This is a genomic window from Paraburkholderia kururiensis (assembly GCF_034424375.1).
GTDB lineage: Bacteria > Pseudomonadota > Gammaproteobacteria > Burkholderiales > Burkholderiaceae > Paraburkholderia > Paraburkholderia kururiensis_A.
This window is the reverse complement of sequence record NZ_CP139965.1, coordinates 4,752,572-5,211,899: the sequence shown is the minus strand read 5'-3', so window position 1 is coordinate 5,211,899 and position 459,328 is coordinate 4,752,572. Positions and strand designations below refer to the sequence as shown.

The following is a 459,328-nucleotide window of genomic DNA, read 5'->3' as shown; positions in this document are numbered from 1 at the left end:
CCACGGCGCAGATCGCCGACGACGAATTCGCCGCACGCGTCGAACATCACCGTGCGCGGCGGCCCGCGCAGTGGGAGGTGGTGGAAGCGCCGCTCGATCTTGCCGGCGCGCTCGCCGCCGCGGCGCAACCCGAACGCTGCGTGCTGATCGACTGCCTCACGCTCTGGCTGGTCAACCTGCTCTGCCCGCCCGATGGTGCCGCCCCGCGCGACGACGCAGCGGCGCGTCTCGACGCCTTCGTCGCGGCGTGCGCCGAGGCCGCGGGCAAAGTGATCGTGGTCAGCAACGAGATCGGCCTCGGCGTTGTGCCGCTCGGCGCGGTGACGCGCCACTACGTCGACGAACTGGGCCGCCTCAACCAGCGCATCGCCGCGCTTGCCGCACACGCCACGCTGATGGTGGCCGGCCTGCCGCTCGTGCTCAAAGGCGGGCACTGACGATGCTGTTCCTGCCGTTGCCACTGGCCGCCGCGCTTGCCGCGCTCGGTGTCGTGATCGACCGGCGGCTCGGCGAGCCGCGTCGTGCGCATCCGCTCGTCGCGTTCGGCAAGCTCGCCATGCGCATCGAAGCGCGCTTCAACACGGGCTGGCGCGGCCGGCTCGCCGGCATCCTCGCGTGGGCGCTGGCGGTCGTGCCGCCTGTGGCCGTCGCGGCCTGGCTCACGGTCGCGCTGCCCTGGCCGCTCGCCTGTGCCCTGCATGTGGCGCTGCTGTGGTTCTCGCTCGGCGCCCGCAGTCTGCGCGACCACATCGCCCCCATCGCGGACGCCCTCGCGCGACGCGATCTCGAAACGGCGCGCGTGTTCACCTCGCACGTCGTCTCGCGCGACCTCACGCAGGCCGACGAGGCGGCGGTATCGCGCGCAGCGGTGGAATCGGCGCTCGAAAACGGCAACGACGCGATCTTCGGTGCGCTGTTCTGGTTCGCGGTGGCAGGCGGCCCCGGTGCGCTCGCGTTCCGGCTGGCCAACACGCTCGACGCGATGTGGGGCTATCGCACGCCGCGCTATCTGCGCTTCGGCTGGGCCGCAGCCCGCATCGACGACGTGCTGAACTGGATTCCCGCGCGCCTCACCGCCGCGAGCTACGCGTTGCTCGGCGACACGCGCACGGCGATTCGCTGCTGGCGCGAGCAGGCGCCGCGTTGGGACAGCCCGAACGCGGGCCCCGTGATGGCGGCCGGCGCAGGCAGCCTCAACGTGAGGCTGGGCGGCCCCGCCGTCTATCACGGCGTGATGGAGGAACGGCCCGCGCTCGGCGACGGCGACACGGCGCGCGCCGCGCACGTCAGTGCCGCGTTGACGCTAGTGGAACGCACCACGCTGCTGTGGCTCGCCATGCTGATCGTGCTGGCCTTTCTGAGCGTGGGCGCGCATGGCTGACATGCCGATGCCGCCCCGCGAGTACCCCGCCGGAACGCCGCGCATCTCCCACGGCGGCAATCTGCACGAAGCCGCGCGCCGCTACGGCATACCGCACGACGCGTGGCTCGATCTCTCGACGGGCATCAATCCGCACGGCTATCCCGTGCCGCCCGTTCCCGCCGACGCGTGGCGCCGCCTGCCCGACGAAGACGATCCCGCCTTCGCCGCTAGCGCCGCGCGTTACTACGGCGCGCCCGACGCCGCCCACGTGCAGCCCACGGCCGGCAGCCAGGCCGCCATCCGCGCGCTGCCCGCGCTGTTGCCGCGCGCGACCGTGGCCATCGCCGCGCTGACCTACGGCGAGTACGCGCCCGCCTTCGCCGGCGCGGGCCACGAGGTGACCGCGCTCGATACGTCGTGGGACACGCTGCCTGCGGGCATCCGTCACGTGATGGTCGCGAATCCGAACAACCCGACCGCCGTGCGCCTCGACGCAGCCGTGCTGCTTCGCTGGCACGCGCAGCTCGTGGCGCGGGGCGGTACGCTTGTCGTCGACGAAGCGTTTGCTGATTCCTTTGCCGATGCCTTTACCGATGCCTCGGGCGACAACAAAGGCCCCGTCTCGCTCGCGCCGCACGTTGCGCAACCCGGGCTCGTCGTACTGCGTTCGCCCGGCAAGTTCTTCGGACTCGCGGGCGCGCGCTGCGGCTTCGTGCTCGCGCAACCAGCGCTGCTGCACGAGCTTGCGGCAAGACTCGGCGCATGGACCGTGAGCGGTCCTGCGCGACACGCGGTCATGCACGCGTTCGCCGATATCGCCTGGCAAACGCGCATGCGCGCCCACCTCGCCGACGAGAGCGCGCGGCTGACCGCCCTGCTGCGCAGGCACGGTTTCGCGCCGCACAGCACGCCGCTCTTCACCTGGACCGCGGACCCGCGCGCCGAAGCGCTGCATCACGCACTCGCGCAACGCGGCATCTGGACGCGATTATTCAGGCATCCTGCGAATCCGCACGACGTGCCGAGCATTCGTATCGGCCTGCCCGCCGATGCCGACGAATGGCAACGTCTCGAACAACACTTCGCTGCGAGCGTCGACGTGCTCGCCCTCAACCGATGAATTTTTTCCGCAGGCTTCACGCGGTCGCTCGCTTGCGTTGCGCGACCACCGTTTCCGTCCGCGCCTTCGCGTCGCGCAGCACGGGCTCACGGCGAACCGCGGCAGGCTTGCTGCTCACCACTCTGGTGCTCCCCGCCGCCCAGACTGCGCACGCGGCCCTCACCGTGACCGACGACACCGGCGCAGCCGTCACGCTCGACGCGCCCGCGCAACGCGTGGTGAGCCTCGCGCCGCACGTCACCGAATTGATCTACGCCGCGGGCGGCGGCGCAAAGCTGGTGGGCGCGGTGTCGTACAGCGACTACCCGCCCGAGGCGAAGAACGTGCCGCGCGTGGGCGACAACAAGGCGCTCGACCTCGAACGCATCGCGGCGCTGAAGCCCGATCTCATCGTGGTCTGGCGGCACGGCAACGCGCAGCAGCAAATCGAACGATTGCGCGAACTGCATGTGCCGCTCTACTTCAACGCGCCGCATCACGTGGACGACGTGCCCGCCACGCTCGTGAAGCTCGGCACGTTGCTCGGCACGGGCGCAACGGCACAGGCCGCAGCCGACGCGTACCGTCGCGAGATCGACGGCCTGCGTGCGCGCTATGCGGCGAAGCCCGTGGTGAGCGTGTTCTATCAGGTGTGGGACCAGCCGCTGATGACGCTCAACGGCACGGACACGGTGAGCGACGTCATCGCGCTATGCGGCGGACGCAACGTCTTCGCGAACCTCGCGCCCGTGGTGCCGACCGTCTCGACGGAAGCGGTGCTCGCGGCCAACCCGGAAGCTATCGTCACGGCCGCGCCCGGCGCCACGACGCCGCGAGGCCGGCTTCCCGGGCTCGATCGATGGCAGGCGTGGCCGGCCATCACGGCGGTGGCACGCAACAACCTCTTTGCCATCGACGGCGATCTGATCGACCGGCCGGGGCCGCGTCTCGCGCAAGGCGCGGCCCTGCTTTGCGAGGACCTGGAACGGGCGCGGTCGAGGCGGCCCGGCAGCGCGAAGTAGTCGCGAGAGGATGGGAATTGAGCGAGAACGCCGGTGCCGCGGACGTCACGCGTTCAAACATTCCACCGCACGAGCGCCCACGGCGAATCCAGCGCGTCACCTCTGAGCCACACCACCGCCGGCAACGCGAGCGGCCATTTCATGCAGTGCGCGAGCGGCAACCCCAGCACACGCGACGCGATGGCGCGAATCACCCCCGCATGCGTGACCGCCCACAGCGCCGTGCTTTGCGCCGCAGGTTGCACCGTGTGCTCGCGAGCCGAACCCGCATCGACCGATGCATCGAACCATGCGCTTACTCGCGTCGTGAACTGCACCACGCTTTCGCCGCCATGCTCGCGCGCGTGTTCGAAGTCGGCGGCCCAGGCGTCGAGCGCGGCGCGATCGATTGCATCCCAACGCTGCAACTCCCATGCGCCGAAGTGCATTTCGGCGAGCCGCGCGTCCGTACGCAAATCGCAGCCCGCATTCATCGCGAGCACGTGCGCGACGTGCGCGCAACGCGACAGCGGACTCGTGAACAGCACGTGCGGCGGCGGCGCATCGAGCGCGGCCAGTCGCGACGTCAACGCGGCGGCGCTCGTTGCCGCGTCGGCGGCGAGCGGCACGTCGCTGTTGCCGTAGCAGACGCCCGGCTCCACAGCGACGGCCGGATGGCGGATCAGAACGAGATCCATGCGAGCGCGGTGAGGTAGAGCGCTATTTCGAACACCTGCTGCGCGAAGCCAAGACAGTCGCCCGTATAGCCGCCGATGCGGCGCACGAAGTAACGCCCCAACGCGTAACGCAGCACGGCGAGCAGCGCGATCACTGCGACGCCCTCACGCCAGTCGGGCCAGACGAACCACGCGAGCCACGGCAACGCGAACGCGCACGCAGCGAGCCACGCGGTCACGCTCATGCGTTGCGCCACGGGCTTCGCCTTGCCTTCGTCGCGCACGTAGTCGAGCGTGACGAGATAGCTCACCGCGCAGGCACGACTCACGGCGTGCGCCGCGATCATCAGTGTCGCAAGACGCCACGGCGTCAACGCCGCAGAAGTCATGGACGAGGCCGACGCCCCCTGCGGCACGGCCAGCGTCACGAGGGTTTGCCACTTGAGCGCGAGCGCCACGAACAACGCGATGGCACCGAACGCGCCGATGCGCGAGTCGTGCATGATGCGCAGCACGTCCTCGCGACGGTACGCGCCGCCGAACGCGTCGCAACAGTCGGCGAGACCGTCTTCGTGGAAGGCGCCGGTCATGGCGAGCGTGGCCGTCATCGAAAGCAGCACGGCCACGCCGGGCCCAAACACGCGCAACGCAGCCAGATAAACGAGTACGCCCAGCGCGCCGACGCAAGCGCCCACGAGCGGGAAATAGCGCGCCGCCGCGGTAAGCCACTGCGGCTCGTAGCCCACCCAGCGCGGCACGGGCACGCGCGTGAAGTAGCCGAGTGCCGTGAAGAAGTAGCGCAGTTCCGCCAGCGGATTCATCAGCGGGGCGCTCCCTTCATGCGCGGCTCGCGAAGTATGCCGATGCATGCGCCCGATGCGCGCTCGCGCATCGCGTATCGCGCGGCTGGGCTTGCCGGCTTACGCATCGCGGTCCGACACGCCGGCTGACTCGAAGCTCGCCATCTCGTTGAGAAACGCGACGGCCGCGCGCAAGAGCGGCACCGCGAGCGCCGCGCCCGTGCCCTCGCCGAGCCGCATGTCGAGCGCGAGCAACGGACGCGCACCGAAGTGGTCGAGCATGCGCCGGTGCCCGGCCTCGTTCGAGGCATGCGCGAACACGCAGTACTCACGCACGTCGGGCGCGATCGCGTCGGCCACGACGAGCGCGGCCGTCGCGATGAAGCCGTCGACGAGAATCACCATGTGCGCTTCGGCGGCGGCGAGGAAGGCGCCGGCCATCATCGCGATCTCGAAGCCGCCGAAGGTGGCGAGCACGTCGAGCGGATCGCCCGATACAGGGTGACGTTCGAGCGCCGCCGCCAGCACGTTGCGCTTCTTCGCGAGGCCGGCGTTGTCGAGGCCGGTGCCGCGGCCTACGCATTCGTCGATGGACACGCCGCACAGCCGGCTCATCAAGCACGCAGCCGACGACGTATTCGCAATGCCCATCTCGCCGAAGCCGATCACGTTCGTGCCGAGCGCCGCGTGATGGCGCACGCGCGCGGCGCCGGCGCGCATTGCCTCCAGCGCTTCGTCGCGCGTCATGGCGGGCTCGTGGGCGAAGTTGCGCGTGCCGCGCGCAACGGGAATGTCGACGAGGTTCGGGCTCGTATCGAGCGGCGTCGCCACACCGGCGTTGACCACTTCGAGCGCGAGATCCGCCACGCCGCTGAACGCGTTGACCGCGGCACCGCCCGCGAGAAAGTTCGCGACCATCTGCGCCGTGACGGCCTGCGGATAAGGGCTCACGCCCTCGTGCGCAATGCCGTGGTCGCCCGCGAAGATGATAAGTGCGGGCCGCGTGACCGAGGGCCGCGTGGTGCGCTGGATCATGCCGATCTGGCGCGCCAGCGTTTCGAGGCGCCCGAGGCTGCCGGGCGGCTTGGTGCGCGTGTCGATGAGATGCTGAAGCCGGTCGCGCAACGACTGGTCGAGCGGCTCGACGACGGGTAATGCGGTTGATAGCAAAGTCATGATGGGTCGACAAGAATCCGTGAAGCCTGATGCAGGACGCCGCAAGACCAGCGGCAACATGAGCGAAACGAGGTGGATCGGGCAGATGAAGCCATGCCGATATACGCGGGGCAATCGGGCGTCGCCCGTATGGAGTGAATGAGACCGCCAACACGCGCGAGGATCATCGGGACAGCTTCTCCGCCGGCAGCGCCGGGATCAACGCTTCGTGCGGGCCGTCGCGAATCAGCACGAGCGGGTAGCCGAACGCCCGGCTTGCGCGCTGCGGGGTCAGCACCTCGCATGCCGGGCCCGCATGCCACGTGCCTTCGCCATCGAGCAGCAGCGCATGCGTGGCGAAGCGGCGCGCAAGATTCAGATCGTGGGACGAAAAGACGACCGTTCGCGCGGCTTGCCGCGCCCACGCCACAAGCGCGTCGAGACAACTGATCTGATGATGCAGATCGAGGTGCGAGAGCGGCTCGTCGAGCAGCAGCAGCGGCGCGTCCTGGCACAGCACGGCGGCAAGCGCCACGCGCTGCCGCTCGCCGCCCGAGAGCGAAAGCACGTCGCGCGCGGCGAAGTGGCCAAGCCCGAGCAGGTCGAGCGCAGCATGCGCCGCGGCGCGATCGGCCTCGCGCTCCCAACCCCATCCGGCCAGATGCGGATAGCGGTTCAGCAGCACCACGTCGAGCACGCTCGCGCTGAACGCGTCGTGAATGTCTTGCGGCATCAGCGCGCGACGCTGCGCCAGTTGAACGGGCGGCCAGTCCGCGAGGCGCGCGCCGTCCAGCGCGAGGTGTCCCGCCGCGGGCTGCACGAGCCCCGCGAGCGCGGAGATCAGCGTCGTCTTGCCCGCGCCGTTCGGCCCGGCGATGCACCAGATTTCGTGCGCAGCAAAGGTCTGCGTGAAGCCGTCGAGCAGCGTGCGCGTTCCCGCGCGCAAGGTCAGATCGTGCGCGGTGAGCGCGACGCGAGTGGACAAAGCGGTTTTCATCGGTGCCGCCTTTTCAACAGCATCCACAGAAATACCGGCACGCCGGCCAGCGCGGTGACGACGCCCACGGGCAACTGCGTGGGCGCCACGACCGTGCGCGCGACGAGGTCGGCGGCCATCACGGCGACACCGCCCGCGAGCGCCGCCGCGGGCAACAGCATGCGCTGGTCGTTGCCGAACGCGAGCCGCAGCATGTGCGGCACGACGAGCCCGACGAAGCCGATGGTGCCGCCCGTCGTCACGGCAGCCGCCGCAGCGAGCGACGCCGTGAGATAGACGCGCAACCGCAGCGGCACGACGGGCACGCCCAACGCCTGCGCGGCGGCATCGCCCCGCAGCAACACATTGAGCTGCGGTGCAACGGGCACTACGACCACCAGCACGATAGTGAGCGCAACCAGCGTGAACCACGGCATGCCGACGCCGTTGAGCTCGCCGGTCAGCCAGAACAGCATGCCGCGCAGATGCGAGTCCGGCGCCAGCGTGAGCAGCAGCGTGATGGCCGCGCCCCATCCCGCAGCAATCACGGCGCCCGTGAGCAGCAGACGCGGCGAGGTGTCCTGCGGCTCGCCACGCCAGAGTTCGCGACGCGCAAGACCGAGCACGAGCAGGATCGACAGCAGCGCGCCCATGAACGCGCTCGCATTGACCATCCACCAGGCTGCCCCGGCGAGCAGCGCGAGCAGCGCGAACACCGCCGCGCCGCCGGAAACGCCGAGCACATACGGCTCCGCGAGCGGATTGCGCAGCAGCACCTGAAGCAGCGCGCCCGCCATCGAAAGCAGCGCGCCGCATGCGAAGCCCGCCAGCGCGCGCGGCAGCCGCAGCGTGCGGACGATCTCCGTTGCGATGTCGGCGCCGTGCGAACGCGCGGGCAGCAGTGCAGCGAGCGCGTCACGCCCGGTAACGGGCACGCTGCCCATCAGCAGCGACGCCACGAACACCGCGAGGGCGAGCGCGGCGAGCACGGCCCAGACCACGACGGCGCGTTTCGCCGTCATGCCGGGCGCGGTGGGCATGAAGAGACGGTTCATCGCCGCCCTTCACTGCTGCTGCCAGCCCAGCGTGAGGTAGGCGCTGCGCCGCGGCGTGTTGTACGTGTAGGCGAGCTCATAGTCCTTGTCGAAGAGGTTCTGGATCTGCGCGGCAACGTACCACGACCGGGTGATGTTATAGCGCGCCGAAAGATTCACGATGCCATAGCCGCCCAGGTTCGAACCGCTGTCGTTGCGCGCGCCGCTCAAGAGCCACTCGCCGCCCACCCGCCAGCTGCCGATACTGCGGTTCGCCGTGAACGAGGCGAAGCGGCGCGCACGTCGGTTGAGGTCGGTGTCCTTGTCTTCGTCCACGGGATTTTGCAGCGTCAGTGCGGCGCGCAGGTCGGTCTTGCCGACATGGCCGCTCCACGAGGCTTCGAGCCCCTGCACCTTCGCGTGCCCCACGTTCTCGGCCATGTAGACGCCGGGCAAGACCTGCGCGGCCTGGATCAGGTTCGAGTAGCGCGTCTGAAAGGCGGTGAGCCGCATGAGGCCGAACGCGTCGGACGCATATTGCAGTGCCGCTTCGACCGAGTGACTGCGCTCGGGCCGGATGGCCGGATTGCCGTAGTACGGGTAATACAGGTCGTTGAAGGTGGGCGCGCGAAACGCGTCGGACCAGCTTGCGGTCGCCTTCCAGCGTGGGGTGATGTCGAAGCCGTAACCGAGGTAGTAGCTGTTCGCGCCGCCGAAATCCGAGTACTGGTCGCGCCGTACGTTGGCCTGGAACTGGCTGCGTCCGAAGCGCCCGGTATAACCCGCGAAGCCGGAATCGACGTGCCGGTTCGGCGCGCTGTACTGGTTCGAATCGAGGGTCTGGTCCAGATGCTCGTAGCCCAGCTGGATCTTCTGCTGCGGCGCGAGCATGAAGTCGTTCTGCCAGGTGTACTGCCGGTTGTCCGAGCTGAAATGGTCCGTATAGACGCCGTTGAGCGCGGTCTGGCTGCGGTCGTTGCCCATCGCGGCGACGAGGTGCGTGGTCCACCAGTCCGTCACCTTGCCGTTCGCGAACACCGAGGCCTGCTGCACCTTCGTGTAGAGATTGTTGAGATCGGTAGGCGCGCCGTATGGGTTGTCGAAGCTGCTGTTGCCGTTCGACTGGAAGAAGCGCACGCCGGCGTCCCAGCGCTCGTTGAACGTGTGACGCAGCGACGCCGACGCGCTTTCGTTCAGATAACCGTTCGCGTTCGGGTTCACGGCCGGCACGAGCGCCGGGTTGATCGACGAGAAGCCGTCGTCCTTCGCGCGCGCGAGCGACACGCTGAAGGTCGTCTTGCCCTCGGCATCGAGCGCGCCCGACACGCCCACCTGCTGGCGCTGCGTGTGATAGCTGCCGTATTCGGTCTCGAAGTTGAAGCGCGGCGGGTAGCTGCCGCCGTTCTTCGTGAAGATCTGCACGACGCCGCCGATCGCGCCGGACCCATAGAGCGCCGACACGTTGCCGTTCACCACTTCGACGTGATCGATCTGGTCGAGCGGAATCTGCGCGATCTGTGCGCTGCCGAGGCTCGTCGAATCCACGCGCACGCCGTCGATCAGCACGAGCGATTCGGTGGCGTCCGCGCCGCGCATGAAGAGCGTGGCCGTGGAACCCGGCCCGCCGTTGCGCACGATCTGCGTGCCGGGCGCGAATTGCAGCAGGCCAGGCAGGTCGTGCTGCGTGGTGTCGGCGATGTCCTGGGCGTCGAACAGCGTGGTCTGCGGGATGGCGTCGGCGAGTCGCTGCGGCCCGCGATCCGCGGTAACGACGACGGGGGCGAGCGTTCGATCGCCGGCAGCGGCGGTCGGCGAGGGCTGTGATTTTGCGTGGGTGCTTACGGCCGCAGCAGAAGCAGAGGCTGCCGGTGGTGCGATGGGCGGTGTGTCCGTGGTCGCGGCAGTATCCGGATTCGACGGCCCGGCCGATACCGCAGGCGTCTGGGCCAGGACGGCCAGCGGCAAGCCCGTCAGGGCGAGCAGCGTCGCGCGGGCGAGAGGGGTAAGCATGGAGCGATTTTCCTGTGGTAGCGTGCCCGGCTTCGCTCCCCGCGAAGCCGATGCGTCATGAGGCACGCACCCACGCCAGACAATCCGCCAGGGCCGCAGCCGGTGCCGGCAATGCTGGCGAAGCAGCGCGCCTCGCCCTCTGGCCGGTATCCGGGCTGACGACGCATCGATTCGCCTTCCCACGCACGTGTGCGCAGTGGCTTGCAGGCACGCCGCGCGACGGATGGAATCGTCGGCGGCGCACGTCGAATCGATAGGCACGCGATGTGATGCGCGTGCAGTCGCTTACCGTTGCGGGGGCAGCACAGGTTGACGCGTCCGGGGCCGGACTTCGCTCCCTGTTTCCCGTTTAACCGCGCTTGCGTTGGGCGCAGGCGCGGGCACCAGAGTGCGGCAAGTGTAAGGAGGCGTACGCGCGAGCGTCAAGGAAGCCCTGGGCGGTGCCGGGACATGGCGGGGAGACATCAAGGAAGACCGCGAAAACTGTCAAGGATGGTCAAGAACGTGATAGCGGAAGGTGTCAAATCGGCGGCGACAAGCATCGTCTTCAAGGGAGTACGAAGAAGCGCCGCAGCGGCGGGGACTGCACAAAAGTGCCTTGCGGCAAGGGCCGGCACGCATTTCGCGTTCCGCTGACGCGCGTTGCGGGGGCTTCGCAGCAGGAAGCCGGCTGTTACGTCTCGAAACGACACAGATGACAGAAGCGCGCGCATTCCGCGCTAAAATGCCCTCCTTTAGAGGACGCAGCACATGCTCAACGAACTCGAAACACTCTCCCAGAACATCGGGCGGCTGATAGAAATCAATCAGCAGCACCACGAGGCGCGTCACGCGCTCGAAGAGCAGGTCGCGCAATTGCACGCGCAACTTGATGGCGCGCGCGCCGAAATCGAACAGCTGCGCGAGGAACGCAACGCGCTGCAGGCGGAGCGCGACACGCTGTCGGCGAAGATTGACGACGCGCAGGTCCGGCTCAACGCCATCCTCGAAAAGTTGCCGCGCGCCAAGGGCCAGGGCGAACCGGACAACCAGCTCGATCTGCTCGCTTCGTCGCAACAGGAAGAAGAACGCGAAGAAGGACACCACGCGCACGGTGAAACGGCTTCGGGCACTCACGAAGCGCGCCACGGAGAAAACGCATGAGCACGAAACTGATCGAAGTGTCGATTCTCGGGCAGAACTATCGCCTCGCCTGCTCGCCTGAAACGGAGCCCGCGCTGATCGAAGCGGCGGCACGTGTGGATGCGGAAATGTCGAAGGTGCGCGAGCACAGCAACGTGCGCGGCACCGACCGCATCGCCGTCATGGCAGCGCTTTCGCTCGCATCCGAGTTGCTGCGCCTGCAGACGAGCGTGCGCCACGGCGAAGCTTTCCCCGCCGAAGAAATCCGGCGTACAATGCGCCAGATGAATGAGCAGCTGGGTACTGTGATTCAACAGTACGGCGTGCAGTAAAGTTGAACGGCAGTATTGAACACAGCGCGTTCAATCCATATATACTGCGCTCTTCAACAAACCGGCCGCGTTGCAGCGGCGCGAAAAAGCGGTTTGAGCAGCAACGGTTTCAAACAGGTTTAGTCAGCTTCCCTGCCTGGTTCGCCAAGGTCATATATTCCTTGAACCAATGCCATGTGCACGGTTGCGGAAATTTGTAGCACGGGCGTGCGCGTCACTCTGTCTGATGTACCCGAAGTGCTGCTAACTGCGACCAATTCTGAACCTCAGGTTCAGGATGCCGGCCTAGCGGCTAAGGCGGGGACCTATTCGAACGGCACCGGACGAGAGTCCGGTGCCGTTTTACTTTGCGGCTCGTTGTTTTGCGGCCTGTCGCCTTGCGGCCGCTCCCAGGCTGTTGCCTTGTCGTCCTCGTTGTCTCGCGGTCCCGTTACCGCACCGCCTCTTTCTTCAACGCTCACTTTCGACGTTCACTTCGACTCATGCGCTACTGGCTGATGAAGTCCGAACCGGACGAAGCAAGCATCGACGATCTCGCCAACGCACCCGGGCACACGCTGCCCTGGACCGGCGTTCGCAACTATCAGGCACGCAACTTCATGCGCGACACGATGCGCATCGGCGACGGCGTGCTGTTCTATCACTCGAGTTGCCCGGAGCCCGGCATTGCGGGGCTCGCCGAGGTCTCCTCCACGGCCTACCCGGACCCGACCCAGTTCGACGCGAAGAGCCCCTACTACGATCCGAAGTCGAGTCGCGAAGAACCGCGCTGGCTGCTGGTGGACGTCGTGTTCAAGAAGAAAGTGCCGCTGATTCCGCTCGCGGCACTGCGCGAGCACCCCGAGCTTGCCGACATGCGCGTGCTCGCGAAGGGCAACCGGCTTTCCATCACGCCGGTCACCGAAGCCGAGTGGCGCTTCATCACGAAGCACCTCATGTGATGCGAGCCGGCGGCACACGAAGTGCAGTGCCGTGCCGCCGTCGCATTCACGACCATCCGCCGCAATCGTCGAGACAGGGAACCCCGCACGCATGATGCGGGCCTAACGGCACGCAAGCGCTATGCCACGCGGGGCCGCGGCGGATGCACCTCCGCTCGCGACATTGCCGCGTCGTTGCGCGCTTGCGCTGCGCACGCATTCGAAGGTGCGAAGAACCCGTTCAGAAGGAGTCAAAAATGACCAGAAAGACTGCGCTTGCCTTCGCGATCACGCTCGCCACGGCCGCGCCGCTTGGCCTCTCGCTCGTCCCTTCGGCCGCCTGGGCGCAAAGCGACGCGCGTTATCAGCCTGCGGGCGTGCTGTCGCTCTCTGCCCAGGCCAGCGCCGAAGTCCCGCAGGACGTCGTGGAAATCACGATGTTCTACGAGCAGGAAGCAAGCGACCCCGCCTCGCTCACCACCACACTGAACCAGCACGCGGACCGCGCGCTTCAGCAGGCCAAGGGCACGGCAGGCGTGACGGCACGCTCCGGCCAGTTCTCGATCTATCCGTCCACGGACCGCGATGGCCGCATCTCGGCATGGCGCGGTCGGACGGAAGTGGTGCTGGAGTCGCGCGACTTTGCGGCGGCGTCGCGTCTCGCCGGGCAGCTCGCCTCCGGCATGCAGGTGGGCAACGTGCAGTTTTCGCTCTCGCCGGAAGCCCGCCGGGCCGCCGAACAGAAACTCTCGGGCGAAGCCATTGCGTCGTTCCGCGACCAGGCGTCGTCGGCCGCGCGCGCGTTCGGCTACAGCAGCTACTCGATTCGCGAGGTCAACGTCGGGTACGGTGGCATTCAGCCGAGGCCCGTCATGATGATGGCCGCGCGCGCCATGTCGGCGGAAGCGAAGGCCGCGCCGATGCCGCTGGAAGGCGGTACGTCGACCGTGACGGTCAACGTGTCGGGATCGGTACAGATGAAGTAACGTTGCGCCGTCCGCCGCTTCAGCGTGACGGCGCGAAATCAGGTGGGCTCAACGTGACGCCGGTTCGGTCCACCTGAATCCAGCCCGGTTCAACTCGCCTCGGCCGGCCGCCCCGCTTCGCGGCCATGCCGGCGATAAGCCCACACCATCATCGCGCAGCCCACGAGAATCATGGGCAGCGAAAGCCATTGGCCCATCGAAAGGCCGAGGGCGAGCAAGCCAAGGAAGTCGTCCGGTTCGCGCGCAAACTCCACCGTGAAGCGGGCCAGACCGTAGCCGATCAGGAACATCGCGGACACGGCGCCGAGCGGCCGCGGCTTGCGCGAAAACAGGATGATCACGAAGAAGAGCGTGATGCCTTCCAGCGCGATCTCATAAAGCTCCGACGGATGCCGCGGCAGCATGTGGTATTGCGCGAAGACGTCCGCGAGGTGCCACTGGGCTGCCTGCTGCGGATGCGCGACGAGCCACTGCGCGTCGTCGTTGGAGGCGCCCGGGAACATCATGGCCCACGGCGCCGCCGGGTCCGTCACACGCCCCCACAGCTCCCCGTTGATGAAGTTGCCGAGCCGCCCTGCCGCGAGCCCCGTGGGTACCATCGGCGCGATGAAGTCGGTCACCTGGAGCCAGTGGCGCTTGCGCTGCCACGCGAACAGCACCATGGCGAAGGTCACGCCGAGAAAGCCGCCGTGAAACGACATGCCGCCTTCCCACACCTTGAAGATGTCGAGCGGATGCGCGAAGTACCAGCTCGCCTTGTAGAACAGCACGTAGCCGAGCCGGCCGCCCAGAATCGTGCCGAGCACGCCGTAGAACAGCATGTCGTCGATGTCTTTCGCGGTCCAGCCTTGCGCCGCGACGTACGGCAGCCGCAGGCGCAGGCGGCCCACGACGATTGCCGCAATGAACGCGACGAGATACATGAGGCCATACCAGCGCACCGCCAGCGGGCCGAGGTGAATGGCTACAGGGTCGAAATTCGGGTGGATCAGCATCGTGGAGTCGGTTTCCCGCGATCGGTGTGAGTATCAGATAAGGACTAAAGGGCAACAGCGGGCAGACGCGCCGGCGGCAGCGTGCGGGGTTCGACCAGCGTCGCTCGACATTGTTCGCCGGCACCGATCCACCGCCCTTCGCCGTTCAACGCTCCGCTCATCCCGGCGGCCCCGCCGTGGCCGCGTGGGCGCGCACGATGTCGATGAAACCGGCCAGCACCGGGCTCACCTGCGCCGTGCGCCACACCAGCCCCGTTTCGATGGCGGGCACCGCCTCGCGCAAAGGCCGGTAGACCACGCCCGTGCGCCGCAGGTTACGCAGCGATTGCGGCACCAGTGCGACGCCCATGCCGGCCGACACGAGGCTGACGATGGTCTGCATCTGGATGGCCTCCTGGCCGATGCGAGGCGTCAGGCCGGCCGCGCCGTAGCAATCCATAATGATGTCATAAAAGCCTGGCGCCAAACGCCTTGGGAAGACCACGAGCGGCGCGTCAGCCAGATCGGCGAGGCTTACGGGCGTGTCGCACCAGCCGTCGGCGTCGGGGCCGCCCGCGCGCACCGAAACCTCCGTGGGCATCGCGATCACGAGCGGCTCGCGCGCAATCGGCAGATACGAAAGCTGCGCGGCATGGCGCGGCGGCAGCGGCGCGATGACGAGGCCGGCATCGATACGCCCTGCCACCAGTTCGTCGACCTGCACGTCGCTCGTCGCCTCGGCAAGCTGCAGGCGCACGCGCGGATAACGTGTGCCGAAGTCGCGCAGCAGCAGCGGCAACAGCCCGTAGTCGGCCGTGGAAACGAACGCCAGCGAAAGCACGCCGGCTTCGCCGCGCGCAAGGCTCTGCGCGAGCGGCCGCAGGCCGTCGGCGGCAGCGAGCAGGCGCCTGACTTCCGGCAAGAGGTCCACGGCCACGGGCGTGAGTTCCACGGTGCGGCGCGTGCGGGCGAAAAGCGCCACGCCGAGCGTCTCTTCCAGCGCGCGGATGGCCTGGGACAGCGGGGGCTGCGTCATGGAAAGCCGCGCCGCGGCGCGGCCGAAGTGCTTTTCCTCGGCCACGGCGACGAAGTAGCGCAACTGACGAAGATCGGGCGTTGTCGAGAGCATCGATTGATATGTTTTGCGACCTAATATGCCATCAATAATATATTGGACATTCGGTTCGTGAAACTGCATGCTTCTCGCCACATGCCGGCGACGGGGCGCTCGCGCCCGCCCGGCATCGCATAACAGCAACCTATGGAGCTCCCCATGTCGTACAACCGCCGCTCGAAGAACATCACCCAGGGCGTCGCGCGCTCGCCGAACCGCTCGATGTACTACGCCATCGGCTACGAAAAGGCCGACTTCGACAAGCCGATGATCGGCATCGCCAACGGCCACTCCACCATCACGCCCTGCAACGCCGGTCTGCAAAAGCTGACCGACGCCGCCGTCGCCGCCGTGAAGGGCGCGGACGCCAATCCGCAGACCTTCGGCACGCCCACCATTTCGGACGGCATGTCGATGGGCACCGAAGGCATGAAGTACTCGCTCGTCTCGCGCGAAGTGATCTCGGACTGCATCGAAACGTGCGTGCAGGGCCAGTGGATGGACGGCGTGGTCGTGATCGGCGGCTGCGACAAGAACATGCCGGGCGGCATGATGGCGCTCGCCCGCATGAACGTGCCGGGCATCTACGTGTACGGCGGCACGATTCGCCCCGGCCACTGGAAGAACAAGGACCTGACCATCGTGTCGGCCTTCGAGGCCGTCGGCGAATTCACGGCGGGCCGCATGTCCGAAGAGGACTTCGAAGGCGTGGAGCGCAACGCGTGCCCCACCACCGGCTCGTGCGGCGGCATGTACACGGCCAACACGATGAGCTCGTCGTTCGAGGCGCTCGGCATGTCGTTGCTCTATTCGTCGACGATGGCGAACCCGGACCAGGAGAAGGTGGACTCCGCTGCCGAATCGGCGCGCGTGCTCGTCGAAGCCGTGAAGCGCGATCTGAAGCCGCGCGACATCATCACGAAGAAGTCCATCGAAAACGCCGTGTCGGTGATCATGGCCACGGGCGGCTCGACCAACGCCGTGCTGCACTACCTCGCGATCGCGCATGCGGCCGAGGTGGAATGGACCATCGACGACTTCGAGCGCATCCGCCGCCGCGTGCCCGTGATCTGCGACCTGAAGCCGTCGGGCCAGTACGTGGCCACCGACCTGCATCAGGCAGGAGGCATTCCGCAGGTCATGAAGATCCTGCTCGACGCGGGCCTGCTGCATGGCGACTGCATCACCATCACGGGCAAGACGCTTGCCGAAGAACTGAAGGACGTGCCCTCGGTGCCGCGCGCGGACCAGAAGGTGATCTTCCCGATCGACCAGGCGCTCTACAAGCAGGGCCACCTCGCTATCCTGAAGGGCAACCTCGCGGAAGACGGCGCCGTGGCCAAGATCACGGGCCTGAAGAATCCGGTCATCACGGGTCCGGCACGCGTGTTCGACGACGAGCAGAGCGCCATGCAGGCGATCCTCGACGACAAGATCAAGGCGGGCGACGTGGTGGTGCTGCGCTACCTCGGCCCGCAAGGCGGTCCGGGCATGCCTGAAATGCTCGCGCCGACCTCGGCCATCATCGGCAAGGGGTTGGGCGAATCGGTGGGTCTGATCACGGACGGCCGTTTCTCGGGCGGCACGTGGGGCATGGTGGTGGGTCACGTCGCACCGGAAGCCTTCGTGGGCGGCACGATCGCGCTCGTGCAGGAAGGCGACTCGATCACCATCGACGCGCACAAGCTGCTGCTGCAGCTCAACGTCGACGACGCCGAACTGGCGCGCCGCCGCGCGGCCTGGAAGCAGCCGGCGCCGCGCTACACGCGCGGCGTGCTCGCGAAGTACGCAGCGCTTGCGCGCCCGGCGAACAAGGGCGCGGTGACAGGCTAACGCGAAGCGCGTCGGCGCCGGGTCGCATCGCACAAGCGGGCGGTCCCGGAACGCCGGCGTGCCGCGACTACGGCGGCACGCACTGCGCGGGCCATACAAGAAGGGGCGCACGGGAAACCGTGCGCCCCTTTGCTCTTATAATGCGACCACCACAGTCGGGCGATCGTCCCGGCGGAGACCATAATGAAACGAGAGTCGCATGCAGTAGCCGCACTGGCCGCTGCGCTGGCGGGCCTGTTGGCGGCGCCGGGCGCGGTGTTCGGGGAACAGGTCGCGTCGCAGGGTCTTGCGCTTGCACAGCAGCAGAACTGTACGAGCTGCCACGCCATGACGCGGCCCGTCATGGGGCCCGCGCTTCACGATATCGCCTTGAAATACGCGTCGCGCAGCGACGCCGCCACCTACCTCGCCCACAAGATCACCGACGGCAGCAGCGGCGTATGGGGCCGCGTGCCGATGCCGGCGAACACGCAGCTCACGCCGGATCAGGCCGCGACGCTCGCCACCTGGATTCTTTCTTTGAAGTAACGCGCAGTGTCGCTGAGTGGGCACCGCCGATAAGCGGAGAAGTGCGCCTCAGTGCCCTATAGGTGGTCCGGGCCGATCAGCCGGGGCCGACTGATGGGCGCGTTCTTCGCGCACCGCCTCCACCGCCTCTTTTACCCAGCCCGCAATCTCGGTTTCGAGCGCCAGCGCGACCTCGCGCACGACCGTGCCGACCAGCCAGTTCGCGTGCTCCTGCATCGCCTCGCGGCAACGCGCCTCGATGAGGCCGCGCCCTTCACCGGTCAGATAGTCCATGCAGCGACCGCGCAATCGCTCGATCAACGCGTGTTCCGCGTTTTCATCGGGCTGCACGCTTGCGCGTTCCCCTGCGGGTTCGTCTAACCGTTCGCTCAGGACCGGAATCTCACCCAGCGACGGCTCCATGAAGCGCGGCTCGACGACGTCGTCGACATGCGTCGTGAAGCCCGTCATGGCCGACGGCTCTAGCGGCTCGTCCACCGCTGCGCCTGCTGCGGGCACGAACGCGTCGGGCAACCCGTGCGGCGGCGTAGCGCGTGCGTGTTCCGGCTTGCCCGGCACGACAACGTCGTCGAGCATCGGAATCGAAGTGTCGTCATGATTGGACACGATCACCCTCCTTCGCTGTAGCTGGCGGCAAACAAAGCCGCGCACGATGCATGCCGGCGCGCAGAGCCCGGCATGCACGTGCCGCGCTCAGCCTTCCTGCCGGTAGTTGTTCAGCGCATAGCCGCGATCGCGGTAGAAGCGATACCGCTCGCGCCCCGCGGTTAGTTCCTCGGGCGCGTTGCCCACGACTTCGAGCAGCCGCTCGAAGCGAGCGAACTGGGGCGGCACGTGGGCGCCCAGGTTCACCAGCACCTGATAGTGCGGCGCGCCTTCCAGGTCCGAGGCGAGCACGACCGGTGTCTCGGCAGCCAGCGCGCTCTGCGCCATGCAATGCGGGACGAACTCGAGCGGCGCGAAGGTCCAGAGCTGGCCGTCGAGCGCACGCAGCCGCGCCGGGTCGGCGAGCACGACCGCCGGGTGGCCGGCCTGATACACCTTGCGCAGCAGTCGGCACGCGTACAGCAGCGCATCGCCGACGTTCGTATGAAAGTCGATTCGCGTCATCGCATTCCTCGCTCGCACGCGGCGGCCTTGCGGCAGAGCGCGCCGCACGCCGCGTGCCGCGTGCAATACCACGCCGGTCACTGCCCCGCGCGGTCGATCAGGAACTGCGTGAGCAGCGGCACGGGGCGTCCCGTCGCGCCCTTGGCGGCACCGCTCTTCCAGGCCACACCGGCGATGTCGAGGTGCGCCCACGGATACGCCTGCGTGAAGCGCGACAGGAAGCACGCTGCCGTCACGCTGCCCGCCGGACGGCCGCCGATGTTGGCAACGTCCGCGAAGTTCGACTTCAGCTGGTCCTGGTATTCGTCGTCGAGCGGCATGCGCCAGGCCGGGTCGTCGGCTTCGCGCGAAGCGTCGAGCAGTTCGCCCGCGAGCGCGTCGTCCTTCGAAAAAAGGCCCGCGTTGTGGTGGCCGAGCGCGATGATGCACGCGCCCGTGAGCGTGGCGACGTCGACCACGGCAGCCGGCTTGAAGCGCTCCGCGTAGGTGAGCGCGTCGCACAGAATGAGGCGGCCTTCGGCGTCGGTATTGAGCACTTCGATGGTCGTGCCCGACATGCTCGTGACGATGTCGCCCGGCTTCGTCGCATTGCCGGCGGGCATGTTCTCGCATGTAGGAACGAGCGCCACCACGTTCAGCTTCAGGCCCATTTCGGCGACTGCGCGCATCGTGCCGAGCACCGAGCCCGCGCCGCACATGTCGTACTTCATCTCGTCCATGGCCTCGCCCGGCTTGAGCGAGATGCCGCCTGTGTCGAACGTGATGCCCTTGCCGACCAGCACCACGGGCGCCTCTTTCGCGCCCGCGCCCTGATACTGCAGCACGATGAACTGCGGCGGCTCGACCGAGCCGCGCGTGACCGAGAGGAACGAGCCCATCTTCAGCGCTTCGATCTGCTTCTGGCCCAGCACCTCGACCTTGAGCTTCCAGTCTTTCGCGAGCTTCTTCGCGACGTTGCCGAGATAGGTCGGTGTGCACACGTTGCCCGGCAGGTTGCCAAGGTCGCGCGTGAGGTCCATGCCATTGGCGAGTGCGGCACCTTGCTTCGCGGCGACCTTCGCCGCTTTCTCGTCGGCGGAATCCACCGAGAAGACGATGCGCTTGAGCGCACGCGGCGTCGTGTCCGGCTTGCTCTTCAGCTGCGTGAAGCGGTACGTTTCACTGCGCAGCGCGAGAATAGCGGCGCGCACGGCCCAGTCCGACGAACGCTCCTTGACGGGCAGTTGCGCGAGCGTGAAGGTGACCTGCACGATCTTCGTGCCGAGAATGGCGCGCCACGCCGCCTTGACCGCTTCGCCGTAAGCCTTCTGCGTGAACGCATCCTGCTTGCCGAGGCCGACCAGCAGCACGCGCGAGGCGCCGATGCCCTGCACTTCGTGCAGGAACAGCGTGCTGCCCGCCTTGCCTTCCATATCGCCGGCCTTGACGATGCGCGTGACGAGCCCCTTGGTCGCTTCATCGATGGCGAGCGCTGCGCCCGACAGACTTTGCGACTCGAACACGCCAATTACGACGCAGTCCGATTTTCCGGTCAGGAACCCGCTCTGGGCCCCTTTGCTCCAATCACAGGCTTTTATGCTAAAGTCCATCGCGCTTGTCCTCGGATAAAATCTGGGCTTAGGATGAAAGCCGCAATTATCCGCTATTTTTCCCGCGGCGGCTGCCAAGGTCCGGCGCACGAAGCGCGGCCTCGTGCCAGAACCTCCCGCTCTTCTCATCAAGAATGATCTTCGAACGCTCCCTCCAGCGCGAACTCGCGTACACGGCTGGCGCCGTGTTCATGGTGCTGCTCACGATCATGCTGACGACGATGATGATCCGCATCGTCGGCTTCGCGGCATCGGGCGAAATCGACCCGCGCGACGTGCTGGTGCTGATCGGACTCACCGTAATCGGCTATCTCGCCGTCATGCTCGTCGTGACGCTGTTCGTGTCGATCCTGTTCGTGCTCACGCGCTGGTACAAAGACTCCGAGATGGTGGTGTGGCTCGCCTCGGGCGTGAGCCTCACGCGTCTCATCAAACCGGTGGGCGTCTTCGCCACGCCCATCATCATCCTCATCGTGTTCTTCGCGTTCGTGGGCTGGCCGTGGTCGAACCAGCAGAGCAAGCTGATCCGGCAGCGCTTTCAGCAGCGCGACGAAGTTTCGCTGCTCGCGCCCGGCCAGTTCCGCGAATCCGCCACCACGCACCGCGTCTTCTTCATCGAGAAGATGACGCCCGACCAGAGCAAGGTGGAAAACGTGTTCGTGACGAGCACGGAGAACGGCAAGGTCAACGTGATCGTCTCGAAGTACGGCCACACGGAAACGCAGAAGAACGGCGACCGCTTCGTCGTACTCGACAACGGCCGACGCTACGACGGCGAACCGGGGCACCCCGACTTTCGCATCATGGAGTTCGAACGCTACGGCGTGAAGATACAGAGCCAGCCTGTCGTCTCGACGCCCACCACCACGGGCACCTCCACACTCGATCTGCTGCGCAAGCCCACGCGCGACAACCTCGCGGAAATCGCGTGGCGCGCAGGGTTGCCGCTCATCGCCATCAATCTGATGCTGCTCGCCATTCCGCTCGCCTACCAGAACCCGCGCCGCGGCCGCACCATCAATCTCGTGATGGCCGTGCTCATCTATCTGACCTACTCGAATCTGCTCAACGTCGTGCAATCGTGGATCGAGCAGGGCAAGGTCTCGTTCGGCGTCGGGCTCGTCGCGCTGCACGTCGTCGTTGCGGCGCTCGTGGTGTTCATCTTCTGGCTGCGCGTGCGCAACCGCCCGCTGATCTCGCGCGCCATCTTCAGCCGCGCGGGCCGCACGGCGCAGGGAGCCTGACCCATGCGCATCTACGAGCGGTATTTCGCGCGCCAGGTCTACCTGACGTTCATCTTCATCCTGTTCGCGTTTTCGGGCCTGTTCTTCTTCTTCGACCTGATCAACGAACTGAACTCGGTGGGGCACGGCAACTACAAGTTCGGTTATGCGGTGCTGCGCGTCGCGCTGCAAACGCCGTCGCGCTTCTACGAGATCATTCCCGTCGCGGCGCTCATCAGCTCGATCTACGTCTTCGCGCAGATGGCCGCGAATTCGGAATACACCATCTTCCGCGTCTCCGGTCTCGCAACGGGTCAGGCGCTGCGCTCGCTGTTGAAGATCGGCATTCCGATCGTGCTCATCACCTATCTGATCGGCGAAGTGGTGGGGCCCTACACCGACCAGCTTTCCGAACGCGTACGGCTCGAAGCGCTAGGCTCCGCGGTGTCCACCAACTTCGAGTCGGGCGTGTGGGTGAAAGACACGCTTTCGGCACGCGCCGACGGCGAGCAGGTTACACGCTTCGTGAACGTGGGCGAACTGCGGCCCGACGCCACCATCAGCAACGTGCGCATCTACGAATTCGACGCGAAATTCCGGCTCTCGAACGTGCGCATCGCGAAGAGCGGCGTGTACCAGCCGCCCGGCCACTGGCAGCTGACCGACGTCACCGACACGCAACTGGTGGACGTCGCCGCGCCGAACGGCCAGAGCAAAGACGCGCTGAACCCCGTGTACCGCGCGCGGCAGATCACGCTGCCCGAATACTCGCTGCGCTCGGAACTCACGCCGCAAATTCTCTCGGTGCTGCTCGTCGCGCCAGACCGCATGTCGATGTTCAACCTGTTCCGCTACATCCAGCATCTGACCGAGAACCATCAGGACACGCAGCGCTACGAAATCGCGCTGTGGAAGAAGCTGCTCTACCCGTTCGCGGTGTTCGTGATGCTGGTGCTCTCCATGCCGTTCGCGTATCTGCACACGCGCGCGGGCGTGGTGGGCATGAAGGTGTTCGGCGGCATCATGCTCGGCATGAGCTTCCAGCTCTTCAACACGCTGTTCTCGCACATCGGTACGCTGAACACGTGGCCCGCGCCGATCACCGCGGCCACGCCGGGGCTGATCTATCTCGCCCTCGGCCTGTTCGGGCTGAAGTGGGTGGATCGGCACTGAACGCCGTATCGCCATAACGCCGCATCGATGCCGCGGCGGTACGGCAAACGCTTGAGTCTTCCTCGGGAGTTCCCGCCATGGGCGCACACGGCATCGTTCTATTCGGACACGGGGCACGCGATGCCCGCTGGGCCGAGCCGTTCGAGCGGCTCGCGGCACGGCTCGCCGCTGCGCATGGCGCGGCGGGGCCGGTGAGTCTCGCGTTTCTGGAATTGATGTCGCCGGACCTGCCCGCGGCCGTGGCCGCGCAGGTGGCCGCAGGATGCAGCGAAGTGACGGTCGTGCCGGTATTTTTCGGCCAGGGCGGCCATGTGAGGCGGGATCTGCCTGCCATCATCGAGCAGTGCCGGGCGGCGCACCCGGGCGTGGTGATTCGCAGCGTGGGCGCGGTGGGTGAAGACGACGCCGTGCTGGACGCGATCGTGCGCTATTGCCTCGCGGTCACGAACGCGCCCACGCCCACAGACGGCGCCGGCTGACCATCACGCCGCAAAGCGCATGCGGCCCTTGCTGCCGCCTTCGCTGCCGTCGTCGTCCCCTTCTTTTTCCACCGATGGCAACAACGCCGCGCGCTCGGCGAACGCTTCACCGATCATCAGCAGACTGGGTTGCAGCGGATCGAGCCATGCCTGCGCTTCACCCGCGGCAAGCCGCTCGAGCGTGAGCGTGAGGGTGCGCTCACGTGCCGTGCTGCACGCTTCCACGATGGCCACGGGCGTATCGGCTGCGCGGCCCGCATCGATCAGCTCACGCGCGATGTCCGGCCCGCTGTCGCGGCCCATATAGAAGACGAGCGAATCCGCGTTGACCTGCTCGCGGATCGCCTCCGTATCCGGCGCGCGGCTGTGCGTGGCGAGCGCCACGCTGCGCGCCACGCCACGCAGCGTCAGCGGACGGCGCAGCGCCGCCGCCGACGCGAGCGCCGCGGTAATGCCCGGCACGATCTCGTACTCGATGCCGGCCGCGTCAAGCGCCCGCATTTCCTCGTCGGCGCGGCCGAACAGCATGGGGTCGCCGCCCTTGAGACGCACCACCACGGCGTGCTCGCGTGCGGCGTCGACGATCTGCTTGTTGATGAAGTGCTGGGCCGTGGAGCGCTGGCCGCAGCGCTTGCCCACGGCGATCTTGTGCGCCTGCGGTGCGTAGTCGAGCATGGCCGGCTCGACGAGTGCGTCGTGCAGCACCACGTCCGCCGTGCCCAGAAGCCGCGCGCCGCGCACCGTAATGAGGTCTGCCGCCCCTGGCCCTGCACCAATCAAGTACACCTTGCCCATGTTTTCCTTCAACTCCGTCTGACCGTGTTCGGTGGCGCGCCGCGCATGTTCCGCGCCATCGCGCCCCGTCATTTTCACTCAGGCAGAAAACGCACGGATCATGCCAGCGGCCACGGTATGGTGAGTCGCTTCGTCGATCAGCACGAACGCGCCCGTGCCCGGATGCGCGTCGTAGGTATCGCAGACGATCGGCTTTTGCAGCGTGAGCGCCACGCGGCCGATGTCGTTCATCGCGAGATCGGCGCGGTCGGTTGCGTGCGAGAGCGTGTGCACGTCGAGTACCTGCTTCACGGCGCCGATGCGCGCGAACACGGTGGTCGTGGTCTGCTTGAGCAGGTACTTGCGCTGCGGCGAGAGCGGCTCTTCGTCGAACCAGCAGAGGTCGGCTTCGAGCTTCTTCGCGGGCGTGGGCGCATCGGTACGCAGCACGAACGTGTCGCCGCGCGAGACGTCCACGTCTTCGCCAAGGCGAATCGTGACGGTCTGGCCCGCGAACGCGCGCTCCACCGCCGCCGTGCCGCCGGGCACCGGCGCGATGATCTCGGCAACCGTCGCCTCGCGGCCCGCCGGCAGCACGACGATCGTATCGCCCACCTTCACCTCGCCGGCTTCCACGCGACCCATGTAGCCGCGGAAGTCGTCGGCGCTGCTGCCGTCCTGGCGCGCCACCCACTGCACCGGGAAACGCAGCGCGTCGCCCGCGGCCTGCTCCACGGGCAGCGCTTCGAGCACGTCGAGCAGCGGCTCGCCCGCGTACCACGGCATGCGCTCGCTCGCGGTCACGATGTTGTCGCCCTTGAGCGCCGACACCGGCACGAAGCGCACATCGGCAAGACCCAGTTGCCGCGCAAGCGCCACGTAGGCGTCGCGGATTTCGTTGAAGCGCGCTTCGCTGAAATCGACGAGGTCCATCTTGTTGATCGCGACGATCACGTGCTGCAGACCGAGCAGCTTCACAATAGCGCTGTGGCGCTTCGTTTGCGGCAGCAGTTGCGCCTCGCCGTTTTCGAACGTGACGCGCGTGGCGTCGATCAGAATGATGGCCGCGTGCGCCGTGGAGGCGCCCGTCACCATGTTGCGCGTGTACTGCTCGTGGCCCGGCGTGTCGGCGATGATGAACTTGCGCTTGGCCGTGGCGAAGTAGCGATACGCGACGTCGATCGTGATGCCCTGCTCGCGCTCGGCTTCGAGGCCGTCCGTCAGCAGCGAGAGATCGATCTCGTCGCCCACGGTGCGCTTGTTCTTCGCGCGTGACAGCGCGGAGAGCTGGTCCGACAGCACGGCCTTGCTGTCGTAAAGCAGGCGGCCGATCAGCGTGCTCTTGCCGTCGTCGACGCTGCCTGCCGTGATGAAACGCAGCACGCCGAGGTCTTCAGGCTGGTGGATTGCGGTGCTCATTGCTTCGTCCTCGTGTGCTTCAGAAATAACCTTGCTTCTTGCGCTGTTCCATCGCGGCTTCGGAGGTCTGGTCGTCCATCCGCGTCGCGCCGCGTTCGGTGATCTCGGTCACCGCGGTCTCCGCGATGATCTTCTCGACGTTGTCGGCATCGCTTTCCACGGGGCACGTGCAGCTGATGTCGCCCACGGTGCGAAAACGCACGAGCGCCGTTTCGCTCGTCTCGCCTTCGCGCATCGGCGTGAGCGGCGTGACGGGCACGAGCAGGCCGTTGCGGCGCACGATCTCGCGTTGATGCGCGTAGTAGATGGACGGCAGTTCGAGCCCTTCGCGCGCGATGTATTGCCACACGTCGAGTTCGGTCCAGTTCGAGATCGGGAACACGCGCAGGTGTTCGCCCGCGTGCAGGCGCGCGTTGTAGAGGCTCCACAGTTCCGGGCGCTGCGCCTTCGGATCCCATTGGCCGAATTCGTCGCGGAACGAGAAGATGCGCTCCTTCGCGCGGGCCTTCTCTTCGTCGCGGCGCGCGCCGCCGATCATCGCCGTGAAGCCGTGCGCTTCAATGGTCTCGAGCAGCGTGACGGCCTGCGCCGCGTTGCGCGAATCCGTTTCGCGACGCAGACGCACCGTGCCGCGGCGAATCGAGTCTTCGACGTGCCCGACCACGAGTTGCGCGCCGATTTCTTGCGCGCGGCGGTCGCGGAAGTCGATCACTTCGTCGTAGTTGTGGCCCGTGTCGATGTGCACGAGCGGGAACGGCAGCGACGTCTTGCGATTCGCGCCCAGGCCGAACGCCTTCAACGCGAGGTGGAGCACCACGACCGAGTCCTTGCCGCCCGAGAACAGCAGCGCCGGCTTGCTGCACTCGGCAACCAGCTCGCGCAGGATGTGGATCGACTCGGCTTCGAGCCAGTCGAGATGGTCCATGCGGTTCGCCGTATTCGGAAGCGGCGCGGCAACAGCGGAATCGAGCGTCGTGCTCATGTTCGGGTCCTTCGTTCGTTCGTGTTGCGGGCGGTTGGCCCGCAGCACAGGGTCTTCAATCTTTTCTTCGGTCCGGCTTCAGGCGGAAGCGTTTTCGCTCGCCGTCGCAATCGGAATGGTGATGTGCAGGCCGCATTCCTTCGTGTCGCGCGACTCCCACCACCAGCGTCCCGCGCGGCTGTCTTCGCCGGGACGCACGGCGCGCGTGCACGGCTCGCAGCCGATGCTCGGGTAGCCGCGTGCGTGCAGCGGATTCACCGGCACATCGAAGGCTCGCAGATAAGCCCAGACGTCGGCTTCGGTCCAGTCCGCGAGCGGGTTGTACTTCGCAATATTACGCGCCCCGTCGTGCTCTTCCTCGTGCAGTTCCGCGCGCGTCACCGACTGCTCGCGCCGCTGGCCCGTCACCCAGGCGGAAACGTCCGCCAGCGCGCGGTTGAGCGGCTCCACCTTGCGAATCTCGCAGCAGCGCTTGCGCAGTTCCACGCTCTCGTAGAAGGCGTTGAGTCCGTGCGCGGCCGCGTATTCGTCGACGGCGGCCTGTTGCGGATGAAACTGCTCGATCTCGTAGCCGTAGCGCTCGCGCACGCGATCGATCATGCCCAGCGTTTCCGCATGCAGGCGCCCCGTGTTGAGCGAGAAGATGCCGATCGACACGCCGCGCGAGAGGATGGCGTGCGTGAGCAGCATGTCTTCGGCCGCGAGGCTGCTCGCGAACTTGACGCGCTCGTGGCGCGCGGCGATGGAATCGAGCAGCGCGTCGAGTCGCGCAATCTTCGCGGCGAGTTCGGGCGTCGGGGCTTGCCGTGCGGCGCCAGCGGCGTTGGCCACGTTCGTCGCGGTGCTCATGCGCCCGCCTTCGCCGCGGCTGTCGAGGCAGCCGCGCCAGCCTCACGGCGACGGAACAGCGGCAGCGGCGTATCGACGGCGGACTGGTACTGCACCGTGAATTCCGTGAACGCGTTCAGCGCGTCGTGGATGTCCTTGTCGGCGCGCACCGCGAACGAATCGAAGCCGCAGCGCGAAAGGTAGTTGAGCTGGTCGCGCAGCACGTCGCCGATGGCGCGCAGTTCGCCCTTGTAGCCGTAGCGCTCGCGCAGAAGCCGCGCGATCGAATAGCCGCGGCCGTCGCGAAACACCGGAAAGTCGATGCCGATGAGCGCGATATGTTCGAAGTCGCCGGCGATGTCGGCGGGTTCGCTATCGGGCGCGAGCCACACGCCAAGTTCGGCTGCGGAACGTGCAGCGCTCAGCGCGGCGCGCTCGCTCTTCCACAGCGCGAGCGGCACGAGCACCTTGCCGGCCGGCAGCGCGTCCACGGCGGGCAGCGAGCCGTCTTCGGCGGGACGCACCACCGTCCAGTTGTCTTCGGCTACCGCGCGGTTTCTGATGATCCAGGCCATTTACTGTCTATCCTCGTTTCGGTGCTGCGCTTTTACGCGTGAGCCGGCTGGCGCGACGCGTAGACGCGCTCCTTGAACGGCGCGATGCCGATGCGGTTGTAGGTGTCGATGAAACGCTCGCCGTCGATGCGGTTGTCGACGAACGTATCGACGATGCTCGACACCACGTCCGGCATTTCGCCGGCCGAGAACGACGGGCCGATCACGCGGCCAAGGCGCGCGCCTTGCGCGCCCATGCCCTGCTCGCCGCCGAGCGACACCTGGTACCACTCGGCGCCGTCCTTGTCGACGCCCAGCACGCCGATGTTGCCGACGTGATGGTGGCCGCACGAATTCATGCAGCCCGAGATGTTGAGCGACAGGTCGCCGAGGTCGTGCACGTAGTCGAGGTCGTCGAAGCGCTCCTGGATGGCCTGCGCGATCGGAATCGACTTCGCGTTCGCGAGCGAGCAGAAGTCGCCGCCCGGGCACGCGATGATGTCGGTCAGCAGACCGATGTTCGGCGTGGCGAAGCCCTGCTCTTTCGCGAGGGTCCACAGCTCGAACAGATCGCGCTTTTTCACGTCCGCGAGAATCAGGTTCTGCTCGTGCGAGACGCGGATCTGGCCGTACGAGAAGCGGTCGGCCCAGTCGGCCACGGCTTCCATCTGCGTGTCCGTGGCGTCGCCCGGCGCCGTGCCGGTGCGCTTGAGCGACAGCGTCACGGCCGCGTAGCCGGACACGCGATGCGGGCGCACGTTGCGCTCCACCCAGCGCGCGAAGGCGCGGTTCTCGAGCAGATGCTTTTCGTAGGACGCGTCCGTGTCCGCGAGCTTTTCGTAGGCGGGCGGCGTGAAGTACTGCGCCACGCGCTCCACTTCTTCGCGCGTGAGCGTGGACGGGCCGTCCTTCAGGTGCTGCCACTCCTCTTCCACCTGCTGCGCGAACTTCGCGGGCGAGAGCGCCTTCACGAGAATCTTGATGCGCGCCTTGTACATGTTGTCGCGGCGCCCGTAGCGGTTGTAGACGCGCAGCACGGCCTCGCAGTACGTGAGCAGATGCTGCCAGGGCAGGTCTTCCCTGATGATGGCGCCGACGATCGGCGTGCGGCCCAGACCGCCGCCCGCCAGGATGCTGGCCACCACTTCGCCCGCCTCGTTCTTCTTCAGATAGACGCCGAGGTCGTGAATCTGCACGGCGACGCGGTCTTCCTTCGAGCCGCTCACGGCAATCTTGAACTTGCGCGGTAGCCAGGCGAATTCGGGGTGGAACGTGGACCACTGGCGCAGCACTTCGGCCCACGGACGCGGGTCGACGATCTCGTCGGGCGCCACGCCGGCGAACTGGTCGGCCGTGATGTTGCGGATGCAGTTACCCGAGGTCTGGATGCCGTGCATCTGCACCGAGGCGAGCTTCGCGAGTAGGTCCGGCGTCTCTTCGAGCTTGATCCAGTTGTACTGGATGTTGGTGCGCGTCGAGAAGTGGCCGTAGCCGCGGTCGTGCTCGCGCGCGATGCGTGCCAGCATGCGCAGCTGGTCGCTGCGCAGGTTGCCGTAGGGAATGGCGATGCGGTGCATGTACGCGTGGCGCTGCATGTACAGGCCGTTCTGCAGCCGCAGCGGGCGGAACTCTTCTTCGCTCAATTCGCCCGACAGCCGGCGGCGAACCTGGTCGCGGTACTGCGCGACGCGCTCGTCGACGATGGTCTGGTCGTACTGATCGTATTGGTACATTCGGGGACCCCAGGGTTGCTCAGTTGCACTCAACGCGACGTTCCGGTTACGCCGCGCCCGGATGATGGTGCCTGCCAGCGCTGCAAGCCGGCCCACGGCGCCGGCTCATTTGCAAATGACAAAAACAGATATCCATATTGGAAAAGTTTGATAGATCGTAATAAACTGCCCTTAGATTCCAAACGACTTAAAAATTCTTTTGATATGCGGAGAGGTTATAAATGAACCTGCACCAGTTCCGCTTCGTCCGCGAGGCGGTCCGCCAGAACTTCAACCTCACCGAAGCCGCCAAGGCGCTGTATACAAGCCAGCCGGGCGTCTCGAAGGCGATCATCGAGCTGGAGGACGAGCTGGGCGTGGAAATCTTCACGCGCCACGGCAAGCGGGTGCGCTCCCTTACGGAGCCGGGCCGCATCATACTCGCCTCCGTGGAGCGGATCCTGCAGGAGGTGGAGACGCTCAAGCGCGTCGGCAAGGACTACGCCGCCCAGGACCAGGGCAACCTGATCATCGCCGCCACCCACACGCAGGCGCGCTACTCGTTGCCGGCCGCCATCGCCGAGTTCAAGCGCCGGTTCCCGAAGGTCCACCTTTCGATTCTGCAAGGCAGTCCCACCCAGGTGGCCGAACTCGTGCTGCGCGATCAGGCCGATCTCGCCATCGCGACGGAAGCCATCGCCGGCTACAAGGACCTGGTGTCGCTGCCGTGCTTCCAGTGGCACCACGTAGCCGTCATGCCGCCCGACCACCCGCTGCTCGCCCGCAAGTCGCTTTCACTCGACGATCTGGCCCAATTTCCGCTCATCACCTACGACAATGCCTTCGCGGGCCGCTCGCGCATCGACCAGGCGTTCCAGCTGCGCGGGCTGTCGCCGGACATCGTGCTCGAAGCCATCGACGCCGACGTCATCAAGACCTACGTCGAGCTGGGGCTCGGCGTGGGCATCATGGCCGACATCGCCTTCAACCCCGAGCGCGACCGCCAGCTGCGGGCCATGCCCGTGGGGCACCTGTTCGGCGGCAACGTGACGCGCGTGGCGCTCAAACAAGGCGCGTACCTGCGCAGCTACGTCTACACGCTCGTCGAGCTGCTCTCGCCCAGCCTGAACCGCCGCCTCGTGGAGCAGGCGCTCAAGGGCGAGCATGAGACGTACGAACTGTGAGTCGCACGATGAGCCGCCGGCACTGAAACGCGCCCCGCCTTCGCCGAGATAGATTCACGACAGCCCGACAACAACGCAAAAGCGGCCGCGCCGTCCCACGAAAAAAAGACGCCGCCGCAGCCACCATTTCCAAAACCTGCCTGGAGATCTTCATGACGTCGTTCAAGCCCCTGCGTGCGCTGGCCCGTGCGGCCGCCGCTTCGTGTGTCGTGTCCTGCGCGCTGGCCGCCACGGCTGCCCGCGCGGACATCAAGGTCGGCATCGACCTCTCGAGCACCGGCCCCGCGGCCGCCATCGGCATCACGAGCAAGAACGCCATGCTGATGTGGCCGAAGACCATCGCCGGCCAGAACGCGCAGTACATCGTGCTCGACGACGGCTCCGACCCCGGCGCCGCCGTGCGCAACATCCGCAAGCTCATCAACGAAGACCACGTCGACGTGATCGTCGGCCCGAACATCACGCCGGCCGCGCTCGCGGCGCTCGACCCCGTCGCCGAAAGCCAGACGCCGATGATCACGCTGATCGGCTCGGCCTCCGTCGTGGAGCCGCAGGAAGGCAAGCGCGTGTGGGCCTACAAGATGGCGCAGACCGACCGCGCGATGGCCGATGTGATGACCCGCTACATGGCTAACCACAACGTGAAGACGGTGGGCTTCATCGGCTTCGCGGACAGCTACGGCGACAGCTGGCTCAGCGAGTTCACGAAGTTCGCGGAGCTGCGCCACATCCAGGTGGTCGCGACCGAACGCTACAACCGCACGGACGCCAGCGTGACGGGCCAGGTGCTCAAGCTGATGGCCGCCAGGCCCGACGCCGTGCTGATCGCCGGCGCAGGCACGCCGACGGTGCTGCCGCAGCGCACGCTCGTCGAGCGCGGCTTCAAGGGACCGATCTATCAGACACACGGCATCGCCACGCCGGAGTTCATCAAGCTGGGCGGCAAGGACGTGGAAGGCACGCTGTTCCCCACGCAGCCCGTGGTGGTGGCGCGCACGCTGCCTGCGGATCATCCGGCGAAGAAAGCCGCGCTCGCGTTCGTGAACGCGTATGAGGCGAAGTACGGCCCGGGCACGGTGACCCAGTTCGCGGGCGACGCAGCAGGCGTTTATCCGCGCCTCGAAGACGCCGTGACCCGTGCGCTGAAAACGGCCCAACCGGGCACGACCGAATTTCGCGTGGCGTTGCGCAACGAACTGGAGCACGCGCACGAACTCGTGGTGCCCAACGGCGTCGTCAATACGAGCGCGAAAGACCACGTGGGGCTCGACCAGCGCGCGAGCGTGATGGGTATCATCCGCGGCGGCAAGTTCGTGTACCTGAGTCAGTAAGTAAGCGATCCACCACCAGCCCGCCCAACTTCAAGGAGAGTCGATTCCTATGGCACGCACCACCCGCGCAGTCAACGCCGTCGAGCGTCTCAAGACGCGCAGCGGGAATCCGCAGTACGCCGCCGTGGGCATGCCGGGCGGGCTGTTCTATCTGGTGGATCGCACCGCGGGCGCCGGGCAGCCGCTCTGCGACCCGCTCGCGCTCGACGCCTTCGTCGCATTCGTGGACGCTTACGGGCCGCAGCAAAAGGTCCGCAAGGCCAGCAAGCTGGACCTCGCGTTCGAAGAGCAGATCAGGAAGAGCCGGAAGTAGGGGCACACTCGCGCCATGAGGCGAAGCGGGCGACTGACGGGAGAAGGCCGCGCCAGCCCCTTTCGCATAGGGACAAACACCGACGCAGACCGCCCGTTTGAGCCCGGGAAGAAAGCACGGTTTGGTACAATCCCGCCGTTCCGCAAGTTTAAAAATGGGCCGCCCGCGTGTGGTCCAACACCTTTCCCCTGGCTGTACCCGAACCTCATCGCCGAACCATCATGAACATCGAACAAGCGCGTTTCAACATGATCGAGCAGCAGATTCGCCCCTGGGATGTGCTGGACCAGGACGTGTTGAACCTGCTCTCCGTCGTCAAGCGTGAAAACTTCGTCCCCGCCGCTTACGCGAACATCGCGTTCGCGGACCTCGAAATCCCCCTGCCCGGCGGCGAGCACATGCTGGCGCCGCGCGTGGAAGCGCGCGTGCTGCAGGAACTGGCGGTGAAGAAGCACGAAAGCGTGCTGGAAATCGGCGCGGGCTCGGGCTACATGGCGGCGCTGCTCGCGCATCGCGCCCAGCACGTGCTGACGGTGGACATCAAGCCGGAACTGGCCGAACTCGCGCGTACGAACCTGGCCGCGAACGGCGTGCTGAACGCGGAAGTCGCCACGGGCGACGGCGCGCGCGGCTGGCCGGCAGCGGCGCCCTACGACGTGATCTGCGTCTCGGGCGGCCTGCCCGTGCTGCCGCAGGAAATGCTGGAGCAACTGAAGATCGGCGGCCGGCTCGCGGCATTCGTCGGCGTGGCGCCGGTGATGAAGGCACAGATCATCACGCGCGTCGACGAGAAGCAGTACCGCATTGCCGACGTGTTCGAAACGTACATCGAGCCGCTGCACAACGCCGTCCAGCCGCCGCGATTCAAGTTCTGAGCCGGTTTGCCCACCTGCAAACCGACGACAACGGACTGCCGACAACCGACGACATGCCATCATGCAAAACCTGACCGCCCCCGCGCTCGCCGAATGGCTGGCCGACTCCGCCCGCCCCGCGCCCGTGCTGCTCGACGTGCGCGAGCCGTGGGAAATCCAGACAGCGCAGATCGCCGGCGCCGTGTCGATCCCGATGCGCGAGATTCCCGCGCGCAGCGAGGAACTGGACGACGAAGCGCAGATTGTCTGCGTGTGCCACCACGGCGCACGCAGCGCCCAGGTCGCGATGTTCCTCGAGTCGCGCGGCTTCACGAAGGTCTTCAACCTGCAAGGCGGCATCGACGCCTGGTCGCGCCAGGTGGACCCTTCGGTGCCCACTTACTGAGCCGGCTTCCGCCCGCCGCCCGCCACGGGCGGCGGCGACACCCTCCTCCTGCTTCGCCCCTCCCCCTCCCGTTTCGCTGATCGTCTCGGCCACCGTGCCGAAGCTTGCGCCGAGCCGTGCGCTCACGATGTCCACCGCGATGGCGACCACGTCGTGCACAACGGCGCAGCGTGCATGCACTGCAAGCGCTCGCCGCAGCGCCCAGGCATTTCATCTTCGAGCACGCGTGGCTCGCTTCGTGTTCCGGTTCGATGCCCGGCCACCGCGACTGACCGCGCCTCGCCGCTCACCGCGCACCGCGACGATGCATGGCGCTCCTCGATGTCCGGGCATGCACCAGCATCGCCCGCCCACGCGCGGCTTACACGGCGATTCACTCGCGCCGCCACGTGCATGGATACGGACTTCGTGCCGATAAGGCCCCGTTGGCATATGCCTTGCAGTAACCCCTTCCGCCAGACAAGCAGATAACGCAGATAACCAACGCACGAAACCGCCGGCGCCGTCATGGCCTGCGTTTCGCGTCCGAGGGCCAACCTCCGAATCCACACCCATCCATTGGCAAGGGGAACCACATGAAGCGACGCAGTCTGTTGAAGCTGGGCACCATGTCGAGCGCACTCGCGCTGGCGGCACGCGTACCGTTCGCGAAGGCGGACACGGGCAGCGGCCCGATCAAGGTCGGCATCCTGCATTCGCTGTCCGGCACGATGGCGATCTCGGAGACCTCGCTCAAAGACACCGCGCTCATGACGATCGCCGAGATCAACGCATCCGGCGGCGTGATGGGCCGCAAGATCGAACCCGTGGTGGTGGACCCGGCATCGAACTGGCCGCTCTTCGCGGAGAAGGCGCGCCAACTCATTACGCAGGACAAGGTCGCCGTGGTGTTCGGCTGCTGGACCTCGGTGTCGCGCAAGTCGGTGCTGCCCGTGTTCGAGGAACTCAACGGTCTGCTCTTCTACCCCGTGCAGTACGAGGGCGAAGAGATGTCGCGCAACGTGTTCTACACGGGTGCGGCGCCGAACCAGCAGGCCATTCCCGCCACCGAGTACCTGATGAGCGCCGAAGGCGGCGGCGCGAAGCGCTTCTTCCTGCTCGGCACCGACTACGTGTACCCACGCACTACGAACAAGATTCTGCGTGCGTTCCTGCATTCGAAAGGCGTGCAGGACGCCGACATTCAAGAGGTCTACACGCCGTTCGGCCACAGCGACTATCAGACCATCGTCGCGAACATCAAGACCTTCGCGCAGGGCGGCAAGACCTGCGTGATCTCCACCGTGAACGGCGACTCGAACGTGCCGTTCTACAAGGAACTCGGCAACCAGGGGCTGAAGGCAACGGACGTGCCCGTGGTCGCGTTCTCCGTGGGCGAAGAAGAGCTGCGCGGCATCGACACCAAACCGCTCGTGGGCAACCTCGCGGCGTGGAACTACTTCATGTCGGTGAAGAACCCGGTCAACACGAAGTTCAAGGCGCAGTGGGCCGAGTGGGTGAAGTCGCAGAACCTGCCGGGCGGCACGAAGCGCGTGACGAACGACCCGATGGAAGCCACTTTCGTGGGCATCCACATGTGGAAGCAGGCCGTGGAAAAAGCGAAGAGCACCGACGTCGACAAGGTGCGCGTGGCGATGATCGGGCAGAAGTTCAACGCACCGTCGGGCTTCGTGCTGGAGATGGACGGCAACCATCATCTGCACAAGCCCGTGATGATCGGCGAGGTGCGCGCGGACGGCCAGTTCAACGTGGTCTGGAAAACGAAGACCGCAATTCGCGCGCAGCCGTGGAGCCCGTACATCGCCGGCAATCAGGGCAAGCCGGACGTGGTCAGCTCGATTCCCGAGTTCCTGCGCCGCCGGCGCGTGGCCTGACGTAGCGATGATGGCCATTGCAATCGCGATGCGCGCGGCGTCTTCGCTGGCGCACTACGTGCGGCGCGTCGTCCGCAAGGGTAGCGGCACGGCGCTCGCGCTGTGCCTGTTGCTCGGCACGGCGTCGGCGCTCGTGCCCGTGCGCGCGTTTGCGCTCACGGGCGAGGACGTCGCGCCGCTCGCGGCCGACGACTTCGACGCGAAGTCCGCCGCCATCGACAAACTGATCGCGGCGCACGACACGCCTTCGCTCGCGCTACTGAAGGCGCTTGCCGAAGACAGCGTGCTTGCCACGGACTCGGGCCAGGTGCTCGTGCAGGAAGGCGACACGCTGCGCGACGCGGTGACGGGCAAGGTGGTGCAAGCGAGCGACGCCCAGCCCATCACGCTCAACAACCTGTTGCGCTCGAAGGTGGCGGGCGCCGTATCGGGTCTGCAACTGGCCTCGCCCGACCTCGAAACGCGCCGCGCCGCGATTGCGGCGCTGCTGCAAAACCCCGACCCCGCGATGAAGCCGATGATTGACGCGGCCCGCGCGAAGGAAACCGACCCGGCGCTCAAGAAGCGGCTCGATACGCTCTGGGCCATGACCGCGCTGCACGACAGCGACCCGGCGAAGCGCCTCGACGCCGTGCAACTGGTGGCGGCACGGCACGATCTCGACATGTACGAACTGCTGCGTCCGCTCGTCGCGAAGAAGCCCGACGGCAGCTTCGTGGAAAGCGACGCGAAGGTGCGCTCTGCCGCGCAACAGGGCATCGACGCGCTCGACGCCATCCAGCGCCGCAGCGAGATCGCCGGCACGGTGTTCGCCGGGCTTTCGCTCGGCAGCGTGCTGCTGCTCGCGGCGCTCGGTCTTGCCATCACGTACGGCCTGATCGGCGTCATCAACATGGCGCACGGCGAGTTCCTGATGATCGGTGCCTATACGACGTACGTCGTGCAGACCTTCATTCAGAGCCACGCGCCCGGCGCGTTCGACTGGTATCCGCTCGCGGCCGTCCCGGCCTCGTTCGTGTCGGCGGCGGTGGTGGGCCTCGTGCTCGAGCGGCTCGTGCTGCGGCATCTGTACGGCCGTCCGCTGGAGACGCTCCTCACCACGTTCGGCATCAGCCTGATCCTGATTCAGGCCACGCGCACGCTGTTCGGCGCGCAGAACGTGCAGGTGGCCAACCCTTCGTGGATGAGCGGCGGCGTCACCGTCATGCAGAACCTGATCCTGCCGTACAACCGCCTCGCGATTCTCGCGTTCTCGCTGATCGTGGTGGCCATTGCCTGGGCCGTGCTCACGAAAACGCGGCTCGGTCTCTTCGTGCGCGCCGTCACGCAGAACCGCCGCATGGCGGCATGCGTCGGCGTGAAAACCTCACGCGTGGATTCCTATGCGTTCGCGTTCGGCGCAGGCATCGCGGGGCTGGGCGGCTGCGCGCTCTCGCAGATCGGCAACGTGGGCCCCGACCTCGGGCAGAGCTACATCATCGATTCGTTCATGGCCGTGGTGCTGGGCGGCGTGGGCCAGCTTGCGGGCACGGTGATCGGCGGCTTCGGGCTCGGCCTCGTGAGCAAGACCATCGAGCCGTTCTGGGGCGCGGTGCTCGCGAAGATCGCGGTGCTCGTGCTGATCGTGCTCTTCATCCAGAAGCGTCCGCAGGGGCTCTTTGCCCTCAAGGGCCGCAGCGCGGAGGCGTGACAACATGACGGTCGCCTCTTCTTCGAATGCAACGTCGAGTGGTGTTTCTTCAGCGGCAGCCGCGGGCGTCACGGCGGCAAGTGCCCAACGCGCCCTTCAGCAAGGCTTCGCGCTGGGCCTGCCGCCGCGCCCCGCGTTACTGTCGCGCGGCGCGTGGCTCGCGCTCATCGCGCTGATTCTCGTCGTGGGCATCGGTGTGCCCGTGAGCGCGCTCGTCATTCCCGAAACGAGCGCGCTGCATCTTTCCGCCTACGCGATGACGCTCGTCGGCAAGCTCATGTGCTACGCCATCGCGGCGCTCGCGCTGGATCTGGTCTGGGGCTACTGCGGCATCTTGAGTCTCGGCCACGGGCTCTTCTTCGCGCTGGGCGGCTACGCCATCGGCATGTACCTGATGCGCGCCATCGGCCACGACGGCAAGTACGGCAGCGACCTGCCCGACTTCATGGTGTTCCTCGACTGGCACGCGCTGCCGTGGTACTGGCAGGGCACGCAGCATCTCGCGTATGCGCTGTTGCTCGTGGTGCTCGCGCCCGCCGTGGTGGCCTGGGTGTTCGGCTTCTTCACGTTCCGCTCGCGCGTGAAGGGCGTGTATCTCTCCATCATCACGCAGGCCATGACGTTCGCCGCGATGCTGCTGTTCTATCGCAACGAAACAGGCTTCGGCGGCAACAACGGCTTCACGGACTTCAAGCGCATCGCCGGTTTTCCGATCACGCATCCGGGCACGCGCACCGTGCTGTTTCTGATGACGTTCGCCGCGCTCGTGCTCGCGTTCATCGCGGCGCGCGCCATCGTCACCTCGAAGCTGGGGCGCGTGGTGACCGCCGTGCGCGACGGCGAAACGCGCCTCATGTTCCTCGGCTACAACCCGCTTGGCTACAAGCTCTTCGTGTGGACCTTCTCGGCCGTGCTGTGCGGCATTGCCGGTGCGCTCTACGTACCGCAGGTGGGCATCATCAACCCGAGCGAGATGTCGCCGGGCAACTCCATCGAAATGGCGATCTGGGTCGCGGTGGGCGGACGCGGCACGCTCATCGGGCCCATCATCGGCGCCTTCGCCGTGAACGGCGCGAAGACCGTCTTCACGGCGTGGTTCGCGGAGTACTGGCTGTTCTTCCTCGGCGCGATCTTCGTGCTGGTGCCGCTCTTGCTGCCCAACGGCATCATGGGGCTCGTCGACATGGCTGCACGGAGAACGCGCAAATGAACGAGAACGCCATGACGCCCGACCTCACCCACCCGGACGAGCATGACGTGCTCACGCTCTCGGGCGAGGCCGGCCTGGGCCACGCCGTCACGCCCGGCGAGATCGACGTATCGCACGGCACGATTCTCTATCTCGAAGACGTGACCGTGAGCTTCGACGGCTTTCGTGCACTCAACACGCTTTCGCTTTCCATCGACGCGGGCGAGCTGCGCTGCGTGATCGGCCCGAACGGCGCGGGCAAGACCACGATGATGGACGTCATCACCGGCAAGACGCGCCCCGACGCCGGCAAGGTATTCCTCGGCCAGACCATCGACCTCACGCGGCTGAACGAACCCGCCATCGCGCGCGCGGGCATCGGCCGCAAGTTCCAGAAGCCCACCGTGTTCGAGCAGCACCCCGTGTGGGAAAACCTCGAACTCGCGATGAAGACGGACAAGCGCTGGTGGGCGTCGCTGCGCGCGCGGCTCGACCGCACGGCGCAGGCGCGCATCGAAGACACGCTCGAAGTGATCCGGCTGGAAAGCGAGGCCATGCGGCTTGCGGGCGAACTCTCGCACGGCCAGAAACAGCGCCTCGAAATCGGCATGCTGCTGATGCAACGCCCCGCGCTGCTGCTGCTCGACGAGCCCGCCGCAGGCATGACCGACGACGAAACGATGGAACTCGCCGCACTGCTGAACCGCCTGCGCGGCAGCTGTTCGATGATGGTGGTCGAGCACGACATGGAATTCGTGGCCGCACTTGCCGGCGACAAAGGTCGCGTGACGGTGATGGCCGAAGGCCGCGTGCTCGCGCAGGGCACGCTCGACGAAGTGAAGCGCGACGAGACCGTGATCGAGTCGTACCTTGGGCGATAGGGCCTGCACCCCCTTTTCACCGTCACACCGCCACGGTCCGCACAGAAACGAAGAAGCCCATGCTCAAAGTCCAGACCCTCAACCAGTACTACGGCGGCAGCCACATTCTGCGCGACGTGAATCTCACCGTGCCCGAAGGCAAGCTCACGGTGCTGCTGGGCCGCAACGGCGTGGGCAAGACCACGCTGCTGCGCTGCCTGATGGGCGTGGTGCAACCTCGTAGCGGCACCATCGAATGGCGCGAGCAAGCCATCACGAAGCTGCCGCCTCATGCGCGCGTGGCGCAGGGCATCGCCTACGTGCCACAAGGGCGCGACATCTTTCCGCGGCTCACCGTCGAGGAAAATCTGCTGATCGGCGCGGCCAGCAAGAAGGCGCCGAAGAAGATTCCCGACAGCATCTACGAACTCTTTCCCGTGCTGAAGGACATGCGCGCGCGCCGCGGCGGCGACCTGTCGGGCGGCCAGCAGCAGCAGCTCGCAATTGGCCGCGCGCTGATGAGCGAGCCGCAACTGCTGATACTCGACGAACCCACCGAGGGCATTCAGCCTTCCATCATCCAGGACATCGGACGCACGCTGCGCCACCTCGTGGAAGACATGCGCATGACGGTGCTGCTCGTCGAGCAGTACTACGACTTCGCGAAGGCCATTGCCGACCACTACTGGGTGATGAGCCGCGGCGAGATCGTGGCGGGCGGCGAAGGGGCGAACATGGATGCGGACGGCGTGCGGGCCATGATCGCGGTTTAACGCTGCGGGCGGAGTCTGAACGCGAGTCTGAATCGGAGTCTGAGCCCGAGGCGAGATCCGCACCACGCGTTGCCCGCGACCAGCACGCGCCGACGCGAACAAGGCCGCATCGGCTGCGTGCTATGCTCGGCCACCGTTGCGCCAGCCACGGTTCGGTGCGTCACGATGGAGCGTTATCGGCCGCCATGGACGCGCGACGCGTAGCGCAGCGCACCTCAGCGCACAATCCGGCACGCAAGCCACACACCTCCACGCATTCCACGCATGTCGCTTCACGAAGATCACCTCGCGCTCGCACAGCCGTCCGCCGCAGGGCGCCGCGAATGGCGCGCGCGCCTCGAACTCGGCTTCGCGCAGCAGGGCGCGCGCACGGCGCTCACGCATCGGCTGCACGAGGGGCCGCTGCGTGTGCAGCGTCCGCTCTACCCGGAAGGCGACGCGGTCTGCCACGCCGTGATCGTGCATCCGCCTGCGGGCATTGCGGGCGGCGACGCGCTCGATATCGGCATCACGCTCGACGCCGGCACGCATGCCGTGCTGACCACGCCGGGCGCGACCAAGTGGTACAAGTCGAACGGGCGTCACGCACGCCAGCGCATCGCAATCGACGTGGGCGCGCATGCCAGGCTCGACTGGCTGCCGCAAAACAACCTCTTGTTCGACCACGCGCATGCGGAACTGGAGTTCACGTTGACGCTCGCGAGCGGCGCTACCGCCATCGGCTGGGACGCCACGCAGCTGGGACGCCAGGCCGCGGGCGAGCGCTGGTCGCAGGGCTCGTTGCAGGCGGTGTCGCGCATCGTCGCGCGCGGCGCTGCCGCACAGCCGCCCGGTCAACACGCGCAAGGCCAGTTGCTCTGGTTCGAGCGCGCCCGGCTCACCGCGGACGACGCGCTGCGCGATGCTCCGCAGGGCCTCGCCGGCTACCCCGCCTACGGCACGCTGTGGGCCGTGGGCCCCGCCTGCGACGACGCGCTCGCGGAGTCGCTCACCGCCAGGCTTCCCTTCGACGACGCGTTGCGCGCCGGCGCCTCCTGCGTCTGCCCTGGCGTGCTGGTGGTACGGGCCGTGGCGCGATCGATGGAAACGCTTCAGCGCGCGCTCGTCGATTGCTGGATGCAGTTACGGCCCGTCGTGCACGGCGTGGACGCACGGCCGCTGCGGCTCTGGACAACGTAGCGTCTGTTGGGCGCCGCATGCACTGAGCCCGAGCCGCATGTTGTGGCCGCGTTCACCGTCACACTCGGTGTCAGTGCCGGTTGGCCGCATCGACGCCGCATGCGACGCCACACTCGCGCTGGCGCATAGGCGCGCCACGCCGCATGCGTTCGCCGCACCGCCCACGCACCACGTTCGAACATCGGCTCGCGCGGCATGCGCCGCCGCGGTGCATCAGGCCGCGCATCGATCCGCGCCGCCACCGCCGCACCGCGTTTGGCATATCCCTTGCTCCTGATCGGGCCTCGCTGCGCCAGTTGCCTGTGTGGTCCGCGCCATCGCATCACGTTCGCGTGCCTGTGCTGAACCGGTCGCCCGCTGCGGCACGCGGCGAAAAGAAACCACACGTTGCCCCGCTGGAGACCTCCCGCTCATGAATCACCTCGCCGTCCGTCTTGCCTCTGCTTTTGCGTCTGCTTTTACCCCTTCTCTTGCCGCCCCCCACGCGGCCCGCGCGTTTCGTCCGCTGCGTCGCGCCGCGCTCGCGGCCGTGCTGGCCGCGCCGCTCACCACGCTGCTCGCGCTCACGCCGCAAGCCGCCCACGCCGATGCGCTCGACAACATCGCCAAGGCCGGCGTGCTGAAGGTCGCCGTGCCGGAGGATTACCCGCCGTTCGGCTCGGTCGGGCCCGACATGCAGCCGCAGGGCTACGACGTCGACACGGCCGCGCTGCTCGCGAAAGCCATGAACGTGAAGCTCGAACTCGTGCCTGTGAACAGCGCGAACCGCATTCCGTATCTGCAGACGGGCAAGGTGGATCTCGTCATCTCGTCGCTCGGCAAGACGCCGGACCGCGAGAAGGTGATCGACTTCTCCACGGCCTACGCGCCGTACTACCAGGGCGTGTTCGGCCCGGCCGACATCAAGGTGACGGGCCCCGCCGACCTCACCGGCAAGACCGTGGGCGCCACGCGCGGTGCGCTCGAAGAAATCGCGCTCTCGCAGATGGCGCCGAACGCCACCATCAAGCGCTTCGAGGACAACAACGCGACCATCGCGGCGTTCCTCTCGGGCCAGGTGCAGTTGATCGCCGCGGGCAACATCGTGGCCGCGTCGATTCTCGCGAAGAACCCGCCGCGCCGCCCGGAGCCGAAGTTCGTCATCAAGAACTCGCCGTGCTTCGTGGGCCTCAACAAGAACGAGCCGCGCCTGCTTGCGAAGGTCAACGGCGCACTGCAACAGGCCAAGCAGGACGGCCAGCTGAACGCGATGTCGAAGAAGTGGTTCGGCGCGCCGCTGCCCGCCGACCTTTGATCCCCACGGCGCCGCCCGGGCCTGCCCGGCCCCGCGCCGATATGTTCAGCGCCGCACCTGCGTGAGATACTGGCGCGGGCCGCCACAGGCGGCCCGTGAAGCCCGCCGTGAGGCGCCCGCCGCCGCGCAACCACCACACACAAGCCGATGAAGCTCACTCCCCGCGAAAAGGACAAACTGCTGATCTTCACCGCCGCGCTGCTCGCCGAGCGGCGCCGCGCGCGTGGACTGAAACTGAACTATCCCGAGGCGGTCGCGTTCATCAGCGCGGCACTGATGGAAGCCGCGCGCGACGGCAAGACCGTGGCCGAAGTCATGCACTACGGCACCACGCTGCTCACGCGCGACGACGTGATGGAAGGCGTGCCGGAGATGATCCCCGACATCCAGGTGGAAGCCACGTTCCCGGACGGCACGAAGCTCGTCACCGTCCACCATCCCATTCCCTGACGCGGACCGGGCGCAGACTTTCCCGGTCTTTCCCTGCTGAGTTTCCCTCTTGAGGCACGCACCATGATTCCCGGCGAGCTCATTGTCGAAGACGGCCAGATCGAGTTGAACGCGGGCCGCGAGACGGTCACCGTCACCGTTTCGAATACGGGCGACCGGCCCGTGCAGATCGGTTCGCACTACCATTTCTACGAAGTGAACGCGGCGCTCTCGTTCAACCGCGAAGCGGCGCGCGGCTTTCGCCTCAACATCGCGGCGGGCACGGCCGTGCGCTTCGAGCCGGGCCAGGAGCGCACCGTCGAACTCGTCGCGCTCGCGGGCGAGCGCACCGTCTACGGCTTCAACGGCAAGGTAATGGGGCCGCTGTAAGGGCCGAACGGCAGCGCGTGCCGCACGGCCTCACCGGTCTGCAGCACCGCGCGCCATCGGCCTTCGTCAGCGCCCTCGTCAATCATCGAATCAGCAACGTCATCCGGTACTACCGACCCTTGCGGACCCACCATGACACTACGCATTGACCGCCGCGCCTACGCGGAAATGTTCGGCCCCACCACGGGCGACCGCGTGAGGCTCGCCGACACCGACCTGCTCATCGAGATCGAGCGCGACTACACCGTCTACGGCGACGAGGTGAAGTTCGGCGGCGGCAAGGTGATTCGCGACGGCATGGGCCAGTCGCAGCGCGTCGCGGCCGACGTGGTGGACACCGTCGTCACGAACGCCGTGATCCTCGATCACTGGGGCATCGTGAAGGCCGACATCGGCATCAAGAACGGCCGCGTCTTCGCCATCGGCAAGGCGGGCAATCCCGACATCCAGCCCGGCGTGACCATTCCGATCGGCGCGGCAACGGAGGTGATTGCGGGCGAAGGCATGATCGTGACCGCGGGTGGCATCGATACACACATCCACTTCATCAGCCCGCAGCAGATCGACGAGGCGCTCGCCAGCGGCGTCACGACGATGATCGGCGGCGGCACGGGCCCCGCTACCGGCACCAACGCCACCACCTGCACGCCCGGCCCCTGGCACATGGAGCGCATGCTGCAGGCCGCGGACGGCTGGCCCATCAACCTGGGCTTTCTCGGCAAGGGCAACGTAAGCCAGCCCGCGCCCGCCATGGAGCAGATCGCGGCAGGCGCCATCGGCCTGAAGCTGCACGAGGACTGGGGCTCCACGCCCGCGGCCATCGACAATTGCCTTTCCGTGGCCGACGACACCGACACGCAGGTCGCCATCCACACCGACACGCTGAACGAAGCGGGCTTCGTCGAAGCCACCATCGCGGCGTTCAAGGGCCGCACGATCCACACGTATCACACCGAAGGCGCGGGCGGCGGCCACGCGCCCGACATCATCAAGGTGTGCGGCGAAGCGAACGTGCTGCCCTCTTCCACGAACCCGACGCGTCCCTACACCATCAACACGCTCGACGAACACCTCGACATGCTGATGGTGTGCCACCACCTGGACCCGTCGATTGCCGAAGACATCGCGTTCGCCGAATCGCGCATTCGCCGCGAAACCATCGCAGCCGAAGACATCCTGCACGACCTGGGCGCGCTCTCCATGCTCTCGTCGGACTCGCAAGCGATGGGGCGCGTGGGCGAGGTGATCATCCGCACGTGGCAGACGGCGCACAAGATGAAGGCGCAACGCGGCGCGCTGCCCGAAGACAGCGGCCGCAACGACAATTTCCGCGCGAAGCGCTACGTCGCGAAGTACACGATCAACCCGGCGCTCACGCACGGCATCGCGCACGAGGTGGGTTCCATCGAGCCCGGCAAGTGGGCCGACCTCGTGTTCTGGGAACCCGCGTTCTTCGGCATCAAGCCGGCGCTGATCCTGAAGGGCGGCATGATCGCGGTGGCGCAGATGGGCGACCCGAACGCATCGATTCCCACGCCGCAGCCGGTCCACTATCGCGAGATGTTCGCCACGCGCGGCGGGGCGCTCGGGCGCACGTCGCTCACGTTCGTCTCGCAGCTTGCGGCGGACGCGGGCATCGGCGAACGGTACGGTCTGCACAAGCGCATCGTGCCCGTGAAGAACTGCCGCACCGTCACGAAGGCGCAGATGATCCACAACGCGTGGCAACCGTCGATCAGTGTGGACCCGGAAACCTACGAAGTCATCGCCGACGGCCAGTTGCTCACCTGCGAGCCCGCCAAAGTGCTGCCCATGGCGCAACGCTATTTCCTGTTCTGACATGCGCACGCTCGACAAACGCCTTGCCCCGCATCTGAAGCTCGCGCCCGTACTCGTCAAGCGCGCGCCCACGCTCACGCTGCCCTACGACGCGCGCTGCAAAAGCCGCCTCGCCGCGACGCTCGACAACGGCGAAGAAGTGGCGCTGGTGCTGCCGCGCGGCACGGTACTCGCCGACGGCGACGTGCTGGTGGCCGACGACGGCGCACTCGTGCGCATCGTGGCCGCCGCAGAAGCCGTGCTGCTCGTGCGCGCCGCGGACACGCTGACGCTCACGCGCGCCGCGTATCACCTCGGCAACCGGCATACGCCCGTGGAAGTGGGCGCGGATTATCTGAAGCTCGAAGCGGACCCCGTGCTCGAAGACATGCTGCGGCGCCTCGGCGCCACGGTGGAGCGCGCCACGCTGCCGTTCCAGCCCGAAGCGGGCGCGTATGGCGGCGGGCACCGGCATGGCCACGATGCGTCGTTCGCCGAAGACTATGCTCTCGCGCAGCAGGTGTTTGGTGAGCATCATGGGCATTCGCATGACCATGACCACGCCCATGCGCATGGTCACGCGCATGATCATGCTCACGACGCAAGCCACAGTCACGGTCATGCGCACGATCACGACTGCGGTCACGATCACTCGCACAGCGACGGCCACGGGTGCGGCCACGATCACGGCCATGCGCATCGCTGAACTCACGGCTCTGCTGCATCTCGCGTCGCCGGCTTTGCCGATCGGCGCGTTCAGCTACTCGCAGGGACTCGAAGCGGCCATCGAAGCCGGACTCGTCACCGACGGCGAGAGCGCGCGCGACTGGATCGCCGCGGGCCTCGCGAATGTGCTGGCGCCTGGCGAACTGCCCTTCGTCGCGCATCAGATGCAGCGCTGGCGCGACCACGACGAAGCCGCGCTCGCGGAGGCGAACAGCGAGTTCATCGCGAGCCGCGAGTCGGCGGAACTGCGTCGCGAGACCGAGCAGATGGGCTGGTCGCTGCGGCAGCTGTGCGCCTCGCTCGAATGGGGCGATGCAGAACGACGTGCCACACTCGCGGCGCTTGTGCCCATCGCGCAGCCCACCGCCTTCGCGTTCGCAGCCGTGGCGCACGAGGCATCCGCCGACGCCGCACTCGCCGCCTACGCCTTCAGTTGGGTCGAGAACCAGGCCGCCGCCGCGCTGAAGGCCGTGCCGCTCGGCCAGCTCGCGGGGCAGCGCATCATCGTCGCGCTGCGCGAGCCGATCGAAGCCGCCGTCGCACGGGCGCTCGCCACCGCCGCCGACGAACTCAACACCTTCGCGCCGCAACTGGGCGTGCTGTCGGCGCGACACGAATCGCAGTATTCGCGGCTGTTCCGCTCGTGAGCGTCCGCGTTGCAGCCTGCGCTGATTTCCGCGCTGATTCCCGTATCACCCGCCCGCTTCACCAGACCGAATTGCACTCACCATGAACGCACCTCACCTTTCCCCGACACAAGCCGCATCGAGCGGTGCCGCACGCCGCACGAAGAAGCTGCCGCCGTTGCGCGTCGGCGTGGGCGGCCCCGTCGGCTCGGGCAAGACCACGCTGCTCGAAATGCTCTGCAAGGCGATGCGCGAGCGCTACGACCTCGTCGCCATCACCAACGACATCTACACGAAGGAAGACCAGCGCCTGCTCACCGTGGCGGGCGCGTTGCCGGCCGAACGCATCATGGGCGTGGAAACGGGCGGCTGTCCGCACACGGCGATCCGCGAAGACGCGTCGATCAATCTGGAAGCCGTGGACCGCATGCTCGCGCGCTTTCCCGACGCCGACATCGTGTTCATCGAATCCGGCGGCGACAATCTCGCGGCCACCTTCAGCCCCGAGCTGTCCGACCTCACGATCTACGTGATCGACGTGGCGGGCGGCGAGAAGATTCCGCGCAAGGGCGGCCCCGGCATCACGAAGTCGGACCTGCTCGTCATCAACAAGACCGACCTCGCGCCGCTGGTGGGCGCGAACCTCGACGTGATGGCGTCCGACGCGAAGAAGATGCGCGGCGAGCGGCCGTTCGTGATGTGCAACCTGAAGTCGCTGGCGGGGCTCGACGAAGTGATCCGGTTCATCGAGAAGAAGGGGTTGCTGGTGGGGTGAGGGCGAAGCGCCCACGCGATAGCGGCGTGCGGCACGAGCGCACGCGCCTGGGCGCACGCCTCACGGCATGGGGTGAGCCGTCTCGCCCGACGGCTCCGGCAACAACGTCGTCAACACCTCCACCGTGCGCGCCGTCGCGCCGCGATGGCGCGCAGCGAAGGCCGAGGCCGCGGCGCCCATCGCCGTGCGGCGCGGGCGGTCGGTGAACAGTTCGCGCAGCGCCTTCGCGAGACCCTCGGGGTCCGGTACCTGCAACGCCGCGCCGGTTGCCACGGCATCGGCTGTGGCCTGCGAAAAGTTGAAGACATGCGGGCCGATCAGCACCGGCACACCGATGGCGCAGGCCTCGATCAGGTTCTGTCCGCCGAACGGCAACAGACTGCCGCCGATGAACGCGACGTCCGCCGCTGCGTAGTACGCGCCCATCTCGCCCATCGAATCGCCCAGCACGACGCGCACGTCGGCGGGTAGCGGCGGCACGTCCGTGCTCGCCGCCGCACCCGCCGCCGCAGCCGCTGCGGGCGCCCAGGCCGAGCGCCGCACCGCACGCAGGCCCTTGCGCTCCACGAGCGCCGCGACTTCGTCGAAACGTTGCGGGTGGCGCGGCACGAGGATCAGCACCGCGTCGTCGATGCCAAGCGCCGCGAACGCCTGCAGCACGAGTTCCTCTTCGCCTTCGCGCGTGCTTGCCGCCACCCACACGGGGCGCGCGCCGATGGCCTTGCGCCATGCGTGACCACGCGCCGCGAGCTCAGGCGGCGTCGCCATGTCGAACTTCAGGTTGCCGAGCACGGCCATGTTGCGCGCGCCGAGCGCGGAGAGCCGTTCGGCATCGGACGGGCTTTGCGCGAGCACACGCGAGAATCCGCCGAACACCTCGCGCGTGGCGCGGCCGAACTTCGCGGCGCGCCGATACGAACGCTCCGACATGCGCGCGTTCGTGAGCACGAGCGGCACGTCGGCGCGGCGGCATTCGTCGATGAGCGTAGGCCACACTTCGGTCTCCATGACGAGTCCCAGCGAGGGACGCCATGCATGCAGGAAGCGGCGCACCGCGTGCGGCATGTCGTAAGGCAGATAGCAGCGCAGCACGCGGCCGTCGAAGATGCGCTCGCCAGTGGCGCGACCGCTCGGCGTCATGTGCGTGAGCAGAATGCGCGCGTCGGGGCGGGCTTCGATAAGCGCCTCGATAAGCGGCTGCGCGGCGCGCGTCTCGCCCACGGAAACGGCATGCACCCAGATGAGCGGCGCGTCGTCCTCGGGCACGCGGCCCGCGCCGTAGCCGAAACGCTCGCCGATGTGCTCACGGTAGCCGCGCTCGCGGCGCGAACGGATCAGCAGACGCAGCACCGCGATGGGCGCGATGAGCCACCAGGCCGCGCGATAGACGGCCCTCAGCATCGTGCCTCCACGGGCATCGAGACTCGTACCGCGTACCGAAGGAAGAGAACCGGCAACACGCGCACGTGAACCGCGCACGCCCGGCACGCCGCCCGCGCCGCATCGAACAGCCGCTGACGCCGCCGCGCCAAAGAGGTCGCGCTCAAACCAGCGCCCTGCCCTTCAGGCGTTCGAGAATGCCGAGCGGCGCCCACTCGGGCTGCACCATCGCCTTCACGGGCAGGAAGAAGGTTTGTTCGAGCATGAACTGACCGGACATCACCGCGTGCGAGGCCTGGTCCGAGAAACAGATCCACACGGAGCCGGGCGGGAACGGCATGGTTTCCTGCGGGCTCGTCTTCTGGTAGTCGAGGTCGGCCTTCATGCTGTCGTGCAGGTTCAGCATGAGGTGGTCGTACTCGCTGCGCGGTGACTTCGTGATGTGCAACAGGTTCAAGAGCCACGCCGAGCCCGGCCATTGCGGCCGGATGGCGGGCAGGAAGCGCTGCGCCATGTCTTCGAACGGCTCGCCCACGCGCCACACGCGCGGCACGCCATTGGGATTCACGTTCGTGAAGACGCGCAGAATGCGCTCGCCGTAATTGGGCCGCGACGGGAACGCGTCCACGTGCAGACGGCTGTCGTCCTTGCGCCACGAGGTCTGCCGCGTTTCCACCTGATGCAGGCGCAGACTCGTGGGCGCCACGCGCAGCTTGCCGCCGTACTCGGGAAAGAGACCATCGACGAGCTTGCGCGCATTCAGTTGATAGCGCGCCACGAGCGCGCGCACGGCCGACTGCGTGACCGTATCGCCCAGCACGCCGTGCAGCGCGCCGCCGTTCGGCTCGAGGCTGATGTTCTTGCGCTTGGGGTCGGCAATGGCCGGGTCGAGCAGCGCACGCTCGCCGTTCTCAATGGCGAAGCGCAGGTTCGGAAAATACAGCACCTTGCCGTGCTCGACGCCTTCGAGCAGCGTTTCGCGCGGCACCGAAAGGTTCTGTCCGCTCCAGTCTGCGGACGCGACTTCGATAATCTGGGATTCGTTCATGATTGCCCTTCAAAGCGAGGCGGCTACCGGCATTCAGGATGGGTCCGGGTAGCGCTGCCGTGGTGTGGCCGCACGTTGCGGCGTGCGGCGCAGTTACAGCAGCCCGAAGCCGGCGAGCGCTGCCTTCACTTCCTGCAGCGTCGGCGGTCGCCCTGCCGTACCGAGATTCACGACATTCGGCGACCAGTAGCCGCCCGTGCGCCAGGCGGTCGCGAAATTGTACAACTCGACCGTTGGCCGCTTCAGCGCCGCGGCAATGTGCACGAGGCCCGTGTCCACGCCCACCGTCGCCGCCGCGCCGTCGATCAACCCGACCACCGCAGGCAACGAGAGCTTCGGCGGCACGATGGCCGCGGCGCCGAAAATCTGCGCGAGCCGCTCGCTCGTGGCCCGCTCGGCCTCGCTGCCCCACGGCAGCACGAGCGACGCACCGCGGCGCACCAGCGCCTGGCCCAGCTCGATCCACGACGCCTCGGGCCATTGCTTGTCCTCACGCGACGTAGCGTGGACGAACACGACGTAAGGAACAGGAAGGTTCAGACCAAGCTGCGCGATGGCGAGCGCCGCGCGCCGCGTGTCGAGGCCGAAGTCGATCTCGTCGGTGGGCTGGGGCTTCGGGTCGCCCAGCGCCGCGGCCACCAGTTGACGCGTGCGCTCCACGACGTGCGTGCGCGCTTCGATCGGCACGCGCTGGTCGTAGAAGAAGCGCACCGGCCATTCGTAGCCGGCGCCATCCGTGCGATTGCCGAGGCCCACGAGCGGCCCGCGCGCCCAGCTTGCCACCCACGCTGTCTTGATGAGCCCTTGGCAGTCGATCACGAGGTCGTACTTTTCGGCCGCGAGCGCGCGGCGAAACGCGCCGATCTCGCGCCAGTTCGCCGCGGAGAACAGACGCTTGCGCCAGCGGCGCAGCGAAAACGGAATCGCACGGCGCACGCCGCTCACGAGCTGGACGAGATCAGCGAAGCTCTCTTCCACGAGCCAGTCGATCTGCGCACCGGGATGGCGGCGCAGGATGTCGGTCACGGCCGGCATGTTGTGCACGACGTCGCCCAGCGACGACACGCGCACGATCAATATCTTTTGCGCACTCAAGGGGGTCCAGGGAATTGAAGGCGGCGCTCTTGCCGCCCATGCCAAACGGATAAGGTCCGCAATTTTATCGCGGCAAGGCGGCGGCGCCCCGGAAAACCGCAAGAAGCCGCGCTGGCGAGGCGCCGCTTCTTGCCGTTTCTTCTGATCGAGGTCAACGGGAGGCGGCGGGCGAACCGCAAGCTGGCGGCATGCGCACGGAGGGCACACAGCATGCAAGGAACGGCAAGGAATGGCCCAAAGGCCGATGGCGCGCGCGGCGATCAGCGCCTATTCTTAGGCTCAACAGGTTCCGGGCTCTATCGATGACGACGCACAAGCTCTACGCCGCCACCTCGCTCCTGCTCCTCGCGTGCCTCGCGGCGCTTGCCGTGCTGTCCGTGGGTCTGCCCGAGCCCAGAATGCAGGCGGTGTTGTTCCTCGGGCTCTTCGCGGTGCTCGTCGTCGTTCGCAAGCCGGCTACGCGGCCGGTGCTGCTTGTCTTCACCGGCTTTCTGGTGATCCGCTATATCGCCTGGCGCTTCCAGTCGTTTCCGGTTCACGGCGACCTGGCCTCGCGCCTCGCGGCCGGGGCGCTGCTCGGCGCCGAAGTCTACTGCATGGGCGTGGTGCTGCTGGGCTACTTCGTCGCCGCGCGTCCGCTCGTGCGCCGGCCGCCGCCGCTGCCCGAGGACGAAGCCGCCCTGCCGTTCGTCGACATCTACATTCCTACGTACTCTGAACCAATTCCGGTCGTGGCGCCCACCGTGTGCGGCGCAATCGAGCTCGACTACCCGAAGAGCCGCTTTCGCGTGCACGTGCTCGACGACGGCTTCCCACGCTCGAAGACGGCGAAGACAGCCGAACAGCGCGAGGCGCTCGCCATGCGCGCCACGCAGTTGCGGGCGCTCTGCGAAAAGCATGGCGCCGTGTACCTCACGCGCGATTCCAACGAGCACGCGAAGAGCGGCAACCTCAATGCGGCGATGCGCAACACCTCGGGCGACCTCATCGCCATACTCGATGCCGACCACGTGCCCACGCGCGACTTTTTGCGCTGCACCGTGGGCTTCTTCGTCGATAGCGCCAAGGTCGCGCTCGTGCAGACGCCGCACTTCTTCACGAACCCCGATCCGCTCGAAAAGAACCTGGGCCTCTTCAACGAAATGCCCGCCGAGAACGACCTGTTCTACCGCGCGGTGCAGCCGGGGCTCGACACCTGGAACACCTCATTCTTCTGCGGCTCGGGCGCGCTGGTGCGGCGCACGGCGCTCGAGGAAGTGGGCGGCTTCTCGACAGACTCCATCACCGAAGACGCCTCGACCTCGGTGAAACTGCACCAGCGCGGCTGGCAGTCCATCTACCTGAGTCGCCCCATGGTGGCGGGCTTGCAGCCCGAGACGGTCTCCGGCTTTCTCGTGCAACGCATCCGCTGGGGCGTGGGCATGATGCAGATCCTCATGAAGCAGAACCCGTGGATCGTGCGCGGGCTCTCGCCGGCGCAGCGCTTCTGCTACTGCTCGATCAGCCTGTTCTGGTTCTTTCCGTTCGCGCGGCTCATCACGTTTGCCGTGCCTGTCATCGGCATCGTCTTCAAGCTGCACATGTATCCGGGCGGTGCCGACGGTCTGCTCGGTTATACGCTGCCGTATCTCGTGGCCGTGCTGCTCACGGCCGAGCGGCTCAACGGACGCTTTCGCCGCATCTTTTCCTCGGAACTCTACGAAACGCTTCAGGCGTTCTACATGCTGCCGCCGCTCGTGTCCGCCCTGCTGCGGCCCAACGCGCCCACCTTCAGCGTGACGCCCAAGGGCGAGCAAAGCAACGCCGACTTCATCAGCGAATTCCGCGCCCCGTTCTACGTCATGTTCGCCGGGTCGGTGCTGGGCCTCGCGTGGGGGCTCGCGCGCGTCTTCCTCGAGCCGCAGCAGCGGCCGGTGCTCGTCGCGGCCCTGCTGTGGATCGTCTTCAACCTGTTTCTGTCGCTCGGCGCGCTGGGGGTGCTGTTCGAAAAGGCGCAGCGACGGGCGCGCCCGCGCATCGACATCGAGGAACCCATTACGGTGGTGAGCGAGGCCGGCGAGCAGCACGTCACGCTCGTGGACGCGAACGAGCTGGGCCTGCGCCTTCGCACCACGGGCGCGCCCGTCCCGCCGCGCTTCGACGTGCGCTTCGGCAACCGGTTGCTCGCCGCCCGTGTGCTCGCGCCCATCAACCCCGGCACCCACGAATACGTCGCGCTCTACACGCCGCGCTCGCCCGAAGAAGAGCGCGGCGCCGTGGTGCTTGCCTACGGCGACAGCGAACGATGGCTGCGGCAATGGAAGCGGCGCGAGGCATCGCCCAACCTCGTGAAGTCATTGTTCGGCATGCTCGCCATTTCGCTGCGAGGCGCGCACGCTCACGCGCGGCACGTGGGCCGCAAGGGCTTCCATGGTTAGCCGGCTCGTTCGGGCCGGATTCGGCGCGCGGCTTGCCGCGATGCTGGTGGCGGTTGCGGCGGCGATGCCGCTCGCTGCGGTCGCGCAGACCGTCACGCGGCCGTTCCAGGCACTGCGTCCCGCGAGCGGCCCCGCGGCCACGGCTCATGCGCTCGTGGTGGAACTGTCGCCGCGCGAGATACTGAGCGGCGTGCACCTCGACGTCGCGCCGGCCACGGCGCCTGCGGCCGGCACGCAATATGCCGTCTGGGTCAACGGACGTCTTGCGGCACGAACGGACGCGAGCGCAAGCCCACAGCGCATCGCGCTCGCACCGGCAGCCTTCTCGCCCGGCGTCAACAGCATCCAGCTGGCGCGCGTTGCGCCCAACACGCCGGACGCGTCGCTCAATGGGCAAACGGCGCAGAACGCCGCAGCGCCCGTGGATGACGCGCGTTCGTCCGTGTCGCTCGACTTCGCCGGGCTGCGGCCCAACCCCACGCCTACGCTCGCGCAGATTCCCCTCGCCTTCGATGCGCGCGCCCTGCTGCCGCGCACCGTCACGCTCGATTTCGGCCGGCGCGCATTGCCCTCGCCGGAACGGCTGCGCGCCGCCGCGCTTGCCGTGCAGGGCATCGCGGCCCGCATGCCGCACGCCGATGTGCGCGTGGCGTGGCACGGCGTGGACACGAAGCTCGCATGGTACGGAAGCCGCGACCCGGCGTCGTGGGCCATCGACCCCGACGCGGCCGCCGCAGGCGACGTGCTCGTCATCGGTACCCGCGAAGCACTCGCGGACTCGTTGCCGGCTTCGGTCGTGGCTTCCATCGGCGGACCGTCCGGCGCCCCGTTCATCGGCCTTTATCCGGCCAATGGCGGCAAGTCGGTGATCGTGGTGCTCTCGGGCACGAGCGACGCGGATTGCCTGCGCGCAGCCCAGGCCTTCGCCGACCCGGCCTTCGTGTTCCCGGCGCGCAATGGCAACGCTAACGGCGCCGGCAACGCCATCACGCTCGACAACACGATTGCCGTTCACGAACCGCCAACGCACCGCGCCATTTCACTGACCGGCGACGCCCCGCTCGTGCGCGCGGCGATGAACTTCGCGGCCATCGCCGCGCGCCACACGGGCGTACCCGTCGACTTCACGTTCGCGTTCCCCGGCCGCATCGCGAGCGCCGATCTGCTGTTCTCACAAGACAGCGCGGTAAGCGGACGCGTGCGCAGTGCCCTGCCCGTGTATCCGCCGCTGCGTCCGCACGAGGCGGTGTCGGTGGCGGCCGACCTGGGGCCGCACCGCCTCGTGGCGATCATCGGCAACGACGAGCCCTCGGTGGAGCAGTCCGTCGACCTGTTGCGCGGGCCGGCTGCGTGGTCGCTCTTCAACCGCGGGCCGGTGTTGTTCGACACGGCCGAAGCGTCGGCCATTCCGCTCGAAGCGGCGAAGCGCTCGCGCGTCGCGGCGCTGCGACTGCTGCTCGCCGATCCGGCCGTGTTCTGGCCCGTGCTGCTGGCGCTGCTGGTGCTGTGCGGGCTCTTCGTCAACCTCGCGCTGAAGGCGCAGGTCGTGCGGCGCCTCGGCGAGGCCGGCCCGTCCACGCATCCGGATACCCCTCTCAAACAAAAGACATGAATCGCACGGTCATTGCGACAGCCGCGGGCATTCTCTTTTCGTGGCACGGGCACACATGGGCCGCGACGACGGCGAGCGACGCCTCCGCCGGTTGGGGCAACGCGCCTCGGCCACAGGAGACGTTGCGGCTCGCGCCATCGGCTGCGCCGCGCGTCGCGCCCGCCGCCAGGGCGCCCGCTGATGCGCCTATGAAGCACGGGGCGCGCGGCGCGAAACAAGCGCATCACGAAGCGCAAGCATCGACGCCCGGCTGCACGAACCTGCCCGCGAAATGGGACAAAGCGAACGCCCTCGCCACCGCAGGCAACACCGCCGACGCCTACGCGGCCTACCTCGCGCTGCTGCACACCTGCTCGGATCCCGGCGCCCTCGCGGGCACCGCATGGCGTGCGGCCCAAGCGCTGCCGGGCGCCGACGTCGATCGCATGCTCGCGGACCCGGTCTTCGACACGCCGTCGCTGCACAAGGTGCGCAACGATCTACGACTGCAGCGCCTGTATGCCGAAAACGAAGCGGGCCACTACGACAGCGCACTCGCCGCCTCGCGTGCGCTGCGCGCCGATCCGTCCGTCGAACTCGATGCCTCGGCGCTCCAAGTGTCCGGCTGGCTCGAAGACCGGGCCCATGACGATCACGCTGCCGAGCAGTTGTTCCGCGAGGCCGTGAAGCGCGGCGGCGATACGTCTTCGGCACAGCTGGGGCTCGCCGTCGCGCTCATGCATCAGCAGCGGCTGGCGGAAGCGGAAGCCGCCTCGCGCGACCTGACCACACACGACGGCAGGCGCCTGCACGCGTTCATCGCGCTTTCGCTCGCGAAGGACTCGGGCGACGCCGCGCAGGTCGATGCCGCGCTCAAGCTTGCCGAGGCGGCGGGCAACGCGAACGAACCCGGCACGCGCGCGCTGGCGGGTTGGGCCATGCTGAACAGCCGGCGCCCCGCGCAGGCCCAACAGATCTTTGCGCAGCTTCATGCCGAAGCCCCGGACAACGAGGAATATGCCCAGGGCCTCGCCTATTCGGCGTCGGCCAACCGCGATTACGGCACCCTCGACGCGCTCGCGGCTGCGGCCGGCACGTCCGGCACGTCCGGGCTCACCGCGCAGCCGTCGTCGGCAGCATCGCGACTGGCCCGCCAGACGCTCGCGGAACACGACGAACACCGTGGCCTCTACGACAGGGCGCGCGCACTCACGGGCCACCCTTCGGAAGCCGAAGAGCCCGCGGTGCAGACCGCCTTCACGCTCGACCGCAAAACGGGCGCGCCGGGTCAGGACAAGCTCACGATCTGGACCATTCCGCAGCTCTCCGTGAAGCTGCTGCCCACGCCGTCGCTCTCGGTACAGATCGACGCCGCCGCGATGCGCCTCGACAACGGCGTGCAGCACGCGTGGGGCAAGCAGTTGGGCGCCACCGTGCGCACCGAAATCGGCGACGGGGTGCTGACGGCGGGCGCCGCCATCGAAGCGCCCGGCAACGGTCCCGTGCAGGTGCCCGCGAAAATCCAGTACCTGCGTATCTCCGAAGGCGAGGACGAGTTCGTGCGCATCGCCGCGAGCCGCGACAGCGTCTACGACTCGCTGCGCGCGTATCAAGGCAGTGCGGGCACGGGGCCGGCCGTCTCGTCGTCGGTGGAAATCGCAGCGCGGCAGTCGATTGCGAGAAGTGCCTTTTACGTGGGCGAAACGCTGTCGGGCGGCGCCGTCACCGCGAGCGGCACGCCGTTCAATCCGTTCTATGCTGCAAGCCTCTCGCTCACGCGCGACTTTCGGCTCAACGGCTGGAGCTGGCTCAATGCCGGGCCGGAAGTGCGCATCGGCTCGTACCGCTACGACGCCAACCGGTACAGCGGCGCGTACGCCGGATACTGGAGCCCGAAGTCGAACCGCGAGGCCGGGCTCGTGTTCTTCGCGCAGTCCGACGAAGGCGGACGGTTCCTGTTCAAGACGGGCGCACGCGTGGGGTACGCCACGCGCGAGCTTTACACGGGGCGCGCGTCGGGCGCATTCGGGGAGAACACCACGACGATGGCGGGTCTCGTCTCGCCATGGCTGATTGCGGGCACGGGGATCGGCTACCGCACGTCGCCGGGCTATCACGACGTGAGCGTGTTCGCGTGGCTCAAGATTCCGTTCGAGCCGCGAGGGCACCTGCGCGCCGCAGACCTCTTCACGCCGCGCGGGTTTTAGCGGCGACATCGGGCACGCGGCCGGCAAGACAGGTCTTCAGCAGAATGCGCGACGAGGCGTGACGCCGGGCGACAAAACCGGCAAGCGCCGCCGTGAAGAAACCATCGTGAACCGTTGCGCGCCCCGCCTGGGGCAGCGAGGCGCGCAAGGCTAAAGAGACAGCGGGAACGAACCGCCTCAGAACGGCAGCTTCGCGTCCGGCTTCTCGGCGAGAATCACGCGCCGGAAGTCGTCCTGAATGCGCGCGAGCGCCGCGTCGCTGTCGGCCTCGAAGCGCATCACCACCACGGGCGTGGTGTTCGACGAACGCGCCAGGCCGAAGCCGTCGGGATACTCGACGCGCAGGCCGTCGATGGTGATCACGTCGTCGGCGCCCGTGAACCTCGCGTTCTTTTGCAGCTTCGCGATAAGTTCGAAGTTCTCGCCTTCTTCCAGTTTCAGTTGCAGCTCCGGCGTGGAGTGCGAGTTCGGCAGCGAATTGAGCAGCGCGCTCGGGTCGGCCACGCGCGCGAGAATTTCGAGCAGACGCGCGCCCGTGTACAGGCCGTCGTCGAAGCCGTACCAGCGGTCCTTGAAGAACACGTGGCCGCTCATTTCGCCCGCGAGCGGCGCGCCCGTCTCCCGCAGCTTCGCCTTCACGAGCGAGTGGCCCGTCTTCCACATGAGCGGCTCGCCGCCCTTCGCGCGCACCCACTTCGCGAGATTGCGCGTGCACTTCACGTCGTAGATGATCTGCGCGCCCTTGTTGCGCGAGAGCACTTCTTCGGCGAACAGCATCAGCTGGCGGTCCGGATAGATGATCTGGCCGTCTTTCGTGACCACGCCCAGACGGTCGCCGTCGCCGTCGAACGCGAAGCCGATCTCGGCGTCCGTTTCCTTCAGCGCGCGAATCACATCCTGCAGGTTTTCGGGGTGTGCCGGGTCCGGATGGTGGTTCGGGAAGTTGCCGTCGATCTCGGTAAAGAGTTCCACCAGTTCGCAGCCGAGCGCCTTGAAGAGGCGCGGCGCGAGACCGCCCGCCACGCCGTTGCCCGTATCCACCACGAGCTTCACGGGGCGCGCGAGCTTCACGTCGCTCACGATGCGCTCGATGTAGGCATCGGCAATGTCGTAGTCCGCGTACATGCCGTTGCCGCTCTCGAAGCGGCCTTCCACGATGCGCCGGTAGAGCGCCTGGATCTGCTCGCCGTAGATGGCGGCGCCGCGCAGCACCATCTTGAAGCCGTTGTAGTCGGGCGGATTGTGGCTGCCCGTCACGACGATGCACGAATCCACGCGCCGCTCGCCGCCCGCGAGCGCCAGCGGCACACTCGCCGCGAAGTAGCCCACGGGCGTGGGCACCATGCCGACGTTCACCACATCCACGCCCGCCGCGCGCAGTCCGTCGGAAAGCGCCGCGATCAGTTCGGGACCGGACAGACGGCCGTCGCGTGCCACCACCACCGCATCGCCGCCCTGCGCGCGCACTTCGCTGCCGAAGGCGCGGCCGATGGAGCGCGCCGCGTCGGCGTCGAGCGTCTTGCCGATCACGCCGCGAATGTCGTAAGCCTTGAAGATGGATTGGGAAATCATGAATGAGCTCTCTTGTGCGATGGAAAATCGGAACTGCGCGTGCGGATGCACACGGCTTCAACCCTGCGTGAATCCCTTGGCCTTCCCGTTGCGCCCTGTCCGGAGGCGGATCAGTTCCAACTTATAATGGCGGCTTTTCGATAAGCCGGCTCATTGTTCCCGCCATTTTAAATGCTTAGACGCCTTTGTCCCATAAAGTTGCTGCACCGCACGACCGACCGGTCTCACGACTCGACGCGTGCCGCGCAGATCCAGCGGGCCGCCGGCGCTTTATGCATGAAGTCATGCGCATGAAGTCATGCTGAAGGTGAGAGGCTTCGCGAATCCCGACGTCGCGCGGGCATTCGCCAACATCGTCTGGCTCGGGCTCGAACGCGTCACGCAGATCGCCGTGGCCATCGTTATCAGCGGTGTGCTCGCGCGCTATTTCGGCCCCGACGTGTTCGGCAAATGGCAGTACGCCAACACGCTGCTGCTCGTGCTCGCGCCGCTCACCTGGGTGTGCGGCGCCGAAATTCTCGTGCCCACCATCGTGGCCCGCCCGCCTGCGCAGCTCGGTACCGTTATTGGCAGCGCCTTCGCCCTGCGTCTGTCTGTTTCCGCACTTGCCCTCGTGCTCACGTGGGCCGGCATCGCGGCCGGCGCGACGGACCCGCTCGTCGGCGCCATGCTCGCGGGCCTCGCCGTGACGATGCTGTTTCGCGAGCCGTTCATCGGTGTCATCAATGCGTGGCTGCAGAGCATGACGTTCAGCCGTCCGCAGCTTCTGACGAGCATGGTGACGGCCATCGCGAAAGCCGCCCTCGTCTGGTTGCTCGTGCGCGCGGCCGCCGGGCCGGCGCGCTTCGGCTGGCTCTGGGCGCTCGAATCCGTCGCGATCGGCGCCGTGCTGCTCGCGTACTACCGCCATCGCCACGGCGGGCGACTCGGCTGGCATGTCGACCGCGGGCTCTTCCGCCATTTCGCGACGGCGGGCACGGTGTTCTGGCTCGGCCTCATCTGCATGTACCTGTTCCTGAAGCTCGACCGGCTCATGCTGGAACGCGCCATCTCGTTCGCGGATCTCGGCCGCTACTCCGCCGCGCAGCAGTTGAACGAAAACTGGATCGCGCTCGCGCTGATGCTCGCGCAGACCATCGCGCCCGCATTCGTCTATCGCGTGCAGGACGTCGCCCAACTGCGCCGGAACATGTGGCGGCTCTTCGGTCTCACGGCGCTGCTGATGCTTGCGGGTGCGCTCGTGCTCGATCTGCTCGCGGGCTTCATCATTTCGCACGTGTTCGGGCCGGGCTACGAAGAGGCCACGTCGATCTTCCGTTGGGCCGTGTGGCTTTCGGTGCCGGCCGGCATCGAGGCCATCGGCAATCTCGTCGTGCTCAAGTACCAGGCGAAATTCGTGCTGCTCGCCAAGTGGCTGCTCGCGCTCGCCGTGGCGTTCGCCGTGAATCTCGGCGCCATCGCACGGTTCGGCGCCTACGGCGCGCTGCTTGGACTCGCCGCGGGCTATCTCGCGGCGGCTTCCGTCAACTTCTACTACCTTCGCTTCAGGCTGCGCCCATGACGAACGCAAGCACGAACTCCACCGTGCCGGGCGCGCTCGACGACGTCGCCGTACTGATGCCCGCCTTCAACGGTCAGGCCGACGTGGAACGCACGCTCGCCTCCTTCGCCGAAGACGCGCCCATCCACGTGCTGATCGTGGACGACGGCAGCACGCCGCCCATCGTCGCGCCGCAACTCACGGGCATGAACGTGGAAATTCTGCGCATGCCGCAGAACGGCGGCATCGAACGCGCGCTGAAGGCGGGCATCGACGCGCTCGCCGCACGCGGCTTTCGCTACGCGGCGCGCATCGACGCGGGCGACCTCACGGTGCCGGGCCGGCTCGCGAAGCAACGCGCCTACCTGGAAGCGCATGCCGGCGTCGCGGCGCTGGGCATGTGGGCCCAGGTGGTAACGCGCACCGGCGCGCCGCTCTTCATGCTGAGCCCGCCCGCAGACCCCGCCGCGATTCGCCGCCTGCGCTTCGTGCGCTCGCCTTTCGTGCATCCGTCGATGATGCTTCGCATCGACGCGGTGCAGGCCGTGGGCAACTATCGCGTGGCCTATCGCGCGGCCGAAGACCTCGACCTGTTCCTGCGGCTCATGGAGCGTTACGACTGCGCGAACCTGCCGGAGCAGGGCCTCTTCTACGAGATCAACGAAGGCGGCATCAGCGCGACGAAGCGGCGGCGGCAGATCGTCTCCACGCTCAAGCTGCAACTGCGCTACTTCAACGCCGCCAACCCCTACGACTGGCTCGGCCTCGCGAAGAACCTGTTGCACTTCGTCACACCGTACGGAATGCTGCAACGGGTAAAGCGTGTACTGTATGCTCCGCGCGCGGGCGGTTGAGGGTGTGGAAGCGCGCGGGCCCCGGAGGCTCGTCAGCGGCTCGTTTGCGACGCATCCGCACCCGGCGATTTTTTTCTGCTTTTTTTCCCGCGCATTTTGTGCGTTCTTTCGTGCATCCGTCTGTGGATTCACTTCTGCATGAAACCTGCATCTGACTCTTCGACGGCCGCGCACGCGTCCGGCAGCGCCGCGGCGCGCCCGGCGGGCGCAGGCGAGCGCACGGCCGCAGCGAAGCTCTGCATCGCGCTCGTCTGCAACACCGCGTGGGCCATCTACACCTACCGGCAAGGGCTGATCCGCACGCTCGTGGCGGCCGGCGTCGAACTCATCGTGCTCGCGCCGCGCGACCGCACCTTCGAGCCGCTCGCCGCCATGGGCTGCCGCTGCATCGAGTTGCCGGTGGCCTCGAAGGGCACCAATCCGCTCCACGACCTGCGCACGCTCGTCGCGCTCTATCGCCATTACCGGACCATTCGGCCCGACGTCGTGTTCCATTACACGATCAAGCCCAATATCTATGGTTCAATCGCGGCGAAGCTGGCAGGCGTGCCGTCGGTGGCCGTGACGACGGGGCTGGGCTACGTCTTCATTCAGGAGAGCCGCGCCGCGCAGATCGCGCGCAAGCTCTACCGCTTCGCGTTCCGTTTTCCGCGCGAGGTGTGGTTCCTGAACCGCGACGACAAGGCCGCGTTCGTCGAACGCAACCTGCTCGTGCATCCGGAGCGCGCGCGGCTCTTGCATGGCGAAGGCGTGGACCTCGACCAGTTCGCGTACACGCCGCTCGCCGCGCGCGACGATTTCGTGTTCGTGCTGATCGGGCGGCTGCTCTGGGACAAGGGCGTGGGCGAGTACGTGGAAGCGGCGCGGCAATTGAAGGCGCGCTATCCGCATGCGCGCTTCCAGCTGCTCGGGCCGGCGGGCGTGGATAACCCGAGCGCCATCACGCACGAGGAAGTAGCGGCGTGGCAGCGCGAAGGCGTGATCGAATACCTGGGCGAAGCGCACGACGTGCGGCCCCACATCGCCGCCGCCGACTGCGTGGTGCTGCCTTCGTATCGCGAAGGCGTGCCGCGCACACTGATGGAAGCCGGCGCCATGGGCCGCCCCATCGTGGCGACAGATGTGCCCGGCTGCCGCGAAGTGGTGGCCGAAGGCGTCAACGGATTCCTCTGCGAGGCGCGCAACGCAGCGAGCCTCGCGGCGCGGCTCGCGCAGATGATCGAACTCGACATTGACGCGCGCCGCGCGATGGGCGAACGCGGCCGGCAGAAAGTCGCGGCGGAATTCGACGAACGCGTGGTCGTCGAACGATACAAAGACCTGGTGCGTCAACTCACGGGCGTTTCACTCTAACTGGAGCTGAGCATGGCAACAACGAAGGCGAAGGGCACCATCCTCGTGACGGGCGGTGCGGGGTACATCGGTTCGCATACGTGCGTGGAACTGCTGCAAGGCGGCTACGACGTGGTCGTGGTCGACAACCTCGTGAACAGCAGCCGCGAGTCGCTGGCGCGCGTCGAACAGATCACCGGCAAGGCCGTCGCGTTCTACGAGGCCGACGTGCGCGACGAAGCCGCGCTGCAACGCGTGTTCGACGCCCACCCCGTGACGGGCGCGATCCACTTCGCGGCGCTGAAGGCCGTGGGCGAATCGGTGGCGAAGCCGATCGAGTACTACCGCAACAACATCGACAGCCTGCTCGTGCTGCTCGACGTCATGCGTCAGCGCAACGTGAAGCAGTTCGTGTTCAGCTCGTCGGCCACGGTGTACGGCGTGCCGGAAAGCTCGCCCATTGACGAATCGTTTCCGCTTTCGGCCACGAATCCGTATGGGCAGTCGAAGCTGATTGCGGAGCAGATTCTGCGCGACGTCGAAGTGTCGGACCCGTCGTGGCGCATCGCGACGCTGCGCTATTTCAATCCCGTGGGCGCGCATGAGAGCGGCTTGATCGGCGAAGACCCGGCGGGCATTCCGAACAACCTGATGCCGTACGTGGCGCAGGTTGCCGTCGGCAAGCTCGAACGGTTGCGCGTATTCGGCAACGACTACGACACGCCCGACGGCACTGGCGTGCGCGACTACATCCACGTGGTGGATCTTGCGCGCGGGCACCTCGCGGCACTCGATGCATTGACCGCGCGCGATGCGAGCTTCGTCGTGAACCTCGGCACGGGCCAGGGCTACAGCGTGCTCGACGTGGTGAAGGCGTTCGAGAAGGCCTCGGGCCGCCCGGTGCCCTACGAGATCGTGGCGCGCCGCCCCGGCGACGTGGCGCAGTGCTACGCGAATCCGGCCGCGGCCGAAAAAATCCTGGGCTGGAAAGCGCAGTTCGGTATCGACCGCATGTGCGCCGATCATTGGCGCTGGCAGGAGCGCAATCCGCGCGGCTTCGCGGCCTGAGTGCCGGACTGAGCGGCGAACCGAGCGTCGAACTGACCGCCGTTCAGGCTCAGGCCAGCACCTGAACCACGTGCCCCGGCCGCAGCCCGAGCTGCGCCGCGGCACTGCCGCGATTCACGGCAATCTCCACGAGCCCGATCGAGTTCACGTACCAGAAGGCCTGCCCTTCCGGCACGTCCGAAAACACGCGGGCTCGCGTGAGTTCCACCTGCGCCACGCGCAGCCGCGCATCGTCTGCAACGGCGTCGGCACGCAGACCCGTCAGCGCGTTGCCGTAGTGATCGACGTAGACGATCTCGGCCAGGTCGCCCGCATCGAGCCGGACCTGCAATCCGCTGGTTTCTTCGAGCGTGCCCGCGGGCACCTCGCCGCTCGCGAGCCACGCGGCCACGGGCGCAAAGAGATCGCGCCCATGAAAGGAGGCCGACAGCCCGGCGGGACGCCACGTGATGCGATAGGTCCGGGCATGCGAAGCGCGCGCGGCAATCACGGAGAGCAAACCGTTGTCGGGGCCGACGAACCATTGCGTCTTGCCGTCCATCTGCGTCATGACGACAACGGGCTCGCGTTCGCTGCCCACGCCCGGGTCCACCACCGAAAGAAACACCGTTCCGTCGGGATACGCGCCGTGCAAAGCGGCGAGCAGATGCGCGGCGCCGCGCGCGTCGTAGTCGGGCACGCGGTGCAGCACGTCGACAATGCCCACATCACGGCCCTCGCGGGCGGCGTGCGTCAAAAGCGCGGCCTTCATCTGGCCGACGTAGATGTCGTCGGCACCGAAGTCCGTGAAGAGCGCAATCATCATCGTTCAGACTCCTTGTCGCGCGCCGGCACTCGAGGACGTCAAGACTTCGCCGTCGAGCAATGCTCCTGCCACCGCATGGCGATCAGCTTCGGCAGCCGCGGCACGCACTGCGCGAGCAGGCGCAGGTGCATCCACGTGAGCAGCACGTTGTCGCGCAGATAGTTGAAGTGCGATACGCCGCCCTCGCCCGGCCCGAAATAGCGCACGGGCGACGCGATGCGCACCGGCCGCACGCCCTCCCAGCACAGACGCACGGCCACTTCCGGGTCGAAGTCGAAGCGGCGCATCCAGCCGTGGCCGTGCATGATCGTGCGCAGCGGCGCGATGGGATACACGCGAAAACCGTAGAGCGAATCGCCGATACCGGCCCACAGCGTTTCCAGGTTCGCGCAGAGATTCGAGAGACGCCGCCAGTACACGCGCTCGCGCGGCGCCTCGGGGCCGAATTGCGGCAAACCGAGCACCATCGCGCCGGGGTCGGCCTGCGACGCCGCCATGAAGGTGCGAATGAGATGCGCGGGATGCTGGCCGTCGGAGTCCATCGTGAGCACGTGCGTGAAGCCGTACGCGGCGGCTTCGTCGAGCCCCGCCAGCACGGCGGCACCTTTGCCGCGATTGGCAGGCAGGACGATCACGCGCAGGCCCGGATCGCGCCCGGCCATGGCTTGAAGGCGCGCCGTGCTGCCGTCGGTGCTGCCGTCCACCACGACCCATACCGGGTTCCAGTTCTCGCGCGCGTGGCGCACGGTGTCGTCCACCCGCGTGCCCGGGTTGTAGCTCGGGATCAGAACGAGATGTGTGGACGATGCCTGAGTCGTGAACATGGAAAGCCGCCCGCTGGGACCTGCAACGCCGTGCGCTCAGCGTGTGCGGTTCGCCGCCACGTAGGCCGCGAGCGAGCCGATGGAGGCGAAGATCTTCTGATTGTCGGGATTGTCCGAGCGAAGCTCGAAGCCGTATTTCTTCGAGATCATCAGCGCGATTTCGAGAATGTCGATGGAGTCGAGCCCGAGCCCTTCGCCATAAAGCGGTGTGTCCGCCGTCACGCTGTCGGGCTGCACGTCTTCGAGATTCAGGTCGCGGATGATCTGCGCGGCCAGTTCTGCTTCGAGTGGGTTCATCGTCGTTGCCTGCGGGCGTTCACGGCGAGAGGTCGCAGCGCGACGGAGCGCATAACCCGGCGCCTGGGCTTGGCCCGGCGCTCCGGCGTGCGTTCCATCCTCCTGCCGGACCGGTCTGGTTGCCCGCCTGATATGAGATTGTTAGCCCGGCGATTCTAGACGATCGGCTCGCGCGGCGTACAGAAGAAAGGGTTACAGACCGTACGGCGTCGCTCTCGGGTAAGCGATGGAAAGGGGACAGAAAGGCACCGCCGCCGAGGGCAAAGCCACGGCCTGTGCGGGGTGGGCCCGCAAGCAGACGTTAGGCTAGAATGGCGCGCGCCCCGGCGGCCGGGGATGCCGCCGAACAATCGGTTACAAACCGCTGCAGAGCGGTAAACCGCCTGCGAAACCGCTTGCAAAACGTTACGCCAGGCTGTGGGCCTTTCCGGCACCATATCAAGCCAAACGCGCGTACCGCACCGTATCGCACCCAACGCGCCGATATGAAAGACCTGGCCCAGCAAGGCCATTCATGTGACGAAACGAGACAGGAGCGCGCCGCCTCACCCGGGCACGACGCCGGATATGCAGCACACCTTGACGAACCTTTCGCCGCTTTCAGGACTTTCGGGGCTTTCGGCACCTTCCGGTCATCCCGGGTCCCGCTGTTCGGGCGCGCGTCATGCTCGCGATGCCGACGCTACGCCGCGGGCTCGTTGCGCGCGCTGCGTCACACGCACAGGAGCCGCCACGTGAGTGCCCTCGCCCGCCTTGCTCGCATCGCTCCCCTCGCTCGCGCCGGCAGCGGCATCGTCGTTGTCGTGGCGTTGATGGCGTGTCAGATCGGCACGCACTACGCGGCAGCCACGCCGGGCATGGGCGGCCTCGGACTCGCGCTCGTGCTCGCCCCGGTGCTGGCCGCCACGCTCGGCGCCGCGCTGCGTGCGCCGCGGCGCACGGTATGGCTCGCGCTCTGGATCGCGGTCTGCGCCGCGCTGTGGGCCGCGCGCGAACCGCTCGCGCGGCACTTCGAATGGGGCGCCTGGCTCGAGCATGCAAGCTTCAATCTGGCGATGGCGTTCATGTTCGGCCGCACGCTCGTCGAAGGACACACGCCGCTGTGCACGCAGTTCGCGACGATGATGCAAGGCCCGCTTCCGCCCGCGGTCGCGCGCTACACGCGCACCATCACCCTGGCGTGGACGCTCTTCTTCATCGCGATGGCGAGCGTGTCCACGTTGCTGTTCGCGACGGTGTCGCCGCTCACGTGGTCCACGTTCGCCAACTATCTGACGTTGCCGCTCGCCGGCGCGATGTTCGTCGTCGAATACGCATGCCGGCGCATCGTGCTGCCGCACGAGCCGCAAGCGGGCCTGCTTGCGAGCCTGCGCGCCTATCGCGAGGCGAGCGAGGCGAGAGGCGCGAGAGGTCACGCCATGCCGGAGCGCGCGCAATGAGCGCGGCGCGCGCGAACAGACGATGCCGGCGCACGCCGTCGCCGCGCCTCGCATGGCGCCGCCGGCCGCGGGCGTTGTCATCGTCGTCGTATCGAGTCGTCACCTTTACCGAATAGCCGCAGAGTCATGTCGAGCCTTCCTCTGGTGTTCCACACGTCGCCCGATCAGACGATCGCGTGGCGCGACGGCGCGCCGTGTTCCGTGCGCACGTTCCTCGCGGACGTGCGGCGGCTGGCCGTCGCGTTGCCGGCGGGCAGGCACGTCTTCAACCAGTGCACCGACCGCTACCGCTTCGCCGTGGGCCTGTGCGCCGCGATGGTCGCGGGCAGGATCAGCGTGCTGCCGCCCTCGCATACGCCGGCCGCCGTGCGCGAGCTGCTGGCGTTCGCGCCGGACACCTTCTGCCTGCACGACAGCGACGACTGCGCGGTCGACCTGCCGCCGTTCCGCTTTCCCGAACAGACGGCCTCCGACCACGCCACCGCAGACGCCACATTCGACGTGCCGCAGATCGACGCCGCGCAAACCGTGGCGTATCTGTTCACGTCCGGTTCCACCGGCACGCCGGTGCCGCACAGCAAACGCTGGGGCGCGCTGGTGGCCTGCCTCCGCGCGTCCGCGGCGCGGCTGGGATTGCTCGACGGCGCGCCTTGCACGCTCGTCGGCACCGTGCCGGCGCAGCACATGTACGGCTTCGAGACCACGGTACTGCTCGCGCTCGTGAACGGCCTCGCCTTCAGCCACGCGCGGCCCTTCTATCCCGCCGACATCGCGCGCGAACTCGCCGCCGTGCCCGCACCGCGCGTGCTCGTCACGTCGCCCGTGCATCTGCGCGCGCTCACGCTGGCGGGCCACACGCTGCCGCCCGTCGCGCTCGCGCTTTCCGCCACGGCGCCGCTTGCACCCGAACTCGCGCGTGCGGCGCAAGCGCAGTTCGACATGCCGCTTGCGGAGATCTACGGCAGCACGGAGACCGGCCAGATCGCCACGCGCCGCACGGCACACGAGACCGCCTGGCACCTGCTGCCCGGCGTGCAGCTGCGCGCGAAAGAGACGAGCGCAACGCACGAAGACGGCATCGTGTACGAAGTCCACGGCGCCCACGTCGAACCACCGGTCGCGATGGGCGACGCGCTCGAACCGCTCGACGACACGCACTTCCTGCTGCACGGACGCAAGGCGGATCTCGTCAACATCGCGGGCAAGCGCACCTCGCTCGCGTACCTGAATCACCAGCTCAACGCGATTGCAGGCGTGGCCGACGGCGTGTTCGTCATGCCCGACGAAAGCCCGGCAGCAAGCGCACCCGACGCGCTGAACCCGCACCTCGCGACGCGGCTCATGGCGTTCGTCGTGGCGCCGCGACTCGCGGCAGCGGAGGTGCAGCGCGCGCTGCGCGAGCGTATCGACGCTGCCTTCATGCCGCGCCCACTCGTATTCGTCGAGGCGCTGCCGCGCGATGCGAACGGCAAGCTGACGCAGGCGGCGCTGAGCGCGCTGATCGAAGCGCATGCCCATGCCCACGTGCGCGATCGCACCCAGACGCAGCAGAACGCACAAGCGCACCGCCACACTCAGCCTAGTCACCAGACGCAGCACGAGCCGGTCGCACCGCTCACCTTCACGATCCCCGCCGATCACCCCGCGCTGCCCGGCCACTTTCCCGGCCGGCCCATCGTGCCGGGCGTCGTGCTGCTCGATCGTGCGCTCACGGCCATCGGCGCGGCGCTGAACCGTCCGCTCGACGCCTACCGTCTCAGTTCGGCCAAGTTCCCCAGTTCGGCGTCGCCCGACGAACAGCTCGACGTGCGTTACGACATCGCGGCGAGCGGCGCGGTGCGCTTCACCGTGTCGGCAAGCGGTCGCGTCGTGGCGAGCGGTGCGTTAGCGGCAAGCGCACCCACGCCGCGTCGCGAGGAGGGCTCATGATCCGCAGCGACTGGGCCCAACGCGAAGAGCGCAGCAACCTCAAGCTGCTGCGCGCCATGACGTGGGTGTCGTTGAACCTGGGCCGGCGACTGAGCCGCGTGCTGCTCGTGCCGATCACCGCGTATTTCCTCGCGTTCTCGCCCGACGTGTGCCGCGCCTCGCGCGCCTACCTCGCACGCGTGCTGGGTCGCCCGGCACGCTGGCGCGACGTGTGGCGGCACGTCTGGACCTTCGCCTCCACCGTCCACGACCGCATCTATCTGCTCAACGGCCGCTTCGATCTGTTCGATCTGCGTCTGCACGACCAGACGCTCGTGGGCGCCGCGCACGCCGAAGGCCGCGGCGCGTTCCTGATGGGCGCGCACCTGGGCAGCTTCGAGGTGTGCCGCACGATCGGCCGCTCGCGGCCCAGCCTGCGCGTCGCCATCACGATGTACGAGGAAAACGCGCGGCACATCAACGCGATTCTCGCCACTGTGAACCCGGCGGCGAAGCAGGACGTCATCCCGCTCGGGCAGATCGATTCGATGCTGAAGGTGCGCGCGTATCTCGACACGGGCAGCATGATCGGCATGCTCGCGGACCGCACGCTGCTGCGCGACGGCGGCGACGCCGTGCAGTCGTTCGACTTCCTCGGCGCGCCCGCCGCGTTTCCGCTCGGACCGCTGCGCATGGCCGCCATGTTGAGGCGGCCGGTCATCTTCATGACGGGCCTGTACCGCGGCGGCAACCGCTACGACATCCACTTCGAGATGCTCGCGGACTTCACGAACACGCCGCGCGGCGCACGCGAGGCCGAGGTTCAGGCGGCGCTCGCGCGCTACGTCGCGCTGATCGAGCGCTACTGCCGCGAGGCGCCCTACAACTGGTTCAACTTCTTCGACTTCTGGCAGACAGGCGCGCAACGCCGTCGCGACACGCCGTGCGCACGCGGGCCGCTCGCGCATCATCCGGATCTCGGCAACTCCATGAGGGACAGCTGACGCATGATGGTTTTCCGTAACCGCTTTCGTGGTGCCGTGGTGCCCGCCTTCGTCAAGCTCGCGCTCGTTAGCGCAGGCGCGATGGGTGCGATAGGCGCAATCGGGCTTTGCGCGTGCAACGAAGCACGCGCCGCGCAAGCGCCGGCAGCAAGTGCCGATGCGCCGTCTATCACCGCGCAGGCCGCGCCCGCTGCGAACACCGCGATGCACACCGACGCACGACCCGCATCGTTCGCAGCGCCGGCATCGTCCGCGTGGACGCTCGACCGGCTGATGGCCACGCTCGCGCAGAAGAAGTCGGGCCGCGCCACCTTCACCGAAACGAAGTACCTGGCCATCGCGGACCAACCCGTGGTCTCGTCGGGCGAACTCAGTTTCACCGCGCCCGATCACCTCGAAAAACGTACGCTGAGCCCGAAGCCCGAAGACCTCGTCGTGGACGGCGACAAGCTCACGGTCGCGCGCAACGACCATCGCTATACGCTCGCGCTCGCGCAGTACCCGGAGCTGGCCGCGTTCATCGAAAGCATTCGCGCCACGCTGGCCGGCAACCGCTACGCGCTGGAGCAGGTCTACAAGGTGGCCGTCGCGGGCGAAGGCGACGGCTGGACGCTCACGCTCACGCCGCTCGACTCGCGCATGCGCAAGAACGTGAGCGAGATCACGCTGCGCGGCACGCGCGACATGCTGCACAGCGTGGCGATCCAGCAGGCCGACGGCGACCGTTCGCTGATGCGGCTGCAAAACGCCGGAGCGCCTTGATGGCCGCCGCCACATCGCACGAGGCAAGCAAGTCGCAACCGCTGCCGCCAGGCGAGCCACGGCAACCGCCGCCCCGCCGCGGCCGCCTGCCGCTCGCCGTGTGGCTGTGGCTGCTGTTTCTCGTCGCGTGCGGCGTGGCCATCGCCCGGGCGCAGTTCACCGCCGACCTGTCCGCGTTCCTGCCGCGCTCGCCCGACGCGCGGCAACAGGTGCTCGTCGAGCAGTTGCGCGAGGGGCTCGTGTCGCGGCTGATCCTTGTCGGCATCGAAGGCGGCGACGCGGCCACGCGCGCCGCGCTCTCGCGCCGCATGGCGGCGACGCTGCGCAGCGACCCGCAGTTCGCGGCCGTCAACAACGGCGAGCCCGTGAACGAGGCAAGCGACCAGCGCTTCGTTTTCGAGCATCGCTACCTGCTGAGTCCAACGGTAACGCCCGAACGCTTTTCGGCGGACGGCCTGCATCGCGCGCTCGGCGACAGTCTCGATCTGCTCAGTTCGTCCGCGGGGCTGCTCACGAAGGCGCTCTTGCCGCGCGATCCCACGGGAGAAACCACCGCCTTCGCCGAGCAGCTCGCAAGCGGCCAGCAGCCCGCCGTACAGGACGGCGTGTGGGCCTCGCGCGACGGCCAGCGCGCGCTGCTGCTCGTGCAGACGCGCGCCGCCGGCTCGGACACCGACGGCGAGGCGCGCGCCATCGCCGCCGTCCGGCACGCGTTCGACGCCGCCACGCAAGGCACGGCGGCCTCGCCCTGCCGCCTCGTCATGACCGGCACCGGCGTGTTCTCCGTCGAGACGCGCGACAACATCCGCCACGACGTGGAGCGTCTTTCGGTGGCCAGCCTCGTGCTGATCGCGGCGCTGCTGCTCGTGCTCTACCGTTCGCCGCTCACGCTCGCGCTCGGCCTGTTGCCCGTGCTGTGCGGTGTGGCGGCCGGCATCGCCGCGGTGAGCGTCGTCTTCCATACCGTGCATGGGCTCACGCTCGGCTTCGGCACGACGCTGATCGGCGAGGCCGTGGACTATTCGATCTACCTGTTCGTGCAGTCGTCGCGAGCGGAACCGGGCGCGGATTCAGGCCCGCACGTCAGCCGCGAAGACGCCTTGCGCCAATGGACCGCGCGTTACTGGCCCGTCGTGCGGCTCGGCGTGCTGACCTCGGTGTGCGGGTTTGCGTCGATGCTGTTCTCGGGTTTTCCGGGGCTCGTGCAACTCGGGCTCTATTCGATTGCGGGGCTCGCCACGGCGGCGCTCGTCACGCGCTACGTGCTGCCGCATCTGCGCGGGGCACGTCACGCCATACGCGACGTTTCGCGGGCCGGTGCCGTGCTCGCGCAGGTCGCTCAGGCGGCCTCGCGGCTGCGCTGGCTCGTGGCGGTGCTCACGGTGGCCGCCGTCGCGGTGCTGGTCGCGCATCGCGGACAGCTCTGGAGCCACGAGCTCGCGGCATTGAGCCCCGTGTCGCCGCAAAGCCAGGCGCTCGATGCGAGCCTGCGCGCCGACATGGGCGCGCCCGACGTTCGCTATCTCGTGGTGATCGCGGGCGCGAGCGAGGAGGCCGTGCTCGAAGGCGCGGAGAAGGTGGGCGCGCAGTTGCAGCCGCTGGTGGACGCGGGCGTGATTGCGGGCTACGAGAGCCCCGCGCGGTATCTGCCGAGCGAGGCCACGCAGCGCGCGCGCCTCGCGAGCCTGCCCGCCGCGGACGTGCTTGCCGAACGCATGCGCACAGCTGTCGACGATCAACCGGTACACGTCAAGCCGCAGGTGTTCGCGCCGTTCATCGCCGACGTTGAGGCCGCGCGCAACGGCGGCCTGCTCACGCGCGACGACTTGCGAGGCACGTCGATGGCGCTCGCGGTGGAAGCCTTGCTCACCCACGACGGCAACACCTGGCGAGCGATGCTCGCCCTGCGAGCACCAACGAGCCAAAGCGCGACCCACACCGCGGGCGCCGCACCGCACCCGCGTGCCGACGAACCGAGTCTCGATGCCGGGCGCGTCAGCGCCGCGGTGGCGCGCGCCCACGTGCCCGGCGCGCTCTTCGTGGATCTGAAATCCGAGGCCGATCGCCTCTACGTGAACTACGTGGGCGAGGACCTGCGCCTCTCGCTCGCGGGCTTCGCCGCGATCGTGGTCCTGCTGCTCGTCGCGCTGCGCTCGCCGCTGCGCGTGGTGCGCACGCTCGCGCCGCTCGCGGCCGCCGTGCTCGTGGTGAGCGCGGCGCTCGCGCTGGCGGGCGTGGCGCTTACCATCCTGCATCTGATCGGCATGTTGCTGATCGTCGCGGTGGGTTCCAACTACGCGCTCTTCTTCAACATGCAGCAGCGCAGCGGCGACGACGCACGCATGGCTCCCGTCACGCTGGTGTCGCTGCTGGTCGCGAATCTCTCCACCGTGGCGGGCTTCGGCCTGCTCGCTTTCGCCCATGTGCCGCTGCTCCGGGCATTCGGTCTCACGGTGGGCCCGGGCGCCGTGCTCGCGCTCGTGTTTTCGGCAATGCTGGCACCGGCCGGCATGCTGCGCGCCGCGCACGCGACGCACGCCGTTCCCGCCGGAGAAGCGCGATGACCATGGAAACGCGCGTGCCGCCCGTCATGTCCGCCGCCATGCCGTTGCGTGCGCGTCGCTGGCGGCCCTCGCCGTTCATCGCCGGCACGGCCGGGCTGCATGCCATGGCGGCCACGGCGGTGGGCGCGGTGCCCGCCACGTGGCCGTGGGCGCTCGGCAGCGTCATGGCATCGCACCTCGCGCTGACCGCGGCGGGCCTCTGGCCCCGCAGCGCGCTGCTCGGTCCGAACTGGCGGCGCCTGCCCGCGAGTGCCGGCAATAACATCGCCCTCACCATCGACGACGGTCCGCACCCCGAGGTCACGCCGCGCGTGCTCGACGTGCTGGACCGCTACGGCGCCCGCGCCACGTTCTTCTGCATCGGCGACGAGGCGCGCCGCTACCCGAAGTGCGTGGAGGCGATCGTCGCGCGCGGCCACGCCGTGGAAAATCACAGCCAGCGTCATCTGCACCGCTTCTCGCTGCTGGGGCCCGCTGCAATGCGACGCGAGATAGCGGCCGCGCAAACGACGCTCGCCGACATCACCGGCACGCCGCCGCTTTTTTTCCGCGCGCCCGCGGGGCTGCGCAATCCGTTTCTCGAACCTGCGCTGTGCGCGCTGGGCCTGCATCTCGCAAGCTGGACGCGGCGCGGCTTCGACACCCGCGCGAACGACGCCGCGCGTGTCGCGCACCGACTGCTCGACGGTCTCGCGGCCGGCGACATCCTGCTCGTGCACGACGGCCACGCGGCGCGCGATGCGCACGGCCGGCCGGTCGTACTCGACGTGCTGCCGAAGGTGCTGGAAGCCGCGGCAGCGGCGCAGCTGCGCTGCATGACGCTGCGGGCGGCATTAGCAACGATGGAGGCGCGGCCATGAAGAGCAGGACGCCCCCGACCGCGCCGGCCAGGCCCTTTGCTACCATTGTCGCGCTCGCGGCCCAGCAGGCCGGCGCCCGCTCCTGCCGCATTGCACGCCGGATTCCATGCCCAATGGCAACCCGCAAGGCACCTATGACCCGCAACGGAACCACCGAGCCGTGACTCCTCTTCTCGTCTCGCACTTCACGGCCACCAGCTGCCTTGGCCACGGACTCGACGCCCTCGGCGATGCGCTGCGCCAGGGGCGCGGCGGTCTCGCGCCGTGCCGCTTCGAACGGGCGACGCTCGATACCTGGGTGGGCGAGGTGGCCGGCGTGGATGCGCTACCCGTGCGCGCGGATCTCGCCGACTTCGACTGCCGCAACAACCGGCTCGCGCAGATGGCCTTCACCGCGGACGGCTTCGACGCCGCGGTGCGCGAGGCGGCCGGACGCTACGGCGCGGCGCGCATCGGCGTATTCCTCGGCACCAGCACCGCGGGGATACTGGAAACCGAGCTGGCCTACCGGCAGCGCGATCCGCAGACAGGCGCCCTGCCCGCCGGCTTTCGCTATGCGCACACGCACAACCCGTGGTCCGCGGCGGCATTCGTGCGCACGTACTTCGGGCTGCAAGGGCCGGCCACCACGATTTCGTCGGCGTGCTCGTCGGGCGCGAAGGTGTTCGGATCGGCGCGCCGCATGATCGAAGCCGGGCTCATCGATGCCGCCGTGGTGGGCGGCGTCGATTCGCTGTGCCTCACCACGCTCTACGGCTTCAACTCGCTGGAACTGCTCTCGCGCGAACCGTGCAAGCCGTTCGACGTAGCGCGCAGCGGCATTTCGATCGGCGAGGCCGGCGCGTTCGCGCTGCTCGAACGCGCGCCGCAGCAAGCGACGGCGCTGCACGACGACGCGATCCTGCTGCTCGGCATCGGCGAATCGAGCGACGCCCATCACATGTCGTCGCCGCATCCCGAAGGGCTCGGCGCGCGCACCGCGATCGAAGACGCGTTGCGTACGGCGGGCATCGATGCCGGGAGCGTCGACTACATCAATCTGCACGGCACCGCGACGCCCAGCAACGACGCCGCCGAAAGCCTCGCGGTGAACGCGGTGTTCGAGCACACGCCGTGCAGCTCGACGAAAGGCGCGACGGGCCACACGCTGGGCGCCGCGGGCGCGCTCGAAGCCGTGATCGCCGCGTGGTCGCTGCGCGCGCAATGGCTGCCTGCGGGCGTCAACACGACCCAGCCCGACCCCGCGCTCTCGCCGGGCTATCTGCTGGAAGGCCGCGCGGCTTCGCTGCGAACGGCGCTCAGCAACTCGTTCGGCTTCGGCGGGACCAATTGCAGTCTGCTGTTCGGCCACGCGGGTCAACTGCGCGACGCAGGCCGGCTCGATAGCGGAGGGCAGCCATCATGAGCCGGCTCACCGCGTTTATCGAAGGCATCGGGCTGCTCGGTCCTGCACTCGGCGGCTGGGCGAATGCACGCGAGGTGCTCGCGGGACGCGTGCCCTATGCAGGCGGACCGAACGAGCGCACCGTGCTGCCGGCGCCCGCCGCCTTGCCGCCCGCCGAGCGGCGGCGCACCGGCGCGGGCGTGAAGCTCGCGCTCGCCGTGGGTCTGGAGGCCGTCGCCGCGAGCGGGCGCGATGCGTCCACGCTCGCCACCGTGTTCGCGTCGTCGGGCGGGGATGGTCAGAACTGCCACGCGATCTGCGAAACGCTCGCGGGCGAAGACCGGCAACTCTCGCCCACGCGCTTTCACAACTCCGTGCACAACGCGCCCGCCGGTTACTGGAGCATCGCGACGCGCGCCATGGCGCCCTCCAACGTGCTGTGCGCCTACGACGGCAGCTTCTGCGCGGGCCTGCTCGAAAGCCTGACCCAGGCCGCCGTAGACGGCACGCCGAACCTGCTGATCGCCTTCGACACCGACTACCCGCTGCCCATGCGCAACGTGCGTCCCGTACCCGACGCGTTCGGCGTGGCGTTCGTCTTCGCGGCGCAGCCGGGCGAGCGAACCGTCGCGCGCATCGAAGCCGAACTCACGGACGCCGCCGCCACCACGCTGCCCGACGCCGCGCTCGAAGCGCTGCGCGCGAGCCATCCCGCCGCGCGCGCATTGCCGCTGTGTGCCGCGCTCGCCGCGGGCCGGAACGCGAGCGTCGTGCTCGACTACCTGCCCGGCCTCCATTGCCGGATCGACATTACATGGCCGGATTCAACCGGCCACTTCCGCTCATGACGCTCAACGTTTCGCCCGCTCCACTCGTGACCGAACCTTCGTGTGTCCCGCCCTCCGCTGCCGCAGCGGCCACGCTCGCCGCGCCGCTCGCGAAGGACTGGATCGCGGCCCACATTCCCCATGCCGGCTCGATGTGCCTGCTCGACGCCGTCACGGCCTGGGACGACCTCTCGATCCGCTGCACGGCAACGAGCCATCTCGATGCGCACAACCCGCTGCGCGCGGACGGACGGCTCGCCGCGATCTGCGGCGTCGAATACGCGGCGCAGGCCATGGCCGCTCACGGCGCCGTGCTCGCCTCGGCGCACCCGCACACGAACGCGCCGCCGCGCGCCGGCTTTCTCGCAAGCCTGCGCGATCTCGAAGTGAACGTCGCGCGGCTCGATACGCTCGCCGGTCCGCTCGACGTCGAAGCCACACGGCTCGGCGGCGACGGCAACAACGTGCTCTACCGCTTCACGCTGCATTGCGGCGGCGAACTGCTGATGACGGGCCGCGCCGCCGTCATACTCGACGCCGACGCAGCGGAGCACGCGCCCCGGCCTTGAAGCCGCACCTTTGAACCACTCCAACCCAACCATCACGGGAGAACCCACGCCATGAAGAAAACGAAGCTCCTCGCCTTTACTGTCGCCCTCGCCGCCATCAGCCCGTTCGCTCACGCGGATCTCTCCGAAGACGCCCACGCGCTCAAGCAGGACGTGAAGACCGCCGGCAAGGACACCGGCCACGCGATTGCACACGGCGCGAAGGAAGCGGGACACGACATCGCGAGCGGCGCGAAGGTGGTGGGCCACGGCGTGGCGAGCGGTGCGAAGGTGGTCGGTCACGGCGTGGCGAGCGGAGCCCGGGCCGTGGGCCACGGCATCGCCGATACGAGCCGCAAAGGGTATGAGGCGACCAGGCGCGCCGTGAAGGGCGACGACAAGCCGGCGCAGTAAGTCGCCTGTTGGTGTGCCCGGTTGCCGACGGGGCTTGCAACCCGGTTTGCAACCGGCTTTGCAACCGGCTTTGCAACCGGCTTTGCAACCGAATTGGCATCCGGGCTGCCCGCCCGGATGCCGCCCCAGTCGGCAAGCACAGCAAAAACACACGCGGCCAACCACGCCCCACATCGGGCTTGGACCGCCAGCCCCATCGTCCAGCGCGGTCGGACCCCGTTGGACGTGGGCGGCCAACGGTGAGACTATGGTCCTTCCCTCGCGTGTCGAGGCTTCCGGAGCAGACCATGTACGGCCGTTACGCCCGAACCCAGTTCGGAGCCGCGTACGCCGCGGCGCTCACCCCAGGCCTTCCCGACGACGAAGTCGAACCGCTGTTCGACCCCGCCCCGTACGACGACGCACCCAGCTGGAACATCATCCCCGGCTGCCGGCAGCTGATTCTCTATCGCGAGTCGTCGCGCTGCGTTCGTTGGGGCTATCTCCCGCCGTGGGCCGCGGCGCTCAAGATTCGACCGCTCTCGCATGCGCGCCTCGAAAGGCTCAGCACCGGCGTGTGGTCGGGCCTGCTCGCGGACCGGCGCGTCATCATTCCGTGCGATCACTGGTACGAATCCATTCGCGACGACGACGGCGCCCCGCACTCGTTCGCCGTGCGCCGCGCCAATGGCGGTCCCGTCTGGATGGCGGGCCTGAGCAGCATGCTGCTGCACGGCGAAGAAGATGCGGAGAGCGGCTTCGTGGTGGTCTCGTCGGCAGCCGACGGCGGCCCCGCCGCGGCGGGCAACAGCCGCCCTGTGGTGTTCTCGCTCGGTATGGCGAAGGCGTGGCTCGACCCCCACACGCCGCTCGAACAGGCGAACTGCTTCGCGCAGGAAGCCGGCTTGCCCGTCGATGCGTTCGAGTGGCACCGCGTGTCGTCGCGCGTGCGTACCCGCTACGTCGACGACGCGAGCGTCATGGAACCGGACCGCGAGCCGTCCATCGCCAGCTTCATCCGCGGTACACGTACGCCGGAAAGCCGCGGCGCATTGGCCCGCGCAACGCCGCAGCCGGCACCACTCGTTTGAGGCGGCAGCGTGCTGGTGTGTAGCCTCGACCACGCGTAGGAAGCCGGCGCCGGTCGCGCGCAAAGACGGTCAGCGCAAACGGCGAGCGGCACGCGGCAGCTGCACCTTGCAGTGAAACGCTCCAGGCGCCCACGCGCCTGAAGCGTCTCGCGAGAACCGCAGAAGTGCCACGGCGCTGAAATCGCTGAGGGCATCGAAGGAAGCAAAGCCCTTCAACACCTACGCGCTCAAGCCGCCTTCTGCGCCTGCACGTTGCCGGCCTTCTGTGCGAACTGCGTGAGCTTGAGGTCGGTGGCCTTCTCTTCTTCCAGCGTTTCCTGGAGCAGCTTCACGGCGTCGTTGAGGCCAAGCTGCTTGCCGAGCGCGCAGAGCGTGCCGTAGGCCGCAATCTCGTAGTGCTCCACCTTCTGCGCGGCGCCCACGAGGCCCGCGTCCAGCACCGGCCCCTTCTCGATTTCCTCGATCAGTTCCTGTCCTTCCTCGACGAGCCCTTCCATCGCCACGCACTTGATGCGCTTGAGCCGGATGCCGCTCGACTCGACCACCTTGTCGATGCGCTCGATCTGCCCTTGCGTTTCTTCCAGGTGGGTCTGAAACGCCTTCGAGAGCTCCTCGTTGCTCGCGGCCCGGGAGAGCTTGCCGAGCGCGCGCGTGAGCTGCTTCTCCGCGCTGTAGATGTCCGAAAGCGAATGGACGAAAAGATCCTGAAGTGTCTTGCGCGTCATCTGTAGCTCCTGTGAGTGGATGGTTGATCGCGAATGCGATGGCGACATGGACCGCGTGCAGCGCCGAAATGCGTTGCGCGCATACGCGGACCACCTGCCTGTGTCCATCCGCAACGGGTGTGCCACACGGCGCGTCGAACGGCGTACGGGCGAGTCGCCCTACCTGGCGCGCGCGATGCAGACAGCGCGACATGACCGCGTTGTAACGCTTACCTGTGCGAATGAATATGGCGGGCAACGCGGCGCCATGCACGGGGCTGAACGTGCAGCGCAACGCACCTGCGAACGCACGACCAAACGCGAAGCCGACACGAGGCGGTCGCCGGGAAAGCCACTGGCATGCCCGTTGCTGTGATGGCTGCTGTCCGCACGAGGTGGACACGGCAAGTGGAAACGACATGTGGACAGCGACATGCCATCACGATCACGACAAGACGTTGGGACCACGCGGGCGCCGCGGGCAGGCACGAGCGCGTCCGTCGAACAGGGCAACGGCGTGGCGACAGAGATCGCCTCGATGGCCTCGATTGCATCCAGCGACCCCGCGCACGACCTGCAATACGTGAACGACCGCAGCCCCGGCATCACGCGCAAGCGCGCGGGCCGGCGCTTCGCGTACTTCGACACCGCCGGCCGCCGCATCCGCGACGCCAGCGAGATCGCACGCATCGACGCGCTCGCCATTCCGCCGGCCTACACCGACGTCTGGATCTGCGCCGACCCGCGCGGCTATCTGCAAGCCACCGGCCGCGACGCACGCGGGCGCAAGCAATACCGCTATCACCCTGCATGGCGCGAAGTGCGCGACGCCACCAAGTACGAACGCATGGCTGCGTTCGGCGACGCGTTGCCGCGCGTGCGTCGCCGTGTGGCGCGCGACCTGAAGCTGCCGGGCATGCCGTGGGACAAGGTGGTGGCCACTGTCGTACGGCTGCTCGACATCACGCTCGTGCGCGTGGGCAACGCCGAATACGCGAAGGAAAACCGCTCCTACGGTCTCACGACGCTGCGCAAGAAGCACGCGGCCATCGCCGCGGGCAAGCTGCGCTTTCGCTTTCGCGGCAAGAGCGGCGTCGCGCACGACGTCGAGGTGGACGACCCGCGCGTGGCGAGCGTGGTGCGCCGTTGCCTCGGGCTGCCGGGCCACGAGCTGTTCCAGTTCGTCGATGAAAACGGCGCGCTGCGGCCCGTGAGTTCCAACGACATCAACACCTACCTGCGCGAAGCGAGCGGCGCCGACTTCACGGCCAAGGACTACCGCACGTGGGCGGGCAGCGTGCTGGCGCTCGGCGCCCTCCGACGCATCGAGGCGCAACTCGGGCGGGAGGCCGAAGAAGAAGCGCAGAAAAAGGCCGCGAAAGAGGCGGCAAAAGAGGCCGCGAAGGAGGCGGCAAAAAGCGCAGCGAAGCATGCGGCAAAAGACGGCGCAACAGATCGGGCAAAAGGTGCGGCGAACCGCGGCACCAGGAAGCGCAAAGGCGCCATTCATCGGCATCTCGTGCAGACCATCAAGGACGTCGCGCAGACCCTGCGCAACACGCCTGCCGTGTGCCGACGCTGCTACATCCACCCGGCCGTGGTGGATGCCTTCGAGCAAGGCGAGCTTCACAGCCTCGCTGCGGTGCGCACGCGGCGCGGCCTCAAGGCCGACGAGGCGCTGTTCGCTCAATTGCTGCGCCGTCATGCCCGCGCGATGCGCGCCGCGGCGAGAGAGGCCACGCGTTCGGCGACACGCAAGCGCGCGCCGATGCGGGCACGCGGACCAGGGCATTCGGCCCGGCCGGCAGATTCCAGTCGTTCGACTAGCGCCGAGCGTTCGAGCCGTTCAAGTCATTCGAGCCATTCGAGTCAGGCAGGCCGCTCAGCCGGCGAACTCCAAGCGTCCTGAAACGTGCGCATGGGCGCATGACGACTCACCCGGCCACCATCGAGGTCGCCGTGCACGAACGCGCCCACAGCGTGTGGGGCCTGCACGGCGAGGCGCCTGACCCGGCGCGAAGCACATGGCCCTGCGGACCGTCCGGCATGGCCCGCCGTCCTGGCCCCGCCGTCGCGAAAGGCTGGTACGCGCGTTGCGCAACACAGAGCACAGAGCGCGTACCGCCTGGACGCGGGGCCCGGCCGCCCCCATAAGCGGCTTGAAGGACTCAAGGAAACGCCATGACCACCCCCAACGAACATCTGCTCGACTGGCTGCGCGACGCCTACGCCATGGAACAGCACGCCGAATCCATGCTGAAGGCCCAAGCCTCGCGGCTCGAACACTATCCCGCGCTGCGCCAGCGCATCGAACAGCACATCGACGAAACGCGCTCGCAGCAGAAGTTGCTCGAAGCGCGCCTGGACAGTCTGGGCAGCGGTCCGTCCACCATCAAGAACCTGGCAGCGCGCGTGGCGGCATTCGGCCAGGCCGTGGGCGGCATGACCACCACGGACGAAGTCGTGAAGGGCGCCATGGCCGGCTACGTATTCGAGAACATCGAGATTGCGGCCTACACGGAACTCATCGCCGCCGCGCGCGTGGCGGGCGACGCCGAAACGCTGCGCTGCTGCGAGCAGATCCTGCCGCAGGAAGTCGCGATGTCGCGCTGGCTGCTCGAACATCTGCCCGAAGTGGTGACGGCGTATCTGGAGCGCTCCGCCGCGGACCAGGAAGCGAAGCGCTAGCGCGGCGCCCGCCCGCGGAATCCACGCACCCGCACCAACCGGCAAGAGGAGCATCCGAGATGAAAGAGCGCGCGACCGTAATCTGCGAACGTGGCAGTCGCGTGCTGCTGGTGGGCAAGGCAGGCGCGCGCTGGAATCTGCCGGGCGGCAGGCTCAAGCCCGACGAAACGCTCATGCAGGCAGCGAGCCGCGAACTGCTGGAAGAAACGCATCTCGCGGCTGTGGAACTGCACTATCTGTTCGCGTTCGTGGGCACACGCACGCGGCATCACGTGTTTCTCGCCACCTTGCCGTCCGGCACGGCCGCGGCGCCCGGCCGCGAGATCGCGCGCTGCCGGTGGTTCGACGTCGCGCAGCTGGAACGCCTGCGCGCAAGCGCGGCGGTCAGGGTGATCGTCGACATGCTCGCGCTCGCGCGCCGTGATGCGCGAGCAAGCGAACCTGCGTTGAACGCCGACGCGCACCGCACTGCATCCGCGACGAACGTGACGCGCGAGGCAGAGGTCGCCTCGCGCGCCCCTGCCACGCTCAACGCCGCGCCGTAGCCAGATGCGCGTTGACCTTGATGGGCGGCGCTTCGTCGTGATACGGCGGCTTCGGCTCGAACTGTTCGATCACGCCGGGCCGGAAGATCAGGCAGTAGGTGCTGCCGCCGTACTGGAAGTAGCCGATCTGCTCGCCCTTCTCCATGTGCTGGCCCGGCAGCGCCACGATCCGGCATGACGACACTTCGGCCATCCCCACGAACACGCACGCCACTTCGCCGATAGCCGGCTCGTCGCAGTCGATCACGATCACCGCGCGCGCCGCGACGGCCGTGGTGTAGCCCTGCGAGTGGTTGAGCCCGCCGGGGTCCACGCCTTCGGCTTCCAGATTTGAGTAGTAGGTGCCGTCCACGTTGTAGGCGGCCACGATGCGACCCGCCACAGGCGCATGCCAGCGGTGATAGTTGAAAGCGCTTAGGTATCCCTGGTACACCGACCCGCCCACGAACCGGTGCGCCAGATCCTGCTGGCTTTCGGTCAGAATCTCGCGCAGCGAATACGGCTGGTTCTTGAGCCAGAAGCAGTCGTGCAGCTGCACGTTTTCACGCACGTCGAAGGGCGACGCCTCGCACGCGCTCACGATGATGCGATGGTCGCCGTATCCCGCCACGGGCCGCACGCCTTCGCGAAACTCCCGCGTGAAGAATCCGTTCCAGGAAGCGAAGCCCCAATACGGACGCGCCGGGTCGCAGACGAACTGGTCCATGCCGATCTTGCGCCGCGCCGCTTCGCAGAACCATCCGTGCGGTGCATGCGTGTTCAGATGCGTGCGCGAATGCGGGCCGCTCAGAAAGCCGCACCAGTAATCGAGCACGCGGCGCATCTGCTCGTTGAACGCGGGGTCGCGAAACACCGCGTAGCCCGACGGCATGCACATCGGCCATTCCAGCACCGCGTTGAGCGGCGTGGCCACCGGCGCCGAGGGATCGAACGGCGGCGCGTACGTCATGAGGTAATCGACGATCGCCATCAGTTCCTCGATCGACGTATAGCCCAGCTCGTAGCCCGCCTCGCGCGCCTCGCCGATGGCGCGCGTGAGGTTCATGCGCAGCACGGCGTCGCCCAGCAGGAGATCGGAGAGGTCTTTCACCACGCTCGCGCGCGGTGCGCCCTGCAGGCGGTTGGCGCGTTGCTGCGCCTTTCTGGCAAGGTCCAGCCTGAAGGTCTTCGCCGCGTCTTCGCTGGAGGGCATCCAGCCGCCCAGACGGCGGCGCGCCTTGACGGGTGTCTGCTTCTGCTCGCTCATGCGCTGGGCTCCGTGTGTTCGAACGCGCCGGCGTGGTTCATGCCGGCAGGTCGCCCTTGCCGGGCGGCTCGATGTCCTTCGGGTCGTCGAGGTGTCCGCGGGCCGGCGCATACGGGCCTTTGCCGGGCTCGGGCTTCTGCGGAATCATGGTTTCGTCCATGTTGCCGTGCGGCTTTTGCTGCACCCGGCCGTCGCGGTCCACGGATACGTCGTCGCCTTCGCGCGGCGAACGGCGGGCCGGATCGGCTTCGTCTGCGGGAGAACGTGCTGTACGTGCTGTCATGGGCCTCGCCCCTTTCGTGAGTCGATGCGTGGGTAGATGGCGAGAGGCGCCGCAAGCGGCGTGCCGCGTGCGGGCACGCCGAAACGTCGGGCAACGAGGGGGGAAATTCTTCGAGGCGCTTGAAAGAGCTACAGGGCGGCCCTAGGCGCGCGGCGCTAATGCTCGCGCCCGGCGCCCTTCGCGAGCGCCTTGAGCAGCGCGTTCACGTTGAACGGCTTCTGGCAGCGCGGATAGCCGCGATAGCCGTCCGCGATGGCGTCGTGCTCGTAGCCCGTCACGAGCACGAACGGGACGTTGCGCGTGGCGAGCGCGTCCACGGTCTGGTACGACGTCTCGCCGTGCAGGTTGACGTCCACCACGGCGCTGTCGATGGAGTCGCCGTCGCTCTGCACGAACGAGAGCGCTTCCTCGGCCCAGCCGATAGGGCCGAGCACGCTTGCGCCGGCCTGTTCGAGCACCGCCGAAAGCGCCTCGGCGACGAGGTATTCGTCTTCCACCACCAGTACGCGCCGCCCTTTGAGCGGTTGATCAAGCTGCTCCTTCATGGCTGGTTGCCTCCGAGTCCTCGTCGCCGCGCGCGCTCAGGCTCGCGAGCGGAATTTCGATGTGGCAGGCGATGCCGTCCCGGTTGAACACGAGATCGGTCTGCGCGCGCAGCGTGAACGTGAGCGCCTTCTCGATCAGCTTGCGGCCAAAGCCCTGCTTGCTCGAATCAGGCGCAACACCCACGCCCGACTCCTTCCAGTCGATCACGAGACACGTGCCGCGCGCGTCGCGCTCTTCGAGCGCCCAGCGAATCTCGAGTTTTGCGCCGGGGTCTTTGAGCGCGCCGTACTTCACCGCGTTCGTCGCGAGTTCGTGCAGCACCAGCGCCACCGTCTGCACGCCGCTGAAGCCGAGCGGCACGGGCGGCCCCGCCACGCTCAACGGCCCGCCGTCGCTCACGCCCAGCGTTTTGAACTCCAGCCGCACGATGTCGGTGAGGTCGATCATCTCGCCGTGTGCTTCGCCCAGCATGCCTTGCAGGCGCCCCAGCGCGGCGAGACGGTCGAGGAACGTATCGCGCGCGGCGCCCGCGTCGAAGGTCTGCTGCGCGATGGACTGGATGACCGAAAGCAGATTGCGCGTGCGATGCTGCAACTCGCCGATCAGCATGGTCTGGCGCTCTTCCGCGTGCACCATGCCGGTCACGTCGACGAACGAGACCACCACGCCGTCCGTCTGCCGGTTTCCGTTGCGGTACGGCGCGAGCCGCACGAGATAGTGCTGGGTGTTGTCGACGCTGCTGATGCGCCGCTCCATCACGATCTGCGATTCGAGCACCTTGTGGATGTCGTCTGCGAACGCGTCGAGCTTGAAGCGTGTGGCCAGCTCTGTAATGGGCCGCCCGCAATCGCTCGCGCGAATGCTGTAGATGCGGGCCATCGCGGGCGTGAAGCTGCGAATCACGAGACGGCTATCGAGAAACACCGTAGCCACCGACGTGCTCTCGAACAGGTTCTGCAAATCGCTGTTCGCGCGGTCGAGCGCCTCGATCTTGCCGCTGAGTTCCGCGTTGACGGTGTGCAGCTCCTCGTTGACCGAGACCAGTTCCTCCTTCGACGCCTCCAGTTCCTCGTTCGACGACTGCAATTCTTCGTTGACCGAAACGAGTTCCTCGTTCGACGACTTGAGTTCTTCGAGCGCGGTCTCGTACTCCTCGATCATCGATTGCAGACGTTCGCGCGTATCGCGCAGCTCCTGCTCGGTCTGCTGCGCGTTGCCGCTGTGCGCCGCGTGGGCGCGCGCGAGCGCCTCGTCGCGGCTCAGAATGGGCCCCTGGTCCGCGAAGACCACGAGGTACATCGGCTCGCCCACCGTGTGCTCGACGAGCGGCTCCACGGTCAGGCTGATCAACTGCACGCGGCCGTCGTCGGCTTCTACCGTCACGCCGTCGCGCGTCACCGTGCGGCCCGACTCCACCGCTTCGCGAAACGTCGTGCGCAGATCGAGCCCAAGGCCCTTGCGGGCCATCGAGATCAGCTGACGCGTGGGCACGCCAGGCGCGGCCTCCAGATATTTGCCGGTGCGGCCCGAGAAATAGAGCACGTCGCCGCTGCTGCTCACGAGCACGTGCGGCGGCGTGAAGCGCTCCAGCATCTGGTTGTCCACGAGCTGGCGCAGCGCAACGCCGCCCACAGGCGAGCGCGTGGGCGTGAAGTCGGAGAGGTTGCCCGCGCGCATGGCCGAGACCATCACGGGCAGGCGCACCTGCGGCGCGATGTCGGTTTTGCGCCGGAAAATGCGGCACTTCTTGTCGACGGGCGCGAACATCTCTTCGAACTGCGTGACGTTTTCCGAAGTGCCGAGAAAGAGGAAGCCGTCGGGCCGCAGCGCGTAGTAGAAGGTCGGAATGACCTGGTTCTGCACTTCCGTGCCGAAGTAGATCAGCAGGTTGCGGCACGAGACAAGGTCGATGCGCGAGAAAGGCGGGTCGCGAATCACGCTGTGCGGCGAGAAGATGCACATGTCGCGAATTTGCTTCGCGACCATGTAGCTGCCGCCGTCAGGCACAAAGAAGCGATTGCGACGCTCGGGGCTCACGCCTTCGAGCAGGGTTTCGGGATAGCGGGCGGCACGCGCCACCATGAGCGCGCGTTCGTCGATGTCGGTCGCGAAGATCTGCGCGCGGCGCGTCGTGCCGGTGCGCTCCATGTACTCGCGCAGCAGCATCGCGATCGAATAGACCTCTTCGCCCGTGGCGCAGCCCGGCACCCACACGCGTACCGGTTCGTCGGGGCCGCGCTGCTCGAAGAGCTTCGGCACCACCTGGGTCGCGAGCCCATCGAACGCTTCGGCGTCGCGAAAGAAGCTCGTCACGTTGATGAGCAGGTCGCGAAAAAGCGCGCTCACTTCCTGCGGGTCTTCGCGCAGACGCTCGAGATAGGCTTGCGGTGTTTCGATCTGCAACACCTGCATGCGCCGCTGCACGCGGCGAACGAAGGTCTTCACCTTGTAGCCGCTGAAATCGTGACCCACCTGGTTGCGCAACACGGCGTAGATCTCGCGGCGCGTGTCGTCCAGTTGTTGCCGTTCGGTCTCGCGTTCGGGGTTGAGGATGACGTCGTCGAGGAAGGAGAGTCCGCGCGCGAACTCCGCGAGCTTGCCGCCCATCTGACCGGCGGGTATCGCGAAGTCCACGAGCCCCGACGAGATGGCGCTCTCGGGCATGTCCGGATGCCCGGGCCCGAAACCGTTGGGCGCCTGCGCGAGCGTGAGGCCGCCGCGCTCCTTGATCGCCTTGATGCCGAGTGTGCCGTCGTGGTCGCCGCCGGAAAGCACGACGCCTGCGGCCAGTTCGTTCCGGTCGATGGCGAGCGAGCTGAAGAACCGGTCGATAGGCCTGCGCTCGCGGTGCGCGAGTTCCTGCGGTACGAGCCGCAGGCAACCGTCTTCGAGCGAGAGCAAGGCGTCGGTGCCCAGCACGTAGACGTGATCGACCTCGACGGGCATGCCGTTCTCCACGACATGCACGGGCAGCGAGGTATAGCGGCGCACGATGTCGTGCAGCATGCTTTCGCGGCCGCGCGGCAGATGCGTGACGACGACGAAGGCGAGGCCCGGTGCGTCAGGCACGCCGCGAAAGAAGCCCTCCAGCGCTTCGACGCCGCCGGCCGAAGCGCCCACACCGGCGACAGGAAAGTCGGAAGTAGAAGTCACGGCATCTCCATGTACATGTCGCACCCGCTCTGGGGCGGAGGCCATGCGACCTGATCGGACCGCTTCTGCTTTCTGGCTGAATCGTGATGAACAGCGCCACCGCCCGATGCCTCGCGCACCGCGTGGCACACGGCCGCGCTTCGTGCGGCGAAGTGGGCCGGGTATCTGGGCTGACCGAGGCTTGGGTGAGGGGTAATGGCGTGCTTGCCTCGCATGCGGCCCCCGTTAAAGGATGCGCGCTATTTTATGTTAGCTTCGCGCCCGCGCCGCACAGTAATTTTTTGCAGCCCACTCGCCGTCCTCGCCGTGTTCCTTCTGCGTTGGTTCTGCGTTGCCTGCTGGCCGCGGCCTCGGCTCGTCGTTCCCGTCGTGGCTGCCGACGCCTTCCCTGGCCGGCCTTTACCCTACCCGTCTGTGCGCTTTCACACGTTACCCGTCGCACTTCCTGCCGCACACGAGCGACGCTTCGCCCGCTTCAGCGATCCGGCCGGGCGGGCTGCGAAACCGCCTTCAGCGTGGCGCCTGCGTTTGCGCCATCGCCGCTCGCCACGTCGCCGAGCGCCACGATGCCTACGAGCCGTTTTTCCCGATCGAGCACGGGAACGCGGCGAATTTGCGCATCGGCCATCTTGTGCTTCACGTCTTCGATGTCGTCGTCTTCATAGCACCATTGCAGCGGTTGGCTCGCGATCTCGCGCACGGGCGCGGTGGGCTCGATGCCCTCGGCCACGGCCCGCACGGCGATATCGCGGTCCGTCACGGTGCCGATCAGTTTCTGTCCGTCGCATACGGGCAGCGAGCCCACCTTGAGGTCGGCCATCATCATCGCGGCCTGGCGGATGGTGTCCGACGCGCCCACGGTAATGGCGTCGCGCGTCATGCATTGCGATGCGGTAGTCATCTGGATCTCCTTTGCAGTGCGCGGCGGGGCGCGCTTCGTGCAGATGCGGCCCTCGTGCGCCCTCGCCGCATGCGTGTCTTTCAGCAGTGCGCGTTCCTGCTGCGGGTCATGCGCGTTCGATCTGAAACGTTGCACCGGGGCCGGCGCACGGGCGAGCCGCGTCACGATTCTTCCGTGTGCGTGCCGTTCGTTTTTTCCGTCGAGACCGACGACACCACCTTGCCTTCGCCGTCCACGATCTGCACCTTGCGCCGGCCCGCGCCGCTGGGGCCGGCTTCGGAAGGGCTCGCGGGATCGATCAGCGCCGTGGATGGCAGTACCGCGGGGACGCCCGCTGACTCTTTCTGCCCGATGGCCGCACGCGCCAGCGCGCCCCACGCGGATTCGAGGCGTTGCGTGCAGGCCGCGAGCGTTTGCAGCCCTGCGGAGGCCGTATCGGCGAGCGTCTCGACATGAATGCGGTTCACATGGCGCCAATACGAGAAGCTCTTCGCGAATGAGGCCTGTGCCTGCGCGGATTGCCAGACGAAGACGATTTCGGGCGACTGCGTGTCGAGCATCGACTGCGCGAGCGCCTGCTGTTCGGCCAGGCTCGTTCTGAGGGTCTGGAGATTGAGTTGCGCGAACCGCTCGACGCCGGAAAAAGCCTTATCGGCGACATCGGTCAACGAAGCAAGGACGGACTGCGCCGGCTGAGGCAAGTCGGCCGCGTATTCCTGCTGGGGCGTATTCATCGTGGAGGGCTCCGGTGGAAAGTGTGCGCGAGCAGTGCCGCCCGCGCGTCGTGCGATGCAGCAACGCACGTTCCTGTGGAGTCCGGGATGAGATGAAGTACTGCCCCGGGTGCCGGGTGGCGCTCCCAAGCGCCCCCTCAAAAGCCGCCCCAAAGCGGCCACGAAGCCCCGACGCAAACGCCGCCTAGCGCTGCCCGTACACCGTGATCGTCACGCGCCGGTCCGCCTGCAGACAGGCAATCACGGCAGCCGATTGCCCCGGCGGGCAATGCGAGACCGGCTGCGACGAGCCCACGCCTTCGGCGCGAACGCGTTGCGCGTCGAGCCCGTGCGCCACGAAATAGCGCTTCACGGTTTCGGCTCTCGCCTGCGAAAGCACGCGGTTGCGCTCTTCCGAACCGATGCGGTCGGTGTGGCCCACCACGTCGATGCGCGTCACGCCGTCCTCGGTGCGAATCTTCGCGATGGCCGCGTCCAGGTCGGCGCGGCCGCCCGGCAGCATCGAATCGAGGCTCGACTTGCCGAACGGAAACAGCGCCTCGCCCTGAATCGTGAACTCGTCGAGCGGCGCGGGCTTCGCCGCGTCGGCGGCGGGCGCGGCCGGCGCAGCGGTCTCGCGCACGAAGTCGGCGCACTGCGGGTCGCGCCAGTACGTGCCGCTCACGCGCATGTCCTTGTCGAACTGCACCTGGTACTGGCACGACATCACCTGATCGCCGCGACGGAAGTTGAACAGGTAGTTCCACACGTGGTTGCCCACGAACCACTCGTGAAACTGCGGCGGCCCGATCAGATCGTAGAGCTGGTCCTTGTTGAGCCCCGTGCTCACGTTGCGCAGGTTCGCCACGTTCACGAACGTGCCGCCCGCCGGCGACGCGGACGCGGCGTCCGGAAACTGCGGCGGCGTGTGAGGCACCGCGCACCCTTCGATGGCGACGGCAGCCACAAGGCACACCGAAAGCAGTACAGCCTGTTGAGATTTCATGGTTCGCTTGTTATTCCGTCTGTCATTCCGTTTCAGGTTTCGCATCGGCTCGCCTCGCGCTTGTCACTCGTGCTTACCACTCGCCTTTACCACTGGTAGCCCGCGCTCACCACAGCGCCATAGGTGCCGCGCGTATTGGTGGAGACGGCCGCCTTGTAGATCCAGTGGTTGTTCTCGGAAATGGTCGAGATGCCGAGCGCCTGGCCCGACTGGCCGCGATACACGCTGCCCGCAATCGAGACCATGCTCTTGCCGGGACCGGACGGCTGCGGCAGGCCGGCTACGGCCATCGCGGTAGCGGTGCCGCCGTCGGCGTCGCGGCGGTACGAGTCGAGGCTGTTGCGCAGGCCGGCCACCTGGCTGTCCGTGTAGCTGTTCGCCTGGGAGAGCGCATTGCTCACGCTCGCGTTCAACTGGCCCACGTTCACGGCGTCCGTCGATGCCGTGCCCGCCGCCACGTTGATGACCTGGCGCGTGGAGTTCGTGGAGCCCACGGCCACCACGTTCGAACGGCCGCCGTCGTCGCTGCCCGCGCCGATGGCCGCAGACCCGCTGCCCGACGACGTCGCGCCCGTGCCCACCACCGTCGAACCACTGCCGGTGGCCTGCGAGCCGTTGCCCACCGCCGTGCTGTTCGAGCCCGATGCCACCGCGCCGGACCCGCCTGCGGACGAGTTCGAGCCCGTCGACGACGGCCCCGTGGTGCTACCCGTGCCCGGCGTGGACGTGTAGCTGCCGCCGCTGTTCGAGGTGCTCTGGTTGATGAGCGTGGTGAGCTGCGAGGCCACGGCATCGAGCTGCGAGACGTTGACGGCATCCGTGCCCAGACGCCCGGGCGCGAGCCCCGTGATCTGCCGGTTGCCCACGTTGATTTCACCGGCCGACGACTGCGGGCTGCTCAGCCCATACGCCACGTAGTTGCTGAGCGCGCCAACGGTCGTGAGCGAACCCGCGCCCAGCGCGATGCTGCTCGCCATGGTGGCGCTCGCGCCGGAGCCGAACGCGATGGCATCGACGGCGCTGCTGCGTGCACCCGAGCCGATCGCGATGCTGCCCGCGTTCGCCGCGCTCGAATTGGCGCCCTGCGCGATGGACTGCGCGCCGCCCGCGAGGCTGCCGCTGCCGAGCGCGATGGCATCGGCCTGCGCCGCGCTCGATGCCTGGCCGATCGCCACGCCGCCGGGCGCCGTCGCATCCACGATGGCGCCGTTGCCCATGCCCACGCCGTTGTCGCCGTTCACCACCGTGGTCGGGCCCACGGCGATGGATTCCGCGCCCACGGCGAGCGAGTCCGCAGCCGTCGAATTCGCGTGGAAGTACATCTGCCCCGTCACCGCGAACGACGAGAGCGCGCCCGCGAGCTGCCGCACCGTGACGGCGTCTTGCGACTGCGTGCCGTCCGCGACGTTGGTGAGCTGGCGATACGTGTTCGTCGACGCATTGCCGAACGACACGGCGCCGAGCAGCGTGCGGTCCGAGGTGTTGTAGGGAATCGAATGCGTGCCGTTGGCAATGGAGCCGATGCCGGAGACCACCGCGCGATCTGATATGGACCCCGAACCAATCGCCACACCATCGGCGACCGAGACGCTCGACTGCGTGCCGAGCGCCAGCGAGTTCGCGCTCTGCGCCGACGCCCCGTTGCCCGCGGCGAGGCTCGACGTGCCGGCCGAGACCGCGGCCGGACCGATAGCGACGCTGTCGGTGCCGGTGGCCTGGCTGTCCGCGAGCGTCGAGGTCGCGTGGAAGTACTTGATGCCGGCGCCGTTGTTGATGTTGTCGATGGCGGTGGTGTTGGCCGTGACCTGCTGGTTCGTGGCGTACAGCTGCGAGCCGTTCACGGCGTCGGTGCTGGTCTGCGTCAGCTGGCCGGCGGCGACGTTCTGGATCTGCCGCGTGGAGCCTGCCGTGCCCACGCTCACCACGCCGGCGGGCGCCCCGCCGGCGAACGAGTAGCTCACGCCGCCGATGGTCGTGTTGGGCGTGGGCGTGGCCGCCGTGGTGGTGGAGCCCGCCCCCAGCGCCACGCTGTTCGCCACGCTGGCAATCGCGTTCGAGCCGACGGCCACGGCATTCGCCGCTGTGGATTGCGTGTTGCCGCCCACGGCGATCGAATCCGTGCCCGTGGCCGAGGAATCGGCCAGCGTCGAATTGGCGTGGAAGTACTTGATGCCGCCGCCGTTGTTGATGTTGTCGATGGCGGTGGTGTTGGCCGTAACCTGCTGGTTCGTGGCGTAGAGCTGCGAGCCGTTCACGGCGTCGGTGCTCGCCTGGCTCAGCTGGCCTGCGGCGACGTTCTGGATCTGCCGCTCGGCGCCCGGTGCGCCCACGCTCACCACGCCCGCAGGCGATGCGCCGGCGAACGAGTAGCTCACGCCGCCGATGGTCGTGCCCGAGGTGGGCGTGGCCGTGGTGGTCGTGGAACTGGCGCCCAGCGCGACGCTGTTCGCGACGCTCGTCGTGGCGCCCGAACCGAGCGCGAGTCCGCGCGACGCGGCGGCCTGCACCACGGCCGTATCGCCGAGTGCGACCGACCCCGCGCTATTGGCCTGCGATGCGTTGCCGAGCGCGACCGAACCTTGCCCCGTCGCCACGTTGCTGTTGCCGAGCGCAATGGCGCCCTGGCCGTTGGCGGTGTTGTTCGCGCCCATGGCGAGGGCGCCGTTGCCGATGGCCGAATTCGGATCGCCGATCGCCACCGCGCCGTTGCCGCTTGCGGTCTGCCCTTCGCCGAGTGCCACGGCGCCCGTGCCGCTCGTCACCTGCGAGTTGTGGCCGCCCGCAATCGCGCCGGTACCGGCCGCCGCCGCGACGATGTTGTTGGCGCCGAACGCGACCGTCATCGTGGCGAGCGCTTGCGAGCCGATGCCCATGGCCGTTGCGCCGGCCGCGGAGGCGACCGCGGTATAGCCCACGGCGGTGGCATTGCCGGCGCTGGCCGTGGTGGAACCGCCCAGCGCCGTGGCCTGCGTGGCCGTGGCGAGCGCGTTGATGCCGAGGCCCGTCGCGTTCAATGCCGTGGCGTGCGAGCCCGCACCCAGCGCCGTCGCGGACGTGGCCGTGGCGCTGGCATTGAGACCGAGGGCCGAGGTGTTGTCCACGGTCGCATTGGCGCCCGCGCCCAGCGCGACGGCCGAGGTGCCGGTCGCCTTGGCGAGATTGCCGAAAGCGCTGCTCGAGAGTCCGGACGTCACCGCGCCCACGCCCACGGCCACGGAACTGTCGCCGCTTGCCGTCGCGCCGTCGCCGTAGGCCTGCGCGGAAGCGCCGCCCGCAATCGTGTTGTGGCCCATCGAGATCGCGAAATTGCCGGTGGCCTGCGTGCCCGAACCGGGCACGCCCGCCGTACCGCCCACGCCGATCGCAATGGCGCCCGTGCCCGAGGCGCCGCTGTTCACGCCGATCGCGACGCCCGACGCGCCGCTCACCATCGTGCCCGAGCCCACGGCGACGCCCGCCGCGCCTGCGGCCGTGGTAATCGATTGATTGCCGATGGCGACCGACGTACCGCCGGCGGCGGTCGACGAGGGGCCGAGCGCCACAGCGTGATCGCCCGATGCCGTTGACCCGGCGCCGCCCGCAAAGGAAGAGTCGCCCGAAGCGTTAGCCGCACCTGCCGCGACCGCAGCCGAGCCGGAAGCGTTGGCAAAAGCGCCCAGCGCGGAACTGCTGGTATTCGACGCCTTCGCACCCGGCCCCAACGCCGCGGAATTGAGGCCCGTTGCGGCAGCGGACGTACCGTAAGCCGCGGCCCCTTGAGCCGTCGCGCTGGCCAGGTAACCCAGCGCGGCGCTGTTGGGTCCGCTGGCAACGCTGTTGCTGCCGATCGCTACCGCGCTGGCCTGCGATGCGACGGCGCTTAACCCTACCGCGACCGTACCCGTGGTGCTCGCCGTCGAGTTGATGCCGACGGCCGTCGCATTGTTTCCGGAAGCCAGTGCGCCCGGTCCCAGCGCGCTTGCCGAAATGCCCGTCGCCACCGCCAGGTTGCCCAACGCCGTCGCGTTCTGCTGCGAAGCCGTGGACCCCACACCGATAGCGATGGCACTGGTGGACCCGCTCGCGGTGCCGCCGTCGAGCGCGAATTGCGCGTGCGCGCTCGGAGCAGCGAGGCCGCTACCCAGCAGCACCAATGCCGCCGCGGCAAGCGGCGGCACGGCTCGCCCGTGGTGGCGCGCCGCGTCGGCACTGCCGTGCGCACCCTCGTTGCAGACGTTAACGGTGCCGCCCGACTTGCCCTTGCCATGGGCTCGATCGAGTTCGGACGCGGCCACGAAGGCGCCGAGCGCCGCGTTCCACACAGTGCGGTAAGTTCGATTCATAGATTTTCTGCCTGCCTTTCTGTAAACCGCGTGCCGGCTCGTGCGACCCGAATAGGCGCCAGTGCGATAGACGTCTGTCGAGCCGAACGAATAACCGTTCTTTATCGATGGGCGAGGTCTTACCTCGAATAATTCCAGTCAATCAATAACGCCTGACAAGGGCGAGCGAGGTTGCCGGTAATCAAATGGATTGCCGATTTTTTAAGCACGCCTTGGTCTGAATTTGATTGCCGGAATCAAGTAAGAGCCCGGTGAAACATAGAGTAAGGGATAGACCGAAAGAAAAGAGAGCAGACAATGTTGAACAATTGTCACTGAAATGTGACAAAGGTGAACCTCCGCGCTGGAAGGCCTGCCGGCGCGGCTCTCCGGGCACCTTCCATGCCACCACAACGCCCGGACAATGACGCATCCGGCATAGTTTTACGCAACAGAATTAATGCCTGACGCTTGTTTTTTCAGGTAATGTACAGGCCAGCAGAAATACAAATTTCGTTAAATCAAAGACGAGATAGCGGTATCGCGACGCGATTCTGTGTTGCCGCAAAACGGCTTTAAGCTATTCAGGATTTTTCAGGAAATACCGGGATGCGCATTCGCGCCCGCAGGCGGATGGCTTTTATTCAGGCGCGCCGGATTTTTTGGGCAGCAGAAGCGTGAACACGCAGCCGTGTCCCACGTCGCTCTCGACGTGAATCTGCCCGCCCAGCGTGTCGATAACGTGCTTGACGAAGGCAAGGCCCAGCCCGTGGCCAGGCGCGGGATGTTCGGAAGGAAGCCGAAAGAATTCGGTGAAGAGGTTCGGTATCTGGTCAGCGGGTATGCCTGGGCCGTTGTCCGCGATGGTCACGGCCCACCGCCCTTCCCGCTCGCCGGCCGTCACCCTCACCGTCGCGCCCGGCGGGCCGAACTTGACGGCATTGTCGATCAGGTTGGCAAACGCGCGGCGCAGCAACGGCGCATCGGCCACCACGAGCATGCCGGGCTCCGCGTTGAGGCGCACGGCCGTGTGCTTCGCGCTCGCCTGAGGCCAGAGGTCGTCCACGGCGTCGCCCAGCAGCAAGGCCAGATCGACGGTGCTCGCCGCAGGCGGCCGGCCTTCGGCGCGGGCGAGAAAGAGAAACTGGTCGGCCAGCGTCAACGCCGACTGCGCGTAGTGCGCCACGAGCTCCATGAAGCGCGCCTCGGGCAGCTCGGCGGGTGCATGGCGGCGCTGCTCGATCAGCGCGAGTACCGCCGTCTGCGGCGAGCGGATGTCGTGCGAGAGAAAGCGCAGCGCCGAGTCGCGCTGGCGCTCGGCGGTGCGCATGGGCGTGACGTCGGCGACGTGGAAGATCAACGCCGCGTCGCTTGCGTGCGGTGCCGGCACGACGGCGCACTTGATGAGCAGCGAACGCCGTTTCCCGTCGACGATCTCCATGCTGTTCATGGGCTCGAACCCGTCGTGGCGCGGGTTGTCGTCCGCGCTTGTGCCCGCGTTTGTGCCTGCGCTTGTGCCAGCTTTGACCGGTCCTTCCGTCGCCACGCCGGCGCCGTCGCTTCCGGTCAGCCGCCGCAACGCCTCGCGGACATACTCCACGGCGTGCTCGGACGCCGTCATGTCGCGCAGCACGTCGACGGCGAGCCGGCCCGCGGGGCGCGGCGGCGAATGAGCAGGATAGGCGTCGGAAGGGTACAGCCCCAGGGCCTTGCGGTTCGCCAGCATGACCACGCCCGACGACGCCACGACCAACGTCGCCTCGGGCAGGCTATTCATCCACTCGGAGATAAAGCGCGCGGAGCGCCGCAGCCGCGCAATCACGGCGCTCATCGCGAGCACGCGCCGATGCAGCGGGTCGATTGCGCGCCTGTGGGTGACGAACTCACCGGGCAGGCCCGGCTCGGCCATCGCACTCGCGGCGGCCTCGCCCAGATAGCGCAACAGCGCCTCCTGGCGACGCCATGCGCAAAGCGGATAAGCCGCAAGACATGTGGCCGCGGCGGTACTCGGGAAAAAGAACACGTGCGCGGCCTTGAGCAGCACCAGCGACGCAAGACACGCAGCCAACGCCAGCGCCAAGGCGGCGAGCAGGCCGGCGCGCGGCCCCAGTGCGAATTGAGCGGCGCACAGCAACGGCAGCACGCACAGACTGAAAAGGAGCTGGCCCACCCAGGACGCGTCGCGCACGAGCGAGCCGCTCGCGAGCGCCTGCGTCGCCTCGGCGAGAAACTCCACGCCCGAGAGCGGCGGTCGCGCACGGCCCGGCGTGACGAGATGCGTATCCGCGGTACTCGTGGTGGGCCCGATGAGCACGATCGCGCCCTTCAGCAAGGAAGGTGCAACGCGCCCCTCCAGCACGTCGACGAAGGGAAACGACGCGTAAGACGGTGCGGGGCCAAGCGGCACATAGCGACGGCAGGCGCCGAACCAGCGCTGCGCCTCGCGCTCCAGCGGCTCGCCGCAAGGCGGCACCGGCACGCCGCTCGCGCGCAGCAGCGACACGCTCATGTGCTCGTACACCGCGGACGGTGCGCCCTCTCGCAGATAGAAGCTGCGCGCCACCCCGTCGGCATCCGGCGCGGCGTTGGCTTCGGCGATAGCGAACGCCGCGTCGGCCATGGGCGTGGCCGGTTTGATGACGGGCCTGATGGCGGACGCGGTCAATGCCGTCGCGTCGCTCGCGTCGGCAACCACCAGAGGCAACACCACGCGACCGTTTCGCGTCATCGCTTGCGCGAGCGGTTCATCGCCGGACGGCTGGAGCCGGCCGCGGTTCGGCATCGCCACGTCGAGCCCCACGGCCCCAACGCCGGCCGCGGTCAAACGGTCGATGGCCGCTGCGTAATCTTTGCGTTTTACGGGCCAGCCGCCCAGCGCTTTCACGCTCGCGTCGTCGATGGCGGCGAGCACGATCCGCGTGGGCGACGACTCCTGGAGCAGCGGCTGCGCGAGGTCGAAGAAGAACAGGTCGGCGCGGCGCAATGCACCCGAGGTGGTCAACACCAACGCGAGCAGCACGAGAACGACGCCGAGCGTCGGCCATTCACGCGCCATGCCCGCGGGCATGGAGGCGTCCTCGGCGTGCATCAGCCTGCGCTCGCGAACCAGGACGCCGGCGGGCCGGCGCGCGGCGCTCCCGGCGCCCCGCCTCGGGCCTCACTCATACGCGAATCCGGCTGGCATGAACGACGCGGGAGAAGCGGAAGAAGCCGGCGACGCCGCCTGCGCAACCGGACGATGCAAGGAAGCGGCGGCATGACTGCGGCCGGACGGCACCACGTCGAGACGGTAGCCGTGCGTGTACACAGAACTCAGCCGCAGACCGTTCTCGGGCACCAGCGCGAGTTTCTGCCGCACGCGGTAAATGTGCGTGTCGAGCGTGCGCGACGCGGGATCGAGTTCGCGGCCCCACGTGCTGATGCTGACCACCTTGCGCGACAGCAGCTTGCCCAGGTTGTTGAAGAAGAGCGCGGTGAGGTCGAACTCCTTCGGCGTCAGCTCGATGGGCGCGCCGCGCAGCGACACCGTGCGGTCGAGCGCATTGAGCGCGTAGTCGCCCGCGCAGACAAGACCGCCGGCGTCGCTCTCGCGCCGCGTGCGCCGCAGGAGCGCGTTGACGCGCGACGCCAGTTCGGCCACGCGAAACGGCTTCACGAGATAGTCGTCCGCGCCGGCTTCCATGGCGAGCACGACGTCGTCGTCGAGCACCTTGCTCGTGAGAAACAGCACCGCGGGCGATGCGCCCAGCGTGCGGCGAATCCAGTAGAGCAGTTCGAAGCCGCTCATTCTGGGCAGCAACCAATCCAGAATCACGAGATCGAACGGCGCGGATCTCAGGAGTCGAACGGCTTCTTCGCCGTCGCCCGCCTCGACGATCTCGTGCCCCAGAGGCGCCACCACCCGCGCTGCAGCTTTGGCATGCACGGGATCATCTTCGACTATCAGCACACGCATAAGCTGTCATCCGTTCATCGGCACTGGGCGCACAGGCCCGACACGGCACAAGAGAGGCGCGCCGCCTGCGCGGAATTCGAAGGCGCAGGAAGCCCGTCCTCGCACGCGAGGAAGTCTTAAAGCCAGAATCGAAACGTGCCGGCTGGAAGCGGATGGCTCAGCCGGCACGCGGTGCAGTCAGGTGCCGTTTACGGTGGGCCTTTGCGACCCGAGCAGCGATGCCCGGCGCGGTCTTCACCCGCGGCGTCCACGCATGGAAGACGTGAAACCGGCGATTGAAGTGTTCGTTTTACTTCTTTCGGGCCGCTTTGCCGGCCCCTTGCGCTCATGGTGCTCATGGTTGCTGTGCCTCACCACGCTGGGTGTCGATTGCGCGATCGGTGCCTCCGCATGGCCAGACCCTCCCCGCGGCAATCACCGGTTTCTCTTTTGGAAACTTTGCGAGCACCTGCTTTGTACAGCCCGGCGATATGGTTCGCAGCAAGCTGTAACAGTTGGTAAGTCAAGGGCTCGGGCGAACTTTCGCATAAGGGAATTTATTTGTCCACACAAATCCCCAGAATAAGAAAGCGTATTGCCAATTTAACAATTAGGGTGAGGATCGCGGCCGACGCGAGCGTGGCGGCGACGCGCAGATGACAGCGAAATGACGGCCTGGCGGGCGTTGCGCGAAAGGGGCGCACGGTGAATCGCCGGAAGGCGGGCGGCTCACGCCGCCGCACGAGTGAGTTCAGCTATTGGATTTTTTGGTCGATTTTTACGCAACACTAAGCCACCGCTCGCGCAATTTAGTGTATGAAACGCACGCGCTTCGACCGATATTTTTTTGCAGCGGAATTACGGATTTCCGGTAACGTCGATTCGCGCGTTCAACCCAATAGGGCATTGGGGACGCATCGAAAATCCGACGCGCTGGACAATTGAATAGATCCACCGCTGCCAACGTGCGTGCGATATTCAAACGCGCGTGGCTGCGGGCGGACGTGCGGTTGAGCCCTCGATTCGTCTGCGCAGATCCGCTGCGACGCGCTCCATCACCGGCGCCCAGTCCCGATATGCCGGCTGCCGGTAGAGCGTGATGGACGGATACCACGGGCTGTCGCTGCGCTCCAGCATCCACACCCAATGCGGACACACGTCGAGCAGCAGCCACGTCGGCACACCCAGCGCGCCCGAGAGGTGCGCCACCGACGTGCAGACGGTAATGACGAGGTCGAGGCTGGAGAGGAGCGCAGCGGTTTCGTCGAACGAGCGCAGGTCGGCGGTGTAGTCGGTCACCGTCAAGCCTTCGGCGACCATCGTGGCCAGCTCGTCGCGGCCATCCAGCTGGAGGCTCACGAATTCGACGCCCGATAACGCCCGGAACGCACGGGCATAGTCGGCCGGCGGCACGGCACGCAACGGATTACGCTTGTGCCCGCGGCTGCCGCTCCACACCAGCCCGACCTTCAGGCCACGCGTGCGGGCCAGCCGTTCGCGCCAATACGCCACGCGCGCCGCGTCGGGTTGCAGATACGCGCGCGGCGCCGGCAGATTGGCCAGCGTGATGCCGAGCGCGAGCGGCACGCTTCCAAGCGGCAGATGCCGATCGAAATGCGGCAGTTGGGGAGCGTCGTGCGGCACGATCTGCAACCCCAGATGCGCGAGACTGCGTGACAGCAGCGGCACGAGTTGCGCCACGCAGCAGTAGACGAGCGTGCCGCCCTCCGCGCGCACGCGCCCGGCGATGAGCGGCACGAAGCGCACGAACTGGAACACGTCGCCGAAGCCCTGCTCGCCCCATACCAGCAGCGTCTTGCCCGCGAGGTTCTCGCCGTTCCAGCGCTGCTCGGGCGGAAGCGGCCGCAGCGTCTGCATTTCGCTCGACCCCTGCCACCTGGCCTCGTGATTGATGAGGCCGTTTTCGTAGTCGCCGCGCAGCAGTTGCAGCATGGCGATGGACCACTGGATCTTCGCATCCGCCGTGCCGATCTGCACGAGATGCACGAGCGGCTCGAGCGCCTCGTCCCAGCGCTGCATCTCCTTCAGCACGTTGCTCAGCGCGAGCAGCGCAGGCGGATAGTCCGGCGCAAGCGCGCGGGCGCGTGCCACCGCAATCAACGCCCGCTGCGGGTCGCGCAGTGCGAGCCATGCGTTCGATGCGTTGGTCCAGGCGCGGAAATCGGCAGGGTCCACGCGAATGGCTTCGTTGCAGAATCGCAGCGCCACATCGTGCTCGCCGAGCGATTCATGCAACGCACCGATGTTGTTGAGCAGCGACGGATATTCGTAGTCGAGCGGCAGCGCCCGCTGATAAGCGGCTAATGCGGGCTGCAACGCGTTGTTCATCTGATACGAGAGTCCCTGCTGGAACCAGGCCTGCGCGAGCTGTGGGCACACCTCGCACCATCGCGCGGCGATCTGCGCGGCGAGATCGTATTGGCCCATGGCGTGCAGCACCATGACCCATTCGTCGAAGGCCGCGGTCGCGGTCGTGGTCGCGACGGAATCCGCTGTCGAGCGATGTGGCGCCTGCTTGCGCCACGCGTCATACCAGGCCTCGTACCACGCAAGGGCACGCTGCGAATCGCCGTTCAGCCGCGCAAGGCGGGCAAGCTCGAGCAGCGTGGGCGGGAAGTCCGTCGTCTGCGCATACGCGCGTTCGAGCAGCGGCGCGGCTTCGGCATGCCGGCCGAGCAAGCGAAGCAGACAGGCGCGTGCGGTCAGCGCGTGCGGGTCGTCCGGTGCATCGGCAAGCCAGGCGCCGATTGCTTCGGAGGCCTCGATCAGTTGGCCATGCTGAAGACACTGCTCGATGCGGGAATACGAAGTATCGGATACGGTCATGATCTGCCAGGTCTGAAACTTGAGATGAGCGCGACGCGTGAAGGGCAGGGAGTGGATGCAGCGTTTCGCTGCATCACGGCGCGAGCGGCTTCACCGAAACGACGTCGGCTTGCTTGCCGTCGTCCGTTTCGCGCAGTTCGATCTGCCAGCGGCCGCCATCGAACGGAAAACGGGCGAGCGCGCTTTTCACGAGGTACCCGAACGCGGGCGATGCATGCGCATCGCGGTCGAGGCGCGTGCCTGTCACCTTGTAGATTTCCTCGCCCGAACGCGCGTCGATGAAGCGCAGCGTCAAGCGATGAAGGTAGCGGCCGGCGAACGGCGAAGCGTCATGTGATGCGTCGTTGGTGTCGCAGATGTGGGCATCGTTCGCGCACTTCGCGGAGCGCACCGCGATGCCCGTCGGTCGCGTTTCATACGCGACGGAAATCAGGTAACGCGGCCCTTGCGTTGCATCGGCTGCGCCGCGCGCCTCGTGTGTATCGTTTGCGTCGCCGGCATCGCTGAAGCCGTGTTGCGCGAGTGCGTCGCGCAGCTGGCTTTCCCAGCCCGGCTGCCCGGGGTCGGCCTGCTGCGCAGGCGTACGCATGAATCGATAGCGCAGGTCGCCCTGCGGCGCGTGGCGCATGCCCGTGGCCTGCACTTCGGTGCGCACGCCTGCGCATCCGGCAAGGCTCGTGACCGCCAGCACGGCGCAGGTCAGCAAGAAGGTCTTCATGGGCAGTGGCATTCGACGTCCTGTTTCAATGACTACCGGCTAATCTGCATGGGCGTCGGGTTTTTCGCCGTGCTCGTGCATAGGCGCATGCGCGTCCCCGTCTTCATCCTCGTCCTCGTCCGGCAGCGCACCGCCGGTCTCGTCGAGAAAGAGCGGAAGCGAAATGGTAAACGCGGTGCCCTTGCCCGGCTCGCTTTGCACCGTGACGTCACCGCGGTGACGTGTCACCACGGTCTTCACGAACGCCATGCCAAGCCCGGCGCCGCTTACCTCCGGCCGGTCTTTGGCATGAAAGCGCCGGAAACGTTCGAACAGATGCGCCTGCTGGTCGAGCGGAATGCCGTAACCCTGATCGCGGATCGTACAGACCACGCGACTGTCAGCGCCCGCCACAGGCACAAGTGCCACTGTGCACGTGATGTGCGTGTTCGCGGGGCTGTACTTCACCGCGTTGTTGAGAATGTTCACGAGCGTGCGCGTCATGAGCGACCGGTCCGCGCAAATCCAGGCCGAGCCGTCGTCTTCGAACACGTGGTCGATCTGGATGTGCTTCGCGTGCGCCTGCGGCCACACTTCGTCGCTGGCATCGATCACGAGTTCGCCGAGGCTCGCGGCGCGCAGGTCATACGGCTGCGACTCGGCGCGCGCGAGTTGCACGAAGTCGTCGGCGAGTTCGAGCGCGCGGCGCGCATAGCGTTCGATGCGCTGCATCAGGCCCTGCACGTGCGGCGACTCGTTGCGCGCACGTTCGATCTCCACGAGCGCCAGGATGGAAGCCTGCGGCGAGCGCATGTCGTGCGAGAGCAGACGCAAGGCGTCTTCGCGCTGACGCTCGGCCTCGTGCAGGGCGGTCACATCGACGAGGCCCGCAATCCAGCCGGTCTGCTCGCCCTCGGCGTTGGTGCACTTCGCGTAGCGCAGCAGATGATCGCGTTCTTCGTGGTCGCGCACCTCCACGCCTTCTTCCATGAGGCTTGCGTACTCCGGCCGCGTGGGATCGAGCGGCGCCGGCCAATGGGCACGTGCGAACGTATCGGCTTCGGGGCTCCCGTCGATGGTCTTCACGAACGCGAGATCGGCCAGTGCGTCGCGCATGAGACGACCCTCCGGCAGCGCCTCGCCCAGCCGCGCGAAATGCGCGCGCGCCGCCTGGTTCGCGATGAGCACCGCGCCGCGCCGGTCGGCGACGAGAATCGGTTCGGGCACGCTGTCGAGGCTGTCCCACACGAAGCGCTTCATGTCCTGCACGCGCTGGGCGGCCTGCGCCATCAGCGCCATGTACCGCTCCAGCACGTCGCCGCTGAACTCGCGGCGCCGCCGCGGCGCTTCGGGCAAGAGGTTCGGTTCGTCGGCGAGTTGCTGCAATTCCTTGCGCAGGTACGCCATGGTCATTTCGAGACGCCGCCAGCTCCAGACCGGATACAGCGAGACGAGCGCAAGGATGGCAGGCACCGGCGTCATCCAGCGATGCGCGCCGAACAGCAAGGCTGCGCCGACCACGAGTGCGCACGCGGCGAGCACCGCGGTCAGAATGAACGACCGCACGGGCGAAAGCACCAGAAACCCGGCCAGCAACAGCGCCAGCGGCACGAGCGAGGCCACGATGGTGACGGGGCGCGACACGGGCTCGATCGCATCGCCGCGCAGCAGCGTGTCGAGCACGTTCGCATGGATATAGGCGCCCGGCAGCGGGCCGAGCGCGCCCGACAGCGGCGTGGCAAAGCGGTCGTACAGGCCCGACGCCGTCGCGCCCACGATCACGATGCGCCCACGGAACCACTCGGGCGGCGCCGTGCCCGCCAGCACCTGCGCGAACGACACCTTGCGGTAGCGCTGCGCGTCGCGGCTGAACGGCACGAGAAAGCGCGCCTCGCTGCCGGGACCGCCCACGCGCGTGATGTCAGGCGCTCGCCGCGCGGCCTCAGTGCCGTCGGCAAGCTTCACCTGTCCGCTGCGAATGCTGCGCCAGAGGGGCACCATCAACTGCGGCCAGCGCGAATGCGTGTCGCCTTCGAACAGCGCGACGCTGCGCACGATGCCGTCGCTGTCCACTTCGAGGTTGATGTGCCCGATCGCCACGGCGGCGGCTGCAAGCGGTGCAACCGGGCGCAGCGCCTGGCGCATGCCGGTGTCGTCGGCGGGCGAGAGCAGAACGGGAAGGAACGTGGGCGCCTCGGCGAAGGCGCGCGCGAGCGCCTGGTCGTCCGGCGAGGGCTCGGTGAACAGCACGTCGTAGACCACCGCTGCGGGATGCGCCTTCGCGAGCGCCTCGGCAAGACGCGCGTGCATGCTGCGCGGCCACGGCCAGCGGCCGAGTTGCTCGATGCTCGCGTTGTCGATCTCGACCATCACGATGTCCGGCGACGGCGCCCGCGAATTCAGCCGCAGATAGCTGTCGTAGACGACGTGATCGAGGCTCGCCGTGACCGGCAGCAGCGCCGCGACGATGAGCACCACCACGCCGAAGATGCCCGTGGCCAGCCACTCGAACAGGAAGCGGCGGCCGGCTGAGCGCCCGTATCGTGCGCGTAGGTCCAGGGTCGTCGGCATGGGATCACCGCACGGGCGTGAAGGACTGCACGCCGCTCGTCTCATGACATGTGACGTGTGGCGCGCGTGCTTTGGCTGGAAGGCCGCTTGGGATATCGCCGCGGGCGTGTACCGATGCGGGGTTCAAGAGGTGCACTTCGCCCCGGACGAGGATCGCGAAAAAACCTGATGTACGGCCGGGCATCGCGACCCTTTTCTGCGGGCCCATCGTGCTCGCCCGCTCCCCTGTTCCAACCGCCATTCCCATAACACCCACCACCCGATCGGTCTTCAGTGCGATCGAATGGCGTGCCCCCGGCGAGGCTGAATCGCGCTTGCGCGGCGGGTGCGCAATCGGCACCGCCATGCCATTCGACATCATGCAAGCATACCGTACCCCAAAATGGGGCGGTACTACGGGGAAGCGAGAGGTCGGCGGCAATCACGCGGCGGCCGCCGGGTGCCGTGTCTGCACGAGGTACAGCCGTGGGGCGCGGCGTTCGGTATATAACCCGTCGGTCGTGCCCGGGTCACGGAACTGCGGACGGCGGCGATTACCGCTTTGGGGTGTTCGTGCGCCGGCGCAGCGTCACGCAAACATCAGCGCAAATCCGACGACGACGCCCGCGACGTGGCCAACATTCGCAACCGTCGCGTTGCCTCAGCATGGCAATACGCGGGAGCGCTGGCCAGCAAATGGTCGTTGAGCGCGAGAATGCGGCACAGCGCGACGCGACCGGCCTCCGCGAGCCGCCATTCGCGGCCTTCGCGCACGCACCGGGAACAAAGCGCCAACGCGGCTTCAGCGGTGCGAAACGTGTCCATGTCGGGCAACTCGCCCATACCTTGCTGAAGGAACCAGGTGAGATAGAGCGTCTTGAGCAGGCGGGTCACCACCGGCGCTGTGGCGTGGCCCGCGATGACGGCAGCAAGCGCCGTATGGGATTCGAGGGAGAGTGCCCGAACAGTGACGGCAGGCAGCGGCAGCAGCATCTCTCTCGTCAGCCGCGGCGGGCGTTGCCGGACATCCTTGCGGCGCGATCGGGAAGAAGACGATGTTGCGTCCATAACCGGGCCATGGAGAGGGGACGCGCATATTAGGCCAGGTCAAAACGCGCGGGGTAGCTATCCATTCGGAGAGGTACGGAACGGCGCACGAAGGGTTTTAATTTTTAGGTGGGGTGGGAAGGTTATTCAATGCGCACAAACCGGAATGAGCTACTACTCCGGCATGCCGTTGTTTGCGCTTTACCGGACCATTAAAAAGTATTCGCCTTGCATCGAATAACCGCAAGGCATTTTGTGTCATGCATAACGCATTGAGAAACGTCGAGCGAGTCAATTTCGGTTTGCGAGACTCCATGACAACAGGATTTCAATGCATGCAATGGCATAACTCGACGCGAAATGAGCCACGGACCGGTTTTGCAATGGTAAATTAGCCCGTCGTGACCAAGGAGGCGGGTCGCGGGGAATGGGAAGCTATGCTGGAGACGATGCTTCGCCCGCGTCATACCCACCGCAAACAACAATCGGGCCAGGAATACCCGCCTTCTAACCGCTCGCCTGTTGGCGCCGAAGGAATCATTCATTCCGGTGCCAGAAACGAGATTCATCGGTTGCCATGAACTTATCGAAACTATCGCAGTGGACGAACCGCGCATTCGCGCCTGCATTGAACAACATGCAGTATGCGAAGCGCCGCATGCGTCCGCTTGCCGTCGTGGCGGTGATCGGCTTCCCGCTCTACTACTACGTGTGGCGCGATCTGTTCCCGCAGCCTTACGAGAACTTATGGTTGCGCGTCGTCGGCTCAGTGCTTTTCGTGCCGATCATCTTTCATGACCGCTGGCCCGCGGCCATGCAAAAGTACCTGCCGTGGTACTGGTATGCGTCGGCGCTTTACGCGCTGCCTTTCTTCTTCGGATTCATGCTGCTCAAGAACGGCGGCACGGAAGTGTGGGTGGAAAGCGCGCTGATCGCCGTTTTCGTCATGGTGTTGCTGCTGGACTGGTTGATGCTGGTTCTGCATTTCGTGGTGGGCATCAGCCTCGCCGTCGCCGCCTATTGTCTGACCACCCAGCCGGTGGAACTCGGGTATCTCGCGCATCTTGCGATCTTTTCTTTCGCGATCGGCATCGGTGCGCTTGCGAACTACGATCTGGAACGGGTACGCATCGAGCAGGAGCGCGCCATGCTCGCGACGGCCAGCAGCGTCGCGCATGAACTGCGCACGCCACTGCTCGCCATCCGCGCCGGTGCCGCGGGGCTCACACGCTTCCTGCCTGCGCTGCTCGACAGCTATGCCATCGCGCAGCGCGGCCAGCTTCCCGTGCCGAAAATCCGCATTGCCCACCTTCTCTCGATGCAAGGCGTGTTGGCGCGCGTGGAGCAGGAAGCCCTGCACTCGAACGGCATCATCGACATGCTGCTTGCCAACGCGCGATTTACCGGTGGCTATACGCAGCCTTTCTCGCGCTGTTCGATCGAAGAGTGCGTACGCGTGGCGCTGGCGCGTTACCCGTTCCGAGACGACGAACAGCAACGCGTGCACTGCGATCTCACGTCGGGCTTCGAGTTCGAAGGCTCGGAAATGCTGATGGTTCACGTGCTGTTCAACCTGCTCAAGAACGCCTTCCGCTACATGAGCGGCGTCAGCCACGCCGACATCACCATTCGCCTGCTGCCCTCCAGTCGCGACAACCGGCTTATCTTCCGCGATACCGGGCGCGGCATCGACGCCGACGCGTTGCCGCACGTGTTCACCCGCTTCTACACCTCCGCCGCGGCAAGCGAAGCGGTCGGGTCGCCGGACGCCTCGCCGGCCGACGTTTCGCCCGGCACCGGCATCGGCCTCGCTTTCTGCCGGGACGTCATGCGTTCGTTCGGCGGGACGATCGAGTGCTCTTCCGTGAAGGGCCAGTACACCGAATTCGTGCTGATATTCCCGCTGCCATGACCCCCGATACGATCAAGCCATTCTTCTTCCCGACAACCGTCGGGTTCGTCGACGACAGCGCGGCGTTCCTCTCGAATCTCAGCCTTCAGCTCGGTTCGCAGCTCGCCTTCCGGCTGTTCAATTCGCCGGTTCAGGCGTTGCGATCGATCAACGACAAACCGGACGCAGGGGCCGGCGAGCGCTTCGTCGAACCGTTTTTCGAGCCTTATCGGGACAGAACCGACGAAGACGACACGCACCACGTCATCGCCATGAGTCTCGAAGCCATCCGCCGGCAGGTGCATAACGGCAGACGGTTTGCACGCACGTCCGTGGTCGTCGTGGATTACGACATGCCCGAAATGAACGGCCTCGAGTTTTGCCGACGCATCGCGAATCCGGCCGTCAGGAAAATCATTCTTACAGGCAAGGCCAACGAGCACCTTGCAGTGAAAAGCTTCAACGAGGGTTTGATCGACCGCTTCATCCGAAAGCAGGACAGCGAGGCTATCGCGACGCTGAATCGTGCTGTTGAAGACCTGCAGAACGCGTATTTCGAAAAGGCGTGCGGCACCGTGCTGGACACCCTCGCCGTTACGGAATACGCGTTTCTGAAAGACACGCTGTTCGCAGCGAAGGTAGACGAGATTTTCCACAAGCTAGGCATCGTCGAGCACTACCTTTCCTATCAGCCCAACGGCCTGCTGATGCTCGACAGCGCAGGCGCCGCGTACCTGCTGATCGTCCATACCGACGAGACGCTACGCGGCGTGCGCGAGATCGCCATCGAGCAGCAGGCGCCAGCGGACTTTATCGCGGAACTCGATAGTCGACGCTCGCTTCCCTACTTTTGGGAAACGGAGGGCTACTATCCGGCCCAATGCGCCAACTGGCAGCGCTACATGCACCCGGCCTCGGCGTTCGAAGGCGGGCGCTCCTACGTCTACGCGGTGGTAAAGCAGCCACCCGGTTTCAACCTGTCGTCGGTCGTTCCGTACGACAACTACCTGGAATCGCTCGACGAGGAAATCCGGGCGGCATGGGGCTCAAGCCTCTAACGGCTACGCCGCTGCGCGTGCGGCCGCGCACTGTGGCTTATGCCGCGACGGCCATTTCCTCGTGCCCATTGCGTTGTCGATGCGCGGCAGGTGCGGTGTCGCCGCGGCGCCGCGTTGACGGCCACAGGTGCAGTTGCACCTGCTCGCGAATCGCTCCGCACACGGTCACGATCTTTTCGAGCTGCTCCTGCGTCAACGCGGCATTGATGGAAAGCCTCACGAGCGAGCGGTTCTTTGCCGTGGCGGGCGCGCAAAAGACCGAACCGAAAACGCCGTGTGCTTCCAGCGCGTCGCGCAACACCATCGTGCGCGGCTCCGGACCTGCTTCGAGCGCGATGATCTGGCTCTCGCTGCCGTTCAGGTTGTAGCCGAGCGCCGTCAGTTCATCGCGCAGGTACCGGGCGTTCGACGCGAGCTGACTGCGCCGCCAGTCATCGCGTGCGATCACCTCGAGCGTGGCCAGAAGCCCCCTGATTTCGTGCGGCAGCAGCGTCGAGCTGAAAATAGCCGGATTCGACTCGCACTTGAAATACTCCTGAAACTCATGCGAGCAGGTAACGAAACCGGCGCGCCCCGCAAACGCCTTGGCGAGACTTGCCGTGCGGAAATGCACGCGGTCGGTGAGCCCCAGTTCCACCACCATCCCGGCACCGCGCGGGCCATGCGTGCCGAGGGAATGCGACTCGTCTACGACCAGCACGCATCCATGCACGCTGCAGACGTCGGCGATGTCGCGCAACGGACTGACGCTACCGTTCGTGCTGTACACCGAGTCCACCACCACGATGCCCGGCCCATACCGCAGGATCTGCCGTTCCAGATGTCCGGGGTCGTTATGCATGAAGCTGACGGGGTTCGCCCCTGCGCTGCGAATGCCTTCCCACAGCGACATGTGCGCCATCATGTCGGCATAGACCGTCGTTTCCGGCGATGCAATGGATTGGAGCAATCCCGTATTGGCAGCGTAACCCGACTGGCAAAGCACCCCGGACTCCGCACCCATGAACGCCGCAAGCCGGTTTTCGAACTCCAGCAGCGGAGACTCCCCGTGCACGAAAACCGCCGACATCAAGAGGCCATTGCCCTCTTCCCGAATGCTTTCGTACATGGCCGAAAGAATCTCGGGATGCCGGGCGATGGAGAGATAGTCGTTACTTGAAAGATGCAGCGCGTCCGGGCCTGGCACCTTTCCTCGCATGATGTGTCCGCCCGCCCAGGTTTGCTGCACCCGTTCCCTGTAGTACCGCTCGACACGCGTGGCGACGAACGCCGGCAAGGTCGCGCCGAAAGCCGGGTGAAACGTTCGCCGGGTAATCACGTTTTCCATTCTTGAGCTCCTTTATGTGTTGGCCACGGCCCTCATACGGGCCGCGCTTAACATAGTGAGCCTGCCGGAATGGCAAAAACGTTTTCGTCACGGTCTATAGAAACTTTTAATTGAATCTCCCTACCATCAATACTTCGTCCCTTTAAATTTATGCTAACTGAATTAGCCAATTGCTCATTCCCATGCTATTCGCATTAAATACGGGACCATGAAAAGCAATCGCGAAAAACGGTCTGTGGATCGAATGACGAATAAAGCGCGAGTCACGTAACAGGAGTAATGCCTGCCGCCACAGCCTCCCCGCCTAATCCGAAACCGCCGGCGAAACCGCCATCGCGAGGCCGCAGAACCAGTCTGCGTCGCCGTCGTGTTGTTCGCGCCGCCAGCCCGTCGTGCGGTCCAGAATCGTGCTGCACCCGGCGTGGACGACGAGGCCGGGGTCGGCTGCGGTGCATTGAAGCGGTTCGACAGGCTCCACGGCCGCGCTCGCCGAAAGCCGAGTCACCAAACCGGACCCGGCCCCGGACACCGGCGCAGAACGAGCGCGCGCGGCCGCACCGGCGGACGCCGCCTCGGCCAAAGCAGGCACCTGCGCCGCCTTCAGGCTTTCCGCTTTGCGCCGCAGTTCCTCGATGCGCCCGTGGTACCAGGTGACGAGACAGTCGCGATCCGTGCAGTTGTGCTCGCGCCAGAGCCACTTGCTGTCGCTGTCGGCGAGAAAGGCGCGGCGGTCGGCGGTATGGCGGCGTATGGCCCAGTAGAGCTTGCCGAGTTCGTCGTCGAGTTGGGAGAGGTCGTCGTTGCTGCAGATCATGCGCTCGGTGACGGAGCGGCCTTTGCTGCAGTCGAAGCTCGTCGCATGGGCGCTCGCGTGGAACAGCAGGAGCGCGCCGAAACAGGCATACCGGAGAATCTTCATCGCAAGTCGGAGGTCGTGCAGTTGACTTGCGACCAATGATCCGTTCAGCGGGCCGTGCAAGGCCCGCCGAACAGCGACAGTCTTTGCGAGGAGCTTACGAGGTGTTTCGAGTCCTTGTTTCGAATCCCCGTTTGCCGCCCTTCCCGCAGGCGGGCGCCCCCGCGCGATCAGCCTTTAGGCGGCGGATCCCCTGCGAGGTCGATGGCGCGATCCGAGCCCACCGCCATGCGTAGCTGGAATTTCTGGATCTTGCCGGTCGAGGTCTTCGGCAACTCGCCGAAACGCACCACCTTCGGCAGTTTGTAGCCGGCGAGGAACAGGCGGCAGTGCGCGATGATCTCCTCGACGGTCACGCTCGCGCCCTCCCTCAACTCGACGAAGGCGCACGGCACTTCGCCCCACTTGGGGTCCGGCATCGCGACCACGGCCGCCACGGCGACGGCGGGATGACGGTACAGCGCGTCTTCCACCTCGATGCTCGAAATATTCTCGCCGCCCGAAATGATGATGTCCTTGCGGCGGTCCTTGATGCGCACGTAGCCGTCGGGCATCAGCACGCCGAGGTCGCCCGTGTGGAACCAGCCGCCACGGAAGGCTTCCTCGGTGGCCTGCTCATTCTTCAAGTAGCCCTTCATGCAAATGTTGCCGCGGAACATGATTTCGCCGAGCGTTTCGCCGTCGGCAGGCACGGCCTCGAGCGTATCGGGATCGAGCACGGTCACGCCGGCCTGGAGGTGATAGCGCACGCCCTGGCGCGCGTTGAGGCGCGCGCGTTCGTCGTCGTCGAGCGCATCCCAGTGGGCCTGTTTCGCGCAGACGGCAGCCGGGCCGTACACCTCGGTCAGGCCATAGACGTGCGTGAGGTCGAAGCCGATTTCCTTCATTTTCGCGATCACGGCCGGCGCGGGCGCGGCCCCCGCCACCATGGCGTGGACTTTCTGCGTGATGCCTTCCCGCCATTCGGCCGGCGCGTTCGCGATGGCGCTCTGCACGATCGGCGCGCCGCAGTAGTGCGTGATGCCTTCGCGGCGAATCAGGTCGAGCACGTAGCGTGCTTCGAAGCGGCGCAGGCAGACGTTCACGCCCGCCCGCGCCGCCACGGTCCACGGGAAGCACCAGCCGTTGCAGTGGAACATGGGCAGCGTCCAAAGGTAGACGCAGTGCTTGGGCAGGTCCCATTCGAGGATGTTGGAGAGCGCGTTCATGTACGCGCCGCGATGGTGGTAGACCACGCCCTTCGGGTCGCCGGTGGTGCCCGACGTGTAGTTGAGCGCAATGGCGTCCCACTCGTCGGCGGGCGGCGTCCAGACGAAGCCGGGGTCGCCCTGCGCGAGGAACGCCTCGTAGTCCGTCGCGTTCGGGAACTTGCCGGGCTCGGCGGGCTGCACGTCGGCCACGCTGACGATGCGCACGTGCGGCAGTTCGAGTGCTACGCGATGCGCGAAGTCGCCGAACTCGGTATCGACGATCAGCACCTTCGCTTCGCCATGCCGCAGCATGAAGAGCATGGACGCGATGTCGAGCCGCGTATTCAGTGCATTGAGCACGGCGCCCGCCATCGGCACGCCGAAGTGCGCCTCCACCATCTCGGGAATATTCGGCAGCAGCACCGCGACGGTATCGCCGTGGCCCACGCCCACGCGGGTAAGCGCACTGGCAAGGCGCCGCGTGCGCTCGTAGGTCTCGCGCCAGTTGCGGCGCGTCTCGCCATACACGATGGCCGGGCGGTCGCCGTAGACCTCGGCGGCGCGCGCAATGAAATCGATCGGCGTGAGCGCGACGTAATTCGCCTCGCGCCGGCCGAGCCCCTCCTCAAAAATGTGCGTCATTGCAGCGTCTCCATGTGTCCCTTATGTCCGATATGTCATCAGGTTCCCGTCAGCTTCGGGCGTTATGTTTCTTATCGCGGTAGAGGCTACCGCACCGCCCATTTTGGAGTCTGTCATCGAAGCGACAGATTCGCCCATCGGGCGCCGCCCCGCCGGCCGCGCCCGCACAGATTGACGGACCGCCCTCCATGAGTGCCGTTTTGAACCACCCGGATCATGATCTGCCGCAAGAACGGCTTTCGTCTGACGCATCCGACCGTGTTGCGGCCGCCACTGAGCCGCTCGCGTCACTGGAGCAGCGCGCGGCGCTCTTTGCGCGCAGCGCCTGGTTTCGCGCACTCGCGCCGGAGCATCAGGCGCTCGTGGTGGAAACGGGCGAGGCGCGGTATCACGAGGCGGGCGAATGGGTGGCGCGCCGGCTGGAGCCCTCGGCTTACTGGATCGGCGTACATACCGGGCTGCTGAAGCTCGCGATCTGCAACCCGGACGGGCGCAGCTGCACGCTTTCGGGCGTGCCGTCGGGCGGCTGGTTCGGGGAAGGCAGCGTGATCAAGCGGGAACTGCGCAAGTACGACGTGGTGACGATCCAGCGCTCGCTCGTGATGTTCGTGCCTTCCGCCACGTTTCACACGCTGCTCAATACCAGCCTGCCGTTCAACGGATTCGTGATCCGCCAGCTGAACAATCGCATGGGCGAGTTCATCGCGTCGATCCAGAACAGCCGGCTGCTCGACGTGGACGCTCGCGTGGCCCAGGCCTTGGCGCAGCTGTTTAATCCGGACCTCTATCCGGACACCGGCCCCACGCTTGCGATTTCGCAGGAAGAGCTGGGGCTACTGGTTGGCGTATCGCGCCAGCGCATCAATCAGGCGCTGCAGACGCTGGAACGCATGGGCGCCGTGCAGCTGGCCTACAACCAGATCACCGTGCTCGACCTCGGCAGGCTGGCCGCGTTCGGGCGGGAGCAGATCTAGGCGGGCAATCCGCTCCGCTGCCATTGCAGGCAGGTCTCAGGCAACCGCGCCTGAACGCCTACACGGCAGCCGCAGCCACGCCCGTGAGTTGCCCGCGCTCGCTGCGCCCAGGTCGAACAGGCGCCACAGCAGTGCGTGCCGGCCGCTCGCCCTCGGCAAGCCGGAACACGGCCACCGCTTCGCGCAGCACGTCGGCCTGCGATTCGAGCGACTTCGCGGCCGCCGCCGCTTCCTCCACGAGCGCCGCGTTGTGCTGCGTCACCTCGTCGATCTGCGCGATGGCCTTGTTGATCTGCTCGATGCCGTCGCTCTGCTCCAGCGCCGCCGCTTCGATCTCGCCCATGATGCTCGTCACGCGCGTGACGGATTCCATCGCGTCCTGCATGGTGCGGCGCGCGTCGCCCACGAGCGTTGCGCCCTGCTCGACCTTCGCCGTGGATTCGCCGATCAGTTCCTTGATCTCCTTGGCAGCCGTGCCCGAGCGCTGCGCGAGGCTGCGCACTTCGGCGGCGACCACCGCGAAGCCGCGGCCCTGCTCGCCCGCGCGAGCCGCTTCGACGGCCGCATTGAGCGCGAGGATGTTGGTCTGGAACGCGATGCCCTCGATCATGCCGATGATCTCGGCCATCTTGCGCGACGAGTCCGTGATGCCTTCCATCGTTTCCGTCACGCGCGTGACGACGTCGCCGCTGCGCACCACCGTGTCGAGCGCGGTTTGCGCAAGACGGCTCGCCTGACGCGCGTTGTCGGTGTTCTGCTTCACCGTCGCCGAGAGTTCTTCCATGCTCGCGGCCGTTTCCTGCAGCGCGGCCGCCTGTTGCTCGGTGCGCTGCGACAGGTCCGCGTTGCCCGCTGAAATTTCGTTCGCGCCGTGCGTGATCGCGCTCGTGGTGCCGCGCACTTTCGAGACGGTGTCCACGAGTCCGTCGCGCATCTGCGCGAGCGCCGCGAGCAACTGCCCCATCTCGTTACGCGATTTCGAATGCACGCTCACCGTCAGGTCGCCGGCTGCGATGCTGCGGAAGTGGTCGATGGTGCGATTCACCGGCTTGATGACCGCCGACGACAGCCCGACGCGCGCCAGGAGCCCGATCGCCACGCCCACGGCGCCGATCGCGCCGAACAGGAGTGTCAGCAGGCGAAAACGCGTAGCGGCAGCCTGCGCCTCGCGCTGGCCCTTGTCGGCCTGCACGCGGTCGAGCGCGTCGATGGCCTTCGCGTAGGCGGCGTAGTAGCCGTCGGCCGTCTCGCCCTGGATCTTGCGGAAGGTGGTGAAGTCGTAGTCGTTGAGCGCCTTGAATTCAGGCTCGATCGCATCGTTCACGAGCGCCGCGCGCGCCTTGGCCACCGTCTGCGCGAGGCGCTGTTCCTCGTCGCTCGAAAACGGACCCGCAGCGTAGCTCTGGAATTCGCGCGTCGAGTCTTCGAGCACCTTGTGCGCGGCGGGCAACAGCGTGTCGGTCTGCTTGCCGACGCTGAAGAGCGTCTCGTAGCTGCCGAGCGCAAGACGCACGCGCAGCAGCTTCTCCGAACTCGTGCGCAGGCTCGATAGCGCGGCGGCACTGCGTTGCGCGTCTTCGATGCCGTTGTTCGCGAGCTTGAGCGCGCCGAAGCCGACGCCGATCACGGTCAGCAGGAACGCGACGAAGACACCGATGACCAGCGTCAGGCCACCGCGAATGGTGATGTTGTTCAACATGAAGTCCCCCGGAGCGTTGTTTCTTCCTGTGGGCGGTCTGCGGTTTCCGAAGGTACGCAAACCTTCCCGTCCGGGATAACGACGCGGCGAACAGCGCCGCGCATAGGGACTATCCATGATGCGGCGAGGCCGCAGCAGCGCACGGCCTCACTATGTGGGATCAGCGAACGTCGTGAGCGTGTTTTTATGTGAGCCGTGCGGATCGCCGCGGGTCAGTTGCTCGAATGAATGCAGCACGCGGCGTGCACTCAACGCAACGGTCCAGTAGCGCTCCTTCAATACGCCCACCACGAGATTGCGTGGCAGCACGATGGCGCCGCGCCCCCACTTCGGCTGCCAGGTCAGCGCAATACCCCGGCGCATGAAGAGCGTGAGCGTGGGCACACCGAGCGCCAAAGCGAGATGCCCGAGCCCCGAATCGTTGCCGATGAACCAGCCCGACTCGGCAATCCACGCGGCCACGTCGGCGAGACGATCGAACGAACGCAGACTGCGCGATGCCTCATGGTCGTGCTGCCACGCATCGCGTTCGGCCGGCGCGACGAGGAAGGTCGGTTCATAGCCGCGCTGCACGAGCTTTTTCGCGAGCGCCACGAACTTGCGCTGCGGCCAGATCTTCTCGATGTGACTGCCAGTGGGGTGGATCGCCACACGCCGCTCGTTCACACGAAACCGCACGTGATGAGGCATCGCGATGCCGTTTTCGCGCGTAATGCGTGCGAGCCCGAAACCGTCGCGCGCAGCCGCGAGGAACATGTCGATCATGTGTCGACGTGTGCGGAAGGCGTCGAGACGCACCAGCTCGCAATGCCGGCCCTCTGGGCTCACGAGCGACGTGCCGAACGGTGTCGCGCGCAGCTCGATCACGAGGTCGAATGTGTCGCGGCACGTGCGCTCGTGCCGCACATCGACCTCGGGGAACCACTCGGCAAGATCGCTCACCACCCAGCTGAACACCACGGGCCGATGACCGTTTCGTACTAGGTTGTTGACCAGCACCATCGTCAACAGCGTGTCGCCGATGGCAGGCGACATCACGACGGCAATCGAGGACGCACGCGCAAGTGCCGCTTTCATGTGCCGACCTCCTGCCGTGCGCCTTCCGGCGCACCGCAGCCGTTCATGGCCACGACGCGCGTGCGGAGCATGCAAAAGGCGGAGAAAAGACGCGCGACGGAAATGGATTCGCGCCACCACCGCTCCTTCAGTGCCGCCGTGGGCAGCCACCACGGCGGATAGACGATCGCTCCCGGCGCGAAGCCGGGCCGCCAGCGTTGCGCGACGCGCTTGCGCCGGAACACGGAAAGCGTGGGCACCCCAAGCGATGACGCGAGATGCCCTACGCCCGAGTCGTTGCCGATGAACCAGCCGCACTCGTAGAGCCAGTCGGCAAGCGCCGTGGTGGTGTCGAACGAGCGCAGGACCGGCATCGCGACGCCCGTCAGGGGCCAGCGCGCACGTTCGCGCTCGTGCACGACGAGCACGGGCTCCAACCCCGCTCTTTCCAGACGCCGCGCCAGTGCGACGAACCGCGCGGGCGGCCAGCGCTTGTCGGCGCTGCTCGCCTCCGGATGAATCGCCACGCGCCTGGCATGGCGGCGAAACACCAGTCCGGGCGGCGCCTGCATGCCGTTGGTCGCAACGGCGCGCGGCAGCCCGAACCGCGTGGCCGCGAAGCCCGCAAAGCGTTGCGCCATGCAGTCGGCGTTGTCCGCGTACTCGGCCTCATGCAGATGAACGAAGCCCTTGTGCCAGGCGCCGGCATCGGCGAGCGGCCGGTCGCGATGCATTTGCACGACAACCTGAAACGGTTCGAGCGCCCGCACGGCTGCGCCGGCTGCGAGCGCGCGCGAAGTGGGAAGATGAGGGAACCAGTGCGCCAGCGCGTGCGCATGATCGCCATAGATCTGCACGCGCCAGCACGGAACGTGCGAGGTTATGTGCGACGACGAGCAGATTCAGCGTGTCGCCCAGTGCCGGCGACATCACGAACGCGGCAGCGGGCCGCCCCTGCGCAGGCGCGGCAACGTCGAAAGTACGGCAGGCAGGGAGCGAACTCTCCGGGCGAGCGGGTCCGGAAGTCATGGCGTGGGTCCAGTCAAATTGCACTGGACCGGTATGCTGCCGAAGAACGTCAAATCGTGGGTTACGCTGTCTTGCTGGAGATTTCCGTTCCCCACACGGGCGCAAGACGGGCGGGCGGCAAGGGCGCTACCGCGGCGTTACAACCACCCCGCCTTGCGAAATCGCAGCCACAACACGATGTCGATGGCCGCCATGACGGCAAGACAGACCGGATAACCGTACTTGTAGTGCAGCTCCGGAATGCTCTGAAAGTTCATGCCGTAGATGCCCGCGATCATCGTGGGCACCGCGAAGAGCGCTGCCACGGAGCCGAGCCGCTTGGTCACCTCGTTCTCGGCAAGCGAGATCATGCCAAGGTTCACCTGGATCGCCGTCACCGTCATTTCGCGGCGGCCGTCGATGGCGCGCACGACGCGTTCGAGGTGATCGTAGACGTCGCGGAAATACGCCTGCATGCCGGTGCAGAGCTGCGGAATGCGACCGCCCGTGAGCTTGCTCACCGCTTCGAGCAGCGGCGTGATGTGATGCTGAAGCACCACGAGCCGGCGCTTCATCGAGTAAAGGTCTTCGATGATGCCGCGCGACGCCGAAAGATCATGACGTTCGAAGATGCGGTCTTCGATTTCCTCGAGCTGAAGGCCCATGGCTTCGAGCACCGGGAAATAGCCATCGACGATATGGTCGATCAGCGCGTACAGCACGAAGCCCGAACCGAGCTTGAGCAACTCGGGCTCACGCTCGCAGCGCTCGCGCACCGCCTGAAAACCGTGACGCGTGCGGCTGCGCACGGAAAGCACGTAGTTCGGCCCGACGAACACATCGACTTCGCCGATCACGAGTTCGCCGTCGTCGTCCATCTCCACCGTGTGCAGCACGGCGAACAGCGACTCGCCGTACTCCTCGATCTTCGCCGACTGATGCTGGTTCCGCACGTCTTCCACAGCGAGTTCGTGCAGGCTGAACTCCTCCTTCATCTTGTCGAGCTCTGCGGGCTCCGCGTCTTTGAGCGCCACCCAGACGAAGCAGTCGGGCTTCTTGACGTACTCGCTGACGTCTTCGATATCGATCGTGCCGAGCCTTCGGCCTTCCTGATAGGCCACGCAATTGACGAGCATGCTGTTACCTTCCGAAAAACGTTCGTGCGCGCCACGCCGCCGCGGGCCGCGCGTCTTCACAGGGGCGGGAATAGCGCATGATACCGAGCGTCTGCGGAAACGTGCGCTGCGCCGCAACGGCCGGCGCGCCACAAACATGCGCCACAATACGGGCGGCTTCGCATGCCGCGCAGTCATCGTCCTGCACCGAAGACCTACCCCGATGGCGTTTCGCCCTTCTTTCGCCGATGCAACGGCAACCGCGCAAAGCACGGCCCGCGATGGCGCACGCCACGCGCCATCGCGCCGGCATCTGCTGCGCGCGTGCGCCCTGCTGTGCCTGAACGGCATGCTGCCGCGCGCGGCATGGGCCGCTTCGCCCGCCGACGCAACGTGGCCCGACTGGAAAGCCTTCGTCGACTCGCAGATACAAACCGACGGACGCGTAATCGACTTCACGACGCCTGAGCAGCAAAGCACGTCCGAAGGACAGTCGTATGCGCTCTTCTTCGCGCTCGTGGCCAACGACCGCGCGACCTTCGACACCGTGCTCGGCTGGACCGCGAACAATCTCTGCGAAGGCAAGCTCGATGCGCGCCTGCCCGCGTGGCAATGGGGCCGCAAGGCCGACGGCAGCTACGGCGTGCTGGACGCCAATTCCGCATCCGACGCCGATGCGTGGATCGCCTACGCGCTGCTCGAAGCGGGGCGCCTCTGGCGCGAACGGCGCTACGCGGAGAGCGGCCGGGCGTTGCTCCCGCAGATCGCGCAGCGCGAGGTGGCCGACCTGCCGGGCCTCGGCCCCATGCTGCTGCCGGGCGAACACGGCTTCACCCCAGCCGAAGGCACGTGGCGACTGAACCCCAGCTATCTGCCGTTGCCGCTCTTGCGGCGCTTTGCGATCGAAGACCCCGCCGGTCCGTGGGAACGCATCGCCGACAACACCGTGCGCATGATCGCAGCCGCCTCGCCACACGGCTTCGTGCCCGACTGGCTCGCATGGCGTGCGGGACAAGGCTTCATCGTGGACCCCGCGAAAGGCGACGTGGGCAGCTACGACGCGATCCGCGTGTATCTGTGGGCCGGCATGACGTCGCCGCGCGACCCGCTGGCGGCACCGCTGCTCGACGCGTTGGCCGGCATGCGCAGCGCCGTGTCGAACGGGAACGCCGGTCCGCCGGAGCGCGTCGCGACCGCGGAGGGCACGCTCGTGGGCAGCGGCCCCGTGGGTTTCTCCGCCGCCCTGCTGCCCTACCTCCGCGCAAGCGGCGACCTCACAGCGCTCGACGCCCAGCGCGCACGCATAGCGTCGATGCTCGACGCGGCGCGCGCAGCGAAGACGGCCGTGCCGTACTACGACCGCGTGCTGCTGCTGTTCGGAGAAGGTTGGGCCGACGGGCGCTACCGGTTCGACGAGAACGGGCAGCTGGTGCTGTCGGCCGGGTTTGTATAATCCCGCCTTTGCCCTCCCCGGTTGGCTTTCATGCTTAGTTTCGCGCTCGGCTTCATCGTCTCGTTTCTGATCACGCTGCTGATCGTGCGGTACGCGCATCTGCATGAGAAATTTTCCACCGACAGCGACCTGGCGGGCGTCCAGAAATTCCACGCGCGACCGGTGCCGCGCATCGGTGGCACTGGCATCCTCATCGGACTCGTGGCCTCCGCCGCGCAGTTGTATGTGAGTTACCCCGCCGTGTCCGGCGGGATTCTGGGGCTGGCCGCCTGCGGGTTGCCCGCCTTCGCGTCGGGCCTCGTGGAGGACCTGACCAAACGCGTGTCGCCGTTCGCGCGGCTCGTCTGCACCATGGCCGCGGCGGCGCTCGCGTATTTCGCGCTTGGCATCGCCGTGACGCGCATCAGCGTGCCGCCGCTCGACTTTCTGCTCACCTACGCGCTGATTTCAGGCGCGGTGACCGTGCTAGCCGTGGCGGCGCTCGCGAACGCGATCAACATCATCGATGGCTTCAACGGGCTTGCGTCGATGGTGGCGTTCATGATGTTCGCGTCGCTCGCGTACGTGGCGTTTCAGGTGCACGACCCGGTCGTGCTGTCTGCGTCGCTGATCATGATGGGCGCGGTGATGGGCTTCTTCATCTGGAACTTCCCGGCCGGGCTGATCTTTCTGGGCGACGGCGGCGCCTATTTCATCGGCTTCATGCTGGGCGAACTCGCGATCATGCTGGTGATGCGCAACCGCGACGTGTCGGCGTGGTACCCAGTGCTGCTGTTCATGTACCCCATCTTCGAGACCTGCTTCTCGATCTACCGGAAGAAATTCGTTCGCGGTATGTCGCCTGGGATTCCCGACGGCGTGCATCTGCACATGCTCGTCTACAAGCGTCTGATGCGCTGGGCCGTGGGCGCGCGTACGGCACGCGAGCTGACGCGGCGCAACTCGCTGACTTCACCTTACCTCTGGCTGCTCTGCCTGATTGCCGTGATTCCGGCGACGCTGTTCTGGCGGCATACGGTTCACCTGTTTGCGTTTGTGGTGGTGTTTGCCGCTACGTATGTGTGGCTTTATGTGAGTATTGTGAGGTTTAAGGTGCCGCGGTGGTTGGTGGTGAGGCGAAGGAATCACGCCGAGCGGTGAACCCGCCGTCGTTCTGACGCCCGCCCGGGTTCCACGTTCTTCACCTGGCTAACGCAACCCCTGCATCCGGGCGACTTCTGTGACACTTTCAAGCACCGGCATCGCCGTGGGCTGATATTCGTGCACCCAGCGCCGCAGGTCGCGACGAACTTCGTCGTCGGCGGGTACGCGATGCTGCATCAACCACGGCAGTAGTTCGTCGAGCAGATTGTCCGGCACCTCGCGCGCCTTCGCGATACGCAGCTTCGGGTGCGGCGTGCGCGTAGTCGTTTCGTCGTCCGCGAGCAGTTCTTCGTAGAGCTTCTCGCCTGGCCGCAGCCCCGTGAACGCAATGCGAATCTGCTCTTCCGTGAACCCATACAGGCGGATCAGATCGCGGGCGAGATCGACGATCTTCACGGGTTCACCCATGTCGAGAACGAAAATCTCGCCGCCCTGTCCCATGCTCGATGCCTGCAACACGAGTTGCGACGCTTCTGGAATCGTCATGAAGAAACGCGTGATCTCGGGGTGAGTCACGGTCACGGGGCCGCCCTTTGCGATCTGTTGCTGGAACTTCGGGATCACGCTGCCCGCGCTACCCAACACATTTCCAAAGCGCACCGTCTCAAACTGGGTACGCGAACTCGTCTGCTGCAACGCCTGGCATGCCATTTCGGCGAGCCGCTTGCTCGCGCCCATCACGTTCGTGGGATTCACGGCCTTATCGGTCGAGATCAGCACGAAATGCCTCACCTCATGGCGGATAGCCGCACGCGCCACACGGTACGTGCCGAGGACATTGTTACGCACCGCCTGCCACGCATTGACCTCCTCCATCAGGGGCACGTGTTTGTATGCGGCCGCGTGAAACACGATGTGGGGTGTGTAGCGCGCCATGACCTGATCGAGCAGGAGCGAATCTTTTGCATCGCCAATCACGGGCACGAGCGAAACTTCGGGATACCTGTCCCGGAGCTCTTCGTTGAGCCGGTAAATAGCGAACTCGGAAATGTCGAAGGCAACGAGCTGCGCGGGGCCGAACCGCAGAATTTGCCTGCACAACTCGGAACCGATCGATCCGCCTGCACCGGTCACCATCACCACGCGATTTCGGAGGAGCGCTTGCACGTGCACGGTATCGATCATCACCGGATCACGCCCCAACAAATCCTCCAGATCGATCTGCCGAACCCTCGACAGAAACGCTTGTCCTTGTGTGAGCGGCGTAAGCGCGGGCAAAACCATCGCCTTCACGCCGGCGCGAACGCACAGTGTCGCGATGCGCCGGTGCGCTTCAACCGACGCCGACGGCACCGCAATGATCACGTGCTCGACTTTCAGACCGGAACTGATTTTCTGCAGATCGCCAATGGGCCCCAGCACGCGGTAGCCGTAGAGCTCACGTCCTTGTTTGACGGGGTCATCGTCCAGCAGGCCGACAAGGCGCCATTCGCCGGATCGTTTGAGTTCCCGCACGAGATTCGCGCCCGCTGTTCCCGCGCCGAGCACGAATACCGGTTTGCCCTGCCCGACGAGTCCGCCGTAGCGATAGAACTCCTTCGCAGCACGATATAACGCCCGTGATCCACCCATTGCCAGAAACAGCAGCATAGGCGACACGAGCAGCACCGAACGGGGCACGACAGGCTTCGGCTGCAACAGCGCAGAAGCAATCACGACCGCCAGTGCGCCGACGCATACGGCCTTGGCAATACGCACGAGATCGGGAAGGCTCGCGAACACCCACATGCCGCGGTACAGCCCGTAACCGCGAAACATGAGGCCATAGATGACGAGCACCCAAAACAGCGCGTGCAAGCCGCTGTTCCAGAACTCAGCCGGTACGGGGCCGTTGAAGCGAATGACATAGGCGAGCAGCCACGCCGCCGATACGGCACACAGGTCAAACGCAAATGCGCTGAGCGAAAGCCATCGAGCCTTGAATCTTTTCATCTATGCAGAACCTCGCGTTCGCCCGGAGAGCGGCAAACGCCGCCAGCGTCGATCAATCCACGCGCCGGCCAGAACCAGCACGCCCGCCCACGCCGCAACGGCAAGCCATTGGAAAAGAGGAGCAAAGCCTCGGGAGAACAGAGCAATTATTATGCCGGCACCCATGAACAAGTACCAGATCTTTGCGGTGGACGCGTGCCCGAACCCCGCCTGCACCATTCTTTGATAGTAGTGCTCGCGATGCGCTTGCCAGAACTTTTCTCCGCGAGCGATGCGCTTGAGCAATGTGACAGAAGCGTCGGCAATGAACGGCGAAAACGCCATCGCGGGAAACCAGAGCGGCCAGACGCCGCCGCGCCAGCCAAGGTATCCCAACGCTCCAGCGAGAAAACCCAGCGGAACCGATCCGGCATCCCCCAGAAAAATTCGTGCCGGGTGGAAGTTGAACAAGAGGAAGCCCGCCGCCGCTCCAGCCACGAGAATGGAGCCCATCGCCAGCTCGAGATCCGGATGCACGGCCGTCAATGCACCCACGGCATATCCACCGAAGCCGAATACGGCCATTCCACCGGCCAGGCCGTCCGCGCCGTCCATGAAGTTGTACAGGTTGACCAGCCAGACGAGCAGAAACGCGATAGCGGCCAACACCCACCAAGGCGCATCCGCCGGATAGGACGCTACCAGCGCGATAACGGCGGCGACGTGGCCGCCAAAACGCACTCGCGCCGGCAAGCCGCGGCGATCGTCGATTTGCGAAAGCGCTGCAAGAAGCGCAGCCAGCAGCGCCGGCAACCACATGGTGGGCGCAAAGACAGCCATCGTGACGACCGAGACCGGTACGATGCCCCAACCGCCGATGCGTGGCGTCGGTTTCGTATGCAACGAACGATCGTTTGGAATATCGGTCGCGAGTCGCCAGGCAAGACCGGTCTTGAGCAACGCCCACAGAATGGCCGCGCACAGCGCTAATGCAAGCAAAGCCCCAAAGAGCGCGCGTAGCACTGGAGGTGCGAAAAGAGAATCGATCTGCATGTAAGGTCAGCGCGTTGAATCGTACCAGGAAGCGGTCTCCAGCAGGCCTTGCTCGACCGTGTATGGCGCCGACCAGCCGAGCACTTCGCGAATATGTGCGCTATCCACGCGCAAGTCGCCCACAAGTCGGTCGATGGCAGCAGAGCGTCCGGTCAACCGGCCCGCGAGACGCAGAAGCGGCACGGGAACGGGGATCAGCCGGGTGGGTACGTGAAGTTGCCTCGCTAGCGCTTCTACGAGCTCGGCCACAGTCAGATCCTGACCGTCGGTGACATGGAACGTCTGCCCCGCGGCACCGGGCGCGACGATGCAATGAACAAGCGCGTCCGCCAGGTTGTCGACGAACACCATGCTGCGGCGCGCCGTGACGGCGCCCAAGGGCAACGGAACACCCTTCGCTATGGCGCGCATCAATTGAAGAAAGTTGGCTCGCACACCCGGGCCGTAGACCAGCGGCGGGCGCACGATCACGATCTCCATCCCCGATTGCGCGCCGAATTCAAGCAACGCCCGCTCCGCCTCGAGCTTGGAAATGCCGTACGGGTCGGTCGGCATGGGCCGGTCCGTTTCGGTGACCGGATGGTCCTGGCTGCTTTCCGCTACGGCCTTGATGCTGCTCACGAAGACCAAACGGCGAACACCGGCACGACGCGCTGCCCGCGCGACGCGCAAGCTGCCGGTCACGTTGGTCGCCCGGTATGCCGCGAGCGGCTCGGATACTGCCTCTTTCATGACGTGCACACGCGCGGCGAGATGGACCACGACATCGCAATGCAGCGTCGACGGCCACGCATCTTCGATGCCGTCGAAATCGTCTGCGCCGAAGACCCACTCGCGAACGCCACTGTATGTGGACTGCGGGTGGCGCACAATGCCCGTCACGACGTCCCCTCGCTCCAGCAAGACACGGGACAGCGCTTTGCCGACGAAACCGTTCGCTCCGGTGATGGCGATGTGTTGGGTCATGAGCGCGTTCGAGACCGGCAAGTCAATAACCTATGCACTGCTGGCCACGCTGCCCTCCAGCGTGGCGACAAACAAAACAAGTCCTCGCAGCGAAGATCGAAAAGATGCGCCTTCTCCCTATGTGCCTGCCGGGGCACGAGCAGCGCCGTGCACCTCAATAGCGACCGTGGCAACGAATCCGGCATCAAAACTCCTTCAAAGCAGGGCGCTGGGCAGAAGCGCGACCAGCCGTATTGTAGACATGCCGCCATGAGACCAACACAGCGTGAGAGCGAACCTGTGCGCGAGAGTGTCTATGGATAAGGAGATAAGGACAAGGACGCCCGTTGCCCACGTGTTGCGACGTGGAGTGGCAAGAACCCGAGGAGTTGAGATCGGGTCGCGGTGCAACGGTCGGCACGCAAGTGCGCGCGTCAAGCCGCCCTATTGTTCGCGGAGACCCTCATGCTAAAATCGTAAGATTCGGTCAGATTTCGTCACATCTTTACCGTAATTCGATTCGCTGGCATCAGCGCAGCCAACAGAACGACCCAGGCTGCGACTTCGCGGCACATCGGGCAAATGCGGGCACTTGCCCCGAAACCGTCCTCCGGTTCACTCATTGCTCACCGAATTTTCGACTGCGTCCAGACAGGATTTCAATGAAAGCTGTAATTCTCGCAGGTGGACTCGGAACCCGAATTTCCGAAGACACCGTCAATCGCCCCAAGCCGATGATCGAGATTGGCGGCAAGCCGATCCTCTGGCACATCATGAAGATCTACTCGGCATATGGCGTCAATGACTTTGTCATCTGCTGCGGCTACAAGGGTTACGTAATCAAGGAATATTTCGCGAACTATTTCCTGCACACGTCCGACGTCACGTTCGATATGCGGACCAACGAAATGCAGGTTCACCAGCAGTACGCCGAACCATGGAAGGTGACGCTGGTGGATACGGGCGAATCCACCATGACGGGAGGGCGGCTGCGCCGCGTGAGAGACTTCGTGAAGGACGAAGAGGCCTTCTGCTTCACGTATGGCGACGGTCTCAGCAACATCAACATTTCTTCTCTCGTCGAGTACCACAGGGCACACGGCAATCAGGCAACGCTCACCGCGACCTACCCGCCGGGCCGATTCGGCGCGCTGCATATCGAAGATCGCAAGGTCAGCTCGTTCAAGGAGAAGCCGAAAGGCGACGGCGGCATGATCAACGGCGGATTCTTCGTGCTTTCGCCGAAGGTTATCGATCTCATTCCCGACGACGAATGCGTCTGGGAACGCGAACCGCTCGAACAGCTCGCCGCCCAGGGGCAACTCTCGGCCTATGAACACGAAGGCTTCTGGCAGCCTATGGACACGCTGCGCGACAAAACGCTCCTGGAAGACCTCTGGCAATCCGGCAAGGCACCGTGGAAGGTTTGGTGATGAAGGACGCTTCGTTCTGGCTCGGCAAGAAGGTCTTCCTGACCGGCCATACGGGTTTCAAGGGTAGCTGGCTCACGCTCTGGCTGCGAGCCCTGGGAGCCGAGGTCACGGGCTACGCGCTCGCACCGGAAACCACGCCGAACCTCTACACGCTTGCGCAAGCCGGCGATAGCATCGAGTCGGTCATCGCCGATATCCGCGACCGCGAGCGATTGCTCAACGCAATCAGGGCCGCTCAGCCCGAAATCGTCATTCATATGGCGGCACAACCGCTCGTGCGCGAATCGTACGTCACGCCAGTGGAAACGTATGAAACGAATGTGCTGGGAACCGTCTATCTGCTCGACGCCATTCGACTCGTACCGGGCGTGCGATCCGTCGTAATCGTCACCACGGACAAATGCTACGAAAACCGCGAGTGGGAATGGGGTTATCGCGAAAACGAGGCGATGGGCGGCTACGACCCGTACAGCAGCAGCAAGGGTTGCGCCGAACTGGTTACGGCCGCTTATCGAAACGCCTTCTTCAATCCGGCCGCCTATCAGCAGCATGGCGTCGCGGTGGCCAGCGCGCGAGCGGGCAATGTGATTGGCGGAGGCGACTGGGCGGCCGACCGGCTCATTCCGGACATCATGCGGGCAATCGCAAACGGGGAGACGGTCCATATCCGCAGCCCGCACGCCATTCGTCCGTGGCAACACGTGCTCGAACCGCTCAGCGGCTATCTCGTCCTCGCTGAAAAGCTCTACACGGAAGGTACGCGATACGCGGATGCCTGGAACTTCGGCCCGAACGACTCCGATGCGCAGCCTGTGCAAGCCATCGTGGAGCGGCTCACCTCCCAGTGGGGTGAAGGTGCCCGATGGAAACTGGACGACGGTAACCATCCGCACGAAGCCACCTACCTGAAGCTCGATTGTTCGAAAGCGCGCGCGCGTCTCGGATGGCGGGCGAGATGGAATCTCGATCACGCACTGGACAATATCGTCGCGTGGTACAAGGCTGCCGCTCGTCACGAAGACATGAAGGCCGTCACGCTCGCCCAAATCGACGAATACACTCATTCTTGAAGCTATCCCCCATGAACAAAGATCAGATCCGCGAACAGATCATCCAGCTCGTCAAGCAATACGGCGAGCTCGCCACCCAACCGCGCGCGTTCGAGCCCGGACAAACCGTCGTTCCGCCGTCCGGCAAGGTGATTGGCGCGAAAGAGATGGAACTGATGGTCGAAGCGTCGCTCGACGGGTGGCTGACCACGGGGCGCTTCAATGAGGAATTCGAAAAGAGGCTCGCAGCATTTCTCGGCGTCAAATATCTGATCACGGTGAACTCCGGTTCGTCGGCCAACCTGATCGCTTTCTCCACGCTCACATCGCCCAAACTCGGCGATCGCGCCATCCGTCAAGGCGATGAAGTCATCGGCGTTGCGGCAGGTTTCCCCACTACGGTCAATCCGATTCTCCAGTTCGGGGCGGTGCCCGTTTTCGTGGACGTGGAACTGGGTACGTACAACATCGACGCAAGCAAGATCGAAGCGGCCATTTCGCCGAAAACGAAGGCGATCATGCTGGCGCACACGCTGGGCAATCCGTACAACCTGGAAGTCATCACGGCGCTGTGCAAGAAGCACAACCTGTGGCTGATCGAAGACTGCTGCGACGCTCTCGGGGCTACCTACGACGGCAAGCTGGTCGGTACCTTCGGCGACATCGGCACGCTCAGCTTCTACCCCGCGCATCACATCACGATGGGCGAAGGCGGTGCGGTATTCACCAACAATCCCGATCTCAAGCTGATCGCCGAATCGTTCCGCGACTGGGGCCGTGACTGCTATTGCGCGCCCGGAAAGGACAACACCTGCGGCAAGCGCTTTTGCTGGAAGCTCGGCAACCTGCCCGAAGGTTACGATCACAAGTACACGTATTCGCACCTGGGCTACAACCTCAAGATCACCGACATGCAGGCGGCGTGTGCCCTTGCACAGATGGACCGGCTTGAAGGCTTCATTCAGGCCCGGCGCGACAACTTCGCCTATCTTCACGACAAGCTGCAGAGCTGCAAGGAATTCCTGATCCTGCCGCACGCTACGCCCAATTCCGTGCCGTCGTGGTTTGGTTTCCCGATCACGCTGAAGCCGGAAGCCGATTTCCGGCGTGTCGATCTGCTGTCCTATCTCGACCAGAACAAGATCGGAACACGTCTGCTGTTTGCGGGCAATCTCACGCGCCAGCCTTACATGATCGGTCGCGAATACCGCGTGAGCGGCGAGCTGACGAACACGGATATCGTCATGAACCAAACGTTCTGGGTTGGCGTGTATCCGGGTCTTAACCGCGAAATGCTCGACTTCATCGTGGAAAAGATCGAAACGTTCCTGGGCGTCAACTTCTAAAAGTCTCGAACCATGCGAAAGCCGCTGCCACAGGAAGATCTGGACTTCATCGTCGAGCAAACCGCCGACGTGTGGTCCGCATTCGACCGCGCGCGGCTTTTCATGACCGGCGCAACGGGCTTCATCGGGTCATGGTTGCTCGAGGTCATACAGCATGCGAACCGGCTAAGAGGCTGCGGCATCGAGGTTGTTGCGCTAAGCCGCGAGCCGGACCGGGCACGCGCGCAGGCACCGCATCTTTTCGATGTCCCCGGCGTGACGCTCATCGCGGGTGACGTCGTGAACTTTGAGGCCGACGTTGGCGCCATCGATCTGTGCATTCATGCCGCAACAGACGTCGCGGATACCACCAAGGCCGGCGACCGGTTGCGCGTGTTCGATACGGGCGTAATCGGCACACGGCGTATGCTGGATCTTGCGCGGGCCAACGGCGCCTCCAGGTTTCTGTTGACGTCGAGCGGCGCCGTCTATGGCACACAGCCCGCCACGCTCGCTCGCACGCCAGAGACGTTTTCCGGCGCGCCTGATCCTCTCGACGTCGACACGGCATACGGTCAGAGCAAACGTGCCGCCGAATGGCTTGCGGCAGCGTACGGTCAACATGGCGACCTGCAGGTTTCGATTGCCCGCATCTACGCGCTTTTGGGCCCCGCCATTCCGCTTGACGGCCCGTTCGCAGCCGGCAACTTCATTCGCGACGCATTGGCAGGACAGCAGATCGCCATCAATGGCGACGGACGACCGTTGCGCAGCTATCTGTACATGGCGGACGCCTGTGTCTGGCTGTTACGGATTCTGCAACGGGGCGAACGAGGGGCAGCGTACAACGTAGGTTCCGAACACGAGATTTCGATTATCGAACTCGCACGCGCGGTCGAACGGCTGTGCGGTTCGCCACTCGCGGCGATGCCGCGGGCCCAGGCGAAGGACGGCCCACCGCCGCGATACATACCTGACACGACGAAGGCGCGCACCGCTCTCGGTGTCGACGAATTCACTTCCTTAGAATGCGCTCTGTCAAAGACGATCAACTGGAGCCGCGTGGCGGTCACAGCATGAGAAAGTTCGACGCGTCCCGAATCCGCAAGACTGTTCTCGATATGGCATTTGCAGGTTCGACGGTTCATATCGGCTGCGCGTTTTCAATTGTGGAACTGCTTGCGGTGCTCTACCGCAATCATCTGCGCTTCGACGCGACTAATCCGCGGTCCGCAACGCGCGACTACATGGTGCTCAGCAAAGGCCACGGCGTCATGGCGCAATACGCCTGCCTCCACGAGATTGGCTGGTTGCCGGACGACGAGATTGCGCGTTATTTCGGCAACGGCACGCGGCTGAAAGGGCTCGCGGATGCGCACGTGCCGGGAGTGGAAGTCACCGCCGGCTCTCTTGGCCATGGCTTGTCCGTTGGCGTGGGGCTCGCGCTTGCCGCCAAACGGAATAACACTGACCAGATCTGCTATGCCCTGGTGGGCGACGGTGAACTGAACGAGGGCACCATCTGGGAAGCCGCCCTGTTTGCTACGCAGTTCAAGCTCGACAACCTTATCGTCATCGTCGACGCGAACGGTTTTCAGGCCATGGGAACAACTGACGAGGTCATGGGCCTCGGCGATATCGCTGCAAAGTTTGCGGCCTTCGATTTCGACGCGCTCACGATAGACGGCCACGACGAGTTCGCGATCGACCGGGCATACAGCGATCTGAAGACCCGCAAGAACGGGCGGCCCAAAGCGCTGATCGCGAAGACCGTGAAAGGGAAAGGCGTGTCGTTCATGGAGCACGACAATATCTGGCACTACACGCGACTCAACCCCAAGACGTATGAGGCGGCCGTTGCCGAACTTGGAGGCAAGGCATGAGAGACGCATTTTCGAACGCCCTTGTGGCTGCCGCGTAAAAAGACCCCAAGGTACTTTTGCTCACCGGTGACCATGGCTACGCGCTGTTCGATCCATTCCGGAAAGCCTGCCCGGGCCAATATCTGAATTGCGGCATTGCCGAGCAGAACATGGTTGGCGTGGCAGCAGGGCTTGCGAAAGCGGGCTTCCGCCCGATCGTCTACGGCCTTGCCGCGTTCGTGCCCATTCGCGTGCTCGAACAGATCAAGATCGACGTGTGCTACGAGAATCTGCCTGTCACCTTCATCGGAGACGGCGCCGGCGTGGTTTACGCTCAACTGGGTACGAGCCACCAAAGTACGGAAGATATTGCTGCCCTGCGCGCCGTACCGCAGATTTCTATCTACTCGCCATGTGATCGCTTCGAGCTCACCGCGTGTGCCCAGCACATCCTTGAGAACTCGCGGCCCGCTTATCTCCGCATGGGCAAAGCCGATCTTGGCGATGTCCATCGCGGCCCCTTGACGGACTGGGCGAGCGGCGATTTGATCCCGGTGACAAATACCGGTGCGTCGTACCTCTTCGTCGGCACGGGGTCGGGCGTCAAGCTGGCTCAACAGGCCGCAGCCGCGATAGGGAATGCCGACGTGGTTTCAGTGCCATGCCTGAAACCGTTCCCTGCCGCCTCCCTGCGCAAGCTGGCCGAGGGACGTGAGGCAATCGTCACGTTCGAAGAGCACTCCATCTACGGCGGCCTTGGCGGTGCAGTCGCGGAAACGCTCATGGGGCAGTACCTCGGAACGTTCGTTCGCGTCGGTATTCCGGATCAATTCAGCACGCTGTGCGGCAACTATCCTTTCCTGATGGAAAGCCACGGCCTCGCACCCGAGGCGGTGGAAAAACAGATCAGGCGCGCGCTCGATGCAAGCATCCAATACAAGCGATAACGACATGGCAGACGGAACACCCGCCGGTGCCAGCGCAGCGTCAGACCGTGAGCCGGCCGTGAAGACCGTTTATCAGCTGATCCGCTTTCTCGTGGTAGGCGGCCTCAACACGGTTTTCGGCTATTCGCTCTTCGCCGTATTTACGTTTATAGGTTTGACGTACCCAGTTGCGATCGGGCTCGCAACCATTGGTGGCGTGCTGTTCAACTTCCAGAGCGTAGGACGGCTCGTATTTGACGGCGCACCGCGGTCGCGTTTCTGGCGCTTCGTAGGTGTCTACTGTGTCATCTACCTCGTCAACCTGGGAGGCGTGCGCCTGCTTTTGAGTCTGGGTGCCAACGTTTACGTCGCTAATGCAATCACGCTGGTTCCCCTCAGCCTGCTAGCCTTTATTCTCAATCGCCGGTTCGTTTTCAATTTGCCATGAAGCACATCACGGTCGTCACTCCCTGTTTCAACGAAGAGGAAAACGTGGAGGCGGTGTATAGCGAAACGCGCCGTATTTTCGCGACTATCCCTGAAGTCACCTACGACCATCTCTTCATCGACAACGCATCTACCGACACGACGGTAAGCAAGTTGCGCAGCATCGCGGCAGCGGACCCGAACGTGAGCGTCATCGTGAATGCGCGAAATTTCGGGCATATTCGCTCGCCCATGTATGGTTTGCTGCAAGCGACGGGCGACGCGGTCATTCTGCTGGTGGCCGATCTTCAGGACCCGCCGGAGTTGATGCGTGAGTTCGTCAAGAACTGGCTTGCCGGCGCACCGATCGTGATCGGCGTAAAGCCGGAGGCGAAAGAGTCAGCGCTGTTCTTCGCGCTGCGCCGCATGTACTACCGCCTCGTTACGCGTATCGCGAACGTGAAGCTTATCCAGAACTTCACCGGTTTCGGTCTGTACGATCGCAAGGTGATTGAGATCCTGCGACAGATCGACGATCCCTATCCGTACTTTCGCGGCCTGGTCTGCGAGATCGGCTTTGATGTAATCCAGTTGCCTTACGTGCAACCCAGACGCAAGCGCGGCATTTCGAAGAACAATTTTTACACGCTGTACGATATTGCGATGCTCGGCATCACGTCGCATTCCAAGGTGCCGTTGCGCCTCGCGACCATTGCCGGATTCTTCCTCTCGGGCGTTAGCCTTTGCGTTTCGTTCATTTATCTGGTGCTCAAACTGCTGTACTGGAACAGCTTTTCAATGGGCAGCGCACCGATGCTCATTGGTTTGTTTTTCTTCTCGTCTGTTCAGCTGTTTTTTATCGGCTTGCTGGGCGAGTACGTTGGCGCGATTCTGACGTATGCGCAAAAGCGGCCGTTGGTGGTAGAGAGGGAGCGGATCAACTCCACCGCCGACTCTCCCGCGTCGCTCGCCAAGTAGCGCCGAAGTGGATCAACCAACACCCGCAGCACTACAAACAAGAGGCTAGATCTCGTGACAGACTTCGCCTTCGGGGATTCGCCGAGCACCCGCTCACCGGAAAAGAGCAAAGGTTTGTCGTTGGTCGCACCATGTGCGCTGGGCGCATTCTCGTTGGTGGCTGGCTGGATGCTCATGGGTGGGAGCCAACTTGATATTCGCGTTCCGCTGATCTACAACGGCGATGGGCTACTGATGCTCCTCGTGATCAAGCGTCTTATGGAAAATCTCTGGGTCTTCCATAGCAGCGCAATGGGAGCGCCATTTGGCTCTTATCTTTACGATTACCCCATCCCTGATTCGGGAAGCCTCGCCGCGCTAAAGGTGTTTGGTGTCCTGTCGGGAAGCGCAGCCACCGCGCTCAATATCTACTATCTCATCGGGTTTCCACTAAATGCGCTGAGCGCCTATTTTGTTGCACGGCGCTTTCGCCTGTCACGCGCGCTCAGTTTTTCGGCCGGCTTCATATTTACTATGCTGCCGTTCCATTTTTTACGCCTGCCCCATCTGTTTTACACATGGTATTTCCCTGCGCCGTTATTTATCTGGTACGCCTATAAAATATACATTGGGAATCTCTTCTCTTCCGACAAATCCCGCGGCCTGTCCGGACAAATTGGGCACGTAGCCACCCTTCTGGTCTTGTCGTGCTTCGGAGTCTACTACTCCTTTTTCGGTGTTCTCGCCTTTCTGGCTGCAACACTCTGCAAATATCTGCGCGTGCGGTCGATCATCTCCATATTTCCCGGCATATTGGCGGTCGCAATCGTAACAATCGGCATTGTAGCGAACGTCGCGCCGAATCTAGCCGATCGGGCCAGACATGGGATCAATACCGAGGTGGCCCAGAGGAATCCATCCGAAGCAGAGCTCTATGGATTGAAGATTACGCAGTTGCTGTTGCCGCGCGTCGGACATCGCATGGCGCCCCTTGCGGAATTGACCCAGAAATACACGACCACCTTCCCGCTCGTCAATGAAAACGAAACGGCCTCGCTTGGGGCGATTGGTAGCGTCGGCTTTCTGGCACTATTGCTCGCACTGATTGCGCCGGGGAAAGAGCAACGACGTGACGAGCGCCTGTATTTTCTTGCTGCCATTACTTTCGTTCTTGTTCTGTTTTGCACAATTGGCGGTGGATCGGTGCTCTTCAGTATTTTAATTAGCCCAATGATTCGGGCATGGAACCGGGTAAGCGTATTCATTGCATTTACTTCAATCTGCGCGGCGATGCTTATCACTCAGCTAGGCATTGAACGATATGCGCCGCGTCTGCGCGCAACGTGGCCGGCCATTGGTGGTATTGGCGCAATTCTTTGCGCTATCGCCATCTGGGATCAAACAACACCGCCTTGCCAGGCTTGCAATGACGCAACCCGGGCCGAATATTTGAACGATGCGAGATTTATCGGCGCAATAGAGAAGGAGAGCCCCAAGGGTAGTGCGATCTATCAACTGCCTTATGTCCGGTTTCCGGAGGCCCTCTCCGTAGGCGGGGTGCAATCTTACGATCAGGCGCGCGGGTATCTGCATTCTGCATCGCTCGGGTGGAGCTACGGTGCCATGAAGGGACGCGCCGCTGACCTGTTCTTCCGCGCGCTCGCCGAGGCACCCCTCGAGCGTCAGATCGAGGTTGCGAGGCGGATCGGTTTTAGTGGAATCTATATAGACCGTCGAGGCTATGCAGACGGTGGTGCCGCAATCGAAGCCGAATTGACGCGCTTGCTCGGCGGGCCACCCGACCTGATCAGCGGCAACAAACAGCAAATCTTCTATGAACTGACCAGAAACGGAGCAGCTGTGGCGCCGGTGCCAGCAGGCCTCTCCGTGGACCAGATCATAACGCGCGCCGGGTTCGTAGCCAGGTGAGTACGTTTTGTCGATAACCCGGGGTCAGCGAAAATTAACTGCACAATTTTCCAGCGGCATCAATTTAATTGATTTAACGGCCAGCCCCAAGGTTCTATCGTCTGCGGACATTCCAATTGCGGATGGCTTAGTGGCAAATGGCACCACAATTTCCAGCTTCGGCCGCGAAACCGCGCTCTCAAAACAGAAAATTCCGCGATAGTACCAAACGCCACCGGCCTCCATGAGAACATAGTTCAACGGAGTGTCGTTGATTAGAATTTGCACATTCGATGCGTCGTCGGGCAAAATAATTGACAACACCGATAATTCACAGACGTACTCAACGCCCGGGATAATTTCGCATGCTGGATATATCTCGGACGCACCGGTGGTCCATCTTACGCCGTACCAATGAGGCCAGATCTCCCGCAAATGAAATCCGTTGTGCCGGATCGAGTCGTCCATGTCTATAAATGCGTAAGGCGCCAACCGTTCCGAAGAAGCGGAAGCCGTACCAAGCCCCCCTGATACGTCGAAAGACTCAAATCTTTCCTTGCCAAAACGATAGAGTTCCATATCAAATCTATTTTCATCTTTTAATAGCGCAGTCAATTGCTCGTTGCGAGTCTTGCTGTACACACCCACGTTTAGAGCAATAGAATTCGGACTTCTTCCGAAATCAAATCTTTCGCACATCAACGCAATCGAGCGTTCCATTTGCTCAAAGATTCCCACAAATTCAAGGTCATCCACATTTTTCACCGCCTCTTTCAGCACCGCATCATCAATTACGAAGCTCATCTTCTCAACACTTCGCCCGAACTCGAAATGCATAGACTCTCGGTGAGTGGGCGTGCTTGGCAAAAATGAACTGGAGAGCCACTTAGTCTGGATGTTCTTGATGCACTCTCCACGAGGCGACGTGATAAAGTCGACCAAATCCTCCGACTGGTCTATCTCACCAAGCTTCTTCATATAATTGAACGTGCTAATCGACAGATCTACGGGATCCCTCAAAAACACGATTTTCCTGACCGGCCCGCTCATAAGCGAAGCAACTGACATTGGAATATGGCCTGCGACGACTTTTGCCGCCGTCAAGAGCGAATAATCAATGCAGTTGTTATAATACGAATTCCTTATTTTTTTCATTATCATTGAATCGACAACGGATATATTGTCTTCGAGCACGGCGGTAATCGACGTTCCCGCTGTTTTCGGAATGTGCATGAAAAAAATACTCATTTTTCTTCGCCCCTTCGGCAAAAAATACCGCGGCAGCGCTCGCCGCATTTATGTGGAAGCCCGTGTAGATCGAACAAATACTCGAAGGCTGAAATGTACATTGACTTTAATTCTCCTGCAGTCGCGCGGCGCAGCAGGAGGCCTCGAAGCGAGAGGAATGGAATGCCTTCCGAACTACGTCGAGGAATCGGACGTGGCGTCAGTATCAATGGCGATTTACTTGACATGAGCGGCGCTACACAGTCGCCCATCTGCGAGAATCTGGAAGTGACCGGTATCGTAATTTCGGCGTGATCCTGTGATGCCACACAACGAGGTCGCTATACCGCATGTTGCGCAAGCGGAATGAGGCGTTCCCAAAGCCTTTGATTGCTTAGGGCGAGCGCACCTGGATTTTGGACGGGAGCTATTGCCGCGAGGATAAAGAGATCGTCATTGCGGCGCGACCGAGCGCGATGCACCCACGCGGTATATGGCATGCCGTAGATCGCCCGGCTAGTTGAGAGTGAGCCCGACCATCATCATCGAGCGGCCTCGAGAGCATCGCCCTAAGGAGCCTGGATGCTCAGCGAACTGGCCCGCCTTCCAGACGCCGTAGTTCCGCCCAGGCTTTTTTGGCGCTATCTCGAAGAAGATCAATGTCTTGTCGCATCGGCGTCACTCGAGGTTGATGGGCAGATAGTGCTGCCAATACGGCGTCGACGAATCCGTGTTCGTCCTTGTAATTGATCGGGGAGTAGTCCCGTGGCCGGAAGGTTCGCTCGATCGCCTCCAACGCCAGCGTGGCCGACCGCTGCCACGAGAATCGCCTGGCTTGTGCGAGCCCGTTACGCCGCAATTTCGCGGCGAATTCCACATCCGCCAGCGCATGCAACATCTTGTTGGCAAGGTCTTGTGCTGAACGGGGATCGAACAGCGCCTCGTCCAATCCGACTACCTCGGGCAAGCTGCTCGTGTTGGACGCTATTGTCGGTGCACCACATGCCAGCGCCTCCAGCACAGGCAGCCCGAACGACATCGGCAAATTCCTTCATGAGCGGCTCTATGGTCTCACTGAAGTTCCCGTTGAGTAACAGCCACACATCGTGGCCATGTGCCTCAGCGAGAGGCACATGGCTCTTAAAAGGGATTTTGAGTAGCGACCGACGCCTCGAAACGAGCTGTCATTCTGGGCCGTCTGGAGATCAACGATGATGCGCATGGGTCTCTTCGCAGTAACGTGTGGAAATCGGCGCTTATATGAAGCGGCTTCGGCCCGGATTGAGTGCACGGGTTTAACAGCCACCGCCCATCTTCACCGTTGCCTTCAACACTTCCTCGTACAGCGACACGTACGCTTTCCCCAGCGCGGGCCCCGAAAACAGCCTCTCGTACCGCGTTCGGGCAGCCAGCCCCATACGCCTCGCCTGCCCCTCGTCCTCAAGCAGGATGTTTACCGCCTGCGCCAACTCCTGCGGCGCTTCTGGCCGAACGACGATTCCAGTCACCCCATGTTCATTGACATAGGACGTGCCGGAACCGATTTCACAACAGACCATCGGCTTGCCAAACATGGAGGCTTCGACCAATACCATTCCGAACGCTTCCGAACGCAGTTGCGAAGGAAGCACCAGCCCCCGGCAGCCCTTCAGTAGCGCGATCTTCTCTTCGTCCGTCACCTGGCCTGCAAAGATGACATTCTTGGCACCTCTCCGCTCAACCAGTTCTTTCAACCTTTCCATTTCCGGGCCCGATCCCGCGATCACCAGATTGGCGAGAATGGACGACGCAGCCTCTACGAGTACATGGAGTCCCTTGTAGTAACGCAACACGCCAAGGGACAGGAAATATGGCTTGGTCCCTAACGGCAATCGGGCAAGGAGGTCCGGCCCGCACCGCTTCGACAGCTCGCTGTCTGCGTAATCGCGGATGCCGAGGGGAATCACGCGCAGACGGTCGGGTCGTACCGCCTCGGTCAGTACGCGACTCGATTGCGCATACGCAGGCGAGGTCGCGACGACAGCAGACATCGAAGCCAGCATCCGGCGCATCAACGGACCATACACATAGCCCAACATGCGCTGGCGAACGATGTCCGAGTGGTACGTCATCACCGCAGGTTTTCCGCTTGTGTCCAGGAGGCGCAAAACGTCGCCGAACGGCCACGGAAAGTGGAAATGCAGCACATCCGCCCACTGCGCCAGGCGACGGTACTCACGCAACGAATCGAAGCCTCCAAGGTCGCATGATGCCGGCGCGGCCCAGGACTTCGAGCGGACCACGTTCCCCTCCGGAAACGCTACCTCCTGCGGCTCCGGATGGGGCGATAGCGTGAAGATCTTCGGGTCCGCACCGCACTCGCGCGTGGCAAGGCTGATCTGCCTGATTGCTTCCTGCAAACCACCGGGCGGATCAGGGAAATAGGTGCGGTAGACATGGAGCACCTTCACGCCTTGAGTCCCTCGGCGAAAGAAGCAGCGGCGTGGCCGCCCGTCAGAGCAATCGCCACTTCAGAACGAATGGCCGACTTCATTACGACGAAGGTCGGCCTTCACCATCATTTCGCACAGTTGCTCGAGCGTCGTCTGCGGCTTCCATCCGAGTTCACGCTCCGCCTTGGCGGGGTTCCCCACGAGCAGTTCGACCTCTGCGGGACGGTAGAACTTCGGATTGATCCGCACGACCGTCTTGCCCGTGGCGGCATCCGCGCCGGTCTCCTGTTCGCCCGCGCCTTGCCACACAATCCGGATATCGGCGGCCTTGAACGCCATCGTCACGAAGTCGCGCACGGTTTCCGTGCGGTTCGTCGCCAATACGTAGGTGTCCGGCTTATCCGCTTGCAGCATGCGCCACATGCCTTCCACGTACTCCTTCGCAAAACCCCAATCCCGCTTTGCGTCGAGATTGCCCAGCTCCAGTACATCCAGCTTACCCAGCTTGATCTTGGCCACGGAGTCGGTAATCTTGCGCGTCACGAACTCGCGGCCACGCAGCGGAGATTCGTGATTGAACAGAATGCCGCTGCAGCCGAAGATTCCATACGACTCGCGATAATTCACCGTAATCCAGTGTGCGTAGAGCTTCGCAACACCGTACGGGCTGCGCGGATAGAACGGCGTTTCTTCGACTTGCGGAATGGCCTGGACCTTGCCGAACATTTCCGACGTGGATGCCTGGTAGAACCGGATCGCCGGGTTGACGATACGAATGGCCTCCAGCAGGTTCAACGGGCCGATACCCGTGATCTCCGCCGTCGTAACCGGCTGGTCGAACGACACCCCAACGAAGCTCTGGGCCGCGAGGTTGTAGACCTCAGTGGCGCCAGTCTGCTGCAAAAGGCGGATGCTCGTGGACAGGTCGGTCAGGTCGTACTCCACCAGATGCAGGCTCGGATGATTCTGGATGCCCAGTTCCTCGATGCGCCAGAAATTGACCGAACTCGTCCGGCGATACGTACCGTAGACCGTGTAACCCTTTTCCAGCAGAAGTTGCGCGAGATAGGCACCGTCCTGCCCGGAAATACCAGTGATGATTGCTTTCATAAGAAATACTCGAAGAAATTGACCTAGTTGTTCGATGTGGTTGCCAACGAGCCCGGCTATGCGGGCCGGTCCCGTCGGCGTGTGCGTATCACGGTTTATCGTCGTTTAGTACGTCAACACGGCACAGCAGTTGATGAGTGCTCTGTTCCCACGTCAGCCACGGCATGTCCGAGGAATCCGGCACCTTGCCGTTACGATAAAGGTCGAGCCATCCGGAAAGAGCCTGGGCTAACGAAGCACCATCCGCTCCACTAAACCAGTATGCGTAACCGCCTGCCACTTCCCGAAATACCGGAATGTCTCGCGCGACGATCGGCAATTTGTGTTGGGCCGCTTCGATGAGCGGCAGGCCGAACCCTTCGTATTCGGAAGCCGCAATCAGCGCGCAACAGGTCTCGTACACGCGTTCGAGATACTCGTCGCTAATGCCTTCCAGCCAGAACAGCCGCTTGCCACGAAGCGGATGGTCGCGCAAACGCTCAACCAGTTCCTCGACGTGCCACCCCGCCTTGCCAACAATCACGAGGTTGACCTCTTCGCCTTTCGACCAAAGAAGCTCGAATGCATCGATCGTCTGAGCGTAACCCTTTCTCGGCTCTACCGTACCAACCATCAGAAAACTTGGAGAGGTCTTGAGAGCGTCGAGTACCGGCACCGCGTCCTCGGGCATACCAACCGTCGGCTGACTGTTGCCGATATCTGCGCCCAGATGAAAATGGATAATGTGCGGCACCCTGCCCATCCCCGCTCTTTTTTCGACGAACCATCGGCCTACATCGTTTGCTACGGTTTCTGAAATACAAACCAGACTGTGCGCGTAGTTCGCCAATCCATCTATCCAGTAAGTGAACGCCTGCGTCATTCCGGGCGTGTGCCACCGCGTGTTCATCAACGGGGTCAGGTCATACACGACGTAATGAATCTGGACGCCCGTTTCGTACATGTATCGCAACGTCTCGTTCAACGCCGGAAACAGGTGCGCCGTAAGGTCCAGCCCGACAAATACGTCGTCCTTGCCAAACGTAATGGGAACGTCCTGTATGCCTTCGGTCGATTGGCCAAGGAACCGCGCCACGAACGCTTTGGCATAGAGCAGCCCGTGACCGTCTTTCGTATAAACCGCCTCAACACGGTAACCCGCAGGCGGATGCTCGAGCAGTCGCAAAAGGATGCTTCGCACGACCCGTTGTATGCCAGACTTCGCGTCTTTGGTAACCAGCTCCGAGATGTCGACCAACAATTGCCGATCACCGCACACGCCGTTGATAACCTGCTTGTTCAACTCCAGACACTCCTTAAGCGAAATGCGATCACGGTTTGAAGCATCGAGATGCGCTTCTGCCGCCAGTCGCGTCATGTCAGCCATGACGCGTTCGTACGCGGTGGCGACATCGCCATCACCGATACGCGACATCGGCGCGCTTGCAGCTACAAACGCCTCTTCGAGCCTATCCAGCGCAAGGTGTGCGGAACGCTCCCACGAGAACTTCTTGACCTGTGTGGCGCAATGGCGTTTGAGTCTCTCAAGAAACTCTTCGTCCGTCAGGCCTCTGAGCATCGCGCGCGCTATGTCTGCAACGGAAAGAGGATCGAACAGCGCCTCTTCACATCCCACAACCTCCGGCAAACTTGTAGAGTTCGACGCCATAACGGGCGCACCACAGGCCATCGCTTCGAGAGCCGGCAGACCAAATCCTTCGTGTAACGAAGGAAACACGCAAAATCGGCACAGTCCATAAATGGCTGTGAGCTCGTCATCCGGCAGGTAGCCTGTCAGCACAAGCTGATCGGGCTCAAGCCCAAGGCTGGCTGCCTTCGCGTCGAGTGCTTCGCCCATTCCTGGGGGCACCTTGCTGCCTATAACAAGCTGCAGACCGTCCCGCACACTGGAAGGCAGGCTCGCGAATGCTTCGATCAACCGATCGAAGTTTTTGCGCGGGTCGAATCCTCCCGGTACGTATAAAACGAACGGACCGCTTATGTTGTACTGGGCGAGCAACTGCTGCGCCGCGTCGGCGGGAAGTTGGACCGGCGCGAACTGCTCACCGATTGCCGCGGAAATATTGACAATCCGTTCGGCAGGAATCTGCAGCAGGTCGATGGCTTCCACGCGCGAATGTTCCGATATCGCGAGCAGACAGTCGGCCCTTTTAAGGAACTCTAACTTCCTTAGATAAAACGATCGATACCCGGGGTCCACCAGGTAAGCATCACTCATCGCATACGGGATGAGGTCATACAACGTGACGGCAGTAGGCAGTCGGCTCAAGCCAGAATTGATGGCCACAATCGATTCATCGCCCCAACCTTCGAACAGGCTCGATACGTAGACGACATCTGGCTTCAACGCTGCGAGAAACTCTTCGCGCACGAGTTCCGAGGCACGGGCGCGCCAGCCGCCTCCGGGAATCGCTCCGGCCGTTTCGGGAAGACCGGAAAAAATCACGATCCTTTCCTGGCCCAACAACCCGGAGAATGCGGTTCGCAGCGGCCCGATGGTTTCCGGGAACTTGCCGTTGAGCACGATGTAGACCTCATGCCCGCGGCGCTCAGCATCTGCCACCATCGCCAAAGCAAGCGACAGCGAATATCTTCCGATGCCTCTGAATCTGCTTTCGCTTTGCGCAGCTTGCAGATCGATCACGATACGCATGACGCTCCCGCATCGGAAATCGGGCCCTGGTCGACCCTGGGTTGGAATTGAACTTCGCCCACCGCTACGCCGAACGGCAAATCAGTCGTAGATGCGTGTCGCGGCCTGCTTACGACAAACGTCACCTCTGACGTCGAACTCCCTTTGACAGGCTCGATGACGAGACTCACGTGACTCCAGTCTTCGCCCACCGGCGTATGCGCCAACATCGGCTTACCGTCGATGAGTACATCGACGGTCGTACCGCTTTGCGCCGATCGCCAGACAAAGTCCAGTTGACCCGGCCGCGAACGGAAACTGGCACGGGTCCCGGTCCAGGCGAAGCAACGGTAAGGATCCACTTCTATGGGATAAAAGCCGCTGCTGCCCTGCAAGAGTCCATCGAGAAGCGCCATCTCCTCGAAGCCGGGAGCCGACGCCTCCATGAACTGCACGTCACGCAAAGCAACGGCACGTGGGCTCGACCGAGGCAGACCTGAAGTCTCCGTCAACTCGATGGTGACGTTCCGGAGGGGAGTGCCATCTTTGCGAGGAACAACGATGCGGAACGACGCCCAGTTTGCCGGGACTTCGACGTATCGATGCGCGAGTTCACCGTCGATCCGAATTTCAACGGTGCCTCCGACCTCGGTCCGCCAGATCCCGCTAATTGCGCCTGGACGGCATTCGAAGCTGGCCTTCTCTTTTGTCCACGCGAAGTGGGAGTTTCCGTCGCTCTCGATGTCGAAAAAACCGCTCAACAGACTGTCCGTGTCCGGCAATCCAACGGGATCGTCATAAAGCGACGCGAGGCGCTCGACCACACGTGCCCATGTGAAATTGGCGCTGGCGACGATCGTGGAAAGGAAACTACGCGGCGCATCCGCACAACGCGCGATTGCGGCCGCTATGCCTGCGGTGTCGGCGTGATCGACATAGGCTGCGCCTGCACCGAAATACTCTTTCGTACACCCTTCGGACGTCACGACCACCGGGGCTCCGCAAGCAAAGGCTTCCAGTGCGGCCAGGCCAGGCGTTTCGAGCACGCTGGGCAATGCAAACACCGAACACGCCGCATACGCGGAGCGCAACAAGTCCGAATCGTGATTCAGCGGTCCGATATAGCGGAGTTGATCGCCGCCTTCCTTGAAACAGGACTGCGCGTACTCCTGGTCGCGCACATGCCCTATCAGCACCAGTTGCAGATCAGGGTGTGCCTTAAGCGCACGAGCCAGTTCAAGCTGATTCTTACGCGGCTCGACATTCGCAACGTTCAAGACGAACTTGCCGGTAATGCCGAACTGCTCCCGGAAAAGCTGGCCATCCACCGGTTGCAGGAAATATTGGTCGATGCCGTTGTAGACAGTAAAAAACTTCTCGCGAGGAATATTGAACACCTTCGCGAGAAGATCGCATTCCGCGTTCGAATTGCAGACCACGCGGTCAGCCAGCACAAAAATGAGGCGAATTTCATCGAAGGGGTACTTCGCCTTCGACTCTTCCGTGATCCACAGATTTGGCGAAACCACCAGCGGCAACCCGATGCTCTTGACGAACGAACAGAAGTGCAGCGAGCCACTCATGCAGGAGAAGTAGTGAACCACTTCATGATCCTTGAAGCGCGGATTCCAAAGGTCGAGAAGACTGACCTGCACGCCACGTTCAACGAGGTGCTTGTGGTACTGCTGAAGCTGAATTTCCCCACCACCAGGCGTATGAAACGCCATGGGGTAGGTGTTGAACAATACTTTCATATGAACTCAGTTAATCTGCCAGAGACCAGCCACGCAAGCCAAAGCGGACAGTGAAGCCAACAACATACCTCGCCCGTTGCCCCATCACAAATGCAAAGCCAACGCCCATGCCTCTGGGATATCGCACTTTGCGTTGTCCAACCGTGAGCCAGCGACGACGAAGATCTTCACTCTCGCCAGCGCATCAACGTGGCCTGAACGGTTACGCCTGCAGTCCTTCGCCGATCCCAAATTCGACGTGGATAGAGCGTCACAGCCAGCGGTCTACTGCTGGTTCCAAACGGTTTGCATCATCCAATCTCTGCCTGTTATCCCTGAAGCGTCTTCTGAAAGTAAAAAAGCGACGAGGTTAGCGACTTCTTCTGGAGTATTGAAACGCTTCAACTCAAGTGGATCGCAAACTTCCGCATAGAAGCGCTCCGCGCTCACACCCTGCTCTGCGGCCATCCGATCGACGTCCTTGAACGACATCTCTGTTCCCACCCATCCGGGGCACACGGCATTTACCGTTATGCCACTAGCTCCCAGCTCCTTGGCCCAGCACTTCGTCATACCGATCAGACCAAACTTCGATGCACAATACGCCGAATATCCTGCTCGGCCTTCCCGGCCCAACTGCGATGCGACATTGACGATGCGACCGGGGCGCTCGATTCGGGACAATAACCCTCTGGTAAGCCGATACGGCCCTTCAAGGTTTGTGGCGAGTACGTCATTGAATGGATCATCGCCCACATCTTGAATGCCAAAGGTTTTGCAAATTCCGGCGTTGTTAACCAAGCCCCAAAGCGGCTCCGTCCATTCAGCAGCAAAATCCGCAATCGCATCCCGGTCGCTCAGGTCGAGCGGGAAGACGGTGGCCTTAGTTTCCTCCACCAACAGCTCACGGCGTAACGCGTCAGCCGATACGCCGTTACTCGTGAGCAAAACAAGCTCGTACTGCTTCGCCGCAAGTGTCTTGGCAATGCTAAGCCCTATACCGCGAGCAGCGCCTGTCACCAGCACTTTCTTCTTTGAATGGGTCACTTCGCCTCCCCCTGACTAGCGACGAGATCGCGGATCGCGTCGATTAACTTACCGGCGATTCCGGATCCTTTGTATTGGCGCTCAAACACTACCTGTTGCCCAAGCACCAATGAAGTCAGCGCGCTCCTATCCTGCCAAACACTCCATATCTTTTCCGCAGCCTCTTCATGTTGGAAGGGCTCTACAATTACGCCGCTTCCACCCATCGTCTGCGGAATGGCAGTTAGCGCATGGGTAACGACGGGGACACCCGCAGCCATTGCCTCTACAAGCGGGATGCAGAACCCTTCGTGATGACTAAAGCATGCGTAAATGTCTGCTTGCTGATAAAAACCTCGGACTCGTTCATCCGAAGCCCGCAAACAAATATCGACCTCAAGCAAAGGGTCCGTAGTCATGTCCGCAAGGAGGCGTTCAACATAAGAAGGTTCACACTTTGCACCTGCTATCGTGAGCCTTGTGGCCGTCCTGGTACGCTGCACCAAAGCCTCAGCAAACCTGACTACGCCTTCAACGTTTTTGCTCGAAAAAATGCGGCTGACTGTCAATATTCTGCGCGGGACAGGGCCTAGTTTGCGCGGAGTCTGCACGAATCGAGTAACGCTAATAATAGGCGGGAACATGCGTGCGACCGGCCTACGTTCGCCCTGCCGGCCCGCAGCCCGCATTTGCTCAACGTTGTAGTCGGAGCCGGAAATCACCATGTCGAACCGTTGGAGGCGGTCAAGCTGGGCTAAGCCCTGCCGACAGGTTTCCACAAATTCAGGCGAATACGGTGCGTACACTTCCGGCGGCGTCGTAATTCCCTGATAAAAAACCGCCTTACGCGTTGAATTGTTCAATACGGTTTCGAGCAGCGGATCACCAACGTAATAGTGGTAAAGCACGCAATCGTAATCCGCCGCATTGAAATCCTCGCGCGGCTTTATAAGCGGCGAGTCAATGCCCGCATGGTTATTGCAAACGATCTGCACCTCGCAACCCGCGGTTATGAGCACCGCAGCCTGCTCCGAAGCGGATGACGAAATTGAATCAAACCGATAAAGATCGATGCAGATAATGGCCACCCGCAGCCCCGTCAAGGGCTGTCGCGATTTCAGCGCGTCTTCTGCACAGACCCTTACGTCCTGCCACCAAGGGAGCACCGCTTCAAGGTCGCGAAGGATTGTTCTTTCTTGCATGATGGTCAGAGTCCGCGTGCTCCCTGACGCCGATTCTTCTCTATCGCCTCGAACACGACAGCCTGTTCGATGTAGTGACCGAAATTACCGTTATTGGTCGGCGCCATCACACCGGCAGTGCGTACAAGGCCCATGTATGCCTTGCCACTTAGAAAGTGCTTGTCGTAGCGGATCTTCTCCCAAAGGTCCGACAGCGAGAATGCTTCCGGCACCGTCGTGGGAAGGCCAATGCGGCTGAACACGTCGTAGTGCATCTCGACCGTTTCTTCGTCGGACAAGCCCAGCAACAACGCCACTTCGGCCGACACGCACATGCCGATCGAGATGGCTTCGCCGTGATACACCTCTCCCTCGGACAAATGCTCGACAGCGTGACCGATCGCGTGGCCGTATTGCTTCAGCGTTTCGTCGTAGTCCGAGTCGAGATCGCCGCTCATGACTTCGAGCTTGAGCTCGATCGATTTCGTCACGACCTCGGCAAGGAAATCTGGATCGACCAGGTGTTCGCTGTTCGAAGTAATGAACGACAGAAACTTCGTGTCCTGGCAAATCGCATGTTTGATGGACTCGGCAAGGCCATCGCGAATCAGGCGCACGTCGAGGGTACGCAAAACCAGCGGATCGACGACGATCTTCGAGGCCGGGTAGTAGCTTCCGATCAGGTTTTTCCCGTGATCGAAGTTGATCGCCTGTTTGAAGTCGATTGCCGCGTCGACCTGGGACAGCAAGCTCGTCGGGAAATGCACAAGTCCGATGCCGCGATACAAGGTGGAGGCGAGAAAACCTGCCAGATTGTTCACCACGCCGCCGCCGAGACTAAATATCACGGAGTGCTTGTCGAACCCGTAGTCCAGCGCCTTTTCGACGAGTTGGGAATACACCTTGAAGCTCTTCGAGCTTTCGCTCGCCGGAACAATCAACGTGCGTACCGAACGGCCGGAGCGCTCGATACCCTCGAGCACACGTCGCAGGTAGAGCTTTTCAACGTTCTTGTCCGTCACCAGCAAATGCTTGGATTCCTTGCGGATATGGTCGAAGACGCCCATTGCGTCGAGATGACGCAAGGAATCTTTCCGGACGATCACCTCGCTTTCCAGCCGCTTGTCCGCATGGAAATTGAAGCTGCGTACTGTTTGTTCGCTCATAGGGTTCTGGCGCACGGCTGCCCGTGCTACATGAATGTTGGTTCCGGGGCCCGCCCCGCTCGTGCTCCAGTCAGGACCGCACGCCCAGTACGCGAACCAGCGGTTCGAGGCATTGCGGCATCAGATACTGGTTATGGACGTTGCGCTGCAGTTGCGGCGATACGGGCGTATTGAGCGCCGCTTGTACGCCCTTCTGGATGGATGCGGTAGAGACAGGGTCGACCTGATGCACGAGCTCGGTGCCGAAATGCTCTTGCGTCCACGGCCCGGCCGACAGCACCATGGGCACGCGCGCGAGAGCGGCTTCGAACGCGGAGAATCCTGCGGGCTCAAGCGAAACTTCGATGAACACGCGAGCCCCGCGCAGTGCGGAACGCAGAATCTCGGATTTCGGCGCCAGGTAAGGCAGGAACTTGAAGTGCGGCGGTGCAGCCTTCACACAGGCTTCGTAATATTCGCGGTCGCGATAGTCGCCGACAAACACGAGCGGAATCTTCGAGTCGCGCAACGCGTGGATGGCCGCGAGCTGATTCTTGCGCTCTTCGATAATGCCGACCGAGAGCATGTACTCGTCGACCTTGTACGTCTGCTTGAAGAGATCGCCGCTGATCAGTTCTTCGAAGCAGGAGTCGGCGCCCCATCGGCAATATGCAACTTTCGACGCCTCGAGCGGCACGTGGGCGGCAACGTTCTCGAACTCGGACTTCGACTTGAACACAACGACGTCGGCCAGCCTGAAGAACTCGGCAACGGAGCTCTTCTCTTGCTGGCTCGGCTCTTTCAGCCACCACAGGCTCGGCATCAGGACCAGCTTCTTGCCTGCGGCCTTGACCTCACGCACGAACTCCATGCCCGTCGGGACAACCGAGTAATGGAGCACCACGTCGTATTTGTTCAGCGGTTGTGCGGTCGGGCCGTAAAGGTCCGCCCGAACGCCGAGCTGCCGAAGATTGGCCAGCAGATCGACCAGCTCGAGCTCCCCGCCGCCGCGGTGCAGAAATGCCGCAGGGTAGGTCGTGATAAGTACGCGCGAATCGCTCATTCGATACTCCAGTTAATGTTCCGAGGCAAGCTGCTCTGGCTTCCTGCTCGCCAATCCTCGCCACACACAATCCAGCATTTTAACGGTCCGGACATCCCAGGTATTATCGCCCACGTATTCGCGGGACTCCTCGGGTGTCAGCCTGCCGCGCGCCAGCTGACGCTCGATTGCGGACACGAACCCCTCGGGCGTTTCCCCCACTTCGAGTCCATCGAAGCGGTCTTTGGTGAAATCGAGAGGCGTTGAAACCACCGGCAGACCAGCGGCCAGGTACTCAAAGAATTTCATCGGGAACATCGACCGCGTATAGCCGTTCAGCAGCGTCGGCAACAATCCGACGTCCATTCCGGCCAGATACGCGGGCAGTTCTTCATAAAGCCTGTAGCCAAGGAAATGCACGTTGGGCAACTCCTTCAACTGCGACACCCAGGCGCTGCGCTGGCCTTCCCGCTCTTCACCGATGAAGATCCATTGCCAGTCCGGCCGCATACGCGCCGCCGCGGCGATCAGAGGAAAATCCACCTTGAAGTCGGACAATACGCCGTGATAGACCAGTCGCGGCCCGGCGATCGCAGCAAGATCATGCGGCAATGGCCCGCGGCGCTCGAGCGCGCGTCCAAAGTGCTGCGCATCCACGACATTCGCAAAAAAGTGAGTGTTCGGATTGAACGCCAGGCATTGATCGCGCAGTGCCGCGGCCGTTGTAAATACCGCTTCGCTCAAGCCCAGTAGTTGTTGCTGCGCTCGGTGGAACGCCTCGACGTCAACTCCTGGAATCGCCGCCAGATCGTCCACGCAATGATAAATCAGCGGTCCGTGAGGCAGTGTCTCGACCGCCTCCAGCATGAAGGGATGATACGTCCACACCACCGTATCTGAAAAACGGTGACGGCGCGCAAACCGCGCGAGGCTCCACCTCAGCAAAGCCTGATTGAAGCGGCTCACCACTGGCCAATGGTGCTTCGCGGGAAACATCAACGGTGAAAGCACCCACACGTTGCGCTCGCGTTGTGGCGGCGCAATAAAGTTGGACCGCAGGCCACTCCAGAGCCGGCGCCAGATGCGCGCCCAGTCTTTGCCGCTTGCCAGCTTCGGCGAGCGCAAACCAACGCTTTCGACGTACAACACCCTCCAGCCGCGACGCGCGAGAATGCGCGCGGTGTGCTGCTTGTTCGTCCAGTACGGCTCGTCCCAGTCGGCGGTGGAAAAGAGAACGCAATCGCGGGCGGGCGGCCCGAAGTGCTCAGACTCAGCCACCGAACACCTCAACCGGCTGCCCAAGCAGGCTCGCAACCATGCGTTCGGACGCACGGCCATCGCCATACGGATTCGCCCGATTGCGCAGCGCTTGCCGACGCTCCGGGTTGTCCAGCCAAGCCACAGCGGCAGCCTCGATGCCTTCCGGCGTTTGCCCGGCCAGTGTCGCAAATCCGGCATCCACGCCTTCGCGCCGCTCGGTGTGGCCGCGCATTACGACCACCGGCACGCCGAACGTTGGCGCCTCTTCCTGAATGCCGCCCGAGTCGCTGACCACGAGCACGCTCCGGCTGATGAGGTAAAGGCTCGACGGATAGTCCACGGGCTCGATCAAAGCCAGATTGGGAATCGCGCCAAGCTCACGCATCACGGGTTCGCGCACGGCGGGATTCAGGTGAACCGGAAACACCCACTGATATTGCCGATACCGACCACACAGGTCGCGCAACACCTTGCAGATGCCCAGCAGCGTCTCGCCGAAGTTTTCACGCCGATGACAGGTCACCAGAATGTGGGACTGCTCCGCACCCTCCCACCTGGGCAACGCGAGACTCGCGGGCGCCTGCTCCCATGATTGCCGGGCCAGCATGATGGCATCCACCACGGTATTGCCGGTCACAACGATGCGCGCGTCGTCGATGCCCTCGTGCAGCAGGTTCTGGCGAGCGAGTTCCGTCGGCGCGAAATGGCGGGTAACGATGCGAGCGAGCAGGCTGCGGTTCGCCTCTTCCGGAAACGGATTCGCCAGATCACGCGTGCGCAGTCCAGCTTCAACGTGAGCTACCGCAATACCGCGATGGAACGCAGCCAGTCCCGCACAGAAGGCGGTCGTCGTATCGCCCTGCACGACGACCCAGTCAGGGCGAACCCGCTCGAGTACCCCGTCCATCTCGGTCAGCAGCTTCGCCGACAGGATGTTCAACGACTGCCCCGGACTCATCGTGTCCACACTGATGTCCGGCACGATGCCGAAAAAGCCGAGCGCCTGCGCCAGCATTTCCTTGTGCTGACCGCTCGCGCACACGATGGTCTCTACCCTCGGGCGCAACGCCTCGATCACCGGCGCCAGCTTGATGACTTCCGGGCGCGTACCCAGTACGACCATCACTTTCATCGCAGCCGCCCCTCTGGATCAACCTCGAACGATTCACCACGGAACTCGACCGCGAAGCGCAACGCAGTGCCCGGCTCGCCGGGCAATTGCACACGGAACGTTCCGTCCTCTTCAATCACGCGCAGCGACGATTTGGCCAGCAGGAAATCCAGCGCCGTCTCTTCATTGAGGAAGACTGGTTTGCTCGCGCGGCCAGCGATGTACGCGATCAGCTTTTCGTGAGCGTCGATGCGCACGGGTTCGTTGGGCCAACCGTACTGGTAGCGCGCCGAGAACGGGTGGTCGAGGTAGCCGAAAAGCGTCTTCGTCTCGAACGCCAGATCGAATGCCTGCTTGAACACGGCCAGGGGGTCGCCCGAGGCCAGCATGCAATCGCCATGCAGCATCGTCTGCTGGCTGTGTCCAATGAAGCCCTCCGGCATGCCGGCAAGCGTGCCGCCTCGCGCCAGTACGAATTCCGGATCGTTGCGGATGATTCCGCCCACACAGCCCGAGTAGCCACAGTCGGACAACGCTTCGAGCGCGTAAGGCGGGCTCTGGTGAAACGGCGACACGGCGTAGCGAACCGGCTTGCCGATCACGGACTGCAGCAGCCGCATCGATTCGCCGCCCTCTACACATGCAGCCTCGTAACTTCCGCCCCAGTTGGGCGCGTGCGTGGCCGTATGAGAAAGCAGCGCGGCGTCGCGGTCGGCTGCAAGCTCGCGAAGAATCGCGTGATGAGTCGTGTCCGCGAGATTCGACGTGTGAACCGCGAGCGAGAACGGGACACCCAGGCGTCGGTACGTCTGCCACAACGGACGCGCCGACTCGACATCCTCATCGCAGTCGAGGCGAGATGTGATCGCGGCATCGTAACCCCACGGAATCTCGCTCAGAACAGGCTGACAGTGAAGTTCGCCGGCGCGATGCGCCGACAGGAAGTTCTCGATCAACCGCCACTCGAACGAGTCGCAAGGGCCAACGGGACGATTGAACCAGAGTACGCTGGCTGTGGCCTTGTCCCACAGACCTGCGTAGGAAAACTGTCGCTCGGCGCCCACGTGAACCGATGCCAGCCGGGCCTCTTCAGGGACGTCGATTGGCTGACGAACGGCCCAGATGGATCCATCCGCGCGAATCGCGCCGAAGCCCAGGTTGTTCCACTCGTCGGTAAAGTCGAAGCGTTCGAACGGACGCACCCATGCGCGACCGCCAAGGGTGGCCGACAGCGCCGTATATCGAACCGAAGCGTCGCTCTCGGCCGCTTCACGACTGGCTGCCGGCGCGCTGCGCGCGGCCGACGCAAGTGGCTCAGGCCATGCGCGCTCCTCACAACCAAGATAGCGCGCGAGCGCCGCGGGCAGCCGACCGAACACGACCAGTTTGGAGCGTGAAGAAGCGACCCACTCGACGAGGGCGGCGCCCCAGGCGTCCGGCACGTCGATGGCGACGATGACGGCAGGCGCTCGCTCGCGCAGAGCCGCGTACGACAGCCAGTTTGCCTGCGCACTGCTGACCGAGCGGCGCAGCGCAGCCAGCACGAGTCGACCGGCCTCGTCCGACGGAGCCGGAAAGAGAACGCCGATCATGCCGTCACCACATGGCGGAATTTTGCGCGGCGCCCCACGCGCACAAGGTCGTCGTGGCCGACATAGGCGATGCTGAAGGCGTCTTGCCAGTAGCTGCGCAGCTTCGCGGTCGTGTCCTGCTCGTTGGCCCACGGCTCGAGCACGATGCGCAACGTCGGAGGTTGCGTGCGCAGATCGATCTGGAATTCCTGAATGCCGCCCACGCGATGGTCCAGCATGTCCTGGATATGGTGCGTCGCGTGCGCCACGCCATTGATCGGCACAACGTCGTGAATCCGCCCCACGACATCCGTCAGGAACAATCCGTCGGCGCGATCTTCGACGTGTGCGAGGTCGCCCGTCGCATAGCGGATCAGGGGCATCAGCCGGTTGCGAAAGCCGGTGAAAACGAGCTCGCTCGCGCCGCCGTCAGAAACCGTATCGACAGGACGGTTCTCGGGCCAGCCTTCGGATTCGAGAATCTGAAAACCGCCTTCATGGCCGTCGAGCTCGTACGCCATCACGCCGAGTTCCGCGAGCCCGTAGCGATTGATCACGCGACACCGAAGCGCCCGTTCGATCACTTCGCGCGCGCTGTCCTCCAGCAATTCGCCGCTCGACTCGAAGACTTCGAAAGCCTTTGCGCCGCCGTACTTGCGTTCGATATAGCACGCCAACGCATACATGGTCGACGGATGCCCGTGCGCAAGAAAGGGTTTGCGCCGCTTCAACGTGCGCCAGATTTCCTCCAGCCCCTCGTCGTCGATGCGGTCGAAGAAGATGTTGCTGCGGTTCATCGCGAAGCACTTGAAGTCTTCGCGCGACGGCCACTCAGGAATCACCTGATCGGGAAAGCGGCACGCGAAATGGAGCTCGGACCGATAGCCGCGCTTGCCCGCGCGGCGCCGTGCGTAAAACGTGACCGCAGACGAATAGTCGGCCGCTTCCTGATCGTAGTAGATCGTGCAGGAAAGGCCAGTGGAACCGCCCGTCTTGCACGCGTGATGCCGGATTTCCTCAAGCGGTCGAGACAGAAGCCTTGCGCCCTGCTCCCGGATCACGTCCTTGGTGAGATAAGGCAATTCCTCCAGATAGCGCGGGTCCCTGCCGGCCTTGGCGGGATCGAACTGCTTCGCCCGAAACAGGTCGCGGTAGTACGGCACATGCTCGCCGGCGAACTGCAGAATAGTCGTAAGACGCTCGAGCGCGATCTGACGACGCTCCGGCATCGGCAACGCGTAGTGGTGCCGCAATTCCGCCACCTTGGGGCGCACGCTGCGCTTCTCCCGGCTCTCCGCAATCGGATAGGCGACGTACGCGCCCATCACGCCCTTCAGCAGGCGGAACGGCTGGTACAGAAAAAGCGACTCGCCGTAGCGAACAATCGGGTGATCAGCACGCATGTTTTACATGCCTCGTTGAGGCCCACGAAGAACCGTTGAAGTGTTTCCGACCTGCTCGCCTCACCTGGCGGACGTCCATCCACGGCGGTGCAAGCTCACGCGGTCTGCCGGGCGCTACCGTTGGGCTCGGCTTCCGTTGGCGGAACGATTGCCGGCACGACCGGCTCGTCCGACACCATCTTCCCGTGCTCCAGACTGATCTTGCGGGTGCAGACGCGCTCGATGAGCGAGGGATCGTGCGTGGCCACCACGACGATCGAAGCATTGCCGACCAGCGTTTCAAGGCGCTGCGCCGCTTTCACGCTGAAGTCGGCATCGCCGACGCTCAGCCACTCGTCCATGATGAGGATGTCGGCCTCGATGCTGGTCGAAATGGCGAACGCAAGACGCAGCATCATGCCGCTCGAATACGTGCGCACCGGCAAGTTCAGGTATTCGCCGAGTTCGCTGAAGTCGGCGATCTCGTCAATCTTGCTTTTGATCCGCGCGGGCGGCAGACCGTCGAGGATGCCGCGCAGATAGATGTTCTCGAAGCCGGTTGCGTCCGGGTCGAGACCCATCGAGACATCCAGCAGCGAAGCGATCTTGCCGCGCGTGCTCAGCTTTCCGCGCACCGGCGCGTAGACACCGGAAAGCGCGCGCAGCAAGGTTGTCTTGCCCGAGCCGTTGTGTCCGACCAGACCAATGCGCTCGCCGTCCGTGAAGCTGAACGTCAGATTGTCCAGCGCCCGCACGACGGCGTGGCGGCCCGCGTCCTGGCCGATCCGGCCGCCGGTCGTCAGGTTGAGCACGGCCTTCTTCAGCGAGCGATGGGAATTCTCGTAGATCGGAAATTCGACCGAAATTTCCTCGGCGACAATAAATGAACTCACGATGTCACAGCCAATAGGGAACGCGATCGCGGCACCGCCGCATCAGATATTGCGAAAAGGCGAACCCAACCACCAGCAAACCGATGCTCCAGGCCCACGATTCCCAATGAATCGGCCGGCCCGTAACGGGTGCCCGCACGGTTTCGATCAGGTGATACAGCGGGTTGTATTCGGCAACCCACCCGCGGTCTTTGAGAATTTCCGGCGACCACATGACCGGCGTGAAGAAGAACACGACCTGAATGAGGTTGGTCACGATGGGCGGAATATCGCGGAAGCGCGCGCACAACACGCCGAGCGAAACGCCGAGCCAGACGCCGTGCAGGAATAGCAGGCCCAGGCCGACGGGCAGAAGCAGAAATTCCCAGCTGGGCCAGCGCCCAAACGCGATCAGCAGCAGCACGACCACCGGGAAGCTGTGCAGCAGGATCACGAAATTGCGCCACGCGATCCGGCAAACGTGGACGGTCAAGGGAATCCGTATCTGCTTGATGAGGTAGGCCGAGCCGATGAACGCGTTGCACCCTTCGTTCGCCACCGACGACAGGTATTGCCACACCACCAGCCCGACTGCGAGGTACGGCAGGTAGTCTTTGATCTCCTGATGCAGCAGCGTCGAGTACAGCGCGCCGAGCACGACCACCATGATGGCCGTGCTGAGCGTGAACCAGAAAGGTCCAATCACCGAGCGACGATAGCGCTGCCTGATGTCGTGCCAGCCGAGCGTGCCCCAGACGCGCACCGACTTCATTCCCACGAGCAGGTCGTTATGCCCGTCGTGGTTGCCGAGATTCCTGCCCACTCGATCGTCTGCTGCTACATCCATATCAAGCACGTCCGTAAACATCCTCGAACCGGACGATGTCGTCTTCGCCCAGATACTCACCGCTTTGGACCTCGATCATCACAAGGCCGACGACCCCGGGATTCTCGAGGCGATGCTTGTGTCCGGCAGGAATATAGGTCGACTCGTTGGTGCCGACGAAGAGTTCCTGGTCGCCGTTCACGACCTTCGCCATCCCGCTCACGACAATCCAATGCTCGCTGCGATGATGGTGCATTTGCAGACTGAGGCTCGCACCCGGTTTGACCTCGATTCGCTTGATCTTGAAACGCGGCCCCTCTTCCAGAACCGTGTAGGTTCCCCAAGGCCGGTGCACCGTTCGGTGCAGCTTGTGGGCTTCGTGCCCGCGTGCCTTCAGTTCGGAGTAGATGTACTTGACGTCCTGAGCGCGTTCGCGGTTGACGATCAACAGCGCATCAGGCGTATCGATGACGATGAGGTTTTCGACGCCGACCGCGCCGATCACGCGATCGCGGCTCATCAGGTAGCAGTTGTCGACGTCGTGCAGCAACGCCTCGCCTTCCACGCGGTTACCGTGCCCGTCCGGCTTGCAGAGTTCGCTCAGTGCCGCCCACGAGCCGATATCGCTCCAACCGATGCTGCAAGGCACGACAGCCGCCTGCTGGCACTTCTCCATCACGGCGTAGTCGATGGAGTTCTCCGGCACGGCGCCAAAGCTCTTCGGTTCGAGTTGAACCTGCGTCCAGCCCTTGCCTTCCGAGACACGCGAGTCGGCAAGACACTCGGATACGGCAGCGAGGATATCGGGGCAATGCAGTTGCATTTCTCGATGCATGGCCCGCGCGGTGAAGCAGAAGATGCCCGAGTTCCAGAGGAACTGTTGCGACGTCAGATACTCGCGGGCTTTTTCCAGCGACGGCTTCTCGATGAAGCGAAGTACGTTGTTGCCTTCCGCTTCGATATAGCCGTACCCCGTCTCAGGCGTTTCGGGACGGACACCAAAAGTTACAATTTTGCCGCTCTGGGCGAGCTCGACCGCTTTCTCAACGGCTGTCGCAAAAGCGGCCTGATCGGCGATGAGGTGATCTGCTGCGAGAACCAGCAGCGTCGCATCGGGACCGTGCACCTGCGAGACGTGCTCCACCGCCGCAGCGATAGCGGCCGCGGTGTTGCGGCCGAACGGTTCGCAGATGAACGAGGTCGCGATACCGTCCTTGTTCACCTCACGGAACTCGTCCTCGGCCTTGAAAAATAGATCTCTGTTCGTGACCGTCAGAATTTGTTCAACGCCCGGCAGCGCTGCTGCGCGCAGGAAAGCCTTTTGAAGAAGGCTCTGGCCATCCGAAAGGCGGATGAAGGGCTTAGGATGCGACTCTCTGGAGACCGGCCAGAGACGGGAACCTGCACCGCCGCATAGGATGATGGGTATCAAACTCACGAATTCCTCACTGCTTACACTTCGTTCCAGGCCGGGGCGCGGCTTATTCGAATGGCATACGTCCGACGATTCACCGACGTATCGAGATCATCTGCCCCTGTGCGCGAATGCCGCGCGTTCGAAAGACAAACGTGCATTGTATCGCACGGCTAACCCTCTGAATATCGCGATTCTAGGGGCGAACCCGCCTCACCAAGTGCGCAAGAATGCTACGAATTGCAAGGAAAACGCCGGCGCGCGGAGTGCCGGTAGCGGCGAATCGCCTCAGAGGGGAAATGGTCGTCTCGTCACACGAGATAGTCGGCAAAGACCAGTTCGAACGCTGTCTTCCAGTCGGGGCGGGACAGGCCGAAGGTGTGATCGAATCGCGTGCCGTCGAGCACGGAATAGCGGGGACGCGGAGCGGGGGCAGCGAACTGCTCCGTGGTGATGGGTTCGATGGAGCGGGTTCGCACGGCATCGCCACGCGCCGCCCGCATGGCTTCGACGATGCTCTCGGCGAACGCATGCCATGTGGTCTCGCCGCGCGCGGTCAGGTGATACATGCCGCCGGGGAAAGCACCGTCGCGTCGGCGCAACAGTGCCTCACGAAGCGCGTGAGCGGTCAGGTCGGCAATGGTGCGCGCGGCAGTGGGCGTACCGCGCTGGTCCGCGACCACGCGCAGCGCCTCACGCTCCAGCGACGCGCCCGCAATCGTGCGCATGAAGTTACGGCCTCGCACCCCATAGACCCACGAGGTGCGGAACACCATCCAGTCGCCGCCGACTTCGGCAATCGCCTGCTCGCCCGCGAGCTTGCTTCTGCCGTACGCGCTCTGCGGACAAGGCGCAGCGTCTTCGGCATAAGGCACATTCGCCGTGCCGTCGAACACGTAGTCGGTCGAATAATGCAGGAGTACTGCCTGATGGCGCCGCGCTGCTTCGGCGAGCGCGCCGACAGCGGTGCCGTTCACGGTCGTAGCCAATCCCTCTTCAGTTTCCGCCCGATCGACCGCCGTATAAGCAGTCGCATTGACGATCACATCGGGGGACACCCGATCGACCGCACTGCTAATGGTCTCGGGACGGCTCATATCCAGCCGCTCGCGGTCGAACGCCACGACTTCACCGAGCGGCAGCAAGGTGCGTCGCAGCTCCCAGCCTACCTGTCCATTCCTGCCGACGAGCAAGATCTTCATGCGTACACCTCCGCTTCAACCAGCCGCTTGCCCGCGGCATCCTTGGCGGCCAGCAGCGGCTCGCCATCGAGCGGCCACGCCACGCCCACGTCCGCGTCGTTCCACAGCAGACACCGCTCGTGCTCGGGGAACCAGTAGTCGGTCGTCTTGTACAGGAACTCAGCGGACTCCGACAGCACGAGGAACCCGTGCGCAAAGCCTCCGGGAATCCAGAGCTGCCGCTTGTTCTCGGCGCTCAGTCGAACGCCGGCCCACTTGCCGAAGTTCGGTGAGTTCCTGCGGATATCCACCGCAACGTCGAAGACCTCGCCCGCAATGACGCGCACGAGCTTGCCCTGCGGCCGCTCGACCTGGTAGTGCAGACCGCGCAACACGTTCTTTGCCGACTTCGAGTGGTTGTCCTGCACGAAGCTGACTTCTTCGCCCACGGCTTCGGCAAACTCCTGCGCATTGAAGCTTTCGAAGAAAAAGCCGCGCGCGTCCGCGAAGACCTTCGGCTCGATGATCTTCACCTCCGGCAGCGTGGTGGGCGTAACGGTAATCTTCATGCGATGGGTTCCGAAAGTAGCTTGAGCAGGTAGGCGCCGTAACCGTTCTTCGCAAGCGGCGCGGCGAGGCGTTCCACTTGTGCGGCGTCGATCCAGCGGTTTCTGAAGGCGATCTCTTCGGGGCACGCCACCATCAAACCCTGGCGCTTCTGCAGTGTGGCAATGAACGTGGCCGCTTCGATCAGCGAATCGTGGGTTCCCGTGTCGAGCCACGCGTAGCCGCGCCCCATGATTTCGACGTGCAGCCTGGCGGCTTCGAGGTATCGGGAGTTGACGTCGGTGATTTCAAGCTCGCCGCGCGCGGACGGTTTGATGTCCGCTGCAATGTCGCACACGTCGCTGTCGTAGAAGTACAGCCCCGTGACCGCGTAGTTCGAGCGCGGGCGCGAAGGTTTCTCTTCGATGGAGCACGCGCGGAACTGGTCGTCGAACTCCACGACGCCATAGCGTTCCGGGTCCGTCACGTGGTAGGCAAAAACCGTCGCGCCCACGTCCCGCGTATTCGCCGCATCGAGCTGCCGCGCCAGGTCGTGACCATAGAAGATGTTGTCGCCGAGAATCAACGCCGACGGATCGCCGCCCACGAAGCCGCGCCCGATGATGAACGCTTGCGCGAGCCCATCCGGCGACGGCTGCACGGCGTATTGCAGGTTCATTCCCCACTGGCTGCCGTCGCCCAGCATCGACTGGAAGCGAGGCGTGTCCGCCGGCGTCGAGATGACCAGCACGTCGCGGATGCCCGCCAGCATGAGCGTGGAAAGCGGGTAGTAGACCATCGGCTTGTCGTACACCGGTAGCAGCTGCTTGGATACCGCGTGCGTGATGGGGTAGAGCCGGGTGCCGGAACCGCCGGCCAGAATAATGCCCTTACGTGACATGACCGCCCCCTCAGCTTTGCGGCGCGTAGTGCTTTTCGATCCAGTGACGATAGCTGCCGCTCGTCACGCCCTGCACCCACGCTGCATGATCGAGGTACCACTGAACGGTTTTCCTCAATCCGGTTTCGAACGTTTCCGCCGGTCGCCAGCCGAGTTCCCGCTCGATCTTCGTGGCGTCGATGGCGTAGCGCTGATCATGCCCGGGGCGGTCCTTGACGAACTCGATCTGCGATTCGTATCGAGCACCGCCGGCGGCGGGACGCAACTCGTCCAGCAGAGCGCAGAGGGTACGCACGACCTCGATGTTTTTCTTCTCGTTCCATCCGCCGATGTTGTACGTCTCGCCCGGCGTTCCCCGTGCGAGCACGGTACGGATGGCTGCGCAATGGTCGCCGACATAAAGCCAGTCGCGCACGTTGGAGCCATCGCCATAAACCGGCAGGCGTTTGCCCGCCAGCGCGTTGATGAGGGTGAGCGGAATGAGCTTTTCGGGAAACTGGTAAGGACCGTAGTTGTTGGAACAGTTGGTGGTCAGCGTCGGCAAGCCATAGGTATGGTGATAGGCCCGCACGAAATGGTCGGACGCAGCCTTGCTCGCCGAGTACGGGCTATTCGGTGCGTATGCAGTGACTTCGCTGAACGCCGCATCGGCAGGTCCCAGGGAGCCGAACACTTCGTCCGTGGACACGTGCAGAAAACGGAACGCATCCCTTTCCGCGCCGCTGAGGGTGCCCCAGTAGGCGCGCGCCGCTTCGAGCAGCGTGAAGGTTCCCACGACGTTGGTCTGAACGAATTCGCCCGGCCCGTGAATCGAGCGGTCCACGTGGCTTTCGGCGGCGAAGTGCACCACGGCGCGCGGCTTGTACGTCGAAAAAAGCGCGTCCATTGCGGCACGGTCGCAGATGTCTTCACGCACGAACACGTGCCGTTCATCCGACGACAGAGGCGCAAGCGTTTCAGCGTTGCCCGCATAAGTCAGTTTGTCGGCGTTTACGACGGGCTCGTCACCATCGCGCAGCCAGTCGAGCACGAAATTGGCGCCAATGAAGCCCGCACCGCCTGTCACCAGAATCATTCCATTTCCTCTGAATCGATACTGCCTCGCCTGTCCGACGGTACAGGGTGGCAGCGAAACCACGGTACTGCGCTGGAGAAGCTATTATGTCACGCTGCCAGCCCGCCCCAGCGCGCGCTCAGACTGCATTCTGCGTGCCTTTTCGGACCGTATTTGTGCGATTCCGCTCAATTCCCCTCGCCAATGACTTCTCACCTCACCCCGTCGCCCAGCCCCATTGCCTTCGGTGACCTGCAAGGCTGCCGCAGCCAGTTCCGGCAATTGCTCGAGAAGGTGTCCCCTTCACCCGACACGCCCCTCTGGTTCGCCGGCGACATCATCAACCGCGGTCCCGAATCGCTTGCCACGCTGCGCGACGTCATCGAGCTGGGTGATCGCGCGGTTACCGTGCTCGGCAATCACGATCTGCATCTGCTCTCGGTATCGGCGGGCATACGGAACATCAAGAAGGGCGACACGATCGCCGAAATTCTCGCTGCGCCCGATGCGGCCGACCTGCTCCACTGGATACGCCATCGCCCCATCGCCCATTTCGAGAACGGCATGTTGCTCGTTCACGCGGGCGTGCTGCCGCAATGGGACGTCGATCTGACGCTGGAACTGGCCGAAGAGCTGCAAAAGGCGTTGCGCGCGCCCGGCTGGAAGGAAACGCTGGCCGGCCTTTACGGCAACAAGCCGAGCCGGTGGTCGTCGGATCTGAAAGGGATCGACCGCCTGCGGATTACCTGTGCCGCCCTCACGCGTCTGCGCTTTTGCACGGCGGACGGCGCCATGGATTTCACGTCGAGCGGCCCGCTCGACGCCGCACCTGCCGGATGCCTGCCGTGGTTCGACGTTCCGGGCCGCAAGACGGCCAACACGACCGTCGTCTTCGGCCATTGGGCAGCGCTGGGCCTCACCATGCGGGACAACCTGATTGGCCTCGACACCGGTTGCGTCTGGGGCAACCAGTTGTCCGCGGTACGCCTTACGAGCGAAGCCGGTGCAAGAACGGTCGTGCAGGTGGAATGCTCGGGGTGCCGCGCAGAGTTCGAGTGACCGCGCGCCGGCACTACGTCAGCACTACGCCGCGGCCACCATCCATCTGATCGTCTCGGCGAAATCGATGGGTTCTACATCGGGCACGAGACTGCGCAGCCGCGCCGCGGACCCGACGAGCACCTTCACCTCGTTCGCCCTCACGAAGGCCGGGTTGACCCGCACTTCGAGATCGTGACCCGAGGCTTGGCGCACCATGTCGATGACCTCGTGCAACGTGCGCGCGTGTTCGCTACAGACGTTGACCGTCTGCCCGCACGCCGCCTCGGATTCAAGCAGCGCACGGTAAGTCGCGGCCACCACGCGCACATCGGAGAAGTCGCGCGCGACGTCCAGATTACCCAGTTCGATGAACGGCTTGCGCTGCACGAAGTGCGACACGATCTTCGGCACGAGGAAGCGGCTTTCCTGCCCGCGACCCGTGTAGTTGAAGGGCCGCGTCATGACGATCGGCAGCCGGTCGAACCACGTACGCACCAGATGCTCCATCGCCAGCTTGCTCGCCGCGTAGTGGTTCACGGGCGCCGGCATCACGTTCTCGTCGACCACGCCCGCCGCGTTTCCGTACACGTTGGCACTGCTGGCCACGAGGATCTTTTGCGGCTGCACACCCACGTCTACACAGGCCTGCAAGAGATTCAGCGTGCCCAGCACGTTGACGCGGTACATGTCGAGCGCGTCGTCGTGTGCCACGAAGCTGATCGCCGCCAGATGCACGATGTGCGTGGGGCGCACTTCGCCGATCACGCGGCGGCATGCCTCCAGCGACGTGATGTCGAGCACGTGCTCGTTCCCCTCGGTAGCGTGCGCGTGAGCGACCGCGCCCACGACCTCGTATCCGGCACGCAGCAGCTCGTCGCGAACATACGCGCCGGTAAAGCCGCGAGCCCCGGTGATCAGTACGCGCCCGCCCGTTTGCTCAGAAGGAAAACCCAATTTCTCTACTCCCAGATACCTGTTCATCGGTGGCAGCACGCGCCGCGCTTGGTCCGCGCCACCTCATCCCGCCGCCAGCGTATCGCCGCCCGGCCCGCTCTCGCGCGGAGCCTCGCCGGAATCGGATGCCTCGGTTGCAAGCGCCTGCACTTGCGCCCCTGGCGCCCCGCCCTGCAGTGCCTCCAGCGCCCGCTTCACCGCGGCCTCGGCTTCGGCGGCGAGCGCGCGCCGGTCCGCGCCCGGCGCGAGCGCGTCGCCGATATAGACGTGCGCCGTGATCGGCCCGGCGCGCAGCAGCGCATCGAGCGACTGGCCTAGCGATATGTCGCCAATGTAAGCAGGCGCCACGGACTGCCGTCCGTTCGCATCCTCATACATCAGACAGACCGGCTGCACCGGCCGCGACGCCGATACCGGCGCCTGAAAGAGATTCGAGTGAAACGGCAGCACGCCGAGACCATCCGACGTCGTGCCTTCGGGAAAGACGCACATGCGCGCGCCGCTGTCGAGCCGCGACGCCAGCTCGTGCATGATGCGCTTCGCGTCGCTGCGCTTTTCGCGGTGAATGAACACCGTGTCGAGCTTATGCGCGAGCCAGCCCACCACCGGCCAGTTGCGGATTTCCGCCTTCGAGACGAACGGCGTGGGCCGCCATGCGTTGATCACATAGATGTCGATCCACGACACGTGGTTGCTTACCACCAGCACGCCTTCGTCGAGCCGTGCGGCGTCGTTGTGCACGACGAGCCGCACGCCGGCAAGGCGCAGCAGCTTGATGGACCAGGCGCGCGTGAGCTGCGTGCGCGTTTCTGCCGAGGCGCGCGAGAAGCGCGTCGCGACGGTCCACATGCCGTGCAGGAGGTGAGCCAGGATTCTGATCTTGCGAAACGCGATCTTCATGTTCGGTGCCGTCGAATCGATCCTGCCGGGTCAGCCTTGCTGCTCGAACGCCACATGCCCCGAAACGATCGTCGCGCGCACGCGCGCCGGCAGCTCGTAGCCGAGGAACGGCGAGTTGTGTCCCTGGCTCTTGAGCGTGCGCGGGTCCACGCGCCAGTGTGTGTCGGGATCGAACACGCACACGTCGGCCGCGGCGCCTACGGCGATGCGTCCTGCCGGCAGTTTCAGCACGTCCGCGGCGCCAGCCGTGATGCGGTCGAGCGCCTTCGCGAGCGGCACGCCCGCCTCGCTTGCCCACTTCACGGTGAGCGAGAGCAGCAGTTCGAGACCCGTCGAGCCGGGCGTCGCTTCGGCGAACGGCAGCAGCTTTTCGTCGTCATCAACCGGCGTGTGGTCGGAGCAGATCGCGTCGATGGTGCCGTCGATCAGCCCCGCGCGAATCGCGTCGCGGTCGCGCTGCTGGCGCAGCGGCGGATCGAGCCGGAATTGCGAGTCGAAGTAGCCGATGTCCATGTCGATCAGATGCACGTGGTTGATCGTGACGTCGCAGGTCACGGGCAACCCTTCGGCCTTGGCCGCGCGCATCAGACTCACGCCCGCCGCCGAGGAGATATGCGCCAGATGCACGCGCGCACCCGTCACGCGCACGAGTTCGAAGATGGTGTGCAGCGCGATGGTCTCTGCCGAAACCGGCACGCCCGAGAGGCCGAGGCGCGACGCCACCGCGCCGCTCGCCGCCACGCCGCCCTTCGCCAGATACGCGTCGAGCGGGCGCAGCCAGGCGGTGTAGCCATACGTGCTCGCGTACTGCAGCGCGCGCAACATGACCTGCGTATCGACGATCGGCTGGTCGGCCTGCGAGAACGCCACGCATCCGGACTCGGTGAGTTCCACCATCTCGGTGATCACCTGGCCCTTGAGGCCCACCGTGAGCGCGCCCAGCGGATACACGTGCGCCTGGTTGAGGTTGCGCGCGCGAAACTTGAGCATTTCCACGAGGCCCGGTTCGTCGAGCACCGGGTCGGTGTCGGGCGGACACACGAGGCTCGTCACGCCGCCTGCCAGCGCGGCGGCCATTTCGGATTCGAGCGTGGCCTTGTGCTCGTAGCCGGGCTCGCGCAGGCGCGCGGAGAGATCGACGAGACCCGGAGCCACCACGAGGCCGCGTGCGTCGATGGTCTTCGCCGCGTGGAAGTCGGCGGGCGCGTTGCCGAGCGCGACGATCTTGCCCGCCGCGATGAACACGTCCTGCTGCTGTTCGGTGCCGGCGGCCGGATCGATGACCGTGCCGCCCTGAATATGAATCTTCATGCGCTGCCTTTGTTATGCGTGCCCTGGCGGTGTCGCCTCGAAATGCGTTGTGGAGTTCAGTCGTTGTTGCCCGCGACGATGCCCATCACCGCCATGCGCACGGCGATGCCGAACGTCACCTGGTTGAGGATCACCGACTGCGGGCCGTCGGCCACCTGCGAATCGATTTCCACGCCGCGGTTCATCGGGCCGGGGTGCATGACGATGGCGTCGGGCCGCGCGAGCGCGAGGCGCTCCGGCGTGAGGCCCCAGCTCTTGAAGTATTCCTGTGCGGAGGGCAGCAGTGCGCCGCTCATACGCTCGTTCTGCAGCCGCAGCATGATGATGACGTCGACGTCCTTGAGCCCCTCGTCGAGGTTGTGGAATACGCGCACGCCCATCTGTTCGAGGTTGCCCGGCAGCAGCGTGCGCGGACCGATGGCGCGCACTTCCGGCACGCCGAGCGTGGTGAGCGCGTGAATGTCCGAGCGCGCCACGCGCGAGTGCAGGATGTCGCCCACGATCGCCACGCGCAGTTGCGTGAAGTCGCGCTTGTAGTGGCGAATCGTGTACATGTCGAGCAGGCCCTGCGTGGGGTGCGCGTGACGGCCGTCGCCGGCATTGATCACGTGCACGTGCGGCGCGCAGTGCTCGGCGATCAGGTAGGGCGCGCCGCTCGACGCATGACGCACCACGAACATGTCGGCGTGCATCGCGGAGAGGTTGTTGATGGTGTCGAGCAGCGACTCGCCCTTGCTCGTGGACGACGCGTTGATGTTGAGGTTGATGACGTCTGCCGAAAGACGCTTGGCCGCGATCTCGAACGTGGTGCGCGTGCGCGTGGAGTTCTCGAAGAACAGGTTGAACACCGACTTGCCACGCAGCAGCGGCACCTTCTTGACCTCGCGGTCGGTCACGCTCACGAACTGCGCGGCCGTATCGAGAATGTGCGTGACGATGGCGCGCGGCAGCCCTTCGATGGTCAGCAGATGCTTGAGTTCGCCGTTCTTCGTGAGCTGCGGGTTGCCCTTCAGGAAGCCGTAGCGGAAACGGTCGCCGGCAGCGTCCGTGCCGCTCTGGTCCGCAGGGTTTCCGGGTGCCGCGGTGGTGGTGTTCATGGATGATGTACCTGATTCAAACGGGTATTTCGAAATGCATCGGCGCGGCGCACACGGGCACGCTGGGCTGCGTCAGATCGGCAGACTCAGGCGGCGCGCTGCGCCAGACATCATGAAGCGCGCGAATGCCGCCGGCCGCATGCGCCGGTCGCCTTCAAGCCTGTCGCGGTTCGGTGTGGAACGTGAAGCGGCCGTCGTCGCTGCGTGCGAGCACGAGCGTAGCGTCGGCGGGCACGTCGACCACACCGCCCACGAAGCGCGCCGCCATGGGCAGCTCGCGACCGCCGCGATCGGCCAGCACGGCGAGTTCGATGGCGGCAGGCCGGCCGTAGTCGTACAGCTCGTTGATGGCGGCCCGCACGGTGCGGCCGGTGTACAGCACATCATCGACGAGCACGATGCGGCGATCGTCCACTTCGAAGGGCAGCGACGTGGGGCTCGCCTGCGTGTGCAGACCTTTCTTGGCGTAGTCGTCGCGGTGCAGCGCCACGTTCACGACGCCCCATTCGGCCACGCCGAGGTCGCGGGCGAGCCACTCCGCAAGCCACGCGCCGCCGCTGTAGATGCCGGCCAGCACCGCGCCGTCGGGGCGGCCCAGCTGATCGCCGTACGCGGCACGAATCTGTTCGAGGACGCTGCCGTAGAGCGCCTCGGCGTCAATGGAACTCATAGCGGATGATCGGAAAGTTCGTCCAGATACTGCTGGAGGATGATGGAGGCGGCTTCGGCATCGAGTTGTCCGGTGTCGCCGCCGCGCTCGCGAATCTGTGCTTCGGCATCGACCGAGGTATATCGCTCGTCCACCCAGACCACAGGCAGATTGAAGCGGCCGTTGAGCTGATTGCCGAAGCGCTTCGCCTGCTGCGTCATGGCGTGCGGCGTGCCGTCCGGATGCGAAGGCAGACCGACCACGAGGACGTCGGGCTTCCACTCGGCGATCAGCTTGCCGATGGCCTCGAAGCGGTAATCGCGGTTGCGGTTGAGCAGCACGGTGAGCGGCCTCGCGCTGCGCGTAAGCGAGTTGCCGAGCGCGACGCCGATGCGCTTTTCGCCGTAGTCGAACGCCAGCAGCGTCGCCTCACGGCCGCTCGCCACGCTCATGCGTGACCCGCCTCGCCCGAAAGCATCGTCGACGAAATGCCGAGCAGCGCGAGCGCTGCTTCGAAGCGCTCTTCGGCGGGCACGTCGAAGACGATCTTCGGATCGGCCTCGACCGTGAGCCAGCCGTTCTTCGAGATTTCCTCTTCGAGCTGGCCGGCGCCCCAGCCTGCGTGACCGAGCGTGAGCAGAAAACGTTCGGGGCCTTTACCGTTTGCGACCGCCTCGAGCACGTCTTTGGACGTGGTCATCTCCAGCCCGCCGCCGGGCACCAGCATGGTCGACGTATAACTCTTGCCCTCCAGCGGTTCGTGCAGCACGAAGCCGCGCTCCGTCTGCACGGGGCCGCCGAAGTAAACGGGCACGTGCAGCAACGGCTCGATCTCGAGCTTGAGATCGATGCGCGAGAAGAGGGCTTGCAGGTCGATGTCGGTGGGACGATTGATGACGAGGCCGAGCGCGCCGCGCTCGCTGTGATCGCAAAGGTAGACCACCGTTCCTGAAAACGTGGGATCGGCCATGTTGGGCATGGCGATCAGGAACTGGTTGGTCAGATTGATGCGATCGTTACTCTTGGACATGGTTCGAATTTTAGCAAAGACGATGCGGGATGGCGGCGGCCCGGCCGGAGTTCGCAGCCTCACGCGCGGCGTCCTCACGCGATAGCTGCGCCGCGGCGCTTCCGGCTGCCTGCTCTATCCTTTTTTTACGGAATATCTACGCTCACTGTATCACGCGCGTGTGCTTTCAATGTGCAAGGCGCAGCCCTTCGCCTGGCATCTGTCCCGCTACGCTGCAACGCGGTTCGGCAGCGGGTTGGCGGGCATCGGCCGCACGTCCGATGCGTGACGCATGGCCAGTGCATGCGCTCCTTTGTTCAGCCGCCGCCCCGCTCGATCGCCCGGGCGAGCGCCGCGAGCGCGGCACTGCTGTCGGGCGGCGCGACGCCTGCGGCGGTCTTGAGCAGCATCGCACGCAAGGCCTCGCAGCCTTGTTCGAGCGCGCGAGGGTCCGGCGCTTCGACGACGACATGCGAACGCACCGCCGGCGTCGTCACGCGCGCGTGCGCGGTGCGCCGCCAGGCAAGACCCAGCGCATCGGCCAGCAATGCGACGTGGCCGAGCCCGAGTGCACAGGCCGCCGCGCCCACGCGGTACGCCGCATCGCCCGCCTGGAGTGCCGCGCCGGGGTCGGCCTTCTCGGGGCTGCTCGCGGTGCGTGCGTGCTCGTTGAGCGCCGCCATCGACGCATCCGCCGTTTGCAGAAAATCTTCATACGCCTGAGCGCTGAGCGTGAGCACGCCCAGTTCCCGCGTGTCGCCGCGCTGTGCGGCCACGTTGCCAGCCTGCTCCGACGCACCTTCTTCCCACAGCGCTTCGGACGCCTGCGTTGCGGCCACGTGCCAGTCCACTGTCAAGCCATAGTCGTGCAGTACTTCGACGTGGTCGGCGTCCTCCGCCGCAGCGCCGAAAAGCGCGTAGTCGCGCCACAGCAGCGCGAGCGTGGAACGCACCAGCGAGCGCGGCGCAAGCTGCATGCCGCGTGCCTGATCGGCTAGCGCAAGGTTGCAGCGCGCGTAGAAACGTCGAGCGTCCGCTTCACCCGTCGCGTGACGGCTCGCCCGCAATGCCCGACCGCACGCCGACGCAAGGCGCCAGAAGTCGTAGGGATCGGTGCCGGTGAGTTCGGCAAGGCACGCGTCCATCTCGTTGAACGCCGCGTCGGCCCACGCCGCGGCTGCGCGGCTGCCGGCTGTCTGCGTCTTTAGCGCGGGCAGCAGCGCCGCCTCGTAACGGGCGCGCATGTGGGCAATGCGCTGTGCCGGCTGCGGTCGCATGGTCGCGGGCGGCACAGGCCGCGCGCCGAGCGCGTAGTCCTCGAACGAGACGGTGAAGCCGGGCGTATGCGGAGCCAGCACCTGGCACATGGCATGCATGCGAGCGTAGAGCGTCGGCGAGCACGACAGTTCGCGCAGGTTATGACGCGCGAGCGCCGCACGGAAATCGCCGAGCGCAGCCGACGCGACGCGATGTGCACCGCCTTCGTCCAAATTCGCAGCGTCAGAATTGGCGACCAACGCGAGCGGTGAAACGAGCAGCAGCGTGTCGGCGAAACGATGGGCCGAAAGCCAGCCCGCCTCGCGCAGAGCGTGGGCCGCGTGCAATAGCGGTCCGGCGCAATCGCGTCGCGCCTCCAGCGCGCGCCGGGCGTCGGCAAGCGCTGTTTCGGCGGCATGCACGGCGCCCCCGCGCGGGTTGGGCAAGGCGTCGAAGGTGGCGGGAAGCGTAGGCTGGAAGGTCATGAGAGGGTGGCGGGAACGCGTGCCGATACGAATTCGTACGCAGTACAGCGAAACGACGGCGTCAGCCTGCCAGGGCACGCAAACGCATGCGCGCGCACGTGCAGACGCGCCCGTGCCCCGCATGTCACAGATCGGGCCCACATGGCCCGGTACGGATCGGCTCGCGCAGGTACGATGACGAACTCCCTTTGCGATGCGGCAAACGCGTTGCGTGCCGATGCCGGTTCCTGCGCCGCGGCCCGTGCGTCGCGCCGGCGGCGCACGCAATACCGAGCCGCGGGCGGGGTACCCGTCAGATCTGGACCATCTCGAAGTCTTCCTTGCGCGCGCCGCACTCGGGGCAGGTCCAATTGATCGGGACATCCTCCCAGCGCGTGCCCGGGGCAATACCTTCTTCTGGCAATCCGGCTTCTTCGTCGTAGATCCAGCCGCAGATCAGGCACATCCAGCTTCTATATTCCATTCTTATGCCGCGTCGAAAAGTCTAAAAACAACCGGAAAAACGGGAGCCATGATGGTACCTTTTTTCCCCGTGCCGGGCGAGACCAGCGCGGCCGGATAGCCGTACGGACAGCACGGATCCTTCGTGCAAAGAGGCAAAAACCCAGCCGCAACACGGCCGCAGGACGCATAATTGAGCCATTCGCAAGCCCCGCGCGCATGGCGTGCGAACCTTGCGCCCTCCCAATCATTTCCCCCTACGTTCATGTCCAGCGACACCCCTCCGATCGTCCTCACCTTCGGCCTTTCCGATCCCACCGGCGGCTCCGGCATTCAGGCGGACCTGATGACACTCGCCAGCATGGGGTGCCACGGCGTCACGGTGCTGACCGGCTATACGGTGCGCGACTCGGCCAGCTGCGACGAAGTGACCGGACTGGATCCGGACACGGTTGCCACGCAGGCGAGGATGCTGCTCGAAGACATGCCGATCGCCGCATTCAAAGTGGGCGCCGCGGCTCGCGCCGAGGTGGTGAGCGCGATCGCGGAAGTGGTTGCCGACTACGATGACGTGCCGCTCATCCTCGCGCCCGACTTCACGCTCGACGACGAACACGTGCTTGCCGCCGACGAGCTGCGCGAGGCCATTGCCGACCTGCTTGCGCCGCAAACCACGTTGCTGATCGCCGACAGCGCCACACTGCTCGCACTCGCGCAGCCGGACGGCGACGCCGAGGCGCCGAGTCTCGACGCGGCGATCTCGCATCTGCTCTCGCAAGGCTGTGAGTACATCCTGTCGATGGAAACGGGCTCGCACCGGCTCGTCAATACGCTCTTCAGCGAAGACGGCCAATTGCGGCAGGATACGTGGGACCGCGGTCCGCAGCGCATCATGGGACTCACGGATACGCTGGGCGCCGCCGTCGCCGCGCTGCTGGCGAACGGGCAGGAGCCGCCCGAAGCGGTGCGCGAGGCTCAGGAGTATCTCTATCAGAGCACGCGCAGCGCCTTCCGGCCGGGCATGGGTGCATATCTGCCGGACCGTTTCTTCTGGGCACGCAGCAACGACGACGACGAAGAGACACCCAAGACCGGCGACGGCGCCGGTTCCGGGTCATCAGGCGAAGCACGGCATCATCATTGAGGAAGAACCTGTCGGCGCGCGCCCGCGTTGAGCGCGCGCTGACCGGCTGATGCGGTTGCACGGACCTGTTCCGCTCCGGGAAATCAGGCGTTGCATGCGGCCCGTTTGGCGTCGCGGCCGCTTCGCACGCCCTTGCCCAACCGAAGAACGATCGTAGCGACCGCGCCTTCCACGCGGCACGCCGAGGTGTCGATCACGAGTTCCGGCGCGAGCGGCGGCTCGTAAGGTGACGACACCCCGGTGAACTGCTTGATGCGGCCCTCGCGCGCCTGCGCGTACATGCCCTTCGGATCACGTTCGGCGCAGAGCTGTGGCGGTGCCGAGATGAAGGTCTCGATGAAGCCGTCGCCGACGATGGAGCGCGCAAGCGCCCGCTGCTGCGCGAACGGCGAAATCGTGGCCACGATCACGACATAGCCTTCGTGCTGGAAAAGCTTCGCGAGATGCGCGATGCGGCGAATGTTCTCGATGCGATCCGCTTCCGAAAAGCCGAGGTCCGAGCAGATACCCGCGCGCAGCGTGTCGCCATCGAGCACGATGGCCTTCGCATTGAGGTTCTGCAGCGTCTCGAACAACGCCCGTGCAATCGTCGTCTTCCCGGCGCCTGGCAGACCTGTCATCCAGACAACCGGCCGGGGTGCGGCTGCTGTCAAGCCATCCTGGTTCGTATTCACGGCCTACCCTACGGTTTTATTACGTCCGTTACTTTAACGTTTGCGCAGATGTTTTCCGTCGTGGCCCAAAAAAAGCGCCGATTACGGAATATTTCTCAAACAGATGTCCCGGCCCGCGCCAGAAACGACAAAACCCGCCGAAGCGGGTTTTGTCTTGAGAACGCAGGGCGCCGAAGCTCCCCGCGCACCTCCATGTAATGCCGGCTTGCGCCGCGATTACATGTCCATGCCCATGCCGCCCATGCCGCCGGGCATGCCGCCACCGGCCATCGGAGCGTCTTCCTTCGGCAGTTCGGCAACGGCTGCGTCCGTCGTCAGCAGCAGGCCCGCAACCGATGCCGCGTTTTGCAGCGCCGTGCGCGTCACCTTGGTCGGGTCGACCACGCCCGCTTCAACCAGGTCGCCGTACTCGCCGGTCGCTGCGTTGTAGCCGTAGTTGCCCTGGCCTTGCGCCACGGCCGCCACCACCACGCTCGCTTCTTCGCCGCCGTTCGTGACGATCTGGCGCAGCGGCTCTTCCATCGCGCGCAGCACGATCTTGATGCCCGCTTCCTGATCGGCGTTGGCGCCCTTCAGAGCGGTGATCGCTGCACGTGCACGGATCAGCGCGACGCCGCCGCCCGGGACGATGCCTTCTTCAACGGCAGCGCGGGTTGCGTGCAGCGCGTCTTCCACGCGTGCCTTCTTTTCCTTCATTTCGACTTCGGTCGCGGCACCCACCTTGATCACGGCCACGCCGCCAGCCAGCTTCGCGACGCGCTCTTGCAGCTTCTCGCGGTCGTAGTCCGAGGTGGCTTCCTCGATCTGCGCGCGGATCTGCTTGACGCGTGCTTCGATGTTGCGGGCTTCGCCAGCGCCGTCGATGATCGTGGTGTTTTCCTTGCCCACTTCGATGCGCTTCGCTTGACCCAGTTCGGCCAGCGTTGCCTTCTCGAGCGACAGGCCCGTTTCTTCCGCGATCACCTGGCCGCCGGTCAGGATCGCGATGTCTTCGAGCATGGCCTTGCGACGGTCGCCGAAGCCCGGAGCCTTGACGGCCACGGTCTTCAGGATGCCGCGGATGTTGTTGACCACGAGCGTTGCGAGCGCTTCGCCTTCGATGTCTTCGGCGATGATGAGGAGCGGACGGCCAGCCTTGGCAACCTGTTCCAGAACCGGCAGCAGGTCACGGATGTTCGAGACCTTCTTGTCGTGCAGCAGCACGAACGGGCTTTCCAGGACGGCGACCTGCTTGTCCGGATTGTTGATGAAGTACGGCGACAGGTAGCCGCGGTCGAACTGCATACCTTCCACGACTTCCAGCTCGTCGGCGAGCGACTTGCCGTCTTCAACCGTGATCACGCCTTCCTTGCCGACCTTGTCCATGGCTTCCGCGATGCGGTCGCCGATCGACGTGTCGCTGTTGGCCGAGATCGCGCCGACCTGAGCGATTTCCTTGCTGGTCGTGCAGGGCTTGCTGATCTTGCGCAGCTCTTCGACGGCTGCGGCGACGGCCTTGTCGATGCCGCGCTTCAGGTCCATCGGGTTCATGCCCGATGCGACGTACTTCATGCCTTCGCGAACGATGGACTGAGCCAGCACGGTAGCGGTCGTCGTGCCGTCACCTGCGTTGTCGCTGGTCTTGGAAGCCACTTCCTTGACCATCTGGGCGCCCATGTTCTGCAGCTTGTCCTTCAGCTCGATTTCCTTCGCGACCGACACACCGTCCTTGGTGACCGTCGGGCCGCCGAAGCTGCGCTCGAGCACCACGTTGCGGCCCTTCGGACCCAGCGTGACCTTCACTGCATTGGCGAGAATGTTCACGCCTTCGACCATCTTCGAACGGGCGGAATCGCCGAACACGACGTCTTTAGCTGCCATCTTGTAACTCCTTGAATCTCTTTGGTGAATATGGACCGTGCAGGCTTACTTGTTGACCACGGCCATGATGTCTTCTTCGCGCATCACGAGCAGTTCCTGGCCGTCCACCTTGACGGTCTGGCCAGCGTACTTGCCGAACAGGACGCGATCGCCGACCTTCACGTCGAGCGCGATCTGGGCGCCCTTGTCATCACGCTTGCCCGGGCCGATCGCCAGCACTTCGCCTTGGTCCGGCTTCTCAGCTGCCGCGTCGGGAATCACGATACCCGAGGCGGTCTTGGTTTCCTGATCCAGACGCTTGACGATCACGCGATCATGCAAAGGACGAAGGTTCATACAAACTCCTCTCTTCGAGACTTGAAGGACACTCAAGAAACCCGGCCTGGCGTAGCCAGGCCGGAGATGTTGTTAGCACTCTCGTGCGGTGAGTGCTAATTATATGGACGGGTGGTGACAAATTCAAGAACGGGGGACGGGTGTGGAAGGCGCGCTTCTCACGACACCTGGCGCGTCCAAAATCCACCGAGTCAGCGACCTTGCGCCGCGTCAGGACCCAAGCCGGATCCCCATTGAAAACAATGAGTTGTACGAGAGCGACGAGAGTGGACGCCCACGCTCCCCACCCCGTCCTCAGACGTGACGCAGGCAGATGCGCCATGCCTTCCCAGGGAAATCCCCGAGAAGGCGGGCCGCTCAGTATGCACGCGAATGCCCTGCCGGCCACTGGAAATGAAGCGCGGCGTCAGGCGCGCTCGCGAACCGGCGCGGACGCCAATGCCGCAGGCCGCTGCGTACCCGGCAGTGCGCCTTGCGATTCTCGCTTTATAGCGGCCGGCGCCGGAGCCCGTGCCGTGGCCTGTGTGACGAGCCTGAACGTTGCGACAGATCCGGCAATGCCGAGCAGCATCGGGATCAGCATGTCGTGGCCCACCTGCGTGAACTCGACCATGAGCACCAGCGCGGTCATGGGCATCTGCATCGATGCGGCCAGGAACGCCGCCGCACCCACCATCGCGAAGGCACCGGCCGACGTCCCCGGCCAGATCATGCTCCACACGCCGCCGAGCACGACGGCGAGCAGCGCGCCGTTCGTCAGCCCCGGCGTAAGCAGCCCGCCTTCCGCGCCCGCGCGCAGGCTGCCGATTTCGATCACGACCTTCAGCACGAGCAGGGTCGCGGCGAGCCCGATGGTCAGGGCGCTATCGAACGAAAGCGTTGCGGCGCCTTTACCGTTGCCGGCCAGCTGCGGGAAATAGATAACGAGCGCGCCGATCACCGCGAAGTTGACGAGCGCAAAGAGCGGCAACCGCCCGTCCTTCGGTGCGCGGGCGCGGGCCTGTTCTGCGAGCCGCGTGAATCCCCACGCGGCGAGCCCAAAGACCGGACCGCAGATAGCCGACCATACGGCAAGCGGCATTGTCAGGGCGAGCGGCCCGAGCAGCGTGTACTGATGTTCGTTACCGAGTCCGAGCCACGCGGTGGCGGCCGCAATCGTCGAAGTCACGATGGCGGGCACCAGCGCCCGCCACTCGAAGGTTCCCAGCAGCACTTCGAGCACGAACAGCGCACCACCCAGCGGCACGTTGTAAACCGCAGCGAGGCCCGCACCGGCGCCGCACGCAATGATGATGCGGGTTTCGCCGGCACTCAGCCCCGCCCGCTGCGAAAGCCAGCTACCCCACACCGCGCCGATCTCGCGCGGCGCCACTTCCCGGCCCAGCGGCGAGCCGAGCGCCACGGTAACGATCTGCAGCAGCGCATGGACGACGGTGCTCGCCCCCGGCATGCGGGGCCCATCCGCCTTGACGGCCCGCTTGATGCTGACGAGCGGCCGGCCGAAGCGGTAGAGCATCCACCATCCGAGCCCCGCAACCAGGCCGCACGTCACAAGCGCCGCGAACCGTCGCTGCGGCGATGCGCCGCTCACGCCGCTCAGGAAGCTCTCGTGGCCGACGAAGTGGTCCAGGCTGTAACCATAGGCGAGATGCTGGATAGCATGCAGCAACAGCGCCAGCAGCATGCCGCCGAGACCTGCGCCAACGCCGGTCAGCACAGTCACCACCGTCAGCGCCACGAGCGCGCGCAGGCGACTGCGCCCGGCGCCGAAGCGAGCCATCGAAGAGAATTCGGAAGCCATGATGCGCCGCCAGACAAGGGAAAACCCGAATCTTAGTTGCGCGGCAGCATGCGTGCTATGACTTATTTTTCCTAATTGATTCGTCCAGTACATGAGCATGCTTGGACTTCGCTCAGCTGGGCGTCGGCAGGAACGACCACCAGCACACCTGATTGAGCGCCTGAATCGACACCGACGGGCTCAACCCCGCGTTCACGCTCGCGTTCCAGCCGTTTTGCGCGTTCGTGGTATCCGAACAGCTGCTCACGTAGTCCAGCGTGCCGGTGAAAAAAGCGCTGCGCGGCAGCGTTGCTTCGGTGCTCTTCCAGGTTTGCAGCACCTGGAGCAGGGAGTTGTCGGTGGAAGGCAGGAAGACCTGTTCGGAAAACACGCCGTCGACAAGCATCGGGAACGACACGCCGCCGCTCATCCCGCTGATGGCCGAAGTGGGTGCCGCGTTGAGCAGGATGGGCGCATTCGGAAACGCGTTGCGCAATTGCGCGACGAGGTCGAGTCCGCCTTGCTTGCAGGCGCTGTCGCACGGCCCCTGGGCGGCGTCGGCCGCGTGCCCCACGATCTCGAAGTTGTCCAGCATGAAGCCGTCGACGCCCGTAGCCGCAAGCCGCGGCGCGACGTAGTTGACGATGAGGTTCTGGTAGTCCGCGTTGCCCACGTTCATCCAGTACTCGGAGAAGCCGCTGTACCGGCCGAGCTGCGCCGCCTGGTTCGCGCCGCACGACACGAAGCCCGTGGGCACGGTCTGCCAGTACGAACGCCACGTCTCGCAGGCGCCTACGTTCAGGTAGCTCAGCACCTTCGCCCCGTGCGATTTCAGCGTTGCGATCTGGGTGGCCGTGAAGTTGGGCGTCGTGCCGCTGGGGTCGGCGTCGATCACGATCACGTTGAAGCTTGACGCGAGCCGGGCGAGATCGACCTGCGACGCCTGCCCGTAGTAGACCTCCCACACGGGTTTGGCCGGCAGATTGCGAGCCGCTGCAATCGACACGTTCGTCGATCCGGAGAGCGTGCTGACGGTGCTGCTCGTGCTACTGGCGCTGGCCGGGGCACTCGCAGTCGATGCGCCTGTACTCGCGCCGCCACCGCCGCCTCCCCCGCCACAGGCGCCGGCAAATAGCGACAACGCAAGCGCGCAGACGAGGGCGACGCGGCGGTTCAACAGGCGCAGGGATACTGGCAAAGCGGATACTCCGAAAGAAAAGGCTGGCGCGACGAGCGGACTTCGGCAGGCAAACTGGTTGCCCCAAAACGCCGCGCAAAACCTGTGTATTAACGGCCCGTGCCGCTCCTTCTTTAGCCGGCCGGACCTCACTGCCCCGTCCTGAACGCGTACACGCGTCCATCGCCGGCCACATAAAGCCGCCCGTTCGCAGCCAGCATCGTAGCGAAGTGGCGCACGCCCGGCACGCGATCCTCTGCGGCGCCGCCCGCGAACACCGGCTCGCCATTGTCCGCGCGAAAGCCGTGCACGCGTTCGTCGCCCTCGGCGCCGACGATCCACACGATGCGATCGGCATTGCCGTCGCTCGTGGTGGTGATCGGGCTGCCGGCGCCGTCCAGCGCGGCGCACCAGGCCGTGCCGATCCCGCCGCGCGACGCCGACGCGATGCGCAACACCGTGAGCCCCGCGCCGGCTTCGCCCGAAGGGCATGCCGACCCGGCGCCCTGAAACGCGACGAACACGCCGTCAGCCGTGGTCCACGAAGCCGGCGCCGTGCGCATCGAACTGGACGACACGCGCGCTACATCCAGCGCGCCGCCCAGGCCGCCCAGGTTCTCGCGATCGAGCAGATACGCCTTGCCGTCCTTGCCGAGCGCGACGATCAGCTTGCGTCCGTGCAGCTCGATGGGGACGGGGTTCACGCCGCTCAGATCGAGGTCCGCATCGTCCAGTTGCTTCCAGTCTGCCGGAGCGAAGAAGTCACGGGAATCGGCCGAATGGCGTAGATCGGGGCGAAGACGAATCACCGCTTCGCCGTCGCCCCACGTGCGCGCGCCTTCGGTGTTGCCGGTCGTGACGAACAACTGGCCGTCGGCCGCCGCAATGCCGCCCGGCGCCCAGATGCCGCCTTTGGCCGCGCGCGTGGCCCACACGTTCGCTACGCCCGGATGGTCGAGCCGCACGCTCACCACCATGCCGCGATAGTCGCCGCAATCGCCCCAGTTGCCGCCGTACGGCACGAAGAGTTGCCCGTCCAACAACGCGAGCGCGCCGCGCTGATTCTGCGCGCGCGACGTGAAGGCGACGCCGCGCGCCTTGAGCGCGGCCTCCATGTCGATCGGCCAGCCCTTCAGCACGGCGCCGTCGCGCAGCGAAAGTCCGAACACGAAGTGACGCGGTTCGCCGTCGCGCAGCACCATCGCGTCGAGATAAAGCGTGCCGCTCGCCGCGTCGATCACGGGTGTGCCGGTCACGCCCAACGGATCGATATTGCCGCATGGCATCGCGCTGCGCGGCACGGCGGAACCGAGCGCCGTGCGCCAGACGATGCGGCCCGTGGTGGCATCGAGCGCGTAGACGGCGTTCGTTTCGGTCGCGACGATCAGCAACCCGCTTGTCTGCGCGCCGGCGCCTGTGCCAGCCGGATGCCAGTAAAGCGGCTGCGCGTTGACGGTGCCTTCGATCTTGCCGTCGAAGCCGGTATCGCGTTGCAGATGCGCGGCGCGTTGCCAGGTGAGACCGGGCACCACGTACTGTCCGCTGCGGTCGGGCGTGCGGTGATGCAGGGTGACGGAATCGGCGGTCGGGCCATGCGAGTCCCCCGCGGCCCAGACCACGAGCGACGTAGACAGCACACCGGAAAGCAACGCCAAAAGGAACGCAATACGAATCGATGGGATGAGAGCAGCGCGCACGTGCACCTCCGTTCGTACCGTAGGCAACGTGTCGGCGAACGGAACGAGCGGTACGCCGGGCGTCGCATCGTGAGCATGGAAAGGCCCTCGGTCGAGGGCCTCGCTGGGGGAGCGCTGATTCTACCGTCGATGCCTGGGCGGCGTGATGACCGCTCCGCCTCAAGACGGCTCGCGACCACCCTGGCCGCTGCCGCCTCGCGCGCCGCCCGTGGGCGCAGGATCGCCAACGGATTGTTCGGCGCCCGAAGGCTTCTGCCCGGACGCGCCCGCCTGCGCCGTTTCTGCGTCGTGCGACTCGTGGCCCGTGTGGCGGGTGGGGCCCGCCTCGTCGGCTGCATCGTGCTTCGCCGTCTCGCCGCTCACCCACACCGTGCGCTGCGGATTCGCGATGCGGATGCCGCGCGCGCGGAACTCGTCCGCAATGCGCCGGTTGAATTCGCGCTGCACGCCCCAGCGCGCCTTGTCGGTACATTGCACCTGGCCCACGAGCGTCACGGCCGCGCCGTCCACCGCGTCCACGCCCCAGAACGCGAAGTCCGAGAGAATGCCGGCCTTGAACGCATCGTCTGCGCGCAAGGCGGCGCCGATCTCCGTGAGCGTCGCGACTGCGCGGTCCAGGTCTTCGCCGTAGACGATGTTCACCTTCACGGCCGCGTTGCCGATGCCGCGATTCGTGTTGTTGATGGTCGTGACCGAACTGAACGGCACCGTATGCAGCGAACCGTCGCCGGCACGCAGGCGCACCGTGCGAATGGACAGATACTCCACCGTGCCCGACACGCCCGCGAGCGTCACCCAGTCGCCCACCTGCATGGCGTTTTCCATGAGCAGGAAGATGCCCGTGATGAAGTCCTGCACGAGCTTTTGCGAACCGAAGCCGAGCGCCACGCCGAAGATACTCGCGCCCGCCAGCAACGGCCCCGTGTTCACGCCGAGTTCCGAGAGACCCGTGAGCACCACGACAAGCGCGATGACGATGAAGAGCAGCGTGCGCACCATCGGCACGAGCGTCCTTAACCGCGCGGCGCGCACGAGGTCGCCGCTCGTCGTCCAGTTGTCGAGCCGCCGTTCGATGGCGACGTTGATGGCTTCCCACGCCACGAGCGCGACGACCGCCGCCACCGCGATGGTGGCGAGCGCCGACGCCAGCCGGTGCCCCACGGTGCCGTCCGCAAACAGCGTACGCAGGTCCACACCCCACACGAGCAGCAGCAGAAACACGGTAACGATGGTCACGAACGCCGAAACGATGCCGCGCAACAGCGGGTAATAGCGATACGCGCGCTGCTGCACGAGCGACGAGGGCGCTCCTTCCTTCTGCTGGAAAAGACGCGCAAGCGCACCGTGCAGCACGATAGACGCCACCCGCGCACCGATCAGGATGGCGACCGACACGCCGCCGGTATGAAGCAGCAGGCGGTAGCCGTCGCGCACGTCGAGCGCCCAGACGAACCACAGCGCCATCACGACGAACACAGCGATGCCCGCCCACGCATCGGCAAGCAGATTGCCGGCAATGGAAAGCGACTGACGATGTGCGCTGCGCTCGCGCAGCCATGCGGCCACGGGCTTGCGGCTTTGCAGAATCATCACGGCGATCATGACGTGGCCGATGAGCGCGATCACCTTCATCAACGCCGCATGCGCGCCTTCGTTGAGGCCGAGTGCAGCGGCCGTTTCCGCCACGGCCGCACCGGCGCCCGCGATCACGACGATCCGCACGATCCAGCGTTGCAGCCAGGCCGCCCAGTGGTCGGAGAAGAACAGCAGCCGCAGACCCGGCGCATCGGGCTGCGCGAAGAATTCGCCGACGATCACGACCACGCGGCAAATCACGTAGATGTCGATGAGCGAGCCGATGACGCTGTCCGCGGGCGAACCGTCGGTCGTGAAGAGCGACATGGCGCCGCTTGCCACCGCGACGAACGCCGCGAGCGGCAGCGCCCGCAACAGCGCGCGCAGCGCGGCGCGCGGCAGATGCCGCAGCAGCGACCAGTGCTGCGCGGCGTGCAGCTTGCCGCGCGCCTCCTTGGCCGCACCGCTGCGCGTGCGTGGCGTGAGGGTCGTCGTGGGGCCTGCGGGCGTGGCGGAAACGGAGCGGCTTGGGTCTTCGTGAGCGTGCTCGGCTTTGCGCGCCGCAGCCGCCGCTTCACGTTCGCGCTGTTCGGCGCGATCCGCCTGATCGCGCCTGCGTGCGGCAACGGTGCGAATCACCTGCCGCAGAGCGCGGCGCGCGCCCCACTCGACGATGAACGCAGGCAGCAACGTGGCGAGCAATGCCAGCGCCACGTCGCGCGCCGCGCTCTGCTTCGCGGGGTTGGTCAGCGCATCCGCCCACCACGCGCGCAACGACGACACATCGAGCAAGGCCGCCACCGACCGCCGCAGCGCCGCCGCGACGTGCACGGCCCAGTGCGCGCCCTGCCGCGCGAGTTGCGCCGCGAGTCCATTCGACTGCAATGCCGCCGATGCCACCGTGCCGCTCGCCGCCGCTGCACCGCTCGCTGCTGCGCTCGCGGCGGCGGGCGCACTGGCGGGCGCGGCAAGCGCACCCGCCGCCGCGATCGCACGCAATGTGGTCTCGACCTGCGCGCGCCGCGCCGGGCTGTCGAGCACATCGAGCGCGGTGCGCGCTTCGTCGGGCGTCAATCGCGGCGGACTGGCGGCAGCCGCCGACGCCGCACTCGCCGATGCGGCACTGGCCGGCGCCGCGGCCGCATAGACATCGCGCGCGGTACTCGCGGCGGGGAACAGCGCCACCAGCAACACGAGCGGAACGATAGCGACGGACGAGAACGATTTTTTTCGCATGAGTGACGTAACGGACAGCCTCGATGAAAACAGGTCAGGGGCGAACGCGGTAGCACGGCCTGTGCCGCGTGGCGGCGGAGATGATGCAGGTCGTGCGGAAAAACAGGGGCCTCGACTCGCGCCCCACTATCGATATGTCCGTGCCCGGCCTTCTCAGGTTCCCGCAGATGCAGAAGGGAAGCAGCAGCAAGCGCGTTGCGTTTGTCGTGCCGTGGCGCTTGCGCCGCCATTTTTCAGACCTCGCGCGGCGCTATGCGGCTTGATACAGGTCAACGCCGGTACGAGGGCACACCGCACAGTACAGCGTGTACATCGCGCAAAACGCAGGTGTCGACTGCCATCAGACGCGCTGCGCGTTTTACCGACAGGCCGCTGTAAGCCACGCCGTCCCGGCGATGGACGGCGGCCACCCGCCAATACCCACTGGCGCAGAATTTGCATTATCCGCAGCACCCAAGGCGCCGGCAAAACGATCGGCGCAAAACAAGGAGGAGACAATGCGTGACGACGTCCGTCACGTCGCCGGCCCGTCGGCGACGCGCGAGTCCAGCTGGCTCGCCCCGGAAATCCAGAAGTCTCACGAACGTTCGGAAATGTACGGACTCAGCGCGTCCACGCGCCCGGACTACGACGTGCTGCCGGCCTCCGAACTGCGCCTCAAGCTCGAGCAGAACCGCATTCTGTGCGCGCACGCCACGCCGGTCATGGAAACGCTGCACGAGCAGATCGTCAACACACAAAGCATGATCGTGCTGACGGACTCCCAAGGCTTGATCCTGCATTCTGTCGGCGACGACGACTTCCTGCGCCGCGCCGAAAAGGTCGCGCTGCGCCCAGGCGCGAACTGGGCCGAAGACCGCCAGGGCACCAACGCGATCGGCACCGCCATTGCGGAACGTTCGCCCACGGTCGTGCACGGCGACCAGCACTATCTGGCGGCCAACCGCTTTCTCACGTGTTCGAGCGTGCCCATCGTGGACCCTTACGGCGACCTGATCGGCGTGCTCGACGTGACGGGCGACCACCGCAGCTATCACCAGCACACCATGGCGCTCGCACGAATGTCGGTGCAGATGATCGAGAACCATCTGTTCATGAACACGTTCCGCGAAACGCTGCAGATCGCGTTTCACGCGCGCCCCGAGTTCCTCGGCACGTTGATGGAGGGCATTGCCGCGTTCACCTCGGACGGCCGCTTTCTCGCCGCGAATCGCAGCGCGCAGTTCCAGCTGGGGCTGCCGCTTTCGGCGTTGCGCGCGCATACGCTGTCGTCGCTCTTTGGCGTGGGCAGCGCGCAGCTGCTCGAACGGCTGCGTGCGAGCCCGGGCCAGTACATTGCGTTGAATCTGCACACCGGTGCCACGGTGTGTGCGAAGGTGGACTTCCGCCGGCCGGCGCTGCCCGCTTCCACGGCGCGCGCATTGCAATCCGATGCGGCGCAGAACGACACGGCACAACCGGCCGCCGCGGCGGCAAGCGCAACCGCCGTGAGCGCCGGCGCCGCGCCTGCCCATGGCCGCACCACCATGCTCTCGCGCCTCGCCTATCTCGACACCGGCGACCCGCAGGTCGCGGCCGTCATCGGCAAGGTGCGCAAGGTGATCGGCAAAGACGTCCCGATCCTGATCAACGGTGAGACGGGCACCGGCAAGGAACTGCTCGCGCGCGCCATCCACAACGACTCGCCGCGTCACGCGGGGCCTTTCGTCGCGGTGAACTGCGCGTCGATTCCCGAAACGCTGATCGAATCCGAACTGTTCGGCTACGAGGAAGGCGCGTTCACGGGCGCGCGGCGCAAAGGCGCCGTCGGCAAGCTGTTGCAGGCCAACGGCGGCACGCTGTTTCTCGACGAGATCGGCGACATGCCGTATCCGCTCCAGGTGCGGCTGCTGCGCGTGCTCCAGGAGCGCCAGGTAAACCCGCTCGGCTCGGCGCGCTCGATTCCCGTGGACATCGCCGTGGTCTGCGCCACGCACCGCGACCTGCGCGAGATGATCGCGCAGAACCGCTTCCGCGAAGACCTCTACTACCGGCTGAACGGGCTCGTTGTGAAGCTGCCGCCGCTGCGCGAGCGCACGGATCTCGAAGCCGTGGTGCTCAAGATGTTGCATCACGAATCGCAGCAGGCGGGGCGCCTTCCCAGCGACGCGCCGCTCACCGTCGCCGACGACGTCATGACGCTCTTTACGCAATGCACGTGGCCGGGCAATTTCCGTCAGCTCGCGAACCTGCTGCGCACGGCCGCCGCGATGGTGGACGAAGACGGCGAGATTCGCCGCGAGCATTTGCCCGACGACTTCTTCGACGACCTACGCAATCCGCGCCCGGGTCTCGCTCAAGGTGTCGCGTCGTCCCAGGATCAGCACCAGGGCAACGTGCAGGTCATACCGCTGCGCGGCGCGCGGCTGCAAGACGTGGAAGCGCAGGCCATCGCGGCAGCGGTCGCGCAGCATGGCGGCAACGTGTCGGCCGCGGCGCGTGCGCTCGGTGTGTCGCGCAACACGATCTACCGCAAGCTGCCGTCGCTTTCGAACGAGGGGCAGGGCGAAGGCGACGACGACAACGCCGTGAATTCATAACGCGCGTCGCGCCGGCTCGATCGCATGCTGTTCCGTTCTGGAACACCCGTGTGGCACAACGGAACAGCGCAGGCGGCGATGGCGGCTCTATTGCGGCTCGATCACCAGTGGACGCCCTCGCTGCGATGCAGCCCGAACCGAAGGCAACATGAAAGGACAGACAAAAGCCTCGGGTTCAACGTACGTTAAGTCCGCATTCGGCCCGCGTTCAGCCCGATTCTCTGTCCGATTCTCGGTCCGATCGGCTGCCCACGTGCCCCGATACCGTCTTCGAAACGCGCATCGCGGCACGCGCACGTCGTTCGCTTTTGCGTCGGCGACGCACACGCATCACCGGCATGGACCTTGCAATGAAAGCCCCGACCGCACGCACGCGATGCGGCGGTTCTTATCCCATCAAACTCAAGGAGACAGCCATGCAATGGACCACCCCCGCCTATACCGATCTGCGTTTCGGCTTCGAAATCACGATGTACATCGCCAACCGCTAAACGGAACGCGACGCGCCGTGCGCATGCGGGCCGAAGGGCCACGCATGCGTTGACGGCGCCCGCCACGCAACATCATGAAGATCAGGATTCTGGGCTCCGGCGCGGGCGGCGGCCTGCCGCAGTGGAACTGTAACTGCGCCAATTGCACTCACGCCCGCGGCTATACCGGCGACATCCAGCCGCGCACGCAGTCGTCGATCGCGGTGAGCGGCAACGGTACGGACTGGGTTCTGATCAACGCCTCGCCCGACCTGCTCGCGCAGTTGCGCTCGCATCCCGAGTTGCAGCCTGCACGGTCGGTGCGGGACACCGGCATCGTGGCCGTGATGCTGATCGATGCACAGATCGATCACGTCACGGGCCTCCTCATGCTGCGCGAACGCACGGCGCCGCTGCCGCTCTACGCGACGCCGCCCGTCTTCGACGACCTCTCCACCGGCCTGCCGCTCGTGCCGCTCCTCGCGCATTACTGCGGCGTGGACCGTCACGACATCGTGCTCGACGAACCGTTCGAGATTGCGCATGCGAAAGGACTGCGCTTCACGGCGATCGCCGTGGAAAGCAAGGCGCCGCCCTACTCGCCGCGACGCGAATCCGGCGTGCCCGGCGACAACATTGCACTCGTGATCGAGAACGTGGCCAACGGCGCGCGTGTGTTCTACGCGCCGGGTCTTGCCGGGGCATCGCCGGCGGTGCTGGCCGCGATGAACTCGGCCCAGCTCGTACTCGTGGACGGCACGTTCTGGTCGCAGACCGAAATGATCGACCTGGGTCTCGCGGACAAGTTCGCCATCGACATGGGCCACCTCGCGCAATGCGGCTACAGAGGCGAGCCCGGCATGGTGCAGCTGCTCGACGGACTGCCGCGCGCCACGCGCAAGGTGCTCATCCACATCAACAACACCAACCCCATACTCGACCCGCATTCGGCCGAGTACGCGGCGATTCGTGCGCGCGGCATCGAAGTGGCGCGCGACGGCATGCAATTCGAGGTTTGATCATGAACGCAGCCCTGCCCGCATTTTCGTCCGCCTCCGCTTCGAGTTCCGCCTGCGCCTCGCACGAACTGCACGAAACACACGAAACGCCGTGGCCCGCGGAGGAATTCGAAGCGCAGTTGCGCGCGCTCGGTGCGCGCTATCACATCTATCACCCGTTCAACGTGAAGATGAACAGCGGCGGGTGTTCGCCCGAGCAGATTCGCGGCTGGGTGGCGAACCGCTTCTACTACCAGATCAACATTCCGCTCAAGGACGCGGCCATTCTCTCGAACTGTCCGGACCGCGAAACGCGCCGGCTCTGGATCGAGCGACTGCACGACCACGACGGCTACGGCGAACACGCGGGCGGCATCGAAGCGTGGGCGCGGCTCGGCGACGCCGTGGGCATCGATCGCGACGAACTCTGGTCGCTCGAGCACGTGCTGCCCGGCGTGCGCTTCGCCGTGGATGCCTACGTGAACTTCGCGCGCCGCGCGCCGTGGCAGGAAGCCGTGTGCTCGTCGCTCACGGAAATGTTCGCGCCGCAGATTCACCGCGACCGGCTTGCGGGCTGGCCCACGCTCTACCCGTGGATCGAGCAGGACGGCCTGCAGTATTTCCGCAGCCGCATTCCGCTCGCACAGCGCGACGTGCAACACGGGCTCGCCGTCACGCTCGCGTACTTCACGACGCCGAAGGCCCAGCAGCGCGCCATGGAAATTCTCCAGTTCAAGCTCGACATTCTGTGGTCGATGCTCGATGCCATCGAAAAGGCGTACCCCGTATGAACACCGTCGATTCCGATCTCGGCGTGAACCCGCGGCCGTGTCTGCGGCGCATGTTCCGGCTGCAATGGGAGCCTGCACAGAACGGCTACGTGCTGCTCTACCCCGAAGGCATGGTGAAGCTCAATCCGAGCGCGGGCGCCATCCTGGCGCGCTGCGACGGCACGCGCGAACTCGACGACATCATCGGCGAGCTCGAAGAGATCTTCAGTGCCTCCGACCTCGCGCCGGACGTGCATCGCTTCCTTTGGCACGCGCGACAGCGCGGCTGGGTCGATTGAACGCATGAACGACGAGATGCCAGCCTCAATAGCCACATGTGAGCAGCACGATCAGAACGAGGCAATAGCGCCCGTGCCAAAGGAGGCCCCGCCCCCTCTCTGGCTGCTCGCCGAACTCACGTGGCGCTGCCCGCTGCATTGCGCGTTCTGCTACAACCCCGTCGACTTCGCGCGCCACGAGGCCGAACTCGATACACAGACCTGGCGCAACGTCATCCGCGAGGCACGTGCGTTAGGCGCCGCGCAGATCGGCTTCTCGGGCGGCGAGCCGCTGTTGCGCGACGACCTCGAAGAACTGGTGGGCTACGCACGCGGGCTCGGCTTCTACACGAACCTCATCACGTCAGGCATTGGACTGACCGAGGTGCGCATCGGCAAGCTCAAGGAGGCGGGCCTCGACCACATCCAGCTCTCGTTTCAGGACTCCACGCGCGAACTCAACGACTTCCTCACCAGCACGCGCACGTTCGAACTCAAGCAGCGCGTCGCGCGGCTCATCAAGTCGCACGGTTATCCGATGGTGCTCAACTGCGTGCTGCATCGCTATAACCTGCCGCACGTGGCGCAGATCATCGAGATGGCGCTCGACATGGGCGCCGAGTATCTCGAACTCGCGAACACGCAGTACTACGGCTGGGCGCTCCTGAACCGCACGCAGCTCATGCCCACCGCCGAGCAGTTGCGCGAAGCGGAAGACGTGGTCAATGCTTACCGCGCGCGCGTGGGCGAGCGTTGCCGCATCCTGTTCGTGGTGCCCGATTACTTCGAGGTGCGCCCCAAGGCCTGCATGAACGGCTGGGGATCGGTGTTTCTCGCCGTGTCGCCCGACGGCACGGCGCTGCCGTGCCATGCCGCGCGGTCGCTGCCGGGGCTCACGTTTCCGAACGTGCGCGATACGGCCATCAAGGACATCTGGTACGACAGCGCAGCGTTCAACGCGTATCGCGGCGAGCACTGGATGAAGGAACCGTGCCGCGACTGCGACGAGCGCCACACCGATCACGGCGGCTGCCGCTGCCAGGCGTATCAGCTCGCGGGCGATGCGGCGGGCGCCGATCCTGTCTGCTCGAAGTCCTCGCACCACGGCGTGGTCGAGCAAGCGGTGAAGCTCGCGCGCCGGCACGCCGAAGCGCACGACACGACGGTGCAGCCGCTTGTGTTTCGCAGTCGCGAGAATTCATTGAAGGCGCGGTGAGGGTCGCGCGTACGGTTCAGTTCCCGCGGCACTGAAGTGCTCAGGACAACGCTCGGGACGAGCCAATAGAACATGCCGCACGTTTTGCCGAGGCGAAACGTGCGGCATGTTCGTTATCGCGTCTTGCGCAACGAGTACGCAAAAAAATGCGACCGCGCGGCATCTCCCTACGCACACGGAGCGTGCCGCGCGACCGCCAACGGACCGACCTTGCGGTTGGGCCGGAGACCTCTCTCTACTGCAATTGCACCGATTACTGCGACGCCCCCACCGTCACCGCCGACCCCGCGTTGAGCGGCGTCGCCGATGCCTTCGCCGCATCCGCGGTGAGCTTCGTCGCACCCGCTGCGTAGCCGTTCGAGTTCAGCAGGTACGCCATGAGGTCCGCGTAGTCCTGCGGCTTCAGCTTGCCGGGGTTGTCGGCGGGCATGTTGGTGAACATGTAGGTGAACACGCCGCCAATGGTGAGATGCGAGCCCGACACGGGCGCAAACGCGGGGCCCTTCAACGCAGGCGCGTTGAGGCCTTCGAGGTTCGCACCGTGGCACTTTGCACAGGCGCCCGCGTAAAGCTTCTTGCCGTGGGCGACCTGCGCGCTGTTGAACGAAGGCGCACCGGCCGTGCTCGCATCCACCTTGATGAAACCGCCGGCCTGCGCGGAAGACGAGAGGCTTGCCGCAAGCAACGCCGGGCCGTGGGCATTCCATGCGTGCGTCGGTGCCGGGCCGTCGCGGTACGCGAATGCATCGGCCTGCGCATGCGACGCGGCGCGTGTAGCCAACGCACCCACGGAAGCCGCCGCCACCGCCGTCTTCGGCAGTGCCCATTGCTCGGTCATGGCCGCGAGGCGCCCGTCCGCGGACATCGCCGCCAGCGCCGCATTCACGCGCGGCTGCAATGCCGCGCTCTTCGCGCCGAACGCGAACACGAGATGCCAGTCCGCATACGGCGACGACGTGCCCGCCACCGCGAGCTTTTTCTCAGGATGCGCAAGCCGATACGCCACGAGCGCCGGATACCAGACGATGGCGCGCCCGGCGTGACCGGTCACGACGGCATCGACCGTGGACTCCGACGTGTTTTCGAGCACGAGCCGCGCGCCCTTTTGCTGGACCGCGATGAGTTGCCCCGGGCTCGCATACGTGGCCGCAATGACGTTCGCTGTGCTCGAGGACGCCGCCGCGGCGTCCGTGGTCACGCTCACGTAGCCCGAGCGCAGATAGCCGCGCGAGAACGTTAGTTTGCTATCCGAAGCATCGGCGGCGGTAGAGCGCGGGAAGCCCGCGATCACGTCGCAGTGTTGGGCGAGCGCCGCGTTGAGTTCCTTGAGCGAGACGCCGTCGTCGTCGCTCGCGTCGAATGCACCGTCCAGCACGGTGGCCTGAATGTGCGCGGCCTTGAACGCTTCACGCGCCACAGCGCGATCGAGCGGCGCGGACGGGCTGCCGGGAAACGTGCAGACGCGCACGCCGGCGAAGGCATCGGCGGACGAGAACGCGGTGCCTGCGAGCAGCGCGCTCGTGAAAGCCAACGAAGCCAGGGAATGAAGTCGGGTATTCATGAGAGTACTTTCCGGTAAGCGCCGGCGCAGCCGCGCGCACGACGGACGATGCCGCCGTGCCGCGCTGCGCCGGGTTGAATCACGCGCCGCCGAGCGCGAAGACGTAGAGCGTGCCGCCGCGCGGCACCTTCTCCGCGGCCTTGGCCATCGGGCCGCCCCAGATCGGGTTGGCGCCGCCGTAGCCCGCGAGCACCGCGACGTACTCCTTGCCGCCCGACTCGAACACCGCAGGTTGCGAGACGATGCCGCTCGCGAGTTTCGGGCTCTGCCACAGCACCTTGCCGGTGGCTTCGTCGAATGCGTAGAGGTGGCCGTCCAGCGCGCCGCTGAACGCGATGCCGCTCGCCGTCGTCGCCACGCCGCCGTTCCACGGCAGCTTGCTCCAGTGACTCCACACCTTCTTGCCGGTGTTCACGTCGATGGCCTGCAACTCGCCGAAGCCCTTGCTGCCCGGCTCCGGCTTGATCTCGAAGCCTTCGCCCAGATACGGCAGCCCTTCCATGAAGTTCACCGACTTGCCCGAAAGCGTCATGCACGCATGCAGCGCCGGCACGATGGCGAGATGCCGCTCGGGGTCGTACGACAGCGACCACCAGTTCTTGCCGCCGAGGAAACTCGGGCACGTTTCGATCGTCGTGCCCACTTTCGGATACTTCGACTGGTCCTGGATGGGCGCGCCCTCGGGCGTGTAGCCCGTCACCGAGGTCGCCTTCACAAACGCCTTCGCGTAGATCAGCTTGCCGGTGCCGCGGTCGATCGCATCGAAGTAGCCGTTGCGGTCCGCGTGGATGATCGCGTCGTAGTCCTTGCCCTCGTACTGGATCTTCGCGAGCACGGGCGTGTTCACGCCGTCGTAGTCCCACGTGTCGTGGCGCGTGTACTGGTAGTGCCACTTGAGGTCGCCGGTCTTCGGGTCGAGCGCGAGCAGCGAGTCGGAGTAGAGGTTGTCGCCGGGACGCAGATCCGCGAGCCACGGCCCCGGATTGCCCACGCCCCAGTAGAGTGTGCGCGAATCGGCGTCGTAGGTGCCCGTGAGCCAGGCGGGCGCGCCGCCGTGTTCCTGCATGCCGTCGGGCCAGGTGTTGCCGTTCTTCTCGCTCGCGCCCGGTATCGTGAAGCGCTTCCAGAGCACCTTGCCGTCGTCGGGGCTCAGCGCCGCGATGAAACCGCGCGCGCCGTACTCGCCGCCTGCGCTGCCCACCACGAGCGCGCCGTCGATGGCGAGCGGCGCAAGCGAGAACGCGTAGCCGAGACCCGGCTCGAACATCGACTTCTTCCAGACGAGCGCGCCCGTCTGCGCATCCAGCGCCGCCACTTCGCCGCTCAGCATCGCGACGTAGACGTTCTTGCCGTAGAGCGCCACGCCCCGATTCACGACGTCGCAGCACGCCGTCTTGAACGACTCGGCGCCCAGCTTCGGCTCGTATTTCCAGAGCTGTTTGCCCGTGGTCGCATCGAACGCGTAGACGTTGTCCTTCGGCGTGGTCACGAACAGATAGTTGCCGTTGACGATAGGCGTGGCTTCGAAGCCCTGCTGAAGCTCGGCGGGAAACTTGTAGGTCCACGCCTGCTTGAGCGTCTTCACGTTGGACGTGTCGATCTGCTTGAGCGGCGAATGCGCGTGGCCGTTATAGGTGCGGTAGTAGGTGAGCCAACCGGGATCGTCTTGCGCCGCGGTGAGCCGGTCGTACGTCACGGCCGGATATTCGTCGGCGTTCGCGGCGGCGATTGCGCCCAGGCCGAGACTCGCGGCCAGCGCGATGCCCAGGGCGAGCGCCGTGGGCCGCGTAGCCGTTGCTAAACGTGCTTTCATCCTTGTCTCCTGTCGATTTATCGAGGGCGATGCCCGGTTGCGGCGCCATCGTCCGGCGAGTGCGTCAATGGCAGCGCGCCGCTTTTTGCAAGTCGCATGCCATTGATCTGCCTCAAGCGGTTTGCAGCGATTTGCCTAGCGTGGGAAGGGATGACGCAAGAAACGTCGGGCGGCGCAGGGTGCGCGCCCCACGTTCGAGGTGTTGCAGTCTGGTACAGCCGCAGGCCGCGTGTGTTGCCGGAGGGAACAGTCCCCTGGGTCGCGGGGCTTCTTCCGGCGAACGGATGAAGCGCTGGACCGCGCATTGAGCGCCGCCTCGCGTTGCACGCGTCGCGCATGATGCGGGCGCGTTCGCGATGGCATGGTTCTCGCTGATCGGGCTCGCAGCCCAAAGCGCACGTCATGCGCACGCCATACATGCGTCATGCGCACATCAGATCAACGCATCCGTGTTTTCCCGCGCTTCACCGTGCGGAGCCTGCCGACACGCAGGGCGCGGATGCCGGCCCATCCCTGGAGGAGAGACATCATGAACCACGCGGAAATGCAGTTCCTGACCACCGAATACCCCTACAAAAAGCAGTACGGAAACTTCATCGGCGGCGAATGGGTGAAGCCTGTCGGCGGCGAGTACTTCGATAACGTCTCGCCCATCACCGGCGAGCCGTTCACCTCCATTCCGCGCTCGCGCGCCGAAGACGTCGAACTCGCCCTCGATGCCGCGCATCGCGCGAAAGACGCCTGGGGCAAGGCCTCGCCTGCTGACCGCGCCAGCGTGCTCAACCGCATCGCCGACCGCATGGAAGCGAACCTGCAGCGCCTCGCCGTGGCCGAGACCATCGACAACGGCAAGCCCCTGCGCGAAACCATGGCCGCCGACATCCCGCTCGCCATCGACCACTTCCGCTACTTCGCCGGCTGCATCCGCGCCCAGGAAGGCTCGGTCTGCGAGGTCGATCACGACACCGTCGCCTATCACTTCCACGAGCCGCTCGGCGTGGTCGGCCAGATCATTCCGTGGAATTTCCCGATCCTCATGGCCGCGTGGAAGATCGCGCCTGCACTGGCGGCAGGCAACTGCATCGTGCTGAAGCCCGCCGAGCAGACGCCCGCCTCGATCCTCGTGCTGATGGAGCTGATCCAGGACATCCTGCCCAAGGGCACGCTCAACGTCGTGAACGGCTTCGGTCTGGAAGCAGGCAAGCCGCTCGCCACGAGCAAGCGCATCGCGAAGGTGGCCTTCACGGGCGAGACCACGACGGGCCGCCTCATCATGCAGTACGCGAGCGAGAACATCATTCCCGTCACGCTCGAACTGGGCGGCAAGAGCCCGAACATCTTCTTCGCCGACGTCATGGACCGCGACGACGGCTACTTCGACAAGGCGCTCGAAGGCTTCGCGATGTTCGCGCTGAACCAGGGCGAAGTCTGCACGTGTCCGTCGCGCGTGCTGATCGATGAAAAGATCTACGACCGCTTCATGGAACGCGCGCTCAAACGTGTGGCCGCCGTGCAGCAGGGCCATCCGCTCGACCCGAAGACGATGATCGGCGCGCAGGCCTCGCAGGAACAGCTCGAAAAGATCCTCTCGTACATCGACCTGGGCCGCCAGGAAGGCGCGCAATGCCTGACGGGCGGCGAGCGCAACGTGCTCGCGGGCGAACTCTCGAAGGGCTACTACGTGAAGCCGACGGTGTTCCGCGGCCACAACCGCATGCGCATCTTCCAGGAAGAAATCTTCGGGCCGGTGGTGTCGGTCACGACGTTCAAGACCGAAGAAGAGGCGCTGGAAATCGCCAACGACACGCTGTACGGCCTGGGCGCCGGCGTGTGGACGCGCGACGGCACGCGTGCGTACCGCTTCGGCCGCGCCATCCAGGCGGGCCGCGTGTGGACGAACTGCTATCACGCGTACCCGGCGCATGCAGCGTTCGGCGGCTACAAGCAGTCGGGCATTGGCCGTGAGACGCACAAGATGATGCTCGACCACTACCAGCAGACGAAGAACCTGCTCGTGAGCTACAGCGAGCAGCCGCTGGGGTTCTTCTGAGCACGGGCTTGATGCGTCAGTGAAGTCAGTGAAAGACGGGCGGCGTGCGGTTAGCCCGCCCCTTCTTCATGTCGCGGACCGACTTCAGCAGAAGGTCGTGTACATCGGTGGATGTGTGCGGCATTGCCGTATGCCGCACCGGCTTCGGCCGCCTCAACGAAAACTCCGGCCGCCAGGGCGCCCATCACGGCGCGGCGTCTGCAACAACGGACGACGAAACAACCGCCCTCACCCGCCAAAATCCGGAAGCGCCTTCACTACCATCTCGAACAGATGATCGAGATCGCTCTCCGTCTTCATGCCTTCGAACGGGTCGCGATTGGCGCCGAACGCGGCGTCGATCTCGGTCCAGTCTTCGGGCGTCAGGAAGCGCAGCGCGGCCGGCAGGATCAACTCCTCCTCCAGGCGGCGATGCTCCGCGAAGAACCGCGCGTATTCGTGAACGCTCTCGCGCAGCGCCGCGAAGGCCGCCTCGTCCGCCAGTTCGTAGCGCGTAAATGCGCGCTCCAGCTCGCGCACCTTCGCTTCGCCCTGCGCGTGCTGGTGCTCCAGTTCCTCGATGATCTCGTCGAGGTCCGCCGTGCGCATGCGCAGCCGCGCGAACAGATAGCAGTCTTCCTTCGGATGATGGATCTGCTCGGGATATTCGCGGATGTAGTAGAGCATCGCGCGAAACACGATGGGATCGGGCGTTTGCGCGTGGGCGTCGACACGCTCCACGAAGCGCTGCATACCATTGACCACCACGGCGAGCTGCTGGTGTTCCCTGATGATGGCCTGCACGGCCGTATGCATGGCGGACGGCACCATGATGTCTCTCCTCGCGGCAATCGCGGACGACGGACGGCCTGCCGCAAAACGCGGCAGACGCTCTTCAAAAAGTATCGTGCGGCCACGAAAGCCGGCCTTGACCGCAATCAAGCCGCACCGGGCCCGTTGCACGAGACACTTCCACGCACGCCGATGTACCCCGATGTGCCGCATGCCGGGCGCGCCCGGCGCAGGTCCTGCAGCCATGGCCGGACGAGGGAAAACCCCTATAATTTGCACGCCTGCGACGCGTGCCCACCGCAACACGACGCACGGCGCAAGAGCCGGCCGGAACAGCAAACGCCGGCCCGGCACAGCGGCAAAGTCCCCGGACCATCGGCGTCGCCGGCATCCTCAATCACCATCAGGAACGCGGCCATCACGGCGCGCGCACGACATGAAGCGAATCGGAGCGTTTTTCGTTGCGAGCTGGCTGGCGGCAGCCACGCTCTATCTGGGCCGGCACTCGGTGCCCATCATGGCGCTCAGTGGTGTCATCGTGTTGGCGGGGCTCGATCTGTTGCGACCTGAGTAGCCTTTAAGGACGCCTCGAGCATGGCCGCCTGCCCACGACAGCGGCAGTTCACGCGCACCAGGCGCCCCCTGACCCGTTCGATGGCACGACCGCCGGCAGGGTGTTAGCCTGCCTCTGCCACTCCGGCAATTCCCCGCACAGGAGAAAGCAATGAAGAAATCGCGCGTGTTTCTCGGGTCGCTGATCGTCACCGGCATGCTGGCTGCCTCGGCTGTCAGCGCGCAGCCGCACGACGACCACGGAAGAGGCAATCACGGCAAGGGCGACCAGGACCATGGCCGGGGTCACGGTCCGGAGCACATGCCCCCGGGCCACGGTCCCGACGGTCCGGGCGCCTCGGCTTACGCGCCGGGACACTGGCGCAAGGGCGACCGCCTGCCGCCCGAATACCGCGACCGCCAGTACGTGATCGACGACTGGCGCGCCTATCGGCTCGCGCCGCCGCCGCGCGGCTACTACTGGCTCGGCGTAGGCGGCGACTATCTGCTGGTGCAGATTTCCTCCGGCATCGTCCTGCGCGTGGGGCCTTAGAACCGATCAGGCATCGGGGCCTCGACGTGGGGCCCTGACCAGACACGCCGGCCGCACTCCGCTTCGCCAGGCGCCTTCCACACTCCTCTACCCGCCGCCCGCCAATCACCCGTTAATCACCCGCGCGGCACGACGCGCCCTCGCGCGAAGGCGCCGTCTTCCTTGTATCGCAACGTATCCGTCCCGCACGCGGACACACGGCCTTACGCGACCGTGTCTTCGCCGCAACACGCCAGATACATCCCGGCGTTCCAATGTCCGCAGTACCTGCCGCGGCCGTTCAGGCCGCGCGCTCACCCACTACCCGACAAGGAGCACACCTCATGGAAGATGCAGTGAACGCCCGGCGACGCCGACTGCTGGGAACGGCCGTGGCCGGTCTCAGCCTGATGGAACTCGGTCTCGGCACTTCGGCGCAGGCGCAGACGACCGGCGCCATGAGCGACGGAAAGACGGGCGACGCAAAGACGGGCGCTACGCACACGGCATCGTTCGGCACGATCCGCCAGATCGGCGCGGGCGCGCTCAACGTCGGCTACGCCGAAGCAGGGCCCGCCAACGGCACGCCGGTCATCCTGCTGCACGGCTGGCCCTACGACATCTACAGCTTCGCCGAGGTCACGCCGTTGCTGGCCGCGGCGGGCTATCGCGTGATCGTGCCGTACCTGCGCGGCTACGGCTCCACGCGCTTTCTCTCCACGGATACGCCGCGCAACGGGCAGCAGGCGGTGGTCGCCGTGGACGCCATCGCGCTCATGGACGCCCTCAAGATCGACCAGGCCGTATTCGGCGCCTTCGACTGGGGCGCGCGCACCGCCGACATCGTCGCGGCGTTGTGGCCGGAGCGCTGCAAGGCGCTCGTCTCGGTGAGCGGCTATCTGATCGGCAGTCAGCAAGCCAATCGCACGCCGTTGCCGCCGAAGGCCGAATTCGCGTGGTGGTACCAGTTCTATTTCGCCACTGAGCGCGGCGCCGCCGGCTATGCAGCGAACCGCCGCGACTTCAACCGGCTGATCTGGCAACTGGCGTCGCCGAAATGGCAGTTTGACGAGGCCACCTACGCGCGCTCGGCAGCCTCGTTCGACAACCCCGATCACGTGGCGGTGGTGATCCACAACTATCGCTGGCGGCTCGGGCTCGCGCAGGGCGAACCGCAGTACGACGCGCTGGAGCAGCGCCTCGCGATGTCGCCCAGCATCGGCGTGCCCACCATCACGCTGGAAGGCGACGCGAACGGCGCGCCGCATCCCGACCCCGCCGCCTACGCGAAGAAGTTCACGGGCAAGTACCGGCACCGCACGCTCCAGGGCGGCATTGGGCACAACCTGCCGCAGGAAGCGCCGAAGGCCTTCGCCGACGCCGTGATCGAGGCCGCGCAGATGTAGGCGCCTCGCGTCCTATGAAGGGTCTGGGAGCGGGAACAGTCGGTCGCCCCGTCGGCCGCCTTACAAGGGCGGTTGATCGCGGTCAAGAAACGTCGGGCGGCTGGATTACAGAATCGCTTACACACTCCCTTCAACCTTTCGCAGGACGCCCACCGTGAACGCCGTCACCTCCACCGACACGCCCTTCGCTCTGCCGACCCGCGTACTCATTGCCGTCGATGCGTCGGCTGCCTCGCAGCAGGCGCTCGCCTACGTGCAGAACCTGTTGCGGCCCGAGAACCAGGTCCGCCTCGTGAGCGTGGCGGAGAACCCGCGCACGCTCGTGCCCACCGGCGGCATCGTGGGCGCCACGCTCGAGGTGGCGCGCGCCGAATTGCGGCGCGACGCGGCCGACGCCCTCGGTCATGCGAAAGGTCTGCTCGCGGCCTGCAAAGCCGCAATCGAAACCGAGGTGGTCGACCTTTCGCAGCACGGCGGCAGCGTGGTGGATACCCTGATGGCCGAAGCCCATGCCTGGCACGCCGATCTGCTCGTGGTGGGCGCGCGCCAGCATCACGGCGTGATGCGCTGGGTGGAGGGCACCGTGTCCGAGCCGCTTGCGCGACTCGCGCGGTGCCCGATTCTCGTCGTGCCGGAGCGCTTCGAAGTGCAGCCCGGCCAGGTGCCCACGCGCATCTTCTTCGCGCTCGACGCCAGCGGCGTGGCGTTGCAGGCGCTGCGCTACGGCATGCGCTTTGCCACTCGCGACTCGCACGTACATGCCGTCTATGTGGTGGACCGCGCGGTGCGCCTGAGCGACCTCGTGCCCATCGACATGCTCGAAAGCGCGTTCATCGACGAAGGCAAAGCGGTGCTCGCCAATGCGGAGCCCATTCTGGGCAGCGCGACGTCGTCGGCCACCACGGCGCTTTTGAAAACCGAGCGCGCCGGCGACGACATCGCCCACACCATCGTGCGCGCGGCCGACCACTGGCATGCGCAACTCGTGGTGATGGGCACGCACGGCCGGCGCGGCATGGCACGCTGGGCGCTCGGCAGCGTGGCCCAGCGTGTGGCGCAGCTCACCCACGTGCCGCTCCTGCTGGTTCACTCGCAGGAGGCGTGAGGGTTTTACAGCGGCGGGCTGGGGGCGCGGTCCAGGGCGGTGAGCATCGCGCCACGCCCGCTGACGCGAACACGCGCTAGAACCGCAGGCGCATCAACGCGCCGCCGCCGGGCGCGTCGTCCACTTCGATCCTGCCGCCGTGCGCTTCCATGATCGTCATCGCGATGGCGAGCCCCAGGCCCGCTCCGCCGTTACGGCTGCGGTCCAGCCGATAGAAGCGATCGAAGATTCTGGCGCGCTGGTCCGCGGGAATGCCCGGCCCGTGGTCGCGCACCGAGCAGCAGCGGCCCGGGCCGCTCACCACCTCCACTGCGGTTCCTCTCGGCGTGTGCTCCAGCGCGTTCTCGATCACGTTGCGCAGCGCGCGGCCAATCGCTTCCGCGTGGCCGCGAATCGTGGCGCCGCCTGCGTCCACAAACGTGATGGATCGGCCGCGCGCTACCGCGAGCGGCAGCAGATCGGTGGAAACGTCGCGTGCGAGCGCGTTGAGATCGGCGCGGTCGTCCGCGGCAATTTCGATCGTGCTGGCCTGCGCCATGTCGAGCATCTGGTCCACGAGCCGCTTCATGCGCTGGGCGTCGCGCGTGAGTTTCGTCTTTGCCTCGCCGTCCGGCAGGTTGCCGATGCCGAGCATCAGGATGGCAAGCGGCGTGCGCAACTCGTGCGCCGCGTTGCCCGCGAATTCCCGCAGCGTTTCCACGGACCGCTGAAGCCGATCCAGCATACGGTTCACCGACCCGACCAGCGCCTGCACCTCCCAAAGCGGCGTGGCGGACTCGATGCGGGCGGCAATCTGCGCCGGATCGATGCGGTCCACGGCGGCGATGGTTTCGTCGAGCGGCTTGAGCGTGCTTCGTACCACGCTGAAGTTGAAAAGCAGCAGCATGCCCGAGAGCAGCGCGAGCGGAAGTACGACATGGAAGCGAACCTCGTCGAAGATCACCGGCACGAAGGGCTTGAAGCCATGGCCCGAAATCGCCACGGTGATCCAGTAAGGCCGGTCGTCCACGGATACGCGGCGCGTGCCGGTCAGCAGAAAGCGGTCGCCCCACGTCTCGCGCTGCGTCCGGATGACGAGAAACGACATGGGCGGTTCCTGCTCGATGCGCAGGTCGCCGTCGTCGCGGCGGGCGACAATCGCGCCGCCTTTCTCGTGGATCACGAAGGCGCGCCGCGTATCGGGCGCGAGCGGCCGCGCGAGGTCGGCGGATAGCGCGATGTCGGCACCCGCGCCACCTGGCGCGATCTCCCGCGCAATGCGGCCGGCCTCGGCGGAAATGAGCAACTGGTCGAGTTCGTTGGGGTTGCGTACGTACATCCACACCACGGCGAGCAACTGGACCAGCATGAACACGCAGCCCACCATGGCAAGCCGCACGGACATCGTGAAAAACAGCGTGCGACGGCGCCGCCGCGGCGCACGCGCATCGCCCGCGTGCGGCCCTTCAGCCATTTCGCTGCGGCTCATCGTTGTCCCCGTCCGAGGCTTGCGCGGCGGTCAACATGTAGCCGATGCCATGCGCCGTATGCATCACCACCTGCGCGCCGGCTGCGGTAAGACGCCGCCTCAGGCGCGACACCACCGCTTCGAGCGCGTTCGGCGTGACGTCGGCTTCGAGCGCGTAGAGCGAGTCTTCGAGCGCCCCTTTGGTCACTACGTGTCCGACACGCCGCATCAAACGTTCGAGCAGATCGAGTTCACGCGGCGGCACCGGCACGACGCGGCCCGATACGCGCACTTCCCGGCCCGCCGTATCCAGCTCGAGATTCGCCGCGGAAAGCGTGGTGCCGAGGCAGGCGCCCGGCCGGCGCAGGAGCGCACGGCACCGCGCCGCCAGCTCGCGCAGCTCGAACGGCTTGACGAGATAGTCGTCGCCGCCCGAGTCGAGCCCGATCACGCGGTCGTCCAGACTGCTGCGCGCCGTGACGATCAGCACCGGAACGGTGTGGCCGCCGCGGCGCATAACTTGCACGAACTCCACACCGTTGCCGTCCGGCATGCCGAGATCGAGCAGCACGAGGTCGTAGGTATTCGAGGCGAGCGCGCGCCTCGCGAGATCGAGCGTCGCGCACCAGTCCACCGTGAAGCCTTCTTTCGAAAGCCCATCGGCAATGAGCGAGGCCAGCCTGCCGTTATCTTCGACGAGCAGCAGCCGCATGGTCCACATCCGTTCCCGAGGCAGGCCGTTTGCGCCCCGTCACCATGGCGAGCACGAGGTTCTCGCGATGCCGCCGGCTCTCCACCAGCGCCGCCATCACGTGCAACGCGGCCATGGCGAGCACGGCATCGACGAGCAGCGCATGCGTGGTCTGAAGCCATTGCTCGCCCCAGAACGCGTCGAGGCCCTGCATCCAGCCCGTGACGCAGACCGCGGCCAGCAGCGCCATGAGCGCGACCATCATGAGGCCGCCTGCGGGGTTGTGCCCGACGTAGCGCCGATCACGCCCGGCCACGGCGTGCGCAAGATGCGTCGCCGCGGCGCGCGGGCTCGCCACGAAGTCGGCGAACCGGGCGTGCGCGCTGCCGATGAAGCCCCAGACGAAGCGCACGGCGAGCGCGCCCGCCACCACGTAGCCCACGTAACGGTGCGGCGCCTTGCCCGCTTCGAGCAGCAGATAGTTTGCGAGCACACCCGCCACCACGGTCCAGTGAAAGACGCGCACGACAGGGTCCCACACGCGGACCGAACGCGGCTTCGCGCCACGCACGGCAGCCGCGGAAGCCATCAGCGTTTCGCGAGGATGCGGGGGAAGCATGGCTAATCCACGTTGCTTTCTACAACGGCGCCCGTTACCGGATTGAAGTAGACCTCGGCCTTGCGACCGTCGCCGGTACGGCCGTAGATCTCGTAACACCCCGAAGTCGTTTTCTTGAACACCTTGATGTCCTTGTAGCCCATCTGACCGATCTTCTTCTGCATCTCCGCCTCGCTCAGCCACTGCGATTCCGGCTGACGCGTACACGTGGGGCTGGCAACGGCGTGACCCGCGATTGCGCCCAGCATGACGATAGCGGCGATGCTTCCAATGCGTTTGCGATTCATGTTGCGACTCCTCCTCGAAATGGCGAGCGCACGACACGCTCGTCGACAAGGTTAGAGACGCCTTCTGACCGTGTCCTGACGGGCCTGCGTCTGCGAGCCCCCTGATGCGCAGGCGGTTGGTGCGACGCGCGGCGACGTCAGGACATTGTCAATGCCACACGACAACATGACCGCTGTCGCCACGGTCGGCGACGTCCCCGAAAAGGAATGCTGATCATGAAACTCTTCACGCAACTGATTTCCGTGTCCGCACTGGCGGCGCTCTCGTTCGCCGCCGCGCCCGCACTCGCCGAGGGCGAGCTGAAAGACCAGACGAAGCAGAACCTCGAAGCCGCCATGCACGGCGAGGCCTACGCACACCTCAAGTACCTCGCCTACGCCGAACATGCGCGCAAGAGCGGACACCCGGAACTCGCGAAGCTCTTCGACGAGAGCGCGAACGTAGAGGCCAACGAGCACTTCGCACGCGAAGCGCAAGCGCTGAACCTCGCGAAGTCCGACGAAGCCAACCTGGCCGACGGCATGGCCGGCGAGCACTACGAGAACACGAAGATGTACGTCAAGTACGCGGAGCAGGCCGACGCGGCGGGCGACAAGAAGGTGGCCGCCATGTTCCGCCAGATCGCCGCCGACGAAGGCGATCACTACAACGCGTACAAGAGCGCTGCCGAAAAGCTGAAGGCGGCCGGCAAGTAACCGGGGGACATCACGCACGCGACGGCCCAACCACGGGCATGCGTCGCGCGCGCCTTCGAACGTGGCATCGGCCGCGGTATCCCACGAGGCGCGCGCGGCCGCCGTCGTGCCCGCCATCCGGCCCACCGTCACGCCCATCACCGCGCCCGTCATCCCGCTTCAACCAGCGCATGAAACAGTTCGTCCTCCTGAGCGCAATGCAGCCGCACGATGGCGTCGAGCGCGTAGAGAAGACGCTGGAATTCGCGCAGGCTCGCCGCATCCGGCCCCTCGGGCGGCACATGGGCGGTCATCTGTTTCAGCATGCGTGCAAGGCGAAAGATCTCGCGATGCGTGCCGCTCATCGCGGCCATGGGGTCGTCGCCGCCCATGAGCTGCGCGAGGCCCGGGTAAAGCTCGATGTCGTCGTGCTGCTCGTGCGGCACGAGGTGCTGCGCCAGCGACTCGTTCATGCGCGTGAGCGCGGCGGCAACGGCGTGCGGCGGCATGCGCGGCAGTTCGTCCGCGAGCGTCCTGATCTGCTCCATTACCGGTCCCAGTTCGGCGTGGCCCGCTTTGAGGCGGTCCGCGTCGTCGCGCGCGAGGCTGCCGGGCGCGGTGCCGGGGTGAATGCGCAAGGCACGCAGCGCATTGAGGATCACGGCGACGTCGATGAATTCCTGCAGCAGCGCGCCCGCCAGCGGCGGCAGGTAGCCGGCCGCGGCCACGGCCATCGCGGCGAACGAGAGCGTCATGCCCGCCACCACGCTTTCCATGGCGATACGTCGCGTGCGCCGCGCCACGCGCAAGGCGTCGACCAGACGATCCAGCCGGTCTACCAGCAGCACCACGTCCGCCGCTTCGGACGATGCCGCCGCGCCGCGCGCGCCCATCGCCACGCCCACGTCGGCGGCGGCCAGCGCCGGGGCGTCGTTCACGCCGTCGCCCACCATCACGACCGTGTCGTCGCGACGCGCGGCCTGAATGGCGGCGAGTTTGTCGGCGGGCGTCTGTTCGGGCATCACCTCGGTCACGCCCAGCATCGCGCCCACGGTTTCGGCCACGTCGCGCCGGTCGCCCGTCAGCATGACGAGCCGGCGGATGCCTTCCTGCCGCAAAAGACGCAATGCGCGCGGCGTCTCCAGCCGGATCTGGTCGGCCAGTTGCACGGCGCCGATCATGACGCCGTCCACGGCCACGAACACAGCCGACGCGCCCTCGTACGCCACACGCTGAAGGAACGCCGTGCACCACGGCTGCGGCGCGGCAACCTCCGACACGTGCGCAAACGATCCGATCGCCACCGCGTGCCCGTCCACTTCGCCCGTCACGCCGGCGCCCGCCCGCTCGATCACACTGGACGGCACCGCCAGCGCGAGGTGGCGCTCGCGCGCGGCCATCGTCACCGCTTCCGATATCACGTGCGCGGACGCCTGGCCGAGCGACGCCGCGATCCGCAACACGTCGTCGGATGCCGTGCCCGGCGCGCTCTCCACGGCCACGAGGCGCGCGTGGCCGCCCGTCAGCGTGCCCGTCTTGTCGAAGAAGAGCGCGCCGGCCTGCGCGAGCCGCTCCAGCGCGCCGCCGCCCTTCACGAGCACGCCGCGCTTCGCGCATCGCGACATGCCCGACACGATGGCCACCGGCACCGCGAGAATCAGCGGACACGGCGTGGCCACGACGAGCACCGCGAGCACCCGCGCGAGGTCGCCCACGGCAAGCCAGCTGGCAAGCGCAAAGAACAGCGCGGCGATCATGAAGAGCACGGCGTAGCGGTCCGCGAGCCGCTCGGCGGGACTGCGCGCCTCACGCGCGAACTGCACCATGCGCACGATGCCCGCGAACGTGCTGTCGCCCGCGCTCGCGGCCGCCACCATCTCGAACGCGGGCCCCACGTTGAGCACGCCGCTCTGCACGGCTTCGCCGGGCCGGCGCGGCTGGATGGCCGCCTCGCCCGTGAGCGTGGATTCGTCGAGTTCCGCGTGGTCGGTGAGGCTGCCGTCCACCGGCACGAATTCGCCGGTACGCACGAGCAGACGGTCGCCGGCCTGCACGTCGTCCAGTTCCACGCGGCGCCACTCGCCCGCTTCGAACCGGTTGGCGTGGCGCGGTGCGTGGGCGAGCAGCGCTGTCATTTCGCGCTGGGCGCGGGCGTGGGCATAGTGTTCGAGCGCGCGGCCGCTCGCCAGCATCAAGGCGATCACGGCGGCCGTGAGCGACTCGCCCAGCGCGAGCGCAAAGCCGATGGCCACCAGCGCCAGCACGTCGACGCCCGCCTCGTGCCGCCGCAGCGCACGAACGATGGACACCGCGAGCACGAGCAGCACCGGCACGGCGCCCAAGGTCCAGAGCGCGTGGGCCACGGCGCTTCGTCCGAAGCCTGCGAAGGCGAGGCCCGCGATCAGGCTCAGGGCCGAGGCAAGCAGCGGGACGAACGTGACCCACGGCATTCGATCGAGGAAGGACAGCCAGCGTGGCATGGCAAAAATAGGCAAACGGGCGCGGAGCGGGGACGGGGTGCTGTTCACGAGTGTATGGACCGGTATCGCGGGTCCGTTGACTCGCATCAAACCTTGCCGGATGAAAGCGGCCGCGCCGGGTTCCTTGCCGGCTTGACGTGCGTCAAGCGCGGTGCTGCCCGCCACCGCACAATCGAATGCTGCAAGCGGCTTCAGGCGCATTGGCCGGGAGGTTCATGGTGACGACGCTGTCCATGCTGTTCGTCGTGGTATTGCTGATCAACCTCATGCCGGCATTCGCGCCGCCCACGTGGATGGCGATGTCGTGGGTCGGCTTCAACGTGCCGGACGGCAACCCGTTCGTGTTCGCGCTGGTCGCTGCGAGCGCCGCCACCATCGGGCGGCTGATTCTCGCCACGTTCGCGCGCTCGCTCGTGCGCGGAAAACTGATGCGCGATGCCGACCGCGAGAACATCGACGTGGTCACGGCGTGGCTCGAAAAGCATCAGAAGACCACCGTGAGCGCGTTCTTCGTCTACGCGTTGAGCCCTTTTCCGTCGAACTATCTGTTCATCGCCTACGGGTTGTCCGGGCTGCCGCTGCGCTTCATCGGCGCGGCGTTCTTCGCGGGTCGCGTGGCAAGCTATGCGCTCTGGGCGCAGCTCGGCCGTCTCGCCTCCTCGTACCTCGACCCCGAGGCGCAGCTGGAAGACGGCTACCTCAGCGGTTATTTCATCGTGACGCAGCTCGCGCTGCTCGGGCTTGTCTATACACTCACGAAACTCGACTGGAAAATGCTGGTCGAGCAACGCAGGCTCGCGTGGCGGCGGCCGGCGAAACAACCCAGGGACGTAAAGGGCAGCCACCATGCAAAGCGTTGAACGGCACGTCATGCCCACATGACGCCCGCTGTATCGGTGGCGTTTTCGCCCTGCCTGAAGCCTTTTCTTTGACGAACGAAGCAACGACATGAAGACCGAAGAACTCTTTGACGACACCGAGAACAACGAACACACGCCTGCCGAACGCGCCGCCGCGGCCTCGCGCAGCACGTGGGTAAGCGTGGTCGTCAACCTTGCCCTGACCGCAGCCCAGGTGCTCGCCGGTCTTCTCTCAGGCTCGCAGGGCCTCGTGGCGGACGGCATTCATTCGCTGTCCGATCTGATTGCCGACTTCGTGGTGCTCTTCGCGAGCCATCACAGCAAGAAGGACGCGGACGAAGCGCACCCGTACGGGCATCAGCGCTTCGAAACGGGCGCGTCGCTGGCGCTGGGCGCGCTGCTCGCCGCGGTGGGCGTGGGCATGCTGTGGTCCGCGGTGCACAAGCTCGAAGATCCCGCGTCCGTGCAGCGCGTGCATGTCATCGCGCTGTGGGTGGCCGGCGGCGCGCTCGCGGCGAAGGAACTGCTGTTCCGCTACATGCTGGCCGTGGCCAAGCGCGTGAAGTCGAGCATGCTGGTGGCCAACGCGTGGCACGCGCGGTCCGACGCGGCGTCTTCGTTAGTGGTGGGCGTGGGCATTATCGGCAACCTCGCGGGTTATCCGATACTCGACCCGATCGCGGCACTCGTGGTCGGTCTGCTCGTGCTCAAGATGGGCTGGCAGTTCGGTTGGGAAGCGCTTCACGATCTGATGGACCGCTCGGCCGACGACCACGAAGTGGAGGCCATTCGCGAAACGCTGGTGAGTTCGCCCGGCGTGATCGGCGTGCACGATCTGCGCACGCGCAAGATGGGCGACATGATCGTGGTGGATGTCCACATCGAGGTGGCCGGCGCGATCTCCGTGGAAGCAGGGCACGACATCGCCGTGGAAGCGCGGCGCCGCGTGCTGTCGCGCCATCGCGTGCTCAACGTGATGACCCACGTCGATCCGCGCCGGGCCACGGCGCCCGACGCGCCGTCCGCGGTCGCTGCGGCGCAGTAGAGGCGCAGCAAGGGCGCACTAAGGGCACATTAAGGGCGCAGCAGCGACACAAGTAGAGGCTCGCGGCAAAGGCCTCCGCCGAGGGCCTCTACCGAAGCCCGAACGACCCGCTCAGAAGTTCTGGTCGTAGGTCAGGCGCACGTTCGTCGCATCGGCGCTGTCCTTGCGCTTGATCGACAGATCGATGCGATAGCGGCCTTGCCACGGCATGTCGAAGTAATTGCCGTAAGTGACCGTGTCGTTGACCTTCAACGGCTGCAGCGTCTTGACCTGCACCTTGGGACCCGACTTCGGGCCGGGGCGCGTCACCTTCGCCGTCACGGTGGCGTCGTCGATGCGCGCGCCCGTGGGCTTGTCGTACAGCGCAACGACGAGGTGATAGCTGCCGCGCGCGGGCGCCGAGACCGTCTCCGCAGGCGCGCTCGCGCTGCCTTCCACGGCCTGCGCCCGCTCGGCCGGAACAACGCCGAAGTGAACGATCAAGCCGCTCTTCGTGACACTGCGGTCCAACTGGCCCGCGTGGGCAGAGACCGCAGCCGCCATGAACAGCGCGGCAGCGGGAATCGTCAGGAATCGAAACTTGTTCATGGTGGCTCCATCGATGTGTCGCGACGCGAAGCCCCTTGCTTCGGGCGACTTCGTCGCCAGCGGCGGCACGCTGCGATGCTCAGTGCCGGCGGCAAGCGACGTACAGGGTCCATGCTGTCGCCGCAAGGCGGCCACCGGCTTGACACATGTCAACGGCGATCAACCGCGGTCAAGGGGGATCAACGGCGCGCTTGATTCGCAGCGCGGGCGCACGGCAACGACACCGTCACGCACAGGCCACCCAGCGCCGCGGAGCGCCCCACGTCGACCTGCGCGCCGTGCACGGCAGCAACGCGCCGCACGATGGACCAGCCGAGTCCGCTGCCGCTCGGCGCGGCGCTCTCGTCGTCGGGAAAGCCGCCGCGAAAGAACCGCTCGCCGAGGCGCTCGAGTTGCTCATCGGGCAGCCCCGGGCCGCTGTCTTCCACGCCCAGCACCACGCGCTCGCCGCGCAGGCGCACCCACACGGCAATGTGCGCGCGGGCGGGGCTGTAGCGCACGGCGTTGTCCACGAGATTGCGCACCAGCGAAGCAAGCAGCACTTCGTTGCCCTCGACAGTGCACGCGCCGCTCGCCTCCAGTTCCAGTTGCTGGCGCTTGTTGAGCGCCTGCGGCGCGATGTCGGCCACCACCTGCTGCGCGAGCGCGGGCAGCGCGACCTCGGCGGTGTCCATCGGCGCGCCGGCTTCGAGGCGCGAGAGCAGCAGCAATTGATCGACGAGGTGTGCCGCGCGGTCGCAGCCTTCCAGCAAGCGGCGCAGCGCGTGGCGACGCAGCTCGACGTTCTCTTCGGCCATCGCCACCTGGGCTTGCGCCTTGATCGCCGCGATGGGCGTGCGCAGTTCATGGGCGGCGTCGGCGGTGAAGCGCCGCTCGGCATCCAGCACGGCGCGAATGCGATCGAAGAGACGGTTCAGCGCATCGAGCAGCGGCACCATTTCGAGCGGCGCATGCTGCATGCGCACGGCGTCGAGCGCGCGGGGATCGCGTCGCGCCAGCGTGCTGCCCAGTTCGCGCAGCGGCTTCGCGCCACGCCGCACGGCCCACCCCGTGGCGAGCAGCAGAACGGGCAACGCCAGCGCCATCGGCCAGAAGGCGCCGCGCATCACGGCAAGCAGAATGGCCCGCCGCGAATCCACCTGCTCGCCCACGTAGACCTCGACGTCGTGCTGCGCGCCGCGCGCGGCAAACACGCGCCAGGTCTTGCCGTCGATCCGCACGGTGGAAAAGCCCGCGGCATGCGCGCGGTCGGCGCTCACCATCGGCTCGGCGGGCGCGTTCGCCGAACGCAAGCCGAGCCGCCCTTCGTGGAACACCTGGAACGCCACGCGCGGCGCATAGGGATGCAGCGTGGGCGCGTCCATGGGGTCTTCGTCGTCGTCCACGGTGCGCGTTTCCTGCATCACGAGCAACGCCGCCGCCTGCGCAAGATGGCTGTCCAGCAGTTCGTCGATTTCGTGCCGCGCATCGTGCCAGGTGAAAGCGGCGGCCACCAGCCACACGGCGAGCAGCACACCGGTGACGAGCAGCAGCAACCGGCCCTGGAGCGAGCGCGGCCGGGTCATGCCGGCCCCGCCGGCTCGCGCAGCAGCACGTAGCCCACGCCGCGCACGGTGCGGATCAGGTCGCTGCCCAGCTTGCTTCTCAGGCGATGCACGTGCACCTCCACGGCGTTGCTCTCCACCTCCTGGCCCCAGCTGTAGAGATGCTGCTCGATCTGCTCGCGCGACAACACGCGCCCCGCGTTGAGCATGAGCACGTGCAGCAGATCGAACTCGCGCGTGGCGAGCGACACCGGTACACCCGCGCGATAGACCGTGCGCGAAGCGGGCTCCAGCACGATGTCCTGCGCTTCGAGCCGCTCGCCGGGCCGGCCGTGCGCACGGCGCACGAGCGCGTGCAGACGCGCGACCAGCTCGTGCAGATCGACGGGCTTCACGACGTAGTCGTCCGCGCCCGCGTTGAGACCGCGGATGCGGTCCGGCACGGCATCGCGCGCGGTGAGCACGAGAATGGGCAGCTCGACGCCCGCGTCACGCGCCACGCGCAGCACGTCGAGACCGTCCATGCGCGGCAGGCCGAGGTCGAGCACGGCCGCCGCGTACGGATGCGCGCGCAGCTCGCGCTGCGCCGCTTCGCCGTCGCGCACCCAGTCCACCTGAAAGCCCTGCTGGCGCAAGCCGGCACGAATGCCGTCGCCTAGCAGGGGGTCGTCTTCTATGAGCAGGATTCGCACGTCCGACAGAGCCTTCTCGTGTTGCGCGTGATTGGCGTGATGCTCGTGGATCAATCGTTGTCGTTATCGTTGCCCTGCCCCGACCGATGCGCGGCCCCCGCGGCAGGTCCGGTCAAAGATGCGCCGGCCCGCGGCGCGGCCTGCCATTGCGTGCCCCACCACGCGAGCACGGCGACGATCAGGAGCGCAGCCACACCCCATCGCGCGCTGCGAATGCCGTCGCGCGCACGTCCGGACTTGTATCCCGTCACCATCGAGCGAACCAGGTTCTCGCGATGCAAGACGCTGCTCGCCAGCACCGCTGCAACGTGAATGGCCACCAGCGCGAGCATCGCGTTGGCCACACCCTCGTGCAGTTCTTCGAAGGCTTCGCCGCCCACGTCGTTGTACGCCGCCCAGCCCGTGGCGCCAATGGCGAGCGTGAGCAGCAGCATGGCGACGATGGCGACCGCGCCCGCGGGGTTGTGCCCGACATGCGGCTCCGGGTGCCCCTTCACGAGACTCGCGAGATAGCGCACCACCGCGCCCGGCGCACGCACGAACGCCGCAAAGCGCGCGTAACGCGTGCCGGCGAGGCCCCACATCAGCCGGAACGCGACGAGGCCCACCATCGTGTAGCCGAGCGTGACGTGCACGAGCCGCCAGCGTTCGCTTTCCGCCGTGAGCCACGCGAGCGCGAACGACACCACCATGAGCCAGTGGAACACCCGCACGGGCGCATCCCAGACGAGGATGCGGACCGTGCCCGCGGGACGCCCGCTCGCAGAAGCGCCGGCCGGCGACACGGACTCATTTTCCATACGGGATGCGGATGTATCGTTCATCGAAATTCCCCTGATCGGCGCGCCGGTGACACGCGACGCAGTTGGACGGGCTCTTCACCGCGGCAAGCCGCCATACCGAGGGCGACACTTCGTCGTGCGCGGCGGCGAACCAGCGGCTGCGGGTAATGCGGTCCTCGGGCGGCGCCTTCGCTGCCCTGCCGCCCTGCGCCGCATGCGCCACGAGCCAGCCTTCGATCTGCTTGACCGAAGCCGCGTCGAGCGACGCATTGGTGCCGAAGTGATGCTCGAGGTTGCCGAGAATGTGCTGCCACGATTGAGCGGGCAGCATGCCCGGCGGATAGGCGATATGGCATGCCGCGCATTCCTGCTGGTACTTGGGCAGCGGCGCGACGGCGCTCGTGTAGGGTTCGTCGTCCGCGAGGGCAACGCCCGCCAGCGCCGTCATGGCGACGGCCGCGACAGCACGGGCGACGGCGGGACGTGTAGCAAGCGCACCAAGCGCGGCAAGCGGCAGTGGAAAATCCATGTGCCTCTCCTCGATGGGATGGGTATACGGTTGGCGGGTCGGTCAGGGTTTGATCGATATCAACCAGCTGAGCACATCGGCCTTTTCGGCGGCGGTGCATTCGCGGCCCACGACGTCGCCGCAATTGCGCCGAAACCACTTTTCGACTTTCGCGGTATCGGTGAAGCGCGCGGGATTGAAGGCGGGCGCGAGCGGCGCGATGGTCTTGCCGGTGGCCGCATGCTGACCGTTGCCGGTGGGCATGGCACCGTGGCAACTCGTGCAGGCCCATTCGTGCCCATGGCGGCTGGTGAAGAACTGCTGACCGCGCGCGGGCACGGGCGCCGTGCCGGATTGCGCGGTGTAGCCGCTGAGGATTTGCGCCGGGGTCTCGGCATGCGCCGGCACGGAAAGCGTGGCGGCGGTGAGGCTAGCGATGGCAGCGACGGTCGCGATGCCCGTGCCGCTACGCAGCCGGCGCATCACGTGCGATGGGTGAGGACTTCGGAAGGTCGGCATCGTGGGGTCTCCCAGTGGATGCTTCCCATGTTCGGCAGGGTTCCTTACCGCTTTCTTAACGGTGGGGGATCAGACTGTGCGTGCGCCCCACAGCGCAAAAGCGAGGCGCAAAAAAAGCCCGCTGACGCGGGCAACCCTTGCCAGAGAGAAATCGCTGCCGCTACCCCTTCGTCGCCCCAAACGTGAGCCCCGCCACGAAGTGCTTCTGCATGGCGAAGAACATCGCTACCGAAGGCAGCGCCGCGAGCACCGAGCCCGCCGACACGAGGTTCCAGGCCGTCGTCCATTGGCCCTTGAGCGCGGCCACGCCGACCGTGATGGGCGCTGCGTCGTCGCCCTGCGTGAGGCAGAGCGCCCAGAAGTAGTCGTTCCAGACGAACGTGAAGACGAGAATGCCGAGCGCCGCGAGCGCGGGCCGGATCAGCGGCAGCACGATGCGAAAGAACACCGTCCACTCGCCCGCGCCCTCGATGCGCGCCGCCTCGATCAGCTCGAACGGCAACTGCTTGATGAAGTTGCGCAGGAACAGCGTGCAGAAGCCGGTCTGAAATGCCGTGTGAAAGAGGATCAAGCCCTGCACGGTGTTGAAGACGCCCAACGCGAGCGACAGGTCGCGCACCGGAATCATCAGCACCTGGATGGGCACGAAGTTGCCCGCAACGAAGGTTGCGAAGAGCGCCGTGTTGCCGCGAAAGCGATAGGTGGCCAGCGCGAAGCCCGCCATCGCGGCCAGTGCGATGGCGCCCACGGCCGCCGGCACCGTGATGAGCACGCTGTTCCAGAAGTAGTGAAGCATCGGCGACGTGGTCAGCGCTTCACGATAGTTGTCGAGCAGCGTGATGTGCTTCGGCCACCCCCAGTAGTTGCCTTCGCTGAGTTCCTCGGAAGAACGCACGGAAGTGACGAGCACCGCGATCATCGGCAAGAGCCAGATGACGAGCGCAACGGGCAGCGTGAGCTTGTAGAGGCCGCGATTGACGGGCTTCCATTTCTCGACGGGCAGCGGATACATGGCGGCCTCCTTAGTGTTCCGCGCGCAGCATCCGGCGCAGATGCCACACGATGTAGACGAGCATGATCGCGAACAGCACGACGGCAATCGACGCCGAGTAGCCGAGACGGTAGTACTTGATGGCCTGGTCGTACATGTAATACGCGAGCACGGTGGAGCTTTCGAACGGGCCGCCGCCCGTCATCACGGAAATCAGGTCGAAGCTGCGCAGCGCGCCGATCACCGTGACCACGATCGCCATGAACGTGGTGGGCCGCAGTTGCGGCAGCACGACGTGCCAGAGCATCGACCAACCGCGCGCGCCTTCCATGCGCGCCGCTTCCAGTTGCTCCGCGTTGAGCGACGTGAGGCCCGTGAGGTACAGGATCATGCAGTACGCCGTTTGCGGCCAGAGCGCGGCGAACACGATGCCGAAGGTCGCGTAGTGCGCGTCGCCGAGCACGGGCACGCCGTGGCCCAGCATCATCGCGAGCAGGCCGAACGTGGGATCGTAGAACCACGAGAACACGAGCCCGACCACTACGCCCGAGAGCACGAACGGCGCGAAGAACAGCGACTTCACGAAGCGGATGCCCGCCACGCGCTGGTTCAGATAGAGCGCCACCGCGAGCCCGGCAGGCGGCGCGAGCAGGAACAGCACGAGCCAGATCAGGTTGTTCTTGAGCGCCGTGTAGAAGGTGGGCGCCTGAAACAGTTCGACGTAGTTGGCGAGGCCCACGAAGGTGCGCTCGCTCATGCCGTCCCAACTGTAGAAGCTCAGCGACAGCGTAGAAAGAATCGGCCAGATCACATAGACGGCCACCATCGCGCAGGCCGGCGCGAGGAACAGCAACGCGGCGCGGCGCTGGCGACGCGCGGTGGGCGAAGGCCGGCGCGACGGCTTGCCGCCCGCATCGCCTCGCGAGGCGGACGAAGGCGGCAAACCCGACGCGGGTCCGCCCGGCACAGGCTGGACGCTCTGACGTGTGATGGAATGCGACACGGCGATTCTCCTCGCGAGGCGGATGGCTTGCTGCATTGACCTGCGTGGTCCGGCATCACGCGCCGGACCGTCGCCCGTCAGCCACCCGCGCCCGCTTCGAGCTTACTTGTGATAAATCCGCTTGCGCGTGGCTTCGAGCTGCGCGAGCACGGCGTCGAGCTTCGACGGATCCGCCACGAACTGCTGCATGCCCTTCATGCCTTCGTCGGCCATTTCCTTGGTCATGTCGCGGTCGTAGAACTGCGCAATGCCGCCGCGCGTGGTCGAAAGAATCTGGAAGCCGATGCGCGAGATGGGGTCTTCCGGTTCAGGCGACTTGCTGTTGGCCGAGAGCGAACCGAGCCCCGTTGCCAGCTTCGCGCCGATCTCCGGCGTTTCCACGAACTTGAGGAACGTGCGCGCGTCGGCCTTGTTCTTCGCCTTCGACGGAATGTGCAGCGACTCCACCGGGCCGTCCTCGGCCGTGGGCACATTCGCGTCGATGATCGGGAAGCGGAAGAAGCTCATCTCGTCTTTCACGCTCGCCGGGAAGCCGCCCGTGATGAAGGTGCCCATCAGCATCATCGCGGCCTTGCCCTGGAACAGGAACGGCTGCGCGGCGTCCAGATCGTAGGAGAGCGAGTTGTCGATGAAGTCGTGGTCGTCGATCAGTTGCTTCCACGTGGTGTAGACCTTCTTCACGCGCGCGTCGGTGTAGGGCACCTCGCCCGCCATCAGTTTCTGATGGAACGCGTTGCCGTTCAGGCGCAGGTCGAGATAGTCGAACCAGCCCGCGAGCGTCCACGCGTCGCGGCCCGCCACGGCAATCGGCGTAATCCCGGCAGCCTTCAGCTTGCGGCACGCGTCGAGAAACTGGTCCCACGTTTTCGGCTCGGCGTCGATGCCGGCCTTCTTGAACAGGTCCTTGCGATAGAACATGCCCCACGCGTAGTACACGGTGGGCGCCGCGTACTGCTTACCCGCATACGACGACGCTTCTTTCGTCGACGCATACATGTCGTTCCAGCCGTTCTTCGCCCAGTCGCCGGTGAGGTCTTCGAACAGGCCGCGCTTCGCGTAGTAGGCCATGCGCTCGCCGTCGTGCCAGTTCACGATGTCGGGCGCGACGGTGGTGAGCCAGCCCGGCAGCTGCACCTTGTAGGCTTCCTCGTCGATGAACGACGCCTTCACGTCGATGTCGGGATGCGCCTTGTGGAAGTCGTCGAATACCGACTGCCACACCGCGCGCTGGCTTGCGCCCTTGAACGCGACGTTCACCGCAAGCGTGCCCGCGTGCGCCGAGTTAGCGATCCACGATGCGGCCGTTGCCACCGCCAGCGTGGCGGCTGCGAGCCCGATGCGGAACCTGAGTGCCTTCACCGTCATGTCTGTCTCCTTGGTTTTTAGGTTGCCTGCGACTGGTACTGCGCGATTGTTTGGGTTGTTTCGTCTTGTTCCGCCCGTTGACGAAGGCGGTGCTTAAGCCGACGTGCGATAAGCCGCCACGCCTTGCGGTTCGACGTCACGCGAGCCCAGCACGAAGGCTGCGGCGTCCACGCCGTCGATGGTGTGCGTCGCTTCGCCGTAATTGAACACGTAGGTGAGCCCGCCGCGGCGGCTCACGCGCACGCTCTCGCCTTGCGCGGTCACGTCGAGCCCGCTTTCGCCCGCGATCTGCGCGATCACGTGGGCCGTGAGCGCATCGTCGAACAGGCTCGCGAGGTAATTCACGCGACCACGGCGCACCCACGCGGGATGGCCGTCGCCGAACGTTGCGCGCACCTCGACGCCTGAGACATCACGCTCGGCATCCGTGCCCGTGTCGATCAGATCGCGCCAGTGGCGGCCCACGCCCGCGAACGGCTGCGCGGCAGCGCCAGTTGCGACATGGCTCGACACCACCGGCACGTCCACGTTCGGCCGCAGCGACTCCACGCGCCACACGCGTGCGCCGAGCAACCCGGCAAGCGAGCCCGGCGGAAGGTTCGACGGAATCTGCAGATCGCGCGTCTTCGAGCCCGTGCGCGGCCCGAGCACCACGTGCGCGCCGCAGCGCGCGAGGCGGTCCGCGAAGTCGTCGGGCACCACGGGCAGCGGCGGCACGACCACGAGTTTGTAGCCGTCGAGCGGCGCATGCGCCGGCACGATATCGACGTCGAGCCCGAGCGAGCGCAGCGCCGAGTAGTACTCGAACGCGAAGCGCGGGTAATGGAAGTCCGCGCCCTGCGGTTGAACCTCGAAGAGCCACTTCGCCTCGTAGTCGAACACGAGCGCGACGGCGGCCCGCACGTCGCCTGCGGCGTCCGCGTGAGCGTCCAGCACGCGGCGAATGTCGGCGGCAACCTGGGTCGCTTCGTTGCCGCCCAGGTCGAGGCGGTTGTCGGGCGTGTTGAGACCCGCGTGCATCTGCTCCTGCGCGAACGGCGCCTGGCGCCAGCGGAAATACGACACGCAGCCGGCGCCGTGCGCAAAGGCCTCCCAGCTCCAAAGACGGACCATGCCCGGCAGCGGCGCGGGGTTCCACTGCGCCCAGTTCACGGGACCGGGCTGCTGCTCCATCACCCAGAACGGCAGCTTCGACATGCCGCGATACACGTCGTGATTGAACGACGCGAAGTCGGGGTGCCCCGTGCGCAGCCAGCGCGCCTTGAGTTCGGGCGCAAACCACAGTTCTTCGAGCGCGCCGAGCGGGTAGCTGTCCCACGTCGCGACGTCGAGGTCCGCGGCCACCTTGTAGTGATCGAATTCCGTGAACAGCTGCATGAAGTTGTGCGCCACGGGCCGGCCCGGCGAATGCGCGCGGATGACCTCCACCTGCATGCGGTTGTAGCGCGCCACTTCGTCGGAAGCGAAACGGCGGTAGTCGAGCCGGTGCGAAGGATGCGCTTCGGTAACGGTGCCGATGGGCGCGTCGATCTCGTCGAAGCTGCGGTACTCCATGCTCCAGAACACGGTGCCCCAGGCGCGGTTCAGGGCGTCGATCGTGCCGTAGCGCGCGCGCAGCCACTCGCGAAAGCGCGCCACCGCCGCGGGCGAATAGCTGACCACGGTCTGATGACAACCGAACTCGTTGTCGGTCTGCCAGTACGCCACGGCGGGATGCTTGCCGTAGCGCTCGGCCACGGCCGTGCAGATGCGCTGCGACGCTTCGTAGTACGACGGCGACGAAAAGTCGTAGTGACGGCGCGAGCCGAAGCCGCGCACGCGGCCATCGGCGCCCACGGGCAGGATGTCGGGATGCCGGTCGATGAGCCACTTCGGCGGCGTCGCCGTGGGCGTGCACATCACGACCTGCAGGCCCGCGTTGCCGAGCACGTCGACGGCGCGGTCGAGCCAGCCCCAGTCGTATTCGCCGGGGCTCGGCTCCATGCGGCTCCAGGCGAACTCGGCGATTCGCACCTGGCTGATGCCGAGCGCCTTCATGCGGCGGGCGTCGTCTTCCCACATCGATTCGGGCCAGTGTTCCGGGTAGTAGCAGACTCCAAGGCGCATTGCGTTCGTCTCCTGGGTGTTCTGTGTGCTGGTTGGCAGGTGTGCGCGTTGCGAGACGATCACGCCGTCAGGCGACGTGCTCCGTGGTCTGGAGCAGCGGCACGGCGCGGCCGTCCTCGGTGAAGAGATGGCAGGCGGCGGCGCTCGCCCGGAAGGTGGCGCGATGGCCACGGTCGATCTGCGCGCCGCCCGGCACCTTCGCGATCAGCACGTCGCCGCCGGGTTGGTCGAGATGCACGTAGCTGTGTTCGCCCAGGCGCTCCACGAGCACGACGCCGCGCGTGAGCGAGACGTCTTGTGCTTCATTGCCCACACCCGGCCCGCCCAGCGCAAGTTCGAGATGCTCCGGGCGCACGCCGAACGTAACCGGCTGGCCGGGCTGCAAGGCGCTGCCGTCCACGGCCACGCTCACGCGTTCGTCCGTGTGCGCGAGCGCGACCGTGACGCCTTGCGGGCCGATGCCGACCACGCTGCCCGGCAGAAAGTTCATGCGCGGCGAGCCGATGAAGCCCGCCACGAAGCGGCTGGCGGGACGGTGGTACAGCTCGAGCGGCGCGCCGCTTTGCGCGATGCTGCCGTAGCGTTCGGCGTCGGCGCCCGCGTGCAGCAGCACGATGCGGTCGGCAAGCGTCATGGCTTCGATCTGGTCGTGCGTCACGTACACCACGCTCGCCTTCGCGAACTGCCGGTGCAGACGCGCGATCTCGATGCGCGTCTGGCCGCGCAGCGTGGCATCGAGATTGGAGAGCGGCTCGTCGAAGAGGAACACGCCGGGCTCGCGCACGATGGCGCGGCCGATGGCCACGCGCTGGCGCTGGCCGCCCGACAGTTCGCGCGGGCGGCGTTGCAGCAAGGGTTCGAGCTGAAGAATGCGCGCGGCCTCGTTGACCTTGCGGGCGATCTCGTCTTTCGGCGTCTTCGCGATCTTGAGACCGAAGGCCATGTTCTCGAACACGGTCATGTGCGGAAAGAGCGCGTAGCTCTGGAACACCATGGCCACGCCCCGCTGGGCCGCGGGCACGTCGTTGACGTTGCGCCCGCCGATCCACACCTCGCCGTCCGTCGCGTCTTCCAGACCCGCGATCACGCGCAGCAGCGTGGACTTGCCGCAGCCCGAGGGGCCGAGGAATACGCAGAACTCGTTTTCGCCGATGTCCAGATCGACATCGCGGACGACCGGCGCGGCGCCGTCATAGGCCTTGCGCACGCCTCTCAACGAAATGCTCGCCATTGCATCGACTCCGTGATTTAATCGCTCGAAGTCGGAGATTAAGCGCTTAATCAACCGTCCGAAAAAAATTGACCGCGGGTGCGATCAATGGCCGGTTGGAGTCTCCGATATCGTTTTTGGGTGGAGCAATAGTGCCGTCCAAACCGCGATGATGCAAACATTGAACAGGCGTCCCAAATAATGGAAACCCCATGCCCACACTCAGCGAAGTCGCGCGCCACGCGGGCGTGACGCCCGCCACCGTCTCCAACGTGCTGCGCAGCCGCGGCCGCGTGGGCGAGGAAACGCGCCGGCGCGTGCTGGAGGCCGTCGAGGCGCTCGGCTACCGGCCGCACCTCGCGGCACGCGCACTCGCCGAAGGCCGCGCTCCCACCATCGCGCTCATGGTGTCGAGCATCGCGAACCCGTTCTATCCCGAATTCGCGCTCGCCGTGGAGCGTGCGGCGCGCGCGAGCGGCCACTTCCTCATCATCTGCAACACCAACGAAGATCCGCAGCTGGGCCGCGCTTATCTGGAGCAGATCGCGGGCACGCTCTCCGAGGGCGTGCTCGTCACCAACGCGAACCTCGATTTCGCGGACCTGCGCCTGACCGAAGCGCGCGGCGCGCCCGTCGTGCTCTGCATGTGGGAGCGGCCGCTCGATCCGCCGGGGCTGCCGTGCGTGGCCGTGGACTTCCGGCTGGCCGGGCAACTGGCGGGCGCGCATCTGATGGAGCTGGGGCACCGACGCATCGGCGTGATCGTGGGCAGCAAGGTCTCGGGCATTCACGCGGCGCGCTACGACGGCTTCGTGGATGCCGCGCGCGCCGCCGGGCTCGACGTGCCCGCGGCGCACGTGCGTCAGGCCGCGGACACCGTCCACGGCGGCTATACGGCCACGCGCGATCTGCTGGAAGGCGATCCGTCCATCACCGCGATCTTCGCCACCAACGACCTGCCCGCGCTCGGCGCGATGCAGGCCGCGGCGGACCTCGGGCTCGACGTGCCGCGCGATCTCTCCGTGGTGGGCATCACGGACATCCTGCCCGCGCGCGAATCGCGGCCCGCCTTGACCACGGTGGCCGTGCCGACGGCGGAAGCGGCGGAACTGGCCGTCACGCTGCTGCGCGAACTGATCGAAGGCGCGCCGCACGAGGCGGCAACAGGAACGGATGCGGCGGCCAGCGGACAGCCCGCGCCGCGCATGTGCCTCGCCTCGGCGCCAAAGCTGGTGGTGCGGGCGTCCACGGCAGCGCCGCGCACGCAGTCGTTCGCGCGGTAACGCCCCGTAACGCTCGCGCGCGACGGATTCCCGCATCGCGCCCGTTCAAACAGAAACGGAATCCATCCGCTGTTACGAACGGGAGAAGCCTCACATGAAATTCCTTAGCGTCCTTCGCGCGCTTTGCGCGAGGTGTGTTGCCGCATCGTCCGCCGCACCTTTCGCCGCATCTTTCACGACACGTACCGCCGGCCGCGCCCGGCTTGCCGCCGCTGCCGCCGTCATGCTGATCGCCCCGGCCGCGTTCGCGCAGGCCGTCATCATCGCGCCGGTCGCGCCGCCGCCGCCGCGCGTGGAAGTCATGCCGGCGCCGCGCGCGGGCTACGTCTGGGACCAGGGCCGCTGGCGCTGGGAGCACGGCCAGTACGTCTGGCTGCCCGGCCACTGGCAGCCGGTGCGCATGGGCTACCGCTGGGTGCCCGGTCACTGGGTGCGGCGTGGGCCAAACTGGCGCTGGGTGGAAGGACATTGGGCGCGTTGAGGCGCCTTCGCCCTTCGACGATGCAGAGATCCGCTGAAGCGAGCCCGCCCCACGCGAACGGTGAACCCATGAAAACACTTCTCGTCCTGACGCTCGCCGCGGTCACGCTCGCGGGCTGTGTCGTCGTGCCGGCCCGGCCCGCGTATTACCGTCCCGCGGTCGTCGTATATTGACGGCCACATGCCGCTGCCAAGGCAATGCAGGTCGAAACCGAAACGCCCCCACGTTCGGCGCTCGCGCCGCGCGCCAGCACCGCAACCGGACCCTCCGATGCGCAGGGAGTCACGCCACGTGAAAACGATTCGCGCCCGCAGACACGCTTCGGCGACCGCACGGGACCACGCCCCTTGAGCGAAAAGCGACCGTCGGGCAGAGCGGGCCGCCTTGACGAGGAAGACCCGGAACGTGACCTCGCGCGAGGCCGTGACGGCGACCGTGGCCGCGACCCCGACGCCGACCTCCTTGCCCGGGTCGGCCGCGAAGAGCCTGCGGCCGTGCGTGCGCTCGTGGCCCGCAAGCTGCCGCGGCTGCTCGCGCTCGCCACCCGCATGCTCGGCGACCGCACGGAAGCCGAGGACGTCGCGCAGGAAGCGTTCGTGCGCATCTGGAAACAGGCGCCGCGCTGGCGCGAAGGCGAGGCGCGCTTCGACACGTGGCTGCACCGTGTCGCGATGAACCTCTGCTACGACCGGCTGCGCGGCCATCGCGAGGACACCGTGGACGAGATACCGGACGAGCCCGATCCCGCGCCGCTGCCCGACGCAAGGCTCGAAGCGCGTGCCCGCGACGCGCGCGTGCAGGCCGCGCTCGCCGCGCTGCCGCCGCGCCAGCGCGAGGCGCTCGTGCTCAACTATTACCAGGAACTCTCGAACATCGAGGCCGCGGCCGTGATGGGCATTTCGGTCGATGCACTGGAGAGCCTGCTGGCGCGCGCGCGGCGCAACCTGCGCGCCCAACTGGCCGGCAGCGGCCCCGAAACAACGTGAGGACATGCCATGACACCTGAGAGATTCCGGGCCATCGTCGAGGCATACGGCGCCGAGCCGCGCCGCTGGCCCGCAAGCGAACGCGCCGACGCGCAGGCGTGGGCCGCCGGCCACCGCGCCGAAGCCGACGCGCTGCTCGCGCAGCAGTCGAGCCTCGATACGTGGCTCGAAAGTCACGTCGTCGCACCGCCCGACCACGCGCTGTACGAACGCGTGATCGCCGCCGCGCCTTCGGCTGCCGACAGTCGACGACGCAAGCGCCCGCGCTTCTTCTGGCAGCGCTCGCCGCTCTGGTGGTCGGGCGCCGCGATTGCGGGCGTGGGGCTCGCAGGCGGGCTGGCCGGCGCGTTCGCGGTGTCGTTCTTCCTCGTGACAGGCGAGCCGCTGCACGAAGCGAGCGTGCCTTCCATCACCACGAGTTTCGGCGGATCGTCCGCGGACTGGAGCGGCGAATGAGCGAGCGGTCCTGGAAACTGGCGCTGGTGGGCTCGCTCGTGCTCAACGCGTTCCTGCTGGGCGCGATTGGCGGCGGCGCGATTCAATGGTTCAGCACGCGCGGCGAAACCCACGAGGCCGCGCGCGTGCAACCGCCCACAGCGCTGCGCTTCGCCGCGAGCGAACTGTCGCCCGAGCGTCAGCAGCAGTTTCTCGATGCGTTGAAGAACGCGCGGCACGAGGGCCGCGAGTTTGCACGCGAAGGCCGTGAAGCGCGCAATCAGGTGCTGGAACTGTTGGCGGCGCCGCAACTGGACCGTCCGGCACTCGATGCCGCGCTCGCCCGCACGCGCGCCGCGGATACCGCGCTGCGCACGCGCATCGAGCAAGGCGTGGCCGATTTCGCCGCGACGCTCACGCCCGACGAGCGCGCGACGTTCGCCGAAGGGCTCAAGCGGCGCGGGCAATGGCGACTACCGTTGCAGCAGCGGAAGGCTCAGCAGGAGAAAGAACTAAGCAAGGCGCAGGACGGGCAAGCGGCGAGCGAGTGAAGCGGACGCGTAAGTGGCCCTAAGTGGCCTCGCGTTGCGTAACGTAGCGGCCAGCGTGAGCCACAGCACAAGCGCTCGCCGGCTCGCTTGCAATGCGGCACGACACGAAGGCTTAGGCGCGTAGCTTCGGCGCACGGTGCCGTAAGCGTGCCACCCTAAGCATGTGCGCTAAACGCACCACCATAAGCACGCCCCCTAAGCGCGCCATCGCGACAGGCTCGACTCGCGACGGCGTGAGGCGGCCACCGTCACCCCCGCAAGCACCCGAACCGCGCCGCCGCATCGCACGGCGTGCGCGCATCTCACTGCCCCGGCTGACTCTGCCCCTGCGCCGTGTCGCCGCCTGCGCCCGAGCCGCCACCCACTCCCGCGCTGGGCTCGGTCACATCAGGGGTAGGCGTGGGCGACGACGGCGGCTGCTCCGACGGCAACGCACCCGGCGCATGAAGAATGGGCGGCACGCCGAACGGGAACGCCGACGCGCCCGACGCCGCCACTGCGCCGGAGGCCGCAGCAGCACCCGAAGCCGGAACGCCCGAAGCCACCGCTGCTGCAGATGCAGCAGATGCCACAGACGCAGCCGAAGCCGCAGAAGCAGCCGAAGCCTCGGACGCCCCGGAAGCCTCCGACGCCGGCACCGCGCGCGGCGGCGCCCGCTTCACCGGCGCCGCCACTTCCGTCTTCTGCGTCGACGGGAACAGATGCTCGATCCACGCGCGCAGCTTCTCGCGGAACACGTCGAACCAGCCCGGCTGCACCTCGGTCACGAACTTCGCACGCGTATCGACGATGCGTGAGGAAAGCGCCCGCGAGAAGAAGTCGCCGACGATCGGCAACGCGCTGTGCGCGCCCTGCCCCCAGTAGTCGCTGCGCAGCGTCACGCGGCCGTCGTCGAAGCCCACCCACGCGCCCGCCACCAGTTGCGGATGCATGAGGATGAACCAGCCGTCCGTGTTGCCCTGCGTGGTGCCGGTCTTGCCGGCCACGTCGGCGCGAATGCCGTAGCGCGTGCGAATCGCCGCGCCTGTGCCGCGGTTCACCACGTCGCGCATCACGTCGATGAGCGTCTTGTCCGCGGCCTCGGGCAGCGCCTGTTCCGGCGACGCCGGTTCGAATTCGGCCAGCACGTTGCCCTCGTGATCTTCGATGCGCGTGACCATGCGCGGCTCGTGGTACGCGCCGTCGTCCGCGATGGTCGCGTAGGCCGACACCATTTCCTTGAGCGTGACCGGGCTCGTGCCGAGCGCGAGCGACGGCACGGTGTCGAGCCGGCTGTCGCGCACGCCCATGGCGCGCGCAAGACGCGCCACGCGCTCCGGCCCCACGGTCTGCATCAACTGCGCGGTGATGCGGTTGCGCGAGTACGCAATGGCGTCGCGCAGCGTCATGGGACGGCCGGTTGGCGGCACGTCGTCGTCGGGACGCCAGATCTCGCCGCCTGCCAGCGGAATCTCGACGGGCTGGTCGATGAAGGTGTCGGTCGGCTTCGCGCCCTGTTCGAACGCCGCGCCGTAGACGAACGGCTTGAACGTGGAGCCCGGCTGACGGCGCGCCTGCTGCACGTGATCGAAGGGCTCGTCGGTGAAATCGCGGCTGCCCACCCACGCCTTGATCTGGCCGTTGCGCGGGTCGATGGCGAGGAAGGCCGCTTCGATACGCGTCTTGTCCTTGCACAGGCCGCGCATGAACGAACGGTCCGCGGCGAGGTGCTTGAGCGCTTCTTCGTCGGTCTGCCCGGCGTCGCGCGCGGCGCGATAGTCGGGGCTCTCGCGCATGAACGCGCGGAACGGATCGCTGGCCGCCGAGCAGCCGTCGCGCCCGCTCCACGCGCCGTTCGCGATGCCCTGCAACTGGTTGCCCTGGCGCGCGAGCGCCTGCGTGGCCATGGCCTGCAGGCGAGAATCGATCGTCGTGCGCACCACGAGGCCGTCCGAATAGACGTTGTAGTCGTTGCGGTCGGCCCACGCGATCAGCCACTTGCGCAGTTGCTGCGCGAAATGCGGCGCGGGGCCGGGCGGCTCGGTCTGCCGCTCGAAGTCCACGCGCAACGGCTTGCGCTTCAGGCTCTGGAACGCGGCGGGGCTCAGCTTGCCGTACTTCACCATCTGCGCGAGCACGGTGTTGCGCCGCTCCAGCGCGCGCTCGGGGTTCAGCACGGGGTTGTAGTAGCTGTTGCCCTTGAGCATGCCCGTGAGCGTGGCGGCGTCGAGCACGTCCAGTTCGCTTGCCGATTTGTTGAAGTAGGTGCGCGCGGCCATCTCCACGCCGTAGGCGTTGTAGAGGAACGGCACCGTGTTCAGATAGGTTTCGAGAATCTGGCTCTTGCTGTAGACCGCTTCGATCTTGAACGCGGTGATGGCTTCCTTGAGCTTGCGCGTGAGCGTGGGCGCACGGCCGATCTGGTCCGGGTAGAGATTGCGCGCCAGTTGCTGCGTGATGGTGGAGCCGCCCTGCCGGTCGCCCGAAAACGTGTGCAGCGCCGCGGACGCCGTGCGCCGCCAGTCCAGCCCGTGGTGCTCGTAGAAGCGGTGGTCCTCCGTCGAAATGAGCGCATCCACCATGTGCGGCGAGATTTCGGCGAGCGGCACCCATTCGCGGTTCGACGGCTTGAACTCGGCGAGCAGCTTGCCGTCGGCGGAGAGAATCTGCGCGGGCTGGTCCACGCGCGCCTTGCGGATGTCGCTGATGCTCGGCGTGAACGGAATCAGCACGAGCACGTAGAGCACGAAGAGCGCGGGCACGGCGGCCACCGCGAGCGCCACGCCGCGGCGCGTGGGATGCCGCAGATGGAACCAGGCGGCGCCGGCCAGAAAGCGCGCCGTAGCGAGCGCACGTGCGGCCAGCGGCGCCGCGACGGCCCTCGTCTTCGCCACGCCGGCCGCTACGGCAGGCTTGACGTTGGCCAACCAGCGAGCGCAGCGCTCGCGGACAAGGGAAACGAATCGGCGGTTCACGCGGGAAGGGGAGCGGCTGGAAAAGCGTGCATCGTACCAAAAGTGTCAAACGGGGCTGGACGTGCGGCTGGAGTGGCAAGCACGGCAGCGGACCGTGCTGTCACCCCGCCGTCCACCCCACGCTTGCCTCGAACACGCGCCGATAGTTGCCGCCCAGCACGCGTTCCGTCTCCGGCTGCGAGAAGCCCGCGCGCAACAGCGCGTCGCCCAGCGACGGCAACTGCTCGTAGCTGCGAAACACCGGCGGCGAAATGAAGCCGAGCAGGTCCGAGCCGAGCCCCACGTGATCCACGCCGACGAGATCCGCGAGCCGCTTCATGCCTTCGGCCATCGCGTCGAGACTGTGGAACGTGCCCGAACTCGGCCATACGCCGATCACGCCGCCCGTGTCGGCGATGGCGCGCGCGTGGTCCGGCGAAATGCGGCGGCTGCGCTCGCCCGGATGCGCGGCGAGCGCCGTATGCGAGAGCACGAGCGGCTTCGTCGTGACCGACGCCGCGCGCTTCACGAGGTCGTACGTGCCGTGCGCGACGTCGACCACGATGCCGAGCGTGTTGCAGCGCCTCACCACGTCCGCGCCGAAATCGGTGAGACCGCCGTGCACGGGCGGCTCGGTCTGAATGTCGCCCAGTTCGTTGACGCGGTAGTGCGTAAGTTGCAGATGCCGCAGCCCGTGCGCCGAATACGCCTCGTCCACGCGATCGATCTGCCCTTCCAGGAAGTCGGCGCCTTCGGCCGCGATGATGGCGCATGGCCCCGCAGCGGCGTGCGACGCGAGCGAGGCCGAGTCGAGCACCATCGGCATCTGCTCGCGTTCGAGCAACTGCTTCGCGCGCGCGAACTCGGTCTGCCCGAGCGCATAGAGTTCGCCCGACTCCGGCGTGCGCCACGGCTCGAAGCGCAGCCGATCGGCCGACACGCGGGTCACGGTGGTGTCCGTCACGATGGCGAGGCAGATCACCTTCATGCCGCCTGCTCGCATGGGCGCGGCAACGGGAACGAACGGACGCCGCGCGCCGATTGCGGGATCGCGCGAGACGATGACGCGCCCCGCGTGGCTGTGCATGTCGAGGGGGACGGCGTCCGCCGAGGGCACCCATGCGCTCGCCGGACGGTCCGATGCGCCCGGCTGCGACGCGGCGCCCGCAGGCGAATCGGTGTAGCGCGAGAAGACGCCGAAGCCCGCACCGGAGCTCGCGCCCGAAGCACAGGCGGCCAGACCCAGCGCCGCGCCCGAGGCCAGGAACGCGCGACGGCTCAACGGAGGCCGCGAGCCGTTTGCGTCGTGCCGCGGCGAGGCATCGACGGCCGTGGCCGACACAAGCCGATAGCGCCAACCCTGCCCACCGGGCGCGTCGTCGGACGCACGTCGTTCAAGCCGACCCCGCACGCGAAGCGGACCGCTCTGCAGCGGCACGGAACGCGCAGCATGGACTTCGACGCATCCGCAGGGATCGCGCGGCACGCAGGGGCCGCAACAGGGCGCCTCGGGCAACAACAAAAAGTAGTCGGACGACGCGGCGCCCAGGTCGGGCGGCACCATCCAGCCCGTCAGTTCCACCCTCTCAACCGCTGCGCCGGCCGTGTCGGCGCGGATGACTGTCCAGTCGATCTGCATCGTTGCCCGCCCTTTTTTCGCGTGGTGGAGCGACGGCACCGTGCGCATGCCCGTGCCGCATTCTCTGGTCCGGTCCTGGCCTGGTTTCGACTTGACCTGATTCCGGGCGCTCATCTTACCTACGCGGATGGAGGTACGACAGTTTGGGCTCAACCGTCCGTCGCATCCTGCGGATAGCGCGGCAGGCCATCGGCCACCACGACCCACGGCAGCGCGTGCGAGGTCCATGTGTGATGCATCGGCGGCACGCGCTCGGGGGCGTCGAGGCTACAGGTGGCGACGTCGATGTCGTCGGGATAGTCGTGGTGCTGGTAGGTGAGCGGCGTGCCGCAGTCGGGACAGAAGGTGCGCAGCACCGGCTCGCTCGACGCATAGCGCTTCGGCTCGCCGCTCACGAAACGGAACGCCGTACGCGGCACGCTGAACCAGGCGACGACGGGCGCGGCCACCACGCGCCGGCAATCGGCGCAGTGGCAGACGGTGGAATCGAAAGGCTCGGCCTGCACTTCGTAGCGGACGTGTCCGCAATGGCAACCGCCTGTGAGCAGCATGTTTCCTCCCGGTTTGCACGTCGATCGGCGCAGTGCGGTGTGGGCAGGCGCGTCTCGGTGCCTTGCATTATAGGAACGCCCGCCGCGGCAATGAGCGGCTACGGGAAGCCACGACGATCCGCGTTTTTTGCGCGCTCGCGCCGACGAGCGACGGATTCCCACCACGAGCGCCGTTCAAGAGACATCGCAGTCATCGCACGAGGGACTCCGTATGGTCACGTCCTCCGCCTCTAATGCCGCGACGGCCACCAACGCCACCAACGCCACGGACGCCGCCGCCATCGCGCTCAACCGCTTCGGTCTGGGCACGCGCCCCGGCGACGCGCCGCCGCGTGAGCCGAAGGCATGGCTCATCGAACAGCTGAGCGCTTATCAGCCGATGCCGGCCGCGTGGTCGGGGCTGCCCTCGTCGGTGGCGCTCGCGGCGGACTTCGCGCAGCGCCGCGAGCTGGTGGCCGCGGCGCGCAAGGCCGCAGCGTTCGCCGACGCGTCGAATACGAAAGCCGGCGGCGTGCCGCCGCAAGCAGTGGATGGGCAGGCCCAAGGCCGCGCGGGTGGCGGCAACGCCATCGGCATGACCGTCAATGCGGCCACGAACGCGCCTGCGAACACGCCCCCGGCCGCCCCACTCGCCGACAGACAGCAAGCCGAAAAAGCCCTGCGCGCCGACGTGGTGAGCACCTACCGCGCCGCCGTCAACGCGCGCGTGGCGAGCGCGCTCGTCACGCCGACGCCGTTCGTCGAACGGCTCGTCCACTTCTGGGCCAACCACTTCGCGGTGTCGACGGAAAAGCCCGCGGTGGCCGTGCTCGCGGGTGCGTTCGAGGCCGAAGCGATTCGCCCGCACGTGCTGGGCCACTTCGAAGACATGCTGGTCGCCGTGGAGCGGCATCCCGCGATGCAGGTGTTCCTCGATCAGACCCGCTCCGTGGGCCCCGACAGCCTTGCCGCGCAGCGCGCCGCCGCGCGCGACCCCACGCGCAAGCGCGGCCTCAACGAGAACCTGGCGCGCGAGATCATGGAGCTTCATACGCTCGGCGTGCGTAGCGGCTACACGCAGCAGGACGTGACCGAGTTCGCTCGCGCGCTCACGGGCTGGAGCGTGGCGGGCCCACGCGAGAACCCACGCATGGCGCCCGCGCAGCCGGGCACGTTCGTGTTCCGCACCGCGCTGCACGAGCCGGGCGCGCGCACCGTCATGGGCCGCAGCTACGACGAACCGGGCGAGCAGCAGGCGCTCGCGATCCTGCACGACCTCGCCGCGTCGCCCGCCACGGCGCGGCACATCGCGGGCAAGCTCGCGCGCCACTTCGTCGCGGACAACCCGCCGCAAGCCGTCGTCGATCGCCTCGCGAACGCGTTCACGCAAAGCGGCGGCGACTTGCCCACGGTGTATCGCGCGCTGATCGATTCGCCCGAGGCCTGGTCACCGCGCGCGGCGAAGTTCAAGTCGCCGTGGGAGTGGACCGTGTCGGCAATGCGCGGACTCGGCTGGCAAGACCTCGGCACGTTCCAGGCCGCGCCGCTACTGACGCAACTGGGCGAGCCGGTCTGGCGACCGGGGTCGCCCGCGGGCTACGACGACATCGCGGCAAGCTGGGCCGCGCCCGACGCGCTCGTGCGCCGCGTGGAAGCCGCGCAACGGTTCGCGGCGCACGCGAACCCCGACCTCGATCCGCGCGCGCTCGGCCAGCAACTTTTTGCCGGCACGTTGAGCGAGCCCACGGCGCAGGCCGTCTCGCGTGCGGAGAGCACGTCCACGGCCATCGCGCTGCTGCTCGTCTCACCCGACTTCCAACGGAGATGACCGCCATGCTCACCCGCCGCCGCTTCATGCGCCTTGCCGCCGCCGGCGCGGGCGCGATCCTCGTCGCGCCGCGCATCGCATTCGCGAGCGTCGACACAGACCGCCGCTTCGTGTTCGTGATCCAGCGCGGCGCCGCCGACGGCCTGCACATCGTCGTGCCCTACGCCGACCCCGCGTATGCCGCGCTGCGCGGTGCGCTCGCGGTGGATGCGTCGACGGCCACGAAGCTCGACGGCACCTTCGCGCTGCATCCGTCGCTCGTGCATACGGCGCAGATGTATGCCGCGAAGGAAGCGCTCTTCGTGCACGCCGTGGCGTCGCCCTATCGCGACCGCTCGCACTTCGACGGACAGAACGTGCTGGAAACGGGCGGCAGCGCGCCGTACCAGGTGAAGGACGGCTGGCTCAATCGACTCGTCGGCCTGCTACCGCCTTCGCAGGCGAACGGGCACGCGAGCGCAATTGCGTTTGCGCCCACGGTGCCCGCCGCACTGCGCGGCAAGGCCGACGTGACGTCGTACGCGCCCTCGGCCTTGCTTGCTGCGCCCGACGATCTGCTCGCGCGCGTCTCGCAGCTCTACGAGCGCGACGCGCAACTGCACCCGCTGTGGCAGGAAGCGATGACCGCACGCGGACTCGCGGGCGACGCAAGCGCCCGCCAGGACCCGGCGAGCCTCGGCAAACTCGCGGCGAGCTTTCTTGGCCGCGACGACGGCCCGCGCATCGCGATGATCGAGACCGGCGGCTGGGACACGCACGGCGCGCAGAACCCGCGCCTCGCCAATCAACTGAAGGCGCTCGACACGATGCTCGCCGCGCTGCGTGACGGACTCGGCCCGCAGTGGGCGAAGACCACCGTGGTGGTGGCCACCGAGTTCGGCCGCACCGCCGCGACCAACGGCACGGCGGGCACGGACCACGGCACGGCGTCGGTGGCGATGCTGATCGGCGGCGCCGTGGCGGGCGGCCGCGTGGTGGCCGACTGGCCGGGCTTGCGGCCGAATGACCTCTACGAAGCGCGCGACCTCAAGCCGACCGCATCGCTCGATGCGCTGATTGTGGGCGCGGCGGCGGAGAGTCTGCGGCTCGATCCCGAGCGCACGGCGCGCACGTTGTTCGCGCAGAGCGGTGCGGGGTCGCTTGCGCAGCGGCCGATGACGGGGCTGATTCGGGCGTGACGTCTTGCCGCGCTTCTTCAACGCTTCTGCGCTGTTTTTGCGGCGCTTCTTCGGCATCTCATGCCGTGTCTGTGCATTCACTCACCACAACCTCAAACGAAAGGGAGCTCATGATGAAAAGAACGTTCGGCCTCGGCATTGGCGGCCTTCAGACGGTGTCGGTCGCATTGACGTGCGCGGCGCTGCTTTCCGCGTGCATCGTCGAACCGGCGCGGCCGCCGCAACCCGCGCCGATGGTCGAAGTGGTCCCCGCGGCGCCAGGGCCGGCGTATCACTGGGTCAAAGGACACTACCGTTGGGAAGGCAACCACTGGCAGTGGGTGCCGGGGCATTGGGTGGGGACGTATTGACGGGAACGAGCCGGCCGTGAATGACGGCTTGAACTCAAGCCTGGGTCGTACCTGCGCCATAGCCTGGGCTTACAGCCTCGCCTCACAAACTGGCTCGCAGCACAGATCACGGCCCCGCCAACACCAACCGATGCACCGCCTCCCCCGGCAAGAACGGCACCGCCTGCGCCCGCACCCACGCCTCATGCCCCGCCAGAAAATACGGCGACAGCGGGTGCCCCGATTGCCCGCCCGGCATCTCGAAGATGCCGTCCTGCTCGTGTCCCGGCGAGACGATCATGCGCTCCGATGCCCCGAACGACGGCGCCTGTACACGCGGCATGTTGATGTCGCCCGGCAGCGGGTCGTGCGGTGCGCCCAGCGCGCCGCGCACCCACGGCAGCCACGCCGGCACGAGCCGCGCGAACGGGTGCTCGATGGACGCGCGATTGCGTTCGCCCCAGCGGGCGTTATCCACGGTGGTGCCTTTCGGCAGTTCGCTGATCGCGTGGTCGATGCGATCCAGCACGAACGCGCGCCAGTTGGCGTCGCCGTCGGGCACCCAGGCGTGGTTCGCGGCGAGCGTCTCCATCACCGGCGCGTAGCGCGAACTCGCCATGCGGTAGCCCGCTTGCGGCGCGAGGGCCGGCAGGCTGTCGGCGAAACTCGCCGCAAGGCTCGCATCGAGCTTGCCGAACCAGCCGTCGTACATCGAGAAGAAGAACCCGCGCACGAGCCGGTAGCCGACGGCGTCGGCATCGGCGCGGCCGTTCCACTGTTCGAGCTGGCGACGAAACGCGGCGCGCTGCGGGTGGTCCTTCAACGCGTCGGCATCCAGTGCATCCAGCGCCACGCGGCGCCAGCGTTCGATCCATCGCGCGCGGTCGTCGGTCTGGATGGCGAGCAGGTCGCGCTCCGTGGCGCGCGGCAGCGCGAGCAGGTCGTCGCGAATCTGTGCCGCGCGCGCGCCGGGGTCCGCGCCCGCATCGCCGATGCGGCGCTGCTCGTCGAGCGGCAGCGCGCGATTGTTGGCCGTCCATAGCCGCCCGAGCGGCGGATCGATTCGCGCGGGATACGCCTCGGGCGGCCGGTAGCCCTGCCAGCCCGCGTAGGTGGACGACTTGAACAGCAGGTCGCCGGCCGCCGCATCGGAGGCCGACGCCTCGTGATGCGGCAGCGGCCCCGCCAGCGTCCAGCCGATGTCGCCGTGCGAATCCGCCACCATGATGTTCTGCGTGGGAATGCCGCTGGTTTGCGCGACGTGCAGCGCGTCGGCCACGTTGTGCGCGTCTTCGAGTCGTTGCAGGTTCAGGTTGACGGCCTCGCGGTCGTGCGCGACCCAGCGCAGCGCGTAGGCGTGCGTGCCCACGACCCACTCCGGTCCCCAGCGCGTCTCGGTCACGGGCAGATCGACGGGCGCGCCGCCCTTCACGTCGATGCGTTCATGGACCACGCTCGCGCGCGCCCAACCGCCGGGCACGCGGTAGCGAAGCGGATCGGCCGGATCGCGTTCGAGGTCGATCAGGTCGATGAACCGTCCGTAGCTGTTCGTGAAGCCCCACGCGACGTGCCCGTTGCTGCCCGCGATCACGAGCGGCGCGCCCGGCAGACTCACGCCGACCACGCGATGCAGCGCGCCTTTGCCATCATTCGCATCATTCGCACCGCTCGCATCGTTCGCGTGCGTCGCGCCGTCCGGCCACTGCAGCGCCACGCGATACCAGATGTTCGGCAGCGAAAGCCCCAGGTGCATGTCGCTCGCGAGCATCGCGCTGCCGCCTGTGGTCGCCGCACTGCGCGCGCCGTCCACCACCCAGCCGTTGCTGCCCACGGCGCCGCTTTCGGTCAGCAGCACATCGTCGAGCGCGGCGAGGCTGGGCGCATGCGAACGCGGCGTTGCCTGCGGCGCCCGCGGCGTCTGCACGCCTTGCGAGGTCTGGGAAGCGCGCAGCCAGTCGGGCCGCGTGGCAGGCAGCGCGGGCGCCGCGAGAAGATCGCCGGCCGGCGCCGATGCCGCATCGAACGGCGCGTCCCAATGGCTCGTCTCGGGCAGCAGGAACGCGAACAGGTCGGGCGGCACGCGCTCGCGCAGCGCGGCGCGCGCGAGAATGCGGCGCGCTTCCTGCGCCTGCAGGTCGAGATACATCGCATAGACGACGAGCGCCGTATCTTCGGGCCGCCACGCCGCAGGTCGCACACCCAGCAGCCAGTACTCGGGCGGACGCGACGCAAGCGCCGAGAGACCATCGTTCACGCCGGCGGTGTAGCGGTCGATCAGTTCGCGCTCCGAAGCAGGCGCCGCTTCGACCATGCTGCGCGCGTGCGCGCGAAAGCGATGAAGCCGGTTGCGCCGGTCGAGGTCGAGCGCAGCGGGACCGACGAGCGCGCTCATCTCGCCGGCCGCCACGCGCCGCAGCAGATCCATCTGGAAGAAGCGATCCTGCGCCTGCACGAAGCCGGTCGCGTAGGCCACGTCGCCGCGAGTGCGGCCCGTGATGGTGGGCACGCCGAGGGCGTCGCGCTCGATCGTCACGGGCGCGGCAAGCGCTGCTGCGCGATCGGTGTGCCAGGTGCCGTCCACCTGCGGCAGGCTCGCGTGCAACACGAACCCGCCCGTTACGGCGGCGCCCACCACCAGCGCGGGAATGAGCACTGCCGCGGCCACCCACGCCGTGCGCCGGCGCGACGGCCGTCGAACCGGCGACGCCTCGCGCCGCTGCGAAGAAGAAGTGTCGAGATCGGTCATCGGCGAGGGCGTGGTGCGGGCATCGACGCAGCCCTCAGAGGTCCGCGGGCGAAAGCGTGATGCGTGCACCGGGCGCCGACGCACGCGTCTGCACGGCGCGCAGAATGCGCGGCCGGTTCAACTCGAACGCGAGCTTCAGTTGAGGCACGCTCTCGTCGCGTGCACCGAGCTGGCCGCACACGGTCTGCACCGGCAGCGCGAACGCCTGGTAGCCCCAGCCGAAGCCATAGGCGGAGAACCACACGGTGGCGTCGCCGGAGAGAATCGGCAACGTGACGTCGGTGCAGGAAGGCGTGTTCATGGCGTTGACCTGTTGTAGCGAAGGAGTGAAAAGCTGGCACGGCGGGAAAAGTCCCGTCCCCAGTCTCGCACATCGAAATGACAAAAGCAGATGCGAGGCCGCGTGCGCCTTGTGCGCCGCGCGATACCGCAGGAATGGCCGATGCGCCCGGCAGCCCGGCGACGCGGTTCCCAGCGGGCAGCCCGCTCAAAGTGGCTACCTGGAAATACTCGAAAGCGGATATTCACCGAAGCCACTTCGGCGCCTAACCTTGGTTCTGTCGCGCGGCCGGACGCCCACATCGAGGCGCGCCGCCACGCCGAACGCCAGTCAACGCTCAAATCGAACACGCACTCACCGGAGAATTGCCATGCAACCTCGTCTCGACTTCTACAAAGCCAGCCCCAACGCCGTCAAAGCCATGCGCGGACTCGAAGAGCGCATCGCGCGCTCGTCGCTGGAAAAACCGCTCGCGGAACTGGTTCGCCTGCGTGCCTCGCAGATCAACGGTTGCGCCTTCTGTGTGGACATGCACACCACGGACGCACGCAAGGGCGGCGAATCCGAACGGCGGCTCGCCACGGTGGTCACGTGGCGCGAAACGCCGTTCTTCACCGAACGCGAACGCGCGGCGCTCGAATGGACCGAGGCGCTCACGCTCATCTCGCACGACCGCGTGCCCGACGCCGTCTGGGAAGCCGTGAAGCCGCACTTCACGGAGGAAGAGCTGACCGACCTCACGCTGCTCGTTACGGCCATCAATGGTTGGAACCGCTTCGCCATCGCGTTTCGCAAGATGCCGGAGTGAGGGGGCAAGGCTGAGGCGTGAACGGCCGACGCGGGCGCGAGGCCGCTCAGAGAATGAGCGAAATGAGCCCGCCGATCGTGACGGCCGCAGCCAGCCACCGGCCCGCGCTGTAGTAGCTGTCCTTCTGCTCGGATTGCTGCGCCGGACTTTCGAGCCCCAGCGTGCCGTAGGTGAACGACTTGATGGGCGACGCAGAGGGCGCCGGCTTGTCGGTGGAAGCAGTGGGTGGCTCGGTGGAACCACTCGCGGTCTTGCTCGCGGAGGGTTCCTCGGTGGACGTTGCAAGAGACGACGGCTGTGCGTCGCCGCTTTGTGGGTCGGCCGTCGCTTCGGGGTCTGCGCCGTCGCGGCTTGTGTGTGAGCTGCCGGCCTGGGCGTTCGCGCCTTGCGTGCTGTCGTGAGCCTGGCCCTCGCTCGCGAGGCGCCCAGTCGCGCCGTACAACGGCGAATCGTCGGCGCGCCGGGCAGGGTCGCCCAGCCGCACCTTCACGCCGGTTTCAGACGAAGCGGGCGCATCCGTCTGCGCCGCGGCACCGCCCTGCTTCGCCGACGCCGCGCGATAGAACGCCGGATCGACGGCCCCGCCGCCCGAACCGGAAACCTGCATGACCGGGTCCTCCCATCGTCGTTGATCCATGGCGCCCACGGAGCGCCGCAGCACGCCCGGCGCAAGCGCCCACACCGGCCAACACGCACCGGGCAGCTGCTATATCGACCGCTCGCGCGCGAGCTTGACGGCCGGTAACGAGCGGAAAGAATGGGGAAAGGGATTGGAAAGAAGCTGCCGGCGACGACTGCCGCGCAACTCGATGCAACGCAGCGCAGTGGCCGCACGCATAACGGCCGCCCACACGCAGCGCTTCGAGCTTCAAGGCTCGAAGTCGAGGCCGCCGATCAGAATGTGCGGCTCGCCCTGGCTGCGCGACGACAGATCGACCTCGCGCGCCGATTCCCACGCGTGCATCTTGCGGGGAATCGCGTCCAGATAGCATTCGAAGCGGGCTTCTCCGTCGGGCGCCATGAGACGGAGTATCTCGTCGCTATCCCACGTCAACGAAAGGTCGAGCGGATGCGCATACACATGCCGATGCTCGCCCGGATGGCCCGTGAGCCGCACCTGCGTGGGGTGCCCGCGCCCTTCGCGGTGCACGACCTCGATCTTCACCGCCTCGCCCACCAGATGCCCCAGCCGCTCCACGATACGCGGGACGAAGACCCGCTCGAACCGGTCTGCCGCTTCGTTGTTCATGCGTGAACTGCTCCGTCGAATGTCGATGCCTCGATGTTGGAAGTGCTTAATGGCGCCGCGTGGTGCCGCGAGCGGAGCGTCGCAAGCACAGTGCCCATGCCGCACACCGAAAGAGAAAACGCAATTTACACCGCCGCGCGCCTGCGCGGCACGGGCACGGCGCCGGCACACCGCCCTGGTGGCCGCCGAGCGCCACCCAACCGCGCCGCGGCGCGAGCACGAAGCCATGCAAGCCGATACGAAGCCGCCCGCAGCAAAGCGGCGAGCCACACGAAAAAATCTGCCTGCGGCTGTCGATTTCCCGTCAGCCCGTTCGTCGTGGTGACGAGACGGCTGCGAGACGTGCCACACGTCCACCACGCCGCTCGCCCTGCGTGAACCTTCCCAAGGAGCCCACCATGTCCAGTTCTGCTGTGAATCCCATTCCGCCCGGCATGCACACCGTCACGCCGCATCTCGTCTGCGAGGGCGCGGCCGAGGCCATCGAGTTCTACAAGAAGGCGTTCGGCGCCGTGGAGGCGTTCCGGCTCGATGGCCCGAACGGCAAGATCGCGCACGCGTGCATCCGCATCGGCGACTCGTCGGTCATGCTGGTGGACACGCAGCCCGGCTGCTCTGACAGCCCCGTCTCGCTCAAAGGGTCGCCCGTCACGCTCCATCTGTACGTGGAAGACGCGGACGCCGTGATGGAGCGCGCCGCCGCCGCGGGCGCCAAAGTCACCATGCCCGCCGCCGACATGTTCTGGGGCGACCGCTACGGCCGGCTCGAAGACCCGTTCGGGCATCAATGGTCCGTGGCGACGCACAAGCGCGACCTCACGCCCGAGCAGATCCACGAAGGGATGATGAAAGCGTTCGGCTGACCGTCGGCCGATCAGCCGGTCAGCCGGTCAGGCGCGAACGTGCCGCGGCGGCTGGCCCGCCGTCCAACGTCCAGCGTCCACCGACCACGCGATGCGTCGTACCTCGCCACTCACCCGGCTCGCGCGGCAAAGCGTCCTCATGCCTGCCCGCGAGCCCTCCGCAAAGGGATCCACCATGCAAAAGATCGCCCCGTTCCTCTGGTTCGACGGTCAGGCCGAAGAGGCCGCGAATCTCTACACCTCGATCTTCAGGAACTCGCGCATCACGGAAATACAGCGCTACGGCGAAGCGGGGCCGGGCGAAAAGGGGTCCGTGATGTCCGTGTCGTTCGAACTGGAGGGCGAGGCGTTCATCGCGCTCAACGGCGGCCCCGCGTTCACGTTCTCGCCGGCCATCTCATTCTTCGTGCATTGCGAGACGCAGGACGAAGTGGACACGTTGTGGGCAAAGCTGGGCGAAGGCGGCGGCCAGCCGCGGCAGTGCGGCTGGATCACCGACCGCTTCGGCGTGACGTGGCAGATCGTGCCCACCGCGCTTGGCCGCATGCTGCGGGACAAAGACGCCGCGAAGTCGAAGCGCGTCATGCAGGCGATGCTCGAGATGGTGAAGCTCGACATCGCCGCATTGGAAGCGGCGTACGAAGGGCGCTGAACACCTGGTCCGGCGCAGCGCCCGCTTCGTCCGTTCCTCAGAAGCTGCCCAAGGTCTACTGCGCCGGCTGCCCCGCATACGCAGCCGGCTTCACGTCACACGTGGCCCGCGCATGCGAGCCGTCGGCGAAGCCGAACGTCATCTCGATGCGGCTGCCGGGCACCGGCGGCTTCACCGGCTGTTCAAGCATCACGTGGTAGCCCTTCGGCGCGAACACGAGTTCGCCGTGCGCGGGCACCTCGGCGGCATCGATGGCAACCATCGTCGACGTGCTGCCGTTCGACTCGGTTCGGTGCAGCATCGCCATGCCGAACGCGGGCGTGGCCACACCGGTCAGAGTAGCGGGCGCATCGCTGTCGTTCTTCAGCGTGAAGTAGCCCGACGACGGCACGGACGCCGGCATCGCGCGAATCCAGCAGCCGCTCACCTCGACGTGCGAGGCGGCCTGCGCCGCCGCCTGGGCACCCGTCATCGCGCCCGCCAGACAGCATGCGAGCGCGACCTTGCCCGCAAGCGTCACGCCGCCGTTGTTCATCTTCTTCGAAGCCTTCATACCTGCTCTCCTCGTTCACGATTGAAGTGATGGAACCCATCGAAAGACGCGTCAAAACGCGTAGCGCATGCCGGCGAAGACGCTGCGCCCTTCGCCGGGATAAAAGATCGCAAGGCTCGATGCCGTGCGCGCGTCGGCCACGGTGCTGATGTCGCTCACGTAGCGCTTGTTCGTGAGGTTGCGTGCGTCGACGAACACGGACACGCCGTTGCGAAAGTCGTAGCCCGCGTTGAGGCCCACGAGCGTGTAGCCCGGCACGCGCAGCGTGTTGGCGTCGTCGGCCCAGGCGCCGGCCGGCACCCAGTCGACCGTGGCGGCCATGTGAAAGCCGTCGGGCCGCGCATAGCCGAGCGACGCGCGCAGCACGTTCACGGGCACGCCCGCGATGCGGTTCGAGCCGTACTGCGGGTCGTTCCTGAAGCGAAAGTCGCTGTAATTCCACAGCCCCGAAAGCGTGATGCGATCGCCCGCGCCCGGCCGCACGACGTCGCGCAGCAGATCCACGGACGCCGCCGCTTCCACGCCTTGCAGCACGGTGCGATTCGCGTTGAAGGTGGACGCGGGAATGTCGGGGTTCGTCGTGTATTGCAGCAGTTGATCGCGCACCATCGACCGGTACGCCGTGAGGTCCCAGCTCACGCGGCCGCTGCTGCCGCGCGTGCCGAGCTCGAGCGTCCACGCGTGCTGCGCCGCGAGCGGCGTGAACTGCGTGGTGCGGCTGAACGTCTGCGTGAGGTCGGTGAAGTCGGGCACGTCCTGGCTGCGCGTGATGTCGACGAATGCCTGAATGTCGCGCCGCGGTTGCCAGAGCAGACCCAGCTTCGGATTCGCGCCGCTGTAGCTCTGGCTCGCCGACTTGTAGGTGGGATCGGCCGCGAGCCCGCCGTGGTCGATGTACTGGCGCACGTCGTGCAGGAACTTCACCCCCGTCATGAGCGCGAGCGTGGGCAGGAAGAACAGCCGGTTCTCGACGTAGGCCTCGTAGTTGTACGCGCGCTGCGTCGAATCGAGCGTCTGCGCGCCGCGATTGCCGTTCACGTTCACGTACTGCCGCGCCTGCGTATTGCCGCCGAACACGCGCGCGCCCGCAATCACGTCGTCGCGCATGCCGGCCACATCCAGCGTGGCCGTGTAGCGCGGCGCGAAGCCGTAAGTCCAGCCGTCCTGGTCGATCACCTGGAAGATGGGGTGATAGAGGCTCTTGTGGATGGCCCACGTATCGAAGTCCAACTGACCGACATCGAGCTTCACCGTCGTGCGGTTCGCAATGCGCTCGGTGCGCGTGTTGCGCGCCTGGTCGCCTGAGATGGCGCTCGCCGCGGCCTTGGTCGGATTGTTCAATGCGTCCGTGAGCGAGAGCGTGCCGGGCAGCTTCTGGTCCACCACGTAGGCGCCCAGATAGAAACGCGTCTCCACGCGCGGGCTGAAGCGGTAGCCCACGTTCGCGTTGAACTGCTCGTACTGGCCGCGTTCGTGAGCGCGAAAGCCGTCGGCATGATTCACGGAGAACGTCGCGAGAAAATCGAGCGGCCCCATCACGCGCGAAAACTGCGCGCTCGTGCGCAACGTGCCGTAGCTGCCGCCTTCGAGCCGCACGATGTTCGGCGCAAGCGCGGTGTAGGCCGTGGGCGTCAGAAAGTCGATGGCGCCGCCCAGCGTGGACGAGCCATACGCAAGCCCATTGCCGCCCTTGTAGACCTCCACCGACTGCAGCGCGAGCGGATCGATCTGGTAGTAGTCGCCGCTGCCGTCCGCGAGATTGGTGGGTATGCCATCCTGAAGAATCTCGAGTCCACGCGTGTGATACGAACGCGCGATGCCCGAGCCGCGAATGGAGAGCCTCAGCTCCTGTCCGTAGCGGTTCTGGACGAACACGCCGGGCACGTCCTTCAGCACGTCGCGCAGCGTGAAGGCATAGGTGTTCGCGTACGTGCTGCTATCGACGAAGCCTACCGAGCCGGCCGTTTCGAACAGCGTGCGGCGCTGCTCCGCGACGGTGGGCGAGGTCAGCGATTTCGAGGCGCTGTCGCGCACCACGATGGTGGGCAAGACGTTGGCGGCGGACGCGTCGGTCGTGGTGGTCGTGGTGGTCGTGCCAGGCAGGGGCGGCGCGGCTTGCGCGAAGGCGTGGCTCGCGAGCATGGCGGCGAGGCCGGGTAGCGCGCGCCGCGGTTGGAATAGGTAGGCCATGATGGTCTCGTTGTGCGATTGTTCTTTGGTTGTGCTGCGTGGTTTGCCGGTTGGTCCGCGCGGCTCTCTTGCACGGCGGTTGGTGCCGTTGCGTCGGCTTCTGCGAAGGCATCGGGGCATGCCGCGGTAGACGTCATCGCACCGCCGTTGCATCACAGTCATGCCGCAACACGTGCGTGCTTCACGACTCGTGCGGCGCAACGCGCGCGGTGCTCCGTGCCTCAACTTCGAGCCTCAACGCCGAGCCTCAGTGCTCGTGCACATGCCCTGCCGCCTCGGGCGCGGTCACGCGGACGAACGGTGCGGGACTGTGCAGCGCATGCGGGTCGGCGCCCTCGGCGGGAATCTCCGTCCATGCGCGGCTGCCGCGCTCGCAGGTCTGCTCGACCGGGAAGAACAGCGTGCGGCCCGGCGTGGCGGGCAGCTTCATGACGAGGCCGAAGCGGTCGTAGAACGCATCGGGCAGCGGGCCGCCGCGCCACTCCACGGACTGCACCGTGGTCGTGATGGTGGCGCCGTTTTCGCCCACGAGCGGCGGATCGACCGGACGCGTCGCGATGCGCGCGGTCCAGCCCGGCTTCATCTGCGGCTTCACCGACGTCACGCCGTCCGGAATCGTCACGCGGATGGCGACGGTGGAAGCGCCGTCGCAGCCGTGCGGCACCTTGAACGACGTTTCGAAGTACGAGCCGGCCACGCCTTCGTTAGGCGCGGCGGTGATGTGAGCAGAAGCGCGGCCGGCGACCGACGCGAGCGCGACGAAAACAGAAAGGGCGAGCGCGTGCCGGCGCGGCGCACGGCCGTGAAAAGCGATGAGCATGACGGTTATCCTTGAAGAACGAGATCGAACGGCACGGCCGGCTTGCGTGCGTCACCGTGCACGAGCCACGCGCCTAGAACGCGTGAATCACGTGCAGAAAGGCGCGCGATGGCACGCCGATGGACTGGACGAAGCGGGCCGCTGAATCGGGTTCAGTGCGGTTCAGGCAACCGTCAGCGGTGGACCGCGCGGCGTAGCGAACGCGAAGCGCGGCGAGAAAAGCACGTGCCGCGCGAGATGCACGGGCACGCGATGCGAAGCGAGGCGCGGCAACGCCGCGACGAACGAGGCGCCGCCAACGGGCGGCGAGTGCGCAAGCAGATTGCAGTAACCACACGCCTTCGCGTGATGGTCGTCGTGCAAAGGCGCAGCGGGCGAATGCGATGCGCGCGCGGCGATCGGCGAGAACGCGTCGTGCGCCGAGCACAACGCTGCACCGAGTTGCGCACGCAGATCCACCTGCGCCGCCGGGGACGCAAACCACGGCGACGCGAGCAATTGCGTCACGACGGGCGCAACGACCGCGAGCCAGATGGCGAGCAGGCCGAGCCAGGCCACGAGCCGGGCGCGCGGCGTGCGCGTGCCGAAGCGCGTGAGGCCGCGGGCCACGGCGGGCCGCACGCAACGTGCGTGCGGCATCGCTGTGCCGCGCCGCACACGTGCGAGCCGACGCGCAATGCGACGCGCGAACGTCGCGTCAGCCATGCCGGCGAGCCTGCGCGGCTTGCAACCGTGCGTTCACCGGCGTCACTTCACCGTGAACGTGTAGCGGCCCTGCGTACGATGGCCGTCGGCGGCGAGCGCGATCCACGCGACACTGTACGGCCCAGGCGCGAGGTCGCGCAGCGCGACCGTCATGCGCTTGTGATTCGCGGCATCGACGGCCGATTTGGCGGCAGCCACGCTCTGGCCGTGCGCGTCGGTGACGTCGATGGAACTGAAGGCGGGTTCGAGCGCGTCGTCGAAGACGATCGCGACTTCATGCGGCGCGGCGACGGTGGCGCCCGCAGCCGGCGTCTGCTGCTTCGGATGCGCGTGCGCGTAGGCGAACTGGGCAAGGACGAGTGCGAAAGCGGCAACGAGGCCGCGTGCGAAGAAAGCGGTTTTCATGATGGATTCGTGGTCGAAACGATTGAACGGAAAGTGAACCGACATCGCCGCGCGAGCCGCGAGGCCGATGCCATCGCACAGGCGAAAGCATCGCGCGAGCCTGCCGTGCCCGCACCGCATACCGGTTCGCGAGCCGCTGTGCCCGCACGAAGGCAGACCCACAGAAGCCCACGCGTCGCGGCGGGACAAGGCACCGGCGGCACGCCGCACGAGGCGATATCGAACGAACTGAAAACGAAAGAATGCGAACGAAACCCGACGGCGAAAACAAGCCGACGGATTCAGCCGATCACGAGAAGAGAGGTGGCGCGCGAGGCTGCGCGGCAGTAAGCGCGAACGCGCGGCGCAGGCTTTCGAACCGCGTGGCCACGCGGTGCGCAATGGCGCGCACGGTGAGCACGAACACGGCCTGCGCGGTGGGCAAGGCCGGCGTGTGCGCAAAGAAACCGCAGTATCCGCACGCCTGCAGATGCGCGAAGAGGCCGTGCGAAGCGGAATGGGTAGAGGCGTCGGGCAGCAGCGCGGCATTGTCCGGCGTTGCCTGCGCCGAGCACAACGCCAGGTGGAAGGCACGCGTGTGCGCTTCGCTGCTGAACTCCATGCGGTCGGCCGCGGCCCGCATCTGCGAGATGGCAGGCGCGAGCGTCAGCATCAGGATTGCAAGCAATCCGAGCAGACAGCCGGTTTTCCGCTGAAGGCGATTGAGCATGCTGGCGAGGGAAGGCACACGGAGAAGCGACACGCCGTGCGGCGGATCGATCAGCCGCGATTATGCCATCCGCCCGCCGGCGCTGCCCGCGCCTTTTTGTGCACGCGCGTGCGCCGGGTCGCTGAAGTTCACTCAGGTCTTCACGAGCGGCGTTCGCACGGGCAGCTCGCGAATGCGAATGCCCGTGGCGGCCGCAAGTGCATTCGCCACCGCGGGCGCGACGGGCGGCACGCCGGGTTCGCCCACGCCCGTGGGCGCTTCCGCCGAAGGCACGATATGCACCTCCACCACCGGCATCTCGTCGATGCGCAACATGCGGTAGTTGTGGAAGTTCGACTGCTCGACCTCGCCGCCGTTAAGCGTGATCGCACCGTAGAGCGTCATGGCCAGCCCGAAGCCGATGCCGCCTTCCATCTGCGCACGCACCACGTCGGGATTGATCGCGACGCCGCAATCCACGGCACACACCACGCGGTTCACCTTGAAGGTGCCGTCGGGCTTCACCGTGACTTCGGCCACCTGCGCCACGTAGCTGTTGAACGCCTTTTGCAGCGCGATGCCGCGTCCACGCCGTTCGCCCGCTGCCCCCGCCGCGAGCGGCTGGTCCCAGTTGGCCGCTTTCGCTACGGCATCGAGCACGCCGCGCTCGCGTGGGCTGTCCGTCAGCAACGCGCGACGGAATTGATACGGGTCCTTGCCGGCTGCATGCGCGGCTTCGTCGATCAGCGTCTCGGTTGCGAATGCCGTATGCGTGTGGCCCACGGACCGATACCACTGCACGGGCACCGTCACGTCCTCGGGAATGCGCTGCTCCACGCGCAGGTTCGGAATGGCATAGGGCAGGTCTGCGGCACCCTCGACGATGGTGCCGTCGATACCGTTCTGGATGAACGCCTCCAGCCCCGAGCCCTTCAGGAACGACTGGCACACGATGCGGTGATGCCAGCCCGTCAGCTCGCCGTTGCTGCTCACGGCCGCGCGCAGACGGTGCACGTTGAACGGACGATAGCTGCCCGCGCGCATGTCGTCCTCGCGCATCCACACGAGCTTGATGGGCGCCTTGATGCCCTGCTGCTGCGCGGCCTTCACGATGGCGGCGGTTTCGCAGAGGTAATCCGACGTCGGGTTCGCGCGCCGCCCGAAACTGCCGCCCGCGTAGACCTGGTTGATCACCACCTGCTCGGGCGCGAGGCCCAGCACGCGCGCCACGTTGATCTGGTCCATGGTCTGCCATTGCTCGCCGTTCCAGATCTCGCAGCGGTTCTTCGTGACGTGCATGGCGCAGTTCATCGGCTCCATCGAGGCATGCGCGAGATACGGAAACACGTACTCGGCCTCGATGATCTTCGCGCCGCCCGCCGGTTGCAGTGCGCGGTCCACGTCGCCGCGTTTGGCCGCCACGTCGGCCGGCTGGCCCGCCAGTTCGCGATAGTGCTCGAGCATCTGCTGCGTGCCCATCGTGAACGCGTGGCTCTCGTCCCATTCGATGCGCAGCGCGTCGCGGCCCTGGCGCGCAATCCACGTGTTGGCCGCGAGCACCGCCACGCCGGGCGCGCTGTGGCTCGTGCCCGGATACGGCACGACGGCCACCACGCCGCGAATCGCGCGCGCCTTGCTCGCATCCACGTGCTTCACCGTGGCGCCGAACTTCGACGGACGCGCCACGCTCGCCACCAGCATGCCCGGCAGCTTCACGTCCTGCGTGAAGACGGCTGTGCCGTTCACCTTGGCCGGCGAGTCTTTGCGATGCACGCCGGTCTTGCCGATCAGCGTGAACTGCGACGGGTCTTTGAGCGGCACGTCGGCTGGCGGCGTGAGCTTCGCCGCGGCGGCGGCCAGTTCGCCGAAACCGGCGCTGCGGCCCGACGCGGCGTGCGAGACCACGCCCTCGCGCACGGTGATGCTCGAAGCGGGCACGTTCCAGCGCTCGGCCGCGGCGCTCACGAGCATCGCGCGCGCGGTCGCGCCGGCCTTGCGCATCTGCTGCCACGACGCGGCCATCGCCGTGCTGCCGCCCGTGCCCTGGAACTTCATCTTGCCGAAGGCGAGGTTGCTGTAGCGCTCGCGGTCCGCGGGCGCGGCGACCACCTTCACCTTGCTCCAGTCGGCATCGAGTTCTTCCGCGGCGAGCGTGGCAAGACCGGTGAACGTGCCCTGCCCCATCTCCAGATGCTTCGATACGACGCTCACCGTGCCGTCCGTATCGATGCGGATAAAGGCGTTGGGCGCGAAGGCGGCGTGGCCGGCGGCTGCGCCGGGGGCAGCCGTTGCCGATGCAGCGGCTGCGGCCTTCGGCGTCGCGGCACTCGCCGTACCGGCGAGCGGCGCGAGGCACACGCCCAGCGCGAGGCCGCCCGCCTGCTTCATGAAGCCGCGACGGCTCACGTTGAACACGGCGTCGGGCGCGGCGTCAGTAGCGTTGACGGTTGCGTCGGAAATCGTGGCAAGGCTCGCGTCGCGCGCGGCCAGATGCCGGGGGTTATCGCGTTTCATCGTCGTCCCCTACGGATGGGCTGCTTCGTTTGTTCGGGTGCTCGTGCGGCGGTTCGCTTCGCGGCGTATCGGTTCGAGCACCGGACTCACGCACGGCGCTCGAATGCGGCGCTTCTTCAGGCCAGCGTGCCCGCCGCCTCGTGGATCGCCGCGCGAATGCGCACATACGTGGCGCAGCGGCAGACGTTGCCGTTCATGGCGGCGTCGATGTCGGCGTCGGAGGGCCGCTTGTTCTGCGCGAGCAGCGCGCTCGCGCTCATGATCTGGCCGGACTGGCAGTAGCCGCACTGCACGACGTCGATCTTCTGCCAGGCTTCCTGCACGGCCTTGCCGGCCGGCGTGGCGCCGATGGCTTCGATGGTGGTGATGCGGCGGCCGTCGGCGGCGCTCACGGGCGTCACGCACGAGCGGATGGGCGCGCCGTCCAGATGCACCGTGCAGGCGCCGCACAGCGCCATGCCGCAGCCGAACTTGGTGCCCGTGAGGCCGGCTTCGTCACGCAGATACCAGAGCAGCGGCATCGCGGGGTCGCCCTCGAAGGTGCGAGGTTGGTCGTTGACGATGAGATGGATCATGACGGCTCCTGTGGAGCGGACCGCACGAGCCACGCACGCGGCGCGCTCGTTGTCCCGCTCGTTGTCTCGTGATACGGATGAGGCGCATCAGGATTGCGCATTTCCGCGCGCATTGCCAGAGCGCAGCTTCGCATCCACAGGAACAGGCATGAAATACACAGAATCAGGCTAGGACGTGCTGCGCTGCGGCCGGCGCCACGTGGCCTGCCACAGCCCTTCGAGCGAATAGACGGCGAGCGCGAGCCAGATCGCCCCGTAGCCGATCAGCTGCACGCGGCCGAAGGGCTCGCCGTACAGCAGCACGCCCAGCAGCAGTTGCAGCGTGGGCGTCACGTACTGGATGAGGCCCAGCATCGAGAACGGAATGCGTCGCGCGCCGGCCGCGAAGAGCAGCAGCGGAATCGCGGTGATGGGACCGGCTGCCGCGAGCAGCAGTTGCACGCCGAACGGTGCGACGGCGAAGCCGTTCGCGCCGCGCGAGGCGAGCCACAGCAGATACAGCAGCGCCACGGGAAAGAGCAGGATGGTCTCCAGCGTCAGACCTTCCAGCGCGCCGAGCTTCGCGGTCTTACGCAGCAGCCCGTAGCCCGCGAACGTGAAGCCGAGTGCGAGACTGATCCACGGCGGATGCCCGTTCTGCCACGTGAGCCACGACACGCCCACCGCCGCGATCGCCACGGCCAGCCACTGCCCGCGACGCAGCCGCTCGCCGAGAAACACGAGGCCGAACAGCACGTTGATGAGCGGATTGATGAAGTAGCCGAGGCTCGCATCCACGATATGGTCGGCGTTCACGGCCCAGATGTAGATGCCCCAGTTCGCCGAGAGCAGCACCGCGCTCGCGGCAAAACGCGCGACGAGCGGCCGGTCGCGCAGCACGGGCCCGAGCCAGCGCCACTGCTGCCGCACGGTGAGCACGGCCACGAGAAAGAGCAGCGACCACGCCATGCGGTGCGCGAGCATTTCGAGCGCGCCGATCTGATGCAGCGTCTTGAAGTAGACCGGAAAGAGGCCCCAGAGCGCGAAGGCGAGCAGTGCGTAGAGAATGCCGGGATTCATTGATTGTTATGTGGGTGCGAGAGGCGGGCGAAGGCGAAACCGGGCGCCGCGCGGTGCGGCACAAAGCGGCTTTGGAGGCAGCTGCGCCGGTTTTTGCGACAATACCGGATTTTGCCGCCCGCACCGGCCGCTGTCCACGAAGCCCGGCGCGCGCGATCTGTGTGCGGCACGCCTCGCGCCAGCCTCGCCATCAGCCACGCCCAAGGAAGCCGCAAAGGTCCACCCCGCGATGTCATTACCTCATATCGATCTGCTCTACTCGCTCTCCGGCCTGTGCGTCGGCTTTCTCGTCGGCTTGACAGGCGTGGGCGGCGGCTCGCTGATGACGCCGATTCTCGTGCTGCTGTTCGGCATTCATCCGGCGGCGGCGGTGGGCACCGATCTGCTCTACGCATCGGCGACGAAGACGGCGGGCACGCTCGTGCACGGGCTCAAGGGATCGGTGGACTGGCTCGTAACGCTGCGGCTCGCCGCGGGCAGCGTGCCGGCGGCCACGATCACGCTGCTCCTGCTGCATCGCTACGGCATGGACACGCCGCACGGCAACCAGTTGATCCAGACGGTGCTGGGCGCGGCGCTCCTCATCACGGCGACGGCGCTCGTGTTCCGCCCGCAACTGGCGGCTTTCGCGGCGCGGCATCGCAAGGAACAGACGCAGGCGCGCACCATGACGCTCACCATCGTGACGGGCGCGGTGCTGGGAGCGCTGGTGACGCTCACGTCGGTGGGCGCGGGCGCGATCGGCGTGACGGTGCTGTTGCTGCTGTATCCCGCGCTGCCTGTTTCGCGCATCGTGGGCTCGGACATCGCGCACGCGGTGCCGCTCACGCTGCTCGCGGGCGCGGGGCACTGGCTGCTGGGGTCGGTGAACTGGTCGCTGCTGCTCTCGCTGCTGACGGGGTCGCTGCCGGGCATCGTGATCGGCAGCCTGCTCGCCTCGCGTGCGCCCGAAGCGCTGCTGCGCAACCTGCTTGCCGCCACGCTCACGCTCGTGGGCGTGCGGCTTGTGCTGGCCTGATGACTCGTCCGCCGTTGCGCTGAAGAGCCGCTCCTTCGGCGAAGCGATCGACGTTCAGCAGGCGTGCCCGGCGAGCGCCCGCACGCCCTTCAACGGAAGAACCGGCAGTTGAGGTCGGTTTCGAACTGACGCACCCACTGGCCGCCGTCATCCATCCGATACGACTGCGCCCAGCCGCCGCGACGCACGGTGACGAGCGACCCATGCGTCGCATCGAGCGGATCTTCGTCGCCCGTCACGTCGAAGTGCGCCGGCGCGAAGCCGTGCCGCGCGCACACCAGCTCGAAAGCGGCCCGGTCGCCGATGGGCAGGTCGGTGTAGGTCAGGTGTCTCATGTCGCTCACCTCGTGCTCGCCTCGCGTTCTCGCGTTCTTCTGTGTGCGCGGCTGCGCTCAGCATGGCGCTGCTCGCCGGCCTGCATCGTCCCGAACGCACACCTGCACACGCTACACCCGCGACAGGAAATTTGTGTGTCAGCACGCACACTGAGCCTTCGGCGAACCGGTGCGGCACGCTCGTTGCAGCGCGTGTTACGCCCGTGTTCGCACCCGCGCCGGCTCTTCGCCCAGCCCTCGCCCGCCCGGCATCGCGGGCGTTTGCCCTTCCTTCGCCACCGCCCTACTGCGGCACGTTCACCACGCCGCCGTTCACGCTGATCGCGTTCGCGCCCGGGTCCGCGGCAATGGCGGGCAGATTCGCCGTGGTGAGCGCCGGTGCCTGGCCCGGCGTGCCACCGCGCGGCACCGTGCGCACCACCTGCGACGGCGGCAGCGGCGCGCCGCTCTTCAGGTGATTCCACATGAGGCTCAGCGCCTGCAGGTTGTAGTAGTGCACGGGAATGAAGCGCGTATCGAAACCCGCGACGGGCAAAAACGCATCGAAGTGCTGGCCGTTCGTCACTTCGTAGAACGAGAGCTGGCTGCGCTTGCCTTCCGCGAAACTGTTCTGCGCGAGGTACGCGCGCGAGGCGTGGTTGACGGGCACGAGCGCGTCGCTGCGTCCCTGCACGATGATGGCCGGCTTGCCGTGCAGGTCGCCGTTCACGCGAATGGCGGCCACGCTCGCGGCCATCGTGGCGTTGCCGTTGGTCCACAGCTGCCGCAGACAGAGCGCGCCGGTATAGCTCGCGTCCGCGGTGGCGAGCCGATGGTCGGCCGCGCCCGCGGTGCCGTTGTTGTAGACGAGATTGATGCCGTCCGTGGGCGGCACGCCGTTGCCGAGGCCGAACACCGTGGGCATGGGCGAGACGGCCGGCGCCACGCCCGCCGCGCCCGTCGAACTCGTGGCGCCGAAGCTGAAGGCGCAGAGGTTGTCCGTGACGCTCGCGCGCGTGTACGCGTTCGCGTAGGTGACGGCCACCGCGGGCACGGCCTGCGAGTCCCACATCGGCGCCTGGAGGAAGTCGGAATCGGTCTCGTAGCCGGCCGCGTGCAGTTGCGCAAGCGCGCTCGTGGCCTGACTCTGCAGATCGCCGCCGCTGATCACGCCGCCCGCCGCGAGCGACGCGCAGCGCGCCGAGCGGATCGACTGCGTGGTGGCAAGCGGCAAGCCGCTCAGATACGGCGCCGTGGCCAGCTGGCTCGCGGCGGCCGCGCACGGCTCGAGCAGGTTCGCGAGCGTCATGTAGTCGGCGAGCGGCTTGCCCGCCGCGCCGATCGGCGCGCCGCCTTCCTGCACCTGCGTGCCCGCGCTCATCGCCACGTTGACCTGCGGTTCGCCGACCACGACCGCGGTAATCCAGCCCTGCGTGTCCTGTTCGGCCGCTTCGATCGACGCGCCGCCGCCATTGCTCACGGACGCCGCGATCGTCGTCACGCTGCCCGGCTGGTAGCGCACGCCGTGCTGCGAGCCCGCGATCACCGGCGCGAACTGCTGGTTGAGCGCCCAGTAGGCGAACTGCACGGCTTCGAGCGTGTCCTTGCCCCAGCTTTGCTCGGGGTTCTGCTGCGAATGCGCGTGCTTGAACGCGTAGCGGTACGGGAACGTCTGGTTGAAGGTGGCGAGCGTCGCGGCCGGCACGTTCGCGGTGAAGAGACTCAGCGGCCCTGCGGCGCTCGCGCTCGCCACGGTGCCGTCGATGAGCGTGACCGTATCGGTGGCGAACTCGTGCGCACCGTTGCCGGTGCCCTTGTCGGTGTAGGCCACGGCGCAGCCGCGCTTGAGGCCCCACTCGCCGGCCGCCGAGATCGCGCCGTACACGCCGCGCGAGCCCGACGACGTGGCCGTGACGATGCACGGGTGGTTGGCGTCGAAGCTCGCGGGCACCTGCACAAGCAGGCTCACGTTCTGCTTGCCGCTGCCGTCGTCGGCGTAGGCGAGGTACTCGGTGCCGGCGATCTTGCCTTCGCCCAGCGTGTCGTTGCCGTTCAGGTCGACGTTGGGTCCCCAGAAGCGTCCGTAGCCGCCGTTCGCCGACATATCGACGAGCGCGCGATAGTTCGACCAGATCGCGAGGCGCCGCAATTCCGCGGCGGTGGGACTCGACGGATTCGCGAACGCAGGCGCCGAGGACGAAGCGAGCCCGCTCTTGCCGAGACCGGCCGTGAGCAGATCGTCGCTGTTGCCGTCGTAGCTCGTCATGCGCACGCTGCCCGCCACGAAGGCCGGCAGCGCGTTGGTCTGCGGACCCGAGCCGCCGCTGCTCGTGCCGTGACACGCGGCGAGCGCGGCGATCATCCATGCGGCATACGTGAAGCGCGGCGCAAACGCCGGTCGGAACGGCAAGGTGCGTGTCATCGTCGTCTCCATGCTCGAAGGTTTGTTGTGTCTTCTGTGCTGGGCTGCCCGATACGCCATGCCAGCAGGCCGACGCGGCGATGCAAGTTCTGCGCCTGTGACGGACGGTGGAACTCGTGCGGCGCGCGCGGCCCTGCACGGGCGCGAAACCGCGCGACGTGGCCGGCGCTTCGAAAAAAAGCGTGAATGCGTGGTCATTCGTTCTGGGTCGAATCGTCCCGGTTCGTAGACGAGGCTGTCTACGGCGGGCGACTCGCCATGAGCGAGCAGGCGGAAGACACCGGCAACGGCGTCTACGAGTATGGACGACGGCAGTAGCGGCCGGGTGCAGTGCGCGAAGGCCCGGCGCGGTGCGGCGAAGCGAAAAGGAATGAGGCGCCGCCGATAGGGAGCGATGAGGATCAATACGGAACGGCGCGCTGCCGGGCGTCGGTCCGGCAGCGCGCCGACCGTGGCGCGTTGAAGCGATGCGTTGTGCGAAGGTTATCGACGCGGTCGCCGGGGCACGTGCGGCTGCCTCGCCCCGAGCCAACGACGCCGCCACGCGTTCACGCCCGCCTATTCCCCCGACGTCACCGCACCACTGGCCGCGGCAGTCGCCGCCTCGCGACGCGGCCGCTGCACGACCCTCACCTTCCCGCTCGATCCGCCGCCGCAGAAGAACTGCCCGGCGCCGTCCGACTCGATGCCCGACACGCTCACGCCCGCCGGCATCGCGATGCTTTCCAGCACTTCGCCCGTGGCCGGGTCGATGCGGCGCAGCTCGCTCTCTTCGCCTTCCCAGGTGCCGTGCCACAGCTCGGCGTCCACCCACGTCACGCCCGTCACGAAACGGTCGGACTGGATCGTGCGCAGAATCGCGCCGGTCTGCGGATCGATCTGATGGATCTTGCGTTCCTGGTACTGCCCGACCCACAGCGTGCCCTCGGCCCAGGCGAGCCCGGAGTCGCGTCCGCCGCCGGGCGCCGGAAGGGTGGCCAGCACGCGGCCGGTCGTGCGGTCCACCTTCTGGATGCGGTCGCCCGCAATCTGGAACAGGTGCCGGCCGTCGAAGGCCGTGCCCGCGTGGGCTTTGACGTCGAACGTTTCGACGATCTCGCCGCTCGCGGGATCGAACGCGTTCAGCGATTCGCCCGCGCCGAACCAGACGCGCTGGCCGTCGTAGGTGAGGCCGTGTATGCGCCCGATGCCCGGAAAAGGCCCGTATTCGCGAAGGATGACCGCTGCCGTGGCTTTCATGAGAGTGTCCTCGGTTCGTCGACCGCCGCGCCGCTCAGGTACTGTCGTGTACCGCGTTGCAGGCCGGTCAGGGGTGGATGGGTGATGCCATCCTACTCACCGGGCAGCGGAGCGGGGAGTAACAAGACCGTCGTGAATCCGGGCACGGCAGGCGTGGTCCAGCGACGCGCGCGGCCGTGGCCGAACCATTGCACCTTGCCTGCGGCGGCGAGCGCTTCCAGCGCGCGCTGCACCGTACGCTGGCTCGCGCCGAGCGCGAGCGCGAGGGCCGAACTCGACCACGCCTCGCCGTCGGCGAGACACGCGAGCACCGCCGCGTGCTGCTCGCCGAACGGTTGCGCGAGCGCCACGGCCTCGCGCGCGTTGCGCGGCACAAGGGCAAAGCCGCGCGGGGTCGCCGTGATGTCGGCAAGTGCACGCAGCGCGGCGCGCAGCCGTCCCATCTCCACGCGCAGGCGGGCGCGGTACGACTCGTCCGCATGCTTCGCGCGAAAGGCGCGCGCGACCAGCGCCTCGCGCGGCACGTCGTCGGGCCACGCTTCGGCCAGCGCGCGGATGAGCACGAACAGTACGGGGCGCCGCGCGAGCGACACCACGGCATGTGGGTCGCGCACGGCGTGACGGCACGCGTCGATCACGAGCGCATCCGACTTGAAGAGCGTCTCCACCTCGTCGGGCATCACGAGGCGCTGCTCGCCGCGTGCGATGAGGCGCGCCGCCGGCGTGTCGAGCGTACGCGCCGCCTGTTCCACTTCGGCCGTCAACGCGGGGATGCCTGCGTGGTGCGCCGCCTGCCTCGCGCGGGCCAGCGCCGCGCGCGCAGCTTGCGTCTGAAGACGCCGCATCGCGAGCCCTGCCACCACGAGTTCGTGCGCGACGCTGGAGGCCGCCGGCAGCAACGGCATGCCGCCGCCGTCAAGCGCGCCGAGCGCACGTTCGGCTTCGTCGAGCTGACCGGTCAGCAACAGGCGCCGGGCCTCCAGATAACGGGCATGCGCGGCGTTCACGTAATCGCCGTGTGCTTCGAGCGTGGCGCGCGCGGTATCGAGCGGCTTCGCCGCCCAGCCGAGGTCGCGCGAGGCAAGGGCGATCTCCGCCTCTGCGACGATGCACCGCGCACGCGCCATGGCCTCGTGCGGCCCAAAGGCACGCGCGGCGCTGCGCACGAGCGCTCTCGCGCGCACGAGGTCGCCCAGTTGCGCCATGGCGATGCCGCGCAGCGCGAGCGCCGGGGCGTCGTTGCGCAGCGCGACGTGGTTGAGCGCGGCAAGCGGATCGCCTGCCGCCAGCGCGTGCGCCGCGGCCGCGATCAGGGAATCCATCGGAATGCCGCCACGCTTGTCACTGGTTGGGTTTCAAGGAGGGGGAAGACTGTGCGGAATCGCTCGGGGCAATCTATCACGCGCCCTCGTTCAAGCGGCATGGGGCACGCGTGGCGCGTGCGCGGGCCGGTCAGGCCGCGGCAATGGCAACACGGGGGGAAAGCAGAACGGAAAGACAAAGTTGAGGCAGGGCGTGGCGGCACGCATGCCGGCACGCCCTGCGTGCCACGCAGACGAAATCGCGCGGCAAAAGAGGCAAAAGGGGCAAACGACCCAGCTCCGGCGGCACGCAGCCACTGCGCGCCACCGTCCCGCTATCCGGCAAACAGCAGGACAGCGGCGAGACTGCCGAAGTCAGCCGAAACGAGGCTTACTGCTGAACCTTCGTCAGCTTGTTGGTGACCGACGTCACGCCCGGCACCGACTTCGCGACTTCTTCGGCCTTTGCGATCTGGCTTTCGTCAGGCACCGAGCCCGTCAGCGTGATCGCACCGCCGCGCGAGCGCACCGTGATGTTCGACACGTCGACGCCCTGCGACTTCGAAAGCGCCTTGCGCACCGCATAGCCGAGCTTGCGGTCCGCCTTCTTCGTCGCCTTCTTGGCAGCCGGGGCCGACATGGACGCGTCACCGCCCGCCGCCGCATCGCTCGACTGCGCGTACGCGCTGCACGCAATCGTCATGCACAGCGCGACGCCCAGCGACTTCAGAAAATTGACCGATTTCATGATTTCTCCTTTTTTCACCGCGGATAGGACCGCTTGTGCCCGTCGGCCGGTGTGGCGCCGCGATGCGGCTACCGGCTTTGGAGCAGGCGGCTTCGTTACGACTTCCGGCGGCCGTGCGCCATGCGCGCGACGACGAGGCGGCGCAGCGGGCGACGGCCGGCTATGGCTTCGAACACGGTGTGCGAGAGACGGTAGGCAAAGGCTGCGGCAGCGTGAGGCTGTGCACCGCGAGCCTTGCCGTCATGGGGCTGCAGCGCGCCGGATCTTCGTGGCGTGGACCGGCTGCGCGAGTTGCACCCTCTGGTTTTGACGGCGACCCACAATTTAGCCTGGACGCGCACGAAGCGCAAAGGATTTAGCGAAGCGCCGCAAACGGTTGCGATGCCGCGTGGGAGCGGCCTTGCGGTCCACCCGCGGCGGACCCGAAACGAAGTCCGGACGCCTGCCGGCACGAGCCTCGCCACGCGGGCCGGCAGGCTGCCGACTGCCCCGGGCGCTTTCACCTTTGGTAACACCTTCGCGCAGGCCGGTACCCGCCGCGAACGACGCCGTGCCGCGAATCTCATGTACCATCGGCCCGGTATGCGGCGAGGCGCGTGGCCAGGTGCGCCGCCACGGCACGGCCCGTAGTCGCGGTGCCCGCGCCGCCAGGCAGAACGCGCCGGTCGCCCCATCCGGTCCCGTCCGCAAGCTCCATTAAACGTCTGCTGTATCCCGCTCGCCCTACATGAAGTTACGCTCCGGCCGCAAACGTCCTCGCCTCGTCGCCCGCTTCGTGGCCATTTCATGGCGCGATCTGGCGGTGTCGTTCGGACCGATCCTGCTCGTGAGCGCAGCCGCCATCTGGATCGCCGTGCGGCTCATCCAGCCCGCGCCGCCCGATACGCTCACCATCAGCGCCGGCCCCGTAGGCAGCTCGTTCTGGACTTCGGCGCAGAAGTACAAGACGATCCTTGCGCGCAACGGCATCAAGCTCAATGTGCTGGCCTCCGAAGGATCGGCCGACAACCTCAAGCGCCTCACCGACCCCGCGAGCCACGTCGACGTCGCCTTCGTGCAGGACGGCATTGCGGGCAACGCGGGCAGCGCCAATGTTCCCGAGGGCGCAAGCGGCGCCGCCAGTGCCACCAGTGCCGCTAGTACCACGAGCGCGAGCAGCGCCAGCAGTGCCAGCAGCACCACCGGCACCGCCGGCACGAACGGCAACAACGCGCCCGAAGGCCTCAACTCGCTCGGCAGCGTGGCCTACGTGCCGCTCGCCATCTTCTATCACGGGCCTACCGTCGCGCGGCTCTCGCAGTTCAAGGGCGAGCGCATCGCGATTGGCGCCGAAGGCAGCGGCACGCGTCAGCTCGCCTTGGCGCTGCTGAAGGCCAACGGCATCGAACCGAACGGACCGACGAAGCTCCTGCCGCTCTCCGGCGAAGAGGCGGCGCAGGCGCTCGTAGCGGGCAAGATCGACGCCGCGTTCCTTGCCGGCGATTCGGCCCAGCCGCCGGTGATGGGCCGGCTCTACCGCACGCCCGGCGTGCAGTTCTTCGACTTCGCCCAGGCCGACGCCTACACGCGACGCTTCCCGTATCTCACGCGCGTGGACATTCCCGCCGGCGCGTTCGACCTCGGCAAGAACCTGCCCGCCACCACCGTGCATCTGCTCGCGCCTACGGTGGAGCTTGTCGCACGCGATTCGCTGCACCCCGCGCTCTCGGACCTGCTCATCGAAGCGGCGAAGGAAGTGCACGGCAAGGCCAGCATCATGCAGCGCGCGGGCGAGTTCCCGGCCCCGCGTGCGCAGGACTTCCCCGTCAGCGACGACGCCGCGCGCTACTACAAGTCGGGCAAGAGCTTCCTGTACCGCACGCTGCCGTTCTGGCTCGCGAGCCTCGCGGACCGGCTCATCGTGCTGCTCGTGCCGATCATCGTCGTGCTGATTCCGGGACTGCGGCTCGTGCCGTCGCTCTACGCGTGGCGTGTGCGCTCGCGCATCTACCGGTGGTACGGCGCGCTCATCGCCATCGAGCGCGGCGCCATGAACGAGAACTCCACGCACGAGCGCCGCAAGCTGCTCGACCGGCTCGACGCGATCGAGGAATCGGTCAACGCGATGAAGATGCCGCTTGCCTACGCGGACCAGTTCTACGTGCTGCGCGAACATATCGGCTTCGTGCGCTCGCGGCTCGCGCACGAGCGCGGCATGGCGGCGAACGACGAAGCCGAAGAAGCCGGTGAGGCGAATGAAGCGACCACGTCCGGCGAGGCGGCCGAAGCCGACGCCCGGGACACAGCGGCCGATGCCGACGACAGCGACGAACGCGACGACAGCACCCGCGGCAGCAACCAAGCGCAGCCGCCCAGCGAACACGACGGCCACAAACACGCAGGCACGTAGCGGCGCATACGCGCGGCGCTGCAGGCCGCGCACCCTGCGCACTCGCCGTGCATCTGCACAGACCTTTGCGTAACATCGTCACGACCATGACAGGCGAGCCGCGGCCGCATCGAATACGGAAAACCGGGAGAGACACAATGAACAACCAGGACATCAACATCAACGGCGTGGACCTGAGGCAGCCCTTGTGGTTTTACGACTTCGTCTCGCCGTTCTCCTATCTCCTGCTCGAGCAGCACGACAAGTGGCCGGGCTTCGACTTCGTGTTCACGCCGGTCCTGCTCCCGGAGCTTTACCGTCACTGGAATCAGAGCAGCGCCTACGAAATTCCCGCCAAGCGCATCTTCACCTACCGCCACGCGCTCTTTCGCGCGGAGCAGCTCGGCATTCCGTTTCGCATGCCGGCCGCGCATCCGTTCGATTCGATCAAGCCGATGCTGCTCGCCATTGCAGCAGGCGGCGACCTCGCCTGCGTGCGCGAGATCTTCCGCTTCATCTGGCGCGAAGGACGCGACCCGTCGAGCGAGGAAGGCTTCGAGGCGCTTTGCGACCGCGTGGGCATTTCGCACGGCACGTCGCTGATCGAGCGCGAAGAGGTGCGCGCGCAACTGCGCCGCAATACGTCCGACGCCATCCAGATGGGCGTGTTCGGCGTGCCCACGTTCTGGCTCAACAGGCAGCTTTTCTGGGGCGAAGACGCGCTGCCCATGGTGCTCTACTGCGCCCGCACGCCGAACTGGCTCGACTCGGCCGAGGTGAAGCGCATCAGCAACCTGCCCTCGGGACTGCCCGACGGCCGGATGCGCAAGTAGCGGAAAGGTCACGACGCACGATTGCGGCGCGCAGGTGTGACGCGCGAATGGGCCGTGATGCCGGCCATACCGGGCCCGCTATGGCGGCCGTGCGCGATGGCGCCTAAGGTTATGGACATCGCGCCTGCCCGCCGCGCCCCGGCCGGCGCCTCTCCGCCCGAACCGACATGGACCCGAACGCCGCTTCCCTCGATATCTGGCTCGTGCGCGTGCTGCGCACGCTGCTGGTCGAGCGCAGCGTCACGCAGACCGCGCTGCGGCTCAACCAGACACAGCCCGCCATCAGCTCGGCGCTGCGCAAGCTGCGCGAAATACTCGGCGACCCGATTCTCGTGCGCGGCAAGTCCGGCATGGTGCCCACGGAGTACGGCGCGTCGCTGCTGCCGCACGCGCAGCGCGTGCTGCGCGATGTGGACTTCGTCGCCACACCACACGGCGACTTCGATCCGGCGCGCTCGCGACGCGCGTTTCGCATCGCAGCCCCCGACTATCTGAACGACTTCTTCATGCCCACGGTGATCGCGCGCTTTCGCGACGCGGCGCCGTACGCGCGGCTCGAAATCCATTCGCTGAGTCCCACGCTCGACCACGAGGCCGCGCTCGATGCGGGCGAACTCGATCTCGTGATCGGCAACTGGCCGAAGCCCGACGCGCGCTTCGGGCGCAGCGACCTGTTTCAGGACACGGTGGTGTGCATGATGCGCGCCGATCATCCGCTGGCCCGTGCGCCGCTTACGCGCGACGCGTATCTGCACGCGGCCCATCTCGCGCCCACGCATTACACCGGTGCTAAAGCAAGCGCCATCGAAGTGGGACTCGCGAAGGCGGGCGCCACACGCCGGGTGGTGGCGACGCTGCCCTACTTCGGGCTCGTGCCGCAGGCGCTTCTGCAATCGGATCTGATTTTCACCACGACGCGGCGTTTCGCGTTGCACTACGCGAGCCTGCTGCCGCTCGCGGTGCTCGATGCGCCCATCGCGTTTCCGCGCATCAAGTGCTATCAGCTGTGGCACCCGCAGCCCGACCGGCCGAGCGATCTCGAATGGCTGCGCGCATTGATGGCCGAAGTCTCCAACTCGCTTACTGCGACACGCAACGCGCGGCGGCCGGTGTAGCAGCGGCCATGCACCGCACCTGCATGAGCTGGGCGCACACGGCCACGGCAATGGAGGCAGGCGCCTTGTCCACGATGCCCGGCACGCCGATGGGACAAACGATCTCCGCGAGCCGCGCCGGGTCCAGTCCGCGCGCGACGAGCCGCCGCTCGAACTTCACGCGCTTGGTCTTCGAGCCGATCAGCCCGAACCATGCCACGTCGCGGCGCTTCATGATGCGTTCGGTCAGCGCGAAGTCGAGCGCGTGGTGGTGGGTCATCACGATGAAGTACGCGCCCGCCGGAGCGCGGTCCACGATGGCTTCGGGCGTATCCGTCGCTTCCATCTGAACGTTGCCCGGCACTTCGTCGGGAAAGCACTCGTCGCGCTCGTCGACCCATTGCACGACGCACGGCAAGTGGCCGAGCAGCGTGACGAGCGCATGGCCCACGTGGCCCGCGCCGAACAGCACGATGTGCATGGGCGGCGTGGGCAAAGATGGGCTCGCTGCCACGCTCGCGCTCCCGGCACGCGGCGAAGGATGATGGCTCGGACTCATGGCGCTGTGCTCCCTCTACTGCCTCGCGTTACACCGCTTCGTGCGGCGTGCCTGCAGCGCTTTCGCTTGCCGTGCTCGCCGTGCTCGCCACTCTTGCCACTGCACCGCCCCGCACAGCCCGCACCGCCTTGAGAATTTCCTCGGCCGTGGCCGGCGCGTTGAGCGGCGGATTCGTCTTGTAGTCGCTCACGGCCGCCACCGCGTCGCGAATCGCGAAGAACACCGAGAACGGCAGTAGCAGCGGCGGCTCGCCCACGGCCTTCGAGCGGTGGATGCTCTCTTCGGCGTTGCGGTTCTTGAACAGCTGCACGCGGAAATCGGCGGGCATGTCGTTCACGGTGGGAATCTTGTAGGTGGACGGCGCGTGCGTCATGAGCTTGCCGTCGGGCTTCCACCAGAGTTCTTCGGTGGTGAGCCAGCCCATGCCCTGCACGAACGCGCCCTCCACCTGGCCCACGTCGATCGCGGGATTCAACGACGCGCCCACGTCGTGCAATGCATCGGCGCGCAGCACGCGCATTTCGCCCGTGAGCGTGTCGATCACCACCTCGGAGACCGCCGCGCCGTACGCGTAGTAGAAGAACGGCCGCCCCTGCAGCTTCGCCTGGTCCCAATGCAGTTTCGGCGTGGCGTAGAAGCCATCGGACCACAGCTGCACGCGGGCGAGGTAAGCCTTCGCCACCACTTCGTCGAAAGGCACCACGGCGTCGCCCGCCACGACGGTGTCGTTGGCGAAGCGCACGTCCGCAGCGCTCACGCTGCCTGCGCCGTAGCGCTCCGCGGCGAACGCTGCGAGCCGCGCGCGCAACTGATGCGCCGCATCCTGCGCGGCCTTGCCGTTGAGGTCGGAACCGGTGGACGCCGCGGTGGCCGACGTGTTCGCCACCTTGCTCGTATCCGTCGCCGTCACGCGCACGCGTGCGAAGCTCACGCCCAGTTCGTGCGCCACCACCTGCGCGACCTTCGTGTTGAGCCCCTGGCCCATCTCCGTGCCGCCGTGGTTCACGAGCACCGATCCGTCCGTATAGATGTGGACGAGCGCCCCGGCCTGGTTGAAATGCGTGACGTTGAACGCAATGCCGAACTTCACGGGCGTGAGCGCGATGCCTTTCTTCAACACCGCGTTGCGCGCGTTGAAAGCCCGCACGGCCTCGCGGCGCGCACGGTAGTCGCTCGACGCCGCGAGTTCGTCGATCAGTTCGTGGATGACGTTGTCTTCCACGGTCTGCCCGTACGGCGTCACGTTGTTGTGCGTCTTGCCGTAGAGGTTGCGGCGGCGCACCTCGAGCGGATCGAGGCCGAGATTGCGCGCCACGTCGTCGATGATGTATTCGATGGCGAACGCCCCCTGCGGTCCGCCGAAGCCGCGGAACGCCGTATTCGACTGCGTGTTGGTCTTGCCGCAGAAGCCCGCGATGGAAACGTCCGGCAGCCAGTACGCGTTGTCGAAATGGCAGACCGCGCGCGTCATCACGGGACCGGAGAGGTCCGCTGAAAAGCCGCAGCGCGAGGTCATATCCACGGCGACGCCTTCGATCAAACCGTCGTCGCTGTAGCCCGCTTCGTAGGTGTAGTGGAAGTCGTGGCGCTTGCCCGTGATCATCATGTCGTCGTCGCGGTCCGGGCGCAGCTTCACCGGGCACAGCAGCTTCCACGCGGCGAGCGCCGCGCAGCACGCGAACAGCCCCGACTGCGATTCCTTGCCGCCGAAGCCGCCGCCCATGCGCCGGCATTCCACGAGCACGTTGTGCGACGGCACGCCGAGCATGTGCGCGACGAGGTGCTGCATTTCGCTCGGATGCTGCGTGGAACACCACACGTGCATGCCGTCGTCGTCTTTCGGCGCGGCGTAGGCGATCTGCCCTTCCAGATAGAACTGCTCCTGACCGCCCAGCGTCATCTCGCCCGCCACGTGGTGCGCGGCGCGCGCGATCTTCGCGCCGGAGTCCCCGCGCGCAAGCTTCATCGGCGGCACGACGTACTGCTGCGCCGCGCGCGCCTGCTGCGCGGTGAGCACGGCAGGCAGCTCCTCGTAGACCACTTCCGCGCGGCGCGCGGCAAGACGCGCGGCTTCGTGCGACGTGGCGACCACGATGAACATGGGCTGACCCGCGTACTGCACGACGCCGTCGGCCAGCACCGGATCGTCGTGGACGATCGGGCCGCAGTCGTTCACGCCGGGGATGTCTTCGGCGGTGAACACGGCCACCACGCCGGGCGTGGCGCGCACCTTGTCGAACGCAATCGAGACGATCTTCGCGTGCGCCTTCTCCGCCAGCCCGAGCGCCGCGTGCAGCGTGCCGGCCAGGAGCGGAATGTCGTCCGTGTACGTGGCGCGGCCGCTCACGTGCAGGTGCGCGGACTCGTGCGGACGCGACACGTGGACCTGCGCGAATTCCGCGGCGTCGACGGGCTCCTTCAGGAACGGTTCGGCTTGCTGGTTCATTCGGTGAATCTCCGTATCCCTGCTGACTGTCGTTTTTGTCGGGTGCTGATGCCGATGGTGCCGGCGGTGTCATTGCATGCGGTGCAGGAGCGACACGCTTGCGTCACTTTCGCTGCGCGCGCCGCCGCTCGTACGATGCCCTCATCCCGCAGCGCTTTCTGCTGTCACCGCGCGCACGTCGAGCGCTTCTCGCGGCAGCGGATCGTGCGGCCGCGTTTCGAGCCAGAAGCGGTACAGCGTGTTCTTCGCGGCTTCCAGCCGGTAGTCGCTCGTGGCGCGCATGTCGGTGAGCGGCGCGTAGTCTTCGGCGAGCGCGAGCATCGCGGCCTGTGCCGTGGCTTCGTGCCACTGCGCGTCGGCCAGCACATGCTCGACTCGCACCGCACGCTTCGGCGTGGCCGCCATGCCGCCGAACGCGACGCGCGGCTCGCGGATCGTGTCGCCATCCGCGATGAAGGCGAACGCGGCGCATACCGCGGAGATGTCCGAGTCGAAGCGCTTCGAGAGCTTGTAGGTGCGAAACCGAAGATTGCGCCGCGCGCCCGTACGCGTGGGCACCTTCAGCGCGGCCACGAACTCGTGCGGCGCCATGTCCTTCTTCTGATACGCGAGGTACAGGTCTTCGAGCGGCAGCTCGCGCGTCACGCTGCCGCCGCGCAGCACGACGCGCGCGCCGAGCGCGATGAGCCCCGGCATCGAGTCGCCGATGGGCGAGCCGTTCGCCACGTTGCCGCCCAGCGTGCCCGCGTTGCGAATGGGCAGCGACGCGAAGCGCTGCCACATCTCCGTGAGTTCGGGGTAGTGCTTCGCGAGTTCGGCATAGGCGCTCTCGACGGTCGCGCCCGCGCCGATTGCGATCCATTCGTCGGATACGGCAATGCGCTGCATCTCGCCCACCTGCCCGACATAGACGACGTCGCCCAGCTCGCGCATCTGCTTGGTGACCCACAGGCCGATGTCCGTGCTGCCCGCGAGAATGCGCGCCTCGGGGCGCGCGGCCTTGATCTGCGCGAGGGCGTCGACGGTGCGCGGCGCGTCGAACCGCTGGCCCGCGTGCTCGTACTCGAACGTTTCGGTACGCGCGATGGAAGCGAGCGTGCGCGCGAGCGCCGCGGTATCGACGGGCGCCTTCGGCGGGTCGGCGTCGAACATGCGTTCGGCCGCCTCGATGATGGGGCGATACCCCGTGCAGCGGCACAGGTTGCCCGTGAGCGCGTTGGCGATTTCGTCGCGCGTGGGCACGGTGGTCTGCGCGCATCCCGCGGCACACGACGCGTGCTCGGCGTGCTCGTGACCGTGCTTCTCGTAAAGCGCCCACATCGACATGACGAAGCCCGGCGTGCAGAAGCCGCATTGCGAGCCGTGGCAATCCACCATTGCCTGCTGCACGGGGTGCAGCGAGCCGTCGGGCTGGCGCAGGTCTTCCACGGTGAAGAGCGCCTTGCCGTCGAGCGTGGGCAGAAACTGGATGCACGCGTTAACCGCCTTGAAGGCCACGCCGCCCGCGCCGTCCGGCTCGCCGATTACGACCGTGCAGGCGCCGCAGTCACCCTCGGCGCAGCCTTCCTTGGTGCCGGTGCAGCGCGCGTCTTCGCGCAGGTACTGGAGAACGGTGCGGGTGACCGGCGCGTCGCTGACTTCGCGAACGGCGTTGCGGTGATAGAAGCGGATCGGCTGGCTCATGTTTCGTGACTCGTTGGATGGATCCGGTCGGGTAGACCCGGTCGGACTGACCTGGTCGGGCACATTCGGTCGGGCGGACCGGGCAGGCAGGCGCCGCTGCTGCGGGGGACGGTTGGAACGCTATCACCGTCAATATTGGCAACCCATAGCGGCACGAGCATGGGCGGCATATCGCGGCGCCGATAAATGCACCCACACGCGATTCATAAGCGGCCGCGGCGGGGGCGAAAAACAGGAAAACCGCGCGGGAAATAAAAAGGGCACGCCTGCGGGAGAACCGGTTCCATGTGAAAATCACGCCTTTGCGCAATTTTCAACCCCTCGTTTTCCCCATGCCCACCGATTCAGCGCGTCCTCGCAGCGAGTTTGCCACGACCCTGCGGATCATTCCGGTCGTCTTCTTCACGTTCCTCTGCTACCTGACCATCGGCATTCCGCTCGCGGTGCTGCCGGGCTACGTGCACGACGACCTCGGGTTCAGCACGATCCTCGCGGGCGCGGCCATCAGCGTCCAGTACTTCGCGACGCTCGCGTCGCGGCCGCTCGCCGGCCGGTCGGCCGACACGCTGGGGCCGAAGAAGACGGTGTCGATCGGGCTGATCGGCTGCGGCACGAGCGGCGCGCTCCTGCTGCTCGCCGTGCTCGCGGGACACTGGCCCGCGGTCAGCCTCACGCTGCTCGTCTTGAGCCGCCTCGTGCTCGGCTTCGGCGAAAGCCTGGTGGGCACGGGCGCGATTCTCTGGGGCATCGGGCGCGTGGGCACGACCAACAACGCGCGCGTGATTTCGTGGAACGGCATCGCCACCTACGGCGCGCTGGCGCTCGGTGCCCCGCTCGGCGTGGCCATCTCGCACACGGTGGGGTTCTGGTCGCTCGGCGTCGTGGTAATCGCGCTGGCGGCACTCGGCTACACGCTGGCCCGGCCGATGACAACCGTGCCCATCGTGCACGGCGAGCGCATGTCGTACCGCAGCGTCTTCACGCGCGTGCTGCCGCACGGCCTGGGGCTCGCGCTCGGGTCGGCGGGCTTCGGCTCCATCGCCACCTTCATCACGCTCTTCTACGCCGCGAAGCATTGGCCGAACGCGGCGCTTTCGCTCACGGTGTTCGGCACGCTCTTCATCGGCGCGCGGCTGCTGTTCGCGAACACCATCAAGACTTATGGCGGCTTTCGCGTCGCCATCGTCTCGTTCTCGTGCGAGTGCCTCGGACTTCTGCTGCTATGGCTCGCACCCGTGCCGCACGTGGCGCTCGTGGGCGCCGCGCTGACGGGCTTCGGCTTCGCGCTGATCTTTCCGGCGCTCGGCGTGGAAGCCGTGGCGCTCGTGCCGCCCGCGAGCCGCGGCGCCGCGCTCTCGGCGTATTCGGTGTTTCTCGATCTCTCGCTCGGCGTGACGGGTCCGCTCGCGGGCTACGTGGCGGGCGAGTTCGGCTATGCGACGGTGTATCTGTTCGCGGCGCTCGCAGCCGCCGGCGGCGTGGCACTGGCGGCGATGCTCAACTCGCGCAACGCCAAGGTGCCGAACGCGCCGGCTGCCACCTGAGGCAAGGCGTCTATTGGCGCGCCGCCGTCCGGCCGCTTCCCGACAGCGACTTCTCCAGTGCTGCCACGCCCGCGGGCAGATCCACGGGCGCGCCCAGTTCCATCATCGTGCGGCCCAGCGCGTGCAGCGTCCTGAACAGGTTGTGCTCGCGGCACTGCTCGCCCATCTGGCCGATCCGCACGATGGGCAGGCCGAACGAGCCCGAAATCTCCACCTGATGTTGACGTGAGATGTAGGCGCAGATGTCGCCGGGGCTCAGACCCTGCGGCACCTCGATGCCCACCACCGAACTCAGCCGGCACGCCGCGGGCGTGTACAGGTTGAGTCCCAACGCGGTCACGCCTTCCTGCAACGCCACCGAGCACTTGTGGTGACGCGCGAAGCGCTTCTCCAGCGTCTCCGCGCAGACGAGCCGCAGCGCCTCGTGCAGCGCGAGCACGCCCGACACCGGCGCCGTGTAGTGATAGCCCGCGTTGTGCCAGAAGTTTTCCGCGAGGGATGCGTCGAGGCACCAGTGCGTATTCGGCGCATCGCGGCCTTTCATGCGCTGCCATGCGGCCTCGGAGAACGCGATCAGCGAGACGCCCGGAATCGACGACAGGCCCTTCTGTCCGCCCGTGATGACGGCGTCGATGCCCCATGCGTCCATCTCGAGCGGCATCGTGCTCAGCGTGCAGACGGCATCGACGATCACCAGCGCGCCACGCGCCTTCGCGAGCGCGGCAACGTCCTTGAGATGCCGGTTCCACACCGTGTTGGAGGTCTCGCCCTGCACGATCGTGACGATCTCGGGACGCTCGCGACGCAGCGCCGCTTCCACCTGTTCGAGCGCCACGATCTCGCGGTCGGGCACCTCGAGCGTGGACACCTGCGCGCCGACGCGGCGGCCCATCTCCGCCATCCGCGCGCTGAAGAAGCCGTTCTGGATGGCAAGCATGCGCGTGCCGTTCCAGGCCAGATTGCAGATGGCCATTTCCATCGCGGCGGACCCCGGCCCCGCCACGCCCAGCACCCACTTCGAACGTGTCTGGAAGACGTAGCGCGCCATCGTCTTCACCTGGTCCACCACCTTCGCCATCGTGCCGCCCAGATGGTTGATGACGATGGCGTTGGCCTTGGCGACGGCGGCCGGAATCGGCACGGGACCGGCGCCCATCATCAGAAGCGGCTCTTCGGGAAGGATGGCGTCGAGCGACTCGACGTCGGGACACGGTACGGAAGCGGACGAGGAAGTGGACATGGTGATGACAATGACGAGATAAAAGCTGCGGGTTGAAGCAGGCGACCGAAGCAAACGATCATTCACTCATTGCCCGGATTGCGCAAGCTTTTCGGCCGTGCCCGCACCGTTCGCGCACGTACTGCGTGCGTGCCCTGCCCGGCACCGCAGCGCCCGCGTTTGCATTCGCGCGCCAACGCTGGCACGCTCGCCATCGCTGTCCGAGGCGCTCGTGCGCCTCCCTCGGACCGCTTCATATCGCCAACACCGACTCGCCATCGCGCCTGCCTTGCCCCCCGGCACGGCGCGATGGTCTCACCCAGCCGGAGCATCACGATGCGCATGATCCTCTTCAGCAGCCGCCAGTACGACGTCGATACCTTCAACGCGGCGAACGCGGCCGACGCTGCCTTCGGCTTCGATCTTCACTTCCAGGAGTCGCACCTCGACGCGGATACCGCCGTGCTCGCGCGCGGCTTCGACGCGGTGTGCCCGTTCGTCAACGACACGCTCGACGCAGCCGTGCTCGAACGCCTGCGCGAAGGCGGCACGCGCTTCATCGCGCTGCGCTCGGCGGGCTTCAATCACGTGGACCTGGCGGCCGCCGCGCGTCTGCAACTGCCCGTGGCGCGCGTGCCCGCGTACTCGCCTTATGCCGTGGCCGAACACGCGGTGGGGTTGATTCTCGCGCTGAACCGCAGGCTGCCGCGCGCCGTGGCGCGCACGCGCGAAGGCGACTTCTCGCTGCACGGGCTGCTCGGCTTCGACCTGCACGGCAAGACGGTGGGCGTGATCGGCACGGGCATGATCGGTCGCGTGTTCGGCCGCATCATGGCGGGCTTCGGCATGCGCGTGCTGGCCTACGACCCCGGCACGCCCGCCGCGGACCTGCTCGCGCTCGGAGCGCAATACGTGCCGCTCGACACGCTGCTCGCGGAGTCGGACGTGGTGAGCCTGCACTGCCCGCTGCTACCGTCCACGCACCATCTGATCGACGACGCCGCCATCGCGAAAATGAAGCGCGGCGCCATGCTCGTCAACACGAGTCGCGGCGGACTCGTGGAAAGCAACGCGCTGATCGGCGCGTTGAAGAGCGGTCAGCTCGGACACCTGGGTCTCGACGTCTACGAGGAAGAAGGCGGCCTCTTCTTCGAGGACCATTCGAACCGCCCGCTGCAAGACGACGTGCTCGCGCGCCTCTTGATGTTTCCGAACGTGATCGTCACGGCGCACCAGGCGTTCTTCACGCGCGAAGCCATGGACGAGATCGCGCGCACCACGCTTGCCAACCTCGCGGCGTGGCGCGACGGCGAGCCGCGCAACCTCGTTCAGCTGCCGGCCTGACCGTACAGCGCGAGTTCCGGTGCGGGCTCGGGCAGACCGCAATACTCGCGCAGCAGCTTCGCCTCGCGCTCGTGCACCTCGACGGGCAGCCACTCGGCGCCGGCGTCGGCGAGATAGCGGGCGCGGTGCTGACCGTTGCGAAACGCCACCACGCCCACGTGCTCCACGCCGATCCAGCCGAGAAAACCCGGCGAGCGGCGCCGCGTGATGGTCACGTAAGGCATCTCGGGAATGCGCTCGTTGTCGGGGTCGAGAAATTCGCGGATGCCGCGTTCCTTGCCCACGTGCCACTCGTGCACGGGCTTGAGCACGTAGTCGGTGTCGTCGCGATCCGCGCATTGCAGCAGCCTGCGCACGTCGACGATCACCACCTCGTGGCGCGAACCGTCCGCCGTGAACACGCGCTTCAGACGCACGTAGTCGTAGTGCCGGTGATTGGCCAGAGGAATGGTCCAGAGCGGCTCGGTGAAGCCGCGCGGCACAGCACTCGAATCGGACATGAGCATGAAAAAACCAGAACGAAAGATCAGAGCTATTCCTGCGACGATCGCCCCGTGGGCGATTCCGGCAGCCCGCGTTGCGCATGCGGCGAGGGCCGCCGTCGTCGCTTCGCGGGTCTCAAAAAAGCGCCTAAGCTACGAGCGGCCGGTGAAACCCGTGTGACATGCGAGGCGCGTCTGCGCAAGCTCGCACGCCGGTTCGCGACGCCCATGCGAGGTGCATGAACGCCGCGTCGCAAGCGAAGACGCATGGCAGAAGCAAGGCGCATACCGCAGTCTATACATGGAGAACGGCATGATCTGCGAAACCTTCAGCGAATACGTGCGAATCGAAGCGACGGACGCGGTGGCCACGATCGTGCTGGATCGTCCCGCACGCCGCAACGCAGTGGACCGTCCGACGGCCGAAGCGCTCGCCGCCGCGTTTCACCGCTTCGAGACGAATCCCGACTGGCACGCGGCCGTGCTCTACGGCGCGGGCGGCACGTTCTGCGCGGGCGCGGACCTCACGGCGCTCGCCGACGACGCGCGTCGCAACGAGATTCACGCCGACGGCAGCGGCCCAGGTCCGATGGGCCCCACGCGCATGACGCTCGCGAAGCCCGTGATCGCGGCCATTGCGGGCTACGCGGTGGCGGGCGGGCTCGAGCTGGCCGTGCTGTGCGACCTGCGCGTGGTGGAGGCCGACGCGGTGCTCGGCGTGTTCTGCCGACGCGTGGGCATTCCGCTGATCGATGGCGGGACGGTGCGGCTGCCGCGGCTCATCGGGCTTTCTCGCGCGCTCGACCTGATCCTGACGGGCCGCGCCATTCACGCCGACGAAGCGCTCGCGTTCGGGCTCGCGAATCGCGTCGTGCCGAAGGGCGAGGCGCTCGTAGCGGCCCAGCAACTCGCGGCGGAACTCGCCGCGCTTCCGCAAGGCGCGCTGCGTGCCGACCGCCGCTCGGCGCTGGAAAACAGCCCGCTCGACGATCTGGCCGAAGCGCTGCGCCGCGAAGGCGCCGGCGGCTATCAGGCGCTGATCGAAGAAGGCGCGGCGGGCGCGGCGCGCTTCGCCGCAGGCGCGGGACGCCACGGCAAAGAGTTCGGCACCGAGGGCGATTGAACGGACGTGGCCGCGATCGACGCGCGGACCGGGGAAGCTGCCGAAAACCCTTTCCGATGAATGGATTAGGCGAAAAACAACACACTTCAGCAGCCGCTTCAACGCGTTTTCGGCTTAGGTAAAATCCCCTACTGATTTTCACTTGGCCCTCCGCCTGCGTCCTTACCCCGAGAACGCGCGAGCGCCTGGCCCACGCCCACCGCCGCGCCATCATGCCCTTGCCCCTGCTTGCTCTTGCCGTTGCCGCATTCGGCATCGGCACCTCCGAATTCGTCATCATGGGGCTTCTGCCCGACGTGGCGCGCGACCTCGCCGTCTCCATTCCGGCCGCGGGCATGCTGGTGTCGGCCTATGCGCTCGGCGTGACGATCGGCGCGCCCATCGTCGCCATCGTCGTGGCCAACATGCCGCGCAAGCAGGCGCTCATGCGGCTCATCGGCATCTTCATCGTGGGCAATCTGCTGTGCGCCATCGCGCCGGGCTACGCCGTGCTGATGGCCGCGCGCATCGTCACCGCGTTCTGCCACGGCGCGTTCTTCGGCATCGGGTCCGTGGTGGCGGCGGGGCTCGTCGCGCCGAATCGCCGCGCGCAGGCCATCGCGCTCATGTTCACCGGACTCACGCTCGCCAACGTGCTGGGCGTGCCGCTCGGCACGGCGCTCGGCCAGCTCGCGGGCTGGCGCGCCACGTTCTGGGCCGTGACGGGTATCGGCGTGGCCGCGGCCATCGCGCTCGCCGTCTGCCTGCCCGCGAAGATCGAGATGCAGAAGGCGAGCCTCGTGCACGAGTTCACGGTACTGAAGAACCCGCAGGTGCTGATGGTGCTCGGCATCAGCGTGCTGGCGTCGGCGAGCCTGTTCTCCGTGTTCACCTACATCACGCCGATTCTCGAAGACGTGACGGGCTTCACGCCGCACGCCGTGACGCTCGTGCTGCTGCTCTTCGGCCTGGGGCTCACGGTGGGTAGCACGCTGGGCGGCAGGCTTGCGGACTGGCGGCTCATGCCGTCGCTGCTCACGGTGCTCGTGCTGATCGCGGCCATCGAAACGGTATTCGCGGTGACCATGCATTCCACCGTCGGCGCTATGGCGACGGTGTTCGTGTGGGGCGTGCTCGCGTTCGCGATTGTGCCGCCGCTGCAGATGCTGATCGTCGATCGCGCAAGCCATGCGCCGAATCTCGCCTCCACGCTCAACCAGGGCGCCTTCAACCTGGGCAACGCGACGGGCGCGTGGCTGGGCGGCGTGGCCATCGGCGCCGGCGCGCCGCTGACTTCACTGCCGTGGGTGGGCGTTTCGATGGCGGTGGGGGCGCTCGCGCTCACGTTCGTTTCGGCAACGCTGGAGCGGCGTGCGCAGCGCGTGCCGATGTCGAAGCCGAGTACCTGCGCATAGCGAACAGCGCTCGTCGCGGACCGCTCGCGGCCTCCCGTAGTAGCATCCCGCCCGATGAAGGCGATCCTCACTCGCGATTTCTTCGCGCTCATTCTCAGCGTGGCCGTGGTCGGACTCGGCTCCGGCGCCACGCTTCCGCTCACGGCGCTCGCGCTCACCGACGCCGGTTACGGCACGGACGTCGTCGGCCTGCTCACCGCGGCCCAGGCCGGTGGCGGTCTGCTCGTGGTGCCCGTCACGGCCTGGATCACGCAGCGCTTCGGCGGGCGGCAGGTGATCTTCGGCGCCGTGCTCATCGTGGCCGCGGCCACGGCGCTCATGCAGGCAACGCCTGACCTGTGGGTCTGGGCCGCGCTGCGTGCGCTATGCGGCGCGGCGTTGATGCTGCTCTTCACGATCGGCGAAGCCTGGGTCAACGAACTGGCCAACGACGCCACGCGCGCCCGCGTGGTGGCCGTCTACGCCACCACGTTCACGCTGTTCCAGATGGCGGGGCCCGTGCTGGTGAGCCAGATCGCGAACCTGTCCGCGTGGCGCTTCGTGCTGTGCGGGGCGATCTTCGTCACCGCGCTGCCCATGCTCGCCACCATCCGCACGACGCCGCGGCAAGCGGGCGCACACGAGCCGCACGACACCTGGCGTCACGTGCTGCCGCTCATGCCCGCGCTCGTGCTCGCGACAGCGTTCTTCGCGCTCTTCGACACCCTCGCCCTTTCGCTGATGCCGCTCTTCGCGATGGCGCACGGCATACCCGGCGGCGTAGCGGTGCTGTTCGCCTCCGTCACGCTCGCGGGCGACACGATGTTGCAGTTTCCGATTGGCTGGCTCGCCGACCGCCTGGGCCGCGAACGGGTCCATCTGGGCGCGGGGCTCGTGGTGCTGCTGCTTCTGCCGCTGCTGCCGTGGGCCGTGGGCGCGTCATGGCTGCGCTGGCCGCTGCTGTTCGTGCTGGGCGCGGCGGCGGGCGCCGTCTATACGCTGTCGATCGTGGCGTGCGGCGAGCGCTTTCGCGGCAGCGCGCTGGTATCCGCCAGCGCGCTGTTGGGTGCCACGTGGAGCGCGGCGAGCTTCGGCGGACCGCTGATCGCGGGCACGCTGATGAAGCGCGTGGGCAACGATGCGCTCATCGGCGTGCTGTTCGCCGGCGCCCTGGCGTTCCTCGTTGCCGCGGTGATGGAGAAGCGGCGCGGCGGCGCGCAGGTGGCGCCCTGACCGTGATGTGGCGTTGGGCTGCGGCCAAGCGGAGCGCGCTGGTCGAAACCGCGTCGCGCGGCCGCATGGCGAGTTGAGCCAACGCCCGCGCCCTCGCTCATTCACTCACGGGCAACGCCGGCAGGATCGTCCCCGCGCAAATACCGAAGCCGACGCGATATCCATCGCCCTGGCACCAGCCCGCCAGCGTGAGTTCGTCGCCGTCTTCGATGAAGCTGCGCGTGCCGCCCTCTTTCAGCACGACGGGCCGCTTGCCGTTCCACGTGAGTTCGAGCAGGCTGCCGTACGAGTCCTCCGTCGGGCCGCTGATCGTGCCCGATCCCAGCAGGTCGCCCACGCGCGTGTTGCAGCCCGCCACGGTGTGATGCGCGAGCTGCTGCGCCATCGTCCAGTACAGGTGGCGGAAGTTCGTGCGGCAGATCGTGGTGGCCTCGCGCGCGCCGTCGGCGCGCAGCCGCACTTCCAGCGCGATGTCGAACGCGTGCCGGCCGCTGTGGCGCAGGTAAGCCAGCGGCTGCGGCTCCTGCGCCGGCTGCTGCACGCGAAACGGTTCGAGCGCGTCGAGCGTCACGACCCACGGCGAGATCGTCGTGGCAAAGCCCTTCGAGTTGAATGGACCAAGCGGCACGTATTCCCACTGCTGAATGTCGCGCGCGCTCCAGTCGTTGAGCAGCACCATGCCGAAGATGTGGTCCTCGGCCGCTTCGCAGGCGATCGGTTCGCCGAGCGCGTTGCCGCAGCCGATGAAGAAGCCCGTTTCGAGTTCGATGTCGAGCTTGCGGCACGCGCCGAATACGGGGCGCTCTTGCTCGGGCAACTTGAGCTGGCCGTTGGGGCGGCGCACCGGCGTGCCGCTCACGACCACCGACGACGCGCGTCCGTTGTAGCCGATCGGCATTTCGAGCCAGTTGGGCAGCAGCGCATTCTTCGGATCCCGAAACATGGCGCCGACGTTGGTGGCGTGCTCCTTCGACGAGTAGAAGTCCGTGTAGCCCGGAATATCGACGGGCAGATGCAGCGTGGCGTCGGCCATGGGCACCAGCACGCGCTCGCGCAGTGCAGCGTCGTCGCGCAGGGCCGCGTTGGCGTTGGCGTTGTCGTTATCGCTGCCGTTATCGTCGTGGCGAGCGAGCAGGTCGCTCAGTTGAACGCGCACGCTGCGCCATACGTCACGGCCCGCGGCCATGAACGCGTTCAGTGCGGCGGCATTCAGCACCTCGCGCGCCGCATCGTCGGACAACGCCGGCAACGTGAGCAGCCCTGCGTCGTGGAGCGCCGCGAGGTCGACGATCGCGTCGCCGATCGCCACGCCTACGCGGCGCCCAGTGTTGCGTGCGTTGCGTGCATTGCGTGGGTCGCTGAACACGCCGAACGGCAGGTTCTGGATGGAGAAGTCGCACAGCGGATTGTTCGCGCTTTCGATCCAGCTCTTTCGCGACGGATCGAGCGTCGCCTTCAACGCGTCTGCGGCGGCGGACGGTGTCGCGTAGGTCATCGTTGCTCCGGATTGAAGTGCTTCTTGAGGCCTTGCCAGCACTCGAAGTAATGCGCCTGCAGTTGCGCCGTTTCCAGCGCGAAGCGCGTGGGGCGAATCAGCGTGCGCGTTTCGAACATGAAGGCCATCGTGTCGGCCACCTTGTTGGGTTTCGAGGTGTCGATAGCCGAGGCTTTTTCGAACGTCTCGGCATCCGGCCCGTGGCCCGTCATGCAGTTGTGCAGGCTCGCGCCGCCGGGCACGAAGCCCTCGGCCTTCGCGTCGTAGACGCCGTGCACGAGACCCATGAATTCGCTCGCCACGTTGCGGTGAAACCAGGGCGGCCGGAACGTGTCTTCGGCGGCGAGCCAGCGCGGCGGGAAGATCACGAAGTCGATGGCGTCTACGCCCGGCGTATCGCTTTGCGACTGGAGCACGAGGAAGATCGACGGGTCCGGGTGGTCGTAGCTGATCGAGCCGATGGTGTTGAAGCGGCGCAGATCGTATTTGCACGGCGCGTAGTTGCCGTGCCACGCGACGACGTCGAGCGGCGAATGGCCGATGTCCGCGCGCCACAGCCGGCCGTCCATTTTCGCGACGAGTTCGAAGGCGCCTTCGCGGTCTTCGTAGGCCGCGTGCGGCGTGAGGAAGTCGCGCGGATTCGCCAGTCCGTTCGAGCCGATGGGCCCGAGATCCGGCAGGCGCAGCAGCGCGCCGAAGTTCTCGCAGATATAGCCGCGCGCTTCGCCGTCCGGCAGGCTCACCGTGAAGCGCACGCCGCGCGGAATCACGGCAATCTCGAAGGGCTCGATGTCGAGCCGGCCCATTTCCGTGGCGATGGCGAGGCGCCCTTGCTGCGGCACGATCAGAAGTTCGCCGTCGGCGTCGTAGAAATAGCGGTCTTTCATCGAGCGGTTCGCGGCGTACAGATGAATCGCGCAACCGCTCATCGCGTTGGCCGAGCCGTTGCCGGCCATCGTGACCCAACTGTCCACGAAGTCCGTGGGCGCGGTGGGCATGGGCAGCGGGTCCCAGCGCAGCTGGTTCGGCGAGGTGGGCGGCACCGAGCCGAAGTCGGCGACAAGACGCTCCGACGGCAACGCCGTGAACGGCTGATGCATCGCGGCGGGACGGATGCGATACAGCCACGTGCGGCGATTATGCGAGCGCGGCGCGGTGAACGCCGTGCCCGACAGCTGCTCGGCATAAAGCCCGTAAGGCGCGCGCTGCGGCGAGTTGCGGCCCGCAGGTAACGCGCCGGGCAGCGCTTCGGTGGCAAATTCGTTGGCGAAGCCGGACTGGTAGCCCGGTTCGATCTCGTGTCGAAGCGGTTGAGCGTGGGTCATGGGAACGGTTCTCCCTGGAACGATGAAAACTGAGACGAGATGAGTGCGCGTTACGCGGGATCCACGACGGCACCGGCGCCGGTGCGCGACAAGCCGGCGAGCACGACCACGAGCAGCGCCGAGCACACCACGGGCACGGCCGCGGCATGGAACAACGCCGCGTTGGACCAGTTGAGCGCAATCAGTTGCCCGCCCACGAGCGGCCCGATCACCGAGCCCACGCGGCCAATGCCGAGGCTCCAGCCGATGCCCGTGGAGCGCAGCGTGGTGGGGTAATAGTGACCGGCGAGCGCGTTGACGGCGGGCTGTCCGCCCACCACGCAGAAGCCGCCCGCGAACACGGCAACAAGCAGCCACGGCAGCATGTGCGCCACGCTGCCGATCGCGCCCACGAACACCGCGGCACCCGCGAAGCACGCGAGCAGCACGCGCACGAAACCGAACCGCTCGATGAACCAGCCGAGCAGCAGCGTGCCGATCACGCCGCCCGTCTGCAGCACGGTGCCGACGATCACCGCCGTCGCAGGCGTGTAGCCCGCGGCGCGCATCACCGTGGGAAGCCAGTTCGAGAGGAAGTACAGGTCGATCAGGTTCATGAAGCTGATGCCCCAGAGGATCAGCGTCACGGGCGCGCGGCCGGCGCGAAAGAGCTCGGCCACGGGGGCGCCGGCATCGGCCTTCTCGCGCACGACAAGGCGCGTCGCATCGGACACGGCGAGCGTCGGGTCGAACTTCGCGAGCCAGCGGCGGGCGCGCGCCAGATGGCCCTTGAGCACGAGGAATTGCAGCGACTCCGGCAGCACCGCGATCATCGCAGCAGCCAGCAGCAGCGGCACGAAGCCGCCCACCCAGAACACTGCGCGCCAGCCGTAGGCGGGAATCAGCGCGGCGCTCACGAAGCCGCCCAACGCTGCGCCCACCGTGAAGCCGCAGGAGACCAGCATCATCCGCTTCACGCGATGTGCCGGCGTGGAGAACTCGCCCACCAGCGCCATTGCGTTCGGCATGATGCAGCCGAGGCCAAGCCCGGTCACGAAGCGCAGCACCATGAGCTGGGCAATCGTGGACACGAACGGCGTGGCGAGCATGGCGGCGGCGAAGAACGCCGTGGCGCCGATCAGCACCGGACGCCGCCCGATACGGTCCGCCAGCACGGAAAGCGCGAGCGCGCCCAGCAGCATGCCGAAGAGACTCGCACTGAAGACCGGCCCCAACGCCGCCTTCGACACGTGCCATTCCCCGATCACGCTGGGCGCCACGTAGCCCATGGCTTGCGCGTCGAAGCCGTCGATCACGAGGCACAGCCCGCACAGCACGAGCAGCAAGACCTGGAAGCCCGGGCGATGCGCTTGCGCGAGCACGCGCTCCACGTCGAGCGTGGCGGCCGCGGCCTGCGATGGGCGCGGCGGAGGGAAAGGGTCGTGGGTGGCGGTCATGAGTGCGTCTCCTCGCTTATAGGGTCTCCCGGTGCGCCGATGTGTCGCAGCCGAAGAATTTACGCATGGTAAAACGAATTACGATTAGTGAAATCAACGTAAACCCTGGCCTGCGCCTGCAAGGCAGCGGCACCGATATGGATATGACCAATCTGTCCATGTGCCGCGAGCGCAGACTGCTACCATCCACGCATAAAGCGGCCCGACCTGCGCGGCCCGACGGCGCCTCAAGCGCACACTCATCACGATGATTGCCCTCACCACCTCAGAACTTGTCGCCCGTGCGGCGGAGCACCCATTCCTCGGCGAGCACCTCGCCATGGGCACCGGCGCGCAGCAGGGACACGCGGTCGCGCACTTCGGCGGCGTGGAGATCGGCAGCGCCTACGAGCCCATCTTCGATATCAGCGTGCATGGGCTCGCGCAGTCGCTGTCGTCCGAGCCGGAGAGCGCCGAGCGGTTCGGCGACGAACTGGGCTTTCAGGCCATCACCCGGCGCACAGACGGCGAGCGGCCTGAGCCGTTCGAGCCGCTCGACTACGCCACCGACGACCAGCAGCTCGTCGCGCTCGACCGCATGGCGCGCGCGATGCACGCCATCAATTTCTTCGGCGCGCAGCAACACGGGCTGCTGTTTCTGCGCGTGCACGAGCGGCTATTGAAGAGCGTGAAGTACGACCACGGGCGGCACTTTTCGACCGTGCTCATCTCGTTCGGACTGAATCCGGCGCGCGTGGTGATCGAGCTGCCGCCCGCGGCCGTGGCGCACAAGACGTTTCTCGGCTATCTCACGAAGAGCTATCAGCTTTACGGGTTCAAGGTGGCGGGCAATCTGCCGAACGCGGGGCAGATCCTCTCGGTATCCGACATGGCGCGCCTCGACTTCATCAAGATGGACGCGGGCGCGGCGTTGCGCGATTCGATGGTGAAGCCGCTGGTGGGCTACGCGGGGAGGCTGCGCATTCCGCTCATCTTCAGCGGCGTGCGCGATGCTGCGCAGTTCGATCTGCTCCAGCAATACGACGTGCGCTTCGTACAGGGACCGCTTTTCGCGCTGCACAGCGACCGGGCGGCTTGAACGGGGGACCTGAGCGGGCGATGTGAGCCGGCGACCCTGAACGGGCGCGTCGGGTTCTTCGGTTTCTTTCCTGTGATTGGTCTGCGTTTCAGGCGGACGTGGCCGGTGCATCAGACCGTCGCGCCGAGTTTTCGCGCGAGTGCTTTGAGCTTTGGCGCAACCCGCGAGCGAAACACCTCCTCGTCCATCGACGATGCCGGTCCGCTGCAGCTCAGCACGAGCAGGCGGCCGTCGCGCGGCTCGCGCAAGGGCACCGCGACGGCGTTGACGTCGTCGTGCCAGTCGCGAAACGAATAGCAGCAGCCCTCGCCCGCAAACGCGTCGATCTCGCGCTGCGCCGCCGCGACCTGCGCCGCGCCGCCCCTGCCCGCCGCCTTCTTCAACTCCGCGAGCAACGATGCCCGCACGTCCTCCGGTTGCACGGCGAGATACGCGCGACCCATGGAACTCGTCAGCATGGAGAGCCGCGAGCCCGGCGCAAGCCCGAGCGTAAGCGCCGTTTCGCTGCGGATGGTGTCGAGATAGATCATGTCGAGACCATCGCGGCAGCCCAGCGACACCGCCGCGCCCACCTCGCGCGCGAAGGTACGCATGTGCGGCCGCGCGAGTTCGAGCGTGTCCGTGCCCGAGAGCAGCGCGAAGCCGAGCGAAAGCACGCCGGCATCCAGCGCGTACTTGCCCAGCGCCTCGTCGAAACGCAGATAGCCGAGCGCCGTCAGCGTGTAGGCGAGGCGGTTGACCGTGGCTTTGGGCAGCCCCGTGCGTTCCACGAAATCGCGATTGCCGAGCAGCGTCTCGCCCGGACGGAACGCGCGCAGCAGATCGAGCCCGCGGGCGAGTGCGACGACGAACTTGCGCTCGTCGATGGCAGTGGAATCGGATGCGGTAATGTCGGACGAGCTGGACATGGCGGCGAACGGTGGAGGGCTGGGTGCGATGAATGTGTGGGCTGCGGGAACACCGGTCCGGCAGCCCGGGATAGCTGCACAGGCCGCACAACGCGTGTACACTGAGCGCTGATTTGCAAAACATTGTTCCGCATAGCGGAACATCAGTCAAGCACGATTCCAGCCAGATCGAGGAGAGACGTCATGGCCGATACCGCCCGGTTCCACTGGGACGACCCGCTGCTCATCGACCAGCAGCTCACAGAAGACGAGCGCATGGTGCGCGACGCCGCGCAAGCCTACGCGCAGGACAAGCTCGCGCCGCGCGTGCTCGAAGCCTTCCGCCACGAACGCACCGACGCCGGCATCTTCCGCGAGATGGGCGAACTGGGTCTGCTCGGTCCGACCATTCCCGAGCAGTACGGCGGCCCCGGCCTCAACTACGTGAGCTACGGGCTGATCGCGCGCGAGGTGGAGCGCGTCGATTCGGGCTACCGGTCGATGATGTCGGTGCAATCGTCGCTCGTGATGGTGCCGATCTTCGAATTCGGCTCGGATGCGCAAAAGCAAAAGTACTTGCCGAAGCTCGCCACGGGCGAATGGATCGGCTGCTTCGGGCTGACCGAGCCGAACCACGGCTCCGACCCGGGCAGCATGGTGACGCGCGCGAAGAAGGTGGACGGCGGCTTCTCGCTCTCGGGTGCGAAGATGTGGATCACCAATTCGCCGATCGCGGACGTGTTCGTGGTCTGGGCGAAGCTCGAGGAAGACGGCCAGGACACCATTCGCGGCTTCATCCTGGAGAAAGGCTGGAAGGGCCTTTCGTCGCCGCCCATCCACGGCAAGGTGGGGCTGCGAGCGTCGATCACGGGCGAAATCGTGATGGACGAAGTCTTCGTGCCGCAGGAAAACATGCTGCCCAACGTGAGCGGACTGCGCGGCCCGTTCACGTGCCTCAATTCGGCTCGCTATGGCATTGCGTGGGGCGCGCTGGGCGCCGCGGAATCGTGCTGGCACACGGCGCGGCAATACGTCCTGGACCGCAAGCAGTTCGGGCGTCCGCTCGCCGCCAATCAACTGGTCCAGAAGAAACTCGCCGACATGCAGACCGAAATCACGCTCGGCCTGCAAGGCGTGCTGCGCCTGGGTCGCATGAAGGACGAAGGTACGGCGGCCGTGGAAATCACTTCGATCATGAAGCGCAATTCATGCGGCAAGGCGCTCGACATCGCGCGGCTCGCGCGCGACATGCTGGGCGGCAACGGCATCTCGGATGAATTCGGCGTGGCGCGGCATCTGGTGAATCTGGAGGTCGTGAATACGTACGAAGGCACGCACGACATTCACGCGCTGATTCTTGGCCGCGCGCAGACGGGCATTCAGGCGTTTTTCTGATGAACTGATCGCGCGTCCGGACGCGTGTTCGAGAGATGGGATCGCTCGTGTGGGGGGTGCGGCCTCGCGGCCGACACGTCGTTGGCAGCAGCATGAAAAAAGCCACGCCGGTTCGCCGGCGTGGCTTTTTCGTTGTGGCGCGCAGCGTTGCCGCTTACTTGTTCGGCTGCGGCGTCAGGCGAAGGTACGGACGCAGCGCCTTGTAGCCCTTCGGGAACTTCTGCTTGATCACGTCCGGGTCCTGCAGCGACGGCACGATCACCACGTCTTCGCCCTGCTTCCAGTTGCCGGGCGTAGCAACCTGGTAGTTGTCGGTGAGTTGCAGCGAGTCGATAACGCGCAGCACTTCGTCGAAGTTGCGGCCCGTGCTGGCCGGATAGGTGATGATGAGCCGCACCTTCTTCTTCGGATCGATCACGAAGAGCGAACGCACCGTGAGCGTTTCGTTCGCGTTCGGATGAATCATGTCGTAGAGCTGCGAGACCTTGCGATCGCCGTCGGCCAGAATCGGGAAGCCGACGCTGGCGGCCTGGGTCTCGTTGATGTCCTTGATCCAGTCTTTGTGCGACTGGACGTTGTCGACGGAGAGCGCAATCGTCTTCACATTGCGCTTCTCGAATTCGCTGGCGAGTTTCGCGGTCAGGCCCAGTTCCGTCGTGCACACCGGCGTGAAGTCGGCGGGATGCGAGAACAGCACGCCCCAGCTATCGCCCAGCCACTCATGAAACTTGACGCGGCCAATGGTCGAATCCTGTTCAAAATCGGGCGCGATGTCGCCAAGACGTAGACTCATGATGCGGCTCCTTGAAGGGTTCGGGCCCGCCCAGGAATCTCTGGCCGGGCTGACAAATTTACAGCATACGAGCAGAGGCCTGCACCACGAACAAACATCGCGTCACTACTTTATGAGATTTTGTAATTTCGGGCACGATGGTGGAAACTTTGCGGGACAGATCCACTCCGTCATGGGATCATCGACGATCAACGGTGGCCCGTGCAGCCGGCAGCGGCAGGAACGGATCGTGCGTCGCCCCGGGGCACGTGCCGCGCGGCTTGCTCGCCACCGCCCGTTTCTTTGACTACGATTCATGCGTAGCGTGACCCGAAGGGAGCTGTCAATGTCAGAAGTCAACAAGGAGAGACTGATGTCGGATATCAAAACTGTTCTCGCGGACGCTGAAGACCTGCTGAAGCAGGCCGCGAGCGCCACCGGCGAGCGAGCCTCCGAACTGCGCGAGACCGCGCTCACGCGTCTGAAACAGGCGAAGGAAAAAGCCGCGGACGTCCAGGTCGTGGTCATCGAGAAAGGCAAGAAAGCGGCCCGCGCCACCGACGACTACGTGCACGAACATCCGTGGACCTCGATCGGTATCGCGGCCGGCGTCGGCGTGCTGCTCGGCCTGCTGATCAACCGCAAGTAACGCACGGCGTGGCCGCCGGAGTTCCGCTTCCGGTGTGCCGCCGCCCTCCCGTGCCGGCCGTTTGCGCGCCGGTCCGCATCTTCTCGCGCCCAGACGCGCGCAACGCACTCTCGCCATGACGACAGATACTCAATCGCAACGTGCGGGTCACGGTCCGGTGCGCCGCATAGTCGGCTCCATATTTTCGATCCTGCATACGCGGCTCGAGCTCATCAGTATCGAGCTGGCCGAGGAGAAGGATCGCCTGCTCGGCGTGCTGTTTCTCGGACTCGCCGCGATGATGCTGGCCACGATGGCCTTGATCGCCCTCACTGCGCTGGTGGCCATCGCATTCTGGGACACCTGGCGATGGCAGGCGCTGGCCGCGATTACGGCGGTGTACGCGCTGGCCGCATTGTTCTGTGCGCTTAAGGCACGCAATGGGTTGCGCAACGCGCCGCTCGTCTTCGAATCCACCCTCGCCGAGTTCGAGAAGGACCGCGAGTTGTTCAGGAAAGACTGAGGGCGGATGAATGGGCGCGCGTCGGCCTTCATGTGCCGCCCATGTGTTTGCGCCGATGTATTGCCTCCGTATGTTGCGTTCATGCGTTGTACCCGTAGTTGCCGGACCGCCGTCTTGTCAGTCGTCTGAACCGGTGACCGGGTCCGCTGCCGAATCCGTTGCCTCAACCCTTTTGCCTCAGCCCTCGCCATGAGCCAGAACCGAACGGACACCGCCTTCCGTCCCAAACGCCCTCCGCCGAAGGACCTCGCCGCGCCGCAACTTCGGGCATTGCGTAAAGAACTGCTGCTCGTGCGAGCCGACGTAGAGCGCATGGAACTCGCCGAAGCAACGTTCGAACTGAAACAGGCCGTGACGCATTTCCGCTGGCTGCGCTTCCTCTTGCCGATGTTCGGGCAAGGCGGCGCGAGGAGCGCGAGCATCGGCCTGCTGCTGAAAGACCATCCGCTTGTCGGCTCGCTGCTCTCGCTGTTGCTCGCCAAGCCGCTTCGCGCTGGCCTCGTCAAAGGGGCAAAGCCAGCGCTCAAGTGGGGCGCCGTCGCGCTGGGTGCGTGGGAAGCATTCCGCATCTGGCGGCAGGTCCAGGCGGAAAAGCGTGAAGCCGAGGAGTCCGCCGACGCTGCGGACGGTGGCATGGGCATAAGCGAATAACCTGCCTCCGGGCCGACGCCACACTGTGCGAATGAGCTTCACAGATGTAGGTGCGCACTGCGTTCCCTGCCGCTGTTCGCCGGCGCAGGAAGATGCCGGCACCGCACCGCTTCTTGCCCACGCTCCTTTGTATGGCCGCGTCATCTGGCGCTCCAGCAGTCATCGGTAGCGGTCGCGCCTGTTACGGGGCCGCCGCGATTCCATCGGCGGCCCGTTGCCTCCAGCACGAATGTGCCGCACGCATCGCCGTGCATAGGCCCCGCCTCCGTGGGTTCCGCTTCGATCGCATAGCCTCCATTGGTGTTGTCGGCGGCCAGCAGACGAATCTTGTAGATCGCGGCGCCGGATAACGGCGCCTGGTCGAAACCGGCCGGCAGTTCCTGAATGCTGCCCGGTGCCGCTGCTTCGACGAACTGTGCCGCGCGATATAACGCCGCCGTCGCGTCGACCCGATGTGCTCTTGCCACCTGGCCTCGGTACGAGGGGATCGCGAATGCGGCAAGCACCCCGGCAATTGCCAACGCGATGGCAAGTTCGAGCAACGTGAAGGCGCGTTCTGCGTTCGGTCTCATCTCGCTCATTTCCTCCGCTCAAAACGGCCGCGCCGCAATACGCCGCCAGTGCCGCGCCACGTGGCTGTCCTCGATCACGACTTGCAGTTGCAGCCACACTTGGGTCTCGCGCGTTGCACCAAATCCCCTCGCCGTGACGACGAACGCCTCGGCCCGCGGACGCGCAGCGATAAGCCATGCTTCGACGGCACACTGCGGCGGCGCGATAGATCCGGGCCACTGTGGAACGGGCGCGAACGCATTGGCCTCGAACCACGGTTCGCTCTGCCAGTTTTGCGGCTCGCTTTGCGCGAGGCTGGCTACGGACGCCGCATCGACAGCGGGCCTGCGGCTCGAAACGAGCGTTCTGGCGCAAAGCGTGAGCACTGCGTCCGCGGCATGAAATGCCTGGAGATGATCCTCGACCGCGTTCACTTGCCGTGAAGACATCAACGACATCTCAAGCCACGCCGCGGATGAAACGAGCATGGTCGAGATCATCACGAGTACGACGGGCAGCACGGCGCCCCGCTTTGCCCTGTTCCTGACGGAGCTGCAAATTCTCGCTGCGGTGTGAGCCGAAAGCGAGAGCTTCGCAAATCGCGTTTGCCGATGCAGGCACGGCGCGCCATGGCTATTCGTCATGGCGATTCCACCTGGCTATTGCGAACCGCGACGTAACGTGAAAAGGTGGTCCGCGCTCTGCCGTCAGTGGGCGAAACCGGGATGCCATCGCAATCCACATAGCGCACGTGGCGTCCGGTAGCAGTGCCGCGCACCTGCACGCACAGGTCCACGCCCACCACGCGGCTCCACTGATCGCGAGCCACAGCCGACGCGTCGACCGCGTACTGCACGCCGGCAATCCAATAGCGAAGGCGCAGACGTTCCACGCCCTCCACTAGAGGCTGGGCAACGCCAGGTCTTCCCGCCCCTTCGCAATAGAGCTCAGGCTCGCCGGTCGAACCGCTTGTCTTCGCGTAGTAGCGGTTGACGATGGTGGCCGAGCCGGCGTCCAGTGCGCCCCCTGACTCCGCAACGGACTGGCCCAGACAGTCGGTCGGCTGACCGGTCGCCGAAGGCCACGTCGATACCGCGTCGCCGACGTAGTGCAAGGCGAGGCCGTCCGATCGCGCATTTCCCGCCAGCGTTTCGCAGGCGGGAGCGTCGTCGGGGCCGACGGGCCGCGCACCGGCACAACCGAATAGCGGCATGAGCGCCGGGGCGGCAAACACGGTGGCCGGAGCGAAGCCCGCCATCTGTATCTGGTCGCCGATCAGCACGAGTGCGGCCATGCCGGCCTCGCGCATGCGCTCCTGGTCAGCCGCTGCGGTGAACGCAGCGCGCTGGGACCGATAGAGCGTGACGGTGCCCATCGTGACCACGAGTCCGAGCGCGATGGCGATCGTGAGTTCGAGCAACGTGTGGCCAGTGGGACACCTCTTCGTAGGGACCTTGGCAAAGCCGCGAACGTGGCCGTCGGTACAGCACATGGGTGCCCTCATTGCGCAAACGCGATGGCCACGCATTCCATACTCGACGGCGCCGGAACGTCGCCGCACGAAGCGGCAGGATCGACGATCTCGCCAGCGGCCGACGCGCTTCGCACAGCCGGCCACGCCACCATCGCCACGGACGCATTGCCGCGCGACAGAACAGACACCGCCGCTCCTGACGCGACGTCGGCACCGCGACGCTTCCATTCCCCAGTCACGTCTGCGTTGACCGCGTCCGATACATCGAACGCGTGCATCGATTCCGCCACCGCATCGGCGACGAGGGCCGCACGCTCATGTACTTCGGAGGCGTGCGCGTGGCGCGCGATCCATAGCTGCGTTGCCATGAGCCCGAGTGCCGTGACGGCAGTGAGCGCGACGGCGAGCATGACTTCGATCAGCGACGTTCCGCGGTTGAGTGCGTATCGAACCGGCTTCATGACGATGCTCCGCACGCGCCCTCGGTCATCCGCGCCCGCCCGCCGGCCGCGATGCGAATGCAGCGCCGCCAACGGTTGCCGCTCGTTGCGGGCGACGTAGGCCGCGGCGCAAGTTCGAAGTTACGCAAGCTGCCGATCGCCTGCCCGGCCGGCGGAGTAAACGCAATCGCGGTCAGTGCGCCGCTCACGCTCACGGAGGGCAAGCCGGACTGAATGCGAAGCGCCGACGTTGCGCCAGCTTGCGCCACGGTCACGGCCCATCCACACGACCAGTCAGCCGCGCCTGACGGACAAGCCGCACCTGCGGCAAGACAGTTGCCCGCGCTGTCCGCGCGGCAAACCGTGACGCGTGCGCCGCGGCGCACCGCTTCGCTACGTGCGTATGCAAACGTGCCGAGCAGGACGCGGGCACGCGCGTCGACCTGATCGCGCGCGCGCCACGCCGTGATACCGGGCGTCGCGGCAACGGCAAGCACAGCGAGCAATGCCACGACGACAAGCGTTTCTGTCAGCGTGAAGCCGCGCGACCAGGGAAAGTAAGTGATGTACCGATTCATCTGCAGTCCCCACAAAAAAAGATGCAGTGAATCTAACGGCAGGCAGGTACACGCCACAATCGGCCGAACGGCCAGGTGGCAGGCGGGCGACCGACGCACAACAATGTGTGCTCATGCCGGTAACGCCAGTCGATGTCGGGAAGGAAAGGAGGAGGAACTGCGTATGAGGAAGGAAGAAAAGTCAGCGCTTGCGGGCAGGTTTGTCCGGCGCGGCCGGGCCTGCCATCCGGCGAAACTCCTCGATCACGTCTTCGAATTCGGACACGTCCTCGAAGCGCCGGTACACCGAAGCAAAGCGCACGAACGCGACCTTGTCGAGCTCGCGCAGCTCGTTCATCACGAGCTCGCCCAGCCGCTCGCTGCGCACTTCGCGTTCGCCGCTGCCGAGCAACTGGTATTCGATACGCGCCACAGCGGCGTCGATGGCGTCTGCGGAGACCGGGCGCTTGCGCAGGGCCAGCTTCATGCTGGCCACGATCTTGCGCCGGTCGAATTCAGTGCGGCTGCCGTCCTTCTTCACCACCGCCGGCATCGCCAGCTCGACGCGCTCATACGTCGTAAAACGTTTGTCGCAGGCCGAGCAGCGGCGGCGACGGCGAATGGCAGCGCCGTCTTCGGACACGCGGGAATCGATCACCTGCGTGTCTTCATGACGGCAGAAGGGGCAGCGCATGACCGATCAGCGGTAGACGGGAAAGCGTTTGGTCAGCTCGGCGACCTGAGCGCGCACGCGCTCGATCGTGGCCGCGTCTTCCGGATTGTCCAGCACGTCGGCAATCAGATTGCCCACCTGCTCGGCTTCCTTTGCGCCAAAACCGCGGGTGGTCATGGCCGGCGAACCGAGGCGGATGCCGCTCGTCACGAACGGCTTTTCCGGGTCGTTCGGAATCGCGTTCTTGTTCACCGTGATGTGCGCCGCACCCAGCACCGCCTCCGCGGCCTTGCCCGTGATGTGCTTCGGACGCAGGTCCACCAGCATCACGTGGCTTTCCGTACGGCCCGACACGATGCGCAGACCGCGCTTCACGAGCGTTTCGGCAAGCACGCGGGCGTTTTCCACGACCTGCTGCTGATATGCCTTGAACGAGGGCGACAGCGCTTCCTTGAATGCCACGGCCTTGGCGGCGATGACGTGCATCAGCGGACCGCCCTGGATGCCGGGGAAAATTGCGGAGTTGATGACCTTCTCGTATTCGGCCTTCATCAGGATCACGCCGCCGCGCGGTCCGCGCAGGCTCTTGTGCGTGGTGGTGGTGACGAAGTCGGCATGCGGCACGGGATTCGGATAGACACCCGCGGCAACGAGGCCGGCATAGTGCGCCATGTCCACCATGAGCCATGCGCCTACGCTCTTTGCGATCTTCGCAAGACGTTCGAAGTCGATACGCAGAGCAAATGCCGATGCGCCGGCCACGATCAGCTTGGGCTTGTGCTCGTTGGCGAGCTTTTCGGCAGCGTCGTAGTCGATGTCTTCCGCTTCATTCAGGCCGTAGCTCACGACGTTGAACCACTTGCCCGACATGTTGACGGGCGAGCCGTGCGTGAGGTGGCCGCCGTGCGCGAGGCTCATGCCCATGATCGTGTCGCCCGGCTTCAGCATGGCGAAGAACACGCCCTGATTGGCCTGGGAACCCGAATTTGGCTGCACGTTCGCAGCTTCGGCGCCGAAGAGCTGCTTCACACGGTCGATCGCAAGCTGCTCCACGATGTCCACGTACTCGCAACCGCCGTAGTAACGCTTGCCGGGATAGCCTTCCGCGTACTTGTTCGTCAGTTGCGAACCTTGAGCGGCCATCACCGCCGGGCTCGTGTAGTTTTCCGACGCGATCAGTTCAATGTGGTCTTCCTGACGGCGGTTTTCCTGTTCGATCGCCGCCCAGACTTCGGGATCGACGTTGGCGATGGTGCTTTCGGCTCTGTCAAACATACGGGTTCCGTTAAGTGTGTTCAGGTTGACCGGATTTCGCGCGAAACGCGTAGCGGGTACGCGGCGCTGCTGGCGGAGGAGCCAGCCTTGACGTGGCGGATGAAGAGGTGCCGCACACGAGGCAGGACAGCCACCGGCAGCGCATACATCGGCGCGCGGATCACGGCTGCCCAGGCGAACGGCAAAACGGCTCCCTGCGCTTCACGGTGGGTCGTTCCACCTTGAACCCAGAAGGGTTCTATCGCCAGTCACGCAGGGTCGAGCGCGTTAGTTTATTGGAAGCGTCGGCAATAGGCAACCGAGGGCAGCCGCGCGCCGCGGCCGGGCCGTGACCGCGGCCGCACCACGCCCGACGTGGCCTTTATTGCCGCAGCGCGGCATTGGAAGTAGGCTTTGGCCTTCCTTAATTCGTCCGATATCGACGAGGAGCAGCCATGATCGTGTTCGTTACCGGGGCGTCCGCAGGATTCGGCGCCGCCATCGCCCGCGCCTTTGTGAAAGGCGGTCACCGCGTGGTGGCCGCCGCACGCCGCAGAGACCGTCTCGACGCCCTGTCGGCCGAACTGGGCGACAAGCTCCTGCCGTTCGAACTCGACGTGCGCGACAGCGCAGCGGTCGCGGCTGCGCCGGCCGCCCTGCCGCCCGAGTTCGCCGCAGTCGACGTGCTCGTCAACAACGCCGGCCTCGCGCTGGGGCTCGAGCCGGCGCAGCGCGCCCTGCTCGACGACTGGCAAACCATGATCGACACCAACTGCACGGGCCTCGTCCACGTGACGCGCGCCTTTCTGCCCGGCATGGTCGAGCGCAACTGCGGGCACGTATTCAATCTCGGTTCCGTGGCAGGCAGCTGGCCTTATCCCGGCGGCAACGTGTACGGCGCCACGAAAGCCTTCGTGCGCCAGTTCAGCCTGAACCTGCGTGCAGATCTCGCGGGTACAGCGGTACGCGTCACCGACATCGAGCCGGGCCTGTGCGGCGGCACGGAATTCTCGAACGTGCGCTTTCGCGGCGACGACGAGAAGGCCGCCACCGTCTACAAGGACGTGCAACCGCTCACGCCGGAAGACATCGCGGACTCGATCTACTGGATCGCAACGCGGCCGGCCCACGTGAACATCAACACGATCGAGCTGATGCCGGTCGCCCAGTCGTTCGCCGGGCTCACCATTCATCGCGGATAAGGCAAGAGGATCCAACGTGGAGGCATGTCACTGTCCGGGGCGCTCTCGCAGGCGCAAAAGCGGTATCCCGGGCGGTTTGCAGCGAAAAAGCAACATGCCTCTTCGTTCCGGTAGAATGCGCGGCATGAATATGTCGACCAGCCAGTCCGGTACAGGGACGGGTTTTATGTGGCCGATCCGCGTGTACTACGAAGACACGGACGCGGGCGGCATCGTGTTCTACGCGAATTACCTGAAGTTTTTCGAGCGAGCCCGCACCGAGTGGCTGCGCGCATGTGGCGTGGACCAGCACAGGCTCGCCGAAGAAACCGGCGCGCTTTTCATCGTACGTAGTACCGCCGTCGACTACCGGGCACCGGCCCGGCTGGACGACGTCATCACGACCTTGAGCCGTGTCGGGCGAATCGGCCGCGCATCGGTCGACTTCGCGCAGGAAGCATGGCGCGACGGCGCGCTGCTCGCTACGGGCAGCATCCGCGTGGGTTGCGTGGACAGCGCGACCCTGCGCCCAACCGCGATTCCTCCGCGTGTGCTCGACGCGCTGCGGCGCGGACCATCAAAAAGCATGGCCGGTTCGTCAACGGTTAACGCTTGAGCACCGTTGTTACGACGCCAGTGAACTCGTATCGGTCAAACCATCCGGAGCCATGCTGGACAAGGCTTTCAGCGCAGCTTCCGGTTGGCCGACAGAATGCTTTGGGACGCCTTGCACCCGGACGCCCCTCTGGGGAACGCCAAAACGAACCTCTATGAACACTACACAAGATCTCTCGATCATTTCCCTCGTTCTCAACGCGAGTCTGCTGGCGCAAGCAGTGATGGGACTGCTCCTGTTGCTGTCGCTGATGTCGTGGACGTTCATCTTCCGCAAGTGGTTCGCGATTCGCCGGGCGCGCGCGCAAACCGAACGCTTCGAACGCGATTTCTGGTCGGGCGGCGACCTGCAGGCCTTGTATCAGAGCGCGGCGAACAACCGTCACACCATCGGCGCGCTCGAACGCATTTTCGAGTCCGGCATGCGCGAGTTTCTGAAAGGCAAGGAAAAGCGGCTCAACGACCCGGGCGCGATTCTCGACGGCGCTCGCCGCGCGATGCGCGCCGCGTTCCAGCGTGAAATGGATGCGCTCGAAGCCAATCTCGCGTTCCTCGCTTCCGTGGGCTCGGTGAGTCCGTACATCGGTCTTTTCGGTACGGTGTGGGGGATCATGAACGCGTTCCGCGGTCTCGCCAACGTGCAGCAGGCCACGCTCGCGAACGTCGCGCCGGGCATTGCGGAGGCGCTCACGGCGACGGCCATCGGCCTCTTCGCGGCCATTCCGGCCGTGGTGGCCTATAACCGCTACGCGCACGACATCGACCGGCTGGCGATCCGCTTCGAGACCTTCATCGAAGAGTTCTCGAACATTTTGCAGCGCCAGGCGCACTAAGCATCAGGAGTCCACGATGGCCGGTTCAACCCCCGTTCGTTCCAGCATGCGTGGCGGCCGCCAGCGCCGCGCGATGTCCGACATCAACGTCGTGCCGTACATCGACGTGATGCTGGTGCTGCTCGTGATCTTCATGGTGACCGCGCCGCTCGTCGCGCCCTCCATCGTGAACCTGCCCACCGTCGGCGGCGCCGCTCCGCAGCAGCAGACGCCGCCCGTCGTCGTCAACATTCGCGCGGACGGCAACATGAGCGTGCGCTACAAGGACGACAGCGGCGCCACGCAGCAGGAAAACATGGCGCGCGCCGACCTGAACAGCTTCATCGTGGATCGCGAACAGTCGCATCCCGATCAGCCCGTCGTGATCGCCGCCGACAAGACCGTCAAGTACGAAGCCGTCATGAACGTGATGTCCGACCTCAAGGCTCGCGGCGTCAAACGCGTCGGACTGCTCGTCAAATCGCAATGATCCGCAGGACTTCCAGCTATCCGCTCCGCCCCCCGCGCGAACGCGGCACGGGGCGAGCGTTCCTGCTCGCTTTGTTGATGCACGTGTTGCTCGGGTTCTTCCTGTACCACGGCATCCACTGGCAGAACAGCACGCCGGCCGGCGCCGAAGCGGAGCTGTGGACCGAAGTGCCGAACCTCTCGGCGCCGCAGCCCGCGCCGCCGCCTCCTGCGCCCGCCACGCCGGCACCGCCCGTGCGAGACGAAGAAGCCGACATCGCGTTGCAGGAAAAGAAGCGCAAGCAGGAAGAGGCAGCACGCGCGGCACAACTGGCCGAACAGCAACGCTTGAAACTGCAGCAACAGCAGGAGGCCGAAGCACGGCGCCAGCAGCAGCTCGCAGCCGAACAGGCCGCGCAACTCGCCGCGCAGAAGGCCGCAAAACTCAAGCAGCAGCAGGAACAGCAGGCACAGCAAGCCGCTGAAAAGCTCAAGCAACAGCAGCTCGCGGAACAGAAGAAGCAGCAGCAACTCGAGCAGCAGAAGATCGAACAACAAAAGCAGGCGCAAGCCGAGGCGCAGAAGCAGGCCGCGGCAGCCAAGGCTGCGCAGGCAAAGGCGCAGGCCGAAGCACAGGCGAAGAAGCTCGACCAGGAGCGGCGTGCGCGCATTGCACAGATGCAGGGCATGGCCGGTGGCGGCAGCAGTGACAGCGGCAACGGCCTCGCCAAAAGCGGCACTGGCAGCGGCGCAGGCGGGACGGCCGCGTCGCCCGGCTACGCCGAGAAGGTGCAGCGGCGTGTGCGTCCGAATGTCGTATGGTCGGGCGAAACACAGGGACTGGAAACCATGGTGGCGGTACGGTGCGCGCCGACGGGCACGCTGCTCTCCGCGACCATTACGCGCAGCAGCGGGAACGCCCAGTGGGACGACGCCGCGTTGCGGGCCGTCCAGCGCTCGGACCCGATGCCGCTCGATACGAACGGCAAGACGCCGGCAAGCTTTACGATTACCCTGCGGCCGGCCGGCTAGCGTTCCAAAGGCCGCGCGGCACAGCAGGAAGCGGGAACGATTCTGGCTACTGCCGGTCTCTTTGCTGTTACAAAGTGTTGAGAATTGACTTTTCGGGAAGCGACACAGCATGAGTTTGATGACGAAGCCTGGCCTGCGGACCCTTTTCGCGTCGTGCCTCATTGCCGCCTGCGGCGCCGCTCACGCGCAGCTCAATGTCCTCGTGACGGGCGTCGGCTCCACGCAGTTTCCGATCGCCACGGCGAACTTCGCCAATGAAGCGAGCGCGCCGCAGCAGGTGAGCACGATCATCCGGCAAGATCTGCAACGCAGCGGCAAATTCAGCAACATCGACGCGGGAAGCGCGCCCGTCTCGGAAACCGACTCGGTCGATCTGGGTGCGTGGAAGGCCAAAGGCGCCGACGCGTTCGTGTCGGGCAGCGTCAACCGCCTGCCGAACGGTCAGTACGAAGTGCGCTTCCGCCTGTACGACACGGTCAAGCAGCAAAGCCTTGGCGGCCTCGTTCTCGTGAGCCCCGAAAGCGGCCTCAGAATGAGCGCCCACAAGGTGGCGGACTACATCTACGACAAGCTGCTCGGCACACGGGGCGTGTTCGCCACGCGGCTGTCGTACGTGATCAAGGCGGGCAACCGTTATCAGCTGCAGATTTCCGACTCCGACGGCCAGGACGCGCACATCGCGCTCTCCAGCCCCGAACCCATCATCTCGCCGGCATGGTCGCCGGACGGCACCAAGGTCGCGTACGTCTCCTTCGAAAAGAAGAAGCCGATCGTCTATATCCATGACCTGCCCACGGGGCGTCGCATCATCGTGTCCGACCAGAAGGGCAACAACAGCGCGCCCGCCTGGTCGCCGGATGGTCGCACGCTCGCCGTCGCCCTTTCGCGCACCGGCAACACGCAGATCTTCGCCGTCAACGCCGACGGCACCGGCCTGCGCCGCCTCACGCAAAGCAGCGCGATCGACACCGAACCCACCTTCTCGCCCGACGGCAAGTGGATCTATTTCACGAGCGATCGCGGCGGCCAGCCGCAGATCTATCGCATGCCGGCCCAAGGTGAAAGCGCAGGCGCGGCACAGCGCGTGACCTTCACCGGCAACTACAACACCAGCCCTCGCGTCAGCCCCGACGGCAAACAGCTCGCGTACATCTCGCGCGTGGGCGGCGCATTCAAGCTGTATGTTCAGGACCTCGATTCCGGTACGGCCACAGGCCTGACCGACACAGTGCACGACGAATCGCCCAGCTTTGCGGCGAACGGTCAGTACATTCTTTACGCCACACAGGTGAACGGCCGTGGCGTGCTGGCGGCAGTCTCGACCGATGGTCGTGTCCGCCAGGTGTTGTCCGTTCCGGGCGGCAGCGTACGCGAGCCGTCCTGGGGTCCTTTCATGCAATGACACTTAGGAGAGCAACAATGATGTCGAACAAGTTCCGCTTGGGTCTGGCCGTACTGATGATTGGTGCACTGGCTGCCTGTAAGTCCACGCCGCCCGTCAATGCCAACGCGAACCAGGGTGCCGTAAGCAGCACGCAGCCGAACCCGAACGCGGTCGCACCGGTGACGGTCGATGAGCTGAACAACCCGAACAGCCCGCTCGCGAAGCGCAGCGTCTACTTCGACTTCGACAGCTATTCGGTGAAGGACGAGTATCAGCCGCTCCTGCAACAGCACGCGCAGTACCTGAAGACGCATCCGCAGCGCCACGTCCTGATCCAGGGCAACACCGACGAACGCGGCACGAGCGAGTACAACCTGGCGCTCGGCCAGAAGCGTGCTGAAGCCGTGCGTCGTTCGCTGTCGCTGCTCGGCGTGCCCGACTCGCAGATGGAAGCCGTGAGCCTCGGCAAGGAGAAGCCGGTTGCACTGGGTCACGACGAAGCATCGTGGTCGCAGAACCGCCGCGCCGATCTCGTGTACCAACAGTAACGAACGCATGGGATGAAGGGGCGTATGTCACACCGTATCTCCTGGCTGCGGTTCGCCGCGGCAGCCTCCGTCGCCGGCGCCGCTTTCGCGGCGGCACCGGCGCATGCTGGCCTCTTCGACGACAACGAAGCGCGTCAGGCCATCCTCGACCTGCGCGCCAAGACCGATAACCTGACCAGCCAACTGTCCGCGGCACAACGCACGATCCTCGATCAGTCCAACCGTCTCGACCAGCTCAACCAGCAGGTGGCGACGTTGCGCGGACAGAACGAGGACCTCGCGAACCAGTTGTCCATCCTGCAGAAGCAGGAGAAGGACTACTACACGGACCTCGACACGCGACTCAAGAAGTTCGAGCCGCAGCAGCAGACCGTCGATGGCGTGCAGGGAATCGTGCAGCCCGGCGAAACGGACGCGTTCAACGCCGCCTCGCAGCAGTTCCGCAACGGCGACTTCAAGAACGCGGCAGCATCGTTCCGCAGTTTCATCGCGAAGTACCCGCAGAGCCCCTATCAGCCAAGCGCGCAGTACTGGCTCGGCAATGCGCTCTATGCGCTCAGGGACTACAAGGGATCGACGACCACGTGGGACGGCGTCGTGAAGAACTACCCGCAGAGTCCGCGCGCGCCCGAAGCGCTGCTCGCCATCGCGAACAATCAGCTCGAGCAGGGCCAGAAAGCGGCGGCCCGCAAGACGCTCGAACAGATCCTCGCGCAGTACGGCAGCTCCAGCGTCGCGCAGTCGGCACAAAGCAGGCTTTCGCAGATCAAATAACAAGGCAGTAGCACTGCCACACAACGCAACGCGCACTGCATCACAACGCTACGCGCGCCTCTCGACGAAGAGCCCGGAACACAGTGTGTTCCGGGCTTTTTCGTATCCGCTTTTCTGTGCGCGTGTTTGCCGCGCGTTTGCCGTAAGGCGCATCCCTTCCGGGCGGCATCCCAGCGTCGCTGGCGGATTGACAGCCTCCGGGCACGCCGGTACAATCCCGCTTCTTTCGGGTCGTTAGCTCAGCTGGTAGAGCAGCGGACTTTTAATCCGTTGGTCACTGGTTCGAATCCAGTACGGCCTACCAGAAAATTAAGCAAAAAGCCCAGCCTGCACGGCTGGGCTTTTTGCTTTCTGGATTTCGTGCAGGCATTTTGAGGTTCGCATCGATCATCAACGGCGAATCCATATCGCGGTCAGCTGCACGCCGGGCAGCATAACGACCACCGCCTCGGATTCCGGCCTGCTTTCGCCAGGCGCGATGCTCCATGCACCGAGTCTCGGGCGGTCAGCATGATGACCGCCACCATCGGCACGATCCAAGCTCAGGCCTGCACAAGAAGTTTCGCTTCGCCATGATGGCAAACAAGTGACTTCGTCGGTGCTCGACATCACGCTCACACCCGGAGACCGCGGCTTTGCAACCGCGTTCCTCACCAGTCTGGACAGCACGACGCTTTCCACGTCCACACAACTTCTGCTGACCTTGCCTGGCGCGACGACGGGCACCGTCGGCGGCGTGCCGCAACGATTGAAGTCGATGGCCCTCACGGGTACATGGAAGACCCTACCGTCCGCGGACGACACAAAGCCTTCCGCGAGTCTCTACGACGTTCCCGGCCCGACGCAGATGGAACGCGTGGCGGCGACGATCGGCTTGAGGATTCCCGCGCGCCGCGTTTCCATCACGGGCCTCGACATGCGAGGCGAACGCGTGTTCGCCGTTCCGTATCGCCGGAACGGCTCGACCATCAGCTTCGACGTCAATCGCAACACGCAGCCTTTCGCGGCAAGCTACCGGATAACGGTCGAGCGGTAGCCGCTTCATGCACCGCGCCACGCGTGCGCCGCTGGTCGAATAAAGAAAAAGCCTTGGCGCCATCCGCCACGACTTTCTGCACAAGGGCCGCTTCGTGAACAATGCGAACGTATTGCGCAAGGAAAGGCCGCGACGTCCTCGCGCGCCTGTGCGAATCGCCTTCGGAACGTTTGCCACGATATGACCACGACAACCAGGGCACTGCGTCGCGCGAGCGCGACCGGAGAACGCGTGCACACAGCAGACAAGCTGCTGTTCGGCGGCTACCGCGTGGTGCGTCCTGCCCTGCCCGCACGCACCACGCTACATCACGCCACGCGGTGATCCTGCTGCGCAGCGTGTGCCAGGCAGCGCCAGGTAGCCCGCTGCCGATGTCCAAAACCGCGAATATCTGGTCGTCTGACGCCAGCTTCAACTCATTGCGCCGGCATGAGTCAATCATGCAGTCCTGCCGTCGAAGAAACGCGCTGAGATCTTTCTCAGAACGTCCGGCGAACATTGCTTGAACCCGCTTGAACCTTCTACCCAGAGCCATGAAAGTCACGATCGTTGGAACAGGATACGTTGGACTCGTCACCGGGGCGTGCCTCGCGGAACTCGGCAATCAGGTGCTCTGCCTCGATGTCGATGCCTCGAAAATAGAACTCTTGAATAGCGGCGCCGTGCCTATCTACGAGCCCGGCCTCGCCGACGTCATCGCGCGCAATCGCGACGCGGGACGCCTGCGCTTTTCGACCGATATCGCGCAGGCCGTCGCGCACGGCGACATCCAGTTCATCGCCGTGGGCACGCCGCCGGACGAAGACGGCTCCGCCGATCTTCAATACGTGCTGGAGGCTGCGCGTAACATCGGCCGTCACATGACGTCGTTCAAGGTCGTCATCGACAAGTCGACCGTGCCTGTCGGCACCGCCGACAAGGTGCGCGGCGCCATCGCGGAAGAACTGGCGCGCCGCGGCGAGCACGCGGAATTCGCCGTAATCTCCAACCCCGAATTCCTCAAGGAAGGCGCCGCGGTGGAGGACTTCATGCGGCCCGACCGCATCGTGATCGGCTACGAGCCGGACGTTCCGGGGCTGCGCGCCAAGAGCCTCGTGGACCAGTTGTACGCGCCGTTCAACCGCAATCATCAACGCACGCTGCACATGGACGTGCGTTCCGCCGAGTTCACGAAGTACGCGGCGAACGCGATGCTCGCCACGCGCATCTCGTTCATCAACGAGCTCGCCAACCTCGCGGATCGCGTGGGCGCCGACATCGAGCAGGTGCGGCGTGGCATCGGCTCCGACCCGCGCATCGGCTACAGCTTTCTCTATGCGGGCTGCGGCTACGGCGGCTCGTGCTTTCCCAAAGACGTGCAGGCGCTCGTACGCACCGCCGCCGAGTACGACATGCAGCTCGACGTGCTCACGTCGGTGGAGCGCGTCAACGAGCGTCAAAAAAGCATGCTGTTCGACAAGATCCGTCGGCACTACGACGACCGGCTCGCGGGTCTGCGTTTCGCCGTCTGGGGTCTCGCATTCAAGCCGAACACCGACGACATGCGCGCGGCGACCAGCCGCGTGCTGATTGCCGACCTCGTTCGATCGGGGGCCGCGGTGAACGTCTACGATCCCGTTGCGCTGGAGGAAGCGCGTCGCGTGCTCGCGGACGATCTGGGCCCGGATCTTTTCGAGCACGTCCATTTCTGTCGCGAGCGCGACGCTGCGCTGCTTCACGCCGACGCGCTCGTGATCCTCACCGAATGGAAGGAGTTCCGCAGCCCGGACTTCGAGCAGATGCGAAGCGCGCTTGCACAGCCCGTGGTGTTCGACGGACGCAATCTCTACGAGCCCGCGGTCATGCGCGAAAATGATTGGCGCTACTACACGATCGGACGGGACAAGGCGAGTGCTGCTGTGTGAGCGGCGGCGGGGTGGCGCCGTTGGCGGTGCTACGGTCGAACATCGCCGGGCGCGGCGCCTGGTCGTCTCGCCGCAAAAACGCGCGCCACGTCGATTGCGCGAAGTTCACCTTGCTCCCAGCCACTTTGTCCGATTCGACAGCGACAGTGTCGGAATACGCCATTGCGGCTGTCATACGCTACGGGCACGATGGAACTTGCCAACATGCCTATGTCCAGGAAGCATCGCCCGACGCTCGAATTCGCGTTTCCGGTGAAGCGGCGCGCCCGCGCCGCTCTCCGGAGCTTGATTCTCGTGCTGCTATTCCTTTCAAGTGAATGGAGCTTCGCAGCACAGCCATCGTTTTTCCGCTTCGGCATTCCGCAGATCGCATCGGCTTCAATTGCCGACTTTGGTTCGCTCAATACCCCGCTGCAAACCGGCGACCGGCTGAAAGCGTGCGGCCCCGTGCTGTGTACAGTCAGCTCGCCCACGTCGGTACGGCTCTTTGGCGTCAATCTGCTGTTCGGTGCCGCGTTGCCCGACGCCGAACAGGCCGCGCAACTCGCACGGCATTTGCGCGCGCTGGGTGTCAACCTGGTTCGCCTGCATGGGCTCGACTCTCTCTCATCGGCGGGTGGCACCGGACCCATCGGCCTGCTCACATCCGGCCCGTTTCCCACACTCGACGAGCAAGCTGTCGATCGACTGCGTGACTTCCTCGAGCAACTGCGGGAAAACGGCATTTACGCCGACATCAATCTCCACGTCTCCTATCAGTTCCGGCCGGCGATCGATCATACGCAAGCGCTACCGAGCGGCGGACCGTGGCCGAATCAGTCCAAGCCCCTGCTATTGATCGACGAAACGGCGATCGCACTCCAGGCTCGCTACGCGCAAATGCTGCTCGAGCGTCTGCGCGGCGCGGGCGAGCCGGCGCTGGCACTGGTCGAGATCAACAACGAAAGCTCACTGGTCTATCACTGGATGGACGGCACGCTCAAGCGTCTGGTGACCGGTCGGCTTCAGGCCACGCTGGTTGCCGAGTGGCGCCGATACTGCGAGGCGCACGGCGTCGCGCGCTGCGCCGAGGACAACGGCATCGTTCCACTCAATACAGCCGACTCATCGAAGGCCGCGGCGTTCCTGCGTTTCCTCAGCGAAAAAGACAAGCGATACGTCGACACGGTCGCGGCCGCGGTGAAACACGTCAATCCCGATCTGCTGGTGATTGGCTCGCAGATGAATTTCGGCAGTCTCGCCAATTTCCGCTCTTTCTCTGCGATGGACGTGCTCGACGATCACTTCTACGTGGACCAATATCAGTTCCCGCGCGGCATGTGGCGTTGGGACAACTGGCAGATCACCGACCGCTCAAACATCGCGACGGGTCTTGTGCCCCTGCTCGGCGCAGCCTTCTATCGGTCGTTCGACAAGCCTTTCCTGATTACCGAGTTCAATCAGCCATGGCCGAACCGTCAGTCGTCGGAGATATTGCCGGAGACGGTCGCGTTTGCGAGTCTCCAGGACTGGAGCGGCCTCGTTTTCCACGATTATGCGCAGACGCGCGACGCCTACACCGCTGACTCACCGCTCGAGTTCAGTCTTGTCGGAGACGCCACGAAGCTGGTCCAATTCGGCCAGGCCGCGTGGATCTATCGCACCGGCGCCATTGCGCGACTGGATGCCGTCATGTCATATGGCATGGACGACGCCCTGATCCTCGACGCCACGCGAGCGAGAACAACCGATGGACTCGCCGCACTTCTCGAACAACACGGCGTCATCAACGCATCGAGCCCATTCTCGGCACGCGTGGGCTACGCCGCTGACGCGCAGGCCACTCAAACGACCGCTCCCGCGACCGAAGCGCGCGCGCGTTTCGATCTTCGTGCGCGGCACGTCGTCATTAACGCGCCCGGTGTCGAAGGCGTGACCGGCTATCTGCAACCGGGTCAGCGCTACGACTACGGCACATTTCAGATCAAGCTCGATCCCGCCGCGCGCGGCTTCATCTCGCTCACGCTTTCGGCTCGCGACAATCGCGAGATTCGACAATCGCGATCGCTGCTTCTCACCGTACCCGGCTATACAGTGGGTTCGGCCATGTCGAGCCGAGGTCCCGTCCCGTTGGATCTCTCGGGCACGTCGGCGCCGCTCGACTATTCGCTCAAGCACGTATTCGAAGCGCCGTCGCCACGCTGGACGCTGTTCGCACCGGCCACCCACGAGATCATCAGTCTTCGTGCGGTCAAACCGCCGGTGTGGATGGAGCGGGTGCCGTGCACGCTCACCTTTTCTTCCAGTGCCGCATCGCTTCGCGTCTACCCGCTCGACGCAAACGGACATCGTCTTGCCGCGCTCGAGCCGCGCTTCGTCAGAAAAACGCGCGACGGCTTTGCGATCGACCTGCAAGCCCCGGGGCAAGCGCCCTCTCCATGGTTCGAGCTTTCCGCGTCGGACTGACGCGACACAAAGCGCTCTTCAGGAACGACCTCTTTCCCGATGAACTATCTCATTGCTGTCTGGTGCCTGTCGCTCGCGCTATTACGCCAGCGAAAAATGGCCCTGCTCTTTCCGATTCTCTGTTTCATCACGCCCAAAGGCTTCGGACTGGTCGATGTCTCCAGCCTGCCTTATCTTTCAGTGAACCGGGCCATCGTCTTGTTCATGATCGCGTGCTTCGCTTTGTATGTGATGGCCTGCAATTTCACGATCAAGAATTCCCGTTTTCCACTGCGAACAGCATTCACGCTTTTGGGCCTGTCGTACTTTGGATCGTTGGCGGCCAATCCGGCAACCTGGTCCTCGGATGCCGTTACGACGTTCATGCTCTTCTCCGAGATATTCTTCCCGTGCTATCTGATCTGGCGGTTTTGCGACTCGCCGGCACAGGCGGAACGCACACTCAAACTGGTCTACATTGCCGGGCTCATCGTATCCCTTTACGGAGTCGTAGCGTTCCTCACGCACTTCAATCCGTTCTTCGATTACATCAAGCTCACGACACCCACCGGACGCGTGCAGGCAGCCGATTACAGCGGCTCCGTGCGGGGCGCCCGCGCTGTCGGCACGATGTCCAATGCCATCACGTTCGGCGCGTTTCAAGCCATCACTTTTCTGGTTGGCATCTTTCTGCTGCGAGCCAATCGATCCACCTCGCGATTACTCTGGTACGTATGTGGGCAACTCATACTGCTCGTCGGAATCGTCGCGACGAGTTCGCGCACGCCGCTGGTCTTCGTGTTGTTCTCCATGTTGACTTTCATTACGTTTGCGCGCACCCGCGACAAGGTCGTCGTGGTTCAGGTCGGCGTCGTGATCTGCGCATTGGCGAGCGTGGTCGGACTTCAATACATCGAAAAGGTGATGAACTTCGCGCTCTCGGTATTCAGTCAAACCGACACCGCCAGTCAGACGGGAAGTTCTCTCGAGATGCGCATCGGGCAGGCACTCATCGCCTATCGATTCTTTTCCGACGCACCTTTTTTTGGTGGTGGCGTTTCCATGACGCGCTCCATTCTCAGCTCCGGCGCGTACCCCGACTTCTATGGTGCGGAAAGCGCGATATTTCAATGGGCAATCGACATGGGCACATTTGGATTGATCGCGTTCTCCGCCGTGTTCGCGAAGATCTTCGCGACCGCCAGGCGGCTTGCGAACCGATCTGCCAGAGCCGTCGTCTACGGCATGACGGCGGGCTATATCGTTTTCGTGATCTCGACTGGCGTGCTGGAAACGATGCAGTTTTTCCTGATCGTCGTCGTGTTGATGTTTATCGCCGAAGGAATAGGAGATCGCGTTACCGCCAGGGAATTTCCGCGCTACCTGGCGCGTCCTCTCGTGAATACGAACAACGCTGCGAGGCCCGACCACGATTTTGGTTTGCCCAAGTGACGACGAATGGATAACGGTGGTGAAGCTGGCCATTCGATGCGCTGCCTGAGCGAACAACATCAGTCGTTCAACTCACCCTTATGCGGTTGTGCGGCGCCCCACCGCTATCGACACGCCCCACCCGCCACGCCCATCCCCGCAAGCGACCCCGCGCACCCCGCCCCAGACACGCCGGCGGCCATCCCCGGCATGCCGAGCCTGCCCGCACCAGGCACCACGCTGATCGACCGGCCTAACGCCGCGGCATTCGGCGCGCCAACCTTAAATCCGCTCACGGCAGGCATCACGGTAGGCATCACGCCCGCCGGCACGCCGGCCGCTGCCGCTACCTGACCAATTCCCAGCGGATCTCCAGCAACGCCCTCGCGCATACCGGCGCGCGGCGACGGTGCCGGGGTAGTCAAAGCGGCGGCCGACCTCGCCACCGAATAGGGATCGCTACTCGCCTGTAGACGGCGCAGATAAGCATCCGGCGAACTCTGCTCGATCAACGCGATGTACGGATCGCTCGAACGGTGCAGGCGATACCGGTCGCGCTGCTGGCTTGTTTGCAGCAGCGACGACGTCAGCGGCGAACGAAACGCATCGCCGATCATCTGCGCCCCGGCGGTGGGCGAAGCGAGCAGCGCGACGGCGACGAATGGCATAAAGCCGCGCTGCCAAGGGCGTGCCGAGCAAATCATGATGAGCTGTCCCAACAAAAAGAGCGCTCCGCACTGGAACGCCCGACCCGTCGACAAGAACCGCATAAAAGGCCGCACAACGTGCAGGGCGTCCAGGACCCAACTTGTCGCGTCACGCTCATGCGATGAAGCACACCCACACGTCGTCCATCGACGAGCATGGGTACGCCCCCCTCAAGCTTGCGCCTGATACCGATAGCCGTATCCGTAACCGTAGCCATAGCGCGTCGTTTGCACGCCGTTGAACACCTGGCCCGTCACGCGCACGCCCGACTGGTTGAGCCGCGTCATGGTCTCGGCCAGCTGGTGGCGGTTCGTCGTTTCCGCGCGTGAGACGACGAAGGTTGCATCACACGCCTGGGCTAGCGTGATGGCGTCGCTCACGGGCAGCACGGGCGGCGAATCGACGACCACATAGTCGTAGCGCGTGGCGGCGTCCTTGAGCATGGCGGCAAACGCCGGACGTTCGAGCAGTTCGCCCGGGTTCGGCGGCAACGCGCTGCCGGCCGGCAGCAGGTCGAGGCCACGCAAGTCCGTTGGAATGACGGCCTCGTCGAGTGTCGCGTCGCCCGACAGCACATTCGCGAATCCCGCGTACGCGCGTTCCATCGCGAAGTACCGTCGTGCGCCCGCACGCCGCAGGTCCGCGTCGACGATCAGCACGCGCAGCCCCTTGAGCGCCAGCACATACGCGAAGTTGAGCGCCACGAACGTCTTGCCCACGCCCTCGGTCGGGCCGGTGAAGAGGATCGAGCCGCCCGCTTTGCCCACCATCGAAAAGCGCAATGCCGCGCGCAGCGAGCGCAGCGCTTCGATGCTCGGGTCGGATGGGCTCCGGCTCGCCAGCAACGCGGTTTCCTGACGGGCGCGGTCCGCAGCGCCGCGGCGCAGCTTCGCTACCTGCTGTTCGGCCGTGCTGACCGGCACGACGGCGAAGATGGGCGCTTGGCCCACGCGCTCGACATCGAGCGGACTGCGCAACGCATCGTGCAGCGCGGCCACGGCCTGCGTAACGACGAACGCGAGGAACAAGCCGCCCAGCACGCCGCCCGCGAGCACGAGCGGCACGCGCGGCCACGCGGCGGAGTCGGGCCGCACGGCGAAATCGATGACGGACACGTTGCCGGTGGTGCCGGCCTCCGCCACCTCGAGTTGCTGCGCGTTCGCGACGAGCGCGGTATAGAGCTGCGTATCCACCGCAACGTTGCGCGCGAGGCGCAGGTAGTCCTGCTGCGTGGAGGGCAGCGCCTGCACCTGCTTCTCCACGTCGTGCAGCGCGCTTTGCAGCGCCGCGTCCTGCGCCTCGAGCGTCTGCACAGCGGGATGGCCCGGTCGGAACTGCTCGCGCGTGGCCTGCAGGTTCAGGTCGATGAGCGTCTTCTGCTTGGTCAGGTCCACCGCGCGCGTGAGCAAGGCCTCGGTCTGCTGTTCGATGTCGATCGTCTTGGTGCGAATGCGGAACGCGTTGAGCCGGTCTTCGGATTGCGCCAGTTCGTCGCGAAATGCCGGCAGCTTGCGGTTCAGAAATTCGAGACTCAGGCGCGACTGTTCCGCGCGATGCTTGATGTTGAGCGCCACATAAGCGTGCGCCACTTCGTTGGCAAACGCGGCGGCAAGCGCCGGATCGCTGTTCTTCACCGAAAGCTGGATCATCGAAGAGCCCTTCGTGGTCTCCTGCACCGTCATGCGTTTGCGCATGGCTTCGATGGTGTCCTGCAGCGACGCTTCCACGAGTTTGAACGACGTGCCCGGCCGCCCGCGCAATTCGCGAATTTCGATCACGCCGGGCGCAGGGCCGAAGTCGGTCTGCACTACGAATTTCACGCGCTCGTGCAGGCCGCCGCTTGCCACGATCGCGCCGTCCGGGTCTTCTAGCGTCCAGCGGTTGCCGGGCTGCACGCGCAAGCGAAATTTCTCGCCGTAGAGCACGCGCGGCGTATCGAATGCCGCAACCACCAGACGCTCGCCGCCCCACGCGAAACCCGTCAGCCCCAGCGGTGCGTCGGCCAGTCCGTTCGGCGGCGTCTTGTAGCGGCCATACAGGCGCCCCAGCAGCGGCACGCGGTTCGCCACGAAGATGGTGGTGCGCGCCTGCGTCGCGTCGATGGCGGGCTCCAGCACCGCGCGCGAAGAGAGGATGTCGAGTTCGCCGTCGATCGGCTTATTGAGACTCAGCGCGCTCGCCACGTCGGACAGCGCGCCGAGCGCCGAGCCCTGTTGCTCGTCGACCTGGATCAGGGCATCGGCCTTGTAGACCGGCGCCGCGACAATCAGATAGGCCACCGCCAGCGCAACGACGCCCGCGGCCACGCCCCAAAACAGGCGCCGGTGGCTCTGCACGTTGTGCCAGAGCGTCAACAGGCTGACGTCGTCGTCGGTCTGGCCGGGGGCCGCGCCATTCACCAGCATGTTGGGCAGTGTCGATTCTGACTTCATGTCCATTGTCGGATCAAAGGGTAGGTTGCTGGGTGAGCACGGGTAGCCAACTCCTCGCACACTGTTCGATGAGATCGAGCGACGACTCGAAGCGGGCCCGGTCTCCGCCCACCGGATCGTCGATCTCGCGATCGATCCAGTGTCCGAGCGTCCACACGTTGAGCGCCGCGAGCGGGAACCGGCGAATAATCTCCAGCCGTTGGCCGCTTTCCATCGTGAGCACCACGTCGGCCCAATCCAGCATGGGCTTCACGAGCCGCATCGCGTTGGTGTCGCCGGGACGGTCGTATCCGCGCGCGCCCAGCACCTCGCGCGCGAGCGGATGAATGGGCGAACCGCTCATTGCCGCAAGCCCCGCTGAACTCACCTCAGCTTCCATCACGTCGTTCAGCACGTGACGAAACACGCGTTCGGCCATCGGACTGCGGCACACGTTCGCGTGGCAGACGAGCAGCAGCTTCAACGGTCGCCGCATCATTTGAAGGCCTGGGCGCCGAGGTAGAGCGAACTCGCGAATGGCAGCACCTGCGCGACGACACGATAAAAACGCGTGACGTGTGCCGCGTCGACGAACACGACGTCCCGCGGTTGCAGCTCGAAGCGATCGCCCAGCACGAGCATGCCAGGCGAACTCGCATCGAGATGGAACACGTCGACGGTGTGCTCCGCCCCTTGCCGGAACACGTAAACCTGAGAGGCATTCGCCGACGTGCCGTTGAGGCCGCCTGCATCGGAAAGTGCTTCGGATAACGAAAAAGGTCCGACGGGCATGACCTGCGAGACCGGCTTGTTGACCTCGCCCAGCACGAAGACCTTTTTGAGCCGGCGCTCGGGCACGTTGATCACGTCGCCGTCCTGCAGCACCACGTTCTGCGACACGTCGCCGCCGTAGAAGAACGCGTAGAGATCGAGCGGATAGACCTTGCCGCCGCGATTGAGCGTGGCGCCGGAAAGGTCGGCGCCCTCGCTGTAGCCTCCGGCCCCCGAGATGGCGTCCGAAACGGTCTCGGGCGTATCCATGAGCGCGATGGTGCCCGGCGCGCGCACGGCGCCCGACACGTAAATCTTCTGGCTGCGGTAAGACGCTATCGACACATCGACCTGCGGCTTCGCAACCGACTTGTCGAGACGTGCGAACAGATTGCGGCGAATCGCCTCGATGGTCTCCCCCGCCACCTTCACCTGACCGATGTACGGGTAATAGATCGTGCCGTCGGCCTGCACGACGCGGCCGTTCGGATCGAGGTTGCCGCCCGTCGTCGCGGCCGGCAACGCGGTGCTCTGCGTCGCGCCCACCGACACGATCGAGTTGTTCACCGACGAGAAGCCCGGATTGTTGAGTTCCGGATGGTCCCAGACGATCACGCGCAGCACGTCGCCGCTGCGCACGCGATAAGGCGAAGAAGCGACGCGCGGCAGCGCGGCGTCTTTCGGCGGCGTGAGCGCCGCCTGCGCAGCCAGTTGCGCGATGAGCTTGCCGTCGAGCGCATGCAACCGGAACGTGATGCCGTTCTGAACGATCTCGGCGGGTTCCGTCTGCCCGTTGGCCTGCACCGTCGTGTCTTCGCGCGGGCTCACGCCCATGTACGGCCCCGGCGCCAGGGCGCAGCCGCCCAGCGCGGCCGTTGCCAGCCACGCCCACGCCGTCTTCAACGCAACATGCGGACGGCCGCTGGAAATCCGGTTCGAAACACGACGCACCATGCTTTGCTCAATCAATTCGGTATCCTTCTCATTCGTGGCCTGACGCGTGCAGACCTGCCGGCGCCGATCAATAGATTTCTGCGTTTTCGAGCGTCGCGCCTGCCGCGTCTTTCGCGGCAATCACGGGCTCGCCATCGAGGCCCCACTCGATGCCGAGCGACGGGTCGTTCCACACCAACGTGCGCTCGTGCTCGGGGCACCAGAAGTCCGTGGTCTTGTAGAGAAACTCCGCGCGTTCTGAAAGCACGGCGAAGCCGTGTGCGAAACCGGGCGGGATCCACAGCTGAAGACGGTTTTCGGCCGAAAGGCGCACGCCTGTCCATTGCCCGAAGGTGGGCGACGTGCGGCGCAAATCGACGGCCACGTCGAACACCTCGCCCGCCACGACACGCACGAGCTTGCCCTGCGGACGCACCACCTGGTAGTGCAAACCACGCACCACGTTGCGCGACGAAACCGAATGGTTGTCCTGCACGAAGTGGAACCCCGCGGCCACCTTGTCCTCGAACTCGCGCAGATTGAAGCTCTCGAAAAAGAGGCCACGTGCGTCGCCGAACGCAGCGGGCTCCACGAGCTTGACCTCGGGAATGGCCGTGGGCCGTACGGTAATGGTCATGACGCGACGGCGCCCAGCAACGAGCTCAGGTAGTGGCCGTAGGCCGTCTTGCGCAACGGTTCGGCAAGACGATTCAGTTGCTCCGCGTCGATCCAGCCCTGCCGGAATGCGATTTCCTCGGGACTGGAGACGAGCAGCGCCTGGCGCTGCTGCACCGTGGCGATGAACATGCCTGCATCGATCAACGACTGATGCGTGCCCGTGTCGAACCACGCGAAGCCGCGGCTCAATGTTTCGAGCCGCAGGTCGCCGCGTGCAAGGTAACAGCGGTTGACGTCCGTGATTTCCAGTTCGCCGCGCGCGGACGGTCGAATGCTGGCCGCGATGTCGCACACGTCGCTGTCGTAGAAGTAAAGCCCCGTGACCGCGTAGTTCGAGCGCGGTTTGGCGGGCTTCTCTTCGATCGAGAGCACACGGCCCGCCGCGTCGAATTCCACCACGCCATAACGCTGCGGATCGTGAACGTGGTACCCGAACACGGTGGCGCCGGCATCGCGCCTGTCCGCGGCGCGCAGATGCGTGCCGAGATCGGCGCCGTAAAAAATGTTGTCGCCGAGAATCAACGCCGAAGGACGGTTGTCGATGAAGTCGCGCCCAATCACGAACGCCTGCGCAAGTCCGTCCGGCGACGGCTGCACGGCGTAACGGATGCTCACGCCCCACTGATGTCCGTCGCCGAGCATGGCGGAAAAACGCGGCGTATCGGCAGGCGTGGAGATCAGCAGAATGTCGTTGATGCCCGCCATCATGAGCGTGGAGAGCGAGTAGTAGATCATCGGCTTGTCGTACACCGGCAGCATCTGCTTGGAGATGACCTGCGTGATCGGATAGAGCCGGGTGCCCGAGCCGCCCGCGAGAACGATGCCTTTACGTTTCGAGATCATGGCTTATGCCTGCACCAATGGATTGGAAAAATACGCGCGCCGGTATTCGCCCGAAAGCACCGCTTCGACCCACGCTTCGTTGTCCACGTACCACTGCACCGTGCGCGCGAGTCCGCCCGCAAATGTCTGCTGCGGGCGCCAGCCGAGTTCGCGTTCGAGCTTCGCGGCATCCACGGCGTAGCGGCGGTCATGGCCCTTACGGTCCGTGACGTAAGCAATCTGTTCGCGATAGCTGCCCACTGCACGCGGACGCGCCGCATCCAGCAGCGCGCAGATGCGGTTCACCACATCGACATTCGTTTGCTCGTTGCAGCCGCCCACGTTGTACGTCTGCCCCGGCGTGCCGTGCGCGAGCACGGTGCGGATCGCGTCGCAGTGGTCTCCCACATAGAGCCAGTCGCGCACATTGAGACCATCGCCGTACACGGGCAACGGCTCGCCGCGCAAGGCACGCTGGATCATCAGCGGAATCAGTTTCTCGGGAAACTGATACGGGCCGTAGTTGTTCGAGCAGTTCGTCGTGAGCGTCGGCATTCCGTAGGTGTGATGCCACGCGCGCACCAGATGATCGGAGCCGGCCTTCGATGCTGCGTAGGGACTGTTCGGCGCGTACGGTGTGGTCTCGCTGAACGCGGCATCGTGCGGGCCGAGCGAACCGTAGACCTCGTCGGTCGATACGTGCAGGAAGCGAAAGGCTTCACGCTGCGCGCCGGCGAGATCTTCCCAATACGCGCGCGCTGCTTCGAGCAGCGTCGCCGTGCCCACCACGTTGGTCGAGATGAAGTCGCCGGGCCGGTCGATGGAGCGGTCCACATGGCTTTCGGCCGCGAAATGCAGGATCGCGCGCGGACGATGCGTCTGCATCAGCGCGTCCAGCGCAGCGCGGTCGTTGATGTCGGCGTGCACGAAGATGTGGCGCGGGTCGTCGCTCAAGTGCCGCAGCGTTTCGTAATTGCCCGCATACGTCAGCTTGTCGACGTTGACGACAGGCTCGTCGTGACGCGCCAGCCAGTCGATGACGAAGTTGGCTCCGATAAAACCGGCGCCACCGGTCACAAGAATCATGTCGTGCCCTCGGGGTTGGGGGGAATGCCGCACTGCACGAAAAACATAGGCCAGAGGATCGCTATGTTAGGGTTCCCGATTGATCGGATTCGGCCATATGGTTGGCGCGTTCCGACATCATCCGGCAGCGCACGCTTGTTCGCGAAGGCACGCGAGCGGCCCTTCAATCAAGGCTTCGCGCCATGCATAGCCGACGCGCGAGCCGTCGATCCAGTTTGTCCGATTCGATGAAGACGGTGGCCGAATCTGCCATTTCCGTTCGCATACGCTATGGCACTGAACGCTTCATTCACCGCAGCATCGCCATTCGCACAACGACGGGCAACGAGCGGCACAACGACGGGATTCGACGACATGGCAGTCAGACAGCTTTTCATTCTGGGCACGCGCGGCATTCCCGCGCGCCACGGCGGCTTCGAGACCTTCGCGGAACGTCTCGCGCTCTATCTGACCCAACGCGGCTGGGAGGTCACGGTCTATTGCCAGAGCGACACGGCGGACGGCGCCATCAGCGAAGACGTGTGGCAAGGCGTGCGCCGCATCATCGTGCCCGTCACGCGCGCAGGCGCGGTGGGCACCATGGAGTTCGACTGGAAATCCATTCGCGACGTAGCGGGCCGCGACCCCGGCCTCGTGCTCACGCTCGGCTACAACACGGCGGTGTTCTGCACGTATCTGCGATGGCGCGGCATCACGAACATCATCAACATGGACGGCCTCGAATGGCGGCGCGAGAAGTGGAAGCCGCACGAGCGCCTGTGGCTCTGGCTCAACGAACGCGCGGGATGCTGGGCCGGCAATCATCTGATTGCGGACCACCCCGCCATCGCCGCGCACCTCGCCACGCGCGTGAAGCGCCGCAAGATCACCACGATCCCCTACGGAGCGGACCCTATCGAAAGCATGAGCGCGGTGGCGCTCAGAGCGTTCGATCTCGAAGACGTTCGCTACGGGCTCGTCATCGCGCGACCCGAGCCCGAGAACTCCGTGCTCGAGATCGTCACCGCGTTTTCGCGCCGGCCGCGCGGTGCGCGCCTCGTCGTGCTCGGCAAGTACGATGCGGCGCATCCGTATCAGCGCGCGGTACTCGACGCCGCGAGCGACGAAGTCATGTTCCCCGGCGCCATCTACGACCAGCACGTCGTGCGCGCGCTGCGCTACCATGCCAACTTCTATCTGCACGGCCATCGTGTGGGCGGCACCAATCCGTCTCTCGTGGAGGCGCTGGGCGCGGGCTGTGCCGTCATTGCACACGACAACGTCTTCAATCGCTGGGTAGCCGGCCCCGAGGCACGCTTCTTCGCGACGGAGGCCGATTGCGACATGCACATCTCCGCGCTGATCGGCGACCCGGCCACGGCGAGCGCCATGGGTCTTGCCAGTGCACAACGCTTTCGCAGCGCGTTTCGCTGGGACAGCGTGCTCGCGCAGTACGAGGCGTTGCTGGACCGCCATGCTCGCTCGGACCGGCAGCCGGCCACGGCCGCGCCTCGTGCGCCCGCGGTTGCGGCTACTGCTGCGGCTGCGGCTGCGGCACAGCGCGCGGCAGTGCTCGATGCCCGCGTTCGCACAGAGCCTTCGAAAGCGGATCGTGCGGTGACGTTGAACGCGGAGCACGCAGGTACACAAGTCGAGTGAGCGGGGCGTTCGCGGCAGGCACGCGTTCCATGCTTTCCATGCGTGCTGCCTCGAACGTCGCGGCAAAGCTCACGTCGTCGCGTGCGGCAAAGCGAGCGTCACCGGCTCTTCAGCGCACCGCCGTAGAACCTGCGGCGCGCCCGGCTCATCGCCCACACAGCGGCCACCGCAATCGCGAATAGCACCGCAAAAACACCGCTTGCCGCAACCAGCGCCCAGAATTTACCGGCATCGCGCCACACTCCCGCCACCTGGTGCGTCGCCCAAGCGGCGAGCATGGCCAAGACGGCAACCGCGGCGAGCCAGTCGAAGCGGATGCGCCAGGGCACGATGCTGCGTCCGATGAGCCCGCTCACCGCGCAATACGATGCCCCTGCGGCGAGCGCCGCGCAGCCCGCGCCGACGCCGCCGAAACGCGGCGTCAGCACAAAGCTCAACACGCCGTTCAACAGCAGCGCGAGCGCCGCAATCGTGCACATCACCGCCTTGCGCTCCTTGAATTCAAGCGGCTTGTGAAAGAACGGCCCCAGCGAAAAGCAGAACGACGAGGCGAGCAGCAACGGCAGCAGCGTGGCCGCCGCGCCGAATTTATCGCCGAGGAAAAGACGCGTGGCCGGCACCGCGACGGCATCGACGAGCGCGACCAGAACCGCGCCCGCGCACAGCAACCATGTGAGCAGATCGCCCAGCTGCCGCGCCGCCGCCTGCTCGTTTCTGGCGTTCCACGCGCCCATCAGTTGCGGCCAGGCGGCCGCCAAAATGGGCGCCATGACGAGATTCACCGAGCCCACCACGAGCGTCGACGCCGCGCCGTACAGGCCCGCCATTTCCGGTCCGGCGAGCGCGCGAACGAGCAGCCGGTCGCAATACATGGCGAGGTTCATGAAGATGAACCACAGCGTCATCGCGCCGCCGTAGATGCGCAGCTTGTGAAAAACCATGCGCGTGCGACGCGAAAGCAGCTTGTCGCGCACGTCGCTCGCGAAAAGACCCGCACGCAACATGCCGAACGCTGCGCCGAGGCATTGTGCGGCCGCCACGGCGAGCAGCAGCGCGCCGACGTCGTTCTGCCATAAGCGGCATACGAGCAGCGAAAACGCGATCTTCAATGCACTCGCGCAGGCCTGCTGGATCGCATAAGGCCACGCGCGCTGCTCCGACTGCAAGGCCGTGCCGACCAGCGTGAAGAGCGTCTGGGCCGCAATCGCGATCACGCAGATGGACCACAGCGCGCCGGCGCGACCATCGAACCATTCCGCCACGCGCGCGAGCACGTAGAGCGCAGCGAGCACGGCGAGAATCGCGCCCGCGCCGCGCAACACGGCGGCCTTCGCATAGCTCGCCGCGCGTCGGCTCGCGCCCGCCAGATAGCGCCCCGTGGCCTGCTGCAACCACTGCCCCGCCACGGAACTCGCGAGCACGATCGCCGTGATCGCCACCGTGTAGCCGCCATAGAGCGAGGGTTCCAGCCGGCGCGTGAGCAGCGAGAGCAGCACGATGTTGAGCCCCGCGTTGCCGCCGATTCCGAGCGCGTAAGGCACGTATGTCGACCACGTCTTACGCAGACGTCCTGCGCCCGCGCCACCACGATCACCTGCCTTCATGACGCGACTGCCGGCGAACGGTGCGAGAGCGCATCGACGAGTCTTTCGACCGAGGCTTGAAGCGTGAATTGCTGAGCAAGGCGCACCGAACGGTCAGCGTAGGCGGTACGCCTTGCATCGTCGCCCAGCAGCGCAATGAGCGCGTCAGCGAGCGGTTGCGCCGACTTCGGCGGCACGACGATACCGTTCTGCCCGTCGATGACGAAGTCGCGTGTGCCGCCGTTATCCGCTGTGACCACGGCGCATCCGCATGCCATGGCCTCCAGCGCCGGCAGCCCCCAGCCCTCGCTCCAGCTCGGACACAGATAGATGGACGACGCGTTGTAGACGGTCTCGCGCAGCACGGGCCGCGCGGGATTCTGCACGTACGAGATCCACGCAGGCAGAAAATCGGGCCGCGCGGCCGTGCCGAAGAGCACTGCTTTCAGATCGGGGAACGACGCCTTCGCCAGCTCGAGTGCGGCCACGCCTTCCGCCGCGCCTTTCCACGCGTGCGGCGAATAGAGCATGCTCACCGTGCGCTCGCGCTGCCCCGGCGCGCAGGTGACGAAGAATTCCGCATGATCGACGGGATTGGGCACCTGCCAGGCCGTATCGCCGGACAGATCGCGCACAAGGTCCTTGAGCCATCCCGAGATCACGATCTTCTTCATGCGCGATTGCAGCGTGCGATTGACGCGCGCCTCAGGGCCGGCCCACGTTTCGTGATGCTGAATGAAATAGAACTTCTCGCCCTTGGTTGCGGGCAGACGCTCCACGTATTCGGCGGTGCGCCACAGCGTCGCCACGATCGCATCCGCCTGCGGCACATGGCGCGCATACAACGCCGGCACGACAGTGATCTTCACGCGCGGATGCATCGTCATCCACGGCACGTACGCACGACGTCCCGGCGCGCCCCAGCCGATCAGCTTCGCGCAATCGGCAGCGAACGAACGCAGCCGCGCGGCGGGCGTATGCCGGAAGCGCCACAGAAAGAGCGTGCGGGGATGCAGGACTTCTATCTCGTGTCCGGCTTCGGCAAGCGCATTCGCATATTGATAGACGATCTTGCCGCCGCCGGTGGGGCGAGGCATGAGACGCGGCAGAACGAAGGTGATTTTCATGGCGGGCGCTGTTGCGTCAGCGGGATTCGCGCTGAAGCGCAATGGCATCGCGCGCGGCGGAGGTGGTCGCTGCGGCGTCGTGCGGCGCCTGCACCGTCTGCGCGATGGCGCGCATATAGGTCTCCACCTTGAACCGGTTCACGTAGCACGCACGCGCCGCGTTCGCGAGACGCGCATGGTCGTCGTCCGGAAGCGCGACTGCATGATCGAGCACGCGCAGCAAAGCCTGTGCATTGTTGGGCTCGAACAGAAAGCCCGTCTCGCCGTGCGTCACGATTTCCGTGAGGCCGCCCGTGGCCGCTGCGATGACGGGGCGGCCGCTGGCAAAACTCTCGATCGCCACGCGCCCGAAAGGTTCCGGTAACACGGACGGCACCAGCGCGTAATCAGCCCAGGCGTAGTGCTGGGCGGGATCGTTCGTGAAGCCGCGTATCTCGACGCTCTGCGCGCACGCGCGCGCGGTGTCGCGCAATTGATCGAGCACCACTTCGTACCCGGGAAACACGTCGCCGACAATGCGCAACTCCAGCGGCAACGCACGGCCCAGCGTGCGCAATGCATCCACCACGAACTGCTGGCCTTTCCACGGATTGATGCGTCCGATCACGGCAAGCCGCAACGGCCGCCCGCCACGCGCCGACACAGGCGCGCTATCGGCGCTCACCTCGACGCCGTTGTGGATCACCGTGCCGGGCATACCGAACGCCGCCGCGGTGGCGTTCGAGTTGTAGATCAATGCCGCGCGCGAAAAGCGCAGCAACACCCTGAACACTCGCAACGCAAAGCGCGACGGTATTTCCCGCACGTGCACGTAAGTTCCGCCACGGTGCGAGCGCAAGGCCGCAATGGCCGCGACGCAGACCACGGTGTTCACATAGCAGACGTCGTAGCGTTCGAACAGCCGGCAATAGCGGCGCCACGCGCGCACCATGTTCGCCAGCGTACCGAGCGGCCGTGCCTTGAGCTTCTTCTTGCGCAGCACGCCGTTCTCGTCGTACAGGATTCGACTCGCGTATCGCGCAACGTGATCGACGATAGGCCCCGGCTCGGGCAGCACCACGTCGATGGAAGCATCGGGGTGATGCTCGCGCAGCGCACGCAGCGCGGAAAGGAAGCTGCGATCCGAACCGTACAACTCCGCACCCTGGTGCACCATGACGATGGCTAGCGACTTCTTCAACGGAACACCTCCGCCACGACCTGGAGGAATCGGCCTCGCGCGTGCGCTTGCGCCGACACGCGCCATGCCTTCCACACCACGTAGCCGCGAATGGCGAGCTTCTCCAGCAGGTTGCGGTCGAAAACGTGGACCCACGATTGCCAGAGCCAGATCTGACGCTGCAACACCGCGTCCGGGTCCGTGGTACTGCGCAAGGCGGAGTCGTGCACGAGCCGTGCCCCCGTGAGCCACGCCCGCGAGCCGAGGCGGGCGATGTCGCGGCAAAAGCGCGTATCGACACCGTAGAGCCGCAGCCGCTCGTCGAATGGCCGCGGTCCCATGCGCGTGAGCAACGCGCGGCTGATGCACATGCCGCTCATCATCGCGGTGAAATTGCGCGGCAAGATCGCCCGGTCGCGCACGCGCGCGAGCGCCGCTCCTTTGATCCACTTGAGGCAGCCCGGGCTGATGGTCGTGTTGCCGTGCTGGATGAGCGGCGTGAAGACCTCGGCTTTGTCCGCGTCGATGCTCGTCGTCAGCGCGCGAAAGAACGCCGTATCGACGCTCGAATCCTGATCGAATATGACCACGTATGGACGGCTCGATTGGCGCACCAGCATGTTGTAGACCTTCGCGAGCGACTCGTTTTCCGGTGACGACCCATAGCGCCAGGGGAAAGGCAGAAAGCCCGGAGCGGGCGGCGCCGGTTGCTGGCGTGCGTTGTCCCAGATATGAACTTCGACGTCGATGCCCAACTGCGCGAAGTCGATCCGGCTGAGCGTCGAAAGTGTTTCGGATGCCTCAGGATTGCGCCGATACAGTACGACGAAGAGGTCAAGCGCATGCATGCGTTTGTGCTCCGTGCCTCGTGCCCACCACGCGCCCCGGGATGCCCGCCACGATCGAATACGGCGGCACGTCGCGCGTCACCACGGCGCCCGCGGCAATCACGCAACCCCGCCCGATCGTGACGCCGCCCAGCACCGTCACACGCGCGCCGAACCAGCAGTCCTCGCCAATAGAGATGGGCTTGCGCGTCGTGCCCTGTTCGCGAATAGGCCGCGTCGGGTCCGCGAAATTATGGTTTTCCGGGTGCGCGCTGAAGTATTGCCCGATGATGGTGTTGCGACCGATCGTGACGCCGCCCGACCCGCCCACGCTCGAAAACTCGCCGATGCCGCAGCCTTCGCCGATCACGATGCGCGCGCCGGGCCGCGCCAGATCGGTGCCCACCACGAGCCGCGTATACGCGCCGATGTTCGCGCGTGCGCCGATGTGCAATCCGTCGCGCCCCAAGCCGCTGAGAATGGCGCCGTCACCGATCACCGCATAACGCCCTATCTCGATCTTGCGCGCAAACCTCAATCTCACGCGTCGGCCGACGAAGCACGGTGAAGCGCGACGCGAGCGCAACGAAAGCACCGTGCCGCGCATCAGATTGGCGCACTGCTCCGCGAGAAAGAGCAGCATGTCCAGCGCGCCCAGATCGGGCGCGAGCGCCTTGCCGGGACGAACGCGCCGCAACGCCTGATTGACCAACGCACTCAGCATGCCAGTACCCGCCATCGCTCGCCGCTGTCGAGCCGTTCAATGAAGGTGCAGGTTCAAGGCAACAACGGGCACTGTCTGTGTGCCCGCCATTGCGCAGTTTCCTGCATCGATTGCGGCACATCATAAACAGGCGTTTCACGAGACGAACAAGACTGACCGATCGCGCCACGATGTTGGCGGATAGCGTCACGCTGCGCGTCGCCATGCAGCGACGTTGGCGAGAAACCGCCGAGTTATGGTTTCAATCGGCCAGGTCGCGCGCCTGCCAGCGGAAGAAATTTATGATGCGCGACGAATTCCCCGGCAAGACACCCCGTCGCGCGACGATCATCGGTCGGCCGCCATCGCGGGGTGGCGAGCGCGTCGTCCACTCCCTGTCACCTGGCGGTTCCAGTCATGTCGGAAATCTATCCGTTCAAGCGTGCGACGCGATTCCTGCGCGAAGTCGACAGACCCATGCCGCAGCCGGCCGGGACCGAGCCTCTTGCACACGACGAAGCCGCGGTATTGAGCGAAATCGAGGACTGCTGCGCCGCGCTGTTCGACCACTGGTGTGAAACCCGGCATGTGGTGCCGCTCGCTTATCTCATGCACGTATGGCCTCTTCCGGGGACCTCCGTGCATCTCGCCCGTCGAGTGGCAATCGTCTTGCGCGAATTGCAGCGGCTTCACACCGAATCACTCGGGCCGCGCGAACACCAGTTGATTCGCCGTGCGCTGGGCGCGGTGGAGCGCGCGTTTCCGTCGTGAAGGCGAGCGTGCGAAATCAGTGCGGCAAGCATCCCGTGGTATCGGAAATCGGGATCAGCCGTCCTTGAGCGCGGCCTCATCCTCTTTGCTCTCACGCTCCGCGGCCTGGTTCACCGCCATCCCGCCCTCCGCCGCGCTCCATTGCCGGACCCAATCCGGCAAGGGCGGCGACGGCTGCGCGATGCCGGCCAGCTCCATCAACTCCGCCGTGGAAACCGTGCCGCCGCTACGCTTGAGAAAGCGCGTACGCACGACGCCGAGCGCCACCTGCACGCCGTCGCGCACGAAGCCCTGTTCGAGGAAGATGCTTTTCTCGTCCCAGCCGATCACGCGCGTCGCCACCTCGTAGCGGTCGCCCAGTTCGAGCGAACGATGAAAGCGCAGCGTTTCGAGCGTGACCACCGGATACCAGCCGCGCGCATCGAGCCGTTTCAGGAGTCCGCTGCGGATCATCAGGTCCACGCGCGCCAGGTCGAGAATCGCGAAGTAACGGCTGTTGGTCATGTGCCTCAGCACATCGAGGTCGTTGAGCCACACGCGAAACGGCGTGACGCAGGTGTCCAGCACGTTCAGCGGGCCTCGACGCGCCGAGAACAACAAGGTCATCAGAAGACGCAGCAGCAGACTCATCGCAATGGCCGATTCGATCGGTAACAAGGAAAGCGCGCACCGGACGATGCGCGAGAGTCTGCATATTAGTCGGCAAGGGTGCTCAGAACGCGCTCAAACCGCCCGATAGGCGTAGAGCACCACCTCTCGCCTGCGCACGATGAGCCGGCACGGTGCGTGCGCGGCCTTCGCTGTCGCGGATCGAATCTTCGCTACACACTCGACCACCCAAACGCGACGGCGATTCATACAGCCGCACGCTGGGCATCGTGCGCCAGCACCGCGCCCTCCGTGACGAGTGCATCGATACGCTCGTCGTCGAACCCATACTCGCGCAGCACGGCGCGCGTGTGCTCGCCATAGAGCGGCGCGGGACGCGAGCGCGGCATCGGCTCCTGCTTCTCCTTCGCGCCATCCGGCTCGTCGCCCGCCGAAAAGTGGATGGGCAACCCGATGCCGCGCGTGCGTCCCGCAAGCGGATGGTCGGACTCCACCACCATCCCGCGCGCCAGGGTCTGCTCATGCGTGGCGACCTGCGGCACGTCGAGCACCGGTCCGCAGGGCAGGCCGATGGCATCGAATTCGTCGAGCCACTCGGCCGTGGTCTTCTGCGCGAGCCGCGCGCCCAGCACTTCAACGAGCGCCGCGCGATTGGCCATGCGCGCCGCGTTCGTGCTGAAGCGCGCATCGCTCGCCAGTTGCGACATGCCGAGCACGTCCACCAGGCGCTCGTAGTTGCTCTGGTTCGCGGCGCCCACGTTGATCCAGCCGTCCAGCGTGCGAAACGCCTGATACGGCGCGCTCGTCGGATTGGCCGAACCCAGCTTGGGCAGCACGGTGCCGTCCGCGAAGTAGTTGGCGAAGGCCCAGTACATCTGCTGCAAGCCCGCTTCGAAGAGCGACGTGTCCACCATCTGGCCGCGGCCCGTGCGCTGCTTCTCGGCATACGCGGCGCAGATGCCGAGCGCCGCGAGAATGCCCGCGTTGATGTCAGTAACGGGCGAGCCCGCCTTGATGGGCGCCTGGCCCGGCTCGCCCGTCATGCTCATGAGCCCGCTCATGCCCTGCGCGATGAGGTCGAAGCCCGCCTTGTCGGCCAGCGGCCCGCTGCGCCCGTAGCCCGAAATCGCGCAATAGATGAGCCCCGGGTTCATCGCCTTCAACACGTCGTAGCCCATGCCGAGCTTTTCCATGGTGCCCTTGCGATAGTTCTCGGTCACCACGTCCGCGCCCGCGAGCAGCCGTTGCAGCACCTCGCGCCCGCCCGCCGTCTTCAGGTTCAGCGCAATGCCGCGCTTGTTGCGGTTGACGATCATGAACGACGCCGACTCGCCGTGCGCCATGATGGGCGCGAAGCGGCGCGAGTCGTCGCCGCCCGGCACCTTCTCTACCTTGATCACGTCCGCGCCCATGTCGGCGAGCATCATGCCGCACACAGGGCCCGACATGATGTGCGCGAGTTCGATCACGCGCATGCCGGCCAGCGGGCCTGCTTTTTGTGCCATTTCGTGTCCCCTCGTTTGCCTCGTTTGCGGCATCGACCTCTTCTGCCTCATTGACCCGTGAATGCCGGCTTCGTCTTCGCGAGAAACGCCTGATAGCCGATGCGGAAGTCCTCGGTGCCGAAGCATGCGAAGCCTTCGTCGCGCTCGGCGGCCGTGAGCGGCGCCGGATTCATCACGCGACGCACGAGCTGCTTGTGCCAGCGCGCGACGAGCGGCGCACCTTCAGCGATGCGCGTGGCGCACGCCCAGGCTTCATCGGTAACGTCGGCATCCGCGACCACACGCGTGACGAGCCCCTTCTGCAAGGCTTCCTGTGCGCCGAAAATGCGCCCTTCCAGCAGGATTTCGAGCGCCACGGCCGGCCCCGCCAGCTTCACGAGCCCCGCGAGTTCCGCGTGCGCCATCACGAGCCCGAGGTTCTTGATGGGCACGCCGAAACGGCTCGACTCGCCGCAGATGCGCAGGTCGCACATCGATGCAATCTCCAGCCCGCCGCCCACGCAGATGCCGTGAATCATCGCGACGAGCGGATGGCGGCAGCGCTCGAACGCATCGAGCGTGCGATGCATCAGCGCGCCGTACTCGCGCGCCTGCTCCACGTTCGCGCGATCCGTGGCGAATTCGCCGATATCGTTGCCCGGCGAAAACGCCTTCTCGCCCGCGCCGCGCAGCACGATGCAGCGCAGGCTTTCTTCGGCGGACAACGCGTCGATGGTGTCGCCCAGCTCGCGCCACAGCGTCTTCGTCATCGCGTTCAACTTGTGCGGCCGGTTGATCGTGACGGTCGCGATGAAACCATCACGCTGGACCACAATGCCTGCTTCGTTCATGGCGTCTCCTGTGCCGTTGCGCGTCCGGCCATCAGACGAGTCCGGCCGCCGGTTTGATCGTCTCGTCGGTCTGCTCGTCGAGGCGGCGGTCCGGGCGCATGGCGATGGAGAGCACGATGCCCGCCGCCATGAGCGCCATCGACGCAATGAACGGCAGATTCCAGTTGCCCGTCACGTCGATCATCCAGCCGCCCACCACGGGGCTGATGATGGCGGCGAGCGCGGAGCCCGTGTTCATCACGCCGCTCGCGGTGCCCGCGTGCTTCGGCGCGATGTCCATCGGCACGGCCCACATCGGTCCGATGGTCATCTCGTTGAAGAAGAAGCCGAGACTCAGGCACGCCGCCGCCAGCGTGATGGACATGTTCGGCACCAGCATGATGGGCATGAGCGAGAGCAGCGTCGCGAACATGCAGAGGGCCACCATTGCGCTACGCGCAAGGCGCGGCCGGCCGGTGCGCTTGAGAATCTTGTCGGTCACTTCGCCGCCCAGCCAGTCGCCCAGCACGCCCGCGAAGAACACGCCCGACGCGAAGAGCGCGGACTTGCCCAGTTGCAGGTGATAGTTGTGCAGGAAGTACTGCGGAATCCAGCCGAGGAAGAGCCACAGCACCCAGCCGTAGCAGAAGTACACGAGCGTGACGGGCGCCATGCGGCCCACCAGCGCGCGCCAGGGCACCGGCTTGCGTTCCTTGAAGCCGCTGTAGGCGGGCAGGCGGTCGCTTTCGACGTTGCTGATGCGCGGGTGCTCGCGCGGGTCGTCGCGGAAATACCAGATCCACACGAGTGCCCACAGGAAGCTGATGATGCCCGTCACCACGAACGAGCCGCGCCACGACGTGGCAAGCATGAGCCACGTGATGAGCGGCGGCGCCACCGCGTTGCCGATGCGCGAGGCCGCGTGCGTGATGCCCTGCGCGAAGCCGCGCCGCTCGGGCGTGGTCCAGTTCGACATGGCGCGCGTGGCGGTGGGGAACGTGGCGCCTTCGCCCAGACCCAGCAGCAGCCGCGCGATCACGAGCGACACGAAACCGCCCGCAAGGCCCGTGAGCACCGTCGCGCCGGCCCAGATGATGGCGCACACGGCGAGCGTGCGGCGCGGCCCGAAGCGGTCGCCCAGCCATCCGCCGATGATCTGGAAGACGAGATACGGATACGCGAACGCGGAAAAGACAAAGCCGATCTGCGTATGGGTAAGACCCAGCTCGGCGCCGAACTGGCTCGCGGCCGTGCTCACGTTGACGCGGTCAACGTAGGTGATGAGGTACATCGCGCACAACAGCAACAGAACGCGCGTCGTGACTCGACGGAACATCGCTGTCTCCTTGTCTCGGTGCCGGCCGCGCTGTAGCGCTGCATCGAGGTAGCGCGGCGTGTGTGGTCAGGTGTGGTCAAGTATGGTTTGGGGTACCGCTCGCTTTGCTACATCAATGCCTCCTCGAGGATGTGGGCCACGTGGCGGGCTTTCGCTCCCGCGCCGTCGGCAATCTGATGGCGGCAGCTCGTGCCGTCCGCCACGATCACCGTGCCCGGTTCCGCGGCGCGAACGGCGGGCAGCAGCGAGAGTTCGGCCATCGCCATCGACACCTCGTAATGCTCGGCCTCGTAACCGAAGCTGCCCGCCATGCCGCAGCACGACGATTCGATCACGGCCACGTCGATGCCGGGAATCCAGCCGAGCACCGTGCGCGAAGGCGCAAACGCCCCGAACGCCTTCTGGTGGCAATGGCCGTGCAGCAACGCGCGCTTCATGCCGTGAGGCGCCTTCAGCGGCAACTGCATGCGGCCGGCCTCGCGCTCGCGCACGAGAAATTCTTCGAACAGCAGCGCGGACTGCGCGAGCCGCTGTGCCACGTCGCCGAAACCATACGCGAGGAACTCGTCACGCAGTGTGAAAAGGCACGACGGTTCCAGCCCGACGATGGGCACGCCGCGTTCGACGAACGGCAACAGCGCATCCAGCGTGCGGCGCGCTTCGGCCTTCGCTTCGTCCACGAGGCCCGCGGCGAGGAACGTACGGCCGCAGCACAACCCACGCTCGCTGCGCGCCGCGGCACCCCGTGCTGCGAACGGATCGACGTGCACGGTATAGCCGGCCGCTTCGAGCACGCGCCGCGCCGCACGTGCGTTCTCGGGCTCCATGTGGTTGTTGAACGTATCGACGAAGAGCAGGACTTCGCGCGTCGCTGTCGTGCCTGCGCCGGCAGTGGTCTCCTGCCCACGACGTTCGCGCTCGCCTCGTACGCTCGCAAGAAAGCTCTTCGTGAAACGCGGCAGGCTGCGTTCGCGCGCAATGCCGAAGCGCGCCAGCAACGCGCGCGCCGCCGATGAACGCGTGACGAACGCCGTCACGGGCGCAAATGCGCCGGCGAGCGCCGCATAGCGCGGCAGGAACGCGACGAGCCGATCGCGCCAGCGCATGGGATGCCGCGCATACCTGGCCGCGCGCGCCTCGATCTTCACCTTCGCCATATCGACGCCCGTCGGGCAGTCGCGCTTGCAGCCCTTGCAGGACACGCAGAGGTCGAGCGCCTCACGTACCTCGGCACTCGCGAGGCCGCCCTCGCCTATCTGGCCGCTCAACGCGAGCCGCAACGTATTCGCACGGCCGCGCGTGACGTGCTGCTCGTCGCGCGTCACGCGATAGCTCGGGCACATCGTGCCCGCGTCGAACTTGCGGCAGTGGCCGTTGTTGTTGCACATCTCCACGGCTTTCGCGAGTCCGTGCGTGCGGTCGCCGCCGCTGCCCGGCGTGCCTTCGGCGCCTGTAAGCGGGTCGCGCGTCACGTTCCACGCGGACCAGTCGAGCTTCGGTTCGAACGGCCTTTCGGCGTAGCCCGGCGCGAAGCGGAAGTGGCGCGCGTCGTCCATCTTCGGCGGCGCAACGATGCGGTCGGGGCTGAACAGGTTATCGGGATCGAACAGCGCTTTGACTTCGCCGAACGCGCGCGCAAGTTGCGGCCCGTACTGCCACGAGATCCATTCGCCGCGGCACAGGCCGTCGCCGTGCTCGCCCGAATAGGCGCCCTTGTACTCGCGCACGAGCGCTGCCGCTTCTTCGGCGATGGCGCGCATCTTCACGGCGCCGTCGCGGCGCATATCGAGAATGGGCCGCACGTGCAGGGTGCCCACGCTTGCGTGCGCGTACCACGTGCCTTCGGTGCCGTGTCGGTGGAACACGTCGGTCAGGCGGCTCGTGTATTCGGCGAGATGTTCGAGCGGCACCGCGCAGTCTTCGATGAAGGACACCGGTTTGCCGTCGCCCTTCATGCTCATCATGATGTTGAGCCCGGCCTTGCGGACTTCCCAGAGCGCCTTTTGTTGGCCGGTGTCGGTCATGCGCACCACGGAGCCCGGCAAACCGAGGTCGCCCATCAGCGCGACGAGGTCTTCCAGGCGGCGCAGCAACGGCGCCTGCTCGCTGCCCGCGAATTCGACCAGCAGCACCGCTTGCGGACGCCCCACGAGCGCCGCTTCGATCACAGGCCTAAAAGCCGGATTGCCGAGCGAGAGGTCGATCATCGTGCGATCGACCAGTTCCACCGCCGAAGGGCCAAGCCGCACGATGTGCTGCGTGAGATCCATCGCATGGTAGAACGAAGGAAAGCTCACCACACCGAGCACCTTGTGCGCGGGCAGCGGCGCGAGCTTCAGCGTGAGTTCGCGGCTGAACGCGAGCGTGCCTTCGGAGCCCACGAGCACGTGCGCGAGATTCGGCTCGCCGTCCGCGCTGTAGGGCATCGGGTTCTGGCAGTCGAACACGTCGAGGTTGTAGCCCGCCACGCGGCGCAGCACCTTCGGCACGCGCGCCACGATCTCGCCGCGCTCGCGCGAAGCGATGTTGCGCAGACCGTCCACGATGGCGCGCACGCGCTCGCCCGCCGCTTCCATCTGCGCGAGCGGACCGAAGCGCGCGAGCGTGCCGTCGGCCAGCACGGCATCGAGGGCGGCCACGTTATGGACCATGTTGCCGTACTGGATGGAACGCGAGCCGCACGAGTTGTTGCCGGCCATGCCGCCTAGCGTGCATTGCGCGCCTGTGGAGACGTCCACGGGAAACCAGAGCCCGTGCGGCTTCAGCCACGCGTTCAGATGATCGAGCACGATGCCGGGCTCGACCGTCACCGTCAGTGCCTGCGCATCGAAATGCTTCACGCGGTTGAGCCACTTCGACGTATCGATCACGAGCGCTTCGCCCACCGTCTGTCCGCACTGGCTCGTGCCTGCGCCGCGCGCGAGTACCGGCACGCGGTTTTCACGGGCGATCTGCAACGCCGTCAGCAGATCGTCTTCGTCGCGCGGCACCGCCACGCCAACGGGCGTGATCTGATAGATAGAGGCGTCTGTGGCATAGCGGCCGCGCGAGGCGCGGTCGAACAGCACGTCGCCGCGCAGCGTATTGCCGAGCTGGACGGCAAGCGGCGTGGGCGCCATCGCGCCACCCGCAGTGCCGCCCGGACGCGTCGGCATGAGCCGCACCGGCTGCACGAGCGGTGCGCCGCGCGACGCCGATGTCATCGGGCGGCTCCGTCGAACTGCACCTGCACGGGCGGCAGCCCTTCGATCTCGCCCACGGCGATGCCCGGCTCGCGCGCGGTCCACATGCCGATGAAGCTGCCGGTGGTGATGACCGTGCCCGCTTCGAGCGCGATGCCGCGGCCAGTGCTGTGATTCACGACCCACGTGAGCAATCGTCGCGGGTCGCCCGCGGGGTTCTTCGGCTGGGATCCGAACACGCTCACGCCGTTATAGGCGAAGCGCAGCGACGGCGCCGTGAACGGGAAGTCGTCGCGATACGGCACGGGCGCCCCCGCAATGAGCGCGCCGTGGTTCTGCAGGTCGGCAAGCTGCCACAGGCGGTCCACATCGGGCCATGCGGCGAAGCGGCTGGTCACCACTTCGATGGTCGCGCACATCGATTCGATGGCGGCCGTCACGTCTTGCGCGGCATAGGGCGTACGGCTCGCTTCGAACGTGCGGCCCAGGCGAAACGCGATTTCGAGTTCGAGCGCGAACGGCGCGTGCGCCTCGGAGTGCAGACGCGCGGGGCTCGCGTAGAGCAACGCGTCGGGCAACGGCGCGCCTTGCGCGGGCGCGTCCGGCGACTTCGCGCCCACCTTCCAGCCGCCGATGCCGTACCTCAAGCGGCGCAGCGTCTCGTGCTGCGTGTCGAAGGCGTCCTCCGCGCTGGCGGGCGCGAGTTCGTCGGGCACGCGTACGATGGGCGCATGCGCGGCACGCGCATCGGCCAGCCACTGGGCACGTGCAGCGGTGCGGGCGGGGCTGCCGCCGCTGGCCGCGAAGTCGATAGTCTCGGGACGGTTCATCGCGCCGTCCTCACGCGGCCACGCGCAACGGGCGAGCGGGCGCGTGCGTGCCGAGATATTCCATTGCGGCCTGCACGCCGCTGCCCGCCAGCTTCACGCCGGCCAGCTTCAGCCCCATCTCGCAGCCCGCGAGCGTGGCCATCAGCGTGAGGTCGTTGCAGTCGCCCAGGTGGCCGATGCGGAACATGCGCCCCTTCACCTTGCCGAGCCCCGTGCCCAGCGACATGTCGAAGCGTTCGTAGATGAGCTTGCGCACGGCGTCTGCGTCCACGCCCTCGGGCATGACGACGCCCGTGAGCACCGGCGAGTACACCGCCGGGTCGGCACATTGAATTTCGAGGCCCCATGCGCGCACCGCCTGACGGCACGCTTCGGCGAGGCGCTGGTGACGTGCGAACACGTTGTCGAGCCCCTCGTTGAAGATCATGTCGAGCGCTTCGGCGAGGCCGTAGAGCAGGTTCGTGTTCGGCGTGTAGGGCCAGTAGCCGGTGCGGTTCATCTCGATGATCTCGGCCCAGCCCCAGAAGGCGCGCGGCAGCTTCGCATGGCGGCTCGCTTCGAGCGCCTTTTGCGATACCGCATTGAAGCTGATGCCGGGCGGCAGCATCAAGCCCTTCTGCGAACCGGACACGGTCACGTCCACGCCCCATTCGTCGTGGCGATAGTCGGCAGAGGCGAGGCCCGAGATAGTGTCGACCATCAGCAGCGCGGGGTGGGCCGCGGCGTCGATGGCGCGGCGCACCGCGGCGATGTCCGAAGTCACGCCCGTCGAGGTCTCGTTGTGCACCACGCACACGGCCTTGATGGCGTGCTGCGTGTCTTCGCGCAGGCGCGCTTCGATCATGGGTGCCTGCACGCCGCGCCGCCAGCCTTCCACGCCGGGCAGGCCAAGAAACTCGGGCTTGAGGCCGAGGCTCTCGGCCATCTTTTTCCAGAGCGTGGCGAAGTGGCCGGTCTCGTACATCAGCACGGTGTCGCCGGGACTCAGCGTGTTGCACAGCGCGGCTTCCCAGGCGCCGGTGCCCGAAGCCGGATAGATCACGACGGGCTGCGTGGTCTGAAAGACCTTCTTGATGCCGGACAGCACCCGCAGGCCAAGCGCGCCGAATTCGGGGCCGCGATGGTCGATGGTGGGATAGCTCATCGCGCGCAGAATCCGGTCGGGCACGGGGCTGGGCCCGGGAATCTGCAGGAAATGACGGCCGGCGGGATGGAAGTCCAGTTCAAGCATTGCGCGTCCTTTTTGAATTTTGCATGCAAAATACTTTAGAGCACGAATATGTCGATGGGAAGGCGCAATGTGCATCACAGCGGCCAGGACAAACCCTTAGCGTCGCTGCAAGCGCGAGATGCCTTGTCCGGCACTAGAATCCGATCATCCGGCCCGCACGGTTAAAATACCGCCTGCGCCTGGCCGGCCCGCCGGCCGACGCGATTTGATGACGGGAAATTGCATGCGAAATACAGATATCACCGACGATGCCTCTTTCACGCCCACCCTGCCGCGCGTCGAGCGGCTGCGTCTGCACGACACGGTGGTGGAGCACTTGCGCAACTTCATCGTGGAGGGGCGGCTCGCGCCTGGCGTGAAGCTCAACGAACGCGAGCTTTGCGAAATGCTGGGCATCTCGCGAACGCCGCTGCGCGAGGCGCTGAAGGTGCTGGCCGCGGAAGGGCTGATCGATATTTCGCCGAATCGCGGCGCGTCGGTGTCGCGCATGTCGGCGGCCGAGATTCGCGAGATGTTCGAACTGATGAGCGGACTCGAAGCGTTTTCGGGCGAACTGGCCTGCGAGCGCATCACGCCCGCGGAACTCGCGCAGATCAAGGCGCTGCACTACGAGATGCTGGCGTGCCACGCGCAGAACGACCTGCCCGGCTACTACAGCCGCAACATGCAGATTCACGACCGCATCAACGAGGCCGCGCGCAATTCGGCGCTGAGACAGACGTGGCTTTCGATCAACCGGCGTTTGCAGGCGCTGCGGTTTCGCTCGAACTTCTCGGCGTCGAAGTGGGACCACGCCGTGCACGACCACGAAGAGATGATCAAGGCGCTCGAAGCACGCGACGGCAAGCGGCTCGCCACGATCCTGCGCCAGCATCTGCTCGACAAGCGCGACGCGGTGCTGCTCCAGGACGCGCAGCAGCAGGCGGTCAGTGGGGCGTAAGGGGGTGCCGTAAGGGCAGCCGAGGTTGACGAGAAAGTCCGCAGGGAATGAAAAAAGCCCGTGTGCCTCGAAAGAGCACACGGGCTTTTCATTGCCTGCGTCTTCTGGTCGATGTTGCCGGGCGCGTCGTCTACGAAGCGAAGCACCCGGCAAGCATGGCCGCTAACGCGGCACTCAGGCGGCCCTCAGGTAACCTTCAGGCAGCCCTTAGTCGGCCTTCACGCCTTCCACCTGGATCTGCAGCGTGGTGGCCATCTTGAAGCCATAAGCCTGGCCGTAGTTCACGCCGAAGTCGGCGCGGTCGAACTGGGCCGTGGCGTCCGCGCCGCACACTTCGCGCTTGAGCATCGGGTTCGTGAAGCACTTGAACGAATCGATCTTCAGGTTCAGCGGCTTCGTCACGCCATGCAGCGTGAACGTGCCGATCACTTCCACGGGCTTGTCGCCGTCGAAGCGGATCGACGTGCCCTTGTAGACGGCGGTCGGGTACTTCTCGACGTCGAGCATTTCGGCCGAGCGCACGTGCTTGTCGAGCGCGCCGTTGCCGGTGTCGATGGACGACGCGTCGATGGTCACGTCCACCGTGCCCGTCTTCGCCGCGCGGTCGAGCACCACCGTGCCGCTCGACTTCGTGAACTTGCCGCGCCACACCGAAACGCCGCCGAAGTGGTCGGTTTCGAAGCTCGGATACGTGTGGGTCGGATCGAGGTTGTAGGTGGTCGCGAACGCGGGTGCGGAGAAAGCGGCGACGAGTGCGGCGATGAGCGAAAGGCGGGTGTTCATGTATTCACTTCCTGGTTGCGGAAAACGGTTGAAACAGTGGATTGAAGCGCGTCACTTGCCCGCGCTGACGATGTGAAACTTGATCTGCACGTCGTCGGCCACGACGGAGGTGTCTTTCCATTCGCCGTCGCCGATGCCGTAGGCAAGACGCTTGATGGGCAGCGTGCCGTCGAACACTTCGTTTGCGCCGTCCTTGCGGAACTGCACGGGCACCACGACGTCGGTGGTCTTGCCCTTGATGGTGAGCTTGCCCGCCACGCTGTAGGCGCCGTTGGCCGCCGGCTTGATCTGCGTGGAAACGAACGTGGCGTGCGGCCAGGCGGCGGCATCGAACCATTCCTTGCCCGCCACTTCCTTGTTGTATTCGGGCGAGCCGAGGTCGAAGCTCGCCACGTCGATGTCGATCTTCGCGCTGCCGGCGGTGGCGTTTGCGGGATCGAAACGGATCGCTGCGTTGATGCGGTTGAACTTGCCTTCCACGGGCACGTTCATCTGCTTGAAGACGGCGCTGACGCTGCTCTTCGAAGCATCGGTAGCGGCGAGCGCGGGAAGCGAAAGCGCGGCGGCGCCCGCCACGAAGGCTGCGGATGCGGCGAGCGCGCAAAGCGAAACGAGACGTCGGTTCATGTTCGGGTGAGTGCGATGAGTGCGGTGTTGTGAGTGATGAGCGGCGAAGCGCGGGAATCGCTGGAATCGCGGCCGGGCGGTCAACGGCCCGACGCGCGGCTTCGCCCGCCGAACGGCAGCATGCGAGCCACGATGCGCTGCTTGTCGAGCAGTTCGTGCTTGACCACGGCGAGCAAATGCCCGACCACGACGGCGGCCAGCGCGTAATCCAGCGCGATGTGCACGGTCTTCAGCACCGCCTTGAGCGCGCCGTCGGGGCCGATCAGCGTGGGCAACGGCAGCACGCCCAGGTAGACGACCTGAATGCCGGCCGCCGAACTGTACAGATAACCGCTCACCGGCACCGCGAGCATGAGCACGTAGAGCGCGGCGTGGCCCGCATGCGCGGCCAGCTTCTCCCAGCCGTGCATCGCATCGGGCAGCGCGGGCGGACGGTGCGTGGCACGCCAGACAAGGCGCACCAGCGCAAGCACGAGCACCGTGACGCCGATCCACTTGTGCCACGAAAAGTAGCGCAGCTTGGTGGGCGTGATGCCCGGAATGTCGGTCATGATCCAGCCGAGCGCGAAGCCCCAGACGATCAGCGCGGCCACGCTCCAGTGCAGCAGCATGGCCACGGCGCTGTAACGGCTCGCGGGCGCAAGGCTAGAAGTGGCGTTGGAAGCGCCTTCGGAAAGCGGACGGGAACGGGAAGTGGACAAGGCAGTGGGCACGCAATGAAGACAGGTTCGCGGACTGTACCGAACGCCTCCTATTCAAACAACCGGCTAAACTAGATCGTTCATATCCAATTTTTCGATACGTCGCGTGAACCGCCCTACCCAAACGCAAGACCGCAGCCCCAGCCTCGATCAACTACGCACGCTGATCGCCGTCAGCGAGACCGGCAGCTTCTCCGCCGCGGCCGTGCGCCTCGGGCGCGCGCAGTCGGTCGTGAGCTACGCGATGGCGAGCCTCGAAACGCAGCTGGGCGTAGCGCTCTTCGAGCGCGGCAAGCGGCGTCCGCAGCTCACGGCTGCGGGCCGCGCAATTCTCGCCGACGCCCGGCGCCTCGACCTGCTCGCCGGCCAGCTGAGCGCCAAGGCGGCCGGCCTGCAACGCGGGCTGGAGAGCGAGGTGTCGCTGGCGGTGGACGTGATGTTCCCGTCCGAGCGGCTCGTGGAAACGCTCCAGGCGTTCGCGCGCGAGTTCCCCACCGTCGCGCTGAATCTCACGATGGAGGCGCTCGGCGGCGTGCTCAAGCTCGTGCTGGACGGCGAGTGCCTCGTGGGCATCAGCGGTCCCAACCAGAACTGGCCGCACGTGATCGAAGCGGAAACCATCTGGTCCGTGGAACTCGTGCACGTGGCGGCGCCCGGGCATCCGCTCGCGCGCGCGGAGCAGCCCATTCGGGTCTCCGAAGCGCGCGAGCACACGCAGCTCGTGCTGACCGACCGCAGCCGGCTCACCGAAGGCCAGAACTTCGGCGTCTACGGCGCGCGCACCTGGAAACTCGGCGACCTGGGCGCAAAGCATCGTCTGTTGCTGGCGGGATTGGGCTGGGGATCCATGCCGCGCCATCTCGTGGAAGCGGACCTGGAGGCGGGGCGGCTCGTGCGCGTCGAACTCGCGGACCGGCGCGGGGTGAATTACAACGTGTCACTGATCCATCGCACCGATACGGCAACGGGTCCCGCCACGCGCTGGCTGTGCGACCACCTCGCCGAAGGCGCGCCCGCGGACATGCCACTACCGAGCGCGCGGTAGTCTCACGCGGGGATCGCGGGCATTGCGGGGATCACGGGCATTGCAGGCGTAGAGGCCGTTGCCGGCGCCGGCCGGCACGCGAGGGTCGCCGGCTCGCAACTCACGTCTGCGTGGAAGCACCAGATGCCTGCGCGCCCTTCACCGACGACACGCATTCGTCCACGCTCAGTTCGTGCAGCGTGTCGGCCGGCATCACGTCGTCGGATGCGCGCTGCAAGGCGCGCAGCGCTCGCGGCTTCAGCCGCACCAGCACCAGTCGCAGATTGCGCGAACGGCACTCCGCCGCGAAGATGCGCAGCGCCTCGATGGCGGACCCATCGACGTCGGGCGTTTCTTCCAGGCTCATCATCACCGTCTGCACCGGTCCGGCGTCGCGCAGCAGCGCGCGCACCTGGCCCAGCACGCGCTCCGTATTGGCGAAGAAGAGCGGCACCTCGGGACGCACGATCAGCAGGCCCGGTATGGGCTGAGCGTCGGGGTGGGCCGAGATGTCGACGAAATCGTGCGTGCCGCGCAGCCGGCCCAGCACGCTCACGTTGGGCTCGGAGAGTTTGCGCAGCGTGAGCAGAAGGCTCACGCCGATTGCCGCGAGCAGCCCATGCAGCACGCCGAGCACGAGCACCGCGGCCAGCGCCGCAATCACCACGAGCCGGTCGCGATGCCAGGTCCAATACGGCTTGAACACCGAGGGATGCAGCGAATGGCTCACCGCGAAGATGACGATGGCGGCCAGCACCGGCTCCGGCGTGCGCGCGAGTTCCGGCAGCAGCACGAGCACGATGATGCCGACCACCACGGCGGCGCACACGCCCGCGAGCCGGCTTTGCGCGCCCGCGGCCTCGTTCGCGGAGGTCGCCGAATAGCCCGCGCCCACTGGCATGCCGTGCAGCAGCCCCGACACCAGGTTCGCGCAACCCAGCGCCACGAGGTCGCGGTTGGCCGACACCGTATCGCCGTGCTTGAGCGCGAAGTTGCGAATGGAGCCATACGACTCGGCATAGAGAATCAGCATCAACGCGAAGCCGAGTTCCGCCGATTGCATCCACTGCGAACGCCCGAGCACGGGCAGGCCGAACGAAATGTTCTGCAGATCGATCTCGCCCACCGACGCAATGCCGTAGCGATGCCAGTCGAACGCGTAGCTCGCGGCGATGCTGAGCACGATCACCACCACCGACGCCGGCAGCCGCGTGCGGCGCCCAAGGCCGAACAGAATCGCGAGCGCCACGGCGCCCACGGCCACGCTGTACGGATTCCAGTGCGCGGCCTGCTGAAAAAATTCGACGAGGATGCGCGGCGCGTCGCTGTGCTTCACGGGCACCGCGGCGATCTTCGGCAGTTCCTTGATGAGAATGGTGAGCGCGAGCCCGAACGTGAAGCCGCGCAGCACGGGCCGCGCAATGAAGTCCGACATGCCACCGAGCCGCGCCGCGCCCGCCAGCATGAACAGCACGCCCGTGGTGGCCACCAGCGCTGCGGCGAGCGAAAGCTGCGCGAGCGCGTTGGACGCGGGCTCGGAGAGCACCGTGGCAGCCAGCACAGCCGCTGAAGACGACGTCGCCGAGACAATCGCAAAGCGGCTCGTCCCGACGAGCGCGTAAACCACAAGCCCCGCGAGCAGCGCGATCAGCCCCGCCTGCGGCGGCAGGTTCGCGATGCCCGCGTAGGCCACCGCTTCGGGCAACAGCAGCCCGGCGATGGAAAGACCCGCGAGCACGTCGCGCCGCACGCCCTGGGGCCGCGGCAGCGGCGGCTCTTCAAGCGCGGAGAACTGCTCGGGGCGTTGGAGGTCGGCGGGAGAGCGTTGCGGCGAAATGAACATGACAGGTCGGGAATCAGGCAATCGCCGCTTTCAAGGCGGGCTCTCTTTAACGTGCGCCTCTAGCGTCCGCTCAATGTTCGCTCAACGTCCGCTGCCCGGCTTGCGCGCCGAGCCAGCCGACGCATTGCGGCTCATGAGCTTCCACAGCGCACCCAGCGCCACGGGCACCACGGCCGCGCCCACGCCCACCAGCACGATCACGTTGAGGTACTGGCGAATGAACGGAATGTTGCCGAAGAAGTAGCCGAGCAGCACGAGCAGCAGCACCCAGAACAGCGCGCCCGCGAAGTTGAAGAGCTGGAAGCGCTTCATCGACATGCCCGACACGCCCGCCACGAACGGCGCAAACGTGCGCACCACCGGAATGAAACGCGCAAGCACAATGGTCTTGCCGCCGTGGCGGTCGTAGAAGTCGTGGGTCTTCTGTAGCGCGGCGCGATCCAGGAAGCGTTCGAGCACCGGTATGTGCGTGCTGAACACCTTCGGGCCGATGGCGCGCCCCACCAGATAGTTCACCGTGTTGCCCGTCACGGCCGCCACGAGCAGCAGCACGATCAACGCCGCCAGATCCATCTCGTGCGCGGCAGCAAAGGCCCCGCCGATGAACAGCAGCGAGTCGCCCGGCAGGAACGGCAGCACGACGAGGCCCGTCTCGCAGAAGACGATCAGAAACAGCACCGCATAGACCCAGGCGCCGTATTGCTGGATGAAAACCCCGAGGAACTTGTCGATGTGCAAGACAAGATTGACGAACTGCAGCAGCGTATCCAAAGGCGTCCCTTATTGAGCGGATGGAGGAGTGAAGCGCGGCGCGCGGCATGATCGGGCCTGAACTGCGGCCCTTCGACCCCGACTCGATGTCGAGGCCGGGTGTCGCGAGCCGGCGCCCTGACGGCGCCATGATACCAGGCCGAGGCACCCCACCAATGTGCGAAGTCGCGCTCGGGGACAAAAAGGCGGCTTCGCTGCGCGGCAGACGCCGGGCGGGCGGAGTCCCCGCTGTTGCGTGCCGTGTTTGGCTAGGTTGCTGGGTGATGGGCAGAAATGCGCCGGCACAGCGGTGCGCGGCGGTGGAGGCTGTGGTGGGTGGGGAAGCTGTGCCAGATGGCGAAGTCGAGCCGCATCGAGTCGAGCCGCACTGAGCCGAGCGCCGCTCAGCCGCTCAGCCTATCAACCGCACCGCACCGCACCGCACCGTGCCGAGTCAGCCGAGCCGAGCCGCGTCGAGCCGAATCGTGCCGAGTCGTGCTGTGCCGTACGAGCCGCCCCCGCACAGCCCAAGTCCGCCAAAGCCCGCGCTTATATAATGGCCCGCATGTCCCAGTCCGAAAATCTCGACTCCGCCGACGGCGTGACCGCGTCCGCGCCCACTGACGGCGAAAGCGCGCGCGTCGCCACCGCAGCCGCCCGTCCCGCGCAGCCGCCGCGCGCCATCCAGCCCCTGCCCGACCAGCTCATCAGCCAGATCGCGGCCGGTGAAGTGGTGGAGCGGCCGGCGTCGGTGGTCAAGGAACTCGTCGAAAACGCGCTCGACGCAGGCGCCACCACGCTGCGCATCCTGCTCGACGAAGGCGGCGTCAAGCGCATCTCCATCACCGACGACGGCTGCGGCATTCCCGAAGCCGAACTGCCGCTCGCGCTGATGCGCCACGCCACGAGCAAGATCCGCTCGCTCGCCGAACTCGAAGCGGTAGCCACGCTCGGGTTTCGCGGCGAAGCGCTGGCGTCCATTGCGTCGGTGGCGCAGATGTACATCACGAGCCGCACGGACGACGCGCCGCACGCCATCCGCATCGACGCGCAGACCGGCGCGCTCGCGCCCGCTGCCGGCACGCGCGGCACCACCATCGAAGTGCGCGAGCTGTACTTCAACACGCCCGCGCGCCGCAAATTCCTGAAGAGCGAGCAGACGGAGCTGGGCCACTGCCTCGAAATGATCCGGCGCGCGGCGCTCGCGCGGCCCGACGTGGCGATCTCGGTGCTCCATAACGGCCGCGCCGTCGAGCACTGGAACGCGAGCGAGCCGCCCGCGCGCGTCGCAAAAATTCTCGGCGAGACGTTCGCCACGGCGCATCTGCCGCTCGACGAATCGGCCGGGCCGCTCGCCGTGTACGGTTGCGCGGGCCTGCCCACCGCGAGCCGCGGCCGCGCGGACCAGCAGTACTTTTTCGTAAACGGCCGCTTCGTGCGCGACAAGCTGCTCACGCACGCCGTGCGCTCGGCGTACGAAGACGTGCTGCACGGCGACCGTTACCCGTCCTACGTGCTGTTCCTCGACCTGCCGCCCGAAGCGGTGGACGTGAACGTGCACCCGTCGAAGATCGAAGTGCGGTTCCGCGATTCGCGCTCCATTCACCAGTTCGTGTTCCATGCCGTGCAGCGCGCGCTCGCGCGGCATGCGGGCGCGTCGCCGGAAACGACGTCGGGCGGACATGCGGCCGATCTCGGCGTGCTCGGTGCGCCGGCTTCGTTTGGGTCTACGCCGTTGGGGTCGCCGGCAGCTTCGTTCGGTGGCACGCCCGGCAACGGATTCGGCGCAGGCGCAACCGCGCGCGGGCAATCGCCCGGCACCACATGGCTGCGCGACAGCCGCATGACGCAAGGCTCGTTGCCGGTGGCCCAGCCGCTCGCGCTCTACGACGCGCTGTTCGGCCGCAAAGACGTAGGCGCCGGCACGGAAGCGGGCAGCACCGTACTCGAAGCGCGCGACGCGCCGTCCGACAACGACACCGGCGCATTCGGTGCCTACGCCGGCCACGCCGCGACGTTTTCCGCCTCCGACGAACAACCGCTCGGCTTCGCGCTGGGCCAGATCCACGGCATCTACGTGCTCGCGCAGAATGCGCGTGGCCTTGTGATCGTCGACATGCACGCCGCGCACGAGCGCATTCTCTACGAGCAGTTCAAGCACGCGCTCGCCGAACGCGCGGTGGCCGTGCAGCCGCTGCTCATTCCGCTTTCGATGCACGCGGACGCCGTCGAAATCGGCACCGTGGAAGAAGAGCGCGCCACGCTGGACGCGCTCGGCTTCGACATCGCCGTGCTCTCGCCCACCACGCTCGCCATCCGCGCGGTGCCTGCGCTGCTCAAGGACGCCGACTTGCAGGCGCTCGCGCGTGCCGTGCTCGCGGACCTGCACGCATACGGCGGCTCGCGCGTACTCACGGAGCGTCAGCACGAACTGCTCGGCACACTCGCGTGTCATCACGCCGTGCGCGCGAACCGGCGCCTCACGCTCGACGAGATGAACGCGCTGCTGCGCCAGATGGAAGCCACCGAACGCGCCGACCAATGCAACCACGGTCGGCCCACGTGGTATCAGCTCACGCTCGCCGACCTCGACCGGCTCTTCATGCGCGGTCAATGAACGTACGCCCTGAAGCCGTCACCCCGGTGGCGTGCCTGCTCGGCCCCACCGCCTCCGGCAAGACCGCGGCGGCACTCGCCTTCGCGGCGCGCGCCGCGGCGAGCGGGCGCACGGTGGAAATCGTCAGCGTGGATTCGGCGCTGGTCTATCGCGGCATGGACATCGGCACCGCGAAGCCCACGCCCGAAGAGCGCGCCGCGGTGGCGCATCACCTGATCGATATCGTCGACCCCGCCGAGGCCTACTCCGCCGCGGATTTTCGCGCCGACGCGCTGCGCGTCATCGCAGACATCGTTACGCGCGGTCACGTACCGCTGCTGGTGGGCGGCACGATGCTGTACTACCGCGCGCTCACGCACGGACTGAACGACCTGCCCGCCGCGGACCCGGCCATTCGCGCCGCGCTCGACGCCGACGCCGCCCGCGAAGGCTGGCCCGCGCTGCACGCGCGGCTCGCCGCCATCGACCCCGCCACCGCCGCGCGTCTTGCGCCCAACGACTCGCAACGCATCCAGCGCGCGCTCGAAGTCTTCATGCTGACGGGGCAGCCCATGTCCGCGCTGCTCTCGGCGCCTACGCAAGCGAACGAAGACGACCCTGCGCGCGCGTTTCGCTTCGTGCCCATCGCGTTGGAACCGTCGGACCGTGCCGTGCTGCACGCACGCATCGAAGCGCGCTTCGACGCGATGCTGGCCGCGGGCTTCGTCGACGAAGTGAAAGCGCTGCGCGCGCGCGGCGACCTGCATCCGGGTCTGCCCTCAATGCGCTGCGTGGGCTACCGCCAGGCCTGGGAATATCTGGACGGCACCATCGATTACGCGACGATGCGCGACAAGGGCATCTTCGCCACGCGGCAACTCTGCAAACGGCAGCTCACGTGGCTGCGGTCCATGCCCGAGCGCATCGTGATCGACTGCTGCGCAAGCGATGCAACCGAGCGCGCGGTGCTCGCCATCGAACAGGCACTGCGCAACTCATAACGGGCGCGCGCTTTACTGCGCGAGAAACCCGCCGTCCACGGGCAACGCCACGCCGCTGATCATCGAAGCAGCATCGCTCAACAGAAACATCACGGGCGCGGCCACTTCGTACGGCTCGGCGAAACGCTTGAGCGGAATGCGTTCGAGCGCCGCCGCGCGCTTCGTGGGCTCGCTCCAGGCCTCGACCGCCATTGGCGTGAGCGTCACCGTGGGATTGACGCTGTTCACGCGAATGCCGTGTGGCCCGAGTTCCAGACACAGCACACGCGTAATCGCATCGAGCGCCGCCTTCGACGCGCAGTAGGCCAGATGCTGGTCGAGCGCCGCGAGCGACGCCTGGCTCGACACGTTGACGATGCTGCCCGCGCGTTTCGCGTCGATCATGCCCCGCGCCACGTGCCGTGCCACCAATGCCGCGCCGCGCGCGTTCACGGCCATCAGGCGGTCGAAGCCTTCCGCCGTGGTATCGAGCGCGGGCGCGAGTCCCGTCACGCCCGCGCAGTTCACGAGGCCATCGAAAGGACTGAGCGACGGACCGAGCGACGCGAACGCGTCGGCAATCGCGGCTTCGTCGCTCACGTCGAGCGCGAGCGGCTCGCAGCCCGTTTCCTCCGCGAGATGCGCGAGCGCTTCCACGTTGCGCGCCGCCGCGACCACTGTGGCGCCGCTGGCGCACAAGCGCTCCACGGTTGTGCGTCCGATGCCGCTCGATGCGCCCGTCACGAGAATCGAGCGTCCGCTGAAATCGAATTGCGTGTTCATGTGGGTTGCAGTCTGTGCATGATCGGCTTGAGCGCCGGGTAGAGGTCTTTGTAGATGGCGTAACGCTGCGCGTAGAGCGCCTTGCGCGCGGCGTCCGGCTGCGCGCGCTCCACGAGCGTGATCCAGCCGCGCTCCGCGGCCTCGTGCGAAGTCACGCCCGCGCCCACCGCGGCGAGCAGCGCGGCGCCCATCGCGGCTTCCACGTCCTGCTCGATGGTGAAGACGCGATAGCCGGTGACGTCCGCGATGATCTGCATCCAGAGGTCCGAGTGCGCCGCGCCGCCCACCACGATGAGCCGGTCGTCGAGCGAGCGCGCGCCTTTGCGGCCCGCCTCGATGTTGTGCTGCAACGCGAACGACACGCCTTCCAGCACCGCGCGGTACAGATGCGCGCGCGTATGAAAGAGGCTGAGCCCCACGAACGCGCCGCTCGCCTTCGCGTCCCACACAGGGCTGCGCTCGCCCATGAGATACGGCAGAAACGTTACGCCGTCCGCGCCTGCGGGCACGTTCGCCGCGGCCTCTTCGAGCAAACGATGCGCGTCGCCGTGCGACGTGGCGCGCGCGGCTTCGATCTCCGCGTGGCAGAACTGCTCGCGATACCACGTGACCGACGCGCCCGCCGTGATCGCCCCACCGAACACGTAGAGGTCGCGCTGCGCGTTGAACACGTGCGGCATGGCCACGAGCCCGTGATGCGCGTCCACCTGCTGGTTGAGGTAGCCCCAGCACATGCTGGTGCCGATCATCGCCACGTGCTGGCCCGGCTTCGTCACGCCGGCCGCGAACGTTGCAACGGCCGCATCCACGCCGCCCGCCACCACGGCCGTACCCGCTTCGAGTCCCAAAGACTCGCACCACTGCGAAAGCAGCCCGCCCACCACCTCGGACGATTCCACCAGCCGCTCGGGCATCATCGTCGCGGGAATGCCGAGCATGTCGAGCGCCTCGTCGGACCAGTCGCGCCGCGCGATGTCGTAGACCCCGCCGATGTTGCCCGCCGAGCTGTGATCGACGGCAATCTCGCCCGTGAGCAGATAGATGATGTACGCGTTCGGCGGCAGGAAGTAGCGCGTGTTGGCCCACACCTCCGGCTGATGCTCGCGCAGCCACAGGATCTTCGTGTAACCGTAGTAGCTGTCCACGCCGTTGCCCGTGATCGCGTAGAGCCGTTCGAGGTCCACGTGCTCGCGCACCCACTCCACTTCAGCCGTGGCGCGGCGGTCCATCCAGATGAGGCACGGATGCAGCGGACGCATCTCGTTGTCCACGGCAATGCCCGAGCCGCCGTAGAGGCTGCTCACGCACACGGCCTTGATGTCGGCCGCGGCCACGCCTGCTTCGCGCGCCGTCGCCACGCAACGTGCAATGCACTCGCTCACGGCCTTAAGCCACACCGAAGGCCATTGCTCGGCCCAGAGCGGCTTCGGCGTATCGGGCTGGTAGGCCGACGCATGCTGCGCCACGATCGCGCCGTTGCGGTCCACGAGCAGCGCCTTGGTGCTTTGCGTGCCGATGTCCACGCCGATCACGTATTCCATGCTGTCTCCGTCGTTCTGCTATGTGCGTGGCTTCATGAGCACCTTGATCGAATCGAGCGAGTTCGCCACCTTGATCGCCTCGTCCCATTCTTCCAGCGAAAAGCCGTGCGTGACAATCCCCTTCGAGGTGACGAGCCCGCGCGCGAGCAGGTCGATGGCGATGGGGTAGCAGTAGGGCCCCAGGTGCGCGCCGCGCACGTCGAGTTCCTTTCGGTCGCCGATGATGGACCAGTCCACCGTGGCGTCGCTGCCGAACACGGAGAACTCCACGAAGCGGCCCAGCTTGCGGATGAGGTCCATGCCCTGGTTCACGCCCGCGGGCACGCCCGTGGTTTCGATATAGACGTCGCAGCCGTAGTCGTTCGTGAGCGAGCGCACGATGGCGAGCGCGTCTTCGCGCGTCGGGTTGATCGTGACGTCCGCGCCGTATTCGCGTGCGAGCGCAAGGCGCTCTTCTACGAGGTCGATCACGACGAGCTTCTTCGGCGTCTTCAGGTGCGCCACCTGCGTCATCATGAGACCGAGCGGCCCGGCGCCCGCGATCACCACCACGTCGTCCAGCTGGATGTCGCCGCGATTGACGGTGTGAATGGCGCACGAAAGCGGTTCGATGATCGCGGCGTCTTCCAGCGAAATGCCGTCGGGAATCTTGTGCACGATGGCCGTGGGCGGAATGCGCATGTATTCGGCCATGCCGCCGTCGGCCACTTCGCGCTGAAAGCCGAAGATGTTGTGCACTTCGCACATCCAGTACTGGCCCGAGCGGCAATAGCGGCACTTGCCGCACGGCACGATCTGCTCGGCGATCACGCGCTCGCCCACCTCCACGCCGAAGTGTTCGGCGGCGCCGTCGCCCACTTCCTCCACGTAGCCGAAGAATTCGTGCCCCGGAATCACGGGCGCCTTCACCCACGGGCTCGGCCCACCCCAGAACATCTTCGCGCCCGAATGGCATTTGCAGTCGCTTGCGCAGATGCCGCACGCCGCAATGCGAATCACGAGTTCGTGCGCCCCCGCACGCGGCCTGCGCACCTGCTCCACGCGATAGTCCTTCGGTGCGTGGCACACGATGGCCGTCATCTGCTGATCTTTATCTTGAGTCGTCATGGGTTTGCCTGTTGTGTCCAGTTCACGTTCAAACGAAAGAGATTGAGAGAGCACCGCGCCCTACTTGCGACGTTCGCGGCTGATGTAGATGGCGAGCAGGATGATTCCGCCCTTGATGACGTTCTGCACGTACGGATTCACGCCCACCATGTTCAGACCGTTGTTCAGCACGCCGAGCAATAGCGCGCCAATCAGCGTGCCGACAATCGATCCGCGTCCGCCCGAAATGGACGTGCCGCCCATCACGACGGCCGCGATGGCATCGAGTTCGAAGCCCACGCCCGCGTTCGGCTGGCCGCTCATGAGGCGCGCCGTGAGCACGATGGCCGCGAACGCCGAGGTGAGCCCCGAAAGCGTGTAGACGATCAGCTTCACGCGCGCCACACGTACGCCGGAAAGCCGCGTGGCCTGTTCGTTGCCGCCGATCGCATAGACGTAGCGGCCAAACGGCATGCGTTCGAGCAGCAGCCATGCGAACAGATAGACCACGAGCATGATGAGCACGGGCGCCTGAATGCCGAACACCTTGCCGCTGCCGAAGAAGCCGACCCAGTCCGGCAGACCGTCGATGGGATAGCCGCCCGTGTAGATGAGCGCGAGACCGCGCGCCACGCCCATGGTGGCCAGCGTCACGATGATGGGCGGCATGCCCGCGAAGGCGACGAAGAAGCCGTTGGCCACGCCGAAGCCGAGCCCCACGGCAATGCCCACCACGAGCGCCGCCACCGCGTTCATGCCGGCCACCATGAGCCCCGCGGCCAAGGTGCCGGAGAGCGCCATCACGGAGCCCACCGAGAGGTCGATGCCGCCCGTCAGAATCACGCAGGTCATGCCCACCGCGATGATCGCGTTGATGGACACCTGCCGCAGCACGTTCTCGAGGTTCGACGCGGACAGAAAGCTGCTGCTCGCGAACATCATCGCGACGCAGACCACGACGAGTCCCACGAACGGATAGAACAGCGTGGAGCGACGCAGCGCGTGCCAGACGCGATGCAACGAAAGCGGCTCTGTTTCGTGGCGAACCGGCAAGGCCGATGCCCCTGTGCCGGATGACGAGGCTGAAGAAGAAGGTTCGTTACGCAGATTCATGTTGCACTCCGGATGCGCCAGAGGTCGCATAGGTCATGACGATGTTCGGATCGATGTCGTCGCCTTCGAGCGTCGCTTCGATGCGGCCTTGGCGGAACACGGCGACGCGGTCGCACATGCCGACGATCTCGGGCAGCTCCGACGAAATCATCACGATCGAATAGCCGCGCGCCGTGAGTTCGCGCATCAGCTGATAGATCTCGGCCTTCGCGCCCACGTCGATGCCGCGTGTGGGTTCGTCGAAGATGAGGATGTCGGCGTGGTGGTTGAGCCAGCGCGCGATCACCACCTTCTGCTGGTTGCCGCCCGACAGCGTTTCCACGCGCGTGTCGATGGAAGGCGCCTTCACGCCGACGCGCTTCACCACGTCCGTGGTGGTGCGCGTCTCGCCGCGCCGGTCCACGAAGAAGCGCAGGCTGCGGTACTTGCCGAGGTTGTTGATGGAGATGTTGTGGCGAATCGAAAAGTCCGTGATGAGCCCTTCGGTCTTGCGGCTTTCGGGCAGGATGCCGATGCCGGCCGCGAGCGCATCGGCCGGGTCGGCGAAGTGCGCCGCCTCGCCGCGTACGCGCACTTCCCTCACGTGCGCAGGCTCCGCACCGATCACGGCGAGCGCCGTTTCGGTTCGGCCCGATCCCACGAGCCCGGCGAAGCCCAGAATCTCGCCTTCGTGCAGCGTGAAGCGGTTGACCGGTCCGTCGCGATGCAGCTGCAGCGCCTCGACTTCGAGCACCGGCTTCGCGCGGCGCGCATGCGGCGGCGTGGCGGGCTTCGGCGGAAAGCTGCTTTCGATGCGTCGCCCCACCATCATCTCCACGAGCCGGCCCACGTCGGTGTCGTGCACGTCGGTCGTGCCGACGTACTGGCCGTCGCGCAGCACGGTGATGCGGTCGCACACCTCGAAGATTTCGTCGAGATGATGCGAGATGAAAATCATCGCCACGCCCTGCTGACGCAACTCGCGCATGATCGTGAAGAGATGCGCGGCCTCGGCCGGCGTGAGCGTCGCCGTGGGCTCGTCGAGAATCAGGATGCGCGCTTCGAGCGAGAGCGCCTTGCCGATTTCCACGAACTGCTGCTGCGCCACCGAAAGCTCGCGCACGGGCACCGTGAGATCGATGTCGACGTCGAGCCGCGCGAAGATCTCCGCCGCTGCGCGCCGCATGCGGGCGCGCTCCATCACGCCGAAGCGGTTGCGCAACTCGCGCCCGAGAAAGATGTTCTCCACGGGGTTCAAGTACGGAATCAGGCTGAACTCCTGAAACACGATGCCCACGCCCGCCGCCACGGCGTCGTGATAGTTCGCGAAGTGGCGCGCCTCGCCGTCGATCACGATGGTGCCCGCATCCGGCTGATAGATGCCGCACAGAATCTTCATGAGCGTCGATTTGCCGGCGCCGTTTTCGCCGAGCAGCGCGTGAATCTCGCCGGGCGCGACGCGCAGGTGAATGTCCTGCAGCGCCATCACGCCGGGAAAGCGCTTCGTGATGCCGTCGAGCTGCAATATGGGTTCCATTGCCTCTTCACCTCTCGCTTTGCCTGCGGCGCGCCGCTTCACGCAGCGCGCCGCAAGCGTTCGGCGCTTACCAGCTGAAGCCCTTCGCGTTGTCCTTGTCGACGAGCTTCACGTCCACCGGAATCGTCTTCGGCACATTGGCGCCCCACTTCTTCGCGAGCGCGATGCCGATGGCAATGCGGATCTGGTCACGCGGAAACTGTGCGGACGTTTCGATGAACTTCGAGTTCGGCTTCTGGATGGCGGTGATGGCTTCGGGCGCGCCGTCCACGCTCGTGAGCTTGATGTCCTTGCCCGAGGACTCGATGGCCGAGAGCGCGCCCATCGACCCGCCGTCGTTCACGCTGAAGATGCCCTTCAGGTTCGGATGCGCCTGGATCATGTTCTCCGTGACGGAGAGCGCCGTGGCGCGCTCCTGCTTGCCGTTCTGCGTATCCACCACCTTCACGTTCGGGAATTTCGCGAGCGCCGACTTGCAGCCGCGCACGCGTTCCAGAATGGGCACCACGGGAATGCCGTCGAGAATCGCCACTTCGCCGCTGCCGCCAATCGCCTTCGCGAGGTACTCGCACGACATGGCGCCCGCGTCGAAGTTGCGCGAGCCGACGAACGAATCGACAGGGCCGTTCGCGTTCGCATCCACGGCCACCACCACAACGCCCGCCTTCTTCGCCGACGTCACGGCGGACTGAATGCCCGTGGAATCCGTCGGGTTCACGAGCAGGATGTCGATCTTCTTCTGCAACATGTCTTCCACGTCGCTCACCTGCTTGCTCACGTCGTGGTGCGCGTCCGTCACCACGACCTGCGCGCCGATGGTGGCAGCCGCATCGTTGAGCGCCTTTTGCATCGTCACGAAGTACGGGTTGTTCAGCTCCTGGAACGTCATGCCGATCTTGAGCGGCGCGGCATTGGCGGCATGCGCGAGAGGCACGGCGCCGGGCAACAGGCCGAGCACGAGTGCGGCGCACGCGGCAAGCGGACGCAGCACGCGCACGGCGTGCAGGGCATGCGAGCGGCGCAACGAGGAGCGGGCGGGCGAGGCAGTGGAAGAAAGATGCGTCATGGTCGTCTCCGTTTTTGAGTGTGAGTCATCCCATCGCGCGGCCGGCGGCAGCGCGAGGTGGTGCAACTGCGGTGAAGAAAGGGAAGCGCGGGCGGGCGTTCAGCCCGGTGGAGCGGCGCCCGGCAAGGTGCCTGGCGCGCGCAGGCCGAGGGAGCCGGGTAAGTCTCGCGAGCCTGGCGAGCACGTGCTGGCCTGCGGAGCCGGCACGATGTCGGGCGCTCCGGCGATGCCCGTGCCGCGCGCGGCGGCTTCTTCGGACGCGACGCGGCTCGCGTCGTTCATCTGCTGGTAGCGGCGGAACATGGAAGGCGCCATGCCCTTGGCCGCGAGGAATTGCCGGTTGAAGTTGGAGAGGTTGTTGAAGCCGGTCTTGAAGCAGATGTCCGTGACGCTCAGTTCGGCGTCCAGCAGCAGCTCGCACGCGAGGTTGATGCGCATGCGGTTCACGTACTGCACGAACGGCAGCCCCGTGTGGCGGCGGAAGTAGCGCGAGAACGCGCTCGGGCTCTGACCCGCCAGGCGCGCGAGTTCGCCTTCGCGCAAGTCCGTGGCGAGGTTCTTGCCGATGTACGAGAGCACGTGATTGATGCGCGTGGACGCGAAGCTCGCCGGGTCGATCTGGTACGCGGGGCTCGCGAGCAGCTGGCGGTCCGTGGCGTCGAAGAGTATCTGCATCATCGAGAGGAACAGCACGATACGGCGCAGCCCGCGCGCTTCGAGCAACTCGGCGAAGAGCGGCTGGATGGCGGCGCTCGTGGCGGGCCCGAACTGCACGCCGCGGCGCGAGTCGTCGAGCAGCGGTTGAAGCTGACGCCACTCGGGAAAGCTTTCGGCGCAGTGCGAGACGAACGCCTGGCCGAACTGCACGACGAGATTGCGCTGCGCGATGGTCTCGCCTTCGGGCACGTCGCTTACCCAGTTGTGCGGCAGGTTCGGCCCCATCAGCACGAGATTGCCCGGCGTGAAGCCGCCGATATAGTCGCCCACGAACATCTTGCCCGTGGTCGCGACGATCAGATGGATCTCGAATTCGGGATGAAAGTGCCAACGTACCGTGCGGTACGGATAGCCATGCGACCACACCTTGAACGATTCGTCCCGGCGTACGTCGACTACCTCCAGATCGGGTTGCACGCGTTCCTCCTGATGTCTCTCGTCGACCGTCCAGCGCATCGAGCGCAGTGGCTTTGTGTTATGCGAAAAGGTAGTCGCCGGGCGCGCGCGGGGCCACTCGAAATGAGACCCCGGACCGATACTTTTTTGCATTCGGGTTAGTCCCGACGCGTTTCGTGTCAAATTTGATGCAATGCAACAGCGCCCGGGCGACGCCGGATTGCTGCTGCGCCTCTTGCCGGCCCTCGCTTTCCTTCCGCTCCAGACAAGCCTCACCAAGGCTTCTGCGCCGCGCTGCGCCACCGAAACTGGCCGCCCGCGCCTTGACTTTCGTATCGGCGAATACGATCATTCGTTCAAACGCAGAGCAAATGTTCTCTATGCACGCGAATCGTCGGTTCGCGGGCCGCAAGCTCAAATTAGCCACAGAACGCACAGACGCGCGCCGGGCGTGCGTCATCACGTGCGCATGCCCTTCAGGAGACGCTCATGAACACCGAACGCAGCGATGCGAACGTGATTCTGCACATCGGTGCAGGGTCGTTTCATCGCGCGCATCAGGCCTGGTATCTGCATCGCGTGAACGAGCTTCGTGCGGCGAAAGAGGCCGACGAGGCCGACTGGTCGCTCACGGTCGGCAACATTCGCGGCGACATGAACGCCGTGCTCGACGCGCTCGCTGCGCAGTCCGGCGTCTACACGCTGGAAACCGTGACGCCGCAGGGCGAGCGCGCTTACGAGACGATCCGTTCGATTCGCCGCGTACTGCCCTGGGCCGCCGACCTCGCGCCGCTCGTCGAGGCGGGCGCGGACCCCGCCTGCAAGATCATCTCGTTCACGGTGACGGAAGGCGGCTATTACCTCGACGAACACGACCGGCTCGACACGGCGAACCCCGATCTCGCGGCGGACCTCGCCGGTGGACGCACCACGATCTACGGCGCGCTCGCCGCGATCCTCGAAGCACGCATGCGCTGCAACGCGGGCCCCGTCACGCTGCAAAGCTGCGACAACCTGCGCAGCAACGGCAAGCGCTTTCGCGCGGGCATGACCGAGTTTCTCGACCGCCGCGGCGCGACCGCGTTGCGTGAATGGTTCGACAACAACACCGCGTGCCCCGAATCGATGGTGGATCGCATCACGCCACGCCCCACGCCCGACGTGCGCGAGCGTGTGCTCGCGGCAACCGGCGTGGACGACGCGTGCCCCGTGATGGGCGAGGCCTTCATCCAGTGGGTGATCGAAGATCGCTTCATCGCGGGACGACCCGCGTGGGAGCGCGCGGGTGCGGAGCTGGTCGAGTCGGTCATGCCGTACGAGGAAGCGAAGATCCGCATCCTCAACGCGAGCCATAGCTGCATTGCGTGGGCGGGCACGCTCGTGGGCTTAGCCTACATCCACGAAGGCACCGCCGATGCCGAGATCCGCCAGTTCGCGCACGACTACGTGACCGAAGACGTGATCCCCTGCCTCACGCCCAGCCCCATCAACCTCGCGCGCTATCGCGACGTGGTGCTCGAACGCTTCGGCAATCCGTTCATTCAGGACACGAACCAGCGCGTGGCCGCCGACGGCTTCTCGAAGATTCCCGGCTTCATCGCGCCCACGCTCGCGCAACGTATCGACGCGGGCAAGCAGCCCGCCGCCACCGCCGTGTTGCCCGCGCTGTTCTTCCGCTTCCTCGAGCGCTGGCAGCGCGGCGAGTTGCCGTACACCTACCAGGACGGCGTGATGGACGAACGCGCGGTGCGCGCCATGTTCGCCGCTACGGATCCGCTCGTCGCCTTTGCCGCGGATCGTCTGCTATGGGGTCGCATGGCGGGCACGGCAGCGCTGGTCGACGCGCTGCGTGTGGCGCTTGCACGCGTGGACGCGTGGCTCGCCAAACGAAACGCTGGCGGCCGCACGCAGGGCTGAATGGGGTGAATGCGCATGGCGACACGCGCGGCATGCGGCTAAAGTAGCGCATCTCTCAACGACGAAGTTTGAGCGCTCATGTACCTCGGCATCGACCTCGGCACGTCCGAAGTGAAAGTCCTGCTGCTCGCCGCCGACGGCCGCGTGGTCGGTACGGCGGGCACACCGTTTTCGGTCTCGCGTCCGCGTCCGCGCTGGTCCGAACAGAATCCCGCAGACTGGTGGGCCGGCACGCTCAGCGCGCTGCGCACACTGCGCGAACGGCACCCGCAGGCATACGCGGAAGTGCGCGGCATCGGGCTGTCGGGACAGATGCACGGCGCCGTGCTGCTCGATGCGCACGACCGCGTGCTGCGTCCCGCCATTCTCTGGAACGACATGCGCAGCGTGGACGAATGCGCGGAGCTCACCGCGCGCACGCCGAAGCTGCACGACATCGCGGGCAATCTCGCCATGCCCGGTTTCACCGCGCCGAAGCTGCTGTGGGTGGCGCGTCACGAACCGCACGTCTTTCGCGAAACGGCCTGCGTGCTGCTGCCGAAAGACTATCTGCGTTTGAAGCTGACGGGCGGCAAGGTGTCCGATCCGTCCGATGCCGCCGGCACGCTCTGGCTCGACGTCGCGAAGCGCGACTGGTCCGACGCACTGCTCGCCGCCTGCGACATGCGCCGCTCGCAGATGCCGCGCCTTGCCGAGGGCAGCGCGCCTTCGGGCACGTTGCTGCCCAACGTCGCGCGTGAACTCGGCCTCTCGCCCGACGTGATCGTCGCGGCAGGCGGCGGCGACAACGCGACGAGCGCCATCGGCATCGGCGCCACGCAACCGGGCGACGGCTTCGTCTCGCTCGGCACCTCGGGCGTGCTCTGTGTGGTGGGCGACCGCTTCCGGCCTAACCCCGCGTCGGCCGTACATGCGTTCTGTCACGCGATTCCCGACCGCTGGCATCAGATGAGCGTGGTGCTTTCCGCCGCGAGCTGCCTGCGTTGGGTCTGCAAGCTCACCTCCACCGACGAACCCACGCTGCTCGCCGAAGTCGAGCAACTTTCGCCCGACGCGCTCGCCACCGCACCGCTCTTTTTGCCCTATCTCTCGGGCGAACGCACGCCGCACAACGACCCCTACGCGCAGGGCGTGTTCTTCGGCATGACGCACGCAACGGACCGCGCGCTGCTCGGCTACGCCGTGCTCGAAGGCGTGACGCTCGCGCTCACCGATGGCCTCGACGCGCTGCGTGCCGCGGGCACCGAAACGGGACCGCTCTCGATGCTGGGCGGCGGCGCGCGCAGCCGCTACTGGGCGCAACTGCTCGCCGATGCGTTCGATACGCCCACGCGCCAGCACGGCGGCGGCGAAACGGGCGCGGCACTGGGTGCTGCACGCCTCGGCTGGCTCGCCGCGGGCGGCGACCCGCACGCGGTGCTGACGAAGCCGCCCGTGGTCGCGGAATTCACGCCAAATCGCGAGCGTCATGCGGCGTTGCGTGCGCGGCTGGATAGTTTCCGCGCGCTGTACCGGCATGTGCGCCCGCTCTTCGATGCGTCGCGCGAGCGGCTCGCATAACGCCGCGTCATGCGAGCCGCGACGTGCCGCCCTCGCCCGTAAGGCGCGCCAAGATGCCCTTCCCGCCGCTGGTATAGTCGCGCATCCGGCGACGCCAGCAGGCGCCGCCCAGGTCTTTCGAGACGAATCATCGTGCCCAAGTCATCCGAAAAACTCGACCTCGCCACCCGCGCCGCGTGGCTCTACTACGTGGCGGGCAACACGCAGAACGAAATCGCCGAGAAGCTGCAGGTCTCGCGCCCGGTCGCGCAGCGGCTCGTGGCGTTCGCGGTCGAAAAGAACCTGATCCGGGTACGCGTGGATCATCGGCTCGCCGATTGCCTCGCGCTCGCCGACCGTCTCTCGAAGCGCTACGGTCTCGCGGTGTGCGAGGTGGTGCCCGTGGACGACGACAGCCCCGAGGAAATCGACCGGAAGCTCGCCGTGGCCGGCGCCCAGGTCATGGAGCGCTACCTCACCGAAGAAAAGCCCATGGTGATTGCCGTGAGCAGCGGACGCACGCTGAAGGCGGCGGTCGATCAGATCGCGCAGCTCGACCGTCCGCAGCACCGGCTCGTTTCGATGGTGGGCGCGATTGCGCAAGACGGCTCGTCGAACCGCTACGACGTGGCGCTGCATATCTCGGAAAAAACCGGCGGCAAGCATTTTCTGCTGCCCGCGCCGCTCATCGCCGACAACGAGGCCGAACGCGCGCAGTGGTGCAATCACCGGCTCTATCGCATCGTGGAAGGGCTTTCAGGTGAAGCGGACGTGGCGTTCGTCGGCATCGGCAACATCGGGCCGAACTGCCCGCTGCACGAGGACGGCTTCATTACCTCGGCCGAAGTGCGCGAGTTGACGCAACTGGGCGCGGTGGCGGAAATGCTGGGCTTGCCCATCGACGCTTCGGGCCGGCGCGTCGAATCGCCCACGGGGCGGCGCGTGACGAGCATCCGCCTGGATTCGCCGCCTCGCCGCCCCACCATCGGCTTTGCAGGCGGCGAGCGCAAGCGCGAAGCGGTGCTCGCGGCGCTCAAGGGCGGCTGGCTGTCAGGGCTCGTCACCGACGAGCTTTCGGCGCAGGCGGCGCTGGAAGAGAGCCTTTAACGCCGCACCGCGCCCTCGGGCCTCAAGCGTCAGGCATATCAGCATCAAGCGGCCAGCACCTCGACGATCTTGCGCGCGAACGCCTGGCCGTTGGCATCGAACAGATGGCAATGCTCGGGCGCGGCGCCCAGCATCAGCGTCTCGCCGTGCTCGTGCTTTTCGAGCGGCGGAATGCGCGCGATCAGCCCGTCCGGCGCCACCGACGACTCCGCATACAGATAAGCCGCGTCGCCGAGCGACTCCACCGTCATCGTGCGCGCGCCCACGCCGTACTCGCCCGCGCCCACGTGCAGATGCTCGGGGCGAATGCCCACGGACACCTTGTCGCCCTCGCGCGCCGTACCCGGCTCCACGGCCACCTTTTGCGTCTCGCCCGTCGCAAAGGCCACGAGCACGCCGTCGCGCGCCACCGAACGCACCACGCCTTCGAGGAAATTCATCTTCGGCGAGCCGATGAAACCGGCCACGAAGCGGTTGGCCGGCGCGTGATAGAGCAGGTTCGGCGAGCCCACCTGTTCGACGTTGCCCGCGGAGAGCACGACGATCTTGTCGGCGAGCGTCATGGCTTCCACCTGATCGTGCGTCACGTAGATCATCGTGGTCTTCAGCTCGTCGTGCAGACGCGCGAACTCGAGGCGCATTTTCACGCGCAGCGCGGCATCGAGGTTCGAGAGCGGCTCGTCGAACAGGAACACCTTCGGCTTGCGCGTGATGGCGCGGCCAATGGCGACGCGCTGACGCTGGCCGCCCGACAGTTGCTTGGGCTTGCGGTCGAGCAGATGGTCGATGTGCAGGATCTTCGCGGCGTTCTTCACGGCGGCGTCGATCTCGGGCTTCTTCGCGCCCGCGAGCTTGAGGCCGAACGCCATGTTGTCGTAGAGCGTCATGTGCGGATAGAGCGCGTACGACTGGAACACCATCGCGATGCCGCGCTTGGCGGGCGGCACTTCGTTCATGCGCGCGCCGTCGATCATGAGGTCGCCCGCGCTGATCTCTTCGAGCCCCGCGATCATGCGCATCAGCGTGGACTTGCCGCATCCGCTTGGGCCGACGAACACGACGAACTCGCCGTCGGCGATGTCGAGGTTCACGTTGCGCAGCACTTCGTTGTCGTCGTAGCGCTTGTTCACGTTACGCAAGGTCACGCTTGCCATGATGTGTCTCCGAATTTTGCGGGTGTTGCGGGTATTGCCTGTTGCATCGTCTGTCGTCTCACGCGTCTCGCGCTGCTTCGCTTGCTCACGAGACTCAGTACGAGCCCACTGCCGCACGTTGCTGCCACTGCGCGGCAAGCGCGGGCAGCTCGCGCATGTCGTCGAATACGTGATGCGCACCGGCCGACTGCAACGCGCTCGCCTGATGGCCGCCCACGTGCGTGCCGCCGATGAAACCGAGTACCGTCATGCCGGCCGCGCTCGCGGCCGTCACGCCCGTCACGCTGTCTTCCACCACGAGGCACGCCTGCGGCGCGAGGCCCAGCCCTTGTGCGGCGGCGAGATAGACGTCGGGCGCGGGCTTCGGTTGCGCGACCGCATCGGCGCAGAAAAGGCGCTCGCCGAAAAACGTGGCGAGCCCAGTACGCGCGAGCACCGTGCGCACGTAAGCGCGGTAGCTGTTGCTCGCGCAGGCCTTGGTGAACGGAATCTGTGCGAGCGCGGCGGCGACACCTTGCACCGTGGGCGCATCCACGGCAGCGGCCTCTACCGTGCTGCGAATCGCCGCCACTTCGTCGTCGCGAAGCGTCCTGCCAAGCTCCGTCGCCGCGCCTTGCAGCACACGCTCGATGCGCAGGCCGAGCAGCGGCATGACGACCGGCTCCACCGCGGCGTCGGGCCAGCGCGCTTCGAGTTCGCGCACCAGCACGCGCGCGGCCACGGCTTCGCTGTCGATCAAGACGCCGTCGCAGTCGCAGATCAACGCCAGCGCAGTCGCCTCGCGTGCTGTTGCCGTTCCTGCCGCTGCCGTCATTTGACCGCCCCGAACGTGAGGCCGCGCACCAGCTGCTTCTGCGAGAGCCAGCCGACAATCAGGATGGGCGCCACCGCGAGCAGCGAAGCGGCCGAAAGCTTCGCCCAGAACAACCCTTCGGGGCTCGAATACGACGCGATGAACACGGTCAACGGCGCCGCATGCGAACTCGACAGGTTGATGCTCCAGAACGCCTCGTTCCACGAGAGGATCACAAGCAAGAGCGCCGTGGAGGCGAGACCGGGCAACGCCATCGGCATCAGCAGATAGAGGATTTCCTGCCAGGTCGCGGCGCCGTCGATGCGGCCCGCTTCCAGGATGTCGCGCGGTATCTCGTTGAAGTACGTGAACGCCATCCACACCGCAATGGGCAGGTTGATGAGCGAGTAGACGATCACGAGGCCCCACACGGTGTCGAGCAGCCCGCTGTTTTTCCAGAGCACGTAGATGGGCACGAGCACTCCGACGGACGGCATCATCTTCGTCGAGAGCATCCACAGCAGGATCTTCTGCGTGCGGTGGTCGGGGAAGAACGCCATCGCGTAAGCCGCGGGCACGGCGAGCAGCAGGCAGATCACCGTGACGCCTGCCGAGATCAGCACCGAATTCCAGGCGAACGCGAAGTAGTCGCTGCGTGCGAAGACCTCGCGGAAACTCTCCAGCGTCGGCATGAAGAAGAGCGTCGACGCATACGCCTGCTGTTCGGTCTTGAACGCCGTAATGGCCATCCAGAAGATCGGGAAGAACAGCAGCAGCGCGATGGCCCACGCGAGAATGCCCGGAATGCTGCGGCGAATCATGGCGAGCGGCGAAGCGCCCGGCGCGCGCGCCGTCGAAGGCGACGCAGCGGAAGAAGCGGCAAGCTGGCTCATTTTTCGTACTCCCCTTTCAGGTTCCTCGCGAGCATGCGCACGAGGAAGAACGACACGATGTTCGCGAGCACCACGGCGAGAATGCCGCCCGCCGACGCAATGCCGACGTCGAACTGCTGCAGGCCCATCGAATAGATGAGATACGAGAGGTTGGTCGTCGCGTTGCCGGGACCGCCGCCTGTGGTCGTGTAGATCTCGGCGAAGATGGAAAGCAGGAAGATAGTCTCCATCATCACCACCACGGCGATGGCGCGTTTCAGATGCGGCAGCGTGATGTAGAAGAACATCGAGAAAGCCCCGGCGCCGTCGATGCGCGCCGCTTCCTTCTGCTCCTGGTCGAGCGACTGGATGGCCGTGAACAGGATCAGGAATGCGAATGGCAGCCACTGCCAGGCCACGATCATGATGACGGCCGTAAGCGGATACTGGGCGAACCAGTCGATCGGCGTGAGGCCCAGCGCGCGCATGCCTGCTGCCACGAGTCCATAGACCGGGTGCAGGATCATGTTCTTCCAGATCAGCGCGCTCACCGTGGGCATCACGAAGAACGGCGCAATGGCGAGCAGCCGCGCCACGCCCTGGCCATAGAACTTGCGGTCGAACAGCACCGCCATGAGTATGCCGCCCACCACGGTAATGACAAGCACCGCACCGATCAGTTCGAGCGTGTGCGCGATGGAGGGTAGGAACGACGGATCGGTGGCGAGAAAGCGGTAGTTGTCGATGCCCGCGAAGCCCTTCACATCCGGGTTCAGCAGGTTGTAGCGCGAGAACGAATACCAGATGGTCATCGCGAGCGGAATGGCCATCCAGAGCAGCAGGACTGCCACGGACGGCGTCATCAGCCAGCGCGACGGCCGACGTTTGCCGACATCGCTCGCCTCTTCAGTGGTTTCGCGGTGGAAGTGCATGAGGGGGAGATGGAGATGACGCATGATCGTGACCACCCTTCGGTTGGAGCGGGCCAGGCGGTATAGCGGGCGGCTCGCTCGGGTGCTACGGGTTCCGGCTGCGGCGCGCCCTGCACATGACGATGGCACCGCTGCCGGAACGCTTGCTTCGCGTGACTTCAACTTACTTCATGTCGCTTCGAATCACTTCAGATAGCCGGCCTGGCGCACGGCGCGGTCTGCCGTGGCGTTGCCTGCCTGCAGTGCCTGGTCGACCGACATCTGGCCCGCCAGCGCACCGGCAATGCTTTGACCCACGACCGTGCCGAACGACTGGAACTCAGGGATACCAACGAATTGCACGCCCGTGTACGGCACCTTTTGTGCGGTCGGCGAATTCGGGTCCGCGCTTTGGATCGCCTTCAGCACGAACTCGGAGAACGGCGCGGCCTGCTTGTATTCGGGGCGCTGATACGTGGATTCACGCGTGCCCGGCGGCACCGACGCCCAGCCTTCGTCCTTGGCCACCATCTCGATATAGCCCTTCGACGTCGCCCACGTGATGAACTTCTTCGCCGCGTCCTGCTGCTTCGACGACTTCGGAATGGCGAGCGCCCACGACCACAGCCAGTGCGAGCCCTTCGGCGTGACTTCGACCGGCGCCGCGGCAAAGCCGATCTTGTCGGCCACCTGCGACTGCTGCTTGTTGTAGAGCATGCCGGCGGCCACGGTGGCGTCGATCCACATCGCACACTTGCCCGACGACATCAGCGTGAGGTTTTCGTTGAAGCCGTTCGAGCTGGCTCCCGGCGGCCCGTCCTTCTTCAGCAGGTCGACATAGAAGTTCACCGCCTTCTTCCATTCGGGCGAGGTGAGCTGCGCGTTCCACTTCTCGTCGAACCAGCGGCCGCCGAAGGTGTTCACGAGCGTCGTGACGTAGGCCATGTTCTCGCCCCAGCCGGCCTTGCCGCGCAGGCAGATGCCGTAGACGCCGTTGGCCTTGTCCGTGAGCTTGTCGGCGAACTGGGCGATCTGGTCGTAGGTGGGCTGGTCGGGCATCTTGAGGCCCTTGGCCGCGAACAGGTCCTTGCGATAGAACGTCATGGAGCTTTCGACGTAGAACGGCAGCGCGTAGAGCGTGCCGTTGTACGAGAGACCGTCGCGCGCGGTCTTCACGACGTCGTTGAGATCGTAGTCGGCCGGCAGGTTCGCCATCGGCGAAAGCCAGCCGCGCTTGCCCCACTGCGGCGTTTCGTAGGTGCCGATCATCATCACGTCGAACTGGCCGCTGTTGGTCGTGATGTCCGTGGTGGCGCGCTGGCGCAGCACGTTCTCTTCGAGAATCACCCAGTTGAGCTTGATGTCCGGATTCGCCTTTTCGAACGCGGGCGAGAGCTTCTTCAGCTCGATCATGTCGGGGTTGTTCAACATGGCGATCGTCACGGTCGCGGCAGAGGCACTCGCGGCCGCGGCGCATCCCACGGCGCCGACGGCAAGCGCCCGAAGCGCGGTTCTCAAGGCTCGTTTCATGACTTGTCTCCTGAATGGACTGCGTTATGGCGGGCCGTCGCAGAGGCCCTTCTTGATGGACGGAACAACAGACACGGCGAATACGGCGGATACAGCGCGCGGTTCGATTCGCGCTCAACTCATCCAGTTGCCGCCGTCGACGTTCAGCGTCTGGGCGGTGATGTAGTCGGCGTCGGCGGAAGCCAGAAACAGCGCAGCGCCGGTGAGGTCGCCGGGCAGACCCATGCGGCCGAGCGGCACGGCTTCGCCCACGAGCCGCTTCTTCTCGCCCACGGGCCGGTTCTCGTAGCGGGCGAAGAGCGCATCCACCTGGTCCCACATCGGCGTATCCACGACGCCCGGCGCGATGCCGTTCACGTTGATTCTGTGCGGCGCGAGTGCGAGCGCCGCGGACTGCGTGTAGCTGATGACGGCGGCCTTGGTCGCGCAGTAGTGCGACACGAGCGCCTCGCCGCGGCGGCCGGCCTGCGACGACATGTTGATGATCTTGCCGCCGTCGCCCTGGCTCACCATCTGGCGCGCCACGGCCTGCATGAGGAAGAACAGGCCCTTCACGTTGACGGCGAAGAGCTTGTCGAAAATGTCCCAGGATTCGTCGAGCAGCGGGCGCATGTCGAAGAGCGCCGCGTTGTTGAAGAGCACGTCGATGCGGCCGAACCGCTCCACCGAGGCGGCAACGATGCGTTCAATATCTTCGCGCCGCGTGACGTCTGCATGAAGGGCGAGCACGCGCTCGCCGTACTCGCGGGCAAGCTGGGGCGCGATGCCTTCGGCCGGCTTCAGGTCCACGAGCGCGCAACGCGCTCCTTCTTCCAGATAGCGCCGGGCCACCGCTTCGCCAATGCCGCTTGCCGCGCCGGTCAGAATCGCAACCTTGTCCTGCAATCGCGCTGCCACTCGCTGTCTCCTGATCGTTCTGCCGTCTGCGCTGCGAACGAACGCCCACTGCGCGAACAATTGCTCTGTTTGTGATCGAATGATCGGATACGAGTCGGATCATGTCAAGGCGCGGCGTGACATTTCGATGGTGCAGCGCGCAAGGCTGCGAACACGCCTGCACGGGCCAGGTGCCGAAAAACAGTGATACGTTATATCATCCCGCTTTCGTGTCGCGCGCCGCTGGCGGCCCATGCCGGAAAGCGGCGAATACGGCGCCACGAAGCGGCCGGAACGCCGCAACAAACACCATTCTTCTCAACATCGAAGCCCGGGAACAACCATGAAGACAGCCCACTCGTTGTGGCACCTGCTGCGCGACAGCATGCGCCTGCCCGCCTTGCTCGCGGCCGGCGCCGCAGCCCTCGCCGTGAGTCACGCGGCGCTCGCAGAGGAAAGCAAGGTGCCCGTCGTGGCAGCGGAAAACTTCTACGGCGACGTGGTGCGCCAGATCGGCGGCCGTTACGTGGACGTGACCAGCATCCTCTCGAATCCGGACCAGGACCCGCACCTCTTCGAAGCCAGCCCGAAGACGGCGCGCGCGCTGCAACAGGCCAGCATCGTGGTCTACAACGGCGCCGACTACGACCCGTGGATGACGAAGCTGCTTGCCGTGTCGAAGAACAGCAAGCGCACGACCATCGTGGCCGCCGACCTCGTCGGCAAGAAGGCCGGCGACAATCCTCACCTCTGGTACGACCCGCCGACGATGCCCGCCGTGGCGCGCGCCATCGGCTCGGCGCTCTCGGCCGCAGACCCCTCGCACAAGAACGTGTACGATGCCAACCTTGCGACGTTTCTCGGTTCGCTGAAGGGCATCGACGACAAGGTCGCGGCCATGCACGCGCGCTATGCGGGCCAGCCGGTAACGGCCACGGAGCCGGTATTCGGCTATATGTCCGACGCGATCGGGCTCGCGATGCGCAACCAGCGCTTCCAGCTCGCCACGATGAACGATACGGAAGCGAGCCCCTCGGACATTGCCGCCTTCGAACGCGACCTGCGCGAGCGGCGGGTTCGGGTGCTGATCTATAACAGCCAGGCCACCGAGGCGCTCACGAAACGCATGCTGAAGCTCGCGCAGGATTCACGCGTGCCGAGCGTGAGCGTGACCGAAACGGAACCGGCCGGCACGACGTTCCAGCAGTGGATGCTCGCGCAGCTGGACGCGCTCGACAAGGCGCTGGCCGCGAGCGGCGCGGCAAAGTAGCCCGCGCCAGCCAGCAGCCAATGCAGCAAAGCAGCACCAGGCAGTAGCAAAAGGAACCCATACATGAACGTGACTGGCCGCGCGCCATCCGAAAGCGCTCGCGATCCGGCCATTGCGCCCGTGCTCGAACTCGACCGCGTCACGATCGAGCTTGCCGGGCGCGTCATTCTGCGCGACACGAGCTTCAGCGTGAACCAGGGCGAATTCATCGGCGTGCTGGGGCCGAACGGTGCCGGCAAGACTACGCTGATGCGCGCGGTGCTCGGCCTCGTGCCCGCGGCGCAAGGCACGATTCGCGTGCTGGGCGAGCCGGTGATGCGCGGCAACGCGTCGATCGGCTACATGCCGCAAACGCGCAGCGCGCTTGCGGGCCGACGCATTCGCGGCCGCGAGTTCGTCGCCATGGCCGCGGACGGTCACCGCTGGGGACTGCCTCATACCGATGCCGCCACGCGCGCCGACGTCGATCGCGTGCTCGAACTCGTGGGCGCCCGCTCGCTCGCGAAGCGGCCGCTCTTCGAACTCTCGGGCGGCGAGCGGCAGCGCCTGCTGCTCGCTCAATGCCTGCTCGGCCGGCCGCAACTGCTGCTGCTCGACGAACCGCTCATCAGCCTCGATCCGCACCATCAACGCAGCGTCGTCGAACTCGTGCGCGAGGTGCAGCGCGAACTCGGCATCGCGGTGCTGTTTTCGGCGCACGAACTCAACCCGCTATTGAATGCGCTCGACCGCGTGCTTTATCTCGGCAACAGCGTGGCGGCGCTCGGCACCGTCGACGAAGTCATCACCGCGCCGGTGCTCACGCGCCTCTACGGTTCGCCCATCGACGTGATGCGCGTGAAGGGCCGCATCTTCGTGATGTCCGGCGACGTCGAAATCGAAAAGCACGACCACGAACACGAAGACGAGCACGAACATGTGCCGGGCCGCGAAGCGCACGGCCACGATCATGGCCACGATCGCGGTCACGGTGCTCATCCACACGATCACACGCACGATGTTTGAATACGACTTCATGGTGAACGCCTTCGCGGCGTCGGGAATTGTCGCGGTGCTGGCGGGCGTGGTGGGCTACTTCCTCGTGCTGCGCGGGCAGACCTTCGCGGGCCACGCGCTCTCGCACGTCGGCTTCACAGGCGCGACGGGCGCCGTGCTGCTCGGCATATCGCCGCTCTGGGGCATGGTGGGCTTCACGTTCGCCGCGGGCATGTGCATGGGCGCACTGGGCGAACGGCTGGCCGGGCGCGACGTCGCAATCGGTGTCACGCTCTCGCTTGCGCTCGGCTTCGGGCTGCTGTTCCTGCATTTCTTCACGCAGTACGCAACGCAGGTGACCGCGCTGCTGTTCGGTAACGTGCTGGGCGTGAGCGGACCCACGCTCGTCGTGCTCGCAACCCTCGCCGTGGTGAGCCTTGCCGCGCTCGCGGCCATCGCGCGTCCTTTGCTGTTCGCCTCGCTTCAGCCGGAGCTGGCGGAGGCGAAGGGCGTATCGCTGCGGCTCGTCTCCACGCTGTTCCTCGCCGTGACGGCGCTGGCCGTGGCCGCGTGCACGCAGATCGTGGGCGTGCTGCTCGTGTTCACGCTGATGGTGGGCCCGGCAGCCGCGGCGCAAAACCTCACGACACGGCTTTCCACCGGGCTCGCGCTCGCGGCGCTGTTCGCGCTCGCCCAGGCGTGGCTGGGCGTGACGCTCGCCTTCTATACCGACTGGCCCACGAGCTTCTGGATCACCGCGCTTGCGGCGGCGGTCTACGGTGCGAGCCTGTTGCGCAGGCGCTAGAAGTCAGACGCCGTCATATGCAGCCGCGCGCGGCGTGAGAGCCGCGCGCGCCTTCGGCTCTCAGCAACCTTCGGCAGCCTTCAACGACAGAGCACCCTGGCGTGATGCGCCAGATGGTCTTCGACGAACGTGGAGATGAAGAAGTACCCGTGGTCGTAGCCCGCGTGACGGCGCAACGTGAGCGGCTGTCCCACCTGCCTGCACGCGGTCTCGAATACATCGGGATTGAGCTGGTTCGCGAGGAACTGATCGTCGAGCCCCTGATCGATCAAAATGCCTTCGCTAAACCGCGCACCCAGCTTCGTCACCAGTTCGCTTGCATCGTAGTCGCGCCACGCCTCGCGGTCGTCGCCCAGGTAGCCGCCGAACGCCTTCTCGCCCCACGGGCAGCGCATGGGCGCGGCAATGGGCGCGAACGCCGAGACCGACCGATAGATCTCCGGATTGCGCAGCGCAAGCATCAACGCGCCGTGCCCGCCCATCGAATGACCGAAGATACCGAGCCGCTCGCCGTCCACGGGCAGTTCGGCTAGCACGGTCTGCCGCAACTCGTCGCGCACGTACGAGTACATGCGATAGTGCTTCGCCCACGGCTCGCGCGTGGCATCCACGTAGAAGCCCGCGCCCACGCCGAAGTCCCACGAATCGGTCTCGCCAGGCACACCGGCGCCGCGCGGACTCGTGTCCGGCGCGATCAGTGCGATGCCGTGCTGCGCCGCGAAGCGCTGCGCGCCGGCCTTGATGGGAAACGTCTCTTCCGTGCAGGTGAGCCCGGCCAGATAGAACAGCGCCGGCACGCGCGGCGCGCCCGCCTGCAATGCCTGCGGCGGCAGGTAGACCGAGAAGCGCATCGGCAGCCCGATGGTCGCGGACGCGTGGCGGTAGATGCGCTGCACGCCGCCGTGGCAGCCGTGCGTTTCAACGAGTTCCAGCATCGCGTGCTCCTGTCAGTACAGCACCACCGAACGGATCGACTCGCCCTGCTTCATGAGGTCGAAGCCCTCATTGATCTTCTCGAGCGGCAGCGTGTGCGTGATGAGGTCGTCGATGTTGATCTTGCCTTCCATGTACCAGTCGACGATCTTCGGCACGTCCGTGCGGCCGCGCGCGCCGCCGAATGCCGAGCCCTTCCATTGCCGGCCGGTCACGAGCTGGAACGGACGCGTGCTGATCTCTTCGCCCGCCGCGGCCACGCCGATGATGAACGACTGTCCCCAGCCCTTGTGCGTGCACTCCAGCGCCTGGCGCATCAGCTTCACGTTGCCCACGCACTCGAACGAGTAATCGGCGCCGCCGTCGGTGAGCTGGACGATGTGGTCGACCACGTTCTCCACTTCGTTCGGATTCACGAAGTGCGTCATGCCGAACTTCTTCGCCAGCTCCACACGCTTCGGGTTGATGTCGATGCCGATGATCTTGTCCGCGCCGACCATCTTCGCGCCCTGGATCACGTTGAGCCCGATGCCGCCCAGCCCGAACACGACCACGTTCGCGCCCGCCTCCACCTTCGCCGAATACACCACCGCGCCCACGCCCGTGGTCACGCCGCAGCCGATGTAGCAGACCTTGTCGAACGGTGCGTCTTCGCGAATCTTCGCCACCGCGATCTCGGGCACGACGATGTAGTTCGAGAACGTGGACGTGCCCATGTAGTGAAAGAGCGGCTTGCCGTCGAGCGAGAAGCGTGAGGTCGCGTCCGGCATCAGGCCCTTGCCCTGCGTGGCGCGAATGGCCTGGCAGAGGTTCGTCTTGCGCGAGAGGCAGAACTTGCACTGACGGCATTCGGGCGTGTAGAGCGGGATCACGTGATCGCCCTTCTTCAGCGTGCCGACGCCCGGCCCCACGTCCACGACGATGCCCGCGCCTTCGTGGCCGAGAATCGCGGGGAAGAGCCCCTCGGGGTCGGCGCCCGAGAGTGTGTAGTAGTCGGTGTGGCAGATGCCGGTGGCCTTCACCTCGATCAGCACCTCGCCCGCGCGCGGGCCTTCGAGATCGACTTCTTCGATCGTCAGCGGGGCGCCCGCCTTCCATGCAACGGCTGCTTTCGTCTTCATTGTGTTTCGCTCCTTTGAATCGTTGAGTTCGTGAGTGCCTGCCGCGCGTGTGTGGCCTTACGCATCAGGCTACGTGGGTTTCTACCGGTTCATGACGACGGCGCTGCACCGCCGAACCAGCCTTTCAGCCGTCCGTACAGATCGACGAAGCGGACATAGCGCTCCTCCAGTTCGACGTCGCCGCTCGGTGCGGCCACGCGTGCCGACGCGGGCGCGAGCGCGGGCAGATCGGCTGCGGACCAATGGCCGCATGCGATGCCGCCCAGCATCGCCGCACCGCGCGCCGCCGCGTTCGGACAGTCGACGGCATGAAGTTCGGCCTGCAATGCATCGGCGAGCAACTGACGCCAGCGCGCGTCCACGGAGCCGCCGCCTGCGAGCTTGAGCGACGGCACATCGACACCGCTTGCGCGAATCGCATCGAGACCGGCGCGCAACGCGAACGCGACGCCCTCGAAGGCGGCACGCATCATGGCGCCGCGCGTGTGTCCGAGCGCGAGGCCCAGCCAGCCGCCGCGCGCGGCGGGATCGAGCCACGGCGAACGCTCGCCGGTCAGGTAGGGCAAGAAAGTGAGGCCGCGCGCGGCCTCTGTCGCGAAGGCATCGCGATAGGCGTCCTGCCAGTCGTATTGGAGCCAGCCGCGCGCGGCTTCCAGTGCAACACCTACGTTTTGCATCGCGGCCATGCGGTACCAGTGGTCCGTGGCCGCGCGGTAGGCGTGCAGGCCGCGCACCTTCGCGGGCTCGCCTGCCGAAAGCACCACGATCTGGCCGCCGGTGCCTGTGGTGAGCAGAGCGTCGCCGTCCTGCGCGAGTCCGCTGCCGAGCGCGGCGCACGGCGTGTCGGCGGCGCCGATGGCGAGCGCGATGCCGGGCGTAAGCCCCAGCTGGCGTGCGGCTTCGTGAGAAAGCGTGCCGCCCGCGGCATACGACGGCGACAACGCCGCGAACCATCGATGCGGCAAGCCGAGCCTGTCGAGCAGACCCAGATTCCATGTGCCGTCCGGGTGGGCCAGGGCGGTGGCGCAGGCGTCGGAGGGGTCGGCTGCCATCGCCCCGCCCAGCGCGACGCGCAGCCAGTCCTTCGGTTGCAGCGCCCAGCGCGCGGCGTGCAACGCCTGCGGCTCGTTGAGCGCGATCCAGCGCAGCAGCGGCCCCGCCATGCCAGGGGCGACAGGGTTGGGCTGCGGAGCGGGCCACGCATCCAGCAGGGCGAGCGCGCGCGTGTCAGGCCACAACATGGCGGGACGCAACGCGCGACCATGCTCGTCGGTCAGCACGACGCCATGCATCTGCCCCGAGAAGCCGATGGCCCGCACGGCAGTGCGCTCGTCCACAGGCAGCTTGCCGGCGGCTTCGCACAACGCGCGCCACCATGTGTCCACGGAGATTTCGGCCCAGCCCGGATGCGGCGTCTCGATGCCATACGCAACGCTGGACGCCGCACGCTCGCGACCCTCGCCATCCACGATCGCGAGCTTCAACGAACCGGTGCCCAGATCGATGCCGAGAAAGCGCGCAGCGGGCAGGCTCATGAACGCTCCGTGAAGAAAAATGACGATGATGATAACCATGCGGCAGAGGCCGCGTGGCGAGAGTCACAAGCCGGGGCGCGCGGCGCTGCGACGCCTCGCCTGCAGAAGATCGGCGAAGCAGGCGGACGACCGTGCGGGACGATCCATACGGCGCGCGGAATAGAGATCATAACGGTCACCGCACGCGTGCGGGCGCAGATCGTACGGCACGGCCGCGGTTTGCACGTTGCCGCGAGTTTGTGGCAGCACGGTCGGGGCACCCACCTGGCCCGCGCCGGTCCCAGGTGCCCGTCTGCCGCGCGGTGCCATATCGTCGCCCGGAGGCGGGGAATAGAAACGGGTGGTCTTGTTGCACCTTTTCGTCCGGCATACCGTGGAGGTCATTCCCAACGAGATGTGGAGACAGACGCGATGCGCCCGAACACCGTCCATCCCTGCGACGAGCGACTGCCGGCCGGCCAGTTGCTCACGCTCGGCATTCAGCATGTACTCGTCATGTACGCGGGCGCCGTTGCCGTGCCGCTCATCGTTGGCAGCGCGCTCAAGTTGCCGAAAGACCAGGTCGCGTTTCTCATCAGCGCCGACCTGTTCTCGTGCGGCATCGCCACCTTGATCCAGACGCTCGGCGTGTGGATCTTCGGCATTCGGTTGCCCGTCATCATGGGCTGCACGTTCGCCGCCGTGGGCCCCATGATCGCGATCGGCACGAACCCATCGCTGGGCATTCTCGATATCTTCGGCTCGACCATTGCGGCCGGCGTGATCGGCATCTTGCTTGCGCCCATGATCGGCAAGCTGCTGCGGTTCTTTCCGCCGGTGGTGGTGGGCACCGTGATTGCCGTGATCGGTCTTTCGCTCATGGAAGTGGGCATCAACTGGGCCGCGGGTGGCGTCGGCAATCCCGACTACGGCAATCCGGTCTATCTCGGTCTGTCGCTTGTCGTGTTGATGCTGATTCTGCTGATCAACCGGTTCGGCAAAGGTTTCGTGGCCAATATCTCGGTGCTGCTTGGCATCGTGGCCGGCTTCGTAATCGCTGCGCTACTCGGGCGCGTGAACATGGACGGAGTGACGAGCGCACCATGGGTCGGCTTCGTGATGCCGTTCCACTTCGGCCTGCCGCACTTCGATCCGCTCTCTATCGCGACGATGGTGACGGTGATGTTCGTCACGTTCATCGAGTCGACCGGCATGTTCCTCGCCGTCGGCGACATGGTGGACCGCCCTGTCGATCAGGCAACGCTGGTGCGCGGCCTGCGCGTGGACGGACTCGGCACGCTGATAGGCGGCATCTTCAACTCGTTTCCGCACACGTCGTTCTCGCAGAACGTGGGGTTGATCGGTGTGACCGGCGTGAAAAGCCGCTTCGTTTGTGCGACCGGCGGCGTGATTCTCGTACTGCTCGGGCTGTTCCCGAAGATGGCGCAGGTGGTGGCTTCCGTGCCGGCGTTCGTGCTGGGCGGCGCGGGCATCGTGATGTTCGGCATGGTGGCGGCCAACGGCATCAAGGTGCTCGCGAAAGTCGACTTCGTGAAGAACCAGCACAATCTGTTTATCGTGGCCGTGAGCGTGGGCCTCGGTCTCGTGCCTGTCGTATCGCCGCATTTCTTCTCGAAACTGCCGCCTGCGCTGTCGCCCATCTTGCACAGCGGCATTCTGCTCGCGTCGCTTTCCGCGGTGTTGCTGAACCTGGTGTTCAACGGCGTGAAGACTGAAAAGGCCGCCCAGTGCGAAATTCGCCGCGCGGGACACGACTTCGACGGACGTGCCGCCGACCTGCACTAACGCCTGCACGAACGGGCGCGTTGGCCCATTGCCCACATTGCCCGGGGCAATGGGTCATCCCACGAGTTGCGCCAACGCCCGGTTCATTTGCGGCTTGAGGTCTCGTGCGTCTCTCGCCAGATTGATCTGCTTGGCCAACTCTGCCACTTCCAGCACCTCGGGCTTGATGTCGTAGCCGCCGCGGTTGTACAGCCAGCCCAACACGTCTGCGAGATGCCACACCGAAGCGCTGCCTTCGTGCACCGGCATCGGAAAATTGTGAGCGTGACCGAGCATGAGCTTGCGCATGTTCTGACGCGACACACCCGCCACCTCCGCAACGTCGGTGAGCCCGACGAAGTCAGGTGCCGCCTCGATGAGACGCGCCGTGGGCATGGCGCGCTTCACGTCTTCCAGCGCGCTCACCAATGCCTCACGCGCGCTCTTCGCTTCGCGCGTGAACAGCAACGCGATGCGCCCCGGTTGGCCGATGCCGACCGTTGCGTCGTCGCAGCCTGCTTCGCCAAGCTGCTCCACGATCTCGTCGAAGTCGAAGTCTTGCGCGGCAAGCCGATACTTCAGCGTGAAAACGTATTCCATCTTTACTCCTGCTTTGTGCCACACGTGTCCGTTTCCTTCGCCTCACGCTTTTGACGGTGCGTCGTGCAATTGTCGACGACCCGCCGCAAGTGCTTCGCGTGATTGCCCGGATTCTTCGGCGTGCTCCAGATACTCGTGATGCAAAATTCGCCGCAGCGGCATTCCGCATCGTTGTATGGACAGTACAACCTGCCCCACGCATGCCCCTTGCCGCCACTTTGCACGCGCCAGCCCTGCTCTTCCGCATAGGCCAACGCCTCTTCTACGTCCTTTTTCGAGTGTGTTCCGCGAACCATCAACGGCCTCAATTCTCCAGTGGTTATTAACCGTTGTCAACTGACAACTTCTATGAAATCGGACTTTTCGTCGACGGCTCGCCACTCACGACAAGCGCAGCAAATCGATCCGACTAAAGGAGATCCTGGCCGCAGCCGACACCAAAATGATGAACTGCCAATCAAGTTTGGCCATCCGGCCGAGGGTCCGATGCGAAGCCCGATAGTCAGCGGTCACATCGATCCAAATGAAAAAGCCCCCGTCGGTCTATTGACCAACGAGGGCTTCTGTTGCTTCACCTCAAGTTGCGAGGCGGTTCACCTAGTCATTCGCGACCGCGGGTTCTCCGCTCTCGCATGACCTACGAGATGAGGCCTGCCGAGCACCTCATCTCGCATCTGCCGGCACTCACCCCGCCGACGCCGACGATGCCGCCGCGGGCGCGCTGGCCGCCCCGTAGTCGACGGGCGCATCCGCAGGACGTGGCGCTTCCCCTGCCCGCTCGATCCAGCCGCCGCCAAGCGCGCGATACAGATCCACGAGGTTGGTCCACCGGGCGAGCCGCGCCGAGATCAGCGATTGCTGCGACGAGTACAGGTCCGTTTGCGCCGTCAGCACGGTCAGGTAGCTGTCCACGCCGTTGCGATAACGCAGATCCGACAGATCGAGCCGGCGCTGGTTGGCAAACGTATTGCGCTCGAGTGCCGCAATCTGCTGGTCGTAGGTACCGCGCGCAGCCAGTCCGTCGGCCACTTCACGGAATGCCGACTGAATCGCCTTCTCGTAGTTCGCGATCTCGATGCGCTTCTGCACGTTCGCCAGGTTCAGGTTGGCCACGTTCGCGCCGCCCTGGAAGATCGGCAGCGTGATCTGCGGCGCGAAGGTCCAGGCCGCCGTGCCGGCCTTGAAGAGGCCGCCCAGCGTCAGGCTTTCTGTGCCGAACGAGCCCGTCAGCGAGATCTTCGGAAAGAACGCGGCCCGCGCAGCGCCGATGTTCGCGTTCGCCGCGAGCAGCGTCTCCTCGGCTTCCATGATGTCAGGACGCCGCGTGAGCAGGTCCGACGGCAAACCGGCCGGAATGTCGGTCAGCAGGTTCTGGGCGCCGAGCGGCAAGCCTTGCGGCAGGTCGGCGGGCATCGGCTCGCCGATCAACAGCACGAGCGCGTTTTCCGCCTGCGCACGAGCACGTTCCTGCGCCTGCAAATTGGCCTTCGCCGTCTCCAGCACCGTCTCGGCCTGACGCAGATCGAGTTCCGTGCCCGTGCCGTTCTCGAACTGCACCTTCGTCAGGTTGTACGAGTCCTGCGCCGTCTTCAGCGTGGCTTGTGTGACCTGGAGCAGATCGTCGTCGGCGAGCATGGTGAGGTACTGGTCCGCCACCTGCGACACGAGCGAAATTTCCGCTGCCTTGCGAGCCTGCGCCGTGGAGAGGTACTGCGCCAGCGCCTGGTCCTTCAGACTGCGAATACGGCCCCAGAAGTCGATTTCCCACGACGCCGACAAGCCGACGTTATAGACGCTGTAGGGATTCGACGGGCCGGTGTGCAACGCCTCCGGCACGCGCGTGCGCGATTCCGTGCCCACGCCGTTGATCGCCGGGAACAGCTCGGCCCGCGTGATCTGATACTGGGCGCGCGCGGCGTCGACATTGAGCACCGAGACCCGCAGGTCCCGGTTGTTCTTCAGCGCGATCTCGACGAGCCGCTGCAGACGCGGGTCGACGAAGAAGTCGCGCCAGCCGATGTCCGTGGCCGTCGCGCCGCTTGCGCTGCGCCCGTTCGTCGACGTGCCGCCCATGCCGGGCTGGGTCTCGTAGACGCCGCCCGTCGGGAACGACGGCGCTACGGGCGCCGCCGGCCGCTCGTACCTCGGCGCCATCGTGCAGCCGGCGGCAAGAAATGCGACCGCCGCTGCAATCAAAGCGTGTTTATGCATCTCAGTGTCCTTCCTTGCCCGAACCGTTGCCATCGTTGCCGCCTTGCGGGCCGTGCGGATGATGCTCGTCGTAGTGCGCGAGCGCCTCGTCCGGATCTTCCTTCTCGCCGGCGAACCGTGCGCGGATCACCACGAAGAACATGGGGATCATGAAGATGGCGAGGAACGTCGCCGTCAGCATCCCGCCGATCACGCCGGTACCGATTGCGTGCTGGCTCGCCGACCCCGCGCCGTTACTGATAGCAAGCGGCAGCACGCCGAGAATGAACGCAAGCGACGTCATCAGGATAGGACGCAGCCGCAGCCGCGCCGCTTCCAGCGCCGCCTCGATCGGTCCCATGCCTTCGCCCTGCTGCAGCTCGCGTGCGAACTCGACGATCAGAATCGCGTTCTTGGCCGACAGACCCACGGTGGTCAGCAGACCCACCTGGAAGAACACGTCGTTTTCGAGGCCGCGCAGCGTCACCGCGAGCAGCGCGCCCAGCACGCCGAGCGGCACCACCATGATTACCGCGAACGGAATCGACCAGCTCTCGTAGAGCGCCGCGAGACACAGGAACACGACGAGGATCGAGATGCCGTACAGGATAGGCGCCTGCGAGCCGGACTGGATTTCCTGGAACGACAAGCCCGTCCACTCGTAGCCGATGCCCGCGGGCAGCTTCGCCGCGATCTGCTGCATGGCCTGCATCGCCTGACCGGTACTCTTGCCCGGGCCCGCCGCGCCCTGGATTTCGACCGCCGAAATACCGTTGTAGCGTTCGAGCTTCGGCGAACCGTAGGTCCAGTGGCCGGTGGCGAAGGAGCTGAACGGCACCATCCCGCCCGAGCCGTTGCGCACGTACCAGATGTTCAGGTCGCCCGGCGTCATGCGGAACGGCGCATCGCTTTGCACGTAGACCTTCTTGATCCGGTTGTCCGTATCAAGGAAGTTGTTCACGTACTGCGACGCCCACGCGATCGAGAACGTCTGGTCGATGGTCGAGGCCGATACGCCGAGCGCCAGCGCCTTTTCGCGGTCGATATCCACCTTGAACTGCGGCGTGTCGTTCAGGCCGTTCGGACGCACGAGCGCGAGGTTCGGGTCTTTCGCCGCCATGCCGAGCAGCTGGTTACGCGCCGCCATGAGCGCCGCATGGCCGAGGCCGCCGCGATCCTGCAACTCGAAGTCGAAGCCCGAGGCCGTGCCGAGTTCCGGAATGGACGGCGGATTCACCGGAATCACCATCGCGTCCTTGTAACCCGCATAGCGCCCGAACATGCGGCCCACGAGCGCCTGCACCTTCTGGTCGGCGTGCTGCCGTACGGAGTAGTCCTTCATCCGCACGAACACGAGGCCCGAGTTCTGGCCGCGACCGGCGAAGCTGAAGCCGTTCACCGTGAACACGGATTCGACGATGCTCTTCTCGTCCGTGAGCAGGTAGTTCGAGATGTTCGCGAGCGTGCGTGCCGTGGTTTCCTGCGTCGAGCCGGACGGCGTCTGCACGAGCACGAACATCGTGCCCTGGTCCTCGTCGGGCAGGAACGACTTGGGCAGACGTACGAATAGCAACCCCACCGCGACGATCACCACCAGATAGATCACGAGCCAGCGGCCCGAACGCTTGATCACGTGGTGCACGCCCGTGTGGTACTTCTCGCGGCTCTTGTCGAAGGTGCGGTTGAACCAGCCGAAGAAGCCCTTCTTCTCTTCGTGGTGCCCCTTCGGAATCGGCTTGAGGATCGTGGCGCACAGCGCCGGCGTCAGGATCAACGCGACCAGCACGGAGAGCACCATGGCCGCCACGATCGTCAGCGAGAACTGCCGGTAGATGGCGCCCACCGAACCGCCCGAGAACGCCACCGGCACGAACACGGCCGACAGCACGAGCGCCACGCCCACCAGCGCGCCGGTGATCTGTTCCATTGCCTTGCGCGTCGCGTCGCGCGGCGACAGCCCTTCTTCGGCCATCACGCGCTCCACGTTCTCCACCACCACGATCGCATCGTCCACCAGCAAGCCGATGGCCAGCACGAGGCCGAACATCGACAGCGTGTTGATGGAGAAGCCCACCAGCGCCATGATCGCGAACGTGCCCAGCAGCACAACCGGCACCGCGATGGTCGGAATGAGCGTGGCGCGCAGGTTCTGCAGGAACAGGTACATCACGAGGAACACGAGGACGATACCTTCCAGCAGCGTCTTCACCACTTCCTCGATCGACAGGCGCACGAACGGCGTCGTGTCGTACGGATACTTCACGACGAGGCCCGGCGGGAAGTATTTCGACAACTCGTCAATCTTCTGGCGCACGAGCTTGGCCGTCTGCAGCGCGTTGGCGCCCGTGGCGAGCTGGATGCCGAAGCCGGCCGTCGGCTGTCCGTTGTACTTCGTGTCGAAGTTGTACGTTTCGCCGCCCAGCTCGATGCGCGCCACGTCCTTCAGCCGCACCTGCGACCCGTCCTGGTTCACCTTCAGCAGGATGTTGCCGAACTGCTCAGGCGTGCGCAGCAGCGTCGCTTCAGTGATGGTGGCCTGCAACGCCTGGCCCGGCACGGCTGGCGTGCCGCCCAGTTGACCGGCGGACACCTGCACGTTCTGGGCCGAAATGGCGTTCGTCACATCGACCGGCGTCAGGCTGTAGTTCGTCAGCTTGTTCGGGTCGAGCCAGATGCGCATGGCGTACTGCGAGCCGAACAGCGTCACCGTGCCCACGCCGTCGATGCGGCTGATCGGGTCCTGAACGTTCGAAGCGACGTAGTTCGCCAGGTCGTAACGGCTCATGCTGCCGTTTTCGGAGTTGAAGGCGAGCACCAGCAGGAAGCTGCTGCTCGACTTCGTCACCTTCGTGCCGAGCTGCTGCACGACCTGCGGCAGAAGCGGCGTGGCAAGCTGCAGCTTGTTCTGCACCTGCACCTGGGCGATGTCGGGGTTGGTACCCGCGGCGAACGTCAGCGTGATGGTGGCCGTGCCCGAGTCGTCGGACGTGGAGGACAGGTACAGCAGGTGGTCGAGACCGCTCATCTGCTGCTCGATCACCTGCGTGACGGTGTTTTGCACCGTGTCCGCCGAGGCGCCCGGGTAGCTCGCGCTGATCTGGACCGCGGGCGGCGCAATGGTCGGATATTGCGCCACCGGCAGGGTGAAGATCGACGCAATGCCGCCGAGCATCAGAATGATGGCGATCACCCACGCAAAAATCGGGCGATCGATAAAGAACTTTGCCATGAAGCAGGCTCCCTGTTATTACGCGCCCGACGCAGCAGACGCCGCGGAGGCAGCCGCACCGGGCTGCGCGGCGGAACCGGCGGCAGCGCCCGAGCCCGCGGCGGCAACCGGTGCCCCGGGCGCTCCGCCTGCTTGCGCACCGGAGGCCGGCGCGGCCGGCAGCTGCGCCGGCACGGCCTTCACCTCGGCGCCCGGACGAACCTTCTCGGTGCCCTGGACGATCACGCGGTCGCCCGGATTCAGCCCACTTTCGACGATCCAGTTCGTGCCTTGCGTGCCGCCCGTCACGATGGTGCGGATGGCCACCTTGTTGTCCGCGCCGACCACGAGTGCCGTGGCCTGACCCGACGCGTTGTGCGTCACGCCCACCTGCGGCACGAGGAACGCGTTTTCGTTCATGCCTTCCTCGATGCGCGCACGCACGAACATGCCGGGCAACAGCACGCGGTCGGGGTTCGGGAAGATGGCGCGAACCGTGACCGAACCGGTGGTCTGGTCGACGGTGACGTCCGAGAACTGGAGCTTGCCCGGCTGCGAGTAGGCGCGGCCGTCTTCCAGCAGCAGCGTGACCTTGGCCGCGTGCGGGCCGGCGGTCTTGATCTTGCCTTCCTGAATTTGCCGGCGCAGTTCGAGCCCTTCGAGGCTCGACTGCGTGAGGTCGACGTAGACCGGATCGATCTGCTGCACGGTGGACATCAGCGTGGCCGCGCTCGCCTGCACGTAAGCGCCCGGCGTGACCTGCGAGATGCCGACCTGGCCCGTGATGGGCGAAGTCACATCGGTGTAGCCGAGATTGATCTGCGCCGTTTCGACCGCTGCCTTGCCCGAGGCGACGTCTGCGGCGGCCTGCCCTTGCGCGGCCACGGCGTCGTCGTAGTTCTGCTTGCTCACGGCGTTCGCCGCGACGAGCACCTTGTAGCGCGCCACCAGGGCGTTCTGTGTGGCCAGGTTCGCCTGCGCCTTGGCGAGCGTCGCCTTCGCGCTATTGAGCGACGCGATGTACGGCGCCGGATCGATCTTGTACAGACGCTGGCCGGCCTTCACGATGCTGCCCTCGGTGAACTCGCGGCGCAGCACGATGCCGTCCACCCGTGCGCGCACCTGCGCGACGAGGTAGGCGCTGGTGCGGCCCGGCAATTCCGTGGTGACCGGTACGGCGGTGGGCTGGACTGTCACCACGCCGACCTCGGGAGTTTGTTGCGGTGGTGCCGATTGTTTTTGTCCGCATGCTGCCAACACCACGGCAGCGGTCGCGACACTGATTAAGCGGAATGGAACCCGTTCGACGCGCATGGAGCAACCTCTGTCTATGACTGGGAACACAAAAAGTGCGTCCGTCTCGTGCGGAAGACGGGCACGCACACAAGCGTCTGAGACGACACAGTGACTGGACGCCTAAAGGCGATCACGCAGGGATATCGGGCGGAGCTCCCCGACGGGAGGGAGGCACCCATGCGCCGCCGGCACCGGCCGGCGCGAATACGTCCGTAAGACAACGTGACGGATATTAACCGAATTACCGGGTCATCCCTGCCTCGGCAACCGGCTGTGGGGTGCTATTATAGATACATTCATGAACGAATGTAAAAGCGTGGATGGGCGACAAATCGAAACTTTTCGCCCGATCGTTTCGTTTTATAGCGGTCCGACAATCCAATTGTTGCGACGATCGTTCAAGTAGTCCCCGCAGCAACGCCATCACAGCAGGTCAGACGATCATGGTTCGACGCACGAAAGAGGAAGCGCTGGAAACGCGGAACGGCATCCTCGACGCCGCGGAGCGCGTCTTCTTCGAGAAGGGCGTATCGCGCACTTCGCTCGCCGACATCGCTCAGGCCGCCGGCGTCACCCGCGGTGCCATTTATTGGCACTTCGCCAACAAGGGCGACGTGTTCACGGCCATGTTCGACCGCGTGCTCCTGCCGTTCGACGAACTGAAGGCGGCGTCGCGCGATCCCGGCGAACCCGATCCGCTCGGCCGCATACGCGAACTGTGTGTGCTCTGCCTGCACGGCACGGCCACAGACGAACGCCGCCGACGCGTGTTCGACATCCTGTTTCTGAAATGCGAGTTCGTGGAGGAAATGGGCCCGGTGGTGGAGCGTCATCAAACCAACATACGTGAGGCGCTCGTCAACATCGAAGGCGGTCTGCTCAACGCCATGTCGAAGGGACAGTTGCCTGCGGATCTCGATGCCGCGCGCGCGGCACGGCTGCTCCATTCAGTGATCGGCGGCGCGCTGCGCGACATGCTGCTTGCGCCGGAGCTATTCGATATGGCCGACGGCGCCGAACGCACCGTCGATGCCATGCTCGACGCAATCCGCTATAGCCCCGCGTTGCGAACTGCACCGCCCGCATCCACAGACAGCCCGGCCGCCTGAACACCGACGGCACGTCGCCGCGGTCCCGTGTCGCTCAGCCGGGTTCGCGCCCGGCTCGCGCTTTCTGATTGGAGGCGTAAATGGAACCGCGCTCGAGCGGCACGCCAGCCTCCACAGCGGCAATCCACTCGTCGGTGTTCGTCACGGCCGCGAAGCGCGACTGCAACACCACGCAAAACACGCGGTGAATCTCCTCGGCGGAGGCAAAGCCGGCGCTATTCTCGTACGGCAATGAACCCGTCGCATCGGCGAGAAATTCCACCGTGAGGCCAGCGTGGAGCGCGTGGTAGACCGTGGACGCGTCGCAGTTGTGCGTCATGTACCCGACCACGGTGAGCGTGTCGATCTCGCGGGCGGCGAGCCAGTCGGCGAGGTCCGTGCCGGCGAATGCGCTCGGCAGCGACTTCTCGACATAGTGGTCGTGCGCGCGCGACGCCACCACCTCGTGGAGTTCCGCGCCGCGGCTGCCGCGCGCGAAAATCGGCGCACCGGCGGGTGCGAAGTTCTGCACGACGATAACGGGCACGCGCTCGGAACGGGCTGCGTCGATAGCGCGGCCGATGTTCGCGAGCGAGTGGTTCACATCCGGATATTCGATCAGCAGGTTGCCATCGACGTACTCGTTCTGCACGTCGATAACGATGAGCGCGCGGCGGGGCGGCAGCGACATGAAAACGCTCCTTTCGTAGCGGAATCAACTGGGAGAATGCGATACGGCAGGCAGCATGCCAGAGCGGGCCCGGCGGCTCAAGCGTCGAGCGCCTGCGCCCGTGCGCGTCACCCTTGCGCGAACCATCGCGCCAGGTACAACAGCAGCGCGACGAAGAAGATCATGGCAGCCCACCCCCAGGTCGGCACCGCATGCGGCGCACTTTCGTGGCGCAGCGTGCTTGCGGCGCGTCCGCTCAAGGTGCCGCCATGTTGCGCAAGGTGCGCGCGGCGGGCAACGCCGGCGAGGCTGATCGGCCGAAGGAACACATGCTGACGCCGCGCGCTTGTGCCGCGCGCGCGGTTCGGACCCTGGCCGTGCTTGGCCTCAACGACAGCGCAGAACTCGGTGAAGAAATCGTCGGCGAGATCGTGCAGTGCATTTTCGAGTTGCCGTGGCGGCAGTTGCGCAAGCGGCCCGGCGAGCGTCGCCCACACGGAGTAGTCCACGCGCGTGCTTGCGCCCTTCGAGAGACCTGCGGGTCCCCCGGGATGGTCGTCGGCGCGCAGCGAGACGTCGATCTGGCCGCGCAGCGAGCCGACCCCGTCGGCACGGGCCTTGAAGCTCAAGGTGCGCTCAGGCGCGTAGGGCTCCTGACCTTCCTTCGGCACCACATGCACGCGAACGTCGTAGCGCGCGCGCAGCGGCCCGAGCGGCACGGTGAGCGTGAGTTCGTATTCGCCGGGCCCGAGCCGGCGGAACGACTCGCAGTTCTCCATGCTTGCGCGCAGCAGAGCGATGTCCTGCAGGGCGTCCCATACGGCGGACGGGGCGAGCGGAATCCGTAACGCGTCGTTCAGTTCCATGGCGGCCTCCCCCTTTTCCCCCTTCAGCGCGCGGCCTCGCCCGTCACGATGTCTGATCGATGCGATCGACGCGCGAAGCGTAAAACGCCAGATAGCCGGTAATGTCCTTCACCTTCTCGAACGGTTGCTCGTAGCTCCACGCCGCGTTTTCGACCAGGCCGTCTTCGGTACGCAGATGAAAGTACGAGGCATTGCCCTTGTACGGGCAGTGCGAGGTGTGGTCGGAGCGTTCGAGCCGCGCCATGTTGACGTCGGCGCGCGGGAAGTAGAAGACGTCGGGCAGTCCGCTCTCGGAAAGCGTAAGCCCCTCGTGCGTATCGGCCACGGTGATGCCCTGGTGGATGACCCGCACGCGATGAGAATTCGCCGCAATATCGATGCGATGATCGGCAGCCGGTTCCACAGCCATATTCGATCCCCTGTTCGTCAACAGTCGCCGCCGCGTCGCCCACGCCCGCATGTTGCGGCGCCGCACAGGCGAGCGCCTTTACCGGTGCGCTTGCGCGTCATGCAAGCCACTGCGCCAACGCAAGCGTGCCGCGGCACACCAAACGAAAAAGCCACGTTGCAGATTCGTGGCTTCATTATCGACGAAAGTTAAATCGGCTGCGCGACGTTCATGCGCGCAGCCGCACGAATCAGCGCACCTACTGGGTGTTCCAGTGGAAGCCGGCGCGAGCCGTGCCCTTGGCCGGGACCGTCACGGCGCTCACCTTTTCCTCGCCGTTGTAGCTCGCATGCACGGTGTAGCGGCCGGGACGTACGCGCACCAGCATGAACGGCCCGCGCGACGTGGTGGAAAGCGCTTCGCCGCCGTGCGAATCGACGATGCGTACGTGCACGTCTGCGAGGTAGTCGGCGGTGGGGCCGGTGAAGCGCAGGGCGAGTGGCCACTGGCTCTGCGCGCGCTCGAGCGCCTTGGACTCGTCGAGCCCCACGCCGCCCGAAACGAACGACACGTCACCCTGCTGCTGGACTTGCGGTAGACCGCCGCCGTTGGTGTTGCCGGCGCTGGTGTTGTCGGTGGTGCTTCCACCTGTCACGTCGCTGGCCTGGGCCCAGGCGTGGCTGGCAAAGCCGCCTGACGCAACGACGGCGAACGCCGCTGCGGCCGCCACGGTGGCAAAGGATCGTAGTGCGCGTCGGGTATTCATCTTTTACGCTCCTGACGTGGTTGTTGGCTTCAGCCCGACATTGCCGCACACGGCATGCCCGGCCCCTGGCAAAAACCTTACGTTGAACCGACCGGCGGCTCGCCGGCCGGGTTCCCGAAGCGCTGCGGGAAGATGTAACGCGGTGCAACGGACAGGCGTATCGCGGTGGCGATTGCCCGGTCCCACCTCGCCGATGAGGCTTGCCGCCTCAGCTCAGATCGACCGGCACGAAAATCTGCGCGTCGTCGCGCTGGATCAGCAGCGCGATGCTGCTGCCGGCCTGAGCCACCATCTGCTTCAACTGCTCGACCGAGGTCACGGGCCGGCCGTTCACGGCGAGAATCACGTCGCCCGGCTGGATGCCGGCGCTCGCCGCCGCGCCGCCCGCCTGCTGCACGAGCAGGCCGTGCGTGAGCGACGTGCCGCTCTTTTCCTGCGGCGTGAGCGGACGCACGGCGACGCCCAGGCGGCCCTGCATCTGCGGCGTGGAATCGTTCGATGCCACCTTCGTGTCGTTCAGCGTGCCGATGGTCACGCTGAGGTCCTTGGTGCCCTTGTCGCGCCACACCTGGATGTCGGCCTTCGTGCCCGGCTTGATGCCCGCGATCTGCGACGGCAGGTCGGACGAGTCGGTCACCGGCGTGCCGTTCACCGAAAGGATCACGTCGCCGGGTTGCAGGCCCGCCTTCGCAGCCGGGCCGCCCGGGTCCACCGAGCTCACCAGCGCGCCCTGCGGCTTTTGCATGCCGAACGAGTTGGCGAGCGTCTGGTTCATCGACTGCACCGACACACCCAGCCGGCCGCGGCTTACGTGGCCCGTCTTCACGAGGTCGTCCTTGACCTTCATCGCCTCATTGATCGGGATAGCGAACGAAAGGCCCTGGAAGCCACCCGTCTGCGAATAGATCATCGAGTTGATGCCGATCACTTCGCCCTGCAGATTAAACAGCGGGCCGCCCGAGTTACCCGGATTCACGGGCACGTCGGTCTGAATGAACGGCGTGTAGTTCTCGTTGGGCAGCGAGCGCGACTTCGCACTGATGATGCCCGACGTCACGGTGTTGTCGAAGCCGTACGGCGAGCCGATGGCCACCACCCACTGCCCCACCTTGCTCTGGCGCGGGTCGCCGATCTTCACGGTGGGCAGGTTCTTCGCATCGATCTTGAGCACGGCCACGTCGGACTGCTTGTCCGCGCCGATCACCTTCGCGCGGAATTCGCGCTTGTCGGTGAGCTTGACCGTCACGACGTTCGCGCCGTCCACCACGTGCGCGTTGGTGAGAATGTAGCCGTCGTTGCTGATGATGAAGCCCGAACCGAGGCTCGTGCTCGGCACGTCGGCCTGGTCGCCGCCGTCGTCGCCTTGCATGCCGGGCATGTTGCCGTAGAAGTGGCGGAAGAACTGATAGAACGGGTCGCTCGGGTCGATGGGCAACTGCATGTTGCCGCCGCGCTGCGCGGTATGCCGCACGACGTGCTTGGCGCTGATGTTCACCACCGCCGGCCCGTAGGTTTCCACGAGGCCGGAGAAATCCGGAATGCCGGTTTTCGCGGCGGCTTCGGCCGGCATCAACGCGGCGGCTTGTGCGGGCGTGATGACCTGAGGCGGCGTCACGTTGCGCTGGCCCGCGACATAGCCCGCCGACAATGCGACGGCAACTGCCACGGCAACGGCACTGCGGGTAAGAATCTTGGCTTTCATTGCAGGGGCTCCTGTCGAGAGGAATGCTTTTTGATGTCTCGAAGCGTAAGGCGTATCGCTTAAAGGAGTCTTAAAGCATTCCCGGGCTGGGAGCCGCTTGCAGACTGGCGCGGACGGCTTTCGCGAGCCGCGCCGCATACGGCCGGCGCAGCGGTCGCGCAGGCCTGCGACAGGGATGGTCGGTCAGAACCGCACGGTCACGAGCAGGCCGCCTGCGGGAGAGTCGCCGAGCGTGATCTCGGCGTCGTGCTGGCTCGCAATGCGCCGCACGATGGCAAGACCGAGGCCGCTGCCCGACACGTCGGTGCGCGCACGCGACTCGCCGGCGCCCACGCGATAGAAACGGTCGAACACGCGGGGCCGCTCTTCGGCGGGAATGCCGGGCCCGCTATCGGCGATACACACGACAGGATGGCCATCGGCAAGGCGTAGGCTCACGTCCACGCGCCCGCCGGCCGGTGTGTATTTGGTCGCGTTGTCGAGCAGATTGTTGAACATGACGCGCAGCGCTTCCGCATTGCCGTTGACGGTGGCCGGCACGCTGTCTTCGATGCCGAGGTCCACGCCGCGCTGCTGCGCAAGCGGCGCATACGCGGCCACGCAGTCGTCGAGCAAGCCATGCAGGTCGACCGTGCTCTGCGCCACCGCGCGATTGTCGGGCTCGGAGCGGGCCAGCGCGAGCAGTTGTTCCGCGAGCCGCGTGGCCCGCGTCACGCCCGCCTGCAGGTCCGCCAGCGATTCGCGGCGCGTTTCGTCGTCCTTTGCGCGCGCAACCAGTTGCGCCTGAATCTGCACGGCGGCAAGCGGCGTGCGCAGTTCGTGGGCCGCATCGGCGACGAAAGCGCGTTGCGTATCCAGCGCCTGGGCGAGCCGTTCGAGCAAGGCGTTGAGCGCGCGCACGAGCGGCTGCACTTCGTGCGGCAAACGCCCCTCGGGCAAGGGATCGAGCGCTTCCGGATGACGCGTTCCGAGCGCGCGCGTCACGCGTGCGAGCGGTGCCAGGCCGCGCCCCACCACCGTCCACACTGCGAGGCCCAGAAACGGCAGCAACACGATGAGCGGCCACAGCGTACGCAGCGCCACGTTCGCGGCAAGCCGGTTGCGCACCGAGATGGGCTGCGCAAGCTGCACCACGTTGTCCCCGACGATCGCGCCATACACGCGCCAGTCGCCGCGATCGGTGCGCTCGGTCGAGAAGCCGAGCTCGGCGCGCGGCGCAAGCGGCGCACGCGGATGCGAGTAGTACATGAGCACGCCGTTGCGATTCCAGATCTGCAGCACGATGCCCTCGTCGCCGGTGTCGCGCGAACCGAGAATCTGCGAGAACGGCTCGGACGGCAACGCGGCCGCAATCTCCTGCAACTGGTAGTCGAACAGCTCGTTGGCTTCGGCAAGCGCCTGGCGGTAAATCAGCCAGCCTGCGGCGCCCACCCCGGCCACTACGAGCGCGAGCAGCCAGAACAGCAATTGACGGCGAATCGAATGCATCGACCTGAGGGTTCCGTGGTTTCCGGTGGACGTGAAGAAGTGCGTGGAAGTGCGCCTGTCAGTCCTTCGCGATCATGTAGCCGAGGCCGCGCACGTTGCGGATCAGGTCGGCGCCAAGCTTCTTGCGCAAGGCATGGATGTAGACCTCGACGGTGTTGCTGCCGATCTCTTCGCCCCAGCCGTACATCTTCTCTTCGAGCTGGCTCTTCGAGAGCACGGCGCCCGGGCGTGCCAGCAGCGCCTCGAGCAGCGCGAACTCGCGCGCGGAAAGCGCAACGGGCGCGCCGTCTAGCGTCACCTGGTGCGCGGCCGGGTCGAGCGTGAGCGTGCCATGCCGGATCACGGACTCGGAACGACCCGACTGCCGCCGGATCAGCGCGCGCATCCGCGCCCCGAGTTCGTCCAGATCGAAGGGCTTGATCAGATAGTCGTCGGCGCCGGCGTCGAGGCCCTTCACGCGGTCGGCTACCGCGTCGCGCGCCGTCACGATCAACACCGGCAACGCGTTGCCCCGGGCGCGCAGGGTGCGCAGCACGTCGAGCCCGTCGCGCTTCGGCAGGCCCAGATCGAGCAGCAGAAGATCGTAAGGCTCGCCCGATACGGCCGAAAGCGCGGCCTCGCCGTCCTGCACCCAGTCGACCGCGAAGCCTTCGCCGCGCAACGCCTTGCGCACGCCCTCGGCGATCATGCGGTCGTCTTCCACTAGCAATATGCGCATGGTGATCGAAAAGAAACGGTGGCGTCGAGCCGGCACGCGGCGCGCGGCCGGTCTTGACGGATAGTCACGCATTCTAGCGCCCACGCCTGACGGTTGCGGGCAACTGCCGGCCACACGAAGGCGCCGGGCTTTTGACGCAGCGCGGCGGCATGTCTCTACAATGAGCGCTTCGTCCGAATGCCGGACCGCTCGCCTGCCGCACGCGCCAGCGCGTCGCCACAGCTCGCCGGTCCGCCGACTGCCCGATTTCGCCTTCCATGCCGCTCGCCCGCCTTGCCTCGCTCGTCGTCCTGTCTGCGCGCCGTGTGCTTCGCCATGACTCGCCACCACCCGCGCAGGCCCGTAGCGCTGCAAGTCAGCCGCGAACGCAACGCGAGCCGCTCGCGGCCCGCGCCCAGGCCTGCACGACGCTGCTCGCCGCGTGCGCGACTTGCGCGAGCTTCCTCGCCGCGACGCCTGCCGACGCGCGTCTCGCGAAGGCGAGGCATCCTTCGGTCAACGTCTCGACGGTGTTGCCGCCCTCGGTCATGGTCGGACTCGAGCGCGCCCGCGTGCCGCTCTCGTCCATCAGCGTCGTGATCGAGAAAGTGGGCAACCGCACGCCGGTCGTGGCGCTCAACGCGGCCGAACCGATGATGCCCGCCTCCACCATGAAACTCGTCACGACGTGGTCGGGCCTCTCGATTCTCGGCCCCGACTACCGCTGGCGTACGAGCGCCTACGCCGACGGTGAAGTCGACGCGAACGGCGTGCTGCACGGCAGCCTCTACATCCAGGGCACCGGCGACCCGAAGCTCGTGCCGGAAGAACTGATCGATCTCGTGCAGAAGATCCACAAGGCCGGTATCAACGGCATCGACGGCGCGCTCGTGCTCGACAAGCGTTTCTTCGACGCCTCCACGCGCGACCTGCCGCCCTTCGACGACGACGCCACGGCGCCCTACAACGTGGGCCCCGATCCGCTGCTCTACGCGTTCAAGTCGCTCTCGTTCACGCTGACGCCGTCGCCGGACGGCACCGTGGCCGTCGATGTACTGCCGGCCCTCGCGCAACTGCAGATCGACGACCGTCTGCGCGCTACGCGCGGCCCTTGCACGGGCGCCGCGTCGGCACTGGCGCCTTCCGTCGAGCCGGAGACCAACGGCACCGTGGCCGCCACCTTCGCCGGGGACTATCCGCTGCGCTGCGGCGCGCGCACGATCAACGTCGCGGTGCTCGATCACTCGGCGTTCTTCGCGGGCGGTTTTCTCGCCTTGTGGCGGCAGACGGGCGGCACGTTCACCGGACCGGACGGCGGCGCCGGCGCCATCCGCGAAGGCGCGGTGCCCGCGGGCGCGCGGCTCGTCGCCACGCACGAAGGTCCCATGCTCGCGGACATCGTTCGCGACATCAACAAGTTCAGCAACAACGTGATGGCGCGCAACCTGTTTCTCACCATCGGCGCGGTGACGAACAAACCGCCCGCCACGCCGGAGAAGTCGGCGCGCGCCATCGCGGCCTTCCTGCGGCGCAGCGGCCTCGACATGCCGGATCTCGCGATGCAGAACGGCTCGGGGTTGTCTCGCGACGAGCACATCAGTGCGCTCTCGATGGCCAATCTGCTGCAGGCCGCCAATGCGAGCCCCGTGGCGCAGCCGTTCGTCGAATCCCTGCCCGTGGCAGGCGTGGACGGCACCATGCGGCACCGCCTCACGGACCTGCCCGTGGGCGGCAACGCGCACATCAAGACCGGCACGCTGCGCGACGTACGCGCCATTGCGGGCTACGTAGCGGCCGCGGACGGCGAAACGTACGTGGTCGTCAGCCTCATCAACGATCCGCACTCCGAAGCGGCGCGCGCCGCTCACGACGCGCTGCTCGAATGGGTCTACCAGGGTATGCCGCAGACCACGTCCGTCGATGTGACCGAACACGCGAAGCGCCGCAAGGCGCCTGTTCGAACCGCTCCGCGGCGTGGCGCGCACTAGCCCCCGCTCCCGGCAATTTCTCGCCAATAACGGCTCGCGCCGGGCCCGGGTTCGCGTCGAAGAATCCCTCTAGCAAAGGCTCGCGCCGGGGGCGTGGGAGCGTGTACCCTGTCGGGCAGCACGCGGCAGCGGAGTTTTTCATAGCGCTTTTCGCCGTACCGGCAGCAGCCCTAGTCGTCGCACTTGCCGCCGCGTTTAAAACACGAAACCAACACGAGACCCGGCTTGCGCCGCCAGCGCGCAGGTCCGAGACCAGGAGGGAGACATTCTCATGCGGTTCGATGCCGAATTGCTTCTGCTCGCCATGGCGCCCGTCTTCGTGGGCTGCATCGGCTGGGAAGCCTGGCATCTGTCGCGCACGCGGCCGGGTAGCGGCATCTACAGCTGGCGCGACACGCTCTGCAACGCCGCGCTCGCGCTCATGCACCAGGCCGCCGACAAGGTGGCGTGGCTCTTCGTCATCCCCGTCTACGCGTTTTTCTACGCACATGTCAGGCTGTTCACGCTGGAGGCCGGCTGGGCTTCGTTCGTGCTGCTCTTCGTCGCTCAGGACCTGCTCTATTACGTGTTCCACCGCGCGAGCCATCGTGTGCGCTGGCTGTGGGCCGCGCACGTCGTGCATCACTCATCAGAGCGCCTCAACCTCTCCACCGCGTTCCGTCAGAGCCTGATGTACCCCGTCGCGGGCATGTGGGCATTCTGGATTCCGCTCGCGGTGCTCGGCTTCCCCCCATCGCAGATCGTCGCGATCGTGCTCGTCAATCTCGCGTTCCAGTTCTTCGTGCACACGCAGGCCGTCGGCAAGCTGGGCTGGCTCGAATACGTCTTCAATACGCCGTCGATTCATCGTGTCCACCACGCGCGCAACGACCGTTACATCGATCGCAACTACGCGGGCGTGCTCGTGATCTGGGACCGCCTGTTCGGCAGCTATGTGGCCGAAGATCCGGCGGAGCCGCCGGTCTACGGCATCGTCGAACCGCTCCACACGTACAACCCGCTCAAGGCGACGTTCCACGAATGGGCGTCGATGTTCGCGGATGCAGCGCGCATGAAGGGCTGGCGCAATCGCCTCAAGGCCCTGTTCGCGCCGCCTGCCTGGGCGGCACAATGGCATGCGGCGCGCGATGTCGCGCAGGAACAGGCGAACGCCGCAACAGGCATCTCGAGCGGAGCAGCGGGTTCGGGCACGAAAGCCGGCACCGTGCGCAACGCGTGAGCGAAGTATTCGAGGAGCAATCGAAGAGCAAGCGAGTTTCTGTAAGCGGGCGCCCGTCGTCGCAGATTCATCTGGCGGGACGCTGCGTGCACCACTGGCGCAAAGCCAACATACGAGGAGATGTAGTCAACATGAACCACAAGACAATTCAGCCGCAAAAACGGGCCAGCCGCGCACGCTTCGCGAAAGCCGCCATCGCCAGTGCCGCATTCGCACTGCTTGCCGCCTGCGGGGGTGGAGGCGGCGGCAGCAGTTCGTCGTCGTCCGGACCGGCGGGCGGCGTCACGCTTCAGGTCGTATCGTTCGGCGACAGCCTCTCCGACGTCGGCACGTATTCGCCCGTGATCGCGCTCGACTTCGGCGGCGGCCGCTTCACGACGAACCCCGGCGAAATCTGGACGCAGAAAGTCGCCGAGTACTACGGCGGCACGCTCACGCCGGCCTACCTGGGCGGCTTCGGCCAGCCGCTGCAGGCATCCACCGGCCTTGGCTACGCGCAGGGCGGCTCGCGCGTGACGGACCCGAACGGCATCGGCCACGCGCCCGCGGGCCAGCCCGACTATGCACAGGCCACCACGGTGCCGATCGTCACGCAGGTTCAGGAGTACCTCACGGCGCACACGAGCTTCAACTCGGGGCAGCTCGTGCTGCTGAACGGCGGCGCCAACGACATCTTCTACCAGGCCGGCGTCGTGCAGGCCGCCGTTGCTGCGGGCCAGAGCCAGTCCACCGCGGTCCAGCAGGCCGTGACCGCCGTCGGACTCGCGGCCACGCAGTTCGTGCAGAACGTCGTGGCGCCGGTGCTCGCCGCGGGGGCCACGCACGTGGTGGTCTCGAACGTGCCGGACATCGCGCAAACGCCGCAGGGCCTCTCGGGCGGCGCGGCGACCCAGCAACTCTTCGCCGGCCTCGTGACCGCGTACAACCAGACGCTCGCGGGCACGCTGCAGGCAACCGGGCTGATGAGCAAGGTGATCTTCGTGCAGGCCGACCAGTGGCAGGACGGCATTCAGGCCAACTATCAGGCCAACGGCTTCACGGTGTCGAACACCGGCACGGCCTGTAACCTGACCGCAATGGCCACGAATGCCGCGAAGTACGGCGTGAGCAATCCGCAGGCGTTCGCTTCGTCGTTGTTCTGCTCGCCGCAGACCTACACCGTCGCCGGCGCGGATCAGACCTACATGTACGCGGACACGGTCCACCCGACCACGCACCTGCACGCGCTCTTCGCGCAGCAGGTCGAGAAGCAGATCGCGGCATCGGGACTCGGCAAGTAAGACGCACGCCGATCGACGCCCGAGCAGCAAAAAGGCCCGGCCATTCAGATGGCCGGGCCTTTTTTCGTGCGCTTTTCGGGTTGCGTTCGGTTGTGTCTGGTTGAGCCCAATCGGGCTGTGGCTCGAAGCGCTGCTCCGCGATACAGCTCGCGCTGGTCGCGCTTATTCCTGCGCTTATTCCCGCGCGTCAAACGCCGCCGCGGCGCGTCCCAGTCGATCGTTCACGGCAATCCATTCGATGGTGTCGGGCAGCTTCTCGACGAGGATGCGCGCAACGTTGGCGCGGTCCAGCGCCCGCAACAAGCCGTACAGTTCCCGAGCGTAGGCATGCGGGTCCTCGGGCGCCGCCACGAAATGCACGCCTGCGGCCGTCGCCCACGCGCCTGCGCGGGACGCGCGGGCCACCAGCGCAACGGGTTCGTCCACAGTTCGCTGCGCGAGCAGCGCTTCGAGCGCGTCGAAGGGCAGCAGCACGAGCGGCGTGCGCGGCGCGTAGTGCGCCTTGAGCGTGCCCGAGGCGCGTGGCGCCGTGGCATCCGAACCGTCGGGCAAACGTGGCGCTTCGCCCAGCACGTCGGCGATCTCCTGCGGCGTGACGCGTCCGGGACGCAGCAGCGCCGGGAAGCCGCGCGAGAGATCGAGGATGGTCGATTCGATCCCCACGTCCGACGCACCGCCGTCCAGCACGTAGACGCTATCGCCGAATTCTTCGCGCACGTGCTGCGCGGTAGTAGGACTTACGTGACCGAAGCGGTTGGCCGACGGCGCCGCTACGCCGCCATGCCCGTGCCTGCGCGCCGAGAACGCCGTGAGCAGCGCCTGCGCAACCGGATGCGAAGGACAACGCAGCCCCACCGAATCCTGACCGCCGCTGACCGCGGCCGGAATGTGCGCGGCGCGCTTGAGGATCAGCGTGAGCGGGCCGGGCCAGAATGCGTCGATCAACTTCTGCGCGTCCGCGGGCAACGACTCCACCCAGAATGCGGGGTCGCCGCCCGGCGGCAGATGCACGATCACCGGATGATTGGCCGGCCGCCCTTTCGCCGCGTAAATGCGCGCGACGGCCTCGGGGTTCTGCGCGTCGGCGCCGAGGCCGTACACCGTCTCCGTGGGAAACGCGACGAGTTGCCCCGCGTCGAGCAACCACGCGGCGTGTTCGATCGCCTCGCGACTGACGGCGGGTTCCGCAGAGCGCGTCCCGGCAGAAGCGGCTGGCTTGTCTCGGTCCGGCATGATGTTCGGCCGCCTCAGCTGGTTGCGATGTGCAGCAGGCGAGCGCAGTCGCGTGCGGCGGTGCGGGCTTCGTCGAGCGTGGCCGCCGTGAAATTGATGTGGCCCATCTTGCGGCCTGGCCGCGCCTCCTCTTTGCCGTACAGATGCAGATGCGCAGCCGGCATCGCGGCCACTTCGTGCCACGGCGGCGTCACGGGCGCGCCAAGACCCTTGCCGCTCTTGGCGGCATCGGGGAACCACACGTCGCCGAGAATATTCAGCATCACCGCGGGCGAATGCTGGCGCGTGTCGCCGAGCGGCATGCCCGTCATGGCGCGCACCTGCTGCTCGAACTGGCTCGTCGCGCAGGCATCCACGGTGTAGTGCCCGGAGTTGTGCGGGCGCGGCGCCATTTCGTTGGCCACGAGCGAACCGTCTTCGAGCACGAAGAACTCGACGCACAGCACGCCGACATAGCCGAGCTTCGCGGCAATGTCGAGCGCTGCCTGCTGGGCCTGTTCCACGAGCTGCGGGTTCGCATCGGGCGCGGGCACGACGGTGTGCGAGAGCACGCCGTGCCGGTGCGTATTCTGCGCGAGCGGATAGACCGCGGTGGTGCCGTTTGCGCCGCGCGCGATCAGCGCCGACACCTCGAACTTCAGCGGCAGCCGCTTTTCCAGCACGCACGCGACGCCGCCCAGCGACGCGTGCGCTTCGCGCACGTCGTGGGCGCTTGCCACGCTCACCTGGCCCTTACCGTCGTAGCCGAGCCGCGCCGTCTTCAGAATGCCGGGCAGCACGGCTTCGAGCGCGGCATCGTCGATGGCGGCCAGCGCTTGCGACGACTCGATCACGACGTGCGGCGCCACCGGCACGCCGGCCGCCGCGATGAAGCGCTTTTCGGCGATGCGGTCCTGGGCCACGGCGACGCACCGGCCGGCCGGGCTCACAAACGTCGTGCGAGCGAGGAAGTCGAGGCTCGCGGCAGGCACGTTCTCGAACTCGGTGGAAACGGCCGCGCACAGGCGCGCCAGTTCGGTCAGCGCGGCTTCGTCGTCGTAGGCGGCACGCAGATGGCGGTCCGCGACGGAGCCCGCCGGGCTGCTTTCGTCGGGATCGAGCACCGCGACGCGATACCCCATCGCCTGGGCGGCAAAGCAGAACATGCGGCCGAGCTGGCCGCCGCCCACCATGCCGAGCCACGCGCCGGGCAGGATGGGGGAAACGGGTGCGTTGTCTGGATTCATCTCAGTGGTCGGTCACGGCCGGCGGCGCGACGCATCGTGCATGCGCGGCTGGCGGAAATGTAGGCTGTCGCGATCGCTCGAGGCACTCGCGGTGTGCTACCGCAAACGGCTGCAGCAACACGCGACGGAAACTTCCGCGGGACCGGCGTGGCTTCGAGCCACGCGGCGCCGGCCCCGCTTACTGCATGACAGCTCTCATTGCGCGCTCATTGCGCGCTCATTGCGCCCTTCGAGCGTCGGCGCGCATCAGAGCGCGGGCAACACCATCGCGTGCGCAGCCTGGTTCTGCTTCACGCGAAACGCCGCCAGCTTGTCCGCATACTCGGGCGAGGTGACGCTCAGAATCGACACCGCAAAGAGCGCCGCATTGGCCGCGCCCGCCTCGCCGATGGCGAAGGTTGCAACCGGCACGCCCTTGGGCATTTGCACGATCGAATGCAGCGAATCGACGCCCTTCAGGTACTTGCTCGCCACCGGCACGCCGAGCACCGGCACCGTGGTCTTCGCGGCGAGCATGCCCGGCAGGTGCGCCGCGCCGCCCGCGCCCGCGATGATCGCGGCGAGACCGCGCGAGCGTGCGCTTTCGGCGTAGGCGAACATTTCGTCGGGCATGCGGTGGGCGGACACCACCTTCGCTTCGTACGGCACGCCGAATTCCTGCAAGACCGCAACGGCGTGCTTCATGATTTCCCAGTCGGAACTCGATCCCATCAGCACGCCGACGATCGGCGCGGCATGCTGGTGGGCGTTCTGGGCTGGCTGGACTTCGCTCATCGTGCTGGCTTCCTCTGGCGCTTCGCGGCGGCTCACGCGAGCTTCTGGCCAGTCAGACGCTCCAGCGCCTCCTGGTACTTCTGCGACGTCTTCGCGATCACGTCGTCGGGCAGCTTCGGCGCGGGCGGTTCTTTCTTCCAGTCCTGGGTCTCGAGCCAGTCGCGCACGAACTGTTTGTCGAACGACGGCGGGTTCGTGCCCACCTGGTACTGGTCGGCCGGCCAGAAGCGCGAGGAGTCGGCGGTGAGCGCCTCGTCCATCAGGTAGAGCTTGCCGTGATTGTCGAGGCCGAACTCGAACTTCGTGTCCGCGATGATGATGCCGCGCGTGGCCGCGTAGTCGGCGGCTTCCTTGTACAGCTTGATCGAGATGTCGCGGATGGTGGCCGAAAGCTCGGTGCCGATGCGGCGCTCCATCTCGTCGTACGTGATGTTCTCGTCGTGGTGGCCCATTTCGGCCTTGGCCGCGGGCGTGAAGATGGGCTCGGGCAGCTTCTCGGCGTTGCGCAGGCCGGGCGGCAACTGCACGCCGCACACCGACCCGGTCGCCTGATAGTCCTTCCAGCCGCTGCCCGCCAGGTAGCCGCGCACCACCGCTTCCACGAGGATCGGCTCGAGGCGCTTCACGACCACCGCGCGGCCGCGCACCTGCTCGGCTTCGTCCGCGGCGACGACGCTTTCCGGCGCCACGTCCGTGAGGTGATTCGGCACGACGTGCGCGAGCTTCGCGAACCAGAAGTTGGCCATCTGGTTCAGCACGCGGCCCTTGCCCGGAATCGGCTCGCCCATGATCACGTCGAACGCCGAGAGGCGGTCGGTGGTGACGATCAGCAACTTGTCGTTGCCCACCGCGTAGTTGTCGCGGACCTTGCCGCGGCCGAGCAGCGGCAGCGAGCGGAGCGTGGATTCGTAGAGAGTAGACATCGTCGTGATTTGCAAAAAGTGGCGCCCGGGAGCTGGCGGAAACGGGGAAAAACCGAGGCTGTTCAAAAGCCAGACGCCGTTCCCACGGTCAGGCGGGAACGGCGGCACGGGTAACAACTGCGCGTGGCTGCGGGCCCTGCGGCCAGCCCACGCCAGGCGGCGAACCGTTGGAACGCCCAGCCGGGAGGCTGGACGCCCTGAATCAGGGCGCCGCCAAACGCCGTATTTTACCGGACGACCTGCGCCAGTTCGCCGGCGACATACTTCTGCGCCATCTTTTCGAGCGAAACGGGCTTGATCTTCGCGGCCTGACCTTCGCAGCCGAAGGCCAGATAGCGGTCCACACACACCTTCTTCGCGGCTTCGCGCGCGGGCTTCAGGTAGTCGCGCGGGTCGAACTTCGACGGATTCTCGGCGAAATAACGGCGAATCGCGCCGGTGATCGCGAGGCGCAGGTCGGTGTCGATGTTGACCTTGCGCACGCCGTGCTTGATGCCTTCCTGAATCTCTTCCACCGGCACGCCGTAGGTTTCCTTCATATCGCCGCCGAATTCGCGGATCTCGGCGAGCAGTTCCTGCGGCACCGACGACGAACCGTGCATGACGAGGTGCGTGTTCGGAATGCGCGCGTGAATTTCCTTGATGCGCTGGATGGAGAGGATGTCGCCCGTCGGCTTCTTCGAAAACTTGTAGGCGCCGTGCGAGGTGCCGATCGCGATAGCGAGCGCGTCGCACTGCGTGAGCTTCACGAAGTCGGCGGCCTGCTCGACGTCGGTGAGCAGCTGCTCGCGCGTCATCGTGCCTTCGGCGCCGTGGCCGTCTTCCTTGTCGCCCTTCATCGTTTCGAGCGAGCCCAGCACGCCCAGCTCCGCTTCCACCGTCACGCCGATCGAGTGCGCCATCTCCACCACCTTGCGCGACACGTCGACGTTGTACTCGTACGTGGCCACCGTCTTGCCGTCGGCTTGCAGCGAGCCGTCCATCATGACGCTCGTGAAGCCGCTGCGGATGGCCGTCAGGCACACCGCAGGCGACTGCCCGTGATCCTGGTGCATCACCACCGGAATGTGCGGATACGCCTCCACGGCAGCCTCGATCAGGTGACGCAGGAACGCTTCGCCCGCGTACTTACGGGCACCGGCGGACGCCTGCATGATGACTGGCGCGCCCACCTGGTCCGCCGCCGACATGATCGCCTGCACCTGCTCCAGATTGTTGACGTTGAATGCCGGCAGGCCGTAGCCGTTTTCGGCGGCGTGGTCCAGCAACTGACGCATTGATACGAGAGGCATGGTGTTACTCCTTTGATTTGAAACGAATCTGTCGTGCTGCCGGCCGTCTGTCGCGGCCGATCTGGGCGGGTTTCTCAACCGCCGCGGCGCGGTGGTGCGCGCTGCCGCTCATCTGAATATGGGCGATTTTATCGCGAAGCAATCGGCGTTCCGCCCGCGTGGGCGGTCGCGCGGGTCTGGAATGTGCGCTGGCTATCGCTTCGGGGCGACAGCCGCCCATCCCGCGGCGCTACAAGGAGCCGGGCGACGGGCGGTGGCGCGGCCTCTTTCGCGCCCTTCCTGTCCGCCCGTTCGCGGGGCTCCTTGCCCTTGTCACTACGATCTTCAGTACGGCGCGCCCACCCGCACGATCTTCAGCGTGTTCGTGCCGCCCGCCTGGCCCATCGGCTCGCCCACGGTCAGCACGACCATGTCGCCGCGCGACGCAAAGCCCTTCGCCACGACGACTTCAAGCGCCTGCTGCAACGCGACATCGCGGTCGTGGCTGGTTTCGAGATGCAGCGGCGTGACGTTGCGGTACAGCGCCATCGCGCGCTCGCTACCCACGCGCGACGTGAGACCGAAGATGGGCACATGGGTCCAGTGACGCGAGAGCCACAGCGCCGTGGACCCCGATTCCGTGAGCGCGACGATCGCCTTCGCGCCCAGGTGGTAGGCGGTAAAGAGCGCGCCCATCGCGATGGACTGGTCAATGCGCGTGAACGTACGGTCGAGGAAATCCTTGTCGAGCTCGACGTGTTCGGACTTCTCGGCCTCGACGCAAATGGCGGCCATCGTCTCGATGGTCTGCACCGGATACTTGCCCGCCGCCGATTCGGCCGAGAGCATCACCGCGTCCGTGCCGTCGAGCACGGCATTCGCGACGTCCGAGACTTCCGCGCGGGTGGGCACGGGCGCGTGGATCATCGACTCCATCATCTGCGTGGCCGTGATGACGAGCTTGTTCGACTCGCGCGCCATGCGGATCATGCGCTTTTGCAACGCGGGCACCGCGGCGTTGCCCACTTCGACCGCGAGGTCGCCGCGCGCCACCATGATGCCGTCCGAGGCATCCAGAATGCCTTGCAGCGCCGGGATCGCTTCCGCGCGCTCGATCTTCGCGATCATCTTCGGCTTGAGCCCGTAGGGCGCGCCCGCGATGTTCGCGAGTTGGCGGGCCATCTCCATGTCGGTGGCGTTCTTCGGGAACGACACCGCGATGAAGTCCGCGCCCAGCGACATCGCCGTGCGGATGTCTTCCATGTCTTTCGCCGTGAGCGCCGGCGCCGAGAGCCCGCCGCCCTGGCGGTTGATGCCCTTGTTGTTCGACAAGTCGCCACCCACGCGCACCGTCGTGTGAATCTCGCTGCCGATCACGCGCACCACGTCGAGCACGATCAGGCCGTCGTTCAGCAGCAGCACGTCGCCGGGCTTGAGGTCGCGCGTCAGGTCCTTGTAGTCGAGGCCGACGCGCTCGTCGTTGCCAAGCTCGCAGTCTGCGTCGAGCACGAACGCGCTGCCTGGCACCAGCGTGGTCTTGCCCTTCTCGAACTTGCCCACGCGAATCTTCGGCCCTTGCAGGTCGGCCATGATGGCGACTTCGCGACCGGCCTGGCGCGCACACTCGCGCACGAATTCGGCGCGCTGGCGATGGTCGTCGGCCGTGCCGTGCGAGAAGTTGAGGCGCACCACGTCGAGCCCTGCCTGCATCATTTGCAGCAGGATCTCCGGCGTGCTGGAAGCCGGTCCGATGGTGGCGACAATCTTGGTGGCGCGATGCATGAAACTCCTCGTCTGGGTGAGATCACTAGGAAGTGCGCTGAGAGTCGGGCGTGCAGGCAATGCCGTTGCGGGCACCGCCGTGGGTTGCGCGCCGGTTCGGGCCGGCGTCGCTTTGTGTGTTGGTGTGGCGCTTGTGGCTGTCGTTGCCGTTGTTGCTGTCGTTGCGGGTTCTGCGAGCGCCTGCGTGACGGCGCCGGGGGCAGCCGCCGCGCGGGCGGTTTTCCTGGTCGATGACTTCGTGGATGAAGCTGAAGCGGTGCGCCCGTGAGCGGCGGCCGGGCGTGACACGCGCGTGCCGGCCGAAGCCGGCTTCGCTGCACGGGCGCGTGAGGCCATCTCAGGCCGCCGCGCGCGATTCGAGCACTTCGACGGCGGGCAGCTTCTTGCCTTCGAGGAACTCGAGGAACGCGCCGCCGCCCGTGGAGATGTAGCTGACCTTGTCGTGAATACCGTACTTGGCGATGGCCGCGAGCGTATCGCCGCCGCCCGCAATGGAGAACGCCGGCGAATTGGCGATGGCTTGCGCGAGCGTCTTCGTGCCGTTGCCGAACTGGTCGAATTCGAACACGCCGACCGGGCCGTTCCAGACGATCGTGCCGGCCTTCTCCAGCTGCGCAGCGAGCGTTTTCGCCGTTTCCGGTCCGATGTCGAGAATCATGTCGTCGTCGGCGACGTCCGCCACGGCCTTGATCTCGGCCTTCGCCGTGGCCGCGAATTCCTTCGCCGTCACGACGTCCACAGGAATGGGCACCGACGCGCCGCGCGCCTTCGCTGCCTCGATGATCGCCTTCGCTTCTTCGACCAGATCGGCTTCGGCCAGCGACTTGCCGATCTTCAGACCGGCCGCGAGCATGAACGTGTTGGCAATGCCGCCGCCCACGATCAACTGGTCCACCTTTTCGGCGAGCGACTTCAGGATGGTGAGCTTGGTGGAAACCTTCGAGCCCGCCACGATAGCGACGAGCGGGCGCTTCGGCGCGCCGAGCGCCTTGCCGAGAGCGTCCAGTTCCGCCGCAAGCAGCGGGCCGGCGCACGCCACCGGCGCGTATTTCGCGATGCCGTGCGTGGTGGCCTCGGCGCGGTGGGCGGTGCCGAAGGCATCGTTGACGTAGATGTCACAGAGCTTCGCCATCTTCTGCGCGAGCTCGTCCGAATTCTTCTTTTCGCCCTTGTTCACGCGGCAGTTCTCGAGCAGCACCACGTTGCCCGGCGTCACGTTCACGCCGTTCTCCACCCAGTTCGCGACGAGCGGCACGTCGCGGCCCAGCAGTTCGGCAAGTCGCTTCGCCACCGGCGCGAGCGAATCTTCGGGCTTGAACTCGCCTTCCGTGGGACGGCCGAGGTGCGACGTGACCATCACGGCCGCACCGGCGTCAAGCGCGGCGCGAATGGCGGGCACCGAGGCGCGGATGCGCGTGTCTTCGGTAATGTTGCCCGCGTCGTCTTGCGGCACGTTGAGATCGGCGCGGATGAAAACGCGCTTGCCGGAGAGCTTGCCTTCGGAGATCAGATCGGTGAGACGCAGTACCTGGTTCATGATTGACAGTGCGTTGATGGTGGGAAGGCGGTGGCGGACGACGTACAGCCCGGCGGTGGGCCATTCACGGCTTCGGACGGCTTCACGCAGTTTCGGGCAACCCGGCGCGCCTCGCATGGGGCGCACGATTTCAGGTGCCCTCGCGCAGCCGCGAGCCGCCGCACCGGCGTCTCGCTGCATCGATCCGCAAGAAGGCCATTTTAGCCGATAGCCATGTCGTTCTGAGACCGGCTGCGCCGCATGCCCCCTATTTGGGATCGCCCCGTATGACGCGGTGCAGCACGCGTTGCGGCCCAATTAGAACAGGAGACGCAGCGCCGTGAATGCCAGCATGCCGGTCACGATCGTGCCGAGCATGCTGCGTCGCCACAAGAACCACGCGAGCCCGGCGACGGTGGCGTAAAACTCGTGATTCGAAAGCGCGAACGAAAGACCTTCGGACGTCTCCAGCACGTCGGGCAGCACCACCGCGGCCAGCGCCGCAGCCGGCGCATAGCGCAGCGCGCGCTGCGCACGCTCGGGCAGCACCGTGCGCTCGCCGCCCAGCAGGAAGAGCGCGCGTGTAACGGCGGTGACGACCGTCATGCCCGCGATGACCCACCACATCTGTGTTGCGCTCATGACGAACTTCCCGTGCGGTCGTGGATGCGGCGCAGGTCCGCGCGCTCGATCAGCATGTCCGCCGCGGCGCCCGCCGCGAGCGCTGCCAGCACGGCAAGCGGCAGCGCGAGCCGGTACGGCAGGTCGAATGCGATCAGCGCGACGATGCCCGCGATCGTCACGGCGACAAGCGTGGAGCGCGTGGCAATGGCCGACACCATGATCGGAATGAGCGCGAGCGTGCCGGCGAGCGCAAGGCCCCAGTTATCCGGGATGAGGCTCGCGAGCAGAATGCCGGCCACCGACGACACCTGCCACGACAGCCAGCTCGCACCAGCCATGCCCCAGAAATACGCCTCCTTGCCCGGCACGTAGCCGTGCTGGAAGCTCTTTTTCTGGAACAGCAGAAAGATCACGTCGCCGTTGAAATAGCCGATCAAAACGCGCCGCCACAGCGGCAGATACGAGAAATGCGGCGCAAGCCCGGCGCTGAAGATCACGAAACGCGTGTTGACCATGGCCGCCGTGAGCAGCACGGTCCAGACGGGCAGCTTCGCGGCAAGCAGCGGCAGCACGGCCAGCTGCGACGAGCCCGCGTAGACGAGCAGCGACATGCCGAGCGCCTGCGGAACCGTCATGACCGACTTGCTCATCGCGATGCCCGTGACGAGCCCCCACGAGAAGATCGCCATCAGCGTGGGCGAGTAGGCGCGCAGGCCTTCCTTGAAGGCACGGCGATCGACTTCGGTGAAACGGGCGCAGGACATGAGGGAGCGGGAGCGGAGCGGGCGCCGCGCGAGACGGCGCAAGGTGCACGCGCGGCAGCGTTTCTGAGGGCGCCGTGTCTCGCAGCGCCCGCCCGCGCGTCGGAATTTGTCTTATGTGGACGCAGAATTATAGCGTCGGCAGCCGGCGAAATGCCCGTTCTTTGGGCAAAAGACGCTAAAATGGCCGTCTTCGCCGCTCGCCGGATACACGTGTCACGCTGTCGCGCCGCGCCTCACCGTTTGCAGGGGGCCGCTTGGGGTGCGCCCGCCGTGCCTTCCGCGCAAGGCGGCTTTGCGCAGCACACCGCAAGACACATTCGCAACCGCACCGCCTGGAGAATCGTATGTCAATGGCCGACCGCGACGGCAAGATCTGGATGGATGGCAAGCTGATCGAATGGCGCGACGCCACCATCCACGTGCTGACCCATACCCTGCACTACGGCATGGGCGTATTCGAGGGCGTGCGCGCCTACAAGACGGCCGACGGCAGCACCGCGATTTTCCGCCTGAAAGAGCACACGAAGCGCCTGCTGAACTCGGCGAAGATTTTCCAGATGGACGTGCCGTTCGACCACGAAACGCTCGCGGCCGCGCAATGCGAAGTGGTGCGCGAGAACAAGCTCGAGTCGTGCTACCTGCGCCCCATCATCTGGGTCGGCTCGGAAAAGCTCGGTGTCTCGGCAAAAGGCAACACCATCCACGTGGCCATCGCGGCCTGGCCGTGGGGCGCCTACCTCGGCGAAGACGGCATCAGGAAGGGTATCCGCGTGAAGACGTCGTCGTTCACGCGCCATCACGTGAACATCTCGATGGTTCGCGCGAAGGCGTCGGGCTGGTACGTGAACTCGATTCTCGCCAACCAGGAAGCCACCGCCGACGGCTACGACGAAGCGCTGCTGCTCGACGTGGACGGCTACGTCTCCGAAGGCTCGGGCGAAAACTTCTTCCTCGTGAACAACGGCAAGCTCTACACGCCGGACCTTTCGTCGTGCCTCGACGGCATCACGCGCGACACGGTGATCCGTTTCGCGAAAGACGCCGGCATCGAGGTCATCGAGAAGCGCATCACGCGCGACGAGGTGTACATCGCCGACGAAGCCTTCTTCACGGGCACCGCCGCCGAAGTCACGCCGATCCGCGAACTCGACAACCGCACCATCGGCAGCGGTTCGCGTGGACCGATCACGGAAAAGCTCCAGTCGATGTTCTTCGACGTCGTCTCGGGCAAGAACGCCCAATACGCAGACTGGCTCACGAAAATCTGACGCAGGCCCACAGCGGCGCCGCGCGCCTTCGACGCGCCGCCGGCTGTGACCCGGCTACAGCAACAACGAGAAACGTCCCCATGAGTGAAATCAAGGAAATGCCGCTGGTCGAACTGTCGGCAAAAGATCTTCCGGCGTACTGCCCGAACCCGTCGATGCCGCGCTGGAGCACGCATCCGCGCGTTTTCATCGACGTGACCCACGGCGAAGCACGCTGCCCCTACTGCGGCACGCGCTACAAGCTGCGCGACGGCGAGGTCGTGAAGGGCCACTGAAGGCTCGCCTAAGGGTGCGCTGAGGCGTCCCGCCGGCCGCCCGGCCCGCACGGCTGTGCCGCGGGCTTCGCGCGGAAGTCGCGCACTGCCCGCGGCCCACACCCGCGCTCTTCCTGTTACCCACGCGCCGCACCTTCAAGTGCGGCGCGTTTGCTCATTTCCGGATACTTCTACCGATGCGCCGCGCGCTCGTTATCGCACCGAACTGGATTGGTGACGCATTGATGGCGCAGCCGCTTCTCTCGCGGCTCGTGAAACTGCATCCGCGCCTCCAGATCGATGCCGTCGCGCCCACGTGGGTCGCGCCCGTGCTTGAGCGCATGCCCGAGATTCGCGACGTCTACGCCACCGACCTCGCCCACGGCAAGCTGCAGATGCTGCGCCGCTGGCAACTGGCGAGCGACCTGCGCGACGTGGGTTACGACGCCGCCTACGTCCTGCCGAACTCGTTCAAGTCGGCGCTCGTGCCATGGCTCGCGCACATTCCGCTGCGCATCGGCTATACGGGCGAGAGCCGCTACGGGCTGCTCAACGTGCGCCACGCGAATCCGCGCAAGGAGGAGCGTCCGCCCATGGCCGCTCACTACGCCGCGCTCGCCTACGCGCCAGGCGCGAAAGTGCCCGACGACCTGCCGATGCCGCGGCTCGAATCGGACCTGAACGAAGCCTCGCGCGTCTCGGCGCGCTTCAATCTGGACACGCGCGTGCCGCTCGTCGTGTTCTGCCCCGGCGCCGAGTACGGCCCCGCCAAACGCTGGCCGCCCGAGCATTTCGCGGCGCTCGCGCAGATCATCGCCCAATCGTTTCCGTACACGCAGATCGTAGCGCTCGGCTCGCCCAAAGACGCCCCGCTCGCCCAGGCCATTGCCGACCAGGCGCCGAACGTGCGCAACCTGTGCGGCCAGACGGCGCTGGGCGAGGCGTGCGCGCTGATTTCGCGCGCGAGCGCCGTGGTGACCAACGACTCCGGGCTGATGCACGTGGCCGCTGCGCTGCGCCGCCCGCTCGTGGCCGTGTACGGGTCGACCGATCCGCGCCACACCCCGCCCCTCTCGGAGCTCGCGAAGGTACAATGGCTCCATCTCGAATGTAGCCCCTGTTTTCAGCGCGAATGTCCGCTCGGCCACCTGAACTGCCTGCGTCAGCTCAGCGCCGAACAGGTTTTCAGCGATCTGCGCGGCATGCTGCTCGCGCAGCGCTAGCGGCGAGCAGCCGCAATGGGGACCGGGCCGCGGCGCGGCCGTGTCCCGAGGCAATCACCGGTCGTATCGTGCCAGCGTCATGTTCGCGTCTCGCAGCGCTGGCATGCTCGCGGCTGGCCCGCTGACCGCCGCCCGCAACCCACGCGCCCTCTGCGCACACGAACGACGAGCCATGCCACGTTTTGCCCACATCTTCGAAGCTGCTGCCGATACCCTCAACGCCTGGTACCAGGCCGTCGCGGAAGTCAACATCGACAGCCTGATGGGCATGTGGATCGATGAAGAGTTCGTGAGCTACATCTGCGCAGACGGCTCGCATCTGCACGGGCTCGACGCCATCCGCACGGGCCTCGCGGCGCAGCTGGGAGCCCAGCCGGTTTCCATCGAACCGCTCGACGTGCGCGTCTACGACAGCCTCGGCACCGTGGTCTACGCAATTGCGGAAGCCCACCGGCCGGCCGATCCGGTCGCCACGCCGCAAATGGTCTTCACGACCTACGTGATGGTTCACGAACGCGGCGAATGGCGCATGGCGCACATCCACGCGAGCCGCATGCCCGACGACGCCGCCAGCCAGTTCGCCGCAAAAATGCGCCACGGCCAGGGCGCGCTGCACTGAGCGCCACCGGGCGTCACAGAGCTGCGGCACCCGCATTCGTCCACGGCGCCGCCGCAAGCACCACGAGCACGATGCGCGACCCCGCTTCCGCTACCAGCAACACCTCCGGCACGGCGTTGCCCGCCAAGGGGCTCGAGCCGTCTCTCACGGCAGGAACCGCCGCAAGCGACTATCGCGCGCCCTTCTGGCTGCCGGGCGGCCATGCCCAGACCATCGTTCCTGCGTTGTTTGCGCGCCTGCCTGCCGTCACGTACCGGCGCGAACGCTGGGATACGCCGGATGGCGACTTCATCGAACTCGACTGGCTCGACCATGGCAACGCCGCGCCCGTTGCGGCGGACGCCCCGCTCCTCGTGCTGTTCCACGGCCTGGAGGGCAGCTCCGCCTCGCATTACGCGCGCGCCATGACGGCCGCGGCGCGCGAGCGCGGCTGGCGTGCCGTGGTGCCCCACTTCCGTAGCTGCAGCGGGCCGCTGAACCTGATGCCGCGCTTCTATCACCTCGCCGATTCGAGCGAGGTCGACTGGGTGCTGCGGCGTCTGCGTCGGCAGCATCGCGGGCCGCTCGTGGCCGCGGGCGTCTCGCTGGGCGGCAACGTGCTGCTGCACTGGCTCGGCGAGCGGCGTGAAGATGCAGCCATCGTGACCGCTGCCACGGCAATCTCGGCGCCGCTGGACGTCCACGCGGGCGGCAAGATGCTGGCCGAAGGCTTCGGCATGATCTACACGCGCAGCTTCCTGAAAACGCTGAAGGTGAAGGCCCAGCAGAAACTCGCGCAATATCCGGGGCTCTTCGACGGCTACGCCATGCTCAGCGCGCGCAACATGTACGAGTTCGACGACGTGGTCACCGCGCCGCTACACGGCTTTCGCAACGCCGACGACTACTGGACGCGCGCCACGGTACGTCCCTTGCTGGGCGAGATCAAGGTACCGACGCTCGTGCTCAACGCGCGCAACGATCCGTTTCTGCCCGGCACCGCGTTGCCCGCGCAGAAGGACGTAGCTGCGGCGGTTCGGCTCGAGCAGCCGCTGCACGGCGGCCACGTCGGCTTCATGACCGGGCCGTTTCCGGGCCGCTACGGCTGGCTCGCCACGCACGTGCTGAGTTATCTCGAATCGTTCGTCGATCATGGATGACATCGTCAAACAGGCGCTCGCGCGCTGGCCCAACGTCCCGCACTGCACGGGGTGGCTGCTGCTCGACGCGCGCGGTCAATGGCGCATGCGCGACGAGGCGGCCCAGGCCCACGGCGCACCCGGCGACCCGATCCGCCACGCGGCGCTGCTCGGCTTCATCAACCGCAATTACGCCAGCGACGAAAAGGGCCAGTGGTTCTTCCAGAACGGGCCGCAGCGCGTCTACGTCGAACTCGGCTACACGCCGTGGGTGGTGCGGCTTCACTGCAATACGGACGGCACGCTCGTGCTCACCGACCAGACGGGCTCGGCCTTCGAGCCCGCCGCAGTGTTCATCGACGACACGGGCGGCGTGCTCTTTTCGGACGCATCCGAACCGCCGCGGGTCGCCGTGCTTCACGACCACGATCTGGAGCTGTTCTCCACGCACGCCACCCTCACCGATGAGGGTGCGAGCGGCACATTCCACTGGCGTGCCGACAAGGCGCTGACGCTGCAGCCGATCTGCCGTGACGAGGTGGCCGCGAAGTTCGGGTTCGTCGCCAGTCCCGCGGATGCCGAAAAGCAGGGGCGGATTTAGCCGGCGTGCGGGACTGCCACTTCTGAGCCGGGCCCCATCGTTGGAGCAGGGTGAGCGATCAGGCAGAGCAACGCAGCGGATCAGCGAAGCCGTCTTCCCACACCCTTCCCTTCGTCAACCGTTCTTCTTCTCGTCCTCGCGCTCTTCCTTGTAGCGCGCCTCGAAGTCGTGCAAGCGGGCATCGATGGTCGCAAGGTCGTAGTAGCCCACCGATTTCAGATCGCGTGCCTCTTTCAACTGGCGGATGGCCGAAGGCCAGGCGCCTTCCAGCGCGAACTTCTCCGCGAGCGCGCGATGCTGCGTGAGCGCGTCACCCGTTCCCACGCTCGCCTGCGCGAGATAGAACCACCATGCAGGCTGCCCCGGCTCCGCTTTCGTTTCGCTCGCGGCGAGCTCCTGGGCGTCAGCGAAACGGTGCGCCGCGAGCAGCGCCTTGAGCCGCGCGTCCACGGCCGCATGCGACGCCGGCCACGCGCGTTGAGCGGCGGCCGCGAGCTTCAACGCCTCATCGTTATGGCCGGCATGACTTGCGATTTCGACGGCAAGCACGTCGAGGCTAGGCGAGCTGTGCGTCGTGTCGCCCTCCTGTGCCTCGAACGACGCGAACGCCTTGCGCGCGTTCGCGAGCGATGCGGCGGCCGCATCGTACAGCTCGAGTTGCAGTTGCGCGTAGGCCATGCCATACCAGTTCGACGCCACGTTGACGGCCGTGCGGTCCTCGATCTCGGAGCGCAGCCGGGCGACGGCGTCGGCGTAATCGCTGCGCGATCGGTCCTGCATGACGCGCACGCGCGCCCTCACGAACCCGTATTCCGCCGACTGACGCGGCTGCCGATACGGCGAGCGGCGCGCGCGGTCCTCCATGTCGGCGATGCGCTCCACGGTGAGCGGGTGCGTGCGCGCGTAGGCCGGCACGCCCGTGTCGCCCATCGCCGAACGATCGAGCCGCTCGAAGAAGGTGACCATGCCGTAGGGATCGTAGCCGGCGCCCGTGAGCAGACGAAAGCCGACGCGGTCCGCTTCGCGTTCCGCAGAACGCGAAAAGCGCAGTTGATTGTCGACCGCATACGCCTGGCCGCCCAGCACGATGGCGCTGCCCAGATCGCCGCTGCGCGCCAGCACGCCGGCGAGCACGCCGAACAGCGTCGCAGCGAGCGCCGCGTAGCCGCTACGCTCGTTGGCGGCGAGCATGCGGGCGATGTGCCGCTGTAGCACGTGGCCCATCTCGTGCCCGATCACGGACGCCAGTTCGGACTCCGTCTGCGTCGTGGCAATGAGCCCGGTGTTCACGCCAATGAAGCCGCCCGGCATGGAAAACGCGTTGATCTGGCCGTCGCGCACGGCGAAAACCTCGAAGTCCGGCCGGTAGCCCCCGATGAACTGATCGCTCGCAGCCGACGCGAGTTTCGCCGCGACGGCGTTCAGGTAGTCGGTGACGAGCCAGTCGTCGACGTAGTCGGGGTCGCGGCGAATCTCGCGCATGACGCGCTCGCCCAGCTTTCGTTCGGCGTCGGGGGAAAGCGAGCCGCCGGAGCCGTCGCCGAGGTCCGGCAGTTGCTGATACCAGGTCGGCGCACGCAGGCTGGCGTTGGCGCCAGGCCGGCCCGAAAGGCGCGCCTGCGCGCCGCCATAGGTGCCGAATACGCCCTGCGCAATATCGGGCGGCACAAGCGGTTCGGCATAGCTCGCGGACAGCGCACTTTCGAGCGGCGGTTCGCTGGAGACGACGGCTTCGCGAGGAAGGGCGTTGCCGAAGGTGAGGCTACCCTGCGCGGCTGGGCGTGCGGCCGGAGGGGTGCCGGTGGGCGTACTGGCGGCAATGGCAGCGGCGGTGGCGGCGGACCCGCTGGTTCGTGTCGCGGCGCGGGCATCGGAGGCGCCGCCGGCCGACTGAACCGACGCGCCAGGCACAACGACGGGTTGCGCCTGCACGAACATGCCCGGCGGTACCGCAAGGGCGGCACACAACCATGCTGCAAGGAGCCTGTGTGGACGCATTGGCAATGTTCGATGGAACCGGCCCGGCGCGTCGCCGCGAACAACGATGCGGCATGAAATCGCGGTGCGCTTTCACGAGCATGTTCGCTCGCAAGGCCGGCTTGAAGGTGTTCGGAAAGCACGGCTATTGTAGCCGCTGGGCCATGCCCCGATGGCGCCGCGGCGCACCGTCGGCAACGTCGGGCGCTGCTATGATAGGCGCCCTCTCAAGGAGCCAGACGATGTCAGAACTCACCCATTTCGACGACTCCGGCAAAGCGCATATGGTGGACGTCGGCGCGAAGGCGGAGACCAAACGCATCGCCGTTGCACGCGGTTCCATCCGCATGCTGCCGGAGACCTTCGCGCTGATCCGCGACGGCGGCGCGAAAAAGGGCGACGTCATCGGCGTGGCCCGAATCGCGGCAATCCAGGGCGCCAAACGCACAGCGGACCTGATTCCGCTATGCCATCCGCTCGCGCTCACGCGCGTCGCGGTGGACTTTGCACTCGACGAGACGCTGCCCGGCGTACATTGCACGGCGCAGGTCGAGACGTTCGGGCGCACTGGAGTGGAGATGGAAGCGCTCACAGCCGTGCAGGTGGGTCTGCTGACGGTCTACGACATGTGCAAGGCGGTGGACCGCGGCATGACCATCACCGACGTGAAGGTGATGGAAAAGCATGGCGGGAAGTCGGGCGACTGGGTGGCGGCTTAGACATAGACCGAAGCGCAGACCCAGCAAAAACTAGTGGCCGGCTGCGGCGGTCCCGAAGCCGCAGCCGTCAGGCGCCCTACTAATCGTCCCCTTCGTCGTCCTGCTGGTTTGCACCTGGGGGCGGCGTACCGTACTTCTTGACCAGTTCCGCCTTGAACCCCGCGAGCGCGGGCTGCTCGTCGCACAGGTCGTACAGGGACGCCAGTTGCGACGGCCAGTCGTGCAGTTCCTGCGCGAAAATCTTCAGGCGACCCACCGTATCGAAAGCCGCCGCCGTGTCGCCGTTCAGCGCCTGCAGCACCGCATAGCGGCGCAATACCGTCTCGCCAGGCAACAGCGCAATCGCCCGACGGTGCATGGCGAGCTTGTGCGGCAAGTCGTTGGCGTCGATGGGTAGAAGCGTCGCAAGACCGTATTCGCCCCATCCGCCGAACAGGAACGACGGATCCGCACGATACTGCTCCGCGGGGCGCGAGCCGTAGTACAGCACCTCGGCGCGCGCGTAGTCGCGATAAACCGGATAAAGCGCGGCCAGTCCGCCGAACACGATCACCGCATAGAGCCCAAACGACAGCCGTTCCGGAACGAACCGCAACGGTTTCGTTTCGAGCAGCCCGAAGACGAACATCGCGGGCAGCAGGAAAAACATGTACTGCTGCGGATACTCCACGAGCGCGTGCATGACGAGCACGCCGATCAGCGCAATGCCGAAGACGCGCCCCGCCGTATGCGGCGCACGCAGTACCCGCACGAGCCACGCGACAAGACCCACCACGGCCACCACGAAGCCGGCAAGGCCGGTCTTCGCGAGCAGGTCGATGAAGATGTCGTGCGAGTTGTTCGCGATCTCCACGCCGCCCAGCGTCTTCACCAGTTGGTACTGGTAACCCGGAAACTCGCCCCAGCCTACGCCGAAAAGCGGGTGCATTTTGAACATCGTCCAGCCGTATTTCCACAGCGCGAGGCGGGGGGCGATCTGCCCGGCGTCGCGGAAGCGGTCGGCCGCCGACTCTCCGAGTTCGAGGTGGTAATGCACGTTGGCCCAACGCACCGCGGCATTCACGACCACGAACAGCACGGCGAGCACGACCGGAATCAGCCACTGCCGGCTGCTGCGCCGGAACGCGAAGTTGCGCTTCGCCTCGGCAAACGCCATCCAGAACCCAGCCACCACGATCACGCCCATTTGCAGCCACGGGCCGCGAGACACCGTCAACGCCAGCCCCGTGGCATAGACCACCGAGAGCAGGCCCCAGAGCAGGACCGGCAGACGCCGCGTCTGCACGAGAAAGAGCGCGGCGGCCATCGCGAACGCAATGTAGGTGGCGAGGTGGTTGGCCTGCGCCATGTTGCCGAACGGACGACGGTCCACCGTGATGTTGTAGGCCACGACAAACGGCGTCACCTTCGCTTCCAGATGAAACAGCTGCACGACCTGGCAGAACACGGCAAAGAGCCCGCCCAGCAACAACGCATAGGCGCCCCAACGCAGCGCCGTGTCCGCCATGTTCGCGCGCGCAAAGCCGTAGCCGGTGTGCGCGGCCACGAACGCCGCAAGCAGAAAGCCTCCGCCCAGCCAGTTCATCGACGGTTGCTGCACTGGAAGCACGAACGCCTGCGCAACGAGCAACGTACCGAACAACAGCGGCACCAGCGCGACAGCGGGCGACGCAAACGCGATACGCGGTCGCGACGTGCCGACGAGCAGCACCATGGCGCCCGCAGTCAGCAGATAGAGCGTCAGTGCAGTGAATTCGGCATAGAAGGTTGGTATGGGATACGTATGGTTGACGACCGCATAGGGAAGAATCAACGCGGCGGCAAGCAAAACGAGAGAAAGAAAACGCGCAAAGGAAGAGGGCATGAGTAACCGGCGGCATCAGCAACCGGCGCACTATACAAAACTTTTCCCGGGCTGTGCGGTTGCCGTGGTGCGAATACGCCGGCCGTGGCAGCACCTTGCCCGCCCCTTCGCGCATTTGCCGTCCCCGCTTTATGCGCGGCACTCCGGTGGTGCAAGATTGCCTGCGAGGGTGGCGGCCTCGACCGGCATCGGCCCCGAACCCGGTGCCGGCAATGACGATGCCGCTTTGCCGCCCGCGAAACATTCCCACGTGATGGCGCCGGCCTGCGCAGTGCCTTGAACAAGTGCAACGCGCGCGGTGGGAGCGTCAGCGTTGTCGGGCACCGAGGGCACGAGCACCAATGTGTTGGCGCCCGCAGCCGCCACACGAGACGTGAAGGCGATCGCAATCTGCCCTGTGCTCTCGTCCACGCGAATCGATTCGACGTTGCGGGTGGCGGGCGGCGAAGCGAAGCCCGCGCCGAACGCATTGCCGCTTGCAGCGTTCTCCGCCACCGCGAGGCGCGCCGATGCTGCGAGTGACAAGCCCTCGCCTACCCGGCTGCGAGCGAGATAGTCCTGGTAGGCCGGAATGGCATACGCGGCGATCACACCGACGATGGCGAGCACGATCATCAGTTCGATCAGCGTGAAGCCTGAGTGAATGGCGGCGCGTGCGTGACGAGCGGCTCGCGTAGGCCACCCGGAAGCAAGACGGCACCGGCCGCCTGCGCGCGAATGTGGGACATACATGGAAGCGTGCGCGAACGGCGGCACGCAGAGGTAAGCGGGAACGGTCATGAGGCGAGCTCCTGGAACGAAAAACGCCTGCCTCCGTATGGAGACAGGCGTTGATCGTATCCAGCCGTTTCACGGCGCGGCAGTCGGCCGGATGGCCATGCTGCGAGGTCGGTCCCGTCCGGAGAGCGAGTCCCCCAAAGGCCGAACGCTCAATGCGTGCCCGAGGACCCTGCGGCCGCACGCCGCTCGTTGCGGCGCTTCAACGCGTATCCGAGGGCCACGACAAACACCGCGCAGGCAATGGAAGCGCCGTACTCAGCGACAGGCGTGTCCAGGATTGGCCAGCGGTCGCCGGCTGGGTCGTTGATGATCAGTCCGCCCGCGATCCAACCCAGAAGCGCGGCGCCTAACGTCACCACGATCGGGAAGCGGTCCAGCAGCTTCAGCACGAGCTGGCTGCCCCACACGATGAGCGGAATGCTCACGATCAACCCGAAGATCACGAGCGCGAGGCGGTGCTGCGGGTCGGCCTGTTCGGCCGCGCCGGCAATGGCGATCACGTTGTCGAGGCTCATCACCGCGTCGGCAACGATGATGGTCTTGATGGCCGAGATCAGCTTGTCCGCCGGCTTGATGTTCGAATGCGCCTCTTGCGAAGGCGCCACGAGCCGCACGCCGATCCACAGCAGCAGCAGGCCGCCCGCGAACTTGAGCAGCGGCACGTCCAGCAGCACGACCGCGAATGCGATCAGCGCCACGCGCAGCACGATGGCGCCCGCCGTACCCCAGATGACGCCGCGCATGCGCTGACTGGCCGGCAGGTCGCGGCACGCGAGCGCGATGACAACCGCGTTGTCGCCGCCGAGCAGGATGTCGATGACGACGATCTGAAAGACAGCGGGCCAATGGAGTGTCGTGAAGAACTCGAGCATGGACAGGCAATGAGAATGGAAAAAGCGAATGCGGGGCCAATAAAAAAGCGAGGAAGCAATCTTCGCTCCCTCGCTCTGTCTTGTTACGCCACGAAAGGGTTCCGTAAGCGTATCAGAAAAACGCGCGGCCGCGCTGCACAGCGGGCGGCGCGTTTCTGGTTACAGCACCGACTTCAGCAGGCGGCCCATTTCCGACGGGTTTTTCGTGACCTTGATGCCGCAGGCTTCCATGATCTCGAGCTTCGCTTCAGCCGTGTCCGCACCGCCGGAGATCAGCGCGCCGGCGTGGCCCATGCGCTTGCCCGGAGGCGCCGTTACGCCCGCGATGAAGCCCACCACCGGCTTCTTCATGTTGTCCTTGATCCAGTAAGCGGCGTTCGCTTCGTCCGGACCGCCGATCTCACCGATCATGATGACGGCGTCCGTGTCCGGATCGTCGTTGAACATCTTCATGACGTCGATGTGCTTGAGACCGTTGATCGGGTCGCCGCCGATACCGACTGCCGACGACTGGCCGAGGCCGAGCGCCGTCAATTGACCGACGGCTTCGTACGTCAGCGTGCCCGAGCGCGACACCACGCCGATGCGGCCCTTGCGGTGGATGTGACCCGGCATGATGCCGATCTTCAGTTCGTCCGGCGTGATGGTGCCCGGGCAGTTCGGTCCGAGCAGCAGCGTCTTGCGGTTCTCGCGACGCATGCGGTCCTTCACTTCGATCATGTCGCGCACGGGAATGCCTTCCGTGATGCAGATCGCGAGATCGAGGTCGGCCTCGACGGCTTCCCAGATCGCAGCGGCAGCGCCTGCGGGCGGCACGTAGATGACCGAGACGGTCGCGCCCGTTTCGGCCTTCGCTTCCTTCACGCTCGCGTAGATGGGAATGCCTTCGAAGTCTTCGCCAGCCTTCTTCGGGTTCACGCCAGCAACAAACGCCTCGCGGCCGTTTGCGTATTCACGGCACGCACGGGTGTGGAACTGACCGGTTTTGCCGGTAATGCCCTGCGTGATGACCTTGGTGTCCTTGTTGATCAGAATCGACATGTATTGACCTCTGTTCGTTTGGCGTCGCGCCATGCGCCCAGTCCGGCTTGCCTGCGCCTTGCGGCGGGCGGGCCGGCTGGCGCGCGTCGCGCCGCCATGCGTGTTCGGTGAAGCGCCCTTTACTTGCCCTCGGCCGCCGCGACGACCTTCTGCGCAGCCTCTTCCATGCTGTCCGCCGAGATGATCGGCAGGCCGGAATCGGCCAGCATCTTCTTGCCGAGGTCCTCGTTGGTGCCCTTCATGCGCACGACGAGCGGCACTTGCAGGTGAACAGCCTTGGACGCAGCGATCACGCCTTCGGCGATCACGTCGCAACGCATGATGCCGCCGAAGATGTTGACGAGGATGGCCTTCAGGCCCGGGTTCTTCAGCATCAGCTTGAAGGCTTCCGTGACCTTCTCGGTCGTGGCGCCGCCGCCGACGTCGAGGAAGTTGGCGGGCTCGCCGCCGAACAGCTTGATGGTGTCCATCGTGGCCATCGCAAGGCCTGCGCCGTTCACGAGACAGCCGATGTTGCCGTCGAGCGAAATGTAGGCGAGGTCGAACTTCGACGCTTCCACTTCAGCCGGGTCTTCCTCGTCCAGATCGCGATACGCCACGATCTCCGGATGACGGAAGAGCGCGTTCGAGTCGAAGTTGAACTTCGCGTCGAGCGCGATGACCTTGCCGTCGCCGGTGAGGATCAGGGGGTTGATTTCGGCGAGCGATGCGTCCGTTTCCCAGAAGCCCTTGTAGAGGCCCTGAAGGATGGCGCGTGCCTGGGGAACGGAAGCGTCGGGGATGCCGATCTGCTTCGCGAGGCCGTCGGCTTCGGCATCGGTCAGGCCCGTGGAGGGTTCCACTGCAACCTTGTGGATGGCTTCCGGCGTCTTGGCGGCCACTTCTTCGATATCCATGCCGCCTTCGCTCGAGGCCATCACGACGACCTTCTGCGACACGCGGTCGATCACGATACCGACGTACAGTTCCTTCTTGATGTCCGCGCCTTCTTCGATCAGCAGGCGGTTCACCTTCTGGCCTTCCGGACCGGTCTGGTGCGTCACGAGCTGCATGCCGAGAATCTGGTTCGCGTACTCGCGCACCTGATCCAGCGACTTCGCGACCTTCACGCCACCGCCCTTGCCGCGACCGCCCGCGTGGATCTGCGCCTTGACGACCCAGACCGGGCCGCCCAGCTCTTCAGCGGCCTTGACCGCGTCGTCCACCGAGAAGACCGGCTTGCCGCGCGGTACCGCGACTCCGAATTTCCGCAGGATTTCCTTACCCTGGTACTCGTGAATCTTCATGCGTGATTCCCTTCAGTCTGAGAGTTGGATTGAACTTCGTTTCCGCTTTTCTTGTTCAGGCACGACGCGCCGCCGGCGCTGCCGCCACGGTCCGTCTGCCCGCCGGTTTCAATGGAGTCCGCCGCACGGACGGTGTCGCGCGGCGCATGCCCATACCAGCGCGGATAGAACTGTCGAACCGCCTCGCCGTCGAACCGTAGCGCGTGACAACGTCCGAGCTGAAAAGGCGGGTTGTTTTCGGTGCGCCCGCCATTGCCTGCGTTGCGAGCGGACTCGCGACTGCTGCTTCCCTGCTCCGGTGCGCTGTCACCGGTATGCCAGACGTCGCCGGCGAACGCCTGAATGGCGGCGGTGGGCAGCACGGCGCATAGCTCGGTGAGGTGCGTGCAGCCAGCCGTGCCGGCCAACAACTGGGCGGCATCGCGACGAAAGTTACGGAGGAGATTGAGCCCGATGAGGGCGCGGTAGGCGGGATTGGCGGCCTCGCATTGACCGGGATAGGGCACCCAGTCGGACGACGCGATGGCGTCGACGACATTGAGCTCCCGATCGATCGTGATGCGAAGCCAGAGTTCATGAATTGGCAGACCGTTGCGACGGACACCCGACGCAAGGGCCACATCGCGCGGCTTCTGGTCGGTCAGGCATGCCTCGATATCCCATAAACCGTCTTCGCGCTCGTAGGCTTCTGCCCGAATCGTGCGCGTATGGCGCAAATTGCGGGCGGCAGGCGGGGGAAGCGGCATGCGGAAAGGCGAGGCTGTGTTGGGAAACCCCACGATTTTAGCATAGCGGGTATTTCCCACTTGGGGAAACCCCGTGGAGGTATCGCACCGCATTTGGGACGCCGGCCTATGCGCGATCGGGAATTCGAGCGGCCGGTTCAAGCCTCGGGCCAGTCGTCTTCGATACCCTTCAGGATTTTCGCGATGGTGGCGTGAGAGAAGCCGCGTGCTACCAGAAAGCGCGCCTGACGTGCGCGCTCGGCGGGTGTTTCGGGAAGCTGGCCGTACTTTCTGCGCCATACGGACTGCGCGCGCGCCAGTTCGGTTTCGCGAAGTTGGGCGCTCACCTGTTCGATAAGCGTGTCGCCCACCGCGTGCCGTTTCAGTTCGCCGACAATGCGGCCTGCGCCAAGCCGCGATGCCCGCCGATGAACGAGACTCTCGGCGAAGCGTGAATCCGAAAGCCAGCCTTCCCGCTCGAGCGATGCCAGCAGGGCGTCCAGTTCGCCGACATCGTCGACGAACGGCATCAGCTTGCGGGAAAGCTCTGAACGGCTGTACTCGCGGCGAGAAAGGTAGGCCAGCGCGCGGGCCTTCGGCGAACGGCCGGGACGTTGCTGGTCGCCAGCGGATGGGTTTGAACCCGTGGATGCACGTCGCGCGCGTTCCGAGGAACGACTGAACGTCGGCGCTTCGGCAGCGTCGTCGTCACCTGGATGCGCAGGGTCCGGGTCCTGCGGATCAAGCCGCGCAGGCGGCACTGGCGCGGACGGACCCTTGCGCATCACGTGATGATCACTCCTCTTCGCCTGCGACTTCGACGTCGTCCGACTGGACCGCATCAGCCGGCATCGCAGTCACGCCGAGGGATTCGCGAATACGGTTTTCGATCTCCCGGGCGATGTCCGGATTCTCGCGCAAGAATTCACGCGCGTTGTCCTTGCCCTGGCCAATGCGTTCGCCGTTATAGCTGTACCACGCACCCGCCTTGTCGACGATCTTGGCCTGCACGCCGAGATCAATGATCTCGCCCTGGCGCGAAATGCCTTCGCCGTACAGGATGTCGAACACCGCTTCGCGGAACGGCGGCGACACCTTGTTCTTGACGACCTTCACGCGCGTTTCGTTGCCGATCACCTCGTCGTTCTTCTTGATCGAACCGATACGGCGAATGTCCAGACGCACCGACGAATAGAACTTCAGTGCATTGCCGCCCGTGGTGGTTTCCGGGTTGCCGAACATCACGCCGATCTTCATGCGAATCTGGTTAATGAAGATCACGAGGCAGTTCGTCCGCTTGATCGTGCCGGTGAGCTTGCGCAGGGCCTGTGACATCAGACGCGCCTGCAGACCAGGCAGCGAGTCGCCCATTTCGCCTTCGATTTCGGCCTTCGGCACGAGCGCCGCGACCGAGTCGATCACGATCATGTCGATCGAGCCCGAGCGCACCAGCGCGTCCGCAATTTCCAGTGCCTGTTCGCCGGTATCGGGCTGCGAGATCAGCAGTTCCGGCACGTTGACGCCCAGCTTGCTTGCGTACTGAACGTCGAGCGCGTGTTCTGCGTCGATGAACGCCGCCGTGCCGCCCAGCTTCTGCATTTCGGCGATCACCTGGAGCGTGAGCGTGGTTTTACCCGACGACTCAGGACCGTAGATTTCGACCACGCGACCGCGCGGCAGGCCGCCAACGCCGAGAGCGATGTCGAGGCCCAGCGAGCCGGTAGACACCACCTGGATATTTTCCACTACCTCGCCGTCGCCGAGCCGCATGATCGACCCTTTGCCGAACTGCTTTTCGATCTGCGCGAGCGCAGCAGCGAGCGCCTTGCTCTTTTCAGCAGTCAGTCCAGCCGAGCCTTTCTTGCTTTCTTCCATGAATCGTCCTTTGCTATGATGAACGGCGTCTGAGGCAGATGTGCAAGTCGCTGCACGACACGTTGGTACGCGCAGCCGCGATTGCACATGAATCGCAGACACTGTATAAAAAAACAGTGGTTTTAGCAAGCCCCGGCAAACCGGATTCCCGAGTTCGAGCTTCGTACCGGAGCCGATACTTGCCGCCGCCACAACACTTTTGGAGACCGCGCTGAGCGCCGCGCGACAACACGGCGCCGGCCCATGCAACGCTGGGCGCATCATGCGAATTCTCATTGCCGAAGACGACAGCATACTCGCGGACGGTCTGGTCCGATCACTCCGCCAATCGGGCTATGCCGTCGACCACGTCAAGAACGGCGTGGAAGCGGATACTGCCCTGTCGATGCAGACTTTCGACCTCCTGATACTCGATCTCGGCCTGCCGCGCATGCCCGGGCTCGAGGTGCTGCGCCGCCTGCGCGCGCGCAATTCGAACCTGCCGGTGCTGATCCTCACGGCTGCGGACAGCGTAGATGAACGCGTCAAGGGGCTCGACCTCGGCGCCGACGACTACATGGCCAAGCCCTTCGCGCTCAACGAACTCGAAGCCCGCGTGCGCGCGCTCACGCGCCGCGGCGCCGGCGGCGGCCCTACGGTGGTGCGGCACGGCGCGCTATCGTTCGACCAGGTCGGGCGTATCGCGTGTATCAACGACCAGGTGCTCGACTTGTCCGCGCGCGAGCTCGGCGTACTCGAAGTGCTGCTGCAGCGGATTGGCCGGCTGGTGTCGAAGGAACAGCTCGTCGATCATCTGTGCGAGTGGGGCGAGGAAGTCAGCAACAACGCAATCGAGGTGTACGTGCACCGACTGCGCAAGAAGCTGGAACCGGGCGGCGTGCGCATCGCCACGGTGCGCGGACTCGGCTACTGCCTGGAAAAAGCGGCGCAGGCGCCTGTGCCGGCATCGGCCGCGACGTCGGGCGCAGCTTCGCCCGCGTCGCTCGGCGCGCCGGCCGCCAACGATCCATCGGCATCGTCGAAGTCGGTAAAAGGGCCGGCCGTGAGCGTCGAGGCGGCCGCGGAGGCATCGGGGACAAACGGGCTCGGCGCGTCCGCTACCTCGCCCTCCGCTGCCGTCGCGCCGGCAATGCCGGCCACCCATCCGTACAAGTAAGACAGCATGACCGCGCCTCTCGATGTCCGGCGCGCCACCGGTTCGCCCCCGCCATCGCCGCCCGCCGCTCCCGTACCACTAGACGACGAAACCCGCGACGCGCGCTACGAGAACCCCTTCGCGCCGCCCGACGAAACCGAGAGCGCCGCCCAGGCGCGCCCACGTTCGCTGTTCGGCGAGATTCTCGACTGGATGCTGGCGCCGCTCCTTCTTCTGTGGCCCATGAGCATTGCGGTCACCTACCTCGTGGCGAAATCGATCGCCAACGGGCCGTTCGACCGCGCGCTCGAAACCGATGCCTACGTGCTCGCGCGGCAGATCCATCCCGTGAACGGCGTGGCCGAACTGACGCTGCCCGAGTCCACGCGGGACTTCCTGCGCGCAGACAACATCGACAGCGTGTTCTTCCAGGTGCTCGGCACGCGCGGCGAGCTGGTGGCGGGCGACCGCGACATGCCCCTGCCGCACGAGGACGACCGCCCGCAACCCGGCATCGTCGAGTTTCGCGACGACATGCTGCGCGGCAACGATATCCGCGTGGCCTACACGACCGTCGAGTTTCCTCAGACGCCCGGCGCGCAGCCGGTACTCCTGCAGGTTGCCGAAACGCTGGACAAGCGCCGTCAACTGGCCAACGACATCATCAAGGGCGTGATCCTGCCGCAGTTCGTGATCCTGCCGCTCGCCATCGTGCTCGTCTGGTTCGGCCTCTCGCGCGGCCTCGCGCCGCTGCATGCGCTGCAGACGAATATCCGCGCGCGTCGTCCGGACGACCTCTCGCCGCTCGAAGCGCGTCGCGCGCCGCCGGAAATCGAGCCGCTCGTCACGTCGTTCAACGACCTGCTCACGCGGCTCGAGCAAAACATGGAGTTGCAAAAGCGCTTCATCGCCGACGCCGCGCATCAGATGAAGACGCCGCTTGCCGGCCTGCGCACCCAGGCCGAACTCGCGTTGCGTCAGGAAGCGCCCGCCGAAGTTCATCGTTCGCTCCAGCAGATCGCGACGAGTTCCGAGCACGCGGCACGGCTCGTCACCCAGCTGCTGGCGCTCGCCCGCGCCGAGAACCGCCTGTCCGGGCAAATTTTCAGCGCGGTGGACGTGGGCGAAGTGGCGCGCCACGCCGTGCGCGACTGGGTGCAGGCGGCTCTCGTGAAACAGATGGACCTCGGCTACGAAGGGCCGGACAGCGCCGACCCGAAGATCGAGGTGGAAGGCCATCCCGTGATGCTGCGCGAAATGCTGTCGAACCTCATCGACAACGCAATGCGCTATACGCCCCCCGGCGGCCGCATCACCGTGCGGGTGCGCCCGGATGCGGCGGCGGGCGTCGTGCATCTGGAAGTCGAGGACACGGGGCTCGGCATTCCGCCCGCCGAACGCGAACGCGTAACGGAGCGCTTTTACCGGATTCTCGGCCGCGAGGGCGACGGCAGCGGGCTTGGCCTCGCCATCGTCAAGGAAATCGCCACGATGCACGGCGGCACGCTGGCAATGGAAGATAACGTCTACCAGGAAACGCCCCGCATGGCGGGCACGCTCGTGCGCGTTACGCTGCGTATGCGGGGAGCGGCACAGACGAACGGCCTCTAAGGGTCGGACAAGGGACCGTAAGGAGCGTTTTTCAGGTACGAGGACTTTCCCTTACGAGCGGTTTTCGTACGCAGAAACAGCGCCACGAAATCGATGATGTACGGGACATTTGGCCGCGCATTTCCGCAATTCAGCGAATAAAGACGCGACTTCACTCCACACAAACCCGCTTCGAAAGACCCCGTTACGCGTCAGTAGCCAGTAAGTTTCCGTTCCAATAATCAAACGCAGGTGCGCCTGTCCGGGCGCGCCTCACGAATATCAATATCAGAACGGAGACGACTTATGGCAACCATAGGCGGGCAGCTATCGCACGCACCCATGACAGGCGCCGAAAAGCGGGTGATTTTCGCCTCGTCGCTGGGCACGGTTTTCGAGTGGTACGACTTTTACCTCGCCGGATCGCTGGCGGCTTTCATCAGCAAGAGCTTCTTTTCCGGCGTCAATCCCACCGCCGGCTTCATCTTCACCCTGCTGGGCTTTGCCGCGGGCTTCGCCGTTCGACCGTTCGGCGCCATCGTCTTCGGACGCCTGGGTGACCTGGTCGGCCGCAAATATACGTTCCTCGTCACCATCGTGATCATGGGTCTGTCGACGTTCGTGGTCGGCTTCCTGCCCGGTTACGCGTCCATAGGCATTGCGTCGCCCGTTATTTTCATCGCGATGCGGCTTGCGCAGGGGCTCGCACTCGGCGGTGAGTATGGCGGTGCGGCGACGTACGTGGCCGAACATGCGCCGGCCGGCCGACGCGGCTTCTACACCGCGTGGATCCAGACCACCGCGACGCTGGGCCTCTTCCTGTCGCTGCTCGTGATTCTCGGCGTGCGCACGTTCGTGGGCGAAGAGCAGTTCGGTGCGTGGGCCTGGCGCATTCCGTTCATTGCGTCAATCGTCCTGCTGGCCATTTCCGTTTGGATCCGGCTGCAACTCAACGAATCGCCCGTGTTCGCGCGCATCAAGGCAGAGGGCAAGACGTCGAAGGCTCCGCTGACCGAGGCGTTCGGCCAGTGGAAGAACCTCAAGATCGTGATCCTCGCGCTGATCGGCCTGACCGCCGGCCAGGCCGTGGTGTGGTACACCGGCCAGTTCTACGCACTCTTCTTCCTCACGCAGACGCTGAAGGTGGATGGCGCGAGCGCCAACATCCTGATCGCGATCGCGCTCCTGATCGGCACGCCATTCTTCCTGTTCTTCGGCTCGCTCTCGGACCGCATCGGCCGCAAGCCGATCATCATGGCCGGTTGCCTGATTGCGGCACTTACGTATTTCCCGCTCTTCAAGGCGCTCACGCACTACGCCAACCCGGCGCTCGACGCCGCCACGCAGAAGTCGCCGATCGTCGTGGTCGCGAACCCGGACGAATGCTCGTTCCAGTTCAACCCGGTGGGAACGGCGAAGTTCACCTCATCATGCGATATCGCGAAGGGTGCGCTGTCGAAGGCCGGTCTGAACTACACCAACGTGGCTGCGCCGGCGGGAACGGTAGCGCAAATCAAGGTGGGCGATACGGTGGTCGAGGCGTATGACGGCAAGGCAACCGACGCGAAGGCGAAGGGCGCTGCGTTCGACAAATCGCTCGGCTCGACGCTGAAAGCCGCCGGCTATCCGCCGAAGGCCGACCCGTCGCAGATCAACTGGCCCATGTCGGTCGTGATCCTGACGATTCTCGTCATCTACGTGACGATGGTGTACGGCCCGATCGCCGCGATGCTGGTAGAGATGTTCCCGACGCGGATCCGCTATACGTCCATGTCGCTGCCGTATCACATCGGCAACGGCTGGTTCGGCGGCTTCCTGCCCGCCACAGCCTTCGCGATCGTGGCGGCCAAGGGCGATATCTATTCGGGGCTGTGGTATCCGGTCGTGATCGCGCTCGCGACGTTCGTGATCGGCATACTGTTCGTGAAGGAGACCAAAGACTCGGACATCTACGCCCAGGATTGAGGGCGCAGCGAACGGGGGTTCGACTGTGAAGCGCCCATACGGACGAAGATGAGGATAGGGTTCCCGAAGCCTCGTCCTCTTCGGAGGGCTCTTAGTTCGGAGGCCCTCGCGTTCTGCCGCTGGCGCAGATGTTCGGCGTCAAAACACTGAAAGGCGAAGGAGATGCCGGCAGGGGGTTGACAGCCACAGCCGGCATCTTCATAATTCGCCTTCTTTCGGCGAATTAGCTCAGTCGGTTAGAGCGACGGAATCATAATCCGCAGGTCCGGGGTTCGAGTCCCTGATTCGCCACCAAATGCAAAAAAGCCCTGATTTTTCAGGGCTTTTTTCTTTTCAGCGATGCGCTGGGGGTCCAAAGCGGTGGTCCACTCTTATTGAGTGAGCCCATGCGTTTAGCGTCCCACCTGCGCCTGTCCCGGCACGGCGTTTATTCGTTTCGCCTCGTCCTCCCTGCTTCGCTTCGAGCCGCCCTCGGTCAAACCGAAATCAAGCGGTCGCTCGGCACGAAGAACCCCGCCTCGGCGCGGCTCCTGGCCTACGCGCTGTCCGCTAAACTGCTGCCAATCATCGACCAAGCGAGGCGGCTGGTGGCATTCGATCCCGACAACATCGACGCGCAAGCGATTCGCCGCCTCATCGTCGAAGGCCTGCGCGTCGAGCCAAATGGCGCGGTTTTCGTCGACCGGCTCGAAACCACGCCAGGCCGCGAGGCCGAAGAGCTGCGCGAGTTCGCCGCCATGGTCGAGCGAACGAGGTCGCGGACGCAGCAACGCATGGCCGGCGAGCCGAGCGCGGCCCAGCTCGCGGAGCGCGACGAGTTGGCGGCGGCGATCGGGCTCGCGCCGCGCGCACCGGTCGACGTGCCGCAAAAGCTAGACGAGGCGATTGCCGCCTGGCTTTCCCACCTTGGGGCGCTGGCGGGCTCCACGCGAAAAGCCTACGCGACCGCCCTCGCGGGACTCGCCCGCGCGGTCGGCGGACCGGACGCCATGGTCCACGCGATCACGCGCGGCCAGTGCATCCGCTACGCCGAAGGTCTGCTCGCGCCAGGGGCGGAAGGCAAGCCGCTCCACCCGAAGACCGTCCGCTCGCAGATCAACGCCTCGGAGCTGTTTCTGAAATGGGCAGTCGGCAACGGCCGGCACCTTGGACCCAACCCGCTTGAAGGGGTTGCCCGGCCATCGCCAACGCGCAGCGACGAGGGCGGTGCGGAAGCGTTCACGCTCGACGAGCTGCGCTTGATCTTCGAGCCGGAGAGATACAACAAAGCCAAGAGGCCGCATCAATTTTGGGCTCCGCTGATCGCCCTCTTCACCGGGGCGCGGGCCAACGAGATCGCGCAGCTTCGGTTGTCGGACCTTGAAGAGGTAGACGGCTTGCCGTGTATTCGCATCGACCACGACCCTCGCGGCGACAACCCCACGCGCACCAAGAACGCGGATTCGGTGCGGACGATCCCGATGCACCCAGAACTGATCCGCTTGGGGCTGCTCATCTACACCGAGGATGTTCGGAGCGCGGGCGGAACGAGGCTCTTTCCGCATTTGCCGATGGACTCTATGGGGAAGCGGGAGAAATACATCAGCCGCGACTTCAACGAAAAACACCTTCCGGATGTCGGCGTCCACCAGCCGCGCCGCAAGGTGTTCCACAGCTTTCGAGACACTGCCGAGACCGCGTTCCACGCCAACGGCGCGAACCCGGTGCAAATTGACGAATGGATCGGCCACAAGGCGGAGGGGATGGGCGCCTCGCGCTACAAGGCGAAGTTCACGCCCGCGCAGCTCGCGGAGCTGGTCTTGCCGAAGCTCCAATATCCGGGGCTCGACCTGAGCAGTCTGCGCTACTGGCCGGCACGATGGAATGACTGGCTGGCGAAGAATCTGCGACCGTAAGCGAACGAAGCCATGCTTAGGATCGCCTGGCGGCTGAGCGATTGCGCAGGTTGACATAGCCCCCGGGGGGGCTTACTATTACCAGCAAAGGTGTTCCGCCGCCTCAAGTGCGGGAGTGAAAAAAGGGTGTTTCGCTGCCGTAAAATGCGAACGTGAAAAAAGGGTGTTTCGCTGCCGTAAAATGCGAACGTGAAAAAAGGGCGTTTCGCCGCCGAAAGTGCGAACGTGAAAAAAAGGTTCTCGTTGCCTTCTCAGCGAGAGGAAAGTGGCCCAATGGGCCACTTTTTTTTGTTTGTTCCGGGGACAAAATGGAATTTTACACGGTCAGCGACGCATATATCGCCTACTTGAAGGCCATCGACAATAAAGTTCCAGACAATTACTCGGAGAAAAGACCATATATTGGGGTCATATTGGAGGTGGAAGGGCACAAATATTTGGCACCGCTCACCTCCTACAAAATGAAACAAGATCGAATTAACCCGTCGACCCCGACCATATTCAAATTGCATGAAAAAGGGGACCCAAACAATAAGTTGGGCATGGTCGCGATCAACAACATGTTCCCGATTTTGGATTCTGAGATCACGAAGGTTGATTTCACCGCGCAGGAGGCGCGTTACAGGCGCATGCTAAACCTTCAACTAGCCTTCATCAAATCCAATCAAGATCAGATAAGGGCTCGCGCGCGAGCCCTGCACAAACTGATCACAGAAAAGTCGCATAAGTTCTTCGCCTCTATCAGCTGCGATTTCGCCGCCCTTGAGGCGGGATACGGCGGATACGCGCAGCAACAGTCCTCTGGCACAGCCCAAGCAGCCGCAGCCCAAGCAATGCCAGCAGGCGACCAAGCCAAATAAGGCGCGATAGTCGTTCTTCTATTCGTCTGATTAATATGTCCGACGTCGACAAGCGAGCCAGGCAGACAGGGGCGACCGATCGCCAAACGCGAAATCGCGAGCGCCGCCCCCGTTCTCAGGTGGCCGACTCTCAACGATCCACTGTCCGCAATGGGCGCTGGGCTCTGCTTATCGGAAACCGCACAACGTTCGTGGCTGGCGTCTCAATCGCTCCCGCCTGGTTCGAAAGAAGCTCGCGAAGAAGCACAGGGTCGACGCGCATCTGACGCGCGATGTCTTCCTGTGAAATGCCAAAGGAGTCGCGCAACACCTCAACGCTGTCGACCACCAACTCCGGTTGCTCTGGCTGCATCTTCGCGTCCTCCACCTCGACTCTCGCTTCGCCGTGCCGGGTCAACCCGATGACGCCGCTCCTGTATTGCTCATCGGAAAAGACACCCAGTTGCCTTCCCCGGTAGAGCGCGGCCGCCTTCGAAACGCCCCATCTCATCTTGATCTCGGACAACGCCGCCCAATTCAATCGGCTCCCTCGCAACGCAGCGCGGCACTCCGGGGCGAAATACCGCCCGGGCATGAGAAACGAACTGGCAAACCGATTTGCCTGGGACTCCGTCAGTTTGTCGCCCGTCTGCACTCCAACGTGCAAAAAGAAGTGCCCAACTTCGTGCGCGATGCCGAAGCGCGTTCTGCAAGCCGAACGGCCCTCCGGATTCACCCCGATAACCGGCCTGCGGGTGGCGAACGAAATCGCGTCGATCTCCGAGGCCAACCCGTTCAGCGGAACCACGACCGCTCCCGCGTTCTCCGCAACGCGGGTCATGTTCTGAATTGGGCCAAGCCCGAGGTCCCAATGAGCGCGAGCCCGCTCAGCGGCGCGCTCAATCGAATCCGCCGACGAGCCATCGCCCTCGTCGAAGTTGTATTTCGGCAAATCAAGATGTTCTTCAAGCGCGTTGACCATCCGCTTCAACATCTCGCCCTTCGCTCGCGCCACTTGCCGCAGCGCCACCTTTGTCGTGAGCTGCTTGCGGAAATGACACTGCTCGTCCGCGATCGGCATGGGGTCCGGCTCCGTGAAAAACTCGGGCAGGACTTTCAGCTCGGAGCAGAAAGCGTCGACGAGCGCGGGCGTCGGCGCGTCGACGCCCGCCTCGATGCGGCTAAGAAACTGTTTTGAGCGGTCAATCCGCTCTCCCAGCTCTTGCAGGGACAACCCGTGGAATAGACGCGCCGTGCGCAGGTTGGACCCGATGAACATCATGGCGTGACAGTGGCGTCTTCGTCGCCCGCGTCGGGACGCTTGGGCGTGACGCGCGGCTTGCCCATGTCTTTCGGCGGCGGTGTGTTGGCGACAACTGGATGCAGCGCGCGCGCAGTGTCCGACACCCACTTGCACTTCACGACGCCCGCAGAGTCTTCCCCCAGGAAGACGACGCGCGGGTCGTCCGCCTCGGCGTAGCCGCCGTCAAGCACAAAGCAGAACTTGCAGGGCACGCCGCTTTCAACCTCCCCAAAGAAACCCTGCTGAATCGGCGTGGCGTCAAGAACGGCGGGCTTGGTGGGATTGGCCGGATCGTCTGCGGCGAAGCGGCAAGGAATGCCGCCGATTGTGAAGACCAGGTCGTTGCCGCCATGGCGCAGATCCAACCAGTCGTATTCGCCTGACAGCGCCGTCGATTTGAGTCGGTTCCGTTGGCGGCCAAAACGAGTGCAGCCCCGCGTGTAGCCGTCGTCGTAGTCGCTTTGCAGCGCCGTGGCCGTCGAGAAGTGCTCAGCGATGAGAATGGACGCAATGACAGACAAGCGATCGGCGCTCAGCGCCGGGTGAAACGCTTCGGGAAGAGGAAGGGACATTTGAACGCCGTTTCTTGAATGTGCATATCGGGAAGAACGTCAACCGGATTTTTGTGCAAATTCTAGAAAACGTCAACGAAATTTTAGAAGGGAGTCATTCGACAACGTGGCCGGATCGCACCGCGATGCAAAACGCTCCCTCCGTAACGAGTTGCGGCTCGCTGCTGGCCCCGCCGGTTCACTCCCGCTCCCTCGCCGACAAATCCTAGACGGCGAGCGCGCCTTCGTCATGCGCCTTCCAGTCGGCCGCCTCGATGACGAGCCCATCCGCGCTTCGCAGAGTTGGCAGTCATGCTCGTTGACCAACGCCGCAAAGCGGCCCACAAGATCCGTGGGAAAGGTCCAGTCGCCCTGCTCGTGCCCCGGTCGATAAACCCAAAAGACGGCGCCCGCGCCAGCTCGATCTTCCGAGACTAGCCGTCTGAAACAAGCCGGTCAGCAGCGCGGCCTGCAACAGGCATTGAGCCGTCGCCGATTCCGCCCGGCCGTTTCGGGTCATCCCCAACGCCGTGCGAAACCGCAGCGAAATCAGGCTGGCGCTTGCCGTGTCCAACGACAGATGCGACAAGCCGTTTTAGCGACCGTGCGTGGTCAAGCTGCGCGATGCCGTGGCCTTTTAAAAATGGTTCTTCGAGGTTGTCATGTTTTGCTGCGCGGTCACTGCCCGGGGCTTTATTCTCCGAATACGACAAAATGACCGACTCCGCGTGGGTGCGGTTGCGTTTTTTCCGATTCGGGATAAATATGCCATTCGAAGGGTTTCACCCTTCGACCATAAATCAATCCACCGAGGGAAATTATGCCAAACGTATATGTCGAGCCGCAGCCCAAAGGCCATCACGGGCACATCAGCGGTTATAAACTGGAATACGAGAACGACCGACCTGTGACCGACACGATCTACCCAACGCAAGAGGAAGCCATAGCCGCCGCCAAGAGGCTTGGACACAGACCGCTTGTCTCCCGGGTTCGTGAAACCAACAAAGGGAAACCTGACCAGTGGCGTGCGGCTTGACGCCATCACGACCGACGCGACATAAAGCGCGTCAACGTTTTCCGTCCGCCATTTTAAGGGGGAGCCTGAATCGGGCTCTCCCTTTTGTTTGATTCAACGCTTTCACCCGATTTCCAAATCAACGCATTTGCGCAGATGCCGCGTTTTGCCCAATGCTTTCGTTTCATCAGATGATTTGGCAAAATAGGCGGCGTTTTTTTAATCTCCGTGAAAACCAATGAGCGCTTTTATTCGCAAAGGCGACACGACGGACCACGGCGGCCGAGTGCTCGCCTGCTCTCCTCTCAGCAAAGTCGACGGCAAACCCGTCGCCCGCTTGGGAGACATGGTCTCGTGCCCGAAATGCGGCGGCGTCTATCCGATCGTCCAAATCTTGCCGCGCGGGATGACCATGGACGGCAAGCCGCCAGCCTTTGAGGGCGACAAGACGGCTTGCGGCGCCACATTGATCGCGTCGCAATCCAGCGCCACGGCGCAGCCCACCAGCGGGCCGGGCGGGCACGCTGGCCCGATCGCCAACCATCAGACGGCAGGCGACACCTCTGGCCCTTACCGCGGCCGGTTCCAGGTCCTAGACGAAACGACCGGCAAGCCAATCGCGAACCATCCATACACGCTGCACACGGCCGACGGGCAAAAGCTCTCCGGCCAGACCGACGCGAGCGGCTACACGCAGTGGCACGAAGCCGACTCGCCCGCGTCGCTGCGGTTCTCGTCGGAGTCGACGCAGTCGACGGGCTTTGAGGACGACGCGTGAGCGGCCCCGGCTACGGGACGGGCTCGGGGTCTGGCGGCTTGACCGGCGGCGGCCAAACGACGCCGGTCCAACTGCGGCCGGCGTTCCCCGACCCGGCCGACAAGAAGGTCATCTGCAAAGCCATCTGCGTCTGCAACCGCGAGCCCGACACCGGGGCCGCCGGGCAAAGCCTCAGGCAGCAATGCGTGTCGAGGAACCTGCGCGACGTCGACCGTTCGATGGGCTGGCAGAGCCCCTACAAATCGGAAGTGAACTACGACATGTCGCGATGGCCGCCCGCGCCGATCATGCGCTCCGCGTCGCCGACCGAGGCGCACCCTTACTTGCCAGGCTGGATCGCCAAATATTGGCCGGGCGGCCAGGACGCCTACCCCTCCGGCAGCAACGCCGTGCGGCGCCCGGACGTCGTCATCGTCAAGGACGGCTCGCTCCCGCCGACCCAGGACAACATCAAGGGCGTGGTCGAGATCAAGTTCCCGCCGCAAACCAAAGACCCTGAGCAGGAGGACGACTACGCGCGGATCGCCGGCTCCCCCAACAAAGTCGCGACCATGGGGCCGGGCGACTGCGACTGCTCGGACGACGACGGAGGCGAGAGTCCCGTCCGCGCCCTCTCCGAGGCGCTGTCGGGACTGGGGCGCTCGCTGCGCCAGATGATGGGCCAAGGCCCCGCGTCGCCGCCGGGCTTCGGCGGATTGCCGATGCCTCCCGCGCCCATTCCCGTTCCATAATTCAGGTTCGCCGGCATCGACACGACAATGGACAAGAATTTTCTCGACTGGGCCAAGGCCAACCAAGGAAAGGCCTTGGTGCAAAACGCGCTGTTGGAGCCGCGCTACGCGCACGACGGCATTGGCGCGGCGGTTGTCGTCCGCGCCTCGCTCTATTTCGAGCGCGCGTTCGACGCCGCCGTTCGGGAGGCGATCGTCGATTGCTTCGAAGACTACTGCGCGTCGCCAGGCTGCAAGCTGACGTTTTTGTGGAACAACGGGAAGGCCGCGCAAGCGTTCGACAAGGCCAAGCCCATGCGAGCGATCGCCGCGAGCCTCGGTCCGGAGGATCGCTTCGACTTCTGCTACGTCGGCGGAGGGCGAGCGTCGGACGCGAGCCTGTTCAAGTTCGAGGTCACGGGCCTGCGCCAATGGCAGGAGAAGATGGGCACGCGGGGGCTCAACTCGATGGCGTTCTCGTGGCCTGTCGTCGCCGTCCAGGAGAACCCGGACGCCTTCGCGAAGCTGTTCTTCGACGCGGCGCGTCGATTGAGCGCCGTTCACGGCCAAGCCGGATGCGCGGTCAACCTCTCTCCAACTGAGGCCGAGCCGAACGAGCCGACGGAATACTGGATTTCTCAAATCATGCCGGGCATGGATGTCGGCCGGCCCGAGTTCAATTCCGTTCGAGACCTGAAAGGAAAGATCAAGACCGTCAACTGGCTCACCGCGCTTGGCAAGCCGATGCTCGCCGAGGTCGGCGGCGTCGCGGCGCTGCGCGCGGAGCTCCCGCCGAGCTGGTATTCGATCGGCGATTATGGCGCGGGAATCGTCATTCGCGCGGGCGTCCTGCCCGAGTCGGGCATCTCCGACAGCGAGGACAAGCCCCCGGTCCCGCCGCCCGCCTACGTCGTCCTCGACCACGCCCTTCGCGCGGTTCGCGCGGAGGACATGGACATCCTCCAACGCGGCACCGTCAACGCGGGCGCTCCCGTCTACAACACCCGCCAGTCGACGGCCGCCTGGTTGCGACGCTTCGAAACCGATGAAAACGGGCTCCTGGCCGCGAAAGCCGCCCTGCTCGACACGCCTCCCCTCTTGCCGGCCAACGCGCTGCCGAACCCGCTCTGACACGGACGCCGCGCCGCGTCGCTTGCCGGGTCAAGAGCGAGCGCCTGCGCTCGACGAAGCGCACTCTCTTGACGCGCCACCACAGCCAACAATGGCAGAAGGGTTGCTGGCGACGTTTCTTCGCCCGAAACCCTTGAGCCAGTTTTAACGCCGGAAGCCCTGCCCCCAGGATCAAACCTTCGGGCGCCGCCGCGTCTTGGCCGGCGCTTGCGGCAATGAGTGGGACAGAACCCTGTGTTCGAGCTCCGCCCGCATCCTCTCAACCTGCTCGCGCAAATCGTCGCGCTGGAGATCACCGCACTCCCAGAGGAACACTTGATCGCTTGATGGCCAAGGCGCGATCGCGCCTACACCGTCTTTGCTTGTGAGTCCAAAGGATGAAGCGACACATCGCTCCCTGCGCCGACCGCCTCGCAGACGTCGCATGCCCCGTCGCTTGTCGCAGGCGCCGCCATCACGCAGTTGCGACCGTGGTCCTTCGCGGCATACAGCGCGGCATCGGCACGCGCCATCGCATCCGCGAAGGTATCGCCCTGGCCGAACTCGGCAACGCCTGCGCTGAACGTGCACTTCGCGCGGCCGTCCTGCTGCGGCATCAGCGCGGCAATCGATGCCCTGAGTTGGTCGGTGAGCCGCGCCGCCTCGGCCTTGCTCGCGTCGGCAATCAGCACGCCGAATTCTTCGCCGCCCAGTCGCCCGAACAGGTCGGTACAGCGAATGCCCTTCGAGATGGCCGCGGCAAAACACGCGAGCGTCCTGTCGCCGGCCGCGTGGCCGTAGCGGTCGTTGATGGTCTTGAAGTTGTCGATGTCGAGAATTGCAATGGAAAGGCGCTTGCCCGACGCGCGCGTCGCGTCCAGCAGCGTCTTGCCGCGCGCCATGAACGCGCGGCGCACCAGCGTGCCGGTGAGTTCGTCGATGGTGGCCATACGCTCCATGCGTTCGGCCATTCTGTCGTGCGCGAGCATCACCATGCCGATCGACAGGCACGGCAGCGTGAGGATGCCCATGCCGACAAACGCCGTATTGAGCGGCGTGGCTTCGAGGAACGTGGTCTGGTGTGCGAAGCCGAAGCCGTAGGCAAGGCCTCGTCCGACATGGACTGCCGCGCCCAGTATCGCGGAGACCGCCACGAACAGATAGCTGTATCTCGGACGACCCGGCGGGCGAAAGCGGTAGGCCATCCAGCCCACCGCGATGCGCACGTAGCCCAGAAACGCAGAGAGCAACGACACGCGAGCGTCGAGATCGACTGAGGCAAAGGTCCAGTAGACGAAGCCCGACACCACTGCGCCTGCGAGCAGATACTCAGGGAAAAACGATGGCCGAAGAAAGAAGAACTGACGGAAGCCCTGCACGACGAGCAGCGCTGCAAGGACGAGCATCACACCAACAGCGGCCGTGACGATAGCGGGCGGTGCATCGCGCTGCACGAGCAGCAGCGCGAGTGCGACGGCGAGCACCACATACCCGGCGCACCAGCGGCCAAGACCCGGAATGCGTGCCTGCAGCAGTGAGCCCAGCACCGCCACGCTCATCACGCAGGACATAATCGCAATGCCGATAAATGCGACGGGGCTGGACATGGCTCGATTGGAATTTGGGCGCTGAGAAACCCGGAAGAAAAGCGTCCGGCAAGCAAACGCAGCCTGTTGACTGTCCTCCCGCGGAACGATCGTATGGTATCGCAACTATTACCGACATCCGCCCGATTTTGCCCGCGCGCCCGGTAACTACAACAGGCTCGATGCATGACTTCGCGGAGAGCGTCGCCGGGTATGCGTTTGCGTCCCATGACATCCAACCTTGCACACGATGCGCATGTTCAAGCGCCGTTTGCGCCGGGCGGATATGCCTCTCAACAAGCGCGCTGGCTTCCTGTATCCTTTGCGACCTTTTCGCCGCAGAGCCAGGAAAGACCAGGCGAAACACCAGGCTCCGCGCGGCACGTGGGCTTCACTGGCGACGAAATTGCCATGTCACAATTCCGTCACCCATGTGCAAGAGTCCGGCTGCACAATTGGCGCCCACAACGAAAAATGCATGCATGTTACGGGGTAGTGCTGTGACCGAAAAATACAAGGTGCTGTTTCTCTGCAAGGAGAATTCGGCACGCAGCATCATGGCAGAAGCCTTGTTGCGCGAACTGGCGGGCGACCGTTTCGCACCGTTCAGCGCCGGAGCGGATCCGGCATCCAAGGTGCACCCCCTGGCCCTGGCCCAACTGCGCCCAGGCATATCGGAACTCGGCCGGCTCAATCCGAAGAGCTGGCACGAGTTCACGGGACAGTGGGCGCCTCGCATGGACATCGTCATCGCGCTGGACAGCCGCGTCACCGAGTACCATGCGCCCGCCTTCCCAGGCGAGCCGGAGTTCTGCGAATGGAGTTTCCCGGACCCGCTCGCCGAAGGCATGACGGACGCCGAACGGTCGCGCGCGTTCGAACGCGTCTTCTGGCAGATCCTGCGCCGCGTGAGCGTGTTCATTTCGTTGCCGCAGTACTGCAATGGTTCGTCGGCACGTGGAACATCGACGACTGTGCCGGCGACGTTGCTCGATGCAAGCGGCGACATGGTCTCGCCTTCGCTGGACCGTCATACCGGTTCGCGCGAGGCGGCTTGCGCGTAGGCTTTTTTCAACCGATCACGCCAGCTGCGCCGCACGGCGTGATCGGCCCGGTTGAACAAGCGCCATCACCTCACGCTGCGCCGCTTCTTCCCCTTGCCCATAGGCCGCGTCAATTCCGCGGCCAGAAAATCGACGAATGCCCGCACGCGCGCCGACAGTTGATGGTGCGGCGCGTAGACCGCATAGATGTCGGCGCCCGGCGTGCGGTACTCGGGTAGTACCTGCACAAGCGTGCCGTCGCGCAGATACGGCGCGATGTCCCACTCCGCGCGCATCAGGATGCCGTGCCCGTCGAGCGCCCACTTCACCGCGATCTCGCCGTCATTCGTCGCGAGATTGCCGCGCACCCTCACCGTCTCCGTTTTCTGTGCGGCACCACGACCACTCGTGAGTCGCCATACGCCATAACCGTCGCCGCCCTGGCGAATGCCGATGCAGTTGTGCTGCGCGAGTTCGCGCGGACTCTTCGGCGCCGCGTGCCGCCGCAGATACTTGGGCGACGCGCACAAGAGCCGCCGGTTCGGCGCGACGCGTCGCGCAATCACGCGCGCGTCGGGCGGTTCGCCGAAACGGATGCAGACGTCGAACGCGTCGTCGCTGAGCGGCGGCGGATCGACGGAAAGCTGCAACTGCGCCTCCACATCGGGATAACGCTCGACGAATCGCGAGATCGCGGGCGCCACATGGCTGCGGCCGAAGCCGAGCGTCGCGTTCACGCGCAAGAGTCCCTTCGGCACCGCGCGCGAGCCGCCGAGCAGCTCGGCAAGCTCGTCCATCTCGCCGAGAATCTGCCGCGCCCGCGCGAGATACAGCTCGCCTTCCGGCGTGAGGCTCATGCGGCGCGTGGTGCGATTCACGAGCGCAACGCCCGCGCGCGCTTCCATCTGCGCGAGATGTTTGCTCACCGCCGCCGTCGAAAGACCGAGTTCGCGCGCAGCCGCGGTAAGGCTGCCGCTACCGGCGAGCGTCGAAAAGAAACCGAAGTCGTCGGGCTGGATGGTGGCCATGGAGCAAGGAAAACGTCGTAAAGATCGGTGATAAAGCGAGCCGATTCTTAACGTGAGGTTAAAGGCGGTTTCAGTCTAGCACCGTTCCTGGCCGCGCTTTCTGCGCGACGATAGCCGCCACATCTACAGCTTCGAGGGAGACACACGGACATGAAGACCTGGCGCATTGCCACCATTCCCGGCGACGGCATCGGCAAAGAAGTGGTGCCCGCGGGCCAGCGCGTGCTGGAAGCGCTTGCGCAGCGTTCCGATGCGTTCGCATTCGAGTTCGAAAACTTCGACTGGGGCGGGGACTACTACCGCCAGCGCGGCGTCATGATGCCCGCCGACGGACTCGACGCCCTGCGCAACAAGGACGCGATTCTGTTCGGTTCGGCGGGCGATCCGCACATTGCCGACCACATCACGCTGTGGGGCCTGCGGCTCAAGATCTGCCAGGGCTTCGACCAGTACGCGAACGTGCGCCCCACGCGCATCCTGCCCGGCATCGATGCGCCATTGAAACGCTGCGCGCCTGCGGACCTCGACTGGGTGATCGTGCGCGAAAACTCGGAAGGCGAATATTCGGGTGTGGGCGGCCGCGCGCATCAGGGCCACCCCATCGAGGTGGCAACGGACGTTTCGATGATGACGCGCGCGGGCGTCGAACGAATTCTGCGTTTCGCGTTTCGTCTCGCGCAATCGCGTCCGCGCAAGCATCTCACGGTGATCACGAAGAGCAACGCGCAGCGCCACGCCATGGTGATGTGGGACGAGATCGCCGTGCAGATCTCGAAGGAGTTTCCCGACGTCAGCTGGGACAAGGAACTCGTGGACGCCGCCACCGCGCGCATGGTGAACCGTCCCGCGTCGCTCGATACCATCGTCGCGACGAACCTGCACGCGGACATCCTGAGCGACCTCGCCGCCGCGCTCGCGGGCAGTCTCGGCATTGCGCCTACGGCGAACCTCGATCCCGAACGCCGCTACCCGTCGATGTTCGAGCCGATCCACGGCTCCGCATTCGACATCATGGGCAAGGGGCTCGCCAATCCGATCGGCACGTTCTGGTCGGCGGTCATGTTGCTCGAACACCTGGGAGAAAACGCCGCGGCGCGCGTGCTGATGGCGGCCATCGAGCACGTCACGGCCAACCCCGCGCTTCATACGCGCGACCTGGGCGGCAGCGCGACCACGGCACAGGTGACGGACGCCGTCTGCTCGTACGTCGCGCAACACGCAGCGCTGGTTCAGCAGGCCGCCTGAGCGCATCGCTCATCTCGTTGCCTTTTCTCGCGCTGAAATCGCGCGGTGAGAGCAACACGAAGCAACACCGACCATACGAAGAGCCGCCGTCGTGCGCTACCCGTGCACGACAGGCGACCTCCACTGGAGACGACCATGACTTCCGACCTGCCCGCCCGCGTCGTGCGCAAGCTGACGTGGCGCATCCTGCCGTTCGTGATGCTGCTCTACTTCGTGAGCTTTCTGGATCGCGTGAACGTAGGCTTTGCCGCGATCTCGATGAACAAGGCCATCGGACTCACGCCTGCCATGTTCGGTCTGGGCGGCGGCATCTTCTTTCTGGGCTATTTCCTCTTCGAGGTGCCGTCGAACCTCATCCTCAACAAGGTCGGCGCACGCGTGTGGATCGCGCGCGTGATGGTCACGTGGGGGCTCGTGTCCGCGGCGTCGGCGTTCGTGAGCGGACCGCACTCGTTCTATGCGCTGCGTTTCCTGCTGGGCGTGGCCGAGGCCGGTTTCTTTCCCGGCATCATTCTCTATCTGAGCCAGTGGTTTCCCGCTCGCCAGCGCGCGATGGCCGCGGCCGCGTTCATGGCGGCGGCGCCGCTTTCCACGGCGATCGGCTCGCCCGTTTCAGGCGCGTTGATGGAATTGCCGCCCATGCTTGGCCTCAGCAACTGGCAATGGCTCTTCCTGATCGAAGCGCTGCCCGCCATCGTGCTCGGCTTCGTGGTGCTGCGCGCACTCACGGACTCGCCGGAAAAAGCCGCGTGGCTCGCGCCCGAAGAGAAGGCCTGGCTCATCGCCACGCTGCGCGACGAGCATCGCGAACGCGAGTCGCAGGCGGGTCATACCGAAGGCGCGCTGCGGGCGCTGCGCGATCCGCGCGTGCTGGTCATGGCACTGATCTACTTCGGCACGTCCGCGGGGCTCTATACGCTGGGCTTGTGGGCGCCGCTCATCATCCGCCAGTTCGGCTTCAGCGCGTTCGGCACCGGCATGCTCAACGCGATACCGAGCGTGCTGGCCGTGGTGGGCATGATCGCCTGGGCGCGTCATTCGGACCGCGCGAGCGAACGCACGTGGCACGTCGTCATCCCGTGCGTAGCGGCCGCCGCGGGACTCGCCTTCTGCGGCATCGCGCAGACGGCAGCGCAGGTCGTGCTGGCGCTCGTCGTGGTGAACGTGGGTATCAGCGCCGCGAAGGCGCCGTTGTGGGCCATGCCGGCGTCGTTCCTTTCGGGAGCGGGCGCCGCCGCAGGCATCGCGATGATCAATTCGATCGGCAACCTGGGCGGTTTCGTCGGACCCTTCGCCATCGGCTGGCTGAAGTCGGTGACGGGCGGTTACGCGGCGGGCCTCTACGTCGTCGCGGCGAGCCTTGGCTTGTCGGCCGTGCTCACGCTCGCGATTGCACGCGGCGGTTTGCGCAGACATCCGCAAGCTGCGCAGTAGGCGCAGCCTCGCGGCTTACTCCTCCATGCGAGCGCGCGTGGTGGAAAGCAACGCCGCCATGGTTTCTCGCGCGCGTACCGTGTCGCGTGCCTGAATGGCTTCGAGCACCGCAGTGTGGTCGGGCAACGCGGCGTTGAACACGTCGGCACGCTTGGCGTTCACGCGCAACTGGGCCTCCAGCGTGCGCTCGATCAACGCGCCGAGCGGAATGAGCAACTCGTTGCAGCACGCGTCCAGCACGCTCAGATGGAATTGCAGGTCGGCGCGCACCCATTCGTCCTCGTTGCGGGCGGCCGCCATGGCGGCGTGCGCCTCGGCGATGGCGGCAAGCGCGGCTTCGTCGTGTGCGGCAGCAGCGAGCGCGGCTGCGTACGGCTCGATCATTTCGCGCATTTCCTGCAGCTTCATCGCGAACTTGAGCGGCGGCGCCACGCGCGCGTACCAGTTGAGCAGGTCCGCATCGAGCAGGTTCCACGCGTCACGCGGACGCACACGCGTGCCCACCCGCGGCCGCGACTCCACCAACCCCTTCGACGTCAGCGTGCGCAGCGCTTCGCGCAGCACCGTGCGGCTCACGCCGAAGGCCTCCATGAGTTCCGCCTCGCGCGGCAGGACCGATCCCGGCGCATAGTCGCCGCGCAGAATGGCCGTGGCGAGTTCGTATGCCACGCGGCCGTGCAGATCGTTCTGAATGGCTGTTCTCCGTTGTGCTTGTACTTGTGCGGCCGGCTCGCAGCGCCAGGCCAGGCTGGACCGCCGCTCGCGGGCGGCGGGTCTTCGCGCGCATCCGGCAAAGGCAGCCGCGCGAAAGCGACCGCGATTATCGGACATTCCCGGCGCGCCGGGCATGCGGGACCGCAATACGTGGCCATGTGGCGCGATGCGGCCGCAATAGTACTATTAATAGTACTGTTTTGCGTTTTGCGCTAGGATATCGCCACTCGACGCGGCGCCTCTTTTTCCACGCAAACGGCCGCCGCGCAGTCACGGCATTCGCAAGGAGACATCGCCATGAAGATCACCCGCCTCGAAACGTTCATCGTCCCGCCGCGCTGGCTGTTCCTCAAGATCGAAACGGACGAGGGCATCGTCGGCTGGGGCGAGCCGGTTGTGGAAGGTCGCGCCCATACCGTGGAAGCCGCCGTCCACGAACTCGCGGACTACCTCGTCGGCAAAGACCCGCTGCTGATCGAAGACCACTGGCAGGTCATGTACCGCGCCGGCTTCTATCGCGGCGGCCCGATTTCCATGAGCGCGATCGCGGGCATCGACCAGGCGCTCTGGGACATCAAGGGCAAGCATCACGGCGTGCCCGTGCACGCGCTGCTGGGCGGCCAGGTGCGCGATCGCATCAAGGTCTACTCGTGGATTGGCGGAGACCGTCCGCACGACGTGGCGAACAACGCGCGCGCCGTGGTGGAGCGCGGCTTCAAGGCGGTGAAGATGAACGGCTCCGAAGAGCTGCAGATCATCGACACTTTCGAGAAGGTGGAAGGCGTGATCGCCAACGTGGCGGCGGTGCGCGAAGCCGTGGGTCCGCACGTGGGCATCGGCGTGGACTTCCACGGCCGCGTGCACAAGCCCATGGCGAAGGTGCTGGCAAAAGAGCTGGACCCGTACCGCCTGCTCTTCATCGAAGAGCCGGTGCTCTCGGAGAACGTGGAAGCGCTGCGCGACATCGTCAACCAGACCAACACGCCTATTGCGCTCGGCGAGCGGCTCTACTCGCGCTGGGATTTCAAGCACATTCTGGCGGGCGGCTACGTCGATATCATTCAGCCCGATGCGTCGCACGCGGGCGGCATCACCGAGTGCCGCAAGATCGCATCGATGGCGGAAGCCTACGACGTCGCGCTCGCGCTGCACTGCCCGCTTGGGCCCATCGCGCTCGCCACGTGCCTGCAGATCGACGCGGTGAGCTACAACGCGTTCATCCAGGAGCAGAGCCTCGGCATTCACTACAACCAGGGCAACGATCTGCTCGACTACATCCGCAACCCCGAAGTGTTCCGCTACGAAGACGGCTTCGTCTCGATTCCGCAAGGCCCCGGCCTCGGTATCGAGGTGAACGAGGACAAGGTTCGCGAGATGGCGAAGGTGGGCCACCGCTGGCGCAATCCGGTGTGGCGCCATTCCGACGGAAGCGTCGCCGAGTGGTGATGCAGCGAAGGCGAGCCCAATTGCGGCGCTCGCCCGTTACGTGACATCGCGCGGAGCACGTTTCGGTTACGTAACGTATCCCGCGTTTTTTCAGGCCTGTGTTCGCCGGCACACACACGCGTGTTGGCGGGCACGCCCGCCGCTTTCCCTTGCCCCACAAGGCCTCGCGACCGCGCCCACGACGCGTGGCGCGACTCTGGCCCACTCCTTGCTGCCGACCGTGCAAACGACAGCAAAAACAGGGAGTGCATATGGGCGAGTTCCTTCCCGACTATCTGATCCGCGAACAGGCGGCCGTCGGCGCGCTGTTCGCGTTCGGCGTGCTGCGTGTGATCGGCGCGGCCGTCGCGTTCGAGCGCGGCTGGCAGATCGGGCTGGTGGGCAAGTGCTTCGTCGCGGCGGCGGTGCTGTATTGCCTGCCGCAACTGTTCGATCTGCTCACGCAGATGTACGGGTCGCGCGTGGCGCTCGCGGAACTCGAAGGCAAGGCCGGGGGCTGCGCCGTGGCGCTGTTCTGCGCGCCGATTCTCGGTCATCGGCTCGGCTTCGAATGAGCGCGGCCCATCGCAACCGGCGCGCCGCGTGGGCAGCACGGCGGCCGTGTATCGCGCGCATCGCACGTGATGTGGCCGATGTGACTGCGGCGCCCGCCGCGGCTTCGGTGCAGTCGACGTATCGTGTCGGCGATGTCGTCGCGCTCAAGTCGGCGGGACGCGCGATGACGGTCATGTGGGCCGGGCCCGTCGTCTTCGACGAGGGCCATTGGGCGATTTGCCAGTGGTTCGACGACGCGGGCGAGCTGCGCCAGGAGATGTTCCCCGAGGCCATGCTCGTGCCCGCGCAATCGCGGCTCGCGTCCTGATACGCGGGCAGGCGCGCCCTTCGTCCCGTTTGCCTTAGCCCATCGCCATCGCGCCCGGCATGCTGTGCGCGAGCGCGGCCGCCGCGATGAACGCGCCCGTAATCGCCAGCGCTTCGAGATACAGCACGTTGGCGAACGTGCGGGCGTCCATGGTCGACGCCGTGCGGCGCAGGCGCGGCAATGCCTGGAAGCGATTCAGACCACCCAGCACGACAGCGAGCGCAACGAGCGTCAGCTTGAACACGAGCAGATGCCCCCACGTGCTGAGCGTGAGCGGCGCGAGCGATCCGCCCGTCCCACGCACCGCGCCGAACACGCCGGTCGCGATCACGAACAGCACGGCCACAAGCGACGTGGACGACAACTGACCGGCGACGCGAATCAGCACGGCACGCGCTGTCGATGTGCCGAGCGCGGGCAACACCGCGAATCCCGCCGAGATCACGAGCCCGCCCCACACGCTGGTGGTAAGCACATGGAGCGTCTGAATGCCGAGCGCGGCCGACGCAAGGCCGGCATCGGCAGCATGGCCTGACGCCGCCCGTCCCGCCGCGACGGCGATCACGGCAAGCCACAGCAGCGCGTCGCGCAGACGCCCCGCACGCGGCGCAAGCGTCATGACGAGCAACACGACAGACGCACCGAACGCGAACGCCCAGGCATGCCCCACGTGCGTCTGCGCCAGCAACGTCGGCACGGCGGACAAGGCATCGGTCAACGTCGAGCCGGTCACCGCGGCCGCTTCGTACAGCAACCACGCCAGTTGCGCGAGAAGCAAGGCGACGGCAGCCGCCACCGCCGAGCGTTGCGCGCGCATCGAAGCGACATGTGCGGGCGCCGCCACGGCGCGGCCATCTTTATCGAGCCACGCGCCGAGCAGCGCCGAACCCACGGCAAAGGCGAACGCCACGTCGACGAGGGCGGCCATCGTCACCTGCCCGAACCAGAGCCAGTCCATCGTCATCGGTCGAACCCCGCGGTCGCGCAAGGCGGAGGGCAGAAACGCGCGGCGCGCAACGTCGTACGCGGCGAGGAGAGAGAGTCGAATGGATTCATGAAGTAATGGGCTGGAGCGGGAAACGACGGCAAGGTAAGCAAACACGACCGCAGACGCGAGTGCGGCCCAAGATGGTAGCGATGATCGGCGCCGTTGTGGCGGGCACGCTTGCTGCGGCTATCGCGCCACCCAAGCGACCCGAAACGCCGAAACCCGCGGCCTCGTCAAACCGGCTTGCGGCGGCCGTTGCGGCAAACTGTCGCATCGCCGCTTCCTCTGGAACTTCGTTGCCTGTGGCAAATGGTCACCTTCACCCATCGATGATAGAATGCTGCGTCGCCGCAGCGCCGCCGTCTTTCATCTGGCGCGCGCAGCCTTCATTCCGAGCCAATCGAAGCTCGGTCAGGTTCCCGCCATTGATGGAGTTACGCGTGTCTTCAAGACGCATTTTCCGCCCGCTCGTCGCCCTTCTGCTGGCCGGCACGGCAGGCGTCTACAGTGCTGCGAATGCGCAGACGACCCAGCCCAAAGCCCCGGATACGATGGAAGCTCGCGTGCAAGGCTGCACGGCCTGCCACGGCTCGCATGGCCAGGGTACCGACAACGACTACTTCCCGCGCCTCGCGGGCAAGCCGGCCCAGTATCTGTACAACCAGTTGCAGAACTTCCGCGAAGGCCGCCGCAAGTATCCGCCCATGAATTACCTCGTCACGTATCTCTCGGACGACTACCTCCACGAGATCGCGACGTACTTCTCCCAGCAGCGTCCGCCGTACCCGCCGCCCGCCAAGCCCACGGTGGCCGCCGCGACGCTCGAACGCGGTCGCCAGATCGTGCTGAACGGCGACGCCGGCAAGCAGATTCCGGCCTGCGCGGCTTGCCACGGCAAGGCGCTGACCGGCATGGAGCCCGCCATTCCGGGTCTCGTCGGCCTGCACTCCGACTACATCAGCGCGCAGTTGGGCGCATGGCGCTCGGGCTCGCGTCACGCGGTGGCGCCGGACTGCATGCACACCATTGCAACGCGCCTTTCGGATGAAGACGTGAACGCCGTGGCCGCGTGGCTCTCCACGCAGCCGGCTCCGCAAAACCCCGTTCCGGCTCCGGCCCGCTCGATGAAGACGCCGCTCGCGTGCGGCAGCGAACCGCAATAAGGCGCCGGGAGAGACAACCAAATGAAACGCAAGTCCCTGTTCGCACTTTCCGCTGTGGTCGCCGTGGCGGCCGCGGCACTCGTCCCGGTGCTGTGGTCCGGCGGCGACAACCTGCACAACGGCGTCGCCGTTGCCGCCACGCCGGCCGACCAGGCCGAGCTCGTCAAGAAGGGCGAGTACCTGGCCCGCGCGGGCGACTGCATCGCCTGCCACACGGTGCGCGGCGGCAAGCAGTTCGCAGGCGGCCTGCCGATGGCCACGCCGTTCGGCACGCTGTACACGCCCAACATCACGCCCGACGACCAGTACGGTATCGGCAAGTGGAGTTCGGACGACTTCTATCGCGCCATGCACACGGGCCGCTCGAAAGACGGCAGCCTGCTCTACCCGGCGTTCCCGTTCACGAGCTACACGAAGGTCTCGCGCGCGGATTCGGACGCCATCTACGCGTACCTGCGTTCGGTGCCGCCGGTTTCGGTGCCCAGCCGTCCGCATGAACTCAAGTTCCCCTTCAACAACCGCAACCTGCTGATCGGCTGGCGCACGCTGTTCTTCCGCGAAGGCGAATACAAGCCGGACCCGACGCGCTCAGTGGAGTGGAACCGCGGTGCGTATCTGGTGGAGGGCCTCGGCCACTGCGGCATGTGCCACACCTCCATCAACATGATGGGCGGTCCGGTGAATTCGGCGGCCTTCGCGGGCGGGCTGATTCCCCTGCAGAACTGGTACGCGCCGTCGCTCACGTCGAGCGAAGGCGGCCTCGGCGCCTGGGACATCAAGGACGTCGCCGACCTGCTGAAGACCGGCGTATCGCAGCGCGGCGCCGTGTTCGGTCCGATGGCCGAAGTCGTGCACAACAGCCTGCAGTACCTCTCGGACGACGACATTCACGCCATGTCCACGTACCTGAAGACGATCCCGCAGAAGAGCGAAGCGCCGGAGCCGCTCCAGCTGGAAACGTCGCAAGCGTACGGCAGCGAACTGCTGGAGCAAGGCAAGAAGATCTACAACGACCAGTGTGCGAAGTGCCACGCGGAGAACGGTCTGGGCAAGCCGCCTGCGTTCCCGCCGCTTGCGAACAACCAGTCGATCCAGATGCAGTCGGCCGTGAACCCGATCCGCATGGTGCTGAACGGCGGCTATCCGCCGAGCACGTCGGTCAATCCGAAGCCGTATGGGATGCCGCCGTTCGCGCAGTCGCTGTCGAATCAGGAAGTGGCCGCGGTCGTCACCTACATCCGCATGTCCTGGGGTAACAAGGGCGCGCCGGTGTCGCCGCAACAGGTTGCCGATCTGCGTTCGGCGCCGCTCGACTGAGCGACGCGCTGACGCCAATCGCTGTACCCGGGGGCGCGGCCAGCGGATATCGCAGGCGGCGCCCCCTGTTTTTTGTGGGGCTTGTTTGACGCATTACGGACCGTGAAACAGCGGTCTGCCGCACCGGAACCATTGGCGCGTAAGGTCAGCAGCCATCACAGAGAGGAAGAAGGAACCAGCATGCACACCGGCGAGCGTTTCAACAGCATTACGCACCTCGTCGGCGCCGTACTCTCCGCAGCCGGACTGGCAACACTCGTCACGATGGGCGCGGTGGACGGCGACGCGTACAAGATCGTCAGCTTCAGCGTGTACGGCGCGATGCTCGTCGCGCTCTACACCATTTCCACGCTGTACCACGTGGCGCGCGGGCCGAAGCTCAAAGCCGTGCTGCAAAAGTGCGATCACTCGGCCATCTACCTGCTGATCGCGGGCAGCTATACGCCGTTCACGCTCGTGACGTTGCGCGGGCCGTGGGGCTGGTCGCTGTTCGGCGTAAGCTGGGGGCTCGCCGCGCTCGGCATCGGGCAGGAGTTGACGCTCGGGCGGCGTACGCGGGCCGTATCGATGGTGCTGTACGTGGCGATGGGATGGCTCGCGCTCGTCGCCGTGAAGCCGCTCGTGCATGCCCTGCCCGCGGGCGGCACCGCATGGCTCGTGGCGGGCGGTGTGATATACAGCCTTGGGATCTACTTCTTCATCAACGACGAGCGCATCCGGCACGGACACGGAATCTGGCATCTGTTCGTCCTCGCCGGCAGCCTCTGCCAGTTCGTGAGCGTCGCGCGCTACGTCGCGTAAGGCGCCACGGTCCTACCCTCGCGCAGCCGCCGCAGTGTCAGCGGCAGCGCGATGCAACTTAAAGCCAGCCGACGTGTCTCGATAGGCCGTCGACTTCTTCGGCACGCGCACTGGCGTGCCGCCCGGTTTTTACCGCGAAGGGCAGGCGCTTGCGCGCCGCCGCGCACCACCAGGCATGCCGACCGTGCACGCCGCCGCAGGCCCGTCCGGGCCATACCGCGGCGATGCACGGCATCATGCGAGCGCTGCGCGTATCGCCCTTCGCGTCACTGCATTGCAAACAGGTGTTTATGTCTTTCGACTCTCTCGGCTTGTCCGAACCGCTCGTCCGCGCCGTACACGAACTCGGCTATACGTCTCCCACTCCGATCCAGACCCAGGCCATTCCCGCCGTGCTCGGCGGCGGCGACCTGCTCGCCGGCGCACAGACCGGCACCGGCAAGACCGCCGGCTTCACGCTGCCCATCCTGCAGCGCCTTTCCACCATGCCGCCTGCGCCGGGCGGCAAACGCGTCGTGCGCGCGCTGATCCTCACGCCGACGCGCGAACTCGCGGCTCAGGTGGAAGAGAGCGTGCGCGCCTACGGCAAGTATCTGAAGCTGAAGTCGACCGTGATGTTCGGCGGCGTCGGCATCAATCCGCAGATCGATGCGCTCAGGCGCGGTGTGGATATCGTCGTGGCCACGCCGGGCCGCCTGCTCGATCACATGCAGCAGAAGACGATCGACGTCTCGCATCTCGAGATCCTCGTGCTCGACGAGGCCGACCGCATGCTCGACATGGGCTTCATCCACGACATCAAGCGCGTGCTCGCGAAGCTGCCGGCGAAGCGCCAGAACCTGCTGTTCTCGGCCACCTTCTCCGACGAGATCAAGGCGCTCGCCGACAATCTGCTCGACTCGCCCGCGCTGATCGAAGTGGCCCGTCGCAACACGACCGCGGAGACGGTCGCGCAGAAGGTTCACCCCGTGGACCGCGATCGCAAGCGCGAACTGCTCACGCACCTGATCCGCCAGCACAACTGGTTCCAGGTGCTCGTGTTCACGCGCACCAAGCACGGCGCGAACCGGCTCGCGGAGCAGCTCACGAAGGACGGCATCACCGCGCTGGCCATTCACGGCAACAAAAGCCAGTCCGCGCGCACGCGCGCGCTGGCCGAGTTCAAGGACGGCACGCTTCAGGTGCTGGTGGCCACGGACATCGCGGCTCGCGGCATCGACATCGATCAGCTGCCGCACGTCGTGAACTTCGACCTGCCGAACGTGCCGGAAGATTACGTGCACCGAATCGGCCGCACGGGGCGCGCGGGCGCGACGGGCGAGGCGGTGTCGCTCGTCTGCGTGGACGAGCTGCAACTGCTGAAGGACATCGAGCGGCTCATCAAGCGCCCGGTGCCGCAGGAAGTGATTCCCGGCTTCGAGCCGGATCCCAACGCGAAGCCGGAACCGATCCTCCGCCGCGGCCAGGGCGGCGGACGGTCCCAGCCGCGCGAAGGGCAAGCGCGTCCGCAAGGCGGGGCACCGCGCGCACCGAAAAAAGAGGCCCCGCGGGAACCTGCTCGCGGAACGGCGCACGCCGCCAAGCCCGCGCAAAAGGGCGCCGCGCATCCGCGTGGCAACGCACAGGGCAGCACGGCGCGAGCCGGCGCGAGCGCGAATGGAAACAGCAACGGCCACGCGCGCACGCAAGAGCCGCGTACCGCGAAGCCGGTCAAGCCAGGACATGCCGCATCGAACGGACACGGCGCCGGCAACGTTCGCAAGGACGCCCCTCGGCGCGATCAGGACAGCGGCGCAGCGCGCAGCGCCCGCAGGCCGCAAGGCAACCCCGGCGCATTGCTGGGCGGCAAGCCGCGCGGCAACGCATCGGGCAATCGCTGATCGCCTGCGTTGTGAGGTTGTGATGTCTTGAAGCACGCGCGCACCGCGGCGCGTTGCCGAACCCGCTGGACGCCCTGCCAGGCGCCCAGCGCGTCACCCTTCCGATGCGCGCCTGAGCAGCGCGATCTGTTCTTCCCAGCGGTGCAGCGCCGCTTCCCGCATCCCATCCTCGAGTTCGAAGCGAATCCCGCTCGTGAGCCGTGCGTAGTTCACGCGCTGCACTTCGCCTGCGGCAAGCGTGCCCTTGAAGCACGCCAGCGGCGGTGCGGCTTCGCCTGCAATGTGCATCGGCTCGAAGTCGAACTGCGTCTGATAGAACGCTCCGTCGAACACGAACGTGAGCGCGGCGGCGCCTTGGGCGACTAACGCTTGCGCGGCCCGCGATTGCGGCCACAACGCGATGCAAAGCGTGCGCGGCCCCGGCGCGTAAAGTTCGCCGATACCGAGCAACGCCGTGCGCGCCCGCCCGCCTTCGCCGGGCGTCACGAGCGACGCCGTGAATCCGGCCTTGCCAGCGAGCGACGTGCCGTCGAAGAGCGCGCGTAACGCATCCGGCCAGACATCGAAGGTCTGCTGTTGCAGCGCGTTGTTGCGCGCGGTCGGATCGCTCATGGCGCCACGACGTTGCACCCAGCTCTCACCGGAAGAACACGTGCTGCGTGATCTTGGCGAGCGGGTAATGCACGCCAGGCTGGATCTTCGCGGGCAGGTCGAGCGGCTTGAGCAGCATCTTCACGCACATGTCCGCCGACAGATTGCGGCGCACGAGCGCGTTCACGCGCGCCGAACGTTCGCGGTTATAGGCGGAGTCGTGCACGCGCTCGGGGTAGCGGATCGCAAAGACGTGACGAAGCGCGATCTCCGAGTCTTCGTTCTTGATCTCCATGACCCGGCGCATCAACGCCCCGAGCACGGCAAGCCGGCCGTTGCCCTCGATCTTGTTGTACTTCTTGAAGTACTTGAAAAAGTGCTTGTAGTGGCGCACTTCGTCGGTGCGGATGTTGTCCGTGATCTCCTTCAACACGGGCTCGTCCGAACACTCGTTGATGGCGCGATACAGCGTGGCGGTGCCCGTTTCCACGACGCAGCGCGCCACCATTTCGAGCGCGCGCGTCTTCTCGAATTCCTCGACGCTGCAGGTCTTCGAGTACTCGTCGAAGAAGTTGTGGAAGGCCGTGTCCCAGTCGAACTCCGGCCACACGTGCGCGATATAGGTCTTCAGCGCGCGGCCGTGCTGGAGCTCTTCGTGCTCCCATTCGTTGTTGAGCCACGCGGAGACTTCCGGGTCGTCGTCGAAGAACAGACTCAGGTTGCGCGTGTAGAGGTCGGTGCCGCTTTCGATGAACGAGGCCGCGCACAACAGCAGCAGCAGGTCTTCGTTGGCGGCGGCACGCTGACGGTCTATACGCGAGAGGTCGATGTCTTCGATACGCCAGGGCATTACATGGCGAGGCTCGATGTCAGTGCGCATTGTTTCGTGCTCCCAAGGCGACACCGGCGGAAGGGCGCAAACGCCACCGGGTTGGTTTGCACGGTGGTCCGCTCCCGCCGGTGAAACGTCATTGAAACGTCATACCCTTTCATGCTGCATCTTAGCTGTTGTTTCGCGAATCTGCAGTTAAAGAGCACAGACCGTACCTACGCACGGCAGTTCCGGCAAGAAGCTGTTTGAAATATTCCGTTGTAATGGAGAAGGTTTCTCTGTGGAGAGCGGCCGAACCCCGGGCCCCGGCAGCGGCTCGCTCTCGAATTCAGAACCCGGCGGCGAGACCGTCGCGGCGGCTGTCGCTTGCGGCGACGTAGCCACGTTCCGGCTCGTTGCGGTCGAGACGCCAGATGTACTGGCCGGAACCGAAGTCCATGTACGGGTCGTCGACGGACTTGATCGTATGGCCGCGCGCTTCGAGCGCGCGGGCGCAGGCCGGATCGAGCGTGGCTTCGACGTCGAGCGTGAAATCGCGGTTCACCTTCCAGCGCGGCGCGTCGCAGGCGGCCTGCGGTTGCTGGCCGTAGTCGAGCATCCGCACGATGGATTGCAGGTGCCCTTGCGGCTGCATGTCGCCGCCCATCACGCCGAAGCTCATCACCGCCTCCTCGCGACCGTCCACGCGCTGCGTGAGGAATGCCGGAATGATGGTGTGGAACGGCCGCTTGCCGCCTTCCACCACGTTCGGCGACTTCGGGTCCATCGAGAATCCGCAGCCGCGGTTCTGCATCGAGATGCCCATGTCCGGCACCACTATGCCCGACCCGAAGCCCATGTAGTTCGACTGGATGAAGCTCACCATCATGCCGCGCTCGTCGGCGGCGCTGAGGTAGATCGTGCCGCCGGCTTTCGGCATGCCGAAGTCGAAGTGCGTCGCGCGCTTCGGGTCAATCAGCTTCGCGCGTTCAGCAAGATACGCGTCGTCGAGCATCTGTTGCGGCGTGACCTCCATGGAGCGCGGGTCCGCCACGTAGCGGTACACGTCGGCGAACGCAAGCTTCATGGCCTCGATCTGCAGATGCTGCGACTCGACGCTGTCCAGCTGCATCGCGTTCACGTCGAACTGGGCGAGGATGCCGAGCGCGATCAGCGCCGCGATGCCCTGGCCGTTCGGCGGAATTTCGTGCACCGTGTAGCCGCGATAGTCTTTGGAGATGGGTTCGACCCAGTCGGCGCGGTAGTTGCGCAGGTCGTCCAGCGTCAGCGCGCCGCCGCCCTCACGCGCGAACGCGGCGATCCGCTCGGCGATTTCGCCCTCGTAGTAGGCGCGCGGGCCTTGCTCCGCCAGCATGCGCAGCGTCCTGGCGTGGCCGGGAAAGCGCACGAGTTCACTCACCTCGGGCGCGCGGCCGCGCGGCATGAAGGTCGCGGCAAAACCGGGCTGATCCTTGAGGTCGGGCACCGCGGCCACCCATTTGTGGGCCACGATGCTCGCCACCGCATGACCGCGCTCGGCAATTTCGATGGCGGGCTCCATCAGGTCGGCGAACGGCAGGGACCCGAACTTCGCGTGCAGCGCCTCCCAGCCGGCGATCACGCCGGGCACCGTCACGGCGTCCCAGCCGCGCTTGGGCTGCATCGCGAGGCCGTTCTCCTCGCCATAGCGGCGCCGGAAGTAATCGACGTCCCACGCGGCCGGCGCCACGCCCGATGCGTTGAGGCCATGCAGCTTGCCTCCGTCCCAGACGAGGGCAAAGGCGTCGCCGCCCAGGCCGCACGAAACGGGCTCGACAACGGTGATGGCGGCAGCGGCGGCAATGGCCGCGTCCACCGCATTGCCGCCCTTCCACAGCATGCGCAGGCCGGCCTGCGCGGCGAGCGGGTGCGAAGTGGACACGATGTTGCGGGCAAACACAGGCAGGCGGGGCGTGGGGTAAGGGTTGTGCCAGTTAAAGCGAGTCATGTCGTTTTCCAGTGTGGCCAGGGTGACGGAAGGCGAAGCAGCGAAACCGGGCATTGCAGCGCGAAGCCGTTCAAAGCGCAAATTCATTTATGGCATGAATAAATGCGGGGCGCATCTGAATCCGGCGCAGCGCGGGGAAGTCTTAAAATACGCCGACCCGCACAACAAGAGATGCGCCCGTACGCGCCACCGGCACAGACACCATGACACGAGACCCCCGCCTCACCCTGAACGCACGCCAACAGGAACTGCTCGAGTGGGTGCAGCGCGACGGCTTCGTCACTGTGGACGACCTCGCGGCGCATTTCGACGTCACGCCGCAAACCATCCGGCGCGACGTCAACTGGCTCGCCGACCTCAACCTCCTGCGGCGCTACCACGGCGGGGCCACCCTGCCCACGAGTTCGGAAAACGTCTCCTACACCGCGCGCCAGCGCATGTTCCACGAGGAAAAGCGCCGCATCGCTGCGCTCGCCGCCACGCACATTCCCGACCAGGCGTCGCTCTTCATCAACCTGGGCACCACGACCGAGGAAGTGGCGCGCGCGCTGAACCGCCATCGCGGCCTGCGCGTCATTACCAACAACCTCAACGTGGCCAGCATGATGAGCGGCTACCCAGACTGCGAGGTGCTCATCACGGGCGGCATTGTCCGTCCGTGGGACAAGGGGATTGTGGGCGAGCTCGCCATCGACTTCATCCGCCAGTTCAAGGTGGATTTCGCGATCATCGGCACCTCGGGAATCGAGACCGACGGCACGCTGCGCGACTTCGACACGCGCGAGGTGCGCGTGGCCGAAGCCATCATGTCGCATGCGCGCACGGTCTTCCTCGTGACCGACCATTCGAAGTTCGGCCGCCCGGCGCTCGTGCGCCAGGGCCACCTGAGCCAGGTCCACGCCCTTTTCACCGACGAGGCCCCGCCCGCCGACATGACCGAGACGCTCACGCAGACCGGCACCCAGGTATACGTGGCGAAGTGAGCACGGCATCGCCGCGAAACGCGCCGATGCCGACGTGAGGCGCCGCGGAGCCCGCTCACTCACCTGAGCGTTTGCTGCACCGCACGCGATACTTCGAGTGAAATCAAGGATTTGCCCGCACGGCCAAACCGCTTGTCGATGGCCCGCTTGTCAAAGGGAAAATTTTCGGGGCGCGGTTTGTACATCAGTGTGCGGTTGACTACACTCCAGTTCCCCGCCGCCATGCGGCCACGCGCGCTGCGCATTGGCCCTCGAGCCCGGCTCTCACGCCGGGCAGCGGCACTGCCGAAGCCTTCCGCCGTATCCGTTCGTCTCGCCCCCGGCCGATGCCGCGGCGAGCCCGTCGGGTCCGGCCCACTGGAGAGGACGACGATGCTGAGCCCGCATGAATTCGCCACGCTACTGCTCGTGAAGGACGCTCCGAACCAGCTCGACATGGAGCGCGAGGAACTGGACGCGCTGCTCGAGCGACAACTCGTTCAGCTCGAACGGCTCGCTTCCGGCAACCAGCGGTGGCGTCTCACGGAAACGGGCGATACCGCGCTGCGCGCAATCAAGCGTCTTTCCTGATCTGCCGGCTGGGGTGGATTCCGTAGGCTTTGCGCGTGCCGCTTTGCCGGCGGCCATGAGCGCGGCCGACGGGTGACCGCGAACCGCCAGCACCTTTTCGAATCCGTGCAGTTGCGACCAGCCAGCCGCCGGCTTGGCTGCACGTCCCTCCCCGACGCAGGCGCACGACAGTCAGTGCGCACGTGTGCCTGCAATGACAGTCACGCGCCCCGCGCGCTTCGTGGTCGCGTGACTTTTTTTGTCTGCGGGCGACGCTCCGCGCCCCAGCTCTCGATACCGCCGCAAGCCTTTACGGCCGCTGCGCTCAGCCCGCCCGCAGCGTCGGGTCCACCGCCGCACGCCAACTGACCGCGTTGGCCCGCTGGTCGTTGAAGAACGTCACCCACTGGTTACGCAGCTTCGGATCGCTGCTCGTAGCCAGCGCCGCGTAGCGCTGGGCGATCAGCGTCTGGAACGCGCAGTATTCGTCCTTCGAGATACGGCGGTGCCGGCTCGCCACATAGGCGTCGAGCAGCGTGGAGTAGACCGGCTGCGCGTCGTTGCCGTAGTCGATCGCCTGGGTGCCGCACATCTCCTGGAGCGAAGCGAGCGACGGCGCACCCCACCCTCCCGCCACGCCCGCCGACGGGCTGATGCAGCCACTCAGCAGCGTCGCAACGCCCACCATTCCCGCCATTGCCCTGATCGTCTTCACCTCAATCCTCCTTTGCCTCGTCGTTCACGGCCCCGCACACGGCGAGCCGCAGCCACGGCACCGAGTATCGCCGCTCGCGCCCGCACGTGCCACCGGCGCGGCACGATTCATCAGACCCTAACTTTACATTTTCGATTTTGTTCATTAGAGTTCGAAAACGAACATTATAGGTTCGATAGCCTTTCGTTCCATCCCTATCCAACAAGCATCCGGCCGGCCCCTCGGCGGTCATTCGATCGCAGCGCCGGTCCATCACGCGGAGACACAGCAGGTGACGCAAGGATCAAGGTTCGATCTGCTCGTCGTAGGCGGCGGCATCAACGGCGCGGGCATCGCGCGCGACGCCGCAGGTCGCGGCTTTTCGGTGCTGCTGTGCGAACAGGACGACCTCGCCGCGCACACGTCCTCGGCCAGTACCAAGCTGATTCACGGCGGCCTGCGCTATCTGGAGTACCGCGAGTTCGGACTGGTGCGCAAGGCGCTGCAGGAGCGCGAAACGCTGCTGCGCGCGGCGCCGCACATCATGTGGCCGCTGCGCTTCGTCATGCCGCACATGCCGGATCTGCGGCCCGCGTGGTTGATCCGCGCCGGTCTCTTCCTCTACGACCACCTCGCGAAGCGCGAGCTGCTGCCCGGCTCGCGCGGCATCGACATGCGCCGGCACGCCGCGGGCGCGCCGCTCGTCGATTCCATCCGGCGCGGCTTCGTCTATTCGGACGGCTGGGTGGACGACGCCCGCCTCGTCGTGCTCAACGCGCTCGACGCGAGCGAGCACGGCGCACGCGTCATGACGCGCACCAAGCTCGTGAGCGCGGTGCGCGCGGGCAACGAGTGGCACGCGAAACTGCAGCGCGCCGACGGAACGTCGTTCGACGTGCGTGCCGGCGCCATCGCCAACGCGGCTGGTCCATGGGTGGCCGAACTCCTGCACGGCGCGCTGGGCCGCGGCGCGCAGCACAGCGTGCGGCTCGTGAAAGGCAGCCACATCGTCACGCGGCGCCTCTTCGATCACGACCACGCCTACATCTTCCAGAACCCGGACAAGCGGATCATCTTCGCCATTCCGTACGAGCGCGAGTACACGCTGATCGGCACGACGGACATCGAATATCGCGACGACCCGGCACACGTGGCCATCGACGCGGGCGAAGTGCAGTACCTCTGCGATTCGATCAACCGCTACTTCAAGCGCCACATTGCGCCGGCCGATGTCTGCTGGACCTATTCGGGCGTGCGTCCGCTGCTCGAAGATGAGAACGCCGACAACCCGTCGGCCGTGACGCGCGACTACAAGCTCGAACTCGACGCGCCCGAAGGCACCGCGCCGCTGCTCTCGGTGTTCGGCGGCAAGATCACGACGTTTCGCAAGCTGGCCGAAGAGGCCGTCGATACACTCGCGGGCGCGTTGGGTCAGAAGGCACCGGCCTGGACCGCCGGTGCGCCACTGCCGGGCGGCAACATCGAACGCGCGGACTTCGAAGGTTTTCTCGCACGCTTTCAGCGCGAGCACGCATGGCTGCCCGCCGATCTCGCGCGGCGCTACGCACGCGCCTATGGAACGCGTGCGACGAACGTGATCGGCCACGCGCGCTCGCTCTCCGAGTTGGGCCGCGCCTTCGCGCCGGGGCTCTACGAAGCCGAACTGCGCTATCTGCGCGACGTCGAATGGGCGCGTAGCGCGCAGGACGTGCTGTGGCGCCGCTCGAAGCTGGGCCTGCACGTTGAGCCGGGCACGCTCGCCGCAGTGACGGCCGACATCGACGCGTGGTTCGCACAGGAGCCCGCAGCACGCGCGGCATGAAGCCGGCGCGCATGCCGTCGATCGGCACAATGGATCAGTAGCTCAGTAATCGGACCGCAGTCGAACGGTACGCAGAACAACAGGCTTTTCCCCGTCGCGAGTCCCCGCTCGCGATTCACGAAAACGCATGGAGAAGAGACACATGACGGACCAGTACATCCTCGCACTCGACCAGGGCACCACCAGCTCGCGCGCCATTCTGTTCGACCGTCAGGGAAACATCGTTTCCACGGCGCAAAAGGAATTCCAGCAGATCTACCCGAAGCCCGGCTGGGTAGAGCACGATCCTCAGGAGATCTGGTCGACTCAAGCCGGCGTCGCGGCCGAAGCGGTGACGCGTGCCGGGCTGAACGGCACGTCGATTGCCGGTATCGGCATCACGAATCAGCGTGAGACCACCATCGTGTGGGATCGCGAAACAGGCCATCCCGTCTACAACGCCATCGTCTGGCAGGACCGCCGCACCGCCGACTTCTGCGACCAGCTGAAGGCGCAAGGGCTCGAAGAGAAAGTGCGCGCGAAAACCGGCTTGCCTATCGACGCCTACTTCTCCGCCACGAAAATCCGCTGGATTCTCGACAACGTGGAAGGCGCGCGCGAAAAGGCCAGGCAAGGCCGCCTCGCCTTCGGCACCGTGGACAGCTGGCTCGTGTGGAACTTCACGAAGCACAGCCTGCACATCACCGACGTCACCAACGCGTCGCGCACCATGCTCTTCAACATCCATACGTTGAAGTGGGACGACGAACTGCTCGAAGCGCTCGACATTCCGCGCAGCATGTTGCCCGAGGTGCGTCCGTCGTCCGAGGTGTACGGTCCGACCGTGACCACCGTGTTCGCCTCGAAGATTCCGATTGGCGGCATTGCCGGCGACCAGCACGCCGCGCTCTTCGGGCAGATGTGCACCGAGTCCGGCATGGTGAAGAACACTTACGGCACCGGTTGCTTTCTCGTGATGAACACGGGCAGCAAGCCGATCGAGTCGAAGAACAATCTCGTCACGACCATTGCCTGGCAGATCGGCGACCAGATCAACTACGCGCTGGAAGGCAGCATCTTCATCGCGGGCGCCGTGGTGCAATGGCTGCGCGACGGGCTCGGCATCATCAAGAGCGCCTCGGAAATCGAAAGCCTCGCGCGCAGCGTGCCGCATTGCGACGGCGTCTACCTCGTGCCCGCATTCGCCGGGCTGGGCGCGCCGCACTGGAATGCCCGCGCGCGCGGCACGCTTTTCGGCATCACGCGCGGCACCACGTCGGCACATATCGCGCGTGCGGCGCTCGACTCCATCGCGTATCAGTCCGTCGACGTGCTGAAAGCCATGGAGGCCGACTCGGGCATCCGCATCGGCGAGTTGCGCGTGGACGGCGGCGCCTGCGCGAACAACCTGCTCATGCAGTTCCAGGCCGACATGCTCGGCGTGGATGCGGTTCGTCCGCAGGTCAGCGAAACCACGGCGCTGGGCGCCGCGTATCTGGCGGGTCTCGCCGTGGGCTACTGGAAGGACGTAGGCGAATTGCAGCAGCAATGGCAGCTCGACCGCCGCTTCTCGCCCGCCATGGAGCCGCGCGACGTCAAGCAGTGCCTCGACGGCTGGCAGCGCGCCGTGCGCGCCGCGAAGGCCTGGGCCGACGCGCCCTGATCCCCCTCGCCTGAAGCAGTCCCCGCTGCGCCCCGGTTGCCCTGCGGGCAGGACCGGCCGGCTGCGGCCTGGTGAACCAGCGGTCCGTCGCCATGGCGGACCGTATCCCCAATGGATCAGGAGAACAAGAATGTCACCCTATATTGCGGAGTTCGTGGGCACGGCCATGCTCGTGCTGCTGGGCGACGGCGCCGTCGCCAACGTGCTGCTCGCGCGCACCAAGGGCAAGGGCGCCGACCTCATCGTCATCGTGATGGGTTGGGCGATGGCGGTGTTCGTGGCGGTGTACATCACCGCGTCGTTCAGCGGCGCGCATCTGAATCCCGTCGTGACCGTAGCGCTGGCGCTCGCTGGCAAGTTCCCATGGAGCAAGGTGCCCGGCTACGTGGCCGCGCAGATGCTGGGCGGCATGGCAGGCGCGCTGCTCGTCTGGCTCGCCTACCGGCAACACTTCGCGAAAGAAGCCGATCCCGACGTGAAGCTCGGCGTGTTCTGCACGGCGCCCGCCATTCGCAGCGTGCCGCACAACTTCCTCACCGAAATGATCTGCACCTTCGTACTGATTCTCGGCGTGCTGTATCTGGCCTCGCCGCAGGTGGGGCTCGGTGCGCTCGACGCGCTGCCCGTGGGTCTGCTCGTGCTCGGCATCGGTATCTCGCTGGGCGGACCGACGGGCTACGCGATGAGTCCGGCGCGCGACCTGTCGCCGCGGCTCGTGCACGCACTGCTGCCTATTCCCGGCAAGCGCGACAGCGACTGGCACTACGCGTGGATTCCAGTGCTGGGCCCGCTCGCGGGCGGGTCGATGGCCGCGTGGATCTACATGCACGCGCATTGACGGCCCCGCGTCGCTGAGCATGACGGGCGGCGTGCGCAGCAAGGCAGCCGCCCGTCTCCCGATACTTCAGGATGACTGAGCATTTCCCCAAGCGCATGCGGGCCGCGCTTGAAGACATCACGATGCGCGGCACGAAGGACGTATCATGGCGCCTTCCCCATTCCCGCGCGCGCCGCCGCCGGACGCGCTTCATCCGGTTTCCTGCATGATCGACCATCTCATCTGCGACTGCGACGGCGTGCTCGTCGACAGCGAAGTCATTGCCGACCGCGTGCTCGCCGAAACCCTCACCGCCACCTTCCCGGGCATCGACTTCGGCCCTGTCGTGAAAACGGCGTTCGGCCAGCAGACCTCGCGTTTTCTGTCGAACGTCGCGAGCGAGTTCAACCTTCAGTTGCCGCCCGACTTTCTCGAGACGATCGAACATAACGTGGAGCGCGCGCTGGCCGAATCGCTGAGCCCCATCAACGGCGTGCGCGATGCCTTGCTGCGCGTGCCGCTGCCTGCCGCCGTGGTGTCGAACAGCCGGCTTTCGCGCGTGAGCGCGTCGGTGCGGCGCGCGGGGCTCGCCAATATCTTCGGGCCGCGCGTGTTTAGCGCCGAGCAGGTGCCGCGGCCCAAGCCCTTCCCCGATGTCTACCTATACGCCGCGCAACAGCTCGGCGTGGAGCCGGCGCGCTGCGTCGTGGTGGAAGACAGCATCGCGGGGCTCAACGCCGCGCGCGCCGCCGGTATGAAGACCATCGCGTTCGTGGGCGCGAGCCACATTCCGCACGGCTACGCAGACGTGCTGCGCGAAATGGGCCTCACGCGGATCATCGAACACATGGACGCGCTGCCCGCGCTGATCGAAAGCGGCGTGCGCGGCGAGTTCGGGGACGTGCAGTCCTGAGCGACTGCGAGGCGGGACGCCTCGCCGCAAACCTGCGCGCGCTATCGCGCGTTACGCCTCGTCCGTACAGCACTCGCGCGCGGCCGCAAGCGCCTCCCGAAACTCGACGAGTTCGGCAATCGTCAGCATCGGCAGACGATGCTGCGCGGCAAAGCGTTCCACCTCGGCGCCACGCGCCATCGTGCCGTCCGCGTTCATCAATTCGCACAGCACGCCCGCCGGCTTGAGGCCCGCCAACACGGCGAGGTCGACGGTGCCTTCGGTATGGCCGCGTCGCGCCAGCACGCCGCCCGGCGCCGCACGCAGCGGAAATACGTGGCCGGGGCGCGCGATGTCGGCTGGCTTCGCGTGGTCCGCAATCGCGGTGCGAATCGTGGTGAGCCGGTCCGCCGCCGAAACACCCGTGGTGACGCCTTCGCGCGCCTCGATGGAAACGGTGAACGCCGTGCCGTGGCGGCTCTCGTTGTGCGCGACCATGGGCGGCAATTCGAGCGCGCGCACTTTCTCGTCCGGCAGGCACAGGCACACGATGCCGCTGCATTCGCGGATCAGGAGCGCCATGGTTTCGACGCTGAGCCGCTCGGCGGCCACGACGAGATCCGCTTCGTTCTCGCGGTCGTCGTCGTCCTGGAGCACGACGGGACGACCATCTCGCATGGCCTGCAGCGCGGCGGCAATACGCGGCGGAACGGGTTCGGTGGCCAGCCACGGAAGATCGGCCGAGGCGTCGAGCGGACGCGCCGTATTGGTCTGGCCTTGAAGGCGGGTGGAGTCCCCGAAGGACAACGGAGAATGGGACATGTGAAACGCTCCTCGCAAAAAGTTGGGCGAAAAACGTTTCAGGGCATTGCAAACAGACAACGCACCCGCACAGGGCAGCCGCAAGCGGCCGGCCGGAGCGCCCCGCAACGACACGTGGCGCCACGCCGCACGCGCGTAGACGCGCGCCGGCCACGGCGGGCAGAGTGACCATCTGCACATCTTCTTCCATCCGGACTATGACCGTCGGCTCTGGCATCGCACCAGATCTGCTGACCCCGCCATGCCGCGGCACACAGGCCGCAGGCGTTCGTACTGACTAGCGGGCGCTCGCGGGCTCGCCGGCTTTGCCGTGAAGGCAGGCTGACCTACCGCCGGTGGGGAATTTCACCCCGCCCTGAAGACGCACTGATTGCCGGAAAATCCGGCGGGCAAAGCATACAACAGCCGCGCGGATGGCGCAGCGAACCACGAAACCGGAAGCACCCTTGAGGCCGCGCGGCGCACGCTCATGCGTCGTGCCGGGCCGCCTCGGGCGGAACGTCCCAGCGCGGCGGGGTCTCCGCGTTGACGGTGACGCGAAACGCGCGCGCCTCCGTGTCGCCGGGATTGCGCAGGCTGTGCGGCTGGTCGGCATCGAACACGATGGCGTCGCCCGTCGCGAGCAACTGGCGCTGGTCGTGCACGCTGAGTTCCAGCGTTCCCACGCTCACCACGAGATTCACCAGCGTGCCCGGCGTGCGGCGCGTGCCGTACTCGGTGTGCAGCGGCGCGATGCGCAGCTCGTGGAACTCGGCGGCAACGGGCTCGCCTTCGGGATAGAGCGCGCGCTCGGCATAGCCGCCGTCCGCGCTCACGAGGCGCCGCGCGCGATCAGCCGGCAGGTGCTCGAAACCGTTCACGGCGTGGCGGCGCAGGAAAGCCGCCACCGACACCTTCAGCGCCGCGGCAATCTTGCTCAGCACCTTGATGGACGGCACGCTGCGTGCCGACTCGATCTGCGCGAGCATCGCCCGCGAGACGCCGGACGCGCGGGCAAGCGCGTCGAGCGAAAGCTGGCGCTCGGCACGCAGCCGCGCAAGGTTCACGCCGACGAGATGCTCCAGCAGATCGAACTGCCCGGCGTGGGCCTCGGGCGTCTCGTCGGCGGCATCGCGGACAAGCGCAAGCGGGGAATGCATGATCGCCTCCTTTTCCTTCGACTGTTCCTTCGTGCTGCCGTGAATCCGGCGGCCGAAACTCGAACGGAGGCTATCGTCGCACCGGCCCACGCCCGCGCCAACGAAGTTATCTTCACACCGTTATCACTATCGCGGAGGACGGTTTCGGGAAAGCTTCGGACCGTTCTTCATAAGCGGCCAGGCTCGCTCGGGCGCGCCCGCGTTGCCTCGCGTTAAGCACGCGTCTTCGCGCGCCGTCACCGGTGCCGCTCGGCCTACCGCTTGCCCGGGAGTGCCGGCTCGCGACGAATCCAGACGCGCCGCGAGCCACGTGACGAACAGTGCCGCGAGCGAAACCGCCGCCGCCACCCACGGCAACGCGTCGTAGCCGAAGCCGTGCGAGATGGCGAGCCCGCCCAGCCACGCGCCGCCCGCGTTGCCGACATTGAACGCGCCGATGTTCAGCGTCGACGCAAGGTTCGGTGCGGCCGATGCCTTCTCCACCACGCGCATCTGCAACGGCGGCACCGTGGCAAACGCGGCCACGCCCCAGACGAATACCGTGACGGCGGCCGCGATCTGCGAATGGCTCGTCTTCGTGAACACCGCCATCACCACGGCGAGCGCCGCGAGAATGCCCATGAGCGAGGGCATCAACGCGCGATCCGCGAGCTTGCCGCCCACCGTGTTGCCGAGCGTGAGACCCACGCCGAACAGCACGAGGATCAGCGTCACGGCCCGCGGTGAGAAGCCCGCGACGTTTTCGAGAATGGGCGCGATGTACGTGAACACCACGAACACGCCGCCGAAGCCGAGGATGGTCATGGCGAGCGCCAACCACACTTGCGGCTCGCGCAGCACGCGTACCTCGTGGCCGAGGCTTGCGGGGCCGGCGTCATGGCGGTTCGGCACGAGCGCCGTAATGCCGGCGAGCGAGAACACGCCGAGCGCGCTCACGATCCAGAACGCCATACGCCAGCCGAACTCCTGACCGATGAACGTCCCGAACGGCACACCCAGCACGTTCGCGAGCGTGAGACCGGTGAACATCAACGCGATGGCGCTCGCGCGCTTTTCCTGCGCGACGAGCGAGGCGGCCACCACAGACCCGATGCCGAAGAACGAGCCGTGCGCAAACGACGCCACGACGCGCGCGACCATCAACAGCGAATAGTCCGACGCCACCGCGCACAGCACGTTGCCCGCGACGAACACGCCCATGAGCAGTTGCAACGCAAGCTTGCGCGGCATGCGGCTCGTGACCACGGCGAGCAGCGGTGCGCCCACGGCGACGCCGAGCGCGTAGCCGGTCACGAGCAGACCCGCCGAGGGAATGGAGACAGCCAGATCGCGCGCCACGTCGGGCAACAAACCCATGATGACGAACTCGGTGGTACCGATGGCGAACGCGCTGATCGCGAGCGCCAGTAAGGGAATGGGCATGGAAACCTCCTGGTCCGATGCAAAAGGTCGACGCGCCGTGCGCGCAACGACCCGACAAGGCGCGCATTGTCGCTGCGCCGCGTCAATTTGATAATCGGCCAGGAATCAAAAACATTTTCAAACGGAACCGAAGAATGAGACGGCGCCGAAGCCGCGAGTTTTGGCGGGATCGGACGCGGCGAGGCGGAAGGCAAAGGGGAGACGGCAGGCTGGTGCCGCCTGCCGGGACGGCGGCCAATACGGCCGTCAGGCCCGGCCGGCAGCGCTGCGCAGGTCGCAAAGCGGACACGGCGGCGGGCTATAATACGCAATTCCACCGCGCGCCCGAGCCGCTGCGGCACGGCTTTTCCGGCCCTGCCCGCACTCCGGCAATCCTCATTCGAACAACCCCGGCGCGAGGCTCTCCACCTTTTTGAAACAACGCCCCCAGGTCAACCACTGCGAACGGCGAAACCCGATGACCAAGAAAGTTTATGTAAAGACCTTTGGCTGCCAGATGAACGAGTACGACTCCGACAAGATGGTCGACGTGCTCGGCGCCGCTGAAGGGCTCGTCAAGACCGACTCCCCCGAAGACGCGGACGTCATTCTCTTCAACACCTGCTCCGTGCGCGAAAAGGCGCAGGAAAAAGTCTTCTCCGATCTGGGCCGCGTGCGCGAACTCAAGGAAGCGAACCCCAACCTGCTGATCGGTGTGGGCGGCTGCGTCGCGAGCCAGGAAGGCGCGGCCATCGTCGCGCGTGCGCCTTACGTCGACCTCGTGTTCGGTCCGCAAACGCTGCACCGCCTGCCGCAGATGATCGACGCCCGTCGCGCGAGCGGCCGCGCGCAGGTGGACATCACGTTCCCCGAAATCGAGAAGTTCGATCACCTGCCGCCCGCCCGCGTCGAAGGCCCGAGCGCGTTCGTCTCCATCATGGAAGGCTGCAGCAAGTACTGCAGCTACTGCGTCGTGCCGTACACGCGCGGCGAGGAAGTGTCGCGGCCGCTCGACGACGTGCTGACCGAAATAGCCGGCCTTGCCGACCAGGGCGTGCGCGAAGTCACGCTGCTCGGCCAGAACGTGAACGCCTACCAGGGAGCGCTGACCGCCGGCTCACACGAAGTCGCGGACTTCGCCACGCTGATCGAATACGTGGCCGACGTGCCGGGCATCGAACGCATCCGCTATACCACTTCGCATCCGAAGGAATTCACGCAGCGCCTGATCGACACCTACGCGAAGGTGCCCAAGCTCGTGAGCCATCTGCACCTGCCCGTACAGCACGGCTCCGACCGCATCCTGATGGCGATGAAGCGCGGCTACACAGTGCTCGAATACAAGTCGGTGATCCGCCGGCTGCGCGCGATCCGCCCCGATCTGTCGCTCTCCACGGACATCATCGTGGGCTTTCCGGGCGAAACGGAAGCGGACTTCGAGAAGACCATGGCGCTCGTCGACGAGATGAGCTACGACACGAGCTTCTCGTTCATCTACAGCCCGCGGCCCGGCACGCCCGCGGCGAATCTGCACGACGACACGCCGCGCGAGGTCAAGCTGAAACGGCTGCAGCACCTGCAGGCCACCATCGAGGAAAACGTGGCGCGCATCAGCGCGGCGATGGTGGGCAAGGTGGAGCGCATTCTGGTGGAAGGGCCTTCGCGCAAAGACCCGACCGAACTAGCCGGCCGCACCGAGAACAACCGCGTGGTCAATTTCCCGGCGCCCGTCGCGTCGCACGCGCGGCTGATCGGCCAGATGATCGACGTGAAAATCGACCACGCGTACCCACATTCGCTGCGTGGCGAACTCGTGCTCATGCACGACAAAGCGCACGACGAAGCACAAGACGAGGCGCACGGCGGCGCACCGGCCACGGCGCACTGAACCTGCGGCGCCCGGCGCGCGCGTCCCGCACCACGATGCGCGCCCGCCGCTCGACCCCACGGCCGCTAACCGGCAGGAGTAGCCAGACACCTTGAAGACCGCCCAGCAACTGGAATTCACCGCCCCGCGCGACGATAACGCCCGGCTCGCCAATCTCTGCGGGCCGCTCGACGAAAACCTGCGCCAGATCGAACAGGCGCTCGACGTGACGCTGTCAAGGCGCGGCCACCGCATCTCGATTCGCGGGCGCGGCGCGAAAGTCGCCATGACCGCCCTCGAAAACTTCTACAACCGCGCACGCGAGCCGCTTTCCGTGGACGACATCCAGCTGGCACTCGTCGAAGCCCGGCATCCTGCCAACACGGGCAAGGGCACAAGCGCGGGCACGAACGGCAACGAGGAACTCGACCCACGTTTTCGCGGCGACCCCGACCATCCGTTCGACGAACCCGCACACGCCGACGGCGAGGCCGAAGAACCGGGGCCGAAGCTCTACACGCGCCGCGCCGACCTGCGCGGCCGCACGCCGGCCCAGCGCGAATACCTCAAGCAGATCGTTTCGCACGACGTCACCTTCGGCGTGGGTCCGGCCGGCACGGGCAAGACCTATCTGGCCGTGGCCTGCGCCGTGGATGCGCTCGAACGCGACCAGGTCAAGCGCATCGTGCTGACGCGTCCGGCCGTCGAGGCCGGCGAGCGGCTCGGCTTTCTGCCCGGCGACCTCGCACAAAAGGTGGACCCGTACCTGCGCCCGCTCTACGACGCGCTCTACGACCTGCTCGGCTTCGACAAGACGGCCAAGATGTTCGAGCGGCAGATGATCGAAATCGCGCCGCTCGCCTACATGCGCGGCCGCACGCTGAACCACGCGTTCATCATCCTCGACGAGGCGCAGAACACCACGCCCGAGCAGATGAAGATGTTCCTCACGCGCATCGGCTTCGGGTCGAAGGCCGTGGTGACGGGCGACACGACGCAGATCGACCTGCCGCGCGCGCAGAAGAGCGGTCTCGTGGAAGCGCAGCAGGTGCTCGCGAACGTACGGGGCATCGCGCTTACGCGCTTCACGAGCGCGGACGTGGTGCGCCATCCGCTCGTGGCACGCATTGTCGAGGCCTACGACGAGCACGCGAAACAAGAAGAAGCATGACGCGCGAGCCCAAACTGAAACTGACGCTGCAATTTCCGGCCGCGAAGGCGTTCCCGCAACACAAGGCGATGCTGCCGCGCGCGACGGTCGCGAACTGGGTCAAGGCGGCCCTGTTCGCGGACGCGGAACTCACCGTGCGCTTCGTCGACGCCGAGGAAGGCCGCACCCTGAACCGCACCTACCGCGGCAAGGACTACGCGACCAACGTGCTCACCTTCGCCTACGCGCAAAGCGAAGCGGACCCCGTCACGGGCGACCTCATCCTGTGCTGCCCCGTGGTCGAACGCGAAGCCGCCGAGCAAGGCAAGCCGCTCGCCGCCCACTACGCGCATCTGCTGGTGCACGGCGCGCTCCACGCCCAAGGCTACGACCACGAGACCGACGACGAGGCCGAAGAGATGGAAGGCATTGAAACCGATATCATGAACTCGCTCGGTTTTCCCGACCCGTATCGCGCCGACTAATACGCCGCCTTTAAGTGAGCGCCCGCTATCTCTCAACACCGCTTGCCGCTGGGGCAGCTTCGTGTCCCGACTATCCGCCGTCGCTCGGGGCCTCGCGCCTGCTCACGGACGACGAACTGCGCGCCTCGCTCGACTGCACCTTGCAGCAATGGGACGGCCAAAGCGACCTGTGGCTGTTCGGCTATGGATCGCTGATCTGGAACCCGGGGCTGCCCACCGTGGAAAGCGTGCGTTCGCGCGTGCACGGCTACCATCGCGGGCTTTATCTGTGGTCGCGGGTGAACCGCGGCACGCCCGACCAGCCCGGCCTCGTGCTCGCGCTGGACCGCGGCGGCTCGTGCCAGGGCATGGCCTTCCGGCTCGCCGCGGCCGGCGTGATGCCGCATCTCGAAGCGCTGTGGCGGCGTGAAATGCCGATGGGGTCGTATCGTCCGGCCTGGCTGCCGTGCAAACTTGCCGACGGGCGCTTCGTGGAAGCGCTGGCCTTCGTGATGCGGCGCGACGTCCCCAGCTACACCGGCAAACTGCCCGACGAAACCGTGCGCACCGTGCTGGGATGCGCCTGCGGCCGCTATGGCTCGACGCTCGACTACGTGCGGCGCACAGTCGTCGCGTTGCGCGAAATCGGCATGCCGGACCGCGCGCTGGAAGCGCTGCTGCGGCGTTGCGCAGCGGACGGCGCCGCCTCCGCTCCCTGAAACTGCGGTCCAACCGCCGCAGCCACGACGGCCTCGTGCCGCAGCGCGGCCGGACGCCCATCTGGCCCGCACCGAAATTTGTCCGCAGGCAGTCGCGCGGTTTTCTGCGATAGCATTGAACGACGTTGCCCGCGCACTGAGCCTCGCCGTGAACAGGCTCAGCGTCACGCGGCGAGACACAAGGTCCGGCCAAGGCGCTGGCCGCCCGGCTACACGGTCGCGCCACACGCGTGGTGTATCCTTAACCCTCCGCAACAGCGCGCCCGGCATGGCGGGGCGCACCACCATGAACGACTCTTATCCCAGTCGACGACAAACCGGCAAACCTCACGAAAAGCGCTCGCTGCTCGAGCGACTGACCGACTTCATCTCGCCCGAGCCCGATTCCCGCGGCGAGCTTCTCGAGATTCTCCAGGACGCGCACGAACGCAATCTCATCGACGCGGATTCGCTCTCGATGATCGAAGGCGTGTTCCAGGTCTCCGAACTGTGCGCCCGCGACATCATGGTGCCGCGCGCCCAGATGGACGCGATCAACATCGCGGACAACCCCGACGAATTCATCCCCTTCGTGCTCGAAAAGGCGCACTCGCGCTACCCGGTCTACGAAGGCAATCGCGACAACGTGATCGGCGTGCTGCTCGCGAAAGACCTGCTGCGCTACTACGCCGAAGAAGAGTTCGACGTGCGCGGCATGCTGCGCCCCGCGGTGTTCATTCCCGAGTCGAAGCGCCTCAACGTGCTGCTGCGCGACTTCCGCATGAACCGCAACCACATCGCCATCGTCGTGGACGAATACGGCGGCGTGGCCGGCCTCATCACGATCGAAGACGTGCTCGAGCAGATCGTGGGCGACATCGAAGACGAGTACGACTTCGACGAGGAAAGCGGCAACATCATCGAATCGCCCGACGGGCGTTTTCGCGTGCGCGCGCTGACCGAAATCGGCCAGTTCAACGAGGCCTTCGGCACGCATTTCCCCGACGAGGAAGTGGATACGATCGGCGGGCTCGTCACACACCACTTCGGACACGTGCCGCATCGCGGCGAGAAGGTGCGCATCGACGACCTGATCTTCGAGGTGCTGCGCGCCGACGCACGGCAACTCCACATGCTGCTGGTGCGTCGCGACGCGATGGCCGGCCAGCGCGAGGCGGCGTTGCAGCCGCCGGGCACCTGAAGGCGGGCGCTTTGCCGAGGTCGTGATCCCCGTGGCCCTCTCTTCGCCGGGCCAGCCGACTCCATGAACTTCAGACCGCGGTGAGGCGCTTCGCCCCTGAACCACCGCCACCCGCCTCGCGAAAACCTCTGATAGCCGCCGCGCGACTCGCGGCGCACGTTGCGCGAACCTCGCCCAGCCGCGCCGCGTCACAACCGTATGCCACAATCGCTCGCCGGCCATCGGCCGCGCCCCGAGCAATCACACGAGCCACCCTGGCACTCACTGAATTCGACCATGGCCGACCCCATTTCCTCGCGCCTGCGATCCGGCGCGACGCCCACCGCGCCCGGTGCCGCCGAATCGGCAGGCGGTCGCGCGCTGCCGCGCTGGCATTACCTCGCCGCCCTCGCAGCCGGCGCCGCCAACACACTTTCATTCGCGCCCACGCCGCACGGCGGCTGGCTCGAAATCGCGATCTTCGCGTTCTTCTATTTCTGGCTCACGCGCACCACGGGCTGGAAGAGCGCCGCCCTCACCGGCTGGGCCTTCGGCTTCGGCAACCTCGTGACCGGCGTGTGGTGGCTCTACGTCAGCATGCATTTCTACGGCGGCATGCCGGCGCCACTTGCAGGCGCGGCGCTCGTGCTGTTCTCGCTGTACCTCGGCTTCTATCCCGCGCTCGCGGCCGGTATCTGGTCGTTTTGCGCCGGCCACGCGAACAACGGCAAAGCGGGCGACCGGCCGTTTTCGCCGACATGGCACGGCGCGTTCGCCTTCGCCAGCGCCTGGGCGCTCGGTGAGTGGCTGCGCGGCACGGTGTTCACGGGCTTTCCGTGGCTCGCGAGCGGCTACGCGCAGGTGGACGGCCCCCTCGCGGGATTCGCGCCGATAGCCGGCGTGTACGGCGTGGGCTGGATGCTGGCGCTGGTGGCCGCGCTCATCGTGCAGGCCGTCACGCGCGCCGCGCAGTCGGGCCGTTCGTCTGCAAGCGGCAAGACGAATGGCGTGAGCGGCGCGCCTGCGTCGCTTGACACAGCAAAGCCCGCTGCTGGCGTGGCCGTGTCGGGCGGCATCGCGATCGCGCTCGCCGCGGCCGGCATGGCGCTCTCGTTCGTCACGTGGACCGTGCCCGCCAACGCACCGCTGCACGTGCGGCTGCTGCAAGGCAACGTCAAGCAGGACATGAAGTTCGAGGAAGCGGGCGTGTTGCAGGCCATCGACGAATACCAGCAGATGATCACCGCGAAGCCGGCCGATCTCGTCGTGACGCCCGAGACCGCGATTCCCGTGCTCGTGCAGCAGGTGCCCGACCGCTTCGCCACGGCAGTACGCCAGTTTGCGGACTCCACGGGCACGGCGATCCTGTTCGGTGCGATCGGCGGCACGGTCACGCCTGATGGACGCATCGTCGACTACACGAACAGCCTCTACGGCATCACGCCCGGTTCGCGCGAACTGTACCGCTACGACAAGCATCACCTCGTGCCGTTCGGCGAGTTCGTGCCGTGGGGCTTCCGCTGGTTCGTGAACCTCATGAACATTCCGCTGGGCGACTTCGCGCGCGGCACGCCGGTGCAGCAGCCATTCGTCGTGCACAACCAGCCCGTGGCCGTCGACATCTGCTACGAAGACATCTTCGGCGAAGAGATCGCGCGCAGCATTCGCGACAGCGCGACGCCGGCGGGCGTGCTCGTCAACTCGACCAATCTGGCGTGGTTCGGCAACACCATCGCGCTCGACCAGCACTTGCAGATCGCCCGCATGCGTTCGCTCGAAACCGGGCGCCCCATGCTGCGCGCAACCAATACCGGCGCCACCGCGGCCATAGACGCTCGCGGCCGCGTGATCGCCCGCCTGCCCACCTTCACGGAAGGCACGCTCGACGTCGACGTGCAAGGCACCTCGGGCTTCACGCCCTACGTGACGAGCGGCAACAACACGGTGCTCGCGGTTTCCCTGCTGCTGCTCGCGTTCGGGTTTGCGTTCGGGCCTGGGCGGCGGACACAGGGCAAAAAGTGACGGGCGGCGGCAGCGCTACGTCGTAAATGAGGCGCGAGGGCGTTCGCCCTCGTGAGTCGCGCGAGCCGATCAGCCACCCGGCCTACCCCGCTGGAAGTCTCAACCCACCGCCAATCCGGTAAAATTCGACGTTTTAGCCCCCGGCCGCATACCAGCCGGCTCGCGCCGCGGACGGTCCGCACGGCGCCGGGCCGCGGGGCGCCATCTGCCCGAAAGGCACTTCATGCTCACGTTTCAGCAAATCATCCTGACGCTGCAGTCCTACTGGGACAAGCAGGGCTGCGCGCTGCTCCAGCCCATCGACATGGAAGTCGGCGCGGGCACCTCGCACGTCCATACCTTCTTGCGCGCAATCGGCCCCGAGCCCTGGCGCGCCGCCTACGTGCAGCCCTCGCGCCGTCCGAAAGACGGCCGCTACGGCGAGAACCCGAACCGCCTGCAGCACTACTACCAGTACCAGGCGGTGCTGAAGCCGGCGCCGGAGAACATCCTCGACCTCTATCTCGGCTCGCTCGAAGCGCTCGGCTTCGACCTGAAGCAGAACGACGTGCGCTTCGTGGAAGACGACTGGGAGAACCCCACGCTCGGCGCCTGGGGCCTCGGCTGGGAAGTCTGGCTCAACGGCATGGAAGTGACGCAGTTCACGTACTTCCAGCAGGTGGGCGGCATCGACTGCAAGCCGGTGCTGGGCGAAATCACCTACGGCCTCGAGCGCCTCGCCATGTATCTGCAGAAGGTCGAGAACGTCTACGACCTCGTATGGACCGAGTGGGAAGAGCCGGGCCCGAACGGCCCAGAAGTGCGCCGCCTCACCTACGGCGACGTCTATCACCAGAACGAAGTCGAACAGTCGAAGTACAACTTCGAGCACGCGAACGTCGATCTGCTGTTCACCTTCTTCAACAGCTACGAAGCCGAAGCGAAGCGGATGATGGACAACGAACTCCCGCTGCCCGCCTACGAACTCGTGCTCAAGGCCGGCCACACGTTCAACCTGCTCGATGCGCGCGGCGCCATTTCGGTCACGGAGCGCGCGGCCTACATCGGCCGCATTCGCGCGCTCTCGCGGCTCGTGGCGCAGGCGTATTACGACTCGCGCGAACGGCTGGGCTTCCCGATGCTCGGCAATCCCGTGCATGGCGTGCCCGGCCTCACGACCGACGCACAAGACGCCGCGATGCCCGCCTGGGCGCCGCCGCTGAAAGTCGAACGCAAGTTCGACGAGGAATGACGGGACCAAGAACTCCATGACACACGCTCACCAAGCCACCCTGCTCGTCGAACTGCTGACCGAAGAGCTGCCGCCGAAGGCCCTCGCGCGCCTTGGCGACGCGTTCGCCGAAGGCATCGCACAGCGCCTCGCCGCGCGCGACCTGATCGAAGGCGAACTGTCGTTCGAACGCTATGCCACGCCGCGGCGCCTCGCCGTCGTCGTGAAGAACGTGCGCAGCGTCGCGCCCGAAAAGCGCGTGCGCGAGAAAGTGCTGCCCGTCTCCGTCGCGCTCGACGCGAACGGCCAGCCCACCGCGCCGCTCGCGAAGAAGCTCGCGGCGCTCGGCTTTCCCGACTTCCCCGTCGCGGAACTCGAACGCGCCACGGACGGCAAGAACGAAGCGTTCTTCCTCAACTACTCGGCCCCCGGCGCCACGTTGGCCGAAGGGCTGCAAGCCGTGCTGGACGAGGCGCTCGCCATCTCGAAGCTGCCCATTCCGAAGGTCATGACGTACCAGCGCCCGGACGGCAGCAACATCCAGTTCGTGCGGCCCGTGCATCGGCTCACCGTGCTGCATGGCGCGGAGGTCGTGCCCGTCAGCGCATTCGGCGTGGATGCGGGCGACACCACGCGCGGCCATCGCTTTCTCTCGGAAGGGCTCGTTGCCATTCCGAACGCGGACGCCTACGCGCAAACGCTGCTGCACAAGGGACACGTCGTGGCGAGCTTCGCGGACCGCAAGGAAACCATCCGCACGCATCTGCTCGCGCAGGCGAACGGCGACCAGGTGGTGATGCCCGAAGCGCTGCTCGACGAAGTGACGGCGCTCGTCGAATGGCCCGTGGTGTACGCGTGCCGCTTCGAGGACGAGTTCCTGCAGGTGCCGCAGGAATGCCTGATCCTCACCATGCAGACGAACCAGAAATACTTCGCGCTCACCGATGCCGCCGGCAAGCTACGCTCGCGCTTTCTCATTGTCTCGAACATCGAAACGAAAACGCCGGGCGACATCGTGGAAGGCAACGAGCGCGTGGTGCGTCCGCGCCTTGCCGACGCGAAGTTCTTCTTCGAGCACGACAAGAAGAAGCGCCTCTCGGACCGCGTTCCGCTGCTCGCCAACGTCGTGTATCACAACAAGCTCGGCTCGCAGTTGCAACGCGTGGAGCGGCTGGAAGGTCTCGCCGGCAGCATCGCACAGATGATGGGCGCGGACATCGCGCTCGCCACGCTCGGCGCGCGGCTCGCCAAGGCGGACCTGCTCACCGACATGGTGGGCGAATTTCCCGAGCTGCAAGGCACGATGGGCACGTACTACGCGCGCCACGACGGCGAACCGGAGGAAGTGGCGCTCGCATGCAGCGAGCACTACCAGCCACGCTTCTCCGGCGATGCGCTGCCCGCCACCACCACGGGCACCGTGGTGGCACTCGCGGACAAGCTCGAAACGCTCGTCGGCATCTGGGGTATCGGTCTCCAGCCCACGGGCGAGAAAGACCCGTTCGCGCTGCGCCGTCATGCGCTCGGCGTGCTGCGCATTCTCGTAGAAAAACAGCTGCCGCTCGATATCGTCGCGCTGCTGCGCGCGGCTTACGCGCAGTTCGCAGCGGTGCCCAACGTGGCCGATTCGACGGACGCTCTCTACGCGTTCTTCATGGACCGCCTGCGGGGCCTGTTGCGCGAGCGCGGCTACGCGGCAAGCGAAATCGACGCCGTGCTGGCGCTCAACCCCACGCGGCTAGACGACATCGTCGCGCGCCTCGACGCGGTGCGCGAGTTCGCGGCGCTGGCCGAAGCGGCATCGCTCGCGGCGGCGAACAAGCGCATCTCGAACATTCTCAAGAAGTCCGAGAGCGGCGCAGCCGGTGGCGTGCAGCCAGCGCTCCTTGTGGAACCCGCGGAAAAAGCGCTGCACGCGCAGCTCGAACAGGTGGCTCCGCGCGTGCAGTCGCAGCTCGCGGCGCGCCAGTACACGGGCGCGCTCACCGCGCTAGCCGCGCTGCGCGAGCCGGTGGACACGTTCTTCAACGACGTCATGGTGAATGCCGAAGACGCCGCGCTGCGCGCGAATCGCCTCGCGCTGCTCGGCGCGCTGCATCAGCAGATGAACTGCGTGGCGGACATTTCGCGGCTCGCCGCGTGAGCTTGCCATGCCAATCAATGCCAGCAGAAAGCTCGTCATTCTCGACCGCGACGGCGTGATCAACCTGGACTCGGACGCCTTCATCAAGACGCCCGACGAGTGGGTGGCCATT

The 459,328-nt window shown here is 66.0% G+C and carries 403 protein-coding genes, 2 tRNA genes, 1 other RNA gene, 2 pseudogenes and 3 riboswitches (2 of these 411 cut by a window edge); of the genes and pseudogenes, 182 read left to right on the top strand and 226 right to left on the bottom strand.

Features of this window, described 5'->3' with window-relative positions; all coding sequences use genetic code 11:
- The 4 genes in view from cobU to U0042_RS23395 are tightly spaced (at most 7 nt apart) and all read left to right on the top strand, a layout consistent with a single transcriptional unit that may run on beyond the window.
- Nucleotides 1-437: the 3' portion of a bifunctional adenosylcobinamide kinase/adenosylcobinamide-phosphate guanylyltransferase gene (gene cobU / locus U0042_RS23410; protein WP_114808914.1), read on the top strand. 106 nt of this gene lie to the left of the window's left edge; the window shows 437 of its 543 coding nt (coding positions 107-543); its start codon lies beyond the left edge, outside the window; it ends in the stop codon at nt 435-437.
- 2 nt (nt 438-439) lie between these two features.
- A complete protein-coding gene (cbiB, locus tag U0042_RS23405) occupies nt 440-1,381 on the top strand; it encodes an adenosylcobinamide-phosphate synthase CbiB (RefSeq protein WP_114808915.1) in 942 nt (313 codons plus the stop codon).
- A gap of 7 nt (nt 1,382-1,388) precedes the next feature.
- On the top strand, nt 1,389-2,483 hold the full coding sequence (cobD, locus tag U0042_RS23400; RefSeq protein WP_114809464.1) for a threonine-phosphate decarboxylase CobD: 1,095 nt from the start codon (nt 1,389-1,391) through the stop codon (nt 2,481-2,483).
- The gene (locus U0042_RS23395) at nt 2,480-3,484 is read left to right on the top strand and encodes a cobalamin-binding protein (RefSeq protein ID WP_419150462.1); all 1,005 of its coding nucleotides are present in this window, start codon (nt 2,480-2,482) and stop codon (nt 3,482-3,484) included. The genes cobD and U0042_RS23395 overlap by 4 nt, the downstream gene beginning before the upstream one ends.
- Nucleotides 3,485-3,537: 53 nt before the next feature.
- Here U0042_RS23395 and cobC read toward each other — a convergent pair whose 3' ends face one another.
- The 6 genes from cobC to U0042_RS23365 all read right to left on the bottom strand — a co-directional run bounded on the left by cobC (nt 3,538) and on the right by U0042_RS23365 (nt 10,115).
- Complete coding sequence (gene cobC / locus U0042_RS23390; RefSeq protein WP_114808917.1) at nt 3,538-4,161, bottom strand: alpha-ribazole phosphatase; 624 nt, start codon at nt 4,159-4,161, stop codon at nt 3,538-3,540.
- Nucleotides 4,146-4,961 (bottom strand): adenosylcobinamide-GDP ribazoletransferase, encoded by an 816-nt coding sequence (locus U0042_RS23385; RefSeq protein ID WP_114808918.1) that lies wholly within the window; start codon nt 4,959-4,961, stop codon nt 4,146-4,148. Before U0042_RS23385 ends, cobC begins: the two co-directional genes overlap by 16 nt.
- A 99-nt stretch (nt 4,962-5,060) precedes the next feature.
- The gene (cobT, locus tag U0042_RS23380) at nt 5,061-6,116 is read right to left on the bottom strand and encodes a nicotinate-nucleotide--dimethylbenzimidazole phosphoribosyltransferase (RefSeq protein ID WP_114808919.1); all 1,056 of its coding nucleotides are present in this window, start codon (nt 6,114-6,116) and stop codon (nt 5,061-5,063) included.
- 163 nt (nt 6,117-6,279) lie between these two features.
- Nucleotides 6,280-7,092 carry an ABC transporter ATP-binding protein gene (locus U0042_RS23375; protein WP_114808920.1) on the bottom strand — a complete coding sequence of 271 codons (813 nt, stop codon included), beginning with the start codon at nt 7,090-7,092 and terminating at the stop codon, nt 6,280-6,282.
- A complete protein-coding gene (locus U0042_RS23370; protein ID WP_114808921.1) occupies nt 7,089-8,126 on the bottom strand; it encodes a FecCD family ABC transporter permease in 1,038 nt (345 codons plus the stop codon). The genes U0042_RS23375 and U0042_RS23370 overlap by 4 nt, the downstream gene beginning before the upstream one ends.
- 9 nt (nt 8,127-8,135) lie before the next feature.
- Nucleotides 8,136-10,115: a TonB-dependent receptor domain-containing protein gene (locus U0042_RS23365; protein WP_114808922.1), complete on the bottom strand. Its 1,980-nt coding sequence runs from the start codon at nt 10,113-10,115 to the stop codon at nt 8,136-8,138.
- Between the two features lie 123 nt (nt 10,116-10,238).
- Nucleotides 10,239-10,518: riboswitch (cobalamin riboswitch) on the bottom strand.
- A gap of 347 nt (nt 10,519-10,865) precedes the next feature.
- On the opposite strand from U0042_RS23365, the gene U0042_RS23360 reads away from it, so the two are divergent.
- From U0042_RS23360 to U0042_RS23340, 5 genes are all read left to right on the top strand, one after another.
- A complete protein-coding gene (locus U0042_RS23360) occupies nt 10,866-11,258 on the top strand; it encodes an ATPase (protein ID WP_114808923.1) in 393 nt (130 codons plus the stop codon).
- Nucleotides 11,255-11,569 (top strand): cell division protein ZapA, encoded by a 315-nt coding sequence (locus U0042_RS23355; protein WP_017773161.1) that lies wholly within the window; start codon nt 11,255-11,257, stop codon nt 11,567-11,569. The genes U0042_RS23360 and U0042_RS23355 overlap by 4 nt, the downstream gene beginning before the upstream one ends.
- Nucleotides 11,570-11,695: 126 nt before the next feature.
- A non-coding RNA gene (gene ssrS, locus U0042_RS23350) (6S RNA) lies at nt 11,696-11,877 on the top strand.
- A 174-nt stretch (nt 11,878-12,051) separates the two neighbouring features.
- Nucleotides 12,052-12,510: an EVE domain-containing protein gene (locus U0042_RS23345; RefSeq protein ID WP_114808924.1), complete on the top strand. Its 459-nt coding sequence runs from the start codon at nt 12,052-12,054 to the stop codon at nt 12,508-12,510.
- A 236-nt stretch (nt 12,511-12,746) separates the two neighbouring features.
- Entirely contained in the window at nt 12,747-13,475 is a 729-nt protein-coding gene (locus tag U0042_RS23340) for an SIMPL domain-containing protein (protein WP_114808925.1), read from the top strand.
- An 89-nt stretch (nt 13,476-13,564) separates the two neighbouring features.
- Here the strand turns inward: U0042_RS23340 and lgt are convergent, their stop codons facing one another.
- Entirely contained in the window at nt 13,565-14,470 is a 906-nt protein-coding gene (gene lgt / locus U0042_RS23335; protein ID WP_114808926.1) for a prolipoprotein diacylglyceryl transferase, read from the bottom strand.
- A 157-nt stretch (nt 14,471-14,627) separates the two neighbouring features.
- Complete coding sequence (locus tag U0042_RS23330) at nt 14,628-15,578, bottom strand: LysR family transcriptional regulator (RefSeq protein WP_114808927.1); 951 nt, start codon at nt 15,576-15,578, stop codon at nt 14,628-14,630.
- 144 nt (nt 15,579-15,722) lie between these two features.
- Between U0042_RS23330 and ilvD the strand changes: the two genes are divergently transcribed.
- Together ilvD and U0042_RS23320 are read left to right on the top strand one after the other, a co-directional pair.
- Complete coding sequence (ilvD, locus tag U0042_RS23325; protein ID WP_114808928.1) at nt 15,723-17,396, top strand: dihydroxy-acid dehydratase; 1,674 nt, start codon at nt 15,723-15,725, stop codon at nt 17,394-17,396.
- A gap of 183 nt (nt 17,397-17,579) precedes the next feature.
- Nucleotides 17,580-17,924, top strand: a complete 345-nt coding sequence (locus U0042_RS23320; protein WP_114808929.1) for a c-type cytochrome — start codon at nt 17,580-17,582, stop codon at nt 17,922-17,924.
- 48 nt (nt 17,925-17,972) lie between these two features.
- Here U0042_RS23320 and U0042_RS23315 read toward each other — a convergent pair whose 3' ends face one another.
- From U0042_RS23315 to U0042_RS23305, 3 genes are all read right to left on the bottom strand, one after another.
- Nucleotides 17,973-18,530 carry a DUF2486 family protein gene (locus U0042_RS23315; RefSeq protein ID WP_232833198.1) on the bottom strand — a complete coding sequence of 186 codons (558 nt, stop codon included), beginning with the start codon at nt 18,528-18,530 and terminating at the stop codon, nt 17,973-17,975.
- A gap of 87 nt (nt 18,531-18,617) precedes the next feature.
- Nucleotides 18,618-19,034 (bottom strand): DNA polymerase III subunit chi, encoded by a 417-nt coding sequence (locus U0042_RS23310; protein ID WP_114808930.1) that lies wholly within the window; start codon nt 19,032-19,034, stop codon nt 18,618-18,620.
- Between the two features lie 77 nt (nt 19,035-19,111).
- A complete protein-coding gene (locus tag U0042_RS23305) occupies nt 19,112-20,623 on the bottom strand; it encodes a leucyl aminopeptidase (RefSeq protein ID WP_114808931.1) in 1,512 nt (503 codons plus the stop codon).
- 134 nt (nt 20,624-20,757) lie between these two features.
- Between U0042_RS23305 and lptF the strand changes: the two genes are divergently transcribed.
- The 3 genes from lptF (at nt 20,758) to U0042_RS23290 (ending at nt 23,498) form a co-directional block, all read left to right on the top strand.
- Nucleotides 20,758-21,867 (top strand): LPS export ABC transporter permease LptF, encoded by a 1,110-nt coding sequence (gene lptF / locus U0042_RS23300; protein ID WP_114808932.1) that lies wholly within the window; start codon nt 20,758-20,760, stop codon nt 21,865-21,867.
- A 3-nt stretch (nt 21,868-21,870) separates the two neighbouring features.
- Complete coding sequence (gene lptG / locus U0042_RS23295) at nt 21,871-23,019, top strand: LPS export ABC transporter permease LptG (protein ID WP_114808933.1); 1,149 nt, start codon at nt 21,871-21,873, stop codon at nt 23,017-23,019.
- 77 nt (nt 23,020-23,096) lie between these two features.
- On the top strand, nt 23,097-23,498 hold the full coding sequence (locus U0042_RS23290; protein ID WP_114808934.1) for a sirohydrochlorin chelatase: 402 nt from the start codon (nt 23,097-23,099) through the stop codon (nt 23,496-23,498).
- A gap of 3 nt (nt 23,499-23,501) precedes the next feature.
- Here U0042_RS23290 and cobA read toward each other — a convergent pair whose 3' ends face one another.
- The 6 genes from cobA to U0042_RS23260 form a co-directional block, all read right to left on the bottom strand.
- On the bottom strand, nt 23,502-24,293 hold the full coding sequence (gene cobA, locus U0042_RS23285) for a uroporphyrinogen-III C-methyltransferase (RefSeq protein WP_114809466.1): 792 nt from the start codon (nt 24,291-24,293) through the stop codon (nt 23,502-23,504).
- A 78-nt stretch (nt 24,294-24,371) separates the two neighbouring features.
- Nucleotides 24,372-25,691 carry a sulfate adenylyltransferase subunit 1 gene (locus U0042_RS23280; protein ID WP_114808935.1) on the bottom strand — a complete coding sequence of 440 codons (1,320 nt, stop codon included), beginning with the start codon at nt 25,689-25,691 and terminating at the stop codon, nt 24,372-24,374.
- Between the two features lie 19 nt (nt 25,692-25,710).
- Entirely contained in the window at nt 25,711-26,673 is a 963-nt protein-coding gene (cysD, locus tag U0042_RS23275; RefSeq protein WP_114808936.1) for a sulfate adenylyltransferase subunit CysD, read from the bottom strand.
- A 78-nt stretch (nt 26,674-26,751) separates the two neighbouring features.
- Nucleotides 26,752-27,522 (bottom strand): phosphoadenylyl-sulfate reductase, encoded by a 771-nt coding sequence (locus U0042_RS23270; RefSeq protein ID WP_114808937.1) that lies wholly within the window; start codon nt 27,520-27,522, stop codon nt 26,752-26,754.
- Entirely contained in the window at nt 27,519-28,076 is a 558-nt protein-coding gene (locus tag U0042_RS23265) for a DUF934 domain-containing protein (protein ID WP_114808938.1), read from the bottom strand. Before U0042_RS23265 ends, U0042_RS23270 begins: the two co-directional genes overlap by 4 nt.
- A 32-nt stretch (nt 28,077-28,108) precedes the next feature.
- Nucleotides 28,109-29,788 carry a nitrite/sulfite reductase gene (locus U0042_RS23260; RefSeq protein WP_114808939.1) on the bottom strand — a complete coding sequence of 560 codons (1,680 nt, stop codon included), beginning with the start codon at nt 29,786-29,788 and terminating at the stop codon, nt 28,109-28,111.
- 221 nt (nt 29,789-30,009) lie between these two features.
- Between U0042_RS23260 and U0042_RS23255 the strand changes: the two genes are divergently transcribed.
- The 18 genes from U0042_RS23255 (at nt 30,010) to ureG (ending at nt 47,478) form a co-directional block, all read left to right on the top strand.
- Nucleotides 30,010-30,951: a CysB family HTH-type transcriptional regulator gene (locus tag U0042_RS23255; protein ID WP_017773142.1), complete on the top strand. Its 942-nt coding sequence runs from the start codon at nt 30,010-30,012 to the stop codon at nt 30,949-30,951.
- Between the two features lie 152 nt (nt 30,952-31,103).
- Entirely contained in the window at nt 31,104-32,282 is a 1,179-nt protein-coding gene (locus U0042_RS23250) for an ABC transporter substrate-binding protein (protein WP_114808940.1), read from the top strand.
- A gap of 49 nt (nt 32,283-32,331) precedes the next feature.
- A complete protein-coding gene (locus tag U0042_RS23245) occupies nt 32,332-32,595 on the top strand; it encodes a hypothetical protein (protein ID WP_017773140.1) in 264 nt (87 codons plus the stop codon).
- Between the two features lie 221 nt (nt 32,596-32,816).
- On the top strand, nt 32,817-33,470 hold the full coding sequence (locus U0042_RS23240) for a protein-L-isoaspartate O-methyltransferase family protein (RefSeq protein WP_114808941.1): 654 nt from the start codon (nt 32,817-32,819) through the stop codon (nt 33,468-33,470).
- 61 nt (nt 33,471-33,531) lie between these two features.
- A complete protein-coding gene (locus U0042_RS23235; RefSeq protein WP_017773132.1) occupies nt 33,532-33,855 on the top strand; it encodes a rhodanese-like domain-containing protein in 324 nt (107 codons plus the stop codon).
- A 575-nt stretch (nt 33,856-34,430) separates the two neighbouring features.
- Nucleotides 34,431-35,729 (top strand): urea ABC transporter substrate-binding protein, encoded by a 1,299-nt coding sequence (gene urtA / locus U0042_RS23230; protein ID WP_114808942.1) that lies wholly within the window; start codon nt 34,431-34,433, stop codon nt 35,727-35,729.
- Nucleotides 35,730-35,736: 7 nt separating this feature from the next.
- Complete coding sequence (gene urtB / locus U0042_RS23225) at nt 35,737-37,419, top strand: urea ABC transporter permease subunit UrtB (RefSeq protein WP_114808943.1); 1,683 nt, start codon at nt 35,737-35,739, stop codon at nt 37,417-37,419.
- 4 nt (nt 37,420-37,423) lie between these two features.
- Nucleotides 37,424-38,629 (top strand): urea ABC transporter permease subunit UrtC, encoded by a 1,206-nt coding sequence (gene urtC, locus U0042_RS23220; protein WP_114808944.1) that lies wholly within the window; start codon nt 37,424-37,426, stop codon nt 38,627-38,629.
- Nucleotides 38,626-39,489, top strand: a complete 864-nt coding sequence (urtD, locus tag U0042_RS23215) for an urea ABC transporter ATP-binding protein UrtD (RefSeq protein ID WP_114808945.1) — start codon at nt 38,626-38,628, stop codon at nt 39,487-39,489. The genes urtC and urtD overlap by 4 nt, the downstream gene beginning before the upstream one ends.
- A 59-nt stretch (nt 39,490-39,548) precedes the next feature.
- The gene (gene urtE / locus U0042_RS23210) at nt 39,549-40,241 is read left to right on the top strand and encodes an urea ABC transporter ATP-binding subunit UrtE (RefSeq protein ID WP_114808946.1); all 693 of its coding nucleotides are present in this window, start codon (nt 39,549-39,551) and stop codon (nt 40,239-40,241) included.
- A gap of 264 nt (nt 40,242-40,505) precedes the next feature.
- Nucleotides 40,506-41,420: an urease accessory protein UreD gene (locus U0042_RS23205; RefSeq protein ID WP_114808947.1), complete on the top strand. Its 915-nt coding sequence runs from the start codon at nt 40,506-40,508 to the stop codon at nt 41,418-41,420.
- A gap of 412 nt (nt 41,421-41,832) precedes the next feature.
- On the top strand, nt 41,833-42,714 hold the full coding sequence (locus tag U0042_RS23200) for a transporter substrate-binding domain-containing protein (protein WP_232833199.1): 882 nt from the start codon (nt 41,833-41,835) through the stop codon (nt 42,712-42,714).
- A gap of 147 nt (nt 42,715-42,861) precedes the next feature.
- Nucleotides 42,862-43,164, top strand: a complete 303-nt coding sequence (gene ureA, locus U0042_RS23195; protein WP_017773123.1) for an urease subunit gamma — start codon at nt 42,862-42,864, stop codon at nt 43,162-43,164.
- Between the two features lie 63 nt (nt 43,165-43,227).
- Entirely contained in the window at nt 43,228-43,533 is a 306-nt protein-coding gene (locus tag U0042_RS23190) for an urease subunit beta (protein WP_114808949.1), read from the top strand.
- Nucleotides 43,534-43,665: 132 nt separating this feature from the next.
- Nucleotides 43,666-45,372, top strand: coding sequence for an urease subunit alpha (gene ureC, locus U0042_RS23185; RefSeq protein ID WP_114808950.1), 1,707 nt, complete (start codon nt 43,666-43,668; stop codon nt 45,370-45,372).
- A 1-nt stretch (nt 45,373) separates the two neighbouring features.
- A complete protein-coding gene (ureE, locus tag U0042_RS23180) occupies nt 45,374-46,057 on the top strand; it encodes an urease accessory protein UreE (protein ID WP_114808951.1) in 684 nt (227 codons plus the stop codon).
- Nucleotides 46,044-46,724 (top strand): urease accessory protein UreF, encoded by a 681-nt coding sequence (locus U0042_RS23175; RefSeq protein WP_114808952.1) that lies wholly within the window; start codon nt 46,044-46,046, stop codon nt 46,722-46,724. The genes ureE and U0042_RS23175 overlap by 14 nt, the downstream gene beginning before the upstream one ends.
- Before the next feature lie 82 nt (nt 46,725-46,806).
- A complete protein-coding gene (ureG, locus tag U0042_RS23170) occupies nt 46,807-47,478 on the top strand; it encodes an urease accessory protein UreG (protein ID WP_114808953.1) in 672 nt (223 codons plus the stop codon).
- A gap of 60 nt (nt 47,479-47,538) precedes the next feature.
- On the opposite strand, the gene waaA is transcribed toward ureG, so the two are convergent.
- From waaA to waaC, 3 genes are all read right to left on the bottom strand, one after another.
- Complete coding sequence (gene waaA, locus U0042_RS23165; protein ID WP_114808954.1) at nt 47,539-48,879, bottom strand: lipid IV(A) 3-deoxy-D-manno-octulosonic acid transferase; 1,341 nt, start codon at nt 48,877-48,879, stop codon at nt 47,539-47,541.
- Between the two features lie 142 nt (nt 48,880-49,021).
- Nucleotides 49,022-49,906, bottom strand: a complete 885-nt coding sequence (locus U0042_RS23160; RefSeq protein ID WP_114808955.1) for a Kdo hydroxylase family protein — start codon at nt 49,904-49,906, stop codon at nt 49,022-49,024.
- Between the two features lie 93 nt (nt 49,907-49,999).
- On the bottom strand, nt 50,000-51,001 hold the full coding sequence (gene waaC / locus U0042_RS23155; protein ID WP_114808956.1) for a lipopolysaccharide heptosyltransferase I: 1,002 nt from the start codon (nt 50,999-51,001) through the stop codon (nt 50,000-50,002).
- Nucleotides 51,002-51,303: 302 nt separating this feature from the next.
- On the opposite strand from waaC, the gene bcsA reads away from it, so the two are divergent.
- The 3 genes from bcsA to U0042_RS23140 are packed head-to-tail and all read left to right on the top strand — an operon-like array spanning nt 51,304 to nt 57,216.
- Complete coding sequence (gene bcsA / locus U0042_RS23150; RefSeq protein WP_157977770.1) at nt 51,304-53,418, top strand: UDP-forming cellulose synthase catalytic subunit; 2,115 nt, start codon at nt 51,304-51,306, stop codon at nt 53,416-53,418.
- A complete protein-coding gene (locus tag U0042_RS23145) occupies nt 53,411-55,030 on the top strand; it encodes a hypothetical protein (RefSeq protein WP_114808958.1) in 1,620 nt (539 codons plus the stop codon). The genes bcsA and U0042_RS23145 overlap by 8 nt, the downstream gene beginning before the upstream one ends.
- A complete protein-coding gene (locus tag U0042_RS23140; RefSeq protein WP_114808959.1) occupies nt 55,027-57,216 on the top strand; it encodes a tetratricopeptide repeat protein in 2,190 nt (729 codons plus the stop codon). The genes U0042_RS23145 and U0042_RS23140 overlap by 4 nt, the downstream gene beginning before the upstream one ends.
- Before the next feature lie 177 nt (nt 57,217-57,393).
- Here the strand turns inward: U0042_RS23140 and U0042_RS23135 are convergent, their stop codons facing one another.
- Nucleotides 57,394-58,788, bottom strand: a complete 1,395-nt coding sequence (locus tag U0042_RS23135; protein ID WP_114809468.1) for a phosphomannomutase/phosphoglucomutase — start codon at nt 58,786-58,788, stop codon at nt 57,394-57,396.
- Between the two features lie 298 nt (nt 58,789-59,086).
- Between U0042_RS23135 and U0042_RS23130 the strand changes: the two genes are divergently transcribed.
- The 4 genes from U0042_RS23130 to galE all read left to right on the top strand — a co-directional run bounded on the left by U0042_RS23130 (nt 59,087) and on the right by galE (nt 63,582).
- Complete coding sequence (locus U0042_RS23130; protein WP_114808960.1) at nt 59,087-60,349, top strand: oligosaccharide flippase family protein; 1,263 nt, start codon at nt 59,087-59,089, stop codon at nt 60,347-60,349.
- On the top strand, nt 60,346-61,182 hold the full coding sequence (locus tag U0042_RS23125) for a glycosyltransferase (RefSeq protein ID WP_114808961.1): 837 nt from the start codon (nt 60,346-60,348) through the stop codon (nt 61,180-61,182). The genes U0042_RS23130 and U0042_RS23125 overlap by 4 nt, the downstream gene beginning before the upstream one ends.
- Nucleotides 61,183-61,320: 138 nt before the next feature.
- Nucleotides 61,321-62,535 carry a glycosyltransferase family 4 protein gene (locus U0042_RS23120; protein ID WP_232833200.1) on the top strand — a complete coding sequence of 405 codons (1,215 nt, stop codon included), beginning with the start codon at nt 61,321-61,323 and terminating at the stop codon, nt 62,533-62,535.
- A 12-nt stretch (nt 62,536-62,547) separates the two neighbouring features.
- Nucleotides 62,548-63,582, top strand: coding sequence for a UDP-glucose 4-epimerase GalE (galE, locus tag U0042_RS23115; protein ID WP_114808962.1), 1,035 nt, complete (start codon nt 62,548-62,550; stop codon nt 63,580-63,582).
- Nucleotides 63,583-63,631: 49 nt separating this feature from the next.
- On the opposite strand, the gene U0042_RS23110 is transcribed toward galE, so the two are convergent.
- The 3 genes and pseudogenes from U0042_RS23110 to U0042_RS23100 form a co-directional block, all read right to left on the bottom strand.
- Complete coding sequence (locus U0042_RS23110; protein ID WP_232833201.1) at nt 63,632-64,387, bottom strand: SAM hydrolase/SAM-dependent halogenase family protein; 756 nt, start codon at nt 64,385-64,387, stop codon at nt 63,632-63,634.
- A 38-nt stretch (nt 64,388-64,425) separates the two neighbouring features.
- Complete coding sequence (locus U0042_RS23105) at nt 64,426-65,211, bottom strand: glycosyltransferase family 2 protein (protein WP_114808963.1); 786 nt, start codon at nt 65,209-65,211, stop codon at nt 64,426-64,428.
- Nucleotides 65,212-65,247: 36 nt separating this feature from the next.
- Nucleotides 65,248-65,523 (bottom strand): annotated as a pseudogene (locus U0042_RS23100) (phosphopantetheine-binding protein); the annotation flags it as partial.
- A gap of 746 nt (nt 65,524-66,269) precedes the next feature.
- Here U0042_RS23100 and U0042_RS23095 point away from each other — a divergent pair.
- From U0042_RS23095 to U0042_RS23045, 11 genes are all read left to right on the top strand, one after another.
- Nucleotides 66,270-66,947: a hypothetical protein gene (locus U0042_RS23095; RefSeq protein WP_419150535.1), complete on the top strand. Its 678-nt coding sequence runs from the start codon at nt 66,270-66,272 to the stop codon at nt 66,945-66,947.
- Between the two features lie 126 nt (nt 66,948-67,073).
- A complete protein-coding gene (locus tag U0042_RS23090) occupies nt 67,074-68,876 on the top strand; it encodes an AMP-binding protein (RefSeq protein WP_114808964.1) in 1,803 nt (600 codons plus the stop codon).
- Nucleotides 68,873-69,859 (top strand): acyl-CoA synthetase, encoded by a 987-nt coding sequence (locus U0042_RS23085; protein WP_114808965.1) that lies wholly within the window; start codon nt 68,873-68,875, stop codon nt 69,857-69,859. The genes U0042_RS23090 and U0042_RS23085 overlap by 4 nt, the downstream gene beginning before the upstream one ends.
- 3 nt (nt 69,860-69,862) lie before the next feature.
- Nucleotides 69,863-70,621: an outer membrane lipoprotein carrier protein LolA gene (locus U0042_RS23080; RefSeq protein WP_419150461.1), complete on the top strand. Its 759-nt coding sequence runs from the start codon at nt 69,863-69,865 to the stop codon at nt 70,619-70,621.
- On the top strand, nt 70,621-73,185 hold the full coding sequence (locus tag U0042_RS23075; protein WP_114808966.1) for an MMPL family transporter: 2,565 nt from the start codon (nt 70,621-70,623) through the stop codon (nt 73,183-73,185). Before U0042_RS23080 ends, U0042_RS23075 begins: the two co-directional genes overlap by 1 nt.
- Nucleotides 73,182-74,045 (top strand): polysaccharide deacetylase family protein, encoded by an 864-nt coding sequence (locus tag U0042_RS23070; RefSeq protein WP_419150460.1) that lies wholly within the window; start codon nt 73,182-73,184, stop codon nt 74,043-74,045. Before U0042_RS23075 ends, U0042_RS23070 begins: the two co-directional genes overlap by 4 nt.
- 160 nt (nt 74,046-74,205) lie before the next feature.
- Nucleotides 74,206-75,450 carry a beta-ketoacyl-[acyl-carrier-protein] synthase family protein gene (locus U0042_RS23065; RefSeq protein WP_114808967.1) on the top strand — a complete coding sequence of 415 codons (1,245 nt, stop codon included), beginning with the start codon at nt 74,206-74,208 and terminating at the stop codon, nt 75,448-75,450.
- On the top strand, nt 75,447-76,277 hold the full coding sequence (locus U0042_RS23060) for a beta-ketoacyl synthase chain length factor (RefSeq protein ID WP_114808968.1): 831 nt from the start codon (nt 75,447-75,449) through the stop codon (nt 76,275-76,277). The genes U0042_RS23065 and U0042_RS23060 overlap by 4 nt, the downstream gene beginning before the upstream one ends.
- Before the next feature lie 131 nt (nt 76,278-76,408).
- Nucleotides 76,409-76,825, top strand: coding sequence for a hydroxymyristoyl-ACP dehydratase (locus U0042_RS23055; RefSeq protein WP_232833231.1), 417 nt, complete (start codon nt 76,409-76,411; stop codon nt 76,823-76,825).
- A gap of 51 nt (nt 76,826-76,876) precedes the next feature.
- Entirely contained in the window at nt 76,877-77,218 is a 342-nt protein-coding gene (locus tag U0042_RS23050) for a hypothetical protein (RefSeq protein ID WP_114808969.1), read from the top strand.
- 287 nt (nt 77,219-77,505) lie between these two features.
- The gene (locus tag U0042_RS23045; protein WP_114808970.1) at nt 77,506-78,288 is read left to right on the top strand and encodes an SOS response-associated peptidase family protein; all 783 of its coding nucleotides are present in this window, start codon (nt 77,506-77,508) and stop codon (nt 78,286-78,288) included.
- Nucleotides 78,289-78,515: 227 nt separating this feature from the next.
- Here the strand turns inward: U0042_RS23045 and U0042_RS23040 are convergent, their stop codons facing one another.
- Nucleotides 78,516-79,013 carry a ferritin-like domain-containing protein gene (locus U0042_RS23040; protein WP_114808971.1) on the bottom strand — a complete coding sequence of 166 codons (498 nt, stop codon included), beginning with the start codon at nt 79,011-79,013 and terminating at the stop codon, nt 78,516-78,518.
- A 517-nt stretch (nt 79,014-79,530) separates the two neighbouring features.
- Between U0042_RS23040 and U0042_RS23035 the strand changes: the two genes are divergently transcribed.
- The 3 genes from U0042_RS23035 (at nt 79,531) to U0042_RS23025 (ending at nt 82,225) form a co-directional block, all read left to right on the top strand.
- Nucleotides 79,531-80,901, top strand: coding sequence for a DNA topoisomerase IB (locus U0042_RS23035; RefSeq protein WP_114808972.1), 1,371 nt, complete (start codon nt 79,531-79,533; stop codon nt 80,899-80,901).
- A 272-nt stretch (nt 80,902-81,173) separates the two neighbouring features.
- Complete coding sequence (locus U0042_RS23030) at nt 81,174-81,680, top strand: ferritin-like domain-containing protein (protein WP_114808973.1); 507 nt, start codon at nt 81,174-81,176, stop codon at nt 81,678-81,680.
- 59 nt (nt 81,681-81,739) lie between these two features.
- Nucleotides 81,740-82,225 carry an NUDIX hydrolase gene (locus U0042_RS23025; protein ID WP_114808974.1) on the top strand — a complete coding sequence of 162 codons (486 nt, stop codon included), beginning with the start codon at nt 81,740-81,742 and terminating at the stop codon, nt 82,223-82,225.
- Here U0042_RS23025 and U0042_RS23020 read toward each other — a convergent pair.
- From U0042_RS23020 to U0042_RS22955, 14 genes are all read right to left on the bottom strand, one after another.
- A complete protein-coding gene (locus U0042_RS23020) occupies nt 82,209-83,471 on the bottom strand; it encodes a phosphatidylserine decarboxylase family protein (RefSeq protein ID WP_114808975.1) in 1,263 nt (420 codons plus the stop codon). The genes U0042_RS23025 and U0042_RS23020 overlap by 17 nt on opposite strands.
- 37 nt (nt 83,472-83,508) lie before the next feature.
- Nucleotides 83,509-83,754, bottom strand: a complete 246-nt coding sequence (locus U0042_RS23015; RefSeq protein ID WP_114808976.1) for a hypothetical protein — start codon at nt 83,752-83,754, stop codon at nt 83,509-83,511.
- A gap of 155 nt (nt 83,755-83,909) precedes the next feature.
- Nucleotides 83,910-84,299, bottom strand: a complete 390-nt coding sequence (locus U0042_RS23010; RefSeq protein ID WP_114808977.1) for a response regulator — start codon at nt 84,297-84,299, stop codon at nt 83,910-83,912.
- On the bottom strand, nt 84,283-87,453 hold the full coding sequence (locus tag U0042_RS23005) for a CheR family methyltransferase (protein ID WP_114808978.1): 3,171 nt from the start codon (nt 87,451-87,453) through the stop codon (nt 84,283-84,285). The genes U0042_RS23010 and U0042_RS23005 overlap by 17 nt, the downstream gene beginning before the upstream one ends.
- Nucleotides 87,454-87,928: 475 nt before the next feature.
- A complete protein-coding gene (locus tag U0042_RS23000) occupies nt 87,929-88,354 on the bottom strand; it encodes a CBS domain-containing protein (RefSeq protein WP_114809475.1) in 426 nt (141 codons plus the stop codon).
- A 161-nt stretch (nt 88,355-88,515) separates the two neighbouring features.
- Nucleotides 88,516-89,088: a phasin family protein gene (locus tag U0042_RS22995; RefSeq protein WP_114808979.1), complete on the bottom strand. Its 573-nt coding sequence runs from the start codon at nt 89,086-89,088 to the stop codon at nt 88,516-88,518.
- Between the two features lie 184 nt (nt 89,089-89,272).
- Complete coding sequence (locus tag U0042_RS22990) at nt 89,273-90,073, bottom strand: OmpA family protein (protein ID WP_198665207.1); 801 nt, start codon at nt 90,071-90,073, stop codon at nt 89,273-89,275.
- A gap of 86 nt (nt 90,074-90,159) precedes the next feature.
- Entirely contained in the window at nt 90,160-94,395 is a 4,236-nt protein-coding gene (locus tag U0042_RS22985) for a YadA-like family protein (RefSeq protein ID WP_114808981.1), read from the bottom strand.
- Between the two features lie 619 nt (nt 94,396-95,014).
- On the bottom strand, nt 95,015-97,462 hold the full coding sequence (locus tag U0042_RS22980; protein ID WP_114808982.1) for a CHASE2 domain-containing protein: 2,448 nt from the start codon (nt 97,460-97,462) through the stop codon (nt 95,015-95,017).
- Nucleotides 97,463-97,531: 69 nt separating this feature from the next.
- Nucleotides 97,532-98,329 carry a response regulator transcription factor gene (locus U0042_RS22975; protein ID WP_114808983.1) on the bottom strand — a complete coding sequence of 266 codons (798 nt, stop codon included), beginning with the start codon at nt 98,327-98,329 and terminating at the stop codon, nt 97,532-97,534.
- A gap of 957 nt (nt 98,330-99,286) precedes the next feature.
- On the bottom strand, nt 99,287-101,155 hold the full coding sequence (locus U0042_RS22970; protein ID WP_114808984.1) for a tetratricopeptide repeat protein: 1,869 nt from the start codon (nt 101,153-101,155) through the stop codon (nt 99,287-99,289).
- A gap of 73 nt (nt 101,156-101,228) precedes the next feature.
- Nucleotides 101,229-101,873, bottom strand: a complete 645-nt coding sequence (locus tag U0042_RS22965; protein WP_114808985.1) for a DUF4136 domain-containing protein — start codon at nt 101,871-101,873, stop codon at nt 101,229-101,231.
- A gap of 39 nt (nt 101,874-101,912) precedes the next feature.
- Nucleotides 101,913-104,423: a CHASE2 domain-containing protein gene (locus tag U0042_RS22960; RefSeq protein ID WP_114808986.1), complete on the bottom strand. Its 2,511-nt coding sequence runs from the start codon at nt 104,421-104,423 to the stop codon at nt 101,913-101,915.
- Nucleotides 104,424-105,002: 579 nt separating this feature from the next.
- A complete protein-coding gene (locus U0042_RS22955) occupies nt 105,003-105,395 on the bottom strand; it encodes a hypothetical protein (RefSeq protein WP_114808987.1) in 393 nt (130 codons plus the stop codon).
- Nucleotides 105,396-106,026: 631 nt separating this feature from the next.
- Between U0042_RS22955 and U0042_RS22950 the strand changes: the two genes are divergently transcribed.
- Nucleotides 106,027-107,361: a sensor histidine kinase gene (locus U0042_RS22950; protein WP_232833203.1), complete on the top strand. Its 1,335-nt coding sequence runs from the start codon at nt 106,027-106,029 to the stop codon at nt 107,359-107,361.
- Nucleotides 107,304-108,398 carry a response regulator gene (locus U0042_RS22945; RefSeq protein WP_232833204.1) on the top strand — a complete coding sequence of 365 codons (1,095 nt, stop codon included), beginning with the start codon at nt 107,304-107,306 and terminating at the stop codon, nt 108,396-108,398. The genes U0042_RS22950 and U0042_RS22945 overlap by 58 nt, the downstream gene beginning before the upstream one ends.
- Nucleotides 108,399-108,435: 37 nt before the next feature.
- On the opposite strand, the gene cqsA is transcribed toward U0042_RS22945, so the two are convergent.
- The 3 genes from cqsA to U0042_RS22930 form a co-directional block, all read right to left on the bottom strand.
- The gene (cqsA, locus tag U0042_RS22940; RefSeq protein ID WP_114808989.1) at nt 108,436-109,725 is read right to left on the bottom strand and encodes an alpha-hydroxyketone-type quorum-sensing autoinducer synthase; all 1,290 of its coding nucleotides are present in this window, start codon (nt 109,723-109,725) and stop codon (nt 108,436-108,438) included.
- A gap of 304 nt (nt 109,726-110,029) precedes the next feature.
- A complete protein-coding gene (locus U0042_RS22935; RefSeq protein ID WP_114808990.1) occupies nt 110,030-110,644 on the bottom strand; it encodes a lysozyme inhibitor LprI family protein in 615 nt (204 codons plus the stop codon).
- Nucleotides 110,645-110,811: 167 nt separating this feature from the next.
- Nucleotides 110,812-112,473, bottom strand: coding sequence for an acyl-CoA synthetase (locus tag U0042_RS22930; protein ID WP_114808991.1), 1,662 nt, complete (start codon nt 112,471-112,473; stop codon nt 110,812-110,814).
- A gap of 188 nt (nt 112,474-112,661) precedes the next feature.
- On the opposite strand from U0042_RS22930, the gene U0042_RS22925 reads away from it, so the two are divergent.
- Nucleotides 112,662-113,447: a Crp/Fnr family transcriptional regulator gene (locus tag U0042_RS22925; protein WP_232833205.1), complete on the top strand. Its 786-nt coding sequence runs from the start codon at nt 112,662-112,664 to the stop codon at nt 113,445-113,447.
- Nucleotides 113,448-113,505: 58 nt separating this feature from the next.
- Here the strand turns inward: U0042_RS22925 and U0042_RS22920 are convergent, their stop codons facing one another.
- The 4 genes from U0042_RS22920 to corA form a co-directional block, all read right to left on the bottom strand.
- Nucleotides 113,506-115,146 carry a methyl-accepting chemotaxis protein gene (locus tag U0042_RS22920; RefSeq protein ID WP_114808993.1) on the bottom strand — a complete coding sequence of 547 codons (1,641 nt, stop codon included), beginning with the start codon at nt 115,144-115,146 and terminating at the stop codon, nt 113,506-113,508.
- Nucleotides 115,147-115,296: 150 nt separating this feature from the next.
- On the bottom strand, nt 115,297-116,223 hold the full coding sequence (locus U0042_RS22915) for a glycosyltransferase family 9 protein (protein ID WP_114808994.1): 927 nt from the start codon (nt 116,221-116,223) through the stop codon (nt 115,297-115,299).
- Nucleotides 116,220-117,059, bottom strand: a complete 840-nt coding sequence (locus U0042_RS22910) for a glycosyltransferase family 9 protein (protein ID WP_232833206.1) — start codon at nt 117,057-117,059, stop codon at nt 116,220-116,222. Before U0042_RS22910 ends, U0042_RS22915 begins: the two co-directional genes overlap by 4 nt.
- A 309-nt stretch (nt 117,060-117,368) precedes the next feature.
- Nucleotides 117,369-118,346, bottom strand: coding sequence for a magnesium/cobalt transporter CorA (corA, locus tag U0042_RS22905; protein ID WP_114809477.1), 978 nt, complete (start codon nt 118,344-118,346; stop codon nt 117,369-117,371).
- Between the two features lie 328 nt (nt 118,347-118,674).
- Here corA and bcsZ point away from each other — a divergent pair, with 328 nt between their 5' ends.
- Both bcsZ and U0042_RS22895 read left to right on the top strand, forming a co-directional pair.
- Nucleotides 118,675-119,778 carry a cellulose synthase complex periplasmic endoglucanase BcsZ gene (bcsZ, locus tag U0042_RS22900; RefSeq protein WP_114809478.1) on the top strand — a complete coding sequence of 368 codons (1,104 nt, stop codon included), beginning with the start codon at nt 118,675-118,677 and terminating at the stop codon, nt 119,776-119,778.
- A gap of 30 nt (nt 119,779-119,808) precedes the next feature.
- Nucleotides 119,809-120,918, top strand: a complete 1,110-nt coding sequence (locus U0042_RS22895) for an MraY family glycosyltransferase (protein WP_114808995.1) — start codon at nt 119,809-119,811, stop codon at nt 120,916-120,918.
- 48 nt (nt 120,919-120,966) lie between these two features.
- On the opposite strand, the gene U0042_RS22890 is transcribed toward U0042_RS22895, so the two are convergent.
- The 3 genes from U0042_RS22890 to U0042_RS22880 are packed head-to-tail and all read right to left on the bottom strand — an operon-like array spanning nt 120,967 to nt 124,851.
- Complete coding sequence (locus U0042_RS22890; protein ID WP_114808996.1) at nt 120,967-122,853, bottom strand: polysaccharide biosynthesis protein; 1,887 nt, start codon at nt 122,851-122,853, stop codon at nt 120,967-120,969.
- On the bottom strand, nt 122,854-123,885 hold the full coding sequence (locus U0042_RS22885; protein ID WP_114808997.1) for an MraY family glycosyltransferase: 1,032 nt from the start codon (nt 123,883-123,885) through the stop codon (nt 122,854-122,856).
- A gap of 6 nt (nt 123,886-123,891) precedes the next feature.
- Nucleotides 123,892-124,851, bottom strand: a complete 960-nt coding sequence (locus tag U0042_RS22880; RefSeq protein WP_114808998.1) for a UDP-glucose 4-epimerase family protein — start codon at nt 124,849-124,851, stop codon at nt 123,892-123,894.
- Nucleotides 124,852-125,492: 641 nt separating this feature from the next.
- Between U0042_RS22880 and rfbF the strand changes: the two genes are divergently transcribed.
- The 9 genes from rfbF to U0042_RS22835 all read left to right on the top strand — a co-directional run bounded on the left by rfbF (nt 125,493) and on the right by U0042_RS22835 (nt 134,737).
- A complete protein-coding gene (rfbF, locus tag U0042_RS22875) occupies nt 125,493-126,263 on the top strand; it encodes a glucose-1-phosphate cytidylyltransferase (RefSeq protein WP_114808999.1) in 771 nt (256 codons plus the stop codon).
- A complete protein-coding gene (rfbG, locus tag U0042_RS22870) occupies nt 126,263-127,333 on the top strand; it encodes a CDP-glucose 4,6-dehydratase (protein ID WP_114809000.1) in 1,071 nt (356 codons plus the stop codon). Before rfbF ends, rfbG begins: the two co-directional genes overlap by 1 nt.
- Before the next feature lie 11 nt (nt 127,334-127,344).
- Nucleotides 127,345-128,658, top strand: a complete 1,314-nt coding sequence (gene rfbH, locus U0042_RS22865) for a lipopolysaccharide biosynthesis protein RfbH (RefSeq protein ID WP_114809001.1) — start codon at nt 127,345-127,347, stop codon at nt 128,656-128,658.
- Between the two features lie 102 nt (nt 128,659-128,760).
- Nucleotides 128,761-129,717 carry an NAD-dependent epimerase/dehydratase family protein gene (locus U0042_RS22860; RefSeq protein WP_232833207.1) on the top strand — a complete coding sequence of 319 codons (957 nt, stop codon included), beginning with the start codon at nt 128,761-128,763 and terminating at the stop codon, nt 129,715-129,717.
- On the top strand, nt 129,714-130,520 hold the full coding sequence (locus U0042_RS22855; protein ID WP_114809003.1) for a transketolase: 807 nt from the start codon (nt 129,714-129,716) through the stop codon (nt 130,518-130,520). Before U0042_RS22860 ends, U0042_RS22855 begins: the two co-directional genes overlap by 4 nt.
- A gap of 56 nt (nt 130,521-130,576) precedes the next feature.
- On the top strand, nt 130,577-131,446 hold the full coding sequence (locus U0042_RS22850; RefSeq protein WP_232833208.1) for a transketolase family protein: 870 nt from the start codon (nt 130,577-130,579) through the stop codon (nt 131,444-131,446).
- A complete protein-coding gene (locus U0042_RS22845) occupies nt 131,421-131,873 on the top strand; it encodes a GtrA family protein (RefSeq protein WP_232833209.1) in 453 nt (150 codons plus the stop codon). The genes U0042_RS22850 and U0042_RS22845 overlap by 26 nt, the downstream gene beginning before the upstream one ends.
- A complete protein-coding gene (locus tag U0042_RS22840; protein WP_114809005.1) occupies nt 131,870-132,829 on the top strand; it encodes a glycosyltransferase family 2 protein in 960 nt (319 codons plus the stop codon). Before U0042_RS22845 ends, U0042_RS22840 begins: the two co-directional genes overlap by 4 nt.
- A 54-nt stretch (nt 132,830-132,883) precedes the next feature.
- Complete coding sequence (locus U0042_RS22835; protein ID WP_232833210.1) at nt 132,884-134,737, top strand: sugar translocase; 1,854 nt, start codon at nt 132,884-132,886, stop codon at nt 134,735-134,737.
- A 24-nt stretch (nt 134,738-134,761) separates the two neighbouring features.
- Here the strand turns inward: U0042_RS22835 and U0042_RS22830 are convergent, their stop codons facing one another.
- Nucleotides 134,762-135,949 (bottom strand): hypothetical protein, encoded by a 1,188-nt coding sequence (locus U0042_RS22830; protein WP_157977771.1) that lies wholly within the window; start codon nt 135,947-135,949, stop codon nt 134,762-134,764.
- Here U0042_RS22830 and U0042_RS22825 point away from each other — a divergent pair.
- The gene (locus U0042_RS22825; protein ID WP_157977772.1) at nt 135,948-136,193 is read left to right on the top strand and encodes a hypothetical protein; all 246 of its coding nucleotides are present in this window, start codon (nt 135,948-135,950) and stop codon (nt 136,191-136,193) included. The genes U0042_RS22830 and U0042_RS22825 overlap by 2 nt on opposite strands.
- Nucleotides 136,194-136,529: 336 nt before the next feature.
- Here the strand turns inward: U0042_RS22825 and U0042_RS22820 are convergent, their stop codons facing one another.
- The 20 genes from U0042_RS22820 to rfbB (U0042_RS22725) all read right to left on the bottom strand — a co-directional run bounded on the left by U0042_RS22820 (nt 136,530) and on the right by rfbB (U0042_RS22725) (nt 160,383).
- Nucleotides 136,530-136,982 carry a glycosyltransferase gene (locus tag U0042_RS22820; protein ID WP_114809008.1) on the bottom strand — a complete coding sequence of 151 codons (453 nt, stop codon included), beginning with the start codon at nt 136,980-136,982 and terminating at the stop codon, nt 136,530-136,532.
- A 256-nt stretch (nt 136,983-137,238) separates the two neighbouring features.
- Nucleotides 137,239-138,393: a glycosyltransferase gene (locus U0042_RS22815; protein WP_114809009.1), complete on the bottom strand. Its 1,155-nt coding sequence runs from the start codon at nt 138,391-138,393 to the stop codon at nt 137,239-137,241.
- Between the two features lie 60 nt (nt 138,394-138,453).
- Nucleotides 138,454-139,485, bottom strand: a complete 1,032-nt coding sequence (gmd, locus tag U0042_RS22810) for a GDP-mannose 4,6-dehydratase (protein WP_114809010.1) — start codon at nt 139,483-139,485, stop codon at nt 138,454-138,456.
- An 88-nt stretch (nt 139,486-139,573) separates the two neighbouring features.
- The gene (locus U0042_RS22805) at nt 139,574-142,138 is read right to left on the bottom strand and encodes a glycosyltransferase family 4 protein (protein WP_114809011.1); all 2,565 of its coding nucleotides are present in this window, start codon (nt 142,136-142,138) and stop codon (nt 139,574-139,576) included.
- On the bottom strand, nt 142,126-143,871 hold the full coding sequence (locus U0042_RS22800) for a glycosyltransferase family 4 protein (RefSeq protein WP_114809012.1): 1,746 nt from the start codon (nt 143,869-143,871) through the stop codon (nt 142,126-142,128). The genes U0042_RS22805 and U0042_RS22800 overlap by 13 nt, the downstream gene beginning before the upstream one ends.
- 264 nt (nt 143,872-144,135) lie before the next feature.
- Nucleotides 144,136-144,897 carry an SDR family NAD(P)-dependent oxidoreductase gene (locus tag U0042_RS22795; protein ID WP_114809013.1) on the bottom strand — a complete coding sequence of 254 codons (762 nt, stop codon included), beginning with the start codon at nt 144,895-144,897 and terminating at the stop codon, nt 144,136-144,138.
- The gene (locus tag U0042_RS22790; protein WP_114809014.1) at nt 144,894-146,078 is read right to left on the bottom strand and encodes a glycosyltransferase family 4 protein; all 1,185 of its coding nucleotides are present in this window, start codon (nt 146,076-146,078) and stop codon (nt 144,894-144,896) included. Before U0042_RS22790 ends, U0042_RS22795 begins: the two co-directional genes overlap by 4 nt.
- A gap of 5 nt (nt 146,079-146,083) precedes the next feature.
- On the bottom strand, nt 146,084-147,223 hold the full coding sequence (locus U0042_RS22785) for a 2-deoxy-scyllo-inosose synthase (RefSeq protein WP_114809015.1): 1,140 nt from the start codon (nt 147,221-147,223) through the stop codon (nt 146,084-146,086).
- Nucleotides 147,224-147,293: 70 nt separating this feature from the next.
- Entirely contained in the window at nt 147,294-148,265 is a 972-nt protein-coding gene (locus U0042_RS22780) for a glycosyltransferase (protein ID WP_114809016.1), read from the bottom strand.
- Between the two features lie 12 nt (nt 148,266-148,277).
- Nucleotides 148,278-149,522: a glycosyltransferase gene (locus U0042_RS22775; RefSeq protein ID WP_114809017.1), complete on the bottom strand. Its 1,245-nt coding sequence runs from the start codon at nt 149,520-149,522 to the stop codon at nt 148,278-148,280.
- Nucleotides 149,515-150,636, bottom strand: a complete 1,122-nt coding sequence (wecB, locus tag U0042_RS22770; RefSeq protein ID WP_114809018.1) for a non-hydrolyzing UDP-N-acetylglucosamine 2-epimerase — start codon at nt 150,634-150,636, stop codon at nt 149,515-149,517. The genes U0042_RS22775 and wecB overlap by 8 nt, the downstream gene beginning before the upstream one ends.
- A complete protein-coding gene (locus U0042_RS22765) occupies nt 150,633-152,207 on the bottom strand; it encodes a polysaccharide deacetylase (RefSeq protein ID WP_114809019.1) in 1,575 nt (524 codons plus the stop codon). Before U0042_RS22765 ends, wecB begins: the two co-directional genes overlap by 4 nt.
- On the bottom strand, nt 152,204-153,589 hold the full coding sequence (locus tag U0042_RS22760; protein ID WP_114809020.1) for a phenylacetate--CoA ligase family protein: 1,386 nt from the start codon (nt 153,587-153,589) through the stop codon (nt 152,204-152,206). The genes U0042_RS22765 and U0042_RS22760 overlap by 4 nt, the downstream gene beginning before the upstream one ends.
- 95 nt (nt 153,590-153,684) lie before the next feature.
- Nucleotides 153,685-154,464, bottom strand: coding sequence for an ABC transporter ATP-binding protein (locus tag U0042_RS22755; RefSeq protein ID WP_114809021.1), 780 nt, complete (start codon nt 154,462-154,464; stop codon nt 153,685-153,687).
- A 1-nt stretch (nt 154,465) separates the two neighbouring features.
- On the bottom strand, nt 154,466-155,287 hold the full coding sequence (locus tag U0042_RS22750) for an ABC transporter permease (RefSeq protein WP_114809022.1): 822 nt from the start codon (nt 155,285-155,287) through the stop codon (nt 154,466-154,468).
- Nucleotide 155,288: 1 nt separating this feature from the next.
- Complete coding sequence (locus U0042_RS22745; RefSeq protein WP_026121091.1) at nt 155,289-156,704, bottom strand: mannose-1-phosphate guanylyltransferase/mannose-6-phosphate isomerase; 1,416 nt, start codon at nt 156,702-156,704, stop codon at nt 155,289-155,291.
- Nucleotides 156,705-156,991: 287 nt separating this feature from the next.
- Nucleotides 156,992-157,882, bottom strand: coding sequence for a dTDP-4-dehydrorhamnose reductase (gene rfbD, locus U0042_RS22740; RefSeq protein WP_114809023.1), 891 nt, complete (start codon nt 157,880-157,882; stop codon nt 156,992-156,994).
- Nucleotides 157,879-158,430 carry a dTDP-4-dehydrorhamnose 3,5-epimerase gene (rfbC, locus tag U0042_RS22735; protein ID WP_114809024.1) on the bottom strand — a complete coding sequence of 184 codons (552 nt, stop codon included), beginning with the start codon at nt 158,428-158,430 and terminating at the stop codon, nt 157,879-157,881. The genes rfbD and rfbC (U0042_RS22735) overlap by 4 nt, the downstream gene beginning before the upstream one ends.
- The gene (gene rfbA / locus U0042_RS22730) at nt 158,427-159,308 is read right to left on the bottom strand and encodes a glucose-1-phosphate thymidylyltransferase RfbA (protein WP_114809025.1); all 882 of its coding nucleotides are present in this window, start codon (nt 159,306-159,308) and stop codon (nt 158,427-158,429) included. Before rfbA (U0042_RS22730) ends, rfbC (U0042_RS22735) begins: the two co-directional genes overlap by 4 nt.
- A 10-nt stretch (nt 159,309-159,318) precedes the next feature.
- A complete protein-coding gene (gene rfbB / locus U0042_RS22725) occupies nt 159,319-160,383 on the bottom strand; it encodes a dTDP-glucose 4,6-dehydratase (RefSeq protein WP_114809026.1) in 1,065 nt (354 codons plus the stop codon).
- Nucleotides 160,384-160,566: 183 nt separating this feature from the next.
- On the opposite strand from rfbB (U0042_RS22725), the gene U0042_RS22720 reads away from it, so the two are divergent.
- The gene (locus U0042_RS22720; RefSeq protein ID WP_114809027.1) at nt 160,567-161,421 is read left to right on the top strand and encodes a symmetrical bis(5'-nucleosyl)-tetraphosphatase; all 855 of its coding nucleotides are present in this window, start codon (nt 160,567-160,569) and stop codon (nt 161,419-161,421) included.
- A 24-nt stretch (nt 161,422-161,445) separates the two neighbouring features.
- On the opposite strand, the gene U0042_RS22715 is transcribed toward U0042_RS22720, so the two are convergent.
- From U0042_RS22715 to U0042_RS22675, 9 genes are all read right to left on the bottom strand, one after another.
- Nucleotides 161,446-162,384, bottom strand: coding sequence for an NAD-dependent epimerase/dehydratase family protein (locus tag U0042_RS22715; RefSeq protein ID WP_114809028.1), 939 nt, complete (start codon nt 162,382-162,384; stop codon nt 161,446-161,448).
- A gap of 36 nt (nt 162,385-162,420) precedes the next feature.
- Nucleotides 162,421-163,257 carry a lysophospholipid acyltransferase family protein gene (locus U0042_RS22710; RefSeq protein ID WP_114809029.1) on the bottom strand — a complete coding sequence of 279 codons (837 nt, stop codon included), beginning with the start codon at nt 163,255-163,257 and terminating at the stop codon, nt 162,421-162,423.
- A gap of 30 nt (nt 163,258-163,287) precedes the next feature.
- Complete coding sequence (locus tag U0042_RS22705; RefSeq protein WP_114809030.1) at nt 163,288-164,568, bottom strand: dihydroorotase; 1,281 nt, start codon at nt 164,566-164,568, stop codon at nt 163,288-163,290.
- Between the two features lie 56 nt (nt 164,569-164,624).
- Nucleotides 164,625-165,665 carry an aspartate carbamoyltransferase catalytic subunit gene (locus tag U0042_RS22700; RefSeq protein ID WP_114809031.1) on the bottom strand — a complete coding sequence of 347 codons (1,041 nt, stop codon included), beginning with the start codon at nt 165,663-165,665 and terminating at the stop codon, nt 164,625-164,627.
- Nucleotides 165,666-165,819: 154 nt separating this feature from the next.
- Nucleotides 165,820-166,335: a bifunctional pyr operon transcriptional regulator/uracil phosphoribosyltransferase PyrR gene (gene pyrR, locus U0042_RS22695; RefSeq protein WP_114809032.1), complete on the bottom strand. Its 516-nt coding sequence runs from the start codon at nt 166,333-166,335 to the stop codon at nt 165,820-165,822.
- Nucleotides 166,332-166,766: a Holliday junction resolvase RuvX gene (ruvX, locus tag U0042_RS22690; protein WP_114809033.1), complete on the bottom strand. Its 435-nt coding sequence runs from the start codon at nt 166,764-166,766 to the stop codon at nt 166,332-166,334. The genes pyrR and ruvX overlap by 4 nt, the downstream gene beginning before the upstream one ends.
- Complete coding sequence (locus U0042_RS22685) at nt 166,763-167,344, bottom strand: YqgE/AlgH family protein (protein WP_114809034.1); 582 nt, start codon at nt 167,342-167,344, stop codon at nt 166,763-166,765. The genes ruvX and U0042_RS22685 overlap by 4 nt, the downstream gene beginning before the upstream one ends.
- A 296-nt stretch (nt 167,345-167,640) precedes the next feature.
- Complete coding sequence (locus U0042_RS22680; RefSeq protein ID WP_114809035.1) at nt 167,641-169,065, bottom strand: hypothetical protein; 1,425 nt, start codon at nt 169,063-169,065, stop codon at nt 167,641-167,643.
- Between the two features lie 292 nt (nt 169,066-169,357).
- The gene (locus U0042_RS22675) at nt 169,358-169,528 is read right to left on the bottom strand and encodes a rubredoxin (protein ID WP_025527884.1); all 171 of its coding nucleotides are present in this window, start codon (nt 169,526-169,528) and stop codon (nt 169,358-169,360) included.
- A 243-nt stretch (nt 169,529-169,771) separates the two neighbouring features.
- Here U0042_RS22675 and U0042_RS22670 point away from each other — a divergent pair, with 243 nt between their 5' ends.
- The gene (locus U0042_RS22670; protein WP_114809036.1) at nt 169,772-170,650 is read left to right on the top strand and encodes a hydroxymethylpyrimidine/phosphomethylpyrimidine kinase; all 879 of its coding nucleotides are present in this window, start codon (nt 169,772-169,774) and stop codon (nt 170,648-170,650) included.
- Nucleotides 170,651-170,733: 83 nt separating this feature from the next.
- On the opposite strand, the gene cysC is transcribed toward U0042_RS22670, so the two are convergent.
- From cysC to U0042_RS22635, 7 genes are all read right to left on the bottom strand, one after another.
- The gene (cysC, locus tag U0042_RS22665; RefSeq protein WP_419150459.1) at nt 170,734-171,324 is read right to left on the bottom strand and encodes an adenylyl-sulfate kinase; all 591 of its coding nucleotides are present in this window, start codon (nt 171,322-171,324) and stop codon (nt 170,734-170,736) included.
- A 216-nt stretch (nt 171,325-171,540) separates the two neighbouring features.
- Entirely contained in the window at nt 171,541-173,184 is a 1,644-nt protein-coding gene (gene groL, locus U0042_RS22660) for a chaperonin GroEL (protein WP_114809038.1), read from the bottom strand.
- Between the two features lie 45 nt (nt 173,185-173,229).
- Nucleotides 173,230-173,520: a co-chaperone GroES gene (gene groES, locus U0042_RS22655; RefSeq protein WP_114809039.1), complete on the bottom strand. Its 291-nt coding sequence runs from the start codon at nt 173,518-173,520 to the stop codon at nt 173,230-173,232.
- A 406-nt stretch (nt 173,521-173,926) separates the two neighbouring features.
- Complete coding sequence (locus U0042_RS22650; RefSeq protein WP_232833232.1) at nt 173,927-175,300, bottom strand: chloride channel protein; 1,374 nt, start codon at nt 175,298-175,300, stop codon at nt 173,927-173,929.
- Nucleotides 175,301-175,433: 133 nt separating this feature from the next.
- Nucleotides 175,434-176,306 carry an endo alpha-1,4 polygalactosaminidase gene (locus tag U0042_RS22645; protein ID WP_232833212.1) on the bottom strand — a complete coding sequence of 291 codons (873 nt, stop codon included), beginning with the start codon at nt 176,304-176,306 and terminating at the stop codon, nt 175,434-175,436.
- Nucleotides 176,307-176,626: 320 nt separating this feature from the next.
- Entirely contained in the window at nt 176,627-178,174 is a 1,548-nt protein-coding gene (locus tag U0042_RS22640; protein WP_198665208.1) for a PQQ-binding-like beta-propeller repeat protein, read from the bottom strand.
- A 159-nt stretch (nt 178,175-178,333) separates the two neighbouring features.
- Nucleotides 178,334-180,985, bottom strand: a complete 2,652-nt coding sequence (locus U0042_RS22635) for a mechanosensitive ion channel family protein (protein WP_114809042.1) — start codon at nt 180,983-180,985, stop codon at nt 178,334-178,336.
- Between the two features lie 497 nt (nt 180,986-181,482).
- Here U0042_RS22635 and U0042_RS22630 point away from each other — a divergent pair, with 497 nt between their 5' ends.
- From U0042_RS22630 to pqqE, 6 genes are all read left to right on the top strand, one after another.
- On the top strand, nt 181,483-183,564 hold the full coding sequence (locus U0042_RS22630) for a sigma-54-dependent Fis family transcriptional regulator (protein ID WP_114809044.1): 2,082 nt from the start codon (nt 181,483-181,485) through the stop codon (nt 183,562-183,564).
- Between the two features lie 416 nt (nt 183,565-183,980).
- Nucleotides 183,981-184,055, top strand: coding sequence for a pyrroloquinoline quinone precursor peptide PqqA (pqqA, locus tag U0042_RS22625; RefSeq protein ID WP_006410019.1), 75 nt, complete (start codon nt 183,981-183,983; stop codon nt 184,053-184,055).
- A 74-nt stretch (nt 184,056-184,129) separates the two neighbouring features.
- Complete coding sequence (gene pqqB, locus U0042_RS22620; protein WP_114809045.1) at nt 184,130-185,053, top strand: pyrroloquinoline quinone biosynthesis protein PqqB; 924 nt, start codon at nt 184,130-184,132, stop codon at nt 185,051-185,053.
- Nucleotides 185,050-185,823 carry a pyrroloquinoline-quinone synthase PqqC gene (gene pqqC, locus U0042_RS22615; RefSeq protein WP_232833213.1) on the top strand — a complete coding sequence of 258 codons (774 nt, stop codon included), beginning with the start codon at nt 185,050-185,052 and terminating at the stop codon, nt 185,821-185,823. The genes pqqB and pqqC overlap by 4 nt, the downstream gene beginning before the upstream one ends.
- Nucleotides 185,820-186,101 (top strand): pyrroloquinoline quinone biosynthesis peptide chaperone PqqD, encoded by a 282-nt coding sequence (gene pqqD, locus U0042_RS22610; RefSeq protein WP_042304076.1) that lies wholly within the window; start codon nt 185,820-185,822, stop codon nt 186,099-186,101. Before pqqC ends, pqqD begins: the two co-directional genes overlap by 4 nt.
- A 4-nt stretch (nt 186,102-186,105) precedes the next feature.
- Nucleotides 186,106-187,296: a pyrroloquinoline quinone biosynthesis protein PqqE gene (gene pqqE / locus U0042_RS22605; protein WP_419150458.1), complete on the top strand. Its 1,191-nt coding sequence runs from the start codon at nt 186,106-186,108 to the stop codon at nt 187,294-187,296.
- A 253-nt stretch (nt 187,297-187,549) separates the two neighbouring features.
- Here the strand turns inward: pqqE and U0042_RS22600 are convergent, their stop codons facing one another.
- Entirely contained in the window at nt 187,550-188,857 is a 1,308-nt protein-coding gene (locus tag U0042_RS22600; protein WP_114809046.1) for a c-type cytochrome, read from the bottom strand.
- Between the two features lie 79 nt (nt 188,858-188,936).
- Nucleotides 188,937-190,670, bottom strand: coding sequence for a methanol/ethanol family PQQ-dependent dehydrogenase (locus U0042_RS22595; RefSeq protein ID WP_114809047.1), 1,734 nt, complete (start codon nt 190,668-190,670; stop codon nt 188,937-188,939).
- 529 nt (nt 190,671-191,199) lie between these two features.
- Here U0042_RS22595 and adh point away from each other — a divergent pair.
- Nucleotides 191,200-192,720 carry an aldehyde dehydrogenase gene (adh, locus tag U0042_RS22590; RefSeq protein ID WP_114809048.1) on the top strand — a complete coding sequence of 507 codons (1,521 nt, stop codon included), beginning with the start codon at nt 191,200-191,202 and terminating at the stop codon, nt 192,718-192,720.
- Between the two features lie 228 nt (nt 192,721-192,948).
- On the opposite strand, the gene U0042_RS22585 is transcribed toward adh, so the two are convergent.
- A complete protein-coding gene (locus tag U0042_RS22585) occupies nt 192,949-193,530 on the bottom strand; it encodes a hemerythrin domain-containing protein (RefSeq protein ID WP_114809049.1) in 582 nt (193 codons plus the stop codon).
- Between the two features lie 397 nt (nt 193,531-193,927).
- Here U0042_RS22585 and U0042_RS22580 point away from each other — a divergent pair, with 397 nt between their 5' ends.
- From U0042_RS22580 to U0042_RS22565, 4 genes are all read left to right on the top strand, one after another.
- Nucleotides 193,928-194,065, top strand: coding sequence for a hypothetical protein (locus U0042_RS22580; RefSeq protein ID WP_114809050.1), 138 nt, complete (start codon nt 193,928-193,930; stop codon nt 194,063-194,065).
- Between the two features lie 150 nt (nt 194,066-194,215).
- The gene (locus U0042_RS22575; protein WP_114809051.1) at nt 194,216-194,596 is read left to right on the top strand and encodes an RcnB family protein; all 381 of its coding nucleotides are present in this window, start codon (nt 194,216-194,218) and stop codon (nt 194,594-194,596) included.
- A gap of 323 nt (nt 194,597-194,919) precedes the next feature.
- A complete protein-coding gene (locus tag U0042_RS22570) occupies nt 194,920-195,981 on the top strand; it encodes an alpha/beta fold hydrolase (RefSeq protein ID WP_114809052.1) in 1,062 nt (353 codons plus the stop codon).
- Nucleotides 195,982-196,135: 154 nt separating this feature from the next.
- Entirely contained in the window at nt 196,136-197,086 is a 951-nt protein-coding gene (locus U0042_RS22565; RefSeq protein WP_114809053.1) for a universal stress protein, read from the top strand.
- A 76-nt stretch (nt 197,087-197,162) separates the two neighbouring features.
- Here U0042_RS22565 and U0042_RS22560 read toward each other — a convergent pair whose 3' ends face one another.
- Genes U0042_RS22560 through U0042_RS22545 form a run of 4 tightly spaced genes read right to left on the bottom strand, consistent with a single transcriptional unit; the run spans nt 197,163 to nt 200,130 of the window.
- Nucleotides 197,163-198,554: a HAMP domain-containing sensor histidine kinase gene (locus U0042_RS22560; RefSeq protein ID WP_232833215.1), complete on the bottom strand. Its 1,392-nt coding sequence runs from the start codon at nt 198,552-198,554 to the stop codon at nt 197,163-197,165.
- Nucleotides 198,532-199,245: a response regulator transcription factor gene (locus U0042_RS22555; protein WP_114809055.1), complete on the bottom strand. Its 714-nt coding sequence runs from the start codon at nt 199,243-199,245 to the stop codon at nt 198,532-198,534. The genes U0042_RS22560 and U0042_RS22555 overlap by 23 nt, the downstream gene beginning before the upstream one ends.
- Nucleotides 199,220-199,843, bottom strand: a complete 624-nt coding sequence (locus U0042_RS22550; RefSeq protein WP_114809056.1) for a cytochrome b/b6 domain-containing protein — start codon at nt 199,841-199,843, stop codon at nt 199,220-199,222. Before U0042_RS22550 ends, U0042_RS22555 begins: the two co-directional genes overlap by 26 nt.
- A 2-nt stretch (nt 199,844-199,845) precedes the next feature.
- A complete protein-coding gene (locus U0042_RS22545) occupies nt 199,846-200,130 on the bottom strand; it encodes a PepSY domain-containing protein (RefSeq protein ID WP_114809057.1) in 285 nt (94 codons plus the stop codon).
- Nucleotides 200,131-200,346: 216 nt separating this feature from the next.
- Between U0042_RS22545 and U0042_RS22540 the strand changes: the two genes are divergently transcribed.
- Nucleotides 200,347-200,826 carry a ferritin family protein gene (locus U0042_RS22540; RefSeq protein ID WP_114809482.1) on the top strand — a complete coding sequence of 160 codons (480 nt, stop codon included), beginning with the start codon at nt 200,347-200,349 and terminating at the stop codon, nt 200,824-200,826.
- A gap of 149 nt (nt 200,827-200,975) precedes the next feature.
- Here U0042_RS22540 and U0042_RS22535 read toward each other — a convergent pair whose 3' ends face one another.
- Complete coding sequence (locus tag U0042_RS22535; protein ID WP_114809483.1) at nt 200,976-203,255, bottom strand: heavy metal translocating P-type ATPase; 2,280 nt, start codon at nt 203,253-203,255, stop codon at nt 200,976-200,978.
- A gap of 248 nt (nt 203,256-203,503) precedes the next feature.
- On the opposite strand from U0042_RS22535, the gene U0042_RS22530 reads away from it, so the two are divergent.
- Together U0042_RS22530 and U0042_RS22525 are read left to right on the top strand one after the other, a co-directional pair.
- Nucleotides 203,504-204,145 (top strand): hypothetical protein, encoded by a 642-nt coding sequence (locus tag U0042_RS22530; protein WP_114809484.1) that lies wholly within the window; start codon nt 203,504-203,506, stop codon nt 204,143-204,145.
- Nucleotides 204,146-204,233: 88 nt separating this feature from the next.
- Nucleotides 204,234-205,190, top strand: coding sequence for a cation diffusion facilitator family transporter (locus tag U0042_RS22525; RefSeq protein ID WP_114809058.1), 957 nt, complete (start codon nt 204,234-204,236; stop codon nt 205,188-205,190).
- Between the two features lie 111 nt (nt 205,191-205,301).
- Here U0042_RS22525 and U0042_RS22520 read toward each other — a convergent pair whose 3' ends face one another.
- From U0042_RS22520 to U0042_RS22470, 11 genes are all read right to left on the bottom strand, one after another.
- The gene (locus U0042_RS22520) at nt 205,302-205,778 is read right to left on the bottom strand and encodes a hypothetical protein (RefSeq protein WP_114809059.1); all 477 of its coding nucleotides are present in this window, start codon (nt 205,776-205,778) and stop codon (nt 205,302-205,304) included.
- Between the two features lie 179 nt (nt 205,779-205,957).
- Nucleotides 205,958-207,343, bottom strand: coding sequence for an ATP-binding protein (locus U0042_RS22515; RefSeq protein ID WP_114809060.1), 1,386 nt, complete (start codon nt 207,341-207,343; stop codon nt 205,958-205,960).
- The gene (locus U0042_RS22510; RefSeq protein ID WP_114809485.1) at nt 207,340-208,014 is read right to left on the bottom strand and encodes a response regulator; all 675 of its coding nucleotides are present in this window, start codon (nt 208,012-208,014) and stop codon (nt 207,340-207,342) included. Before U0042_RS22510 ends, U0042_RS22515 begins: the two co-directional genes overlap by 4 nt.
- A 50-nt stretch (nt 208,015-208,064) precedes the next feature.
- On the bottom strand, nt 208,065-208,838 hold the full coding sequence (locus tag U0042_RS22505) for a cytochrome b/b6 domain-containing protein (RefSeq protein ID WP_232833216.1): 774 nt from the start codon (nt 208,836-208,838) through the stop codon (nt 208,065-208,067).
- Nucleotides 208,804-209,325: a diheme cytochrome c gene (locus tag U0042_RS22500; RefSeq protein WP_114809062.1), complete on the bottom strand. Its 522-nt coding sequence runs from the start codon at nt 209,323-209,325 to the stop codon at nt 208,804-208,806. The genes U0042_RS22505 and U0042_RS22500 overlap by 35 nt, the downstream gene beginning before the upstream one ends.
- 42 nt (nt 209,326-209,367) lie before the next feature.
- Nucleotides 209,368-209,787 (bottom strand): DUF1924 domain-containing protein, encoded by a 420-nt coding sequence (locus tag U0042_RS22495; protein WP_114809063.1) that lies wholly within the window; start codon nt 209,785-209,787, stop codon nt 209,368-209,370.
- A 196-nt stretch (nt 209,788-209,983) separates the two neighbouring features.
- Complete coding sequence (locus tag U0042_RS22490; RefSeq protein WP_114809064.1) at nt 209,984-210,835, bottom strand: carbohydrate ABC transporter permease; 852 nt, start codon at nt 210,833-210,835, stop codon at nt 209,984-209,986.
- Between the two features lie 10 nt (nt 210,836-210,845).
- Entirely contained in the window at nt 210,846-211,817 is a 972-nt protein-coding gene (locus U0042_RS22485) for a carbohydrate ABC transporter permease (protein WP_198665209.1), read from the bottom strand.
- 102 nt (nt 211,818-211,919) lie between these two features.
- The gene (locus tag U0042_RS22480; protein WP_114809065.1) at nt 211,920-213,182 is read right to left on the bottom strand and encodes an ABC transporter substrate-binding protein; all 1,263 of its coding nucleotides are present in this window, start codon (nt 213,180-213,182) and stop codon (nt 211,920-211,922) included.
- A 93-nt stretch (nt 213,183-213,275) separates the two neighbouring features.
- On the bottom strand, nt 213,276-215,288 hold the full coding sequence (locus U0042_RS22475) for a beta-galactosidase (protein WP_114809066.1): 2,013 nt from the start codon (nt 215,286-215,288) through the stop codon (nt 213,276-213,278).
- A gap of 67 nt (nt 215,289-215,355) precedes the next feature.
- Entirely contained in the window at nt 215,356-216,519 is a 1,164-nt protein-coding gene (locus tag U0042_RS22470) for an ABC transporter ATP-binding protein (RefSeq protein ID WP_114809067.1), read from the bottom strand.
- A 191-nt stretch (nt 216,520-216,710) separates the two neighbouring features.
- Here U0042_RS22470 and U0042_RS22465 point away from each other — a divergent pair, with 191 nt between their 5' ends.
- The 5 genes from U0042_RS22465 to U0042_RS22445 all read left to right on the top strand — a co-directional run bounded on the left by U0042_RS22465 (nt 216,711) and on the right by U0042_RS22445 (nt 220,234).
- Nucleotides 216,711-217,781: a LacI family DNA-binding transcriptional regulator gene (locus U0042_RS22465; protein WP_114809068.1), complete on the top strand. Its 1,071-nt coding sequence runs from the start codon at nt 216,711-216,713 to the stop codon at nt 217,779-217,781.
- A 94-nt stretch (nt 217,782-217,875) separates the two neighbouring features.
- Entirely contained in the window at nt 217,876-218,262 is a 387-nt protein-coding gene (locus U0042_RS22460; protein WP_198665210.1) for a YXWGXW repeat-containing protein, read from the top strand.
- Nucleotides 218,263-218,609: 347 nt separating this feature from the next.
- A complete protein-coding gene (locus U0042_RS22455) occupies nt 218,610-219,248 on the top strand; it encodes an RNA polymerase sigma factor (protein WP_114809487.1) in 639 nt (212 codons plus the stop codon).
- A gap of 9 nt (nt 219,249-219,257) precedes the next feature.
- On the top strand, nt 219,258-219,704 hold the full coding sequence (locus U0042_RS22450; protein ID WP_114809070.1) for a hypothetical protein: 447 nt from the start codon (nt 219,258-219,260) through the stop codon (nt 219,702-219,704).
- Nucleotides 219,701-220,234, top strand: coding sequence for a periplasmic heavy metal sensor (locus U0042_RS22445; protein WP_114809071.1), 534 nt, complete (start codon nt 219,701-219,703; stop codon nt 220,232-220,234). Before U0042_RS22450 ends, U0042_RS22445 begins: the two co-directional genes overlap by 4 nt.
- Nucleotides 220,235-220,536: 302 nt before the next feature.
- Here the strand turns inward: U0042_RS22445 and U0042_RS22440 are convergent, their stop codons facing one another.
- The 3 genes from U0042_RS22440 to U0042_RS22430 all read right to left on the bottom strand — a co-directional run bounded on the left by U0042_RS22440 (nt 220,537) and on the right by U0042_RS22430 (nt 225,357).
- On the bottom strand, nt 220,537-223,140 hold the full coding sequence (locus tag U0042_RS22440; protein ID WP_232833217.1) for a penicillin-binding protein 1A: 2,604 nt from the start codon (nt 223,138-223,140) through the stop codon (nt 220,537-220,539).
- Between the two features lie 148 nt (nt 223,141-223,288).
- Nucleotides 223,289-224,806, bottom strand: coding sequence for a dipeptidase (locus tag U0042_RS22435; RefSeq protein WP_198665211.1), 1,518 nt, complete (start codon nt 224,804-224,806; stop codon nt 223,289-223,291).
- 149 nt (nt 224,807-224,955) lie between these two features.
- Entirely contained in the window at nt 224,956-225,357 is a 402-nt protein-coding gene (locus U0042_RS22430; protein WP_114809073.1) for a GFA family protein, read from the bottom strand.
- Nucleotides 225,358-225,568: 211 nt separating this feature from the next.
- Between U0042_RS22430 and U0042_RS22425 the strand changes: the two genes are divergently transcribed.
- From U0042_RS22425 to U0042_RS22415, 3 genes are all read left to right on the top strand, one after another.
- Nucleotides 225,569-227,164, top strand: a complete 1,596-nt coding sequence (locus U0042_RS22425; RefSeq protein ID WP_114809074.1) for a DUF1800 domain-containing protein — start codon at nt 225,569-225,571, stop codon at nt 227,162-227,164.
- On the top strand, nt 227,161-228,342 hold the full coding sequence (locus U0042_RS22420) for a DUF1501 domain-containing protein (RefSeq protein ID WP_198665212.1): 1,182 nt from the start codon (nt 227,161-227,163) through the stop codon (nt 228,340-228,342). The genes U0042_RS22425 and U0042_RS22420 overlap by 4 nt, the downstream gene beginning before the upstream one ends.
- Before the next feature lie 110 nt (nt 228,343-228,452).
- Nucleotides 228,453-228,692, top strand: coding sequence for a YXWGXW repeat-containing protein (locus U0042_RS22415; RefSeq protein ID WP_419150456.1), 240 nt, complete (start codon nt 228,453-228,455; stop codon nt 228,690-228,692).
- 106 nt (nt 228,693-228,798) lie between these two features.
- Here U0042_RS22415 and U0042_RS22410 read toward each other — a convergent pair whose 3' ends face one another.
- Nucleotides 228,799-231,417, bottom strand: coding sequence for a penicillin acylase family protein (locus U0042_RS22410; RefSeq protein ID WP_114809075.1), 2,619 nt, complete (start codon nt 231,415-231,417; stop codon nt 228,799-228,801).
- A 34-nt stretch (nt 231,418-231,451) separates the two neighbouring features.
- A complete protein-coding gene (locus tag U0042_RS22405; protein WP_114809076.1) occupies nt 231,452-231,718 on the bottom strand; it encodes a hypothetical protein in 267 nt (88 codons plus the stop codon).
- Between the two features lie 349 nt (nt 231,719-232,067).
- On the opposite strand from U0042_RS22405, the gene U0042_RS22400 reads away from it, so the two are divergent.
- A complete protein-coding gene (locus U0042_RS22400) occupies nt 232,068-232,505 on the top strand; it encodes a carboxymuconolactone decarboxylase family protein (protein ID WP_114809077.1) in 438 nt (145 codons plus the stop codon).
- 46 nt (nt 232,506-232,551) lie between these two features.
- On the opposite strand, the gene U0042_RS22395 is transcribed toward U0042_RS22400, so the two are convergent.
- Nucleotides 232,552-233,142, bottom strand: a complete 591-nt coding sequence (locus U0042_RS22395) for a hypothetical protein (RefSeq protein WP_157977773.1) — start codon at nt 233,140-233,142, stop codon at nt 232,552-232,554.
- Nucleotides 233,143-233,373: 231 nt separating this feature from the next.
- Nucleotides 233,374-233,754, bottom strand: a complete 381-nt coding sequence (locus U0042_RS22390; protein WP_114809079.1) for a DUF5594 family protein — start codon at nt 233,752-233,754, stop codon at nt 233,374-233,376.
- A 398-nt stretch (nt 233,755-234,152) separates the two neighbouring features.
- Here U0042_RS22390 and U0042_RS22385 point away from each other — a divergent pair, with 398 nt between their 5' ends.
- Nucleotides 234,153-234,617: a VOC family protein gene (locus U0042_RS22385; protein ID WP_114809080.1), complete on the top strand. Its 465-nt coding sequence runs from the start codon at nt 234,153-234,155 to the stop codon at nt 234,615-234,617.
- A gap of 175 nt (nt 234,618-234,792) precedes the next feature.
- Nucleotides 234,793-235,269, top strand: a complete 477-nt coding sequence (locus U0042_RS22380; RefSeq protein ID WP_114809081.1) for a VOC family protein — start codon at nt 234,793-234,795, stop codon at nt 235,267-235,269.
- Between the two features lie 55 nt (nt 235,270-235,324).
- Here U0042_RS22380 and U0042_RS22375 read toward each other — a convergent pair whose 3' ends face one another.
- The 9 genes from U0042_RS22375 to rarD form a co-directional block, all read right to left on the bottom strand.
- Nucleotides 235,325-235,741, bottom strand: coding sequence for a copper chaperone PCu(A)C (locus U0042_RS22375; RefSeq protein WP_232833233.1), 417 nt, complete (start codon nt 235,739-235,741; stop codon nt 235,325-235,327).
- A 132-nt stretch (nt 235,742-235,873) separates the two neighbouring features.
- Complete coding sequence (locus tag U0042_RS22370) at nt 235,874-238,012, bottom strand: TonB-dependent receptor family protein (protein WP_232833218.1); 2,139 nt, start codon at nt 238,010-238,012, stop codon at nt 235,874-235,876.
- 247 nt (nt 238,013-238,259) lie between these two features.
- Nucleotides 238,260-238,832: a YcnI family protein gene (locus U0042_RS22365; protein WP_114809082.1), complete on the bottom strand. Its 573-nt coding sequence runs from the start codon at nt 238,830-238,832 to the stop codon at nt 238,260-238,262.
- A gap of 162 nt (nt 238,833-238,994) precedes the next feature.
- On the bottom strand, nt 238,995-239,537 hold the full coding sequence (locus U0042_RS22360; protein WP_232833219.1) for a DUF2946 domain-containing protein: 543 nt from the start codon (nt 239,535-239,537) through the stop codon (nt 238,995-238,997).
- A 42-nt stretch (nt 239,538-239,579) separates the two neighbouring features.
- The gene (gene copC / locus U0042_RS22355; RefSeq protein WP_114809494.1) at nt 239,580-239,942 is read right to left on the bottom strand and encodes a copper homeostasis periplasmic binding protein CopC; all 363 of its coding nucleotides are present in this window, start codon (nt 239,940-239,942) and stop codon (nt 239,580-239,582) included.
- A gap of 289 nt (nt 239,943-240,231) precedes the next feature.
- A complete protein-coding gene (locus U0042_RS22350) occupies nt 240,232-240,651 on the bottom strand; it encodes a DUF2946 domain-containing protein (RefSeq protein ID WP_114809083.1) in 420 nt (139 codons plus the stop codon).
- Between the two features lie 132 nt (nt 240,652-240,783).
- A complete protein-coding gene (locus tag U0042_RS22345) occupies nt 240,784-243,018 on the bottom strand; it encodes a xanthine dehydrogenase family protein molybdopterin-binding subunit (RefSeq protein WP_198665224.1) in 2,235 nt (744 codons plus the stop codon).
- 242 nt (nt 243,019-243,260) lie between these two features.
- Nucleotides 243,261-243,719 (bottom strand): (2Fe-2S)-binding protein, encoded by a 459-nt coding sequence (locus tag U0042_RS22340; protein WP_114809084.1) that lies wholly within the window; start codon nt 243,717-243,719, stop codon nt 243,261-243,263.
- A gap of 168 nt (nt 243,720-243,887) precedes the next feature.
- On the bottom strand, nt 243,888-244,778 hold the full coding sequence (rarD, locus tag U0042_RS22335) for an EamA family transporter RarD (protein ID WP_114809085.1): 891 nt from the start codon (nt 244,776-244,778) through the stop codon (nt 243,888-243,890).
- A gap of 229 nt (nt 244,779-245,007) precedes the next feature.
- On the opposite strand from rarD, the gene U0042_RS22330 reads away from it, so the two are divergent.
- A complete protein-coding gene (locus U0042_RS22330; protein WP_114809086.1) occupies nt 245,008-245,796 on the top strand; it encodes a sulfite exporter TauE/SafE family protein in 789 nt (262 codons plus the stop codon).
- An 89-nt stretch (nt 245,797-245,885) separates the two neighbouring features.
- Here the strand turns inward: U0042_RS22330 and U0042_RS22325 are convergent, their stop codons facing one another.
- Nucleotides 245,886-246,131 carry a hypothetical protein gene (locus U0042_RS22325; protein WP_114809087.1) on the bottom strand — a complete coding sequence of 82 codons (246 nt, stop codon included), beginning with the start codon at nt 246,129-246,131 and terminating at the stop codon, nt 245,886-245,888.
- 283 nt (nt 246,132-246,414) lie between these two features.
- Entirely contained in the window at nt 246,415-248,472 is a 2,058-nt protein-coding gene (locus U0042_RS22320; protein ID WP_114809496.1) for a D-(-)-3-hydroxybutyrate oligomer hydrolase, read from the bottom strand.
- Between the two features lie 246 nt (nt 248,473-248,718).
- Between U0042_RS22320 and U0042_RS22315 the strand changes: the two genes are divergently transcribed.
- Entirely contained in the window at nt 248,719-248,850 is a 132-nt protein-coding gene (locus U0042_RS22315; RefSeq protein WP_269814030.1) for a hypothetical protein, read from the top strand.
- A 240-nt stretch (nt 248,851-249,090) separates the two neighbouring features.
- On the opposite strand, the gene U0042_RS22310 is transcribed toward U0042_RS22315, so the two are convergent.
- The 3 genes from U0042_RS22310 to U0042_RS22300 all read right to left on the bottom strand — a co-directional run bounded on the left by U0042_RS22310 (nt 249,091) and on the right by U0042_RS22300 (nt 251,820).
- Complete coding sequence (locus U0042_RS22310) at nt 249,091-249,771, bottom strand: DUF5074 domain-containing protein (RefSeq protein WP_114809088.1); 681 nt, start codon at nt 249,769-249,771, stop codon at nt 249,091-249,093.
- 92 nt (nt 249,772-249,863) lie between these two features.
- Nucleotides 249,864-251,093, bottom strand: a complete 1,230-nt coding sequence (locus tag U0042_RS22305; RefSeq protein WP_114809089.1) for a helix-turn-helix domain-containing protein — start codon at nt 251,091-251,093, stop codon at nt 249,864-249,866.
- 370 nt (nt 251,094-251,463) lie between these two features.
- Nucleotides 251,464-251,820 carry a BON domain-containing protein gene (locus U0042_RS22300; protein WP_114809090.1) on the bottom strand — a complete coding sequence of 119 codons (357 nt, stop codon included), beginning with the start codon at nt 251,818-251,820 and terminating at the stop codon, nt 251,464-251,466.
- Between the two features lie 727 nt (nt 251,821-252,547).
- Between U0042_RS22300 and U0042_RS22295 the strand changes: the two genes are divergently transcribed.
- From U0042_RS22295 to U0042_RS22285, 3 genes are all read left to right on the top strand, one after another.
- A complete protein-coding gene (locus tag U0042_RS22295) occupies nt 252,548-254,209 on the top strand; it encodes a TAXI family TRAP transporter solute-binding subunit (RefSeq protein ID WP_114809091.1) in 1,662 nt (553 codons plus the stop codon).
- 137 nt (nt 254,210-254,346) lie between these two features.
- Nucleotides 254,347-255,021 (top strand): 2-hydroxychromene-2-carboxylate isomerase, encoded by a 675-nt coding sequence (locus U0042_RS22290; protein WP_114809092.1) that lies wholly within the window; start codon nt 254,347-254,349, stop codon nt 255,019-255,021.
- 167 nt (nt 255,022-255,188) lie between these two features.
- Nucleotides 255,189-256,136 carry a LysR family transcriptional regulator gene (locus tag U0042_RS22285; protein ID WP_114809093.1) on the top strand — a complete coding sequence of 316 codons (948 nt, stop codon included), beginning with the start codon at nt 255,189-255,191 and terminating at the stop codon, nt 256,134-256,136.
- Here the strand turns inward: U0042_RS22285 and xdhC are convergent.
- The 3 genes from xdhC to xdhA form a co-directional block, all read right to left on the bottom strand.
- Nucleotides 256,102-256,596 (bottom strand): xanthine dehydrogenase accessory protein XdhC, encoded by a 495-nt coding sequence (gene xdhC / locus U0042_RS22280; RefSeq protein WP_198665225.1) that lies wholly within the window; start codon nt 256,594-256,596, stop codon nt 256,102-256,104. The two genes, U0042_RS22285 and xdhC, sit on opposite strands and share 35 nt — an antisense overlap.
- A 106-nt stretch (nt 256,597-256,702) precedes the next feature.
- Nucleotides 256,703-259,120 (bottom strand): xanthine dehydrogenase molybdopterin binding subunit, encoded by a 2,418-nt coding sequence (gene xdhB / locus U0042_RS22275; protein ID WP_114809095.1) that lies wholly within the window; start codon nt 259,118-259,120, stop codon nt 256,703-256,705.
- 141 nt (nt 259,121-259,261) lie between these two features.
- Complete coding sequence (gene xdhA / locus U0042_RS22270) at nt 259,262-260,803, bottom strand: xanthine dehydrogenase small subunit (protein ID WP_114809096.1); 1,542 nt, start codon at nt 260,801-260,803, stop codon at nt 259,262-259,264.
- 332 nt (nt 260,804-261,135) lie between these two features.
- Here xdhA and U0042_RS22265 point away from each other — a divergent pair, with 332 nt between their 5' ends.
- Nucleotides 261,136-262,347 carry an MFS transporter gene (locus tag U0042_RS22265; RefSeq protein ID WP_114809097.1) on the top strand — a complete coding sequence of 404 codons (1,212 nt, stop codon included), beginning with the start codon at nt 261,136-261,138 and terminating at the stop codon, nt 262,345-262,347.
- 10 nt (nt 262,348-262,357) lie between these two features.
- On the opposite strand, the gene U0042_RS22260 is transcribed toward U0042_RS22265, so the two are convergent.
- Nucleotides 262,358-263,587: a pyridoxal-phosphate-dependent aminotransferase family protein gene (locus U0042_RS22260; RefSeq protein ID WP_114809497.1), complete on the bottom strand. Its 1,230-nt coding sequence runs from the start codon at nt 263,585-263,587 to the stop codon at nt 262,358-262,360.
- A gap of 315 nt (nt 263,588-263,902) precedes the next feature.
- Between U0042_RS22260 and U0042_RS22255 the strand changes: the two genes are divergently transcribed.
- A complete protein-coding gene (locus tag U0042_RS22255) occupies nt 263,903-264,910 on the top strand; it encodes a 2-hydroxyacid dehydrogenase (protein WP_114809098.1) in 1,008 nt (335 codons plus the stop codon).
- Here U0042_RS22255 and U0042_RS22250 read toward each other — a convergent pair.
- Nucleotides 264,895-265,416, bottom strand: a complete 522-nt coding sequence (locus U0042_RS22250; protein WP_114809099.1) for a plasmid fertility inhibition factor family protein — start codon at nt 265,414-265,416, stop codon at nt 264,895-264,897. The two genes, U0042_RS22255 and U0042_RS22250, sit on opposite strands and share 16 nt — an antisense overlap.
- A gap of 289 nt (nt 265,417-265,705) precedes the next feature.
- On the opposite strand from U0042_RS22250, the gene U0042_RS22245 reads away from it, so the two are divergent.
- From U0042_RS22245 to U0042_RS22235, 3 genes are all read left to right on the top strand, one after another.
- Entirely contained in the window at nt 265,706-266,515 is an 810-nt protein-coding gene (locus U0042_RS22245) for a crotonase/enoyl-CoA hydratase family protein (protein ID WP_114809498.1), read from the top strand.
- 212 nt (nt 266,516-266,727) lie between these two features.
- Nucleotides 266,728-267,909: an MFS transporter gene (locus U0042_RS22240; RefSeq protein ID WP_114809100.1), complete on the top strand. Its 1,182-nt coding sequence runs from the start codon at nt 266,728-266,730 to the stop codon at nt 267,907-267,909.
- A 54-nt stretch (nt 267,910-267,963) separates the two neighbouring features.
- Nucleotides 267,964-269,121, top strand: coding sequence for an MFS transporter (locus U0042_RS22235; protein ID WP_114809101.1), 1,158 nt, complete (start codon nt 267,964-267,966; stop codon nt 269,119-269,121).
- Between the two features lie 97 nt (nt 269,122-269,218).
- Here the strand turns inward: U0042_RS22235 and fahA are convergent, their stop codons facing one another.
- Genes fahA through U0042_RS22220 form a run of 3 tightly spaced genes read right to left on the bottom strand, consistent with a single transcriptional unit; the run spans nt 269,219 to nt 273,377 of the window.
- Nucleotides 269,219-270,616, bottom strand: coding sequence for a fumarylacetoacetase (gene fahA / locus U0042_RS22230; RefSeq protein WP_198665213.1), 1,398 nt, complete (start codon nt 270,614-270,616; stop codon nt 269,219-269,221).
- Nucleotides 270,613-271,941 (bottom strand): homogentisate 1,2-dioxygenase, encoded by a 1,329-nt coding sequence (hmgA, locus tag U0042_RS22225; RefSeq protein ID WP_114809103.1) that lies wholly within the window; start codon nt 271,939-271,941, stop codon nt 270,613-270,615. The genes fahA and hmgA overlap by 4 nt, the downstream gene beginning before the upstream one ends.
- Nucleotides 271,942-271,991: 50 nt before the next feature.
- Complete coding sequence (locus tag U0042_RS22220; protein ID WP_114809104.1) at nt 271,992-273,377, bottom strand: MFS transporter; 1,386 nt, start codon at nt 273,375-273,377, stop codon at nt 271,992-271,994.
- Nucleotides 273,378-273,624: 247 nt separating this feature from the next.
- Here U0042_RS22220 and U0042_RS22215 point away from each other — a divergent pair, with 247 nt between their 5' ends.
- Nucleotides 273,625-274,455: an EAL domain-containing protein gene (locus tag U0042_RS22215; protein WP_114809105.1), complete on the top strand. Its 831-nt coding sequence runs from the start codon at nt 273,625-273,627 to the stop codon at nt 274,453-274,455.
- A 110-nt stretch (nt 274,456-274,565) separates the two neighbouring features.
- Here U0042_RS22215 and U0042_RS22210 read toward each other — a convergent pair whose 3' ends face one another.
- Nucleotides 274,566-275,363, bottom strand: a complete 798-nt coding sequence (locus U0042_RS22210) for an IclR family transcriptional regulator (RefSeq protein ID WP_114809106.1) — start codon at nt 275,361-275,363, stop codon at nt 274,566-274,568.
- Nucleotides 275,364-275,546: 183 nt separating this feature from the next.
- Between U0042_RS22210 and U0042_RS22205 the strand changes: the two genes are divergently transcribed.
- Nucleotides 275,547-276,737 (top strand): acyl-CoA dehydrogenase, encoded by a 1,191-nt coding sequence (locus tag U0042_RS22205; protein ID WP_114809107.1) that lies wholly within the window; start codon nt 275,547-275,549, stop codon nt 276,735-276,737.
- Between the two features lie 154 nt (nt 276,738-276,891).
- Here the strand turns inward: U0042_RS22205 and U0042_RS22200 are convergent, their stop codons facing one another.
- Entirely contained in the window at nt 276,892-277,530 is a 639-nt protein-coding gene (locus U0042_RS22200) for a peroxiredoxin (protein WP_114809108.1), read from the bottom strand.
- Between the two features lie 325 nt (nt 277,531-277,855).
- Here U0042_RS22200 and U0042_RS22195 point away from each other — a divergent pair, with 325 nt between their 5' ends.
- From U0042_RS22195 to U0042_RS22185, 3 genes are all read left to right on the top strand, one after another.
- Nucleotides 277,856-278,158: a DUF883 family protein gene (locus U0042_RS22195; protein ID WP_114809109.1), complete on the top strand. Its 303-nt coding sequence runs from the start codon at nt 277,856-277,858 to the stop codon at nt 278,156-278,158.
- A 115-nt stretch (nt 278,159-278,273) separates the two neighbouring features.
- A complete protein-coding gene (locus U0042_RS22190; protein ID WP_042299634.1) occupies nt 278,274-278,660 on the top strand; it encodes a phage holin family protein in 387 nt (128 codons plus the stop codon).
- 189 nt (nt 278,661-278,849) lie between these two features.
- Entirely contained in the window at nt 278,850-279,311 is a 462-nt protein-coding gene (locus U0042_RS22185; RefSeq protein WP_114809110.1) for a DUF3318 domain-containing protein, read from the top strand.
- Between the two features lie 140 nt (nt 279,312-279,451).
- On the opposite strand, the gene U0042_RS22180 is transcribed toward U0042_RS22185, so the two are convergent.
- From U0042_RS22180 to glyA, 7 genes are all read right to left on the bottom strand, one after another.
- Nucleotides 279,452-279,883, bottom strand: coding sequence for a type IV pilin protein (locus U0042_RS22180; RefSeq protein ID WP_114809499.1), 432 nt, complete (start codon nt 279,881-279,883; stop codon nt 279,452-279,454).
- 18 nt (nt 279,884-279,901) lie between these two features.
- Nucleotides 279,902-280,312 carry a pilus assembly PilX family protein gene (locus tag U0042_RS22175; RefSeq protein ID WP_232833220.1) on the bottom strand — a complete coding sequence of 137 codons (411 nt, stop codon included), beginning with the start codon at nt 280,310-280,312 and terminating at the stop codon, nt 279,902-279,904.
- 191 nt (nt 280,313-280,503) lie between these two features.
- Nucleotides 280,504-281,355 (bottom strand): PilW family protein, encoded by an 852-nt coding sequence (locus tag U0042_RS22170; RefSeq protein WP_114809112.1) that lies wholly within the window; start codon nt 281,353-281,355, stop codon nt 280,504-280,506.
- 8 nt (nt 281,356-281,363) lie between these two features.
- The gene (locus U0042_RS22165) at nt 281,364-281,798 is read right to left on the bottom strand and encodes a type IV pilus modification PilV family protein (protein ID WP_114809113.1); all 435 of its coding nucleotides are present in this window, start codon (nt 281,796-281,798) and stop codon (nt 281,364-281,366) included.
- A complete protein-coding gene (locus U0042_RS22160; protein WP_114809114.1) occupies nt 281,795-282,355 on the bottom strand; it encodes a GspH/FimT family pseudopilin in 561 nt (186 codons plus the stop codon). The genes U0042_RS22165 and U0042_RS22160 overlap by 4 nt, the downstream gene beginning before the upstream one ends.
- 181 nt (nt 282,356-282,536) lie before the next feature.
- On the bottom strand, nt 282,537-283,028 hold the full coding sequence (nrdR, locus tag U0042_RS22155; protein WP_042299630.1) for a transcriptional regulator NrdR: 492 nt from the start codon (nt 283,026-283,028) through the stop codon (nt 282,537-282,539).
- Between the two features lie 6 nt (nt 283,029-283,034).
- Nucleotides 283,035-284,282 carry a serine hydroxymethyltransferase gene (gene glyA, locus U0042_RS22150; RefSeq protein WP_114809115.1) on the bottom strand — a complete coding sequence of 416 codons (1,248 nt, stop codon included), beginning with the start codon at nt 284,280-284,282 and terminating at the stop codon, nt 283,035-283,037.
- A gap of 161 nt (nt 284,283-284,443) precedes the next feature.
- Nucleotides 284,444-284,544: riboswitch (ZMP/ZTP riboswitch) on the bottom strand.
- A 172-nt stretch (nt 284,545-284,716) separates the two neighbouring features.
- Between glyA and ydfG the strand changes: the two genes are divergently transcribed.
- The 13 genes from ydfG (at nt 284,717) to U0042_RS22085 (ending at nt 297,891) form a co-directional block, all read left to right on the top strand.
- Nucleotides 284,717-285,463 (top strand): bifunctional NADP-dependent 3-hydroxy acid dehydrogenase/3-hydroxypropionate dehydrogenase YdfG, encoded by a 747-nt coding sequence (gene ydfG / locus U0042_RS22145; protein WP_114809116.1) that lies wholly within the window; start codon nt 284,717-284,719, stop codon nt 285,461-285,463.
- Between the two features lie 115 nt (nt 285,464-285,578).
- A complete protein-coding gene (gene ybgC / locus U0042_RS22140; RefSeq protein ID WP_114809117.1) occupies nt 285,579-286,058 on the top strand; it encodes a tol-pal system-associated acyl-CoA thioesterase in 480 nt (159 codons plus the stop codon).
- A 154-nt stretch (nt 286,059-286,212) separates the two neighbouring features.
- Nucleotides 286,213-286,890, top strand: coding sequence for a protein TolQ (gene tolQ, locus U0042_RS22135; RefSeq protein ID WP_017772897.1), 678 nt, complete (start codon nt 286,213-286,215; stop codon nt 286,888-286,890).
- Nucleotides 286,891-286,906: 16 nt separating this feature from the next.
- Nucleotides 286,907-287,359, top strand: a complete 453-nt coding sequence (gene tolR / locus U0042_RS22130) for a protein TolR (protein ID WP_017772896.1) — start codon at nt 286,907-286,909, stop codon at nt 287,357-287,359.
- Nucleotides 287,356-288,369, top strand: coding sequence for a cell envelope integrity protein TolA (gene tolA / locus U0042_RS22125; protein ID WP_114809118.1), 1,014 nt, complete (start codon nt 287,356-287,358; stop codon nt 288,367-288,369). Before tolR ends, tolA begins: the two co-directional genes overlap by 4 nt.
- 109 nt (nt 288,370-288,478) lie before the next feature.
- A complete protein-coding gene (gene tolB, locus U0042_RS22120) occupies nt 288,479-289,771 on the top strand; it encodes a Tol-Pal system beta propeller repeat protein TolB (RefSeq protein ID WP_114809119.1) in 1,293 nt (430 codons plus the stop codon).
- Nucleotides 289,772-289,788: 17 nt separating this feature from the next.
- The gene (gene pal / locus U0042_RS22115) at nt 289,789-290,301 is read left to right on the top strand and encodes a peptidoglycan-associated lipoprotein Pal (protein ID WP_114809120.1); all 513 of its coding nucleotides are present in this window, start codon (nt 289,789-289,791) and stop codon (nt 290,299-290,301) included.
- A gap of 24 nt (nt 290,302-290,325) precedes the next feature.
- Nucleotides 290,326-291,075, top strand: a complete 750-nt coding sequence (ybgF, locus tag U0042_RS22110; protein WP_114809121.1) for a tol-pal system protein YbgF — start codon at nt 290,326-290,328, stop codon at nt 291,073-291,075.
- Nucleotides 291,076-291,303: 228 nt separating this feature from the next.
- Nucleotides 291,304-291,379: transfer RNA gene (locus U0042_RS22105), tRNA-Lys, on the top strand.
- A gap of 282 nt (nt 291,380-291,661) precedes the next feature.
- Nucleotides 291,662-292,111 carry a hypothetical protein gene (locus U0042_RS22100; protein WP_114809122.1) on the top strand — a complete coding sequence of 150 codons (450 nt, stop codon included), beginning with the start codon at nt 291,662-291,664 and terminating at the stop codon, nt 292,109-292,111.
- Nucleotides 292,112-292,644: 533 nt separating this feature from the next.
- Nucleotides 292,645-294,015 (top strand): UDP-glucose dehydrogenase family protein, encoded by a 1,371-nt coding sequence (locus U0042_RS22095; RefSeq protein WP_114809123.1) that lies wholly within the window; start codon nt 292,645-292,647, stop codon nt 294,013-294,015.
- Between the two features lie 204 nt (nt 294,016-294,219).
- Nucleotides 294,220-296,460, top strand: a complete 2,241-nt coding sequence (locus U0042_RS22090) for a hypothetical protein (protein ID WP_157977774.1) — start codon at nt 294,220-294,222, stop codon at nt 296,458-296,460.
- 39 nt (nt 296,461-296,499) lie between these two features.
- Nucleotides 296,500-297,891 carry an O-antigen ligase family protein gene (locus tag U0042_RS22085; RefSeq protein WP_114809125.1) on the top strand — a complete coding sequence of 464 codons (1,392 nt, stop codon included), beginning with the start codon at nt 296,500-296,502 and terminating at the stop codon, nt 297,889-297,891.
- 104 nt (nt 297,892-297,995) lie between these two features.
- Here U0042_RS22085 and U0042_RS22080 read toward each other — a convergent pair whose 3' ends face one another.
- The 7 genes from U0042_RS22080 to rfbB (U0042_RS22050) all read right to left on the bottom strand — a co-directional run bounded on the left by U0042_RS22080 (nt 297,996) and on the right by rfbB (U0042_RS22050) (nt 305,279).
- The gene (locus tag U0042_RS22080; RefSeq protein WP_157977775.1) at nt 297,996-298,589 is read right to left on the bottom strand and encodes a hypothetical protein; all 594 of its coding nucleotides are present in this window, start codon (nt 298,587-298,589) and stop codon (nt 297,996-297,998) included.
- A 159-nt stretch (nt 298,590-298,748) separates the two neighbouring features.
- On the bottom strand, nt 298,749-301,010 hold the full coding sequence (locus U0042_RS22075; RefSeq protein WP_198665215.1) for a polysaccharide biosynthesis tyrosine autokinase: 2,262 nt from the start codon (nt 301,008-301,010) through the stop codon (nt 298,749-298,751).
- 13 nt (nt 301,011-301,023) lie between these two features.
- Nucleotides 301,024-301,488: a low molecular weight phosphotyrosine protein phosphatase gene (locus U0042_RS22070; protein WP_114809128.1), complete on the bottom strand. Its 465-nt coding sequence runs from the start codon at nt 301,486-301,488 to the stop codon at nt 301,024-301,026.
- Entirely contained in the window at nt 301,485-302,714 is a 1,230-nt protein-coding gene (locus U0042_RS22065) for a polysaccharide biosynthesis/export family protein (RefSeq protein WP_114809129.1), read from the bottom strand. The genes U0042_RS22070 and U0042_RS22065 overlap by 4 nt, the downstream gene beginning before the upstream one ends.
- Nucleotides 302,715-302,781: 67 nt before the next feature.
- Nucleotides 302,782-303,330, bottom strand: a complete 549-nt coding sequence (gene rfbC / locus U0042_RS22060) for a dTDP-4-dehydrorhamnose 3,5-epimerase (RefSeq protein WP_114809130.1) — start codon at nt 303,328-303,330, stop codon at nt 302,782-302,784.
- Complete coding sequence (gene rfbA / locus U0042_RS22055) at nt 303,327-304,214, bottom strand: glucose-1-phosphate thymidylyltransferase RfbA (RefSeq protein WP_114809131.1); 888 nt, start codon at nt 304,212-304,214, stop codon at nt 303,327-303,329. Before rfbA (U0042_RS22055) ends, rfbC (U0042_RS22060) begins: the two co-directional genes overlap by 4 nt.
- 3 nt (nt 304,215-304,217) lie before the next feature.
- A complete protein-coding gene (gene rfbB, locus U0042_RS22050; protein WP_114809132.1) occupies nt 304,218-305,279 on the bottom strand; it encodes a dTDP-glucose 4,6-dehydratase in 1,062 nt (353 codons plus the stop codon).
- 354 nt (nt 305,280-305,633) lie between these two features.
- On the opposite strand from rfbB (U0042_RS22050), the gene U0042_RS22045 reads away from it, so the two are divergent.
- Nucleotides 305,634-306,917: a DUF1972 domain-containing protein gene (locus tag U0042_RS22045; protein WP_114809133.1), complete on the top strand. Its 1,284-nt coding sequence runs from the start codon at nt 305,634-305,636 to the stop codon at nt 306,915-306,917.
- Between the two features lie 98 nt (nt 306,918-307,015).
- On the opposite strand, the gene U0042_RS22040 is transcribed toward U0042_RS22045, so the two are convergent.
- The 5 genes from U0042_RS22040 to U0042_RS22020 are packed head-to-tail and all read right to left on the bottom strand — an operon-like array spanning nt 307,016 to nt 312,337.
- Nucleotides 307,016-308,521 carry a lipopolysaccharide biosynthesis protein gene (locus U0042_RS22040; protein WP_114809134.1) on the bottom strand — a complete coding sequence of 502 codons (1,506 nt, stop codon included), beginning with the start codon at nt 308,519-308,521 and terminating at the stop codon, nt 307,016-307,018.
- The gene (locus tag U0042_RS22035; RefSeq protein WP_157977776.1) at nt 308,518-309,627 is read right to left on the bottom strand and encodes a glycosyltransferase family 4 protein; all 1,110 of its coding nucleotides are present in this window, start codon (nt 309,625-309,627) and stop codon (nt 308,518-308,520) included. The genes U0042_RS22040 and U0042_RS22035 overlap by 4 nt, the downstream gene beginning before the upstream one ends.
- Nucleotides 309,628-309,643: 16 nt before the next feature.
- A complete protein-coding gene (locus tag U0042_RS22030) occupies nt 309,644-310,807 on the bottom strand; it encodes a glycosyltransferase (RefSeq protein ID WP_157977777.1) in 1,164 nt (387 codons plus the stop codon).
- Nucleotides 310,804-311,634: a glycosyltransferase gene (locus tag U0042_RS22025; protein ID WP_114809137.1), complete on the bottom strand. Its 831-nt coding sequence runs from the start codon at nt 311,632-311,634 to the stop codon at nt 310,804-310,806. The genes U0042_RS22030 and U0042_RS22025 overlap by 4 nt, the downstream gene beginning before the upstream one ends.
- On the bottom strand, nt 311,621-312,337 hold the full coding sequence (locus U0042_RS22020; protein ID WP_157977778.1) for an acyltransferase: 717 nt from the start codon (nt 312,335-312,337) through the stop codon (nt 311,621-311,623). Before U0042_RS22020 ends, U0042_RS22025 begins: the two co-directional genes overlap by 14 nt.
- 396 nt (nt 312,338-312,733) lie before the next feature.
- On the opposite strand from U0042_RS22020, the gene U0042_RS22015 reads away from it, so the two are divergent.
- Complete coding sequence (locus tag U0042_RS22015; RefSeq protein WP_114809139.1) at nt 312,734-313,087, top strand: hypothetical protein; 354 nt, start codon at nt 312,734-312,736, stop codon at nt 313,085-313,087.
- A 54-nt stretch (nt 313,088-313,141) separates the two neighbouring features.
- Here U0042_RS22015 and U0042_RS22010 read toward each other — a convergent pair whose 3' ends face one another.
- The 7 genes from U0042_RS22010 to U0042_RS21980 form a co-directional block, all read right to left on the bottom strand.
- The gene (locus U0042_RS22010) at nt 313,142-313,744 is read right to left on the bottom strand and encodes a thioesterase family protein (RefSeq protein ID WP_232833221.1); all 603 of its coding nucleotides are present in this window, start codon (nt 313,742-313,744) and stop codon (nt 313,142-313,144) included.
- A gap of 197 nt (nt 313,745-313,941) precedes the next feature.
- Nucleotides 313,942-315,201 carry a CaiB/BaiF CoA transferase family protein gene (locus tag U0042_RS22005; RefSeq protein ID WP_114809141.1) on the bottom strand — a complete coding sequence of 420 codons (1,260 nt, stop codon included), beginning with the start codon at nt 315,199-315,201 and terminating at the stop codon, nt 313,942-313,944.
- Nucleotides 315,202-315,248: 47 nt separating this feature from the next.
- Nucleotides 315,249-316,031 (bottom strand): enoyl-CoA hydratase/isomerase family protein, encoded by a 783-nt coding sequence (locus tag U0042_RS22000; RefSeq protein WP_114809142.1) that lies wholly within the window; start codon nt 316,029-316,031, stop codon nt 315,249-315,251.
- A gap of 31 nt (nt 316,032-316,062) precedes the next feature.
- Entirely contained in the window at nt 316,063-317,346 is a 1,284-nt protein-coding gene (locus tag U0042_RS21995; protein ID WP_114809143.1) for an MFS transporter, read from the bottom strand.
- Between the two features lie 107 nt (nt 317,347-317,453).
- The gene (locus U0042_RS21990; protein WP_114809144.1) at nt 317,454-320,549 is read right to left on the bottom strand and encodes an FAD-binding and (Fe-S)-binding domain-containing protein; all 3,096 of its coding nucleotides are present in this window, start codon (nt 320,547-320,549) and stop codon (nt 317,454-317,456) included.
- On the bottom strand, nt 320,546-321,358 hold the full coding sequence (locus tag U0042_RS21985; protein WP_114809145.1) for a fumarylacetoacetate hydrolase family protein: 813 nt from the start codon (nt 321,356-321,358) through the stop codon (nt 320,546-320,548). The genes U0042_RS21990 and U0042_RS21985 overlap by 4 nt, the downstream gene beginning before the upstream one ends.
- 10 nt (nt 321,359-321,368) lie before the next feature.
- Complete coding sequence (locus U0042_RS21980) at nt 321,369-322,589, bottom strand: pyridoxal-phosphate-dependent aminotransferase family protein (RefSeq protein WP_114809146.1); 1,221 nt, start codon at nt 322,587-322,589, stop codon at nt 321,369-321,371.
- A gap of 223 nt (nt 322,590-322,812) precedes the next feature.
- Here U0042_RS21980 and U0042_RS21975 point away from each other — a divergent pair, with 223 nt between their 5' ends.
- On the top strand, nt 322,813-323,529 hold the full coding sequence (locus U0042_RS21975) for a GntR family transcriptional regulator (protein ID WP_114809147.1): 717 nt from the start codon (nt 322,813-322,815) through the stop codon (nt 323,527-323,529).
- 207 nt (nt 323,530-323,736) lie between these two features.
- Here U0042_RS21975 and U0042_RS21970 read toward each other — a convergent pair whose 3' ends face one another.
- The 3 genes from U0042_RS21970 to U0042_RS21960 all read right to left on the bottom strand — a co-directional run bounded on the left by U0042_RS21970 (nt 323,737) and on the right by U0042_RS21960 (nt 325,640).
- Complete coding sequence (locus tag U0042_RS21970; RefSeq protein WP_114809148.1) at nt 323,737-324,312, bottom strand: YceI family protein; 576 nt, start codon at nt 324,310-324,312, stop codon at nt 323,737-323,739.
- A 51-nt stretch (nt 324,313-324,363) separates the two neighbouring features.
- Nucleotides 324,364-324,939, bottom strand: coding sequence for a YceI family protein (locus U0042_RS21965; protein ID WP_114809149.1), 576 nt, complete (start codon nt 324,937-324,939; stop codon nt 324,364-324,366).
- Between the two features lie 80 nt (nt 324,940-325,019).
- The gene (locus U0042_RS21960) at nt 325,020-325,640 is read right to left on the bottom strand and encodes a cytochrome b (RefSeq protein ID WP_114809150.1); all 621 of its coding nucleotides are present in this window, start codon (nt 325,638-325,640) and stop codon (nt 325,020-325,022) included.
- Between the two features lie 106 nt (nt 325,641-325,746).
- Here U0042_RS21960 and U0042_RS21955 point away from each other — a divergent pair, with 106 nt between their 5' ends.
- A complete protein-coding gene (locus U0042_RS21955) occupies nt 325,747-326,685 on the top strand; it encodes a LysR family transcriptional regulator (protein WP_114809151.1) in 939 nt (312 codons plus the stop codon).
- A 100-nt stretch (nt 326,686-326,785) separates the two neighbouring features.
- Here U0042_RS21955 and U0042_RS21950 read toward each other — a convergent pair whose 3' ends face one another.
- Nucleotides 326,786-328,507: a SulP family inorganic anion transporter gene (locus tag U0042_RS21950; RefSeq protein WP_114809152.1), complete on the bottom strand. Its 1,722-nt coding sequence runs from the start codon at nt 328,505-328,507 to the stop codon at nt 326,786-326,788.
- A gap of 81 nt (nt 328,508-328,588) precedes the next feature.
- Entirely contained in the window at nt 328,589-329,278 is a 690-nt protein-coding gene (locus U0042_RS21945; RefSeq protein WP_114809153.1) for a VTT domain-containing protein, read from the bottom strand.
- 535 nt (nt 329,279-329,813) lie between these two features.
- Here U0042_RS21945 and mutL point away from each other — a divergent pair.
- Nucleotides 329,814-331,874 (top strand): DNA mismatch repair endonuclease MutL, encoded by a 2,061-nt coding sequence (gene mutL, locus U0042_RS21940; RefSeq protein WP_114809154.1) that lies wholly within the window; start codon nt 329,814-329,816, stop codon nt 331,872-331,874.
- The gene (gene miaA, locus U0042_RS21935; RefSeq protein ID WP_114809155.1) at nt 331,871-332,854 is read left to right on the top strand and encodes a tRNA (adenosine(37)-N6)-dimethylallyltransferase MiaA; all 984 of its coding nucleotides are present in this window, start codon (nt 331,871-331,873) and stop codon (nt 332,852-332,854) included. Before mutL ends, miaA begins: the two co-directional genes overlap by 4 nt.
- Nucleotides 332,855-332,866: 12 nt before the next feature.
- Here miaA and U0042_RS21930 read toward each other — a convergent pair whose 3' ends face one another.
- The 7 genes from U0042_RS21930 to U0042_RS21900 form a co-directional block, all read right to left on the bottom strand.
- Complete coding sequence (locus tag U0042_RS21930) at nt 332,867-333,616, bottom strand: SDR family oxidoreductase (RefSeq protein WP_114809156.1); 750 nt, start codon at nt 333,614-333,616, stop codon at nt 332,867-332,869.
- Nucleotides 333,613-335,157 carry an FGGY-family carbohydrate kinase gene (locus U0042_RS21925; RefSeq protein WP_114809157.1) on the bottom strand — a complete coding sequence of 515 codons (1,545 nt, stop codon included), beginning with the start codon at nt 335,155-335,157 and terminating at the stop codon, nt 333,613-333,615. Before U0042_RS21925 ends, U0042_RS21930 begins: the two co-directional genes overlap by 4 nt.
- Nucleotides 335,158-335,175: 18 nt before the next feature.
- Entirely contained in the window at nt 335,176-336,264 is a 1,089-nt protein-coding gene (locus tag U0042_RS21920) for an alcohol dehydrogenase catalytic domain-containing protein (RefSeq protein ID WP_114809158.1), read from the bottom strand.
- Between the two features lie 60 nt (nt 336,265-336,324).
- Nucleotides 336,325-337,356 carry an ABC transporter permease gene (locus U0042_RS21915; RefSeq protein WP_114809159.1) on the bottom strand — a complete coding sequence of 344 codons (1,032 nt, stop codon included), beginning with the start codon at nt 337,354-337,356 and terminating at the stop codon, nt 336,325-336,327.
- Complete coding sequence (locus U0042_RS21910) at nt 337,343-338,872, bottom strand: sugar ABC transporter ATP-binding protein (RefSeq protein ID WP_114809160.1); 1,530 nt, start codon at nt 338,870-338,872, stop codon at nt 337,343-337,345. The genes U0042_RS21915 and U0042_RS21910 overlap by 14 nt, the downstream gene beginning before the upstream one ends.
- Before the next feature lie 67 nt (nt 338,873-338,939).
- The gene (locus U0042_RS21905) at nt 338,940-339,938 is read right to left on the bottom strand and encodes an ABC transporter substrate-binding protein (protein WP_198665216.1); all 999 of its coding nucleotides are present in this window, start codon (nt 339,936-339,938) and stop codon (nt 338,940-338,942) included.
- 99 nt (nt 339,939-340,037) lie between these two features.
- The gene (locus U0042_RS21900; protein ID WP_232833222.1) at nt 340,038-341,072 is read right to left on the bottom strand and encodes an AraC family transcriptional regulator; all 1,035 of its coding nucleotides are present in this window, start codon (nt 341,070-341,072) and stop codon (nt 340,038-340,040) included.
- A gap of 468 nt (nt 341,073-341,540) precedes the next feature.
- Between U0042_RS21900 and dalD the strand changes: the two genes are divergently transcribed.
- From dalD to U0042_RS21885, 3 genes are all read left to right on the top strand, one after another.
- Nucleotides 341,541-342,968 carry a D-arabinitol 4-dehydrogenase gene (gene dalD, locus U0042_RS21895; RefSeq protein ID WP_114809163.1) on the top strand — a complete coding sequence of 476 codons (1,428 nt, stop codon included), beginning with the start codon at nt 341,541-341,543 and terminating at the stop codon, nt 342,966-342,968.
- 78 nt (nt 342,969-343,046) lie between these two features.
- Entirely contained in the window at nt 343,047-344,528 is a 1,482-nt protein-coding gene (xylB, locus tag U0042_RS21890) for a xylulokinase (RefSeq protein ID WP_114809164.1), read from the top strand.
- 132 nt (nt 344,529-344,660) lie between these two features.
- Nucleotides 344,661-345,614, top strand: coding sequence for a sugar-binding transcriptional regulator (locus tag U0042_RS21885; RefSeq protein WP_042299567.1), 954 nt, complete (start codon nt 344,661-344,663; stop codon nt 345,612-345,614).
- 44 nt (nt 345,615-345,658) lie between these two features.
- Here the strand turns inward: U0042_RS21885 and U0042_RS21880 are convergent, their stop codons facing one another.
- The 6 genes from U0042_RS21880 to U0042_RS21855 all read right to left on the bottom strand — a co-directional run bounded on the left by U0042_RS21880 (nt 345,659) and on the right by U0042_RS21855 (nt 351,771).
- Nucleotides 345,659-346,768, bottom strand: coding sequence for an ABC transporter ATP-binding protein (locus U0042_RS21880; protein ID WP_114809165.1), 1,110 nt, complete (start codon nt 346,766-346,768; stop codon nt 345,659-345,661).
- A gap of 94 nt (nt 346,769-346,862) precedes the next feature.
- Complete coding sequence (locus U0042_RS21875) at nt 346,863-347,582, bottom strand: HAD family hydrolase (protein ID WP_114809166.1); 720 nt, start codon at nt 347,580-347,582, stop codon at nt 346,863-346,865.
- Nucleotides 347,579-348,454 carry a carbohydrate ABC transporter permease gene (locus tag U0042_RS21870; protein ID WP_114809167.1) on the bottom strand — a complete coding sequence of 292 codons (876 nt, stop codon included), beginning with the start codon at nt 348,452-348,454 and terminating at the stop codon, nt 347,579-347,581. Before U0042_RS21870 ends, U0042_RS21875 begins: the two co-directional genes overlap by 4 nt.
- Complete coding sequence (locus tag U0042_RS21865; RefSeq protein ID WP_114809501.1) at nt 348,451-349,389, bottom strand: carbohydrate ABC transporter permease; 939 nt, start codon at nt 349,387-349,389, stop codon at nt 348,451-348,453. Before U0042_RS21865 ends, U0042_RS21870 begins: the two co-directional genes overlap by 4 nt.
- Nucleotides 349,390-349,548: 159 nt before the next feature.
- Entirely contained in the window at nt 349,549-350,874 is a 1,326-nt protein-coding gene (locus U0042_RS21860) for an ABC transporter substrate-binding protein (RefSeq protein WP_114809168.1), read from the bottom strand.
- 114 nt (nt 350,875-350,988) lie between these two features.
- A complete protein-coding gene (locus tag U0042_RS21855) occupies nt 350,989-351,771 on the bottom strand; it encodes an L-iditol 2-dehydrogenase (protein ID WP_114809169.1) in 783 nt (260 codons plus the stop codon).
- A 322-nt stretch (nt 351,772-352,093) separates the two neighbouring features.
- On the opposite strand from U0042_RS21855, the gene U0042_RS21850 reads away from it, so the two are divergent.
- The 3 genes from U0042_RS21850 to U0042_RS21840 all read left to right on the top strand — a co-directional run bounded on the left by U0042_RS21850 (nt 352,094) and on the right by U0042_RS21840 (nt 354,800).
- Nucleotides 352,094-353,020 carry a metal ABC transporter solute-binding protein gene (locus U0042_RS21850; protein WP_114809170.1) on the top strand — a complete coding sequence of 309 codons (927 nt, stop codon included), beginning with the start codon at nt 352,094-352,096 and terminating at the stop codon, nt 353,018-353,020.
- Between the two features lie 63 nt (nt 353,021-353,083).
- The gene (locus tag U0042_RS21845) at nt 353,084-354,025 is read left to right on the top strand and encodes an ABC transporter ATP-binding protein (protein WP_114809171.1); all 942 of its coding nucleotides are present in this window, start codon (nt 353,084-353,086) and stop codon (nt 354,023-354,025) included.
- Nucleotides 354,018-354,800: a metal ABC transporter permease gene (locus tag U0042_RS21840; protein WP_114809502.1), complete on the top strand. Its 783-nt coding sequence runs from the start codon at nt 354,018-354,020 to the stop codon at nt 354,798-354,800. The genes U0042_RS21845 and U0042_RS21840 overlap by 8 nt, the downstream gene beginning before the upstream one ends.
- An 80-nt stretch (nt 354,801-354,880) precedes the next feature.
- On the opposite strand, the gene fghA is transcribed toward U0042_RS21840, so the two are convergent.
- From fghA to U0042_RS21825, 3 genes are all read right to left on the bottom strand, one after another.
- Nucleotides 354,881-355,735: an S-formylglutathione hydrolase gene (gene fghA, locus U0042_RS21835; protein WP_114809172.1), complete on the bottom strand. Its 855-nt coding sequence runs from the start codon at nt 355,733-355,735 to the stop codon at nt 354,881-354,883.
- A 12-nt stretch (nt 355,736-355,747) separates the two neighbouring features.
- Nucleotides 355,748-356,854, bottom strand: coding sequence for an S-(hydroxymethyl)glutathione dehydrogenase/class III alcohol dehydrogenase (locus U0042_RS21830; RefSeq protein WP_114809173.1), 1,107 nt, complete (start codon nt 356,852-356,854; stop codon nt 355,748-355,750).
- 89 nt (nt 356,855-356,943) lie between these two features.
- Nucleotides 356,944-358,389 (bottom strand): xylulokinase, encoded by a 1,446-nt coding sequence (locus tag U0042_RS21825; protein WP_114809503.1) that lies wholly within the window; start codon nt 358,387-358,389, stop codon nt 356,944-356,946.
- Between the two features lie 411 nt (nt 358,390-358,800).
- On the opposite strand from U0042_RS21825, the gene U0042_RS21820 reads away from it, so the two are divergent.
- Nucleotides 358,801-360,174: a nucleobase:cation symporter-2 family protein gene (locus U0042_RS21820; RefSeq protein WP_114809174.1), complete on the top strand. Its 1,374-nt coding sequence runs from the start codon at nt 358,801-358,803 to the stop codon at nt 360,172-360,174.
- Between the two features lie 54 nt (nt 360,175-360,228).
- Here the strand turns inward: U0042_RS21820 and U0042_RS21815 are convergent, their stop codons facing one another.
- The 5 genes from U0042_RS21815 to U0042_RS21795 form a co-directional block, all read right to left on the bottom strand.
- Entirely contained in the window at nt 360,229-360,753 is a 525-nt protein-coding gene (locus U0042_RS21815; protein WP_114809175.1) for a helix-turn-helix transcriptional regulator, read from the bottom strand.
- Nucleotides 360,754-360,755: 2 nt separating this feature from the next.
- Nucleotides 360,756-361,049 carry a hypothetical protein gene (locus tag U0042_RS21810; protein ID WP_114809176.1) on the bottom strand — a complete coding sequence of 98 codons (294 nt, stop codon included), beginning with the start codon at nt 361,047-361,049 and terminating at the stop codon, nt 360,756-360,758.
- Nucleotides 361,050-361,437: 388 nt separating this feature from the next.
- Nucleotides 361,438-362,964 carry an efflux transporter outer membrane subunit gene (locus tag U0042_RS21805; protein WP_114809177.1) on the bottom strand — a complete coding sequence of 509 codons (1,527 nt, stop codon included), beginning with the start codon at nt 362,962-362,964 and terminating at the stop codon, nt 361,438-361,440.
- Nucleotide 362,965: 1 nt separating this feature from the next.
- A complete protein-coding gene (locus U0042_RS21800; protein ID WP_114809178.1) occupies nt 362,966-366,172 on the bottom strand; it encodes an efflux RND transporter permease subunit in 3,207 nt (1,068 codons plus the stop codon).
- Between the two features lie 18 nt (nt 366,173-366,190).
- The gene (locus U0042_RS21795) at nt 366,191-367,465 is read right to left on the bottom strand and encodes an efflux RND transporter periplasmic adaptor subunit (RefSeq protein ID WP_114809179.1); all 1,275 of its coding nucleotides are present in this window, start codon (nt 367,463-367,465) and stop codon (nt 366,191-366,193) included.
- A gap of 425 nt (nt 367,466-367,890) precedes the next feature.
- Between U0042_RS21795 and U0042_RS21790 the strand changes: the two genes are divergently transcribed.
- Entirely contained in the window at nt 367,891-368,556 is a 666-nt protein-coding gene (locus tag U0042_RS21790; RefSeq protein ID WP_114809180.1) for a TetR family transcriptional regulator, read from the top strand.
- Nucleotides 368,557-368,590: 34 nt separating this feature from the next.
- Here the strand turns inward: U0042_RS21790 and U0042_RS21785 are convergent, their stop codons facing one another.
- The 7 genes from U0042_RS21785 to U0042_RS21755 form a co-directional block, all read right to left on the bottom strand.
- Entirely contained in the window at nt 368,591-369,226 is a 636-nt protein-coding gene (locus U0042_RS21785) for a cysteine hydrolase family protein (protein WP_114809181.1), read from the bottom strand.
- A gap of 107 nt (nt 369,227-369,333) precedes the next feature.
- Nucleotides 369,334-370,071 carry a CoxG family protein gene (locus U0042_RS21780; RefSeq protein WP_114809182.1) on the bottom strand — a complete coding sequence of 246 codons (738 nt, stop codon included), beginning with the start codon at nt 370,069-370,071 and terminating at the stop codon, nt 369,334-369,336.
- Nucleotides 370,072-370,114: 43 nt separating this feature from the next.
- A complete protein-coding gene (locus tag U0042_RS21775; protein ID WP_114809183.1) occupies nt 370,115-370,480 on the bottom strand; it encodes a DUF427 domain-containing protein in 366 nt (121 codons plus the stop codon).
- 238 nt (nt 370,481-370,718) lie between these two features.
- Nucleotides 370,719-371,225 carry a carboxypeptidase-like regulatory domain-containing protein gene (locus U0042_RS21770; protein ID WP_114809184.1) on the bottom strand — a complete coding sequence of 169 codons (507 nt, stop codon included), beginning with the start codon at nt 371,223-371,225 and terminating at the stop codon, nt 370,719-370,721.
- 208 nt (nt 371,226-371,433) lie between these two features.
- A complete protein-coding gene (locus U0042_RS21765) occupies nt 371,434-372,927 on the bottom strand; it encodes a DegQ family serine endoprotease (protein WP_114809185.1) in 1,494 nt (497 codons plus the stop codon).
- Nucleotides 372,928-373,110: 183 nt separating this feature from the next.
- The gene (locus tag U0042_RS21760; RefSeq protein ID WP_114809186.1) at nt 373,111-374,415 is read right to left on the bottom strand and encodes an ATP-binding protein; all 1,305 of its coding nucleotides are present in this window, start codon (nt 374,413-374,415) and stop codon (nt 373,111-373,113) included.
- A 58-nt stretch (nt 374,416-374,473) separates the two neighbouring features.
- Complete coding sequence (locus U0042_RS21755) at nt 374,474-375,133, bottom strand: response regulator (RefSeq protein ID WP_114809504.1); 660 nt, start codon at nt 375,131-375,133, stop codon at nt 374,474-374,476.
- A gap of 257 nt (nt 375,134-375,390) precedes the next feature.
- Here U0042_RS21755 and dacB point away from each other — a divergent pair, with 257 nt between their 5' ends.
- The 3 genes from dacB (at nt 375,391) to U0042_RS21740 (ending at nt 379,599) form a co-directional block, all read left to right on the top strand.
- Entirely contained in the window at nt 375,391-377,100 is a 1,710-nt protein-coding gene (gene dacB, locus U0042_RS21750) for a D-alanyl-D-alanine carboxypeptidase/D-alanyl-D-alanine-endopeptidase (RefSeq protein WP_114809187.1), read from the top strand.
- A 271-nt stretch (nt 377,101-377,371) separates the two neighbouring features.
- Nucleotides 377,372-378,319, top strand: a complete 948-nt coding sequence (locus U0042_RS21745; RefSeq protein ID WP_114809188.1) for a sterol desaturase family protein — start codon at nt 377,372-377,374, stop codon at nt 378,317-378,319.
- A gap of 131 nt (nt 378,320-378,450) precedes the next feature.
- Nucleotides 378,451-379,599, top strand: a complete 1,149-nt coding sequence (locus U0042_RS21740) for an SGNH/GDSL hydrolase family protein (protein ID WP_114809189.1) — start codon at nt 378,451-378,453, stop codon at nt 379,597-379,599.
- A 174-nt stretch (nt 379,600-379,773) separates the two neighbouring features.
- Here U0042_RS21740 and U0042_RS21735 read toward each other — a convergent pair whose 3' ends face one another.
- The 6 genes from U0042_RS21735 to pyk form a co-directional block, all read right to left on the bottom strand.
- On the bottom strand, nt 379,774-380,832 hold the full coding sequence (locus U0042_RS21735; RefSeq protein ID WP_114809190.1) for an L-threonylcarbamoyladenylate synthase: 1,059 nt from the start codon (nt 380,830-380,832) through the stop codon (nt 379,774-379,776).
- 14 nt (nt 380,833-380,846) lie between these two features.
- The gene (locus tag U0042_RS21730; protein WP_114809191.1) at nt 380,847-382,058 is read right to left on the bottom strand and encodes a 5-(carboxyamino)imidazole ribonucleotide synthase; all 1,212 of its coding nucleotides are present in this window, start codon (nt 382,056-382,058) and stop codon (nt 380,847-380,849) included.
- Between the two features lie 246 nt (nt 382,059-382,304).
- Nucleotides 382,305-382,832, bottom strand: coding sequence for a 5-(carboxyamino)imidazole ribonucleotide mutase (purE, locus tag U0042_RS21725; protein ID WP_114809505.1), 528 nt, complete (start codon nt 382,830-382,832; stop codon nt 382,305-382,307).
- A 32-nt stretch (nt 382,833-382,864) separates the two neighbouring features.
- On the bottom strand, nt 382,865-383,755 hold the full coding sequence (locus U0042_RS21720; protein ID WP_114809192.1) for a phosphoribosylaminoimidazolesuccinocarboxamide synthase: 891 nt from the start codon (nt 383,753-383,755) through the stop codon (nt 382,865-382,867).
- Between the two features lie 227 nt (nt 383,756-383,982).
- The gene (gene fba, locus U0042_RS21715) at nt 383,983-385,047 is read right to left on the bottom strand and encodes a class II fructose-bisphosphate aldolase (RefSeq protein WP_114809193.1); all 1,065 of its coding nucleotides are present in this window, start codon (nt 385,045-385,047) and stop codon (nt 383,983-383,985) included.
- A 324-nt stretch (nt 385,048-385,371) separates the two neighbouring features.
- On the bottom strand, nt 385,372-386,808 hold the full coding sequence (gene pyk / locus U0042_RS21710; protein WP_017772813.1) for a pyruvate kinase: 1,437 nt from the start codon (nt 386,806-386,808) through the stop codon (nt 385,372-385,374).
- Here pyk and U0042_RS21705 point away from each other — a divergent pair.
- Nucleotides 386,807-387,076, top strand: a complete 270-nt coding sequence (locus U0042_RS21705) for a hypothetical protein (protein WP_157977779.1) — start codon at nt 386,807-386,809, stop codon at nt 387,074-387,076. The genes pyk and U0042_RS21705 overlap by 2 nt on opposite strands.
- A 69-nt stretch (nt 387,077-387,145) precedes the next feature.
- Here U0042_RS21705 and U0042_RS21700 read toward each other — a convergent pair whose 3' ends face one another.
- The 3 genes from U0042_RS21700 to U0042_RS21690 form a co-directional block, all read right to left on the bottom strand.
- Entirely contained in the window at nt 387,146-388,345 is a 1,200-nt protein-coding gene (locus U0042_RS21700) for a phosphoglycerate kinase (RefSeq protein WP_114809194.1), read from the bottom strand.
- Between the two features lie 297 nt (nt 388,346-388,642).
- Nucleotides 388,643-388,966, bottom strand: a complete 324-nt coding sequence (locus tag U0042_RS21695; RefSeq protein WP_114809195.1) for an AzlD domain-containing protein — start codon at nt 388,964-388,966, stop codon at nt 388,643-388,645.
- A complete protein-coding gene (locus tag U0042_RS21690) occupies nt 388,963-389,712 on the bottom strand; it encodes an AzlC family ABC transporter permease (RefSeq protein WP_114809196.1) in 750 nt (249 codons plus the stop codon). Before U0042_RS21690 ends, U0042_RS21695 begins: the two co-directional genes overlap by 4 nt.
- A gap of 344 nt (nt 389,713-390,056) precedes the next feature.
- Between U0042_RS21690 and U0042_RS21685 the strand changes: the two genes are divergently transcribed.
- The 6 genes from U0042_RS21685 (at nt 390,057) to U0042_RS21660 (ending at nt 394,795) form a co-directional block, all read left to right on the top strand.
- Nucleotides 390,057-390,980: a branched-chain amino acid transaminase gene (locus tag U0042_RS21685; RefSeq protein WP_114809197.1), complete on the top strand. Its 924-nt coding sequence runs from the start codon at nt 390,057-390,059 to the stop codon at nt 390,978-390,980.
- An 80-nt stretch (nt 390,981-391,060) separates the two neighbouring features.
- The gene (locus tag U0042_RS21680) at nt 391,061-391,255 is read left to right on the top strand and encodes a zinc-finger domain-containing protein (protein ID WP_017772808.1); all 195 of its coding nucleotides are present in this window, start codon (nt 391,061-391,063) and stop codon (nt 391,253-391,255) included.
- A gap of 176 nt (nt 391,256-391,431) precedes the next feature.
- A complete protein-coding gene (gene waaF, locus U0042_RS21675; RefSeq protein ID WP_114809198.1) occupies nt 391,432-392,457 on the top strand; it encodes a lipopolysaccharide heptosyltransferase II in 1,026 nt (341 codons plus the stop codon).
- A 172-nt stretch (nt 392,458-392,629) separates the two neighbouring features.
- Nucleotides 392,630-393,076, top strand: coding sequence for a nuclear transport factor 2 family protein (locus tag U0042_RS21670; RefSeq protein WP_017772806.1), 447 nt, complete (start codon nt 392,630-392,632; stop codon nt 393,074-393,076).
- A 71-nt stretch (nt 393,077-393,147) separates the two neighbouring features.
- A complete protein-coding gene (locus U0042_RS21665; RefSeq protein ID WP_114809199.1) occupies nt 393,148-394,215 on the top strand; it encodes a hydrolase in 1,068 nt (355 codons plus the stop codon).
- Nucleotides 394,208-394,795, top strand: coding sequence for a DUF2946 family protein (locus tag U0042_RS21660; RefSeq protein WP_114809200.1), 588 nt, complete (start codon nt 394,208-394,210; stop codon nt 394,793-394,795). Before U0042_RS21665 ends, U0042_RS21660 begins: the two co-directional genes overlap by 8 nt.
- A 114-nt stretch (nt 394,796-394,909) precedes the next feature.
- On the opposite strand, the gene U0042_RS21655 is transcribed toward U0042_RS21660, so the two are convergent.
- Entirely contained in the window at nt 394,910-396,793 is a 1,884-nt protein-coding gene (locus tag U0042_RS21655; RefSeq protein ID WP_232833223.1) for a M48 family metalloprotease, read from the bottom strand.
- 221 nt (nt 396,794-397,014) lie between these two features.
- Here U0042_RS21655 and moaC point away from each other — a divergent pair, with 221 nt between their 5' ends.
- Nucleotides 397,015-397,491 carry a cyclic pyranopterin monophosphate synthase MoaC gene (gene moaC / locus U0042_RS21650; RefSeq protein ID WP_114809202.1) on the top strand — a complete coding sequence of 159 codons (477 nt, stop codon included), beginning with the start codon at nt 397,015-397,017 and terminating at the stop codon, nt 397,489-397,491.
- 79 nt (nt 397,492-397,570) lie between these two features.
- On the opposite strand, the gene U0042_RS21645 is transcribed toward moaC, so the two are convergent.
- The 8 genes from U0042_RS21645 to recA all read right to left on the bottom strand — a co-directional run bounded on the left by U0042_RS21645 (nt 397,571) and on the right by recA (nt 405,934).
- Nucleotides 397,571-399,355 (bottom strand): PglL family O-oligosaccharyltransferase, encoded by a 1,785-nt coding sequence (locus U0042_RS21645; RefSeq protein ID WP_114809203.1) that lies wholly within the window; start codon nt 399,353-399,355, stop codon nt 397,571-397,573.
- Nucleotides 399,356-399,484: 129 nt separating this feature from the next.
- Entirely contained in the window at nt 399,485-400,087 is a 603-nt protein-coding gene (locus tag U0042_RS21640; protein WP_198665227.1) for a pilin, read from the bottom strand.
- Between the two features lie 197 nt (nt 400,088-400,284).
- On the bottom strand, nt 400,285-401,007 hold the full coding sequence (locus tag U0042_RS21635) for a TerC family protein (protein WP_114809205.1): 723 nt from the start codon (nt 401,005-401,007) through the stop codon (nt 400,285-400,287).
- A 159-nt stretch (nt 401,008-401,166) separates the two neighbouring features.
- Entirely contained in the window at nt 401,167-402,048 is an 882-nt protein-coding gene (gene sucD, locus U0042_RS21630) for a succinate--CoA ligase subunit alpha (RefSeq protein ID WP_017772798.1), read from the bottom strand.
- A gap of 119 nt (nt 402,049-402,167) precedes the next feature.
- Nucleotides 402,168-403,334, bottom strand: coding sequence for an ADP-forming succinate--CoA ligase subunit beta (gene sucC, locus U0042_RS21625; protein WP_114809206.1), 1,167 nt, complete (start codon nt 403,332-403,334; stop codon nt 402,168-402,170).
- A complete protein-coding gene (locus U0042_RS21620; protein ID WP_114809207.1) occupies nt 403,331-404,080 on the bottom strand; it encodes a DUF2889 domain-containing protein in 750 nt (249 codons plus the stop codon). The genes sucC and U0042_RS21620 overlap by 4 nt, the downstream gene beginning before the upstream one ends.
- Nucleotides 404,081-404,217: 137 nt before the next feature.
- A complete protein-coding gene (gene recX / locus U0042_RS21615) occupies nt 404,218-404,844 on the bottom strand; it encodes a recombination regulator RecX (protein ID WP_232833237.1) in 627 nt (208 codons plus the stop codon).
- A gap of 10 nt (nt 404,845-404,854) precedes the next feature.
- The gene (recA, locus tag U0042_RS21610) at nt 404,855-405,934 is read right to left on the bottom strand and encodes a recombinase RecA (RefSeq protein ID WP_114809209.1); all 1,080 of its coding nucleotides are present in this window, start codon (nt 405,932-405,934) and stop codon (nt 404,855-404,857) included.
- 262 nt (nt 405,935-406,196) lie between these two features.
- Between recA and U0042_RS21605 the strand changes: the two genes are divergently transcribed.
- From U0042_RS21605 to U0042_RS21580, 6 genes are all read left to right on the top strand, one after another.
- Nucleotides 406,197-407,090, top strand: a complete 894-nt coding sequence (locus U0042_RS21605) for a response regulator transcription factor (RefSeq protein WP_114809210.1) — start codon at nt 406,197-406,199, stop codon at nt 407,088-407,090.
- Between the two features lie 6 nt (nt 407,091-407,096).
- A complete protein-coding gene (locus tag U0042_RS21600) occupies nt 407,097-408,680 on the top strand; it encodes a sensor histidine kinase N-terminal domain-containing protein (protein ID WP_114809211.1) in 1,584 nt (527 codons plus the stop codon).
- Between the two features lie 285 nt (nt 408,681-408,965).
- Nucleotides 408,966-410,624, top strand: a complete 1,659-nt coding sequence (locus tag U0042_RS21595) for an MFS transporter (RefSeq protein WP_114809212.1) — start codon at nt 408,966-408,968, stop codon at nt 410,622-410,624.
- 217 nt (nt 410,625-410,841) lie between these two features.
- Nucleotides 410,842-410,918: transfer RNA gene (locus U0042_RS21590), tRNA-Met, on the top strand.
- A 92-nt stretch (nt 410,919-411,010) separates the two neighbouring features.
- Complete coding sequence (locus tag U0042_RS21585) at nt 411,011-412,519, top strand: DUF6538 domain-containing protein (protein WP_114809213.1); 1,509 nt, start codon at nt 411,011-411,013, stop codon at nt 412,517-412,519.
- 308 nt (nt 412,520-412,827) lie between these two features.
- Nucleotides 412,828-413,379, top strand: a complete 552-nt coding sequence (locus U0042_RS21580) for a type III toxin-antitoxin system ToxN/AbiQ family toxin (protein ID WP_114809214.1) — start codon at nt 412,828-412,830, stop codon at nt 413,377-413,379.
- A gap of 130 nt (nt 413,380-413,509) precedes the next feature.
- Here U0042_RS21580 and U0042_RS21575 read toward each other — a convergent pair whose 3' ends face one another.
- Nucleotides 413,510-414,640, bottom strand: coding sequence for a helix-turn-helix domain-containing protein (locus U0042_RS21575; RefSeq protein ID WP_114809215.1), 1,131 nt, complete (start codon nt 414,638-414,640; stop codon nt 413,510-413,512).
- On the bottom strand, nt 414,637-415,233 hold the full coding sequence (locus U0042_RS21570; RefSeq protein ID WP_114809216.1) for a hypothetical protein: 597 nt from the start codon (nt 415,231-415,233) through the stop codon (nt 414,637-414,639). Before U0042_RS21570 ends, U0042_RS21575 begins: the two co-directional genes overlap by 4 nt.
- A 1,232-nt stretch (nt 415,234-416,465) precedes the next feature.
- On the opposite strand from U0042_RS21570, the gene U0042_RS21565 reads away from it, so the two are divergent.
- Genes U0042_RS21565 through U0042_RS21555 form a run of 3 tightly spaced genes read left to right on the top strand, consistent with a single transcriptional unit; the run spans nt 416,466 to nt 418,846 of the window.
- A complete protein-coding gene (locus U0042_RS21565) occupies nt 416,466-417,005 on the top strand; it encodes a PAAR domain-containing protein (protein WP_114809218.1) in 540 nt (179 codons plus the stop codon).
- The gene (locus tag U0042_RS21560; protein WP_025369568.1) at nt 417,002-417,736 is read left to right on the top strand and encodes a VRR-NUC domain-containing protein; all 735 of its coding nucleotides are present in this window, start codon (nt 417,002-417,004) and stop codon (nt 417,734-417,736) included. Before U0042_RS21565 ends, U0042_RS21560 begins: the two co-directional genes overlap by 4 nt.
- Nucleotides 417,737-417,763: 27 nt before the next feature.
- Nucleotides 417,764-418,846, top strand: coding sequence for a type VI immunity family protein (locus U0042_RS21555; RefSeq protein WP_114809219.1), 1,083 nt, complete (start codon nt 417,764-417,766; stop codon nt 418,844-418,846).
- 347 nt (nt 418,847-419,193) lie between these two features.
- Here U0042_RS21555 and U0042_RS21550 read toward each other — a convergent pair whose 3' ends face one another.
- The gene (locus tag U0042_RS21550; RefSeq protein ID WP_232833224.1) at nt 419,194-420,432 is read right to left on the bottom strand and encodes a GGDEF domain-containing protein; all 1,239 of its coding nucleotides are present in this window, start codon (nt 420,430-420,432) and stop codon (nt 419,194-419,196) included.
- 479 nt (nt 420,433-420,911) lie between these two features.
- Between U0042_RS21550 and U0042_RS21545 the strand changes: the two genes are divergently transcribed.
- Nucleotides 420,912-421,475 carry an arsenate reductase ArsC gene (locus tag U0042_RS21545; RefSeq protein ID WP_114809220.1) on the top strand — a complete coding sequence of 188 codons (564 nt, stop codon included), beginning with the start codon at nt 420,912-420,914 and terminating at the stop codon, nt 421,473-421,475.
- A gap of 65 nt (nt 421,476-421,540) precedes the next feature.
- Here the strand turns inward: U0042_RS21545 and U0042_RS21540 are convergent, their stop codons facing one another.
- Complete coding sequence (locus tag U0042_RS21540; RefSeq protein ID WP_114809221.1) at nt 421,541-422,482, bottom strand: LysR family transcriptional regulator; 942 nt, start codon at nt 422,480-422,482, stop codon at nt 421,541-421,543.
- Nucleotides 422,483-422,632: 150 nt separating this feature from the next.
- Between U0042_RS21540 and U0042_RS21535 the strand changes: the two genes are divergently transcribed.
- Nucleotides 422,633-423,727: a tartrate dehydrogenase gene (locus U0042_RS21535; RefSeq protein ID WP_114809222.1), complete on the top strand. Its 1,095-nt coding sequence runs from the start codon at nt 422,633-422,635 to the stop codon at nt 423,725-423,727.
- Nucleotides 423,728-423,862: 135 nt separating this feature from the next.
- Nucleotides 423,863-425,161: an MFS transporter gene (locus tag U0042_RS21530; RefSeq protein WP_114809223.1), complete on the top strand. Its 1,299-nt coding sequence runs from the start codon at nt 423,863-423,865 to the stop codon at nt 425,159-425,161.
- A 15-nt stretch (nt 425,162-425,176) separates the two neighbouring features.
- On the opposite strand, the gene U0042_RS21525 is transcribed toward U0042_RS21530, so the two are convergent.
- A complete protein-coding gene (locus tag U0042_RS21525) occupies nt 425,177-425,908 on the bottom strand; it encodes a FadR/GntR family transcriptional regulator (protein ID WP_232833238.1) in 732 nt (243 codons plus the stop codon).
- Nucleotides 425,909-426,172: 264 nt separating this feature from the next.
- Here U0042_RS21525 and dgoD point away from each other — a divergent pair, with 264 nt between their 5' ends.
- From dgoD to U0042_RS21510, 3 genes are all read left to right on the top strand, one after another.
- Nucleotides 426,173-427,321: a galactonate dehydratase gene (gene dgoD / locus U0042_RS21520; RefSeq protein WP_114809224.1), complete on the top strand. Its 1,149-nt coding sequence runs from the start codon at nt 426,173-426,175 to the stop codon at nt 427,319-427,321.
- 251 nt (nt 427,322-427,572) lie between these two features.
- On the top strand, nt 427,573-427,875 hold the full coding sequence (locus U0042_RS21515) for a hypothetical protein (protein WP_114809225.1): 303 nt from the start codon (nt 427,573-427,575) through the stop codon (nt 427,873-427,875).
- A gap of 71 nt (nt 427,876-427,946) precedes the next feature.
- Nucleotides 427,947-428,183, top strand: coding sequence for a YodC family protein (locus U0042_RS21510; protein WP_419150452.1), 237 nt, complete (start codon nt 427,947-427,949; stop codon nt 428,181-428,183).
- Nucleotides 428,184-428,217: 34 nt separating this feature from the next.
- On the opposite strand, the gene U0042_RS21505 is transcribed toward U0042_RS21510, so the two are convergent.
- Complete coding sequence (locus U0042_RS21505) at nt 428,218-429,147, bottom strand: CopD family protein (RefSeq protein WP_114809227.1); 930 nt, start codon at nt 429,145-429,147, stop codon at nt 428,218-428,220.
- Nucleotides 429,148-429,599: 452 nt separating this feature from the next.
- Between U0042_RS21505 and U0042_RS21500 the strand changes: the two genes are divergently transcribed.
- The 4 genes from U0042_RS21500 (at nt 429,600) to U0042_RS21485 (ending at nt 434,332) form a co-directional block, all read left to right on the top strand.
- On the top strand, nt 429,600-430,334 hold the full coding sequence (locus tag U0042_RS21500) for a c-type cytochrome (protein WP_114809228.1): 735 nt from the start codon (nt 429,600-429,602) through the stop codon (nt 430,332-430,334).
- Nucleotides 430,335-430,355: 21 nt separating this feature from the next.
- Nucleotides 430,356-431,651 carry a c-type cytochrome gene (locus tag U0042_RS21495; protein WP_114809229.1) on the top strand — a complete coding sequence of 432 codons (1,296 nt, stop codon included), beginning with the start codon at nt 430,356-430,358 and terminating at the stop codon, nt 431,649-431,651.
- A gap of 180 nt (nt 431,652-431,831) precedes the next feature.
- Nucleotides 431,832-432,452 (top strand): PAQR family membrane homeostasis protein TrhA, encoded by a 621-nt coding sequence (gene trhA, locus U0042_RS21490; protein ID WP_114809230.1) that lies wholly within the window; start codon nt 431,832-431,834, stop codon nt 432,450-432,452.
- A 290-nt stretch (nt 432,453-432,742) separates the two neighbouring features.
- Entirely contained in the window at nt 432,743-434,332 is a 1,590-nt protein-coding gene (locus U0042_RS21485; protein WP_114809507.1) for a DEAD/DEAH box helicase, read from the top strand.
- Nucleotides 434,333-434,425: 93 nt separating this feature from the next.
- Here U0042_RS21485 and U0042_RS21480 read toward each other — a convergent pair whose 3' ends face one another.
- The 3 genes from U0042_RS21480 to U0042_RS21470 all read right to left on the bottom strand — a co-directional run bounded on the left by U0042_RS21480 (nt 434,426) and on the right by U0042_RS21470 (nt 437,721).
- A complete protein-coding gene (locus tag U0042_RS21480; protein ID WP_114809231.1) occupies nt 434,426-434,944 on the bottom strand; it encodes a hypothetical protein in 519 nt (172 codons plus the stop codon).
- 25 nt (nt 434,945-434,969) lie between these two features.
- Nucleotides 434,970-435,803 carry a ferritin-like domain-containing protein gene (locus tag U0042_RS21475; protein ID WP_114809232.1) on the bottom strand — a complete coding sequence of 278 codons (834 nt, stop codon included), beginning with the start codon at nt 435,801-435,803 and terminating at the stop codon, nt 434,970-434,972.
- A 280-nt stretch (nt 435,804-436,083) separates the two neighbouring features.
- Complete coding sequence (locus tag U0042_RS21470) at nt 436,084-437,721, bottom strand: gamma-glutamyltransferase family protein (protein WP_114809508.1); 1,638 nt, start codon at nt 437,719-437,721, stop codon at nt 436,084-436,086.
- Between the two features lie 203 nt (nt 437,722-437,924).
- Between U0042_RS21470 and U0042_RS21465 the strand changes: the two genes are divergently transcribed.
- The gene (locus U0042_RS21465) at nt 437,925-438,704 is read left to right on the top strand and encodes a DeoR/GlpR family DNA-binding transcription regulator (RefSeq protein ID WP_017772739.1); all 780 of its coding nucleotides are present in this window, start codon (nt 437,925-437,927) and stop codon (nt 438,702-438,704) included.
- 372 nt (nt 438,705-439,076) lie between these two features.
- The gene (locus U0042_RS21460; RefSeq protein ID WP_114809234.1) at nt 439,077-439,274 is read left to right on the top strand and encodes a hypothetical protein; all 198 of its coding nucleotides are present in this window, start codon (nt 439,077-439,079) and stop codon (nt 439,272-439,274) included.
- A gap of 304 nt (nt 439,275-439,578) precedes the next feature.
- Here U0042_RS21460 and U0042_RS21455 read toward each other — a convergent pair whose 3' ends face one another.
- Entirely contained in the window at nt 439,579-439,941 is a 363-nt protein-coding gene (locus U0042_RS21455; RefSeq protein WP_114809235.1) for a hypothetical protein, read from the bottom strand.
- A gap of 298 nt (nt 439,942-440,239) precedes the next feature.
- On the opposite strand from U0042_RS21455, the gene glpD reads away from it, so the two are divergent.
- The 4 genes from glpD (at nt 440,240) to U0042_RS21435 (ending at nt 445,141) form a co-directional block, all read left to right on the top strand.
- Nucleotides 440,240-441,769 (top strand): glycerol-3-phosphate dehydrogenase, encoded by a 1,530-nt coding sequence (gene glpD, locus U0042_RS21450; RefSeq protein WP_114809236.1) that lies wholly within the window; start codon nt 440,240-440,242, stop codon nt 441,767-441,769.
- Between the two features lie 142 nt (nt 441,770-441,911).
- Complete coding sequence (glpK, locus tag U0042_RS21445; protein ID WP_114809237.1) at nt 441,912-443,411, top strand: glycerol kinase GlpK; 1,500 nt, start codon at nt 441,912-441,914, stop codon at nt 443,409-443,411.
- A 130-nt stretch (nt 443,412-443,541) separates the two neighbouring features.
- Nucleotides 443,542-444,249: an MIP/aquaporin family protein gene (locus U0042_RS21440; protein ID WP_114809238.1), complete on the top strand. Its 708-nt coding sequence runs from the start codon at nt 443,542-443,544 to the stop codon at nt 444,247-444,249.
- 205 nt (nt 444,250-444,454) lie between these two features.
- Nucleotides 444,455-445,141 (top strand): HAD family hydrolase, encoded by a 687-nt coding sequence (locus U0042_RS21435; protein WP_114809509.1) that lies wholly within the window; start codon nt 444,455-444,457, stop codon nt 445,139-445,141.
- A 51-nt stretch (nt 445,142-445,192) separates the two neighbouring features.
- On the opposite strand, the gene ribB is transcribed toward U0042_RS21435, so the two are convergent.
- The 3 genes and pseudogenes from ribB to U0042_RS21420 form a co-directional block, all read right to left on the bottom strand.
- Complete coding sequence (ribB, locus tag U0042_RS21430) at nt 445,193-445,942, bottom strand: 3,4-dihydroxy-2-butanone-4-phosphate synthase (protein WP_232833225.1); 750 nt, start codon at nt 445,940-445,942, stop codon at nt 445,193-445,195.
- 174 nt (nt 445,943-446,116) lie between these two features.
- A riboswitch (FMN riboswitch) is annotated at nt 446,117-446,309 on the bottom strand.
- A gap of 100 nt (nt 446,310-446,409) precedes the next feature.
- On the bottom strand, nt 446,410-447,081 hold the full coding sequence (locus U0042_RS21425) for a helix-turn-helix domain-containing protein (protein ID WP_114809510.1): 672 nt from the start codon (nt 447,079-447,081) through the stop codon (nt 446,410-446,412).
- Between the two features lie 285 nt (nt 447,082-447,366).
- A pseudogene (locus U0042_RS21420) lies at nt 447,367-448,503 on the bottom strand (MFS transporter); the annotation flags it as partial.
- A gap of 457 nt (nt 448,504-448,960) precedes the next feature.
- Here U0042_RS21420 and miaB point away from each other — a divergent pair.
- From miaB to gmhB, 9 genes are all read left to right on the top strand, one after another.
- Nucleotides 448,961-450,370 carry a tRNA (N6-isopentenyl adenosine(37)-C2)-methylthiotransferase MiaB gene (miaB, locus tag U0042_RS21415; RefSeq protein WP_114809240.1) on the top strand — a complete coding sequence of 470 codons (1,410 nt, stop codon included), beginning with the start codon at nt 448,961-448,963 and terminating at the stop codon, nt 450,368-450,370.
- Nucleotides 450,371-450,461: 91 nt separating this feature from the next.
- Entirely contained in the window at nt 450,462-451,520 is a 1,059-nt protein-coding gene (locus tag U0042_RS21410) for a PhoH family protein (RefSeq protein ID WP_114809241.1), read from the top strand.
- On the top strand, nt 451,517-451,984 hold the full coding sequence (gene ybeY, locus U0042_RS21405) for an rRNA maturation RNase YbeY (protein ID WP_114809242.1): 468 nt from the start codon (nt 451,517-451,519) through the stop codon (nt 451,982-451,984). The genes U0042_RS21410 and ybeY overlap by 4 nt, the downstream gene beginning before the upstream one ends.
- Nucleotides 451,985-451,998: 14 nt before the next feature.
- Nucleotides 451,999-452,682, top strand: a complete 684-nt coding sequence (locus U0042_RS21400; protein WP_114809243.1) for a gamma-glutamylcyclotransferase — start codon at nt 451,999-452,001, stop codon at nt 452,680-452,682.
- Between the two features lie 286 nt (nt 452,683-452,968).
- Nucleotides 452,969-453,862, top strand: coding sequence for an HlyC/CorC family transporter (locus U0042_RS21395; protein WP_114809511.1), 894 nt, complete (start codon nt 452,969-452,971; stop codon nt 453,860-453,862).
- A gap of 276 nt (nt 453,863-454,138) precedes the next feature.
- Nucleotides 454,139-455,863, top strand: coding sequence for an apolipoprotein N-acyltransferase (gene lnt, locus U0042_RS21390; protein ID WP_114809244.1), 1,725 nt, complete (start codon nt 454,139-454,141; stop codon nt 455,861-455,863).
- Between the two features lie 223 nt (nt 455,864-456,086).
- The gene (gene glyQ / locus U0042_RS21385) at nt 456,087-457,094 is read left to right on the top strand and encodes a glycine--tRNA ligase subunit alpha (RefSeq protein WP_114809245.1); all 1,008 of its coding nucleotides are present in this window, start codon (nt 456,087-456,089) and stop codon (nt 457,092-457,094) included.
- Nucleotides 457,095-457,110: 16 nt separating this feature from the next.
- Nucleotides 457,111-459,216: a glycine--tRNA ligase subunit beta gene (glyS, locus tag U0042_RS21380; RefSeq protein WP_114809246.1), complete on the top strand. Its 2,106-nt coding sequence runs from the start codon at nt 457,111-457,113 to the stop codon at nt 459,214-459,216.
- Between the two features lie 7 nt (nt 459,217-459,223).
- Nucleotides 459,224-459,328, top strand: the beginning of a protein-coding gene (gmhB, locus tag U0042_RS21375) for a D-glycero-beta-D-manno-heptose 1,7-bisphosphate 7-phosphatase (protein ID WP_114809247.1). The gene runs 459 nt beyond the window's last position; the window shows 105 of its 564 coding nt (coding positions 1-105); the start codon lies at nt 459,224-459,226; the stop codon falls past the right edge of the window.

Coding starts and splice junctions, on each gene's coding strand:
- U0042_RS22235 (WP_114809101.1), top strand. CDS start 267,964: ATGAAGGCGATCCTCACTCGCGATTTCTTCGCGCTCATTCTCAGCGTG.
- U0042_RS21905 (WP_198665216.1), bottom strand. CDS start 339,938: ATGACGCATCTTTCTTCCACTGCCTCGCCCGCCCGCTCCTCGTTGCGC.
- U0042_RS22045 (WP_114809133.1), top strand. CDS start 305,634: ATGGCAGTCAGACAGCTTTTCATTCTGGGCACGCGCGGCATTCCCGCG.
- U0042_RS23050 (WP_114808969.1), top strand. CDS start 76,877: ATGAAGAAAACGAAGCTCCTCGCCTTTACTGTCGCCCTCGCCGCCATC.
- xdhA (WP_114809096.1), bottom strand. CDS start 260,803: ATGAGCCAGCCGATCCGCTTCTATCACCGCAACGCCGTTCGCGAAGTC.
- corA (WP_114809477.1), bottom strand. CDS start 118,346: ATGCTCGTCAATTGCGTGGCCTATCAGGAAGGCCGAAGGCTCGGCACG.
- U0042_RS22345 (WP_198665224.1), bottom strand. CDS start 243,018: ATGAAGCAGGCGGGCGGCCTCGCGCTGGGCGTGTGCCTCGCGCCGCTC.
- U0042_RS22980 (WP_114808982.1), bottom strand. CDS start 97,462: ATGCACGCCGAGGACGCCTCCATGCCCGCGGGCATGGCGCGTGAATGG.
- ureC (WP_114808950.1), top strand. CDS start 43,666: ATGACACTACGCATTGACCGCCGCGCCTACGCGGAAATGTTCGGCCCC.
- U0042_RS23375 (WP_114808920.1), bottom strand. CDS start 7,092: ATGAAAACCGCTTTGTCCACTCGCGTCGCGCTCACCGCGCACGATCTG.
- U0042_RS22470 (WP_114809067.1), bottom strand. CDS start 216,519: ATGGCGAGCATTTCGTTGAGAGGCGTGCGCAAGGCCTATGACGGCGCC.
- U0042_RS22685 (WP_114809034.1), bottom strand. CDS start 167,344: ATGTCCAAGAGTAACGATCGCATCAATCTGACCAACCAGTTCCTGATC.
- U0042_RS22505 (WP_232833216.1), bottom strand. CDS start 208,838: ATGAACGATACATCCGCATCCCGTATGGAAAATGAGTCCGTGTCGCCG.
- U0042_RS23270 (WP_114808937.1), bottom strand. CDS start 27,522: ATGAGCACCGCGACGAACGTGGCCAACGCCGCTGGCGCCGCACGGCAA.
- U0042_RS22220 (WP_114809104.1), bottom strand. CDS start 273,377: ATGACCGCCACCCACGACCCTTTCCCTCCGCCGCGCCCATCGCAGGCC.
- adh (WP_114809048.1), top strand. CDS start 191,200: ATGAACCACGCGGAAATGCAGTTCCTGACCACCGAATACCCCTACAAA.
- ruvX (WP_114809033.1), bottom strand. CDS start 166,766: ATGAGCGTGGCGAGCGGCCGTGAGGCGACGCTGCTGGCGTTCGACTAC.
- U0042_RS22765 (WP_114809019.1), bottom strand. CDS start 152,207: ATGATCGGCGTTCTCTTTCCGGCTCCGTCGGACGAGGCCGGTCGACTC.
- pqqE (WP_419150458.1), top strand. CDS start 186,106: ATGAACGACGAGATGCCAGCCTCAATAGCCACATGTGAGCAGCACGAT.
- U0042_RS21815 (WP_114809175.1), bottom strand. CDS start 360,753: ATGGAATACGTTTTCACGCTGAAGTATCGGCTTGCCGCGCAAGACTTC.
- U0042_RS21475 (WP_114809232.1), bottom strand. CDS start 435,803: ATGCGCACTGACATCGAGCCTCGCCATGTAATGCCCTGGCGTATCGAA.
- wecB (WP_114809018.1), bottom strand. CDS start 150,636: ATGAAAGTGATGGTCGTACTGGGTACGCGCCCGGAAGTCATCAAGCTG.
- U0042_RS22310 (WP_114809088.1), bottom strand. CDS start 249,771: ATGAAAGCCACGGCAGCGGTCATCCTTCGCGAATACGGGCCTTTTCCG.
- U0042_RS22250 (WP_114809099.1), bottom strand. CDS start 265,416: ATGCTCATGTCCGATTCGAGTGCTGTGCCGCGCGGCTTCACCGAGCCG.
- U0042_RS21570 (WP_114809216.1), bottom strand. CDS start 415,233: ATGTCCCTTCCTCTTCCCGAAGCGTTTCACCCGGCGCTGAGCGCCGAT.
- U0042_RS22700 (WP_114809031.1), bottom strand. CDS start 165,665: ATGAACACCACCACCGCGGCACCCGGAAACCCTGCGGACCAGAGCGGC.
- U0042_RS23075 (WP_114808966.1), top strand. CDS start 70,621: ATGGCCGCCGCCACATCGCACGAGGCAAGCAAGTCGCAACCGCTGCCG.
- U0042_RS23160 (WP_114808955.1), bottom strand. CDS start 49,906: ATGAACGAATCCCAGATTATCGAAGTCGCGTCCGCAGACTGGAGCGGA.
- U0042_RS22885 (WP_114808997.1), bottom strand. CDS start 123,885: ATGCAGATCGATTCTCTTTTCGCACCTCCAGTGCTACGCGCGCTCTTT.
- pyk (WP_017772813.1), bottom strand. CDS start 386,808: ATGCATCGCGCCACCAAGATTGTCGCCACCATCGGACCGGCTTCCAGC.
- rfbC (WP_114809130.1), bottom strand. CDS start 303,330: ATGACCATTACCGTACGGCCCACGGCCATTCCCGAGGTCAAGCTCGTG.
- U0042_RS23140 (WP_114808959.1), top strand. CDS start 55,027: ATGAATCGCACGGTCATTGCGACAGCCGCGGGCATTCTCTTTTCGTGG.
- U0042_RS23030 (WP_114808973.1), top strand. CDS start 81,174: ATGACCACCCCCAACGAACATCTGCTCGACTGGCTGCGCGACGCCTAC.
- U0042_RS21985 (WP_114809145.1), bottom strand. CDS start 321,358: ATGAACCGTCCCGAGACTATCGACTTCGCGGCCAGCGGCGGCAGCCCC.
- cobD (WP_114809464.1), top strand. CDS start 1,389: ATGCCGCCCCGCGAGTACCCCGCCGGAACGCCGCGCATCTCCCACGGC.
- U0042_RS21810 (WP_114809176.1), bottom strand. CDS start 361,049: ATGGTTCGCGGAACACACTCGAAAAAGGACGTAGAAGAGGCGTTGGCC.
- tolB (WP_114809119.1), top strand. CDS start 288,479: ATGAGTTTGATGACGAAGCCTGGCCTGCGGACCCTTTTCGCGTCGTGC.
- U0042_RS23235 (WP_017773132.1), top strand. CDS start 33,532: ATGCAAAACCTGACCGCCCCCGCGCTCGCCGAATGGCTGGCCGACTCC.
- U0042_RS21465 (WP_017772739.1), top strand. CDS start 437,925: ATGACACGAGACCCCCGCCTCACCCTGAACGCACGCCAACAGGAACTG.
- U0042_RS23370 (WP_114808921.1), bottom strand. CDS start 8,126: ATGAACCGTCTCTTCATGCCCACCGCGCCCGGCATGACGGCGAAACGC.
- U0042_RS22295 (WP_114809091.1), top strand. CDS start 252,548: ATGAAGTTACGCTCCGGCCGCAAACGTCCTCGCCTCGTCGCCCGCTTC.
- U0042_RS21825 (WP_114809503.1), bottom strand. CDS start 358,389: ATGAGCCTGCCCGCTGCGCGCTTTCTCGGCATCGATCTGGGCACCGGT.
- U0042_RS22830 (WP_157977771.1), bottom strand. CDS start 135,949: ATGCACATTCCGAAAACAGCGGGAACGTCGATTACCGCCGTGCTCGAA.
- U0042_RS21655 (WP_232833223.1), bottom strand. CDS start 396,793: ATGCGTCCACACAGGCTCCTTGCAGCATGGTTGTGTGCCGCCCTTGCG.
- U0042_RS22650 (WP_232833232.1), bottom strand. CDS start 175,300: ATGGCTCGCTTCGGCGCCGGGCGCAGTCGCCTGCGCGCGCTCGTGGCG.
- U0042_RS21565 (WP_114809218.1), top strand. CDS start 416,466: ATGAGCGCTTTTATTCGCAAAGGCGACACGACGGACCACGGCGGCCGA.
- urtD (WP_114808945.1), top strand. CDS start 38,626: ATGAACGAGAACGCCATGACGCCCGACCTCACCCACCCGGACGAGCAT.
- U0042_RS22410 (WP_114809075.1), bottom strand. CDS start 231,417: ATGACCGATCTCGACACTTCTTCTTCGCAGCGGCGCGAGGCGTCGCCG.
- U0042_RS22370 (WP_232833218.1), bottom strand. CDS start 238,012: ATGGCCTACCTATTCCAACCGCGGCGCGCGCTACCCGGCCTCGCCGCC.
- miaB (WP_114809240.1), top strand. CDS start 448,961: ATGACCAAGAAAGTTTATGTAAAGACCTTTGGCTGCCAGATGAACGAG.
- U0042_RS21705 (WP_157977779.1), top strand. CDS start 386,807: ATGAAACTCCTCGTCTGGGTGAGATCACTAGGAAGTGCGCTGAGAGTC.
- lptG (WP_114808933.1), top strand. CDS start 21,871: ATGCGCATCTACGAGCGGTATTTCGCGCGCCAGGTCTACCTGACGTTC.
- ybeY (WP_114809242.1), top strand. CDS start 451,517: ATGACGCGCGAGCCCAAACTGAAACTGACGCTGCAATTTCCGGCCGCG.
- moaC (WP_114809202.1), top strand. CDS start 397,015: ATGTCAGAACTCACCCATTTCGACGACTCCGGCAAAGCGCATATGGTG.
- tolQ (WP_017772897.1), top strand. CDS start 286,213: ATGAACACTACACAAGATCTCTCGATCATTTCCCTCGTTCTCAACGCG.
- U0042_RS22450 (WP_114809070.1), top strand. CDS start 219,258: ATGACACCTGAGAGATTCCGGGCCATCGTCGAGGCATACGGCGCCGAG.
- U0042_RS21620 (WP_114809207.1), bottom strand. CDS start 404,080: ATGCCGCTTCCCCCGCCTGCCGCCCGCAATTTGCGCCATACGCGCACG.
- U0042_RS21425 (WP_114809510.1), bottom strand. CDS start 447,081: ATGCATTCCCCGCTTGCGCTTGTCCGCGATGCCGCCGACGAGACGCCC.
- U0042_RS22365 (WP_114809082.1), bottom strand. CDS start 238,832: ATGCTCATCGCTTTTCACGGCCGTGCGCCGCGCCGGCACGCGCTCGCC.
- U0042_RS23340 (WP_114808925.1), top strand. CDS start 12,747: ATGACCAGAAAGACTGCGCTTGCCTTCGCGATCACGCTCGCCACGGCC.
- U0042_RS22435 (WP_198665211.1), bottom strand. CDS start 224,806: ATGCAGATCGACTGGACAGTCATCCGCGCCGACACGGCCGGCGCAGCG.
- rfbC (WP_114809024.1), bottom strand. CDS start 158,430: ATGAAGATTACCGTTACGCCCACCACGCTGCCGGAGGTGAAGATCATC.
- rfbA (WP_114809131.1), bottom strand. CDS start 304,214: ATGATCTCGAAACGTAAAGGCATCGTTCTCGCGGGCGGCTCGGGCACC.
- U0042_RS23135 (WP_114809468.1), bottom strand. CDS start 58,788: ATGATTTCCCAATCCATCTTCAAGGCTTACGACATTCGCGGCGTGATC.
- U0042_RS21470 (WP_114809508.1), bottom strand. CDS start 437,721: ATGACTCGCTTTAACTGGCACAACCCTTACCCCACGCCCCGCCTGCCT.
- U0042_RS21480 (WP_114809231.1), bottom strand. CDS start 434,944: ATGAGCGATCCGACCGCGCGCAACAACGCGCTGCAACAGCAGACCTTC.
- U0042_RS22720 (WP_114809027.1), top strand. CDS start 160,567: ATGACTTCTCACCTCACCCCGTCGCCCAGCCCCATTGCCTTCGGTGAC.
- U0042_RS22780 (WP_114809016.1), bottom strand. CDS start 148,265: ATGAGCGATTCGCGCGTACTTATCACGACCTACCCTGCGGCATTTCTG.
- U0042_RS22305 (WP_114809089.1), bottom strand. CDS start 251,093: ATGGATTCCCTGATCGCGGCCGCGGCGCACGCGCTGGCGGCAGGCGAT.
- rfbF (WP_114808999.1), top strand. CDS start 125,493: ATGAAAGCTGTAATTCTCGCAGGTGGACTCGGAACCCGAATTTCCGAA.
- U0042_RS22880 (WP_114808998.1), bottom strand. CDS start 124,851: ATGACCCAACACATCGCCATCACCGGAGCGAACGGTTTCGTCGGCAAA.
- U0042_RS22160 (WP_114809114.1), bottom strand. CDS start 282,355: ATGAATCGGTACATCACTTACTTTCCCTGGTCGCGCGGCTTCACGCTG.
- glpK (WP_114809237.1), top strand. CDS start 441,912: ATGACGGACCAGTACATCCTCGCACTCGACCAGGGCACCACCAGCTCG.
- U0042_RS21485 (WP_114809507.1), top strand. CDS start 432,743: ATGTCTTTCGACTCTCTCGGCTTGTCCGAACCGCTCGTCCGCGCCGTA.
- U0042_RS22260 (WP_114809497.1), bottom strand. CDS start 263,587: ATGTCCACTTCCTCGTCCGCTTCCGTACCGTGTCCCGACGTCGAGTCG.
- U0042_RS23385 (WP_114808918.1), bottom strand. CDS start 4,961: ATGAATCCGCTGGCGGAACTGCGCTACTTCTTCACGGCACTCGGCTAC.
- U0042_RS22065 (WP_114809129.1), bottom strand. CDS start 302,714: ATGGTGCGTCGTGTTTCGAACCGGATTTCCAGCGGCCGTCCGCATGTT.
- U0042_RS21785 (WP_114809181.1), bottom strand. CDS start 369,226: ATGTCGCTGCCGCCCCGCCGCGCGCTCATCGTTATCGACGTGCAGAAC.
- ribB (WP_232833225.1), bottom strand. CDS start 445,942: ATGTCCCATTCTCCGTTGTCCTTCGGGGACTCCACCCGCCTTCAAGGC.
- ybgC (WP_114809117.1), top strand. CDS start 285,579: ATGCGCGGCATGAATATGTCGACCAGCCAGTCCGGTACAGGGACGGGT.
- copC (WP_114809494.1), bottom strand. CDS start 239,942: ATGAAAACCGCTTTCTTCGCACGCGGCCTCGTTGCCGCTTTCGCACTC.
- xdhC (WP_198665225.1), bottom strand. CDS start 256,596: ATGCACATCGTGCTGTTCGGCGCGGGCCACGTGGGCCATGCGCTCGTC.
- U0042_RS21665 (WP_114809199.1), top strand. CDS start 393,148: ATGCGCGACCCCGCTTCCGCTACCAGCAACACCTCCGGCACGGCGTTG.
- cobC (WP_114808917.1), bottom strand. CDS start 4,161: ATGGATCTCGTTCTGATCCGCCATCCGGCCGTCGCTGTGGAGCCGGGC.
- U0042_RS22330 (WP_114809086.1), top strand. CDS start 245,008: ATGTCATTACCTCATATCGATCTGCTCTACTCGCTCTCCGGCCTGTGC.
- U0042_RS21795 (WP_114809179.1), bottom strand. CDS start 367,465: ATGCGCGTCGAACGGGTTCCATTCCGCTTAATCAGTGTCGCGACCGCT.
- urtB (WP_114808943.1), top strand. CDS start 35,737: ATGATGGCCATTGCAATCGCGATGCGCGCGGCGTCTTCGCTGGCGCAC.
- U0042_RS23040 (WP_114808971.1), bottom strand. CDS start 79,013: ATGACGCGCAAGACACTTCAGGATCTTTTCGTCCATTCGCTTTCGGAC.
- nrdR (WP_042299630.1), bottom strand. CDS start 283,028: ATGCGCTGCCCCTTCTGCCGTCATGAAGACACGCAGGTGATCGATTCC.
- U0042_RS22255 (WP_114809098.1), top strand. CDS start 263,903: ATGCGCATGATCCTCTTCAGCAGCCGCCAGTACGACGTCGATACCTTC.
- U0042_RS22915 (WP_114808994.1), bottom strand. CDS start 116,223: ATGAAAGCGGCACTTGCGCGTGCGTCCTCGATTGCCGTCGTGATGTCG.
- U0042_RS21850 (WP_114809170.1), top strand. CDS start 352,094: ATGAAGACAGCCCACTCGTTGTGGCACCTGCTGCGCGACAGCATGCGC.
- rarD (WP_114809085.1), bottom strand. CDS start 244,778: ATGAATCCCGGCATTCTCTACGCACTGCTCGCCTTCGCGCTCTGGGGC.
- U0042_RS21775 (WP_114809183.1), bottom strand. CDS start 370,480: ATGGCTGTGGAACCGGCTGCCGATCATCGCATCGATATTGCGGCGAAT.
- U0042_RS23120 (WP_232833200.1), top strand. CDS start 61,321: ATGAAACCTGCATCTGACTCTTCGACGGCCGCGCACGCGTCCGGCAGC.
- xylB (WP_114809164.1), top strand. CDS start 343,047: ATGTACCTCGGCATCGACCTCGGCACGTCCGAAGTGAAAGTCCTGCTG.
- U0042_RS23015 (WP_114808976.1), bottom strand. CDS start 83,754: ATGACAGCACGTACAGCACGTTCTCCCGCAGACGAAGCCGATCCGGCC.
- U0042_RS22785 (WP_114809015.1), bottom strand. CDS start 147,223: ATGAGCGAACAAACAGTACGCAGCTTCAATTTCCATGCGGACAAGCGG.
- xdhB (WP_114809095.1), bottom strand. CDS start 259,120: ATGAACCAGCAAGCCGAACCGTTCCTGAAGGAGCCCGTCGACGCCGCG.
- lptF (WP_114808932.1), top strand. CDS start 20,758: ATGATCTTCGAACGCTCCCTCCAGCGCGAACTCGCGTACACGGCTGGC.
- U0042_RS22215 (WP_114809105.1), top strand. CDS start 273,625: ATGATTGCCCTCACCACCTCAGAACTTGTCGCCCGTGCGGCGGAGCAC.
- pal (WP_114809120.1), top strand. CDS start 289,789: ATGATGTCGAACAAGTTCCGCTTGGGTCTGGCCGTACTGATGATTGGT.
- U0042_RS22075 (WP_198665215.1), bottom strand. CDS start 301,010: ATGAAGTCAGAATCGACACTGCCCAACATGCTGGTGAATGGCGCGGCC.
- groL (WP_114809038.1), bottom strand. CDS start 173,184: ATGGCAGCTAAAGACGTCGTGTTCGGCGATTCCGCCCGTTCGAAGATG.
- U0042_RS22585 (WP_114809049.1), bottom strand. CDS start 193,530: ATGGTGCCGTCCGCCATGCATACGGCCGTGCAGGCCATCATCAGGGAA.
- U0042_RS22350 (WP_114809083.1), bottom strand. CDS start 240,651: ATGCTCAATCGCCTTCAGCGGAAAACCGGCTGTCTGCTCGGATTGCTT.
- U0042_RS23110 (WP_232833201.1), bottom strand. CDS start 64,387: ATGATGATTGCGCTCTTCACGGACTTCGGTGCCGACGACATCTACGTC.
- U0042_RS21440 (WP_114809238.1), top strand. CDS start 443,542: ATGTCACCCTATATTGCGGAGTTCGTGGGCACGGCCATGCTCGTGCTG.
- U0042_RS21920 (WP_114809158.1), bottom strand. CDS start 336,264: ATGACGACTCAAGATAAAGATCAGCAGATGACGGCCATCGTGTGCCAC.
- U0042_RS21765 (WP_114809185.1), bottom strand. CDS start 372,927: ATGAAAGCCAAGATTCTTACCCGCAGTGCCGTTGCCGTGGCAGTTGCC.
- U0042_RS23310 (WP_114808930.1), bottom strand. CDS start 19,034: ATGACGCGAATCGACTTTCATACGAACGTCGGCGATGCGCTGCTGTAC.
- U0042_RS22425 (WP_114809074.1), top strand. CDS start 225,569: ATGGTCACGTCCTCCGCCTCTAATGCCGCGACGGCCACCAACGCCACC.
- U0042_RS22990 (WP_198665207.1), bottom strand. CDS start 90,073: ATGAAATCTCAACAGGCTGTACTGCTTTCGGTGTGCCTTGTGGCTGCC.
- U0042_RS21790 (WP_114809180.1), top strand. CDS start 367,891: ATGGTTCGACGCACGAAAGAGGAAGCGCTGGAAACGCGGAACGGCATC.
- U0042_RS21635 (WP_114809205.1), bottom strand. CDS start 401,007: ATGCTCGAGTTCTTCACGACACTCCATTGGCCCGCTGTCTTTCAGATC.
- U0042_RS21760 (WP_114809186.1), bottom strand. CDS start 374,415: ATGCATTCGATTCGCCGTCAATTGCTGTTCTGGCTGCTCGCGCTCGTA.
- U0042_RS22520 (WP_114809059.1), bottom strand. CDS start 205,778: ATGAACAAGTTTCGATTCCTGACGATTCCCGCTGCCGCGCTGTTCATG.
- U0042_RS21860 (WP_114809168.1), bottom strand. CDS start 350,874: ATGAAACGAGCCTTGAGAACCGCGCTTCGGGCGCTTGCCGTCGGCGCC.
- U0042_RS22025 (WP_114809137.1), bottom strand. CDS start 311,634: ATGCATGCGCTTGACCTCTTCGTCGTACTGTATCGGCGCAATCCTGAG.
- U0042_RS22085 (WP_114809125.1), top strand. CDS start 296,500: ATGAACTATCTCATTGCTGTCTGGTGCCTGTCGCTCGCGCTATTACGC.
- U0042_RS22195 (WP_114809109.1), top strand. CDS start 277,856: ATGTCAGAAGTCAACAAGGAGAGACTGATGTCGGATATCAAAACTGTT.
- U0042_RS22985 (WP_114808981.1), bottom strand. CDS start 94,395: ATGAATCGAACTTACCGCACTGTGTGGAACGCGGCGCTCGGCGCCTTC.
- U0042_RS22705 (WP_114809030.1), bottom strand. CDS start 164,568: ATGAAGATTCATATTCAGGGCGGCACGGTCATCGATCCGGCCGCCGGC.
- U0042_RS22395 (WP_157977773.1), bottom strand. CDS start 233,142: ATGGATCAACGACGATGGGAGGACCCGGTCATGCAGGTTTCCGGTTCG.
- cobT (WP_114808919.1), bottom strand. CDS start 6,116: ATGACTTTGCTATCAACCGCATTACCCGTCGTCGAGCCGCTCGACCAG.
- U0042_RS21910 (WP_114809160.1), bottom strand. CDS start 338,872: ATGGAACCCATATTGCAGCTCGACGGCATCACGAAGCGCTTTCCCGGC.
- U0042_RS22760 (WP_114809020.1), bottom strand. CDS start 153,589: ATGCGTGCTGATCACCCGATTGTTCGCTACGGCGAGTCGCTTTTTCTG.
- U0042_RS22405 (WP_114809076.1), bottom strand. CDS start 231,718: ATGAACACGCCTTCCTGCACCGACGTCACGTTGCCGATTCTCTCCGGC.
- U0042_RS21395 (WP_114809511.1), top strand. CDS start 452,969: ATGAACGACTCTTATCCCAGTCGACGACAAACCGGCAAACCTCACGAA.
- trhA (WP_114809230.1), top strand. CDS start 431,832: ATGCACACCGGCGAGCGTTTCAACAGCATTACGCACCTCGTCGGCGCC.
- U0042_RS23070 (WP_419150460.1), top strand. CDS start 73,182: ATGACCATGGAAACGCGCGTGCCGCCCGTCATGTCCGCCGCCATGCCG.
- U0042_RS21435 (WP_114809509.1), top strand. CDS start 444,455: ATGATCGACCATCTCATCTGCGACTGCGACGGCGTGCTCGTCGACAGC.
- U0042_RS21550 (WP_232833224.1), bottom strand. CDS start 420,432: ATGTCCAGCCCCGTCGCATTTATCGGCATTGCGATTATGTCCTGCGTG.
- U0042_RS22560 (WP_232833215.1), bottom strand. CDS start 198,554: ATGAGCCGCAGCGAAATGGCTGAAGGGCCGCACGCGGGCGATGCGCGT.
- U0042_RS23105 (WP_114808963.1), bottom strand. CDS start 65,211: ATGTTCACGACTCAGGCATCGTCCACACATCTCGTTCTGATCCCGAGC.
- U0042_RS21870 (WP_114809167.1), bottom strand. CDS start 348,454: ATGAGCCAGCTTGCCGCTTCTTCCGCTGCGTCGCCTTCGACGGCGCGC.
- rfbB (WP_114809132.1), bottom strand. CDS start 305,279: ATGATTCTTGTGACCGGTGGCGCCGGTTTTATCGGAGCCAACTTCGTC.
- groES (WP_114809039.1), bottom strand. CDS start 173,520: ATGAACCTTCGTCCTTTGCATGATCGCGTGATCGTCAAGCGTCTGGAT.
- U0042_RS21720 (WP_114809192.1), bottom strand. CDS start 383,755: ATGTCTACTCTCTACGAATCCACGCTCCGCTCGCTGCCGCTGCTCGGC.
- U0042_RS21965 (WP_114809149.1), bottom strand. CDS start 324,939: ATGAACCGACGTCTCGTTTCGCTTTGCGCGCTCGCCGCATCCGCAGCC.
- U0042_RS21605 (WP_114809210.1), top strand. CDS start 406,197: ATGCGAATTCTCATTGCCGAAGACGACAGCATACTCGCGGACGGTCTG.
- rfbH (WP_114809001.1), top strand. CDS start 127,345: ATGAACAAAGATCAGATCCGCGAACAGATCATCCAGCTCGTCAAGCAA.
- U0042_RS22715 (WP_114809028.1), bottom strand. CDS start 162,384: ATGAACAGGTATCTGGGAGTAGAGAAATTGGGTTTTCCTTCTGAGCAA.
- U0042_RS23320 (WP_114808929.1), top strand. CDS start 17,580: ATGAAACGAGAGTCGCATGCAGTAGCCGCACTGGCCGCTGCGCTGGCG.
- U0042_RS21530 (WP_114809223.1), top strand. CDS start 423,863: ATGACTTCCGACCTGCCCGCCCGCGTCGTGCGCAAGCTGACGTGGCGC.
- hmgA (WP_114809103.1), bottom strand. CDS start 271,941: ATGACCCACGCTCAACCGCTTCGACACGAGATCGAACCGGGCTACCAG.
- U0042_RS22390 (WP_114809079.1), bottom strand. CDS start 233,754: ATGAACAACGAAGCGGCAGACCGGTTCGAGCGGGTCTTCGTCCCGCGT.
- U0042_RS22580 (WP_114809050.1), top strand. CDS start 193,928: ATGAAGCGAATCGGAGCGTTTTTCGTTGCGAGCTGGCTGGCGGCAGCC.
- U0042_RS22480 (WP_114809065.1), bottom strand. CDS start 213,182: ATGACGGTGAAGGCACTCAGGTTCCGCATCGGGCTCGCAGCCGCCACG.
- U0042_RS21585 (WP_114809213.1), top strand. CDS start 411,011: ATGCGTTTAGCGTCCCACCTGCGCCTGTCCCGGCACGGCGTTTATTCG.
- U0042_RS23305 (WP_114808931.1), bottom strand. CDS start 20,623: ATGGACTTTAGCATAAAAGCCTGTGATTGGAGCAAAGGGGCCCAGAGC.
- U0042_RS22860 (WP_232833207.1), top strand. CDS start 128,761: ATGACCGGCGCAACGGGCTTCATCGGGTCATGGTTGCTCGAGGTCATA.
- sucD (WP_017772798.1), bottom strand. CDS start 402,048: ATGTCGATTCTGATCAACAAGGACACCAAGGTCATCACGCAGGGCATT.
- U0042_RS23045 (WP_114808970.1), top strand. CDS start 77,506: ATGTACGGCCGTTACGCCCGAACCCAGTTCGGAGCCGCGTACGCCGCG.
- urtC (WP_114808944.1), top strand. CDS start 37,424: ATGACGGTCGCCTCTTCTTCGAATGCAACGTCGAGTGGTGTTTCTTCA.
- U0042_RS22000 (WP_114809142.1), bottom strand. CDS start 316,031: ATGAACGAAGCAGGCATTGTGGTCCAGCGTGATGGTTTCATCGCGACC.
- U0042_RS21640 (WP_198665227.1), bottom strand. CDS start 400,087: ATGTATGTCCCACATTCGCGCGCAGGCGGCCGGTGCCGTCTTGCTTCC.
- U0042_RS21780 (WP_114809182.1), bottom strand. CDS start 370,071: ATGGAACTGAACGACGCGTTACGGATTCCGCTCGCCCCGTCCGCCGTA.
- U0042_RS21455 (WP_114809235.1), bottom strand. CDS start 439,941: ATGGTGGGCGTTGCGACGCTGCTGAGTGGCTGCATCAGCCCGTCGGCG.
- U0042_RS23000 (WP_114809475.1), bottom strand. CDS start 88,354: ATGACTACCGCATCGCAATGCATGACGCGCGACGCCATTACCGTGGGC.
- U0042_RS23330 (WP_114808927.1), bottom strand. CDS start 15,578: ATGCTCTCGACAACGCCCGATCTTCGTCAGTTGCGCTACTTCGTCGCC.
- U0042_RS21600 (WP_114809211.1), top strand. CDS start 407,097: ATGACCGCGCCTCTCGATGTCCGGCGCGCCACCGGTTCGCCCCCGCCA.
- U0042_RS22380 (WP_114809081.1), top strand. CDS start 234,793: ATGCAAAAGATCGCCCCGTTCCTCTGGTTCGACGGTCAGGCCGAAGAG.
- U0042_RS23290 (WP_114808934.1), top strand. CDS start 23,097: ATGGGCGCACACGGCATCGTTCTATTCGGACACGGGGCACGCGATGCC.
- U0042_RS22975 (WP_114808983.1), bottom strand. CDS start 98,329: ATGCGTGTGCTGATAGTCGAAGATGATCCCGTGCATGCCAAAGCTGCA.
- U0042_RS22550 (WP_114809056.1), bottom strand. CDS start 199,843: ATGCTTCCCCCGCATCCTCGCGAAACGCTGATGGCTTCCGCGGCTGCC.
- U0042_RS21645 (WP_114809203.1), bottom strand. CDS start 399,355: ATGCCCTCTTCCTTTGCGCGTTTTCTTTCTCTCGTTTTGCTTGCCGCC.
- U0042_RS23060 (WP_114808968.1), top strand. CDS start 75,447: ATGAGCCGGCTCACCGCGTTTATCGAAGGCATCGGGCTGCTCGGTCCT.
- U0042_RS21930 (WP_114809156.1), bottom strand. CDS start 333,616: ATGAACACGCAATTCGATTTCAGCGGACGCTCGATTCTCGTGACGGGC.
- U0042_RS22955 (WP_114808987.1), bottom strand. CDS start 105,395: ATGCTGCTGCCGCTGCCTGCCGTCACTGTTCGGGCACTCTCCCTCGAA.
- U0042_RS21690 (WP_114809196.1), bottom strand. CDS start 389,712: ATGTCCTGCGCCCGTTTCACCGAAGTCGATCGCCGTGCCTTCAAGGAA.
- pqqD (WP_042304076.1), top strand. CDS start 185,820: ATGAACACCGTCGATTCCGATCTCGGCGTGAACCCGCGGCCGTGTCTG.
- glyS (WP_114809246.1), top strand. CDS start 457,111: ATGACACACGCTCACCAAGCCACCCTGCTCGTCGAACTGCTGACCGAA.
- U0042_RS22445 (WP_114809071.1), top strand. CDS start 219,701: ATGAGCGAGCGGTCCTGGAAACTGGCGCTGGTGGGCTCGCTCGTGCTC.
- U0042_RS22240 (WP_114809100.1), top strand. CDS start 266,728: ATGCCCTTGCCCCTGCTTGCTCTTGCCGTTGCCGCATTCGGCATCGGC.
- U0042_RS21840 (WP_114809502.1), top strand. CDS start 354,018: ATGTTTGAATACGACTTCATGGTGAACGCCTTCGCGGCGTCGGGAATT.
- U0042_RS23090 (WP_114808964.1), top strand. CDS start 67,074: ATGTCGAGCCTTCCTCTGGTGTTCCACACGTCGCCCGATCAGACGATC.
- U0042_RS21680 (WP_017772808.1), top strand. CDS start 391,061: ATGAGTGAAATCAAGGAAATGCCGCTGGTCGAACTGTCGGCAAAAGAT.
- U0042_RS22500 (WP_114809062.1), bottom strand. CDS start 209,325: ATGGATTTTCCACTGCCGCTTGCCGCGCTTGGTGCGCTTGCTACACGT.
- purE (WP_114809505.1), bottom strand. CDS start 382,832: ATGAGCGAAGTCCAGCCAGCCCAGAACGCCCACCAGCATGCCGCGCCG.
- U0042_RS22375 (WP_232833233.1), bottom strand. CDS start 235,741: ATGACGGGTGCCCAGGCGGCGGCGCAGGCCGCCTCGCACGTCGAGGTG.
- fba (WP_114809193.1), bottom strand. CDS start 385,047: ATGCCTCTCGTATCAATGCGTCAGTTGCTGGACCACGCCGCCGAAAAC.
- U0042_RS22165 (WP_114809113.1), bottom strand. CDS start 281,798: ATGAAGCCGGTTCGATACGCACTCAACCGCGGAACGTCGCTGATCGAA.
- U0042_RS22360 (WP_232833219.1), bottom strand. CDS start 239,537: ATGGCTGACGCGACGTTCGCGCGTCGCATTGCGCGTCGGCTCGCACGT.
- U0042_RS22015 (WP_114809139.1), top strand. CDS start 312,734: ATGTCGGAAATCTATCCGTTCAAGCGTGCGACGCGATTCCTGCGCGAA.
- U0042_RS22190 (WP_042299634.1), top strand. CDS start 278,274: ATGACGACAGATACTCAATCGCAACGTGCGGGTCACGGTCCGGTGCGC.
- U0042_RS22400 (WP_114809077.1), top strand. CDS start 232,068: ATGCAACCTCGTCTCGACTTCTACAAAGCCAGCCCCAACGCCGTCAAA.
- U0042_RS23260 (WP_114808939.1), bottom strand. CDS start 29,788: ATGTACCAATACGATCAGTACGACCAGACCATCGTCGACGAGCGCGTC.
- ilvD (WP_114808928.1), top strand. CDS start 15,723: ATGTCGTACAACCGCCGCTCGAAGAACATCACCCAGGGCGTCGCGCGC.
- U0042_RS22895 (WP_114808995.1), top strand. CDS start 119,809: ATGCTTAGTTTCGCGCTCGGCTTCATCGTCTCGTTTCTGATCACGCTG.
- U0042_RS22675 (WP_025527884.1), bottom strand. CDS start 169,528: ATGGAATATAGAAGCTGGATGTGCCTGATCTGCGGCTGGATCTACGAC.
- U0042_RS22460 (WP_198665210.1), top strand. CDS start 217,876: ATGAAATTCCTTAGCGTCCTTCGCGCGCTTTGCGCGAGGTGTGTTGCC.
- U0042_RS22475 (WP_114809066.1), bottom strand. CDS start 215,288: ATGCGCCTTGGAGTCTGCTACTACCCGGAACACTGGCCCGAATCGATG.
- miaA (WP_114809155.1), top strand. CDS start 331,871: ATGAACGTACGCCCTGAAGCCGTCACCCCGGTGGCGTGCCTGCTCGGC.
- U0042_RS23190 (WP_114808949.1), top strand. CDS start 43,228: ATGATTCCCGGCGAGCTCATTGTCGAAGACGGCCAGATCGAGTTGAAC.
- U0042_RS22325 (WP_114809087.1), bottom strand. CDS start 246,131: ATGAGACACCTGACCTACACCGACCTGCCCATCGGCGACCGGGCCGCT.
- U0042_RS23200 (WP_232833199.1), top strand. CDS start 41,833: ATGAATCACCTCGCCGTCCGTCTTGCCTCTGCTTTTGCGTCTGCTTTT.
- U0042_RS23080 (WP_419150461.1), top strand. CDS start 69,863: ATGATGGTTTTCCGTAACCGCTTTCGTGGTGCCGTGGTGCCCGCCTTC.
- cbiB (WP_114808915.1), top strand. CDS start 440: ATGCTGTTCCTGCCGTTGCCACTGGCCGCCGCGCTTGCCGCGCTCGGT.
- U0042_RS22570 (WP_114809052.1), top strand. CDS start 194,920: ATGGAAGATGCAGTGAACGCCCGGCGACGCCGACTGCTGGGAACGGCC.
- U0042_RS22790 (WP_114809014.1), bottom strand. CDS start 146,078: ATGCAAGAAAGAACAATCCTTCGCGACCTTGAAGCGGTGCTCCCTTGG.
- ureE (WP_114808951.1), top strand. CDS start 45,374: ATGCGCACGCTCGACAAACGCCTTGCCCCGCATCTGAAGCTCGCGCCC.
- tolR (WP_017772896.1), top strand. CDS start 286,907: ATGGCCGGTTCAACCCCCGTTCGTTCCAGCATGCGTGGCGGCCGCCAG.
- U0042_RS21970 (WP_114809148.1), bottom strand. CDS start 324,312: ATGAACACCCGCCTTTCGCTCATCGCCGCACTCGTCGCCGCTTTCTCC.
- recX (WP_232833237.1), bottom strand. CDS start 404,844: ATGCGCAAGGGTCCGTCCGCGCCAGTGCCGCCTGCGCGGCTTGATCCG.
- U0042_RS22845 (WP_232833209.1), top strand. CDS start 131,421: ATGCAAGCATCCAATACAAGCGATAACGACATGGCAGACGGAACACCC.
- rfbA (WP_114809025.1), bottom strand. CDS start 159,308: ATGTCACGTAAGGGCATTATTCTGGCCGGCGGTTCCGGCACCCGGCTC.
- U0042_RS22840 (WP_114809005.1), top strand. CDS start 131,870: ATGAAGCACATCACGGTCGTCACTCCCTGTTTCAACGAAGAGGAAAAC.
- U0042_RS21980 (WP_114809146.1), bottom strand. CDS start 322,589: ATGCTTGAACTGGACTTCCATCCCGCCGGCCGTCATTTCCTGCAGATT.
- fghA (WP_114809172.1), bottom strand. CDS start 355,735: ATGCTGGAACTCGTTGAAACGCACGGCTGCCACGGCGGCGTGCAGCGC.
- U0042_RS22430 (WP_114809073.1), bottom strand. CDS start 225,357: ATGCTGCTCACAGGCGGTTGCCATTGCGGACACGTCCGCTACGAAGTG.
- U0042_RS21505 (WP_114809227.1), bottom strand. CDS start 429,147: ATGACGATGGACTGGCTCTGGTTCGGGCAGGTGACGATGGCCGCCCTC.
- U0042_RS23025 (WP_114808974.1), top strand. CDS start 81,740: ATGAAAGAGCGCGCGACCGTAATCTGCGAACGTGGCAGTCGCGTGCTG.
- glyQ (WP_114809245.1), top strand. CDS start 456,087: ATGCTCACGTTTCAGCAAATCATCCTGACGCTGCAGTCCTACTGGGAC.
- U0042_RS23365 (WP_114808922.1), bottom strand. CDS start 10,115: ATGCTTACCCCTCTCGCCCGCGCGACGCTGCTCGCCCTGACGGGCTTG.
- ureG (WP_114808953.1), top strand. CDS start 46,807: ATGAACGCACCTCACCTTTCCCCGACACAAGCCGCATCGAGCGGTGCC.
- U0042_RS21990 (WP_114809144.1), bottom strand. CDS start 320,549: ATGACATCGGCGTCGCGCGGCGCACCGCTCGTGCAGCCGGTGCGGCTC.
- U0042_RS21755 (WP_114809504.1), bottom strand. CDS start 375,133: ATGCGCATATTGCTAGTGGAAGACGACCGCATGATCGCCGAGGGCGTG.
- U0042_RS22020 (WP_157977778.1), bottom strand. CDS start 312,337: ATGCTGAGTGCGTTGGTCAATCAGGCGTTGCGGCGCGTTCGTCCCGGC.
- U0042_RS23245 (WP_017773140.1), top strand. CDS start 32,332: ATGGCACGCACCACCCGCGCAGTCAACGCCGTCGAGCGTCTCAAGACG.
- U0042_RS22635 (WP_114809042.1), bottom strand. CDS start 180,985: ATGCGAAAAAAATCGTTCTCGTCCGTCGCTATCGTTCCGCTCGTGTTG.
- U0042_RS22800 (WP_114809012.1), bottom strand. CDS start 143,871: ATGAAAGTATTGTTCAACACCTACCCCATGGCGTTTCATACGCCTGGT.
- U0042_RS23250 (WP_114808940.1), top strand. CDS start 31,104: ATGACGTCGTTCAAGCCCCTGCGTGCGCTGGCCCGTGCGGCCGCCGCT.
- U0042_RS21595 (WP_114809212.1), top strand. CDS start 408,966: ATGGCAACCATAGGCGGGCAGCTATCGCACGCACCCATGACAGGCGCC.
- U0042_RS23085 (WP_114808965.1), top strand. CDS start 68,873: ATGATCCGCAGCGACTGGGCCCAACGCGAAGAGCGCAGCAACCTCAAG.
- U0042_RS22965 (WP_114808985.1), bottom strand. CDS start 101,873: ATGAAGACCTTCTTGCTGACCTGCGCCGTGCTGGCGGTCACGAGCCTT.
- U0042_RS22750 (WP_114809022.1), bottom strand. CDS start 155,287: ATGGATGTAGCAGCAGACGATCGAGTGGGCAGGAATCTCGGCAACCAC.
- U0042_RS22035 (WP_157977776.1), bottom strand. CDS start 309,627: ATGAAAATCACCTTCGTTCTGCCGCGTCTCATGCCTCGCCCCACCGGC.
- sucC (WP_114809206.1), bottom strand. CDS start 403,334: ATGAAGATTCACGAGTACCAGGGTAAGGAAATCCTGCGGAAATTCGGA.
- U0042_RS21925 (WP_114809157.1), bottom strand. CDS start 335,157: ATGGAATACGTGATCGGCGTGGACATCGGCACGCAAAGCACCAAGGCG.
- U0042_RS22575 (WP_114809051.1), top strand. CDS start 194,216: ATGAAGAAATCGCGCGTGTTTCTCGGGTCGCTGATCGTCACCGGCATG.
- U0042_RS22090 (WP_157977774.1), top strand. CDS start 294,220: ATGCCTATGTCCAGGAAGCATCGCCCGACGCTCGAATTCGCGTTTCCG.
- U0042_RS22515 (WP_114809060.1), bottom strand. CDS start 207,343: ATGACCCGGCCGCGCTCGCTCCAGGGCCGGTTGCTGCTGCTCGTCACC.
- U0042_RS21830 (WP_114809173.1), bottom strand. CDS start 356,854: ATGAAGACGAAAGCAGCCGTTGCATGGAAGGCGGGCGCCCCGCTGACG.
- cysD (WP_114808936.1), bottom strand. CDS start 26,673: ATGAGCACGACGCTCGATTCCGCTGTTGCCGCGCCGCTTCCGAATACG.
- U0042_RS22265 (WP_114809097.1), top strand. CDS start 261,136: ATGCCCACCGATTCAGCGCGTCCTCGCAGCGAGTTTGCCACGACCCTG.
- recA (WP_114809209.1), bottom strand. CDS start 405,934: ATGGAAGAAAGCAAGAAAGGCTCGGCTGGACTGACTGCTGAAAAGAGC.
- U0042_RS21500 (WP_114809228.1), top strand. CDS start 429,600: ATGGAGTTACGCGTGTCTTCAAGACGCATTTTCCGCCCGCTCGTCGCC.
- bcsZ (WP_114809478.1), top strand. CDS start 118,675: ATGCTGCCGCGCGCGGCATGGGCCGCTTCGCCCGCCGACGCAACGTGG.
- ybgF (WP_114809121.1), top strand. CDS start 290,326: ATGTCACACCGTATCTCCTGGCTGCGGTTCGCCGCGGCAGCCTCCGTC.
- U0042_RS21540 (WP_114809221.1), bottom strand. CDS start 422,482: ATGGCCACCATCCAGCCCGACGACTTCGGTTTCTTTTCGACGCTCGCC.
- dalD (WP_114809163.1), top strand. CDS start 341,541: ATGAACACCGAACGCAGCGATGCGAACGTGATTCTGCACATCGGTGCA.
- U0042_RS23265 (WP_114808938.1), bottom strand. CDS start 28,076: ATGGCCTGGATCATCAGAAACCGCGCGGTAGCCGAAGACAACTGGACG.
- U0042_RS22205 (WP_114809107.1), top strand. CDS start 275,547: ATGGCCGATACCGCCCGGTTCCACTGGGACGACCCGCTGCTCATCGAC.
- U0042_RS22180 (WP_114809499.1), bottom strand. CDS start 279,883: ATGAGACCGAACGCAGAACGCGCCTTCACGTTGCTCGAACTTGCCATC.
- U0042_RS23145 (WP_114808958.1), top strand. CDS start 53,411: ATGGTTAGCCGGCTCGTTCGGGCCGGATTCGGCGCGCGGCTTGCCGCG.
- U0042_RS22300 (WP_114809090.1), bottom strand. CDS start 251,820: ATGAAATCGGTCAATTTTCTGAAGTCGCTGGGCGTCGCGCTGTGCATG.
- U0042_RS22920 (WP_114808993.1), bottom strand. CDS start 115,146: ATGTTGAACAACATCACCATTCGCGGTGGCCTGACGCTGGTCATCGGT.
- glyA (WP_114809115.1), bottom strand. CDS start 284,282: ATGTTTGACAGAGCCGAAAGCACCATCGCCAACGTCGATCCCGAAGTC.
- U0042_RS21880 (WP_114809165.1), bottom strand. CDS start 346,768: ATGGCAAGCGTGACCTTGCGTAACGTGAACAAGCGCTACGACGACAAC.
- U0042_RS21740 (WP_114809189.1), top strand. CDS start 378,451: ATGAACCACAAGACAATTCAGCCGCAAAAACGGGCCAGCCGCGCACGC.
- U0042_RS23020 (WP_114808975.1), bottom strand. CDS start 83,471: ATGAGCGAGCAGAAGCAGACACCCGTCAAGGCGCGCCGCCGTCTGGGC.
- U0042_RS23205 (WP_114808947.1), top strand. CDS start 40,506: ATGTCGCTTCACGAAGATCACCTCGCGCTCGCACAGCCGTCCGCCGCA.
- U0042_RS22540 (WP_114809482.1), top strand. CDS start 200,347: ATGAAACTCTTCACGCAACTGATTTCCGTGTCCGCACTGGCGGCGCTC.
- U0042_RS21735 (WP_114809190.1), bottom strand. CDS start 380,832: ATGCCGGACCGAGACAAGCCAGCCGCTTCTGCCGGGACGCGCTCTGCG.
- U0042_RS22855 (WP_114809003.1), top strand. CDS start 129,714: ATGAGAAAGTTCGACGCGTCCCGAATCCGCAAGACTGTTCTCGATATG.
- U0042_RS21975 (WP_114809147.1), top strand. CDS start 322,813: ATGCGAAATACAGATATCACCGACGATGCCTCTTTCACGCCCACCCTG.
- U0042_RS22340 (WP_114809084.1), bottom strand. CDS start 243,719: ATGATCCATCTCATCGTCAACGACCAACCTCGCACCTTCGAGGGCGAC.
- U0042_RS23055 (WP_232833231.1), top strand. CDS start 76,409: ATGTGCCTGCTCGACGCCGTCACGGCCTGGGACGACCTCTCGATCCGC.
- U0042_RS23395 (WP_419150462.1), top strand. CDS start 2,480: ATGAATTTTTTCCGCAGGCTTCACGCGGTCGCTCGCTTGCGTTGCGCG.
- U0042_RS21685 (WP_114809197.1), top strand. CDS start 390,057: ATGTCAATGGCCGACCGCGACGGCAAGATCTGGATGGATGGCAAGCTG.
- U0042_RS22315 (WP_269814030.1), top strand. CDS start 248,719: ATGCGTGGTCATTCGTTCTGGGTCGAATCGTCCCGGTTCGTAGACGAG.
- ureA (WP_017773123.1), top strand. CDS start 42,862: ATGAAGCTCACTCCCCGCGAAAAGGACAAACTGCTGATCTTCACCGCC.
- galE (WP_114808962.1), top strand. CDS start 62,548: ATGGCAACAACGAAGGCGAAGGGCACCATCCTCGTGACGGGCGGTGCG.
- U0042_RS21820 (WP_114809174.1), top strand. CDS start 358,801: ATGCGCCCGAACACCGTCCATCCCTGCGACGAGCGACTGCCGGCCGGC.
- bcsA (WP_157977770.1), top strand. CDS start 51,304: ATGACGACGCACAAGCTCTACGCCGCCACCTCGCTCCTGCTCCTCGCG.
- U0042_RS22170 (WP_114809112.1), bottom strand. CDS start 281,355: ATGTGCTGTACCGACGGCCACGTTCGCGGCTTTGCCAAGGTCCCTACG.
- U0042_RS22535 (WP_114809483.1), bottom strand. CDS start 203,255: ATGCCGTGGGTCACGTTCGTCCCGCTGCTTGCCTCGGCCCTGAGCCTG.
- U0042_RS22595 (WP_114809047.1), bottom strand. CDS start 190,670: ATGAAAGCACGTTTAGCAACGGCTACGCGGCCCACGGCGCTCGCCCTG.
- gmd (WP_114809010.1), bottom strand. CDS start 139,485: ATGAAAGCAATCATCACTGGTATTTCCGGGCAGGACGGTGCCTATCTC.
- U0042_RS22385 (WP_114809080.1), top strand. CDS start 234,153: ATGTCCAGTTCTGCTGTGAATCCCATTCCGCCCGGCATGCACACCGTC.
- U0042_RS23255 (WP_017773142.1), top strand. CDS start 30,010: ATGAACCTGCACCAGTTCCGCTTCGTCCGCGAGGCGGTCCGCCAGAAC.
- U0042_RS23035 (WP_114808972.1), top strand. CDS start 79,531: ATGGCCTCGATTGCATCCAGCGACCCCGCGCACGACCTGCAATACGTG.
- ydfG (WP_114809116.1), top strand. CDS start 284,717: ATGATCGTGTTCGTTACCGGGGCGTCCGCAGGATTCGGCGCCGCCATC.
- U0042_RS22825 (WP_157977772.1), top strand. CDS start 135,948: ATGAAAAAAATACTCATTTTTCTTCGCCCCTTCGGCAAAAAATACCGC.
- U0042_RS22995 (WP_114808979.1), bottom strand. CDS start 89,088: ATGAATACGCCCCAGCAGGAATACGCGGCCGACTTGCCTCAGCCGGCG.
- urtE (WP_114808946.1), top strand. CDS start 39,549: ATGCTCAAAGTCCAGACCCTCAACCAGTACTACGGCGGCAGCCACATT.
- U0042_RS22495 (WP_114809063.1), bottom strand. CDS start 209,787: ATGCGCCGGCTGCGTAGCGGCACGGGCATCGCGACCGTCGCTGCCATC.
- U0042_RS22210 (WP_114809106.1), bottom strand. CDS start 275,363: ATGTCCAGCTCGTCCGACATTACCGCATCCGATTCCACTGCCATCGAC.
- lgt (WP_114808926.1), bottom strand. CDS start 14,470: ATGCTGATCCACCCGAATTTCGACCCTGTAGCCATTCACCTCGGCCCG.
- U0042_RS21555 (WP_114809219.1), top strand. CDS start 417,764: ATGGACAAGAATTTTCTCGACTGGGCCAAGGCCAACCAAGGAAAGGCC.
- dgoD (WP_114809224.1), top strand. CDS start 426,173: ATGAAGATCACCCGCCTCGAAACGTTCATCGTCCCGCCGCGCTGGCTG.
- U0042_RS21730 (WP_114809191.1), bottom strand. CDS start 382,058: ATGAATCCAGACAACGCACCCGTTTCCCCCATCCTGCCCGGCGCGTGG.
- U0042_RS23360 (WP_114808923.1), top strand. CDS start 10,866: ATGCTCAACGAACTCGAAACACTCTCCCAGAACATCGGGCGGCTGATA.
- U0042_RS21495 (WP_114809229.1), top strand. CDS start 430,356: ATGAAACGCAAGTCCCTGTTCGCACTTTCCGCTGTGGTCGCCGTGGCG.
- U0042_RS21515 (WP_114809225.1), top strand. CDS start 427,573: ATGGGCGAGTTCCTTCCCGACTATCTGATCCGCGAACAGGCGGCCGTC.
- U0042_RS22525 (WP_114809058.1), top strand. CDS start 204,234: ATGAAGACCGAAGAACTCTTTGACGACACCGAGAACAACGAACACACG.
- U0042_RS22545 (WP_114809057.1), bottom strand. CDS start 200,130: ATGAATCGCAAACGCATTGGAAGCATCGCCGCTATCGTCATGCTGGGC.
- U0042_RS22930 (WP_114808991.1), bottom strand. CDS start 112,473: ATGACGCACATTTTTGAGGAGGGGCTCGGCCGGCGCGAGGCGAATTAC.
- U0042_RS22290 (WP_114809092.1), top strand. CDS start 254,347: ATGAACAACCAGGACATCAACATCAACGGCGTGGACCTGAGGCAGCCC.
- U0042_RS21700 (WP_114809194.1), bottom strand. CDS start 388,345: ATGAACCAGGTACTGCGTCTCACCGATCTGATCTCCGAAGGCAAGCTC.
- rfbD (WP_114809023.1), bottom strand. CDS start 157,882: ATGAAGATCTTGCTCGTCGGCAGGAATGGACAGGTAGGCTGGGAGCTG.
- U0042_RS21660 (WP_114809200.1), top strand. CDS start 394,208: ATGGATGACATCGTCAAACAGGCGCTCGCGCGCTGGCCCAACGTCCCG.
- dacB (WP_114809187.1), top strand. CDS start 375,391: ATGCCGCTCGCCCGCCTTGCCTCGCTCGTCGTCCTGTCTGCGCGCCGT.
- U0042_RS22185 (WP_114809110.1), top strand. CDS start 278,850: ATGAGCCAGAACCGAACGGACACCGCCTTCCGTCCCAAACGCCCTCCG.
- U0042_RS22600 (WP_114809046.1), bottom strand. CDS start 188,857: ATGAATACCCGACTTCATTCCCTGGCTTCGTTGGCTTTCACGAGCGCG.
- U0042_RS21535 (WP_114809222.1), top strand. CDS start 422,633: ATGAAGACCTGGCGCATTGCCACCATTCCCGGCGACGGCATCGGCAAA.
- U0042_RS22040 (WP_114809134.1), bottom strand. CDS start 308,521: ATGAAGGCAGGTGATCGTGGTGGCGCGGGCGCAGGACGTCTGCGTAAG.
- U0042_RS23125 (WP_114808961.1), top strand. CDS start 60,346: ATGACGAACGCAAGCACGAACTCCACCGTGCCGGGCGCGCTCGACGAC.
- fahA (WP_198665213.1), bottom strand. CDS start 270,616: ATGACCTACGCGACACCGTCCGCCGCCGCAGACGCGTTGAAGGCGACG.
- U0042_RS22925 (WP_232833205.1), top strand. CDS start 112,662: ATGAGTGCCGTTTTGAACCACCCGGATCATGATCTGCCGCAAGAACGG.
- U0042_RS21865 (WP_114809501.1), bottom strand. CDS start 349,389: ATGCGTCATCTCCATCTCCCCCTCATGCACTTCCACCGCGAAACCACT.
- rfbB (WP_114809026.1), bottom strand. CDS start 160,383: ATGATTCTGGTGACAGGCGGTGCGGGCTTCATTGGCGCCAATTTCGTG.
- U0042_RS22555 (WP_114809055.1), bottom strand. CDS start 199,245: ATGCGGCTGCTGCTCGTCGAAGATAACGGCAGGCTGGCCTCGCTCATT.
- U0042_RS22710 (WP_114809029.1), bottom strand. CDS start 163,257: ATGAAGATCGCGTTTCGCAAGATCAGAATCCTGGCTCACCTCCTGCAC.
- waaF (WP_114809198.1), top strand. CDS start 391,432: ATGCGCCGCGCGCTCGTTATCGCACCGAACTGGATTGGTGACGCATTG.
- U0042_RS22285 (WP_114809093.1), top strand. CDS start 255,189: ATGGACCCGAACGCCGCTTCCCTCGATATCTGGCTCGTGCGCGTGCTG.
- U0042_RS22415 (WP_419150456.1), top strand. CDS start 228,453: ATGATGAAAAGAACGTTCGGCCTCGGCATTGGCGGCCTTCAGACGGTG.
- U0042_RS22805 (WP_114809011.1), bottom strand. CDS start 142,138: ATGCGTATCGTGATCGATCTGCAAGCTGCGCAAAGCGAAAGCAGATTC.
- U0042_RS22245 (WP_114809498.1), top strand. CDS start 265,706: ATGATCTGCGAAACCTTCAGCGAATACGTGCGAATCGAAGCGACGGAC.
- pyrR (WP_114809032.1), bottom strand. CDS start 166,335: ATGAGTTCCATTGACGCCGAGGCGCTCTACGGCAGCGTCCTCGAACAG.
- pqqB (WP_114809045.1), top strand. CDS start 184,130: ATGAAGATCAGGATTCTGGGCTCCGGCGCGGGCGGCGGCCTGCCGCAG.
- U0042_RS21995 (WP_114809143.1), bottom strand. CDS start 317,346: ATGTTCCGTCGAGTCACGACGCGCGTTCTGTTGCTGTTGTGCGCGATG.
- cqsA (WP_114808989.1), bottom strand. CDS start 109,725: ATGGAAAACGTGATTACCCGGCGAACGTTTCACCCGGCTTTCGGCGCG.
- U0042_RS23240 (WP_114808941.1), top strand. CDS start 32,817: ATGAACATCGAACAAGCGCGTTTCAACATGATCGAGCAGCAGATTCGC.
- lnt (WP_114809244.1), top strand. CDS start 454,139: ATGGCCGACCCCATTTCCTCGCGCCTGCGATCCGGCGCGACGCCCACC.
- mutL (WP_114809154.1), top strand. CDS start 329,814: ATGGCCCGCATGTCCCAGTCCGAAAATCTCGACTCCGCCGACGGCGTG.
- U0042_RS22175 (WP_232833220.1), bottom strand. CDS start 280,312: ATGTCTTCACGGCAAGTGAACGCGGTCGAGGATCATCTCCAGGCATTT.
- U0042_RS23130 (WP_114808960.1), top strand. CDS start 59,087: ATGCTGAAGGTGAGAGGCTTCGCGAATCCCGACGTCGCGCGGGCATTC.
- U0042_RS21770 (WP_114809184.1), bottom strand. CDS start 371,225: ATGAATACCCGACGCGCACTACGATCCTTTGCCACCGTGGCGGCCGCA.
- U0042_RS22005 (WP_114809141.1), bottom strand. CDS start 315,201: ATGGCACAAAAAGCAGGCCCGCTGGCCGGCATGCGCGTGATCGAACTC.
- U0042_RS23175 (WP_114808952.1), top strand. CDS start 46,044: ATGCGCATCGCTGAACTCACGGCTCTGCTGCATCTCGCGTCGCCGGCT.
- U0042_RS21745 (WP_114809188.1), top strand. CDS start 377,372: ATGCGGTTCGATGCCGAATTGCTTCTGCTCGCCATGGCGCCCGTCTTC.
- U0042_RS22320 (WP_114809496.1), bottom strand. CDS start 248,472: ATGATCGCCGCGCTCGCCGCGTGTCACGGCACGAGCAGCGGCGGCTCG.
- U0042_RS22630 (WP_114809044.1), top strand. CDS start 181,483: ATGCGTGACGACGTCCGTCACGTCGCCGGCCCGTCGGCGACGCGCGAG.
- U0042_RS21805 (WP_114809177.1), bottom strand. CDS start 362,964: ATGCATAAACACGCTTTGATTGCAGCGGCGGTCGCATTTCTTGCCGCC.
- urtA (WP_114808942.1), top strand. CDS start 34,431: ATGAAGCGACGCAGTCTGTTGAAGCTGGGCACCATGTCGAGCGCACTC.
- U0042_RS22095 (WP_114809123.1), top strand. CDS start 292,645: ATGAAAGTCACGATCGTTGGAACAGGATACGTTGGACTCGTCACCGGG.
- tolA (WP_114809118.1), top strand. CDS start 287,356: ATGATCCGCAGGACTTCCAGCTATCCGCTCCGCCCCCCGCGCGAACGC.
- U0042_RS22200 (WP_114809108.1), bottom strand. CDS start 277,530: ATGAGTCTACGTCTTGGCGACATCGCGCCCGATTTTGAACAGGATTCG.
- U0042_RS21460 (WP_114809234.1), top strand. CDS start 439,077: ATGCTGAGCCCGCATGAATTCGCCACGCTACTGCTCGTGAAGGACGCT.
- U0042_RS22670 (WP_114809036.1), top strand. CDS start 169,772: ATGTCCAGCGACACCCCTCCGATCGTCCTCACCTTCGGCCTTTCCGAT.
- U0042_RS23010 (WP_114808977.1), bottom strand. CDS start 84,299: ATGAAGGAGCAGCTTGATCAACCGCTCAAAGGGCGGCGCGTACTGGTG.
- U0042_RS23345 (WP_114808924.1), top strand. CDS start 12,052: ATGCGCTACTGGCTGATGAAGTCCGAACCGGACGAAGCAAGCATCGAC.
- waaA (WP_114808954.1), bottom strand. CDS start 48,879: ATGCTGAGGGCCGTCTATCGCGCGGCCTGGTGGCTCATCGCGCCCATC.
- U0042_RS21580 (WP_114809214.1), top strand. CDS start 412,828: ATGGAATTTTACACGGTCAGCGACGCATATATCGCCTACTTGAAGGCC.
- U0042_RS21670 (WP_017772806.1), top strand. CDS start 392,630: ATGCCACGTTTTGCCCACATCTTCGAAGCTGCTGCCGATACCCTCAAC.
- U0042_RS22490 (WP_114809064.1), bottom strand. CDS start 210,835: ATGTATCCGCTGCCCGTCGAGAAATGGAAGCCCGTCAATCGCGGCCTC.
- U0042_RS22070 (WP_114809128.1), bottom strand. CDS start 301,488: ATGATGCGGCGACCGTTGAAGCTGCTGCTCGTCTGCCACGCGAACGTG.
- U0042_RS23280 (WP_114808935.1), bottom strand. CDS start 25,691: ATGAGCACCGCAATCCACCAGCCTGAAGACCTCGGCGTGCTGCGTTTC.
- U0042_RS23355 (WP_017773161.1), top strand. CDS start 11,255: ATGAGCACGAAACTGATCGAAGTGTCGATTCTCGGGCAGAACTATCGC.
- U0042_RS21915 (WP_114809159.1), bottom strand. CDS start 337,356: ATGAATCTGCGTAACGAACCTTCTTCTTCAGCCTCGTCATCCGGCACA.
- U0042_RS21950 (WP_114809152.1), bottom strand. CDS start 328,507: ATGTTCATTTCGCCGCAACGCTCTCCCGCCGACCTCCAACGCCCCGAG.
- U0042_RS22890 (WP_114808996.1), bottom strand. CDS start 122,853: ATGAAAAGATTCAAGGCTCGATGGCTTTCGCTCAGCGCATTTGCGTTT.
- U0042_RS22420 (WP_198665212.1), top strand. CDS start 227,161: ATGACCGCCATGCTCACCCGCCGCCGCTTCATGCGCCTTGCCGCCGCC.
- U0042_RS22680 (WP_114809035.1), bottom strand. CDS start 169,065: ATGACCTTCCAGCCTACGCTTCCCGCCACCTTCGACGCCTTGCCCAAC.
- U0042_RS22820 (WP_114809008.1), bottom strand. CDS start 136,982: ATGTCGTTCGGGCTGCCTGTGCTGGAGGCGCTGGCATGTGGTGCACCG.
- U0042_RS21875 (WP_114809166.1), bottom strand. CDS start 347,582: ATGACGGCAGCGGCAGGAACGGCAACAGCACGCGAGGCGACTGCGCTG.
- U0042_RS21845 (WP_114809171.1), top strand. CDS start 353,084: ATGAACGTGACTGGCCGCGCGCCATCCGAAAGCGCTCGCGATCCGGCC.
- U0042_RS22970 (WP_114808984.1), bottom strand. CDS start 101,155: ATGACCGTATCCGATACTTCGTATTCCCGCATCGAGCAGTGTCTTCAG.
- U0042_RS22950 (WP_232833203.1), top strand. CDS start 106,027: ATGAACTTATCGAAACTATCGCAGTGGACGAACCGCGCATTCGCGCCT.
- U0042_RS21575 (WP_114809215.1), bottom strand. CDS start 414,640: ATGATGTTCATCGGGTCCAACCTGCGCACGGCGCGTCTATTCCACGGG.
- rfbG (WP_114809000.1), top strand. CDS start 126,263: ATGAAGGACGCTTCGTTCTGGCTCGGCAAGAAGGTCTTCCTGACCGGC.
- U0042_RS22960 (WP_114808986.1), bottom strand. CDS start 104,423: ATGCCGACGACCCTGGACCTACGCGCACGATACGGGCGCTCAGCCGGC.
- cobA (WP_114809466.1), bottom strand. CDS start 24,293: ATGGGCAAGGTGTACTTGATTGGTGCAGGGCCAGGGGCGGCAGACCTC.
- U0042_RS21800 (WP_114809178.1), bottom strand. CDS start 366,172: ATGGCAAAGTTCTTTATCGATCGCCCGATTTTTGCGTGGGTGATCGCC.
- U0042_RS21695 (WP_114809195.1), bottom strand. CDS start 388,966: ATGAGCGCAACACAGATGTGGTGGGTCATCGCGGGCATGACGGTCGTC.
- U0042_RS22465 (WP_114809068.1), top strand. CDS start 216,711: ATGCCCACACTCAGCGAAGTCGCGCGCCACGCGGGCGTGACGCCCGCC.
- U0042_RS22935 (WP_114808990.1), bottom strand. CDS start 110,644: ATGAAGATTCTCCGGTATGCCTGTTTCGGCGCGCTCCTGCTGTTCCAC.